This is a genomic window from Sphingopyxis sp. OPL5 (genome assembly GCF_003797775.2).
GTDB lineage: Bacteria > Pseudomonadota > Alphaproteobacteria > Sphingomonadales > Sphingomonadaceae > Sphingopyxis.
In genome coordinates this window covers 675,878-1,127,656 of sequence record NZ_CP060725.1, presented here as the reverse complement: position 1 = coordinate 1,127,656, position 451,779 = coordinate 675,878, and the positions used below count along the sequence as shown (strand labels likewise).

Annotated in this window: 440 protein-coding genes, 3 tRNA genes, 1 other RNA gene and 3 pseudogenes (2 of these 447 only partly in view); 248 read left to right on the top strand and 199 right to left on the bottom strand. The window is 65.7% G+C overall.

The annotated features are described in order from the left end of the window. The 3 genes in view from EEB18_RS05475 to EEB18_RS05465 are tightly spaced (at most 35 nt apart) and all read right to left on the bottom strand, a layout consistent with a single transcriptional unit that may run on beyond the window. A protein-coding gene (locus EEB18_RS05475) for an MFS transporter (protein ID WP_187141315.1) crosses the window boundary here: on the bottom strand, positions 1-1,285 show its 5' portion. The gene continues 14 nt to the left of window position 1, outside the view; only the first 1,285 of its 1,299 coding nucleotides appear in the window; it begins with the start codon at positions 1,283-1,285; its stop codon lies beyond the left edge, outside the window. Continuing rightward, a complete protein-coding gene (locus EEB18_RS05470) occupies positions 1,282-3,390 on the bottom strand; it encodes a molybdopterin-dependent oxidoreductase (protein WP_187141316.1) in 2,109 nt (702 codons plus the stop codon). Before EEB18_RS05470 ends, EEB18_RS05475 begins: the two co-directional genes overlap by 4 nt. Before the next feature lie 35 nt (positions 3,391-3,425). After that, entirely contained in the window at positions 3,426-5,738 is a 2,313-nt protein-coding gene (locus EEB18_RS05465; protein WP_187141317.1) for an arylsulfatase, read from the bottom strand. Positions 5,739-5,843: 105 nt separating this feature from the next. On the opposite strand from EEB18_RS05465, the gene EEB18_RS05460 reads away from it, so the two are divergent. After that, entirely contained in the window at positions 5,844-6,992 is a 1,149-nt protein-coding gene (locus EEB18_RS05460) for an aromatic ring-hydroxylating oxygenase subunit alpha (protein WP_187141318.1), read from the top strand. A 76-nt stretch (positions 6,993-7,068) separates the two neighbouring features. After that, on the top strand, positions 7,069-8,604 hold the full coding sequence (locus tag EEB18_RS05455; RefSeq protein WP_187141319.1) for a class I adenylate-forming enzyme family protein: 1,536 nt from the start codon (positions 7,069-7,071) through the stop codon (positions 8,602-8,604). A gap of 47 nt (positions 8,605-8,651) precedes the next feature. On the opposite strand, the gene EEB18_RS05450 is transcribed toward EEB18_RS05455, so the two are convergent. Next, entirely contained in the window at positions 8,652-10,286 is a 1,635-nt protein-coding gene (locus EEB18_RS05450; protein ID WP_187141320.1) for a tannase/feruloyl esterase family alpha/beta hydrolase, read from the bottom strand. Positions 10,287-10,509: 223 nt separating this feature from the next. Here EEB18_RS05450 and EEB18_RS05445 point away from each other — a divergent pair, with 223 nt between their 5' ends. The 4 genes from EEB18_RS05445 to EEB18_RS05430 all read left to right on the top strand — a co-directional run bounded on the left by EEB18_RS05445 (position 10,510) and on the right by EEB18_RS05430 (position 15,804). Next, on the top strand, positions 10,510-11,100 hold the full coding sequence (locus EEB18_RS05445) for a TetR/AcrR family transcriptional regulator (RefSeq protein WP_187141321.1): 591 nt from the start codon (positions 10,510-10,512) through the stop codon (positions 11,098-11,100). A gap of 346 nt (positions 11,101-11,446) precedes the next feature. Further along, on the top strand, positions 11,447-13,837 hold the full coding sequence (locus EEB18_RS05440) for a TonB-dependent receptor (protein WP_187141322.1): 2,391 nt from the start codon (positions 11,447-11,449) through the stop codon (positions 13,835-13,837). A 61-nt stretch (positions 13,838-13,898) separates the two neighbouring features. Then, positions 13,899-14,639, top strand: coding sequence for an isochorismatase family cysteine hydrolase (locus tag EEB18_RS05435; protein ID WP_187141323.1), 741 nt, complete (start codon positions 13,899-13,901; stop codon positions 14,637-14,639). Then, a complete protein-coding gene (locus EEB18_RS05430; RefSeq protein WP_187141324.1) occupies positions 14,629-15,804 on the top strand; it encodes a CaiB/BaiF CoA transferase family protein in 1,176 nt (391 codons plus the stop codon). Before EEB18_RS05435 ends, EEB18_RS05430 begins: the two co-directional genes overlap by 11 nt. Positions 15,805-15,807: 3 nt before the next feature. Here the strand turns inward: EEB18_RS05430 and EEB18_RS05425 are convergent, their stop codons facing one another. Next, positions 15,808-17,013 (bottom strand): aromatic ring-hydroxylating oxygenase subunit alpha, encoded by a 1,206-nt coding sequence (locus EEB18_RS05425; RefSeq protein WP_187141325.1) that lies wholly within the window; start codon positions 17,011-17,013, stop codon positions 15,808-15,810. A 177-nt stretch (positions 17,014-17,190) separates the two neighbouring features. On the opposite strand from EEB18_RS05425, the gene EEB18_RS05420 reads away from it, so the two are divergent. Further along, positions 17,191-18,780 carry an AMP-binding protein gene (locus tag EEB18_RS05420; RefSeq protein WP_187669082.1) on the top strand — a complete coding sequence of 530 codons (1,590 nt, stop codon included), beginning with the start codon at positions 17,191-17,193 and terminating at the stop codon, positions 18,778-18,780. Here the strand turns inward: EEB18_RS05420 and EEB18_RS05415 are convergent. The 4 genes from EEB18_RS05415 to EEB18_RS05400 all read right to left on the bottom strand — a co-directional run bounded on the left by EEB18_RS05415 (position 18,752) and on the right by EEB18_RS05400 (position 24,102). Continuing rightward, the gene (locus tag EEB18_RS05415; protein WP_187141327.1) at positions 18,752-20,353 is read right to left on the bottom strand and encodes an AMP-binding protein; all 1,602 of its coding nucleotides are present in this window, start codon (positions 20,351-20,353) and stop codon (positions 18,752-18,754) included. The genes EEB18_RS05420 and EEB18_RS05415 overlap by 29 nt on opposite strands. 19 nt (positions 20,354-20,372) lie before the next feature. Further along, a complete protein-coding gene (locus EEB18_RS05410) occupies positions 20,373-21,149 on the bottom strand; it encodes a DUF2889 domain-containing protein (RefSeq protein WP_187141328.1) in 777 nt (258 codons plus the stop codon). Positions 21,150-21,264: 115 nt separating this feature from the next. Beyond that, complete coding sequence (locus tag EEB18_RS05405; protein WP_056348668.1) at positions 21,265-21,873, bottom strand: TetR/AcrR family transcriptional regulator; 609 nt, start codon at positions 21,871-21,873, stop codon at positions 21,265-21,267. Between the two features lie 81 nt (positions 21,874-21,954). Next, positions 21,955-24,102: a molybdopterin-dependent oxidoreductase gene (locus EEB18_RS05400; protein ID WP_187141329.1), complete on the bottom strand. Its 2,148-nt coding sequence runs from the start codon at positions 24,100-24,102 to the stop codon at positions 21,955-21,957. Between the two features lie 84 nt (positions 24,103-24,186). Here EEB18_RS05400 and EEB18_RS05395 point away from each other — a divergent pair, with 84 nt between their 5' ends. Further along, positions 24,187-25,611, top strand: coding sequence for an aldehyde dehydrogenase family protein (locus EEB18_RS05395; protein ID WP_187141330.1), 1,425 nt, complete (start codon positions 24,187-24,189; stop codon positions 25,609-25,611). 43 nt (positions 25,612-25,654) lie between these two features. Here EEB18_RS05395 and EEB18_RS05390 read toward each other — a convergent pair whose 3' ends face one another. Genes EEB18_RS05390 through EEB18_RS05380 form a run of 3 tightly spaced genes read right to left on the bottom strand, consistent with a single transcriptional unit; the run spans position 25,655 to position 29,112 of the window. After that, positions 25,655-26,671, bottom strand: coding sequence for an acyl-CoA dehydrogenase family protein (locus EEB18_RS05390; protein WP_187141331.1), 1,017 nt, complete (start codon positions 26,669-26,671; stop codon positions 25,655-25,657). Then, entirely contained in the window at positions 26,668-27,858 is a 1,191-nt protein-coding gene (locus EEB18_RS05385; protein ID WP_187141332.1) for an acyl-CoA dehydrogenase family protein, read from the bottom strand. The genes EEB18_RS05390 and EEB18_RS05385 overlap by 4 nt, the downstream gene beginning before the upstream one ends. 57 nt (positions 27,859-27,915) lie before the next feature. Beyond that, a complete protein-coding gene (locus EEB18_RS05380) occupies positions 27,916-29,112 on the bottom strand; it encodes a cytochrome P450 (protein WP_187141333.1) in 1,197 nt (398 codons plus the stop codon). Between the two features lie 224 nt (positions 29,113-29,336). Between EEB18_RS05380 and EEB18_RS05375 the strand changes: the two genes are divergently transcribed. Beyond that, positions 29,337-31,472 carry a molybdopterin-dependent oxidoreductase gene (locus EEB18_RS05375; protein WP_187141334.1) on the top strand — a complete coding sequence of 712 codons (2,136 nt, stop codon included), beginning with the start codon at positions 29,337-29,339 and terminating at the stop codon, positions 31,470-31,472. Positions 31,473-31,483: 11 nt separating this feature from the next. Here EEB18_RS05375 and EEB18_RS05370 read toward each other — a convergent pair whose 3' ends face one another. Together EEB18_RS05370 and EEB18_RS05365 are read right to left on the bottom strand one after the other, a co-directional pair. After that, positions 31,484-32,110, bottom strand: coding sequence for a TetR family transcriptional regulator (locus tag EEB18_RS05370; protein ID WP_187141335.1), 627 nt, complete (start codon positions 32,108-32,110; stop codon positions 31,484-31,486). 44 nt (positions 32,111-32,154) lie between these two features. Beyond that, positions 32,155-32,475, bottom strand: a complete 321-nt coding sequence (locus EEB18_RS05365) for a 2Fe-2S iron-sulfur cluster-binding protein (protein ID WP_056348690.1) — start codon at positions 32,473-32,475, stop codon at positions 32,155-32,157. 128 nt (positions 32,476-32,603) lie between these two features. Between EEB18_RS05365 and EEB18_RS05360 the strand changes: the two genes are divergently transcribed. Genes EEB18_RS05360 through EEB18_RS05340 form a run of 5 tightly spaced genes read left to right on the top strand, consistent with a single transcriptional unit; the run spans position 32,604 to position 38,055 of the window. Further along, positions 32,604-34,208, top strand: coding sequence for a GMC family oxidoreductase (locus EEB18_RS05360; protein WP_187141336.1), 1,605 nt, complete (start codon positions 32,604-32,606; stop codon positions 34,206-34,208). Next, positions 34,205-34,978 (top strand): enoyl-CoA hydratase-related protein, encoded by a 774-nt coding sequence (locus EEB18_RS05355; RefSeq protein WP_187141337.1) that lies wholly within the window; start codon positions 34,205-34,207, stop codon positions 34,976-34,978. The genes EEB18_RS05360 and EEB18_RS05355 overlap by 4 nt, the downstream gene beginning before the upstream one ends. Positions 34,979-34,989: 11 nt before the next feature. Beyond that, the gene (locus EEB18_RS05350) at positions 34,990-35,766 is read left to right on the top strand and encodes an enoyl-CoA hydratase/isomerase family protein (protein WP_187141338.1); all 777 of its coding nucleotides are present in this window, start codon (positions 34,990-34,992) and stop codon (positions 35,764-35,766) included. A 22-nt stretch (positions 35,767-35,788) separates the two neighbouring features. Beyond that, a complete protein-coding gene (locus EEB18_RS05345) occupies positions 35,789-37,273 on the top strand; it encodes an aldehyde dehydrogenase (protein WP_187141339.1) in 1,485 nt (494 codons plus the stop codon). Then, positions 37,270-38,055 carry an SDR family NAD(P)-dependent oxidoreductase gene (locus EEB18_RS05340; RefSeq protein WP_187141340.1) on the top strand — a complete coding sequence of 262 codons (786 nt, stop codon included), beginning with the start codon at positions 37,270-37,272 and terminating at the stop codon, positions 38,053-38,055. Before EEB18_RS05345 ends, EEB18_RS05340 begins: the two co-directional genes overlap by 4 nt. Before the next feature lie 187 nt (positions 38,056-38,242). On the opposite strand, the gene EEB18_RS05335 is transcribed toward EEB18_RS05340, so the two are convergent. After that, positions 38,243-39,406 carry a thiolase C-terminal domain-containing protein gene (locus EEB18_RS05335; RefSeq protein ID WP_187141341.1) on the bottom strand — a complete coding sequence of 388 codons (1,164 nt, stop codon included), beginning with the start codon at positions 39,404-39,406 and terminating at the stop codon, positions 38,243-38,245. Then, complete coding sequence (locus EEB18_RS05330) at positions 39,403-39,813, bottom strand: Zn-ribbon domain-containing OB-fold protein (protein ID WP_187141342.1); 411 nt, start codon at positions 39,811-39,813, stop codon at positions 39,403-39,405. The genes EEB18_RS05335 and EEB18_RS05330 overlap by 4 nt, the downstream gene beginning before the upstream one ends. Positions 39,814-39,960: 147 nt before the next feature. On the opposite strand from EEB18_RS05330, the gene EEB18_RS05325 reads away from it, so the two are divergent. After that, complete coding sequence (locus EEB18_RS05325) at positions 39,961-40,332, top strand: EthD domain-containing protein (RefSeq protein WP_187141386.1); 372 nt, start codon at positions 39,961-39,963, stop codon at positions 40,330-40,332. A 16-nt stretch (positions 40,333-40,348) separates the two neighbouring features. Here the strand turns inward: EEB18_RS05325 and EEB18_RS05320 are convergent, their stop codons facing one another. Next, positions 40,349-42,652, bottom strand: a complete 2,304-nt coding sequence (locus EEB18_RS05320) for a CaiB/BaiF CoA-transferase family protein (protein WP_187141343.1) — start codon at positions 42,650-42,652, stop codon at positions 40,349-40,351. 161 nt (positions 42,653-42,813) lie between these two features. Between EEB18_RS05320 and EEB18_RS05315 the strand changes: the two genes are divergently transcribed. The 6 genes from EEB18_RS05315 (at position 42,814) to EEB18_RS05290 (ending at position 48,642) form a co-directional block, all read left to right on the top strand. Continuing rightward, positions 42,814-43,914 carry an acyl-CoA dehydrogenase family protein gene (locus EEB18_RS05315; RefSeq protein WP_187141344.1) on the top strand — a complete coding sequence of 367 codons (1,101 nt, stop codon included), beginning with the start codon at positions 42,814-42,816 and terminating at the stop codon, positions 43,912-43,914. An 11-nt stretch (positions 43,915-43,925) separates the two neighbouring features. Beyond that, a complete protein-coding gene (locus EEB18_RS05310) occupies positions 43,926-45,149 on the top strand; it encodes an acyl-CoA dehydrogenase family protein (RefSeq protein ID WP_187141345.1) in 1,224 nt (407 codons plus the stop codon). Positions 45,150-45,174: 25 nt separating this feature from the next. Continuing rightward, positions 45,175-45,975 carry a crotonase/enoyl-CoA hydratase family protein gene (locus tag EEB18_RS05305; RefSeq protein ID WP_187141346.1) on the top strand — a complete coding sequence of 267 codons (801 nt, stop codon included), beginning with the start codon at positions 45,175-45,177 and terminating at the stop codon, positions 45,973-45,975. 11 nt (positions 45,976-45,986) lie between these two features. Further along, on the top strand, positions 45,987-47,477 hold the full coding sequence (locus EEB18_RS05300; protein ID WP_187141347.1) for an acetyl-CoA acetyltransferase: 1,491 nt from the start codon (positions 45,987-45,989) through the stop codon (positions 47,475-47,477). Between the two features lie 110 nt (positions 47,478-47,587). Then, positions 47,588-48,244, top strand: a complete 657-nt coding sequence (locus EEB18_RS05295) for a TetR family transcriptional regulator (RefSeq protein WP_187669081.1) — start codon at positions 47,588-47,590, stop codon at positions 48,242-48,244. A gap of 26 nt (positions 48,245-48,270) precedes the next feature. Further along, entirely contained in the window at positions 48,271-48,642 is a 372-nt protein-coding gene (locus EEB18_RS05290) for a GFA family protein (protein WP_262408135.1), read from the top strand. 9 nt (positions 48,643-48,651) lie between these two features. Here EEB18_RS05290 and EEB18_RS05285 read toward each other — a convergent pair whose 3' ends face one another. Then, positions 48,652-49,392, bottom strand: coding sequence for an SDR family NAD(P)-dependent oxidoreductase (locus EEB18_RS05285; RefSeq protein ID WP_262408134.1), 741 nt, complete (start codon positions 49,390-49,392; stop codon positions 48,652-48,654). Between the two features lie 296 nt (positions 49,393-49,688). Further along, a complete protein-coding gene (locus EEB18_RS05280) occupies positions 49,689-50,954 on the bottom strand; it encodes an LVIVD repeat-containing protein (RefSeq protein WP_187141351.1) in 1,266 nt (421 codons plus the stop codon). A 685-nt stretch (positions 50,955-51,639) separates the two neighbouring features. Between EEB18_RS05280 and EEB18_RS05275 the strand changes: the two genes are divergently transcribed. Beyond that, on the top strand, positions 51,640-52,668 hold the full coding sequence (locus EEB18_RS05275) for a lasso peptide biosynthesis B2 protein (RefSeq protein WP_187141352.1): 1,029 nt from the start codon (positions 51,640-51,642) through the stop codon (positions 52,666-52,668). On the opposite strand, the gene EEB18_RS05270 is transcribed toward EEB18_RS05275, so the two are convergent. Next, complete coding sequence (locus EEB18_RS05270) at positions 52,616-53,707, bottom strand: 50S ribosomal protein L11 methyltransferase (protein ID WP_187669080.1); 1,092 nt, start codon at positions 53,705-53,707, stop codon at positions 52,616-52,618. The two genes, EEB18_RS05275 and EEB18_RS05270, sit on opposite strands and share 53 nt — an antisense overlap. Positions 53,708-53,792: 85 nt before the next feature. Here EEB18_RS05270 and EEB18_RS05265 point away from each other — a divergent pair, with 85 nt between their 5' ends. Continuing rightward, entirely contained in the window at positions 53,793-54,419 is a 627-nt protein-coding gene (locus EEB18_RS05265; protein ID WP_187141354.1) for a 2OG-Fe(II) oxygenase, read from the top strand. On the opposite strand, the gene EEB18_RS05260 is transcribed toward EEB18_RS05265, so the two are convergent. Then, positions 54,409-56,367: an acyltransferase family protein gene (locus EEB18_RS05260; RefSeq protein WP_187669079.1), complete on the bottom strand. Its 1,959-nt coding sequence runs from the start codon at positions 56,365-56,367 to the stop codon at positions 54,409-54,411. The genes EEB18_RS05265 and EEB18_RS05260 overlap by 11 nt on opposite strands. Positions 56,368-56,428: 61 nt before the next feature. On the opposite strand from EEB18_RS05260, the gene EEB18_RS05255 reads away from it, so the two are divergent. Genes EEB18_RS05255 through EEB18_RS05245 form a run of 3 tightly spaced genes read left to right on the top strand, consistent with a single transcriptional unit; the run spans position 56,429 to position 58,899 of the window. Then, the gene (locus EEB18_RS05255) at positions 56,429-56,707 is read left to right on the top strand and encodes a PqqD family protein (RefSeq protein ID WP_162248562.1); all 279 of its coding nucleotides are present in this window, start codon (positions 56,429-56,431) and stop codon (positions 56,705-56,707) included. Continuing rightward, the gene (locus tag EEB18_RS05250; protein WP_187141356.1) at positions 56,704-58,611 is read left to right on the top strand and encodes an asparagine synthetase B family protein; all 1,908 of its coding nucleotides are present in this window, start codon (positions 56,704-56,706) and stop codon (positions 58,609-58,611) included. Before EEB18_RS05255 ends, EEB18_RS05250 begins: the two co-directional genes overlap by 4 nt. Before the next feature lie 12 nt (positions 58,612-58,623). Next, complete coding sequence (locus tag EEB18_RS05245) at positions 58,624-58,899, top strand: PqqD family protein (RefSeq protein ID WP_187141357.1); 276 nt, start codon at positions 58,624-58,626, stop codon at positions 58,897-58,899. An 11-nt stretch (positions 58,900-58,910) separates the two neighbouring features. On the opposite strand, the gene EEB18_RS05240 is transcribed toward EEB18_RS05245, so the two are convergent. The 6 genes from EEB18_RS05240 to EEB18_RS05215 form a co-directional block, all read right to left on the bottom strand. Then, positions 58,911-59,729, bottom strand: coding sequence for a Stf0 family sulfotransferase (locus EEB18_RS05240; RefSeq protein ID WP_187141358.1), 819 nt, complete (start codon positions 59,727-59,729; stop codon positions 58,911-58,913). Further along, a complete protein-coding gene (locus tag EEB18_RS05235) occupies positions 59,726-60,706 on the bottom strand; it encodes a hypothetical protein (protein WP_187141359.1) in 981 nt (326 codons plus the stop codon). Before EEB18_RS05235 ends, EEB18_RS05240 begins: the two co-directional genes overlap by 4 nt. A gap of 27 nt (positions 60,707-60,733) precedes the next feature. After that, the gene (locus EEB18_RS05230) at positions 60,734-60,925 is read right to left on the bottom strand and encodes a hypothetical protein (protein WP_187141360.1); all 192 of its coding nucleotides are present in this window, start codon (positions 60,923-60,925) and stop codon (positions 60,734-60,736) included. A 274-nt stretch (positions 60,926-61,199) separates the two neighbouring features. Then, positions 61,200-61,361 carry a hypothetical protein gene (locus tag EEB18_RS05225; RefSeq protein ID WP_187141361.1) on the bottom strand — a complete coding sequence of 54 codons (162 nt, stop codon included), beginning with the start codon at positions 61,359-61,361 and terminating at the stop codon, positions 61,200-61,202. Between the two features lie 499 nt (positions 61,362-61,860). Then, the gene (gene dld, locus EEB18_RS05220) at positions 61,861-63,561 is read right to left on the bottom strand and encodes a D-lactate dehydrogenase (protein ID WP_187141362.1); all 1,701 of its coding nucleotides are present in this window, start codon (positions 63,559-63,561) and stop codon (positions 61,861-61,863) included. Between the two features lie 6 nt (positions 63,562-63,567). After that, entirely contained in the window at positions 63,568-64,872 is a 1,305-nt protein-coding gene (locus EEB18_RS05215) for a cytochrome P450 (RefSeq protein WP_187141363.1), read from the bottom strand. Positions 64,873-65,063: 191 nt separating this feature from the next. Here EEB18_RS05215 and EEB18_RS05210 point away from each other — a divergent pair, with 191 nt between their 5' ends. The 5 genes from EEB18_RS05210 (at position 65,064) to EEB18_RS05190 (ending at position 71,994) form a co-directional block, all read left to right on the top strand. Beyond that, positions 65,064-67,433, top strand: coding sequence for a TonB-dependent receptor (locus EEB18_RS05210; RefSeq protein ID WP_187669078.1), 2,370 nt, complete (start codon positions 65,064-65,066; stop codon positions 67,431-67,433). A 59-nt stretch (positions 67,434-67,492) separates the two neighbouring features. Continuing rightward, positions 67,493-69,028: a class I adenylate-forming enzyme family protein gene (locus EEB18_RS05205; protein WP_187141365.1), complete on the top strand. Its 1,536-nt coding sequence runs from the start codon at positions 67,493-67,495 to the stop codon at positions 69,026-69,028. 12 nt (positions 69,029-69,040) lie between these two features. Further along, positions 69,041-69,823 (top strand): SDR family NAD(P)-dependent oxidoreductase, encoded by a 783-nt coding sequence (locus tag EEB18_RS05200; RefSeq protein ID WP_187141366.1) that lies wholly within the window; start codon positions 69,041-69,043, stop codon positions 69,821-69,823. Beyond that, entirely contained in the window at positions 69,820-71,145 is a 1,326-nt protein-coding gene (locus EEB18_RS05195) for a spinster family MFS transporter (protein ID WP_187141367.1), read from the top strand. The genes EEB18_RS05200 and EEB18_RS05195 overlap by 4 nt, the downstream gene beginning before the upstream one ends. Before the next feature lie 63 nt (positions 71,146-71,208). After that, positions 71,209-71,994 carry a FadR/GntR family transcriptional regulator gene (locus EEB18_RS05190; RefSeq protein WP_082545088.1) on the top strand — a complete coding sequence of 262 codons (786 nt, stop codon included), beginning with the start codon at positions 71,209-71,211 and terminating at the stop codon, positions 71,992-71,994. 8 nt (positions 71,995-72,002) lie between these two features. Here EEB18_RS05190 and gloA read toward each other — a convergent pair whose 3' ends face one another. After that, entirely contained in the window at positions 72,003-72,503 is a 501-nt protein-coding gene (gene gloA / locus EEB18_RS05185; RefSeq protein ID WP_187141368.1) for a lactoylglutathione lyase, read from the bottom strand. Between the two features lie 47 nt (positions 72,504-72,550). Then, entirely contained in the window at positions 72,551-73,279 is a 729-nt protein-coding gene (locus EEB18_RS05180; protein WP_187669077.1) for an SDR family NAD(P)-dependent oxidoreductase, read from the bottom strand. A gap of 70 nt (positions 73,280-73,349) precedes the next feature. Between EEB18_RS05180 and EEB18_RS05175 the strand changes: the two genes are divergently transcribed. The 3 genes from EEB18_RS05175 (at position 73,350) to EEB18_RS05165 (ending at position 75,517) form a co-directional block, all read left to right on the top strand. Then, the gene (locus tag EEB18_RS05175) at positions 73,350-74,642 is read left to right on the top strand and encodes an aromatic ring-hydroxylating oxygenase subunit alpha (RefSeq protein ID WP_187141370.1); all 1,293 of its coding nucleotides are present in this window, start codon (positions 73,350-73,352) and stop codon (positions 74,640-74,642) included. A gap of 3 nt (positions 74,643-74,645) precedes the next feature. Continuing rightward, positions 74,646-74,966, top strand: coding sequence for a 2Fe-2S iron-sulfur cluster-binding protein (locus EEB18_RS05170; RefSeq protein WP_187141371.1), 321 nt, complete (start codon positions 74,646-74,648; stop codon positions 74,964-74,966). Between the two features lie 230 nt (positions 74,967-75,196). Beyond that, positions 75,197-75,517 carry a hypothetical protein gene (locus EEB18_RS05165; protein WP_187141372.1) on the top strand — a complete coding sequence of 107 codons (321 nt, stop codon included), beginning with the start codon at positions 75,197-75,199 and terminating at the stop codon, positions 75,515-75,517. A gap of 127 nt (positions 75,518-75,644) precedes the next feature. Here EEB18_RS05165 and EEB18_RS05160 read toward each other — a convergent pair whose 3' ends face one another. Together EEB18_RS05160 and guaA are read right to left on the bottom strand one after the other, a co-directional pair. Then, positions 75,645-76,475, bottom strand: a complete 831-nt coding sequence (locus tag EEB18_RS05160; protein ID WP_187141373.1) for a 23S rRNA (adenine(2030)-N(6))-methyltransferase RlmJ — start codon at positions 76,473-76,475, stop codon at positions 75,645-75,647. 592 nt (positions 76,476-77,067) lie between these two features. Continuing rightward, on the bottom strand, positions 77,068-78,627 hold the full coding sequence (guaA, locus tag EEB18_RS05155; RefSeq protein WP_187141374.1) for a glutamine-hydrolyzing GMP synthase: 1,560 nt from the start codon (positions 78,625-78,627) through the stop codon (positions 77,068-77,070). Between the two features lie 359 nt (positions 78,628-78,986). Here guaA and EEB18_RS05150 point away from each other — a divergent pair, with 359 nt between their 5' ends. Next, positions 78,987-81,476, top strand: a complete 2,490-nt coding sequence (locus EEB18_RS05150) for an ABC transporter ATP-binding protein (protein WP_187141375.1) — start codon at positions 78,987-78,989, stop codon at positions 81,474-81,476. Here EEB18_RS05150 and EEB18_RS05145 read toward each other — a convergent pair. The 7 genes from EEB18_RS05145 to EEB18_RS05115 form a co-directional block, all read right to left on the bottom strand. Beyond that, positions 81,473-82,528 (bottom strand): glycosyltransferase family 4 protein, encoded by a 1,056-nt coding sequence (locus tag EEB18_RS05145; RefSeq protein ID WP_187141376.1) that lies wholly within the window; start codon positions 82,526-82,528, stop codon positions 81,473-81,475. The two genes, EEB18_RS05150 and EEB18_RS05145, sit on opposite strands and share 4 nt — an antisense overlap. Next, positions 82,528-83,409 carry a UDP-2,3-diacylglucosamine diphosphatase gene (locus tag EEB18_RS05140; protein ID WP_187141377.1) on the bottom strand — a complete coding sequence of 294 codons (882 nt, stop codon included), beginning with the start codon at positions 83,407-83,409 and terminating at the stop codon, positions 82,528-82,530. Before EEB18_RS05140 ends, EEB18_RS05145 begins: the two co-directional genes overlap by 1 nt. 219 nt (positions 83,410-83,628) lie before the next feature. Further along, positions 83,629-85,068, bottom strand: a complete 1,440-nt coding sequence (locus EEB18_RS05135) for an aldehyde dehydrogenase family protein (RefSeq protein WP_187141378.1) — start codon at positions 85,066-85,068, stop codon at positions 83,629-83,631. A 49-nt stretch (positions 85,069-85,117) separates the two neighbouring features. After that, positions 85,118-85,411 (bottom strand): GIY-YIG nuclease family protein, encoded by a 294-nt coding sequence (locus tag EEB18_RS05130; RefSeq protein ID WP_187141379.1) that lies wholly within the window; start codon positions 85,409-85,411, stop codon positions 85,118-85,120. 62 nt (positions 85,412-85,473) lie between these two features. Then, entirely contained in the window at positions 85,474-87,120 is a 1,647-nt protein-coding gene (locus tag EEB18_RS05125) for an acetolactate synthase large subunit (RefSeq protein WP_187141380.1), read from the bottom strand. Between the two features lie 181 nt (positions 87,121-87,301). After that, the gene (locus EEB18_RS05120; protein WP_187141381.1) at positions 87,302-87,838 is read right to left on the bottom strand and encodes a hypothetical protein; all 537 of its coding nucleotides are present in this window, start codon (positions 87,836-87,838) and stop codon (positions 87,302-87,304) included. Further along, positions 87,835-88,425, bottom strand: a complete 591-nt coding sequence (locus EEB18_RS05115) for a hypothetical protein (protein WP_187141382.1) — start codon at positions 88,423-88,425, stop codon at positions 87,835-87,837. The genes EEB18_RS05120 and EEB18_RS05115 overlap by 4 nt, the downstream gene beginning before the upstream one ends. A gap of 122 nt (positions 88,426-88,547) precedes the next feature. On the opposite strand from EEB18_RS05115, the gene EEB18_RS05110 reads away from it, so the two are divergent. Then, complete coding sequence (locus EEB18_RS05110) at positions 88,548-88,991, top strand: hypothetical protein (protein ID WP_262408133.1); 444 nt, start codon at positions 88,548-88,550, stop codon at positions 88,989-88,991. A 121-nt stretch (positions 88,992-89,112) separates the two neighbouring features. Here the strand turns inward: EEB18_RS05110 and cobT are convergent, their stop codons facing one another. Continuing rightward, positions 89,113-90,936, bottom strand: coding sequence for a cobaltochelatase subunit CobT (gene cobT, locus EEB18_RS05105; protein ID WP_187141383.1), 1,824 nt, complete (start codon positions 90,934-90,936; stop codon positions 89,113-89,115). Positions 90,937-91,139: 203 nt separating this feature from the next. On the opposite strand from cobT, the gene EEB18_RS05100 reads away from it, so the two are divergent. Then, on the top strand, positions 91,140-92,336 hold the full coding sequence (locus EEB18_RS05100) for an MFS transporter (protein ID WP_222943146.1): 1,197 nt from the start codon (positions 91,140-91,142) through the stop codon (positions 92,334-92,336). Further along, positions 92,333-92,467, top strand: a complete 135-nt coding sequence (locus EEB18_RS22665) for a hypothetical protein (protein WP_262408132.1) — start codon at positions 92,333-92,335, stop codon at positions 92,465-92,467. The genes EEB18_RS05100 and EEB18_RS22665 overlap by 4 nt, the downstream gene beginning before the upstream one ends. Here EEB18_RS22665 and EEB18_RS05095 read toward each other — a convergent pair. The 4 genes from EEB18_RS05095 to EEB18_RS05080 all read right to left on the bottom strand — a co-directional run bounded on the left by EEB18_RS05095 (position 92,464) and on the right by EEB18_RS05080 (position 95,737). After that, positions 92,464-93,636: an alpha/beta hydrolase gene (locus tag EEB18_RS05095; protein WP_187141385.1), complete on the bottom strand. Its 1,173-nt coding sequence runs from the start codon at positions 93,634-93,636 to the stop codon at positions 92,464-92,466. The genes EEB18_RS22665 and EEB18_RS05095 overlap by 4 nt on opposite strands. Beyond that, a complete protein-coding gene (cobS, locus tag EEB18_RS05090; protein WP_056351951.1) occupies positions 93,636-94,625 on the bottom strand; it encodes a cobaltochelatase subunit CobS in 990 nt (329 codons plus the stop codon). The genes EEB18_RS05095 and cobS overlap by 1 nt, the downstream gene beginning before the upstream one ends. Before the next feature lie 97 nt (positions 94,626-94,722). Further along, positions 94,723-95,160 carry a nuclear transport factor 2 family protein gene (locus tag EEB18_RS05085; RefSeq protein ID WP_056348843.1) on the bottom strand — a complete coding sequence of 146 codons (438 nt, stop codon included), beginning with the start codon at positions 95,158-95,160 and terminating at the stop codon, positions 94,723-94,725. 22 nt (positions 95,161-95,182) lie between these two features. Then, a complete protein-coding gene (locus EEB18_RS05080; RefSeq protein ID WP_187141387.1) occupies positions 95,183-95,737 on the bottom strand; it encodes a J domain-containing protein in 555 nt (184 codons plus the stop codon). A gap of 111 nt (positions 95,738-95,848) precedes the next feature. On the opposite strand from EEB18_RS05080, the gene EEB18_RS05075 reads away from it, so the two are divergent. From EEB18_RS05075 to EEB18_RS05060, 4 genes are all read left to right on the top strand, one after another. Next, positions 95,849-96,130 (top strand): BolA family protein, encoded by a 282-nt coding sequence (locus tag EEB18_RS05075; protein ID WP_262408131.1) that lies wholly within the window; start codon positions 95,849-95,851, stop codon positions 96,128-96,130. Beyond that, positions 96,130-96,498, top strand: coding sequence for a cupin domain-containing protein (locus EEB18_RS05070; protein ID WP_187141713.1), 369 nt, complete (start codon positions 96,130-96,132; stop codon positions 96,496-96,498). The genes EEB18_RS05075 and EEB18_RS05070 overlap by 1 nt, the downstream gene beginning before the upstream one ends. A gap of 3 nt (positions 96,499-96,501) precedes the next feature. Next, a complete protein-coding gene (locus EEB18_RS05065) occupies positions 96,502-97,383 on the top strand; it encodes a pirin family protein (protein ID WP_187141712.1) in 882 nt (293 codons plus the stop codon). A 502-nt stretch (positions 97,384-97,885) separates the two neighbouring features. Then, on the top strand, positions 97,886-98,800 hold the full coding sequence (locus tag EEB18_RS05060; protein WP_187141711.1) for an alpha/beta fold hydrolase: 915 nt from the start codon (positions 97,886-97,888) through the stop codon (positions 98,798-98,800). A 63-nt stretch (positions 98,801-98,863) separates the two neighbouring features. Here the strand turns inward: EEB18_RS05060 and EEB18_RS05055 are convergent, their stop codons facing one another. Beyond that, a complete protein-coding gene (locus EEB18_RS05055) occupies positions 98,864-99,637 on the bottom strand; it encodes an SDR family oxidoreductase (protein ID WP_187141710.1) in 774 nt (257 codons plus the stop codon). A 96-nt stretch (positions 99,638-99,733) separates the two neighbouring features. On the opposite strand from EEB18_RS05055, the gene EEB18_RS05050 reads away from it, so the two are divergent. Together EEB18_RS05050 and EEB18_RS05045 are read left to right on the top strand one after the other, a co-directional pair. Continuing rightward, on the top strand, positions 99,734-100,507 hold the full coding sequence (locus EEB18_RS05050; RefSeq protein ID WP_187141709.1) for a helix-turn-helix domain-containing protein: 774 nt from the start codon (positions 99,734-99,736) through the stop codon (positions 100,505-100,507). Between the two features lie 2 nt (positions 100,508-100,509). Further along, on the top strand, positions 100,510-100,767 hold the full coding sequence (locus tag EEB18_RS05045) for a hypothetical protein (RefSeq protein WP_187141708.1): 258 nt from the start codon (positions 100,510-100,512) through the stop codon (positions 100,765-100,767). Here the strand turns inward: EEB18_RS05045 and EEB18_RS05040 are convergent. Continuing rightward, on the bottom strand, positions 100,751-101,200 hold the full coding sequence (locus EEB18_RS05040; RefSeq protein WP_187141707.1) for a hypothetical protein: 450 nt from the start codon (positions 101,198-101,200) through the stop codon (positions 100,751-100,753). The genes EEB18_RS05045 and EEB18_RS05040 overlap by 17 nt on opposite strands. On the opposite strand from EEB18_RS05040, the gene EEB18_RS05035 reads away from it, so the two are divergent. Further along, the gene (locus tag EEB18_RS05035; RefSeq protein WP_187141706.1) at positions 101,199-102,353 is read left to right on the top strand and encodes a serine hydrolase domain-containing protein; all 1,155 of its coding nucleotides are present in this window, start codon (positions 101,199-101,201) and stop codon (positions 102,351-102,353) included. The two genes, EEB18_RS05040 and EEB18_RS05035, sit on opposite strands and share 2 nt — an antisense overlap. On the opposite strand, the gene EEB18_RS05030 is transcribed toward EEB18_RS05035, so the two are convergent. Beyond that, positions 102,348-103,163 (bottom strand): PhzF family phenazine biosynthesis protein, encoded by an 816-nt coding sequence (locus tag EEB18_RS05030; protein WP_187141705.1) that lies wholly within the window; start codon positions 103,161-103,163, stop codon positions 102,348-102,350. The two genes, EEB18_RS05035 and EEB18_RS05030, sit on opposite strands and share 6 nt — an antisense overlap. Further along, on the bottom strand, positions 103,160-103,738 hold the full coding sequence (gene pdxH, locus EEB18_RS05025; protein WP_262408130.1) for a pyridoxamine 5'-phosphate oxidase: 579 nt from the start codon (positions 103,736-103,738) through the stop codon (positions 103,160-103,162). Before pdxH ends, EEB18_RS05030 begins: the two co-directional genes overlap by 4 nt. 142 nt (positions 103,739-103,880) lie before the next feature. Here pdxH and EEB18_RS05020 point away from each other — a divergent pair, with 142 nt between their 5' ends. The 8 genes from EEB18_RS05020 (at position 103,881) to EEB18_RS04985 (ending at position 112,989) form a co-directional block, all read left to right on the top strand. After that, positions 103,881-104,819, top strand: a complete 939-nt coding sequence (locus tag EEB18_RS05020) for a DnaJ C-terminal domain-containing protein (RefSeq protein ID WP_187141703.1) — start codon at positions 103,881-103,883, stop codon at positions 104,817-104,819. Between the two features lie 3 nt (positions 104,820-104,822). Then, positions 104,823-105,899 (top strand): YihY/virulence factor BrkB family protein, encoded by a 1,077-nt coding sequence (locus EEB18_RS05015; protein WP_262408129.1) that lies wholly within the window; start codon positions 104,823-104,825, stop codon positions 105,897-105,899. Continuing rightward, positions 105,896-106,723 (top strand): enoyl-ACP reductase FabI, encoded by an 828-nt coding sequence (gene fabI / locus EEB18_RS05010; RefSeq protein ID WP_187141702.1) that lies wholly within the window; start codon positions 105,896-105,898, stop codon positions 106,721-106,723. Before EEB18_RS05015 ends, fabI begins: the two co-directional genes overlap by 4 nt. Before the next feature lie 60 nt (positions 106,724-106,783). Continuing rightward, positions 106,784-107,308 carry a GNAT family N-acetyltransferase gene (locus EEB18_RS05005; RefSeq protein ID WP_187141701.1) on the top strand — a complete coding sequence of 175 codons (525 nt, stop codon included), beginning with the start codon at positions 106,784-106,786 and terminating at the stop codon, positions 107,306-107,308. 3 nt (positions 107,309-107,311) lie between these two features. Then, the gene (gene aroC / locus EEB18_RS05000; protein ID WP_187141700.1) at positions 107,312-108,388 is read left to right on the top strand and encodes a chorismate synthase; all 1,077 of its coding nucleotides are present in this window, start codon (positions 107,312-107,314) and stop codon (positions 108,386-108,388) included. Positions 108,389-108,395: 7 nt separating this feature from the next. Beyond that, a complete protein-coding gene (locus tag EEB18_RS04995) occupies positions 108,396-110,174 on the top strand; it encodes an SLC13 family permease (RefSeq protein ID WP_187141699.1) in 1,779 nt (592 codons plus the stop codon). Positions 110,175-110,271: 97 nt separating this feature from the next. Continuing rightward, a complete protein-coding gene (locus tag EEB18_RS04990) occupies positions 110,272-111,612 on the top strand; it encodes a dicarboxylate/amino acid:cation symporter (protein WP_056348885.1) in 1,341 nt (446 codons plus the stop codon). A gap of 51 nt (positions 111,613-111,663) precedes the next feature. Then, positions 111,664-112,989 carry a dicarboxylate/amino acid:cation symporter gene (locus tag EEB18_RS04985; protein ID WP_187141698.1) on the top strand — a complete coding sequence of 442 codons (1,326 nt, stop codon included), beginning with the start codon at positions 111,664-111,666 and terminating at the stop codon, positions 112,987-112,989. 7 nt (positions 112,990-112,996) lie between these two features. Here the strand turns inward: EEB18_RS04985 and EEB18_RS04980 are convergent, their stop codons facing one another. Then, positions 112,997-114,004: a hypothetical protein gene (locus tag EEB18_RS04980; RefSeq protein WP_187141697.1), complete on the bottom strand. Its 1,008-nt coding sequence runs from the start codon at positions 114,002-114,004 to the stop codon at positions 112,997-112,999. A 176-nt stretch (positions 114,005-114,180) separates the two neighbouring features. Between EEB18_RS04980 and EEB18_RS04975 the strand changes: the two genes are divergently transcribed. Beyond that, on the top strand, positions 114,181-115,575 hold the full coding sequence (locus EEB18_RS04975) for a cytochrome P450 (protein WP_187141696.1): 1,395 nt from the start codon (positions 114,181-114,183) through the stop codon (positions 115,573-115,575). A 118-nt stretch (positions 115,576-115,693) separates the two neighbouring features. On the opposite strand, the gene EEB18_RS04970 is transcribed toward EEB18_RS04975, so the two are convergent. Continuing rightward, positions 115,694-116,188 carry a PIN domain-containing protein gene (locus EEB18_RS04970; RefSeq protein WP_187141695.1) on the bottom strand — a complete coding sequence of 165 codons (495 nt, stop codon included), beginning with the start codon at positions 116,186-116,188 and terminating at the stop codon, positions 115,694-115,696. After that, positions 116,188-116,433, bottom strand: a complete 246-nt coding sequence (locus tag EEB18_RS04965; RefSeq protein ID WP_187141694.1) for a type II toxin-antitoxin system Phd/YefM family antitoxin — start codon at positions 116,431-116,433, stop codon at positions 116,188-116,190. Before EEB18_RS04965 ends, EEB18_RS04970 begins: the two co-directional genes overlap by 1 nt. A 248-nt stretch (positions 116,434-116,681) precedes the next feature. Between EEB18_RS04965 and EEB18_RS04960 the strand changes: the two genes are divergently transcribed. Further along, positions 116,682-118,073 (top strand): cation:proton antiporter, encoded by a 1,392-nt coding sequence (locus EEB18_RS04960; protein WP_222943173.1) that lies wholly within the window; start codon positions 116,682-116,684, stop codon positions 118,071-118,073. A gap of 69 nt (positions 118,074-118,142) precedes the next feature. Then, entirely contained in the window at positions 118,143-119,351 is a 1,209-nt protein-coding gene (locus EEB18_RS04955; RefSeq protein ID WP_187141692.1) for a hypothetical protein, read from the top strand. A gap of 4 nt (positions 119,352-119,355) precedes the next feature. On the opposite strand, the gene EEB18_RS04950 is transcribed toward EEB18_RS04955, so the two are convergent. Beyond that, entirely contained in the window at positions 119,356-120,894 is a 1,539-nt protein-coding gene (locus tag EEB18_RS04950; RefSeq protein ID WP_187141691.1) for a tryptophan halogenase family protein, read from the bottom strand. Positions 120,895-120,979: 85 nt separating this feature from the next. On the opposite strand from EEB18_RS04950, the gene EEB18_RS04945 reads away from it, so the two are divergent. After that, positions 120,980-121,696, top strand: a complete 717-nt coding sequence (locus EEB18_RS04945) for an extensin family protein (RefSeq protein ID WP_262408128.1) — start codon at positions 120,980-120,982, stop codon at positions 121,694-121,696. Here EEB18_RS04945 and mddA read toward each other — a convergent pair. The 13 genes from mddA to EEB18_RS04880 all read right to left on the bottom strand — a co-directional run bounded on the left by mddA (position 121,693) and on the right by EEB18_RS04880 (position 132,200). Beyond that, complete coding sequence (mddA, locus tag EEB18_RS04940; RefSeq protein ID WP_187141689.1) at positions 121,693-122,418, bottom strand: methanethiol S-methyltransferase; 726 nt, start codon at positions 122,416-122,418, stop codon at positions 121,693-121,695. The two genes, EEB18_RS04945 and mddA, sit on opposite strands and share 4 nt — an antisense overlap. Before the next feature lie 59 nt (positions 122,419-122,477). Further along, positions 122,478-122,834 (bottom strand): HesB/IscA family protein, encoded by a 357-nt coding sequence (locus EEB18_RS04935; protein ID WP_056348917.1) that lies wholly within the window; start codon positions 122,832-122,834, stop codon positions 122,478-122,480. Then, positions 122,834-123,304: an SUF system Fe-S cluster assembly protein gene (locus tag EEB18_RS04930; protein WP_187141688.1), complete on the bottom strand. Its 471-nt coding sequence runs from the start codon at positions 123,302-123,304 to the stop codon at positions 122,834-122,836. The genes EEB18_RS04935 and EEB18_RS04930 overlap by 1 nt, the downstream gene beginning before the upstream one ends. Further along, positions 123,301-124,485, bottom strand: a complete 1,185-nt coding sequence (locus EEB18_RS04925; RefSeq protein WP_187141715.1) for an aminotransferase class V-fold PLP-dependent enzyme — start codon at positions 124,483-124,485, stop codon at positions 123,301-123,303. Before EEB18_RS04925 ends, EEB18_RS04930 begins: the two co-directional genes overlap by 4 nt. 20 nt (positions 124,486-124,505) lie before the next feature. Next, complete coding sequence (locus EEB18_RS04920) at positions 124,506-125,237, bottom strand: SufD family Fe-S cluster assembly protein (RefSeq protein WP_187141687.1); 732 nt, start codon at positions 125,235-125,237, stop codon at positions 124,506-124,508. Then, positions 125,234-125,614, bottom strand: a complete 381-nt coding sequence (locus EEB18_RS04915) for a hypothetical protein (protein ID WP_187141686.1) — start codon at positions 125,612-125,614, stop codon at positions 125,234-125,236. Before EEB18_RS04915 ends, EEB18_RS04920 begins: the two co-directional genes overlap by 4 nt. Further along, complete coding sequence (sufC, locus tag EEB18_RS04910) at positions 125,614-126,357, bottom strand: Fe-S cluster assembly ATPase SufC (RefSeq protein WP_187141685.1); 744 nt, start codon at positions 126,355-126,357, stop codon at positions 125,614-125,616. The genes EEB18_RS04915 and sufC overlap by 1 nt, the downstream gene beginning before the upstream one ends. After that, on the bottom strand, positions 126,344-126,544 hold the full coding sequence (locus tag EEB18_RS04905; RefSeq protein WP_187141684.1) for a hypothetical protein: 201 nt from the start codon (positions 126,542-126,544) through the stop codon (positions 126,344-126,346). Before EEB18_RS04905 ends, sufC begins: the two co-directional genes overlap by 14 nt. Then, the gene (locus EEB18_RS04900) at positions 126,544-126,978 is read right to left on the bottom strand and encodes a hypothetical protein (protein WP_187141683.1); all 435 of its coding nucleotides are present in this window, start codon (positions 126,976-126,978) and stop codon (positions 126,544-126,546) included. Before EEB18_RS04900 ends, EEB18_RS04905 begins: the two co-directional genes overlap by 1 nt. Beyond that, a complete protein-coding gene (sufB, locus tag EEB18_RS04895) occupies positions 126,978-128,465 on the bottom strand; it encodes a Fe-S cluster assembly protein SufB (RefSeq protein ID WP_187141682.1) in 1,488 nt (495 codons plus the stop codon). The genes EEB18_RS04900 and sufB overlap by 1 nt, the downstream gene beginning before the upstream one ends. Then, entirely contained in the window at positions 128,462-128,971 is a 510-nt protein-coding gene (locus EEB18_RS04890) for an RrF2 family transcriptional regulator (protein WP_262408126.1), read from the bottom strand. Before EEB18_RS04890 ends, sufB begins: the two co-directional genes overlap by 4 nt. A 428-nt stretch (positions 128,972-129,399) precedes the next feature. After that, a complete protein-coding gene (locus EEB18_RS04885) occupies positions 129,400-130,287 on the bottom strand; it encodes an AraC family transcriptional regulator (RefSeq protein ID WP_056348935.1) in 888 nt (295 codons plus the stop codon). A gap of 98 nt (positions 130,288-130,385) precedes the next feature. After that, positions 130,386-132,200 carry a DUF885 domain-containing protein gene (locus EEB18_RS04880; protein ID WP_187141681.1) on the bottom strand — a complete coding sequence of 605 codons (1,815 nt, stop codon included), beginning with the start codon at positions 132,198-132,200 and terminating at the stop codon, positions 130,386-130,388. An 80-nt stretch (positions 132,201-132,280) separates the two neighbouring features. On the opposite strand from EEB18_RS04880, the gene EEB18_RS04875 reads away from it, so the two are divergent. The 4 genes from EEB18_RS04875 to EEB18_RS04860 all read left to right on the top strand — a co-directional run bounded on the left by EEB18_RS04875 (position 132,281) and on the right by EEB18_RS04860 (position 137,837). Then, a complete protein-coding gene (locus EEB18_RS04875; RefSeq protein WP_187141680.1) occupies positions 132,281-133,351 on the top strand; it encodes a quinone-dependent dihydroorotate dehydrogenase in 1,071 nt (356 codons plus the stop codon). 119 nt (positions 133,352-133,470) lie between these two features. After that, a complete protein-coding gene (ggt, locus tag EEB18_RS04870) occupies positions 133,471-135,162 on the top strand; it encodes a gamma-glutamyltransferase (protein WP_187141679.1) in 1,692 nt (563 codons plus the stop codon). Positions 135,163-135,302: 140 nt separating this feature from the next. Next, positions 135,303-137,132 (top strand): AMP-dependent synthetase/ligase, encoded by a 1,830-nt coding sequence (locus tag EEB18_RS04865; protein WP_187141678.1) that lies wholly within the window; start codon positions 135,303-135,305, stop codon positions 137,130-137,132. 15 nt (positions 137,133-137,147) lie between these two features. Then, positions 137,148-137,837 carry a hypothetical protein gene (locus EEB18_RS04860; RefSeq protein ID WP_187141677.1) on the top strand — a complete coding sequence of 230 codons (690 nt, stop codon included), beginning with the start codon at positions 137,148-137,150 and terminating at the stop codon, positions 137,835-137,837. Between the two features lie 72 nt (positions 137,838-137,909). Here the strand turns inward: EEB18_RS04860 and EEB18_RS04855 are convergent, their stop codons facing one another. After that, the gene (locus EEB18_RS04855) at positions 137,910-138,359 is read right to left on the bottom strand and encodes a hypothetical protein (RefSeq protein ID WP_187141676.1); all 450 of its coding nucleotides are present in this window, start codon (positions 138,357-138,359) and stop codon (positions 137,910-137,912) included. A gap of 60 nt (positions 138,360-138,419) precedes the next feature. Next, the gene (gene gloB / locus EEB18_RS04850) at positions 138,420-139,142 is read right to left on the bottom strand and encodes a hydroxyacylglutathione hydrolase (protein WP_187141714.1); all 723 of its coding nucleotides are present in this window, start codon (positions 139,140-139,142) and stop codon (positions 138,420-138,422) included. Positions 139,143-139,239: 97 nt separating this feature from the next. On the opposite strand from gloB, the gene EEB18_RS04845 reads away from it, so the two are divergent. Further along, positions 139,240-140,946, top strand: coding sequence for a diguanylate cyclase (locus tag EEB18_RS04845; protein WP_187141675.1), 1,707 nt, complete (start codon positions 139,240-139,242; stop codon positions 140,944-140,946). 6 nt (positions 140,947-140,952) lie between these two features. Here the strand turns inward: EEB18_RS04845 and EEB18_RS04840 are convergent, their stop codons facing one another. The 10 genes from EEB18_RS04840 to EEB18_RS04795 form a co-directional block, all read right to left on the bottom strand. Continuing rightward, positions 140,953-141,363 carry a VOC family protein gene (locus EEB18_RS04840; RefSeq protein WP_187141674.1) on the bottom strand — a complete coding sequence of 137 codons (411 nt, stop codon included), beginning with the start codon at positions 141,361-141,363 and terminating at the stop codon, positions 140,953-140,955. An 8-nt stretch (positions 141,364-141,371) separates the two neighbouring features. Beyond that, entirely contained in the window at positions 141,372-141,809 is a 438-nt protein-coding gene (locus EEB18_RS04835) for a VOC family protein (protein ID WP_187141673.1), read from the bottom strand. 9 nt (positions 141,810-141,818) lie between these two features. Continuing rightward, positions 141,819-142,256 (bottom strand): acyl-CoA thioesterase, encoded by a 438-nt coding sequence (locus tag EEB18_RS04830; protein ID WP_187141672.1) that lies wholly within the window; start codon positions 142,254-142,256, stop codon positions 141,819-141,821. 14 nt (positions 142,257-142,270) lie between these two features. Continuing rightward, positions 142,271-143,023: an alpha/beta fold hydrolase gene (locus EEB18_RS04825; protein ID WP_187141671.1), complete on the bottom strand. Its 753-nt coding sequence runs from the start codon at positions 143,021-143,023 to the stop codon at positions 142,271-142,273. A 5-nt stretch (positions 143,024-143,028) separates the two neighbouring features. Then, the gene (locus EEB18_RS04820) at positions 143,029-143,283 is read right to left on the bottom strand and encodes a DUF6356 family protein (protein ID WP_187141670.1); all 255 of its coding nucleotides are present in this window, start codon (positions 143,281-143,283) and stop codon (positions 143,029-143,031) included. Positions 143,284-143,441: 158 nt separating this feature from the next. Then, positions 143,442-144,371 carry an alpha/beta fold hydrolase gene (locus EEB18_RS04815; RefSeq protein WP_187141669.1) on the bottom strand — a complete coding sequence of 310 codons (930 nt, stop codon included), beginning with the start codon at positions 144,369-144,371 and terminating at the stop codon, positions 143,442-143,444. A 4-nt stretch (positions 144,372-144,375) separates the two neighbouring features. Further along, positions 144,376-144,567 (bottom strand): helix-turn-helix transcriptional regulator, encoded by a 192-nt coding sequence (locus EEB18_RS04810; protein ID WP_056348973.1) that lies wholly within the window; start codon positions 144,565-144,567, stop codon positions 144,376-144,378. Next, the gene (locus EEB18_RS04805; protein ID WP_056348976.1) at positions 144,564-144,977 is read right to left on the bottom strand and encodes a hypothetical protein; all 414 of its coding nucleotides are present in this window, start codon (positions 144,975-144,977) and stop codon (positions 144,564-144,566) included. Before EEB18_RS04805 ends, EEB18_RS04810 begins: the two co-directional genes overlap by 4 nt. A gap of 3 nt (positions 144,978-144,980) precedes the next feature. Then, positions 144,981-145,154, bottom strand: a complete 174-nt coding sequence (locus EEB18_RS04800; RefSeq protein WP_187141668.1) for a hypothetical protein — start codon at positions 145,152-145,154, stop codon at positions 144,981-144,983. Between the two features lie 112 nt (positions 145,155-145,266). Further along, positions 145,267-145,668 (bottom strand): MerC domain-containing protein, encoded by a 402-nt coding sequence (locus tag EEB18_RS04795; RefSeq protein WP_187141667.1) that lies wholly within the window; start codon positions 145,666-145,668, stop codon positions 145,267-145,269. 146 nt (positions 145,669-145,814) lie between these two features. On the opposite strand from EEB18_RS04795, the gene thrS reads away from it, so the two are divergent. Genes thrS through EEB18_RS04775 form a run of 4 tightly spaced genes read left to right on the top strand, consistent with a single transcriptional unit; the run spans position 145,815 to position 151,445 of the window. After that, positions 145,815-147,818, top strand: coding sequence for a threonine--tRNA ligase (gene thrS / locus EEB18_RS04790; protein ID WP_187141666.1), 2,004 nt, complete (start codon positions 145,815-145,817; stop codon positions 147,816-147,818). A 44-nt stretch (positions 147,819-147,862) separates the two neighbouring features. Further along, positions 147,863-148,696: a metallophosphoesterase gene (locus tag EEB18_RS04785; RefSeq protein WP_187141665.1), complete on the top strand. Its 834-nt coding sequence runs from the start codon at positions 147,863-147,865 to the stop codon at positions 148,694-148,696. Positions 148,697-148,740: 44 nt separating this feature from the next. Then, positions 148,741-150,687 (top strand): hypothetical protein, encoded by a 1,947-nt coding sequence (locus tag EEB18_RS04780; RefSeq protein WP_187141664.1) that lies wholly within the window; start codon positions 148,741-148,743, stop codon positions 150,685-150,687. Beyond that, positions 150,684-151,445 (top strand): sulfite exporter TauE/SafE family protein, encoded by a 762-nt coding sequence (locus tag EEB18_RS04775; protein WP_187141663.1) that lies wholly within the window; start codon positions 150,684-150,686, stop codon positions 151,443-151,445. Before EEB18_RS04780 ends, EEB18_RS04775 begins: the two co-directional genes overlap by 4 nt. Here the strand turns inward: EEB18_RS04775 and EEB18_RS04770 are convergent. Beyond that, positions 151,442-153,943, bottom strand: a complete 2,502-nt coding sequence (locus tag EEB18_RS04770; RefSeq protein WP_187141662.1) for an ABC transporter permease — start codon at positions 153,941-153,943, stop codon at positions 151,442-151,444. The genes EEB18_RS04775 and EEB18_RS04770 overlap by 4 nt on opposite strands. Then, positions 153,943-154,659, bottom strand: coding sequence for an ABC transporter ATP-binding protein (locus EEB18_RS04765; protein ID WP_187141661.1), 717 nt, complete (start codon positions 154,657-154,659; stop codon positions 153,943-153,945). The genes EEB18_RS04770 and EEB18_RS04765 overlap by 1 nt, the downstream gene beginning before the upstream one ends. A 16-nt stretch (positions 154,660-154,675) precedes the next feature. Here EEB18_RS04765 and EEB18_RS04760 point away from each other — a divergent pair, with 16 nt between their 5' ends. Next, a complete protein-coding gene (locus tag EEB18_RS04760) occupies positions 154,676-155,389 on the top strand; it encodes an arylesterase (protein ID WP_187141660.1) in 714 nt (237 codons plus the stop codon). Positions 155,390-155,478: 89 nt separating this feature from the next. On the opposite strand, the gene EEB18_RS04755 is transcribed toward EEB18_RS04760, so the two are convergent. Next, complete coding sequence (locus EEB18_RS04755) at positions 155,479-156,126, bottom strand: MOSC domain-containing protein (protein WP_187141659.1); 648 nt, start codon at positions 156,124-156,126, stop codon at positions 155,479-155,481. Positions 156,127-156,261: 135 nt separating this feature from the next. Between EEB18_RS04755 and EEB18_RS04750 the strand changes: the two are divergent. Next, positions 156,262-157,326: pseudogene (locus EEB18_RS04750) on the top strand (L,D-transpeptidase). A gap of 333 nt (positions 157,327-157,659) precedes the next feature. Here the strand turns inward: EEB18_RS04750 and EEB18_RS04745 are convergent. The 4 genes from EEB18_RS04745 to EEB18_RS04730 all read right to left on the bottom strand — a co-directional run bounded on the left by EEB18_RS04745 (position 157,660) and on the right by EEB18_RS04730 (position 160,904). Beyond that, positions 157,660-158,118: an outer membrane protein gene (locus tag EEB18_RS04745; protein WP_187141658.1), complete on the bottom strand. Its 459-nt coding sequence runs from the start codon at positions 158,116-158,118 to the stop codon at positions 157,660-157,662. A 149-nt stretch (positions 158,119-158,267) separates the two neighbouring features. After that, positions 158,268-159,512 carry a 23S rRNA (adenine(2503)-C(2))-methyltransferase RlmN gene (rlmN, locus tag EEB18_RS04740; RefSeq protein ID WP_056349002.1) on the bottom strand — a complete coding sequence of 415 codons (1,245 nt, stop codon included), beginning with the start codon at positions 159,510-159,512 and terminating at the stop codon, positions 158,268-158,270. Between the two features lie 77 nt (positions 159,513-159,589). Beyond that, positions 159,590-159,934 carry a hypothetical protein gene (locus EEB18_RS04735; protein WP_056349005.1) on the bottom strand — a complete coding sequence of 115 codons (345 nt, stop codon included), beginning with the start codon at positions 159,932-159,934 and terminating at the stop codon, positions 159,590-159,592. Between the two features lie 226 nt (positions 159,935-160,160). Then, positions 160,161-160,904: an SDR family oxidoreductase gene (locus EEB18_RS04730; RefSeq protein WP_187141657.1), complete on the bottom strand. Its 744-nt coding sequence runs from the start codon at positions 160,902-160,904 to the stop codon at positions 160,161-160,163. 114 nt (positions 160,905-161,018) lie between these two features. Here EEB18_RS04730 and EEB18_RS04725 point away from each other — a divergent pair, with 114 nt between their 5' ends. Further along, complete coding sequence (locus EEB18_RS04725; protein ID WP_187141656.1) at positions 161,019-161,411, top strand: winged helix-turn-helix transcriptional regulator; 393 nt, start codon at positions 161,019-161,021, stop codon at positions 161,409-161,411. A 16-nt stretch (positions 161,412-161,427) separates the two neighbouring features. Here the strand turns inward: EEB18_RS04725 and EEB18_RS04720 are convergent, their stop codons facing one another. Further along, positions 161,428-161,763, bottom strand: a complete 336-nt coding sequence (locus EEB18_RS04720; protein WP_187141655.1) for a UrcA family protein — start codon at positions 161,761-161,763, stop codon at positions 161,428-161,430. 152 nt (positions 161,764-161,915) lie between these two features. On the opposite strand from EEB18_RS04720, the gene EEB18_RS04715 reads away from it, so the two are divergent. Then, complete coding sequence (locus EEB18_RS04715; protein ID WP_056349017.1) at positions 161,916-162,797, top strand: LysR family transcriptional regulator; 882 nt, start codon at positions 161,916-161,918, stop codon at positions 162,795-162,797. A 363-nt stretch (positions 162,798-163,160) separates the two neighbouring features. On the opposite strand, the gene EEB18_RS04710 is transcribed toward EEB18_RS04715, so the two are convergent. Beyond that, the gene (locus EEB18_RS04710; RefSeq protein ID WP_187141654.1) at positions 163,161-163,850 is read right to left on the bottom strand and encodes an aspartate/glutamate racemase family protein; all 690 of its coding nucleotides are present in this window, start codon (positions 163,848-163,850) and stop codon (positions 163,161-163,163) included. Positions 163,851-163,854: 4 nt separating this feature from the next. Beyond that, positions 163,855-164,352, bottom strand: coding sequence for a hypothetical protein (locus EEB18_RS04705; protein ID WP_187141653.1), 498 nt, complete (start codon positions 164,350-164,352; stop codon positions 163,855-163,857). Between the two features lie 174 nt (positions 164,353-164,526). Between EEB18_RS04705 and dnaN the strand changes: the two genes are divergently transcribed. Then, positions 164,527-165,642 carry a DNA polymerase III subunit beta gene (dnaN, locus tag EEB18_RS04700; protein WP_056349029.1) on the top strand — a complete coding sequence of 372 codons (1,116 nt, stop codon included), beginning with the start codon at positions 164,527-164,529 and terminating at the stop codon, positions 165,640-165,642. 16 nt (positions 165,643-165,658) lie between these two features. On the opposite strand, the gene EEB18_RS04695 is transcribed toward dnaN, so the two are convergent. Together EEB18_RS04695 and EEB18_RS04690 are read right to left on the bottom strand one after the other, a co-directional pair. Further along, positions 165,659-165,925, bottom strand: a complete 267-nt coding sequence (locus tag EEB18_RS04695) for a hypothetical protein (protein WP_187141652.1) — start codon at positions 165,923-165,925, stop codon at positions 165,659-165,661. Between the two features lie 8 nt (positions 165,926-165,933). Then, a complete protein-coding gene (locus EEB18_RS04690) occupies positions 165,934-167,274 on the bottom strand; it encodes a PQQ-dependent sugar dehydrogenase (RefSeq protein WP_187141651.1) in 1,341 nt (446 codons plus the stop codon). Between the two features lie 166 nt (positions 167,275-167,440). On the opposite strand from EEB18_RS04690, the gene EEB18_RS04685 reads away from it, so the two are divergent. Further along, complete coding sequence (locus EEB18_RS04685; protein ID WP_056351978.1) at positions 167,441-167,656, top strand: hypothetical protein; 216 nt, start codon at positions 167,441-167,443, stop codon at positions 167,654-167,656. Positions 167,657-167,768: 112 nt separating this feature from the next. Here EEB18_RS04685 and argC read toward each other — a convergent pair whose 3' ends face one another. The 3 genes from argC to EEB18_RS04670 form a co-directional block, all read right to left on the bottom strand. Beyond that, positions 167,769-168,689 (bottom strand): N-acetyl-gamma-glutamyl-phosphate reductase, encoded by a 921-nt coding sequence (argC, locus tag EEB18_RS04680; RefSeq protein ID WP_187141650.1) that lies wholly within the window; start codon positions 168,687-168,689, stop codon positions 167,769-167,771. Positions 168,690-168,693: 4 nt separating this feature from the next. Beyond that, complete coding sequence (locus EEB18_RS04675; RefSeq protein ID WP_262408125.1) at positions 168,694-169,632, bottom strand: C40 family peptidase; 939 nt, start codon at positions 169,630-169,632, stop codon at positions 168,694-168,696. 75 nt (positions 169,633-169,707) lie between these two features. Next, the gene (locus tag EEB18_RS04670; RefSeq protein WP_187142242.1) at positions 169,708-171,120 is read right to left on the bottom strand and encodes a leucyl aminopeptidase family protein; all 1,413 of its coding nucleotides are present in this window, start codon (positions 171,118-171,120) and stop codon (positions 169,708-169,710) included. 54 nt (positions 171,121-171,174) lie between these two features. On the opposite strand from EEB18_RS04670, the gene EEB18_RS04665 reads away from it, so the two are divergent. Genes EEB18_RS04665 through EEB18_RS04655 form a run of 3 tightly spaced genes read left to right on the top strand, consistent with a single transcriptional unit; the run spans position 171,175 to position 173,184 of the window. After that, positions 171,175-172,017, top strand: coding sequence for a DUF3298 and DUF4163 domain-containing protein (locus tag EEB18_RS04665; RefSeq protein WP_187142243.1), 843 nt, complete (start codon positions 171,175-171,177; stop codon positions 172,015-172,017). A gap of 10 nt (positions 172,018-172,027) precedes the next feature. Further along, positions 172,028-172,963: an SDR family oxidoreductase gene (locus EEB18_RS04660; RefSeq protein ID WP_187142244.1), complete on the top strand. Its 936-nt coding sequence runs from the start codon at positions 172,028-172,030 to the stop codon at positions 172,961-172,963. Between the two features lie 38 nt (positions 172,964-173,001). Next, positions 173,002-173,184: a DUF3008 family protein gene (locus tag EEB18_RS04655; RefSeq protein WP_187142245.1), complete on the top strand. Its 183-nt coding sequence runs from the start codon at positions 173,002-173,004 to the stop codon at positions 173,182-173,184. Between the two features lie 63 nt (positions 173,185-173,247). Here EEB18_RS04655 and EEB18_RS04650 read toward each other — a convergent pair whose 3' ends face one another. After that, entirely contained in the window at positions 173,248-174,738 is a 1,491-nt protein-coding gene (locus EEB18_RS04650; RefSeq protein ID WP_187142246.1) for a hypothetical protein, read from the bottom strand. Between the two features lie 249 nt (positions 174,739-174,987). Next, complete coding sequence (locus tag EEB18_RS04645; RefSeq protein ID WP_262408124.1) at positions 174,988-176,535, bottom strand: flavin-containing monooxygenase; 1,548 nt, start codon at positions 176,533-176,535, stop codon at positions 174,988-174,990. A 183-nt stretch (positions 176,536-176,718) separates the two neighbouring features. Here EEB18_RS04645 and EEB18_RS04640 point away from each other — a divergent pair, with 183 nt between their 5' ends. The 3 genes from EEB18_RS04640 (at position 176,719) to EEB18_RS04630 (ending at position 179,406) form a co-directional block, all read left to right on the top strand. Further along, positions 176,719-177,843 carry a DUF47 family protein gene (locus tag EEB18_RS04640; protein WP_162248596.1) on the top strand — a complete coding sequence of 375 codons (1,125 nt, stop codon included), beginning with the start codon at positions 176,719-176,721 and terminating at the stop codon, positions 177,841-177,843. 15 nt (positions 177,844-177,858) lie between these two features. Continuing rightward, positions 177,859-178,872 carry an inorganic phosphate transporter gene (locus EEB18_RS04635; RefSeq protein ID WP_187142247.1) on the top strand — a complete coding sequence of 338 codons (1,014 nt, stop codon included), beginning with the start codon at positions 177,859-177,861 and terminating at the stop codon, positions 178,870-178,872. A 132-nt stretch (positions 178,873-179,004) separates the two neighbouring features. Further along, positions 179,005-179,406 (top strand): DUF1579 domain-containing protein, encoded by a 402-nt coding sequence (locus EEB18_RS04630; protein ID WP_222943144.1) that lies wholly within the window; start codon positions 179,005-179,007, stop codon positions 179,404-179,406. 4 nt (positions 179,407-179,410) lie between these two features. Here EEB18_RS04630 and EEB18_RS04625 read toward each other — a convergent pair whose 3' ends face one another. From EEB18_RS04625 to rimO, 3 genes are all read right to left on the bottom strand, one after another. Further along, a complete protein-coding gene (locus tag EEB18_RS04625) occupies positions 179,411-180,883 on the bottom strand; it encodes a DUF4403 family protein (RefSeq protein ID WP_262408123.1) in 1,473 nt (490 codons plus the stop codon). Between the two features lie 175 nt (positions 180,884-181,058). Beyond that, positions 181,059-183,500, bottom strand: a complete 2,442-nt coding sequence (locus EEB18_RS04620; RefSeq protein WP_187142249.1) for an SIR2 family protein — start codon at positions 183,498-183,500, stop codon at positions 181,059-181,061. A gap of 113 nt (positions 183,501-183,613) precedes the next feature. After that, positions 183,614-184,984 (bottom strand): 30S ribosomal protein S12 methylthiotransferase RimO, encoded by a 1,371-nt coding sequence (gene rimO / locus EEB18_RS04615; RefSeq protein WP_187142250.1) that lies wholly within the window; start codon positions 184,982-184,984, stop codon positions 183,614-183,616. 93 nt (positions 184,985-185,077) lie between these two features. Between rimO and EEB18_RS04610 the strand changes: the two genes are divergently transcribed. Then, positions 185,078-185,407, top strand: coding sequence for a DUF423 domain-containing protein (locus tag EEB18_RS04610; protein WP_056349062.1), 330 nt, complete (start codon positions 185,078-185,080; stop codon positions 185,405-185,407). Between the two features lie 19 nt (positions 185,408-185,426). Here the strand turns inward: EEB18_RS04610 and EEB18_RS04605 are convergent, their stop codons facing one another. The 7 genes from EEB18_RS04605 to EEB18_RS04575 all read right to left on the bottom strand — a co-directional run bounded on the left by EEB18_RS04605 (position 185,427) and on the right by EEB18_RS04575 (position 191,364). Beyond that, positions 185,427-186,494, bottom strand: a complete 1,068-nt coding sequence (locus EEB18_RS04605; RefSeq protein WP_187142251.1) for a potassium channel family protein — start codon at positions 186,492-186,494, stop codon at positions 185,427-185,429. After that, the gene (locus EEB18_RS04600; protein ID WP_187142252.1) at positions 186,491-187,567 is read right to left on the bottom strand and encodes a M23 family metallopeptidase; all 1,077 of its coding nucleotides are present in this window, start codon (positions 187,565-187,567) and stop codon (positions 186,491-186,493) included. Before EEB18_RS04600 ends, EEB18_RS04605 begins: the two co-directional genes overlap by 4 nt. Before the next feature lie 84 nt (positions 187,568-187,651). Beyond that, positions 187,652-188,239 (bottom strand): SOS response-associated peptidase, encoded by a 588-nt coding sequence (locus EEB18_RS04595; protein WP_187142253.1) that lies wholly within the window; start codon positions 188,237-188,239, stop codon positions 187,652-187,654. Positions 188,240-188,375: 136 nt separating this feature from the next. Continuing rightward, positions 188,376-189,137, bottom strand: a complete 762-nt coding sequence (gene surE, locus EEB18_RS04590) for a 5'/3'-nucleotidase SurE (protein ID WP_187142254.1) — start codon at positions 189,135-189,137, stop codon at positions 188,376-188,378. Positions 189,138-189,238: 101 nt separating this feature from the next. After that, the gene (gene serS, locus EEB18_RS04585; RefSeq protein WP_187142255.1) at positions 189,239-190,519 is read right to left on the bottom strand and encodes a serine--tRNA ligase; all 1,281 of its coding nucleotides are present in this window, start codon (positions 190,517-190,519) and stop codon (positions 189,239-189,241) included. Between the two features lie 42 nt (positions 190,520-190,561). Continuing rightward, positions 190,562-191,023: an SRPBCC family protein gene (locus EEB18_RS04580; protein ID WP_187142256.1), complete on the bottom strand. Its 462-nt coding sequence runs from the start codon at positions 191,021-191,023 to the stop codon at positions 190,562-190,564. Then, a complete protein-coding gene (locus EEB18_RS04575) occupies positions 191,020-191,364 on the bottom strand; it encodes an ArsR/SmtB family transcription factor (RefSeq protein WP_187142257.1) in 345 nt (114 codons plus the stop codon). Before EEB18_RS04575 ends, EEB18_RS04580 begins: the two co-directional genes overlap by 4 nt. 29 nt (positions 191,365-191,393) lie before the next feature. On the opposite strand from EEB18_RS04575, the gene EEB18_RS22660 reads away from it, so the two are divergent. After that, complete coding sequence (locus tag EEB18_RS22660) at positions 191,394-192,425, top strand: hypothetical protein (protein ID WP_262408122.1); 1,032 nt, start codon at positions 191,394-191,396, stop codon at positions 192,423-192,425. Here the strand turns inward: EEB18_RS22660 and EEB18_RS22655 are convergent. Then, complete coding sequence (locus EEB18_RS22655) at positions 192,364-192,690, bottom strand: hypothetical protein (protein WP_262408121.1); 327 nt, start codon at positions 192,688-192,690, stop codon at positions 192,364-192,366. The two genes, EEB18_RS22660 and EEB18_RS22655, sit on opposite strands and share 62 nt — an antisense overlap. 445 nt (positions 192,691-193,135) lie before the next feature. Between EEB18_RS22655 and dksA the strand changes: the two genes are divergently transcribed. Then, positions 193,136-193,597, top strand: a complete 462-nt coding sequence (gene dksA, locus EEB18_RS04565) for an RNA polymerase-binding protein DksA (protein WP_056349089.1) — start codon at positions 193,136-193,138, stop codon at positions 193,595-193,597. Between the two features lie 126 nt (positions 193,598-193,723). Beyond that, positions 193,724-194,107, top strand: a complete 384-nt coding sequence (locus EEB18_RS04560; protein ID WP_235535698.1) for a PilZ domain-containing protein — start codon at positions 193,724-193,726, stop codon at positions 194,105-194,107. A 57-nt stretch (positions 194,108-194,164) separates the two neighbouring features. Here the strand turns inward: EEB18_RS04560 and EEB18_RS04555 are convergent, their stop codons facing one another. Beyond that, on the bottom strand, positions 194,165-194,323 hold the full coding sequence (locus EEB18_RS04555; RefSeq protein ID WP_082545256.1) for a YdcH family protein: 159 nt from the start codon (positions 194,321-194,323) through the stop codon (positions 194,165-194,167). Between the two features lie 141 nt (positions 194,324-194,464). Between EEB18_RS04555 and EEB18_RS04550 the strand changes: the two genes are divergently transcribed. Then, a complete protein-coding gene (locus EEB18_RS04550) occupies positions 194,465-194,662 on the top strand; it encodes a YdcH family protein (protein ID WP_056349099.1) in 198 nt (65 codons plus the stop codon). Positions 194,663-194,756: 94 nt separating this feature from the next. Then, a complete protein-coding gene (locus EEB18_RS04545) occupies positions 194,757-195,239 on the top strand; it encodes a DUF1465 family protein (protein ID WP_262408120.1) in 483 nt (160 codons plus the stop codon). 182 nt (positions 195,240-195,421) lie between these two features. Here EEB18_RS04545 and EEB18_RS04540 read toward each other — a convergent pair whose 3' ends face one another. Next, positions 195,422-196,504 carry a DUF2332 domain-containing protein gene (locus EEB18_RS04540; protein ID WP_187142323.1) on the bottom strand — a complete coding sequence of 361 codons (1,083 nt, stop codon included), beginning with the start codon at positions 196,502-196,504 and terminating at the stop codon, positions 195,422-195,424. 39 nt (positions 196,505-196,543) lie between these two features. Here EEB18_RS04540 and hisG point away from each other — a divergent pair, with 39 nt between their 5' ends. From hisG to EEB18_RS04510, 6 genes are all read left to right on the top strand, one after another. Then, the gene (hisG, locus tag EEB18_RS04535; RefSeq protein ID WP_056349105.1) at positions 196,544-197,200 is read left to right on the top strand and encodes an ATP phosphoribosyltransferase; all 657 of its coding nucleotides are present in this window, start codon (positions 196,544-196,546) and stop codon (positions 197,198-197,200) included. Then, positions 197,187-198,479: a histidinol dehydrogenase gene (hisD, locus tag EEB18_RS04530; RefSeq protein WP_187142322.1), complete on the top strand. Its 1,293-nt coding sequence runs from the start codon at positions 197,187-197,189 to the stop codon at positions 198,477-198,479. The genes hisG and hisD overlap by 14 nt, the downstream gene beginning before the upstream one ends. A gap of 7 nt (positions 198,480-198,486) precedes the next feature. Further along, positions 198,487-198,939, top strand: coding sequence for a transcription antitermination factor NusB (nusB, locus tag EEB18_RS04525; protein ID WP_056349111.1), 453 nt, complete (start codon positions 198,487-198,489; stop codon positions 198,937-198,939). A 119-nt stretch (positions 198,940-199,058) separates the two neighbouring features. Further along, the gene (thiL, locus tag EEB18_RS04520) at positions 199,059-199,988 is read left to right on the top strand and encodes a thiamine-phosphate kinase (RefSeq protein WP_187142321.1); all 930 of its coding nucleotides are present in this window, start codon (positions 199,059-199,061) and stop codon (positions 199,986-199,988) included. 183 nt (positions 199,989-200,171) lie between these two features. Beyond that, positions 200,172-202,289, top strand: coding sequence for a sodium-translocating pyrophosphatase (locus EEB18_RS04515; RefSeq protein WP_187142320.1), 2,118 nt, complete (start codon positions 200,172-200,174; stop codon positions 202,287-202,289). Positions 202,290-202,483: 194 nt separating this feature from the next. Beyond that, positions 202,484-204,556, top strand: coding sequence for an alpha/beta hydrolase family protein (locus tag EEB18_RS04510; RefSeq protein ID WP_187142319.1), 2,073 nt, complete (start codon positions 202,484-202,486; stop codon positions 204,554-204,556). 36 nt (positions 204,557-204,592) lie between these two features. On the opposite strand, the gene EEB18_RS04505 is transcribed toward EEB18_RS04510, so the two are convergent. Continuing rightward, positions 204,593-205,411 (bottom strand): SDR family NAD(P)-dependent oxidoreductase, encoded by an 819-nt coding sequence (locus EEB18_RS04505; RefSeq protein WP_187142318.1) that lies wholly within the window; start codon positions 205,409-205,411, stop codon positions 204,593-204,595. A gap of 312 nt (positions 205,412-205,723) precedes the next feature. Between EEB18_RS04505 and EEB18_RS04500 the strand changes: the two genes are divergently transcribed. After that, complete coding sequence (locus tag EEB18_RS04500) at positions 205,724-206,254, top strand: CarD family transcriptional regulator (RefSeq protein ID WP_056349127.1); 531 nt, start codon at positions 205,724-205,726, stop codon at positions 206,252-206,254. 169 nt (positions 206,255-206,423) lie between these two features. Here EEB18_RS04500 and truA read toward each other — a convergent pair whose 3' ends face one another. Both truA and fmt read right to left on the bottom strand, forming a co-directional pair. Beyond that, on the bottom strand, positions 206,424-207,164 hold the full coding sequence (truA, locus tag EEB18_RS04495) for a tRNA pseudouridine(38-40) synthase TruA (RefSeq protein ID WP_187142317.1): 741 nt from the start codon (positions 207,162-207,164) through the stop codon (positions 206,424-206,426). A 96-nt stretch (positions 207,165-207,260) separates the two neighbouring features. Continuing rightward, complete coding sequence (gene fmt, locus EEB18_RS04490; protein WP_187669075.1) at positions 207,261-208,178, bottom strand: methionyl-tRNA formyltransferase; 918 nt, start codon at positions 208,176-208,178, stop codon at positions 207,261-207,263. 239 nt (positions 208,179-208,417) lie between these two features. Here fmt and recR point away from each other — a divergent pair, with 239 nt between their 5' ends. The 4 genes from recR to def are packed head-to-tail and all read left to right on the top strand — an operon-like array spanning position 208,418 to position 210,350. Beyond that, positions 208,418-209,014: a recombination mediator RecR gene (recR, locus tag EEB18_RS04485; RefSeq protein ID WP_187142259.1), complete on the top strand. Its 597-nt coding sequence runs from the start codon at positions 208,418-208,420 to the stop codon at positions 209,012-209,014. Between the two features lie 5 nt (positions 209,015-209,019). After that, positions 209,020-209,364: a hypothetical protein gene (locus tag EEB18_RS04480; protein WP_156377739.1), complete on the top strand. Its 345-nt coding sequence runs from the start codon at positions 209,020-209,022 to the stop codon at positions 209,362-209,364. After that, positions 209,361-209,774 carry a hypothetical protein gene (locus tag EEB18_RS04475; RefSeq protein ID WP_187142260.1) on the top strand — a complete coding sequence of 138 codons (414 nt, stop codon included), beginning with the start codon at positions 209,361-209,363 and terminating at the stop codon, positions 209,772-209,774. The genes EEB18_RS04480 and EEB18_RS04475 overlap by 4 nt, the downstream gene beginning before the upstream one ends. A gap of 42 nt (positions 209,775-209,816) precedes the next feature. Then, a complete protein-coding gene (gene def / locus EEB18_RS04470; protein WP_056349146.1) occupies positions 209,817-210,350 on the top strand; it encodes a peptide deformylase in 534 nt (177 codons plus the stop codon). A gap of 170 nt (positions 210,351-210,520) precedes the next feature. Here the strand turns inward: def and grpE are convergent, their stop codons facing one another. Both grpE and hrcA read right to left on the bottom strand, forming a co-directional pair. Further along, positions 210,521-211,081, bottom strand: a complete 561-nt coding sequence (gene grpE, locus EEB18_RS04465) for a nucleotide exchange factor GrpE (protein ID WP_187142261.1) — start codon at positions 211,079-211,081, stop codon at positions 210,521-210,523. 4 nt (positions 211,082-211,085) lie between these two features. Then, complete coding sequence (gene hrcA / locus EEB18_RS04460; protein WP_187142262.1) at positions 211,086-212,129, bottom strand: heat-inducible transcriptional repressor HrcA; 1,044 nt, start codon at positions 212,127-212,129, stop codon at positions 211,086-211,088. A 147-nt stretch (positions 212,130-212,276) separates the two neighbouring features. On the opposite strand from hrcA, the gene EEB18_RS04455 reads away from it, so the two are divergent. Next, positions 212,277-213,077, top strand: coding sequence for a dienelactone hydrolase family protein (locus tag EEB18_RS04455; RefSeq protein WP_187142263.1), 801 nt, complete (start codon positions 212,277-212,279; stop codon positions 213,075-213,077). 3 nt (positions 213,078-213,080) lie between these two features. Here EEB18_RS04455 and EEB18_RS04450 read toward each other — a convergent pair whose 3' ends face one another. After that, a complete protein-coding gene (locus tag EEB18_RS04450; protein WP_187142264.1) occupies positions 213,081-213,764 on the bottom strand; it encodes a hypothetical protein in 684 nt (227 codons plus the stop codon). A gap of 106 nt (positions 213,765-213,870) precedes the next feature. Between EEB18_RS04450 and rph the strand changes: the two genes are divergently transcribed. From rph to EEB18_RS04430, 4 genes are all read left to right on the top strand, one after another. Then, entirely contained in the window at positions 213,871-214,587 is a 717-nt protein-coding gene (rph, locus tag EEB18_RS04445; protein ID WP_056349161.1) for a ribonuclease PH, read from the top strand. A 1-nt stretch (position 214,588) separates the two neighbouring features. Next, a complete protein-coding gene (rdgB, locus tag EEB18_RS04440) occupies positions 214,589-215,212 on the top strand; it encodes an RdgB/HAM1 family non-canonical purine NTP pyrophosphatase (RefSeq protein ID WP_187142265.1) in 624 nt (207 codons plus the stop codon). Positions 215,213-215,274: 62 nt separating this feature from the next. Next, the gene (hemW, locus tag EEB18_RS04435; protein WP_187669074.1) at positions 215,275-216,453 is read left to right on the top strand and encodes a radical SAM family heme chaperone HemW; all 1,179 of its coding nucleotides are present in this window, start codon (positions 215,275-215,277) and stop codon (positions 216,451-216,453) included. A 101-nt stretch (positions 216,454-216,554) separates the two neighbouring features. Continuing rightward, the gene (locus EEB18_RS04430) at positions 216,555-217,445 is read left to right on the top strand and encodes a tyrosine recombinase XerC (protein ID WP_187142266.1); all 891 of its coding nucleotides are present in this window, start codon (positions 216,555-216,557) and stop codon (positions 217,443-217,445) included. A gap of 111 nt (positions 217,446-217,556) precedes the next feature. Here EEB18_RS04430 and EEB18_RS04425 read toward each other — a convergent pair whose 3' ends face one another. Genes EEB18_RS04425 through rsmI form a run of 4 tightly spaced genes read right to left on the bottom strand, consistent with a single transcriptional unit; the run spans position 217,557 to position 220,372 of the window. Beyond that, positions 217,557-218,171 carry a DedA family protein gene (locus EEB18_RS04425; protein WP_187142267.1) on the bottom strand — a complete coding sequence of 205 codons (615 nt, stop codon included), beginning with the start codon at positions 218,169-218,171 and terminating at the stop codon, positions 217,557-217,559. Between the two features lie 22 nt (positions 218,172-218,193). Continuing rightward, complete coding sequence (gshB, locus tag EEB18_RS04420) at positions 218,194-219,144, bottom strand: glutathione synthase (protein ID WP_187142268.1); 951 nt, start codon at positions 219,142-219,144, stop codon at positions 218,194-218,196. A 20-nt stretch (positions 219,145-219,164) separates the two neighbouring features. After that, positions 219,165-219,515 (bottom strand): YraN family protein, encoded by a 351-nt coding sequence (locus EEB18_RS04415; protein ID WP_187142269.1) that lies wholly within the window; start codon positions 219,513-219,515, stop codon positions 219,165-219,167. Then, the gene (gene rsmI, locus EEB18_RS04410; RefSeq protein WP_187142270.1) at positions 219,512-220,372 is read right to left on the bottom strand and encodes a 16S rRNA (cytidine(1402)-2'-O)-methyltransferase; all 861 of its coding nucleotides are present in this window, start codon (positions 220,370-220,372) and stop codon (positions 219,512-219,514) included. Before rsmI ends, EEB18_RS04415 begins: the two co-directional genes overlap by 4 nt. A gap of 61 nt (positions 220,373-220,433) precedes the next feature. On the opposite strand from rsmI, the gene EEB18_RS04405 reads away from it, so the two are divergent. Beyond that, positions 220,434-221,570 (top strand): penicillin-binding protein activator, encoded by a 1,137-nt coding sequence (locus EEB18_RS04405; RefSeq protein WP_156377837.1) that lies wholly within the window; start codon positions 220,434-220,436, stop codon positions 221,568-221,570. Positions 221,571-221,764: 194 nt separating this feature from the next. Beyond that, the gene (gene infC / locus EEB18_RS04400; RefSeq protein ID WP_056349184.1) at positions 221,765-222,286 is read left to right on the top strand and encodes a translation initiation factor IF-3; all 522 of its coding nucleotides are present in this window, start codon (positions 221,765-221,767) and stop codon (positions 222,284-222,286) included. Positions 222,287-222,298: 12 nt separating this feature from the next. On the opposite strand, the gene EEB18_RS04395 is transcribed toward infC, so the two are convergent. Continuing rightward, complete coding sequence (locus EEB18_RS04395; RefSeq protein WP_187142271.1) at positions 222,299-222,997, bottom strand: NRDE family protein; 699 nt, start codon at positions 222,995-222,997, stop codon at positions 222,299-222,301. Positions 222,998-223,136: 139 nt separating this feature from the next. Here EEB18_RS04395 and EEB18_RS04390 point away from each other — a divergent pair, with 139 nt between their 5' ends. After that, on the top strand, positions 223,137-223,580 hold the full coding sequence (locus tag EEB18_RS04390; protein ID WP_187142272.1) for a hypothetical protein: 444 nt from the start codon (positions 223,137-223,139) through the stop codon (positions 223,578-223,580). Positions 223,581-223,643: 63 nt separating this feature from the next. Here the strand turns inward: EEB18_RS04390 and EEB18_RS04385 are convergent, their stop codons facing one another. The 3 genes from EEB18_RS04385 to uvrB form a co-directional block, all read right to left on the bottom strand. Then, a complete protein-coding gene (locus tag EEB18_RS04385) occupies positions 223,644-225,149 on the bottom strand; it encodes a S10 family peptidase (protein ID WP_187142273.1) in 1,506 nt (501 codons plus the stop codon). Between the two features lie 99 nt (positions 225,150-225,248). Further along, entirely contained in the window at positions 225,249-226,217 is a 969-nt protein-coding gene (locus tag EEB18_RS04380; protein ID WP_187142274.1) for a Gfo/Idh/MocA family protein, read from the bottom strand. Positions 226,218-226,224: 7 nt separating this feature from the next. Continuing rightward, positions 226,225-228,411, bottom strand: a complete 2,187-nt coding sequence (gene uvrB / locus EEB18_RS04375) for an excinuclease ABC subunit UvrB (RefSeq protein WP_187669073.1) — start codon at positions 228,409-228,411, stop codon at positions 226,225-226,227. Positions 228,412-228,516: 105 nt separating this feature from the next. Between uvrB and EEB18_RS04370 the strand changes: the two genes are divergently transcribed. From EEB18_RS04370 to EEB18_RS04315, 12 genes are all read left to right on the top strand, one after another. Beyond that, on the top strand, positions 228,517-229,479 hold the full coding sequence (locus tag EEB18_RS04370) for a TonB family protein (protein ID WP_187142353.1): 963 nt from the start codon (positions 228,517-228,519) through the stop codon (positions 229,477-229,479). Positions 229,480-229,553: 74 nt separating this feature from the next. Continuing rightward, positions 229,554-230,111: a DUF3617 domain-containing protein gene (locus tag EEB18_RS04365; protein ID WP_187142352.1), complete on the top strand. Its 558-nt coding sequence runs from the start codon at positions 229,554-229,556 to the stop codon at positions 230,109-230,111. Positions 230,112-230,124: 13 nt separating this feature from the next. Next, positions 230,125-230,526 carry a VOC family protein gene (locus EEB18_RS04360; RefSeq protein ID WP_056349214.1) on the top strand — a complete coding sequence of 134 codons (402 nt, stop codon included), beginning with the start codon at positions 230,125-230,127 and terminating at the stop codon, positions 230,524-230,526. Continuing rightward, a complete protein-coding gene (locus tag EEB18_RS04355; protein WP_187142351.1) occupies positions 230,499-231,116 on the top strand; it encodes a hypothetical protein in 618 nt (205 codons plus the stop codon). Before EEB18_RS04360 ends, EEB18_RS04355 begins: the two co-directional genes overlap by 28 nt. A gap of 484 nt (positions 231,117-231,600) precedes the next feature. Beyond that, positions 231,601-233,409 (top strand): tetratricopeptide repeat protein, encoded by a 1,809-nt coding sequence (locus EEB18_RS04350; RefSeq protein WP_187142350.1) that lies wholly within the window; start codon positions 231,601-231,603, stop codon positions 233,407-233,409. Between the two features lie 31 nt (positions 233,410-233,440). Further along, positions 233,441-234,643, top strand: a complete 1,203-nt coding sequence (locus EEB18_RS04345; RefSeq protein ID WP_187142349.1) for a serine hydrolase domain-containing protein — start codon at positions 233,441-233,443, stop codon at positions 234,641-234,643. A 44-nt stretch (positions 234,644-234,687) separates the two neighbouring features. After that, a complete protein-coding gene (locus EEB18_RS04340; protein WP_003039428.1) occupies positions 234,688-234,924 on the top strand; it encodes an acyl carrier protein in 237 nt (78 codons plus the stop codon). A gap of 181 nt (positions 234,925-235,105) precedes the next feature. Further along, complete coding sequence (gene fabF, locus EEB18_RS04335) at positions 235,106-236,365, top strand: beta-ketoacyl-ACP synthase II (protein ID WP_056349227.1); 1,260 nt, start codon at positions 235,106-235,108, stop codon at positions 236,363-236,365. Between the two features lie 321 nt (positions 236,366-236,686). After that, positions 236,687-237,604, top strand: a complete 918-nt coding sequence (gene mltG, locus EEB18_RS04330; protein ID WP_187142356.1) for an endolytic transglycosylase MltG — start codon at positions 236,687-236,689, stop codon at positions 237,602-237,604. 30 nt (positions 237,605-237,634) lie between these two features. After that, positions 237,635-238,393, top strand: coding sequence for an alpha/beta fold hydrolase (locus EEB18_RS04325; protein WP_187142348.1), 759 nt, complete (start codon positions 237,635-237,637; stop codon positions 238,391-238,393). Between the two features lie 219 nt (positions 238,394-238,612). Further along, a complete protein-coding gene (locus EEB18_RS04320; protein ID WP_187142355.1) occupies positions 238,613-239,092 on the top strand; it encodes a 2'-5' RNA ligase family protein in 480 nt (159 codons plus the stop codon). An 87-nt stretch (positions 239,093-239,179) separates the two neighbouring features. Beyond that, positions 239,180-239,256 (top strand) — tRNA-Met (locus tag EEB18_RS04315). Between the two features lie 16 nt (positions 239,257-239,272). Here EEB18_RS04315 and EEB18_RS04310 read toward each other — a convergent pair. From EEB18_RS04310 to EEB18_RS04300, 3 genes are read right to left on the bottom strand one after another with little or no spacing between them, the layout of a single operon-like run. Next, positions 239,273-240,598, bottom strand: coding sequence for a DNA alkylation repair protein (locus EEB18_RS04310; RefSeq protein WP_262408119.1), 1,326 nt, complete (start codon positions 240,596-240,598; stop codon positions 239,273-239,275). Positions 240,599-240,650: 52 nt separating this feature from the next. Then, positions 240,651-241,166: a sigma-70 family RNA polymerase sigma factor gene (locus tag EEB18_RS04305; RefSeq protein ID WP_187142347.1), complete on the bottom strand. Its 516-nt coding sequence runs from the start codon at positions 241,164-241,166 to the stop codon at positions 240,651-240,653. Positions 241,167-241,169: 3 nt separating this feature from the next. Further along, positions 241,170-241,838: a M23 family metallopeptidase gene (locus tag EEB18_RS04300; protein ID WP_262408118.1), complete on the bottom strand. Its 669-nt coding sequence runs from the start codon at positions 241,836-241,838 to the stop codon at positions 241,170-241,172. 140 nt (positions 241,839-241,978) lie between these two features. On the opposite strand from EEB18_RS04300, the gene EEB18_RS04295 reads away from it, so the two are divergent. From EEB18_RS04295 to EEB18_RS04240, 12 genes are all read left to right on the top strand, one after another. Beyond that, positions 241,979-242,788 carry an aldolase/citrate lyase family protein gene (locus EEB18_RS04295; protein WP_187139334.1) on the top strand — a complete coding sequence of 270 codons (810 nt, stop codon included), beginning with the start codon at positions 241,979-241,981 and terminating at the stop codon, positions 242,786-242,788. 5 nt (positions 242,789-242,793) lie between these two features. After that, positions 242,794-243,624, top strand: coding sequence for an inositol monophosphatase family protein (locus EEB18_RS04290; protein WP_187139335.1), 831 nt, complete (start codon positions 242,794-242,796; stop codon positions 243,622-243,624). Next, positions 243,621-245,477 carry an SLBB domain-containing protein gene (locus EEB18_RS04285; RefSeq protein WP_187139336.1) on the top strand — a complete coding sequence of 619 codons (1,857 nt, stop codon included), beginning with the start codon at positions 243,621-243,623 and terminating at the stop codon, positions 245,475-245,477. The genes EEB18_RS04290 and EEB18_RS04285 overlap by 4 nt, the downstream gene beginning before the upstream one ends. Next, positions 245,474-246,580, top strand: coding sequence for a capsule biosynthesis protein (locus EEB18_RS04280; protein WP_187139337.1), 1,107 nt, complete (start codon positions 245,474-245,476; stop codon positions 246,578-246,580). Before EEB18_RS04285 ends, EEB18_RS04280 begins: the two co-directional genes overlap by 4 nt. Next, positions 246,577-247,557, top strand: coding sequence for a glycosyltransferase family 2 protein (locus EEB18_RS04275; protein ID WP_187139338.1), 981 nt, complete (start codon positions 246,577-246,579; stop codon positions 247,555-247,557). The genes EEB18_RS04280 and EEB18_RS04275 overlap by 4 nt, the downstream gene beginning before the upstream one ends. Continuing rightward, positions 247,554-248,858: a glycosyltransferase 87 family protein gene (locus EEB18_RS04270; RefSeq protein WP_187139339.1), complete on the top strand. Its 1,305-nt coding sequence runs from the start codon at positions 247,554-247,556 to the stop codon at positions 248,856-248,858. The genes EEB18_RS04275 and EEB18_RS04270 overlap by 4 nt, the downstream gene beginning before the upstream one ends. After that, the gene (locus EEB18_RS04265; RefSeq protein WP_187139340.1) at positions 248,855-249,868 is read left to right on the top strand and encodes an NAD-dependent epimerase/dehydratase family protein; all 1,014 of its coding nucleotides are present in this window, start codon (positions 248,855-248,857) and stop codon (positions 249,866-249,868) included. The genes EEB18_RS04270 and EEB18_RS04265 overlap by 4 nt, the downstream gene beginning before the upstream one ends. After that, on the top strand, positions 249,865-251,688 hold the full coding sequence (locus tag EEB18_RS04260) for a thiamine pyrophosphate-binding protein (protein ID WP_262408117.1): 1,824 nt from the start codon (positions 249,865-249,867) through the stop codon (positions 251,686-251,688). Before EEB18_RS04265 ends, EEB18_RS04260 begins: the two co-directional genes overlap by 4 nt. Beyond that, positions 251,685-252,107, top strand: coding sequence for a GtrA family protein (locus EEB18_RS04255; RefSeq protein WP_187139342.1), 423 nt, complete (start codon positions 251,685-251,687; stop codon positions 252,105-252,107). The genes EEB18_RS04260 and EEB18_RS04255 overlap by 4 nt, the downstream gene beginning before the upstream one ends. Beyond that, positions 252,104-253,729, top strand: coding sequence for an ArnT family glycosyltransferase (locus EEB18_RS04250; protein WP_187139343.1), 1,626 nt, complete (start codon positions 252,104-252,106; stop codon positions 253,727-253,729). Before EEB18_RS04255 ends, EEB18_RS04250 begins: the two co-directional genes overlap by 4 nt. Before the next feature lie 84 nt (positions 253,730-253,813). Next, complete coding sequence (locus EEB18_RS04245; RefSeq protein WP_187139344.1) at positions 253,814-256,096, top strand: FdhF/YdeP family oxidoreductase; 2,283 nt, start codon at positions 253,814-253,816, stop codon at positions 256,094-256,096. Further along, on the top strand, positions 256,093-256,743 hold the full coding sequence (locus tag EEB18_RS04240; RefSeq protein WP_187139345.1) for a DUF1345 domain-containing protein: 651 nt from the start codon (positions 256,093-256,095) through the stop codon (positions 256,741-256,743). Before EEB18_RS04245 ends, EEB18_RS04240 begins: the two co-directional genes overlap by 4 nt. Here the strand turns inward: EEB18_RS04240 and EEB18_RS04235 are convergent. Genes EEB18_RS04235 through manD form a run of 5 tightly spaced genes read right to left on the bottom strand, consistent with a single transcriptional unit; the run spans position 256,738 to position 260,990 of the window. Then, complete coding sequence (locus EEB18_RS04235; protein ID WP_187139346.1) at positions 256,738-257,262, bottom strand: molybdenum cofactor guanylyltransferase; 525 nt, start codon at positions 257,260-257,262, stop codon at positions 256,738-256,740. The two genes, EEB18_RS04240 and EEB18_RS04235, sit on opposite strands and share 6 nt — an antisense overlap. Beyond that, positions 257,259-258,065 (bottom strand): formate dehydrogenase accessory sulfurtransferase FdhD, encoded by an 807-nt coding sequence (fdhD, locus tag EEB18_RS04230; protein ID WP_262408116.1) that lies wholly within the window; start codon positions 258,063-258,065, stop codon positions 257,259-257,261. Before fdhD ends, EEB18_RS04235 begins: the two co-directional genes overlap by 4 nt. 45 nt (positions 258,066-258,110) lie before the next feature. Further along, positions 258,111-258,839, bottom strand: coding sequence for a FadR/GntR family transcriptional regulator (locus tag EEB18_RS04225; protein WP_187139347.1), 729 nt, complete (start codon positions 258,837-258,839; stop codon positions 258,111-258,113). A gap of 34 nt (positions 258,840-258,873) precedes the next feature. Next, positions 258,874-259,779 (bottom strand): DUF4861 family protein, encoded by a 906-nt coding sequence (locus tag EEB18_RS04220; protein ID WP_187139348.1) that lies wholly within the window; start codon positions 259,777-259,779, stop codon positions 258,874-258,876. After that, positions 259,779-260,990: a D-mannonate dehydratase ManD gene (gene manD, locus EEB18_RS04215; RefSeq protein ID WP_187139349.1), complete on the bottom strand. Its 1,212-nt coding sequence runs from the start codon at positions 260,988-260,990 to the stop codon at positions 259,779-259,781. The genes EEB18_RS04220 and manD overlap by 1 nt, the downstream gene beginning before the upstream one ends. 252 nt (positions 260,991-261,242) lie before the next feature. Here manD and EEB18_RS04210 point away from each other — a divergent pair, with 252 nt between their 5' ends. The 4 genes from EEB18_RS04210 to EEB18_RS04195 all read left to right on the top strand — a co-directional run bounded on the left by EEB18_RS04210 (position 261,243) and on the right by EEB18_RS04195 (position 268,206). Then, positions 261,243-262,325 (top strand): glycoside hydrolase family 105 protein, encoded by a 1,083-nt coding sequence (locus EEB18_RS04210; RefSeq protein ID WP_262408220.1) that lies wholly within the window; start codon positions 261,243-261,245, stop codon positions 262,323-262,325. A 199-nt stretch (positions 262,326-262,524) separates the two neighbouring features. Next, on the top strand, positions 262,525-263,727 hold the full coding sequence (locus EEB18_RS04205) for an alginate lyase family protein (protein ID WP_187139350.1): 1,203 nt from the start codon (positions 262,525-262,527) through the stop codon (positions 263,725-263,727). Positions 263,728-263,898: 171 nt separating this feature from the next. Further along, on the top strand, positions 263,899-266,505 hold the full coding sequence (locus EEB18_RS04200) for a TonB-dependent receptor (protein ID WP_187139351.1): 2,607 nt from the start codon (positions 263,899-263,901) through the stop codon (positions 266,503-266,505). An 18-nt stretch (positions 266,506-266,523) separates the two neighbouring features. After that, positions 266,524-268,206 carry a hypothetical protein gene (locus EEB18_RS04195; RefSeq protein WP_187139352.1) on the top strand — a complete coding sequence of 561 codons (1,683 nt, stop codon included), beginning with the start codon at positions 266,524-266,526 and terminating at the stop codon, positions 268,204-268,206. A gap of 15 nt (positions 268,207-268,221) precedes the next feature. Here the strand turns inward: EEB18_RS04195 and EEB18_RS04190 are convergent, their stop codons facing one another. Then, positions 268,222-269,388 carry an iron-containing alcohol dehydrogenase gene (locus tag EEB18_RS04190; protein WP_222943143.1) on the bottom strand — a complete coding sequence of 389 codons (1,167 nt, stop codon included), beginning with the start codon at positions 269,386-269,388 and terminating at the stop codon, positions 268,222-268,224. Between the two features lie 159 nt (positions 269,389-269,547). Between EEB18_RS04190 and kduI the strand changes: the two genes are divergently transcribed. The 4 genes from kduI to EEB18_RS04170 are packed head-to-tail and all read left to right on the top strand — an operon-like array spanning position 269,548 to position 273,701. Further along, positions 269,548-270,390, top strand: coding sequence for a 5-dehydro-4-deoxy-D-glucuronate isomerase (gene kduI, locus EEB18_RS04185; protein ID WP_187139353.1), 843 nt, complete (start codon positions 269,548-269,550; stop codon positions 270,388-270,390). Beyond that, positions 270,390-271,145 carry a 2-dehydro-3-deoxy-D-gluconate 5-dehydrogenase KduD gene (gene kduD / locus EEB18_RS04180; RefSeq protein WP_187139354.1) on the top strand — a complete coding sequence of 252 codons (756 nt, stop codon included), beginning with the start codon at positions 270,390-270,392 and terminating at the stop codon, positions 271,143-271,145. The genes kduI and kduD overlap by 1 nt, the downstream gene beginning before the upstream one ends. A gap of 41 nt (positions 271,146-271,186) precedes the next feature. Further along, entirely contained in the window at positions 271,187-272,200 is a 1,014-nt protein-coding gene (locus EEB18_RS04175) for a sugar kinase (RefSeq protein WP_187139355.1), read from the top strand. After that, complete coding sequence (locus EEB18_RS04170) at positions 272,187-273,701, top strand: carboxylesterase/lipase family protein (RefSeq protein WP_187139356.1); 1,515 nt, start codon at positions 272,187-272,189, stop codon at positions 273,699-273,701. The genes EEB18_RS04175 and EEB18_RS04170 overlap by 14 nt, the downstream gene beginning before the upstream one ends. Positions 273,702-273,795: 94 nt before the next feature. On the opposite strand, the gene EEB18_RS04165 is transcribed toward EEB18_RS04170, so the two are convergent. From EEB18_RS04165 to EEB18_RS04155, 3 genes are read right to left on the bottom strand one after another with little or no spacing between them, the layout of a single operon-like run. Then, positions 273,796-274,776 carry an alpha/beta hydrolase gene (locus tag EEB18_RS04165; RefSeq protein ID WP_187139357.1) on the bottom strand — a complete coding sequence of 327 codons (981 nt, stop codon included), beginning with the start codon at positions 274,774-274,776 and terminating at the stop codon, positions 273,796-273,798. Positions 274,777-274,778: 2 nt separating this feature from the next. After that, on the bottom strand, positions 274,779-275,177 hold the full coding sequence (locus EEB18_RS04160) for a cupin domain-containing protein (RefSeq protein ID WP_187139358.1): 399 nt from the start codon (positions 275,175-275,177) through the stop codon (positions 274,779-274,781). Then, a complete protein-coding gene (locus tag EEB18_RS04155; RefSeq protein ID WP_187139359.1) occupies positions 275,174-276,556 on the bottom strand; it encodes a polysaccharide lyase family 1 protein in 1,383 nt (460 codons plus the stop codon). Before EEB18_RS04155 ends, EEB18_RS04160 begins: the two co-directional genes overlap by 4 nt. Positions 276,557-276,815: 259 nt before the next feature. Here EEB18_RS04155 and EEB18_RS04150 point away from each other — a divergent pair, with 259 nt between their 5' ends. The 3 genes from EEB18_RS04150 (at position 276,816) to EEB18_RS04140 (ending at position 282,538) form a co-directional block, all read left to right on the top strand. Then, positions 276,816-279,683, top strand: a complete 2,868-nt coding sequence (locus EEB18_RS04150) for a TonB-dependent receptor (protein ID WP_187139360.1) — start codon at positions 276,816-276,818, stop codon at positions 279,681-279,683. A 76-nt stretch (positions 279,684-279,759) separates the two neighbouring features. Further along, on the top strand, positions 279,760-281,373 hold the full coding sequence (locus EEB18_RS04145; protein ID WP_187139361.1) for a family 43 glycosylhydrolase: 1,614 nt from the start codon (positions 279,760-279,762) through the stop codon (positions 281,371-281,373). Between the two features lie 703 nt (positions 281,374-282,076). Next, a complete protein-coding gene (locus EEB18_RS04140; protein WP_187139362.1) occupies positions 282,077-282,538 on the top strand; it encodes a hypothetical protein in 462 nt (153 codons plus the stop codon). Positions 282,539-282,734: 196 nt separating this feature from the next. Here the strand turns inward: EEB18_RS04140 and EEB18_RS04135 are convergent, their stop codons facing one another. Together EEB18_RS04135 and EEB18_RS04130 are read right to left on the bottom strand one after the other, a co-directional pair. After that, the gene (locus EEB18_RS04135) at positions 282,735-284,255 is read right to left on the bottom strand and encodes a UxaA family hydrolase (protein ID WP_187139363.1); all 1,521 of its coding nucleotides are present in this window, start codon (positions 284,253-284,255) and stop codon (positions 282,735-282,737) included. Between the two features lie 4 nt (positions 284,256-284,259). Beyond that, complete coding sequence (locus EEB18_RS04130) at positions 284,260-285,309, bottom strand: LacI family DNA-binding transcriptional regulator (protein WP_187139364.1); 1,050 nt, start codon at positions 285,307-285,309, stop codon at positions 284,260-284,262. A gap of 146 nt (positions 285,310-285,455) precedes the next feature. Here EEB18_RS04130 and EEB18_RS04125 point away from each other — a divergent pair, with 146 nt between their 5' ends. From EEB18_RS04125 to EEB18_RS04035, 19 genes are all read left to right on the top strand, one after another. Then, positions 285,456-286,250 carry a 2-keto-4-pentenoate hydratase gene (locus tag EEB18_RS04125; RefSeq protein WP_316248985.1) on the top strand — a complete coding sequence of 265 codons (795 nt, stop codon included), beginning with the start codon at positions 285,456-285,458 and terminating at the stop codon, positions 286,248-286,250. A 25-nt stretch (positions 286,251-286,275) separates the two neighbouring features. Beyond that, positions 286,276-287,592: an MFS transporter gene (locus EEB18_RS04120; RefSeq protein ID WP_056349337.1), complete on the top strand. Its 1,317-nt coding sequence runs from the start codon at positions 286,276-286,278 to the stop codon at positions 287,590-287,592. After that, positions 287,589-289,001 carry a glucuronate isomerase gene (gene uxaC / locus EEB18_RS04115; RefSeq protein WP_187139365.1) on the top strand — a complete coding sequence of 471 codons (1,413 nt, stop codon included), beginning with the start codon at positions 287,589-287,591 and terminating at the stop codon, positions 288,999-289,001. Before EEB18_RS04120 ends, uxaC begins: the two co-directional genes overlap by 4 nt. Next, entirely contained in the window at positions 288,998-290,320 is a 1,323-nt protein-coding gene (locus EEB18_RS04110) for a mannitol dehydrogenase family protein (protein ID WP_262408113.1), read from the top strand. The genes uxaC and EEB18_RS04110 overlap by 4 nt, the downstream gene beginning before the upstream one ends. A 58-nt stretch (positions 290,321-290,378) precedes the next feature. Then, positions 290,379-290,717, top strand: a complete 339-nt coding sequence (locus EEB18_RS04105) for a DUF485 domain-containing protein (RefSeq protein WP_262408112.1) — start codon at positions 290,379-290,381, stop codon at positions 290,715-290,717. Next, complete coding sequence (locus tag EEB18_RS04100) at positions 290,714-292,426, top strand: cation acetate symporter (protein WP_187139367.1); 1,713 nt, start codon at positions 290,714-290,716, stop codon at positions 292,424-292,426. Before EEB18_RS04105 ends, EEB18_RS04100 begins: the two co-directional genes overlap by 4 nt. Positions 292,427-292,699: 273 nt before the next feature. Further along, positions 292,700-295,036, top strand: coding sequence for a TonB-dependent receptor (locus EEB18_RS04095; RefSeq protein WP_187139368.1), 2,337 nt, complete (start codon positions 292,700-292,702; stop codon positions 295,034-295,036). Between the two features lie 3 nt (positions 295,037-295,039). After that, entirely contained in the window at positions 295,040-296,338 is a 1,299-nt protein-coding gene (locus tag EEB18_RS04090) for a spinster family MFS transporter (RefSeq protein WP_262408111.1), read from the top strand. Further along, on the top strand, positions 296,335-297,960 hold the full coding sequence (locus EEB18_RS04085; protein WP_187139369.1) for a carboxylesterase/lipase family protein: 1,626 nt from the start codon (positions 296,335-296,337) through the stop codon (positions 297,958-297,960). Before EEB18_RS04090 ends, EEB18_RS04085 begins: the two co-directional genes overlap by 4 nt. Next, the gene (locus EEB18_RS04080) at positions 297,957-299,540 is read left to right on the top strand and encodes an AMP-binding protein (protein WP_187139370.1); all 1,584 of its coding nucleotides are present in this window, start codon (positions 297,957-297,959) and stop codon (positions 299,538-299,540) included. The genes EEB18_RS04085 and EEB18_RS04080 overlap by 4 nt, the downstream gene beginning before the upstream one ends. 43 nt (positions 299,541-299,583) lie before the next feature. Beyond that, entirely contained in the window at positions 299,584-300,270 is a 687-nt protein-coding gene (locus tag EEB18_RS04075) for a TetR/AcrR family transcriptional regulator (protein WP_262408110.1), read from the top strand. Between the two features lie 87 nt (positions 300,271-300,357). Beyond that, the gene (locus EEB18_RS04070; protein ID WP_222943142.1) at positions 300,358-301,263 is read left to right on the top strand and encodes an SDR family NAD(P)-dependent oxidoreductase; all 906 of its coding nucleotides are present in this window, start codon (positions 300,358-300,360) and stop codon (positions 301,261-301,263) included. 75 nt (positions 301,264-301,338) lie between these two features. Further along, on the top strand, positions 301,339-302,094 hold the full coding sequence (locus EEB18_RS04065; protein WP_187139372.1) for a helix-turn-helix transcriptional regulator: 756 nt from the start codon (positions 301,339-301,341) through the stop codon (positions 302,092-302,094). Further along, a complete protein-coding gene (locus EEB18_RS04060; RefSeq protein ID WP_187139373.1) occupies positions 302,091-302,804 on the top strand; it encodes a FadR/GntR family transcriptional regulator in 714 nt (237 codons plus the stop codon). Before EEB18_RS04065 ends, EEB18_RS04060 begins: the two co-directional genes overlap by 4 nt. Continuing rightward, complete coding sequence (locus EEB18_RS04055; RefSeq protein WP_187139374.1) at positions 302,801-303,775, top strand: ROK family protein; 975 nt, start codon at positions 302,801-302,803, stop codon at positions 303,773-303,775. The genes EEB18_RS04060 and EEB18_RS04055 overlap by 4 nt, the downstream gene beginning before the upstream one ends. A gap of 169 nt (positions 303,776-303,944) precedes the next feature. After that, positions 303,945-304,439 carry a response regulator transcription factor gene (locus EEB18_RS04050; RefSeq protein WP_056349365.1) on the top strand — a complete coding sequence of 165 codons (495 nt, stop codon included), beginning with the start codon at positions 303,945-303,947 and terminating at the stop codon, positions 304,437-304,439. Between the two features lie 59 nt (positions 304,440-304,498). Continuing rightward, positions 304,499-304,876, top strand: a complete 378-nt coding sequence (locus tag EEB18_RS04045; RefSeq protein ID WP_056349369.1) for a hypothetical protein — start codon at positions 304,499-304,501, stop codon at positions 304,874-304,876. Positions 304,877-304,933: 57 nt separating this feature from the next. After that, positions 304,934-305,323: a hypothetical protein gene (locus EEB18_RS04040; protein WP_262408109.1), complete on the top strand. Its 390-nt coding sequence runs from the start codon at positions 304,934-304,936 to the stop codon at positions 305,321-305,323. 24 nt (positions 305,324-305,347) lie between these two features. Continuing rightward, complete coding sequence (locus EEB18_RS04035; protein ID WP_187139375.1) at positions 305,348-305,839, top strand: winged helix DNA-binding protein; 492 nt, start codon at positions 305,348-305,350, stop codon at positions 305,837-305,839. A 55-nt stretch (positions 305,840-305,894) separates the two neighbouring features. Here EEB18_RS04035 and EEB18_RS04030 read toward each other — a convergent pair whose 3' ends face one another. From EEB18_RS04030 to EEB18_RS04005, 6 genes are all read right to left on the bottom strand, one after another. Then, positions 305,895-306,641 (bottom strand): sigma-70 family RNA polymerase sigma factor, encoded by a 747-nt coding sequence (locus EEB18_RS04030; protein WP_187139376.1) that lies wholly within the window; start codon positions 306,639-306,641, stop codon positions 305,895-305,897. Continuing rightward, complete coding sequence (gene flhA / locus EEB18_RS04025; protein WP_056349383.1) at positions 306,631-308,754, bottom strand: flagellar biosynthesis protein FlhA; 2,124 nt, start codon at positions 308,752-308,754, stop codon at positions 306,631-306,633. The genes EEB18_RS04030 and flhA overlap by 11 nt, the downstream gene beginning before the upstream one ends. Next, complete coding sequence (locus tag EEB18_RS04020; protein WP_187139377.1) at positions 308,751-309,581, bottom strand: transglycosylase SLT domain-containing protein; 831 nt, start codon at positions 309,579-309,581, stop codon at positions 308,751-308,753. The genes flhA and EEB18_RS04020 overlap by 4 nt, the downstream gene beginning before the upstream one ends. 81 nt (positions 309,582-309,662) lie before the next feature. After that, positions 309,663-309,968: a hypothetical protein gene (locus EEB18_RS04015; protein ID WP_187139378.1), complete on the bottom strand. Its 306-nt coding sequence runs from the start codon at positions 309,966-309,968 to the stop codon at positions 309,663-309,665. Then, entirely contained in the window at positions 309,965-310,270 is a 306-nt protein-coding gene (locus tag EEB18_RS04010; protein WP_187139379.1) for a flagellar biosynthesis anti-sigma factor FlgM, read from the bottom strand. Before EEB18_RS04010 ends, EEB18_RS04015 begins: the two co-directional genes overlap by 4 nt. 181 nt (positions 310,271-310,451) lie before the next feature. Then, positions 310,452-310,961, bottom strand: coding sequence for a flagella basal body P-ring formation protein FlgA (locus EEB18_RS04005; protein WP_187139380.1), 510 nt, complete (start codon positions 310,959-310,961; stop codon positions 310,452-310,454). Between the two features lie 277 nt (positions 310,962-311,238). Here EEB18_RS04005 and EEB18_RS04000 point away from each other — a divergent pair, with 277 nt between their 5' ends. From EEB18_RS04000 to EEB18_RS03935, 14 genes are all read left to right on the top strand, one after another. Beyond that, positions 311,239-311,577 carry a flagellar basal body rod protein FlgB gene (locus tag EEB18_RS04000; RefSeq protein ID WP_056349402.1) on the top strand — a complete coding sequence of 113 codons (339 nt, stop codon included), beginning with the start codon at positions 311,239-311,241 and terminating at the stop codon, positions 311,575-311,577. Further along, positions 311,574-311,984, top strand: coding sequence for a flagellar basal body rod protein FlgC (gene flgC / locus EEB18_RS03995; protein WP_056349404.1), 411 nt, complete (start codon positions 311,574-311,576; stop codon positions 311,982-311,984). Before EEB18_RS04000 ends, flgC begins: the two co-directional genes overlap by 4 nt. 1 nt (position 311,985) lies before the next feature. Continuing rightward, positions 311,986-312,300, top strand: coding sequence for a flagellar hook assembly protein FlgD (locus EEB18_RS03990; protein ID WP_056349407.1), 315 nt, complete (start codon positions 311,986-311,988; stop codon positions 312,298-312,300). A gap of 12 nt (positions 312,301-312,312) precedes the next feature. After that, complete coding sequence (locus EEB18_RS03985) at positions 312,313-313,140, top strand: flagellar hook-basal body complex protein (RefSeq protein WP_056349411.1); 828 nt, start codon at positions 312,313-312,315, stop codon at positions 313,138-313,140. 35 nt (positions 313,141-313,175) lie between these two features. Continuing rightward, the gene (locus EEB18_RS03980) at positions 313,176-313,919 is read left to right on the top strand and encodes a flagellar basal body rod protein FlgF (protein ID WP_187139381.1); all 744 of its coding nucleotides are present in this window, start codon (positions 313,176-313,178) and stop codon (positions 313,917-313,919) included. A gap of 12 nt (positions 313,920-313,931) precedes the next feature. After that, the gene (gene flgG, locus EEB18_RS03975) at positions 313,932-314,720 is read left to right on the top strand and encodes a flagellar basal-body rod protein FlgG (protein ID WP_056349416.1); all 789 of its coding nucleotides are present in this window, start codon (positions 313,932-313,934) and stop codon (positions 314,718-314,720) included. Further along, entirely contained in the window at positions 314,701-315,381 is a 681-nt protein-coding gene (locus EEB18_RS03970) for a flagellar basal body L-ring protein FlgH (RefSeq protein ID WP_187139382.1), read from the top strand. Before flgG ends, EEB18_RS03970 begins: the two co-directional genes overlap by 20 nt. Before the next feature lie 28 nt (positions 315,382-315,409). Continuing rightward, positions 315,410-316,513: a flagellar basal body P-ring protein FlgI gene (locus EEB18_RS03965; protein WP_410468130.1), complete on the top strand. Its 1,104-nt coding sequence runs from the start codon at positions 315,410-315,412 to the stop codon at positions 316,511-316,513. Then, positions 316,510-316,821 (top strand): rod-binding protein, encoded by a 312-nt coding sequence (locus EEB18_RS03960; protein ID WP_056349426.1) that lies wholly within the window; start codon positions 316,510-316,512, stop codon positions 316,819-316,821. Before EEB18_RS03965 ends, EEB18_RS03960 begins: the two co-directional genes overlap by 4 nt. After that, positions 316,818-318,143: a flagellar hook-associated protein FlgK gene (gene flgK, locus EEB18_RS03955; RefSeq protein ID WP_187139383.1), complete on the top strand. Its 1,326-nt coding sequence runs from the start codon at positions 316,818-316,820 to the stop codon at positions 318,141-318,143. Before EEB18_RS03960 ends, flgK begins: the two co-directional genes overlap by 4 nt. Positions 318,144-318,164: 21 nt before the next feature. Next, positions 318,165-318,992, top strand: a complete 828-nt coding sequence (locus EEB18_RS03950; RefSeq protein ID WP_056349430.1) for a flagellin — start codon at positions 318,165-318,167, stop codon at positions 318,990-318,992. Positions 318,993-319,090: 98 nt separating this feature from the next. After that, positions 319,091-319,954: a flagellar motor stator protein MotA gene (motA, locus tag EEB18_RS03945; RefSeq protein ID WP_056349433.1), complete on the top strand. Its 864-nt coding sequence runs from the start codon at positions 319,091-319,093 to the stop codon at positions 319,952-319,954. Then, on the top strand, positions 319,954-320,811 hold the full coding sequence (locus EEB18_RS03940) for a flagellar motor protein MotB (RefSeq protein WP_056349436.1): 858 nt from the start codon (positions 319,954-319,956) through the stop codon (positions 320,809-320,811). Before motA ends, EEB18_RS03940 begins: the two co-directional genes overlap by 1 nt. 194 nt (positions 320,812-321,005) lie before the next feature. Further along, positions 321,006-322,070, top strand: a complete 1,065-nt coding sequence (locus EEB18_RS03935; protein WP_187139384.1) for a sigma-54 interaction domain-containing protein — start codon at positions 321,006-321,008, stop codon at positions 322,068-322,070. Positions 322,071-322,295: 225 nt separating this feature from the next. Here the strand turns inward: EEB18_RS03935 and fliS are convergent, their stop codons facing one another. The 17 genes from fliS to fliE form a co-directional block, all read right to left on the bottom strand. Then, complete coding sequence (fliS, locus tag EEB18_RS03930; protein ID WP_056349439.1) at positions 322,296-322,685, bottom strand: flagellar export chaperone FliS; 390 nt, start codon at positions 322,683-322,685, stop codon at positions 322,296-322,298. 11 nt (positions 322,686-322,696) lie between these two features. Further along, positions 322,697-324,064: a flagellar filament capping protein FliD gene (gene fliD, locus EEB18_RS03925; RefSeq protein WP_187139385.1), complete on the bottom strand. Its 1,368-nt coding sequence runs from the start codon at positions 324,062-324,064 to the stop codon at positions 322,697-322,699. A gap of 138 nt (positions 324,065-324,202) precedes the next feature. Then, complete coding sequence (gene flhB / locus EEB18_RS03920; RefSeq protein WP_187139386.1) at positions 324,203-325,342, bottom strand: flagellar type III secretion system protein FlhB; 1,140 nt, start codon at positions 325,340-325,342, stop codon at positions 324,203-324,205. A gap of 3 nt (positions 325,343-325,345) precedes the next feature. Next, positions 325,346-326,125, bottom strand: coding sequence for a flagellar biosynthetic protein FliR (fliR, locus tag EEB18_RS03915; protein WP_056349453.1), 780 nt, complete (start codon positions 326,123-326,125; stop codon positions 325,346-325,348). A 7-nt stretch (positions 326,126-326,132) separates the two neighbouring features. Next, complete coding sequence (locus EEB18_RS03910) at positions 326,133-326,402, bottom strand: flagellar biosynthetic protein FliQ (protein ID WP_056349455.1); 270 nt, start codon at positions 326,400-326,402, stop codon at positions 326,133-326,135. Positions 326,403-326,412: 10 nt separating this feature from the next. After that, positions 326,413-327,180, bottom strand: coding sequence for a flagellar type III secretion system pore protein FliP (gene fliP, locus EEB18_RS03905; protein WP_187139387.1), 768 nt, complete (start codon positions 327,178-327,180; stop codon positions 326,413-326,415). Then, on the bottom strand, positions 327,170-327,454 hold the full coding sequence (locus EEB18_RS03900) for a flagellar biosynthetic protein FliO (protein ID WP_056349463.1): 285 nt from the start codon (positions 327,452-327,454) through the stop codon (positions 327,170-327,172). The genes fliP and EEB18_RS03900 overlap by 11 nt, the downstream gene beginning before the upstream one ends. Continuing rightward, on the bottom strand, positions 327,454-327,786 hold the full coding sequence (gene fliN, locus EEB18_RS03895; protein WP_187139388.1) for a flagellar motor switch protein FliN: 333 nt from the start codon (positions 327,784-327,786) through the stop codon (positions 327,454-327,456). The genes EEB18_RS03900 and fliN overlap by 1 nt, the downstream gene beginning before the upstream one ends. Continuing rightward, a complete protein-coding gene (locus EEB18_RS03890; RefSeq protein ID WP_187139389.1) occupies positions 327,779-328,726 on the bottom strand; it encodes a FliM/FliN family flagellar motor switch protein in 948 nt (315 codons plus the stop codon). The genes fliN and EEB18_RS03890 overlap by 8 nt, the downstream gene beginning before the upstream one ends. Then, positions 328,723-329,331 (bottom strand): flagellar basal body-associated protein FliL, encoded by a 609-nt coding sequence (fliL, locus tag EEB18_RS03885; protein ID WP_187139390.1) that lies wholly within the window; start codon positions 329,329-329,331, stop codon positions 328,723-328,725. The genes EEB18_RS03890 and fliL overlap by 4 nt, the downstream gene beginning before the upstream one ends. Before the next feature lie 14 nt (positions 329,332-329,345). Next, positions 329,346-330,560 (bottom strand): flagellar hook-length control protein FliK, encoded by a 1,215-nt coding sequence (locus EEB18_RS03880; RefSeq protein ID WP_187139391.1) that lies wholly within the window; start codon positions 330,558-330,560, stop codon positions 329,346-329,348. Next, the gene (locus tag EEB18_RS03875) at positions 330,557-331,003 is read right to left on the bottom strand and encodes a hypothetical protein (RefSeq protein WP_056349480.1); all 447 of its coding nucleotides are present in this window, start codon (positions 331,001-331,003) and stop codon (positions 330,557-330,559) included. Before EEB18_RS03875 ends, EEB18_RS03880 begins: the two co-directional genes overlap by 4 nt. Then, the gene (locus EEB18_RS03870; protein WP_056349485.1) at positions 331,000-332,331 is read right to left on the bottom strand and encodes a FliI/YscN family ATPase; all 1,332 of its coding nucleotides are present in this window, start codon (positions 332,329-332,331) and stop codon (positions 331,000-331,002) included. Before EEB18_RS03870 ends, EEB18_RS03875 begins: the two co-directional genes overlap by 4 nt. Beyond that, a complete protein-coding gene (locus EEB18_RS03865) occupies positions 332,328-332,924 on the bottom strand; it encodes a FliH/SctL family protein (protein WP_187139392.1) in 597 nt (198 codons plus the stop codon). The genes EEB18_RS03870 and EEB18_RS03865 overlap by 4 nt, the downstream gene beginning before the upstream one ends. Continuing rightward, the gene (locus EEB18_RS03860; protein ID WP_056349492.1) at positions 332,917-333,951 is read right to left on the bottom strand and encodes a flagellar motor switch protein FliG; all 1,035 of its coding nucleotides are present in this window, start codon (positions 333,949-333,951) and stop codon (positions 332,917-332,919) included. The genes EEB18_RS03865 and EEB18_RS03860 overlap by 8 nt, the downstream gene beginning before the upstream one ends. After that, positions 333,944-335,593, bottom strand: a complete 1,650-nt coding sequence (gene fliF, locus EEB18_RS03855) for a flagellar basal-body MS-ring/collar protein FliF (RefSeq protein WP_187139393.1) — start codon at positions 335,591-335,593, stop codon at positions 333,944-333,946. Before fliF ends, EEB18_RS03860 begins: the two co-directional genes overlap by 8 nt. 4 nt (positions 335,594-335,597) lie before the next feature. Next, positions 335,598-335,960, bottom strand: coding sequence for a flagellar hook-basal body complex protein FliE (gene fliE, locus EEB18_RS03850; protein WP_187139394.1), 363 nt, complete (start codon positions 335,958-335,960; stop codon positions 335,598-335,600). A 243-nt stretch (positions 335,961-336,203) separates the two neighbouring features. Between fliE and EEB18_RS03845 the strand changes: the two genes are divergently transcribed. Beyond that, positions 336,204-337,016 (top strand): flagellin, encoded by an 813-nt coding sequence (locus tag EEB18_RS03845; RefSeq protein ID WP_056349501.1) that lies wholly within the window; start codon positions 336,204-336,206, stop codon positions 337,014-337,016. Between the two features lie 175 nt (positions 337,017-337,191). Further along, on the top strand, positions 337,192-338,400 hold the full coding sequence (locus EEB18_RS03840) for an acyl-CoA dehydrogenase family protein (protein WP_187139395.1): 1,209 nt from the start codon (positions 337,192-337,194) through the stop codon (positions 338,398-338,400). Here the strand turns inward: EEB18_RS03840 and EEB18_RS03835 are convergent. Both EEB18_RS03835 and EEB18_RS03830 read right to left on the bottom strand, forming a co-directional pair. Beyond that, on the bottom strand, positions 338,397-339,644 hold the full coding sequence (locus EEB18_RS03835; protein ID WP_187139396.1) for an MFS transporter: 1,248 nt from the start codon (positions 339,642-339,644) through the stop codon (positions 338,397-338,399). The two genes, EEB18_RS03840 and EEB18_RS03835, sit on opposite strands and share 4 nt — an antisense overlap. A 1-nt stretch (position 339,645) precedes the next feature. After that, positions 339,646-341,241, bottom strand: a complete 1,596-nt coding sequence (locus EEB18_RS03830) for an acyl-CoA dehydrogenase family protein (protein WP_187139397.1) — start codon at positions 341,239-341,241, stop codon at positions 339,646-339,648. 263 nt (positions 341,242-341,504) lie between these two features. On the opposite strand from EEB18_RS03830, the gene guaB reads away from it, so the two are divergent. The 3 genes from guaB to EEB18_RS03815 all read left to right on the top strand — a co-directional run bounded on the left by guaB (position 341,505) and on the right by EEB18_RS03815 (position 344,814). Beyond that, complete coding sequence (guaB, locus tag EEB18_RS03825; protein WP_187139398.1) at positions 341,505-342,962, top strand: IMP dehydrogenase; 1,458 nt, start codon at positions 341,505-341,507, stop codon at positions 342,960-342,962. Between the two features lie 113 nt (positions 342,963-343,075). After that, positions 343,076-344,263 (top strand): RsmB/NOP family class I SAM-dependent RNA methyltransferase, encoded by a 1,188-nt coding sequence (locus EEB18_RS03820; protein WP_187139399.1) that lies wholly within the window; start codon positions 343,076-343,078, stop codon positions 344,261-344,263. A gap of 35 nt (positions 344,264-344,298) precedes the next feature. Beyond that, complete coding sequence (locus EEB18_RS03815; RefSeq protein ID WP_187139400.1) at positions 344,299-344,814, top strand: tetratricopeptide repeat protein; 516 nt, start codon at positions 344,299-344,301, stop codon at positions 344,812-344,814. 1 nt (position 344,815) lies between these two features. Here EEB18_RS03815 and rsmA read toward each other — a convergent pair whose 3' ends face one another. From rsmA to EEB18_RS03795, 4 genes are all read right to left on the bottom strand, one after another. Then, on the bottom strand, positions 344,816-345,652 hold the full coding sequence (gene rsmA / locus EEB18_RS03810; protein ID WP_262408106.1) for a 16S rRNA (adenine(1518)-N(6)/adenine(1519)-N(6))-dimethyltransferase RsmA: 837 nt from the start codon (positions 345,650-345,652) through the stop codon (positions 344,816-344,818). Continuing rightward, positions 345,649-346,668, bottom strand: a complete 1,020-nt coding sequence (pdxA, locus tag EEB18_RS03805; protein WP_187139401.1) for a 4-hydroxythreonine-4-phosphate dehydrogenase PdxA — start codon at positions 346,666-346,668, stop codon at positions 345,649-345,651. Before pdxA ends, rsmA begins: the two co-directional genes overlap by 4 nt. Beyond that, positions 346,668-348,008, bottom strand: coding sequence for a peptidylprolyl isomerase (locus EEB18_RS03800; protein ID WP_187139402.1), 1,341 nt, complete (start codon positions 348,006-348,008; stop codon positions 346,668-346,670). The genes pdxA and EEB18_RS03800 overlap by 1 nt, the downstream gene beginning before the upstream one ends. Positions 348,009-348,369: 361 nt before the next feature. Then, on the bottom strand, positions 348,370-350,667 hold the full coding sequence (locus EEB18_RS03795) for an LPS-assembly protein LptD (protein ID WP_187139403.1): 2,298 nt from the start codon (positions 350,665-350,667) through the stop codon (positions 348,370-348,372). Between the two features lie 130 nt (positions 350,668-350,797). Here EEB18_RS03795 and EEB18_RS03790 point away from each other — a divergent pair, with 130 nt between their 5' ends. From EEB18_RS03790 to ndk, 4 genes are all read left to right on the top strand, one after another. Then, positions 350,798-352,240, top strand: a complete 1,443-nt coding sequence (locus EEB18_RS03790) for a leucyl aminopeptidase (protein WP_187139404.1) — start codon at positions 350,798-350,800, stop codon at positions 352,238-352,240. A gap of 112 nt (positions 352,241-352,352) precedes the next feature. After that, positions 352,353-352,802, top strand: a complete 450-nt coding sequence (locus EEB18_RS03785; RefSeq protein ID WP_187139405.1) for a DNA polymerase III subunit chi — start codon at positions 352,353-352,355, stop codon at positions 352,800-352,802. A 70-nt stretch (positions 352,803-352,872) separates the two neighbouring features. After that, positions 352,873-353,400, top strand: coding sequence for a hypothetical protein (locus tag EEB18_RS03780; RefSeq protein ID WP_187139406.1), 528 nt, complete (start codon positions 352,873-352,875; stop codon positions 353,398-353,400). A 100-nt stretch (positions 353,401-353,500) separates the two neighbouring features. Beyond that, positions 353,501-353,923: a nucleoside-diphosphate kinase gene (ndk, locus tag EEB18_RS03775; protein WP_056349541.1), complete on the top strand. Its 423-nt coding sequence runs from the start codon at positions 353,501-353,503 to the stop codon at positions 353,921-353,923. Positions 353,924-353,935: 12 nt separating this feature from the next. On the opposite strand, the gene EEB18_RS03770 is transcribed toward ndk, so the two are convergent. The 3 genes from EEB18_RS03770 to purM form a co-directional block, all read right to left on the bottom strand. Beyond that, complete coding sequence (locus EEB18_RS03770; RefSeq protein ID WP_056349543.1) at positions 353,936-354,190, bottom strand: hypothetical protein; 255 nt, start codon at positions 354,188-354,190, stop codon at positions 353,936-353,938. Next, positions 354,190-355,137: a phosphoribosylglycinamide formyltransferase gene (gene purN / locus EEB18_RS03765; RefSeq protein WP_187139407.1), complete on the bottom strand. Its 948-nt coding sequence runs from the start codon at positions 355,135-355,137 to the stop codon at positions 354,190-354,192. Before purN ends, EEB18_RS03770 begins: the two co-directional genes overlap by 1 nt. 111 nt (positions 355,138-355,248) lie before the next feature. After that, complete coding sequence (purM, locus tag EEB18_RS03760) at positions 355,249-356,367, bottom strand: phosphoribosylformylglycinamidine cyclo-ligase (RefSeq protein WP_187139408.1); 1,119 nt, start codon at positions 356,365-356,367, stop codon at positions 355,249-355,251. A gap of 85 nt (positions 356,368-356,452) precedes the next feature. Here purM and EEB18_RS03755 point away from each other — a divergent pair, with 85 nt between their 5' ends. From EEB18_RS03755 to EEB18_RS03740, 4 genes are read left to right on the top strand one after another with little or no spacing between them, the layout of a single operon-like run. Continuing rightward, positions 356,453-357,736 (top strand): heavy-metal-associated domain-containing protein, encoded by a 1,284-nt coding sequence (locus EEB18_RS03755; protein WP_187139409.1) that lies wholly within the window; start codon positions 356,453-356,455, stop codon positions 357,734-357,736. Next, positions 357,736-358,392, top strand: coding sequence for an HdaA/DnaA family protein (locus EEB18_RS03750; RefSeq protein WP_187139410.1), 657 nt, complete (start codon positions 357,736-357,738; stop codon positions 358,390-358,392). Before EEB18_RS03755 ends, EEB18_RS03750 begins: the two co-directional genes overlap by 1 nt. Further along, positions 358,383-360,551 (top strand): RNA degradosome polyphosphate kinase, encoded by a 2,169-nt coding sequence (locus EEB18_RS03745; RefSeq protein ID WP_187139411.1) that lies wholly within the window; start codon positions 358,383-358,385, stop codon positions 360,549-360,551. Before EEB18_RS03750 ends, EEB18_RS03745 begins: the two co-directional genes overlap by 10 nt. Beyond that, entirely contained in the window at positions 360,548-362,041 is a 1,494-nt protein-coding gene (locus EEB18_RS03740; RefSeq protein WP_262408105.1) for a Ppx/GppA family phosphatase, read from the top strand. Before EEB18_RS03745 ends, EEB18_RS03740 begins: the two co-directional genes overlap by 4 nt. On the opposite strand, the gene rnd is transcribed toward EEB18_RS03740, so the two are convergent. Then, the gene (gene rnd / locus EEB18_RS03735; RefSeq protein WP_187139412.1) at positions 362,038-363,264 is read right to left on the bottom strand and encodes a ribonuclease D; all 1,227 of its coding nucleotides are present in this window, start codon (positions 363,262-363,264) and stop codon (positions 362,038-362,040) included. The two genes, EEB18_RS03740 and rnd, sit on opposite strands and share 4 nt — an antisense overlap. A 109-nt stretch (positions 363,265-363,373) precedes the next feature. On the opposite strand from rnd, the gene EEB18_RS03730 reads away from it, so the two are divergent. The 8 genes from EEB18_RS03730 (at position 363,374) to EEB18_RS03695 (ending at position 371,129) form a co-directional block, all read left to right on the top strand. After that, complete coding sequence (locus tag EEB18_RS03730; RefSeq protein ID WP_187139413.1) at positions 363,374-363,703, top strand: hypothetical protein; 330 nt, start codon at positions 363,374-363,376, stop codon at positions 363,701-363,703. Next, positions 363,703-365,214, top strand: coding sequence for an FAD-binding protein (locus tag EEB18_RS03725; protein ID WP_187139414.1), 1,512 nt, complete (start codon positions 363,703-363,705; stop codon positions 365,212-365,214). Before EEB18_RS03730 ends, EEB18_RS03725 begins: the two co-directional genes overlap by 1 nt. Positions 365,215-365,316: 102 nt before the next feature. Beyond that, entirely contained in the window at positions 365,317-367,107 is a 1,791-nt protein-coding gene (aspS, locus tag EEB18_RS03720) for an aspartate--tRNA ligase (protein WP_056349573.1), read from the top strand. Between the two features lie 2 nt (positions 367,108-367,109). Further along, positions 367,110-367,985, top strand: a complete 876-nt coding sequence (locus tag EEB18_RS03715) for an alpha/beta fold hydrolase (protein ID WP_187139415.1) — start codon at positions 367,110-367,112, stop codon at positions 367,983-367,985. A 57-nt stretch (positions 367,986-368,042) separates the two neighbouring features. Beyond that, positions 368,043-368,984 carry a hypothetical protein gene (locus EEB18_RS03710; protein WP_187139416.1) on the top strand — a complete coding sequence of 314 codons (942 nt, stop codon included), beginning with the start codon at positions 368,043-368,045 and terminating at the stop codon, positions 368,982-368,984. 85 nt (positions 368,985-369,069) lie between these two features. Then, a complete protein-coding gene (locus tag EEB18_RS03705) occupies positions 369,070-369,855 on the top strand; it encodes a polyphosphate kinase 2 family protein (RefSeq protein ID WP_187139417.1) in 786 nt (261 codons plus the stop codon). Positions 369,856-370,077: 222 nt separating this feature from the next. Continuing rightward, a complete protein-coding gene (locus EEB18_RS03700; RefSeq protein ID WP_187139418.1) occupies positions 370,078-370,614 on the top strand; it encodes a J domain-containing protein in 537 nt (178 codons plus the stop codon). Between the two features lie 98 nt (positions 370,615-370,712). Beyond that, positions 370,713-371,129 (top strand): hypothetical protein, encoded by a 417-nt coding sequence (locus tag EEB18_RS03695; protein ID WP_187139419.1) that lies wholly within the window; start codon positions 370,713-370,715, stop codon positions 371,127-371,129. 157 nt (positions 371,130-371,286) lie between these two features. Here the strand turns inward: EEB18_RS03695 and mtgA are convergent, their stop codons facing one another. Next, entirely contained in the window at positions 371,287-371,994 is a 708-nt protein-coding gene (gene mtgA, locus EEB18_RS03690; RefSeq protein ID WP_187139420.1) for a monofunctional biosynthetic peptidoglycan transglycosylase, read from the bottom strand. Between the two features lie 100 nt (positions 371,995-372,094). On the opposite strand from mtgA, the gene EEB18_RS03685 reads away from it, so the two are divergent. Further along, positions 372,095-372,892 carry a transporter gene (locus EEB18_RS03685; RefSeq protein WP_187139421.1) on the top strand — a complete coding sequence of 266 codons (798 nt, stop codon included), beginning with the start codon at positions 372,095-372,097 and terminating at the stop codon, positions 372,890-372,892. A 24-nt stretch (positions 372,893-372,916) separates the two neighbouring features. On the opposite strand, the gene EEB18_RS03680 is transcribed toward EEB18_RS03685, so the two are convergent. The 4 genes from EEB18_RS03680 to EEB18_RS03665 form a co-directional block, all read right to left on the bottom strand. Beyond that, a complete protein-coding gene (locus EEB18_RS03680) occupies positions 372,917-373,303 on the bottom strand; it encodes a cupredoxin domain-containing protein (RefSeq protein ID WP_187139422.1) in 387 nt (128 codons plus the stop codon). 59 nt (positions 373,304-373,362) lie between these two features. Next, the gene (gene rpoH / locus EEB18_RS03675) at positions 373,363-374,265 is read right to left on the bottom strand and encodes an RNA polymerase sigma factor RpoH (RefSeq protein ID WP_056349598.1); all 903 of its coding nucleotides are present in this window, start codon (positions 374,263-374,265) and stop codon (positions 373,363-373,365) included. A gap of 81 nt (positions 374,266-374,346) precedes the next feature. Continuing rightward, positions 374,347-375,300 carry an RluA family pseudouridine synthase gene (locus EEB18_RS03670; RefSeq protein WP_187139423.1) on the bottom strand — a complete coding sequence of 318 codons (954 nt, stop codon included), beginning with the start codon at positions 375,298-375,300 and terminating at the stop codon, positions 374,347-374,349. 51 nt (positions 375,301-375,351) lie between these two features. Next, positions 375,352-375,963: a hypothetical protein gene (locus tag EEB18_RS03665; protein ID WP_187139424.1), complete on the bottom strand. Its 612-nt coding sequence runs from the start codon at positions 375,961-375,963 to the stop codon at positions 375,352-375,354. Between the two features lie 114 nt (positions 375,964-376,077). On the opposite strand from EEB18_RS03665, the gene EEB18_RS03660 reads away from it, so the two are divergent. The 9 genes from EEB18_RS03660 to EEB18_RS03620 all read left to right on the top strand — a co-directional run bounded on the left by EEB18_RS03660 (position 376,078) and on the right by EEB18_RS03620 (position 383,565). Then, positions 376,078-376,716 carry a histidine phosphotransferase family protein gene (locus EEB18_RS03660; protein ID WP_187139425.1) on the top strand — a complete coding sequence of 213 codons (639 nt, stop codon included), beginning with the start codon at positions 376,078-376,080 and terminating at the stop codon, positions 376,714-376,716. Positions 376,717-376,775: 59 nt separating this feature from the next. Continuing rightward, positions 376,776-379,190, top strand: coding sequence for a chemotaxis protein CheA (locus tag EEB18_RS03655; RefSeq protein WP_262408103.1), 2,415 nt, complete (start codon positions 376,776-376,778; stop codon positions 379,188-379,190). Further along, positions 379,187-379,624: a chemotaxis protein CheW gene (locus EEB18_RS03650; protein WP_262408102.1), complete on the top strand. Its 438-nt coding sequence runs from the start codon at positions 379,187-379,189 to the stop codon at positions 379,622-379,624. Before EEB18_RS03655 ends, EEB18_RS03650 begins: the two co-directional genes overlap by 4 nt. A gap of 66 nt (positions 379,625-379,690) precedes the next feature. Then, positions 379,691-380,065 carry a response regulator gene (locus EEB18_RS03645; protein WP_056349620.1) on the top strand — a complete coding sequence of 125 codons (375 nt, stop codon included), beginning with the start codon at positions 379,691-379,693 and terminating at the stop codon, positions 380,063-380,065. 58 nt (positions 380,066-380,123) lie between these two features. Continuing rightward, on the top strand, positions 380,124-381,194 hold the full coding sequence (gene cheB, locus EEB18_RS03640) for a chemotaxis-specific protein-glutamate methyltransferase CheB (RefSeq protein WP_187139426.1): 1,071 nt from the start codon (positions 380,124-380,126) through the stop codon (positions 381,192-381,194). Next, entirely contained in the window at positions 381,191-382,048 is an 858-nt protein-coding gene (locus EEB18_RS03635) for a CheR family methyltransferase (protein WP_056349626.1), read from the top strand. Before cheB ends, EEB18_RS03635 begins: the two co-directional genes overlap by 4 nt. A 70-nt stretch (positions 382,049-382,118) precedes the next feature. Next, positions 382,119-382,808: an N-acetylmuramoyl-L-alanine amidase gene (locus EEB18_RS03630; protein WP_187139427.1), complete on the top strand. Its 690-nt coding sequence runs from the start codon at positions 382,119-382,121 to the stop codon at positions 382,806-382,808. Between the two features lie 135 nt (positions 382,809-382,943). Beyond that, an RNA gene (gene rnpB, locus EEB18_RS03625) (RNase P RNA component class A) lies at positions 382,944-383,336 on the top strand. A gap of 76 nt (positions 383,337-383,412) precedes the next feature. After that, positions 383,413-383,565 carry a hypothetical protein gene (locus EEB18_RS03620; protein ID WP_187139428.1) on the top strand — a complete coding sequence of 51 codons (153 nt, stop codon included), beginning with the start codon at positions 383,413-383,415 and terminating at the stop codon, positions 383,563-383,565. A gap of 15 nt (positions 383,566-383,580) precedes the next feature. On the opposite strand, the gene EEB18_RS03615 is transcribed toward EEB18_RS03620, so the two are convergent. Next, entirely contained in the window at positions 383,581-384,237 is a 657-nt protein-coding gene (locus EEB18_RS03615) for a hypothetical protein (RefSeq protein ID WP_187139429.1), read from the bottom strand. Positions 384,238-384,478: 241 nt separating this feature from the next. Here EEB18_RS03615 and EEB18_RS03610 point away from each other — a divergent pair, with 241 nt between their 5' ends. Continuing rightward, a complete protein-coding gene (locus EEB18_RS03610; protein WP_187139430.1) occupies positions 384,479-386,185 on the top strand; it encodes a caspase family protein in 1,707 nt (568 codons plus the stop codon). Positions 386,186-386,192: 7 nt separating this feature from the next. Here EEB18_RS03610 and EEB18_RS03605 read toward each other — a convergent pair whose 3' ends face one another. Together EEB18_RS03605 and EEB18_RS03600 are read right to left on the bottom strand one after the other, a co-directional pair. Further along, positions 386,193-386,675, bottom strand: a complete 483-nt coding sequence (locus tag EEB18_RS03605) for a GreA/GreB family elongation factor (RefSeq protein WP_187139431.1) — start codon at positions 386,673-386,675, stop codon at positions 386,193-386,195. Positions 386,676-386,681: 6 nt separating this feature from the next. Then, positions 386,682-388,715: a lytic transglycosylase domain-containing protein gene (locus EEB18_RS03600; RefSeq protein WP_187139432.1), complete on the bottom strand. Its 2,034-nt coding sequence runs from the start codon at positions 388,713-388,715 to the stop codon at positions 386,682-386,684. Positions 388,716-388,816: 101 nt separating this feature from the next. Between EEB18_RS03600 and dapA the strand changes: the two genes are divergently transcribed. The 13 genes from dapA (at position 388,817) to EEB18_RS03535 (ending at position 403,159) form a co-directional block, all read left to right on the top strand. Further along, a complete protein-coding gene (dapA, locus tag EEB18_RS03595) occupies positions 388,817-389,692 on the top strand; it encodes a 4-hydroxy-tetrahydrodipicolinate synthase (protein ID WP_187139433.1) in 876 nt (291 codons plus the stop codon). Positions 389,693-389,699: 7 nt separating this feature from the next. Continuing rightward, positions 389,700-390,185 carry an SsrA-binding protein SmpB gene (gene smpB, locus EEB18_RS03590; protein WP_056349650.1) on the top strand — a complete coding sequence of 162 codons (486 nt, stop codon included), beginning with the start codon at positions 389,700-389,702 and terminating at the stop codon, positions 390,183-390,185. Continuing rightward, positions 390,182-390,811, top strand: a complete 630-nt coding sequence (locus EEB18_RS03585) for a DUF2062 domain-containing protein (RefSeq protein ID WP_082545114.1) — start codon at positions 390,182-390,184, stop codon at positions 390,809-390,811. The genes smpB and EEB18_RS03585 overlap by 4 nt, the downstream gene beginning before the upstream one ends. Positions 390,812-390,895: 84 nt before the next feature. Then, positions 390,896-392,959: a M13 family metallopeptidase gene (locus EEB18_RS03580; RefSeq protein WP_187139434.1), complete on the top strand. Its 2,064-nt coding sequence runs from the start codon at positions 390,896-390,898 to the stop codon at positions 392,957-392,959. Between the two features lie 152 nt (positions 392,960-393,111). Beyond that, complete coding sequence (locus tag EEB18_RS03575; protein ID WP_187139487.1) at positions 393,112-395,421, top strand: response regulator; 2,310 nt, start codon at positions 393,112-393,114, stop codon at positions 395,419-395,421. Further along, a complete protein-coding gene (locus EEB18_RS03570) occupies positions 395,421-395,774 on the top strand; it encodes a response regulator (RefSeq protein ID WP_056349656.1) in 354 nt (117 codons plus the stop codon). Before EEB18_RS03575 ends, EEB18_RS03570 begins: the two co-directional genes overlap by 1 nt. Positions 395,775-395,896: 122 nt before the next feature. Next, a complete protein-coding gene (recA, locus tag EEB18_RS03565; protein WP_187139435.1) occupies positions 395,897-396,970 on the top strand; it encodes a recombinase RecA in 1,074 nt (357 codons plus the stop codon). Positions 396,971-397,111: 141 nt separating this feature from the next. Next, positions 397,112-397,927, top strand: a complete 816-nt coding sequence (gene speB / locus EEB18_RS03560; protein ID WP_187139436.1) for an agmatinase — start codon at positions 397,112-397,114, stop codon at positions 397,925-397,927. A gap of 12 nt (positions 397,928-397,939) precedes the next feature. After that, the gene (locus EEB18_RS03555; protein ID WP_056349664.1) at positions 397,940-398,563 is read left to right on the top strand and encodes a glutathione S-transferase family protein; all 624 of its coding nucleotides are present in this window, start codon (positions 397,940-397,942) and stop codon (positions 398,561-398,563) included. A 13-nt stretch (positions 398,564-398,576) separates the two neighbouring features. After that, the gene (locus EEB18_RS03550) at positions 398,577-399,140 is read left to right on the top strand and encodes a hypothetical protein (protein ID WP_187139437.1); all 564 of its coding nucleotides are present in this window, start codon (positions 398,577-398,579) and stop codon (positions 399,138-399,140) included. Between the two features lie 102 nt (positions 399,141-399,242). Beyond that, complete coding sequence (locus tag EEB18_RS03545; protein ID WP_187139438.1) at positions 399,243-399,980, top strand: hypothetical protein; 738 nt, start codon at positions 399,243-399,245, stop codon at positions 399,978-399,980. A 60-nt stretch (positions 399,981-400,040) separates the two neighbouring features. Beyond that, the gene (gene alaS, locus EEB18_RS03540) at positions 400,041-402,686 is read left to right on the top strand and encodes an alanine--tRNA ligase (protein WP_187139439.1); all 2,646 of its coding nucleotides are present in this window, start codon (positions 400,041-400,043) and stop codon (positions 402,684-402,686) included. Further along, a complete protein-coding gene (locus tag EEB18_RS03535; RefSeq protein WP_187139440.1) occupies positions 402,683-403,159 on the top strand; it encodes an SRPBCC family protein in 477 nt (158 codons plus the stop codon). Before alaS ends, EEB18_RS03535 begins: the two co-directional genes overlap by 4 nt. A 119-nt stretch (positions 403,160-403,278) precedes the next feature. Here EEB18_RS03535 and EEB18_RS03530 read toward each other — a convergent pair whose 3' ends face one another. Further along, positions 403,279-403,692, bottom strand: coding sequence for a holin family protein (locus tag EEB18_RS03530; protein ID WP_187139441.1), 414 nt, complete (start codon positions 403,690-403,692; stop codon positions 403,279-403,281). A 66-nt stretch (positions 403,693-403,758) separates the two neighbouring features. Beyond that, entirely contained in the window at positions 403,759-404,289 is a 531-nt protein-coding gene (locus tag EEB18_RS03525; protein WP_262408101.1) for a glycoside hydrolase family 108 protein, read from the bottom strand. Between the two features lie 110 nt (positions 404,290-404,399). Here EEB18_RS03525 and EEB18_RS03520 point away from each other — a divergent pair, with 110 nt between their 5' ends. Next, the gene (locus tag EEB18_RS03520) at positions 404,400-405,377 is read left to right on the top strand and encodes an NADPH:quinone oxidoreductase family protein (RefSeq protein ID WP_187139443.1); all 978 of its coding nucleotides are present in this window, start codon (positions 404,400-404,402) and stop codon (positions 405,375-405,377) included. A gap of 133 nt (positions 405,378-405,510) precedes the next feature. Further along, the gene (locus EEB18_RS03515; protein WP_187139444.1) at positions 405,511-405,825 is read left to right on the top strand and encodes an EF-hand domain-containing protein; all 315 of its coding nucleotides are present in this window, start codon (positions 405,511-405,513) and stop codon (positions 405,823-405,825) included. Positions 405,826-405,870: 45 nt separating this feature from the next. Here the strand turns inward: EEB18_RS03515 and EEB18_RS03510 are convergent, their stop codons facing one another. Together EEB18_RS03510 and EEB18_RS03505 are read right to left on the bottom strand one after the other, a co-directional pair. Next, on the bottom strand, positions 405,871-406,578 hold the full coding sequence (locus tag EEB18_RS03510; RefSeq protein ID WP_187139445.1) for a hypothetical protein: 708 nt from the start codon (positions 406,576-406,578) through the stop codon (positions 405,871-405,873). A 200-nt stretch (positions 406,579-406,778) separates the two neighbouring features. Further along, a tRNA-Pro gene (locus EEB18_RS03505) sits at positions 406,779-406,855 on the bottom strand. Between the two features lie 256 nt (positions 406,856-407,111). On the opposite strand from EEB18_RS03505, the gene yajC reads away from it, so the two are divergent. The 3 genes from yajC to secF are packed head-to-tail and all read left to right on the top strand — an operon-like array spanning position 407,112 to position 410,099. After that, entirely contained in the window at positions 407,112-407,441 is a 330-nt protein-coding gene (gene yajC / locus EEB18_RS03500; protein ID WP_056349694.1) for a preprotein translocase subunit YajC, read from the top strand. A gap of 53 nt (positions 407,442-407,494) precedes the next feature. Beyond that, on the top strand, positions 407,495-409,105 hold the full coding sequence (gene secD / locus EEB18_RS03495; protein ID WP_187139446.1) for a protein translocase subunit SecD: 1,611 nt from the start codon (positions 407,495-407,497) through the stop codon (positions 409,103-409,105). 13 nt (positions 409,106-409,118) lie between these two features. Then, a complete protein-coding gene (gene secF / locus EEB18_RS03490; RefSeq protein WP_187139447.1) occupies positions 409,119-410,099 on the top strand; it encodes a protein translocase subunit SecF in 981 nt (326 codons plus the stop codon). A 45-nt stretch (positions 410,100-410,144) separates the two neighbouring features. Here secF and EEB18_RS03485 read toward each other — a convergent pair whose 3' ends face one another. Together EEB18_RS03485 and EEB18_RS03480 are read right to left on the bottom strand one after the other, a co-directional pair. After that, the gene (locus EEB18_RS03485) at positions 410,145-411,311 is read right to left on the bottom strand and encodes a glycosyltransferase (RefSeq protein WP_187139448.1); all 1,167 of its coding nucleotides are present in this window, start codon (positions 411,309-411,311) and stop codon (positions 410,145-410,147) included. A 31-nt stretch (positions 411,312-411,342) separates the two neighbouring features. Further along, positions 411,343-411,903, bottom strand: coding sequence for a helix-turn-helix domain-containing protein (locus EEB18_RS03480; RefSeq protein WP_056349701.1), 561 nt, complete (start codon positions 411,901-411,903; stop codon positions 411,343-411,345). Positions 411,904-412,002: 99 nt separating this feature from the next. Here EEB18_RS03480 and EEB18_RS03475 point away from each other — a divergent pair, with 99 nt between their 5' ends. After that, positions 412,003-412,485 (top strand): DUF6456 domain-containing protein, encoded by a 483-nt coding sequence (locus EEB18_RS03475; protein WP_056349703.1) that lies wholly within the window; start codon positions 412,003-412,005, stop codon positions 412,483-412,485. 2 nt (positions 412,486-412,487) lie between these two features. On the opposite strand, the gene EEB18_RS03470 is transcribed toward EEB18_RS03475, so the two are convergent. Beyond that, the gene (locus EEB18_RS03470; protein ID WP_187139449.1) at positions 412,488-412,988 is read right to left on the bottom strand and encodes a DUF2569 family protein; all 501 of its coding nucleotides are present in this window, start codon (positions 412,986-412,988) and stop codon (positions 412,488-412,490) included. 64 nt (positions 412,989-413,052) lie between these two features. After that, entirely contained in the window at positions 413,053-414,834 is a 1,782-nt protein-coding gene (locus tag EEB18_RS03465) for an ABC-F family ATP-binding cassette domain-containing protein (RefSeq protein ID WP_187139450.1), read from the bottom strand. 135 nt (positions 414,835-414,969) lie between these two features. On the opposite strand from EEB18_RS03465, the gene EEB18_RS03460 reads away from it, so the two are divergent. Next, positions 414,970-415,710, top strand: a complete 741-nt coding sequence (locus EEB18_RS03460; protein ID WP_235535708.1) for an SIMPL domain-containing protein — start codon at positions 414,970-414,972, stop codon at positions 415,708-415,710. 170 nt (positions 415,711-415,880) lie between these two features. Here EEB18_RS03460 and EEB18_RS03455 read toward each other — a convergent pair whose 3' ends face one another. Beyond that, on the bottom strand, positions 415,881-416,558 hold the full coding sequence (locus tag EEB18_RS03455) for a prolyl hydroxylase family protein (protein ID WP_262408100.1): 678 nt from the start codon (positions 416,556-416,558) through the stop codon (positions 415,881-415,883). A gap of 112 nt (positions 416,559-416,670) precedes the next feature. Here EEB18_RS03455 and EEB18_RS03450 point away from each other — a divergent pair. From EEB18_RS03450 to EEB18_RS03390, 14 genes and pseudogenes are all read left to right on the top strand, one after another. Beyond that, a tRNA-His gene (locus EEB18_RS03450) sits at positions 416,671-416,747 on the top strand. A 98-nt stretch (positions 416,748-416,845) separates the two neighbouring features. Beyond that, positions 416,846-417,892: pseudogene (locus EEB18_RS03445) on the top strand (Glu/Leu/Phe/Val dehydrogenase); the annotation flags it as partial. Between the two features lie 54 nt (positions 417,893-417,946). Next, a complete protein-coding gene (locus EEB18_RS22525; RefSeq protein WP_187139452.1) occupies positions 417,947-418,300 on the top strand; it encodes a YbaN family protein in 354 nt (117 codons plus the stop codon). Between the two features lie 157 nt (positions 418,301-418,457). Further along, positions 418,458-419,192, top strand: a complete 735-nt coding sequence (gene ccmC / locus EEB18_RS03440) for a heme ABC transporter permease CcmC (protein WP_187139453.1) — start codon at positions 418,458-418,460, stop codon at positions 419,190-419,192. Between the two features lie 3 nt (positions 419,193-419,195). Then, positions 419,196-419,381 (top strand): hypothetical protein, encoded by a 186-nt coding sequence (locus tag EEB18_RS03435; protein WP_056349715.1) that lies wholly within the window; start codon positions 419,196-419,198, stop codon positions 419,379-419,381. Beyond that, on the top strand, positions 419,378-419,818 hold the full coding sequence (gene ccmE / locus EEB18_RS03430; protein ID WP_187139454.1) for a cytochrome c maturation protein CcmE: 441 nt from the start codon (positions 419,378-419,380) through the stop codon (positions 419,816-419,818). Before EEB18_RS03435 ends, ccmE begins: the two co-directional genes overlap by 4 nt. Continuing rightward, positions 419,815-421,779, top strand: a complete 1,965-nt coding sequence (locus EEB18_RS03425) for a heme lyase CcmF/NrfE family subunit (protein WP_187139455.1) — start codon at positions 419,815-419,817, stop codon at positions 421,777-421,779. The genes ccmE and EEB18_RS03425 overlap by 4 nt, the downstream gene beginning before the upstream one ends. Then, on the top strand, positions 421,776-422,306 hold the full coding sequence (locus tag EEB18_RS03420; RefSeq protein ID WP_187139456.1) for a DsbE family thiol:disulfide interchange protein: 531 nt from the start codon (positions 421,776-421,778) through the stop codon (positions 422,304-422,306). The genes EEB18_RS03425 and EEB18_RS03420 overlap by 4 nt, the downstream gene beginning before the upstream one ends. Next, the gene (locus EEB18_RS03415) at positions 422,303-422,734 is read left to right on the top strand and encodes a cytochrome c-type biogenesis protein (RefSeq protein ID WP_187139457.1); all 432 of its coding nucleotides are present in this window, start codon (positions 422,303-422,305) and stop codon (positions 422,732-422,734) included. The genes EEB18_RS03420 and EEB18_RS03415 overlap by 4 nt, the downstream gene beginning before the upstream one ends. Then, positions 422,731-423,417 carry a tetratricopeptide repeat protein gene (locus EEB18_RS03410; RefSeq protein WP_056349723.1) on the top strand — a complete coding sequence of 229 codons (687 nt, stop codon included), beginning with the start codon at positions 422,731-422,733 and terminating at the stop codon, positions 423,415-423,417. The genes EEB18_RS03415 and EEB18_RS03410 overlap by 4 nt, the downstream gene beginning before the upstream one ends. 60 nt (positions 423,418-423,477) lie before the next feature. Further along, positions 423,478-425,439, top strand: coding sequence for a potassium transporter Kup (locus tag EEB18_RS03405; RefSeq protein ID WP_082545115.1), 1,962 nt, complete (start codon positions 423,478-423,480; stop codon positions 425,437-425,439). A 111-nt stretch (positions 425,440-425,550) separates the two neighbouring features. Further along, on the top strand, positions 425,551-426,333 hold the full coding sequence (locus tag EEB18_RS03400; RefSeq protein ID WP_187139458.1) for a hypothetical protein: 783 nt from the start codon (positions 425,551-425,553) through the stop codon (positions 426,331-426,333). Further along, positions 426,333-426,833, top strand: a complete 501-nt coding sequence (locus EEB18_RS03395) for an AHH domain-containing protein (protein ID WP_187139459.1) — start codon at positions 426,333-426,335, stop codon at positions 426,831-426,833. Before EEB18_RS03400 ends, EEB18_RS03395 begins: the two co-directional genes overlap by 1 nt. Before the next feature lie 56 nt (positions 426,834-426,889). Beyond that, positions 426,890-427,618 carry a hypothetical protein gene (locus EEB18_RS03390; protein WP_187139460.1) on the top strand — a complete coding sequence of 243 codons (729 nt, stop codon included), beginning with the start codon at positions 426,890-426,892 and terminating at the stop codon, positions 427,616-427,618. A gap of 22 nt (positions 427,619-427,640) precedes the next feature. Here EEB18_RS03390 and EEB18_RS03385 read toward each other — a convergent pair whose 3' ends face one another. From EEB18_RS03385 to EEB18_RS03370, 4 genes are all read right to left on the bottom strand, one after another. Further along, positions 427,641-428,612, bottom strand: a complete 972-nt coding sequence (locus EEB18_RS03385) for an NAD(P)H-dependent flavin oxidoreductase (RefSeq protein ID WP_187139461.1) — start codon at positions 428,610-428,612, stop codon at positions 427,641-427,643. A gap of 209 nt (positions 428,613-428,821) precedes the next feature. Next, positions 428,822-430,045 carry a threonine synthase gene (locus EEB18_RS03380; protein WP_187139462.1) on the bottom strand — a complete coding sequence of 408 codons (1,224 nt, stop codon included), beginning with the start codon at positions 430,043-430,045 and terminating at the stop codon, positions 428,822-428,824. A gap of 4 nt (positions 430,046-430,049) precedes the next feature. Then, positions 430,050-431,627: a bifunctional GNAT family N-acetyltransferase/carbon-nitrogen hydrolase family protein gene (locus EEB18_RS03375; protein WP_056349737.1), complete on the bottom strand. Its 1,578-nt coding sequence runs from the start codon at positions 431,625-431,627 to the stop codon at positions 430,050-430,052. Positions 431,628-431,694: 67 nt separating this feature from the next. Beyond that, positions 431,695-432,819: a sensor domain-containing diguanylate cyclase gene (locus EEB18_RS03370; protein ID WP_187139463.1), complete on the bottom strand. Its 1,125-nt coding sequence runs from the start codon at positions 432,817-432,819 to the stop codon at positions 431,695-431,697. A gap of 167 nt (positions 432,820-432,986) precedes the next feature. Between EEB18_RS03370 and EEB18_RS03365 the strand changes: the two are divergent. Further along, positions 432,987-433,346 (top strand): annotated as a pseudogene (locus EEB18_RS03365) (YciI family protein); the annotation flags it as partial. A gap of 86 nt (positions 433,347-433,432) precedes the next feature. Continuing rightward, a complete protein-coding gene (locus tag EEB18_RS03360; RefSeq protein ID WP_222943141.1) occupies positions 433,433-434,734 on the top strand; it encodes an RNA polymerase sigma factor in 1,302 nt (433 codons plus the stop codon). On the opposite strand, the gene EEB18_RS03355 is transcribed toward EEB18_RS03360, so the two are convergent. From EEB18_RS03355 to EEB18_RS03345, 3 genes are all read right to left on the bottom strand, one after another. Then, entirely contained in the window at positions 434,731-434,925 is a 195-nt protein-coding gene (locus EEB18_RS03355; protein ID WP_056349743.1) for a hypothetical protein, read from the bottom strand. The genes EEB18_RS03360 and EEB18_RS03355 overlap by 4 nt on opposite strands. Positions 434,926-435,178: 253 nt before the next feature. Continuing rightward, positions 435,179-435,436: a translation initiation factor IF-1 gene (infA, locus tag EEB18_RS03350; RefSeq protein WP_056349745.1), complete on the bottom strand. Its 258-nt coding sequence runs from the start codon at positions 435,434-435,436 to the stop codon at positions 435,179-435,181. Between the two features lie 2 nt (positions 435,437-435,438). Continuing rightward, the gene (locus EEB18_RS03345; RefSeq protein WP_056349747.1) at positions 435,439-435,645 is read right to left on the bottom strand and encodes a cold-shock protein; all 207 of its coding nucleotides are present in this window, start codon (positions 435,643-435,645) and stop codon (positions 435,439-435,441) included. A gap of 369 nt (positions 435,646-436,014) precedes the next feature. On the opposite strand from EEB18_RS03345, the gene EEB18_RS03340 reads away from it, so the two are divergent. Next, positions 436,015-438,120 carry a TonB-dependent receptor plug domain-containing protein gene (locus tag EEB18_RS03340; protein ID WP_262408098.1) on the top strand — a complete coding sequence of 702 codons (2,106 nt, stop codon included), beginning with the start codon at positions 436,015-436,017 and terminating at the stop codon, positions 438,118-438,120. Between the two features lie 9 nt (positions 438,121-438,129). Here EEB18_RS03340 and EEB18_RS03335 read toward each other — a convergent pair whose 3' ends face one another. Further along, positions 438,130-439,281 carry an acyl-CoA dehydrogenase family protein gene (locus EEB18_RS03335; protein WP_187139466.1) on the bottom strand — a complete coding sequence of 384 codons (1,152 nt, stop codon included), beginning with the start codon at positions 439,279-439,281 and terminating at the stop codon, positions 438,130-438,132. Positions 439,282-439,376: 95 nt separating this feature from the next. On the opposite strand from EEB18_RS03335, the gene EEB18_RS03330 reads away from it, so the two are divergent. From EEB18_RS03330 to EEB18_RS03305, 6 genes are read left to right on the top strand one after another with little or no spacing between them, the layout of a single operon-like run. Continuing rightward, positions 439,377-440,048: a TetR/AcrR family transcriptional regulator gene (locus tag EEB18_RS03330; RefSeq protein WP_187139467.1), complete on the top strand. Its 672-nt coding sequence runs from the start codon at positions 439,377-439,379 to the stop codon at positions 440,046-440,048. A gap of 57 nt (positions 440,049-440,105) precedes the next feature. Next, a complete protein-coding gene (locus EEB18_RS03325; RefSeq protein ID WP_187139468.1) occupies positions 440,106-440,429 on the top strand; it encodes an ArsR/SmtB family transcription factor in 324 nt (107 codons plus the stop codon). Beyond that, on the top strand, positions 440,426-440,851 hold the full coding sequence (locus tag EEB18_RS03320) for an SRPBCC family protein (protein ID WP_187139469.1): 426 nt from the start codon (positions 440,426-440,428) through the stop codon (positions 440,849-440,851). The genes EEB18_RS03325 and EEB18_RS03320 overlap by 4 nt, the downstream gene beginning before the upstream one ends. Before the next feature lie 11 nt (positions 440,852-440,862). After that, positions 440,863-441,072, top strand: a complete 210-nt coding sequence (locus tag EEB18_RS03315; RefSeq protein WP_187139470.1) for a hypothetical protein — start codon at positions 440,863-440,865, stop codon at positions 441,070-441,072. Between the two features lie 3 nt (positions 441,073-441,075). Then, a complete protein-coding gene (locus EEB18_RS03310) occupies positions 441,076-441,513 on the top strand; it encodes a DUF1801 domain-containing protein (RefSeq protein ID WP_056349758.1) in 438 nt (145 codons plus the stop codon). Beyond that, the gene (locus EEB18_RS03305) at positions 441,510-441,896 is read left to right on the top strand and encodes a DUF1801 domain-containing protein (protein WP_056349759.1); all 387 of its coding nucleotides are present in this window, start codon (positions 441,510-441,512) and stop codon (positions 441,894-441,896) included. The genes EEB18_RS03310 and EEB18_RS03305 overlap by 4 nt, the downstream gene beginning before the upstream one ends. A gap of 34 nt (positions 441,897-441,930) precedes the next feature. Here the strand turns inward: EEB18_RS03305 and EEB18_RS03300 are convergent, their stop codons facing one another. Then, positions 441,931-445,242 (bottom strand): hypothetical protein, encoded by a 3,312-nt coding sequence (locus EEB18_RS03300; RefSeq protein WP_187669071.1) that lies wholly within the window; start codon positions 445,240-445,242, stop codon positions 441,931-441,933. A gap of 586 nt (positions 445,243-445,828) precedes the next feature. On the opposite strand from EEB18_RS03300, the gene EEB18_RS03295 reads away from it, so the two are divergent. Next, positions 445,829-446,146 (top strand): hypothetical protein, encoded by a 318-nt coding sequence (locus EEB18_RS03295; protein ID WP_187139472.1) that lies wholly within the window; start codon positions 445,829-445,831, stop codon positions 446,144-446,146. Between the two features lie 8 nt (positions 446,147-446,154). Here EEB18_RS03295 and EEB18_RS03290 read toward each other — a convergent pair whose 3' ends face one another. The 4 genes from EEB18_RS03290 to EEB18_RS03275 all read right to left on the bottom strand — a co-directional run bounded on the left by EEB18_RS03290 (position 446,155) and on the right by EEB18_RS03275 (position 448,657). Continuing rightward, positions 446,155-446,703 (bottom strand): GNAT family N-acetyltransferase, encoded by a 549-nt coding sequence (locus EEB18_RS03290; protein ID WP_187139473.1) that lies wholly within the window; start codon positions 446,701-446,703, stop codon positions 446,155-446,157. 44 nt (positions 446,704-446,747) lie between these two features. After that, positions 446,748-446,981 carry a hypothetical protein gene (locus tag EEB18_RS03285; protein ID WP_187139474.1) on the bottom strand — a complete coding sequence of 78 codons (234 nt, stop codon included), beginning with the start codon at positions 446,979-446,981 and terminating at the stop codon, positions 446,748-446,750. Then, positions 446,978-447,259: a hypothetical protein gene (locus EEB18_RS03280; protein ID WP_187139475.1), complete on the bottom strand. Its 282-nt coding sequence runs from the start codon at positions 447,257-447,259 to the stop codon at positions 446,978-446,980. The genes EEB18_RS03285 and EEB18_RS03280 overlap by 4 nt, the downstream gene beginning before the upstream one ends. Positions 447,260-447,652: 393 nt before the next feature. Next, positions 447,653-448,657: a hypothetical protein gene (locus EEB18_RS03275; protein ID WP_187142441.1), complete on the bottom strand. Its 1,005-nt coding sequence runs from the start codon at positions 448,655-448,657 to the stop codon at positions 447,653-447,655. A 156-nt stretch (positions 448,658-448,813) separates the two neighbouring features. Here EEB18_RS03275 and EEB18_RS03270 point away from each other — a divergent pair, with 156 nt between their 5' ends. Continuing rightward, positions 448,814-450,559 (top strand): ATP-dependent nuclease, encoded by a 1,746-nt coding sequence (locus tag EEB18_RS03270; protein ID WP_187142442.1) that lies wholly within the window; start codon positions 448,814-448,816, stop codon positions 450,557-450,559. A gap of 203 nt (positions 450,560-450,762) precedes the next feature. Here EEB18_RS03270 and EEB18_RS03265 read toward each other — a convergent pair whose 3' ends face one another. Beyond that, positions 450,763-451,209, bottom strand: a complete 447-nt coding sequence (locus EEB18_RS03265) for a hypothetical protein (RefSeq protein ID WP_187142443.1) — start codon at positions 451,207-451,209, stop codon at positions 450,763-450,765. Between the two features lie 196 nt (positions 451,210-451,405). Further along, on the bottom strand, positions 451,406-451,779 hold the final stretch of the coding sequence (leuA, locus tag EEB18_RS03260) for a 2-isopropylmalate synthase (RefSeq protein WP_187142444.1). It continues 1,291 nt past the right edge of the window; the window shows 374 of its 1,665 coding nt (coding positions 1,292-1,665); the start codon falls outside the window, past its right edge; the stop codon is at positions 451,406-451,408.

The window sequence follows — 451,779 nt, the reverse complement described above, 5'->3', positions numbered from 1 at the left end:
CGGCGGCGACGCGGCGGTGCGCCGTCATGGCGAACAGGACCAGGCCGACGGTCAGCGGCAGCATGACCAGCGCCAGCATCGACAGGCTCTGGCGCAGCGCATCGTTGCCGGTGAAGACGGTGTCGGACATCCACGCCGACAAGGCCGGGCCGCAGGTCAGGCCGACCAGATTGCCGACCAGCACATAGAGCGCGGTGATCTTGGCGCGCATGCGCGGCGGGGCGATGTGCTGGATGATCAGCACCGCGAGGCCGCCCGCCGCGCCATAGCCGAAGGTCGCGACGGCGATGATCGCGATTGCGCCGTCGATGTCGCGCGCGAGCGGGAAGGCAGTGACCGCGGCGTGGCCGATGCCGAGGCCGACCGCGAGCGCGAGCACCGCGAGTTCGGCGCGGTCGCGCTTCAAGACCCAGGCGCTGATTGCCGGCCAGAAAAAGGCCGCGATCGCCGCCGCGATCACGCCGACAAGCCCGAAGATCGCGCCGGCGGCGGCGACGCTCTGGCCATAGCTGCGCGTCAGCATCGTCGCCGTCCAGGCGATGAAGCTGTAGCTCGCGAGCGCCGACACGCCAAAGCTAAGATAGAAGGGCAGGTAGAAGCGCCAGTGGCGGCGGAGATAGGCGAGGGCGGCCGCGAGGCTGGTCTGGTCGGCCTGTCCGGGTTCTTCGACGCGATCGGGTTCGGCGACGGTGATCAGCCAGAGCGGGCCGAGGACCAATCCGGGTACACCGACGATGACAAGCGTCAGCCGCCATGGGCTGAGCCCGAGATCGGGCGAGAGGGACGTCGCTAGCTCGAAGGCATAAGCGCCGATCAGGAAGGCCCCAGACGCCATCAGCGTCGATACCGCCATGAACAGACCGATGGGCAGCGCCCGTTTTTCGGGCGGGAAGAGGTCGGCAACGAGCGATACCGTCGCGGGGACCAGCACCGCTTCGCCGATCGCGACCCCGGCGCGCGTCATCAGCAATATCTCGAAATTGGGCGCGAAGCCCGATGCGACGGTCGACAGGCTCCAGACGATCACGCCGATGCCGACGATGCGCACGCGCGTGCCGCGGTCGATCAGATAGGCGACGGGGACGCCTGACAGGGCATAGAGCAATCCGAAACCGAGGCCGATGAGCAGGCCGATCGCGGTGGCATCGATGCCCATGTCCCTGATGATCGGATCGGCGAGCAGCGCGATGATGTAACGGTCGAGATAGGACAGTGCGGCGATCAGGCAGAGCAGCCCGGCGACATACCAGGCGCGGGTTGGCGACGGCCATCCCCAGGCCGTCATGCCGCGCAAATCTCCACCGGGAAGCCTTCGAGCCAGCTCATCCCCGACACCTGTTCGGCCTGGTCGGGGGTTGCGGGCGTGATTTCGTTGAGGTTCCGGCCCGGCTGCGCATTGGCGCCCTGCCAGCCGCCGCGATGGCCCCAGCCATGCGGATAGGCGACGCAGCCCGGGCGGACCTCGTCGGTCACCTCGGCCACGACCTCGATCGCGCCCCATTGGGTCGAGATCTTCACCGCCATGCCGTCGTCGATGCCGCGCGCGGCGGCGTCCGCCGGGTTGATCAGCAGCGCGGGGGAATCCGAGCGGACGAGCTTGTCGACATTGTGCATCCAGCTGTTGATCGAGCGCAGCTTGCGCAGGTTGATCAGGCGCAGCATGTTCGGGTCGGGATCGGGTTCCGCGCGCAGGCGCGTCACCTCTTCGCCTGCGATATCGTCCCACAGGTGGATCTTGCCGTCGGGGTGTCCGATGCGCTTTTCGAAGTCGAACGCCCAGCGCCCGCGCTCGATCATCACGCCGTGCGGGTTCGCCTTTAGCTTGGCCAGCGAGAGGCCGTCCTGCCCCTCGATCCCGGCCTGCAGCGCGCCGTCGGCCATTTCGAACGGCGTCATGTTGCCGAAGGCGCCGTCGCGGCCCATGCGTGCGGCAAGGTCGCGCAAAATCTCATATTCGCCGCGCGCTTCGCCGGTCGGCGGGATCACCGCGGGCACATATTGGGCGAAGGGTCGTACCATATGGTTCATGAAGAACTGGTTGATGTCCTCACGCTCGAGCGCCGTCGTCGCGGGCAGGATGTAGCGCGCGTGGCGCGAGGTTTCGGTCATGTAGAGGTCGACCGACACCATCAGGTCGAGCGCCTCAAAGCCTTCGGGTAGGCGCGGCCCGCCGGGCATCGACATCACCGGATTGGCGCCGACGGTCAGCAAGGTCTTGATCTGGCCGTCGCCGGGGGTGGTCATTTCCTCGAGGAAGGTCAGGCTCGACTGTGTGCCCCAGACCGAGGCTTGACCGCTGATGCGCGAGCTGTGGCGCTTGTGGCGTGCCTGGCCGGGTCCCGTCGCCTGCGCGTCGGTCGCGGTGCCGCCATGCCCCCAGCCGACGCCGCCCGGCTTATGAAACTTGCCACCGAGCAGGTTGAGGAGGTGGAGTAAATAGTTGGTCAGCGTCGAGTAACTGGCGCGGCAGATGCCGATGCGCCCCATTGCGGCGGCGCGCGGCGCGGCGACGAAATCGCGGGCGAGCGTGCGTATTTCGTCGGCTTCGATGCCGCAACGCGGGGCGGCAAGCTCCGGGGTGATCCAGTCGATCGCCGCGGAAAGCTCCGCAAAGCCGATGCAATGGCGCGCGACGAACGCCCTGTCGGCCAGCCCCTCGGCGATGACGACCTGCACCATCGCGCCGAGCAGCCAGACGTCGCCGGCGGGGATGATCGAGACATGCTCGAACTTGCGCGCGGTCTCGCTGCGCCGGGGGTCGACGACGATCACGCGCCCGCGCTCGGCGATCTCGACCAGATCCTCCTTGAAGCGCGGGGCGATGAGCAAGGAGCCGTGGCTGACCAGCGGGTTCGACCCAAAGATCAGCAGATGGTCGCATTGCGCGAGGTCGGGGAAGACGAAGCCGTGGGTGCCGAAGATCAGCTCCGTCGCGAGAACCACCGACGTGATATCCTCCGACGAGGGGGTGAACAACTTGGTGCAGTCCATCGCGCGGCTGAACAGATAATTGCCCATCGAGCTGGGCCATCCCATGCTCGGCGGGTTGCCGGTGTTCATCGCGAAGCTTTGCGGACCATGTGCCTCGATCGACGCCGATAGGCGCGCGGCGATGTCGTCCAGCGCCTCATCCCAGCCGACGGGCGCAAACTCGCCGGGACCGCCGACGCGCTTCAGCGGGGTGGTGACGCGGTCCGTGTCGTAAGTGACTTCGGCGAGCGCCGGGCCCTTGACGCAGATATGGCCGCGCGAATGGGGGTTGTCGCGGTCGGGGCGAACCTTGACGATCTTGCCGTCGGCGACCGTTGCGACCATGCCGCACAGCGCCTCGCAGACGCGGCAATAGGTGATATGGTCGCCATCGGCGCCGGGGATGGTGGTGAAAGCCATCAGCTGTTCCCTTCCTTCCTGTTGTTCGATGCCCGTCACCGCGCCGCGGGCGGGGTGACGCGGACATTCACGGTGCGGACGCGGCCATCGAGTACGCCTGCGGTCTTGCCATCGGCGAGCGGCCCCGAACCGCTGTCCTGCCCGAGGTCAAAGGTCTCGCTCGACGAAAAGGACAGGCGGGGCAGGGCGCCCTTGATCGTGCCGCTGGCGATTTCGGCGCCGTCGGCAAGGATATGGACGATCGCTTCGCTCTCGCCGCGCCGTTCAAAGCGCAGCAGGATGGTCGCGGGGCCGCGCCCCAGCGCGCGGTCGGCGTCGACTTCCGCCAGTTTCAGGTCGAGGCTGCGATAGGAGAAGACCGGGCGCCCCTCGCGCAGGTGGAGCGCGAAGCCGCCATGCCGCCCGCCGATCGCTGCGATGGTGCCGCCGGCGTCGCTGTCGAGATCGAGCTTCGCCTCGATGGTGAAGCTGGCGGACTGCATGGGCGGGGCGAGCGCTTCCGGGATGCGCGCGATGGCGCCGGTGTAGGTCCACAGATAGCCGCGCCGCGCCATATCCTCGGCGGCCATCTTACGGACGAAGCCCCACGCGTCGCTGGTGTTGGACAGCGGATAGACATTGTTCGCCTTCGCCTCGCGGGCGAACAGCGCCTTCATCTCGGCGAGCTTGCGCGGGTTGGCGGCGGCAACATCGCGCTGTTCGCCGGGGTCGGCGGCAAGGTTGTAGAGTTCCCAATTGTCGTCGCTGAAGACCGGCCGGTTCATGAAATCCCACACGTCGAGCCGGTGCGGGACGACGGCTTTCCAGCCGTTCGCATAGATCGACCGGTTGCCGTACATTTCATAATATTGAGTGGCGTGCCGCGTCGGCGCGGTGGGCGCGGCGAAGCTGTATTTCATGCTGACGCCGTCGAACGCCATCTGCCGCTCGCCATTGACCATCGCGGCGGGGGCGATGCCCGCGGCGTCGAGAATCGTCGGGGTGATATCGGTGACGTGCTGATACTGGCCGCGCAGCTCGCCGCGTGCGGCGATGCCCCCCGGCCAGGAGAGGATCAGCGGCACGCGCGTGCCGCCCTCATAGGCCGTCTGCTTGTAATAGCGGAACGGGGTATTGCCCGCGACCGCCCAGCCATTGGCATAGTGGGGGTAGGTCGAGGGACCGCCCCAATCGTCATAATGGCGCAGATTTTCCTCGAGCGTCGCGAAATAGGCGTTGGCGAAATAATGTTCGCTGAACGTGCCCTGCGGCGCGCCCTCGGCGCTGGCGCCATTGTCTGCGGTGATCAAGATGACCGTGTTGTCGAGTTCGCCGCGCGCTTCGAGCGCGGCGAGGATCAGGCCGAACTGCTCGTCGGCATGGCTGAGCTGAGCGGCGAAAGCCTCCATCTGGCGCGCAAACATGCGCTGCTCGTCGCGGCTGAGGTCGGCCCAATGTTTCACGCCGGCGGGCAGCGGCGGCAGCACCATATCGGCGGGGACGAGGCCGAGCATCTTCTGGCGGTCGAGGATTCGCTGCGCCGCGACATCCCAGCCGGCGTCGAAGCGGCCCTTATAATGATCGAGCCAGCGCTGCGGGGCGTGATGCGGCGCATGGACCGCGCCGGTTGCCCAATACATCAGGAAGGGCCGTTTCGGATCGGTCGCATCGCGCGCACCGATCCAGGCTATGGCCTTTTCGGCCATATCGGCGCTCAGATGATAGTCGGGGCGCGGCGACAGCGCGACCGGGTCATGGTCGGACCAGAGCGTCGGGTCGAAATTGTCGGCGTCGAAGGCAAGGAAGCCATAATAGCGGTCGAAGCCCTGGCCGCTGGGCCAATAGGTGAAGGGGCCCGCGGCTGAGGCGTCGGCCTGCGGCAGGTGGTCCCATTTGCCGATTGCGTAAGTGAGGTAGCCCGACTGGCGCAGATTCTCGGCGACGGTGCCCGCGCTGCGCGGGACGAGCGCATCCTGTCCCGGAAAGCCGACCGCGATCGCCGAATGACCGCCGATATGGACGCGGTGCGAATTGCGCCCTGTGAGCAGCGCGGCACGGCTCGCCGAACAGATCGGTGTCGTGTGATAATTGGTGTAGCGCAGCCCGCGCTGAGCGACGCGGTCGATATTCGGGGTTTCGACCAGGCCGCCATAGCTGCCGAGCTGGCCGAAGCCCATGTCGTCGATCACCCAGACCAGGACATTGGGCGCGCCCGCCGGGGCGATGGCGCGCTGGATTTTTCCGGGGGTCGAATCGGCGAAGGTCTTGCCGATCCTGGGCTGATCGCCGGGTGACGCCGATGATGGTGTGGCGATGCTCGCCGCGCCGAGGCAGGCGATCGCCGCGCTGAAAATCCTGCTTTTCCTCATTCCCATACACCTCGTGTCTGTCGATCGCCGGATGCTTGACGCCGTACTATAGATGAATTACAATCTTCGTAAAGTGTAAACATCTGGATTGGCGAGGGACAGGGCATGAAAATCGAATTGGACACGATCTATCGCCGCATCGTCGACCATCTGGAAAATGGCACGACCGACATGGCCGCGGATTCGATCGAGGTCCCCGCCGCGCATTTCACCGACGCCGACCATCTGGCCCGCGAACTCGAGGTGTTCCGGCGCCAACCGCTCGCCGCCGCGACGAGCATGGAAATCCCCGAACCCGGCAGTTTCGTCACCCGCGACATACTCGGCGTGCCGCTGCTGATCGTGCGGCAGAAGGACGGCAGCGTCGCTGTGTTCCGCAATATGTGCCGCCATCGCGGCGGCAAGGTCGAGCAGGGCGAGAAGGGCAAGAAGCCCTTTTTCGTCTGCGCCTATCATGGCTGGAGCTTCAAGGGCGACGGCAGCTTGCGCGGCATTCCGTTCGAGGAGCAATATGGCACGCTCGACAAGGGGTGCCGCAATCTCTTCGCGGTCGAGGCAGAGGAGCGCCACGGCCTTGTGTGGATCAAACTGCCTCAGGCGCCGCAGGACATGCCGATCGCCGACTATCTGGGCGAGGCCGACGAGCGGCTCGCGGCTTATGACATCGACAAGCTCGTCGTTTTCATGGACCAGAAGATCGATCTCGACATCAACTGGAAGTTGGTGATGGACGGCGCGATCGACGTGCTCCACCCGCAATTCCTGCACGCCGAAGGGGTCGGAAAGCTGATCCAGACCGGCGCCGCGGTGTGGCTCGATCTCGGGCGGCACGGCCAATCCTATTCGGCGCGCAAGCGGCTCGCGCGCAAGCTCAAGGCCGGCGAACCGATCGAGGGCGGCTGGCGCTATCTGACCGGCAACCTGATGATTTTCCCCAACATGAGCGTGATCCCGACGCCCGACCATATCGAGCATTGGACCGTGTGGCCGCATCTGACCGATCCCGGCAAATGCCATGTCCACATCCGCTTCCTGACCGATCCGGCGAAGCTGACCGACGAGGTTGCCGAGCGGATCAACCGCAGCTGGGAGATTTTGCGGCAAGCCGCGACCGAAGAGGATTTCCCGATGGAGGAAATGATCCAGGCTAATGCCGCGGCGCTGCCGACGACCGGCTTCCTCTATGGCGCCAACGAAGTGCCGACGCAGCATCTGCACTTGCAGATGGCGCGCGAATTCGACGCGCTGGCGTGACGCTCGCGCGGCAAGGATGATGTAAGAGGCCCGGACGAAGAGCCGGGCCCGCGAAAACCTCCTCGGGAGAGACTGCATGAATATCGCCGAACTTGTCCGTTACTGGGCACGCTGGAGGCCCGAACATACGGCGGTGATCACCGATGACGTCCGGACGAGCTGGGCCGAGTTCGACGCGCGCAGCGACGCGATCGCGCGGGGCCTGCGCGCCGCCGGGGTGGTCAAGGGCGACCGCGTCGGCATGCACCTCGACAATAGGATCGAAGCGCCGTTGCTGACCGTCGCGTGCCTGAAGCTCGGCGCAATGATCGTGCCGCTGAACTTCAAGCTGACCGGCAGCGAAATCCTGCCCTTGCTTGAGGACGCCGACTGCAAGCTGGTCGTAAGCCAGGCAAAATATCTCGACCGCCTCGACCTGGCGGCGTCGAAGCTGCCCTTCGCCATCTACAGCCTCGACGGCAGCGACGTGCGGAGCTTTTCGTCCCTGCTGATCGATGCCGGGGCAGCACCGACCGAGGCGATCGCGCTGACCGACCCGGGCTTCCTCTGCTACACCTCTGGCACCACCGGGCGCCAGAAAGGCGCGCTGCTCACGCACGGCGGCGCCATGTATCCCGGTCTCGCCAAGAATATCGCCGAAGGGCTGACCTGGCGCGATTCGATCATGGTCGCGGTGCCCTTCGTCTTTACCGGCGCGATCGTCTCCTGCTTCATCCAGTTCGCGGTCAATGCGGGCGGGACGATGGTGCTGGAATCCGATTTCGACATCGACCGCTATTTGGACGTGATCCAGCGGCATCGGGTGAGCGCGGCGACGACGGTTCCGGTCGTCTGGGAACGGCTGATGCGGTCACCGGGTTTCGAAAAGGCCGATCTGTCGAGCATGATCTCAGCCGCCGCCGGCGGCGCGCCGGTCAGCATCGACCTGATCGAGGCCTATCGCGCCAAGGGCATTTCGCTGATCCAGTCCTATGGCTTGACCGAGGCGTCGGGGCTGGCTGCGACGATGCACGGCGACGATGCGATCGCGCATATCGGCTGGGCGGGACGCCCGATCGTCGGCAGCGAGATGAAGATCGGTGACGCCGACGGCAACGCGCTTGCCAATGGCGAGATCGGCGAGATCATGGTGCGCGGACCGCATGTCATGCGCGAATATTGGCGCAATCCCGAGGCAACCGCGGCGACGTTTGCGGGCGATTGGCTGCGCACCGGCGACACCGGCATGATGAACGACGAAGGCTTCGTGAAGGTCGTCGACCGGTCGAAGGACATGATCATCTCGGGCGGCATCAACGTCTATCCGGCCGAGATCGAGAAGATATTGTCGGCGAACCCGCACATCGGCGAACTCGCTGTGATCGGGGTTCCCGACAGCGACTGGGGCGAAGTTCCGATGATCGTCGCGAGCGGGGTGAAGGACGAAGGCGCGGCGCTGTCCGCGCTCGAAACCGACGGCTCGGCGCAGCTCGCGGCCTTCAAGCGTCCGCGCCGCGTCGTCTTCATCCACGAACCGCTGCCGCGCACCCTGTCGGGCAAGATTTCCAAACCGACGCTGCGGGGGCTGTTTCCCGCGGTGCCCGACCAGGCAAAGGCGTTGTTCGGGAAATAGCGATCAGGGCCGGCGGGCGGCACGAGACGCCCGTCGGCCGCGCCCTTTTACCGTTTCATCATTCCCGTGCATTTCCAGTTGCGCGCGTCGCTGACGTCGCTTCCCTCCGCGCCTGTGAACTTCGAAACGCTGGGATAGGCGCAGATACGATAGCTTCGCGCCACCCCGGCATCGCTATCGGCCGTCACGGGCTTTTCAAGGCTCATCCCCGAAACATACATCGACGTGTTCGACGTCGAGTTGAGTTCCAGCGTCCGAGGACTGTTGGTCATTATGATGTCAGCTGGCGGCGTGCCGCCCTCCACCCAGCGCTGCATCGCGTCCAGCATCGCGCGACTGCTGTAGGTTGGGGAGCCTTCGCCGCCGCGGCAATGGAACATCCCGGGCACGAAAAAGCTCTGGAAGAAATTTCCGCTTTCGGCGCCGTACCGAGCCCGGACCGCGTCGCTGTAATCCGCCGTATACGCGGGTGGGATCGATTCGTCGGAGGCGCCGGTCCACATGATCAGTTTGCCGCCGGTTCGCTGCATCGCCGCAAGATTGGCGGGATCATAGCCATAACCGCCGACGCGCGCCCACAGCGCGTCGTCTTCGTTGCGCTGTGCCGGATCCCCGAAATCCATCTGCGTCAGCGCATCATAGCCGGTAGCGCGCAAAGCCTTCATGCTGAGCACGGTCGATCCGAACAGAGGCGGCCGAGTCTTGTCGGTCCATGGCGGCGGCGCGGTGCCCAGCGCGATCGGTCCCAGCAGCGAGGGGTTGGCGAACCAAAAGCCCGGCGCCGCGACGTCGGATCCGGCAACCGGGGGCAACCCGCCGGCCAGGATTTCGAGTGTCGAATATTGCGCATCGCTGAGGAACGGGAACAAGGAATGCGACAGGCGGATTTGCGTTGGATCCCAGATCAGCCCGTCGCGCGCGCCGTCGGCCGCGTCATATTTGGCGACGATGGCCTGCCCGACGCGCGTCATGTCGGCGGGCGATATCCAGCGCGCCGGATCGCGCGCGACATGCTGTGCGACATAGGCCCAGAACGTCTGCACATGGGCGCTGGTTGGGGCGCCTGCCGCGATGAAGCCGTCGGCATCGCCGGCGTATCGCTCCGCTTCCATCAGGGTGCTGACGCCGCCCCCGGAACAGCCCATGATATAGCGCGGCATCGCGCTGCGGTTATAATAGCCGCGCGCCAGCGTTTGCGTCGCAACTGCCGCCACATGCGTGCCGCGATGCGCATAATCTTCGGACTTTGCCGGATCGCCGCGGAATGACATGTCGAGCGCACCGCGCGAGTGCGATCCCTTGTCGGTGGTCGCCACCGCATAGCCGGCGGTCAGATGCTCGCGCGACGGATTGACGATGTAGCCCGCCGACCCACCCGGAATCGTCATCAGATAGCGGCCGTTCCAGCTTTGCGGCAGTGCGATCATGAAGCCGACGGTATTCGGCCCGGGATTTGCGGTCCGCACGACCCCGTCGATCCGGCAATAGGGCACCGGGTCGGCCAGCCAGCGGATCGACTCGATCGCGACATCCTTGCCCGCCCATGTGATCGCCTCGGGCGAACAGGCTGCGGCCGCTACGCCGGGGATCGCAACTGGTCGCGGGTCATGCGCCGCCGCAAACGGTGTCGTCAGCGATCCGGTCAGCGCGCCGGCCATCATCAGCATTGTCCGATATCGCATATCCATTATCCTCCACCCATCGTCGCTTTGCCGACTCTGAGAGCCAGTTTCGCTATCAAATAACAAAAAATGGAAAATGTAAATATTGATGCTATGGTGAGGGCAGGGCATGAAGCCGATCGCTGGTTTCACGGGCGGGTCTACCGGTCAAAGCCCCACTTGAAAGCCGGGCAGGGGAAGGACGGAGCCATTGGACGTTTCGAAAAATCGCCAGGAAAAGGCCATGCCCGATATCGGCAAGACCGGCGCGAAGATCGTCGAGGGCGCGCGTCGATGTTTCGAACGTTATGGGATCGAGAAGACGACGGTCGAGGATATCGCGCGAGCCGCCGGCGTCTCGCGCCCGACGGTCTATAAATTTTTTGGCGGCAAGATGGAGATCGTCGATTACATCGGCTTTGCCGAACTCGACAAGATTCAGGAACTTGTCCGCGCGCGCATCCAGCGCCAGCGGAATTTCGCCGACACGACGACCGAGGCGATTGTCGCGTCGGTCCAGGTGGCGAGCGGCAATCCCTATATACGCCGTTTCGTCGAGGATCTGGAAGTATCGGCGCAGAGCCAACTCCCCACCAGCCCTTATCAGGAGCAGGCGCGGCATCGCTGGGAATCGGTGATGCACCGCGCGCAGGCGAGCGGAGAACTTGCGGCGGACCTTGACCCAGCCGATGTCGTGAACTGGCTGTCGCGCAATCAGGTCATGCTGCTGCGCGTGCTCGACCAGTTCGGCGGCGACGAGGACAAGCTGCGGCATATGGTGCGTCGCTTCGTCGTCGAACCCTTGCTTGCCAATCGGCCTCCCACGTCAAGCTGACAATTCGGGGCGGCGCAGGCCCGATTCGCGACTCGCCGAGGATCGGCATCGCCTGTGCACACGATGGAAATCCGGACGTGAAAGGCTTGGTGGCAGGTAGATTCTCAAGGATTTCCGCGAATTAAACTACATATCATAGATTGTGCAATGCACAGCGTGATCGGCTCTCGGCGACATTGTTGACATTTTATCGAATCTGTTGTCTGTAAGCGCCGGGAGTGATGCACGGCAACAGCACCGGCCGAACCGATCTGCCCTGATCGTTTCGAGCAGCGCGCGTCCCAAAGTGATGGACTGCGCGGCGCCGCCTTCAACGAAGGGCGGGCGTCGCCAATGGGAGGATGCTATGCGCTTTTCTTACAAGCTCGCCACATGCACGCTGGCGATTGCGGTTTCGACCGTCTCGACGGCGGCGATGGCGCAGGATGCCGGGGACGCGGCCGACGACAGTTCGGGCGTCAATGAAATCGTTGTGACCGCGCAGAAGCGCGACGAACGTTTGCAGGACGTGCCGATCGCTGTTTCGGCCTTTACGCCCGATCAGCTCCAGCAAAGCGGCGTTTCGGATGTTCTGGAACTGGCCGCGGTCACGCCGTCGCTTCTGATCACCGAAGGATCGAGCGCGGCACAGCCCTATATTCGCGGCGTCGGCGGGCGGAACATCACCCCCGGCAACGAAGCCACCACCGCTGTTTATGTCGATGGCGTGTATCAGACCGACAAGACCGGTATCCTGCTTCAGGGTTTCCCCGATGTGCAGTCGGTGCAGGTCCTGCGCGGGCCGCAAGGAACCTTGTTCGGCCGCAACGCGACGTCTGGCGCGATCCTGGTCACCACGAAAAAGCCCGACACCGAATTCGGCGGAATGCTCGAAGGCACCTATGGCACCGATGAAGAAGGCGCTCGCGGTTTCGTGACGGGCGGCCTTTCGGACACGCTCGCGCTCAGTGTCAGCGGCTTTTACCGCAACGAGCGTCCCTATATCCGCAACCGCACCCAGGCGCTGAACGGCGCCGGCAAATATGTCGGCGGTGATCAGAGCTTCGGCTTTCGCGGGTCGGTGCTCTGGGAAGCCACGCCCGATTTCACCGCGACGCTGTCGGGCTATTATTCGAAGGGCGAAACCAATGCCGTGGTGGCGTTGCAGCCGATCCTGGGGGAAACCACCACGACCGGCCAGGTGGCATCGGGGATCGATATTTCGCGGCCCGAACGCTCCTATTATGGCCAGATCGATCCCGAAGTCCGCTTCCAGGGCTATGGCGGCTCGCTGACCCTCGACGCCGATGTCGGGCCGGTCAACATCAAGTCGATCACGGCCTATAGCCACAGCACCTCGGGGGTCGAATATGACCTCGACGGCTCGCCCGCGAACGTCTTCTGGTTCGATACCGCGCTCAAGGGCCGGAGCTATCAGCAGGAAATCGACATCACCTCGATGAACGATGGGCCGTTCCAGTGGATTCTCGGCGGCTTCTATCTCAACTACCGCGACGGCTATGCGGGGCTCGACCAATATGTCGGACTGCCCGTCCCCAGCACGCTCCGGCCGCACACGGTGCCGCAAGCGCTGCTCGACCGCTCGGCGGCCGGCGCCGGCCCGGCGTCGGGCCTGGCCTATATCGATCAGAGCGCCTTCGTGACCATCAAGTCGCTCGGCCTCTTCGGTGAAGCATCCTATGCGTTCAGCGACGCTGCCAAGCTGACGGTAGGTCTGCGCTACACCGACGAAAAGCATGTCCTCGACAAGGACAATGCGGGCACCACCTATGTGCCCAACGGCACCGGCGGCGTCATTGCGATCCACAGCAATTCGGCCGCGATCTGCGCGGCCAACCCGGCGTGCAAGGGCCTTAGCGCGCCCTTCTCCGAGCTGACCTATCGTGCGGTTTTCGACTATAAGTTCAGCGACGATGTCATGGGCTATCTGAGCTACAACCGCGGCTTCAAGAGCGGCGTCTACAATATCTCGTCGATCCCCAACGTCATCCCGACCCAGCCCGAGACGATCGACGCGTTCGAGGTCGGGCTCAAGACGAGCCTGTTCGACCGCAAAGTGACCTTCAACGCCGCCGCCTATTATTACAAGTACGACAATCTGCAGGTTCCGATCGTCGATCCGGTGACCAATACCCAGCAGTCGATCAATGCGGCGAAGGCGACGATCTCGGGCCTCGAAATCGAAGCCGCCTACCGCCCCAACGACCGCTTCTCGCTGTCGACGGGCTTCGCGACCTTCTTCAAATCGGAATATGACAGCTTCAAGAACTGCGCCATCTATCGGCGCCGGGCATCGGGCCTCGCGGTTCCTCCCAATGCGGATTGCTCGGGTTTCGACCTGCCGGCAACGCCCGACGTCACCGTCAGCGTCCAGGCCAACTATAATATCCCCCTGGCCAACGGCGGGAAGTTCGAACTGAGCGGCCTGTTCAGCTACGTCGACTCGTTCGATCACGCGACCTATGGCGCCTATCCTGCGGGCGGCACGGGAGCGGGAGCTTATCCGGCTGGCATCGGACGTGCTCCGATTCAGAAGGCGACCGAGACGCTCAATCTGTCGGCCACCTTCCATGCGCCCGACGATGCGTTCTACGTCTCGGTGTGGGGTAAGGATCTGTTCAACCAGAACGATGTGTTCCGTAACGTGTCGACGACCTCCTTCGGCTATTATTCGGTGCTTTCGCGCGGGACTACCGCCGGTGTCACGATCGGCACGAAGTTCGGGTCGCAGCGCTAAAAGGAAGCACGGCCGCCGGCACGGGGATTGCCGGCGGCCGCGTTTTTTGCAGGAGGACAAGGTGGACCAATCAGCCGGCACCATAGGTGGCATGCTGCCGTCCGGCCTTTCCGCCCATTGGTATAATGCGGATGCCTTTACGCCCGGCGATCCGTGGAACGGCTTTGACCCGGCGCGAACCGCGCTCGTCCTCGTCGACCTGATCAACTGGCAGGTCGATCCGGATGGCCCCTCGATTGCCGCAATGCGCGCGGCGGGGCATGATGATCGCGCCGACCATCTGCTCGCGCGCTTCGCCGACACCATCGCGCCCAATCTTGCCTTGTTGCTGCCCGCCGCGCGCCGTGCGGGCGTGCGCGTGGTCCATGCGCGGCTTGCCAGCCGGCATCCGGACTATGCCGATGTCGTCCCGGCGCTGCGCCCCTATGTGAAAGCGGCCGGGGCTTTGGACGGATCGCCCGGCGCTGCGCCGATCGCCGAGGTCGGCGACGAGCCCGGCGACCTGTCGATCGTCAAATCGGGGTCGGGCGCGTTCGGCGGGACCGAGCTTGACTTTCTTCTCCGGCGCGAAGGCATCGACACGATCCTCTACGCCGGGGTGGTGACGACCGCCTGCGTGCTGCTCAGCGTTGCCGCGGGGTTCGACCTTGGATACCGGCAATATCTGGTCGCCGATTGCACCGGCACGCTGTCGGCGGGCGACCAGGAGGATGCCGAACGGCTGATCGGCAATTATCCGGCCGAAATCGTGACTGCCGCCGATGCCGTCGCGGCGATGGAGAAGCAATCCCATGCCCTATGATTTCCTGACCGACCTGCTGGTGCTCGAGGTATCGCATTTCGGCCCCGATGCGCTCGGCGGCCGGCTTGCCGACATGGGGGCTCGGGTGATCAAGGTCGAGGATCCCGACGGCGGCGACCCGCTGCGCCGCGCCGGTCCCTGGTCGGTGGGCGACGAAACGGGCTTTTCCTACATGCATCTGCGCTGGAATCGCGGCAAGGAAAGCGTGATCATCGACCTCGCGAGCGAGGCGGGACGCGCGGAGTTCCTGACGCTGGCGGCCAAGGCCGATGTCGTGATTGAGGGCATGCGCGCCGGCGTGATGGCGCGACTGGGGCTCGGTTATGAGGTGCTGAAGGGGGTGAACCCTGCAATCATCTTCTGCTCGCTGTCGGGGCTCGGCGAGACGGGCCCTTATGCCAAGCTCGCCTCGCACGGGCCGTCGTTCGACGCCTATGGCGGGCTCGGCACGCCGGTGAGCGACAGCATCTCGCGCTACGACGGGGCGCAGGCGCCGTCGATCGGCATGTACGCCTATGGGCTGGAGGCGGCCTTCGCCGTCGTGTCGGCGGTACATCGCGCGCGGCGGACGGGCGAGGGGGCGGCGATCGAGGTCGCGGCGGCCGATTGTTCGGCGCACTGGCTGCCCGAGGCGCTCGATCCTTTGCTCAATCCCGACACGACCTTTGCGCGGCCGGGATTCCTTGATGCCAGCGGCAAAATGCGTTTCTGGGCGCGGATGGAAAATTACCGTTGCGCCGACGGCAAGCTGGTCTTCCTGATGACCTTCACGCCGAAGAGCTGGCAGGCGCTGCTTAAGCTCGTCGGCCGTCCCGACCTCGAAGCCATCTACACGCGCGAGCCGCAGACGGGGACCGAGGACGCGGAGGTCAATGCCGCATTGATCCCGATCTTCGCCTCGCGCCCGCGCGCCGACTGGCTCGCCGATTTCGAGCGCGACAATGTGGCGGCGATGCCGGTGAACAGCTTTGCCGATGTCATCGCCGACCCGCATTTCAGTGCGCGCGACAACACCTATCAGGCGTCGCTGCCCGACGGGCGCAAGCTGACTTTGACCTCGACCGCGATCCATGTCGCGGGACAGCATTTCGGCATGCCGCTGGCGCCCGAAGTTGGCGAGGACGACGCCGCGATCCGCGCCGAATTCGGCCTCGGCGCGCGCTGAGTCTCAGCCGCGCGCTGCGCGCGCCTGCATCGGAACCACGCCTGGGCCCGCCATCACCCGGTCATAGCTGCGGTGAAACTGCTGGTTGATCACTTCGTTGTGCGCGAGCAGCATCGTGCCGGTGTTCGGCATGTTCGCCGACCGCTGGATGCTGTCGCCGATCGGCACATCCTCGTTCAGGATGGCGGCTTCGGCGATGTCCCAATTCTTGGCGAGGATGATCTGGCCGCGCTCGTCATAGTCGCCGGGCGCCTTGGGGGTCAGGAAGCGCAGATGGACGCGCGAGCGGCCGGGGTTGTGGACGTCCTGATACATCGTCCAGAATTCGGCGTGATGCGGGTGCAGCTGGATGCTGACATTGGGGAAGACCATATTGCCATAGACCACATAGGGGTCGAGGTCGTGTTCGCCCGGCTCGCTGTCCAATATCTCGTCGATCTTGCGCCGCGGTGTCGTGGTCACCGCATGGTCGCCGGTCCCTTCGACCCGCGCCATCATGTTCATATAGAAATAGGGCCGGATCGTTGGCCCATGGACCCATTGGACATGATAGCCGTCGGTCAGCCCGTCGACCATGATCTTCCAATTCTGGTCGAACTCGAAAAAGGCTTCGCGGTAGAAATATTGGCGGTCGAGACCATAACCCGCGAGCACCCCGTCCATCACCGGGCCGAGATGCGCGGCTACGTCGATCGACCCTTCAGGATTTTCGACGATCCAGATGAAGCCGTGGCGTTCCTCGCAGGGCAGGGCGATCAGATTGCGTTCGCGGCACGGTAGGCCGAGCCCCAGCGTCTGTTTGAAGGTCAGGCCGATCAGCTCGCCCTCATTGGTATAGGTCCAACCATGATAGGGACAGGAAAAGCGCCCCTGCTTGCCCTCGGCCTCGGTCACCAAAGTCGCGCCGCGGTGGCGGCACATGTTGAGGAAGGCGCGGACCTGGCCGTCCTTGCCGCGCGTGACCAGCGCCTCGCTGCGGTTCAGTTTCACCGTCACGTAGCTGCCCGATTCGGGAAGCTGGCTGCCGTGAAGCGCCATCATCGGATACTGTTCAAAAATCTTTTCGCGCTCGGCGACCGCGATGTCGGGATCCGAATAGACCGACAGCGGATATTCGTAGGTTTCCTCGATCATGTCGGTGCTGTTGTCGCGGATGTGGCGGAACAGCTTTTCCGCGACCTGGCGATTATGTTCGGGGCTCAGATACATTCGACTCTCCGTGGGGGACGTCGCGGTCCCAGCGGGCCGGCGTGATTGACTTTACATATATATAGCATTGTAAATAGTAAAAACCTATATAAAAAGGGCTTTGCGAAAAATGTGACTTTACGCACCGGCATACCGGCAAAGCGAAGCGCGGGGAGAGTTATGGTCGACAGCCTGAATATGCCTTCGGTCCCGGTGCTGATCCGTGAGCGCGCGATGCGCGATCCGTCCGCACCGTTCATCACCGACGTGGCTGGCGGCACGATGACCGGCGGCGAATTTCACGACGCGGCGCTGCGCGTTGCCGACGCGATGGCGGCGCTCGGCGTCGAACCGGGCGAATGCGTCGCGACGATGCTCGACCCGTGCCTAACTGCTTATGCGGCTTGGATCGGGCTCAGCTGGCGCGGCGCGCTCGAGGTGCCGATCAACCCCGAATATAAAGGCAATCTGCTCGCCTATGCGCTGAACGATTGCCGCGCGCGGGTGCTGATCACCAGCAATGCCTGCGTCGATCAGGTGAATGCGATCCGCGACCGCCTCGGCACGCTCGAGCAGATCATCACGATCGACGACATGGCTTGCGCCAGCGACATCCCGGTCGCGACGCTGGCCTCCGTCGAGGCGCGGGCGCCGCGTATCGACCATGCCGAGCCGCAACTCGCTGACACCAACGCCGTCATCTACACCTCGGGCACCACCGGACCGTCGAAAGGCGTGCTCCAGGCGTGGGGTTCGATCCAGCAGGTCCAGCATAATTTCAGCGGCGAGGTGATCGATCCCGATCAGATCCCCGTCTATTATTCGCCTTGGCCGACCTTCCATTCGTCGGGGCGCGTCGGCTTCGTTTTCGCGGCGGTGCGTGGCGGGCATATGGTCTTCCGCAGCCGTTTTTCGGTCAGCCATTATTGGGCCGATGTGCGCGCGCATGGTTGCACCCACACCCAGCTGATGGGCATCGCGGGCTTCCTGATGAATGCCGAGCGGCGGCCCGACGACGCCGACAATCCGCTGTTATGGGTGCTGATGAACCCGGTGCTGCCCGACTATCGCGATTTCGAGGCGCGTTTCGGGGTCAGGGTTTGCACCGGATGGGGCATGACCGAAATCGGCTTTCCGCTGAATGCGTCGAACCTGCCCAATGCGCAGACCTGCGGCAAGCTGTCGCCGCTGTACGAGGTGCGGATCGTCGACAGCGAGGGACGCGACCTGCCCGACGGACAGGCGGGCGAATTGCTGATCCGGGGTAAGGCGCCCTTTCTGATCACCCAGGGCTATCTGAACAAGCCCGAGGCGAATGCCAAAGCGTCGCGCGACGGCTGGTATAAGACGGGCGATATCCTCCGCCGCGATGCCGACGGCTATTTCTATTTTCTCGACCGTGCCAATGATTACCTCCGTGTGCGCGGCAACAATGTCTCGTCGCTCGAACTCGAGGGCGAAGTGCGCGCGCATCCGGCGGTCGCCGAAGCCGCGGCGATCGCGGTGAAAGCTGCCGACGTCCCCGCGCTGCCCGGCAACGCGCGCGCCAGCGAGGACGAGATCAAGATCGCGGTGCAACTGAACAGTTCGGCGCCGCTCACCGAAAGCGATCTCGTCGATTATCTCGCCGAACGCTTGCCGCGCTACATGGTCCCGCGCTTCGTCGAGCTCGTCGCGGACCTGCCGCGCACCCCGACGGGCAAGATCCGCAAGGCCGGGCTGCGCGAGGCGCCCGTCAACGATGCGACCTGGGACCGGCTCAGCCGATCCGTTCCCGCCGCAACCTGATCCCCGCCGCCTCGCGATCCCAGGTGTCGGCGGTGACGCCGTCATCGCGCAGCGCATATTTCTGGATCTTTTGCGTCGGCGTGCGCGGCAGGTCGGGCATCAGCCGGAAATAGCGCGGCACCATATAATGGGGCAGGCGGGTGGCGAGGAAGTCGGTCAGCGCCATCAGGTCGATCGCGGCGCCGTCCGACGGCATGATGCACGCCATCACCTCATCCTCGGTCTTGTCGCTCGCGACCCCGATCACCGCGGCCTCCTTGACTCCGTCGAAGGCGCGGATTTCCTGTTCGACCTCATAGGCCGAGATATTCTCGCCGCGGCGGCGGATCGCGTCCTTGCGGCGGTCGACGAAGAAATAGTCGCCATCGGCGTCGCGGCGCAGCAGGTCGCCGGTGTGCAGCCAGCCGTTGCGCCAGGCCTCGGCGGTTGCCTCGGGATTCTTGTAGTAACCGCTGAACATCGTCCAGGGCTGGTCGCAGCGCAGGATCGCCTCGCCGACCGCGCCCTCGGGCACCTCGATATCATGTTCGTCGACCAGCCGAATGTGCTGCCCGGGGCGCAGCCGCCCGGCGACCCCGATCTTGTCGGGATTGAGGGGGCTCTGCACCGGATTGGCGAGCTCGGTCATGCTATAGGCGGCGAAGGCGCCGACCCCGAAACGCGCGGCAAAGGCCTTGACGTCGGCGGTGTAGGGAACCGCGCTCACCGATTTCAGGCTGTGGTTGCGATCGTCGTCCGAGGGCGGGGTGCTGAGCAGGAAGGGGATCATTGCGCCGAGCAGGGTGGTCGTGTTCGCGCCATGATCGCGGACGATCTGCCAGAACTGATCGGTCTTGAACGATTCGACGAGTACGACCGATCCCGCGTTCGACAGCTGGCCATAAAGGCAGCCGAAGCCGCCAGAATGGAAGATCGGCAGGTGCGCGAGATGGCGATAGTCGCGGCCGATCATCGCGGGCATCGCGGCGTGGTAGAAGGTCCACATATGCGCGTAGGAGCACATCACCGCCTTCGACGGGCCGGTGGTGCCCGAGGTGAAGATGATCGCCATATCGTCCCACGGCGCGATCGGCTGCGTGAGATCGCCCGCGCTGCCGGCTTCGCCCAGCATCGTCTCGTCATGGAGTTCGAGGCCCTCGATCGGCGCGGCGTCACCGCCGACGACGATGATCTTTTCTAGCATACCGCGCTCAACCTCGGCGAGGCGCGGCATCAGGTCGCGGTGGACCAGCCCGACCTTCGCGTCAGCAAGCCACAACACATGGCGGAGCAGGCTGCCGCGATAGGCGAGATTGGCGGGCACGAAAACGCCGCCCAGCATATGCGTGCCGAGCCAGGCGCGTACCGCGGCCTTGCCGTTGGGCAGCCAATTGAAGACATGGTCGCCCTGCTCGACGCCGAGCCGCTTGAGCGCCCCCGCGGCACGGTGCGCCTGATCGAGCGCCTCGGCAAAACTCCATTCGCTGCCGTCCTGAAAACGCATGTAGAGATCGTCCGGATGCTCGCGCGCCTGGCGCTCGAGCAGATGGCGGGTGACGGCCTGGTCGGGGGTGGGGAAGGGCATGTCGGACATCGGCGTGTTCCTGCTGTGGTCAGGCGAAGGGAAAAAGGGCGGCATCCTCGCGGCGCAGGCCGGGGCGGGCGTTGGCGAGGCGGAGCGAGGCCGCATAGCGTTCGGGCTGCGATCCGAAGCAGGTGGCGGGCAGCGGACCCGACAGCGCGCCGTCGCGGCCATAATAGCGGGTGATGTCCATGCGCTGGCCGCGCCCGACGAAGGCGCCGCGCTGGATCAGAAACAGGCGCTCGAAATCTTCTGCCGACAGCCGCTCGGCGGCCCAGCGCGCGAACCCATTGAGCAGCGGGGCACCGGAGTAAGCGGACGGGGCCGTGATGTGAAAATCACCGTCGATCACGATTTCGAGCACGAGCGTGCCATCCTGCAACAGCCGAACCGGCTGATAATCGGCGTCGGAATCGGGCAGGATGACGTCATGGCGGCGGTCGGCTCGCCCCTTCGCGATATGCACCGCCGCGAGGCGTAGCGTGTCGAACATATGCGTGCATTGCAGGGCCGGCTCGGTCTGCAACCATCTGGTCCGCAGGTCATCGACCAAGGGCAGGCCCGCGAGGCCGGTCATCTCGCCGCCTGCCTCCGCGCAACTGGATAGCGGGTGGCGCTCCCAGCGCCCCTCGACGGCGGTCAGCCTCTGGTCGTCGTGGTGGATCAGCAGCGCCAGCGCATGGAACGGGTCTTCCAGCACCGCCTCGACCCGATCGGGACCGAGCCGGCGAAAACGCGTCGTCCGGACAAAATAGCCGTCACCATAAGCGGGATTGGCGGCCATGCGGCGCGCCGGATCGTCGGTCATCGCTTGAGCGGGCCTCCCACGCTGCGCCGCGCGTCGATATCGCTGCGGCTACTTAATCGATTGATTAAATATCTGTGTCAGCTTGGGGAAGGGCCGTCAACCCAGCGATGGAGGTTTATCGGATTTCGCTGCCCGCGAGCAAAGGCTGGACGATGAAACGCCGGATGAAGCGGCGTTTCTCGGCATCGTCGATCTGCGGCGAGGCGACCTGCAGCATCAGCATCGCCTGCGCGCGCGCGAGCCAATAGATGCACTCGTCGATTTTCAGGTCGGTCGCAATCTCGCCGCGCGCCCGCGCCTGTTCGAACATGTTCGCCCACCAGGTGCGCTGCAATTGCTGCATCAGGCTGCTCGGCGAAATCACCGATTCCTGAAATTCGATGCTTTCGACCATGCGGCGAATATAGATGTTCTCGTTCGCCAGCCGGATGACGAGCAGCAGCGTATCGGACAGGAAATCAGCGAAATCGTCCGATCGCACCAGCCGCCGCCGTACCTCGCTGTTGACTCGCCAGGTTTCGCGCACCGAAATCTCGTCGAGGATCGCATCCTTGCTCGGATAATATTTATAGACGGTTGGACGCGACACTTTGGCGCGGCTCGCGATATTCTCGATCGTCGTCTTGCCGATCCCATATTGCTCGAAACAATCATAGGCAGCGCGCAGGATGCGCTCCTGCGTCGAATTATCGTCCGTCCGGGCTGATGCCGGGCCGCTGTCCATGCCTGATCTCCTGCCCCGACCGGGGAATGCTGCATCCGACCGTCGTAGCAAGGCTGGCATCGCGAACAAGTCGCAAATTCGTCATGCCGCTACTGGCAATTTCCGGATCATGACTTCCAGTCCGTCCATGATCGTCGTGCCCGAAATCGCCTCGACCGCTGCCTCGCCTACCGGGAGCAGCCAGTTGATGTTGCTGCCGCCCTGCGCATTGGCGTGCTGCCAGCCGCCATGATGGCCCCATCCATGCGGATAGCTGACGGTGCCGGGGCGCATATCCTCGGTGATCGCGACGGCGACGGCGACGGTGGCGGACCCGGTCGACAGCTCGACTGTCTCGCCATCGGACACGCCGAACCGCTCCGCATCTTCGGGGTGCATCAGCAGGTCGGGATGCTGGCTGCGCACGAGGCGCGGGACATTGTGCAGCCAGCTGTTGAGCGAGCGGATGTCGCGGTGCGTGATCAGGCGCAGCGTGTCGGACGGCGCGGGTGCCAGGCGCGCGAACTCGTCGGCGATCATCTCGTGCCACAGCTTCGCTCGGCCGCCGGGCCAGGCGATGCGCGGCCAGACGTCATAGGGATCGGGCAGGTCGACCATCACGCCGTGCGGAGCCGCGCGCAGCTTGTCGAAACTCCAGCCGTCGCGCGCGCCCATATCGTCGCCCGCGGGGCCGAGACGGAAGGCCTTGTCGAGATCGTCCATCGGTCGGCCATGGGTCGGCTTGCCCATCCGGGCCAGCAGGCCGTTGAAAATTTCCCATTCGGAGCGCGCTTCGCCGACCGGCGGGATCACGGCGTCGGTCACCTGCACGAACGGCCGGATCATCGATCCGAGTCCCGCCATCGGATAATCGTCGCGTTCGAAAAAGGTCGGCACCGGCAGGATATAATCGGCGTAGCGGTTGCTCTCGGTCTGGTAGAGGTCGAGCGCGACGATCAGGTCGAGCTGCTGCAGTGCATCGACCAGCGCCTGCCCGCCGGGCGCCGACATCACCATATTGCCGCCGGTCAGGATCATTGCGCGCACCTGGCCCTCGCCGGGCTCCAATATGTCGGCGGGCAGCATCGCCGAGGCGAGGAATTGCGCGACGCTGGGGAAATCGCCGACGCGGCTGCGCGTGTCGCCATAGCCGCCGGTCAACACCTTTTGCGATCCGCCGAGGATCGTGCGGCTGAAGATCGCGCCGCCCTGTCGCCCCAGCTTGCCGCCGAGCAGGTTGAGCGCGATCAGCAGGAAATTCTCGAGCGTCGCATGCGGCCCGCGGCACACGCCGAGCCGGCCATAAGCGACCGCCCGCGGCGTCGCGGCAAAGCTGCGTGCGAGTTCGGCGATCGTGTCGGCATCGACGCCAGCGCGCTCGGCGCAGTCGGCAAGATCGTGCGCGGCGACCGCGCGGGCAAGGTCGGTGAACCCCTCGGTATGCGCCGCGACATAGTCCGCGTCGTACAGCCCCTCGTCGATCAGGACGCCGAGCAGCCCGAGCAGCAGCCAGATGTCGCCGTTCGCGCGGACCGCGACATGCTGATAGCGGCGCGCGGTTTCGGTGCGGCGCGGATCGACCACGACGACGCGGCCACGCGCGGCGATGGCATCGAGATCGTGGCGCACGCGCGGCGACCAGAGCATCGATCCGTTCGAGACCAGCGGATTGGCGCCGAACATCAGCAGCATGTCGTTATGCGGCAGGTCGGGAATCTCGTAAGTCACCGCCGACCCGAAGGCGAGGTAACAGGCGGTCAGTCGCGCATTGGTGTCCTGCGACCCCGCGCCATAATATTTGGTGATGCCGAGCGCCTTGAGGAAAGCCTTCAGGCTGAACGACACGTCGATGCCGAAGGCGATCGGATTGCCCTTGTACGACGCGACCGCGTCGGGGCCGTGGGTGTCGATCACATGGGTGAGACGTGACGCGATATCGTCCAGCGCCTCGTCCCAGCCGACCGGCGCAAATTCGCCCGGACCGCCGACGCGTTTCATCGGGGTCAGAGTGCGATCGGGGTCATAGGTGACGTTGTGAAAGGTGATGCCTTTCAGGCAGACATGGCCCAAAGAATGCGGATTGTCCTTGTCGGGCTGGACATCGGTGATCCGCCCGGCCTCGACCTTTGCGGCGAGTCCGCAATGCGCCTCGCACAGCCGGCAGAAGGTGAAATGCACCCCATCCTCGCCGGGCGCGAGCCGCCTTGCCTGGCTGTCGATCATCGCCTGCTCCTCATAAATTTCACCCATTATCTATTATCATTTGATTATCGTCAAAATTGGTGCAAACCCGCCCGCAAGAGACAGTTTCTGCATCATTGGGCGAGGGTGAAAATGGACTTTACGAACGACTATACGCTGACCATCGACGGCGCGGCGGTCGATACCGCGGCGCGCGTCGACGTGATCAACCCCGCGACCGGAAAGGTTTTCGCATCGGCGCCCTGCGCGGGGCAGGCCGAGCTCGACCTGGCGGTCGCCGCGGCGACGCGCGCGCTGCCGGCGTGGAAGGCGCTGGGCTGGGAAGGGCGTCGCGACCTGCTGGTCAAGGCGGCGAAGGCGATCGAGCCGAAACTCGACCAGTTCACCGCGCTCTTCGTCGCCGAACAGGGCCGCCCGACCGCACTCGTCAAGGGCGAGGTGCAGATGGGCGCCTGGTGGCTGAAGTCGGTCGCGCGGCAAGACCTGCCCAACGAAATCGTCGAGGACAGCGACACGCGCCAGGTGATCGTCAAGCACGAACCGCTGGGCGTCGTCGCCGCGATCGTGCCGTGGAACTTCCCCTTCCTGCTCGCGATGTGGAAGATCGCCCCTGCGTTGCTGGCGGGCAACACGATGGTCCTGAAGCCGTCGCCCTACACCCCGCTCTGTTCGCTGAAGCTCGCCGAACTGTGGCGCGATATCCTGCCGGCCGGGGTCTATAACGTCATTTCGGGCGACGATGCGCTCGGTCCGTTGATGACCGCGCATCCGGGCTTTGCGAAGATCAGCTTCACTGGCTCGACCGCGACGGGCAAGCGCGTGATGGAGGCGGCGTCGCGCGACCTCAAGCGCATCACGCTCGAACTCGGCGGCAATGACGCGGCGATCGTCCTGCCCGACGTCGATGTGGCGGAGGTCGCGCCGAAGCTGTTCTTCGGCTCCTTCTACAACAGCGCGCAAGTCTGCATCGCGACCAAGCGCCTGTATATTCACGACGATATCTATGACGAGATGCTGGGTGCCTTTCATCGTCTCGCGAAAGAGGCCGTTGTCGGCGACGGGGCGCAGCAGGGAGTGCAGTACGGCCCGGTCCAGAACCGCGCGCAATATGACCGCGTCCGCGGCCTGATTGACGATGCGCGCGCCGAGGGGCTGACCTTGCTCCAGGGGGCCGATGTGCCCGAGAGCGACGGCTATTTCATCCCGATCACCCTCGTCGACAACCCGCCCGAAAATGCGGCGGTGGTGACCGAGGAGGCTTTCGGCCCGATCCTGCCGCTGCTGCGCTTCTCCGACATCGACGATGTCGTCGCACGGGCGAATAATTGCGACTATGGGCTGGCGGGGGCGGTGTGGTCGAAGGACATCGATGCGGCGGTCGCGGTCGCCGACCGGATGGAGACGGGGACCGTCTGGATCAACGACAATTTCCAGAACGGACCGCATATTCCTTTCGCTGGCGCGAAGCAGTCGGGCTTCGGGGTCGAGAACGGCGCCGAGGGCCTGCGCGAATTCACCTTTCCCAAGGTGATCTTCGTGCCGAAGAAACCGGCCTGACGGCGATCGGCGGGCCCGCTGCTCGATCAAGCGCCCGCCGACCCTAAAGCCCGACGATCCGGGCGAGATGCCAGTCGGCGTCTGCCCATAGGACTTCGATCGCCATCGCGCGCTTCACATAATGGCCGATCGCCAGCTCGTCGGTCATGCCCATGCCGCCGTGCAGTTGGATCGCCTGTTGCCCGACAGAGCGGCAGGCGCGCGCGACATTGACCATCGCACACGAAACAGCGCGGGCGCGGTCGGCGGGGGATTCGCCCAGCGCCTCTACCGCGAGCCACGCCGACGAGCGCGCGAGTTCGCATTCGAGATACATGTCGACCATGCGGTGCTGGAGCGCCTGAAAGCCCGCGATCGGCTGGCCGAACTGGCGCCGCTGGCCGGTGTAGGCGATCGTCTGTTCGAGCAGGCTGTCGAGCAGTCCGACCGCCTCGGCCGCGAGCAGCGCGAGCGCGCGGTCGCGGGCCTCTTCGAGCAGGTCGATGGCGGTGCCTTCGGGGCCGATCAGCGCGTCAGCCGCAAGGCTGTGGTTCTCGAAGATCAGGTCGGCGGCGGGGTGGCCGTCGATCGTCCGATAGGGCGACGGCCGGAGGCCTTCGGTCCTGGCGGAATCGACTTGAAACAGCGACACTCCCTCGTCGCCGGTGCGCGCGGCGACAAGGATGATATCGGCCTTAGGGGCCCAGCCGACCACCGCCTTGGTTCCGTCGAGACGCCAGCCGTCGCCGTCGCGCCGCGCGCGCGTTTCGATGCCTGCGAAATCATAACGGAGGCCCGGCTCGGCCCAAGCGAGTGTAGCCACCTTGTCGGCGGGCAGGGCAGTGGCGCCGCAATGATCCAGCAGCCACGCCGCCGTCGCCACCTCGGCGAAGGGCAAATGCGCCCGCGCACGTCCGATTTCCTCGGCGATGATGGAGCCTTGCTGCGCATCGACCAGCGCCGCACCTATGCGGAGGCGGTCGGCGAAATCGGGCCATCGCGGCGCGCCCTCCTTCACCAGAAAGGCGCGCACGGCGTCGTGAAGCATCGCCTGTTCGGCTTCGGACAGAGCGGCGCTCATCGCGCCATTCCCGCCAGCGAACGCCAGATGATATTCTTCTGCACCTCGGTCGATCCACCATAGATCGTCTGCGCGCGTTCGAAGAGATAGGATTGCACCGCAGCCGGGCCGAAGGGGCCAACTGCGGGTGTTGCCGCCGCCCAGTCGGCGCTATCGCGCTCGAGCATCGGCAGCCGGTGCCGCCCAGCGAGATCGATTCCGAGTTCGGTGATCGTCTGCGCGCATTCGGTACAGGCGATCTTGAGCGCCGCGGCGGTCGCCATCGATACCTCGCCGCGGAGCGCCCGCAGGATCGACGCCTCGATCGCTGCGAGCCGCGCCTCGACGCGGGCATGGGCCAGGCGGAAGGCCGGGTCGCGGTCCATCGTGCCGCCGCTGCGCGCGGGCAGCTTCGCGGCTTCCTCCAGCAGCTTCGCGAGGTCGCGTTTCTTCGACCCGATATGCGCGTAGGACAGGCGCTCGGTCTTGAGCAGGACATTGGCATAATGCCAGGCCTGCCCCTCGTCGCCGATACGGTTGGTGACGGGCACGCGGACATTGTCGAATTCGATACGGGCGAGTTCGTCCGACCCGTCGATCAGGCGGATCGGGTGGACCCGGATGCCCGGCAGGTCGAGCGGGGCGCAGATCAGCGAAATGCCCTGCTGCTTGCGCTCCTCGCGGCTGGTGCGCGCGAGGCAGAAGATCCAGTCGGCCCATAGCGCGCCTGAGGTCCAGATCTTCGTCCCGTTCAATATATAATCGTCGCCGTCGCGCACCGCCGAGAAGCGAAGCGAGGCGAGGTCCGACCCGGCCTCGGGTTCCGAATAGCCCTGCGCCCAGAAGCTGCGCGATTCGAGGATCGCGGGCAGCCATTCGGCCTTCTGCCGCTCAGATCCGAAGGCGGCAATGATCGGGCCGATATAGATGACCGCCATCGGGATGATGCCTGCGGCATGAGCGAATTCGAGTTCTTGGTCGAAAATGTAGCGCTCGATCGGCGTCCAACCGGTGCCGCCGACCGCACGCGGCCAGCCGACGCCGAGCCAGCCGCGTGCGTTGAGCGCGTGCTGCGCATCGACATGGTCTTCTTTCGTCAGCCGCTGCCCCGCCTTGTTCTTCGCGATGACGTGTGCGGGATAGTCGTGCGCGAAAAACGCGCGCACTTCGTTCTGAAAGGCCGTTTCTTCAGGGGCGAGCTTCAGCACATGATGATCCTGTCGACAGGGTGGGAGCGCGGGTCGCGGACCCACCCTAGAACATGGTCAGGATGCGCGGAAGGTGACCGGCAACGTCTTGAGCACCCGCGATTCCCCGACCGCGAAGTCGGGCTGGAAATCGGATCGGATCTGGAGGTCGGGCAGGCGATCGAAGATCGAGCGGATCATCATTTCGAGCAGCACCTTGGCGAAATGCTGGCCGATGCAGATATGCGCGCCGCCGCCAAAGCCGAGATGGTCGTGCTCGGTGCGCACTTCGCGGTCGAAACGGACCTCATTGGGGTCGGCGAAATGCTCCGGATCATGGTTCGCCGCTCCGTTCATCGCCATCACATAGTCGCCGGCCTTGAGCGGGCACCCCTCGAGCTCGGTGTCGCGCGTGACGGTGCGCCGCAGGCCCTGGATCGGCGAGGCATAGCGCACGAATTCCTGCAGCGCGGTCGGGAAGTCGATCTCGTTGTTCAGTAGGCGCGCGCGCTCTTCGGGATGTTCGATCAGATACCAGAGCGACATGCCCGCGACCGCGCTGGTCGTGTCGAGCCCGCCGAACAGCACCAAAGTCGCGATACCGACGATCTCGTCGTCGGTCAGCGCTTCGTCGCCGATCCGGGCGTCGATCAGCGTTTGCATCAGATCGTCCTCGGGCGGCGACTGGCGCCGCCGTGCGGCGAATTCGTAGAGATACTGGCTGAGTTCGAGACCATATTGGCCACAGGTTTCGGGATCCTCGACGCGCATCCGGGTCAGGAAATCGATTTTGAACGACAGCGTGTCCCAATCATCGCGCGGTACGCCGAGGAAGGGCATGATTACCGTCGCGAGCGTCGGGCGGACGAGCTGTTCCTGCAATTCGGCCTCGCCGGTCGGCGCGATCGCGTCGAGCAACTCGGTGATGATCGCCTCGAAACGCGGACGATATTTCTGGATGGCATCGGGCAGGAAGATCGGGTTGAGCAGCTTGCGCATCCGGGTTTGCTGCGGCGGATCGAGGTCGATCGGGTAGAGCGCCAGCGGCTGCTTAGGCAGCGCGGTGCCGTCGGCCGAGCTGAAGGTCCGGAAATCGTCGTAGACGCGGCGCGTCGCGGCATAGTTGGTCGTATACCAGAAACCGCCGAGCTGCTCCGACCGTGCGACCGGGCATCCCGTCTCGCGCACCTTGTCATAGAAATCATAGGGGCGCTGCATCAACGTGCGATCGTGCTGGCTGAACTCTTCTACCGCATAGTCTTTGACGTCCGCCATCGATCGATCCTCTCGCTGTGCCGCTTTGGGCCTTGTGCGAGGCAATTTCGATCAAATGGCAAGCCGTGTCAACCAATCGATTAATTGTTTTGCGCATCGATTGCACAGGAAATGGCGATTTATGGCGATTCTGGCGCATATCGGTCGACTTTACATTTTGAAGAATCTGGACAGTCGGCAAAAAGAGTGAAAGGTTCTAACCGATCAACTAACCGGAGCGAATCATGCGACCAGCGACGGGCGAGGACGGCGACCATGTGACCTTCTGCCGCATCTGCACGGCAGTGTGCGGGCTGGTGGCGACGGTCGAGGATGGCAAAGTCGTGCGCGCGCGGCCCGACCCCGACAATCCGTCGTCGCAGGGGCAAGCCTGCGTCAAGGGCATCGCCTATCATGGCGTGACGCACGACCCCGACCGGGTGACGCGGCCGATGAAGCGCGTCGCGCCGGGGCGGTTCGAGCCGGTAAGCTGGGACGAAGCGCTGGGCGATATCGCGGCGCGGCTGTCGGCGATCGTCGCCGAACATGGGCCCGACGCGGTCGCAAGCTACCAGGGCAATCCGCCGGCCTATGCGACCGATGGCATGACGGGTTTTCGCATGTTCCTGAAAGCGCTGGGCACCACCAAAATCTATGGCGCCGGGTCGCAGGACACCAATGCCCGCTTCACCGCCAACTGGATCCTCTATGGCAGCCCGCTGACGATCGACGTGCCCGACGTCAACAATGCCGATTTCATGCTCATCTTCGGCGCCAACCCGCTGATCTCGCACGGCTCGCTGATCTTCACCCCGCGCGTCCGGCAGCAGTTCGACGCGGTCGCGGCGCGCGGGGGCGTGGTGGTCGTCGATCCGCGGCGCAGCGAAACCGCGGCGCGCTACGAACATGTCGCGATCGAGCCCAATTCGGATTGCTGGCTGATGCTGGCGATGCTCAAGACGCTCGCCGACGAAGGGCTGGCCGACGAGGCGTTTCTGGCGGAGCGCTGCGCTGGGTGGCCCGAATTGCGGGTGGCGCTCGCGGGCATCGATTATGACGATGTCGCCCGGCGCACGGGGATCGCGGTCGAGGCGATCAAGGGTCTCGCGCGCCGCCTCACCGCCAGCCCGAAATCGGTCTGCTACGGCCGCGTCGGCATCTGCCGCGGGCCACATGCGACGCTCGCGAACTTCCTGCTCTCGGCGCTCAACATGGTCGGCGGAACATTTGGGCACGAGGGCGGCAGCACCTTCGCGACCCCGGTGCTGGCGGGCAGCGACCGCGCGACGACGGGCGGTTATGACGAGGTGCGCAGCCGCGTCGGAAATTTCCCCAGCGTGACGCAGTTCCTGCCCTCGGCGGTGATGCCCGACGATATTCTTGAGCCCGGGCCGGGCAGGGTCCGCGCCTTGCTCTCGCTCGGCGGCAATGTGCTGCTCGCGGCGCCGGGGGGCGAGCGGCTGCGGCGCGGGCTCGAACAGCTCGAGCTGTCGGTGTCGTTCGATCTTTATATCAACGAGGCCGGCTCCTACGCCGATTATGTGCTGCCGGGCCTGACCTTCTACGAGCGCGCCGACCTGCCGATGGTGCCGTTCATGAGCATGGTGCAGCCGTTCCTGCAATATGCCGAACCGGTGATCGCTCCGGTCGGCGAAGCGCGGAGCGAGTTCGATACCTTCTGCGAGATATTGGCGCGGATGGGGCTGCGGATGCCTGCCGCCTCGCCCGGTGAGGTCGCGGCGCAGGCAGCGGGCGGGCAGCTCCGCCCGCTCGAAGTGCTCGACGGTGCTATCCGGCAGGGGCCGGCGGGCCTGCATGGCGACTGGTCGATCGACAAGCTGCGCGACCATCCGCACGGGGTGATGCTCGACATTCCGATCCCCTGGGGCAATCAGGACAAGATCGCGCACGCCGACGGGAAAATTCATCTGTGGGACGATATGGTTGCCGCCGAGCTCGATCGGCTGTTCGCGACGGCACCGATCGAGGGGCTGAAACTGCTTTCGCGGCGCGACATGCGTTCGCACAATGGCTGGCTGCACAATGTCGACCGGCTGATCCGCTCGCAAAAGCCCACGCTGCATATTCACCCCGCCGATGCCGCCGAGCGTGGGTTGGTGGATGGCGATCGCGCGACCTTGTCGAACCGCTTCGGTGCGATCGAGGTCGAGGTAGAGGTCAGCGCCGACCATTTGCGCGGCACGGTATCTTATCCGCATTGCTTCGGGCATGGCACCGGCGGCTGGCAGCGCGCGAACCGGGCCGGGGGCGCGAACGTCAATATCCTGCTCGGGCACGGCCCCGATGTGGTCGAGGCGGTGTCGGGGACGACGCTGATGGACGGGATCGCGGTCGAGCTGACCGCGCTACAGCCGGCGTGAGCGCGGCACGCTCAGGGCGCGAGACCGCGCAGATAGATGTCGCAGACCATCTCAGCATATTTCTGCTTGATGCTGTCGTCGAGCCGCGCGACGCCGAGCGTCGAAGGGACCGAATAGCCCGCGTGGAAAATATGGTCGGCGGCGCCGACGAGGCAATAATAGAGCAGGCCGGGATCGACGTCCCTGAGAGCGCCTTCGCGCACCCCCTGCGCGACGATGTCGCGATAGACCTCGATCATCGGTTCGATGAAGATCTGCGCGACGCGCTTGCTCGCTCCGGGACTGCCGGACTCGACCATGTAATGGATCAGGCGGTTGATATAGGGCGAGCGAAAATAAGCGTTGATGATGCCGTTGATATGGATCTTCAGCTTCTTCTGGGCCGGGATATCCATCTCGCTCAGCGCCTTGAGCGCGGTCATCGCGGTTTCGGCATCGCGTTCAAGCACCGCGAGCAACAGTCCTTCCTTGTTGCCGAAATAATATTTGATCATCGCGCTGTTCACCGATGCGCGCTGCGAAATCTCGTTGAGCGAGACGTCGATGTTGCTCGCCTCGGACAGCAGTTGCGCGGTCGCGTTCAAAAGCGCTTCGGCCGATGCCGACCGTTCCTCGCGCCGCGCTGCCTTGATCGTCAAGCCGCTCTCTTTGTCCATGCCCATGTCCGCTATGTTCGCCCCGCCTATCGTTGGGACTCGGGAAGGAAGACTGTCAAGCCCTCCAGGTCGTCGGTCATCGCGATTTGGCAGGACAGGCGGCTGTTCGGTCGCGGGTCGTTGACGCAATCGAGCATCTCGCTTTCGTCGGCGCCGGCGGCTCCGACGCGCTCCAGCCATTCGGGGGCGACGTAGATGTGGCAGGTCGCACAGGCGCAGACGCCGCCGCAATCGGCCTCGATCCCCTCGACCATATTGTCGCGTGCGCCGCGCATGACCGAGTCCCCGACTTCGATCTCGACCGTCTCGACGGTGCCGTCGGCATTCTGGAAATTCACGCTTGGCATATGGTTTTCCCTGTCCCGGCCACCGTGGTTCAACCCACTTTCAATTGATCAATTAATATTACATGGTGACGGTGTCAACGAAGGCGCATATGAAGTACAAAATTAATTAGTCGATTGATGGAGAGTGCATGTCGGGCGAGGAAGCGGACTATATCGTCGTGGGCGGGGGCAGCGCGGGCTGCGTGCTGGCGGCGCGGCTGAGCGAGAATCCGGGCGTCCGCGTCGCGCTGGTCGAGGCTGGCGGCGAATCGACCGGACTGATGGTCCAGATGCCGGTCGGTTTCGCCAAGATGCTCGTCGACGACCGCTACGACTGGAAATATTGGCAGCTGCCCGACCCGTCGATCAACGGGCGGCGCTTCATCTGGTCGGGCGGGCGGATGCTCGGCGGCGGCAGTTCGATCAACGGGCAGGTCTATATCCGGGGCACCCGCGCCGATTTTGACGCATGGGAACGGCTCGGCGCGACCGGCTGGAATTTCGACGGCGTCTTTCCCTATTTCCTGCGCAGTGAGAGTTGGAGCGGTGCGCCGAACCAGAGTCATGGGTCGCAGGGGCCGCTGTCGGTGTCGCCGATGCGCGACCCGCATCCCTTGTGCGACCTGTTCCTGCGCGCGTGCGAGCAATATGGGCTGGCGCGGCTCGACGATTATAACGGCGGGCAGATGGAGGGCGCGTACCTCACGCAGGCGACGCAGCGCGACGGCTGGCGGTGCAGTACCGAGAAAGCCTATCTGCGTGACGCGCGCAAACGTCCCAATCTGATGACGGTCACCAACGCGCATGTCGAAACGATCCTGATCGAGAATGGCGAGGCGGTCGGTATCCGCTACCGCCAGGGCGGCGATGCCAAGATCCTCCGCGCGCGGCGCGAGGTGATCGTGTCGTCGGGTGCGATGGGGTCGCCTGCGCTGCTGCTCCGGTCGGGGATCGGTGCGGGCGATTATCTGCAATCGCGCGGCATCGCGGTGCACGCCGACCGGCCCGAGGTCGGCCATAACCTCCAGGAACATCCCGGCATCACGCAGAACAAGTTCGTCAGCGTGCCGACGCTCAACAGTCAGGTCGGGCCGCTCGACATGATCCGGCACCTGACCAAATTTTTCTGGAACAAGACCGGCCCGATGGGCGCGCCCGCGGTGCAGGCTATGGGCCTCGCGCGCACCCGCGACGGGCTCGACGAACCCGACGTCCAACTCCACTTCATGCCGCTCGCCTATAATGTCGAGCCCGAGACGGTGTCGTCCGCCGAGGCGGTGATGCCGAAGGAGCCGTGCATCAGCATCAACGTGTCGCTGACGCGGCCCAAGTCGCGCGGGCGCGTCGAACTGGGCGATGCGCTCGAGCCCGTGATCAATCATCAATTGCTCGGCGACCGCGCCGACGTCGATACGCTGATCGGCGCGATGAAGCTGGTCGACCGGTTGTTCGCGATGCCCGCGTTGAGCGCGATCACGCTGGGCGACCGTTCGCCCGACCCGGTGCCCACCGACGATGCGGGGTGGGAGGCCTATGTTCGCGCCAAGACGATGATCACCTATCACCCCGTCGGCAGCTGCCGCATGGGGTCGGACGCCGGCTCGGTGGTCGACCCCGAATGCCGCGTGCGCGGGGTCGGGCGGCTGCGCGTCGTCGATGCCTCGATCATGCCGCAGATCACCAGCGGCAACACCAATGCCGCGACGATCATGATCGGCGAGAAAGCCGCCGAACTGATCCGCACCACCGCATGAGCGCAGCCGCCGCCTATGATTTTCAGCATATTGCGGTCGAGCGCCCAGCGCCGGGCGTCGTGCTGCTCACATTGAACCGTCCCGAGCGGATGAATGCGACCAACGATGTGCTGCATAGCGAGTTGGTGCGGCTGCCCGCCGCCATCGATGCCGATCCCGGCGCGCGCGCGGCGGTGGTGACCGGGGCGGGGCGCGCCTTTTGCGTCGGCGGCGACTGGGCCGACATCGCGGGCCAAGGCAATGACTACGCCAACAAGATCCGGATGATGCGCGAAACGTCGCAGATCCTGACCGGACTGATCGAGATGCGCAAACCGCTCGTCTCCGCGATCAACGGTCCCGCAGCGGGGATCGGCCTCGCACTCGGGCTGCTCGCCGATATCTCGGTGGTCAATGAAGAGGCGAACCTGTCCGACGGGCATCTGCGCATCGGCCTCGCCGCGGGCGATCATGCCGCGATGGTCTGGCCGCTGCTCTGTTCGATGGCAAAGGCCAAGCGCTACCTGCTCACCGGCGACAAGCTGAACGGCCGCGAGGCCGAGCGGATCGGGCTCGTCTCCGACGCGGTGGCGCCCGCCGAGGTGTTGCCGCTCGCGCTGCGCTACGCCGCGACGCTGGCCGAGCGGTCGCCGCTTGCGGTCGAGCTCAGCAAGCGGGCGCTCAACCATTGGCTGCGCGGCGCGATGCCGATCTTCGAGGCATCGCTGGGCTATGAAATGGTGACCGCTTTCGACCCCGACCAGGCGGCGCATATGCCGCAAACGAGCTGAGGACCCCGACCATGACCACCGACCCGACGCTGATCGTCGCGACCCCCGCGCCGGGGGTGCTGCACCTGATCTTCAACCGCCCCGACGTGCATAATGCCTATGACACGCCGACCTTCACCGCCTTTGCCGAGCAGCTCGACCATGCCGCAACCGCCCCCGACATCCGCGCCATCGTCATCAGTGCGCGCGGGGGCAGGGCGTTCAGCGCAGGGTTCGATATCCACGAGATGGCGGGCTTCGATGCCGCCACGATGCGCCGCGCCTTCGAGACGCGCGACCCGGTGTTCGGCCGTGTCGCCGCGCACCCGTTGCCGATCATCGCCGCGATCGACGGCATCTGCTTCGGCGCGGGCGCGCTGCTCGCGCTCGCCTGCGACATGCGGATCGCGACCCCCGCTTTCCGCTTCAAGGTGACGGCGGTCGGCTATGGCTGCGCCAATGCAACCTGGTCGCTACCGCGCGCGGTCGGCGCGCCGCGCGCCAAGGCGATCTTGATGACCGGACAGGTGGTCGAGGCCGCGGAGGCCGAACGCATCGGGCTGGTGAACGAAATCGTCAACGCTTCCGAACTCGACGCGCGCGCGATCGCGTTGGCGTCCGCCATCGCTGCGCATCCGCCGCAGGGCATCGGCGGCATCAAGACGCTCGTTGACGGCAGCCTGACGCGCACGCCAATCGAAGGTTGGCAGGCTGAATATGACTGGATGATCGCGAGCATGACCGATGCTCCGGCCGGCGGCGAGACCTTCGGGAAATTCCTGTCCGAGCACGACGACCACAAACGCTGAACAGCAATATCAGGAGAAGACGATGATTGGCCAAGCGAACGCGCAGGTGGCGCATCCCGACCGGCTCTTTATCGGCGGGCGGTGGATTCCCGTCGAGGGCAGCGGTCGCTTCGCGGTGACCAATCCCGCGACCGAGGAAGTGTTCGGCGAAGTGGTCGCGGCGGGCGTCCCCGAAGTCGAACGCGCGGTCGCGGCGGCGCGCAAGGCGTTCGATGAAGGCCCCTGGCCGCGGATGTCGGCTGCCGAACGCGCGACCTATATGCGCGCCTTGTCGCAGGCGCTGCAGCGCCGCGGCGCCGCGCTCGACAGCGCCTGGATTTCGCAGGTCGGGGTGCCGATCTGGATGGCGCAGGGGTCGGGCGCGGGCACTGCGGGGCTGCTCGACTATTATGCCGGACTCGCCGAGACTTATCCGTTCGAGGATGTCCGCCCGTCGAATGGCATGATGTCGAAGGTTGCGGTGGTGGTGCGCGAACCCGTCGGCGTCGTCGCGGCAATCGCGCCGTGGAACGGTCCGCTCGCCTCGCTGCTGATCAAGCTGGCGCCAGCGCTCGCGACGGGCTGCACGGTGATCCTGAAACCGGCGCCCGAAACCCCGCTCGAGGCGTTCATGCTCGCCGAAGCTGCCGAGGAGGCGGGTTTCCCCGATGGCGTGATCAACCTGTTGCCCGCCGACCGCGAGGCGTCGGACCTGCTCGTCCGCCATCCGGGTGTCGACAAGGTCGCCTTCACCGGCTCGACCGAGGTCGGGCTGCATATCGCACAGGTTTGTGCGTCGCGCATGGCGCGCTTTACGATGGAACTCGGCGGCAAGTCGGCGGCAATCGTGCTCGACGACTTCGAGCCCGAGGCGATGGGACCCGCGCTTGCGTCGATGATCACCCTGCTCTGCGGCCAGGTGTGCATCAATTTCAGCCGCGTCCTTGTCCCGCGTGCGCGCAAGGACGCCTATGTCGAAAGCCTCGCAGCGGCGATGGCGGCGACCAGCATCGGCGATCCGCTCGATCCCGCGACGATGATGGGGCCGCTCGCAATGGCGCGGCACCATGCCAAAGTGTGCAGCTATTTCGACAAGGGCGTCGCAGAGGGCGCGCGCATCGCGACCGGTGGTCGCCGTCCGCCGGCGCTGAACAGCGGCTATTATGTCGAACCCACCGTGTTTGCCGACGCGACCAACGACATGGCGATCGCGCAGGAGGAAATCTTTGGCCCGGTTACCGCGGTCATTCCCTATGACAGCGTCGAGGAAGCGATCGCGATCGCCAACGACAGTCCGTTCGGCCTGTCGGGCGGCGTCTATACGCATGACACCGACCGCGCCTATGCGGTGGCGCGGGGCATCCGTACGGGGCATTTCACTCAGAACGGCCGCGATTTCGACCTGACCAATCCCTTCGGCGGCTTCAAGAAATCGGGCGTCGGTCGCGAGGGCGGGCCGGAGGGCATCGAGCCCTTTACCGAGGTCAAGACGATCTTCCTGCCGCAAGCGCCCGGCACGCTGGCATGAGCGCAGCCTACACCGCCGGCCTGTTCGACGTCGCGGGCAAGCGCGCGCTCGTGACCGGCGCGACATCGGGCATCGGCCGAATGATCGCGCGCGGATTGGCGCAGGCGGGGGTCGACGTGTGGGTCGTCGCGCGCGGCGCCGCCGACGTCGATGCCATCGTCGCCGAACTTGGCGGCAATGCGCAGGGCGTCGCGGCGGATATCGCAACCGACGACGGCATCGCACGGGCCGCCGAAGCACTTGGCGAGCGGCCGCTCCATATTCTCGTCAACAATGCCGGCACCGACCGCACCACGCCGCTCGACGCCGATGGGCGCGAGGATTTCGATGCGGTGCTGAACCTCAACCTGACCGCGCCTTTCCTGCTGACGCGCAAATTGCTGCCGCAACTCGAAAGCGGTGCAGCGCCGGGGGATCCGGCGCGGGTGATCAACATTGCGTCGATCGCCGCGCTGAACCCCGGGCATCTCGAAAATTTCGCCTATGCGTCGAGCAAGTCCGGCGTTGCGATGATGTCGCGTCACCTCGGCCGCCACCTCGCCAAGCGCAACATCAGCTGCAATGCGATCGCGCCGGGCCTCTTCCCCTCGCGGCTCACCGAGCAATTTCTTGGCATGGGTGCGGACGACGAGGTGCCCAAGGCCTTCGTCTCGCCACTGGGCGCGCGGGCAGGGGAAATGGACGATATCGCGGGCGCGGTGATCTACCTTTCGTCGCGCGCCGGCGCCTGGGTGACCGGCGTGCTGCTACCGGTGAGCGGCGGTATTTCGACCGTCAGTTGACAGGTGCCTGCGCTGGCTTTGGTGTGGGAAGCGGTCGCTTCCTCTTTTTGTCATCCCCGCGAAAGCGGGGACCCAGAGCGTGCGTAGGCTGAGCTTTCCCTGCGTTCCCGCTTTCGCGGGAATGACAAAGTAATAAGATACAGAGCGACCACGCCCACCCGAAACCGGCCGTTCGACGCAAAAACTCTTAATCGACCCCAAAGATCGCCGAACTGATCGTCGGTGCGCCGGGACCGCCGGCGAGCAGGCAGGTGCGCGCGTTCGGTACCGGGTTCGGGCTTTCGCCGCGCAGGCAGCGCACCGCCTCGACCGCCGTGACGAAACCATGGACGAAGCCATGCGCCAGATTGCCGCCCGATGTGTTGACCGGCAGCTTCCCGCTCGGCGCGATCAGATTTTCGAAGCGCACAACCTCTGCCACATTTTCGTATGTGCAAAAGCCATGGTCGATCAGCGACGCGATCCCCTGCGCGCTGAAATTCTCGTACAGCTGGACGACATCGATATCGGCCGGGGTCAGTCCCGCGGTGCCGTAGAGCCGGTCGCGGATCGCGCGGAAGCCGGCGGTCGGATAAAGTTCGGTCGCGTCATTCTCGAGCAGGTCGCCATAACCCGCCTCGGTCCCCTGCGCGACCGACAGCAATTTCACCGGTTTCTTCTTCAGGTCGCGCGCCATCTCGGTCGAGACGAGCAAGATCGCGCCCGCGCCGTCATTCTCACGGCTGCAATCGAACAGGTGGAACGGTTCGGCGATGATCCGCGAACCGCTATATTCCGTATGGTCGAAATCCTTGCCATAGGCGACCGCGTCGGGGTTGCGACTGCCGTGATAATAGGAGGCGCGGACGAGTTCTTCGCACAGCTCATAGGGCACGCCATGATATTCGAACATCCGCTGCGCGCGCATCGCGCAGACCTGCGCGGGGGCTAGAATGCCCGACGACACCATATGGTCGTTGAGATGATGCGCCATGACCGCCGCCGACAGCCGCCCGCTATTCCCTTCGACCAGCGCGCGAAACACGACGACGGCGCGCGCCTGTCCGGTCAGGATCGCCGACGCCGCGATACCAAAAGCTCCGGCGATGCCGCCGCCGCCGCCGCCCCACACCTGTGCTGACCAGTTGATCGCCTTGGTGCCGAGGTCGGGCATCAGCCGCACCGGCTCGTTCTTGTCGTCGCCATAGGAGACAAAGCCGTCGACATCCGCCGGGTCGAAACCCGCGTCCTCGCAGGCGTCGACGATCGCGCGGACCAGCACGCCGCGTTCGGGGGCGGGCGCAGTGCCGCGCTTGTACTGGCGATAACCGACGCCGGCGGCGGCCGTCAGGCCCGACAAATTGGGGGTCATGAAAGGCTCCAGCGCAGCGCGGGGATTTGGGCATCGCCAAAGGCGGTGCGCGCGATCGTTCCGGTGACAGGGGCGCCGATACGGAGGCCCGCTTCGTCACCTTCCAATACGCCGACGAGGCGGACCGGCACCGAATTCAGGGTGACGATCAAGGTCGAGAAGGGTTTGGCGAAGGCTTCGGTCCCGCCGAACGGGTGGTGGGTGCGGGTATAGGTGAAGACCTCGCCTTCGAGCGACTGTTGGGTCCATTCATGGTCCCAGCTGCCGCAGCTGCCGCAACGCCAAACTGCGGGCCAATGCCAGCGTCCGCAGCCCGTGCAGCGCGGCAGTTCAAGCCGCCCTTCGAGAAGCGCGTCCCAATAGCGCCCCTCGGCGCCGACCGGACCCGTTGCCGAATGATAGGTCATCCGCTCCTTGCCATCCTTTCCTGCCGCATCGCCTGCGCGGCCCTTGCTTCATTTATCTACTATATATAGATTTGATGGTAACGTGCAATGAGGAAGTGCGCGACGCGGATTTCGCATGGACGCACAGACGGATGGGGAGAGACGATGATGCTGCGAGTGACCTTCTGCCTCAAGCGCTTGCCGGGCCTGACGCGCGAGCAATTCCAGGACTATTGGCGGAACGAGCATGCGCCGCTGGTCAAGGACCATGCCGCGGCGCTCGGCATCCGAAAATATGTCCAGTCGCACAGCCTGACGCTCCCGGGCGCCTTTCCGCTCGCCGATGTGCGCGGCTCCTCGGGCCTCGATTTCGATGGCGTCGCGCAACTATGGTGGGACGATATGGCGAGCTTCGCCGCGGCCGGGTCGACCGAGGCGGGACGCGTCGCGGGCGCGCTGCTGCTCGCCGACGAGAGGAAATTCATCGACCTGCCCAATTCGCCGATCTTCCTGTCGGACGATTTTCACGTCATCGAATAGGCGGGCCGAAAGGAGCCTATTTCCAGCGTCCCGTCGCGGTCACGGGTTCGTCGCTCGCCATATGCGCCTCGGCCTGCTGCCGCGTCAGTTCGGCAAGCGGTTCGAGGATGGCCTTATCCTTGAGCGTGCCAATGCCCGCCGCATCGATGCCGAGCCAGTCGGCGATGACCTCTTCGCTTTGCTCGCCGCTCAGCGGGGCAGGGCGCAAGGTCGGTGCGGGCAGGTCGGCGGTCTTGACCACATAGGCGTCGCCGAACACATCCTCTTGCAACCAGGGATGATCCTCGATCCGGTAGAAACCGCGCTCAACATAATAGGGGAAATCCGGCAGTTCGGAGAGCCGCAGCATCGGGGCGGCAGCAATGCCCGCCGCCTGCAGCGTCTCCGCGGCGGCGTGTCGACTACGCCCCGCGAGCCAGGCGTCGATCGCCGTGTCGATCTCGCGGCGCGCGGCAAGCCGTTTGGCGGCGCTGTCGAAGGCCAGGCCTTCACCATAGCCGATCGTCTCGCACAACCGCGCCCAGTCGGCGTCGCTCTCGACGGTGATCACGCACCATTCGTCGTCGCCCGCGGCGCGATAGGCCGCCCACGGCCAGTCGGTGGCAGCGCCGCCCGCCGGCGTACCGCGCACGACGTCGGCGGCGAAATGGCCGATCATCACTTCGGATTGTGCGACCTTGGCTACGCCGCCCAGCCCGGTGCGCAGGCGACGGATCAGCAGCGCCGCGACCCCGATCGCACAGATGCGGCCCGCGACATGGTCGGGATAGACGGTGATCGAATCGCTGAAGCTCAAAGGATCGTCGGGGTAGCGCCAGGCGAGCGTCAGCCCGGTCGAGGCGCGAACCAGCGGGCCATAGCCCATCCGCCCGCTCCACGGCCCGGTGTCCCCGAAGGCCGAGCTTTCGGACAGGACGATCCGCGGGTTGATCGCGCGCAGATCGGCTTCGCCGAGGCCCAGCTTCTCCATCGTGCCGGGCTTGAAGTTCGAGCAGACGACGTCGGCTTGCCGGACCATGTCGAGGAATAGCGCGCGACCCTCGGTGCTGCGCAGGTCGATGCCCAGGCTGCGCTTGTTGCGGTGCCCGGCGGCGAAGCTGACCGACATGCCGTGCTCCAGATAGGATTGGCGGCTGCCGTCCGGAAAGGCCTGGCTCTCGATCTTGATGACGTCGGCGCCGAGGTCGCCGAGCAGCCGCGCGCCCTCGGCACCGACGACGATGACGCCGAGATCGAGCACTTTCAGGTCGCCAAAGGGAGCGAGGAGAGCCGCGCCGGCGACTGCGGGAAACTCAGCGCCCTCAGCAATCGGCAATGGCCCCATGCGGTCGCCGTCGATGGTCAGGAATCCATTGGGCAGCCGCGTCCCGTCGGCCAGCGTGGTGACCGCTTCGCGTACGGCGGCATGGTCGCTGTCCAGAAATTCGCCGAGCGTCAGCACCGACGCGATCGGTACGCCATAGTCCTGTCCTTCGCGTTCCAGATCGGCGCGGAGACGGTCGGCGAAGAAGCCCGCAATATGAGGGAGCAAGTCTGCTGAGGCATAGCGGTGCGACGTCCGGTCGAAATCGGGTGAGGCAAATTGCGCGGGCTCGCCCATCCACCGGAACATGCCGCGCCACTGGCGCTTGGCAAGCAGGCAGATGCGCACATAGCCGTCGGCGCAGCGCATGATCGGATATTGGAATCCCGCGCGTGGCCGGTCGCGCAGCAGCAGGCCGACCGGCTTGCCCATCGTCGCGCTGCCGTTGATGCCGAAGCCCGGATCGAGGCCCTGCACCGCCCCGTCGAGCGCCGCGAAGTCGAAATGCGCCCCTTTGCCGCCGCTGAGCGCGCGATAGAGCGCACCGAGCAGCGCGAAAACCGCCTGCGGGGCGGCGCATTGATAGGCGAGGTCGCCGGGCGGCAGCAGCGGCTCGCGCCCGCGAATGCCCGAACGCGACAGCACGGCGGACAGCGCATGGAGCACAGGACCGGTCGCGCGCCACTCCGCCAGCGGGCCGTCTTCGCCGAAATCGCTGACCGTCATGGTGATCAGGCCTGGGCGGGCGCGGCGGAGCGCGGCGAGATCGGCCCCCGACGCCCGGTCGGCGACAACGATCTGCGCGCGCTCGATGGCTGTCGCGGCCTCTGGACTGCCCAGATTGCCGGTGTGCACCCGCTTGCCGGCGTTGGCGACGACTGCCTCGGCGCTGGCGTCGGGCTCGGATGCGAAGCGATCGACCACGGCGCCCAGATCGGCCAGATAGCGTCCGATCATCGCCAGCGGCCCCTGGACGCTTTCGACGACGCGAATGCCGGACAGCGGCCGATCGGACATGAACTTACCCTTCTCTTCGATACGCCAGCGGACGCGAAGACGCTCCGCTGGCCGCGCCGGCGCTTGCCATATCTGCACCGGGAAGAAAAGTTAATTAATCGACTAATTCGTTTTGCCGCGCTCGTCTTTTATGATAGCGGCCACGCCACGGAGAGTTGCCGATGGACTTCACTTTCACCGACGATCAGCGTCAGTTGCGCGATGCGCTGCGCGGGTATCTTCAGCGCAACAATGGATTTTCGGTCCGTACGGCGAATGCGCGCAGCGCAGCCGGCTGGAGCGAATCGCTGTGGCGCGGGCTTGCGGACGACCTCGGCATATTGGGCGTGTTCGTGCTCGACGGCGCGGGCGGCATCGGCGGCGATGCGACCGACATGATGGTCGTGATGGAGGAGCTGGGCGCCAACCTGCTCGTCGAACCCTATTTTGAAACCGCAGTGATCGGCGCGTCGGCGCTCGGCGCCGCGCACAAGGCCGAGCTGGCGGCGATCGCCAGCGGCGACATGCGCCTTGCCTTTGCCTGGGCCGAGACCGCAACGCGCTTCGACCGCATGCCGCGCGATACCATTGCGCTGCGCACGACGGTCGGCTGGCGGCTCGATGGCCACAAGATCGTCGTGAGCGGGGCGCCGATGGCGACGCATTTCCTCGTTACCGCGCGCATCGGCGAGGAGCCGGCGCTGTTCCTCGTCGAAGCCGGCGCGGTCGGCATTTCGCAACAAGCATTTCCGACGATCGACGGCCGGCGCGCCGCCGATGTCGCCTTCGATGCCGTTGCGATCCCCGACAGCGCGCTCATCGCACGCGGCGCCGAGGCGATCGAGCGGCTGTGCGACGTCGCAACCGCGATGCTTGGTGCCGAGGCGCTTGGCGTGATGCGCGTGATGCTCGACGATACCATCGCCTTCACCAAGGAGCGCCGCCAGTTCGGGCAGGCGATCTCGACCTTTCAGGTCATCCAGCACCGCATGGTCGACATGTATATGCAGCTCGAACTCGCGACCTCGGCGGTGTACCGCGCGGTGCTCAGCCTCGACGCCGCGCCGGCCGACCGCGCCCGCGCCGTCTCCGCGATGAAGGTGACCATCGCCGACGCCTGCCGCTTTGTCGGCCAGAATGCAATCCAGCTCCACGGCGGCATGGGGATGACCGACGAGGTCGCGGTGACCCATTATTTCCGCCGCGCGACCGTGATCGAGAGCGAATTCGGCTCGGCCGACTGGCACCGCCGCCGCTTCGTCGCACTGTCGCGCGCGGCCTGAGGAGACAGCCGATGGACATCGCCTGGAGCGCCGACGAAATCGCCTTTCGCGACGAAGTGCGCGCCTTTCTTACCGACAAGCTGACCGACGATCTGCGCGCGAGCGGTGCCAATATGACCAGCGTCTACGCCGACCCGGATCATGCGCGCGCCTGGCAGGCGATCTTGCACGAAAAGGGTTGGGTCGCTCCGTCCTGGCCGGTCGAGCATGGCGGCACCGGCTGGAGCCTCGCGCAACGCTATATCTGGCAACGCGAGCGCATCGCCGCTGGCGCACCGCCGGTGTCGCCGATGGGGGTGCAGATGTGCGGCCCCGCGATCATCGGCCATGGCAGCGACGCGCAGAAGGCCCATTTTCTGCCGCGCATGCTATCGGGCGAGCATTTCTGGTGCCAGGGCTATTCCGAAACCGGGTCGGGCTCCGACCTCGCCAGCCTGCAATGCCGTGCCGAGGAGGATGGCGATCATCTGGTCGTCACCGGCCAGAAATTATGGAGCACCCACGCCCACGCCGCCAACTGGGGCTTTTTCCTCGTTCGCACCGCGACACTCGACCGGCCGCAAAAGGGCATCAGTTTCCTGTTGATCGACATGACCAGCCCCGGCGTCACCGTGGTGCCGACGGTCTCGCCCGCGGGCGAGAATATCCAGAACGAGATTTTCCTCGACGCCGTCCGCGTGCCCAAGGCGAATGTCGTGGGCGCGATCGGCGACGGGTGGACCGTCGCCAAATATCTGCTCGAATTCGAACGCGGCGGCGCGGCCTATGCACCGGGTTTGCAGATCGACCTCGACGAGATCGAGCAATTCGCCAGCGGCGCGCGCGGCGACGAGGGCGGACGCCTGATCGACGATGGCGCCTTCGCCGATGCGATCGCGCAGGCGCGGATCGACGTGCTGGCGCTCGAAATCTTCGAATTTCGCGCGATGAGCGACGCGGGGGCCGGTCGCTATCCGCATGCGATCCCGTCGCTGATGAAGATCCGCGGTACCGAATTGCAGCAGCGCATCACCGAACTGCGCCTGCTCGCCGCTGGCCGCTATGGCATGGCCTATCAGCCGCAGGCAGGGGTTTCCGCGGGGCCGGTCCATTTCCCGCACGCCGAGGGCGATTTCGCCGGCCCGCGCGAGGCCGCGATCGCGCCAATGCGCTACGTCAGCGAACGCGCGGCGTCGATCTACGCCGGGACGAATGAGATTCAGCGCAACATCATCGCCAAAATCATCGGCCTTTGAGCGATAACATGATTGGAGAGAAAGAATGACCGACACGCCCCCTGCCGTGCTTGCCGAACGCCGCGGCCATATTCTGATCCTGACAATCAACCGCCCCGAAGCGCGCAACGCCGTCAATGCCGCGGTCCACGCCGGGCTGGGCGAGGGACTCGAACAAGCCGAGGCCGATCCGGACATCCGCGCGGTGATCGTCACCGGCGCGGGTGACCAAGCCTTTTGCGCGGGCGCCGACCTGAAAGCCCTGTCGCGCGGCGAGCGGCTCGAACCCGAAGACAAGGCACAGCGCGCCTGGGGCTTCGCGGGTTTCGTGCAGCACCCGATCGGCAAGCCGATCATCGCGGCGGTCAACGGCTTCGCGCTCGGCGGCGGCACCGAACTCGCGCTGGCCTCCGACATCGTGATCGCCGCCGATCATGCGCAATTCGGGCTGCCCGAGGTCAAGCGCGGGATCATCGCGGCGGCGGGCGGTGCGTTTCGCATCGTCCAGCAATTGCCACGCAAGATCGCGATGCAGTTGTTGCTGACTGCCGAGCCGATTTCGGCGCAACGCGCGCTTGATCTCGGCCTCGCCAACGAAGTGGTGCCCCTGGACAAGCTCATGGACACCGCGCTCGACTTTGCCGAGCGCATCGCGGTCAACGCCCCTCTCGCGGTGCAGGCCAGCAAGCGCATCGCCATGGGTATCGCCGAGGGCCAGATCGCCAGCGACGCCGAGTTCTGGGAGGCGAACAAGCGCGAAACGCGTGTGGTCTTCACCTCCGAGGATTCGCGCGAAGGCCCGCGCGCCTTTGCCGAAAAACGCCAGCCCGTCTGGCAGGCTCGTTGAGGAAACAAAGCATGTCGGACGATAACAGCCCCATCATCGTCGGTGTCGGCCAGATCAACGACCGGCCGGAAAACCCCGCCGATGGTCGCGATCCCATTGTGTTGATGGCGGACGCGCTGCGGATCGCCGAAAGCGACGCTGGCGGGGCGTTGCTCGCCGACGCTGATTTTCTGGGGATCGTCCAGCAGATATCGTTCCGCGACATTCGGTATGCGCGGGAACCGCTGGCGAGCGAACTCGGCATTGCGCCCGCGACGATGATGCAAAGCGAAGGGCCGAACGGCGACAGCCCGGTCCTGCTCCTCAACGAAGCGGCCAACCGGATCGGGGCCGGCGCGTGCCGGATCGCGCTGGTGTGCGGCGCCGAGGCGCTGCGAACCGCGGCAGCAAGGGCGGCGGCGGAGGAGTCCGGCCGCCGCGTCGATGCGACGCGCGAAGCGGCGCAGCGGCGCGAGCCAAGCTATGCGCAGCAATATGGGCTGGTCGCGCCGGTCGATGTTTACCCTCTCTACGAAAATGCACTCCGCGCATCGCTGGGGCAAAGTTTCGCCGAGGCGCAGGCCGAAAGCGGGACGATCTGGTCGCTCTTTTCGGAGGTTGCGGCCGCCAATCCCCATGCATGGATCCGGAAACCGGTCAGCCCGGCTGACGTGACCACGCCGACCGAAAGCAACCGGCCGATCGCCTTTCCCTATAACAAGCTGATGGTCGCCAACGCCTCGGTCAACCAGGGCGCCGCCTTCATCGTGACGAGCGTCGGCGAGGCGCGCCGGCGCGGGATCGCCGAGGACCGCTGGATCTATGTCGGTAATGGTGCGGCGGCCCATGAACCGAACAGCCCGTTGCAGCGCGATCGCTACGACCATAGCGCGAGCATGGAGGTCTCAATCCGCCGCGCGCTCGCCTTGAACAAGGTCGATCCGTCCCAGCTCGATATGGTCGAATTGTACAGCTGTTTCCCCTGCATTCCCAAGCTGGCCCGCCGGATCATCGATTGGCCGGCCGAACGGCCGGCGACGGTCTTCGGTGGCCTGACCTTTGGTGGCGGGCCGATCGGCAACTATATGAGCCATGCCGTCGCGAGCATGACCGATCAGCTGCGTGCCGAGGGCGGGACGGGGCTGCTGTTCGCAAATGGCGGCTATGCGACGCACAATCACAGCATCGTGATCAGCAGCAAGCCGATCGCGGCGGCCTCCTTTCCCCGCAGTTACGATTATCAGGAGGAGGCCGACGCGATGCGCGATGCAATTCCGGCGCTGGCGCGCGATTATCTGGGTGACGCGACGATCGAAAGCTACACGATCCTCTATCGGCGCGACGGGATGCCAAAAGCAGGCGTGGTGGTTGCGCGGACACCGGGGGGCGAGCGGACGCTCGCGCATGTTCCGCCGAGCGAAGGCGACGTCCTGCGACGGCTCGCCGATGCGGATGCGGAGCCTGTGGGCGCGCCCGGCCGGATCGTCGAGGGCGCGGGGCTTCGGGAATGGCGCTTTGCATGATCGCGACGGGCGGGATTGACGGGCATTTGGCGCGTCGCAGCCTCTTGGCTGTTCAAAGCCGGGCAATGATGGCATCTGTCGGCCTAATGCCGATAGGGAAAGGGATAAGTTTGCCCGCCAGCCAAGCCAGGAAAAAAAAGGGGCCGGGGCGCCCGCTGACGCCGCTGATCACGCGCGAAACGGCGATACGGGTGTCGATCAACCTGCTCGATCGCAAGGGCCTCGACGCGCTGACCGTGCAGGCGGTGGCGCGCGAACTGAACGTTCAGGCGCCGTCGCTTTATTATCATTTCAAGAACCGCGACGAACTTCTCCACATGATGGCCCGGACCTTGCTGGTCGAGGTGGGGCAGGGGGAAAAGCCGGGGTCGTCGTGGGAGGAGCGGGCGATCGACCTCGCGGTTGCGACCCGCCGCGTGATGCTGAACCACGCGCACGCCGGACCGCTGATGCTGCGCTTCTTTCCGCGCGAGCTGATGCTCGGTGCCTATGAGCGCGGCCTGTCGGACTGTCCTTACCCGCCCGAGCATCATCTGGCGGTTCTCGAGGCGCTCGAAAAGCTGACCTATGGCAAGGCGCTCTTCGACGCGGCGGCCAAGGCGCACGACCATGCCGCTATGCCGACGGTCGATCCGGCGCGTTACCCGTTGCTTGCCGCAGCGATCGCCAAATCTCCGGTGTCCGACGAGGCGTTGTTCGTTGAGACGCTCGAGGTGCTGCTCGACGGTTTCAGATTTCGATACGGACAGAAGGGTAAAGCCATATGATCGAGGGCGGATGCAATTGTGGGGCGGTGCGCTACCGTGCCGACGGCGACCCGATCGTGGTGGCGCAATGCCACTGCACCAACTGTCGCCGGCAGTCGGGCAGCGCCTTCTCGGTCAACCTGCTCTTCAAGGGTGCCGCGGTCAGCCATGAAGGCGACCTGTCGGTCTATGAGGATGAGGACACATTCTCCGGCAACGCGGTGCTGCGCAAATTCTGTGGTCGTTGCGGGTCGCCGATCTTTTCGGAGCCGACCGACGGGAAGGGGCTTTTGATCGTCAAGGCCGGGACGCTCGACGATCCGGGGGCTTTCGCTCCGACGGTCAGCGTCTGGACGTCGACCGCGCTGCCGTGGGTGGTGTTGCCCGAAGGCCAATATGCGTTCGAAAAAAACGCCTGACCTGTTCGGTCACGCGGTGTAGCCGCCATCGACGACGATCTGCGTACCCGTCACGAAGCTGCTTTCGTCGGATAGCAGGAACAGGACAGCGCCAACGCTCTCCTCGGGCTGCGCGACGCGCCCGAGCGGGGTCAGTTTCGCGCCGCGTTCGAGGGCCTGGCTGTTTGTCGTCTCGGTCAGGAGGCGCGTCGCAAAAAATCCCGGGATCAGGACGTTGACGCGAATGCCACTGGGCGCGAGTTCCTTGGCGACCGCCCGCGACATTCCGATCACCGCCGCCTTCGCGGCCGAATAGGCGACCAGATTGGCATGGGCTTTCGTGCCCGCGGGCGATGCGACATTGACGATCGAGCCCCCGCCCGATGCCAGCATCGCGCGCGCCCCCTCGCGCATCCCGAAAAAGACGCCGTTCTGGTTGACCGCGACGACGCCGGCCCACTCTTCGTCGCTGATGTCGATCAGCGGGTGCGTGGCGCCGACCCCGGCGTTGTTCACGAGACCATCGATCCGGCCGAACCGCTTCACCGCGAATTCGACTGCAGCCTTCCAATCTTCGGGTTTCGTGACGTCGAGCGGTATGAAGTACGCCTTGCTGTCGAGCGATGCCTCGATCGCCGCCCCCGCGGCCCGATCCCGGCCACCGAAAATGACCTCGGCGCCCTCGCGCACCATGCCGCGGACCTGCGCTTCGCCCATCCCTCGGGTTCCGCCCGACAGAAGAATGATTTTCCCAGACAATCGGCCTGCCATCAATCTTCTCCCACCAGGTTTGCGCCACCGAAGCGATCCTCTGGACCATCCGGGTCTAATATCTATGATATATAGATATGTTCTCCCGATTACAATGGCAGAGGCGTTGGGGAAAAGGACGGCGGGGGGCGAACTGCCCCCAAGGAGGAGGCTTGGTCGGCTGGCCGGACTAATACCCGTCCTTCAGCAATGACTTGCGCCGGCTATCCTCATCCTTTCTCGCAAGGCCGAGAAAGTCCGCGCTATGCGCCGTGGCCGAAGCGCCCGACCCATCTATCAGCCAAGGCGTTGCCACCTCATGGCACGGATGCGCCAAGCTTGGCGCGAACGGCCTTTGAAAGTTCGGCGACGTAAAAGCCGCTGCGGCAGACGAACCAGATATGGCCGGTCTCTGGCACGAAACTGTTGATCGACATGCAGCTGTCGGTCTTGCTGGCGAGGGGACCGCGAGGGGAGGGGGCATCGATGGCTCCCGGATGGTAATAGGCCACTTCGTACGGGTGCGTCGGATCGCGGAGGTCGACGATCCGGACCCCCGAGCCCATGAAGCTGAACAGGCCGAGCGCCACGCCGCCCCAAGCATCGTCGACAACGGCATTATAATGGAGGCCGTAGGAGCCGGCGGCGTTCGCCTTGGCCCATGCCGGATCATTGAGGCAGCGGTCATTCGCCTCAAGCCGGAATTCGCCGACCATGCGCAGCGACTTTTCATCGGTCATATCGAAGATGCGCGGGAAGGCGGTGCAGCGGAGCTCATTCGCAGCCACCAGATACTGGCGGCCGCGGACGCGCAGCAGCGGCGCATGATGATCGCCTTGGCCGCGGATGTCGCTGGTGCCGACGAACCTGATCTTCGGCCATTCGGGGTTCGGCTTGCCGATCTGGGTGATGTCCCAGATGCTGGGCGCGGAATCGCCCTTGCGCGCCTCGATCATCGGCACGCTTCCGGCGCAGATCAGTCGCGTCTGGCCATCGTTGATCCACATGTCGTGGCGGCGCTGTGCCTTGCCGCCGGGAAGGACTAGCGGATATTCCCCCATATAAATGGGTCTTGCCGGATCGCTGATGTCGAGGACCATCAGGCCATCGGTGCCATATTCGCGGCTCGCATAGACCCGCATGCCATCGGGCGAGATCTTGGGCACATGGATGTTTGCGGGCCAGTAAAAGGTCGTGAGCAACTTCGGCGTGGTGCAGTCGCTGATATCGTAGATGTCGAGGGGAGCGGGGCCGGGCGGTCTGAGGCCGCCGCTATAGTCGCCCGCGACGAGCAGGTGGCGGGTGCCGGTGTCGATGACGTCCATCGTCTCCGATCCCCCGATCGCGCCCGGCGTGTCGAGCAGACCCACCGCCTTGGGTGCCTTGGGGTCGCTCGCGTCGATGACGGCGATTCCTTTGCGTTCACCGCCGCCGTAAACATAGGCGCACTGGCGCGATCGTTTGAGCATCGCATTGTCGCCGCGTCCCCACGGGTCGAGCTTGCCGACGATGCGCATGCCGCAGACGTAGGGCGTGGCGATGCGCCCGGCCTCGAGGTCGGCAAGCGGCGTCTCGCCCTGCATGCCGGGCTCGGGATTGTCGCCTGGACCGCACAGCGCCGTCGCGCGGCTCGGCGTTTTCGGGCCGCCCGACGGAGGGGGGGAGGCGCTGGCCGATGGTGTGGCGGCAAGCGCTGCGCACGCGGCAGCAGCGAGCAGCCGCGCGCGGCCACGAGGCAGCGATAGCCCTTGGGATCGATGAAGGGATTGCTTCCGGGTTCGGCCAGCATCGCTTCATATTTGTCGACATTATTATGCTGCCAGGGGTGGCCGCCGAACCAGACGTCGGGCTTGAGCGACAGCAGTTGCTCCCAGCCGTCGATCTGGTCTTTGACGATCCCGGGATATTCTTCGGGCACGAGCTTGGTGATTGCCCTCCTCGTCGAACATCGCTTTCCTTCCCCTGTTCCGGCCCCGTACGGTCGCGATGCGCAGTCGCCTTTTTGGGGTTTGGGCGCTGTCGAGCAACTTTTTGGGTCGCGGCTCCCTGAGGCGGCACAGATCCTGTGCGACATCTCGATGGGCACTATCATCCGTGCGAGCTTCTAAACCTCGGTGCACCTTCCAATCCGTGTTTGAAGCATCTCGATCGATTGCACGGCAAGGTCTATACCTCCGAACGGGAGCCATCGTCTCGTCGGCCAATGCGTCAGCGAACGGGCTACGGAGGCTTGGAACAAGCGGCCGACGAGAGGCGGGACCCCGGCATGTGGGCCTGCACCGATTGGAAGCGCATCGCTCGCTCGAAGCGCAAGACATTGCTCTCGAACCGCTGGACAGGATCGGCGCCGCCGCATCGAGCATGGATGGGCGTGAGTTAGAAGACGAGCGCATCGAAAAGCATCGCAATATCGTCGCAGCCAATGCCGAGCAGATCACCGCGGAGCCGTCAATATGGGAAGGTGGCGTTCGGACGCTAAAAGCCGGAAGCCCGGACGCATGGCGGGCCATCTCCGATGCCGCTGAAATGCGGCATCAAAACAAGAACATGATCGAAAATGCGAGAATTGGCGCCAAGAAATCGCAAAAAGCTGTGCGATGCACCGTGAGGACCGAGCCTCGCTGGAACCCTATGATCCGAATTGACCCGAACGGTGTTTCCTCGGTTCCTGAAGGCAAATTGGGCCATGGGCAGCTTCGTAGCGATCAAACTCTTGTGCCGACCGAGTTCGGTATTAAAACCGCGCCATGCGCTGTCCCCGCTCCCGTCGGACGCTGCCATGAGGGGCTACTTATCCCTTGGGGCCGCAGTCGCAGTGCGATCAGCGGACGCTGCGCCACGGTCGCACCGGTGACCGGCTTCGCGCGCTTGCCGTTTGAAAGGCAGAAATTGCTGGTCACGGCGACGCTGATGCTCGCCCTTGTCGCCTTGCTGCGCCGCTTTTTTCCCTTTCGCGCCATCGCCGCGCGGACGCGGCATCCGGACGCGCCCCATGCGGCCCCGGCGCGGCAAGAGGAATTGATCGCGGCGGTCCGCTGGGCGATCTGGGCGGCGGCCCGGCGCGTTCCCTGGCGCGCGCAATGTTTCGAGCAGGGCTTCGCCGCGCAATGGTTGCTGACGCGCCGGCATGTGCCGACCACCCTCCATTATGGCGTGGCCAACCGCGCCGACGAAGGCATGGTCGCGCATGTGTGGGTGCGCGCCGGGGATGTCGACGTCGTCGGTTGCAACGGGATCGACGAATTTACCGAGCTGGCGCGTTTTCCTCTGGCATCGGCGGATCGATCCACAGCCTGACATTCGCCATGTCGTGCTGACCGAGGACGGGAATGACCTGTCCGTCCTGTGGGTCGAGCATGGTTTCGAAGGCGTGGAACACCGCCGCCCAGGCCGAGGGCGGCGCTTCGGTCGACGGCCGGTTTTCATAAGCGGTGACGCCGTCCATATCGAGCGTGATCCACTGGACCAGGCCATTGGCCGGTTGCCCTGTCGAGCGCAGCGTCGCCTGCGCGCGGTCGCCGCTCCATGGGGCGGTCGAGGTGAAATCGAATGCGAACAGGTCGACGGCATCGCTTGCCAGCGTCAGGCCGCGACGATTGGTGGGGATACGGAAATTGGGTTCGCGCAGGTCGTCGAAGGCGGACAGATCGAAGCCCGACACCGTACCGATCGTCCTGGGAAAATCGGCGAGATGCGCGAGCGCGACGCGGATCGTGCCCTGTGCCGGAATGATGATCCCGCCCGGCTTGACGAGGCGCGCGATGGCATCTTCCATCGCGGGCAGGACCCCCTCGCCGAGCATTTCATTGCTGACGATTTCGGAGACGAGGATATCGACCGGGCCGCCCAGTTCGTTGACATCGACATCCTTCGAATGTTTGTCGATCACGGTGATCCGGTCAGCAAATCCGTTGCGTGCGACGATTTCGCGCGCTGTCATCGCCACCGCCGGTTCCATTTCGCAGGTGTAGACATGCGCCGCCCCGGCGCGGGCCGCCATCATCGCGAGCAATCCGCTGCCCGTCCCGATTTCGAGCACCCGGCTGCCCGGCGTCACCGCGCGTTGCAGCGCCTGGTCATAGGCGAGGTTGCGCGCCAGATCGGCGACGATGACGAAATGCCATTGCGGCACATCGGTGGTGATCACGTGGCGTGCGATCGTTCGCGCCGCCACATCGCCGTCGGGCAAGGCCAGCACCTGCGCCGCGATTTCGCCCGCACGCGATTTCCAGCCGTCGCTGCTGAACAACAGGGAAAGGGCGGCGAGCGCGGGGGCGTTGCCGTCGGCCTGGCGGACGAGGGCTTCAAACCCGTGCAATCGATCATCTTTGTTCATCGGCGCAATATATCGGGACGCGGCATCGCCACCAGCAAAAGTTGCGGCTTTACGCCGGGACGGTTGTCGGGAAGAAGAGCCGGTCATGGTGGAACCCAGCCTGGCAGGTCCGCTTCGGATCGGAATCGCGCGAACCGAGGTCGACGAGAGCGACGCGACGATCGCCGATATGCGCGCGGCGCTGCTGCGCGATGGCGCGGTGTCGTTCCGGCCGGCGTGGGACGACGGGCTGCTCGACACGCTGCTGCAACTGTGCCGGACCGCCGACTTCCTGCCCGAAACCATAGCGCGCGTGGGGGAGCGGACGTATGAGGGGGGCGATAAGGCGGGGCGGCTGCTGCGCTTCCTGCTCGAGCGGCCAAGCTTCCTCCTTTGGGCGCAGGCGATCGCCGGCTGTGAAACGCTGCATCATGTGACCGGCCTGATCGGCGAAATAGCGCCCGGGACGCAGCAGGGGCTCGACTGGCACGACGATCTGAACGACGGCGGATTGCGCCGGCTGGCGGTGACGGTTCACCTGAGCGATGCGCCCTGTGAGGGCGGCAGTTTCGAGATTCGCGAAAAGGGTTCGGGTCGCACGCTGTTCCGGCAGGATGCCCAACCCGCCGGAACGATGACGCTGTTTCGCATCGATCCGCAACTGCACCACCGCGTCACCCCGCTGACCGGCGGCGGACCGCGCCGGGTGTTCGGGGGCTGGCTCAGCCGATGACGGGCCGCAGCGCCGGCGCCAGATAGGCCGACCCGTCGAGGGTCAGATGCCCCTGATTGCGATACAGCAGCCGCCCGTCGATGGCGGCGGGGCAGCGGTCGTGCGGACACAGGCGGTCGAGCGGCGACCAGAGGCGCACATCGGGGCGCTGGGCCGCGATTTCGTCGAGGGCGCGATCGACCGCGGCGGCACGGCGCTCGATCGCGGCGCGCGGCTCGGCGCAGCTGTCGGCGCCTCGGCGGACCGTGCAGCGCAGGACGTCGCGGCTGTGCAGGGGCACGTCGCGCGCGATGATCACGCGCAGGCCCAGGCGTCGCGCGGCGTCGACGTCGGCGGCGAGCTGCCGCTCCCATCCGGCCTGCCGGGCGTCCCAGCCGCCCGCGAACAGCAGGGTGCGCAGATTGCGATGGCTCCGAAGACCGGCCAGTTCGGCGCGGACCCGATGTTCGAACGCCGCGCACGCCATCCAGCGCGGATCGCCCCGGCGGACACCAAGGGGCGAACCGCCCGGCGCGCAGCCCCCTTCGGTCCGCGTCAGGATGTGGATGCCCGCCTGCCGGCCCGCGAGGTCGAGCGCGTGGCCGAGCTGGGCGGCATGCGAATCGCCCCATAGCAACAGCGCCGGCCCGCCCGCCGGAGCGCCCGACGCGCAGGGCGCGGGATCGTTGCAAAAGGGAAAGTCGCGCACCGCGCCGCTGCGCGCCGTCCGATATTGCGCCATCAGCGATCCCGCCGGGCTCGGCCGGGCGGCCCAGACCCACAGCGCCGCGGCGAGCGCAAGGCCCGCGACGAGCAGCGCACCGCCGCTTGCGAGCGAGCGGGTGGTGTCGCCAAACCCCGCCACGCGCCGCTCGCGGATCGGCATTTCGACCCGGTGGTACATGATGATGGCGAGCAGCAGGGCGAGCAGGACGAGGCTGGTGTCGCGAACGACATGGATGCCGCCGCCCCATTGGATGCGGACGAAGGCCAGCAGTGGCCAGTGCCACAGATACCAGCCGTAGGAGACCTTGCCGAGACCGGCGATCCAGCGCTGCGACAGCAATCGCGGCACGACCCCGCGCGGGTCAGCGGCGCCGGCGGCGATCAGCGCGACACTGCCGACGACAGGCAGGGCGGCACGGAAGGAGGGAAAGGGGGTGTGGGCGTCATAGACGAGGATGGCGAGGAGGATCGCCGTGACCCCGAGCGGGGCGAGCCAGCGCGCTCGGGCGGCGGATAGCGGCGGGGCCATGGCGAGCAGGCAACCGGCGCCGAGCTCCCAGGCGCGGGCGGGCAGCAGGAAGAAGGCCGCGCGCGAAGGACCCTGCACGATCGCGAGGGCTAGTGAGGCCGCGACGGCGGCGATGAGGACAAGGCGCAGCGCGGGAAGGACAGGTCTGTTTCGCCGCCGTGCCAGCGCCGCGGTGCCGACGAACGCCAGCGGCCAGAGCAGGTAGAATTGTTCCTCCACGCCGAGCGTCCAGAGATGCTGGAGCGGGAGCAGCGTGCTGGCGGGCTCGAAATAGCCGGTCCCGACGGTCCAGAAATGGATATTGGCGGCAAAGAGCAGCGCCATGATCGCCGATCGGGCGAGCGCGACCTCTTCGTCGGGCAGCAGCCAGAGGAAGCCGGCCACCAGCGTCGCGGCGACCACCAGCAGCAGCGGGGGCAGCAGGCGCCGGACGCGCCGCGCGTAGAAATCGGCGAGGCCGATCCGTCCGTGCGCATCATATTCGTCCGCGAGCAGCCGCGTGATCAGAAAACCCGAAATTACGAAGAAAATGTCGACGCCGACAAATCCCCCGGCGGCGAAGGGCAGGTTGATGTGGCAGGCGACCACCGCCGATATCGCGATCCCGCGCAGGCCGTCGATATCGGCACGATATTCGGTGGTCCGCGCGATAGGGTTTCGCTCCAAGAAGATGCCGGGGATCGAGCGGACAGGATTGGCGGACTTGTCGCGCACTGTTATCGTCAGGTCAATTCCGACAAGATGTCGGTCGAATGCCAGACCGGGGATGCATGACGTGGACGGAGATGAGCGGCGTTTCGCCCCGAGCAAGGCAATGGTGTGGACCGACAATGGCGGCCCGATCCTGTTGTTCGACCAGGACCGGGGCAGCTATCACTCGCTCAACAAACAGGCGTCGGAAATGTGGCGGATGATCGCGGACGGCGCGAACCGCACGCAGATCGTCGCGGCGCTGGCGTCATCCTATGAAGCGCCGGAGGGCGTCCTCGCGGCCGATGTCGCCGATTTTCTGGACAGCGCGACGGCAAGCGGCCTGATCGTCGTTCGCGCATGAGCGGTATCGCCGGGCTGGTCTTTGTCGGCGGCCGGCCGGTCACGGCGGACATGCTGGACCGCCTGGCCGCCGCCACCCCGCACCTCGGGATCGACGGCGTCGGCCGCTGGCACGACGGCCCTGCGGGTTTCGTCCGCTTTGCGCTGCACACCACCCCCGAGGCGACAACCGAAGCGCAGCCGCACGCCGATCGGGCGTCGGGCGCGGTGATCCTGTTCGACGGGCGCCTCGATAATCGCGACGCGTTGCGCGAGGCGCTGGGGCCCGCCGATCCCGGTGCGGCGGCACCCGATTGCGTCATCGTACTGGCCGCGCATGGCCGTTTCGGCGACGAACTGCCGCAACGGCTGGTCGGCGACTATGCGCTGGCGATCTGGCAACCGGGCACGCGCCGCCTGTTCGCGGCGCGTTCGCCGGTCGGGATGCGCCCCTTTTTGTGGACGCGGCAGGATGGTTTTTTCGCCTTTGCGAGCGAGCCGTCGACGCTGATCCGCGGGCTCGGCTTGCCGAAGCGCCTGAACGAAGGCGCGCTCGGCGAGCATCTGGCGGCGCGTTTCGTGACCGATACGGAGACTTTGTGGGACGGCATATACCGCCTGCCGCCGGGACATGCGCTTTGCGTCGACGACGGCAGGGTGCGGAGCTGGTGCTGGAACGCGGGGCCGTTCGCGGACCATATGGACTTGTCCGAATCGGAACATGTCGAACAGTTTCGCACGCTGTTCGACCAGGCGCTGATCGCGACGACGCGGTCGGAGCGACCGGTCGCGGCGCAATTGTCGGGCGGCCTCGATTCATCGGCGGTCGTCTGCCGCATCGACCAGCTCGTCCGCGACGGGCGTATCGGGGCGATGGTCGAGGCGGTATCGGCGCGCTACCCCGGCGAAATCTGTGACGAAGGCGAATGGATCGCCGAGGTCGAGGCGCAATGCGGGATTCGATCGACCATGGTCGAAGGGGCACCGTTCGATGCGATGAAGGCAGCGACATGGTGCGCGCAGACGCTGCACCTGCCGCTGCGCCCCAACACGGCGGGGACGGTCGAGTCGGTGTGCCGCCATCTGAACGATCGCGGTCTGCGCGTCGGCCTGACCGGCGAGGGCGGCGACGACTGGCTGGCCGGATCGCGCGCGCACTGGCCCGACCTGTTCCGGCGCGGAAGATGGGGCGGCCTGGCAAGCGAAGCCGGGGCCGCCGGCGCGGGATGGGGCCGGCCGGTGCGCGCGACGCGGGCGATATTGGCCGGTGCGGTAGGACCGTTGCTGTCGCGATCGCGGCGCGAACGGCTGTTGCGCCCGCATCTCGATTTTTCCCAAGACACGCCGCCATGGCTTTCGGCCGACTGGGCCCGCCGGATCGACCTTGCGGATCGCTGGGCCGACGCGCCGCGCCCGCCGGCGCTCGGCTCCTTCTCGCAGACCCAGCGCTATCGCGTCTATTCGCTGGCGCGGCGGCACATCAACATGGACAATGTATTCAGCTATGCCGCGAGCCGGGGCATCGAGTTTCGCCATCCCTTTCACGATCTGCGGCTGACGCGTTTCCTGATGGGCGCGGCGGGCGACATGTTGCGGCGCGGCGACAGTAAGAAATATCTGCTGCGCGAAGCGATGCGCGACGTCCTGCCCGAAAGGATCCGGCAGCGGACCGACAAGGCCAATATTTCGGCCCCGATCATCGACGCGGTGACGCAAAGACTGGAAAAGCGCCCCTTTCGCGATATGCATGGGGTCCGCAACGGATGGGTCGATGCGGCTGTTCTCGAGCAAATCCAGGCCGAACATCTCGTCTGGCGCGGGGCGGGCGGCGGCGCGCCGCCCATGTCGGCCTATGCGGCGGTCTGGAACATGGTTGCGACCGACATGTGGCTTGAATATGCGTTCGAAAATGAACGCGGCGAATGAAGGACGATCCCGATGATGACAGAAACCAGCGTGGTGGCGCGTGTCGATACGATGGTGTCGTCGGAAGTCGATGGCGAGGTCGTCATCATGAGCATCGAGAGCGGCCATTTCTTTCGGCTGAACCATAGCGCGTCGCGCATCTGGGACCTGCTCGATACACCCAAGGACCTGGCGACCCTGTGCCGCCATCTGGGCGACCGGTTCGAAATGGATGCCGCCGCCGGGCAGGCGGACGTGGTCGAATTCGTGAGCGCGATGCAGGCGAAGGGGCTGTTGACGGTCAACTGACCGGCGGCGCGTCATGCCGTCCGGGCGGCGTGGTCCTGGAGGAATTGCAGCATCAGGGCGTCGCTGGCGCCGTTCGACTGGCGCCGCATCCGCTGTGGCCGGGGCACGGGGTTCGTCGCCCCCAGATCGACCAGCAGCGCACCGATGACGCCTTCGGGATCGGCGACCATATCCTCATAGGCGATCATCCGCGGCGCGATGCCATTGGCGGCGAAGAAGCGGCGCCAATGACCATGGCTGAACGCGCCGAAGGCGAGCAGAGCCATGATGCGATCATAATCATAGGCGGCCTGCCCCGAGGCGGGCCTGCCCTGCGATCCGTCGATCACGCGCCATATCCCGGTCTGCGTGGCGACCAGCGACGACACCGCCTGACGCAGGCCGTCGCGGCGATAGAGATAGACATAGTGCGGATTGGGCAGGATGGCCGTCAGCATCGCCGCCATCGCGCGATAATCCTCCGCCGGGACCGCGTCGGCGGGGCGTTCCAGTCGCGCCGGGTCGTGATCCGGCTGCGTTTCCAGAACGAGTTCGGCGATATCCTGCCAGAACATTTTGATCGACAAGGTGCCATTGGCGTCGGTGCGGTGGCGGTGCATCGCGGCGACGTAGCGATCGAGATCGGGCGTCTGCCACCGTTCGGCGAGGGTGGGACGAAATCCGCGATGCAGATATTCGAGCGGGCATCCCAGCCCGCCGGCAAAGGCGATGGCTTCGCCGAGCAGCGTGCTGCCCGATCGCGGATGGCTGGCGATGATCAGGCTTTTGCGCGGCGCACCGGCCCATGGCGCATAGTCGGCCGCGGCCAGCGAAAGGTCATATTGGGTCACGCCGCCCACCGATCGATCAGCGGCGCGACCGTGTCGACGACGGCGGGCAGCATGGCATAGGTCCGGGGGTAGGACAGGGCAAAGACGGGCACGTCCGTCGCGACCCGATTGAAGCGGCGCATCAGGTCGGCGTTTTCGACGGGGTCGCGCGGATTGAACGGGACGATCTGCGAGCAGATCATCACCAGCACCTCGGGTCCCGCCAGCGGTTCCAGCCGGATCGCGCTGTCGTCGGTTGCCGCCGACAGAAGAATGATGGCGTTCAGCGGCAGCGGAGCCGACGGACCCGCCGCAGGACGATAGGCATATTTTCCTTCATATCCCGCCATCGGCGACAGATGCGCGGCGGAAATATCCAGCCCGTCAACCGCATCCTGCCACAGCGACACGCCGGGCACGCCGCCCAGCGCCAGCGGGCGGTCGCCATCGTCGAGGATCGACATGTCGTCGCTGAAAATCCGCCAGCCCAGATTGCGCGCGAGGGCCGCGGTCGTCGTCGACTTGCCCGAGCTGGAGGCTCCAAGCAACAGCAAGGCACCGGCGTCGTCGCCCAGGGTCGCCGCGTGAATGGGCAGGCGGCCGTGCAAATAGCAAAGTTTGGGGAGGATGCGGCGCACCAGGATTTCGGCAAGCAGCGGCAGATCCGATGGCTGCGGACAATGACAGACCAGCCGCCGCCCCGTCGCATCGACACGGACGCCGGTCGCGCGATGGCGGAAAATCCAGTCCAGCCCGAAGCAATGGAGCGCCAGACCATAGCGGCCGACCGACTGATGGATCAGGCGCCCGTCGGGCAGCTCGTCGAACGACAGTTCGATATGGATGTCGGCGACGGCGCGAGCGTTGGCGGCCGGCGGCGCTACCAGAAAAGGCAGGGGGAATGACGACGATAGGCGCAGGCCGCCGAACGCATATGAAGATGCGGTGCCGGCGGGTCGTGCCGAGTCCGCGAGCCGGCTGGGGCGGTCAAAAGACAATCCTCTGTCCAGAGTCTTGCGTGCGGCTCAGCTCAGGTTGTTGATCCCGTCGCCGATGCGGTAGCTGATCCCGCGCGCAACCGTCACCGGCTGAAAATCGACGATTTCGGGCTTGATCCACGCTTCCCGGGCGCCAGCCACGCCATCGTTCGCGTCGTGAAGAATATCTGCGATTTCCTTATCGGCCATGTCGTTTCCCCTGCTGACCTCGACGAGCATAAGCGAGCCTTGCCCCGTGCACAAGCGGTGGCCGACCGACTGATGGGCCAAGCGCCCGTCGCGCAGGTTACCGAACGACGGCTCGATATGGATATCGGTGACAGCGCGAGCATTGGTAAGCCGGCAACGCTACCAGAAAAGGCTCGCGAAATGACAACGACAAGCGCAGGCTGCCGAATTCACAAGAGCATGCGGTCGCCGGTCGATCGCAGACGGCCCGCGAGCAGGCGGGATCGGTCAAAACACAAGCCCCTGTCCAGGGCTTTGGTGCGGCTCAGCTCAGGTTGCTGATGCCGTCGCCGATGCGGTAGCTGATCCCGCGCGCAACCGTCACCGGCTGAAAATCTGCGATTTCCGGCTTGATCCACGCTTCCTTCGCACTCGCCAAGACTTCGTTCGTGTTGTGAACAATGTCTGCAGTTTTTTTGTCGGACATGCCGTTTCCCCTAGTGAACTCGCTTACCATAAGCGGGGATTGCCGGGTGCACAAGCGATTACGCCAGTTACAAACTATGACGGATCGTTGATTGTTCGGGGTTGCGGTTCGGCTGCCCCGAACCGTGATCTGTGCTTCAGAGAATTTTCTGCATCATCATCAATCGCCAGAACCTAGGCGAGTCCCAATTGGCGACTATCGAACCATGGTCTACCGTCGCATTGCCAAGAGGGTTCCGTCTCGTAGGGCCCCTCCTTAAGCTGCCACGGCGCGTGTTGGACGGAATCGTCTGACGAGCCGATCTGTGCCATTGGATGTTGGGTTTTTCAGCGGCGCCTGGTCCTCGATGGTGCGGGCGGAAACGGCAGCTATGGCCATTCACCTTCCCGAAACCTGCCAGTCCGTGAACGGCCATTAGCATCAACGCTACTTCCCTCGAACACGCGACGAGATGCTGATTGCAGATTCTGATTGCAGTAGCGAGCAAAGAAGGACCGACCTATTCTGGACTGGCCTGGCGCAACCAATTCCTTCCGCGCGTCAACCGACCGATTCCGGGATTAAAGCTGTTGGTGGGGTCGAGTTCTTGAAAATGCCTCTCAAGCGTTTCCTCGGCATGGTAGAGATGGCCGACGCCGTGCTCTGCGGGATATTTGGCACCACGAGCATTGTGAAAAGTAAGGAGCTGCTCTTCTAGGCTTTCAAGGTTGCAGCCTGCAATGGCGACATAATCCTGGTGGAAGACGTGACAGAAAAAATGTCCGTAAGAGAGGCTTTGCGCGATTTGCCTTGCCAGTTCGGGCGGCAAGGTCTCGGCCCAGTCCTGCTTATCACGGGGAAGCGCAATATCGAGCGAGACAAGTCCCGCCGAGGTTTTTGGATTGAGTGCGCGATATCGGATGGCCGCACCCGCCGCTACGAAGCGATGGAGAAAAGCGTCCTCGCCTTCGGCGGGCGAGCAGATCAGATATTCGGCGGCGAGGCCGGGGATCGTGCTACCGAGATATGTTGCCATCTCGGCGGTCGTTTCGTCCGCGGTGCGGATCAGCAGATGATGCTCATAGCGGTCGCGAAGCTGCCGAAGACGTTTCGGGAGATGGTTCGGGAGGAGGGAGGCGATCGCATGGAGCAGCCGGTCGGCGAGATTGGCCGGGATCAGGGGCAAGCTTGCCGTTGCCCGGTCGATCCACTCTTTCATTCGGTTGATGAGCGGCAGCCGGCGCGTTCCCAGCAGCCGTATAGCAAGGAACATGTCCTTGCCGTGGCTCGCGGCAAGATCGAAAGTGCCGCGGTGCATATATTCGGCCGAGATTGGAAGCGTGGCGAAGGTTGAGAGAATGTCGCGGCGGATCTTCGTCAGGTCAGCGGGATCGTTGGTGCCGATGTAGAAGACCTGCGTGCTCTCCGCCCTGGGAAAGGTGTCCGTCCGCACCGCAAACACGGCGAGATGTCCCGCGCTGCCCGATGCCTCGTGCAGAAAGGACGGGTCGGCGTTGTAGCGTGCAGGGGTCGGTTCGTCGACGCGCCGCACTCGGTCCTCATAGTCGATCGCGGCTTCGGGCGGCGGCGCAACGATCGTCCCGCGATCGAAGCGGCCGGCCTCGAGAGCGGCGAGCATGTCCTCGGGGCCGGCGGGCAATTCAATGCCGAGGTGATTGACCAGTTCGAGCGCACCCGACGCGCCGCGCCGCGCGAACAGGGCGTGCCGCGTGAAGGCGGGACCGCGCTTGATGAGCGCGCCGCCGCTATTGTTGCAGATGCCCCCGATCACCGAGGCGCCGAGGCAGGAGGAGCCGATCACCGAATGGGGCTCGCGGCCCAGCGGGGCCAGTATCCGCTCGAGCTGGTCGAGCGTTGCGCCCGGCAGGCTGATGGCCTCGCGCCCGCCATCGATGAGATGGGCAGTCCGCAGCCTTCGCGCGCTGACAAGGACCACCGGCCGGTCGTAATCGCCGAACGGCGTCGAACCCCCGGTCAGTCCGGTATTGGCCGCTTGCATGATCACGATCGCGTCGGCGTCGGTGCAGGTCCTGAGGACGCGCCAGAGTTCCACGAGCGTCCCGGGGCTCACTGCCGCCAAGGCTGTGCCTTCGCCGAAGCGATACCCCTTGGTGAAGCGCCGCATCGCCGCCGCGCGCGTGACGACATATCGTCGGCCGACGATCTCAATCAGGCGCCTTGCGAGGTCGGCGTTCGCCATCGCGTCTCAACCGGCCCGCACCATGACCCGCTTGATCGAAACCGCCTGGTTGGTGCGCAGATACTCGGGTGGCTCGACGACTTCGAGCGTGTCGAAGCGGTTGACGAAGGCCGCGATGGCGATGCGCAGCTGCAGGCGGGCCACCATATTGCCCACGCACATATGCTCGCCGTGCCCGAAAGTCAGATGCTTGCGCGCCTCGGGTCGCTCGATGTCGAACCGGTCGGGATCGGGGAAAACGCTCTCGTCACGGTTGGCGGCCGAATACCACATCACGACCTTTTCACCCTTTGCGATTTTCTGCCCCGCGATTTCGGTATCGGCTGTGGCGGTCCGCCGGAATAGCGGCACGACCGTCGTATAACGCAATATCTCTTCGATGGCATTGCCGATCAATTCGGGCTTTCCGCGCAGCCGCGTGAGCTGATCCGGATGGCGGTAGAGTTCGAGCAGTCCCGAGGTGGTCGTGTTGCGCGTCGTCCGGTGGCCCGCCACGATCATGAGCGAGAAGAGGCTTTCGACCGAATAGGGGCGCAAAGGACGGTCGGTCTTGGCGAGCGCTTCATGCGCTGCGCTGAGCAGGTCGTTGCCCGGCTCGGTCCGCTTTCGCTCGAACAGGTCCATTCCATATTTATAGACCTTGGCGTGGGTCGCCGCCACTTCATCGGCAAGTTCGGGGTCGCCGACCGCAGCGAGTTTGTCGCCCCATTCGACCACCATGTCGCGATCCTCGTCGGGCACTCCGAGAAGGTGGCACATGGTTGCCGCAGGCGTGACCGCAGAAAATTCTGAGACCAGATCGAAACTCTCGCCTGCCTGGATCGTGTCGAGCAGTCCCGATATCCGCTCGGTCACCGCTGGCTCGAGGCGCTTGCTGGCCGGGCCGGCGAGATAGGGCATGACGAGCGAGCGATAGGTGCGATGGTCGGGCGGGTCCATGTTGACCATGTTCGCACGCCGGATGGCAAGCGTCTCGGGCGTGAGGTGCTGGCGGCGGCTCTCGTCGAAGGACAGCAAGGCCCCCGCGCCGATCTCCGAAGAGAAGAGTTCGGGATTCTTGCTCACGGCCTGAACATCGGCGTGGCGCGTTAAAACCCAGAAACCCGGCTCGTTCTGCTCATCCTCGGGATGCCAGAATATGGGGGCGGCCTTGCGTAGCGCACGCACATCCTCGGCAGGCGTCCCGCCGAGATAGAGGTCGTGACGCTTGAGGTCGATCCTGAGGTCGACGTCGAACAGCGGCGCGTGAACCGGCCCCGGCGTCGTTTTTTGCCCCGCATAGGGATCGAGCAGGGCGCTCCCTTCTTGCATCAATCATCTCCCAATAATTTCATATCAGGTATCCTTGATACGGGTCTTGGTCAACATGTCTGAGATATACTGACATTAAACAGCGCATAATATGGATTACGCAATGCTTGACATGTCATCGACTCCGAGTAATCAAGGATGCTAGATTGTGCGCGTCACCCGACGTAGCATGGCGAACATGGGAGAGGGATATGCTCGAGGAGCTGATTCAAGCGCCGCGTTTGTACCAAGGTCGGGCGCGGATGCTCGCGCACTGCGCGCTCGCGGCGCTGGCGGCGGGGGCCACTGCGCCGGCGACTGTTCATGCGCAGCAAACCGGCGCCGACGCGGCCGACGCGGCATCGGAAGGTCCTGCGCTGACCGAAATCATCGTCACAGCGCAAAAGCGCGCGCAGAGCCTCCAGGACGTGCCGGTGTCGGTGCAGGCGGTGAGCGGCGAATCTCTTGTCAACCAGGGCACCACCGGGCTTGAAGCGCTTTCGACGTCGGTTCCGACACTCCACATCAGCTACGGCGGGCTCAGCGAGCAATTGTTCGTCCGCGGCGTGGGCTCGGGATCGAGCGCCGCCTTCGAACAGTCGGTCGGCCTGTTTCAGGACGGTATTTCGATGGGCGTCGCCCGCCTGTCGCGTCTCGCCTTCCTCGACACGGAGCAGGTCGAAATTCTGAAAGGGCCGCAGAGCACGCTGTTCGGCAAGAGCACGATCGGTGGCGCGATCAACATCACGTCGGGCCAGCCGCGCTTTACCCTGGAGGGGCAGGCGGTCGGCTTGGTCGATATCGACGGGGGAACGCGTCGTTCGCTCGAAGGCTATGTGACCGGGCCGTTGAGCGACCGGGTCGCTGCGCGCCTTGCGGTCAAGGCGTCGACGTCCGACGGCGCCTTCTTCAACAGCTACACCGACAAACGCGCGCCCGAGGAGAAGAGCATCTCCGGGCGCTTCAGCCTGCTTGCCAATCCGACCGACAATCTCGAACTCTTCGCATCGGTGCAGGCGAGCCGCGCGACCAGCTTCGGTCGCTCCGCACAGATTGGCTTCGTCGATACGCGTTTCGCCAATGTGAACAGCTTTGTCGCACAGGTGCGCGCACTCGACGCCGATGAAGATTTTACTGCGAGTCGATTCCGCTCGGCCGGTCGCAATCCGAACGCCTGCGACGAATGCGGAAAGGATCGCGCCGTCATCGGAACTTTCCGGGCAACGCTCGATGTCGACTTTGCCAAGATCGTCTCGCTAACCGGCTATATCGATAGCAAATGGCGCGAGCAGATCGATGCCGACGCGACGCCGCTGCCGATCGTCAACACGTTCCTCAATCAGTCGACCAAGCAGTTCAGCCAGGAATTGCGCATCGAATCCGATCCGAACCAGCGCTTCACCTATATCGGCGGTATCTACTTCCAGAACATGCAGATCGACTCGATCGATTCCTGCAGCGACTTCGACCTGGGGGTGCTGGGACGCACGACCAGGATCAGGGGCTGCACGACCACCTATCGCGACGAGTCCACGATGGGCGTGTTTGCCCAAGGCACATTCGAGTTCGCGCCCGGCTTCCGCCTCACCGCAGGCGGACGCTATCAGACCTCGGATCGCAACATCCACAACATCCGCGTCGTTCCGGCCCCGGGCACGGGGACGACGCCCAGCACCGACCCGGTCGTGCTCGCCACAGCCGCCGCGGTCCTCGGGCAGCGTCCTTTCGACGTGAAGCGTTCCTCGGGCGAAAGCAAGTTCACGCCCTCGGTCTCGATCGAGTGGGAGCCGTACAAGGGCGGTCTTCTCTACGGAAGCTACCGGACCGGCTTCAAGCAAGGCGGCTTCGATTCATCAATCGCGACCTTCTCCGACGCCACATATCAATTTCTGCCCGAGACGGCCGAATCCTTCGAGCTTGGCTATAAGACCAGCCTGTTCGGCAGGCGGGGGCGCCTCAATGTCAGCGCCTTTTCGAGCACCTTCAACGATCTTCAGCTGAGTTCCTTCAATGGCGTCGGCTTTACGGTTCGTAACGCCGCAAAGGCCCGGAGTCGCGGCGTCGAGGCCGAGGCGGAATTCGCGGTCGTCGACGGTGTCACCATCGGCGGCAACCTGGCCTATCTCGATGCCTATTATGTCTCCTACCTCAATGCGCCTTGCTATGCGAACCAGACCGCGGCGCTGGGGTGCGTGACGACGGGTGGATCGCGCGGTCAGGATCTGAGCGGACATACGCTGGCCTATTCTCCGAACTGGTCGGGATCGCTCTTCGTCAATCTGCGCCAGCCTGTGGGCGGCGGCCTGGTCGCAATAGCCGATGGCCGCGTCTCGGCGCGGACCAGCCAGGAATATGGGCCGGACGGCGATCCGAACCGTATCACGGGCGGGGTCGCCCTCTACGACCTGCGCATTGGTGTCGGAGATGCCGACGGACGCTGGGAACTGGCCTTGGTCGGCAAGAATCTCACCAACGAATATGTGCCGAGCTTCGGTTTCAACGTTCCGCTCGTCGCCGGCGCTTATACGGTTCAGGTCGACCAGCCCCGCGTCATCGCCGTGCAAGCAAAGGCCCGCTTCTGATTGCGGGGCGGCGCGGCGCGCGCCGCCCCGCGCCGCCTCTCTCCCTGTCGGACGGTCCCATGTATCTGACTCAATGCCTGCACAGAATGGTACAGCGAACGCCGGATGCCATCGCGCTTGTCGATGGCGACGAGCGGTTGAGCTGGGCGGAACTGCGTGACCGGGCGGCGCGCTTCGCCGGCGCGATACGGGCTCTGGGCGTCGAGCCGGGCGACCGGGTGGCGCTTCTGGCCCGCAACGGGAACCACTATGCCGAATATCTTCTCGGCACCTTCTGGGCGGGCGGGGTCATCAACCCGGTCAACACGCGCTGGTCGAGCGCCGAGATTGCCTTCTCGCTCGTCGATTGCGAAACATCGGTCCTCATCGTCGATCCCTTTTTCGACGCGCTGATCCCGGACATCCGCACTGCCGCTCCGCACCTGCGCTACATCGTGTCGATCGGTGCATCCACTGTCGATGGAGTCGCGGGCCGCGAAGCGTGGCTCGACGCCGCCGATGCTGTTCCCGATGCGCTTCGCCGCGGCGCGGATCTCGCCGCGATCATATATACGGGGGGGACGACGGGTAAACCCAAGGGTGTGATGCTCAGCCATTCGGGCATCGCCTTCTCGCAATTGGCGACCCTGTCTTTGCCCGGGGCGACGCCCGGCACGGTCTTTCTCCACTCTGCGCCGCTTTTCCATATTGGCGGGCTCGCCGGACTGTTTCTCGCGCTCTTCGCGGGCGCGGCCTGCGTCTTCCTGCCTGTCTTCGATCCCTTGCAGGTTCTCGACGCGATCGAGACGCACAAGGTGACCGATCTCTTCCTCGTCCCCACCATGCTCCGGATGCTGGTGGATCATCCGCGCTTTGCCGATTTCGATACCGGCAGCGTGTGTCTGATCCGATATGGAGCATCGACGATTGACCAGGCATTGCTCGCCCGGCTCGTCGCTGCATTTCCGCAGACCAGCTTTTGCCAGGCCTATGGCATGACCGAATTGTCGCCGACATGCTGCCTTCTCGCGCCTGCCGACCATGGTCCAGAGGCGTTCGCGAACGGCCGCGCCCGTTCGGCCGGCCGCGCGACGGCGATCTGCGAAGTGCGGATCGTTGCACCCGATGGCAGCGAGGCCCCCCGAGGGGTGTCGGGCGAGGTCGCCGTTCGCGGTCCCAACGTCATGCTCGGCTATTGGGGGCGACCCGAGGAAACCGCAGCGGTGCTGCGCGACGGCTGGATGCACACCGGCGATGTCGGGCGGATGGATGCGGACGGATATGTCACGATCGTCGACCGGCTGAAGGACATGATCGTGACGGGCGGCGAGAATGTCTATTCGGCGGAGGTCGAGACGGTGCTTTCCACCCATCCGGGAATAGCTGCGCTCGCGATCATCGGCTTGCCCGACGCGAATTGGGGCGAGCGCGTTCATGCGGTCGTCGTACCGAAGCCCCATGCCGAACTCGATCTGGCCGGGATCCAGGATCATTGCCGGGCATCGCTCGCGGGTTACAAGCTGCCGCGATCGCTTTCGCTTGTCGACGAACTGCCATTGTCGGGTGTCGGCAAGATTCTCAAGACCGAATTGCGCGATCGTTTTCGCGCCGCCTGAACAGGAGATTTTATGACACAGGGGTTGTTCGATTTGACCGGCAAGGTCGCGCTGGTGACCGGGGGCAACGGCGGTATCGGTCTCGGCATGGCGAAGGGGTTGGCCATGCACGGCGCGACCGTTGTCATCTGGGGCAACAAGCCCGAAAAGAACGAGCGGGCGGTGCAAGAGCTTCGCGGTTTCGGCGGCGAAGTGCGCTGTGCATCGGTCGATGTCGCCGACGAGGCGGCGGTCGCGGCCGGGATCGCGGCGATCATGGATGAATTCGGCCGGATCGATCAGGCGATCGCCAACGCCGGACTCAGCATCGCCCGAAAGGACATGTTCGACATTTCGCTCGAGGATTTTCGCCGTATCCAGGACGTCAACGTTCACGGCGTCTTTTTCACGCTTCGCGAGGCGGCCCGGCATATGATCGCGCGCGGCGAGACGGGCGCGCGCGGGGGATCGCTGGTTTCGATCGCATCGACCGCGTCGATGCATGGCGCGGCACGCAACGAACATTATGGCGCGACGAAAGGCGCGGTCGTCTCGCTCACCCGCGCGATGGCGGTCGAGCTCGGTCCCCTGGGGATCCGGGCGAACAGCATCCTGCCCGGCTGGACCCGATCGGACATGACCGAGAGGCTGCAGGGTTGGGACAAATTCAACAATAATGTCGTGGCGCGTGCGCCGGTCGGGCGATGGGGGGATGGCGACGATTTCTCGGCGATCGCGGTCTACCTCGCGAGCGATGCCTCGAGTTTTCACACCGGGGATTCGATCGTCGTGGACGGCGGCTACACCGTTTTTTGACGCCCTGGAAGCAGCGGGAGAAGATCATCTTGGATCGGCCGAACTCAAGCGAATTGCCCACCGCCATGACGGGCGTGCCGCGGCCCTGGACGACACTCCTTCTGCTGACGGCGGTTTTTGTGCTCGCGAACATCGACCGGAATATCCTCGCCATCCTGTTGCCCTCGATCCAGGGCGAATTTGCGCTGGCGGATTGGCAGCTCGGGTTGCTCGGGGGCTTTGCCTTCTCGCTGATGTACGGCATCGGCGGGATTTTCGTGTCCTTTGCGGCCGATCGCAGCAACCGGTCCCGGATCATCGCCATCTCGCTCGCGGTCTGGAGCATGATGACGATGCTGTGCGGCGCGGCGACGTCCTTCGTACAGTTGCTGCTCGTGCGCGCGGGCGTGGGGCTCGGGGAAGCGGGATGCAGTCCGCCGGCGCACAGCCTGATCGCCGATCTTTTTCCCGACGATCGCCGAGCGCTGGCGCTTGGGGTCTATGCCGCCGGCGCTTCGGCTGGCCTGACGCTCTCCTATCTGCTGGGTGCATGGCTTGTACAGGAATATGGCTGGCGCCTCGCTTTTGTTGCGGTGGGCTTGCCGGGCGTTCTCCTGGCGCCGCTCGTTGCCATGGCGGCAAAGGACGTCTTTCGGGCGCGTACAAGGGTTGCGGTATTTTCCTCGGCGCTGCGTGGGGCGTTCACGCGCAACGTCGCGCTGATCTGGAAGGACCGCGTGCTGCGCCATGTCTTCATCGGTGCTTCGCTGGCAGCGGGCGTTTCTGCCTCGACCATTTTGTTCGTGCCGACCTATCTGATGCGGACGCACCAGATGTCGGCGCTGGATGTCGGGCTGGCACTCGGCCTGCTCAGCGGCATCATCGGGTCGAGCGGCATGATCATCGGCGGCTGGGTCGCCGATCGGCTCGGCCGAACCGATCCCGCGCGCCGGCTCTGGGTCGCCGCCGCCGCGAAGGTCATCGCGCTTCCGGCTCTGTTCTTGTTCCTGACCGTCGACGATACGACCACAGCGCTATGGCTTTACGCTTTCCCCGCTCTGGTGGGCGGGATCTGGCTCGGACCAACGTATGCCGCCGTGCAGTCGCAATCACCGCCGGACTCGCGGGCTATGGGCGCCGCCCTCCTTTTGCTCACCTATAATATCATCGGTTTTGGCTGCATGCCGCTGCTGATCGGGGCTGCGAGCGATATCGTTCAACGGGCGAGCGGGCAGGACGGATTGTCTTCGGCCATGCTTCTGCTCGTCCCCTTCTCCCTGTGGTCTGCGCTGCATTTTCTGCTCGGATCGCGCCACATGCGCCGGAACGCGATACCGCTCTGAGCGCTGCGGCCTTTCCATATGCCGCCGGACTGACTAGCTAGGCGAGATTGGCGGCGGAGACGAATGCAAGGCATGGCAGGGGAGCGAGCGAAGGACAAACGGGGGGATGCGCGCCCGCGCGGTGGTACGGCGTTGCACCTGGCGCGTGATATAGCCCAGGAAATCTACGATAGCGGCATGAAGCCCGGAGACCGCTACCGGTCCGAGGCCGAGGCGCTGGCCCTCCACGGTGTATCGCGCGGGGCGTTGCGCGAGGCGCTGCGTTTCCTCCAGATCCAAGGCGTAATCAAGATAAAGTCCGGGCCAGGGGGCGGAACCTATGTCGGCAAGCCGAACTGGGAGGAGCTTGCTTCGACTCTGGCGCTTGTTCTCCAGTTTTCGGGCGCCACGGTCGACTCGCTCATGATTGCGCGCGCGGCGATGGAGCCGGGGATGATCGCGCTTGCGGCGCGCAACGCCACGGCCGACGACTGCGATCGGATGGCGCAGGCGATCACCGACATGGACGCAGCGGTCGGTGATTATCCGACTTATTATCGTGCCTATTCGCGCTTCTGGAACGCCGTCGCCGATGCGACGCGTAATCCGCTGATCGAGATGCTGGCGCCAGCCCTGCGACGTTTGACCCGGTCGGGCGGAATGGTCCCTGCCGAGCCCTTTCGGGTTCTCGCCCTCCAGCGCGCGCGCAAGGTCTTCGATGCGGTTCGCGCGCGCGATGCCGAAGAGGCGCGCCGGGCGATGAGTGGCCTTGTCGACGGCTATCTGGCGGACATGCGCCAGCTGTTTCCGAGCGAAGTCGCGCGGACCGTTTCCTTCGCCGATTTCGATCCTGATCTCGACCCGCTCTAGGACGGCGCTCAGGTCAGGAAGTCGGTCATGCGCGGCGAAGAGAGGATTTCGATCCAATAGCCATCGGGATCGGAAACGAAGGCGATCCCCTTCATTTTGCCGTCATCCGGGCGCTTCACGAAGGTTGCACCCAGCCGTTCGAAGCGCTGGCATGCTTCATAGACGTCGGGCACGCTGATTCCGATATGGCCGAACCCCCGCGGTTCGCTGTTGCCATTATGGTAGGGCGTAGCGATTTCCTTCTCGCTTCCCCAGTTATGCGTCAGCTCGAGCGTCGTTTCGCGATCGAATATGAAGCGCGCCCGCGCGGCTGGATCCGATGGAATGATCTCGCCTTCACCGAGATAGGCAAGGAAGTAGAGCGAGAATTGCATGTCCTCGAAATCGAGCCGCTGGAGGAGCGTCATGCCCAGTATGTCGCGATAGAAACGCAGGGAATCTTCGGGATCTCGCACACGAAGCATCGTCTGGTTCAGCGCATATCCGGCTGTTTCGGATGAGGTGGTCATGCAAGAAAATCCTTGTCGGAGGGGAAGGGGAGGCGTGAGGCAGGTGATTAGGCGTCGGCCGTGCCGGCGACCAGCACTTCATATTCGCCCGCCGTGTCGGGCTCGAGCGCGAGCTTTATCGCCGCGTCCGCTACCTCGGTTGCGGTGAGGATCGAACGGTCACGGAGGCGCTCGGCAAGCCAGTCTGCCGTCTGGCCACCAGACCCCGTCTTCCGGAGGAAAGGCGTGTCGACAATGCCCGGACAAAGCGCGTTGACCCGGACGCCATGGGTGACCGCAAGCTCGGCGCAGCAGCGGGTAAACATGATCACGCCGGCCTTGCTCGCGGCATAGACGGCGCCGGTCGCATAGGGATTGAGGCCGCTGACCGACGCGATGTTGACGATCGAGCCGCCGGGTGAGCGCATCAACGGCAGCGCCGCCTGGACGCTGAGAATCGTGCCTGCGAGGTTGAGATCGATGATGGTGTGGATTCGCGCTGCAGGCGTGTCGGGCCAAGCCGGCGTGCCGGCGGGTATGCCGGCACAATTGAACAGGAGATCGATGATAATCTGGCCGTCGGCGAGCGAGGCAAAGGCCGAGGCGATGGCGTCGGCGCATGTAAGATCCGCCGTGATCAGCATAGTTTCCGCACCTGAGGCAAGGCTCGCTGTCTCTTTCATGCCATCGACATCGACGTCGATCAGGACCAGCCTTTCAGCTTCTCGCAAAGCCAGTGCGATGGCGATGTGCCGGCCGATACCCGATGCGGCGCCGGTAATCACGGCAGTCTTCATCCTCTTGCCCTCCATCCGATCTTCTTATATCTATGATACTAGATAAGAGGATGAAAGAGGAAAGTCCAATATGACCGGAGAGATAATTCTTGCCGAAAATAAAGGGGTTTTGGACGCAGATGGATTTTCGACGTCGCGAATCTCGCCTCATAGATTCACTGGTCGTGATGTGCTTTCCGCCGAGTTCGAAAAGGTCTTCTCGAAGGTCTGGCTCCTGGCGTGTCCTGTTGCGGACGTCGCAAGGCCCGGCGATGCGTTTCCGATCATGATCGGCAAGGAGCCGGTGGTGGTCGTGCATGGCGACGATGGCGCGATCCGCGCCTTCTACAATGTCTGCCAGCATCGCGGGCGCCAGATCGTCACCGAGCGCCGCAACATCCGCTCGCTCTATTGCTGGTTCCATGGCTTCGAGTGGAACCTCGACGGGTCGTTGCGCAACATTCCCGATAAGGAGAGCTTCCAGGGCTATACCGACGAGAAGGATGTCGCCCTGCCGCCGATCCGCTGTCAGGTCTGGCAGAATCTCGTCTGGATCAATCTCGATCCCAATGCCGGTAGCCTCGAGGAATTTCTGGGTGAGGCGGGACGCCAACTCGCCGGGTATGGGCTCGATACCTATAATTTCGTCGGCGAGCAGATCGTTGAATGGGACTGCAACTGGAAGATTGCCGCGGATGCATTCCAGGAGGGCTACCACGGCCCGGTGACGCACCCGCAGCTGCAATTCTATCTGGAAGACGCGGAGGACATGCCGATCGATCTTTATGGTCTCCACAGCCGCGGCCTCTATCATATGGGCGCGCCTTGTTCGCGCCTGCCCGAGGAGCAGCGACGCAAGGCACAGCCGGGGCTGAAGGCGATGGCGGCTGCCGCTGGGGTTGATGCTGATGCTGATGAATATGAGGGGCGGCTCGACGACATGCGGCTGGCTATGCAGCGCGGCATGCGGGCTAAGCTGACGGAAGCGGGCTATGACGTCGCGGCGCTGTCGGACGATCAGATGACCGACGATTTCCACTATTTCATCTTTCCCAATATCACGATCAACACATTCGCCGAGCGCTTCTCGATATTTCGCTACATGCCGCATGCCGACGATCCTGGGCGAGCGACTTTCTGGGTCCAGCAGTTCGAACGTCCGGCAGAGCCGGGGATGACGGTGGAGCGGCCCAAGACGGTACACGGGCGCGGACTCGACTATAAGTTCGAGAATGAGGTCTATAACCAAGACGCGCGCAACGTCCCCTGGCTTCAGAAGGGCGTCAATTCCAAGGGGTTCAAAGGAATGCTCTTCAACCGGCAGGAGCGCCGGCTACGCCATTTCTACGACAGCCTCGATCAATATCTCGCGGCCGAAGACTGAGGCATGGTGAGAGTCATTTTTGTCGAGCCCGATGGAACCGAGCGCAATATCGAGGCGGAGGTCGGCCATTCACTGATGGAAGCGGCGCTACGGCATGGCATCGATGCGATCCGGGCTGATTGCGGCGGGGGTTGTTCCTGTGCGACCTGCCATGTCCATGTGGACCCCCCATGGCGTAACCGTCTGCCATCACTGGGCGAGACCGAAGATCTGATGCTCGAATTCGTCGAAGGTCGAGACGAACACAGCCGCCTCTCTTGCCAGATCGATGTCTCTGCCGAATTGGACGGTCTAACCGTCAAGCTTTCAGAGGAGCAACGATGATGTGCTCCCAGGTCTTCGGATAGTGATAAAACTTGCGTCGAAATCGCGAAATCTCAGCTCGCAGCGTGCACTGCGCGTCCGCTAATCGGGGTAATCGGCATGATTGCAGGCGGTCTGCAATCATGCCAATCGTCGCCGCGGAGCGGCTGTCTTGGCCGCTAGACGGTCCGGTAGCCGATCCCTGATGTGAACCGACTGGAGCGCCGCGCTTAACATGCTATGGGCATCCCATGCTTCACATGCACGGCCGCGGCGGCACCGTCCAAATCGATGGTGTCAAATATGACTGGGAACTCCTGAGCGAGCCCCAACTGTCCTCTTCCGAAGGCTGGAAGGGCATGATGGTCGCCTTGCGCCAGAGAGATATGCCCCGCGAAGCCGTGCTGGAATTTCCGACGCCAAGGCGCCTGTTGAAAGGACTGCCGAAAGGGCGGTCGCACATCAACGACGCGATAGCCTCGCGAGGGGTGCGAGCGGCATTGTCGGCAGGATGGGACCCGGCGTCTCGCGGCAAGCCGACGGTCTTCATGGTCGATGCCAACGGCGACTAAGCGCAATCGTCTGGCGCACTGGCATTCGGCACGAAAACTATGTTTCAAATTCAGCGTGACTAAATTTGTTTACAGGTTGAAGCGCGGCAATCCCTCCTTTGGGAGAAGGGGAGGGTGAGGGTTTATTTCAATCGTCCAACCAATCGGTTGTGATCTCGCCCCTATGCCCCTCCGGCGCCAGCGCGGTGCGCAGGGCTTCCAGCAGAGGCGGCAGCGCCTGCGTGAAGGCATAGGGCGGGTTGATGATAAAGAGGCCCGCGCCGTTATAGATGTCGGGCTGATCGCGATCGTACAACCAATGCTCCACCACCAGAAATTTCGGGATGCCGAGGTTGCGCAACTGCTGCTTCCAACGCACATGCGTGGCGCGGTCTTTCAGCGGATACCAGACCACCGTCACGCCATGCGCCCATTTGCGGTTAGCCGCGGCGAGGGTGGCGGTGATACGTGCGCGTTCATCGGTCTGCTCGTAGGGCGGGTCGACCACCACCACGCCGCGCGCGGTGCGGGGCGGCAGCATCGCCAGCCAAAGCTCATAGGCGTCGCGTTCGTGCACGGCGGCGGATGTGTCGCGCATCGCGCCGCGCAGGGCATAGGCGTCGTCGGGATGTTTCTCGTTCAGGATCAGAAAATCCTGCGGACGCAGAAGCTGCGCCAGAAATCGCGGCGATCCGGGATAGAAGCGAAGCTCGTCCCCGGCATTCACGGCCTGAACGGCGGCGCGGTAGTCGTCCAGCAAGGGGTTCGGGTCGGCAAAGGCCCGCAGCACGCCCTGTGTGGCCTCGCCGGTGCGCCTCGCCTCCTCGCCGCCAAGGTCGTACAGCCCGCAACCGGCATGGGTGTCGATCAGGGTGAGCGCGCTCTCTTTGAGCTGCAACGCCCGCACGAGGGCGATCAGCAGGCTGTGCTTTACGACATCGGCGCTGTTGCCGGCATGGAAGCTATGGCGATAATTCATTGTAATTCAAAATCCTGGCGATCTGCCTTCATCGAACGGCCGGGCGCGGAAGCCGAGCGCGAGGCGAGGGAAGCAACCCATCCGGTGCCCGTATAGCGTCGGACGGAAACCTTCAAAGCATTCTGCGCAAGGCCTCAAACCCGCGTTAGCGACCGTCACCAGAGGTGGAGGCGCCGGGCTCCGGGCCGCATGCGAAGGTTCGATCATCGGGGAGCCGGATGCGATTGGCATTGCCGCGAAGCGCCCGGTCGCCTGATGTCGGCCGAACATTCATATAACAGCGCATGATCAGAATTGCGGCGCTTCGACGTCCGCGTCTGTCAGGAGCGGATCTGCACCCGCTCAATGTCGAATGACCTGGATCGGAGCGTGTCGCCAAAGCAGCCTGGAAGGTCGCGCGAAGGTGGCGCCCGCACCCAAAATCCCTCGAAGCAGAACTTCGCCGGTCAAACCGACAAGTAACTCAAAGTCCCGAAGCTGGCTCCCGCTCGTTTTGTCGGCGCCGATCATATTTGAGATCGGGCCAGGGTAACTCAGATGAGCAATCGAAGTGCTGGTACCGATTGTAGTCGATCGATATCGATTGTTATCGTCACTCCCACTCGATCGTCCCCGGCGGCTTCGACGTATAATCATACACCACGCGGTTGATGCCCTGCACCTCGTTGATGATGCGCGTCGCGCAGCGCGACAGGAAGGCGGCTTCGAACGGGTAGATGTCGGCGGTCATGCCGTCGGTCGAGGTCACCGCACGCAGTGCGCAGACCTGATCGTAGGTGCGGTAATCGCCCATCACGCCGACGGTGCGGACGGGGAGCAGCACCGCGAACGCCTGCCAGATCTCGTCATAGAGACCCGCGTTTCGGATCTCTTCGAGATAGATCGCGTCGGCCTTGCGCAAAATGTCGCAGCTCGGCTTGGTGACTTCGCCGGGGATGCGGATCGCGAGGCCGGGGCCGGGGAAGGGGTGGCGGCCGACGAAGACGTCGGGAAGCCCGAGTTCCTTGCCGAGCAGGCGCACTTCGTCCTTGAACAATTCGCGCAAGGGTTCGACCAGCGCCATCTTCATGCGTTCGGGCAGACCGCCGACATTGTGGTGGCTCTTGATCGTGACGCTCGGCCCGCCGGTGAACGACACCGATTCGATGACATCGGGGTACAAAGTGCCCTGCGCGAGGAAATCGGCGCCGCCCAGCTTTTGCGCTTCCTCGTCGAAGACGTCGATGAAGGTCTTGCCGATGAACTTGCGCTTCGCCTCGGGGTCGGAAATGCCGGCGAGCCCGGCCATGAAGCGTTCCTCGGCGTCGACGACGACCAGCGGGATATTATAATGGTCGCGGAACAGCCGCTCGACCTGCTCGCGTTCGTTGAGGCGCAGCAGGCCGTGATCGACGAACACGCAAGTGAGCTGTTCGCCGATCGCTTCGTGGAGCAGCACCGCGGCGACCGCACTGTCGACCCCGCCTGACAGGCCGCAGAGTACCCGCTGGTCGCCGACCTGGGCGCGGATGTCGGCGATCTTGTTGGTGCGGAACTCTGCCATCGTCCAGTCGCCGGCGAGGCCGCAGATCTTGTGGACGAAGTTCGACAGCAGTTTCGCGCCATCGGGGGTGTGGACCACCTCGGGATGGAACATCGTCGTGTAATAGCGCTTCGCCTCGTTGACGCAGATTGCGAAGGGGGCGTTGGGCGAGGTGCCGACGATTTCGAACCCGTCGGGCGCCTCGGTGACGCGGTCGCCGTGGCTCATCCACACCGGATATTTCTGGCCGACCTCCCAGAAGCCGTCGAACAGCGGGCTGGCTTTCAGGATTTCGACGTCGGCGCGGCCGAATTCGGCGGCGTGCCCGCCCTCGACCGTGCCGCCGAGCTGGACGCACAGCGTCTGCTGACCATAGCAGATCGCGAGGATCGGCAGGCCGCTGTCGAGAATCGCCTGCGGCGCGCGCGGGCTGCCCTCGTCGGTGACCGACGCGGGTCCGCCCGACAGGATCACGCCCCGGGGCTGCATCCGCGCGAAGGCCTCGGCGGCGCTGTTGAACGGGACGATCTCGCTATAGACCCCGGCCTCGCGCACGCGGCGCGCGATGAGCTGGGTCACTTGGCTACCGAAGTCGACGATCAGGATGGATTCGGGAGGTTGTATGGACATGGCGCCACCTAAGGATGGACCCCGGCGCTGTCCAGTATTTCTAGGCCTCGACCATGGTTCCCGATCTTCGGCCGGCGCGCGATAGGGCTGGCAGCCGTCGATGAAGGCGGCAAATTGAGCTACCGGGCGCCGCGCATCGGGATAGAAAAGGGGCGTCCCGAAGGTGCGCCCCTTTTCCGTTCGAGCATGGGACTGCTGTCGGGCGGCGCCTAACCGCCGTTCGTGGAACTTTTGTTGCACTGCCATATTGTTGCGACAAACGCCGCCTAGCTGAACGGCCGGGGCAACTGGACGTCAGGGCGGGTTCAGCCTGCTTCGCTAAAGAAAACAAAGGCAAAAGAAAAAGGCTCGTCTCTCCCATGCCAAAATTCTCCTCCTCGCTGTCGGTCAAGGCCGCCCTGCTCGCGGCGGGGGCTTCGTTCGCCTGCCCGGCGATGGCCGAAGCCGTCGACAGTCCGATCGCGGTCGCCGTGACGACCACCGTCGCGGCCGACCAGCCCGCCGACGGTGCCGCCGCCAATCCGCAGGACAGCAACGACGATGGCTATGAGGACGAAATCGTCGTCACCGCGCCGCGGCTCGTCGGTCAGCTCGACACCGATTTTACCGCCGAGGCCGAACTCGATGAGGCGGCGATCGCCAGCTATGGCGTGTCGAACGTCGAGGAACTGCTGACCGCACTCGCGCCCCAGACGCGTTCGGGCCGCGGGCGCGGCAGCGGGCGACCGATCATCCTCGTCAACGGGCGCCGCATCGGCGGTTTTGGCGAAGTGCGCAACCTGCCCCCCGAAGCGATCGCCAAGGTCGAAGTGTTCCCCGAAGAGGTCGCGCTGCAATATGGCTATGCGGCCGACGAACGCGTCGTCAACCTCGTGCTCAAGCCCAATTTCCGGCAAGTCGCGGTCGAGGCCGAGGGCGGCATTCCGACGCAGGGCGGACGCTTCCAAAGCGAAATCGAACCGAGCTTCTTGATGATCGGCGCGAATGGCCGCTTCAACCTGAATACCGGGTGGGAGCATCAGACGATGCTGCGCGAGAGCGAGCGTAACCTCGACTATGCTTCAGACGCGGACGGCCAGGCATTGGCTGCCGGCGCGCCGGCGCGCAGCCTGCTCGGGGCGAGCGACACCTACAAGATCGACGGTACGGTCCAGCGCAGCCTCAACAAGCTGACCGACGCCTCGCTCAATGTCCGTTTCGACCAGACCGACAGCCTGTCGCTGATCGGCCCCGGCGTCGGCGGTGTCACCGACCCGCTGACGCGCAACAGCCGCAGCCGCAACCTGTCGACGACCGCCAGCATCAACGGCATGCTCGGCAACTGGCGCTGGTCGGCGGCGGCCAATTATGCCGACGCCGATTCGCTGATCTTCACCGATCGCGTCAGCGGCGCGCGCGACCGGTTCGACAGCAGCCAGCAAAGTTTCGGCGGCACCGCCAATATCTCGGGCGGGCTGGGCGACGGCTGGGCCGGACCGATCCGTCTGTCGGCGACCGCGAATTATGCGGGACTGCGCTTCGACAGCCGGTCGCAAACGGCGCTGGCGGTCACGACGACCGATCTCGCGCGCGACCTGCCGGGCGTCCTCGGCTCGCTGACGATCCCGCTGCTCGACCCCGAATATGGCGCGGGCAATATCGGCCGCGTGTCGCTCACGCTCAGCGGGCAATATCAGGATCCGAGCGATTTCGCGGCGCTCAAGAGTTGGGGCGCGAACCTCAATTGGGGGATCACCGACAATCTTTCGCTCGTCGCGAGCTTCAACAATGACGAGGCGGCGCCCGGCATCCAGCAACTCGGCGCCGCGCCGCTGGTGACCCCGGGGGTTACCTATTATGATTTTTCGACCGGCCAGACGGTTCAGATCACGACGACCACGGGCGGCAACCCCTTCCTGCTCGCCGAGCAGCGCCGCGACCTTAAGCTGGGCTTGAACTGGTCGCCGCCGATGCTCGAGGGGCTGAACTTCTCGGTCAATTACAACAAGAACAAGAGCTATGACACCGCGAACAGCTTCCCGCTGCTGACCCCCGAGATCGAGGCGGCCTTCCCCGACCGGGTTACGCGTGATGCCGATGGCGTGCTGATCGCGCTCGACCAGCGGCCGGTCAATTTCGACCGCACCGAAAATTCGCAGATTCGATGGGGTTTCAACTTCGGCAAGAGTTTCGGCCAGCAACAGCAGGGCGGACCCGGCGCTGCCGGCGGCCCTGGCGGCGCGCGGCCAGAAGGCGCGGGCGGACGTCCGCCCGGCGGCGAACGCGGACCCGGCGCACAGCGCGGTCCGGGCGGCCCCGGTGGCGGCGGTCCGCGCGCTGGCGGCGGCGGTCGCGGTCCTGGCGGCCCCGGCGGCATGCTCGGCGGCCCGCAGGGCGGGCGCTGGCAGGTCTCGCTCTATCACACGGTCAAACTGACCGACACGATCTTCATCCGCCCGGGCGTGCCCGAACTCGACCTGCTCGACGGCTCGGCGACGGGCAGCGGCGGCGGCAGCAACCGACACCTCGTCGAACTCGACGGCGGCGTGTTCAACAAGGGGCTCGGGGTGCGGCTGAGCGCGAAGTACGACAGCGGCAGCACCGTAACCGGCGGCACCGCGGGCGACCTCGATTTCGGCGACCTCGCGACCTTCAACCTGCGCGTCTTCATGGATTTGGGCCAGAAGCCGAAGCTGATCGAGAAGATGCCATTCCTCAAGGGTTCGCGCCTGCGCTTCGCGGTCGACAATATCTTCGACGCGCAGCGCAAGATCACCGACGGCAACGGCATCGTGCCGCTCAACTACCAGCCGGGCTATATCGATCCGCTCGGCCGTTATATCGAGCTGGAGTGGCGCAAGACCTTTTAGGCGGAGAGGATCGTCGTGCCGAGCACGGCGCCTTCGGACGCCGTTTCGGCGGGCACGAAGGTGAGGGCCTTGACGAACTGTGCGGTGCAGGCGGGCCAGTTGTAACGCGCGCCGAGCGCCGCCGCGTCGCCACGATCGCATTGCAGCGCCGCGGCGATCGCGTCGTCCAGATCCGCGTCGAGAGCGCCCGCGCCGCCGGCCACGATGTCGCCCGGACCGGGGACGGGATAAGCGGCGACCGGCGTGCCCGCGCTCAACGCCTCGATGATAACGAGGCCGAAGGTGTCGGTCCTACTCGGAAAGACGAAGACGTCGGCGCCGGAATAAATCGAAGCGAGTGCCTCGCCGGTTTGCTTGCCGAGGAAGAGGGCGCCCGGATAACGCGCCTTGAGTTCGGCGAGCGCCGGACCGTCGCCGACGATCACCTTGGTGCCGGGCTGGGTGGTATCGAGGAACGCCTCGATATTCTTTTCGACCGCGACGCGGCCGACATAGAGCTGGATCGGGCGCGGCAGTCCCGCGAGCGCGGAATGGGCGGCGCGGTCGGGACGGAACAGGTCATGGTCGACCCCGCGTTCCCACAGCATCGTCTGGGTCAGGCCCTGGTCGGCGAGTTCGCGGGCGAGGCTGCGCGTCGCGACCATGATGTGGCGCGCCGGGCGGTGGAACCAGCGGATGAAGCGCCACACGAAGGCGGGCGACAGCGGCAATCGCGCCGCGACATATTCGGGAAAGCGCGTGTGATAGGCGGTGGTGAAGGGGAATTTGTTGCGGATACACCAGCGCCGCGCCGCCATGCCGAGCGGGCCCTCGGTCGAAATATGGATCGCCTGCGGGGCAAAGGCGCGGATATGCCGCCCGACCTTGCGCCAGCCGGCGAAGGCAAGGCGGATTTCGGGATAAGAGGGGCAGGGGATCGAGCGAAACAGGTCGGGCGAAACGATGCCGACCTCGTGCCCCGCGCGCCGCAATTCGCCGATCGTCGCCTGCAAGGTGCGGACGACGCCGTTGACCTGCGGCTCCCACGCGTCGCTGACGATCAGGATCCGCATCAGGCCGCCCGTGCCGGGGCGGGTAGCGCCAGCGGGGTCGGCGCGGCGCGGGCCGCGACCTCCTCGGCCCAGTGCAGGATTTCCATCGTGCCGTCGTGATGCTCGACCAGCGCGGTGCAGCCTTCGACCCAGTCACCGTCGTTATAATAGTCGACGCCCTCGATCTCGCGCATCTCGGCGCTGTGGATATGGCCGCATACCACCCCGTCGACCCCGCGCGAGCGCGCGGCATGCGCGACGACTTCCTCGTACCGCCCGATGAACTGGACGGCATTTTTGACCTTGTGCTTGGCGACCATCGACAGCGACCAATAGGGCAGGCCAAGTTTGCTGCGGATGCGGTTCACCACCACATTGCACTTCATCAGCGCGGTGTAGGCGGCGTCGCCGACGAAGGCGAGCCAGCGGTGCGCGAGCATCACCGCGTCGAAATCGTCGCCGTGGACGACGAGCAGTCTCTTTCCGTCGGTGGTTTCGTGGATCGCCTCGCGGCGGATCTCGACCCCGCCGAAATCGAAACCGTCGAACGGCTTGATCATCTCGTCGTGATTGCCGGGGACATAGACGACCCGGGTGCCGCGCTTGGCGCGCTTGAGCACGCGCCAGACGACGTCATTGTGCTCGGGCGGCCAGAAATGGCGCTTTTTCAGTCGCCAGCCGTCGATGATGTCGCCGACGAGATAGAGCGTCTGGCAATCGACATGGTCGAAAAAATCGATGAGCATCGCGGCGTTGCAGCCGCGGGTGCCAAGGTGGATGTCGCTGACCCAGACGGTGCGATAGCTCCGCCGTTCGCCAATGACCCGTTCGGGAATATGCGGGTCGGTGGTGAAGGGGTCGGGGAAACGGGCGGGGATCGGCAGGGTCGAAATCGATGCCATGTCATGCTCCGTGGGCAGCCTTAGCTGTCCACGGCCTAGACAGGAGTTTTGTTACACGGCGGGAATCGAAGCCGCGACAGTTCGGAGAAAGTTTGGCGGCGGTTGTGTGACGGTGCCGAAAGACATGTCGTGACAAGCTCCGTCGCCCCCGCGAAGGCGGGGGCCGCTATCGGGGTAGCGCTAGGTCGCCCGCGGCCCCCGGCTACGCGGGGGCGACGGTCAAACGCGCCGGATCACCAAATTCCGGATTTCGCTCATATCCTCGATCGCGAAACGCACGCCTTCGCGGCCCAGCCCGCTGTCCTTGACCCCACCATAGGGCATGTTGTCGACGCGGTAGGACGACACGTCGTTGACGACGATGCCGCCGACCTCGAGATGATCCCAGGCCTCGAGCACCTTGTGCAGGTCGCTGGTGAACAGCCCGGCCTGGAGTCCGAACTTGCTGTCATTGACCTCGGCGAGGGCGTCTTCCCACTTGGAGAATTTCGACAGCACGACGACGGGGCCGAAAGCTTCCTCGACCACCACATCGGCGTCGCGCGGCACATTCTCCAGCAAGGCCGCTTCGAGCATATTGCCTTCGCAACCGCCGCCCGCGAGCAGGGTCGCGCCCGCGGCGACCGCGGCGTCGATCCAGCCTTTCAGCCGCTGCGCTTCCTTGACCGAGATCATCGGGCCGATGAAGGTGTCGTGGAGCTTCGGATCGCCCGATTTCAGCGTCTTGACCTTCGCGGCGAGCATGTCGCGGAAACGATCGTAGATATCCTCATGGATGATCACGCGCTGGACGTGGATGCAGCTTTGCCCCGACTGGTAATAGCCGCCGAAGATGATCCGTGCGAGCGCATGGTCGAGGTCGGCGTCCTTGTCGACGACCACCGCGGCGTTGCCGCCGAGTTCGAGCACGACCTTCTTTTTGCCCGCCTTGGCCTTCAAATCCCAGCCGACACCGGGCGAGCCGGTGAAGCTGAGCAATTTCAGCCGCTCGTCGGTGGTGAACAGGTCGGCGCCTGCGCGGCTCGCGGGCAGGATGCTGAACGCACCTTCGGGCAGGATGTCGCACTCGGCGAGCACCTCGCCCATGATGATCGCGCCGAGCGGGGTCATCGACGCGGGTTTCATCACGAACGGACAGCCGATCGCGATCGCGGGTGCGATTTTGTGCGCGGCGAGGTTGAGCGGGAAGTTGAACGGCGAGATGAAGCTGCACGGGCCGATCGGCACGCGTTTCCACATCCCCATATAGCCCTTGGCGCGCGCCGAAATGTCGAGCGGCTGGATCTCGCCATAGTTGCGTACCGCTTCCTCTGCGGCGATGCGAAAGGTGTCGATCAGGCGGCTGACCTCGCCCTCGGCATCGGCGATCGGCTTGCCCGCCTCGACGCACAGCGCAAAAGCGAGTTCGTCGAACCGTTCCTGAAAGCGCCCGACGCAATGGGTGAGAACGTCGCGCTTCTCGAAACTCGCCAGCCGCGCCATCGGCTCGGCGGCGCGCACCGCACCGGCGATCGCTTCGTCGATCACGTCGGGGGTCGCGAGCGCGGTGCGGAACGCGACCTCGCCGGTATATTTGTCGATCACCTTGAGATCGGTGTTCGGCTGCACCGCCTTGTTGTTGAGGTAGAGCGGGTAGACGTCTTTGAGTTTCACAATCATTCTCCAACCATGTCATCCCCGCGAAAGCGGGGACCCAGGGGCGGCCAGTTCAGCCGTTGAGCCGGTCATAGAGATCGAGCCATTGCGGATTGCCTTGCTCGATCAATTCCAGTTTCCATGCCCGGCGCCATTTCTTCACGGCCTTCTCGCGCGCGATCGCTTCGCTCACGTCGGCGAAGGCTTCGGCATGCACCAGTCGGTGCACGCCGTAACGCTTCGTGAAGCTCGCCCCCTGGCTGCTCCGATGCTGCGAACATCTGTGCGCCAGGTCGCCGGTAACGCCCGTGTAGAGAGTGCCGTTGCGCCCGCTCGCGAGGATATAGACGTGATAGGTCTGTTCCATTTCGCTCCTGGGTCCCCGCTTTCGCGGGGATGACAAGAAACAGCGGGCGACGGGCGACGGGCTTACATTTCCTTCGACAATTTCTTGATGTCGATGTTCAAAATCTGGTCGTTCTCGGTGTAATCGACCGGGCAATCGATCAGATGCACCCCCGGCGTGTCGCGGGTATGCGCGAGCAGTTCCTTCAGGTGCGCGGCGCTTTCGACGCGGTGGCCGTGGGCGCCATAGCTTTCGGCATATTTGACGAAATCGGGGTTGCCATAGGTCAGCCCCCAATCCTTGAAACCCATGTTCGCCTGTTTCCAGCGGATCATGCCATAGCTGTTGTCGTTCAAGATCAGCACGGTGATGTTGAGCCCCAGGCGGACCGCGGTCTCCATTTCCTGGCTGTTCATCATGAAACCGCCGTCGCCGCAGATCGCCATGACCTTGCGCCCCGGATAGACCATCGCCGACATCATCGCCGACGGCAGCCCCGCGCCCATCGTCGCGAGCGCATTGTCGAGCAGCACCGTATTGGGGCGATAGGCGGTGTAACCACGCGCGAACCAGATTTTGTAGACGCCGTTGTCGAGGCAGATGATGCCATCGTCGGGCATCGAATCGCGCACGGATTGCACCAGGTGCGGCGGGAAGATCGGGAAACGCGCGTCCTGTGCCAGCGGTGCGGTATGGTCGACCTCGCCCTTGCGGAAGGCGAGCATATGGTCGAATTTCCAGCCGCCGTTGGGGACGATGTCTTCCTTGATCTGCCACACCGCATTGGCGATGTCGCCGATCACCTCGATATCGGGGAAATAGACCGGGTCGACCTCGGCGGTCTTGGTCGAGACGTGGATGACGGTCGGACCGCCCTGTTTCATGAAGAAGGGCGGCTTTTCGATCACATCATGGCCGAGGTTGACGATACAGTCCGACGCCTCGACCGCGCGGTGGACGAAATCGCCCGCCGACAGCGCGGCGCAGCCGAGGAATTTCGGATGGCGTTCGTCGATCACGCCCTTGCCGAGCTGCGTCGTCAGGAAAGGGATGCCGGTCTTTTCGATGAACTGCAGCAGCATGCGACTGGTCATCGTGCGGTTCGCGCCGGCACCGATGACGAGGACGGGCGAGGTCGCTTCCTCGATCGCCTTCACCGCCTCGCGGATCGATTTGACGTCGGCGGTTGGCCGGCGCGAATGACTGCGCTTGATCGGCAGGCTGTCGGTATGTTCGTCGGCGATATCCTCGGGCAGTTCGATATGCACCGCGCCGGGTTTTTCTTCCTCGGCGAGGCGAAAGGCTTCGCGCACGCGGCTCGGGATATTGTCCGACGAGGCCATCTGGTGGGTATATTTGGTGATCGGCCCCATCATCGCGACGACGTCGAGAATCTGGAACCGGCCCTGCTTCGACTTCTTGATCGGCTTTTGCCCGGTGATCATCATCATCGGCATGCCGCCCAATTGCGCATAGGCGGCGGCGGTGACGAAGTTGGTCGCGCCGGGGCCGAGTGTCGCGAGGCAGACGCCGGTCTTGCCAGTGTGGCGGCCATAGGTGGCGGCCATGAAGCCCGCGCCCTGTTCGTGCCGGGTCAGGATCAGCTTGATCTTGGTCGACCGCGACAGGCTGTCGAGAAAGTCGAGATTCTCCTCGCCCGGGACGCCGAAAATATATTCGACGCCTTCTTCCTCCAGGCATTCGATGAACAGGTCGGATGCTTTTTTCATGTGACAGTCGCCCCCTCAGCCATGCACCCCATCGGTGCGGCCCCTAGTGTGTGCCGGCGACCCTCAGCACAAGTATCGATACAGCGGCGCTCGTCGTCAGGCCGCGAGTCCCTGCTGCATCGGGAAGCGGTTGTAACGAGGGGAAAAGGGGTTGTCACCTACGCGTGGGTGAAGGCTTTGATCAGCGTTTGTCGATCCAGAGATCGCGGTCGAGCCGACCCAACACTTCCGATCCGGCGGGGATATCCGCGCTACGCCCGGTGGCGACGAAGGGTAGGACGAGAAAGGCGGCGGCGGTCGCCGCAGCGTCGTCGGCCCCGCCCTTGCCCTTGGCCTCCAGCGTGCCGCTCACCCGGAGCGGCCCCCCGGGCAGTTCCGCATAGAGCAATTGCACTTCGAGCTTCCCCGCCTTTCCGAACGCGCCGCGCTCCTCGGCGCGCGAGAGCTGGCCGACAACGACGGTGTCGACGGGTATGGCCGTGACGCCATCGACGATCACCGCCGCCGCGACCTTCAGATAAAGGAGGTCGCCCTTGACGTTCTTCTTGCTGGAAATGCCATTGGTGGTGACGAGGTCGATCGTCGAACCCGCGGGCACGAGGAGCCGGGCGTCGTCGGTCGTTTGCGTGGCGGGCGGTGCGCTCGCGGTCTCCTGCTCGGCGGCCGGAAAGGCGAGCATCAGGGCGAGACCAAGGGCGGACGCGCGGAGTTGCATCATGACCCGGCCGGCGATGGCGCCGGGATTTGGGTGTCCTGCTCGACAAAACCCGTCATCAGCTCGCCCGCCTTGATCTTCGCATTATTGCCCTTGGCAAAGAGACCGAGAGGACCGAGCGCGAGAATGCCCAGCGCGGTCTCGCCGCCACCGCCAGCGCCCCTGGCGCTGTTGGTGCCGCTGACCGGAATTTGGATGCCACCGCTTTCGACATAGAGGAGTTTCGCTTCGAGCGAGCCGGCCTTGCCGACATTGCCGCTCTTCTTGGCGGCGAGCACTTCGCCCCAAGCGGTGGCGCCGACGGCGATGATCGTGACGCCGTCGACGACGACCGGCCTGTCGACCCGCAATCTGAACCGGTGTCCCGCCAGATGCGTCTTGGTCGTCACTTCCGATACGACCATGAAATGGATCGGCGTATCGCGCCTCAGCACGACAGCCGGAGGAATCGGTGCCGCGGCGCCCGCGGCGGGTTCCGCGGCCATCGGCTCGGCTGCGACCACCACCGTCGCCGGCGGCGCGTCGGCGGGCGCCGCCGGCGTCGCGGACACTAACCAGGCCGCGGCCATCGCCGCATGAATCGGAACCATGATATCCCCCTGCGTCCTCCGCAGCTTAGCCCATGAACCACGGGTTTTGCCAAGATAGAATCAGGTTGACCTGCGCCCGCCGCACCGCGAATTAAAACAAACATCCAAAGGGGGAGCAGACAATGAAACGAAGCAAGATTCTCGCGGCCGTGGCGATCGCGGTCGCGGCGGTTTCGACGCCCGCGTTGGCGAAGAAAAAGGACGCGACCCATGTCGTCGTCAACGAGGAAATGGGCGTTCCCGTTTTCCCTTATGACATCACCGACAAGCCGTACAGGATCGTCGGCGTGGTGACCGCGGGTGTCCGCAAGGCGACGATTTTCAGCAAGGAACCGTCCCAGCGGAAAATCTATAACGAGCTGTGGGAACGCGGCGAAAAGCTGGGCGCGGACGCCGTGATCGGCGCCAAATATGGCGACAGCCACGTCACCGCCATGAGCTGGGGCAGCACCAAGGCCGGTGGTGTCGCGATCAAGTTCCTGACCGCCGAGGAAATCGCCGCGGGTACGAAGGGCGACACGCTCGAAGGGTTCGATCCCGAAACGTGGACCGGCAAGAAGATGTAAGGTCCTCGCCGCGCTGTTCGCGGTGGCTGGCGAAACGAGGGAGCGGCGTTTGTCGCTCCCCTTTTTTTGGCGCCATATGGAGAGGGGGCGACGTCTTGACTCGCCTCGAATTCGCCGTGGCTCAATCGATGTCGAATAATCCGGCGAGCTGCTCGACCATCGTGCCGCCGAGCTGTTCTGCGTCCATGATGGTGACCGCGCGGCTATAGTATCGCGTCACGTCATGCCCGATGCCGATCGCGCACAGCTCGACCGGCGAGCGGGTCTCGATCCACTCGATCACCTGGCGCAAATGCTGATCCAGGTACGCGCCATGATTGACCGACAGCGTGCTGTCGTCGACCGGCGCGCCGTCCGAAATCACCATCAAAATGCGGCGTTCCTCGGGGCGGTTGACGATGCGGCTGTGCGCCCAGATCAGCGCCTCGCCGTCGATATTTTCCTTGAGCAGCCCCTCGCGCATCATCAGCCCGAGCGACTTGCGTGCGCGGCGATAGGGTTCGTCGGCGGGCTTGTAGATGATGTGACGCAAATCGTTGAGGCGGCCGGGGTGCGGCGGCCGGCCGGCGGCGAGCCAGTCCTCGCGGCTCTGTCCGCCCTTCCAGGTGCGCGTGGTGAAGCCCAGGATTTCGGTCTTGACGCCGCAACGTTCGAGCGTGCGCGCGAGGATGTCGGCGCTGATCGCGGCGATGCTGATCGGGCGGCCGCGCATCGAGCCGCTGTTGTCGATCAGCAAGGTGACGACGGTGTCGCGGAAGTCGGTGTCGCGTTCGATCTTGTAGGAGAGCGACTGGCCGGGCGAGACGATGACGCGCGCGAGCCGCGCGGCGTCGAGCTGGCCTTCCTCCTGGTCGAAATCCCAGGCGCGGTTCTGCTGCGCCATCAGGCGGCGCTGGAGCCGGTTGGCGAGCTTGGTCACCGCGCCCTGCAGATGCTGCATCTGTTGGTCGAGATAGGCACGCAGACGGGTCAGTTCGTCGGCGTCGCACAGGTCGGTCGCGGCGATGATCTCGTCATGCTTTTCAGTAAAGCGCAGATAGTTGAAATCCGGGACGTCGGTCGGCAGGCGGTTGGGACGCACCGGCAACATGCCCTCATCGCCTTCGCCGCCCATCTCGGGCTCGCCGTCGGCCTCCATCTCCTGCGCGTCGGGATCGCTGTCGCCGTCGTCGGCCTGGTCGCCCGCGGTCTCGGCGCGGGCATCGACCTGTTGTTCGCTGCTGCCGCCGTCTTCGCTGTCCTGCTCGTCCTGCGACTCTTCGGCTTCGCTCTGGTCCTCGTCGCCGCCATCCTCGGCGCCCTCGTCCATCGGCTCGTCGCCATAGATCAGGTCGAGGTGACGCAGCGCGAGCTTCGCTGTTTCCGCGAACGCGACCTGATCGTCGATCTGCATCGCCAGCGCGTCGATGTCGCCGCCGGCCTGCTTGGCGATCCAGTCGCTGATCAGGCCGAGTCCGGTTTCGGTGCCCTGCGGCGGCGCTTCGCCGGTCAGCGCCTGACGCAGCATCAGTTCGAGCGCCGAGGATACCGGCACGTCGTCGCGGCTCTGCGCACGGGCGATCGGGTCGCTGCGCATCCGCATCGCGAGGCTCGCCGACAGGTTCGCGCGCATCCCGTCCATGTGCCGCGCACCGAGTGCCTCGATGCGCGCGCGCTCCATCGCGTCGAAGGCGGCGGCGGCGAGCGGTTCGGCGGGACGCGCGGCGGCGTGCAGCTTTTCGCTATGGTGCTTCATCCGCAGCGCATAACCGTCGGCGAATCCGCGCGCTTCGGCGACCTGGTCGGCGGGCAGGGTGCGCGACGGCGTGGGGACCTTGATCGTCTTGCCGATCTGCGCCGGGGCGTCGGCGGTGAACCCGACCTCGACCTCGGCATCGCGCGTCACCGCGCGCGCGACGCTCGACAGCGCGGCCTTGAAATCGTCGAGGGGAGAGGAGGCGGTCATGGTGACTCGGCTCTAACCAGCTTTTGCCATCGAAGGAAGATGGCGCGGTGGCAATTCCCGCACGTCACCCCGGACTCGATCCGGGACCCGCCTGTCTTGAAGAAAAAGGCGGGTCCCGGGTCAAGCACGGGATGACGGAGGTATAGCGATGCTTGCTTGACGCTCGCCGGGCGCGGGCGCATCCGCCGGGCATGACCTCTCCCATGAAAAAGCCTTGGATCGTCATTCTCTGCGCGGCGTTCATCGTCACGCTGGCGATGGGCGTGCGTCAGAGCTTTGGCCTCTTCCTGCCGCAGATGAGCGTCGACATCGGGATCAGCCGGTCGGACTTCGGGCTGGCGATGGCGCTGCAGAATCTGCTGTTCGGGCTGGTCCAGCCCTTCGTCGGCGCGCTCGCCGACAAACATGGCGCGGGGCGGGTCGTGCTCGGCGGCGCGCTGCTCTATGCGCTCGGGCTGATCGGTGCGGCGTTCGCGACCGACGCGATCGGGCTGCATATCAGCTTCGGCCTGCTGATCGGCATGGCGCAGTCGGCGACCACCTTTGTCGTTGTGCTCGGCGCCGTCGGCCGCGTCGTCAGCCCTGAAAAGCGCAGCAGCGCCTTCGGCATCGTCACCGCGGGCGGCTCGCTCGGGCAGTTCCTCGTCGTGCCGCTCGCGTCGATGCTCCTGCGCGATATCGGCTATCACGAAACGCTGTGGATCATGGCGGGTCTCGTCGCGCTATGCGGCCTGCTGGCGATCGGGGTGGCGGGACGGACCAACGGCGGTTCGGACCTCATGGTGGAGGTCGAGCAGAGCGCGCGCGAGGCGCTGCGCGAAGCGGCGGTCCACCGCGGCTTCTGGCTGCTCAACGCCGGCTTCTTCGTCTGCGGTTTCCACATCGCCTTCATCGCGACGCACCTGCCGGCCTATCTCGACGACAAGGGGCTCGGCATCGAAATCGGGGCGCAGGTCCTCGCGCTCGTCGGGCTGTTCAACATCCTCGGTTCCTATGTGTTCGGCCGCGCGGGCGATGTGCTGCGCCAGAAATATGTCCTGTCGGGGCTGTATGTCGCGCGCTCGGCGGTGATCGCGCTCTTCCTCTTCCTGCCGCTGACCCACGCCAGCGCGCTGGCCTTCGCGGGCGCGATGGGGTTCCTGTGGCTCGGCACCGTGCCGCTGACCAGCGGCATCGTCGGGCGCGTCTTCGGCATCCGCTATCTCTCGATGCTCTATGGCATCGTCTTCCTCAGCCACCAACTCGGCAGCTTCTTTGGCGCCTACACCGCCGGGCTGATCTTCGACGCCACCGGCAGCTATAATATCGCGTGGGGTTTCTCGATCGCGCTCGGGCTGTTCGCGGGGCTCGTCCATCTGCCGATCGCCGACGGACCGGTCAAACGGTTGCAACCGGCATGAAGCTCCAGCGCCAGGATGGAATCGCGCTCGCGATTTTCCTGGTGGTCGCGGTCGGCGGGCTGTGGCTGTGGACGGGCGAGGGGCCGGTGGTCTGGCTCAGCAATGTCGCGATCATGTGCGGCTTCGGTTAGAAGATCCAGTTGCAGACCGCCTGATCCTGCTCGATCGGCATCGCGGGATCGGGCATCAGCCGGAACACATGCGCGAACTGGGTTGTCGTCCGCTCGGGCCGCGTCCGCTTGCCCGCGACGACGTCGACGAAATCGCGGCAGACCACCGAACTGCGCAGGAAATTGCTGTGCCCCGTCGCGCCGCGCGACACGTCGGTCGCGTCGACAACGGTGAGGCCCGCGACCGCCGCGGGATAGCAGCGCACCGGCAATCCCTTGGCCTTCAGGTCCGCCGCTTCGAAGGGGTCGAAGCAATAGGGCGAACCGAGCCGCGGATAGCCGTGCAGCGTGCGCGACGCCGCGAGCGCCTTGTCCTTGTGCGATACATAGACGGTGATCCGCCGGTCGCGCGCGACCCGGCGGGGGGCGAGCACCTCTTCCTCGATGTCGCGTTCGAACGTTTCACGGTCGATATCGGGCGAGGCGAGGATGATGTTTGAGATGTTGCTGCTGTCGGCGCTGCTCGACGTGCGATCGACGTAGGATATCGCCGGAATCACCAGCCGCGCGCCGAGCGAGTGCGAGACGATCACGATTTCCTTGACCCAGCCCTGCTCGGCCAGCGTCTTGAGGAAATCGCGGAAGTTGCGGACGTCGTGATACATGTTGGTTTCATCGACCGCATAGCCGAGCAGCTTGTGCTGCGAGGGCCAGCTATATTCGATCACCGGCCCGTCGAAATTCGTCATGCGGGCGATCTGCGCCGCGTCGCGCGATGTCGTCGCGAAACTCTCGCGATAGCCATGGACATAGAGCAGCACGCGGCCCTGCCGCCGGTCGGTCTCGGCCTGCAGCGCCTTCCACCAGTCGCCCGGCGCCTGGAACGCCATCGGGGTGCGCAATTGTTTTTTGCCGTCCACCTTGGCTTCTTGCGGCGCATGGAACCGGCCATAACGCATCCGGTCGCCGCGATGGTTCAACAACTGGATATCGGGCGTGCGGCAATCGGGCAGCCGGCTCGTCGCAAAGAACAGCGGCAGCGCATCAGTATCGAGCGTTGCGCCCGGCGCCGCGGTGCAGCGCGCGTCTGCGATATAGTCGGCATGGCGAACCTTGCCATAATCGACCGCGACGGCGCAGCCGGAGAGCGTCAGCGCCGCGCACGCCACCGCGAGGTGGCGAAGCGGCATCACTTGCCGACCACCCCCTCGGGCAGGTCCTCGCCGAACACGCGCTGATAATATTCGGCGACGATCATCCGTTCGGCCTCGTCGCACTTGTTGAGGAAGGTCAGGCGGAAGGCGAAGCCGAGGTTGTTGAAGATCGCGGCGTTCTGGGCCCAGCTGATCACCGTGCGCGGCGACATCACGGTCGAGATGTCGCCATTGATGAAGCCTTGGCGGGTCAGGTCGGCGACCTTGACCATGTTGGCGACGGTCGTGTCGTCGGTGTCGGGCACCTTGGCGAGAATGATCGCGCTTTCGGTCGCGGCGGGCAGATAGTTTAGCGTGACGACGATGTTCCAGCGGTCCATCTGGCCCTGGTTGATCTGCTGCGTGCCATGATACAGCCCGCTCGTGTCGCCGAGCCCGACGGTGTTCGCGGTCGAGAACAGCCGGAAGTAAGGGTTCGGGCGGATCACCCGGTTCTGGTCGAGCAGGGTCAGCTTGCCCTCGGTCTCGAGCACGCGCTGGATCACGAACATCACGTCGGGGCGGCCGGCGTCATATTCGTCGAAGACGAGCGCGGTGGGGGTCTGCAGCGCCCAGGGGAGCAGGCCTTCGCGAAACTCGGTGACCTGCTGGCCGTCCTTGAGCACGATCGCGTCGCGCCCGACGAGGTCGATGCGGCTGATATGCGCGTCGAGGTTGACGCGGATGCACGGCCATTTCAGCCGCGCCGCGACCTGTTCGATATGCGTCGACTTGCCGGTGCCATGATAGCCCTGGACCATCACACGGCGGTTGTATTTGAACCCGGCGAGGATCGCGAGCGTGGTGTCGCCGTCGAAGACATAGGCCGGGTCGAGGTCGGGCACGCGCGCGTCGGCCTCGCTGAACGCGGGGACCATCATGTCGATATCGACCCCGAACATCTCGCGCGCGCTGACCTCGACATCGGGGGCGGCGAGCAGGGTCGAACCATGATGGTCGGCGAGGCTGTTGGGGATATCGGTCATGTCAAAAATCCAGCGAAACAAACGGGGGAGAGTCGCCGGTTCGTCCGACGCTTCGGCTAGCGCGGTATAGGCGTAGGTTTCGCCTTGCAACGCCTTTTCAGATGAGATCGAGCGCCTTCATCACCGCAGACTGGTCGTAATAGGGGCGTTCGCAGACGATCTTGTCGCTGCCCGGCGCGAACTGAAAGCTCGCCGCCATGCGCACGCGAAAGGCCTTGCCGGTCGGCTCGACCGTCCGCAGGCCGAGCCGGAGCGGCCCGAGATGGGTGCCGGTCAGCCAGAATTCGACAAGCACCGTGTCGGTCGCGGCATCGGCGGCGATCGCGATCACTTCGTTCGCCTGGTCGGGAAAAGGCTCGCGCGAGGCGGCGAAATAGGAACGGACGGCGGCTTCGCCGTCGAACACCGTGCCGGGACCGAGCAGCTCGTAGCGCGGATGGTCGAAGGTCGCGATCACCCCGTCCCAGTCGTGGGTGATCTCGAGCGCCATATGGCGGCGAACCACCTCGATGCGCTTCTTGTCCAGTTCGCTCATCGCCGCTCTCCCTGCAAAGCCCCTAGGCGAAGGCCTTCGTCTTTCGCAGCAACTGATATGCCGCAACAACCTCGCCGAGTCTCGCCTCATGGCTGCGGTCGCCGCCGTTGCGGTCGGGGTGGTATTTGCGCACCAGCTCGCTGTAGCGCCGCCGCAGCGCCGCGCGGTCGGCGTCTGCCGGCAGCCCCAGCAATTGCATCGCGGCATGCTCTTCGCGCGACAGGCCGGGGTTCGCCGCTTCACGCCGCGCCTCGTCCATCCGCTGGCGGAACCGCGCCCCCAGCGCGTCGATCGGGTCCTTGAAATCGGCCCAGCGCGGCGGCAGGTCGGCGCTGCCGGCGGGGCGGAAGGTGCGGCTTTCGGTTTCCCAGCCCGCGGTCGGGGTCTGCGCCGCCAGGATCTGGTCGGCGCTCATTCCCTCGAAATAATTATAGCCGCTGTTGAACTCGCGGACATGGTCGAGGCACAGCCAGCGATATTGTGGCGGCCCGTCGGGTGAGCGGGTCGCGGGAATCGGGGCGCGAAATTCGCCCGCCTCGCGGCATCCGGGCGCGGCGCAGCGGTCTTCGCGGGGCACGCGGCCATGGAAACGGGTGGGGCGGGTCGGGGACGGCAAGGCGGGCTCTCGGGGCGTCTGAAGCGTTGGGGAGGCCTTATCATTTGGCGACGAAGCGCTTATGGTCAAGTCATGAGCACGCCCGGACCCGTACAAAAAGAGATGGAAAGCCTGCTGACCGCGGCCTTTCCCGACGCCGATTTCGCCCTCAGCAACGACAGCGCCAAACATCATGGCCACAGCGGCGATGACGGCAGCGGCGAATCGCATTTCAGCCTGACCATCGAATGGTCGGGCTTCGCCGGCCTGAACCGCGTCGCGCGCCAGCGGGCGGTGAACAAGGCGCTCGGCGACCTTCCCGGGCAGCGCGTTCATGCGCTCGCGATCCGGGCGACGGCGCCGGGAGAGGGGTGATGACGGACAAGGTCAATCTGGCGGAGGCGTTCGCGAGCTTTCACGACCATTGGAACCCGCGCGTTGCGGGCGACATCAACAATTTTCAGGTCAAGCTGGTGAAGTTCGCGGGCAAGTTCGACTGGCATCACCATGATGCCGAGGACGAACTGTTCCTCGTCATCGCGGGACGGATGAGGATGGGGCTGCGCACCGGCGACGTGATCGTCGAACCCGGCGAGTTCATCATCGTGCCGCACGGAACCGAACATTGTCCCGAAGCGCTCGACGGCGAATGCCAGGTGCTGCTGCTCGAACCCGGTTCGACGCTGAACACCGGCAATGTTGAAACCGAAAAGACGCGAAAGACGCTCGAAAGGCTGGACTGACCGATGGAGATCATCACCCCCTCGAGCCACGACCTCGGCGCCTTCGAGGTACGGCGGACCTTGCCGAACAAGACGCGGACGATGGTCGGTCCCTTCATCTTCGTCGACCAGTTCGGTCCGGCGCATTTCGACATCGGCAAGGGCATGGACGTGCGCCCGCATCCGCATATCAACCTCGCCACCGTCACCTATTTGTTCGAGGGCGCGATCGAGCATCGCGACAGCCTCGGCACGCTCGCGACCGTTCGCCCCGGCGCCTGCAACCTGATGACCGCGGTTAGCGGCATCGTCCATTCGGAGCGGACCCCCGCGGCCGAGCGCGCAAGCGGATCGGGCATTTCGGGGATGCAGACCTGGCTCGCGCTGCCCGACGGCAAGGAAGAGATCGACCCGGCGTTCGAACATGTCGCAAAGGACGATTTGCCGCTGGTCGAGGACAGCGGGGTGTCGGCGCGGATCGTCATGGGCAGCCTGTGGGGCAAGACCTCGCCGATCACCCAGCATGCCGCGACGATCTACGCCGATATATTGATGCTCGCGGGTGCAACGATGCCGATCGAGGCCGATGCCGACGAGCGTGCGGTGCTGGTGGCGCTTGGTGACGCGAGCCTCGATGGCGAAAAGCTCGACCGCTACAGCCTCTATATCCTCAAACCCGGACAGGCGATGACGCTGCGCGCCGACAGCGATGCGCGGGTGATGCTGCTCGGCGGCGAAGCCTTTTCGACGCCGCGCCATGTGTGGTGGAATTTCGTCAGTTCGAGCCGCGAGAGGATCAACCAGGCGAAGCACGACTGGAAGGATCGCAAATTCCCGCTCGTTCCCGGCGACAGCGAGGAGTTCATCCCGATCCCCGAGGTGCCGAACACGGTCAGCTATCCCTAAGCCTGCCGCAGGTGCGTGCCGGCGCGGCATTGGTTTGGGAAGCGGGCGTTCGTAATCCTCCCTGTCGCGAAGCGATGGGGAGGTGGCAGCGGCTTTAGCCGCTGACGGAGGGGCCGACGCCGTCAGGCGTCGTGCAAGTTTTCGGCCCCTTCCACCACCGCCTGCGGCGGCGGTCCCCCTCCCCATGGCTTCGCCACAGGGAGGATCCATATGACCGCAACCTCCCAAAAGCCGACTTCTCCGGCGAAAAGGCTTTCCTAAAAAACATCGGCATGATCTATCCTGTCGGATGACCATGTCGCCGGCCTCGCGGAATAGATCGTCCCTATCTCGCCTGACCCGCTTAAAGTCACAAAGGCCACATTTTCTGCGCATCCATGCGGGGCTTTTGTGCCCTTAAGCCGGGTTTCGGACCTTCGGTGCCACGGCCGTCGCAACATGGCTTGCCAGTCTCGCCGATCCCCGCCATCTCGTTGCGAAACGCAACTCAAGGGGGCACAGGATGGCCGGCGATTTCGAGCAGCAGCGGGTGAAGCTTTCGACCGGGGTCGAACTCGACGTCGTCGACATCGGCCCGCGCGATGCACCGGCGCTCATCTTCCTCCACGGCTTTCCCGAATCGCATCGCACCTGGCGGCATCAGCTACCGCATTTCGCCGACCGCTTTCGCTGTATCGCGCCCGACCAGCGCGGTTATTGCGGGTCGTCGAAGCCGCAGGATGCTGCCGACTACACCCCCGACAAATTGATCGCCGACATCTTCGCGCTCGCTGACGCGCTCGGCGTCGAGACTTTCACCATCGTCGGGCACGACTGGGGTGGGGCGATCAGCTGGGGCGTGGCGCTCGCCGGCCAGCCGGGCGGGCTGTATCCGGCGTGGGCCGGGCGCGTCACGCGCGCGGTGATCGCCAACGCGCCGCACCCCGGCATCTTCGGCCGGCTTCTGCATGTCGATCCCGCGCAGCGCGCCGCGAGCCAATATATCCGCCTGTTCCGAGACCCCGCGAGCGACGCGCTGGTCCGCGAACAGGGGCTCGCAGGGCTGCTCGCCAAGGCGTTCGAGGGTCGCCTCGCGGGCACGGTCGCCCCGCCCGAGGAAATCGCGCGGTCGCTCGCCGACTGGGAGGACCCCGACGCCGCTTTCGGCATGCTCAACTGGTACCGCGCCTCGCCGCTCGACGTGCCCGCGATGGATGCGCCTTTCGTCGAGCCGCCCGCCATGCCCTTTCCGAAGCTCGAAATCCCGACGCTCGTCATCTGGGCGCTCGACGACGTCGCGCTGCCGCCGAGCAATCTCGATGGCATGGACGAACTGGTGCCGAACGCGACGATCGTGAAGGTGCCGGGCTGCGGCCATTTCGTGACGTGGGAAGCGCCGGGTGCGGTCAATGCCGCCATGGACGCCTTCCTCGCCTGACGTCCTTCGAAGGAAGCGGCGGGCGGCCCCGGGAGGGGTGTGGGGCCGCCCGCCTCGGGGGTTCTATTTGGTCGTATAGCCCCCGTTGACGAGGATCGTCTGGCCGGTCATCCACCAGCCGTCGGTGACGAGGAAACGGATCCACGGCACGATATCCTCGATATGCGTCAGCCCCGTCGGGCTGAAGGGCGACAGCGCCGCCGCCGTCTTGTGATAGGCGACCGCCTCGGGCCCCTCGGCCGGGTAGAAGAAGGGCGTGTCCATCGGTCCCGGACCGATCGCGGTCACCGAAATCCCGCGCTCGCCGAATTCCTTCGACGCGGCGCGGGTATAATGTTCCACCGGCGCCTTGGTGCCGGCATAGCTCGCATAAAAAGGCGTGTAGGCGCCGAGCAGCGAGGTGACGAGGGTGCAGACCTTGCCGTTGTCGCTGACGTTCCGGCCCGCTTCCTTCAGGAAGAAGAAGGCCGATTTGCTGTTCACCGCGCTCATTTCGTCGAACTCGGCCTCGCTGATTTCGACCATCGGTTTCTTCAGTACCTTGCCGACCGTGTTGATCGCGATGTCGATGCTGCCCATCGCGTCTCTGGCGTCGGCGAACAGCTTCTCGACCGCGCCGGCGGTGGTCAGGTCGGCCTGAAAGGCGAAGCCCTTCGCGCCCGCCGCCTCGATCGCGGCGATGGCCTCATCGGCCTCGGCGCGCGCCGCATCGCTGTTGTAATGGACCGCGATGGCGGCGGCGCCGTTCGCGGCGAAGTCGCGGGCGATGAGGCCGCCGAGATTCTTGGCGCCGCCGGCGATGAGGACGGTTTTTCCGTTGATGTCGTGAATGCTCATGAACTTGGTCCCATGGTTGGAAGAGTGGCATGCCACGCTAGGATCGCCCGCGATTCGAGGCTTTCAGATTCTCCCACAGCTGCGCATAATCGCCCGATGCAGGGGGGACTCACCGCGGCGAGGATCGAGGAACGGCTGGGTGGTCCGGCCAGCTGGGCGATCGAGCGCGATGCCCATGCGCTGATGCTCCACGAAGCGGGAAGCTATCACCGGCTGCAGACATGGCTCGACGGACGCCGCACCTCGCTCGGCGACCCGTTGCCCGGCGAGATGTGGCTGGCGCCGGCCGGGCGTCACTATCGCGGCGTCGCGGAGGGGGGATCGGTCCGCTATGTCGCGGTCGAGATTCCGGCCGGTGCGCTGACGATCACACCCGGCGGGCGGGCGCTTGCCGGTCATGACGACCGCGCGCTGGCGGCGCTGGTGCGCGGGCTCGCGGCGGGCGAGGCCTCGGCGGCGGCGCCGTTGCTGACGCTGCTGGCGGCCACGCTCGACGGTGCGGCGGTGCGTCCCGCGCCGCCGGCGGTCGCGCGGCGGATCGACGCGCTGCTGGCGCTGATCGAAGCGCGGATCGAGATGTCGCTGACCGTCGAGGATATGGCGGCCGAAGCAGGGATGTCGGTCAACAGCCTGATCGTCCATTTTGCGCGCGCGACGGGACGCACCCCGGCCCAATATCTGCTGCGTCAGCGGTTGCGGCGCGCCTGCTGGTATCTGATGAACCGGCCGCTGTCGGTCGCCGAAATCGCCTTTGCCACGGGCTTTTCGAGCCACGCGCATCTGTGCGCGGCCTTTCGTGCGAAGCTCGGGGCGTCGCCGGGCGAATGGCGGCGGCGGAACGCCAGTGCCGCCATCACAGGGGGAGAATGATTATGTCGCACACCGTCATCATGCTGATCGCGGGTGTCCTGCTGTTGATCGTCCTGCGCCTGGCGATCCGCGACACCCGCCGCGCGACGCGGCTGTTCATCCTGCTGTGGCTGATAATCTCGATCGGCAATTTGCTCGTCGGGGTGCTCTACGCCGGTTACGGCTGGGGCGAAGAGGCGGCGATCTGGATTCTCGTTTTCGGCACGCCCGCGGCGGTCGCGGTCGGCGCCGCGCTGTTCGGTCCTAATCCTCGGGCCTGAGCAAGCACCCACTGGTACCCGCGAAGCGCGCGCTGCGCGAGGCGAGCAACGGTACACTGCCGGTGATCGTCTTGGTCGCCGGGTCCTCGGCCAGCGACACCAGTTCCATGCCGGGTTCGAAATCGCTCTGGCAGCTTTCGAGGCTGCGTCCCTGGACGTAGCGGCACGAGCAACCGACCCGCGCGGCATAGGCCGACCCGAGTTCGGCCTGTGCTTTAAACGACGGGAATTTCCAGATCAGGAAAATCGCCGCGAGCACGCCGAGGATCACCACCCACGGCAGGCAGCCGCCCCAGCGGCTCGGGCGGCGCGGTTTGCGCAGCCGCTCGGGCACGATGGGCGACTCGCTCGTCGGCGGCGGTGCCGGTGCCGGGGGCGGCACCGGCTCGGGCGTTGCGGCTGCGGGCGGGTTGGTGTTAGTCACTGGCCCCATGATCACGAAAAAAGCCATGCTGGCAAGTGCCGCGCTCGCGCTGTTCGGTGTCTGGTCGCTGACCCATGCCGCGGGTTCCGCGACGATCGCGCCCGCCGCACCCGGCCCGGCGATCGGCGTGCCGATGCCGAAGGGCGCGGTCGAGACCTCGACGCCGCTGCCCGCGCTGGCGCCTGCGATCAAGGCAAAGGCCGACGCGCTGTTCGCCGATGCCGACGCGGTGGGCGAAACGCGCGCGCTCTATGTGCTGCGCGATGGCCAGCCGATCTACGAACGCTATGGCGAAGGTTTCGGCCCCGACTCCAAATTGATCAGCTGGTCGATGGCGAAAAGCATCACCGCTGTGCTCACCGGCTTCCTCGTCGCCGACGGGCAATTGTCGCTCGACGGCCCCGCGCCGGTCGCGGCCTGGCAGCGCAGCGGCGACCCGCGCGGCGCGATCGGCCTCAAGCATCTGCTCCACATGTCCTCGGGACTTGAGCATGTCGAAAATGGCGACCCGGTGTGGCAGGGCGATACGGTGACGATGCTGTTCGGCACCGGCGCGCCCGACATGGCGGCGTTTGCCGAGGCCAAACCCGCGGCGGCGCAGCCCGACGAGGTCTTCAACTACAGTTCGGCCACCAGCGTCATCCTCGCCGACATATTGGCCGACACGCTGACCCCGTCGAAAAGCCCCGATGCGCGGCGCGAGGCGATGCGCGACTTCATCGGCGGGCGGCTCGCCGAACCGCTCGGCATGACCAGCCTGACTCCTGAGTTCGACGCGGCGGGGACGATGATCGGCGGGTCGATCATGCACGCGACCGCGCGCGACTATGCGAAATTCGGTGAGTTTCTGCGCAACCATGGCGTCGTGAACGGCCAGCGACTGCTTCCCGAAAGCTGGATGAGTTTCATGCTCGCGCCGTCGCCGAGGGACCCCGGCTATGGCGGCCATATCTGGCTCAACCGCCCGCGCCCACGCGGCGCAGATGTCGCCCTATGGCCCGACCGCGGCCCGAACGACCTGTTCGCCTGCATCGGGCATCAGGGGCAATATATCATCGTCTCGCCGTCGCAGCGGGTAACGATCGTGCGGCTTGGCATTACCAAGGACGACCAGTTCCCCGAACTGCGCCGGCACCTCGCCGACCTGACCGAAGCGTTATAGCAGGAACTCACCCACCAGCGTCGTGACGCAGGTGCCGCTGAGCTCGACCATCGCGCCGTCCAGCCGGCACCCGACATGGCCGCCGCGCTTGCTCGCCTGATAGGCGGCGAAACGGTCGCGGCCGAGTTGCGCCACCCAATAGGGGGTGAGCACGCTGTGCGCCGATCCGGTTACCGGGTCCTCGTCGATCCCGGCGCCCGGCGCGAAGCAGCGGCTGACGACATCGGCGCCCGACGGATCGCCGTCGCCACGCGCGGTCGCGATATAGAGCACATCGCCGCCCTCTTTCAGCGCGCGCAAGTCGGGATCGAGCGCGCGGACATTCGCGGCGTCGGCATAGACGATCAGCGCATAGCCGCCGGGGTGCCACAGCGTTTCGACCGGCGCGCCGCCCATCGCCTTGGCGATGTCGGACATCACTTTCGGGGCGGGTGGATAGGCGGGCAGCGCCATCTTGTACCCATCGTCGCCCTCGCGCGCGACGCGCAAGATGCCGGCCTTGCGGGTGCGAAAGCGCATGTCGTCGCGCCAGGGCGCGGCGCTGAGCAGCACATGTCCGCTCGCGAGCGTCGCATGACCGCACAGCGCGACCTCCACCCCCGGCGTGAACCAGCGCAGCTCATAATCGGCGTCGCCGCTTTCGTCGGGGATCAGGAAGGCGGTTTCGGCGAGGTTGTTTTCGGCGGCGATCGCCTGCAGAACATCGTCGGCGAGCCACTCGTCGAGGGGCATCACCGCGGCCGGATTGCCCGCGAACGGCCGGTCGGCAAAGGCGTCGACCTGGGTGATCGGAAAACGGCGCCAGCTCATGGGTAGAGAAGTCCTTTCGACCAGCCGTCACCCTCGCGCACGAACAGCGTGCGCTCGTGGAGGCGATGTTCCCGATCCTGCCAATATTCGATGCGGCCGGGCGTGACGCGCCAGCCTGACCAGCGCGGCGGGCGCGGCACGTCCTGTCCCTCGAACCGCGCCTGCATGTCCGCAAAGCGTGCCTCGAACGTCGCACGCCCGTCGAGCGGGCGCGACTGATCGCTGGCCCAGGCGCCGAGCTGGCTGTCGCGGCTGCGCGTCGCGAAATAGGCATCGGCGGTGGCGTCGTCGACCGGGGCGACCGGCCCCTCGATCCGGATCTGGCGGCGCAGTGATTTCCAGTGAAAGAGCAGAGCGACATGCGGATTGGCGGCGAGTTCGCCCCCCTTGCGGCTGTCGAGGTTGGTGTAGAAGACGAACCCGTCGGGTCCATGGCCCTTGAGCAGTACCATGCGCAGCGACGGATGCCCGGCGGCGGTCGTGGTCGCCAGCGCCATCGCATTGGCGTCATTCTGCTCGCTGGCCCGTGCTTCGGCGAACCAGGCGTCGAACTGGGGGAAAGGGTCGTTGCTCATGCGCGCGCTTCTAATGCGACGCGCGGGCGCGGTCGAGCGAAAGACGCGCGATAAGGGGAACTTGACCGCCTTCCACCCCGTTCCCACATCGCGACGCAATCGGGCCTTTCCGGCCAACATCTTATCGGGCTATTGGAGCAGCATGGCAGATCCCTATTCCACCCTTGGCGTCGCAAAGAGCGCAAGCGAAGCGGAAATCAAATCCGCGTACCGCAAACTCGCCAAGGAATTGCACCCCGACAAGAACAAGGACAATCCGAAGGCGTCGGAGAAATTCTCCGACGTCACCAAGGCCTATGACATCTTGTCGGACAAGACCAAGCGTGGCCAGTTCGATCGCGGCGAGATCGACGGCGAAGGCAATCCGGCGATGCCCTTCGGCTATGGCGGCGGCGGTGGATTCCGTGGCGACCAGCGGAGCGGTCCTGGCGGGTTCAGCGGCTTCGGCAACGAAGGCAGCGATTTCGGCGGCATTTTCGACGAGTTGTTCGGCGGGCGCGGCGGCGGTGGCGGGGGCGGCGGACCGTTCGGCGGTTTCGGTGGGCGCAGCGCGCCGCCGCAAAAGGGCGCCAACGTCTCCTATCGCCTTGGCGTGTCCTTCGTCGATGCGGCAACGCAGGCACCGCAGCGGATCACGCTGGCCGACGGCGGTACGATCGATCTGAAACTGCCCGCCGGGGTCGAGACGGGAACGCAGATGCGCCTCGGCGGTAAGGGGCAGCCGGGGCCGGGCGGCCATGGCGACGGTATCGTGACGATCAGCGTCAAGGACCATCCCTTCTATGTCCGCGACGGGGCGAACATTCGCCTCGACCTGCCGGTGACGTTGAACGAGGCGGTGCTGGGGGCGAAGATCAAGGTGCCGACGGTCGATGGTCCGGTGATGCTGTCGATCCCCGCCGGTTCGACCTCGGGCAAGGTCATGCGGCTCAAGGGCAAGGGCTTCAGCCAGAAGAATGGCGAGCGCGGCGACCAGCTGGTGCGGCTCGTCGTCGACCTGCCCGCCGGCGATACGGCGCTGACCCAATTCGTCGGCGAATGGACCGACGCGCGTGCCGTACGCGCGGACCTTGGCGTGTGATGCGTGGCTGAGGCGACCGAGAAGAAGATCGTCGCCGAACTGGAGCGCGAGGTCGCCCAAGAGGTGGGCAAGGAGTTCCTCGCCGAAGGTCATTCGCCGCATTCGCCCGAAGCCCGCGCCGAGCGTGCCAAGCGCGTCAAGCTGCGTGCGCGGGCGCAGGGGGTCATCGACCGCGGGCGTGAGACGCTCGGCCCCGGCACCCGCGTCTTCCGGATTTTACGCCGCGTCGTCGTCGGCACCTATACCGACGGTTTCATCCACGCGGGCAATCTCGCCTACCTGGCGCTGATCGCGCTGTTCCCCTTCTTCATCCTGCTCGCCGCCGCCTTTTCGATCTTCGGCGGCAGCGTCGGCGGCGAAGCGGCGATCGAGGCGGTGTTCTCGACGATGCCGCCGACCGTCGCCAAGGCGCTGTCGGGCCCGATTCGTGAGGTGATGACCGCGCGCACCGGCATTTTCCTGTGGCTCGGCGCGCTCGTCGCGCTGTGGACCGTGGGCAGCCTGATCGAGACGGTGCGCGACATATTGCGCCGCGCCTATGGCACCCATTTTTCCAAGGGGTTTTTCCACTATCGGCTGTTGTCGATCGGCATCATCACCGGCGCGGTCGTGCTGATGCTGTTGTCGTTCAGCATGCAGGTGCTGATCGTCGGCATCGAACAATTCGTCACCCGGGTGCTGCCCGAACGCTTCCAGTCGGTCGGGGTGGTAGCCATTTCGCGCGGGGTGTCGGGCGCGGGGCTGTTCCTCGCCATCTATATGCTGTTCTACAGCCTGACCCCGTCGAAATATCGCCGCAAACAATTCCCCAAATGGCCGGGAGCGCTGTTCACCACCCTGTGGTGGATCGGGGTGACGCTGGCGCTGCCGCCGCTGCTCGCCAGCCTGCTCAGCTATGACGCAACCTATGGCAGCCTCGCGGGTGTCATGGTCGCACTGTTCTTTTTCTACCTCGTCGGATTGGGTATGGTGATGGGCGCCGAATTGAACGCCGCGCTCGTCGAGGTTGAGGATTTGGGCCACGACGCTATTGGGCGCGTCGACGATATCATTATTGAAAAGACCGGAGACACAAAATGACGGGTCTGATGCAGGGCAAACGCGGGCTGATCATGGGGCTCGCCAACGACAAGTCGCTCGCCTGGGGCATTGCCAAGGCGCTGCACGGCGCGGGCGCCGAACTGGCGTTCAGCTATCAGGGCGACGTGATGCTCAAGCGCGTGAAGCCGCTCGCCGACGAGCTTGGCTGCGATTTCCTGATCGATTGCGACGTGTCCGACATGGACAATCTCGACGCCGCCTTCGCGACGCTGGCCGCGCGCTGGCCGACGATCGATTTCGTCGTCCATGCCATAGGTTACACCAACAAGGAAGCGCTGCGCGGGGCGTATGCCGATGTCACGCTGGACGATTTCCTGATGACGATGAACATCAGCGTCTACAGCTTCACCGCGGTCGCGAAGCGCGCTCAGGCGATGATGACGCCGTTCGATCCCGAAACCGGCAAGGGCGGCGGCTCGCTTTTGACACTCAGCTATTATGGCGCCGAGAAGGTGATCCCGCACTATAACGTCATGGGCGTCGCCAAATCGGCCCTCGAAACCAGCGTCAAATATCTCGCGAATGACTACGGGCCGCAGGGGGTGCGCGTGAACGCGATCTCGGCGGGGCCGATCAAGACGCTGGCCGCGAGCGGCATCGGCGATTTCCGCCTGATCCTGAAATGGAACGAGTATAACGCCCCGCTGCGCCGCAACGTCACCATCGACGACGTCGGCGGCTCGGCGCTCTATCTGCTCAGCGACCTCGCGAGCGGGGTCACCGGCGAAACCCATCATGTCGATGCGGGCTATCACACCATCGGCATGAAGCAGGAAGATGCGCCGGACATCGCGCTGGCTTAAACCCCTCTCGCCTTGAGGGAGAGGGAGGGGCCCGTCGCGAAGCGATGGGAGGGTGAGAATATGACCACCACGATAAGGCCCGCGACCGCAAAAGACGCCGACGCCATCGACACCGTCATCCGCGCCGCCTTCGCCGGCACCGATTTCGGTCATCAGGGTGAAGCCGAACTGGTGTGGATGGTGGGCGAGGACGGCGACACGCTGGTGTCGCTGATTGCCGAACGGGGCGGCGCTGTCGCCGGGCATGTGCTGTTCAGCCGGATGGCTATCGAGGCCGACGGCGCCGCGCTATCGGGTGCCGGTCTCGCGCCGGTGTCGGTTCTACCCGAACTGCAGGGGCAGGGCATCGGCGACGCGCTGATCCGCGCCGGGCTCTACGCGCTTCGCGAACAAGGCGTGGCGATCAGCTTCGTCCTCGGTCATACCGCCTATTACCCCCGTTTTGGTTATTCGCCCGACCTCGCATCGCGCTTCGCATCGCCCTTTGCAGGGCCGCATTTCATGGCGATGATGCTGGACTCGCACGCGGCTTGGCCGCTAGGCGGACGGGCGGACTATGCACCCGCATTCGGTCGCTTGGGGTAGGCTATGAGTTTCAACAGCTTCGGACGCGTCTTTCGCTTCACGACCTGGGGGGAAAGCCATGGTCCCGCGCTCGGCGCTGTCATCGACGGCTGCCCGCCGCGCCTGTCGCTCAGCGAAGGTGACATCCAGCCGTTCCTCGACAAGCGCCGCCCCGGCCAGTCGCGCCACACAACGCAGCGGCAGGAGCCCGACCAGGTGCGCATCCTGTCGGGGGTGTTCGAGGGCAAGACCACCGGCACGCCGATCAGCCTGATGATCGACAATGTCGACCAGCGATCGAAGGACTATGGCGAGATCGCGCAGGCCTATCGCCCCGGCCACGCCGATTATGCCTATGACGCGAAGTATGGCATCCGCGACTATCGCGGCGGCGGCCGGTCGAGCGCGCGCGAGACCGCGGCGCGGGTCGCCGCGGGCGGCGTCGCGCGGCTGGTGATCCCCGAAGTGCAGATCCATGCCTGGGTCGCCGAAATCGGCGGTGATGCGATCGATCCGGCGAACTTCGACCTCGAGGAAATCGACCGCAATCCGTTTTTCTGTCCCGATCCCGCCGCGGCGCAGCGCTGGGAAGGGCTGATGGACTCCGCACGCAAATCGGGGAGCTCGCTCGGCGCCGTCATCGAATGCGCCGCGAGCGGCGTCCCCGCCGGCTGGGGCGCCCCGATCTATGCCAAGCTCGACAGCGACCTTGCCGCCGCGATGATGGGGATCAACGCCGTCAAGGGCGTCGAGATCGGTGCGGGTTTCCACGCGGCGCGGCTGCGCGGCGAAGAAAACGCCGACCCGATGCGCCCCGCGAGTGACGGCAGCAATCGCCCTGATTTCCTGTCGAACAACGCCGGCGGCATCGCGGGTGGCATCTCGACCGGCCAGCCCGTCGTCGTGCGCGTCGCGTTCAAACCGACCAGCTCGATCCTGACCCCGGTGCCGACGATCAACAAGGCGGGCGAGGCTGCCGACATCGTCACCAAGGGCCGCCATGACCCCTGCGTCGGCATCCGCGGTGCCCCCGTGGTCGAAGCGATGATGGCGCTTGTCCTCGCCGACCACAAGTTGCTGCACAGAGCCCAAAACGGCTGATGCCCTAGTGGAGTTCGTTGCCGCATTTGTCGCGGAGCAAAAGGCGGTCATCGGCCTCTTTGTGCTCGCGGGCATGTTCGCGGCCTTTGTCTGGGAACGCTTTTCGCCCTCGGTCGTCGCGGTGGCGGGGGCGGGCACGATGCTCGCGCTCGGGCTGCTCGACGAAAAGGGCGCGTACAGCGTCTTTTCGAACAGCGCGCCGCTGACCGTCGGCGCGATGTTCATCCTGTCGGGCGCGCTGATCCGCACCGGGGTGATCGACAAGGTCGGCAATTATGTCGTCGACCGCGCGCGCAAACACCCGCGCCTTGCGGTACTCGAAGTGTTCGGCGGCGGCCTGCTCGTCTCGGGTTTCATCAACAGCACCCCCTTTGTCGTGGTGATGATGCCCGTCTGTTTTCGGCTCGCCGAGGCGCTGGGGGTTTCGCCCAAGAAATTGCTGATGCCCTTGTCGGTGATCGCGGTGCTCGGCGGCTGCCTGACGCTGATCGGCACTTCGACCAACCTCGTCGTCGCCGGAATCGCCGAACAGGCGGGGATCGAACGCTTCGGGCTGTTCAGCATCACGCCCTATGGGCTGGCGGTCGCTGCGGCGGGTGTCGTCGGCTTGCTGATCATGGCGCGCTTCCTGCCGTCCGATTACCCGCGCATCGCCGAAAAGGCCGACGGGACCGAGCAGCTTTATCTCACCGAACTGGGGCTGGCGGAGGATGATCCGGCGGTCGACATGGCGCTGGAGGCGGCGAGCCTTGGCGTCGCGCCCACGCAGATCGTCGGCGTGATCGCGGGAGGGCGTTTGGTTACGGGAGGCGATGCTCAGAATCATCGCCTCGCGGCGGGCAACCGGATCGTCGCGCGGCTCGACGGCGCGACGCTGATGACGCTGCGCAACGAGCGGCGTTTCGCGATCGGCATCGGCGAAAGCCCCGATCCGGACTCGACCGTCGTCGAGGTGACGGTGGCGCCCAGCCATCGCTCGATCGATCGTCCGCTCGCTGAAATTCCCTTTCTCCAGCGCCAGCGCGTCCGCATCCTCGGCGTCTCGCGCTTTCGCCATCTGCCGGGGCCAACGCTGTCGGAAAACCGCATCCGCGCCGCCGACCGGCTGCTGGTCGATGCCGACGAGGCGAATATCGTGCAGTTGCGCGACAATCCCAATCTGATCGGCCTCGCCATGGCCTCGGCCACGGCCTTCCGCCGCCGCCGGGCGTGGATCGCGATGCTGGTGATGGCGAGTGCGGTGCTGCTGTCGGCGACCGGCATCATGTCGATCGGCATCGCGGCGTTCATCGGTGTCGCCATCGTCCTCCTCACGCGCTGCATCGACGCGTCGGAGGCGTGGGGCAGCATCGATGGCGATGTGTTGATCCTGATCTTCGCGATGCTCGCGGTCGGCGCCGCGCTCGAACAGGCGGGAACGGTCGCCTTGATGGTCGGCGCGCTCGACCCGATCCTGATCGGCGCACCGCAATGGGCGGTGATCGCGATCGTCTATTTCTCGGCGCTGCTGCTATCCGAACTGCTCAGCAACAATGCCGTCGCGGCGCTGATGGGGCCGCTGGTCATCGGGATCGCGCAGTCGACGGGGGTGGCGCCGCAACCGCTGCTGATCGCCTTGATGCTCGGCGCATCGGCCTGTTTCGCGACCCCGGTCGGATATCAGACCAACACCCTCGTCTATGCCGCGGGCGACTATCGCTTTATGGATTTCGTACGCATCGGGGTGCCGCTCAACATCCTGACAGGCATCGCCGGGGTGCTCGCCTTGAGCTTCTGGACCCCTTGATCGCGCCATCCGGCAACATGCGATTGCCCCTCGTCGGAGGGGCTGTTACCCCACCCGCATAAAATCCGGCGAGCCCGGAATCAGGGAGCATTTTTTCATGGCAAAACGCCTGACCTTATTCATTCTTGTCGGCATGGTGCTGGGCATTATCGCCGGCGCGATCGGACATGCCCAGATTGGCGCCGACAAGGACGCCGCGGCGACGATCGCCGGCTATTTCAAGATTTTGCCAGACGTCTTTCTCCATCTCATCAAGATGATCATCGCTCCGCTGGTGCTGGCGACGATCGTCGCGGGCATCGCCAATATGGGGGACAGCGCCGCGCTCGGCCGGATCGGCCTGAAGTCGTTGTTGTGGTTCATCGGCGCCAGCTTTATGTCGATCACGCTGGGTTTGCTGCTCGTGAACCTGCTTCAGCCGGGGGTCGGGCTCGATCTGACGCCGACCGCGGAGATCGGCGAAGTGAAGACCTCGGCGCTCAACCTGCGCGACTTCATCTTGCATATCTTTCCCGAATCGATCTTCGGGGCGATGGCGGCGAACAATATCCTCCAGATCCTCGTCTTCTCGATCTTTGCCGGCGTGGGTCTGTCGGCGCTGGGCGAGCGGGGGGCGCCGCTGGTCCGCGCCGTCGATGTGCTTGCCGAATTGATGCTGCAGGTCACCAACTATGTGATGCTTTTCGCGCCCTTTGCGGTGTTCGGCGCGCTCGCCGGCGTGATCACGGTCAACGGACTCGGCATCCTGCTCGACTTCCTGCGCCTGATCCTCGAATTCTACCTCGGCCTCGCCTTGCTGTGGATGATCCTGTTCGGACTCGGCGCGATCTTCCTCGGCAAGCGAATCCTGACGTTGGCGCGCTATATCGTCGAACCGCTGCTGCTCGCCTTTTCGACCGCGTCGTCGGAAGCGGCGCTGCCCAAGCTGTTCGAACAGCTCGACCGCTTCGGCGTCCCGCGCCGTGTTTCGGGCTTCGTCCTGCCGCTGGGCTACAGCTTCAATCTCGACGGCTCGATGATGTATATGAGCTTTGCGACGCTCTTCATCGCGCAGGCCTATGGCATCGATCTGTCGGTCGGCACGCAGATACTGATCCTGCTCACGCTGATGGTGACGTCGAAGGGGATCGCGGGCGTGCCGCGCGCGAGCCTGGTGGTCATCACCGCGACGCTGACCCAGTTCGGCCTGCCGGTCGAGGGCGTCGCACTGATCCTGGGGATCGACCAGTTCCTCGACATGGGCCGCTCGGCGACCAATGTCGTGGGCAATGCGGTCGCAACGTCGGTCATCGCCAAGTGGGAAGGCATGCTCGAAGTGCCCGAACCGGCCGATGCTGAATGGCCACACGCCCCTGCGCATACGCCGCACCATGGAACCCGCGGGCTCGATCTTCGTGATGATGATGGGGAGGGTGACAGCAAGCCAGCGGCCGGATAGCGTGTAGGCGCAGTTTCTGGCCGTCCCACGGGGGCGAGCAAGGAGCTGAACATGGCCGGCGAAGCAGCGATGGACGAGGCGGAGCGCGAGGGTCTGCGCGCCCGCCGACTGCAATGGCGGATGCTGATCGGCTTCGTCGCTGGCCTGCTCTTCGGCCTCGCGGCGCATTATGGCACGTCCGACGCGGCGTGGGTCGATACCGCGACCTATTATCTGGGCAAATTTGGCGAGATATTCCTGCGCCTTCTCTTCATGCTCGTCATCCCGCTGCTGGTGTCCGCGCTGATCGTCGGCGTCGCCGAAATGGGCGAAATGCGGGCACTCAGGACGGTCGGACTGCGAACGCTCGTCTACACCGTCATCGTGTCGTCGATCGCCGTCGCGATCAGTCTGCTCGTCGTCAACCTGCTACAGCCCGGCGGGGGCGTCGATCCGGAACTGGCCCGGTCGCTGATCGCCGAGGGCGCCGATCGCGCGGGCAGCATCGTTCAAAGTAGCCATGAGGCGAAGACCGGGGCAGACGCGATCGTCGCCATCGTCCCCAGCAACGTCTTCCTCGCGATGACCGAGAATGACGTGATCGCGGTCATGTTCTTCGCGCTCTTTTTCGGCATCGGGCTGATGCTGGTGCAATCGCCACAGACCCGGCAACTCAAGACGGTCGTCGAGGGGGTGTTCGAAGTCGCGATGAAGCTGATCGGCCTCGTCATCCAGCTCGCGCCGATCGCGATCTTTTGTTTCATGTTCAATCTGGGGGCGCAGTTCGGGTTCGACCTCCTCATTCGCCTGTCGGCCTTTGTCGGCGTCGTGCTGCTCGCGCTGTCGATCCAGATGCTCGTCGTTTTCCCGATCATCCTGAAAATCTTCGCCGGAAAATCTCCGGTCGCCTTTTTCCGCGAAACGCAGGAGGCCTCGATGATGGCCTTCGCGACCGCCTCGTCGAACGCGACCTTGCCGACGGCGCTGCGTGTCGCGCACGATCGGTTGCGCCTGCCCGACCGCGTCGCGCGCTTCGTGTTGACGATCGGAGCGACCGCGAACCAGAACGGCACCGCGATGTTCGAGGGCGTGACGGTGATCTTCCTCGCGCAATTCTTCGGTGTCGACCTGACGCTGCAGCAACAGATTTTCGTGATGCTCGTGTGCATTCTTGGCGGGATCGGCACCGCGGGCGTGCCGGCGGGATCGCTGCCGGTGATCGCGCTGATCCTCGCCTCGGTCGGGGTGCCGCCCGAGGGGATCGGGCTGATATTGGGCGTCGACCGCTTCCTCGACATGTGCCGCACGACGCTCAACGTCGTCGGCGACCTCGTTGCCGCGACGGTGGTGTCAAAGGGTGTCGCGGCCACGCCGGCGGCGCCGCGCGCCGCCGGCTGACGTCGGTTCAGTCCTCGCGGACGCGGTTCGGTCGGTCGGCGGGGCTCACCCGCGTCGACGGCGACGGGCGCGGCGCGCTCGCAGCGGGTGGTGCCGACCGGACGGGCGGGGCGGCCTGCGACGGCGCCGGGCGCGGGGCGGTCCCTGCGCCGCCACCGGAACGCGGCGGCATGCCCATCGATCCGTTGCCGCCGGTATTGCCGCCGGGATTTCCCTGCCATTGCTGGCGCGGGCGACCGCCGCCGTTATTGCCGTCGGGTCGCGACGGGCGTGTGTTGCCGACCCCGCGATCGGGGCGGCCGGGGCGGATCGGCACCGTCCCCGTCGGCGGAGCCGGATTGCCGTTGCCGGCGCCGGGCCGCGGCGGGCGTGTGCCGCGCGGTCCGTCATTGTCGCCGCGGCCTGGGCCACCCCAGCCGCCGGGACGACCGTTGCCGCGCCCGGGATCGATCGGGTTCGTGGTCGTCGGCGGATTGCCGGCGCCCGTTCCGGGGCGCAGCGGGCGGGTGCCCCGCGGTCCATCATTGTCGCGATCGCGCCCGTCCCAGCCGCCGGGGCGGCCACCGGGCCTGCCATCGCCGCGCGGTCCGTCGCCGCGGCCCGGACGGTTGCCGTTCCAATGGCCGTCCCCGCGTCCGCCATGATGTTTCCACCAGGCGCGGCGTCCCCCCCAATAGTTCAGATACTGGCCGCGCAGCGGATAGCGGTTGTTGTAGCTGTCGAAGAGCCACAGGCCCGAACCGGGGTAATAATAATTGTCGTACCAGCCGCCGCCGAAGCCGATGTTGACGAAGCCCGCGCCATAATCGCCGCCGTCGTAGCAGTCATAACCATAGCCGTCGTCATAGGCATAAGGATCGGCGTCGTAATAATCGTTGCCATATTGCGCGACGCAGTCGTTGCCGGCGTAGCTCGACCCATAGCCATTGACGTCGCCGTAATAGCAGCCGCCGAGGCTGGTCGTCGCCAGCGCGCCGAGCGCGATCCCGAGGGGGCGGCGAAGGAAGTTGGCCATGCTCTTGTCCTTGGTTGCGGACTGCCGGGGCAGTCCGACCATCATGGCCGCCAATTTGCGTGAGTCGAGTTGAATTTGCGGTGAATAGAGTCGCAGCGGCGACAGGACGTTACTTGCATCAATGTCAGTAGTGCGATACCCAAAGGACGACAGCCCTTTGACGAGGATCTCCCACGATGAACGCCCCCGCCAAAATCACATGGTCCGAAGCGCGCTTTGGTTCCGACACGCAGCACTGGCTGCCGCGCAACGACGAAAGCCTGCTCGATCATATCCCGGGCGAGGATGGCCTGCCTTTGCTCGGCACGACGCTCGACCAGCTCAAGGACCCGCAGGGCTTTTCGCGCCGCATGGTCGCCAAATATGGCAAGGTCTATCGCACCAAAAGCTTCGGCGGGCGCAGCGTCGCGATCCACGGGCCCGAGGCGAACGAGCTGGCGATGTTCGACCGCGACAAGAATTTCTCGTCCGAGCAGGGCTGGGGGCCGGTGCTCAACCTGCTTTTCCCGCGCGGGCTGATGCTGATGGATTTCGAAAAGCATCGCGCCGACCGCAAGACCTTGTCGGTCGCGTTCAAGCCCGAACCGATGCGGCTCTACGCCGACAGCCTCAATGCCGGGATCAAGGTGCGCGTCGCGTCGTGGAGCGGGCAGACGTTCAAATTCTATCCCGCGATCAAGCAGCTGACGCTCGACCTTGCCGCGACCAGCTTCCTCGGTATCCCCTGGGGTCCCGAGGCGGAGAAGATCAACAAAAGCTTCGTCGACATGGTGCAGGCGTCGATCGGCATCGTCCGCCGCCCGCTGCCCTTCACCGCGATGGGGCGCGGTGTCGCGGGGCGCAAATATCTGGTCGATTATTTCAGCCGGATGGTCCCCGAACGCCGCACCTCGGACGGCGAGGACATGTTCACGCAAATCTGTCAGGCGCGCGACGAGAATGGCGATTATCTGAGCGTCGAGGCGATCGTCGACCATATGAATTTCCTGATGATGGCGGCGCACGACACGATCACCAGTTCGATCAGTTCGATGGTCTGGCTGCTCGCCAAGAACCCTGAATGGCAGGACCGACTCCGCGAGGAAATGCTGCGCGTCGCGCCGGCGGGCGAGGGGGTCGGACATAATGCGCTGAACGAGCTCGAACTCACCGAATGGGCGTTCAAGGAAGCGTTGCGGATGATCCCGCCGGTGCCGAGCATCCCGCGCCGCGCCCTGCGCGATTTCGAATTCGGCGGCTACACCATCCCTGCGGGCACCAGCGTCGGGGTCAATCCCGGCTACACGCACATGATGCCCGAATATTGGCCCGAGCCCGAGACCTTCGACCCGATGCGCTTCTCGCCCGAGGGGGCGAAGGGGCGGCACAAATATGCGTGGGTGCCCTTCGGCGGCGGCGCGCATATGTGCCTGGGGCTGCACTTCGCTTACATGCAGGCGAAGATCTTTTTCCACCATGTGATCACGACGCACCGCATCAGCGTCGCCGAGGGTTATGACCCCGACTGGTATATGTGGCCGATCCCGCGTCCCAAGGACGGCTTGCTGGTGACGTTCGAGAAGCTCGCCTGATTCCCGTCATTGCGAGCGAAGCGAAGCAATCCCCAGCCATCAGTCTTGCGCAAGGCCGATAGCTGGAGATTGCCGCGTCGCCTCCGGCTCCTCGCAATGACGGCCGGCGAACCGCCCGCTAGCCGCGAATAAACAGGTTCCGAAGCCAGGGCGCCCGCTCGCGCGTCGCTTCGCGCCAGTCGGTCGCTTCGCCGGCATCGGGCGCCGCGCGGCGGGGGTCGATCAGCTTGAGCCGCGCGGTGCGGAATGATGCGGGGTTATAGGTAACGAGCGCCAGCCCATGTTCGAGCGCGGTCGCCGCGAGCAGCGCGTCGCGATCCTGATCGAGCGCCAGCGCGGCGCGGCGGCGAACGACGGCCAGGTCGACCGCGATGATGCGCTCCTCGAACGCCGGCAGCAACTGGTCGTCGATCCAGCTTCGCCACGCGGCGCCCACCGCCTTGCTTTGTCTGGCCGCCAGCGCGGCGGCATTGTCGAGTTCGACCAGCGTCAGCGCCGACAGGAATATCGCATGGCGCGATGTCCGCTGCGCCCACGCCGCGAGCGCCGCGCTTTCGCCGGCGATGCCGGCATGGCGCAGGTCGAGCGCGACCTCGGCATCGAGCAGAAACATCAGCCGCGCCCCCGGCTGGCGAGCGCTTTGCGCAAGGGCGTGCGATCGAGCGCGACCTCCCCCGGCGGCGCGGCGAGCAGCTGCACGATCGTCTCGCGCTCGCCGCTCAATTGCCGCCAGGCATCGATGCTGATCAGGACATGGGTGGGGCGGCCGCGATCGGTGACGAACACCGGCTCGATCGCCGCGAATCGCTTCGCGCGACTCACGTCCTGGTTGAATTCGCGGCTGGTGACCCGCTTCATTTCGCCATTTTCCTCATATGTCTGGTAGCGCTACCGGGATCGTTCACATGTAGGTATGTTACTACACTGTTACCGGCCCGCAACAGAAATGATCCTTTGCCCGGAAATCGACCAGACAGGGCGCGCCCAATCATTGCGCCGATCTTGCGCCCGTGCCGCATTCATGTCTCCTGATGATGGGAATGGAGCGTATCGGTGGTTTTCGAACCGTACAGGCGCCAGAGGGGAGACGGTCATTGGTATCAGATATGTTCGCGGAATTGTGGCGCGCCGTCGGCGATGTCATGGGCAAGCACGGACCGGCGGTGGACGCGGCGCAGAGTTATGCGCCCTCCGACTACAGCATCCATTTTTTCCTGCAGATCGCGGTGATCCTGCTCGTCTGCCGCATCGTCGGCTGGCTCGCGAACCGCTTTTTCGGCCAGCCGCAGGTGGTGGGTGAGATGATCGCGGGCGTGATCCTCGGCCCCTCGTTGTTCGGCCTCTTCTTCCCCGACATCCAGGGCGCGCTCTTCCCGAAGGAAACGCGCAACATGCTCTATGTCGGCGCGCAATTCGGCGTCGGCCTGTACATGTTCCTCGTCGGCACGACGCTGCGCCTCGACCATTTCCAGTCGAAGGCGAAAAGCGCGGTCGGGGTGTCGGCGGCGGGCATCGCCGCGCCGTTCCTGTTCGCGGCGTTGATCACCCCCTTCCTGATCGGCGTTCCGGGGCTGTTCACCGAGGGACTGGGCCAAGGCCCGGCGACCCTGTTCATGGGCGCCTGCATCGCGCTCACCGCCTTTCCGATGCTCGCGCGCATCATCAACAAGCGCGGCCTCGCCAATACCTCGCTGGGCACACTGACGCTGACCGCAGGGGCGTTCGACGACGCGGTGTCGTGGTGCGTGCTGGCGGTCGTGCTGGCGACCTTCGGCGCCGGACCCGGTGTTGCCCTGCTCGCCATCGTCGGCGGGGTCGGCTTCGCATTGTTCATGTTCTTTATCGGCCGCAAGCTGCTGGTCCCGCTCGGCCGCGCGGTCGAGGCGAAGGGCGAACTCACCCACGCGTTGCTCGCCGTCGTGCTGATGCTTTACGCCATGTCGGCCTTCTTCATGGACGCGGTCGGCATCCATGCGGTGTTCGGCGGTTTCCTGCTTGGCGCCTGCATGCCGCGCGGGCTGCTCACCGAAGAGATCAAGAAGAAGATCGAGCCGATGACGGTCGTCTTCCTGCTGCCGATGTTCTTCACCTTCTCGGGCCTCAACACCCAGCTGACGACGGTGAACAGCCTGTCGCTGCTCGCGATCGCGCTCGGCATCCTGCTCGTCTCGATCGCGGCGAAGTTCGGTGCCTGCTGGCTCGCGGCGCGGCTCGCGGGTGAGGACAATCGCACCGCGATGGGCATCGGGGCGCTGATGAACGCGCGCGGGCTGATGGAACTGATCATCATCAACATCGGCCTGCAAAAAGGCATCATCGGTCCGACCCTGTTCGCGATCATGGTGCTGATGGCGATCGTCACCACCGTGATGGCGGGGCCGCTGTTCGAAATCGTCTACGGCCGCAAGGCGCGCGAAACCGGCGAACTCGGCGCGCTCGGCATCGAGGCGCCGGACGATGCGCAGCCCGCGACGCCTTTGGCCGCCAAGCCGGCCTGACCCATCCCTCCTGCCTCCCCCGCCTTTGGCCCCGCGCTGAAGGCGGGGAGGATTTTTGGAGCTTCCGATATGAAGAGACTCTGGATGGCGGCGCCGCTGGCGCTGCTCAGCGGCACCGCGTGCGCGCAAGAGGTGACGGTCAAACCGCTGATCGACGCGCGTCTGCGCTACGAGGCGACCGAGCAGGACGGCCTCGCCGAAAAGGCCGACGCGCTGACGCTGCGCGTGCGCCCCGGAGTGCAAGCCACCAAGGGACGCTGGTCGCTGCTGGTCGAGGGCGAGGCCAATCTGGCGATCGCCTATGACTATAACGACGGCACCAACGGCAAGACGACTTTCCCGCTGATCGCCGACCCGCCGAACCTCGAACTCAATCGCGCGCAGCTTCGCTATGCCGGCGCGAACGGGCTGGCCTTCACCGCCGGCCGCCAGCGGATCGAACTCGCCGACCAGCGCTTCGTCGGCTCGGCGGGCTTTCGCCAGAATGAGCAGACCTATGACGCGGTGCGTCTGCAAGTCGGCAAGCCGACGGGCCTCAGCGCCGATCTGACCTACAGCTGGAGCGTTAGGACGGTGAACGGGCGCAACGGTGCAGGCACGCGCCCGCAGGCGATCGGCGGCGACAATATTCTCGCGGTCGTCGGCTATGGCGCCCCCATCGGTACGGTGAGCGGTTTCGCTTATCTGGTGGATCAGGACGAGGTCGCGGTTCAGGGCTATCGACTGGCGAGCCAGACCTGGGGGCTGCGCTTCGTGGGCAGCCAGTCGCTCGCGAAGGATGTCAAACTCACCTATGTCGCGAGCTGGGCGCGGCAGAGTGACTGGCACCGCAACCCGAATGACTATGCCGCCGATTACTGGCTCGCTGAAGTGGGAGTGAGTGCTGGCGGGTTAAGCGCCACCGGCGGTTACGAAATACTCGGGGCGGATGGCGGCGCGGCGTTCACCAGTGTCCAGACCCCGCTCGCGTCGCATTTCCGCTTCAACGGCTGGGCGGGAAAATTCGTCACCACGCCGCCGAACGGCCTGCGCGATCTATACGCGAGCCTCGGCTATGGCTGGAAAAAGACGGCGGGCTTCGATGCGGTCGGCGTCACCGGCGTCTGGCACCATTTCGACAGCGACCGCGCCGACCAACATTATGGCGACGAAATCGGGCTCGCGCTCACCGCAAAGCGCGGCCGCACCGGCGGCTCGGTCCGCTATGCGCACTACCGCGCCGACGCTTTCGCGACCGACACCGACCGGCTGTGGCTGACTCTCGAGTGGGCGCTCTAGGCGGTCAGGCGTAGGACGCGGCGTTGATCTGGTCGACCAGCGCGCGGTGCGACGGCAGCTCGTGCGCTGCCTGGGCGCCGAAGCTGCGGATGCGGGCAAAGATGCGCTCGGCCTCGGCGACATCGGGGAATTCCTCGCGCACCGGGGTCAGGTCGGTGCGATATTCCATGCCATAGAGAATATATTGGTAGTTGAAGAAGGCGAAGCTTTCGAGGTCGAGGATGAAATCGAAACGGCCCGGCGGACGATAGCGCCACTCGTCGAGCAATTCTTTCAATCGGTCGGGGATCGACGCCGGGTCGGCATTGTCGCGCCAGAAGGGTTCGTCGCGGCGGCTGAGGCAATAATGGAGCTTCAGGAAGTTGACGATATTCTCGTAGCGCGCGGTCATCAATTCGTTGAAGCGCCGCGCTGGCGCCGCGACCGGACCGCCGAGCGGAAACATCTCGGCGATCATCGCCGCCGCGGTCTCGATCGTCACCAGCCCCGTCGATTCGAGCGGCTCGAGGAAGCCGCCCGACAACCCGACCGCGACGCAATTTTTCACCCACGGCGTCGGGCGATACCCCGCCGCGAACGGAATGCTGCGCACCCCGACGTCCTGACTGCGCCCGCCGGTATAGCCCGACAGGATGTCGGCGGCGCGATCGTCGCTCAGATGGTCGCTCGAATAGACGCAGCCGACCCCGCGCGCGCCAGCGAGGCCGATGTCCCACGTCCAGCCGCCCTCATGCGCCGCGGCGATCGTATAGCTTTCGAGCGGCGTGTCGGGGGCGTCATAGGGAATCTTGCACGCCAGCGCGCGGTCGGTGAACAGCTGGTGCTTCACGCTGCGGAACGGCGCGCCCAGCGCGTCGATCAGTTCGGCGCGGAAACCCGAACAGTCGATGTAAAGATCGGCGGTTAGCACCCCATGCTCGGCGGTCACGACATGGTCGATCGCGCCGCTTTCAGCGTGCAGCGCGACAGCGGTCAGCGTGCCCGGCAGGTGGTCGACGCCCAGCGTCCGCGCCTGGTTCGACAGCACCTCGGCCAGCCGCGTCGCGTCGAAATGATAGGCATAGTTCAGCGGCCCGCCGAACGCTTCCTCGCCCGGCCGCTTGGGCGCACGCTGCGCCTCGGCGACGCGGTTCTGGATCGTCATCGCCTCGGCGAACGGCCGCCGTGTCGCCTCGTCCTGGAGCAGCCAATAGGAAACCAGGCTGTGCCCGTCGCCATGATAGGGCGCCTCGAATGGGTGGAGGAAATGGCTCGACAGGCCATCCCGCGGCGTGCGGACCCAGTCGTCGAAACGAATGCCCTGCTTGAACGTCGCCGATGCCCGGCGCACGAACTCGCTTTCGTCGATGCCGATATATTGCAGCGTGTTGCGGATCGTCGGAAAAGCGCCTTCGCCGACCCCGATGCTGCCGATCTCGTCCGACGCGAGCAGCGTGATCGACAGCCGCGGGTTGCGCGCGAGGTCGAAAAACCGCGCGAGATAGGCGGCGGTCAGCCAGCCCGCGGTGCCGCCGCCGACGATCAGGATCGAGCGCTTCGCCATGGGAACGCTATCACGCGCCCCGCGACTTTCAACAAGCGGTAATTTGGCGCTGGAACGGGCGGTGCCGCGCGGGCATTGGACAAGGGTGAAGAGTTTTCGTCCTTATCTGATCAGGTTCGCCGTCGCCCTGCTGCTCGCCATCGCTGCGATCTACGCGATGCAGTGGCTGCGCGATCATCCGCAGCATGACCCCACCGCACGCTTCGAACTCGGGCAACCGCAAGGCTGGGCGACCCATCGCAAGCTGGTGGGGCTGGCCGGCGACGATAGCGCCTGTTTCGCCGCTTTCGATCGGGCGAAGGCGGGGTATGAGCACCGGCCGGTGGTGGGGCAGGGCGTCTGCCGCGCCAGCCAGCGCATGGTGCTGACCGGCAATCGGCTCGTGCCGACGATGCGCCCCGCAAATGTCGCACCCGGCTGCGCGGTGACTGCGGCGATGGCGCTGTGGAACCGCGACGTCGTCCAGCCGCTGGCGCAAAAGCATTTCGGACAGGCGGTGGCCGAACTCGAAAATCTGGGCAGCTACAACTGCCGCAAGATCGCGGGGAAACAGGCGCAGAGCCAGCATTCGACCGCCAATGCGATCGACATATCGGCCTTTGTTCTTGCCGACGGGACGCGCATCACGCTGGTGGGCGACTGGAACGACGGCGATGCACGCAGCGAATTCCTGCACGCTGTGCGCGACGGGTCGTGCGGCCTGTTCAGCACCGTGCTGTCGCCCGACTATAACAGCGCCCACGCCGACCATTTTCACCTAGACATGGCGAAGCGGACTGCCGGCTGGACGGTGTGCCACTAGAGTCGCGGCACCAGCATCCCGACCTTTTCCCGATAGGCTACATAGTCCCCGCCGAAGGTCGCGACCAAGTCGCGTTCCTCGAACCGGATGGCGATCAGCATATAGGCCGACATGCCGACCGCGAAGAGCAGGTGGCCGACGCTCATCCGCGGCGTCGCCCAGAAGGCGATGAAGAAGCCGGCGTAGAGCGGATGGCGGACGATCTTGTAGAACAAGGGCTGGCGCAACTGCGGCGCGGCGGCCGCCCGCTCGCGCAGCGCGAACCACGCCTGTTGCAATCCGAACAGCTCGAAATGGTTGAGCAGGAAAGTGCTCAGCAGCACGATCGCCCAGCCGCTCGCGAACAGCGCCCACAGGATGCCGGCGCCGATTCCGTTCTCGACCGCCCACACCGTCGCGGGCAGCGCATACCAGCAGCCGAAGAGCAGGATCAGCACCAGGCTGGCGAGCAGGACATAGGTGCTGCGTTCGATCGGTGCGGGCATGACGCGCGTCCAGCGCGCCTTGAACCCCCGCCGCGCCATGACGCTATGCTGGATGCCGAACAGCGCGATCAGCGCGATGTCGATCGCGACTGCCAGCCCCGATGGCGCGGCGCGCGCCACGTCGATCGTGACCGGGACGACCGGCAGGTTGCCGACGAAGGCGATAAGGTACAGGAATGTCGCGACGAATATCGCGTAGCAAAGGGCCGCATAGGCCAGATAGAAGGCACGAACCATGACGCTCCCCCCTCATTTGACGGGGAAACTTAGCATGTCCGGTGCAAAAATGCGCCGGGTTAGACGGTGAAGCTCTCGCCGCAGCCGCACGCGCCCTTGGCGTTCGGATTCTCGAACACGAAGCCCGCAGCGAAATCATCCTCGACCCAGTCCATCGTGCTGCCGATGAGGTAGAGCACCGATGCGCCGTCGATGTAGAAGACGCCGCCGGGGGTCTCGATCTTTTCGTCGAACTTCACTTCTTCGGTTACATAGTCGACCGAGTAAGCGAGCCCCGAACAGCCGCGGCGCGGGGTCGACAGGCGGACGCCGATCGCGCCTTCGGGCGCCGATGCCATCAACGTCGCGATGCGGTCTTCCGCGCCGACGGTGAGGGCTACGGCGGCAGGGCGTGCACGAGTTTTCACTTCGGTCATCACAGCATTCCCAGTTCGAGGCGAGCTTCGTCGCTCATATTGTCGGGCGACCACGGCGGATCCCAGACGAGGTTGACCTCGGCATCGCCGACCCCCGGCACCGCGCCGACGCGCAGTTCGACCTCGGCGGGCATCGATTCGGCGACCGGGCAGTGCGGGGTGGTCAGCGTCATCGTGACGACGACATGCCCCTCATCGATCTCGACATTGTAGATCAGCCCGAGGTCGTAGATGTTCACCGGGATTTCGGGGTCGAAAATGTCCTTCAATGCATTGACGACGGCCTCGTACAGGTCGCCGCCAACCGCGCCGGGGGCGACCTCGGCAGGCTTGGCCGCGAGGAAGCCCTCCAGATAGTCGCGCTTGCGCTCCAGCTTCTCGGGCGCGGTCTCGATATCCTCGACGCGCGCTTTGGGCGGCGCCTCGACGCTCGTCACTTCCTCAACCTTGATCATCCGATCCTCGCTCATCCGAAAATCCTCTCGACGCGCGACAGACCCTCGATCAGCGCCGCCACGTCATCGTCATTGCTGTAAACGCCAAAACTCGCGCGCGCGGTCGCCGGCACGCCCAGATGCTCCATCAGCGGCTGTGCGCAATGGTGCCCGGCGCGGATCGCGACCCCGCTCTCGTCCAAGATAGTGCCGATGTCGTGCGGATGAACCCCCGCCATCGCAAAACTGACGATTCCGGCGCTGTTTTCGGGTCCGAACAGCGTGATGCTGTTCCGCCGCGCGAGCTGTTCGCGCAGGTTTCCGACGAGCGCGACCTCATGCGCGTGGATCGACTCGACGCCGATCGCTTCGACATATTCGACCGCAGCGGCAAGCCCAAGCGCCTCGATGATCGCCGGCGTCCCCGCCTCGAAGCGGGTCGGCGCCGGGGCATAGGTCGTTTTGGCAAAGGTCACGCGGTCGATCATCGATCCGCCGCCCTGCCAGGGCGGCAGCGTATCGAGCTTGTCGCTCCACAGCACCCCGATGCCGGTGGGACCGTAAAGCTTGTGCCCCGAGAAGACATAATAGTCGCAACCGAGCGCCGCGACATCGACGGGCAGCCGCGGTACCGCCTGGCAACCGTCGACCAGCAATTCGGCGCCGACACGGTGCGCCAGCTCGGCGGCGCGCGCGACGTCGAGCGGGCTGCCGAGCACGTTCGACACATGCGCGAAGGCGACCATAGTATGTTCGCTGGTCAGCAGCGTCTCGGCGGCGTCCAAATCGATGCGTCCGTCCGCGGTCAGCGGGCAGACATCGACCTGCCAGCCCGCAAGCTGCCAGGGCACGATATTGCTGTGATGTTCCAGCGTGGAGAGCAGCACGCGGCCCTTTTTCGGATGCGAATAAGCGACAAGGTTGATCGCCTCGGTCGCGCCGCGCACAAAAGCGATCTCATTCTCGCGCGCGCCGATAAACGCCGCAATCCGCCGCCGCGCCGCCTCATAGGCGAGCGTCATGTCGGCCGAGCGCGCATAGACGCCGCGGTGGACGGTCGCATAGTCGCGGCCCATCGCGTTCACTGTCGCGTCGATCACCGCCTGCGGCTTTTGCGCGGTCGCGGCGGTGTCGAGATAGTGCCAGTTGCCCGCGAGGCCGGGGAAGTCGGCCCTAAAATCCCCCTCCCGCAAGCGGGAGGGGTTAGGGGAGGGCATGTTGGTGGCCGTCGCGACGCTCACACCAATTCCCCCAGCTTTGCCAACGCCAGGTCCTGCAACCGCGCCGCATCCTCGGCGCCATCGAACACGCCGGCAACGAACGCCTGCAGCATCAGCTTCTTCGCCTCGCCCGGCGGCAGCCCACGCGACTGCAGATAATAAAGCGCCATCGCGTCGAGTTCGCCGATCGCGCAGCCATGCGCACATTTCACATCGTCGGCGAAGATTTCGAGTTCGGGCTTGGCATTGGCGGTCGCGCTACGGTCGAGCAGCATCGCCTTCACATCCTGCGCGCTGTCGGTCTGCTGCGCATCGCGCGCGACCGCGACCTTGCCGAGATAGGTGCCGGTCGCGGTGCCGCCGAGCACCGACCGCACAACCTGCCGCGACGTCGCGCCGGGTTCCGCATGGGTCACGGTGGTGACGATCTCCAGATTCTGCTCCCCGCCGCCGATCTGCGCCGCGCCGAGATGGAAGTCGGCGCCTTCGTGCAGCGTCACCGCGAGTTCGATGCGGCCATAAGCGCCGCCGATATTGAGGACATGCAGCGACGCGGCAGCGCCCTTGCCGAGCACCAGTTCGATCTGCCGGATGTCACCCGCATCCTGCACGACCGCGCGGCGCAACGAGCCGCCGGCGGGTACGATGATGCTCTCGGGGGCGGGCAACGGCCACGCTGCGGCAACCGCGTCGATGTCGCTATAACGCCACGCTTCGTCGCGCCGCGAGGGGAGGGGACGCGCGCTCATCGTGCCGCCGCCCTCACGTCGGCGAGATCGGTGATCATCGCTTCGCGCCTTTCGAAAACGCAGGGCGAAAACTCGTCCTTCATGAAGCTCTTGTACATCGCCTTACGCTTGTTCGACGGGACGCGATGGTCCTTGAAACCGGCGAACCGGTCCTTGTACCGCGCATGGCATTGCATCATGGACTGGCACCCGATGCGGTCGATCGCGGCGTCGCCGGTCGACCGCTGCGTGAAACAACGGACATCGCCACGAGACTCGACCAACGAGGCGCGCCAGTCCTTGAGCTTGCTCGCGATCACGACGATCTCTTCCTCGATCGCGGGCGCGGAAGGCCGCGCCGCGGCGGGCGTCATGGTCATCAGGGCGAGCATCGCCATCAAGCCGCGATCTCGGCATAGCCATGCTCTTCCAGCTCGCGTGCGAGCTCGGGCCCACCCGACTTCACGATCCGGCCGGCGGCCAGCACATGGACAAAATCGGGCTGCACATAGTCGAGCAGGCGCTGGTAATGGGTGATCAGCAGCACTGCCTTATCGGGTCGTCGCATGATGCTGTTGATCCCGTCGCCGACGATGCGCAGCGCGTCGATGTCGAGGCCCGAGTCGGTCTCGTCGAGGATCGCGAGCTTCGGGTCGAGGATGCCCATCTGCACCATCTCGTTGCGCTTCTTCTCGCCGCCGGAAAAGCCGACGTTCACGGGGCGCTTGAGCATGTCCATGTCCATCTTGAGCAGCCCCGCCTTCTCGCGCGCCAGCTTCAGGAAGTCGCCGCCCGACAGCGGTTCCTCGCCGCGCGCCTTGCGCTGGGCGTTGAGGCTTTCGCGCAGGAACTGGACGTTCGACACGCCGGGAATCTCGACCGGATATTGGAAGCCGAGGAACAGCCCCGCCGCGGCGCGCTCGTGCGGATCGAGGGCGAGCAGATCCTGCCCGCCGAAATCGACCGACCCCTCGGTGACCTCATAACCGGGCCGCCCGCCGAGCACATAAGACAGCGTCGACTTGCCCGCGCCATTGGGACCCATGATCGCATGGATTTCGCCCGCATTGATGCTGAGCGACAAGCCTTTCAGGATCAGCTTATCAGCAACAGTTGCGTGGAGGCTTTCAATTTTTAGCATGATGTGGGTCGATCTTAAATTCACTGGTTTCCAGCTGAACCGGACTGCCGTTGATGGAGAGGGACTGGTCTTGCGGGACGCGAACAAATTCGTGCGATCCCCCGGTCTGGTTGCCCGGGTTGGGCACCAATTCGGGTTTCGAGCCTCGCGGCCTTTCGGCGCGCTTTCCGAACAGCCAGCGCAGCATCATGGTTTCCTTTTCGCGGCGGGCGCGGCATCGGGCGCCAGCGGGGAATCGGGCGCAACGGCAACGGATTGCGGTGTCGAAAGCGCAGCGGCGAAGCTGTCGGCATCGGCCAGCACCCTGTCGACAAAGGCCTGGCGCTTCGCCTTGTCGCTCATCCCTTGCTGGGTGAGCAATTTATCGGCCTCGCGCGCGGCATTTTCGCGAACTTTGGCGCAGTCGGTCTGGCCGGGCAGATTATAGTTCACCGGCTTGCCCTCGACGATCAGCGGCGTCCCCGACGCCATGATACGGCAGGTGATATAGGGGCCGACCGCAGGCGCGATTTCGTCGGGAACCTTGATCGAACCGATCTTTTCGGTTGTTTCCACCGTGCGCGTCGGCTGTGCGTCGGCTTGCGCTGTGGAGAGGAGCGCGAACAAAATGGCTAAGCTCATCACCCCACGCTCCCCTCAAGGCTGATCCCCAGCAACTTCTGCGCCTCGACGGCAAATTCCATCGGCAGTTGCTGCAGCACTTCCTTGGCAAAGCCGTTGACGATCAGCGCCACCGCCTCTTCCTGCCCCAGCCCGCGCTGCATCGCGTAGAACAGCTGGTCGTCGCTGATCTTGCTCGTCGTCGCTTCATGCTCGACGGTCGCCGTGGGATTGCGGACCTCGATATACGGCACGGTATGCGCGCCGCTCAGCGACCCCAGCAGCAGGCTGTCGCACTGGGTGAAGTTGCGCACGCCCTCGGCATTCGGCGCGACGCGGACGATCCCGCGATAGGTGTTGTTCGACTTGCCCGCGCTGATCCCTTTGCTGACGATGGTCGAGCGCGTGCGCTTGCCATTGTGGATCATCTTGGTGCCGGTGTCGGCTTGCTGGTAATTGTTGGTGACCGCGACCGAATAAAATTCGCCGACGCTGTCGTCGCCATTGAGCACGCAGCTCGGATATTTCCAGGTGATCGCAGAGCCGGTTTCGACCTGCGTCCATGACACCTTGCTGCGCTTGCCCTGGCAGAGCGCGCGCTTGGTCACGAAATTATAGATGCCGCCCAGCCCCTCGGCATTGCCGGGATACCAGTTCTGCACCGTCGAATATTTGATCTCGGCATCGTCGAGCGTCACCAGTTCGACCACCGCAGCGTGGAGCTGGTTCTCGTCGCGCATCGGCGCGGTGCAGCCTTCGAGGTAGCTGACATAGGCGCCCTTGTCGGCGATGATCAAAGTCCGCTCGAACTGCCCGGTATTCTCGGCATTGATGCGGAAATAGGTGGAAAGCTCCATCGGGCAGCGCACGCCCTCGGGCACGTACACGAAGGTGCCGTCCGAAAAGACCGCGCAATTGAGCGTCGCGAAATAATTGTCGTGCATCGGCACGACCTTGCCGAGCCACTTTTTCACCAGCTCGGGATATTCGCGGATCGCCTCCGAAATCGACAGGAAGATCACGCCCGCGCGCTTCAATTCCTCGCGGAAGGTCGTCGCGACGCTGACGCTGTCGAACACCGCGTCGACCGCGACCTTGCGCGCGCCCTCGACGCCAGCGAGCACCTTCTGCTCCTCGATCGGGATGCCGAGCTTTTTATAGACTTCGAGAATTTCGGGATCGACCTCGTCGAGGCTGCCGAGCTTGGGCTTCGCCTTGGGCGCCGCGTAATAATAGGCGTCCTGATAATCGATCGGCGGCACGTTGAGCTTCGCCCAGTCGGGCGTCTCCATCGTCAACCAGTGGCGGAACGCCTTCAATCGCCAGTCGAGCATCCATTCGGGCTCGTTCTTCTTCGCCGAAATGAAGCGGACCGTATCCTCGGTCAGCCCCTTGGGCGCGAAGTCGGTCTCGATCGTCGAGGACCAGCCATGCTCATAATCGGCGACCTTCGCCGCGGCATCGTGCGCGGCCTGGTCTTTCACGGGGAGTTCGGTGTTGTCGGTCATGCTTCTATCCTCCCCTCCCGCTTGCGGGAGGGGCTGGGGGAGGGGGTGTTGGTGAAGGCGGTGTCCGAGACAGGCCCTCCCCAAACCCCTCCCGCGTGCGGGAGGGGCTTACTGAGGCTCGCCAGACTAATCTCCGCCAGCGCCCCGCGCACCGCACCGTTTACCACGCCCCAGTGCGGCTGCACCTTGCAGCTACCCTCGAGCGAGCAATCGTGGCGCCCTTCGGCAACGCAGGCGGTCAACGCGATCGGCCCTTCGACCGCTTCGATGATATCGGCGACGCTGATCGCCGCCGCGGGCCGTGCCAGCCTTACCCCGCCGCCGCTGCCGCGCGAAGCAACCAGCAGCCCGGCGCGCGCGAGTCCGCTCACCAGCTTCTGCGCGGTCGGTCCCGGAATCCCCGTCTGCTCGGCCAGCATCCCGGCGTGAATCGGTACCGACCCGCACTGGCGGGCGGCGGCGCTCATCAGCACCACGGCATAATCGGCAAGGTTGGACAGGCGCATTGCGACGGTGCGGACTCTCTATCGCGCGCAAATTGCGAACGATTCTTAACTGGATCAAATTACTCCACTTATATAGGCGAGGCTTTGGCGGCGCGCAAGCAAGGCGGTTTTTCCGGCACCCAAGAAAAAAAAGGCACCCATCCGGCCGGAGCCGAATGAGTGCCAAGATGAAGGTCTCGTTCCTCTGAAAGAGGCGAGCTCTTCTGGGTCGCAAGCCCCGAATATGGGGCGCCGCCGATTCGCGATTGTACGGAAACGCCAAAACGACAGGGCGCGGGATTTTTGGTGGTTAATCCGGGATTTGGCGAGTCCAGCAGCTGTGTCGTCATTGCGAGGAGCCGGAGGCGACGCGGCGATCTCCAGCCCTCGACCTTGTGCAAGGCCGAGGGCCGGAGATTGCTTCGCTACGCTCGCAATGACGGTGAGTGTCAGGTATCCGAAACCATCGGGCTGACCTTGCCCGCCATTTGCTTGCGGCCCTTCGCCGTCGCCTCGGTATAGGGCGAGGGTTTGGAGAGCTGACCGGGGGTCGCGCCGGCGAAGCGCTTGATCTCGCGGATCAGGTGCGACTGATCGTAAAAGGCGTCACCCAGCGCGGCATCGTCGAGCTTTTCGCCGCGCGCCAACGCCGATGCCGCACGCACCGCGCGATATTTGCGCGCCAGCATCCGCGGCGACAGGCCGTAATAATGCTTGGTCATCCGTTCGACCGAGCGGATCGACATGCCCGTGGCTTCCACCAGTTCGGGCACCTGCGGCGATGGCGACGCGGTCAGCCATTCGTCGACGGTGCGCGTGAACCATACCGGCGCCGCCTCGCTCTTCTTCAGGATTTCGCGGACAAAATTATTGCCGATCACCAGCCGTTCGGCGGTGTCGGCGGCGTTGCCGATCGCATCGACCACCTCCTCGATCCAGTCGCCGAACAGGTCGGCGGCGTCGATCGCGCGGTCGGTCAGCTTGTCGGCGTGCGCCCCCATCAGCGTCGCCCAGCCGGCGGGCATCAGTCCGAATCCGTACATGCGCAGCGGTCCGGGGGCGAGCGCCTGCACGCTGCCGCTTGTTGGGCCGATGATCGTCGCGCGCCCGGCCGGAAAGCGATAACCGTCGGGAAAGATATATTCGCCCTTGGGCACGTCCATGATGCGGAATTGCGGACGGTCGGCGCGCTCGCTTTCGTCGAACAAGGGTAAATCGACGCGGACAAAATAAAAGCTCGACACCATTTCCGCCAGATCGGGATCGGGCGGGAAATATTGCAGTTCGAACGGCGTTTCGCCGTCCGCGCCTGTGGGCGTGGATGAAGCTTCCGTCATGACGAGACCCGACCCCCGGCGGCTGCATCGCCGCCTGTTTAACTAGGTCAAGTCATTTGCCTTTCGGCGCCCTGCGTCAAGCCCGCAAATCGCCAGCATTAACTCTTTTGGGTCGCGATCCACGCATCGACGCGGCGTTCGAGCACATCGAGCGGCACCGGACCCGATTCGAGGACGACGTCGTGGAAGGTGCGGAAATCGAACTTGTCGCCGAGCGCCGCCTGCGCGCGGCCGCGCAGTTCCATGATCTTGAGCTTGCCAATGAGGTAGGCGGTCGCCTGTCCGGGATAGACGACATAGCGCTCGATCGCCTTTTCGATATCGCCCTGCGGGTTGGGGGTATTGTCCTTCAGATACTGGATCGCCTGTTCGCGGCTCCAGCGCTTGTCGTGGATGCCGGTGTCGACGACGAGCCGTGTCGCGCGCCACAGCTCCATGCCCAGCCGCCCGAAATCGGCATAGGGATCGGTATAGAAACCCATGTCCTTGGCCAGTTCCTCCGAATAAAGGCCCCAGCCCTCGGTATAAGCGGTGAAACCGCCGAAGCGGCGAAAGGGCGGCAGGCCGGTGAGCTCGGTCTGCACCGCGCGTTGCAGATGATGCCCCGGCACGCCCTCATGATAGGCCAGCGCCTCGAGCTCGGTCTTGGGCATGTCGCGAAGGTCGTAGAGGTTCACATAATAGATGCCCGGCCGCGACCCGTCGGGTGCGGGCGAGGAATAGAATGCCTTGCCCGCCGACTTTTCGCGGAATGCCTCGACCGCCTTCACCTGCAGCGCCGACTTGGGCAGCGTGTTGAAGAAGGCGGGCAACCGTGCCTCCATCGCCTTCACATGCGCGTCGACATCGGCCAGATAGGCCTCGCGCGTCGTGTGATAATATTGCGGGCTGGTGCGCAAATGGTCGAAAAACTGGTTCAGCGTGCCCTTGAACCCGACCTGGACCATGATCTTCTTCATCTCGCCATGGATGCGCGCAACTTCGGACAGGCCGAGGTCGTGGATCTGCGCCGCGGTCATGTCGGTCGTCGTATAATTGGCGAGCAGCGCCTCATAATAGGCCTTGCCGCCGGGCATACGCCACACGCCGTCCTGTGTCGGCGCCGACGCCTGCTGGCGCGCCATCTCGGCCGAGAGGCGCGTATAGGCCGGGCCGGCACTCTCCACCCAGGCGGCCTTGGCGGCGCCAATCAGCCGCGTCTTTTCGGCGGCATCGATGTCCAGCTTGTTCACCTTCGCGCTGATGTCCTCGATCACCGCATTGTCGGCCCTGGTCAGGTTGGCGATGTCCGAAATGACATAGGGATAGACCCATTTCGGTGGCGCAAAGCCTTTCGCGGCGCGCTCCGCCGACTGCGCCGACAGCGCGTCGAGGATCGGACCCATGCCGCGAATGCGGCTGATATAGGCCTCGGCCTCGGCGACATTGGCGACGCGGTGGATGTTGATCAGGAACGCCGGCATCTGGCTCTGCGCGCCGTTCATCTGGTCGAAGATATAGCCATGGTCGCGGAATGGGAACAAGCGTTCGGCGCGCGCCGCCTGCGCGTTGAACAGCTCGAACGACAGCGCCTCATCGGCGGTCAGCGCCTTGGGATCGAAACTGCCGCGCATCGCCTCGGCGGTCGCGGTCTGCAGCTTGAAGCGAGCGACCGCGGCTTCGTCGCTGACATCGTCCCATGCGCCATAATCGCCGTCGCGCACCCCGCGCCGCGCCTTGGTCTCAGGCGACAACGACAGTTGCGCCGCGTCATATTTGTCGAAGAATTCGGCCAGGTTGGCGCCCGCCGGCGCGATATCGGCGGGCGCGGCCACCGTCGCGGGCGCTTGCTCGGCAACCGTCGGCGCGCAGCCCACGAGAGCGATCGCGAACAGCGAGGTGGACAGGCAGGCAAGAATACGGGGATGCGACACGATTTTCTCCGGCTTTTCGTTGGACTTTGCTGGTCGGACAGGGGCTTGCCATAGGGGCCGGTGCGGCGCAATGGCGGGTCATGTCGCTCTTCGCCTCGCTCACCGATGCCGCCTATGCGCTCGTCCGCCCGATCGTCCATGCGACCGACGGCGAGGCCGCGCACAACCTGACCCTCGCCGCGCTCGAACCGCTGCCACGCGCGCGCAGCGCGCTGACCAGCCCGATCCTGCGGGTCGAGGTCGCAGGGCTGACATTCCCGAACCCGGTCGGTCTCGCCCCCGGCTTCGACAAAGATGCCCGCGCCGCCGCGGTGATGCCGCGCTTCGGCTTCGGCTTCGTCGAGGTCGGCACGCTGACCCCGCTGCCGCAGGAGGGTAATCCGCGTCCGCGCCTGTTCCGGCTGGTCGAGGACGGCGCCGTGATCAACCGCATGGGGTTCAACAACGGCGGGCAGGCCGCGGCGGCGACGCGCATCGAAAAGCTGCGCGCCTGCGGTATCGCTGTGCCGCTTGGCATCAACATCGGCGCCAACAAGGACAGCGCCGATCGCATCGCCGACTATGCCAAGGGCACCGCCGCGATGGCGCCGCTCGCCGATTATCTGACCGTCAATATCAGTTCGCCCAACACCCCGGGCCTCCGCGCGCTGCAGGATAAGGGCGCGCTCGAAGCGCTGCTCGACGCGGTCAATGCCGCGCAGCCCACAGGCGCTGCGAAACCCGTTTTCCTCAAGGTCGCGCCCGACCTCGAACCCGCCGACATCGACGATCTGGTAACCGTCGCGCTCGACAAGGGGCTGGCGGCGCTGATCGTGTCGAACACCACCATCGCGCGGCCTGCGCTGCGGTCGCGGTATGCGACCGAGGCAGGCGGACTGTCGGGCGCCCCGCTCCACGACCTCGCGCTCCAGCGGCTCAAGGATTTTCGCACCGCGAGCGGCGGCGCGATCCCGCTGATCGGCGTTGGCGGCATCGCCACGGCCGAAACGGCCTGGGCGCGCATCCGCGCCGGGGCCAGCCTCGTGCAAATCTATTCGGCGATGGTCTTCGCCGGCCCGGGCCTCGCCGCCCGCATCGCGCGCGGACTCGAGGATCTGGCGGTGCGCGACGGCTTCACCCGCGTCGCCGACGCGGTCGGGGTGGGCGACTGAGCAAGTGGATGGGGAAGGGGCCGGCAACGCCGGCGTCATAACCCCTCGGCATTGCTTCGCGACGAGGAGGAATAGGGATGGGGTTGCGCCATCCTTCCCCCCGCGCCAATGTCCCGCGCATGAACAAGAGACTCTTCGCCGCCTTCGCCCTTTTCCTCGCCACCCTCCCGTCGCTCGCCGCCGCACAGGGCGTGACCTCGTCCGCCGATGCGCGCGCGACCGAGGCCGGACGCCAGATATTGCACGACGGCGGCTCGGCCGCCGATGCGGCGATGGCGATGATGCTGGTACTCACCCTCGTCGAACCGCAGTCGAGCGGTGTCGGCGGCGGCGGCTTCCTCGTCTATCATGACGCGAAGAGCGACCAGATCGGTACGATCAACGGCCGCGAAATGGCGCCCGCCTCGGCCAAGCCCGACCGCTTCATGGGTCCAGACGGCAAGTCGCGCGGTTATGGCGACGTCATCCCCGGCGGGCTTTCGGTCGGCGTCCCGGGCAATGTTCGCCTGATGGAGCTGACCCACAAGAAATGGGGCAAGCTCGAATGGAAGGCGCTGTTCCAGCCGGCGATCAAGCTCGCCGACGAAGGCTTCCAGGTCACCCCCGCGCTCTATGGCTGGCTCGACCGCTTCCAGGATACCTGGAAGGACTTCCCCGCCGCGCGCGCGCTCTATTATGTCGACGGCAAGCCCGCGCCGGTCGGCACGGTGATCAAGAATCCCGCTTATGCCAAGCTGCTGCGCGACATGGCGGCGAAGGGCCCCGACGTTTTCTACACCGGTGCCAATGCCAAGGCGATCAGCGACGCGGTGGCAAAATCGACGCGCAACCCCGCGTTGCTCACCGCCAAGGACCTCGCGGCCTACAAGGCGCAGGACAAGCCCGCGGTCTGCACCACCTACCGCGTCTACAAGGTGTGCGGCATGGGGCCGCCCTCGTCGGGTGCGACCACCGTCTTCGGCATCCTCGGCATGATCGAGGGCTGGGACATGAAGGCGATGGGCAAGGACAATCCGATGAGCTGGCACCTGCTGTCGGAAGCGATGCAGCTCGCTTATGCCGATCGCGAGAAATATCTCGGCGACAGCGATTTCGTCGATGTCCCCGTCGCCGGCCTGCTCGACAAGGTCTATCTGTCGCAGCGCCGTCAGTTGATCTCACCCTATGGCCGTGCCGCTTCCTATCCTGCCGGCAACCCGCCGGGCGCGCAGCCGCGTACCCCGTCGGGCCCGGTTCCCGAACAGGGCACGACGCATTTCGTCGCGGTCGACAAGGACGGCAATGTCGCATCGATGACCTCGACGATCGAGAGCATCTTCGGCAGCAACCTCAACGCCAACGGCTTTTTCCTCAACAACGAGCTCACCGATTTCGACCTCAACCCGGTACGCGGCGACGCGCCCGCCGCGAACCGCGTGCAGGCGGGCAAGCGGCCGTTGTCGTCGATGTCGCCGACGATCGTCTATGGCCCCGACGGCAAGGTCGTGCTCGCGGTCGGCTCGGCGGGCGGCAAGCGGATCATCATGCACGTCGCCAAGACTTTGGTCGGCGTGCTCGACTGGGGGCTGAGCGCCGAGGATGCGATCGCGCTGCCCAACCTGTTCTTCGGGCAGCAGGGCGTGCTGATCGAAAATGACGCGGCGGGCAAGGCGATCGCCGGCAAGATGGCGCCCTTCGGCTATCCCATCACCCCCACCGACCTCGGATCGAAACTCAACGCCGCGCAGCGCGTTGGCGAAATATGGCATGGCGCCGCCGATCCCCGCGGCCCCGGCACGTCGTCGGTCGACGGCGCTCCGCCGCAGAGCTAGGAATGATAGAAGCCGCGGCGCGCCAACAAATAGGGACAGTCCCTATTTAATTCGGGCCAACCGAGAACGGCCAAGAAGCAGAAGAAATTAAATAGGGACTGTCCCTATTTATTGAATACCTCCCCGGGAGAGCAAGAGGCATGAAGCTGGACAACCCCCATCTCGACCATTTCCCGAGCCTGGTCGCGATGTTCTTCGACCGCGCAGAACGCGGCGGCGAGGACCCGTTTCTGTGGCGCAAGGCCGACCGCGCCTGGCAGCCGATGAGCTGGCGCCAGGTCGCGAACCAGGTGTCGGCGCTCGCGCATAATCTGCGCGAACTCGGCCTCAAGGACGGCGACCGTGTCGTGCTGATCAGCGAGAACCGCCCCGAATTCTGCATCGCCGACCTTGGCATCATGGCGGCGGGCTGCATCACCGTGCCGACCTACACCACCAACACCGAACGCGACCACCAGCACATTCTCGACAACAGCGGGGCGAAGGCGGTGATCGTCTCGACCGCCAAGCTGGCCCGCGTGCTGATGCCGGCGGTGATGCGTTCGGACGCGAGCCTCGTCATCAGCATGGAAAGCCTGCGCGTTGGCCAGCAGGGCGATGTGCGCGTCCATGACTGGGCGCCGCTGGTCGAAAATGGCGCCGCCTATGTCGAGGAGACCAAGGCGCGCGGGCTGGGCGTCACCCGCGACGATGTCGCCTGCCTCATCTACACCAGCGGCACCGGCGGGGCGCCGCGCGGGGTGATGCAGCATCATGGTGCGATCCTGCACAATGCCGCCGGCGCCGCCGAGGTGCTCGTCAACGACTTCGGCATTGGCGACGAGGAGGTGTTTCTCTCGTTCCTGCCGCTCAGTCACGCCTATGAACATTCGGGCGGGCAGTTTCTGCCGATCATGGTCGGCGCGCAAATCTATTACAGCGAGGGCCTCGAAAAACTGCTCTCGAACATCGAGGAGTCGCGCCCGACGATCATGGTCGTCGTGCCGCGGCTGTTCGAGGTGATCCGCGCCCGGATGATCAAGTCGGTCGAAAAACAGGGCAAGCTCGCCAACTGGATGCTCAACCAGGCGATCCGCGTCGGCGAAAAGGATTATGAGCGCCGCATGGGCGTGCTCGACCGCCCGGTCGACCTGATCCTCGACAAATTGTTCCGTCCCAAGATCCAGCAGCGCTTCGGCGGCCGGATGAAGGCGCTCGTGTCGGGCGGCGCGCCGCTCAACCCCGAGATCGGGGTGTTTTTCCACTCGATCGGACTCACATTGCTCCAGGGCTATGGCCAGACCGAGGCGGGGCCGGTGATCAGCTGCAACCGCCCGTCGGTCGGGCTGAAGATGGACACCGTCGGCCCGCCGCTGATGAACACCGAGGTCCGGATCGCCGACGATGGCGAAATCCTGGTGCGCGGCGAACTGGTCATGAAAGGCTATTGGCGCAACAAGCCCGAGACCGCGCGCGTGCTGGTCGTCGATCCCGCCGAACCCGACAAGGGACCCTGGCTGCACACCGGCGACATCGGCCATATCGACCCCCAGGGCCGCATCGTCATCACCGACCGCAAGAAGGACCTGATCGTCAACGACAAGGGCGACAATGTCGCGCCGCAGCGGGTCGAAGGCATGCTGACGCTCCAGCCCGAAATCCTGCAGGCGATGGTCTATGGCGACAAGCGCCCGCATCTCGTCGGGCTACTCGTCCCCGATCCCGAATGGGCCGCCGAATGGGCGGAGGCCGAGGGGCTGCCCAGGGAAATGGCGCTGCTCCGCGAACATGAAAAATTCCGCGCCGCGCTTCGCGCCGCGGTCGACCGGGTCAACGGCCAGCTGTCGGTAATCGAAAAGGTCCGCAAATTCGACCTCGCCGACGAGGCGTTCACGATCGAGAATGAACAGATGACCCCGTCGATGAAGATCCGCCGCCATGTACTGCGCGAAGTCTACGCCGACCGGATCGCGGCGATGTACAAGGGGTAGGAAAGGCTATTTCCTATGGGTCTCGACTGGAATCCGCTCGGGAAGCCGCGGCCGGGCGGTGAGGATGTCTATTATCGCTATATCGGCCAGAAGAGCGATCCCGACAGCTGGCTGCGGCCCAATGATCTGAAGTTCGGAAAGGGGGTATTCGAACGCGCCGTGAGCGAGGACGCTTTTCACGCCAGCCAGATATCGCCCTATGAAACGCTGAACGCGCCGCAGGTTGGGACGCATCCCGAAGCCGATCGATGGGCGGCGGAAAGATATGCCGAGGCCGAGCAGCGCCCGCCCACGCTGGACGAATGGGTCGAAAATCTACGCGGCTACCAAGTTCTGGCGCTGCTGCCCGAGGATGACGGCTTTCCGGTCTACACCAATTGGCCACTCAACCCGATCTGGGAGCGCTGGACCTTTCGTGCAGAGTTTCTGAAAGACTGCGAGGAAGCGATCGGTCCGGACCTGCTGAACCGTGCCTGGCTCAATCATTTTCCCGCTCAGCTCGAGAATTACGGGTCGCAATTATGGGACTGCGCCAGCCGCTATGCGCGGGAACGGAACGTAGAACATGTGCTGAATGCGCGAAGCTTCGACGATGAAGCGGATATCGCGGACAGTCCTGCACTGACCGCTCATGTCATCGCCTCCGCGGCGCGCTGGGCGCGCCAATGGTCGGCGCGCGGCCATGGGCTGGCGGCCGATTATTGAGTGACAGGCGGGGGTGCGACCCGAAGAGCTCGGCGCAAACCGGAACCCCGCCCGTCGCTGAACCTCGATGGTTCAGCCTTTGTCCCCCGCCGGTTTGCGATAGGGGACAAAATCGCCAAGCACGCAGGTCGGACCGCGAATGCCGCTCGCCCGGTCGACCAGATGAAAGAAATCGCCGCTGCAGGTCGAGCTGCCGAACTGGCGGATGACCATGATGTCGCTGTCGCGGCCGAGCCCCGGACAACTGCTCTTCAGGTCGTTGCGGTACACCAGCCGGCCCGACTGGCGATAAATCAGAATGTCGTCGGACACGCGGATCGTGTCATAGGTTCCGCTGCTCGACAGGCACCGGACGGGTTCGCCGGGGATTTTCCCCGCGAGCTGCTTTTCGAGTGTCTTGGCCTGTTTCGGGGTCAGCGCCTCGGTGCGCGGCGCCCCCATGTCCGAGGAAGCGCAGCTTGCGAGCAGCGGCGCCATTGCGGCGCAGAGCACCGCGGCACGGATCGGGTTGAACTTCGCCATCACGGCACTCCTGCGACTATGACACTTTACGGACGAGGCGATGAATGGTTGCTGAAGCGGTCAGGCGGCGTCCTTCAACGCGCGAATCCGTCCGAGTTCGGCGGCGGTCGGGGCGCGCAGGAAGGGGTTGGTCGCGCGCTCGGCGCCGATCGTCGTCGGCACCGTCGCTTCGCCCGCCGCACGCGCGGACTCCACCGCCGCCAGCCGCGCCGCCAGCGCATCGTTTTCGGGTTCGACCGTGACCGCGAACCGCGCGTTCGACAGCGTATATTCGTGCGCGCAATAGACGCGCGTCGCGTCGTCGAGCGTCGCAAGTCGCTGCATATTGGCGAACATCTGCTCGGCGGTGCCCTCGAACAGGCGGCCGCAACCCATCGCGAACATCGTGTCCCCGACGAAGATCGCGGCGTCGTCGGCGAAATGATAGGCGATATGACCCGCAGTGTGCGCCGGCACGTCCCAGACGTCGGCGACCGCATCGCCCAGCCTGACGGTATCGCCGCCCGTCACTTGCACATCGAGCGTGGGAATGCGCGCGAACTCGGCGGCCGGGCCGGTGATCGTGCAACCGGTCGCGTCCTTGATCGCGGCGTTGCCGCCGGTGTGATCCGGATGCCAATGGGTGTTCCAGATGTCGGTGATCGTCCAGCCGCGCGCCGCCGCCGCCGCCAGCACCGGGTCGGCGACCGCGGGGTCGACGACCATCGTCGCCTTGCTTTGGGGTTCGTGGACCAGCCAGACATAATTGTCGCTGAGGACGGGGATGCGGACGATTTCGAGCATGGGGCGAGGATAATCGACACGCGGCTCGCCGTCGACCGCCAAGTTAACCATGTTGCAAGCCCTTGGGTATAGCCTTGCGCCAACGACATTGGGGGTCATGTCTTTGCTGCGTCTGGCGTTTCTGGTTTTTGCGGTCATGCTGGCGGCGGGCTTGGCCCCGGCGCGCGCCGCGTCGGGTCCGGCGCCTTGCACGCTGCAATCGACCCTTTGGGACGATTATGGGACAGTATCGGCGCCGGGCGTCCGCCGCGATTGCGGCCCCGATCGCTGGTCGCTCGCCGGACAGCGCAGCTGGCTGTTCTTCGATGCCCGCGCGATCGCGGCCGCCGGGCGGGGGCCGCTGGAATTCAACGCGCGGACGAGCCGCTTCGATCGCATCGCGCTCCATGTCCGCTACGCCGACGGGGCAACGGCATCGGTCGTGCGACGGGGGAGCCAGGCGATGCCCTATCGCGCCGCGGGTCCCGATTTCTACCTGACGCTGCCGCAGCGCGCGGCGCCGCCTGTCGAGGTCGCCGTCGCATTCGACCGCCTCGGTTTCCCGACCACGCTGAAAACCGCGCGCCCCGCCCCGGCGGGAACCGGCGGTTGGTCGACCCAGACGATGCTGCTGATCGCGCTGTTCACCGGCCTCGCGCTCGCGCCGATCGTCTTCAATATCGCCTTTTTCCGCGTCCTGCGCGAACGTTTCCTGCTCTGGCACATGACACTCGCGGTGTGCATCATCCTGCACACCAGCCTGTCGTCGGGGCTTGCCTTTGCCGTCGTGCCGGGGATCAGCGCGCTGGCTTATGGCTATCTGTCGCAGATCAGTTTCAGCGTCGGCATCCTCGCGGCGACGATGTTCTGCCTCAACTTCCTCGAACCCGAAAAGACGACGCGCGGCGATCGGCGCGCGTTGCTCGCCTGCGCCTTCTGGCTGCCGCTGTTCGCGGCCGTCTCGATGGCGCCGGTCGAATGGGTGCGGCCATGGGGCAGCAAGCTCTATTTCGCCGGTTACCTCCCGGTCCTCCTCACCTATGTCGTCGTGCTCACCCGTGCCTGGCGGCGCGGCAGCCGCGCAGCGCGGTTTCAGACGATCGCGTGGATGCCGATCATCGCCTGCGGCTTCGAACGCGTGGCGCGCGGGCTTGGCCTTTATGTCGGGCCGATGTGGCTCGACCAATTGCTCTATCTTGCGATCGCGCTCGAACTGGTGATCACCGCGCTCGGCGTTGCTGACCGGTTCATGATCATGCGCCGCGAGCGCGACTGGGCGCAGGCGCGCGCCGGCGCGATGGAGGATGCGGCGCAGACCGATCCGCTGACCGGACTCAGCAACCGGCGCGGGCTCGAAAACCTGCTCGCCGGCGGCGGACGCCGCTTCACCGCCGCGGCGCTGATCGACATCGATCATTTCAAGTCGGTCAACGACCTCCACGGCCATCAGGCCGGCGACGCGGTGCTGTGCGCCGCCGCCGCGGGTCTGCGCGAAGGCCATGGCGGGGTCGTCGCGCGGATCGGCGGCGAAGAGTTCTTCCTGCTGATCGACCGCCCCGACGCGGCGGGCACCGCCGAACGCTGCCGCCAGGCGCTGGCGCGCCGCGTCGCCGCCGACGTGCCGCAAATCCCCGATCCGGTCAGCGCGAGCGGTGGACTCCTGATCTTCGAGTCCTCGACCGACGGCGCCGCACTCGATTTCGACCGCCTGTTCGCCGAGGCGGACCGGTTGCTCTACGCCGCCAAGCATAGCGGGCGCGACTGCATGGTCACCGACCGCTGGCAACAGCCCGATAGGCCCGTCATCGGCGCTGCGGCCGCCTGACGCGGTTCAGTCCGTCGCCAGCGCGTCATAGCCCGCGTCGTTGAATTCGATCAGGCAGAATCCATGGCCGAACGGGTCGGCGAACATCGCCTGCCGGCCATAGGGCAGGGCCAGCGTCTCGCCCTCCTGCACCGCACCCGCCGCCAATGCCTTCGCGACCGCGGTATCGAGATTGGCGACGGTAAAATCGGGATGCACCGGGGTCCAGTGCCGCGCATAATCGCGCGCGGCGCCGCCGACCGGACCGATCGCCGAGCCCGCAGGCTTGACGATCAGATAGATCGGCGCGTCGCTGCCAAGCAGTTCGACGATATCGTCATCGAACCGCCGCCCGACGGTCAGCCCGAGCGCGGCGGTGTAGAAGGTTTCGCCGGCGGCAAGGTCGGGCACGTCGATATTGATCAACAGGCCCGGCATGGTTCAGCTTACCACTCGCCCGTGTTGGGCATCGAGGCCCAGGGGTCCTGCGGCGGCAGGTGCCCGTCCTGCAGCAGCTCGACCGAAATCCCGTCGGGCGAGCGCACGAACGCCATATGGCCGTCGCGCGGCGGGCGGTTGATCGTCACCCCGGCGTCCATCAGCCGCTGGCAGGTGGCGTAGATATCGTCGACTCGGTACGCCAGATGCCCGAAATTGCGTCCGCCGCCATAGCTTTCGGCGGCGCTGCCGTCGGCGGGCGGCCAGTTATAGGTCAGCTCGACCTCGGCCACCCCCGCCTGTCCCGGCGGAGCGAGGAAGATCAGCGTGAAGCGCCCGGCCTCGCTGTCGAAGCGGCGCACCTCCTCCAGCCCGATCAGGTTGAAGAAGGCGACGGTCGCATCCGGGTCGGTGACGCGGATCATGGTGTGGAGATATTTGGTCATCGCGCGAACTTAGGCGCGCAGCGACGTTTGTTCAAATGCCTCGAACAGGGATACGAATGCATCGGGCACCGGTGCGGTCGCGCCGCGCGCTTCCTCGACATGGACGCTGACCTCGACCCCCGTCGCGCGCAAATCGTCCCGGCCCGCGCCGTGCAGTTCGAACAGGAAGGTCATCGAACTGCGCCCGACGCGCGAACAGCGCACGCAAATGTCGATCTCCTCGTCGAGCAGGATCGGCACCTTGTAGTCGACCTCGGCGCGCGCGACGTGGAATTCGGGGCTGTCATTGGCGGGCCAGCGGTCATAGACCCCGGCTGCGCGCCAATATTCGGTGATGCCGATGTCGAAATATTCGAGGTAGCGACTGTTGAACACCACCGCCTGCGCATCGATTTCGGCATAGCGGACGCGCTTCTTGACGCTGAACTTGAAATCGCTGCGAGCCATGATGATCCTTCGGGTTAGCGGGTGAGCCGCGCGACGGCGTCGACCAGCAGCGCGATATCGGTGTCGCGCGACAACCGGTGGTCGCCGCCCTTGACGAGCGTCACCTGGACATCGTCGCTGGTCAGCGCCGCGGCGAGGCGCAGGCTGATCTCGGGCGGCACATCGCCGTCCTCCTGCCCGTGGAGCAGGCGGACCGGGCAGGCGAGGGCGATGGGGGCATCGAGCAGGCGGTTCACCTCGCCCGACTGCCAGAAGCCGCGCGTCGTGACATAGGGCTGGTCGCTGTACGATGTGTCTTCGCGAAGCTGCCCTTCGGCGAGGATGATCGCTTTCTCTTCGGCGGTGAAACCCCAGTCGGTGAAGTCGGGCGCCGCCGCTATGCCGACGAGTCCCGCGACGCGCCCCGGTCCGTCGCGCGCGGTCAGCGCCAGCGCGGCGAGCAGCATCAGCCAGCCGCCCATCGACGATCCGACGATGATCACCGGCCCCACGACCTTCGCGTCGATCAGGTCGAGCACGTCGCCGCGCCAGTCGAGCAATGTCTGTTCGGCGAACAACCCGTCCGACAATCCGCATCCGGCATAGTCGAGGAGCAGGCACGCGCGCCCTTCGGCGGCCGCCCGGTCGAACAGCGCGGTCGCCTTGCCGCCCGCCATGTCGGACATGTAACCGGGCAGGAAGACGATCGTCGGGCCCGCACCCGCGACATGGCGGTACGCCAGCCGCGGTCGTGCCGCGCGGTCGAGATAGTCGATGGCGCCGGTCACGCCGGTCAGATCACCCAGTCGATGGTGCTCATCTGCATCACGGCCTGCCCCTTGGCGCGGCGCTGTTCGACCATGATCTTGTTGAGCCGCGAAATCGTGTCGCTGCCGGTGGTGATGCACCAGCCGGGGACCACCGCATGGACCAGCGCGCACATCCCGCCCCAGATCATCGTCACGCCGAATTTCGACGCGACCCCGAAATGCTCGATGTAATTTTCATTGACGCTCTTGGGATGGTCGACGAACAGGCGCTTGAACATGGGGGAGGCTCCTTTTCCGTGCCCGTCGCCCTAGCGGGGGCGCGCGAAGGGGGCAACCAAAAGCCTCGTCATTGCGAGGAGCCGAAGGCGACGCGGCAATCCAGAGCAGGCGTACACCGCTCTGGATTGCTCCGTTACGCTCGCAATGACGAGCTCGGCTACTCCCCCAGAAACCCTTCCACCGCCTTCGCAAAAGCCTCGGGCTGGTCGAGCATGATGAAGTGGCGGCTCCCCGTCACCATCTGCGCCTTGAAGTGCGCCAGCCCCGCATATTGCGGCTCGAACGCCGCCTTCGCCTGCCCGGCGGGCATCAGGCTTTCGTCCTGCGCATAGAGCAGGGTCACCGGCGCGCTCACCGCCGCCAGTTCGCCGCGCATGTCGGTGGTCATCACGTCGCGGAAGACTTGTGCCGTAACCCGCGCGTCGGCCTCGCGCATCCAGCCGGCGATCGCGGTGCGTCCGGCCGCCGTGTTCGACATACCGCCCGCCATGCTCGCCGGTCCGGGGTCGACGACCGGCCCGGTCGGTGCGGGCTGGCCATATTGCGCGCGCATCATCGCCGCCATCTGGTCGGCCTGCGGCGTCACGCTGTCGATCGTCGCAGCGGGATTGAAGAGCAGCCCGATGAACGGCACCGCGTCGACGATCATCAGCCTGCCGACCTCCTGCGGTGCGCGCGCCGCGACCATCAACCCGGTCAGGCCGCCCATCGAATGGCCGATCACCGCCGGTGCCGGGCGCCCGGCATCGGTGATGCAATCGTCGATATAGTCGGCGACTTCGGTCACCACGCCGTCCAGCACCGGGCCTTCGGCATTGACGCCGGCGTCGTCACCGAAACCACGAATCTGGACAAGGTGCAGGCGGTATTTTCCTTTCAGCCGCGCGGCGGTCGCGTTCCATACGGCGCGCGGGCTCGACAGGCCGGGGATTAGCACGACATCCGGACCTTCGCCCTCGACCAGCACGGTGATGCGTTTGCCGTCATTGAGGCCCGCGGGACATGCCTCGGCGGCCTCGGCGCGCGCGCCGATGAGCAACGCGATCCCCAGGATGAACGGGGCGGCGACGGAAAAGCGATGTTTCATGGCTTCAATCTCTCTGGAAAATCTCTTCGATGCGCATCTCGAACAGGTCGGCGATGCGAAAGGCGAGGGGGAGCGAGGGGTCGTATTTGCCGGTCTCGATCGCGTTGACCGACTGGCGCGACACCTCCAGACGCTCGGCGAGGTCCTGCTGGCTCCAGTCGCGCTCGGCGCGCAGGACCTTCAGGCGGTTCTTCACGGACAGGCCCCGCTGTCGCCCAGCGTCAGCCGGTTGAACAGCGCGCCGACACCGAGGCCGAGGCACCAGACGGGAAAGACCCAGAACAGCGGGATGCGCGGCACGTCGGTATAGAGTTCCAATATGCCCCAGGTCGCGGTCAGCGCGAGCGTCAGCCCGGTCGCGACCAGCGCCTTGCGCACCTCGAGCATCCGGACATATTCGTCCTTCAGCTCGGTGAAATAGCGGCCGATCGCCCAGATGAAGCCGAGGATCGCGAGGCCGGGGACCAGCGCGATGCCGACGGTCAGCGGCGTTGCCGTCGCGCCCTTGGGGATGATCGCGCTCGCGGCGAAGATCGCGGCGACATAGGCGATCGAGACGGGGATCATCCGGCCGATATAGCGGCGCTGCGCGGGATTCATTGCCATGGCTCAGGCCGCCCGGGCGCAGCGGTGGCGCGATCCCGCAAGGGTCGCGACCATCACCAGCGGCAGCACGGTGACGAGCATATTGGCCGTCGCCGCCGGAACGATCCCCGCCGCCCCGGCGAGCGCGATCAGCAAGATGGCGATGGCCCAGGGCAGGGCACGAAGCATTTGCGGCATTGGTCAAGCTCCCTTGTTATTCAGTCAAGGAACATTGACACCATGAGTCGTCTTTGTCAAGCAACATTGACATAATGACAAGGTCGCTATGGACGGACTGCGCCGGCCCGGTTCAGATGTGATGGCTCAACCGCCAGTTGGCGAGGTGCGCGCCGGCCAGCGCGAGCGCACCGATCGAGGTGAGCAGCCGGTCGGTGGCGGCGGGATCGGCGAAGCCCATCCAGCCTTCGTGCGCCGCCAGCCCCAGCGCGAGGAGGCCGAGCCCCGCCGCCGCGGCCAGTGGCGGGGCGATGCGACCGTGCCGCCGCCACCCGGCCCGCATCGCCGCGAAGGCCGCAGGCAGCGCGAGCGTCAGGATCGCGGCGTGCGTCCATTCGGGCAGCGCGATCCAGTGGCCGAGCGCGGGAGCCAGGAGGAGCAACATCGGCAGCGCGAGACAGTGAATCAGACAGGTCGACGACAGCGCCAGGCCGATCAGGTCGGCGAGGCGCGGGCGCGCGGCGGAAAAGGACATGAGGCGGCTTTCGCGGGAGGTCGGTGCTGCTAGATAATGATACAATGTAACATTGCAAGCCCGATTGCGAATCCGCCCCTTGCCGCTCCTATCGCATACTGGCAAAGGGGCGCTGTTTTACCCCGCCAGAAAGGCCGATTTTCCCGATGTCCCAGATGATCCGCGTCACCCTTCCCGATGGCTCTGCCCGTGAAGTCGCGCGCGGGACTACCCCGGCCCAGATCGCCGCCGACATCGGACCCGGCCTCGCCAAGGCCGCGCTCGCCGCGAAGATCGACGGCGAGCTGCGCGACATCATGCGCCCGCTGGAGGAAGACACCAACTTGTCGCTGGTCACCAGCCGCGACGAGGCCGACGCGCTCGAACTCTTTCGCCACGACTTTGCGCATGTCCTCGCCGAAGCGGTGCAGAACCTGTTTCCGGGCACGCAGATCACCTTCGGCCCGTCGACGGGCGACGGCTTCTACTACGACTTCGCCCCGACCGCCGAGCATGGTCCGTTCCGCGACGACGAACTGCCGCTGATCGAGGAGGAGATGCGCAAGATCATCGCCGCCGACCTGCCGCTGACGCGCGAGGTGTGGGAGCGTGACAAGCTGATCGCCAAATGGGCGGCCGAGGGCGAGACGTTTAAGGCCGAATGGGCGCACGAACTGCCCGAGGGCGAGGAACTTACCGTCTACCGCAGCGGCGACGGCTGGATGGACATGTGCCGCGGCCCGCACCTGGCCTCGACGGGCAAGCTCGACCCCGCCGCGTTCAAGCTGACGCGCGTCTCGGGCGCCTATTGGCGCGGCGACCAGAAGAATGCGCAGCTCAGCCGCATCTACGGCACCGGCTGGCTCAACAAGAAGCAGCTGGCCGAGCATCTCGTCCGGCTCGAGGAGGCCGCGAAGCGCGACCATCGCAAGATTGGCCGCGAAATGGACCTGTTCCACCTGCAGGAGGAAGCGCACGGCAGCGTCTTCTGGCACCCCAAGGGCTATCGCATCTACCGCGAGCTCGAAGCCTATATGCGCCGCGCGATCGACGGCTCGGGCTATCAGGAGGTCAAGACTCCGCAGGTGATGGACGCGCGCCAGTGGGAGCAATCGGGCCACTGGGGCAAATATCGCGAAAATATGTTCGTCATCCCCGACGAGGTCCCGAACATCGAGGATGACGGCCCGATCGTCTCCGACGATGCCGAGTGGATGGCATTGAAGCCGATGAACTGCCCCGCGCACGTCCTGATCTTCCGTCAGGGCATGAAGTCGTATCGCGACCTGCCGCTGCGCATGGCCGAAATGGGCTGTTGCCACCGCAACGAACCGCATGGCGCGCTGCACGGCATCATGCGTGTGCGCCAGTTCACGCAGGACGACGGTCATATCTTCTGCCGCGAAGACCAGATCGTCGATGAAGTGCGCGATTTCTGCGCGCTGCTCGACCGCGTCTACAAGCAGCTCGGGTTCGAAAAATATGCGGTGAAGCTCGCGCTGCGCCCCGACATGCGCTTCGGCACCGAAGAAATGTGGGACAAGGCCGAGGCCGAGCTTCGCGAAGCCGTCGAGCGCGCCGGCATGGCGACCGAGGAATATGGCTGGGAAGAACTGCCGGGCGAGGGCGCCTTCTATGCGCCCAAGCTCGAATTCCACCTGACCGACGCGATCGGCCGCACCTGGCAGTGCGGGACGATCCAGTCCGACCGCGTGATGCCCGAACGTCTCGATGCGAGCTATATCGGCGAGGATGGCGAGCGCCATCGCCCGGTGATGCTCCACCGCGCGATCCTTGGCACTTACGAGCGCTTCATCGGCATCCTCATCGAGCATTTCGCCGGCCGCTTCCCGACCTGGCTCGCGCCGGTGCAGGCTGTCGTCGCGACGATCGTCAGCGACGCCGACGCTTATGCCAAGGACGCGGTGGCCCAGCTCGTCGCGGCGGGCATTCGCGCCGAAAGCGACGTCCGCAACGAGAAGATCAACTACAAGGTCCGCGAACACAGCCTCGCCAAGGTTCCCTACCTGCTGGTGGTCGGCAATCGCGAGGCCGAGGAAGGCACGGTTGCGATCCGCACCCTCGGTCAGGACGGCCAGCGCATCATGCCGCTCGCCGAGGCGATCGCGATGCTCAAGGGCGAGGCGACCCCGCCCGACCTGCGCGGTTGAGCGCGGCGCCAAAGCGTCGGCCGCGCCGGTGGCTGCGCTGGCTGATGCTGCTGGCGTTGATCGGTGCCGCGCTGATCGCCAAGGGCGTGTGGAACGCGTCGCGCGATCCGATCGTGCGCACCGCAACGCTGGCGCTCGCCGACTGGCCGGCGGGCGAACCGCCGCTCCGGGTACTGCTGATCTCCGATACCCATGTCGCGGGTCCCGACATGCCGCCCGAACGGCTGCGCGCGGTCCTGCGCCGGCTGAATGCGCTCGATCCCGACCTGATCCTGCTCGCGGGCGATTTCCACAGCGGCAAGACCCTCGCGACGCGCCATTACTCGGCCGCCGAACTCACCGCGCCCTTCGCCGAGGCGAAAGCGCGGCTCGGGGTGGTCGCGGTGCTCGGCAACCATGATTACTGGTTTCAGCCCGAACCGATCGCGAAGGGACTGGAAGCCGCGGGCGTCACCGTACTGCGCAATGGCGCGGTGCGGCGCGGGCCGCTGATCGTCGGCGGGATCGACGACGAGGTCACCAACCACGCGCGCCTGACACGCGCCTATGCCGCGATGGATGCGCTCGGCGGCGGACCGCGCATCATGGTCAGCCACAGTCCCGATATCGTCCCCGACCTGCGCGCGCCGGTCGATGCCGTGTTCGCCGGCCACACCCATTGCGGCCAGATCGCGCTGCCGCTGGTCGGCGCGCTCAGCTACGCGTCGAAATATGGCGACCGCTTCGCCTGCGGCGCGATGACCGACCATGGCCAGAAAATCTTCGTCGGAGCGGGGCTGGGCACCAGCATCTTGCCGCTACGCTATGGCGCGCCGCCCGACGTCTGGCTGGTCACCTTGCAGGGGCGGAGCGGCGCCACGCGATTACCGGCTTCTTAAGCGCATCGAAATAAAGACGGCTGGTCATGGGGAGAGGGGGTGTGATGGACAGCGAAGCCGTAGCGATGCCGGCGCACGGGTCGCAACGTATCGACGAAGAGGATATTCGGCTGACCACCGGCTTCGCCGATATCTTTACCGCGGTCATATTGGTCGTCGGCTTTATACTGCTCGGCGGGATGACGGCGCAAAGCGGGATCGGGCCCTTGATCGCGGCGGGTGCGGCCTGGGCGCTGACGCCGCCGCTCGTCGTCCGCCGCCAATTCGCCGCCTGCGCGATCGCGCTGGCCATGATCACTTTCCTCGCTGTCCTCGCTGTGCTCGCGCCGTGGATAGGCGGCTATGCCGCGCTGCCGGCGGCGGCGGCGATGGCGGGTTATTGGTTCGTTTTTCGCGTTCCGATCGCGGCAGCGCTCGGCTTCATCGGTGTCGTGCTTGGGGTGCTGGGCATCAACCTGCAATTCTACAATCTCGGCCTCTTCGGCGGAGGATGGTCCGGCTATGGTCCTGCGATCCTCGCAGGTGCGCTGCTCTTCGCGATCGCCATGGCGTGGGACGCATCGGACCCGATGCGTCGAACGCGGCGATCCGACGTTGCCTTCTGGCTGCACCTCGCGTCGGCGCCCTTGCTCGTCCACGGGCTGTTCCTGTCGCTCGGCGTGTCGGCTTTCAACCTCGGCCAGGTCACCTCCTGGCCCGTCTTTTCGGTGTTCGCGGCACTGGCGCTCATCGGGGTCATCATTGACCGGCGCCCGATGCTGGTGTCGGGCTTCGCCTATCTGATCGGCGCAACGGCGTTGCTGCTCAATCGCGACAATGTCTTTCCCAATATCCTTGTCGCCTCCGCGATTTCGGGCGCGGCGATCCTGCTCCTCGCGGCTGGCTGGTCGCCGCTCCGCCGCTTCTTGCTGGGCCTGTTGCCCGACGGGCTGACGCGATATCTGCCGCCGCCAGCGATGGCCGGCCCCGCCGATCCGGTGACGCCCTTTTCGGACTCGGATACGAATACGGCGATGCCTGTGCCCGCGTCCGAAGCGCCCCGGCCCGCCGCCGAGCACGAACCCGTGCGCCTCATCCTGGGTTTCAACGATTATTTCGTCGCGCTGGGCGCGGGGGCCCTGTTCGTCGGCGCATTCGCTATAGGCGGGCTGATGGCGTACCGGCTGATCGGCGACGCTACCCCCTTCCGCCCGGAGGCCTATGGCGGGCCGTCGATCTGGCTGGTGATCGCGGTGCCCGCGGTCGCGATATGGGGAACGGCCGAATATTTCGTTCGCATCCGGCGTATGGCGTTGCCGGCACTGGTGCTGGCGACGCAGTACGCCCTCGTGTCGATGCTGGCGGGGCTGCTGTTCGCCTTTCGATCGGTATCGACCGGGCCGATGGCGTGGATGATCGGTTCGCCCGCACCGTCAGACGGCGCCCATGTCGGCGTCGCCTTGTTGATCGGACTGTGCATCGCGGCGGCGGCCGCCAATATCCTCTTCTGGTGGCGGCACCGCGTACCGGTCAGCCTCGCCTGGGCGGCGGCGATGCTCGTACCGCTGCTCTTTGCCGATTATCTGACGTCGCCCGATCTTTTTGACGGCCGGGGGAATTTCCCCTGGTGGCGGTTGGCGGTCGGGGGCGGCGCCGCCTTCGCTGCGGCATTGGCGATGGACCGTAGCGACCCCGTGCGCACGACGCAGCGGGCTGACATCGCTTTCTGGCTGCATCTGCTTGCGGCCTTGCTGTGGGTACCGGCGGTGGCGGTGATGGCGCGTGATGCTTTGCCTTCGGTGCCGACGGGAGCGATTCTTTTTGCGGCGGTGATCGCGCTGGCGCTGGTCACCGACCGACGTTTTCCGTTGCTCGTGGCTTTCCCTTTTGCTGTCGCGTCCGGACCCTGGAACGATGGCCCGATATTCGCCCTGCTTCTGGTCGGTCTGCTGCTGGCGCTGGTCCTGCGGTGGGAGGACATCCGCCGCCGCGTCGGGATCGCCGCCGCGTGACCGGCTGGACCAGTCTCGTCGACATCGCGCCGCTTACGCTCGCCGGCGCCGGCGCGATGACCTTCGCCGCCGCCTATGTGCGCGGGCTGACCGGCTTCGGCATGGCGATCATCCTCGTGCCGCTGCTCGGCCTCATCATCAGCCCGGCGGAAGCGGTGGTGCTCGGCATCCTGCTTCAGCTGCTGATCGGGCCGGTGGGCATCCGGATCATCATGGCCGATGCCGACCGCCAGACCGCGATCCCGATCGCGTTGCTTGCGATGGTGACGACCCCGCTCGGCATGGTCGCGCTCGACGCGACGCCGTCCGACGTCGCACGCCTGTTGATCACCCTCGCTGCCGTCGTAGCTTTCATCGCGGTGCTGCTGCCCAAGCATCCCGATGGCCACCGCCCGACGCGCGCGGCGGTGGCGGGCACCGGCTTCGCCTCGGGCATCCTCACCGGCTTCGCCGCGATGCCGGGGCCGCCGGTGGTGCCTTTCTATCTCCGCCGCTCGCTCGATCCCAGGGTCGCCCGCGCGTCGATGCTGCTGATCTTCTTCGCGACCGCGATCGCCGGTACGCTCGCCGCGCTCTGGGTCGGCATCGCGACATGGAAGCTGTTCCTGATTGCGCTGATCCTCTTCCCCCCGATGTGGCTCGGCAACCTCGTCGGCGCGCGCCACTTCGGCCGCGTCCCCGCGCATGTGTGGCAGGCGATGGTCGCCGCCGTGCTGGGTCTGGCGGCGGTGTCGGCGGCGGTGCGGTTGCTGGGCTAGAGGCTCCGCAGCGCGCTCGCCGGGCGCACCGACAGCAAAGGCCAGCTTCCCGCGATCCCGATCAGGAAGGCGAGTCCCGCCCCGCCGAGCAGGGTCATCCCGACCACGAACGGGTCGGGCGCAAAGGTGAAGTCGAACAGCTGGGTCACCACATACCAGCCCGCCGCCAGCCCGATGCCGAGCGACAGCGCCGCGAGGATCAGCGCCAGCACCGCATATTCCAGCCCCTGCGCCCCCAATATCTGCCCGCGCGTCGCGCCGAGCAGTTTCAGGATCACACTGTCATACACCCGCCGCTCGCGGCTCGCCGCGATCGCGCCGATCAGCACCGCGATGCCGGCGAGGATCGCGATGCTCGCCGCCGCCGCGATCGCCTGGCTCATCTGGGTCAGCAGGGTCGTGACCTGCCCGATCACGTCGCGCACCGCGATCAGCGACGCCGACGGGAAGGCGCGCGGAATGCTGCGCGCCAGCTCCGCCTCGGCCGCCGGCGGCACCGCGACCGTCGCGACCATATTGTGCGGCGCCGCGTCGAAGCTGCCCGGCGAAAAGACGAGCACATAGTTCAGCCCGAAATTGTCCCACTCGACGGTGCGGAACGACGCGACCTTGCCCTGCACCTCGACCCCCAGCACATTGACCGACAGCGTGTCGCCGATCTTGAGGCCCAGCGAGGTCGCGACCTCCGTCTCGACGCTGACCAGCGGCGGTCCCTTATAGTCGGCGGCCCACCATCGCCCGGCGGTGAGTTCGCTTCCGTTCGGCAGGGTGGGGCTGTACGTCAGCCCGCGGTCGCCGCGCAGCACCCACGCGCCCTCGGGCAGCTCGGCGAGTTCGTCGACGCGCTGCCCGGCAAATTCGGTGACGCTGCCGCGCAGCGCCGGGATCATATTGACCTCGGCATCGGGCGCCGCCTTGGTCACCATCGACCGGAATTCGGCAGCGCCGCCGCGCGGGATGTCGAGCACGAAGAAGCTCGGCGCGCGCTGCGGCACGGTGCGCGAAATCTCGGCGGTGATGCTCGTCTGGATCGCCGCGAGCGTCACGAACAAAGTCAGCCCCAGCCCCAGCGCCACCACCAGCGCCCCCGTCGCCGCACCCGGCCGGTGCAGGTTCGCCACCGCGAGACGCAGCAGCGGTTGCTTCGGCCGCGGTGCGAGGCTCGCCGCCTTGCGCACCAGCCAGCCGATGCCGACGAGCAGCAGCAGCAATCCGGAGGCGGCGCCGACAAAACCGAGCGCGAACAAAGGCTCGCGCGCCGTCCCGACCGCGAGCGCGATAATCGCCGCCAGCGCGGTGCCGACCGCCAAGATCGTGCGTTTCTCGGGCCGTGCCATGCCGTCGATCGTCGCGCGAAACAGCCCCGCCGCCGGCACCTGCCGCGTCGCCGCGAGCGGGGGCAGGGCGAAAGCGATCGCGATCAGCAGGCCGTAAGCCGCGCTGATCAGCAGCGGCAGCGGATAGATGGCGACCCCCGGCTTCACCGGCAAAACATCGCCCGCGACCGCCGAAATCGCCGCGGGCGCGAGCGCGCCGACGACGAGGCCGGCGAAGATCGACACCGCCGCGACCGCCAATATCTGCAGGCCGTAAATGCGCATCACCGTGCCGCTGTCGGCGCCGAGCACCTTCAGCGTCGCCAGCCCCGGCCGCTTGCCCGCAAGATAACTCGCGACGCCATTGCCGACCCCGATCCCGGCGATCACCAGCGCCGCGAGCCCGACCAGCGACAAAAACTGCCCCATGCGTTCGATGAAGCGCCGCGTTCCGGGCGCGCCATTGCTGCGGTCGGTAATCTCCCACCCCGCTTCGGGGAATTGTCCGGTCAGCCTTTTGCCGACCGCCTCGGGATTGGCGTCGTCGGGCAGGCGGACGCGATATTTGCTCTCATAGAGGCTGCCCGGCTGGATCAACTGCGTCGCCGCGAGATCGTTCAGCCCGATGATCGCCACCGGACCCAGCGTAAAGCCTTCGCCCAGCCGGTCGGGCTCCTCGGCGATGATGCCGTCGATGCGGAAGCTCTTGTCGCCGAACTTCACATTCTCGCCGACCTGCAGGTCGAGCCGCGACGCGAGGTCAGCGCCGACCCAGATCGCCCCCGCCGGCGGCGGCCCGCGCCGGACGCCGTTCTCCAGCCGCATCGTCCCGTAAAGCGGATAGGCGCCGTCGACCGCCTTCAACTCGGACAACAGAGCGTCGCCGTCGGGCGCATTCGCCATCGCGCGCATCCGCACCGTCGCCGATGCGTCGCCGGCCCCGCGAAACGCCGCCATCTCCTGCGCCGTCGCCTGCCGCTGCGGCAGCCCGAATTCGATGTCGCCGCCGAGGATCGTCTGTCCGCGCGTCTCGAGCTCCGACGTGATCCCGCGCGTCAAACTGCCGATCGCCGCGAGGGTCGCGACGCCGAGGAACAGGCACACGGCCAGCAGCCGCAGCCCGCGAATCCGTGCCGCGAGGTCACGCCGCGCGATACGCCAGAGCGAGGCAAGAGGGAGCATCAGCGCGGCGCCTTGCCGGCGCGTTCCTCGTCTATCCGCCCGTCGTGCATCACCAGCACCCGGTCGCAATGCTCGGCGAGGTCGGGATCGTGGGTGATGACGAGCAAGGTCGCGCCCAGCGCCTTGCCGCGCGCGAACAACAGGTCGACGATCGCATGGCCGGTCGCGGTGTCGAGATTGCCCGTCGGTTCGTCGGCGAACAGGATCGCGGGTTCGCCCGCCATCGCGCGCGCGATCGCGACGCGCTGCTGCTCGCCGCCCGACAATTGCGCGGGATAATGGGTCAGCCGGTGGCCGAGGCCGACGGCTTCGAGTTCGGCGGCCGCGCGCCCGAACGGGTCGGCATGGCCCGACAGTTCCAGCGGCACCGCGACATTCTCCAGCGCGGTCATCGTCGGCAACAGGTGGAACGCCTGCAGCACGATGCCGATCCGGCCGCGCCGCGCGCGCGCCAGCCCGTCCTCGTCTAATGTCGTGAAATCGGCCCCCGCGACATGGATCGTCCCGCCGCTTGCGCGTTCCAGCCCGGCGAGCACCGCCATCAGCGAGCTTTTGCCCGACCCCGACGGCCCGAGCAAAGCGACCGATTCCCCCGCGGCGACGCGCAGGTCGATGCCGCGCAAAATTTCGACGGGGGCCTTGTCGCTGCCGAGGGTCAGCGTCACATTATGGGCGGCGATCGCGGCGTCGGCCGGCGGTCGGGAAGGTTCGGTCAAGAAGGGACCCTTTGGAATGATCAAGGCCGGATGGCGCTCGTTTGCGATATATGGTTTCGGACTCGCGCTTTGCCAACCGCTCGCGGGTTGCGGATCGGCGGAAAACCCGGCGGCTTCGACGAAGGATGCCAGTGCTTCGACCAAGGTCGCCGCGATCCCCGCCGACGCCCCGCTCGTCATCGCCTTTGGTGACAGTCTTTACGCGGGGTACCAGCTCGGCCCCAAGGAAGGCCTCGCACCCCAGCTTCAGGCCGCGCTTGCCGCTGACGGCACGCCCGCGCGCGTCCAGAATGCCGGCGTTTCGGGCGATACCACCGCCGCCGGCCTGCAGCGCCTGACCTTCGTGCTCGACAATGCCAAGGTCAAACCCGCGCTCGTCCTGCTCGGGCTCGGCGGCAATGATATGCTGCGCGGGATCCGGCCCGCCGAGACGCGCGCCAATCTCGACGCGATGCTCGCCGAACTGAAAAAACGCGGCATCCCGGTCGTCCTCACCGGCATGATGGCTTCGCCGAACATGGGCAGCGACTATGCCACGGCGTTCAACCCGATCTATCCCGACCTCGCCGCCAAATATGGCGCCAGCCTCTATCCTTTCATCCTCGACAATGTCGTCACCGACAAGACGCTGATGCTGGGCGACAATGTCCACCCCAATGCCAAGGGCGTCGGGGTGATCGTCGAGGGCCTGGCGCCGCTGGTCGAGGACGCGCTGCCCGACGTGGACTGAACCACGTCATTGCGAGCGAAGCGAAGCAATCCAGAGTAGCGTAAACCGCTCTGGATTGCTTCGCTTCGCTCGCAATGACGAACCCCATTTTAAGCGAGCAATTTCCCTGCCCGCACCCGCCAGGTTTCGGCCAGCACATCCATCTCCGCCAGCTCGCGCAGCGCCGCGGGTTCGCGCTTGCCCGCGCCGCCGATCAACAGCCCGAACACCCGCGCGACGCTCCAGTCGGGCAACGGACGCCCCACCAGTTCCAACCGGTCGCCCGCCATGACCACGCCCTCTTCGACCACGCGATAATACCAGCCGCTGCGCTGCGTCCTGACCACCGTCGCGGGCACGCTCGCGACGCCGAAACGATGACCGAGCTTCCAGCACGGCTGGCGCCCTTGGCTGATCTCGACCAGCGCGCTGCCCAACCGGTAACGGTCGCCGATGCACGCTTCCTGCTCGACCAGCCCCGCGGTCGAGATATTCTCCCCGAACGCGCCGGGCGCACCAAGCAGTTCATGATCGTCCAGCGCGTCCGCCCACCAGGCATAATGATCGCGCGGATAATGGTGGATCGCCTTGTCGGTGCCGCCATGGACGGTGAGGTCGGCCTGCTCGTCGCCCGCGATGCCCAGCGGTCCGACCCGCAACGGCCCGATGACGGGGGTTTTGGCGATCGCGCTCGGCTCGCCCTTGTCGCCGAAAACGCGCGCCTTGCCGGTCAGCACCGCGTCGATCGCATAGCCCATGCCGCCCTCCTGTCGCGTCGCCCGGCCTCCGCGCTAGCGCCGCAGCAACGAGCAGACAAGCCGGGCCGGTACCCTGCCTTGCATCCATCGCGGGCGCACGACGTTGGTAAGCCGAACCCGTCACAGGAGCATCGCGTGAAAATTTTTGCCTGTTTGCCTGCCTTTATCCTCATTGCCGGATGCAATTCTCCCTCCGAAAGCCCGAATGACAAACCCACCGAGCGCGCCGCTGCGGCCGATTCCGGCACGCTCCGCTTTACCGATGCCAAGGCGACGACGCCCTTCGCCGAACCGCCGGTCCTGCGCGCGCAGGTGATCCTCGCCCAGCTCGGCTTTTCGCCGGGCGCGATCGACGGCAAGGAGGGGCAATCCTATGTCGCGGCGCTGCGTGGTTTCCAGGCGGCGCACGATCTCGACGAAAGCGGCAAGCTCGACGACGCGACGCTCGCGAAGATGCAGCAGTGGAACAATGTCGCCGCGACGCGCCTCGTCGTCATCCCCGCCGCCTTCGCGGCCGGACCCTTCGTTCCTGACTTTCCCGAGGACGCGGCCGATCAGGCGAAGCTTCCCGCGCTCGGCTATCGCAACCTGATGGAAGCGCTCGCCGAGCGCTTCCACACCACCCCCGAAACGATCGTCGCGCTCAACACCCCCGAAACGCCGGTCGGGGCGGGCAAGGTCCTGCGCGTGCCGAACATCCCCGACGTCGATCCGCTGCCCGCCGCCGACGATCCGCGCGGCTGGGGCGCGACCTTGCAGAAGCTGGGGGTCGCCGCGACCCAGCCAGCCGCCGACAAGCTGGTCGTCGACGAGAGCGAGGGCGTGCTCAAGGCCTATGACGCCGACGGAAAGCTCATTGCTTTATTTCCGGCGACGATGGGCAGCCATCGCGACCCGCTGCCGATCGGGACATGGAAGATCAAAGGGGTCAGCCGCAATCCCGACTTCCATTACAACCCCAAGCTGTTCTGAGACGTCAGCGACAACAAGGAGGCGCAATTGCTGCAACCCGGCCCCAACGGTCCGGTCGGGGTCGTCTGGCTCGACCTCAACAAGCCGCATTATGGCATCCACGGCACCAACGAACCCCACACCATCGGCCGCGCCGAAAGCCATGGCTGCGTCCGCCTCACCAACTGGGACGCCGCGCGCCTCGCACAGATGGTCAAGCCGGGCACGGCGGCGGTGTTCCAGAACTGACGGCGGTCGATATCGGGTGATGGTGGCGCTTGCGGAATCATCCCGGGACGACGGCTTTGGGGTGGGAGCGGACGGTCCTTAAATCCTCCCTGTCGCGCAGCGATGGGGAGGTGGCAGCGCGAAGCGCTGACGGAGGGGCCGACGCCGTAAGCGTCGCGCGACCTTTCGGCCCCTCCACCACGCCCTTCGGGCGCGGTCCCCCTCCCCATGGCTTCGCCACAGGGAGGATTTAAACGCCTGCTAACGCCCAGAACCCGCCATCCATCATCACCCCCAACGAAAAAGGGCGACCCCGCGGGGCCGCCCTTCCTGTTTCATTCGGTTTCCGAAAAATCAGAAAGCGAAGCCGACGCCGGCGACGAAGCTGTCGAAGTCGCCGAAGTTGCTGATGAACTGGTGGCGATATTCGACCTTGCCGTACACGTTCGAACCGAACTTGTGCTGGTAGCCGGCACCGACATAGGGATCGTCGATGTCGCTGAAGGTGTAACCACCGGTGGCGTACAGCTTGCCGCTCGTGCCGAGCTTGGCACCGATGCGGCCGCCGGCCGAGAACTGGACATCCGCGCCATCGACGAGGACCTTGTCGCCGGCGACTTCGGCGCCGACGAACGCGGTGCTGCCGAGGTCGAAATCATAGCCTGCTGCGAGGCCGAGCGTGCCTTCGTCGATCCCGTTGCCGGTGATCAGGCCGCCGCGAACTTCGACATGGCCTTCGCCGCCTTCGGCAGCGAACGAGGGGGTTGCGACAACGGCCGAGAGGAGAGCGGCTGCAACTGCGAATTTCTTCATTTTGTTTTCCTTTATTAGTGACGGGACGCGTCCCTTGGAACGCGACCCGCCGCCTAAATGGCGTTTTCGGCTGTCGCTTCAATGAACGGATCATTCAGATTGTGACAATTTTCTTACCTGTGTTGTTTTTGCAACACAGGGAGGGGTTGTCAGCCCAGTGCCGCCTGCTTCTCTTCCGCGATGCGGTCGAGTTCGGCGCGCGTCGGCTTGGTCGCGGCGCTTTTCAGCTGCCCGCACGCCGCCATGATGTCGCGCCCGCGCGGGGTGCGCACCGGCGCCGAAATCCCGCTCTTGAAGATCAGGTTGCTGAACGCGCGCACCCGCTCGGGCGTCGAACATTCGTACATGGCGCCGGGCCAGGGATTGAACGGAATCAGATTGACCTTGGCGTGCAGCCCATATTCCCGGATCAGCCGCACCAACTCGCGCGCATCGTCGTCGCTGTCGTTCTTGTCCTTCAGCATCACATATTCGAAGGTGATCCGCCGCGAATTGCCGGCGCCCGGATAGTCGGCGCACGCCTGCAGCAGTTCCTCGATGCCATATTTGCGGTTGAGCGGCACGATCTCGTCGCGGATTTCCTTCGATACCGCATGGAGCGACACCGCGAGGTTGACCCCGATCTCTTCGCCCGCGCGCGCCATCATCGGCACGACGCCGCTCGTCGACAGCGTGATCCGGCGCCGCGACAGCGCGAGGCCGTCGCCGTCCATGACGATCTTGAGCGCGCCCTTGACCTCTTCGAAATTATACAGCGGTTCACCCATGCCCATCATCACGATGTTGGTCAGGATGCGGCCGTCGGCGGTATAATGACCGCCTTCGTCCTCGTCGTCGTCCTCGGGATCGGGGCCAAAGCCGGCCATCGTGCCCTTGGGCCATTCGCCGAGTTCGTCGCGCGCCAGCATCACCTGCCCGACGATCTCGCCCGCCGCGAGGTTGCGCACCAGCCGCATCGTTCCGGTGTGACAGAAACGACAATTCAGCGTGCAGCCGACCTGGCTCGACACGCAGAGCGTTCCCCGATCGGCGTCGGGGATGAAGACCATCTCATATTCCTGGCCGTCGGCGGCGGCGAGCAGCCATTTGCGGGTGCCGTCGCTCGACACCTGCGCCTCGCGCACCGTCGGGCGGCCGATGATGAAGCGGTCGGTCAGCCACGGGCGCATCGTCTTGGCGATATCGGTCATCGCCTCGAAATCGGTGACCCCGCGGTGATAGATCCAGTGCCAGATCTGCTTGGCGCGCAGCTTCGCTGCCTTGGCGTCGAGTCCCGCCTCGACCAGCACGCCACCGATGGCGTCGCGGGTCAGCCCGACGAGGTCGATGCGGTTGCCGCCGCGCAAGGGGACGGTGCCCGTGGTAACGGGGTCGATATGGCCGGGGATCTGCATGATCGCGGCCCTATAGGGCGGAAGCCGCGTTTAGGCAATGACAAGCCCCTCCCCGTCAGGAGAGGGGCGGTGTGAGGTCAATGCGCGCGCGTCTCGCCCAGCGCTTCTTCGAACTGTTCGAGCGGGCCGACATGCTCCGCGGGCGGTTCCCCGGGGCATTTCGGGAAAATCGCGTCGAGCCGGCGTTTCAGTGTGTCGTCAAAGGTCGGCTGGTTCGAAATTCGGGCGTTGCTGACGGTCAGTTCGGAGCGGATCGCGCCCTTGATCCGTTCGAGCGCGTCGGGGTTCAAGATCCCGGCGTTGAGCAATTCCTCGCACAGCTGGATCAGCCCGACCGTCGTCGCGTGCGCGCGCAGGCCGATGAAATCGAGCGTCCGGTGCCGCTCGCGGGCTTCCGCATCACAGCGGCTTACTACAGTCATTCCGGCATCTCCCTCTCCATTGCCGTTGCGACCGAACGGCGCGCCGTGAGGGCGTCTTCCGTATCGTTCGAGGACGATCATGCGCCAATGGGGGAGGGGGGGCAAGCGCTTATGTAACTAAGTGTCCCATTCGGAGTGCGAAACACCCTCGTCATTGCGAGCGACGCGGCAATCCGGAGTGCGCGTCGCTCCGGATTGCTTCGCTTCGCTCGCAATGACCTGTGGCCTACAGCGACTTCAACATCCCCAGAACCGCGGGGACATTCCCGTTCGCCTCGGCATTGCGCAGCGGCAGGACATTCTGCACCAGGATTTCCGCAGGCGTCGGTTCGACCGCGAACAGGCTCATCACCTCGTCGGCGAACTCATCGAGCGGCATATAGCCCTCGCGCGTCGACTGGCCGGGGGTCAGGTCGGTGCGCACCGCGGGCGGTGCCAGTTCGATCACCTCGACCTTGCCCTCCAGTTGGATACGCAGCGCCACCGAATAGCTGTGCAGCGCCGCCTTGGTCGCCGAATAGGTCGGCGCCTTGGGCAGCGGCACGAACGCCAGCCCCGACGTCACATTGATGATCGCGGCATCCTGTTGCGCCGCCAGATGGTCGACCAGAGCGTCGGTCAGGCGGATCGGGCCGAGGATGTTGGTGACGACGGTCGCCTCGGCCTGCGCCAGGTCGCGCTTGGCGCTGGCATCCTCGGCGCTCATGATGCCGGCATTGTTCACCAAGATATTGAGCGCGGGAAAGCGCGCGACGATGTCCTTGGCGAAGGCCGCGATTGCATCGGCATCGGTGACGTCGAGCGTCACCGCCGCCATGTTCGCCCGCCCCGCGATCGCCGCGTCCAGCTTTGCGGCGTTGCGCCCGGTGATGATGACGCGGTTGCCCGCGTCGTGCCAGCGCTGCGCGAGCGCCAGCCCGATGCCCGAGCCGCCGCCCGAAACGAGGATGGTGTTGCCGGTAGTTTTCATGGTCTGTCTCCTTGGGGGATGGTGAGAAGACCCAAATACGCCTACACTCTCCAAAAGAAAGAAGGCACCCAAAAGTGCCATAGTTACCCAAAAGAGAGATTTGGATTTTCCGCCATGCCTGCACCTGAAAAAATCGTCTATGATCCCAATGCGCCGGTCGATCCGCGCGTCGAAACGCTGGTCAACGAACTGATCGGCCGAGTCGCCGACAAATGGACCCTACTCGTTCTGGAGGAGCTGGAGGATCACGGAACGTGCCGCTTCACCATATTGTCGCGCCGCGTTCCCGGCATCAGCCAGAAGATGCTGACCCAGACCCTGCGCGCGATGGAACGCGACGGCCTTGTCGTGCGGACGGTGCATCCGGTCGTCCCGCCGAAAGTCGAATATTGCCTGACCGACCTCGGCCACAGCTTGGGCGAAGCCTTTTGCGGGGTGTGGGCCTGGGCCGAAGCCAATCTGGAAAAGGTAGCAAGCGCGCGGTCGGAATTCGACGCGCGCGCCTAGACGGACTTGGCAACCGTCATTTCTGGATCGAGGTGACCCGGATCGGTTCGCCGCGCGTCGCGCTGGCCACCACCGCGTTCGCTTCGATCGCCGCGATGGCTTTGGTGTCGCGGCGGCATTCGCGCACGTCATTCTTGCCCGAAAGGTCGAAATCCGACGCGGTGCCGCACACCTCGACGACGGCGCGCCAGATGCGGCGGTCGAGCGCCTTCGTCCCGCTTTCGCTGCGCAGGTCGAGGTCCGAATGCTGGACGACCGCGGTGCGCGGCGCGGCGGCCGGTGCGGTCTGGGCGAAAGCGGGCTGGCCGAACGAGGCTGTGGCCAGCGCGGCGAGGATCAGAAGCTTTTTCATCTCATGTCTCCTTCGGCCGGCTGAAGAGGAGGGGAGGAAGCCGGTGGAGACCCAGATAATCCGCCGCGCGCCGCTGCGGGAGCAACGATGTTGCGAAGCCATTCTGCAAAATTGCAGAATGCGTGCACCGGGCGTATGACGCACAAGACGCCATGTTCGACTGGAACGACCTCAAATCCTTTCTCGCGGTCGCCGAAACCGGCAGCACGCTGGCGGCGGCGCAGGCGTTGCGCGTCAGCCAGACCACCGTCGCCCGCCGCATCGCCGCGCTCGAGGAGGCGACCGGACTCACCCTGTTCGAACGGCGACAGGCCGGCTACGCGCTCACCGCGGCGGGCGAGGGGATGCTCGCGAGCGCGCTCGCCGTCCGCGAGGCCGCCGACCGCTTCGGCGAGGCGGCGGGCGCGCGCTCGCGCGACGCCGGCGGCACGGTCAGCCTGACGACGATGGAAATCTTCGCGGTCACCATCCTGCCGCCGATCCTGCGCGACCTGCGCGCGGCACATCCCGAAATCCACATCCGCCTCGACACCGCCGACGAGCCGCGCGACCTTGCGGCGGGCGCCGCCGATATCGCGATCCGCAGCAGCAAGCAGCCGACCGGCGCGGGGCTCGTCGGACGCCGCATCGCCGACAATCCGTGGACGGTCTACAGCAGCCGCGACTATGCCGACCGCCACGGCATCCCGCACAGCCGCGAGCAACTCGCCACCCACCCCTTCATCGGCGGCGGCGGCGGGGTCTGGGAACCCTATCAGGCATGGCTGCGCCAGTACGGGCTCGAAGAATCGGTGGTGATGCAATATGACAGCGCCTCGGGCCTGCTCGCCGGCGTGCGCTCGGGCATGGGCCTCACTATCCTCCCCGCCTTCCTCGCCGATCGCGAACCCGACCTCATCCGCTGCATCCCGCCGAAGAGCGAGGACACAACCGGGCTATGGCTGCTGACGCACGAACGGCTGCGCCATGTGCCGCGGGTGCGAACAGTGCTCGATTTCCTGGCGCAGGAATTGACGAAGCTGGCGCGGGAGTAGCCGAAAAATCGCTTTCCTAAAAAAGATCGCCATGCTCCAAGCTGGTCGATGAACGGCAAATCATCCGCTGCACGCCTGCCCAAAGGCTTCGCCGACACCGGGTTGCTTAAGGGCACAAAGGCCCCATTTTTGCGCCACGCATCGGGGACCTTTGTGCCCTTAGGTGCTTACCCTCGCGCTCCCGAATGGCATTTCAGTGTAAAGTTGCGCAGTTTTCTGCCGATTCTTATCGATGGCAGCAATCTTCGTCACCCCGGACTTGATCCGGGGTCCCGCTTGCCGCGCTCGGGCGCTGGCGAAGTACTGAAACGGGATTTCACTGTTAAGTTCGGCGGAATTACGCCATTTCTCGCGCGCCCCGCTTCACGCCAACGCCATCTCCACCGCCGCCTCGACATGCAGCGCCAGCGTGTCGAACAGCGGCACCGCGCTGTCGCGCGCATCGACCAGCAGCATGATCTCGGTGCAGCCGAGCACGATCGCCTCGGCGCCGTCGGCGATCAGCGCCGCGATGATGCGGCGATATTCGGCGCGCGATTCGTCGCGGATCACACCCTGCACCAGTTCGTCATAGATGATGCGGTGGACGGTCGTGCGGTCGGCATCGCCGGGGATGATCGCTGCGATCCCGGCGGCCGCCATGCGCCCGGTGTAAAAGGGCTTTTCCATCGTGAAGGCGGTGCCGAGCAGCCCGACGCGCGTATATCCCGCCGCGCGGATCGCGGCGATGGCCGGATCGGCGATATGGAGCAGCGGCACGTCGGTCGCCGCCTCGGCCGCCTCGGCGCACAGGTGCATCGTGTTGGCGCAGATCAGCAGCATCTCGGCGCCGCCTGCGGTCAGCGACCTCGCGGCTTCGGCCATCTGTCCGTCGAGCACGTCCCAGTCGCCGCTCGCCTGCAACGCGGCGATCGGCGCGAAGTCGAGCGACAGCATCAGCACGCGCGCCGAATGCAGCCCGCCGAGCCGCGCCTTCACCCCCTCGTTGATCAGGCGGTAATAGTGCGCCGAACTTTCCCAGCTCAAACCGCCGATCAGGCCGATCGTCTTCATCGCATCATCCCGGTCTTGCACAGCCCAGCGCCGCCGCGTCGATCGCCGTCGCCGCGCCGCGCAGGCGATAGGTGTCGGCGATCGACCCGCCACTCGTCGACACGCTCTCGACGCTCATGCTCGGCGCCGATCGTATGGCGGCGATGATCGCGGCATCCATCCGCGCGTCGCTCGCCCAGCCATGGGCACCGTTGCCGGTCAGGATGAAGCGGCGGCTGCCGATCGTCAGCCGCAATTCGCCGCCGGCGCGCCGCGCTTTCGACAGGCGGACGTAGAATTGGCCGCGAATCCGCGATTTGGGCCAGTAACCGACGCTGGCATAGGCCTTCACCTGCGGCGTCCCGATCGTCGCGGCGGGGGCGGCGATCGCATAGCAACGCGGCGCTGCGGGGTCGCGAAAGGCGCCCCAGCCGTCGAAGATGCCGAGCGCCGTGCGCGGCGCTGCCGCCGCCATGGCGGGCACCGCCGCCAGCATCAGCAAAAAGGGGAGGGCGCGGCGCATCGCGCCTCGATTGCGCGATTGGGGATGCTTTGCAAGCATGGCTTGCACGGCGCCATAGGCGCGTTAAGGAAGGAAGACATTTTATGGGGGCAGGGAATCGGGGTGCCAAGGCGCCCATGGTACCCGTCCCCGAGGGACTTCTCCCGCACGAGCATACAGGATGGCGGAATAACAATGAAAGCGACGATCGAACGCGCGATACTGTTGAAGAGCCTTGGCCACGTCCAGTCGGTGGTCGAGCGGCGTAACACGATTCCCATCCTCTCGAACGTGCTGATCGAGGCTGACGCATCGGGCCAGCTCAAGCTGATGGCGACCGACCTCGACCTGCAGGTGGTCGAGACGATCGCCGCCCGGGTCGAAACCCCCGGCACCACCACCGTGTCGGCGCACACCCTTTTCGAAATCGCCCGCAAGCTGCCCGAGGGTGCCGAGGTCAGCCTCGCCGCTGCCGAGGGCAAGATGCAGGTCAAGGCCGGCCGCTCGAACTTCAACCTGCCGACGCTGCCGCGCGACGATTTCCCGGTGATCGCCGAGGGCGAACTGCCGACCAATTTCGAACTGCCGGTCGCCGAGCTGATCCAGATCATCGACAAGACGCGCTTCGCGATCTCGACCGAGGAAACGCGCTATTATCTCAACGGCATCTTCCTGCACGTCGCCGAAGATGCGACCGGCCCGGTGCTCAAGGCCGCGGCGACCGATGGCCACCGCCTTGCCCGCTACACGGTGACCCGCCCCGACGGCGCCAGCGCGATGCCCGACGTGATCGTTCCGCGCAAATGCGTCGGCGAGATCCGCAAGCTGCTCGACGAGGCCGAGGGCAATGTCGAAATCAGCCTGTCGGCGACCAAGATCCGTTTCCAGCTCGGCAACGCCGTGCTGACCTCGAAACTGATCGACGGCACCTTCCCCGACTACAGCCGCGTCATCCCGACCGCGAACGACAAGCTCTTGAAGGTTGATCCGAAAAGCCTGTTCCAGGGCGTCGACCGCGTCTCGACGATCGCCAGCGAAAAGACCCGCGCGGTCAAGGTCGGCCTCGACAAGGACCGCATCACGCTCAGCGTCACCAGCCCCGAAAACGGCACCGCCGCCGAAGAGGTCGCGGCGGTGTACGACAGCGAGGCGATGGAGATCGGCTTCAACGCCCGCTACCTCAGCGACATCCTCGGCCAGGTCGATGGCGACACCGTCGAACTCCACCTCGCCGACGCCAACGCCCCGACGCTGATCCGCGAGAGCGAGAAGAGCCCGGCATTGTACGTATTGATGCCGATGCGGGTCTAAGTCCTTACCGGGCGCGTCAGTTGCGCCTGGCCTGACAGTGCGAACACGTCCGGCTTGCCGGGACGAGCAGGTTTATCCGATAGTTTCTCGTGCGGTACAGGCTGTATCCGCAGCAGGGGCATTTGAGCGCCACGAAAATTATCGCAAGCAGCAGCGATCCCAAGACCAACAGCAAATATTTGGCATCGAAATCCGCGTTGCGCGTGCTCGGAAGCAGCAGCGCGCTGGCGCCGATAATAATAAAGAGAAATTGTATCGTCCGGGCGAAGCTGAGGCGGCTCACCCCCGGACCTACCCCGCCTTAGCCACCCGCCAGATCACCCCGCCGGTATCGTCGGCGATCAGCGCGCTGCCGTCCTTCGCGACCTTCACATCGGCCGGGCGACCGCGCGTCGTCTTGCCGTCCTTGGCAAGGAACTGGTCGAGCAGGGTGATCGGCAGCGTGTCGGTGGGTTTGCCATTGGCACCGAATTTCACGAACACCACGTCATACCCCGCGACCGGTTCGCGGTTCCACGACCCGTGGCGGGCGATCAAAGCCCCGTTCGCCCAGCGCTCGCCGAGGTCGAGGCCTTGGGTAAAGGTCATCCCCAGCGGCGCGGTGTGGGCGCCGAGCGCATATTCAGGGCGCTTGACATATTGGCGCCGGTCGTCGGCATCGGGCGCGACCCGCGTGTCGACGAAGCCGCCCCAATAATACCAGGGCCAGCCATAGAAATCGCCTTCGTCGATCTCGGCCAGATAGTCTGGGACCAGGTCGCTGCCGAGCATGTCGCGCTCGTTGACCACGGTCCACAACTGGTCGCTGCCCGGATAAAAGCCGAGCCCGACGGGGTTGCGGATGCCCGCCGCGAAGGTGCGGACATATTTCTGTTCGGGGCGGATTTCCAGGATACGCGCGCGCCGCGCTTCGTTCGCCAGGCCCTTTTCACCGATATTGCTGTCGGCGCCGACGCCGACATAGAGCCAACCGTTGGGCGCCGCGACCAGGCTCTTGGTCCAGTGGCGGTTGGTGCCGGCGGCGGGCAGGTCGGCGATCTTGCTCGGCTTGCCGCTCATCGCGGTTTCGCCCTCGACATAGGGGAAGGCGAGCAGCGCGTCGGTGTTGGCGACATAGAGCGTCTTGCCGACCAGCGCGATACCATAGGGCGAGTTGAGGCCGGTGATATAGGCGGTCTTGACCTCGGCCTTGCCGTCGCCGTCGGCGTCGCGGAGAAGACTGATGCGGTTCGCCGACTTGCCGCCGGCGCCCGCCTTGCTCATCATCCGGCCCATCACCGCACCCTCGATGCCCGAGGTATCGCGCGGCGGGCTTTCGCTCTCGGCGACCAGCACGTCGCCATTGGGCAGCACGAACATCGTCCGCGGATGCGCCAGCCCCTCGGCGAAGCGTGCGACGCTCAGCCCTGCGGCGGCGCGCGGCGCCTCTCCGGCGGGCCATTTGGTCGCCTCGGGCACGTTCATCGTCGGGATCGTCTGCGACGCCTGCGGCGCCATCACGGGTACCCGGCCGCTCAGCTCTGCGGTCGAGAAGCGCGCCACATCGGGCCGCGACATCGCGTAAAGGACGACGCCGGCGACGACCAGGATCAGCAGCAGGGCGATGAGGACATATTTCAGGATCTTGCGCATGGCCCATGTCTACACGCGCTGCGGGCAAGGTCAAAGAGGCGAAACGCGGCCTGCCATGGTTAACCCGAAGCGCCTTGCGATTAACCTTACCCGCCTGTTCAGCACTATTGGGAACGGCGCGGTGAGGTGGCGGACGTAGAGCGGTCCCGACATGATCGGGGACACCATGCAGCTGCCAGCACCTTTTCTTTCCGACCGCGCCGCGGTGGACGACGCGCATGCGCTGATCCACCAGCATGGCGACGAGGCGGGGTTTGCAGCCGCGGCGCGCGCCGAGCAGTATCGCGTGCTCGGCAACCACATCCACTTCGCGCGCTGGCGCCAGATCGAGCGACTGATCGTCTATCTGTCGGTCGAGGACATCCTCGACACGGTGCACTGACTCCCTAGCGTTTCTTTCACTTCGTCATTGCGAGCGAAGCGAAGCAATCCAGAGCGGTGTACGCCTGCTCTGGATTGCCGCGCCGCTTCGCTCCTCGCAATGACGAGAGGAATTACAGCCGCAGCCCCGCCGTCTCAGGCAAACCCGCCATGATGTTGAGATTCTGGACGCAGGCGCCGCTCGCACCCTTGCCGAGATTGTCGAGCCGCGCGACGAGCCGCAGCTGGGCGCCGTCGGCGCTGGCATAGAGCATCAGCTCCATCGCGTCGGTCGCGGCATCGTCCTTGCGCAGCAGTAGCTCGCTTTCGTCGCCCGCACGCCGCACGCTGACCAGCGGGGACCCCGCATAATGCGCCGCGAGCGCGTCATAGACCGCTTCCGCAGTCGGCGCGTCGAAGCTCAGCGGTACTTCGACCAGCATGCCGCGATAGACCGGCACCACCGCCGGCGCGAACACGGGCGCGTGGATCAGTCCAGAACCCGCCTGCATTTCCGGCACATGCTTGTGTCCAAGCGACAGGCCATAGCTGCGAAAACCGATGTCGGTTTCGGCTTCGAAACGCGCGATCAGTTCCTTGCCGCCGCCCGAATAGCCCGACACCGCGTTGACGCTCAGGCGCGCATCCTTCGCGACGATGCCCGCCGCGACCAGCGGCGCGACGAGCGCGAGGAAGCCCGTCGGATAACAGCCGGGGTTGCTGACCCGCGTCGCCGCGGCGATCGCGGCGCGCTGTCCCGCGTTCAGCTCGGGGAAGCCATAGGCCCAGCCCGGGGCGACGCGGTGCGCGGTCGAGGCGTCGATCACCTTGGTCCGGTCGTTCGCGATCATCGCGACCGCCTCGATCGCCGCGGCGTCGGGCAGGCAGAGGATGACGAAATCGGCATCGTTCAGCGCTTCGCGCCGCGCATCGGCGTCCTTGCGCCGCGCCTCGTCGAGCGTCACCAGTGCGAATTCGCTCCGTCCTGCCAGCCGCTCGGCGATTTCGAGGCCCGTCGTTCCCGCCGCGCCGTCGATGAATACCGTCTGTGTCATGATGTTATGTCAGTCTTTTATACCCGCTCACCGGCGGGTCATGATCCTTGGCTGCCGAACGTGCGACGACGTCGGCCAGCGGCTCCACTTTCACCGCCATCCATCGTCGGCTGGCGTGGATGATGTGGGTGGCGTCGGCCATGATGCCGACATGGCCGGGAAAGAAGACCAGGTCGCCGCGCCGGAGTGCGGCTGGGTCGACGTCCTTGTCGGCGCCGAGCGATGCCAGCTGCAGATCGCTGTCGCGCGGTAGGTGGATGCCCGCAGCGGCCCAAGCGAGTTGCACCAGCCCCGAACAGTCGATCCCGGCGGCGGTCCGGCCGCCCCACAGATAGGGCGCGCCGACCATCTCCTCGGCGACCGTCGCGGCATCGGTTTCGTCGGTGCCGACCTCCGCCAATGCGGCGAGCGGCAGATATCCGTGCGCGGTGGCGAGCCATTCGCCCTCGGCCTCGCCCATCACCAGCGCCCCGCGCGGCAGCACCGCCGACCCGCCGCTCGCGGCGTCGGGGGCGCTGTGGAGCAGCGCTTCGCTCGCCCGCACCCGGTGCGTCGGCGCGATCGGCGCCCCCAGCGCGTCGGCGGCCAGATACCCTACATAATGGTCAGCCAGGCAATACCCCCAAGCCCACCCGCCCGTCAGGTCGAGCAGCGCGAAGCCTTCGCCGTAGAGAAGCTCGCTCGTCTGGTCGGCATCGAGTGACGGCGCGCCGCGCAACACCGCTGAGGGCAGCACGCAACTGCTCATCATCGGCGCGGCATAATGGGGTGCGAAATGCTGGCCAGCGACTGCGATGTCGGCGAGGTCGGGGCGGATCGCGACGACGCGCGGATCATAGCTTTGCGACGTGCCTGTCAGGCCGAAACGGCCACGTCCCGCTCCTGCTGCGCCCGGGCGCCCCATGCGGATGCGACCCGCCAAATTTTCGACCTCTGCTGTCACGTCATGTCCTGAAATGCGATGAAGCCGCCGAACGGCGGATAATCGCGGCGCATTAGCGCAGCGGTAGGGCTTTTATCAAGCGCCATCGCCCTTGCGCCGCCGGTCGTAGCGCGCCTGCAGCATCGCCCATGCCGCGCGCATCCCGAGCGCCGCGCCGCCCTTGGGTCGGCCGTGCTTCGCTGAGGGGCGCCAGGCGAAGGTGTCGACATGCGCCCAGGTGATGCCTTCGCCGACGAACCGCTTGAGGAACAACGCGGCGGTGATCGTCCCGGCGAAAGCCGAAGAGCCCGCATTGCCAAGGTCGGCGATGTCGGTTTCGAGCAGGTCGGCGTAGCTATCCCATAGTGGCATCCGCCAAAGCGGGTCGTCGCGATCGATGCCGCCCGCCAGCATCGCGTCGGCCAGCGCATCGTCATTGGCGAACAGCGGTGGCAGGTCGGGACCCAGTGCGACGCGCGCGGCTCCGGTCAGCGTCGCGAAATCGACGATCAACTCGGGCTTGCCCTCGCTCGCCTTCGCCAGCGCGTCGCCGAGCACCAGCCGGCCCTCGGCGTCGGTGTTGCCGATCTCGACCGTCAACCCGAGCCGGCTTTTCAATACGTCGCCCGGCCGGAACGCATCGGCTGAAATGGCATTTTCTGCTGCCGCGACCAGACAGTGCAGCCGCACCGGCAGCCCGCTCGCCATCACCAGTTCGGCGAGCGCCAGCACGTGCGCCGCGCCGCCCATGTCCTTCTTCATCAGCCGCATTCCGGCTGACGGTTTGATGTCGAGCCCGCCGCTGTCGAAACTGATGCCCTTGCCGACCAGCGCGATGCGCGGATGGTCCTCCTTGCCCCACAAGATCTCGATCAGTCGTGGGGCATGATGTTTCGCTGCCGCGCGTCCGACGGCGTGGATCATCGGATAGCCTTGTTCCAGCGCCTCGCCCTTGGTTACCACGATCTTCGCGCCATGCGCCTTGGCGATGCGTTCGGCTTCCTTCTCGATCGCCGCCGGCCCCATGTCGGCGGCCGGCGTGTTGACCATGTCACGGACCAGCGCGGTCGCGCGCATCTCGGCGACCACCGGGGCAATCGCGCCGACGTCGCTGGTCAGCAGCACACGTGGCCCATGTGCTTCGGCCTTGGGGCGGTACCTGTCGAAACGATATTGTCCGCTCATCCACCCGAACATCGCCTTGCCCGGCTGCCGCCCCTCGACCCGGTAACGGCCTTCGGGCAAGATCTGGCCCAGCTTGGCAAGGCACCAAGCCGACAAGCTTTCAACATTCGCAACCGTCGTTACCACCGACCAGCGTTCGGGGTCGTCGCCGGGCAGGATAGCATGGACAAAGGCATCGGGCTTGAACCCGACGGCGGCGAGGTGGGCGCGTTCACGCGCGCTGCGGCCCTTCAGCCAGCTATCAAAGCTCTTCTTGTCGACAAGGTGGATCGTGCGTGCATACTGGCCCTTGTCGGGCTGGATCAAGTCGGAATGGTCGGTCATTCCGAATTGCTAGGCTTGCGGGGAAACTTTGTCGATGCCCGGCGTTGTTGGCCCATGACCGCCATCCTTTCCCTCCGCTCCGCCGCAGCGCTCGCGCCGGCTATCCTCCTCCTTCTCACCGCCTGCTCCAGCGAACCGGCGCAGACGACCGCTGAAAAGGCCGCTGCCGCCTCGGTCCCCGGTGCGCCTCCCGGCGCCGTCGACGATGTGAAGGTGGCGAATGCGACGGCGTCGGAGGTCAAGGAAAGCAGTGACCTGATGGAGTTTTCCTACGCCTATCCGCTCGAGGCGGCGAAGATCCCCAAACTCGCCGAATGGCTCGATGCCGACCGCGCGGCCAATCGCGACGCGCTGATCGCTGAATCGCGCCGTGATCGGGTGGCCGCGGAAAAGGGAGGCTTTCCTTACCGTCCCCACAGCCATTTGCAGTCTTGGAAACGCATCACCGACACGCCGCGCTTCCTCAGTCTGTCGAGCGAGATTTCGACCTACACCGGCGGCGCTCACGGCATGACGACCTTCGGCACTTTGCTCTGGGACCGCAACAGCGGCAAGCGACGTTCGCCGCTCGATCTGTTCACCAGCGGCACCGCGTTCGACGCGGCGATCCGCGACGATTTCTGCGCTGCGATCACGCGCGCCAAGGCGGCGAAGGGCATTCAGCTGTCCGCGGAGGGCGAGGACTCGGTCTTCGCCAAATGCCCGCCGGCCTCGGCGCAGACGGTGTGGCTCGGCTCGTCCGATGGGCGCCATCTCGACCGCCTGACGATCGCCATCGCCCCCTATGAGATCGGCGCTTATGCCGAGGGCGATTACCGGATCAACGTCCCCGTAACGGCTGGGCTGATCCGCGCCCTAAAGCCGGAGTTCGCCGGCGACTTCCGCGCGGGGAAATAGGAGTAGGGCGATGGCGAAACAGCCGAAGGCCGGGAAGGTCGGCGAAACCGAAGCCGAAAAGAAAGGCAAGAAGCGCGCGGCGACGAAGCTGAGGAAGGAGGTCGGTGCGGGCAAGACGATCGCCAAGCCGCCGAAGGACCGAGAGGCCGACCTTGATCGCGCGCCCAGATGGCAGCCGCGCTATCCCGGGTCCGGCCGTCTCAAGGGAAAGGTCGCGATCGTCACTGGCGGCGACAGCGGTATCGGCCGCGCGGTCTGCGCGCTCTTCGCGCGCGAGGGCGCCGATATCGCGATCGTCTACCACAGCAACAGGGCTGACGCCGACGCCACCGCCGCGACCGTCGAAGCGGAGGGGCGCTGCGCGATCACCATCAAGGCCGACGTCGGCAAATCGGGCGCGGGCGAAAGGATCGTCGGCAAGGCGGTTGCCAGGCTCGGCCGGCTCGATATTCTCGTCAACAATGCGGGCGAGCAGCATCCGGCGGAGGATATTCGCGACATCAGCCTCGAACAACTCCGGCGCACCTTCGCAACCAACATCTTTGGCATGTTCTATCTGGTGCAGGCCGCGCTGCCGCACCTCAAGAAGGGAGCGGCGATCGTCAATTGCACCAGCGTCACGATGTATCAGGGATCGGGCGGGCTGCTCGATTACAGCGCCACCAAGGGTGCGATCACCGCCTTCACCCGCTCGCTCAGCGAAAATCTGGTTGGGAAGGGCATTCGCGTCAATGCGGTCGCGCCGGGACCGATCTGGACCCCGCTCAACCCGCGCGGCGGGTCGCCAGCCGATAAGGTCGCGACCTTTGGCGAGGGTACGCCGATGAAACGGCCGGGCGAGCCCAACGAGGTCGCCTCCTGCTTCCTGTTCCTCGCCTGCGACGACAGCAGCTATATGTCAGGTCAGGTGTTGCATCCCAACGGCGGCACGATCGTTAACGGGTAGGGGGCGTTAACGGATGCGGGGCAGGCAGGAGAAAGCCGATGCCAGCCAAATCGAAAGCCCAGCAGAAAGCCGCCGGTGCGGCGCTCAGCGCCAAGCGCGGCGACACACCCAGGTCGAAGCTCAAGGGGGCATCGAAAGAGATGGTCGAGAACATGACGGAGAAACAACTCGAGGATTTCGCGAAGGGATCGATCAAGGGCAAGCCCGAGCATGTTGATTGACCCAAAGACATAACCCCGGGCCTTTGACGACCCGGGGCTACGCGACTGCGACCCAGTGCAGCTCTATTTCTTTTGTACGGCCTTGATCGCCGTGGTCTTGGCGGCAGGTGAGCCACCCGCGGTTACCGGGAGCGTGTTGGGCACTTCATAGGCCGAACCCATCGCGACCATATGGCTGATCGCGATGCGGCGCGGGGTCAGCGCCTTGGGCTGGATGCCAGCGTAGGAGAAACTCGTCGCGCTATGGCACTCGAAGCAATTATGGCCCTGCTGCCCCTTGGCGCTCTGCAGAAAGGTTTCTGCGGTGGTATTCATCAGGCTGATCGCGCCGACCGCGTTGGTCTGGTTCAGCGTCTGCCAGTTGGCATTGGTCGTCACATAGGTGTTGGGCTTAAACCACGCCGTTCCGATCAGATTGTAGTTCTGCAGCGGTGAATTGTTCGGGAAGTTCGCTGCCGCGCCCTGTGACGCAACGTTGATCGCGGTGATGTTCCCCGGTCCGTTCGGCTGGGTGTCACCGCCGGTCTTGTTCATCTGGACGACCTGCGTGATCGGCGAGAATTTGCCTGTCGCCGCGTCGAAGGTGACCGTGGCTGGATTGGTATTGGTCTCGACGAGCAGGGCTGCCTGCGAATAAGGCGTTCCCGCTTTGTAGAAGGTGAAATTGCCGGGATCGCTGGCATTGGCGTCGAAGACGAAGCTGTTGTCGGCGAACATCGGCGCGTTCGACTTGTGCTCGAAGGTCGCCCAGACGAATTCGGGATGGTTTTCGGTATAGCCGACGACGTGCATGCCGACGAGTGCGACGGTGACCGTCTCATATTTGCCGCTCGGGACGACCGTGCAGTTCGCGCCGTTGCAGTTGTTCTGCAGCACCGGCACCTCGGCCTGCGTCGTATAGCTGCCCGCCGGCGCGGCCTCACCCGCGGCGAGCCGATACCAGGTCGCCTTGACGATCGCGTCGCCGACGCTGAAATAATCGTCCTGGTTTGGATTGTTCTGATAGGCGCCGGTCGCGATCAGGTTGCGTTTGATCACATCGAAATAGTTCGGCGTCATGTGGCTCGACGCATAGACCGGATAGCCGTTCTGCCCGATCAGCATGCTGCCGTCGGCCTCGACGATCGCGCCGTCTTGGCTGGGGGCGCCATCGGCCATGTGCAGCGGCTTCATATGCACATCGAGTCGCAGCAGCGAGGTGCGCGGGACTTCGGAGGTGTTGGTGAGCAGATCGTCCGGGACCTGCCAGGTCAGGAAGCGCGGAGTGCCGTCGATCGGGGCGTTTGCCCAGACAAAGGCTTCCCACGACCATTGGTTGAACAGGCAATCGTCAGCGGTCGCGCTCATCGTCGTCGGCATCGTCGCGGTCGGGTTGAGATAGCCCTGCAGTCCCTCGGCCCAGCCGAAGCCCTCGGGGCAACTGCCGGCCGCCGCGATTTCCTTATCGCTGCCATACCCGCCGTCCTTGCACGACGACAGCGGCGTGGTCACGGCAAAGGCGAGCGCTGCAAGTTTTGCACCCCGCCAGAACTTGGCATTAAAGCCCGTGTTCATGATGCTTGCCCCCTGGAAAGCAGAGAGCGTAATAGGAGAATAGTATAAAGTAAATATTCGGATACCGTGAACCGAAGATCATTACATCCAATCTGGCAGTAACGCTGCGGGGCGCTGTGCCAAGGACGGTCCGACTCTGCTCAAAGGGTCCGTATTAAGGGGTTGGATTCAGGCCCATCTATGCGGCATCTGGCCGGTACGGCGGCACCGCGCCAGGAAGCGCGTCGCCGCCATACGGATTTGCCGCAATTATTCGGCGGCTTCGAGCGCCGGCGCTTCGTCTTTCGCCGCAGTTGCCGCTCGGGCGTTGGCGAAGCCAAGCACGCCGTCGTCGATGGCGCCGGTCCGCATGTCGACGCGATCCTGGATATAATTCTGGTTGAGCCGCCAGGGCAGGGCATCGGCGTTTTTGGGCATGATGTGCAGCGAGCGCTGGATATAGCCCGACGAGAAATCGAAGATATTCTCTTCGGTCAGGCTATCTGGATCGTCGAGGCGCGGGGTGGCGACGGTCGTGCCGGTCGCGTCCATATGATTGAGCACGCGGCAGACATATTCGGCGACGATATCGGCGCGCAGCGTCCAGCTTGCATTGAGATAACCGAACACCGCCGAGAAATTCGGGACGTTCGAGAACATGCACGCTTTGTAGTAGAAATGCTCGCTCCAGTCGACGAGCGCGCCATCGACGCGCACCGGAATCTTGCCCGCGACGGCAAGGTTGAGTCCGGTCGCGGTAACGATGATATCGGCGTCGAGATGCTTGCCTGATTTGAGCTGGATTCCGGTGGCGTCGAAACGGTCGATATGATCGGTGACGACCGAAGCTTTGTCGGCCTTGATTGCTTCGAAAAAATCGGCGTCGGGGACGAGGCAGAGCCTTTGCTCCCAGGGGTTGTACGGCGGCGTGAATGCCTCGGCATCATAGCGGTCACCAAGATTCTTCTTGATCTGCTTGGTCAGGAATTCTCGGACTTTTTCCGGTTTGGTGCGGGCCTTCTGGAAGACGATGTCCTGCATCTTCACGTTTTTGTAGCGCGTGATCTTGTATGCCAGTTCCTCGGGCAGGATTTTGCGCAGGAAATTGGCGAGCGCGTCCTTGGCGGGTCGAATGGCGAACCACGTCGGAGTGCGCTGCAGCATCGTGACATGTGCAGCCTTGTCCGACATCGCCGGGACGATCGTTACCGCGGTCGCACCCGACCCCACCACGACGACCTTCTTGCCAGTATAATCGAGATCCTTCGGCCAGAACTGCGGGTGCAGTATTTGGCCTTGGAAATCGTCGCGGCCGGTGAAATTGGCATCGAACGGCGAATCATAGTCGTAGTAGCCGGCGCCTAGATACAGCCAGCGCGCGGTCGTGCTCGATGTCGCGCCGCTTGCGTCCTCCATCGTAACCGTCCAGCGCGCGGTCGCGCTGTCCCAGTCGGCACCAACGACCTTACGATCGAAACGGATGCGCTCGCGGATATGGCGTTCGTCGACGATGCGGTTCAGATATTCGAGGATCGCAGGGCCATCGGCGATCGTCTTTTCATGCTTCCACGGTTCGAAGACAAAACCCAGCGTGTGCATATCACTGTCCGAGCGGATGCCGGGATAGCGGAACAGATCCCAGGTTCCGCCCAGATCGGCGCGGCGCTCGACAAGCGCGAAGCTGCGCCCGGGGCTGTACTGCTGGAGGTGAACCGCCATGCCGATACCCGAAATGCCCGCGCCGACGATCAGTACATCCTGATCGACCGGCGCAGCCGCTGTGTCATTCGCGCGTTCCATGGTCGCGGTACCTGCCATGATTTCGTCTCCCATATATCTTTAGGGTGCAGCTTACGCACCGCGTTGCATTTTGCAATGCATTAGACGGGGGAGCGTTGGGGGGCGAAGCATCCTTGTCGCTGTCACATTATTGTCATAGGGGCGAAACCCGATTGTAACCAACGGCGGCATGGTCCGCCCAAGAATAGGAAGGGACGAAAAATGCGCCAGATCGCCGTTCTTCCCTATCGTTTCGGTGGACCTGCGCAGGATGGACCGACCGAAGTGCTGCTGATTACCTCGCGCGAGACGAAGCGCTGGGTGATTCCCAAGGGTAACCCGCTAACCGGCATGACGCGCCACGCCGCCGCCGCGATCGAGGCAGAGGAAGAGGCCGGCGTGATCGGCGCCGTGTGCCCGACGCCGATCGGCAGCTATCAATATCGCAAACGCCGCGCTAACGGCGCGTCGGTGTTGCTCGACGTCGAGGTGTTTCCGCTCGCCGTCACCAGCGAACTTTCCGAATGGAAGGAAGAGGGTGAGCGCGACCGCCAGTGGTTTCCGTTCCACGCCGCCGCCGCGGCGGTCGAGGAACCCGATTTGCAGGCACTCATCCGATCGTTCGGCGACAGCGGCTTTCGCGCCGTGGCGCGGACCGGCGGGGTGGTGCAGAATGTTGCCGAGAAGACAGGGGTGAGTTGGATGTTCGCATGGTTTCAGCGCTTGCTGCCGCGACAGGGCAATTTTTTCGAATTGTTCGAAAGCCACGCGGCGACGCTGGTTGCGGGCGCCAATGCGCTGTCGCGCCTGTTGCAGGGCGGGCCGGGCATGGCCGACCATATCCAGGAAATCGTTGAGCGCGAGCATGACGCCGATGCGATCACCCGCGAAGTGCTGCAGACTGTGCGCCGCACCTTCCTGACCCCCTTCGACCGCAGCGCGATCACCGACCTGATCGCGTCGATGGACGACGCGATCGACGAGATGCAGAAGACGGCGGGCGCGATCGACCTGTACGACGTGACCGAGATCGAACCCGAAATGCGCGACATCGCCGGCATCATCGTCGATGCCGCGCGGCTGACCGCCGAGGCGCTGCCGCTTTTGCGCAACATTGGCGCCAATGGGCCGCGGCTGCACGAACTGACCGAACGGCTGGTGCGTATGGAGGGGCATGCCGACGAAATTCACGCCGCCGGTTTGAAGCGCCTGTTCCAGGAACATGGCGAGACGAACACGATCCAGTTCATCATCCGGCGCGAATTGTTCAGCCATCTCGAAAGGGTGGTCGACCGGTTCGAGGATGTCGCGAACGAGATCGACGGTCTGGTCATCGACCACGCATAAGCGGGGGCACGCGCCATGCACGAACTCGCATTTCCCCTGCTCGTCGGCCTCGTCATTCTGGCGCTGGCGTTCGATTTCCTCAACGGGCTGCATGACGCGGCGAACAGCATCGCGACTGTCGTCGCGACGCGGCTGCTTAAACCGGTGCAGGCGGTGCTGTTCGCCGCTTTCTTCAACTTTGCTGCCTATTTCCTGTCGGTCATCTTTCCCGAACTGCACAAGGTCGCCGAGACGATCGGCAAGGGGATCATCGACAAGGATCTGGTGACCCCCGCCGTCGTGTTCGGCGCGCTGGTCGGCGCGATGTTCTGGAATGTCGTGACCTGGCTCAAGGGCATTCCGTCCTCGTCGAGCCACGCGCTCGTCGGCGGCATCGTCGGCGCCGGGGTTGCCCATGCCGGGTTCGAGGGCATCGAGTGGACCGGGCTCAACAAGACGGTGATCGCGATCTTCCTGTCCCCGATGCTCGGCATGCTGCTGGCGATGATCGTAATGCTGGTCAGCAGTTGGGCGCTGCGCCGCGCGACTGCCAGCTTCGCCGAAAAGACGTTCCGCCATCTCCATCTCTTCTCGTCGGCGGCCTATTCGCTGAGCCACGGGCTTAACGATGCGCAAAAGACGATGGGGATCATCACCGTGCTGCTCTATTCGACCGGCTATCTCGGCGGCGAATTTCATGTTCCGCATTGGGTGGCGTTCAGCTGTTACATCGCCATCGCGCTGGGCACGCTGTCGGGGGGGTGGAAAATCATCGAGACGATGGGTGGACGCATCACCAAGCTGTCGCATCATCAGGGCTTCGCGGCCTCGACCGGCGGGTCGATCATGGTGTTCACCGCCAGCCTCCTCGGCATCCCGGTGTCGACGACGCACACGATCACCGGCAGCATCATCGGCGCCGGCGTCGCCCGCCGCGCCAGTGCGGTGCGCTGGGGCGTAGCGAGCAATGTCGTCGCGGCTTGGTTCATCACCATCCCGGCGAGCGCGGTCGTCGCGGCGGCCTTTTACGGCCTGACGCGCCTGTTCTGAGCAGGGCGGGGTTGCGTTTGAATGAGAACGTAATAAGAACAACTCCTGCGATGAGATCGGGGAGAATGCGTGATGGCCGGTGATTTCGATTTCTAGATCGGCAGCTGGCGCGTGCGGCATCGCCGGTTGAAGATGCGCCTCGCGGACTGCAACGAATGGGAAGAGTTCGACGGGACGTGCGACATGCGCCCGATATTGGGTGGCGATGGCAATATCGAAGACAATGTCCTGCACATCGCCGGCGGATCCTATCGGGCCGTCGCCTTGCGATCCTTCGATCCCGTTCAGAAGAGCTGGGCGATCTGGTGGCTCGATGCGCGCAGCCCGCATAGTCTGGACGTTCCCGTCATCGGCCGGTTCGAGGATGGGGTCGGGCATTTCTATGCCGACGATAGGTTCGACGGCCGGCCGATCCGGCTGCGTTTCATCTGGAGCCGCACCAACAGCGCTTCGCCGCGCTGGGAGCAGGCGATGTCGGCCGATGACGGCGCGACATGGGAAGTGAACTGGACGATGGATTTCACTCGGGCGTAGCGGGTCATTTCGCCGGGCGGTAGTCGATGCTGGTACCGCCGGTCATCTGCACCGGCAGGTAGAGGCCGTTGCCATAGGCCTTGATCTCGCCGATCGCGAAGCCGTCGACGGTTGTGCGGATGACGAAGGCGCCCTCGCGCCGCTGCCCGACCGCGCTGCGAATCTTGCCTTGGAGTTCGTCGAGATCGCGGGTGAAATTCTGGCTCAGCGCGTCGGCGATCAGCGGCGCGAATTCCTCGCTGCGGCCGATCAGGATCAGCAGGTCGCCGCCGACACCGTCGCTGTCGCCATTGACCACCAGATCGGCAAAGCGGACCTGGGCGGAGCCGGGTTCGTTGCGCGGGATCGCGGTCATCCAGATCCGCCCGTGGGTGGGCGTCCCAGTCCGGGCCTCCAGCTTGGCTTCAACGTCAACGCCCACCGCGATCCGGCCGCCGGGAGCGCCATAGATGGTCGACGGGCCGAATTTGACATCCATCGGACCGAGCTTGGGCAGCACGAAGGGTCGGGTCGCGCGCTTTGCGAGTGCGCGATCGACGACGGGCTGGAGTTGTGCATAGTCGGCAATCACCGGAACCCGCACGTCGAGATGCGGCTTGGGCGCCTGCCGCACCAGTTTCGGCAACGGCGTGGGCGATGGGTCGGCGGGCCGGTCGGAAACGAAGGTTTCGGTCACCCCCTCGATCCCGAGGTTGAGGTTGATACGCTGGCCGTCGAGGCGATAGCCGCCATAGAGGATGCGCTGCGGTGTGACGCGCATCCACACCGGCGGATTCTGATGGTTGAGTTCGAGCGTCGTGAAGCTTTGCCGCCAGACGTCGGCGGCCTGCTTGCGAATGTCGAGCCGGGCGATCTCGCGGTTCACGATGCCTTCGACGTCGCGCACGACGGGTTTCAGCTTGGCGTCGGCCTCGTCGGTGAAGGTGATGCGCTTGCCGAGGAAATCGATGCCCGGCGCCCTGGTCCAGCCGTAGGAGATGCGCGCCTTGCCGCGGGTGCGCCAGTCGGGGGTGAGTTCGATGCGGACGCGGGCGTGCGCCATCGCGGCGCCGGTCGCGGTCTCGCCTTTCAACACCCCGCCGACGTCGCGCGCGCTGATCCGGGCGTGGATCGGGACATCGACGACGATCTCGTCGCCTTCGCCGCGCAGCCGCAGCGGGCCGCGCGTGACCTGACCGACGATGGTGCAGGGGATGGCGGGGGTGACCTTGACGCGCTTGCCGAAGACCTTGACCCGCTGCGGCGCCATGCATGCCTGTTCGCGCCGGTTGATCGTCCACAAGGTACGCGGCACCGCGCGTTCGAGTTCCTGCCGCAGCGGTGCGATGCTGGCGTTGATCGGGACGGCGATCAGCGAGGTCTGCGTGGGGGAGGGCGCTTGGTCGGTGGCGCGCGGCGGGGGTTCGACATCGGTCCTGCGGTCGCAGGCGGCGAGGGCGGCCGGCAGCAGGAATAAGGCGATCGTCGGTCGGATCACATGCACCGTGCCCCTCGATCCAGCTCCTGCCGATAATCGCAACGGCGGTGACTCCGTTCCTTGCCGATCGCATCGGGGCTCGATCTGCGCGGGCAAGGATGACGTCGCAAGCACGTTTTCAGATCCGGGGGCCGTTGTGATTGCAGGCGTCCATCCCAGCTCTAACCCCGAGCTTCTAAGGCTGATCGGCAATGATGGATTCCAGTTCTCTTTTACAGATTTCTACTTCTCTTTTTCCGATGGAATCAAGATTAAGTCGCGGGATAAGTTCGATGAGATCCTTCGAATACCCCTCCAGTTCATTCCGTTGCTCCTGACTCATCGAATTGCGATGAGATGAATAAAAGGCAGAATAGGAGCGCGCTACCCGGTAAGACATGTGGTTCTTCTCGGTCCGGGCCTGCCGTATCAGGATAGTGTTGGCCTCTTTCAGAAGCTTGAATGCATCGACTGTGACGACTTCGGAAATGGCTTTCTTTACCAGGTATCTCGCATAAGCATTGTCCATATGACGCGTATGGTATCCGTCGATTTTGCTCGCGCGAGCATAGGCGGTATCCAGATACAGCTTGGCTTTTTCCAGATCATCCTTGTCATCGTATGAGAGGCGCGCCAGGGCGTACTGCAGCCAGAAGTGGGGATGGTTTTTTGCTGCGTCGAGGTTCTTAACATTTTCGTAGAACCGGATCAGCGCGTCGCGCTTGCCCTTTTCGGGCAGCATCGACTGGACCACGCTGAATGTTACAAGCGATTTGTAGACATCAAAAAACAAGGCTCCCAAGCCGTCGTGGCCCTTGCGCTCATGGGCGCGTTCCGCAATCTTGATCAGCTGGTCAACCAGCTTGCGACTGTCAGGATGCTCTGTCAGTCCATATCTTGCGACGATAGAAGAACGAAAGGAGATTTTTCCGTTATTTCGAGTAAAAATTTCCGAAAGTTCTTCAGATAGCGAGAATTTTGGCTTGTAGACCAGAGTACTATTTGACAACTCTGATAGCATGAATTCAGTTATTCTGAAATCGAGTACTAGCAATACGCAAGCTGAAATAACGATATTACCAAGATCGCTATCTTCATTTATTTTTTCAAATAGGTCATCGAACTTTTTTCTGATGTTCGGTGATTTAATTATGTCCAGAAGAAGCCCGGAAAGCTGCGAATCGCAATTTTGAGCAATGTATCGTGCCTTTGCGAAATCGGACAACGAATCTTTTGAGCCCCAGAACTTGTACGTCGACATCAGGTTAGCGAAAAGTTCGATGTCTTTCGCATAAAGAAAATCGAGCGGTATCTTGAAATAATCGTCGTTTCCGAACGCTTCGGTGAATTCGGATACCCTGCTTTCAAAGAAGGAGGTTTTGGTTGTGCCTATCAGTATATCGTCTTGCGAGCGAAGCATGCAGAAAAGCTTTATATCATCAAAATGACGTGTCGCATTTTCGATCAGGGTAACGGACTTGCCGGGGCGGGTGCAGATCGCCCGAATGTCGGACGATAAATCCACGCCTTCCTTTTCCAGCTGATAGGCATCATATCCGAGTGCTGCCAGCGCGCATAGCAAGCCGGAAGTGGCGGCACTCTTTCCGTTGGCCATATCGCCGTGGAGAAGAAAATTATTCTCGCCATTGGCTATTGCCTGCATGGCATCGTCATGCGCCTGCCGCTTCACAAAATAAGGCCCGGGCAGATCGTCACGCAAGGAATCGGAAATTGTGCTGAAATTTCCCTGCCCACGCAGGAAGAGATCGAATACGGTATCGTCTCTGAATTCTCTTGATGAAGATTTTATGTCAATTTTTACGAAATTGAATATTGTATCTTTATCGTCTACGGGGATATGATTTTCTTTAACTGCAAGAAATTCTTCAATGAATTTGTCTATTCCGATTGGATATATTTGACCGAATTCGGATTGAATTCCGTATTCTATAGTGTCTTCGTCCAGGCCTTCCCGCTCGATAAATATGATTTTATCTCTATATCCCGAAGTATTGAATATTATTCTTTGAATATCGATGTCATACATGGAATATCCAATGAATATTATCGATTTTGAATATTCGATAGATTTTCTGAATGCAAATCCCCAAGGAGAATTTGCAAAAGCTTCGGTAAGATAGCTGGAATTTGAAAGTTTGATATTGTTATCCAGATCGTCTTCCTTGGCGGAAGGGATGTATCCATTGATGTGAAGGCAATGGCTGGATGTCAGAACATGATCTTTTGCGGGATTTTGCGGAGTAAGCGGCGTCAGCGCGCGGCCCGCCCTTTCGTAGGACAGTTCAATTACATTGTCGTAATTTGTCGTGAAGATTGACTGCCATGGAATGGAAGCCAGTCGAACATGACAATCGGAAACGTCTTTGGCTACGAAAAGTGACTTGAGAATCGAAAGAAGCTTCCCTTTGTCGAACTTTTTAACATAGGCTTGCGCAGCGTAATTAAGCTGATCGTCATCTGTTGTTATGCCAGATTGTACATAAAGAAATTTCGCAAGTTTCCGACCGGTCAAAAACTCGTCATGCCCCACGGGCGTCGCGTTTCCAGAGTATCCCGATCCGGCAAATAGTACAGCGTTCCCGTCAATGGCGTGCTTGATCGCTCTTTTCAAATCCATAGAAATAGCCTCCCTCTTTAATGATGGGAGGAATCCGGGGATCGGTCAACCGTATGCGGATCTGACGAGCGTAGCCGGGGTAGAGATCGTCATATATTGAATTCGCGAGCGTTTCAGCCGGCTACTACCCCAAACAGATCATGCTCGTCGGCGTCCTCGACCGTGACATCGACGATATCGCCGGCCTTGAGGGTCGCCGCGACGTCGCGGAGGTAGACGTGGCCGTCGATCTCGGGCGCGTCGGCTTGTGACCGCCCCGTCGCGCCGATGCTGCCGTCCTCGTCCGCCTCGCCGACTTCGTCGATAATCACGGGCAGCGTGCGGCCGATCTTGGCTTCGAGTTTCGCGGCGCTGATCGTGGCGGTTTTTTCCATGATGCGTTGGTAGCGCTCTTCCTTGAGCTCTTCGGGCACCTGATCGTCGAGCGCGTTCGCCTGCGCGCCGGCGACGGGTTCGAAGCGGAAGGCGCCGACGCGGTCGAGCTGGGCTTCGTCGAGCCAGTCGAGCAGATATTGGAAATCGGCCTCGGTCTCGCCGGGGAAGCCGACGACGAAGCTCGAGCGGATCGCGATGTCGGGAGCGATGTTGCGCCAGTTCTTGAGGCGTTCGAGCACCTTCGCTTCGTTGGCGGGGCGCTTCATGCGCTTGAGGACGCTGGGGCTGGCGTGCTGGAAGGGGATGTCGAGATAGGGGGTCAGCAGCCCCTCGGCCATCAACGGGATGACCGCGTCGACGTGGGGGTAGGGATAGACATAGTGGAGGCGCACCCATGGGGCGCGGCCTTCGCTGGTCTGAAGCTGGCCGAGTTCGCGCGCGAGGTCGGTCATATGGGCGCGGACTTCGCGGCCCTTCCACTGGCGCGGATCGTGGCGGGTATCGACGCCATAGGCCGAGGTGTCCTGGCTGATCACCAGCAGTTCCTTGGTCCCCGCGGCGACGAGCTTTTCGGCTTCGCGGAGGACGGCGTCGATGCGGCGGCTGACCAGTTTGCCGCGTAGATCGGGGATGATGCAGAAGGAGCAGCTGTGGTTGCAGCCTTCCGAAATCTTGAGATAGCTGTAGTGGCGCGGGGTGAGTTTCAGCCCGCCCTCGGGGACGAGGTCGACGAAGGGGCCTTGGGTCGGCGGCGCGGCTTCGTGGACGGCGTCGACGACCTGTTCATATTGATGCGCGCCGGTGACCGCGAGGACGTTGGGGAAGCGGGCGCGGATGACGTCGGCCTCGTTGCCCATGCAGCCGGTGACGATGACGCGGCCATTCTCGGCCATCGCCTCGCCGATCGCCTCGAGGCTTTCTTCCTTGGCGGAATCAAGGAAGCCGCAGGTGTTGACGAGGACGACGTCGGCGCCGGCATAGTCGGGCGACAAGCCATAGCCGTCGGCGCGCAGTTTCGTCAGAATCCGTTCGCTGTCGACGAGCGCTTTCGGACAGCCGAGCGAGACCATGCCGACCTTCGGCTGGGAGGGGAGGGTTTTGGTTGCCATGATTGGCGGCGCGCATAGTCGATTTTGCGTGGCTTGTCACGCGCGGCGCTTGGCGCCATGCCACGGGCTGGAATCGGCGATGCGAGGTGACAGATGGCGATAGGCGTGTTGGCGGCCGTTTCGGCGGCGATGGCAGTGGCGGCGGGCGCGTTCGGCGCGCATGGCGCGGCGGGGCCGCAGGAGGCCGAATGGCTGCGGACCGGCGGTATCTATCAGCTGGTTCACGCGGTCGCGGCGCTGGCGATCATGGGGGTCGCGCGCGGACCGGCGCTGACCTTGCTCGCGGGCGGGGCGATTTTTGGCGTGACGCTCTATGCGATGGCGTTGGGCGCGCCGAAATGGCTGGGCGCGGTGACGCCGATCGGCGGCACGCTGCTGATCATCGGCTGGCTGTGGGCGGGGTGGATTTACTGGCGGGGCTAGGGGCCGGACCCCAGGCAGCCTAACCGCCGGGAACGCTTGCCTCGCATTCTTCGCAGCGGATGACCTCGACGACCATGTCGCCGGCCTCGAGGCGCTGCGCCTCGGTTTCCCAGAAACCATAGGGCTTGCCGCCGCGATAGATGCGCAAGCCGCGTCCCGCGCTTGCCAACTGGTCGATGCTGCGGCCGATTTCTTCGGCGCTGACCGCCCGTTCGCGGAGCTGAACGCGCCCGCCGATGCTGGCGAGGTCGGCCATATAGTCGGCGACATGCGCGCCCTGCGCCGATCCGGCGAGCAGCAGGCCGGTGAAGCTGACCGGGTTGATAACATTGTTCGCGCCTGCCTGGCGTGCGAGCAGTTCATTGTCCTGCGCGCGGATGACCACGCTGATCGGCACCTGGGGCGACAGGTGGCGGACGGTGAGGACCATCAGGATCGACGTGTCGTCGCGTCCGGCGGACACCAGCACCGCCTGCGCGCGCGCGATCTGGACGTCGATCAGCGTGTCGTCGTTCGACGCATCGCCCTGCAGCACGTTGCAGCCCATCGCTTCGGCCTGCTCGATCCGCGTCCCCGACTGGTCGATGACGACGATGCAGCCGGGGTCGGTGCCGCGCGCGATCAGTTCCTTGACCGCTTCGCTGCCGCTGACGCCGAAGCCCAGGACGACGATATGGTTGGTGAGCTTTGCCTGGATGCGGGCCATACGCCATTTTTCCCATGTGCGCTTGAGGACGAAATTATAGGCGGTGCCGACGAAGATGAAGAGCACCATGATACGGATCGGGGTGACGATGACCGCTTCGATCAGGCGTGAGCGGTCGGAGACGGGGGCGATGTCGCCGAAGCCGGTCGTCGTCACCGATATCATCGTGAAATAGACCACGTCGAGGAAGCTGATATGGCCGTCGTGGCTGTCCTTCAGCCCCGCGCGATCGATCCAGTGGACGAGCACGACGATGCCGATCAGGAAGAAGGCGACGCTGAGCCGCGCGATGACGTCGGCCCAGATCGGCCATTTGCTCGCGCGCTTCAGCGGGCGGAAGATATGCTGCATCTGGAACTTGTCGGAGGATTTTTTGCTCATCGTACGGGCAGTTGCTTGAGCGGATCGACGGGGATGCGGTTCTTGCGGAGCTGGAAGTGGAGCTGCGGGGTCTGGACCTGACCCGTCGCGCCGGCGAGGCCGATGACGTCGCCGGCCTTGACCGACTGGCCGCGCCGGACGTCGAGTTGCTGGGCATGGCCATAGGCGCTGACCCAGCCGCCGCCATGATCGATCAGGATCAGCCCGCCATAGACCGCGATCTGGTCGCCGGCATAGGAGACGACGCCGTTGGCGACAGCATGGATCGGGGTGCCGGCGGGGGTCGCGATATTGATGCCCTGATTGACCTTGCCTGGCGCGAGCGGACCGAATTTGGCGATGACCTTGCCGGGCACCGGCCAGACGAAGCGACCGGTGAAGGCGGCGGGGGTAGCGATGGCGGCGGTGACCGGCTTGCGCGGGGCGGCGCTGGCGGCGGCGGGAGCCTTGTTGGCGGCGAGCGCGGGCTGGCTGCCGGTCGCGATATCGTCGATGTCGAGGCTGAACGCTGCGGCGCGGGTCGCGACATCGACCTGTTTGGGGGTGAGTGGTCGGGCATTGGCGGGCAGGCGCAGCCGCTGGCCGACGCGCAATATATAGGGTTCGGCGAGCGCGTTGATCGTGACGATCTCGCCCCAGTCGGCGCCATAGGCGTGTGCGATGCCGATGCCGGTCTCGCCCGCCGCGACGCGGTGATAGAGGCCGGCGGGGATGCGCAGGCGCTGGCCGGGGACGAGTGTGTAGGGCGGCGCGAGGTCGTTCTCCATCGCGATCGCTTCGGAACCGGCGTGGGTCATCTCGCCGATCGCGCGTAGCGTGTCGCCGGGACGGACGGTGTAGAGGCTGGCGGGAACCTCGCGGGCTTTGGCCGCGACGGGTTGGAGAACCCAGGTCGGCTTGCTGTCACCGCCCGATACATCGTCATAGCCGAGCGGGTTGTCCGCGAGCGAAGGCGGCGCGGGCGTGGCGACCACCGGCGGCGCGGGTCGTTGAGGCGGTGCCGACGCGGGGATGCAGGCGGCGAGCGGCGCCGCGAGCAGCGGTATAGCAAATATGCGATGGTGGTCCCCCATGGGACTTCTTTGCCAAAGCCTTGGCGGATTGACCAGCGGCGAGATGATCTCGAGATCCTCCCCATGGCTTTGCCATGGGGAGGATTATTGGGGCGGTGTATCCGACACCGTCATCGCCTGGCCGGGGAAGGGCGTGACGAGGGCGCGGGCGTCCTTCCAGTCGGCGGTCAGCCAGCGTTCCTGCGCTTCGGCAGGCAGGATCAGCGGCATCGCGCCGCTGTGATGGTGCGCGACCAGCCGGTTGGGGTCGGTCGTCAGCATCGCGAAGGTGGGGATTTCGTCGGCGAAGCGGATGATGCCCGCGATGGCGAAGATCGGCTGGTCCGCAACCGCGAACCAGTGCTGGCGCCGCGCGCCGTCCGGTCCCGACCATAAGGCAAAACTGGTCGCGGGGATCAGGCAGCGGAATTCGGTGTGGCGCAGCGTGCCGACCCAGAAGGGGCTGTCGAGGTTGCGCGCGCTGGTGATCGGGTCGGTGCCGCTCGGTGGTGGCGGTACGCCCCAGAACATCGGCCGGACGCGGCGTATACGCGACTTCGCGTCGCGGACCACGACCGGCGCGGGACGGCCGGGGGCGACATAGTCGCCCACCCATGGGTCCTTGCCCGCCTGTGCGCCGAAACAGGCCGCGATGTCGGCGGCGGAGGCGTCGAGGCGGTAGAGGCGGGTCATGCCCTTACCCAATGCCCATGAGTTCCGTTCGTGTCGAGCGAAGTCGAGGCACGCGAAGTCGTGCGCTACCTATGGGTGTCTCGACTTCGCTCGACACGAACGGGAATTGAGGGTGGTTTGTACCCTCGAAGCGATTTCAGCCGTAGGCCGCCCGCAATGCCGCCAGCGACGCATCGTGGGTCAGGTCGAGCTGGAGCGGGGTGACCGCGATATAGCCGTCGTCGATCGCTTCCAGATCGCTGTCGTGGCCGAGGCTGTGCTCGATACCGTGCAGCCCGAACCAGTAATAGCGATAGCCGCGCGGGTCGGTGCCTTCGACGATCGAGCCGCGGCCATAGTCGTGGAAGCCCTGGCGGGTGACGCGGATGCCCTTGACCGCGTCGGCGGGCAGGGCCGGGAAGTTGATGTTGATCATCGTGCGCGGCGCCATGTCCATGGCCAGCAGCGGGCGCAGCACCTTGGCGCCCCAGGCTTCGGCGGCGCCGAAGGGGACGGTGTCGCCCATGCCCTCTTTGGCGTAAACCTGGCTGAGCGCGATCGAGCGGATGCCCGCGAGCGCGCCTTCGATCGCCGCCGAGACCGTGCCCGAATAGGTCACATCGTCGCCGAGATTGGCGCCGCGGTTGACCCCCGAGAGGATGAGGTCGGGCTTTTCGGGCATCAGCTTGCCGATCGCCATCATCACCGAATCGGTCGGCGTGCCGGTGCACGACCAGCGGCGTTCGGCGTGCTGGCGGACGCGCACCGGGCGCGAGAGGGTGAGCGAATGGCCGGCGCCCGATTGTTCCTCGGCGGGGGCGCAGACCCAGATATCGTCGCTGAGCTGGCGGGCGATCGCTTCGAGAACCGCGAAACCGGGGGCGTGATAGCCGTCGTCGTTGGTGAGGAGGATGCGCACGGTTCTTCTTTCTGTTCTTTCGTCATGCCGGGCTTGACCCGGCACCCGCCTTTTCGCCTTCAAGAAGGCGGGCCCCGGGTCAAGCCCGGGGTGACGATGATTTAGCTTGCCGGTTCCAGCGTCGTGATCCCGCCCATGTAGGGAAGCAGCGCCTCCGGTATTGTGACACTGCCGTCGGCCTGCTGGTAATTTTCGAGGATCGCGACGAGCGTGCGGCCGACCGCTAGGCCCGAGCCGTTGAGCGTGTGGACAAACTCATTGCCCTTCGCGCCCTCGCGGCGGAAGCGGGTGTTCATGCGCCGCGCCTGGAAATCGCCGCAGTTCGAACAGCTCGAAATCTCGCGATAGGCGTTCTGGCCGGGCAGCCAGACCTCGAGGTCATAGGTCTTGCGCGCGGCGAAGCCCATGTCGCCGGCGCAGAGCAGCATTTTGCGATAGGGCAGGCCGAGCCCTTCGAGGATCAGTTCGGCGGCGCGCGTCTTGCGTTCGAGTTCAGCGTCCGAATCCTCGGGACGGACGATCGAGACCAGCTCGACCTTCCAGAACTGGTGCTGGCGGATATAGCCGCGCGTGTCGCGGCCCGCCGATCCGGCTTCGGAACGGAAACAGGGGGTGAGCGCGGTCATGCGGATCGGGAGCTGCTCTTCGGGCAGAATCTCTTCGCGTACCGCGTTGGTCAGGCTCATTTCCGACGTCGAGATCAGCCAGCGGCCGTCGGTGGTCTGAAACAGATCCTCGCGGAATTTGGGAAGCTGGGTCGTGCCGAACGCCGCCTCGTCGCGGACCATCAGCGGGGTCGCGCATTCGGTGTAGCCCTGCTCGATCGTCTGGCGGTCGATCATATACTGGCCGAGCGCGCGTTCGAGGCGCGCCATCTGGCCGCGCAGGAAGGCAAAGCGGGCGCCCGACATCTTGGCCGCCGTCTCGAAATCGAGTCCGAGCGCGGGCGCGAAATCGGCGTGTTCCTGTGGCGCGAAGTCGAAGCTGCGCGGGGTGCCCCAGCGCGAGATTTCGACATTGCCGTCCTCGTCTTCGCCCTCGGGCACGTCGGCGGCGGGCAGGTTGGGGAGGGCGGCGAGCCTGTCCTGCAGCGCCGCGAGTTGATCGCGCTCGGCGGTTTCCTGCGCCGGGAGCGCGGTTTTGAGGTCCGCGACCTCGGCCTTCAGAACCTCGGCGCGGTCCTTGTCGCCCTGCGCCATCGCCTGGCCGATCAGCTTCGACGCTTCGTTGCGCCGTGCGAGCGCGCCTTGCATGTCGGTCTGCAGCGCGCGCAGCGATGCGTCCATCGCCAGGATTTCGGCGGACAGGGGTTCGAGACCACGGCGCGCGAGGCCGGCGTCGAACGCTTGCGGGTTGTCCCGGATCAGGCGGATATCGTGCATGGCCGCGCTATGACGGCGCGGCGCTAGTGGTGCAAGTCCGGTTTAGCGGTCGATAAGCGCCGCAAGCTGGCCGATCGCGGTACCCCAGCCCTCCTGAAAGCCCATCTCGTCATGCTTGGCGCTGTCCTCGGGGTTCTTGTGGAGGACGCGCGCCGCGTAGAGCGTGCCGCCGTCCTGCGCCTCGAAGGTCAGGATCGCGGTGATCGCGAGCCAGGGTTCGGCGGGTTGCCAGCCTTCGGTGAGGACGGTGGTGAAGACGAGCCTTTTCTCGGGCACCGCCTCCAGGAAGCAGCCGTCGACATGCGGTTGAAACGCGCCGTCACCCTCGCGCATCCGGGTAACGAAACCGCCGCCGGGGCGCAGGTCGAGCGTGTCGACGCGGCATTCGATCGGTGCGGGAATCCACCATGCAGCGAGCTTGGCGGGGTCGCTCCAGGCGTCCCACACCGCCGACGGCGGTGCCTTGATCAGGCGCGAAATGGTCAGTTCGGTTTCGTTGCTCATGGGTTCTTCTCCTGGGGGATTTGCGATTCGACGAAGGCGGCGAGGCGGTCGGTGCGGCCCTGCCAGATGGCGCGCTGCTGCGAGAGCCAGCTTTCGGCTGCCGCGAGGCGGTCCTCGTTGATGTGGCAGGTCCGCACGCGGCCCTGTTTCTCGGACCGGATCAGTCCCGAGGTTTCGAGCACCGTCAGATGCTTGAGGAAGGCGGGAAGGCCCATCGCGAAGGGTTCGGCCAGCCGCTTCACGGGCGCTGCGCCTTTGAGCAGGCGGCTGATCACCGCGCGGCGCGTCGGGTCGGCGAGGGCGTGGAAGACCGAGTCGAGGGGTGTTTGTTGGTTTACCATCTAGTGAACCATATGAAACAGTTTTCCATATGGCAAACTGTTTCTGCGGCGCCAAGAAAAAGGGCCACCCTTGCGGGCGGCCCTTGAAATGGTGGTCCGGATCGGACCTCCAGTGGATGGCTTATGCGGCGTCCTGTTCCTGGCCGTTGCTGTTCGCGGCGCGGCGGCGCGCGACGAGCGCGGCGGCGGCGGCGCCGAAGAGCAGGAGCATCGGCGGGGCCGGAACGGGGGTCGGGGTGCCCGACGAACCGCTGCTGGTACCGCCCGAGCTCGACGACGAGGAGGAACTCGACGACGAACTGCTGCTCGACGAGGAGGATGAGGAACTGCTGCCGGTCGAACCGAAGCTGCTGCTGCCGCCGGTCGCGCCCGACGAGGTGGCCCCCGACGACGTGCTGCTGCTCGAGGACGAAGACGAAGAAGAGCTCGACGAGGACGAGCTGCTGCCGCCCGAACCACCCGAGCTGCCGTGCGACGAACCGCCCCAGCCCGAACTGCCGTGCGACGAGCCGCCTTTCGACGAATTGCCATGCGACGAACCGCCGTGCGAGCTGCCGCCATGCGACGAGCCGCCCTTCGACGAGTTGCCGCCGCCCGACGACGAGGAACTCGACGACGAAGAGGAGGAGGACGAGCTCGACGACGAACTGCTGCTCGACGAGGAGGTCGAGACGTTGCCAGACGACGTGCTGACATTGCCCGACGAGGTCGAGACGCTGCCGGTCGAGGTCGAGACGCTGCCGGTCGAAGTCGACACGCTGCCCGTCGAGGTGCTCACACCGCCGGTCGAGGTTGAGACATCGACATTGCCGGTGGAGGTCGAGACGCTGCCGGTCGAGGTCGAAACGCCCGACGAGGTGCTCGACGAGGTGCTGACGCCGCCGGTCGTCGTCGAGGTGACGACGATGCTGCCGCTGCTGCCGCCGCCGCTCGATCCGCCGAAGAAACCGCCAAAGAAGCCGCCGCCGAAGCCACCGCCAAAGCCGCCGCCGACCACGGTCACACCGCCGCCACCGCCGCCGCCGCCTTCCCAGCCGCCGCGCTGCGGGAAGGGCGCATAGGGGATCGGGGGCAGGGGATCGTCTGGGTGACGACCTGGGTCTGCGGAGTTACGGTGCGGATAACGCGCTTCGTCGTGACGACGCGGCGCACGCGCTTGACCGGCTTCTTCGCCGCATGGCGCTTGCGCACGACGGGTTTGCCGGCGCAGGGCGAACAGGACTTGGTCGTTTGCGCCCGTGCCGCCGGCACGTCGCTGATCTGCATCGCGCCGGTACCGATGATCGCACCGCCGCAGGTGCAGGCGCAGAGCTTTGCGAGGGCCATTCGGACAGACATAGGTTTCTCTCTCTTTTCCCGTTGCTTGGTGGGAAGGTGCCACACCCCGACACCCGCTTGCACCTGTTCTGGTGCCAAAAGGCCAAAGCTTTGTGAACGCCGCAATTGCGTTAACCGCGTTTGACTGTCCGACAGCGGGAAAAGGAGGGCGGAATCAACTCCCGTTGCACCCACTGTCCCAAAACGGAACGGAAATTTGGACGATTCCCCGGCTGTGGTTAACCCGAGTGCCAAAAACAGGCGTTTGGCGACCGCGATGGCGACCGACGAGAATCGCATCGGCGGTGACGGCGGTTCAGCCTTGCTTCACCCCGCAAACGCCATCCACCGCTTCGACGCTTGTATCGCATCCAACGGCTGGTTATAGGCGCGCGCACTCCCCCGGTCCGCCATGCCCGGCGGTCCGCGAGACGAAAGGACGCAAGAGCCCGTCATGCCGACACAGACCGCCGACATTGGCGCCGACGCGCTCCGCGAAGCCAAATCCAACCTCGATACGGACTATGTCCCCCGCGACGACGAGCCGTTCATGAACGAACGGCAGCAGGATTATTTCCGCGGCCTTCTGGTCGCCTGGAAAAGGTCGATCCTGTCCGAATCCGAATCGACGCTTGCCCAGCTTCAGGACGGTCCGCTGCGCGAACCCGACCTGGCCGACCGCGCGTCGAGCGAAACCGACTGGGCGATCGAACTGCGAACCCGCGACCGCCAGCGCAAGCTCATCTCGAAGATCGACTCGGCGATCCGCCGCCTCGACGAGGGCGAATATGGCTATTGCGCGGTGACCGGCGAGCCGATCTCGCTTGCGCGGCTCCAGGCACGCCCGATCGCGACGATGACGCTCGAGGCGCAGGAACGCCACGAGCGCAACGAGCGGATCTCGCGCGAGGACTGATCGAAGACCGGCAGCGCCTGCCCCAGAGTGGGACGGACCGGCGAAATTTACGTTTCCGCAAGGGCTGCGCCCTAGATTCGCTATCCTGACTTTTAACGCGGGGAACGGGTCGCAATGGAATCGCGCGTGCCGACATCGATAGACGAAGAAGTGGCGGCGCTGTCGCGCAGCGCCGATCGGGACAGCCTGTTCATGCAGGCGAGGGTGGCGATGGCCGGAAAACCCGAACCGATTCTTGTCCGCGTTCGCAATCTGTCGGCGGGCGGCATGCTCGCCGAAAGCCCGATTTCGGTCGTGCAGGGTGCGGTGGTCGAGATCGAACTGCGCAATGTCGGACATGTGCCCGGGCGCATCGTATGGACCGGCGACAAGAAATTCGGGATCGCCTTCGACCGCGCGGTCAATCCGCAGGCGGTGCGCCGCGACGTGGCGCCGCAAAAGGAGGATGTGCCGCCGACGCTGGCCGGCCTTCGTTTGAATAAGGGCCGACCGCCGATCCGTCCGCGCTGACCCGTTCCGCGTTCGGAAGGCGCAGCGGGCGATCAGCGGCCGAACCTGGCGCGATCGTTAGCCGTTCGCGAACAGCTCTTCCTTGATTTTCAGCTTCTGCTTTTTCATCTGCGCCAGCAGGCCCACATCGGGGGCCGGTCGCCGTTCTTCATTCGCAATTTTCGCATCGAGGTCCGCGTGACGGGACTTCAGGGCGGAAAGGTGCGACATGTTCATCGGCCAGTCTCCTTCATTTTTCGACTCGGTTGGCAGGACCGAATAAAACATGGATCACAGAGTTTGTCGCGCCGTTAACGCGGCGATTCGGTCAGCCGGTCCCCGTTGCGGATAGATTGTGATCGTGGCAGGAAGCGGCGCGTGAACCCCGACGAGATCAGCCAGCGCCTCGAACTTCTTCGTATCGAGCATCGTGACCTCGATGCGGCGATCGCCGCGCTCGGCGTGACGGTGGTTCCCGACCAGCTGCAACTGGCTCGACTCAAAAAGAAAAAGCTGCGGCTGCGCGACGAGATCGCGTGGTGCGAGGACCAGTTGATCCCCGACATCATCGCCTGACCCGCGGCGTCATCCGACTCAAAATGGGACGGGCTTTCGAAATATTGGTTAGCGCCGTTGCAGGCATGGCGCCGGCCGTGGCATTTCCCGCCGCATGAACAGGGGCGTTTCAGAATTGGCGACGATCGGCCTGCCGGTGCGGCGTGCCCAGGTCGAAAATCTCTATGTCGAGGCGATGGTGCTGGCCGACGAAGCGCACACCGCCTTCGCCGCCGCGCGTGACCTGGGGGTGGTCGGCGTCGGGGGCACGCGTGACAGCCTGCTTCAGATCGGGCTTGCCTGCGAATCGCTCAAGACGACAACACGGCTGATGCACATCATCGCCTGGCTGCTCCATCGCCGCGCGATGATCGGCGGCGATCCCGGAGCCGGGCCGAACGACAGCGCGGCGCGCATCGGCGAACCCGTCGTCGCCGACTGGGATATCTGCGTCCGGTTCGACGACCCCGTCCGCCGGATCATCGCCGCGAGCGAGCGCCTGTTCGAACGCATTGCGGCGATCGAGGCCGGATGGGACGCGCCGGTCGCCGCGCCGCCGGTGCAGGCGATGCTGGCGCGGCTGGAGGCGCGGCTTTGAGCTTTGGCTGATTGGCGGCGGCTTTGGGGTGGGGAGTGGACGTCGCCTCATTTTCCGTCGTCATCCCGGACTTGATCCGGGATCCCGCTTTTTAAGGCATCAGCAGGCTTCAGCCTCAAGCGGGACCCCGGATCAAGTCCGGGGTGACGAAACAAGAAAGGCCGACTCTCGCTTGTTAACAGTCAGCCGGCCAGCCACTCGATCCATGCGCCATGGGCGTGCGCGCGGCCGAGCATCTTCGGTGCGCCATCGCCCGGCCAGTGGCGCACCACCAGTTCGTGATGGTGCACGGTGCGGTTCGCTTCGAGCGCGATCCAGGCGAGCGGGCGGTCCGCGGTGGCGCGGGCGCCGGCGGCCTCCATCGCCGCGGTGACGCGCGCCTGCTGATCGGCGGGGACATATTGCCAGACGATCGAATGCATCAGGACGCGCGTCGTGCCCGCGGCCTGCGGTTTCGCGAGTTCGGCCTCGACAAAATCGGCGGCATTGCTGTGGACGATGTCGGGTTTCTGCGCGGTCGCGGCGGCGATCGCGGCCTCCATGCGTGCGAAGCGGATATGATGCTCGGGCCAGATATAGGCTTTCAGACGCAGCGCCTGCGCCGGGTCGCTGAGGTCGACGGGGGCGACGTCGCACCCCTTGGTGCCCGCGATCTCGATCTTGTGCTGTGGCGGATGGCGCCCACGCCATTCGGGGGTGAAGGCCATCGCGCCGGGCAAAGGCCCGACCTGCACGCCCGCGAGATCATAATGATAGCGCGCGAGCATCAGGTTGATCCCGGCGCTCGACCCGATTTCGAGGCACTGGAAATGCGGCGGCAGGCCTTGTTCGGCCAGCCAGAGCATCGCGGCGATGAAGTTTGACGAGCGCCCCGCCTCGTTGGTCTGCGGCGGGCCGTCGAGCCAGGGGAGGAGCGCCGCCTCGTGCCGCTGCACCGTGCCCGCGATGATCGCGGCGTCGTTGATCCCTTCGGCATCGGCATAGATGGGGGCGAGTTCGTGCGCGATCCCCGCGAGGTGCAGCGCATGCAGCCCGCCCGCGGCGCGCAGGGGCAGGGCATCGGCGAGCGGCGGACCCTGCCATTCGGCGATCCGCCGCGCGAATCCGCTCGCGGGCGCGCCGAGCAGGGTCGCGATCGCGGCGACGATGCGCGCGGTCACCGGCGCGTCGTTGGCCCGGCAATAAAGCACCTGGTTGGCGAAGGCGCCGCGTACCGCGTCGGCGCCGGTGTCGCCGAGTTCCATCGGCTGGAGTCGCTCGCTCATTGCCCTTTCTCCCGGGCCCGCTTATGGGCTGGCGCGCTTATGCCCGAACCCATCATCTTTGCCATCCCGAAAGGGCGGATTCTCGACGAGGCGTTGCCGTTGCTGGCCAAGGTCGGCATCGAACCGGCTGCGGACTTCTTCGATCCGAAGAGCCGCGCGCTGGTGTTCGCGACCAACCAGCCGCATGTCTCGCTGATCCGGGTGCGCGCCTTCGATGTCGCGACTTTCGTCGCGCATGGCGCGGCGCAGCTCGGTATCGTCGGCTCGGACGTGATCGACGAGTTCGATTACAGCGAGCTTTACGCGCCGGTCGACCTGGGCATCGGCCATTGCCGCCTGTCGCTTGCCGGGCCGGCGGACAGCGCGCCGCCGGGACTGGGGTCGAGCCATATCCGCGTCGCGACCAAATATCCCGCGACGACGCGCCGCTGGTTCGCCGCGCAGGGCATCCAGGCCGAATGCATCAAGCTGAACGGTGCGATGGAGATCGCGCCGAAGCTGGGGCTCGCGTCGCACATCGTCGATCTGGTTTCGACCGGACGAACTTTGGTCGAGAACGCGCTCGCCGAGCAGACGATCATCAGCGAGGTGTCGGCGCGGCTGATCGTCAACCGCGCCGCGTTCAAGCTGCGCTCGGCCGAGGTGCCGGCGCTGGTCGAACGGTTCCGTCAGGCGGTGGGCGATGCGGCGGCTTGATGCCTCCGAACCCGGTTTCGCGGCCGCGTTCGATGCGCTCGTCAACGATCGGCGCGAAAGCGATTCCGACGTGTCGGCCGACGTCGCGGCGATCATCGCGCGGGTGAAGGCCGAGGGCGATTCCGCGCTCGCCGATTATACCGCGAAGTTCGACCGCTTCGATCTCGACGCGAGCGGGTGGAGCATTTCGAAGGAAGAATGCGCAGCGGCTTACGACGCGCTCGCACCCGAACTGCGCGATGCGTTGAATCTCGCGGCCGACCGCATCCGCGCCTATCATGCTGCGCAGTTGCCCGAGGATCGCGACTATCGCGACGCGGCGGGAGCGCGGCTCGGCGCGCGCTGGAACGCGGTCGACGCGGCGGGGGTCTATGTTCCCGGCGGACGCGCGGCCTATCCCTCGTCGGTGCTGATGAACATCATTCCCGCCAAGGTCGCCGGGGTCGGGCGGATCGTGATGATGACCCCTACCCCGGGCGGCGAGGTCAATCCGGTGGTGATGGCCGCGGCGCATATCGGCGGGGTCGACGAAATCTGGCGGATCGGCGGCGCGCAGGCGGTCGCGGCGCTCGCCTATGGCACCGACAGGATCGCGCCGGTCGATGTCGTCACCGGCCCCGGCAACGCCTGGGTCGCCGAGGCGAAGCGGCAGGTCTACGGGGTCGTCGGCATCGATATGGTCGCGGGGCCGAGCGAGATCGTCGTCGTCGCCGACAATCGGAATGCACCGCATGTGATCGCCGCCGATCTGCTCAGCCAGGCCGAACATGATCCGACGAGCCAGTCGATCCTGTTCACCGACGATGCCGCGTTCGGCGAGGCGGTGGCGGCGGCGGTCGCCGAGGTCATTCCGACGCTGGCAACCGCGCGCACGATGGAAGCGAGCTGGGCCGACAATGGCGCGGTGATTGTCGTGTCGACCCTCGCCGAGGCGATCCCGCTCTGCGATCGACTGGCGCCCGAACATCTCGAACTCGCGGTCGATGCCGATGTTGCCGATGCGCTGTTCGCCAAGGTCCGCCACGCGGGGTCGGTCTTCCTCGGTCGTCATACCCCCGAAGCGATCGGCGATTATGTCGCGGGTCCCAACCACGTCCTGCCGACCGGACGCCGCGCGCGTTTCTCGAGCGGGCTGTCGGTCGGCGACTTCATGAAGCGCACCAGCTTCCTCGCGCTGGACGAATCGGCGCTGGCTGCTATTGGCCCCGCTGCCGTTGCGCTCGCGGGCGCCGAGGGGCTGCCCGCCCACGCGCTCAGCGTCCAGAACAGATTGAATTGACCTCGCTATGAACAAACGCGCCCAATCCCGCTCCGCCGCCCGGCTCGCCGCCGTCCAGGCGCTGTACCAGCACGAGATGGAGGCGACCCCGGTCGCCCGGCTGATCCATGAATTCCATCAGCACCGGATCGGCGCGACGATCGAGGATGCCGAATATGCCGACGCCGACCTCGCCTTCTTCGACGATGTGGTGAAGGGCGCGCTGGCGCGGCTCCCCGAAATCGACGCGGCGATCGTCGCGCGGCTGGCGAGCGGCTGGTCGATGGAGCGGCTCGACCGCACGATGAAGGCGATCCTGCGCGCCGGCACCTATGAACTGTTCGCGCGCGGCGATGTGCCGGTCGGCGCGGTGGTCAGCGAATATGTCGACGTCGCGAAGGCGTTTTTCGATGCGCGCGAGGCCGGGTTCGCCAACGGGCTACTCGATGCGATCGGCAAGGATGCGCGCAAGCCTTCCTAAAAATTCCCGTTCGTGCCGAGCGAAGTCGAGACACGTGAAGCCTAGCGCGTCCCAAGCGTGTCTCGACTTCGCTCGACACGAACGGAATTAGGGCACATTGTTTCGGCGAGAGGGTCGTAATGTCCGAAGCCGATTTCATCGCCCGCCTGCAGGCCATCGCGACAGATCCCGCCGCGCGCGGGCTGGTCGATGATGCCGCGGTGCTCGGCGACCTCGTGCTTACCCACGACATGATCGTCGAGGGAATCCACTTCCTGCCCGACGACACGCCGCAGGATGTCGCATGGAAACTCGTCGCGGTGAACCTGTCCGATCTTGCCGCCAAGGGCGCCGCGCCGATCGGGGTGCTGGTCGGCTACAGCCTCGGCGACGATGACTGGAACGCGGCCTTCGTCGACGGGCTCGATGTCGCGCTGCGGCGGTTCGGGATCGTCCTGCTCGGCGGCGACACGGTGCGGGTGCCGGCGGGGACGCCGCGCAGCTTTGGCCTGACCGCGATCGGCCGTGCGCCGGCGGGCGGCGCGCCGTCGCGCGGCGGGGTGAAGCCCGGCGACCAGCTGTGGGTGACCGGGACGATCGGCAATGCGGGGCTCGGCCTCGCGATGCGGCTCGGGCAGGTCGAACCGAACGAAACCTGCCTCGCGGCCTATCGCCGCCCGCAGCCGCAGCTGACCTTTGGCCGGGCGGTGGTTCCGCATGTCCATGCGATGATGGATGTTTCCGACGGCCTGCTGATCGACGCGCAGCGGATGGCGGCGGCGAGCGGGTGCGAGCTTGGGATCATGCTCGAATCGATACCCTTGTCGGCGGCGCTGCTCGCGGTGCGGCCCGATATCCTCGACACGCGCCTCGCCGCGGCGACGGCGGGCGACGATTACCAGCTGCTTTTCGCGGCCGACCCGGGCGCGGCGGCGGCGATCCGCGAGATATCGGCGGGGCTGAATGTCGCGGTCACGCCGGTCGGCCACGCCGGGGTCGGCACGGGAATCATGCTGACCCACCGCGCGCAGCGGATCGCGCTGCCCGCGCATCTCGGTTTCATGCACTGAGCGCGAAAGCCCCGCGAAACGGCCGAATAACCGGGCTTGCCCTCGTTTCGCTTTCTTCCCATAACGCGGCGTCCAATTTGGGGCGGTCGCATCAGGGGAGAGAGCGAACCGGCATCAATAAGTCGGACGTTCGACTGCTATCTTCGCGTTCGCCCTTCTTCAATGGGGAAGGAATAGACACGCATGAATCCGGTTATGATCGCGATAGCGTGCGGCCTGGTGGCCGTACTCTATGGATTCATTACCTCGCGGCAGGTGCTCAGCGCATCGGCGGGTAATGAAAAGATGCAGGAAATCGCCGCCGCCATCCAGGAAGGCGCCAAGGCCTATCTGGGCCGTCAATATCGCACCATCGCCATCGTCGGCGTCGTCGTCGCCATCCTCGTCTGGTGGTTCCTTGGCGAAGTTTCGGCGACGGGCTTCCTGATCGGCGCCATCCTGTCGGGCGTCGCCGGCTTCGTCGGCATGAACATCTCGGTAAAGGCCAACGTCCGCACCGCGGCCGCGGCGCAAACGGGTCTTCAGGCCGGCCTGACCATGGCGTTCCGCGCCGGCGCGATCACCGGCATGCTCGTGGCGGGCCTGGCGCTCCTCGCGATCTCGGTCTTCTTCTGGTATCTGATCGGTCCCGGCGGCTACACCGTCGGCGGTGACGATCGCACCGTCGTCGACGCGCTCGTCGCGCTCGCCTTCGGCGCTTCGCTGATCTCGATCTTCGCGCGTCTCGGCGGCGGTATCTTTACCAAGGCCGCCGACGTCGGCGCCGACCTCGTTGGCAAGGTCGAGGCCGGAATTCCTGAGGACGATCCGCGCAATCCCGCGGTGATCGCCGACAACGTCGGCGACAATGTCGGCGACTGCGCCGGCATGGCCGCCGATCTGTTCGAAACCTATGTTGTCACCGTCGGCGCCACCATGGTGCTGATCGCGCTGCTCCTGAAGAGCGCGGGCGACCAGCTGCTGCCGCTGATGAGCCTGCCGCTGCTGATGGGCGGCGTGTGCATCATCACCTCGATCATCGGCACCTATTTCGTTCGTCTCGGTGGCGGCAAGAATGTCATGGGGGCGATGTACAAGGGCTTCCTCGTCACCGCGATCCTCTCGGTCCCGGCGATCTGGTTCTCGACGAGCTATGTGCTGAAGGGCGACATGAAGACCGTCGTCACGGGTCAGTCGTTCAACGGCACCGACCTGTTCCTGTGTTCGCTGCTCGGCCTCGTCATCACCGGGCTGATCATCTGGATCACCGAATATTACACGGGCACCAATTACCGCCCGGTGCGGTCGATCGCCAAGGCTTCGGAAACGGGCCATGGCACCAACGTCATCCAGGGTCTGGCGATCAGCCTTGAATCGACCGCGTTGCCGACGCTCGTGATCTGCGCGGGCATCGTCATCGCGTTCCAGATCGCGGGCATCATCGGCATCGCCTTTGCGGCGACCGCGATGCTGGCACTCGCCGGCATGGTTGTCGCGCTCGACGCCTATGGCCCGGTCACCGACAACGCCGGCGGTATTGCCGAAATGGCGGGACTCGACGACAGCGTGCGTGAAAAGACCGACCTGCTCGACGCCGTGGGCAACACGACCAAGGCAGTGACCAAGGGCTATGCCATCGGGTCTGCGGGTCTTGCGGCCTTGGTGCTGTTCGGCACCTATACCGCCGACATCACCGAATATTCGGCGAAGCTCGGCCTCGACGCGCCGCTGACCTTCTCGCTCTCGTCGCCCTATGTCATCGTCGGGCTGCTGCTCGGTGCGCTCTTGCCGTACCTCTTCGGGGCGTTCGGCATGACCGCCGTCGGCCGCGCGGCGGGCGAGGTCGTCAAGGATGTTCGCGAGCAGTTCAAGAACAACCCCGGCATCATGACCTATGAGAGCAAGCCCGACTATGCGCGCACGGTCGACCTGGTCACCAAGGCGGCGATCAAGGAAATGATCATCCCGTCGCTGTTGCCGGTGCTGGCGCCGATCGTGGTGTATTTCGTCATTCGCGGCGTCGCGGGGCCGGCCGCGGCGCTCGAAGCGCTCGGTGCGCTGTTGCTCGGCGTGATCGTCGGCGGGCTGTTCGTCGCGATCTCGATGACCTCGGGTGGCGGCGCGTGGGACAACGCCAAGAAATATATCGAAGACGGCAACCACGGCGGCAAGGGCAGCGAGGCCCACAAGGCCGCGGTGACCGGCGACACCGTCGGCGATCCGTACAAGGATACCGCAGGTCCGGCGGTCAACCCGATGATCAAGATCACCAATATCGTGGCGATCCTGCTCCTCGCGGCGCTGGCGCACGGCGCGGCTTAAGCCGCACCGCCTGCGGGTGAAACAAGAGGCCCCGCCGGAGCGATCCGGCGGGGCTTTTTGGTTTCAATTTCAACTTATGTCGGTTGCCATCCCCGCGCGCGCTTTCTAGGCTGCGTGGCAGAGGGAAGCGCGGGCAATCGGCCCAAATGCCAGTGGGTTGCGCTCTCCGTCGGGGCATGAATACGGAGATTATGATGATCAAGAAGATGTTTGCCGCCGCCTTGCTGGCATCGGCAGTGGCGTGGCCGGCGGTCGGCATGGCGCAGGATACGCCCGGGAAGCCGGTGCCCGAGAAGGTTAGCCTCGACGTTCTGGCATCGCTGCCGTTGATGAGCGATCTTCAGATGTCGCCCGGGGGCACGAAAATTGCCATGACGCTCGGCGCCGGCAATGAATTCGGCTATGCGATCCTGGACCTGTCCAAGCCGGGTTCGAAGCCTCAGATTTTCGCGCGCGCTTCGACTTTCAAGGAGGCCGGGCAGCGTGATGTCACTAGCTATCGGTGGGTCGACGATCGCTATCTGATACTTGAGTTGGCTTCGCGAGAGTTCATTTCGCAGTTCGGGCAGCGCGTCGACATCGGCCGCCTCGCCGCCTATGATACGCAAACCGGCAAGACGCACCCGCTCGCTTGGGACATGGCCACGGCCGATGCATCGAACATCTTGCATATCGACAAGGAAAAGAAGCGCATCCTGCTCGCGCGGCAGATCGACGACGGCGATACCGAGAAGCGGTTCAGCTATCAGGTCGACTGGGTCGATGTCGCAACCGGCAAGGTGCTGGAAACGGTCCAGCGAACCAACCCGATCGTTCTTGGCTGGGCAGCGGACAGCAAGGGCGTGGTACGAATGGGATTCGGTTCTAACCGCGACACCGGGGAAAGCCGCTATCTGTATCGATCGGGTCCGGGTGAAAATTTCCGTACCGTGCAGCGCGTGATCGATAAGGATTTCACGGGGTCTGGCATCCAGCCGATCGTATTTCTGAACGAACCCGACATGGCGATCGTATCGAGCAACCACGAGGGTTATCGCGCGATCTACAAGGCCAATCTGGCAACGATGGAAATTGGCGAAAAGCTGTTTTCGGTGCCCGGCTATGATGTCGGCACGGCCATCCCGAACGAGAATCGCGACGGGATTGTTGGCTATGCCTACGCAACCGACCGCACCCGCCGCAAATTCACCGACGAAAGACTCGCTGCGATCCAGAAGTTCCTGACCGAGGATTTTGGGGAAGGCAACGCCGTCATCGTTAGCAGTGACGACGGTGACAAGAAGCTGGTCGTGTCGATGGCTAGCCCCGACCAGATCGGCAGCTATTATCTCTATGACGTCGAAAGTGGAAAGTTTGCGCTGATCGGCCACCGTAGCGATGCGCTGGGCGACGGTAAGCTGAATCCGGTCAAGGCGATCCGATACAAGGCGAGCGACGGGTTGGAGATCGAAGCCGTCCTGACGACGCCGCGCCTGCGCGCGGGCCAGAAGAGCCTTCCGGTCGTTGTTCTGACGCACGGTGGTCCATATGGTGTGCGCGACTATGCTGCTTACGACCAGTGGGCGCAGACCATCGCCGAGCAGGGTTATGTCGTTGTGCAGCCCAATTATCGCGGCTCGGGCGGCTACGGCAACGAGTTCGTCAAATCGGGTCGCCAAGATGGCTTCGGCACCCGCATGCAAGACGACCTCAACGATGTCGTCGACTATCTTGCGGCGCAGGGCGTTGTCGATGCCAAACGCGCGTGCATGATGGGCTGGTCCTATGGCGGCTATGCTTCCGCTCGTGCCGCCCAGCGCGACCCGGCCCGCTGGCGCTGCACGATCGCTGGCGCGGGGGTTTATGACCTTCCGATGATGCGTGACTATGACAAAGGCTATCTCGGGTCATTCGGAGCCAATTATCTGGCCAAGGGCGCCAATTCGCTGATCGAAGTATCACCGGCGCGCAATACCGACACCAAATGGGCGCCCATCCTTATCGTGCACGGTGTTCGCGACCCGCGCGTCCCGATCGCCCAAGCGCGCACACTTGTGTCGCGTTTGAAAGGGAGCGGCAAGAAGCAAGGTGTCGATTTTGAATATATCGAACAGCCAAAAAATGGACATTATGGGATATATTTCACCAAAGAAGAGCGCGTCGAGTGGCTTGGTGGCACGTCGAACTGGCTTGAGCGCTTCAATCCGGCCTACGTCCCATCGGATGCTGATTTCGGCAAAAAGCCGGCGGCCGATCCGCTGATCGCCGGCGCCAAATTCAGCGGTTGATCCCGCACCTGTGAACCCGAGGCGGGCCGCGGAGGATTATCCTTCGCGGCCCGCTTTCATTTGGGCGGCATAGCCCGCCTGGACCATCGCGCTCATCCGGTCGAACAGCGCGTCGGGATCGCTGCGGCGCAGGCCGGGGATCGCGGCTTCTGCACCTTCGGCGACGACGAGCTCGCGCGTGCCCGCATCGACCGCGGCGATAATCTCGGCTGCGGCGAAATCGGGCGACAGGCCATTGTCGATCGCCTTGTCACTTTCGCCGCGCACGCTGCCGTCGGCGTTGAGCGCGTTGCGGCTGACGTTGGTCGCGATCGATCCGGGAGCGACGACGAGCACTCTCAGCCCGAGATGTTCATTTTCGGCGCGGATGCTGTCGTGATAGCCGATCAGCCCATGTTTGGCGGCGCAATAGGCGCTGCGCAGCGGCACCCCGGCGATGCCCGCGACGCTGGAAATCGCGACGATCTTGCCACCGCCCGCCGCGACCATGCGCGGCAGCAGTTGCTGGGTGAGGGCAATGGGGGCGAGCAGGTCGACGTCGACGATCTTCTGATACACCGAAAAATCGGTCTCGATCGCTAGGCTGCGCTGTGAGATGCCGGCGTTGTTGACGAGGCCGTCGATCCGGCCGCACCAGTTCCACGCTTCCTCGGCCATCAACGGCAGCGCGGCGTAATCCGTCGCCTCGAAGGGCAGGATCATCGTGCCGGGGCCGCAATCCTTCGCCACGGCTTCGAGTGCCGCGACATTGCGCCCCGACAGGATCAGCCGCGCGCCGCGCGCCGACAGCGCGCGCGCCAGTGCGGCACCGATCCCCGAAGACGCGCCGGTAACCCACCAAACTTGATCCTGCATATTGGCATCCTATCTGTCATTTCGTCCCAGCCTGAAACGGCTGTGCGGGGGCGTCAAGGCGCCTACCCACGCATTTCCGTGCAGGGGTGGCAATTTTGTTGCGACTCTGTTATAATAAATATCAACACGCCGACATTCTGTCTCTTCCCGTCGCTGGGCTGGGGCACGTTCGGCGTTTCCGATGGAGCCATATCCCTTGTCACTCTGACTGGCTAGCGCCGCCGAAATGCTCCGATCCCCCTCGCAGGAGGGCAGGATGCACCGGCTTTGACCCGCTTCCCCGTCCCCGACAAGGCACAGAAAGGAAACTGCATGTCCGCAAACACCCTCCTCTTCGAAGTCGGTGACTATGTCGTTTATCCGAAGCATGGCGTGGGGCGCGTCATCGAACTGCAGCGGTCGGAAATCGCCGGCATGCAGCTCGAACTCTATGTCCTGCGCTTTGAAAAAGAAAAAATGACCCTGCGCGTCCCGACCAACAAGGCCGAGGGCGTGGGCATGCGCAAGCTGTCGTCGGACAAGACGCTGAAGGAAGCGCTGCAGGTTCTGACCACCAAGCCCAAGGTCAAGCGCACCATGTGGTCGCGCCGCGCGCAGGAATATGAAGCGAAGATCAATTCGGGCGACCTGGTGTCGATCGCCGAAGTGACCCGCGACCTGTTCCGCGCCGACGACCAGCCCGAGCAGAGCTATTCGGAACGCCAGATCTTCGAAGCCGCCTCGAGCCGCCTCGCCCGCGAACTGGGCGCGATGGAAGAGAGCGACGAAAAGACCGCGCAGGCCAAGATCCTCGAGATTTTGAACGAGAATGCGCCGCGCTATTATGTGGAGAAGGTGGTCTAAGCCACGCTTCGACGCGATGAGACAGAGGAAAGGGCGGTCCGAAAGGGCCGCCCTTTTTCATTGCCCCTCTCCCATTTAGGGAGAGGGCAGCGAGACTTGCGAATTTATTCGCTAGTCGCAGCGGGTGCGCGGCGCGGGTTCCTCCCTCTCCCTAAATGGGAGGGGGGATTCAGGGATATTTCGCCCCGACAAAATACAGCCCGTCGGGCGGCGCGTTCAGCCCCAGCGCGTTGCGATCCGCGGCCTCCAGCGCCGCCTGCAAATCACGCGCCGACCATTTCCCGTACCCGACCAGCGCGAGGCAGCCGACCATCGAGCGCACCTGGTGGTGGAGGAAGCTGCGCGCCGCCGCTTCGATGATCAGTTCCTCGCCGTGGCGGCTGACCGTCAGCTTGTCCAATGTCTTCACCGGGCTTTGCGACTGGCAATGCGCCGAGCGGAAGGTGGTGAAGTCGTGCAGTCCGATCAGCAACTGTGCCGCGTCGTGCATCGCCGCGGCGTCGAGCGGCCGGGCGAATTGCCAGGCCAGTCCCTTGTCCCACGTCAGCGGCGCGCGGCGATTGACGATGCGATATTCATAGGAACGACCGATGCAGGCGAAGCGCGAATGCCAGTCGTCGCCCGCCACCTCGCACCCGATGATCGCAATCGGGGCAGGGCGAAGCTGGGCGTTGATCGCCTCCATCAGGCGGAAGGGCGGCAGCGGCTTTTCGATATCGACATGGCCGCGCATCGCGATCGCATGCACGCCCGCATCGGTGCGCCCGGCGCTGAACACCGCGGTGTCCTCGCCGGTAATCTTGGTGACGGCTTGCTCGATCGCTTGCTGGACACTCGGCCCATGCGCCTGCCGCTGCCAGCCCATATAGGGGCGGCCGTCATATTCGATGGTGAGGGCAAAGCGCGTCATCGCCGCCCCTTAGCCGTTCGCATCGAGCGAAGTCGAGATGCTCATCGGTCGCGCGCGCCTTCGAGGTGTCTCGACTTCGCTCGACACGAACGGAAATCAGGCGAGGCGCGTGCCCTGGGGAATCGGGCGGCCGCGCAGCAGTTCGGCGGCGTCCATCGCGGGCTTGCCGGCGCGCTGGACGCGGGTGGCGCGGATCGCGCCGGGATTGCAGGCGATTGTCAGCGCATCGTCGGTCGTGACGCCGGGGGTGGCGCCCGCGATGCTATTGGTGGGATGAACGACCTCGGCGGCGAGCAGCTTGTACCGCTCGCCATCGAGCTCGAAAAAGGCGCCCGGCATCGGGTTGAAAGCGCGGACCTGGCGCTCGACCTGCACCGCACTCGTCAGGAAATCCAGCCGAGCCTCGCTCTTGTCGATCTTGGCCGCGTAAGTAACACCGTCGTCGGGCTGCGCTTCGGGGAGGAAGGCGTGGAGATCGCTGAGCGCCTTCACCATCAGCGCGGCGCCCATCGCGGCGAGTTCGTCGGTCAGCTCGCCCGCGGTCTTGTCGTCGACCCCGGTCCGCCCGACGAGCCGCATCGCGCCGGTGTCGAGGCCTGCGTCCATCTGCATGATCGTCACGCCGGTCTCGCCGTCGCCCGACAGGATCGCGCGCTGCACCGGCGCCGCGCCGCGCCAGCGCGGCAGGATCGAGCCATGGACGTTGAGGCAGCCCTCGCGCGGCGCGCTCAGGATCGCCTGCGGCAGGATCAGGCCGTAAGCGGCGACCACCGCGACATCGAGGTCGAGTGCGGCGAATTCGGCCTGCGCTTCGGGGCTTTTCAGGCTCTTGGGGGTGCGGACGGGCAGGTCGTGTTCTTCGGCCCAGTTGTGGACCGCGCTTTGCTGCACCTTCTTGCCGCGCTGCGCGGGGCGGGGCTGGGTGTAGACCGCGACGATCTGATGCCCCGCGGCGTGGAGCGCGGCGAGCGTCGGTACCGCGAAGGGCGGCGTTCCCATGAAGGCGATGCGCATGGGTGCGGGCTTTGGATGAGGTTGCGATGCGGCGCAAGTCCCTCTCCCATCGGGAGGAGGGTTGCGCAAGCTTGGCAGCTTGCTGCCTAGCTGGAGCTGGGTGAGGCGATGCGCCCGGTCGATAACTCACCGCCCCTCACCCAGCTTCGCCTAGCGAACGAGTTCGCAAGTCTTCGCAACCCTCTCCCGACGGGAGAGGGCATATTGCGCCGACCCCGCAGCCTCACTACCACCACCCCATGGCGTCCACCGAAATCGAAGCCCTCGTCCAGCAACTCGCCCGGCTCCCGGGCCTCGGCCCGCGCTCGGCGCGGCGCGCGGTGCTGCACCTGATGAAGAAGCGCGAGAGCAGCTTCGCGCCCTTGCTCGCAGCGCTGCAGACGGTGTCCGAGCGGCTCGTTACCTGCACCATCTGCGGCAATGTCGACACGCAGGACCCGTGCGCGATCTGCGCCGACCCGCGCCGCGATGCGCGCAGCCTGTGCGTCGTCGAGGAGGTTTCGGACCTGTGGGCGCTCGACAAGTCGCGGCTTTTTCCGGGAAAATATCATGTGCTTGGCGGGCGGCTGTCGGCGCTGGAAGGGGTGCGGCCGCAGGACCTCAGCATCGATGCGCTGGTCGCGCGCGTCGCGGCGGGCGGGATCGACGAGGTGGTGCTGGCGATGAACGCGACGCTGGAGGGCCAGACGACCGCCCATTATCTCGCCGAGCGGCTGGAGGGCTATCCGGTGCGGCTGACGCAGCTGGCGCATGGCCTGCCGGTAGGCGGCGAGCTCGATTATCTCGACGAGGGGACGCTGGCGCAGGCGCTGAGGGCGCGGCGGCCGGTCGGGTGAGGGTGATGCTTCGGTCCCTCTATCTGGCCGTTCGCGCTTGGGTCGACAGGGGTGTGGCCGGCTCGTCCGGCGATACCAATAATGTCCTTTTGGCTCCTATTTTGCTGCCTGTCGCGGTTGCGGCTCTTTTGTTCGGCGGCGACACGCTCTCGGAACGGCTCATTCGGTTGTCCCCGGTTCTGCTTTGGTCGGTGCTTTGGTTCGGCTTTTCGGGCTGGCGCTACTATCTTGCGCTGAGGCGGCAGTCCGTGAGGAATGATCGTCATTTCGATATTTGGGGCAAGCACAAGCTGCCGCCCGAATATGCAGACAGCGAAAGCGCAACCAAGGCGAAGCGGCGGCGGAAATGACGCGTCTCGTCCTGCTGCTTTTTCTCGGCCTCTCCGCCTGCGCCGCGCGCGAGGTCAAGCCGACCGAGCCCGAAATGGACCGTATCGAGGTGCAACTGGCGCAGATGCCGTGCGTGGGGCGCCTCGCGGATTGGGAGCGGATATATCTCTATCATCCCGACTATTTCGCGGAGGAAGTCGACGCCGCGATCAGGGAAGGCCGCGAGCCGCGCCGGAGCGGCTATGACCGGACGAAGATCGAAATCCATCTGCGGCAAGCCAATTTCGAGGAATTCGGCGAGGGCAGGAAGAGCTATGCCGATTATCCCCGCGGTTTGGCCGACACCGATGATCGCGCGTACCGCATCGCCTATGGTTCCTATGATGTCAAAAGCGGCAAACTCGACCTGGCGGCGTGCGGGGCGAATTGACTCCCCCTTGACCCCGCGCCCGCGCATCCATACCTGCACGCCATGGCCCTACTCCCCATCATAGAGACCCCCGATCCGCGGCTGCGCGTCATTTCGAAGCCCGTAGAGACGTTCGACGCCGAGCTGAAGACGCTGATCGCCGACATGTTCGAGACGATGTACGACGCCCCCGGTATCGGGCTCGCCGCGATCCAGGTCGGGGTGCCCAAGCGCATCCTGGTGATCGACCTGCAGGAACCCGATCCCGAGGACGAGGAGGGCAAGCGCCTGATCCGTGACCCGCGCGTCTTCATCAACCCCGTTTTCTCCGAGGAAAGCGAAGAGCATAGCGTCTATCAGGAGGGCTGCCTGTCGGTCCCCGAGCAATATGCCGATGTGACGCGCCCTGCCGAGGTCACCGTCGACTGGCAGGACGCCGACGGCAAGCCTCACAGCGAACGCATGACCGGGCTGATGGCGACGTGCATCCAGCACGAGCATGATCATCTGGAAGGCATTCTCTTCATCGACCATCTATCGCGGCTGAAGCGCGAGATGGTGCTGAAGAAGCTGATGAAGATGCGGAAAGCGGCTTAAATCCCTCTCCCATCTAGGGAGAGGGCAGCGAAACTTGCGAATTTATTCGCTAGTTGCAGCGGGTGAGGGCGTTTTGCCGCCGATAGGGCGCACCCCCTCACCCAGCTTCGCCTAGGCGGCAGAGCCGCCAAGGCTGCGCAACCCTCTCCCTCAAGGGGAGAGGGAAGGGGCTATCCCGCCTTTGCCACCGCGACCATCGCGGGGCGCAGCAGCCGGTCTTTCATCATATAACCCGCCTGCATTTCCTGCACGATCGTGCCGGGGGTCTGATCGCTCGGGATTTCGAGCATCGCCTGGTGCTGGTTGGGGTCGAGCGGCAGGCCGATCGCGGCGATGCGGGTGATGCCGTTGCGTTCGAAGACGCTGAGCAATTCACGCTCGGTCGCTTCGAGCCCGGTGACGAGCGGCTTGATCCCCTCGTCGGCGCGCTGCTCCTCGCTGAGCGCCGCGAGCGCGCGGCCGAGATTGTCGGCGACCGACAGGATATCGCGCGCGAATTTCGTCGCGGCATAGGCGTGCGCGTCGGCGACTTCCTTTTCGCCGCGGCGGCGGACGTTCTGCGTCTCGGCGCGCGAATAGAGCAGATCCTGCTGCAGCGCCGCGACCTGTTCGGCGAGCTTCGCGACTTCGTCATTCTCGCCGGTGGTGGGCGTCGTCGCATCGGCCTCGGCCGCGACATTTTCGGGGGTCAGCGCGTCTTCGGCGCGCGTGTCGTTTTCAGTATTTGTCATAAACCTATCGTATCAGTCTGGAGAGCGATTGAGCGGTGAAATCCACCATGGGAACGATCCGGGCATAGTTCAAGCGCGTCGGACCGATCACGCCGACAACCCCGACCACGCGCCCGTCCGATCCGCGATAGGGCGCCGCTATCACGGACGAGCCCGAAAGCGAGAATAATTTATTCTCCGACCCGATGAAAATGCGGGTCGCGGCGCCCTCGCGCGCGCTGTCGAGCAACTGCGCGATGTCCTGCTTGGTTTCGAGTTCGTCGAGCAACTGGCGGACCCGGTCGAGGTCGCCGACCGCGCTCTCGTCGAGCAGGTTCGCCTGGCCGCGCACGATCAGCACCGGGCGGTCGGCGCCGTCCGACGACCAGACCGCGAGCCCGCGCGACACCAGATCCTGCGCGGCGCGGTCGATCGCGATGCGCTCGGCCTCCATCTCGCGGCGGACGCGCACCATCGCTTCGGCGAGGGTGAGGCCCGACAGGGTCGCGCTGATATAATTGCCCGCCTCGACGAGCGCCGAGGGATTGAGGCCAGGCGGAATATCGATGACGCGATTCTCGACCGCGCCGTCGCCCGCGACCAGCACGACGAGCGCCTGACTCGCCGACAGCGGCACGAAGGCGAGCTGTTTGAGCACGCGCTCATGCTTGGGGACGAGGACGAGGCCGGCGCACGCCGACAGCCCCGACAGCGCCGAGGTCGCCTGCGCGAGCGCGCTTTCGATCGGGCCGGCGTCGGACAAGGACGCCTCAATCTGGGCGCGGTCCTCGGCCGATGGTTCGGCGACCTGCATCATGCCGTCGACGAACAGGCGCAGCCCCTGTTCGGTGGGCAGGCGCCCGGCGCTGGTGTGCGGGCTGGCGAGCAGGCCATATTCCTCGAGATCCTGCATCACGTTGCGGATCGAGGCGGGGGAGAGGTTGAGACTGGCGAGCTTCGACAGCGTGCGCGAGCCGACCGGCTGGCCGGTTTCGAGATAGGCGTCGACGACCATCCGGAACACGTCGCGGGCGCGCGTGGTGAGTTCGGTGATCGGCGGCGTGGTCATGGGGAGGATTTAGGGATGCAGGAGGCCGAGCGCAACAAAGCTGGACCTCGGCTCCTCAAGGATCGTCATCCCCGCCTGTGCGGGGATGACGAAAGGGGGTGCAAAAGGCAATTCTTCTGCCTAGCCTCCCATCCGGGGGAGAAACACATGACCGCACGCCCGCTAACCCAGGACGACCCGCTCGACGATTTCGACCATCGCGACATCGCGCTGCTCGGCCGCAAGCACCGCGTCTATACGATGGGCCGCGGCCCTGCGGTGATCGTGATGACCGAAATGCCCGGCATCAGCCCGCATGTCGCACGCTTCGCGCGCTGGGTCCGCGATGCGGGCTTCACCGTCTATATGCCGCATATCTTTGGCAAGGACGGCGCAGTGCCGCGCATGCCCGGCGCGGTGTTCACTATGATCGGCGGGTGCATCAGCCGCCAGTTCCGCGCCTTTCAGGCCAATGAAAGCTCGCTCGCGACGTTATGGCTGCGTGCGCTGGCGGCGCTGGCGCATCAGGAATGCGGCGGCAAGGGTGTCGGCGCGATCGGCATGTGCTTCACCGGCAATTTTGCGCTGTCGATGATGCTCGAACCCGCGGTGCTGGCGCCGGTGCTCGCGCAGCCGTCGCTGCCGCTCAACGATCCCGCGGGCATGCATATCGCCCCCGACGAACTCGCCGCGGTGAAGGCGCGGATGGAGGCTGAGGACCTGACGGTGCTCGCCTATCGCTTCGAGGGCGACAAATATTGCAAGGCGGCGCGCTTCGCGGCCTATGCGGATGCGCTTGGCGACCGTTTCGTCGGCAAGGTGCTGCCCGACGAAGCCGCGAACCCCGACAGCCCGATGAAGAACCCGCACAGCGTGGTGACGATCCACCTGATCGACGAAGCCGGCCAGCCGACGGTGCAGGCGCGCGACGAAATCCTCGATTTTTTCAGGATGCGGTTGACGGGGTAAAGTTCAGCGCGCGAGTTGGGCGTCGATCTTAGGATCAAGTCTGTAGTTTCGCGGTAAGGCAGGAGCAATGGGGTCAAAGGCGGCGTCGAGCGTTGCAACGTTTTCCAGTTCGCTTTCAATGCAAGGCGTGGTGGCTGTGTAACGAGCTGCGGGACCCCGCACCCGCAGATTCACGATCTTGGGGCCGGGTTTGACGGCAACGAAAGCTCGACTGGGCAATGCGTCACTAAAATTCCTATTGCGATCTTCGCAGCCGACCGACGCGGAATCTTCTATGCCAGTGTCGCTCCAGAGCGGCGTCCAGTGCAGACTCCTCAGCTCGCCGAGCATTTTTTCAAGTTTGGCCCGACCCAGCACAAATTTGGTTCGGGCGATGACGGGTTCTTCCCACATCTTTTTGTCGTCCTTCCCCGGCTCATAGATGGCGGCAATCGTGCAGCCATGATTATCCGGATTCTGCACATACCAGACGATCTCGACATGGCCGGTTCGTTTCACGAAAATGTCGCGTCCCAACGGACATGTTCCGAGCGCTCGCGGTTGGCCATGCTCGACGTTTCGGGTGTAGACGATCTCTTCGAACCCATCGAGACGTCTGGGATCGGCATCGACCAAGGCGATTCCCAAAGTCACGCCGATTGCAATCAACGTAGCTGTTACAGCGGCCATGATCGCGCCGGTTCGCATGGCTGGAGATGCTATACTCTTCTATTTCGATTGGCACCGGCTTTTTCTGGTCAACTCCTTCGCGCGCCGCTAAGCGCCCCCGCACATATTCATAGGAGAATCCCCCATGCGCCCTTCCGGCCGCGCGCCCGACCAGATGCGTCCCATTGGCATCGAGACCGAATTCACCATCCATGCCGAGGGCAGCGTCCTCGTCAGTTTCGGCAACACCAAGGTGCTGGTCACCGCCAGCGTCGATGAGAAGGTGCCGCCCTTCCTGCGCGGCAAGGGGCAAGGTTGGGTCACCGCCGAATATGGCATGCTGCCCCGCGCGACGCACACGCGTGGCAGCCGCGAGGCGGCGAAAGGCAAGCAGTCGGGGCGGACGCAGGAAATCCAGCGGCTGATCGGCCGCAGTCTGCGCGCTGTGGTCGATTTCAAGAAGCTGGGCGAACGCCAGATCGTGATCGATTGCGACGTGATCCAGGCCGATGGCGGCACGCGCACCGCGTCGATTTCGGGCGCCTGGGTCGCGCTGCGGATCGCGGTCGACAAGCTGCTCGCGTCGGGTGCGATCGCCGAGGATCCGATCGAGGACAAGGTCGGCGCGATCTCGTGCGGCATCTACAACGGCACGCCGGTGCTCGACCTCGATTATGACGAGGATTCGGTCGCCGAGGCCGACGGCAATTTCGTGCTGACCGGGCGCGGCCAGATCGTCGAAGTCCAGGCGAGCGCCGAGGGTGCGACCTATGACGAAGAGGGCCTGCTGCGTCTGCTGCGGTTGGCGCGTATCGGTTGCGCCGAGATTTTTGCGGCGCAGGACAAGGCGACGGGGCGCTGAGGTGAATCGCAAGCTCGTCCCCGGCAAGCTCGTCATCGCGAGCCACAATGCGGGCAAGGTGCGCGAGATTCGCGCGCTGCTCGAACCGTTCGGGATCGAGCCGGTGTCGGCGGGCGACCTCGGGCTGCCCGAACCCGACGAGACGGGGACGACCTTCCGCGAGAATGCGCTGCTGAAGGCGCATGCGAGCGCGTCGGCGGCGGGGCTGCCCGCGCTCGCCGACGACAGCGGACTCGAGGTCGCGGCGCTTGGCGGGCGGCCGGGGGTCTATACCGCCGACTGGGCCGAGCGGCAGCGCTTCGAGGGCAATCCGGGGCGCGACTGGTACCTCGCGATGGGCAAGGTCGAGGGGCTGCTCGCCGAGCAGGGGCCGGACGTCGACCGCAGCGCGCGCTTCGTTTGCACGCTGGCGCTGGCGTGGCCCGACGGGCATGCCGATGTTTACGAAGGTGCCGCGCAGGGCAGCCTGACCTGGCCGCCGCGGGGCAAGCTGGGGTTTGGTTATGACCCGGTCTTCGTTCCGGCCGGTAACACACTGACTTTCGCTGAGATCGATCCGGCCGAGAAGCACAAGATCAGCCATCGGGCCGATGCCTTTGCCAAGCTGGTGGCGGGGGCGTTTTAGTTCCCCTCCCGCTTGCGGGAGGGGCTAGGGGAGGGCCTGTGGCCACCACTGATCCACGAGACATGCTCTCCCCCGACCCCTCCCGCAAGCGGGAGGGGAGTGAACCGCTCGCCCTCTATGTCCATTGGCCTTTTTGCGTCAGCAAATGCCCCTATTGCGACTTCAACAGCCATGTGCGCGACAGCGTCGACCAAGAGGTCTGGCGCGCGGCTTTGCTGGCGGATTTGCGGCATGAGGCGGCGTTGCTGCCGGGGCGGACGGCGTCGTCGATCTTCTTTGGGGGCGGGACGCCGAGTTTGATGCCGCCCGCCACGGTGGCGGCGGTGATTGCCGAGGCGGGGGCGCTGTGGGGGCTGGCGGACGATTGCGAGATCACGCTCGAAGCGAACCCCAATTCGGTGGAAGTTGCCGCTTTCGCCGATCTGGCGGCGGCGGGGGTCAATCGCGTGTCGATCGGGGTGCAGAGCTTCGATCCAAAAGTGCTGGAATTTCTGGGGCGGGCGCATAGCGGCGATGAGGCGCGGCGGGCGATTGCGGCGGCGCAAACTTATTTCGACCGCGCGAGTTTCGACCTGATCTATGCGCGGCCGGGGCAGGCGCTTTCCGACTGGGAACGCGAACTGGGCGACGCGCTGGCGTTCGGGACAGGGCATTTGTCGCTGTACCAACTGACGATCGAGCCGGGGACGCGCTTTGCGACGCTGGTGGCGAAGGGCGACCTCGTCATTCCCGACGGCGATGCCGCGGCAGACCTGTTCGACACGACGCAGGCGATGACGCGCGCGGCGGGGCTGCCGCGCTACGAAGTGTCGAACCATGCGCGGCCGGGCGAGGAGAGCCGGCATAACCTGACCTATTGGCGCTATGGCGACTATGCGGGTGTCGGGCCTGGGGCGCATGGGCGGCGGCTGGCGCAGGCGACCGAACGGCACAAGAAGCCCGAGAATTTCATCGCGGCGGTGGAGCGCAACGGGCACGGGCTGAAGGTCGAGAATGACCTGCCCGCGCAAGAGCGTGCGACCGAGGCGATGCTGATGGGGCTGCGGCTGAGCGAGGGTGTCGATCTGGCGCGCGTCGAGGCGCGGAGCGGGCTGGGGCGCGCGGCGTTCGTGGATGATGCGGCGGTGGCGCGGCTGACGGGCCTGGGGCTGATGCGCGCCGAGGGCGACCGGCTGGTGGTGACGGGCGAGGGGATCTTGCTGCTCGACTCGATCCTTTCCGAGGTGGTGAAAACTCAGTAACCTTCCCGCACCGTTCGTCCCGAGCGAAGTCGAGGGACGCGCGGCATGGCGCCAACGTGTCTCGACTTCGCTCGACACAAACGGGATTTGAAGGGCGGTCTTTGGCTTCAGACATCATCCGCGACTGGGATGCCCATCTGGCGCACGAACGGCGCCGGTCGGAGCATACGCGGCGCGCCTATGTCGCGACCGCCGAGCGCTTTGCCGCCTTTCTCTCGGGGCATCATGGCGGCGAAGTCGATGCCGCGATGCTGCGGCGGACGAGCGCCAACGACCTGCGCGCCTATCTGGCGACGCGGCGTTCCGAGGGGCTGGGCAATGCGTCGGCGGCGCGCGAACTGTCGGCGCTGCGAGGTTTCCTGCGTTTCGTCGGGGGCGAGGGCGCGACCTTGCCCGCGCTGCGCGGGCCGCGCGTTAAAAAGGGGCTGCCGCGCCCCGTTGCGCCCGCCGAGGCGTTGCAACTGGCGCAGGACGTCGAGGATAATGCGCGGCTGGGCTGGGTCGGCGCGCGCGATTTTGCGTTGCTGCTGCTGCTCTATGGCGCTGGGCTGCGCATCGGCGAGGCGCTGGCGCTGACCGGCGCGGTGCTGCCGCTCGGCGATGTGCTGCGGGTGACGGGCAAAAGGAACAAGACGCGCGTGGTGCCGATCCTGCCGGCGGTGGCGCAGGCGGTGGCGCGCTATGCCGACGCCTGCCCCTGGCCGATGGAGAAGGAAACGCCGCTGTTCCTCGGAGCACGCGGCGGGCCCCTCCAGCCCGGCGTGGTGCGCGCGAGCGTGCGCTCGGCACGGCGCGCGCTGGGGTTGCCCGAGCGGACGACGCCCCACGCGCTGCGCCACAGTTTTGCGACGCATCTGCTGGCGGGCGGGGCCGATCTGCGCAGCCTGCAGGAATTGCTGGGGCATGCGAGCCTGGCGTCGACGCAGGTCTATACGGCGGTCGATGCGGCGCATCTGCTGGATATTTATCGGAATGCGCATCCTAGGGCTTGAGCGGCGCTATTCCCTTTTCCGTTCGTCTCGAGCGAAGTCGAGAGACGTTGTGCTGGCGCTTTCCTTCGCGTGTCTCGACTTCGCTCGACACGAACGGGGTTGGGTTGGACTCTATGCTTCGTCCTCGCTTGCCTTCGGCTTCCACGTCACTACCCGCCACACGTAAATCAGCACCAGCGTCCCGATCGCGACCAGCGCGAGCGGGCCGACGAAGGCATCGAGATTGGCGAACTGCTTGCCGAACCAGTGGCCCGCGCCCGCGAGCGCGGCGATCCAGATCGTCGACCCCGCGGCCGTCCAGACGAGGAATTTGGCCTGGTTCATCCGCACCATGCCCGCGGGCAGCGACACCATCGTGCGCGCGACGGGCATGAAGCGCGCGAAAAAGACGATCGCGGGACCATATTTCACGAACCAGCCGTGCAGCCGCTCGACCTCGGCCCAGTCGAGCGTCAGCCAGCGGCCGTGGCGGTCGATGAAGGGCTTGAGCCGTTCATAACCGATCCAGCGCCCGATCGCGTACCAGACCCAATTGCCGGCGGTCGTCCCCGCGACCGCGACCGCGACGAGGGTCCAGAAATCGAAGCGGCCCTGCGAAACCGCGATCCCGCCGAGTCCCATGATCACTTCGGACGGGATCGGCGGGAACACATTTTCGAGTACCATGAGGATGAAGATCCCCACATAGCCCCAGGCCTGGATCAGGTTCAGAATGAAATCGGTCATGGCGGGTCAACGCGCGCCGCGGTCAGCCGATCCGCCGCAGGATCGCATCCCAGATCATGCCCGCCGTGTCGCTGTTGTTGAAACGGTCGATCGCGACGATGCCGGTGGGCGAGGTGACGTTGATTTCGGTCAGCCATTCGCCGCCGATCACGTCGATGCCGACGAAGATCAGCCCGCGTTCCTTGAGCGCCGGGCCGAGCGCGGCGCAGATTTCCGCCTCGCGCGGGGTCAGTTCCGCCGCCTCGGCATAGCCGCCGACCGCGAGGTTCGAACGGAATTCGCCCTCGCCGGGCTTGCGGTTGATCGCGCCCGCGACCTCGCCGTCGACGAGCACGATGCGCTTGTCGCCCTGGCTGACGCTGGGCAGGAATTGCTGGACCATGAAGGGTTCGGGCCACACCTGTCCGAACAGTTCGACGAGCGCGCCGAGGTTGCTGCCGTCGGCGTCGATCTTGAACACCGCCTTGCCGCCATTGCCGTGGAGCGGCTTGATCACGACGGCGCCGTAACGCGACTGGAAATCCTTGGTCGCCTCGAGGCTGCGCGTGACCATCGTCGGCGGCATGAACTGCGGAAAATCGAGCACGAATACCTTTTCCGGCGCGTCGCGCACCGCGGCGGGATCGTTGACGACCAAAGTCTCGCCTTTGATCCGTTCGAGCAGCCAGGTGCCGGTGAGATAGCCGAGGTCGAAGGGCGGGTCCTGCCGCATCAGCACGACATCGATGTCGCGGCCAAGGTCGAGGGTGACTTCCTCGCCGAATTTGTAATGCGCGCCGGCCTCGCGCTGTGCCTCCAGCACCCGGTGCGCTTTGGTGGTCAGCCGCCCGGCCTCCCACGTCAGCCCGCGCACGTCGTAATGATAGACGGTGTAGCCGCGCTCTAGGGCGCTCAGCATCAGGGCAAAGCTGCTGTCGCCATTGATGTTGATGCCATCCATCGGGTCCATTTGCACGGCGGCGCGCAGGGTCATGCTCTTCTCCTTGGGCGCCGTCAGGGCTGCCAGACGTGGACCAGATGGCGTGGCAGGCGGCGCGGCGCAAGGAGCATCACGTCGATCCGGATGTCGTCCTGTGGCCGGGCGAAGCGCGGGGCGAGCATTTCGGCCGCCGCGGCGACGCGGCGGAGGCGATATTGGTCGATCGCGAGATCGAGATCCTCGGGCCGGTCGCGCCATTTGACCTCGATGAAGGCGATAATGCGGCCGCGGCGGGCGACCAGATCGACTTCGCCGACCGGGACGCGCAATCGCTGACCAAGGATGCGCCAGCCATGGAGGCGAAGCCACCAGGCGGCACGGCGTTCGGCCTTGCGCCCGCGCGCCTCGGCCTCGGCGCGTTTCACCCGGCGCCCTTGAGCGTGAGCGCGCGGGCGTAAACATCGTGGCGGTCGAGTCCGAAGCGCTTGGCGACCGCCTTGGCGGCCTGCGCCACCGGCTTGTCGGCCATCGCTTCGCGGAGCGCCGCATCGAGGGTGGCGTCGTCGGCGGTTTCGGTCACCGCTTCGCCGGGCGGGCCGACGATGACGACGATCTCGCCCTTCGGCGGGGCGTCGGCGTAGCGTGCCGACAGTTCGGTCAGCGTGCCGGTGACGCATTGTTCGAAGAGCTTGCTGATCTCGCGCGCCACGGCGGCCTCGCGGTCGCCCAGTCCTTCGGCGAGCGCGGCGAGCGATGCCGAGAGGCGCGGCCCGCTTTCGTAGAAGACGAGACTTGCGCGCAGGCCGGCAAATTCGGCGATGGTGTCGGCGCGGGCCTTGGCCTTGCTGGGCAGGAAGCCCGCGAACAGGAAGCGGTCGCTGGGTAGCCCCGACAAAGTGATCGCGGCGATCGCGGCGCAGGGGCCGGGCAAGGTGGTGACGTGGCGCCCCGCCGCGCGCGCGTCGCGCACCAGCTTGTAGCCGGGGTCGGAAATCAGTGGGGTGCCGGCATCCGACACCAAAACGACGACTTCGTCGGCCATCCGCGCAACCAGCGCGGCGCGCGTGCGTTCGTCGCTATGGTCGTGATAGGGGGTCATCGGAATTCGCAAACCCAGATGCGAAAGCAGCTTCGCCGTCACACGCGTGTCTTCGGCGGCGATCAGGTCGGCGCGGGCCAGCGTCGCCGCGGCGCGCGCCGTGATGTCGCCGAGGTTGCCGATGGGGGTCGCGACGATATAGAGTCCGGGCAAGGGAGAATTTGAGATGGTCGAATCCGGCATGATGCCGCAAATGGCAGAAACTGCTGCCGAGCGCCAAAATAATGCGTCGCCGCGGCGGCAAATGCTGCGCATGGCGGCGGTGATGGCGATGGCGGGGCTGCTCGCGGCGTGCCAGGTCGTGCCCAAGGGCAATGGTCCGACGACGGTGGTGACGCCCGATCGTCCGCCCGAGGCGATCGAACCCGGACTGCCGACCGATACCGACCGTCACCGCGTCGCGCTGCTGGTGCCGCAGACCGGACCCAATGCCGATGTCGGCATGGCGATCGCCAATGCGACGACGCTGGCGCTGCTCGACACCAAGACCGAACGCGTCCGCATCACCACCTATGACACCGCGCTCGGCGCGGCGGCGGCGGCGCAGCAGGCGGTCGCCGACGGCAACAAGCTGATCCTCGGCCCGTTGCTGACCGAGGATGTCGCGGCGGTGGCGCCGGTCGCCCGCGCCGCGAAGGTGCCGGTATTGAGCTTTTCGAACGACAGCGGCGTCGCCGGCAATGGCGTCTTCATCATGGGCTTCGTCCCCGGCCAGTCGGTCGAGCGCGTCGTCGCCTATGCGCGCGGCAAGGGCCATGTCCGCTTCGGTGCGCTGGTACCGAAAAATGTCTATGGCGACCGGTCGGCGGCGGCATTCCGCGCCGCGGTGGCCGAAGCGGGCGGCACGCTGGTCGCGGTCGAAAGCTATGATCGCAGCGCCACCGCGCTGACCGGTGCGGCGCGGCGGCTCGCCAATGGCGGCGCGATGGATGCGGTGCTGATCGCCGATTCGGGCGGCAATGCGATCCGCGCGGTGCCGATCATCAAGGGCACCGGCGGCAAGCAGATCCTGGGGACCGAGCTGTGGAACACCGATTCGTCGCTCGGCACTAACGCTGCGATGCGCGGGTCGTGGTTCGCCAGCGTGTCGGACGGGCTCTATGGCCAGCTCGCGGGCAAATATCGCACCCGGTTCGGCAAGGCGCCCTATCGTCTCGCCAGCCTGGGCTATGACTCGGTCCTGCTGACGGTGCGGATTTCGCGCGACTGGAAACCGGGGACGAATTTCCCGGTGAACCAGCTGCTCGCGGCCGATGGTTTCGGCGGGATCGACGGCATTTTCCGCTTCAACAACCGCGGCATCGCGATCCGCGCGCTCGAGGTCAGCGAAGTCGGGGCGGGCGGTTTTCGCGTGATCGAACCCGCGCCGACGAAGTGGTGAGCGGGGTTCGCGCCTCTCCGAGCGTGGCATAGTCGCCACAGTCGGGCGAAAAGCGGCACCCATTTACCACGGGCAGCCTTTACGACGGCTGCGCGTTCCCTATATGAGCGGTGCGCGCGATCGCGTCGATTCCGCGCGCCTATTATTCACGACCAGGAGATACAGCTATACCACCGCCCACAATTCGCCGCCCGATGGCGCCTATGCCGCCCAAGAACGGCCCGCGATACAATGAATTCATCGCCTCGCCCAAGGTCCGCGTGATCGACGAGGAAGGCGAAAATCTGGGCGTCATGCTGACTGCTGAAGCGATCGAACAGGCGGCCTCGGTGGGCCTCGACCTGGTCGAAGTATCCCCCAACGCCGATCCGCCGGTGTGCAAGTTCCTCGACGTGGGCAAGTATAAATACGAAGCCCAGAAAAAGGCGAACCTCGCTCGCAAGAGCCAGAAGACGCAGGAAATCAAAGAGATCAAGATGCGTCCGAACATCGACGATCATGATTTCGACGTGAAGATGCGCAAGGTGTTCGACTTCCTCGAGGAAGGCGACAAGGTCAAGATGACCATGCGGTTCCGCGGCCGCGAAATGAGCCACACCCAGCTCGGCCTCAACGTGCTCCAGCGCGTCGCCGAACTGACCTCGGAAATCGCGAAGGTCGAGGCGCATCCGCGCACCGAAGGCCGCCAGATGCTGATGGTGATCGCGCCGAAATAAGCGCGCGGGCGTTCAGCCGATCGAAAAATTGCGGGCGGTCGTTCCAATGGGACGGCCGCCCGCTTCGTATCGGCGCTCGGTCATCTGCACGCTACCGTCGGCGGCGATCAGGACGAGCGTCGAGGCGCGGGTGCCGTAGAGGTCGCCGCGCAGGAACAGCGCTGGATCGTCCTCCTCCATCAGCGTGTCGAGCAGCGATGCCGGATCGGTGCGCGCTTCGACCACCGCCGCCAGCGCGGCGCGCAGCCGTTCGGCGCGCGGGCAGGGCTGGTCGACGGGTTCGTTGGCGAGCGCGTGGACGCCGGGCGCGAGCGGCATGATCAGCGGCACCGGGCGATTGGTCAGCAGCCGCGCCTCGCCGCCGCCAACGGCAAACAGATTGAAGGCGTTGAACCGCGGCAGATCGTCCGCTTCGGGATCGGCGAAGCGGCCATCGCCGCGCAGCATGTCGGTGACGAGCGCGCCGCGCGATTCCTTCGCGGGGTCGGGCATCGCGCCGCGCACATTGGTGACGACGACGGTGCGGCCGCTCGGCTGGTGGACGCCGAGCCAGGTGCCGCCGGCCTGCAGGTCGCGGCCGGCGACGATGCCGTTGCCGTCGTTCCATGCGGCGAGCGGCGCGGCGGGGCGGGCGTGAAACTCGTCGCGGTTGCCGATCAGGATCAGCGGCCAGTCGGGATGGATTTGGTGGGCGAGGGCGACGACACACATGGCGATGCCTATCGGGTGCCGCGCCGCATTTGCCAAGCCTGTTCGCGGATTCCGCTGTATTGCGGCGCTATATCACTACATTGCTGGCGGGGGCGAAGCATGATAGTTTCATCGGCGTTTCTGGAGGGGGAGACCGATTATGACACAAGCTGGCAAAACGCCCTGGCACCTGTGGGTCGTCGCGGGGGCTTCGTTCCTGTGGCACCTGATCCCGGTGTCCGACTATGTCGGGTTCAAGACCAAGGCGGCCTGGTATCTGGAAGGCGCGCAGTTGAAGCCCGAACAGATCGCCTGGATCGACGCCTATCCGATCTGGGCCGACATAGGCTGGGCGCTCGGCGTCTGGGGCGCGATGGCGGGCACCTTGCTGTTGCTGGCGCGCAGCCGCCACGCGGTGACCGCCTTTCTGGTCTCGCTGGTCGGCCTCGGGTTGATGAGCGTCTATCAGGTCGGGCTCAAGTCGGCCGAATATCAGGCGCTGTTCGGTGCCGGCGTGCTGGGGTTCCTCGCGGTGATCTGGGTCGTCGCGATCGCGCTGTTTTTCTATGCCCGCGCGATGGCGGCAAAGGGCGTGCTGCGCTGATCTTTTGCCTCCCCCTCCCGCAGGCGGGAGGGGGAGGAGGGGTCGGTTGCCGTGATGCCGCGCTCACCGCGTCCGGATGAACGCCCGCACATCCTCGGACAATTTGTGGCGATCCTCGTCGCGGATATACATCATGTGGCCTGCGCCATAATAAGTGTAGTGGATGCGGTCCTGCGGGATGCCGGTGCGCGACAGCGCATATTCGGCGGCGAAGAACGGCGTCGCGAAATCATAATAGCCCTGCGCGACCAGCACCTTCAGCCCTGAATTCTCACGCAACGCCTGTCCGATATAGGGCGCGACGTTGAGGTAGGCGTTGGTGTCGCGGCCGCCGATGCGCCAGTCCCATTGCCCGCCGATGCTGCCGATCGATTGGTACTCGCGGTCGGTCTTGAAGCCGAGGCCGTCGCGCGCCCAGCTGTTGATCGCGGCCGTATAAGAGGCGTCGATGCCATAGAAGCTGGGGTCGTTGTCGGGGCCTTCGCCGGCATTGTCATAATCCTTGCCGGTGTAGCGGCTGTCGAGGCGGCCGACGGTCAGGCCACGGTCGCGCAGCAATTCCTTGTAGAAGCGCTGCGGGGTGACGCGCAGGTCGGCCTGTTCGAGATAGGTCTCGCTGAGTCCGGTGAAGCGCGCGAGGTCGCGGCGGATCGCGGCGCGTTCCTCGCCCTGGAGCTTCTGGCCCTTGAGCAGCGCCGATGCATAGGGGCCGATCGCCCATTGCCGCGCTTCCTCGACGAAGCCCTCGACCGACGAGGCCTGCGCCTTGCCATGATAGAGCGCGGTCGCGGCCATCGAGGGCAGGTTGGTGATCGGCGACAGCTCGTTGCCCGGGGTGTCGGCCCCCGCTGCGAAATCGAGCACGGTCGAGATCAGGATGATGCCGTTGAGCGCGACATCATTGTAGGTGTCGTTCATCAACTCGTTGGCGACCGCCGCCGAGCGGGTGGTGCCATAGCTTTCGCCGCCGAGATATTTGGGGCTGTTCCAGCGGCCATTGTCGTTGAGCCACAGCCGGATGACCGAGGCGACGAGCTTGGCGTCCTGCGTGACCCCGTAATAATCCTTCGGATCGGCCTTGCCGATCAGGTGCGAAAAGCCGGTGCCCGGCGGGTCGATGAACACGACGTCGGTGACGTCGAGCAAGGCGTCGGGATTGTCGACGATCGGATAGGGCGGGGCGCCGTCGTCGACCCCGGTGCCGGGGATGGCGACGCGCTTGGGACCAAAGGCGCCCATCATCAGCCAGACGGTGCCCGATCCCGGGCCGCCGTTGAACAGGAAGGTGATCGGGCGGTTGGGGTCGCGCGGCTCCTTGATATAGGAGGTGGTGACGACCGCGACTTCGGGCACGCCGTCCTTGGTCTTGATGATCGTCTCACCGATCGTCGCGGCGTAATTGATCCGCTGGCCGCCGAAGGTTCCGCTCAGTTTCGTTGTGCGAACCTGCGGGGTGATGTCGGTGGGCTTTTCTGCCTTGGCCTTGTCGGCGGGCGCGTCCTGCGCATGGACGATGGCAGGCGCGGCAAAGGCGAGCGCCAGGGCGATGAGCGACGGACCCGATTTCATGATTTTCTCCCCGGTTGAGGCGCGGACGCTAATCCGGGCACGGGGAGCGGGCAAGGGTGTCGGTCGGTGGCGGTGGGGCTTTGGTCGAAGCGGAGAGCCTCAGCGGCGCGACAGGATTCGGTCCATCACCCAAGCGGTATGCGCGGCGCTTTCGCCGGTCGAGGGATGCGGGCCGCGACCCGCGAGATGATCGCGCATCGCCTCGACGTGGAAATGCTGGATGACCGGTGGATGCTCGACGACCGTCTCGACGGCGGTGCCGTCGCGAACGAGCCGCTGGGGCGCGTCGTCGAAGATCGAAAACAGGATGCGGCCGCCGCTGCCAATGATCTCGACCCGGTCCTGCCGCTCCGCCGCGCCGAAATTCCAGCTTCCCGACCCCGTCACGCCCGCCCGGTGCAGCCAGCATCCGGTCACCGCATCGGCGGCGCTGTAGCGGCCCTGCTGGTTGACCGCGAAGCCCGCGACGTCGGCAACCTCGCCGAACAGCCAGCAGAACAGGTCGAGGCCGTGGCTCGCGAGGTCGTCGAAATAGCCGCCGGGCGCGACCGCCGCGTCGACGCGCCAGTTGGTCGCTTCGACATCGGCGGGGCTGGCAGGCTTGGTCAGCGTCCAGTGGACATGGCGCACGCATCCGATCGCACCCTCGTCGAGCCAAGCCTTGACCTGCCGGAAGCGGGGGAGCGTGCGACGGTAATAAGCGACGAAGAGCGGCAGGTCGCGCGCGGCGAAGGCGTCGCGGATACGGACGCAGGCAGCGTGGTCGGGTGCCATCGGCTTTTCGATGCAGCAGGGCTTGCCCGCGCGCGCGACGTCGAGCGCATAGGCTTCGTGGCTGTCGGGCGGGGTCGCGATATAGACGGCGTCGATATCGGAGGCGTTGATCAGCGCCTCGGCGCTATCGAAGACATGCGGTACGCCGTGACGGGCGGCATAGTCATCGGCCTTTGAGCGGGTGCGGCCATAGAGGCCGTGCAGGGCGAAACCCTCCACCTGCCGATAGGCGGGCGCGCTTTTGCGCTCGGTTACGTTGCCGCAACCGATCATGCCCCAGCGGATCACAGCCATCGGGTCGTCACCGGCCCCACTTGGTCTTGCTAGCCTTTCCGAACCGCCCCTTGCGCGTGCCCGGCTTGCCCTCGTTCGAGCGCCCGACGCGCGGCGCCACTTGCTGATCCGCCGGCAGGCCCAGCTCGTCGGCTTCGAGCCGGCGGATTTCGTCGCGGAGCTTGCCCGCCTGCTCGAATTCGAGGTCGGCGGCGGCGTCGCGCATCTGTTTTTCGAGGTCGGCGATGTGTGCGCGCAGATTGTGCCCGACCATATGCGCCGGCTTGTCGTCGCCGATGTCGATCGTCACCTGATCCTTCGACGCGACATGCGCGATGATGTCGCCGATGTTGCGCTTGATCGTCGTCGGGGTGATGCCGTGTTCGGCGTTGTACGCCTCCTGCTTTTCGCGGCGGCGGTCGGTTTCGCGCATCGCGCGTTCCATGCTGCCGGTGATGCGGTCGGCGTAGAGGATGACGCGGCCATCGACGTTGCGTGCGGCGCGGCCGATCGTCTGGACGAGGCTGGTTTCGCTGCGCAGGAAACCCTCCTTGTCGGCGTCGAGGATCGCGACGAGCCCGCATTCGGGGATGTCGAGCCCCTCGCGCAGCAGATTGATGCCGACGAGCACGTCGAACACCCCGAGCCGCAGGTCGCGGATGATTTCGATGCGTTCGAGCGTCTCGACGTCGCTGTGCATGTAGCGGACCTTCAGCCCCGCCTCGTGGAGAAATTCGGTGAGGTCCTCGGCCATGCGCTTGGTGAGTGTGGTGACGAGGGTGCGGTACCCCGCCGCCGCGGTCGCCTTCGCCTCCATGATCAGGTCGTCGACCTGTTCTTCTACCGGCTTGATGAAGACCGGCGGGTCGATGAGGCCGGTGGGGCGGATCACCTGCTCGGCGAAGACACCCTGGGTGCGGTCCATTTCCCAGGTACCCGGGGTCGCCGAGACGCTGACCGTCTGCGGACGCATCACGTCCCATTCGGCAAAACGCAGCGGGCGATTGTCGATGCACGAGGGCAGGCGGAAGCCATATTCGGCGAGCGTGATCTTGCGGCGGTGATCGCCTTTCGACATCGCGCCGATCTGCGGGATCGTCTGGTGGCTCTCGTCGACGAAGAGCAAAGCGTTGTCGGGGAGATATTCGAACAGGGTCGGCGGCGGCTCGCCGGGCAGGCGGCCGGTGAGGAAGCGGCTGTAATTCTCGATCCCCGCGCAACTGCCGGTCGCGGCGATCATCTCGAGGTCAAAATTGGTCCGCTGTTCGAGCCGTTGGGCCTCGAGCAACCGGCCCTCGACTTCGAGTTCCTTGAGGCGTTCGGTCAGCTCATGCTTGATCGCCTCCGACGCCTGCTTGAGCGTCGGGCCGGGGGTCACATAGTGGCTGTTCGCATAGATGCGGACATGGTTGAGGTTGGCGATCTTCTTGCCGGTCAGCGGGTCGAACTCGGTGATCTCCTCGATCTCGTCGCCGAAGAAGCTGACGCGCCAGGCCATGTCCTCATAATGCGAGGGGAAGATTTCGAGGCTGTCGCCGCGGACGCGGAAATTGCCACGCGCGAAGGCCTGGTCGTTGCGCTTATACTGGAGCGCGACGAGCTTGCGGATGATCTCGCGGTTGTCGACGACCTGACCTTTCTTGAGGTCGAAGATCATCGCCGAATAGGTCTCGACCGAGCCGATGCCATAGAGGCACGACACCGACGCGACGATGATCACATCGTCGCGTTCGAGCAGCGCACGCGTCGCCGAGTGGCGCATGCGGTCGATCGCCTCGTTCACGCTCGACTCTTTTTCGATGTAGGTGTCGGAGCGCGGCACATAGGCCTCGGGCTGGTAATAGTCGTAGTAGCTGACGAAATATTCGACCGCGTTGTTCGGGAAGAAGCTCTTGAATTCGCCGTATAATTGCGCCGCGAGAATCTTGTTCGGGGCGAGGATCAGCGCCGGGCGCTGTAGCGCCTCGATCATCTTGGCCATGGTGAAGGTCTTGCCCGAGCCGGTGACCCCGAGCAGCACCTGGTCGCGCTCGCCGGTCAGCGCGGTATCGACCAGTTCGCGGATCGCGGTCGGCTGGTCGCCCGCCGGCTCATATTCGCTGACCAGTTCGAACGCCCTGCCGCCCTCGACCTTGTCGGGGCGCGCGGGGCGGTGGGGGACGTAATCGGGGGCGGTATCGATTTCGTCGAGCGAGGTGCGAATCTGAATTGCCATCCCCGCCAATATGGAGGTTATAGGCGCCAATCCAAGGCCGAAAGGCGAGGGGGTCGGGCTTTCGAGGGGGATAGGGTGTCGCTGTCTGTTTTGCCGCTTATTTTCATGGCCATGACGCTGCAGGGCGATGCCACCGCACCAGCCGCGTCGCCCGCCGAAACGGTCGAAGTCGGAAAAAGTCCGGCGATGGTCGAGGCGCTCGCGAACCAGGCGCAGATGGCGCGGGGGCCGCGGCTGATCGGCGAATTCCAGCCGGCCTATAGCGACGAACAGCGTGCGGCGGGAATGCTGGGCCAGGGACGCATATCGATCATCGTGACCGCCGAGGGGAGTGTCAGCGAAGCGGCGATCCGGTACAGCAACGCACCGCCCGAACTCGACGCGTCGGCGCTGGCTGCGGCGCGCGGGCTGAAATTCACCCCGGCGGTCGACAAGGCGGGCAAGGCGATTGCGGTCCCCGCGCTGTTGCCCTTTTCGTTCGAAGCGGCGGGCGGTCATCCCATGTATGTGACGCGCGTCGAACCGGTGTTCAGCGATGCGGCACGCGCGGCGGGGGAACATGGCAAGGTGGTGATCGACGGCAAAATTGGTCCCGACGGGCGGATGATCGACGCGGTCGTATTCCAGAGCAGCCGGTCGGCCTCGCTGGACGCGGCGGCACTCGAAGCCGCCACCGCGTCGCGCTATCGCCCCTATCGCGATGGGGCGGGGCAGCCTTATGCGCTGCCGGTGCGGGTGCCCTTCAGCTTCGACAATTACCGCACGCCCGGGCCCGGCGGCGGCATATTGCGCTATCGCTGCGACCAGTTCGCGCGCGACGAAAGCTGGTGGGCCGCCAATTGGCCGGCGAGCGAGAAGAATGAATTCTATTCGATGATGCTGGGCATCAGCGCGCTGTCGCAGGGCATGCTGACGCAGGTTTCGCAGTTCAAGGAAAAGAAGGCGGCGTTCGACATGCGCTTTGCCGCGGCCCGGCTCGAATGTGCGGCCCGGCCCGACAAGCTTTTCGTCGACGTCATGAAGGTCGAAGGACCGATCGCGCGGCGGATGGCCGAGAAAGCGAAATAGCGCCGCGATATTGGCATTGCCAAGCCGGACGATATGGGGAGGATGATCGCATCATGATTTCGAAGGACAGGGGAATGGCCATGACAAGAGGCATGGTTCTGGCGTTCGCCGGCAGCCTCGTCCTCGCGGCGTGCGGCGACAAGGGGGCGGCCGAACAGGCGCCGCCCGAAAAGCCCCGGCCCGGCAGCTGGACGCAAAAGATCGAGGTTCTCGAACTGAGCGGCGAAGGTGCTCCGGCGAATGCCAGGGAAGAGTTGAACGCGATGTTCGCCGAACTGGGCAACGCAACGCTGTGCATCACGCCCGAACTGGCCGAGCGGATGGATATTGCGAAGCGTGTCGCGGATCTGGCTTCGCAAGGTGGCGATTGTCGCTTTGGACGGCGGATTTCGAGCGGCAAGAATGTCGATTTTTCCGCGACATGCGAAGGGCCGGGCGGATCGATGACGATTGCGGGCAAGGGAATAAGCGGCACGACCGCGCAGGATGTGACGGCGACGATCACCGGGCTCAAACCCGATGGTTCGGTCAAGGGCAAGATGGTCTGGCATGTGACCGGCGAACGCAAGGGTGAGTGCGGGCCGGATGATATCGTCATCCCGGTCCCCGAAGCGCCGGTCGCGAAAATCTGAAGGGAGACGAGTCATGCTGGGTTATGTGACCATGGGCGCCAGCGATCTGGACCGGGCGCGGGAATTTTATTCCGCGCTGCTCGGGACGATCGGCGCCAGCGAGTTGATGCGCATGTCGGATACGGAGGCCAACGGTTTCACGCTGTACGGCACCGGCTGGGGCCAGCCGGGGATCGCGGTGACGCGGCCCTATGACGGCCAGCCCGCAGATCGCGGCAACGGCCATATGGCGGCGCTGGTCGTTGACGAGCGTGCCAAGGTCGATGCGCTGCACGCCAGGGCGCTCGAACTCGGCGGGACGTGCGAAGGGGCGCCGGGGGTGCGCGGCGACGAAGGCGAGCAGGCCTTTTACGCCGCCTATTTCCGCGACCTCGACGGCAACAAGCTTTGCGCCTTTCGGATCGGCCCGGCCTGAGCGCCGCGGTCTGGCTCGACCGGCGGTGGACGCCGCTCCTCATCGGACTGGCGGCTGGGCTGGTCGCGGTCGGCGCGGCGTTGCTCGCCGGCAAGGGGGCGCCGCAGGAGGCGCTGCTCGCGGCGCGCTGGACCGCCCGTGCCGCCGCGCCGGTCTTTCTCGTCGCCTATCTCGCGTCGACCCTGTGGCGGTTGTGGCCGGGGGCGATCACCGCCGCGCTGTTAAGGCGCCGCCGCCAATGGGGGCTGGGGTTCGCGCTGGCGCATACGATCCATCTCGCCGCGCTGCTGGTGAACATCATCGCCTTTCGCCCGCGGCCGGTCGCGACGCTGGTCGGCGGCGGGCTGGCCTATGCGATGATCTATCTGATGGCGCTGACCTCGAACGACGCGTCGCAGCGGCTGCTCGGGCGCGGCTGGAGCTGGCTCCATCGCATCGGCATCCATTATATCTGGCTGATCTTTTTCATCAGCTATGCGAGCCGGGCGATCCACGCCGACCCCGCCTATCATGTCGAGGGGCGGATATTGGCGCCGCTCTTTCTTGTCGCGCTCGCGCTGCGGCTTTATGCACAGCGCAGGCGACGATGATGCGCCGGCAAGGGCGCGCGCACATGATTTTCGGTTGTGGAAGGATGAATGGACTTGCCGGGCGGGAAAACAGGTGGGGCTATTCGCCCGCCCGGCGAAGTCTCTGTGTATGAGGCGGGCGAACCATGTGACCGGCGCCAGGGACCAGCTCGCACCTGCCGATTCACCAACCTCAATTCGTCAAGCCAGACCAAGGCCCGGACCAGACAGCGACGTCATGAAGACAACGTCGCCACAATCATGCAATGCCCGAAATGGGACAAGTTGGCGAGTTACATCGGGTCACGTAGCGGGTTGTCGCAATCCATTAAGGAATTTTTAACCTTGTTTGGGCTTTTTCCGCACACACTTTGCCGCCGCGCAATATTATGTTATGGAACTCGCGTTCGTTGTTACCGTTACAAAGAAGTAACAACGGCTGGTCGCGCCCCGTTATTGGCGTATCTACCACGCCGCAGCTCGCTTGTGGGCATTTGGGGGTAGTATGGACCGCACGAAGGCGAGCGTTGACCAGAGCAGCGATGATGCCGAGCGGATCGTCGCCGACGAACTGGCGCGCCTGCTAGAATCGCCGATGTTCGTGCGCTCGCCGGTGCTCACCCGCCTGCTCCAATATCTGGCCGACCACAGGCTGCAGGGCAATCGCACCGCGCCCAAGGCCTATGCGATCGCGACCGAGGCGCTGGGACGCAGTGCCGATTTCGATCCCGCGGTCGACAGCTATCCGCGCGTGATGGTTGGCCGGCTGCGCAACCTGCTCGACCGTTATTATGCCGAGACGCCGTGGCTGCACCGCTTGCGCGTGCCGCAGGGCAGCTATGAGATCGTCGTCCAGCATCGCGCCGCGCCGCCGAGTTCGCGGAGCGCCGACGCGCCCGACGCGCCGCACGATGAGCAGGGGCCAGCCGGCGCGGCGGTCCCGGAAGCCGCGGGCGGGAGCGCCGTACCCGCCAGGCCGGCGCAGGCCGCCGCATCGCGGCCGCGCGGTATCTGGCTGTGGCTGGGTTTTGTGGTGGCGCTGGCGTTCGCGGCCGCGGCCGGATGGTGGTTCGCCCGTTCCGACGGGCATTTGCTCGGCGCCGATTTCGTCGCGATGCCGACGATCGAGGTGAGCAGTCCGGCGGCGGGCGACACCGGGCCGTCGCGGGCGATGGCGCGCGGGCTCGACAGCAAGCTGCGCGACGGGCTGCGGCGTTTCGAACTGGTGCAATTGCTGTCGTCGCGCGGTCCCGGCGCCGCGGCGCGGCAGACCCCCGCCGACTATCGCCTCGATGCCTCGATCGTCCGCGCGCTCGAGGGCGGTGCGGTCGACGTGACGCTGGTGCTCAACCGCGTTGCCGACGAGCGCGCGATCTGGTCGCAGCAGATCCGGCTGGGGCAGGACGATATTCCCGAATTTCGCGGGCTCGAGCCGGCGATCGCGCAGATGGCGGGCGATTATGGGATCATCGTGCGCGACCAGTTGCAGCGCGAGCCGAACAATTATGCGCCGGGCTTCCCGTGCCTCGCGCAGTTCAACCGGTTGCGGCAGATGCGCACTCCGGTGGCGGCGCAGCGGGTCGACCGTTGCCTGCGCGCCACGATCGTCGACCTGCCGGGCGATCCGGTGCCGCTTGGCGCGCTGTCGTTGCTGCGTTTCGGCGATTGGCAACCGCTGCGCGCGACCCCCAAGGGTAAGCAAGCCTTTGCGGAGGCGCAGGATTTCGCCCGGCGCGCCTATACGGCCGCGCCGAACAGCGCGGCCGGAATTTTTGCGATGGCGCGCGCCCATTTTTATGTCGGTCAATGCCAGCGCGGGGTGGCGATGGGCAACGCCGCGGTCGAGCTCAATCCCTATGACCCCGATCTTGCGGGGTTCATGGGGCTGTTCAAGACATCGTGCGGGCTGACGGCGGACGGCGAGGCGTTGCTGACGCGTTCGGTGATGCTCGACGATTCGCACGCCGGGGTTCCCGCGGTGACGCTCGCCTTCCTACGCTCGCAGCGCGGCGAGCAGCCCGAGGCGCTGGCGCTGCTCGACCGGATGCCCTCGCCGAGCAATATGGAACCGCAATATCTGATGGTGCGGTCGGTCGTGCTGGCGCGGATGGGCAAGGTCGACGAAGCGCGGATATTGTGGCGCCGGCTGCTCGACTATACCGGCCAGCCGGCCGCCGCGCCGCCCGAAATGGTGCTGCGCCAGTTCATGATCACCCCCGCGGTGATCGCGCGCGCGTCGATCGCGCTGCGCGAATCGGGTGTCGTCGGGCCGGGATCGGCGGCGGCGCCCGCCGCAGCCAGGGCGACCAATTGACAGTGGGTTCGCGGGCGAACAGGATCGCCCGATGCTGACCGCGATCGCCGCCCTGACCCTCGCGACCGCGCCGGTTCCGCCCGCCGCGGTCGCGGTCGCGTTCGACCGCGAGGGCCGCATCGAAACGCGGGTCGTCGAAGGCGCGGCGGATCGCGACGCCGGGCGGCTGCTGACCGCCGACGATCCGGTACGGATCGCGTCCATTTCCAAACTGGTCGTCGCACTCGGGGTGATGCGGCTCGTCGAGGCCGGGACGCTCGATCTCGACCGCGACGTGTCCGACTATCTCGGCTGGCGGCTGCGCGCGCCGAGTCATCCCGATGCGCCGGTGACGCTGGCGCAATTGCTCGGCCACCGCGCCGGGCTGACCGACAATATCGACTATGCGCTGCCGCTCGGCACCGATCTGGAAAGGGTTCTGCAAAATCCCGCGGCGTGGGACATCGCCCGACCGCCGGGGGGCGATTTCGCTTATGCCAATCTGAACTATCCGGTAGTCGCCGCGGTGATCGAGGCGGCGACCGGCGAACGGTTCGACCGGGCGATGGCACGGCTGGTCCTCGAGCCGCTCAAGCTCGACGCCTGTTTCAACTGGACGACGTGCGGCGACGGCGCGATGGCGCGCGCGGTGGTGCTGTACGGCGCCGACGGCAGCGTTCAGCGCGACGACCTGAAAGGGCGCCTGCCCGCCTGTCCGGCCGTGCCCGCCGCCGACGGCAGCTGCGATCTGGCCACCTATCGTCTCGGCCGTCATGGTGCCGGGTTCAGCCCGCAGGGCGGTTTGCGTATTTCGGCGAACGGGCTGGCGCGGATCGGCGTGATGTTTCTTCGCCGCGGTGGCGGCTTTCTGAAGCCCCAAAGCCTGGCCCGGCTGGAGGCGATGGCCCCGGTGCATCCGACGAGCGGCGAGGGGACCGGCGGCTTTTTCTGCGAATTTGGCCTTGCGATGCATAGCAATGGCGGCCCGGCGCTTGCCGATCCGGCGTGCCGCGACGATTTGTTCGGCGACGGCCGCCTGCGCCTTGGTCATTCGGGCGATGCCTATGGTTTGCGGTCGGGATTGTGGTTCGACCTTGAACGCGGGCAAGGCATCGCCTATTTCGTCACCCAGGTGCCGGAGGGGCAGAAAGGGAAGCGGTCGGCCTATAGCGCCGCAGAGGAGGCATTGGTCGACAAAGCACGCGCCGGGCACCCCGACGCCAGCCCTCTTGCCAGCCCCGCTGGCGCACACTAGGGCAAATTTCAACATTCACGGCTTAGTCAGAAAAGGAATAGCGCATGAGCGATTCGGCCGAAAAGGTTAAGAAGATCGTCGTCGAACATCTGGGCGTCGAAGCCGACAAGGTCACCGAGGAAGCGAGCTTCATCGACGACCTGGGCGCAGACAGCCTCGACATCGTCGAACTGGTGATGGCGTTCGAAGAAGAATTCGGTGTCGAAATCCCCGACGACGCGGCGGAAAAGATCGCCACCGTCAAGGATGCGATCGACTATATCGAAGCGAACAAGGGCTAACGCCCTGCGGTCCGGCCTGGCCGGACGCGGCGGCGACGCCGCCCACGCGTTTCCGGCTTCCCGGTCCCGAGCGCTCGCGCGCAGAGACCGGGAAGCTTTTTTTATGCGCCCGCTTTCCCTAAAAGGGCGCCGATGATGCTGCCGGGTCCCGGGCGAACGGGGACCGACGAAAGGAATGACTATGCGCCGGGTTGTGGTGACGGGATTGGGTTTGGTGACGCCGCTGGGCGCCGATGTGGAAACCACATGGGCCAATCTGCTCGCCGGCAAATCGGGCGCGGGCCAGATCACCCATTTCGACGCGTCCGACCAGAAATGCACCATCGCGTGCGAGGTCAAGGGGCCCGACCATGAATATGGTTTCGACCCCGGCAAGCGCGTCGACCACAAGGTACAGCGCCAGGTCGACCCCTTCATCATCTTCGGCATCGACGCGGCGGGCCAGGCGATCGAGGACGCCGGCCTCGAGGATATGACCGACGAGCAAAAGCTGCGCGCTGGCTGCTCGATCGGGTCGGGCATCGGCGGCCTGCCGGGGATCGAGAGCGAAAGCCTGTTGCTCGCCGAAAAGGGACCGGGCCGCGTTTCGCCGCACTTCGTCCACGGCCGCCTGATCAACCTGATCTCGGGCCAGGTCAGCATCAAATACGGGCTGATGGGTCCCAACCATGCCGTCGTCACCGCCTGTTCGACCGGCGCGCATTCGATCGGCGACGCGGCGCGGATGATCCGCGACGACGATGCCGACATCATGCTCGCGGGCGGCGCCGAGGCGACGATCTGCCCGATCGGCATCGCCGGCTTCGCACAGGCGCGCGCGCTCAACATGAGCAGCAACGACGCGCCTGAAAAGGCCAGCCGTCCCTATGACAAGGACCGCGACGGCTTCGTCATGGGCGAGGGCGCGGGCGTGGTGGTGCTCGAGGAATATGAGCATGCCAAGGCACGCGGCGCCAAGATCTATGCCGAGGTCGTCGGTTACGGCCTGTCGGGCGACGCCTATCATGTCACCGCGCCGCACCCCGAGGGCTTCGGTGCCTATCGCTCGATGGAAATGGCGCTGAAGAAGGCAGGCATGACCCCCGGCGATATCGACTATGTCAACGCGCATGGCACCTCGACGATGGCCGACACGATCGAGCTCGGCGCGGTCAAGAAATTGTTCGGCAACGAGATCGCCAATGTGTCGATGAGCTCGACCAAATCGGCGATCGGCCATCTGCTCGGCGGCGCCGGCGCGGTCGAGACGATCTTCTGCATCCTCGCGATCCGCGACCAGATCGTCCCCCCGACGCTGAACCTCGACAATCCCGACGAGGGCACCGACGGCGTCGACCTGGTGCCGTGGAAGGCCAAGAAGCGCGTCGTGAAGGCGGCGCTCAACAACAGCTTCGGTTTCGGCGGCACCAACGCCAGCCTGATCGTCAAGGCGGTAGACTAACATCCGATCCTCCCTGTCGCGCAGCGATGGGGAGGGGGACCGTTCGCGAAGCGAATGGTGGAGGGGCCGGCAACGTCGCGCCATCGCCCCTCCGTCAGCGCTTCGCGCTGCCACCTCCCCATCGCGGCGCGACAGGGAGGATTAAAAGCCTTTCCTACATTATCCCACCATGCTTTACCCTTTGGCACGACCCGCCGGGCAACCGGCGTTAAAGCCACAAAGGGCACAATCGGGTGCGGTGCATGCGGGGCTTTTGTGGCTTTAGGCAGAGCCATCTGACCGACGGGAGAATGAGAAGTGCATCCGTTCCGCTGGCTGACGATGGCGATCCTCGCCCTCCTGCTCGCCGCTTGCTCGGACGGGGCGCCGAAGGATGCCGAGGTCGTCATTCCGCAAGGCGCGAGCATCGCGAAGGCGGGCGAGATCCTCGAAGAAGCGGGGTTGGTCTCCGCGTCGAGCTTTCGCAACGAGGCGCGCTTCTTCGGCGGCGACGCGCCGATCAAGCCCGGCGAATACAGGATCGAAAAGGGGATGGACGCGGGCGACATCCTCGCGCTGTTCCAGTCGGGCAAGACGATCCAGCGCCTTGTGATGATTCCTGAAGGCATGCCCTCGATCATGGTCTGGGACCGGCTGATGGCCGAAAAACGGCTGAAGGGCGAAATTCCGGTGCCCGCCGAGGGTAGCATCCTGCCCGACAGCTATGCCTTCACCACCGGCGAAAGCCGCGCCGCCGTCGTCAAGCGGATGCAGACGGCGATGGACAGGGCCTTCGAGGATTTGTGGAAAAAGCGGTCCCCGCGCACCGCGGTCAAGGACCGCAACGAGGCGATGACGCTGGCCTCGATCGTCGAGAAGGAAACCGGCGTCGCCGCCGAGCGCCGCACCGTCGCGGGGGTTTATACCAATCGCCTCGGTGTCGGCATGCGGCTGCAGGCCGACCCGACGATCATCTATCCGATCACCAGGGGCAAGCCGCTCGGCCGCCGCATCCTCCGCTCCGAAATCCAGGCGGTGAACGGCTATAACACTTATGCGATGGCGGGCCTGCCGCAGGGTCCGATCGCCAACCCCGGCAAGGCGTCGATCGCCGCGGTGCTCGATCCCGAGGCGAACGACTATCTGTTCTTCGTCGCCAAGGGCGACGGCGGCCATATCTTCGCGCGGACGCTGTCGGAGCATAATGCCAATGTGCAGAAATGGTACGCGCTGCGCCGGGAGCGCGGAGAGATCGAATAGGTCGCATCGGCGGCGGCGAGGGGAGACGGTATGACGGCAAAGCTTTTCCTCCACGGCGTTCCCGACAGCCCGGCGATCTGGCGACCCCTGCTCGCCGAACTCGACCTTGGCGAGACGCCCGTCGCGGTGCCCGCGCTCCCCGGCTTCACCGCGCCGCTGCCCGCGGGCTTTCCGGCGACCAAGGAAGCTTATACCGACTGGGCGGTGGGGCAGGCCGAGGCGTTGTTCGCGGCGCATGGTCCGATCGACATCATCGGCCACGACTGGGGCGCGCTGATCGCGCAGCGGGTGGCGATGCTGCGGCCCGACCTGCTGCGCAGCTGGGCGGTGTCGAACGCGGTGATTGACCCTGACTATCGCGGGCACCGGCTGGCGCGGATCTGGAACACGCCGATCCTCGGCGAATTGTTCATGGCCTTGAGCAAGCCCGCGAAGCTCGCCCAGGGACTCGCGGCGGCGGGGATGCCCGCCGACATCGCGGCGGAGGAGGCGGCGCAATGGGCGAACAAGGACAAGCGCCGCGCGATCCTGAAACTTTATCGTTCGGCGAAGGGGCTGAGCTTCGCGCACGACTGGGCGCTCGATATTCCGAAGCTGCCGACGGCGGGCGCTCTCGTCTGGGGCGCGGGCGATCCCTATGTCGAATTGTCGGTGGCGCAGCGCTTTGCGGCGACCACCGGCACCCCGCTCACGGTGATCGACGGGGCAGGGCATTGGGCGATCGCCGAGCGCCCGGTCGAGGTCGCCGCGGCGCTGAAGGCGTTCTGGAGCGGGCTAAGCACCGGATAATATTATGTCATCGCTTTGTACGATTATTGTGACGAACAAAATCGATTGGAAGTTTGCGGGCCGGCGAACCACATGCGCGGCGATCCCGAACGGGTGTCCCATGGACGATGGCCATCCCCCTCCTCCCTGCCGCGCCCAATTCCGTTCGTGATCGGCGATCCGGCCACCCCCCCTCCCGGCCGGATCGCTGGTGCCGCGCCCATCATCGTGACCGCGACGATGGGTGCGGCCGACCAGCGCTTTTTCGATGCGCTGCGGCAGGCCCATTTCCCGCCCGCGCGCAATGTCCTCAGCGCGCACCTCACCTTGTTCCACCAACTGCCGCCGTCGTGCCTTGCCGAACTCGACCGACTGCTCAAGGCGATCGTCGCCGACGGGCCGCCGCCCGCGACGGTGAGCGACATATTTTCGCTCGGTGGCGGGGTCGCCTATCGCGTCGACAGCCCCGAACTGCTCGCGATCCGCGAATATATCGCCGACTGGTTCGCCGGATCGCTGTCGGCGCAGGATCGCGGCATCCCGCGGCTCCACATCACGGTCCAGAACAAGGTCGAGTCCGCGCAGGCGAGGGCGCTGCTCGCCGAATTGCGGCGCGATTTCCATCCGCGTCCGCTGTCGATCGTGGGACTGGCCGCGCATCATTATCGCGGCGGTCCTTGGGAAACCGCGGTCACGCGCAATTTTCGCGGCAGGCGCTGACGAGGTCAGCGAGCATATTGACCGGGGCGCACCGCCTATCTATAGGCGCGGCTCGCCCGCCCGATCTTGGGTGCGGCGGCCTTTCGGGGCGGAGTAGCTCAGCTGGTTAGAGCACCGGAATCATAATCCGGGTGTCGGGGGTTCAAGTCCCTCCTCCGCTACCAAATCTTCCCATATCGATCAGGCAGGGCCGGGACGGTCCCTACGTCCTTCGATCTCGAACGCGCTCGTCGCCATCGTCCGGCCGTTGACGATCAGGTCGACCGCGTGGCGGCCCGGATGATGGCGCCGCGTGCTGAAATCGCGGATCGTCTGGCGGATCGCCAGCGCTGCGGTTTCGCCGGCGGCGAGGTCGAAGCTCTTCCATTTGAACACCTTCGCCGCGGTCTTGCCGCCGGCGCGGGCATAGTGGATGCGATAGTCGACGACGAGCGACTGCGCGTCGGTCGCATCGGACGCGAGGGTGGCCGCGATGGCGATCTGGTCGCCGAGGCGGATGGTCGCGGGTTCGACGGCAAAGCGCTGTACGGTGACCGCGGCGCCATGGCCGACCCCGATCAGCGCCAGCGCGCGCGGGTCGCCCGCCTTGATCAGCGTGCGCAGCGCGTGGCGGACGATCCACTTTGTGGCGGCATCGGCCTGCGACCAGCCGCCGAGGCGATCGAGCAGCCAGTCCGGGCGGTCCTTGGCGATGTCGTTGAGATGGTTGGCGACCGATTTGCGCACATAGAGCGCGGGGTCGGCTTTCAGCGCTTCGAGAATCGGGGCGCCGAGCGTCGGATCGGCCTTCAACGCCGGAACGCGTGCCGCCCAGGGCAGGCGCGGGCGGCAGCCTTCGCTGGCGAGGCGGCGGACATGCTCGTTTTCGTGATCCGTCCATCGCAGCATCATAGCGAGGGTGCGATCGGGAGCTTGGGCGAGGAACGGCCGGACCGCGAATTCGGCGGTGCCATGGCGGGTGAGGTCGGCGAGCGCCGCCATCGATGCCTCGAAATCGCCGAGGCCGTGGCGCGCGACATATTCGGTGACCGCAACCGCCTGGAAACCGTGGGTCAGGCGCGGCGCCATCGTGCGGACGATCGGCAGCGCGGCCGGGTAGTCGGCGGGCAGGGCGACGGCGAGCGCGTCGGCGATATGGCGCACCCGTTCCATGATCGACAGCGCGTCGAGACCGTCCGAGGCGGCGGCGAGAAACGCCTCGCGATCGAAACGCGGCGAGGCGGCGCGGCCGGCATCGGCGATGGTCGTCAGCGCCTGGACCCCCAGAATATCCTTCAGCAGGGCGGGGGTGCTCGGCTCGCTCATTCGTTCGGCGCGGATTTTTTTGCCGGCCAGCGCCGTGCTCGCCCATGTTTCGCCGTCGACCGCGGCGTCATAGGCGGCGAGGTGCGCGGGATCGGCTTCCAGCCACGCGGTCAGCGCCTCCCAATCGCCGAAGGCGGGGTCGCCGACGCGGATCGCCCAGCGGCGGGCGATCTCGTTCAGCTCGGATGGATGCGTCGGCATTCCCCACTTCCCTGTTTCGACGGGATTTTACCCCATGACGAAGCCGGGTGACCTATTCCGCATCGAAGCGCGCCTTCAATTCCGCAATCGCCCGATAGGCCTTTTGCAGGTCCTTTTCGACCGAACTCAGGCTGATCCCCCATTCGGCGGCGATATCGGCCTGTCCGGCGCCGTCAAGCCGATAACGGCGGAAAATGCGTTCGGCGCGCGGGCCGAGCGCGGCGAGCGTGGCCTCGATCGCCGTCAGCTGCTCGCGCGCGATCAGCGCCCGCTCGCCCGCCGGCCGGTCGTGCGGCGCGTCGGACAGGCCGTGCCATTCGGACTGGCGCCGGTCGCGGCTGATCGCGGCGCGGCGCATGTCGCGCATCAGATTTTCGGCGGCGCGGAACAGGTAGGACAGCGGGTCGTCGACGGCGCGGTCGGGCAGCACGGCGACCTTCTGCCACAGGTCGTGAAACAGATCCTCGGCCTCGTCCCCGGCGCCGCGCGCGGCGAGGAAGCGGACCAGCCGGGGTCGTTCGCCGAGCAGCACCCGCTGCAGATCGTTGGCGGTGTCGCCCGCTTCCATCGTCTAGCGCGCTTCGGCCGGCGCGCGGCGGCGCGCGAAGTCGGAGATATGCGGCGCGGGGGGCGCGACCGGCGCATCGGGCATCGCGGCGCGCGGCGCGGGGGCGCTGCCGAACCAGCCGAGCGGATCGGTCGGGCGGCCGTTCATCCGGACCTCGAAATGCAGATGATTGCCGGTCGAGCGGCCGGTCGATCCCATTAGCGCGATCGCCTGTTCGCGCGATACCGTTTCGCCCGGCCGCACCAGGATCTGCGACAGATGCGCATAGCGTGTCTTGAGACCGCCGCCATGGTCGATCTCGACCATCTGGCCGTAACCCCCGGCGCGGCCCGCGAAGGCGATCGTTCCCGGCGCCGCGGCAAGGATCGGCGTCCCGGCGCGACCGGGCATATCAAGGCCCCGGTGGGCGCGGTGGCTGCCGTCGATCGGATCGACGCGGGTGCCGAAACCCGAGGAGAGGCGGGGCAGGCGGGCCGGGGCGGACGGTGCGCGCTGCTGGGGCGGCGGTGCGAGGACGGGCGCGGGCGGCGGCGCGGACCAGCCGGTCATGCGTTCGCGCACCGCGGTGCTGTCGCCCGACGGAAGCACCGCCTGTTCGGCTGCTGTCGCGCTTCCCGCGGCGCAAAGCAGCCACAAGGCGAGGGTTGGACGAAGAGCCGGGGGCACAGGCATTTCCTGTAATGACGGAACGGTGCGTGCCTAGCCTTGGATCGGCCAGCAGAAATATTTTTGTGCCGAAATCCTTACGGAATGCACCGCCTTCCTTCGTCTTCGGCTGTGTCACCAGCCTTTGCACCGAAGGGAGACGGAAAATGAATTCCACCGAAAAACGCATGCTCGACATGCTCAAAAAGGGCCGCGACCACCACGGTGTCGTCGCGGTCAAGGCCGAGTTCGAAGCCGAGGGCACGCGCCCCGACGAACTGCTGCGCCTGCTCGAACTGACCTGGCGCGCCGACCTGAAATTCGCGCTCAAGATCGGCGGCTGCGAGGCGGTCACCGACCTCCACGCTTCAAAGCTCTACGGTGCCGACTACATCATCGCGCCGATGGTCGAGACGCCCTATGCGCTCTCGAAATTCGTCGATGCCGCCGCCAAGGTCTATGGCGCCGATCGCGGCGACACGCGCATGTTGTTCAACCTCGAAACCGAAATCACGCTCGGCAATCTCGACGCGATGCTGCCGCTGGCGAGCGAGATCGATGGGATCGTGTTCGGCCGCGTCGATTTCACGCTGTCGCGGGGGATGCCGCGCGGTGCGATCAACGAGCGCGCGATCACCGATGCGGTGCTGCGCGTGGCGCACGCCTGCGCAGAGCATGACCTCGAACTCGTCGTCGGCGGTTCGGTCGCCGTCGAGGCCGCGGCGGCGCTGCGCGAAGTCCGCGCCGTCCGGCTCGACCGCTTCGAGACGCGAAAGATCGTGTTCGACGGCGCGGCGGTCGAGAGCGCCAGCTTCGACGCCGGGGTCGCCAACGCCGTCGCGTTCGAACTCGCCTGGCTGCAGAACAAGCGCGACTATTATGGCGCGATCGCCGCCGAGGACCTGCCGCGCATCCGCATGATGGAAGAGCGCAGCGCGGTCGCCAAGCGCGCGCATCTCGCCAGCGTCGCCGCCTGAGCCCGATGCCGCTGCGCGACCAAGTCTCGACCCTGATGCGCGATGTCGCGGCGGACGTGGTGATGCCACGCTTCCGCCTGCTCGCGCCCGAGGAGATCGACGAGAAAAGCCCCGGCGAGATCGTCACGATCGTCGATCGCGAAAGCGAACGGCGACTCCACGACGGTCTCGCGGCGCTCGGGCTTGGCGCGCGGATCGTCGGCGAGGAGGCGGCCGAGGCGGACCGGGACTTGCTGGAAGGCGTCGATCGGGGGCTGGTCTGGCTGATCGACCCGCTCGACGGCACCGCCAATTTTGCCGAGGGGCGGGCGCCTTTCGGCATGATGGTGGCGCTGGTCGAGGATGGCGCGCCGCTGGCGGCGTGGATCCTCGACCCGCTCGCCGGGCGGCTGTGCCATGCCGAGCGCGGCAAAGGCGCGACCTGCGACGGCCAGCCGGTGCGGGCGCGGTCGGCGATGCGCAGGGTGCCGCGCGCGGCGCTCGGAACGCATTTCCTGCCGCCCGACCGCCGCGAGCGGGTGCATGCCGCCGCCGCGAACGGCCTCGACGTCCAGCCGGTGCCGCGCTGCGCCGCCGAAAGCTATCCGCGGCTGGTGCTGGGGCAGGACGATGTCGCGCTGTTCCAGCGCATCCTGCCGTGGGACCACGCCGCTGGCGCTCTGTTCCTGACCGAGGCGGGCGGCAACGCGACGCATTGGGACGGGCGGCCGTATCGGGTCGGCGGAACGGGGCAGGGGATGTTGGCCGCGGCGACGCCCGACCTGTGGCAGGCCGCCGCCGACATGTTGCTCGGCGCCGAAGCCGGGCTGGTGGACATGGAAGACATATCGCGATGAGCCATGGGTGGAAGCGGCTGGCGACGGTGTCGCTGGCACTGTCGTTGGTCGGACTGGCGCCCGCGTCGGCGCAGCTCGCGTCGCCGGTCGGCGCGCCAGGCGACAATGCCGCGAGCCGCGGCGCCGCCGAACAGGTCGCGGTGCCGGTGGTCGAGCTGCCGCCGATCGTACCCGCGGTGATCGAGGCTCCTGCTCCTGCGCCCGAAGCGCCCGACGAGGGCGGCCGCCGCCCGGTCGCCAAGGCGCCGCCGGTCGCGAGCGAGTTCGAAACCTGGGTGTCCTCGGTCGCCGGCAAGCCGCTGCGCCGTTTCGGGTCGGACCTGCTGATCCCCGGCGCGCGCGATTTCACCGCGCCGTCGACCACCGCGATCCCGCCCGACTACCGGCTCAACCCCGGCGACGAATTGCTGATCGGCCTCACCGGATCGGTGCAGGCATCGGGCCTGCGCCTCGTCATCGACAGCGAAGGCCGCATCTTTGTGCCGCGCGTCGGCGCAATCCGCGTCGGCGGGGTGCGTTATGGCGACGTCCATGGCGTGATCGAGCGCGAGGTGTCGCGCCAGTATCGCGGTTTCCACCTCGAGGTCGGGGTCGCGAAGCTCAAGGGCATCACCGTCTATGTCACCGGCTTTGCCGCGCGCCCGGGTTCCTATTCGGCGAGCAGCCTGTCGACGCTGGTCAACGTCGTGCTCGCCGCGGGCGGACCCGCGACGGGGGGCAGTTTCCGGTCGATCCAGCTGCGCCGCGGCGGCCAGCTGATCTCCGACTTCGATCTCTACGACCTGCTGCTCAAGGGCGACACGCGCGGCGATGCCGTGCTGCAGAATGGCGACGTCCTTTATGTGGCGCCGGCGGGCGCCGAAGTCGCGGTGATCGGCAGCATCAACCGCGAGGCAATTTTCGAACTCGCGCCCGGTGAGACGCTGACCGGTGCGATCGTCTATGCCGGCGGCGTCAACACCGTCGCCGACGACAGGCGGCTGATGGTGCTCAACGCGCTGAGCCCCGATGCGAGCGGCTGGCGCGAGCTGTCGGCGGCCGACGCCGCGAGCAGCAAAGCGCGGCGCGGCGATGTCATCCGCATCCTGTCGAACATCGGCATCGCGCGGCCGCTGCGCCAGCAGCCGGTGCTCGTGACGCTGAGCGGTGAGGTGGCGCGGCCGGGTCATTATTATGTCCAGCCCGGCACCCGCATGGCCGATGTCGTCGCGCAGGCGGGCGGGCTGACCGGCGAGGCCTTCCCCTATGCCAGCGTCATCACGCGCGAGAGCGTTAAGCATCAGCAACGGCTGAGTTACGACCGCGCGATCAGCGACGTCGAATTGCTGCTCGCGGCGCAGCCGGTGACCTCGGTCAACCGCGCCCAGCTCGCGCAGCCCGGCAATATCGCGCTGATCAACAGCATCGTCGACCAGCTTCGGCGCCGCGAGCCCGACGGGCGGCTGGTGTTCGACTTGGCCGTAGACGCTGCGGCGCTGCCCGGCGACCTGATCCTCGAGAATAACGACGTCGTCCATGTCCCCGCACGGCCGGTGACGGTCGGGGTGTTCGGCGCGGTGCCGAGCCCCGCGTCCTTCGTCTACCGTCCGGGCGCGAGCGTCGAGGATTTCGTCAAGTCCGCCGGGGGCGTGCAGAATATCGGCGACAAGGACGAGATTTTCGTCGTGCGCGCCAATGGCACGGTGCTGGCGGGCGGCAAGCGCGCGCTGCGCGCCGCGGCCTTGCCCGGCGACCTTGTCTATGTCCCGATCGACGCCAATCGCGGCGAGTTCTGGGCGCGGCTGCGCGACATCACCGGGACATTGTTCAGCGGGCTCGTCGGCGCGGCCTCGGTCGCGGCGATCACGAAATGAGCCGGTTGATCGCTTTCGCCGCCGACCCGCGGTGGCGCCGTCGCGGTTATGCGCTCGCCGCGCTGATCCTCGCGCTGCTGACGGTCTTTCCGCAACCCTATGTCGCACGCGCCAAGCTGCTGCCGCAGGACAGCAGTAGCATCGGGCTCGGCTCGACGCTCAACGCGCTCGGCGGCCAGTTGCAGGGGTTCGCCGCGCTGTTCGGCGGCGCGAAGCAGCAGACCGACATGTATCTGGCGGTCAGCCGCAGCAGCGAAGTCGGCGATGCGGTGATCAAGCGGCTCAAGCTCGTCGGGCCGGACGGCTATGCCAGCGCGACCAGCGCGCATGTCGCGCTGGCGCAGAAGGTCGACATCCACACGCTGACCGGCGGCATCGTCGAGGTCGAGGTGCGCACGCGCGACGCCGAAGAGGCCGAGAATCTGACCCGCGCCTATGTCGCGGCGATCGGCGACCGCATCGTCGCGCTTGGCAAGGACCGCGTCGAGCGCAAGCGTGCGATCGTCATGCAGCGCTTCAAGGAAGCCGGCGACCGTGTCGTCGAAACCGAAACCGCGCTCAATGATTTCCGCCGCCGCAACCGGCTCGCCGAACCACAGGCCGAACTCGGCGCGGCGCTGTCGCTGCGCGCGGGGCTCGAGGCGCGGCTGCAGGCGAAACAGGTCCAGCTGCAGACGCTGGAAAAGGTGCAGGGCCCCGAAAACCCCGAACTGCTGGCGGTCCAGACCGAAGTCGCGTCGCTGCGCGCCCAGATCGCGCGCTCGGCGCAGCCCGCAGCCGGTGCCGCCGGCCCGAACGTCGCGGGCCTCAGCGAAGTATCGGGCGAATATCTGAACCTCTATCGCGACTATCGCTTCGCGCAGGCGCTGTACGAGGTTTATGCGCGCTCGTCCGAAGAGGTCGCGGTCGAAACGCTTGCGGGTGAGACCGCGGCGAGCGTGCAGGTGCTGGAGGCGCCGCGGCTCGATCCAGACCGCAAATATAATGTCGCGGCGGTCGCGCTGCTGGCGCTCGTCATTCTCGCGGCGCTGTTCACCGAAATCTATGCGCCCGTGACGGGGATCCGCCTGTTTGCGGCGCGCAAGGCGGACGGCGCGGCATGACTGCGGACGCCGCGCCCGAACTGTCGGTCGTCATTCCCTGCTATAACGAGGCGGCGAATGTCGCGGCGATCTGCGCCGCGGTGACCGCCGAGGCCGAGGCGCATGCGGCGAGTCACGAGATCATCCTGATCGACAATGGCTCGACCGATGGCACCCGGGCGATCATGCGTGCGATCTGCGCCGTCGATCCGCGCGTGCGGGTGATCTTCAACAACCGCGATTACGGCCAGATGCGCTCGCCGACCTATGGCCTGTACCAGGCCGAGGGGCGGGCGGTGATCGGCATGTGCGCCGATTTCCAAGACCCGCCCGAGATGATCGGCGCCTTCGTCGCGCGGTGGCGTGAGGGCGCACAGGTGGTGCTGGGGCAGCGGCGGTCCGAACGCGCGTCGCCGATGCTGCGCGCGGCGCGGCATATGGGCTATGGCTTCCTGCGCCGTTTCGGCGACTATCCGGTGATCCCGGGCGCGACCGGTTTCGGGCTGTTCGACCGCATTGTGATCGACACGCTGGCGGCGTGGAACGAGCCCGAGCCTTTTTTTCGCGGCATGGTGGTCGAAAGCGGTTTTCGCCTGGAACTGGAGCCGTTCGACCGGCCCGGCCGCGCGGCGGGCGAGAGCAAGAATGACTTCGTCGCGCTCGCGTCCTTCGCGCTGTCGGGGCTGGCGGGGTCGGCGAAGTCGCTGTTGCGGTTGCCGTTGTTTCTTTCGGTCTACATCGCCGCATTGGCGCTGTGCCTGCTGGTCGCCGCGCCGGTCGCGCTGGCGCTCGATGGCCCGGTCTGGGCGCTGCTCGGCCTGGCGCTCGGCTTTGCGCTGTTCGCCATCCTGCTGCTCTTCCTCGGGCTGATCGGCGAGCAGGTGCGTATGCTCGCCGAACGCAGCCGCAACGTGCCGCTGGTGATCGAGGAGGAGCGGATCAATTTTCCCGCCGACCGGTCGCGGCCCGCGGCCCGCACCCACATCCGCCGGCCATGACCGCGCCGCGCGTCCGCCTGCTGCCGCTGGTCCCGGAAGCCTTGCTCGCGCTCGCCGTGGTGGCGAGCAGCGCGTGGACGCTGCGTTTCTTCCTCGAGTTCGGCTATTTGCCTCAGCCCTTCGTGTTCGACACCAACGACACGTTCATGGACTGGTTCAACACCGCCTATTGGGCGAACAATCCCGGTATCTACAATGTGTGGCGGAGCATCTATCCGCCGCTGTCGTTCGTCTTTCTCGACGCGACGAGCCTGCCGGGCTGTTACCTGCACAACAGCTTTACCGCGCGCGATTGCGACTGGCTGGGGCGCGGGACGATCTACATCTTCTATGTCATCGACGTGGTGCTGGCGTGGGTCTGTTTCCGCCGCCTCGACCGCCGCACCGCGCCGACGCGGACGATCGCGATCGCGCTTGGTTTGCCGATGCTGTTCACGATCGAGCGCGGCAATCTGATCCTCGTCGCCTTCGCCTTCTTCATGATCGCGCACGGGCCGGTGACGTCGTCGAAGCCGTGGCGCTGGTTCGCCGCCGCGGTGACGATCAATTTCAAGCCCTATCTGGTGCTGCCGATGCTGGCGCATGCGGTGAAGCGCGACTGGCGGACGCTCGAAGTCGCGGGGATCGCGACGATCGCGCTCTATCTCGTCACCCTCGCGCTCGTCGGATCGGGGACGCCGATGGAGCTGGCGGCGAACACCGCCAACTGGGTCGTCTTCCAGGGCGGTCAGGTGTGGAACGAGGTCAATTATTCGACGAGCTACGCGCCGCTGTTGATGTTCCGCACCCTCGACATCCCGCTGCTGCAATTCGTGCCGTCGCGGCTGATCGAGACGATCGAATTTCTGGTGCCGATCGTCATCCGGTCGAGCCAGCTGGTCGCGCTCGCCGCGCTCGCCGCGGCGTGGCTCCAGCCCAGGGCGCTGCCGACGCACCGCATCGCGGCGATCCTGCTCGGCGCCTATCTGGTGACCCAGTCACCGGGCGGCTACACGCAATTGTTCCTGCTGTTTCTCGTCTTGATGGAGACATGGAAGGGCGCGGGGCCGATCGCCGCGATCGTCTGCGCTTACCTGCTCTGCCTCGTCGGCGACTGGCCGCTGGCGACGGTGCTCGACGTGACCAGTGCGAGCTGGCTGGGCGAGCGCACGGTGACCGCGAGCTTCGGATTGACCGCGGGCCATTTCATCCGGCCGGGGCTGATCGTCATCATGCTGTGGGCGTTGTCGCTCGACAGCATCGTGCGCGTCGTGCGCGCGCATCGCAGCCAACGCCCTTCGCTGGGGCTGGTGGTCGCATGATCTTGACCGAAGACCTGACCGCGATCGACCGCCAGCTGGCGCCTTACTGGGCGGGGCTGGACGGCGCGCGCATCTTCATGACCGGCGGCACCGGCTTCATCGGGCGCTGGATGCTCGAAGCGCTGGCATTTTCGGATTGCGATGCCGAAGTGGTGATCCTCAGCCGCGATCCCGATGCCTTCGCGGCGCGCGCGCCGCATCTGGCCAGCCGATTCGAGTTCGTTGCCGGCGACGTCATGGATTTCGCCGCGCCGCCGGGCCGCTTCACCCATGTCATCCACGCCGCGACCGATGCTAGCGCGGCGCTCAACGCGAATGACCCGCGCCGCATGTTCGACACCATCGTCACCGGTACCCGCAACGCGCTCGATCTCGCGATCGAGCGGCAAGCGGGGCGGGTCCTCTTCCTGAGTTCGGGGGCGGTCTATGGCGCCCAGCCGTGGGACGTCGGCCATGTCGCCGAGGATTGGCATGGCGGCCCCGACCCGCGCGATCCCAAATCATCCTATGGTGAGGGCAAGCGTGCCGCCGAACTGCTCTGCGCCATTTACGGCCAGCAGTTCGGGCTCGACGTCGTGACGTCGCGTATCTTCGCGTTGCTCGGCCCCTTGCTGTCGCTCGATATCCATTTCGCGGCGGGCAATTTCATCCGCGACGCGATGGCGGGGCGGGCGATCCGGATCGAAAGCGCGGGGACCGCCGTCCGCTCCTATCTCTATGCCGCCGATCTTACCGCCTGGCTGTGGCTGATGCTGCTGCGCGCGCCGCGCGGCGCGACATGGAACATGGGGTCGGAGGAAGCGGTGTCGATCGCCGACCTCGCGCGGCGCACCGCCGCCGTCCTCGGCGGCCCGGGGGTCGAGGTGCTGGGACAAGCCGACGCCGGGTGGAACCCCGGTCGCTATGTCCCCTCGACCGCGGCGATCCGCAGCCGGCTCGGCGTCGCGCCGACCATCACCCTCGACGCGGCAATCCGCCGCACCGCAATTTTCAATGGATGGATAGAATGAGCCAGATCAAGCTCTCCGACTGGGTCGCCCAGACCCTCGCCGACCGCGGCATCACCGACGTCTTCATGCTGACCGGCGGCGGCGCGATGCACCTCAACCATTCGCTCGGCACCCACCCCGCGCTGACGACGACCTTCACCCATCATGAGCAGGCGCTGTCGATGGCCGCCGAGGCCTATTATCGGCTGACCAACCGGCTCGCGGTGGTCAACGTCACCTCGGGTCCCGGCGGCACCAATGCGATCACCGGCGTTTACGGCGCCTTCGTCGATTCGATCGGCATGCTGGTAATTTCGGGGCAGGTGAAGACCGAGACGACGGTGCGCCACACCGGGTTGCCGCTGCGCCAATATGGCGACCAGGAACTCGATATCGAGGAACTGGTCCGGCCGGTCACCAAATATGCAGTGATGGTCACCGACCCGCGCTCGATCCGCTATCACTTGGAAAAATCGCTCTATCTCGCGACCAGCGGCCGGCCGGGGCCGGTGTGGCTCGACATCCCGCTCGACGTGCAGGCGGCGAAGATCGACCCCCACGATCTGCTGCCGGGTTTCGACCCCGCCGAACTCGACGAGCCGTGGAAGCGGGGCGACCTCGACGCGGTCGCGACCGAGATTTTGGAGCGCATCGCCAAGGCCGATCGCCCCGTCGTGTTCGCGGGCAGCGGGGTCCGGCTGAGCGGCGCGCACGCGCAATTCCTGACGCTGATCGAGCGGCTCGGCGTGCCCGTGGTCACCGGCTGGAACGCGCATGACGCGCTGTGGACCGACCACCCGCTCAATTGCGGCAAACCCGGCACGGTCGGCGACCGCGGCGGCAATATGGTGACGCAGAGCGCCGACCTGTTGCTTGTGCTGGGAAGCCGGCTCAACATCCGGCAGGTCAGCTACAATTGGAAAAGCTTTGCGCGCGGGGCGTACAAGATCTGGGTCGATATCGACCCGGTCGAACTCGCCAAGCCGACCGTCGTCCCCGACATGCCGGTGACCGCCGACCTTGCCGAGCTGATCCCCGCGCTGCTCGCGCAGCCCTATGCCGGGCCGACCGAGGGGCAGCGCGAATGGCTCGGCTGGGCGCGGCAGCGGGTCGCGAAATTCCCGACCGTGCTGCCCGAATATCGCGACCATGCGACACTGGTGCATCCCTATGTCGCGATGGACGAACTGTTCGGCCAGCTTGGCGGCGAGGACATCGTCGTCACCGGCAATGGTAGCGCCTGCGTCGTCGGTTTCCAGGCGGCGCATCTGCATTCGGGACAGCGGCTGTGGACCAATTCGGGCTGCGCGACGATGGGCTATGACCTGCCCGCCGCGATCGGCGTCTGCACCGCGACCAAGGGACAGCAGCGGGTGATCGCGATTGCCGGCGACGGCAGTATCATGATGAATTTGCAGGAGATGCAGACGATCGCCGGATACGGTCTGCCGGTGAAGGTGATCCTGATCAACAACAGCGGTTATGTCTCGATCTTCCAGACCCAGCGCAATTTCTTCAACGGGCAGGAAGTCGGCGGCGGGCCGAAGAGCCATGTGACCTTCCCCGATTTCTCGAAGGTCGCGGGCGCTTTCGGTTTCGCTTATGCGCGCGCCGAAAACCATGCCGAGCTGGCCGGCGCCATCGCCGCGACGCTCGCGGCCGACGGTCCCGCCTTTTGCGAGATCATGGTCGACGAGCATGTCGGCTTCGCCCCCAAGCTCGGCGCGAAGCAGCATCCCGACGGGCGCATCACCTCACCCGCGCTCGAGGATTTGTCGCCCTTCCTGCCGCGCGAGGTGCTGGAAGCGAATATGCGCATTGCGTTGATGGACGAGGAATGAGCCGCGTGGTGACCGCGCGTTTCCTCCGCCTCGGGAAGCCTTTGCGCTTCCTGATGGTCGGCGGCGTCAACACGGCGTTCGGTCTCAGCTTCTATCCGCTGCTGCTGTGGTCGGTGCCGCTGTTCGCGGTCCATTATATGGTCGCGCTCGCGATCGCGCAGGCGGTGTGCCTGTGCTTTGCCTTCACGACCTACAAGCTTGCGGTCTTTCGCACGCGGGGTAATGTGCTGCGCGAATTCGGGACCTTCGCGAGCTTTTACCTCGCCAACTATGCCGCCAACTGGCTGGCGCTGCCGCTCCTTGTCGAAGTCGGCGGCGTACCGCCGATGATTGCGCAGACCGGCTTCACGCTCATTGTGATCGTCGGCAGCTGGTTCTGGCACAATCGTGTCACCTTCCGCGACAACGGCGCGCGATGACGATCGCCGCCCGCTGGCGTCCGTCAGTCGAAGCTCTGGCGTTATGGGCGATCCTGCTCGCGGCCCTTTTGCTGCGGCTCGACGGCGTCGACTTCGGGCTGCCGGCGCTCAACGACCCCGACGAGCCGTTGTTTATGATGACCGCGCTCGAAATGCTGCAGAAGCACAGCCTCGACCCCGGCTGGTTCGGCCATCCGGGGACGATCACCCTCTATTCGCTCGCGCTGGTCATCGCCGCGGTCGGCGGCATCGGCATCGCGACGGGGCGCTTCGCCGACGCCGATGCGTTGGCGGCTGCGGTTTATGCCGATCCCGGTATCGTGTTCCTGCCCGCCCGTGTGATGATCGTGCTGTGCGGCGTGCTGTGCGTCTGGCTGACCTTCCGGCTCGGCAAGAGGCTCGGCGGCGCGCGGATCGGGTTGGTCGCGGCGGCGATCCTCGCGGTCAATGCGGTGCATATCGAATATTCGCAGATCATCCGCACCGATATCCAGGCGAGCGTCTTCATGCTCCTCGGCGCGCTGGCGGCGGTCGGCATCGCCGAGCAAGGGCGACGGCGCGACTATCTGTTCGCCGGCATCTGCGCCGGTCTGGCGTGCGCGACGAAATGGCCAGCGGCGGCGATCATCATGACCGCGCTGGGCAGCTGGGCTTATCGACTGCCCGGTGAGCGCCATTGGAGCCAGCTGGCGATGGTGGTCGCTGCGGCGGTCATCACCTTATTCGCGGTGTCGCCCTATCTGTTGATCGACCATGCGACGGTGATCGCCAACCTGTCGGGCGAAGCGCGGCCGCTACACCCCGGCGCGACGGGCGGCGGCTTTTTCGCCAATCTCGGTTGGTATGTCGGGGGACCGTTGCTGTCGTCGCTGGGCGTCGGCGGATTGCTGCTCGCCGCCGTCGGCCTCGTCTGGGGCGGCGGCAAGGCGCGTGTCTGGCTCTATGTCATCCTGCCTTTCTGCCTGCTGTTCCTCGCGATGATCTGTTTTCAGTCGTTGCGTTGGGAGCGCTGGGTCGTGCCGCTGCTGCCGTTCGCCGCGCTCGCCGCGGCGCGCGCCTTGTGTGCGCTCGCCGACTTGTTGCCGCGCCATCGGTTGCCCATGGCGGCGTTGCCCGTGGCGCTGCTCATCCTGCTGACGCCCATGGCCTGGGAGGCGCGGATCGAGGCGGCCGAGCGGCGGCACGACACGCGCCAGATCGCGTCGGCGTGGCTGCGCGATCACGCGCCGTCGGGGAGCAGCGTGCTGATCGAACATGCCGCGTTCGACCTGCTCGCCGCGCCGTTCGAACTGCGCACCGCGATGGGGTCGGCGGGATGTGTCGACGTCCGCGATCTGCTGTCGGGACAGATCCGTTATTCGAAGGTCGACCGCTTGCGCGGCGGCGGGGCGATCGTCGATGTCGGCCATGTCGACAGGGCGAAGCTGGAATCATGCCGTACCGATTTCGCGGTCGTCACCAACCATCTTCGCTATCGTGCCGATCCGGCCGGCTATCGCGAAGAACTGGCGCGGTACGACCGGCTCCTCGCGGTCGGCACGACCCGCCTGATCGTCAAGCCCCGGCGCGGCGAGCGGTCGGGTCCGGAAGTGCATATCGTCCAACTGGTTCCCGCGCGCTGACCGATCGCCGATGTTTTCGCGATAGATACAGGCCGCCCGAAATGCTCTAGTGTCGCGAGGAGCATTGGTTCGGGACGCGATATCATGGCCGGCGAGAAGCCTAGATACAAAAGCTACAACAGCCCCGCCGGCGGCTGGGGCGCGGCGGCGGCGACCGCGAAGGTGCTGCTAGAACAGAGCGTGGTGGGCAAGGGCTCGCGCGCCCTGCTGTCGATGAACCAGCCCGGCGGTTTCAAATGCCCGAGTTGCGCCTTTCCCGACGCAAGTTGCACCAAGACGCTCGAATTTTGCGAAAATGGCGCGAAGGCGCTGGCGCATGAGGCGACGAAGTTTCGCGTCACGCGCGAGTTCTTTGCGCAGCACAGCGTCACCGCGCTGATGAAACAGTCGGACTATTGGCTGGAAATGCAGGGCCGGCTGACCGAACCGATGCGCTATGACGCGGCGACCGACCATTATGTACCGGTGAGCTGGGACGATGCCTTCGCGTTGATCGGCACGCATTTGCGCGCGCTGGGCGACCCCAACCAGGCGGAATTCTATACCTCGGGACGCACCGCGAACGAGACCGCCTTCCTCTATTCGATCTTCGTGCGCGAGTTCGGCACCAACAATTTCCCCGACTGTTCGAACATGTGCCACGAGCCGACGAGCCGCGGGCTGCCGCATTCGATCGGGGTGGGGAAGGGCACGGTGATCCTCGACGATTTCGAGCATGCGGAAGCGATTTTCCTGATCGGACACAATGCCGGAACCAACGCGCCGCGGATGATGACCCCGCTGGTCGAGGCGCGCAAGCGCGGGGTGCCGATCGTCGCGGTCAACCCGATGCCCGAACGCGCGCTGATCCGCTTCACCGAGCCGCAGGATGTCGTCCAGATGGCGACCTTCGGTTCGACCGAGATCAGCAGCGAATTCGTCCATATCGCGATCGGCGGCGACCTCGCGCTGCTCAAGGGCATGATGAAGGTGCTCTTCGAGCGCGAGGCGGCGGGCGAGGCCGTGCTCGATCATGCGTTCATCGCCGAACATACCGCAGGGTATGAGGCGCTGCATGACGACATCATGGCGCAGGACTGGACCGAGATCGTCGCGGTGTCGGGGGTCGATGAGGCGCAGATCCGGCGCTGCGCCGAAATCTATATCCGCTCGTCGGCAACGATCATCTGTTACGGCATGGGTATCACCCAGCATCAGGAGGGTTCGCGGCTGGTGCAACAGATCGCCAACCTGCTGATGCTCCGGGGCAATTACGGCAAGCCGGGCGCGGGCATCTCGCCGATCCGCGGCCATTCGAACGTCCAGGGTGATCGCACCGTCGGTATCGACGAGAAACCGAGCCAGGCGTATCTCGACAAGGTGCGCGATGTGTTCGGGTTCGAACCGCCGCGCGCCGAGGGGCATCATAGTGTCGAATCGGTCGCGGCGATGCAGGCCGGAACCGCCAAGGTCTTCATCGGCATGGGCGGCAATTTTGTCCGCGCGGTCCCCGACACCGACCATGCCTATGCGGCGATGCGCAAGTTGAAGCTGACCGTCGGGATCGCGACCAAGCTCAACCGCGGGCATCTGGTGCATGGTCAGGATGCGCTGATCCTGCCGGTGGTCGCGCGCTCCGAACGCATCGAAACCGCGAAGGGCGAGCAGTTCGTGACGATTGAGGATTCGATGTCGAACGTCACCGCGTCGCGCGGGGTGCTCAAACCCGCGAGCGAGCATTTGCTGACCGAGACCGAGATCGTCTGCCGCATGGCGATGGCGACCTTGCCCGATAGCAAGGTCGATTGGGCACGCTATATCGACGATTATGACGCGATCCGCGACAAGATCGCCGCGGTCTATCCCGCCATCTACGACGGCTTTTCGGAGCGGATCAAAAACCCCGCCGGCTTCCACCTCGACATTCCACCGCGGCGCCGGGTGTGGGCGACGCCGAACGGCAAGGCGAATTTCCTGATCCTGCCGGGGCTGCACGCCAACGCCCCTGTCGCCGATCCGGCTATGCTGCGGCTCGCGACGGTGCGGTCACACGACCAGTTCAACACCACGGTGTACAGCTATAACGACCGCTATCGCGGCGTGTATGGCGACCGGATGGTACTTTTCGTCAACGCCGAGGATCGCGCCGATCGCGGGTTCGAACAGGGCGCGCGGGTGGCGCTGGAGACGATCAGCGACGATGGCGTCGCGCGGCGCGTCGAGGGGCTGACCCTGCTCGACTATCCGATGTCGCGCGGCGCGGTCGCGGGCTATTATCCCGAACTCAACCCGCTGTTGCCGCTTGCCTTCTATGACAAGATCAGCGGCTGCCCGGCGGCGAAATCGATCCCGGTGCGGATCGTGGCGGCGGAGGAATCGGCGGCGTGACGGCAAAGAGGGGTTTCGCGCCCGGGCGCCATATCGCGCCGGTCCGTTTCCTGACCTTCGCCGCCGTGCTGGTCGCCATTTCGGGCGGCGCGCTGGCATGGGGCTGCGATACGCGCACGGCGCTGCTGCTCGGTTTCGATGCCGCCGCGGCGGTCTTTCTCGTGTCGATCGTCTCGCTGCTGTCGGGCGATGCCGATGCGATGCGCCAGCGGTCCGAAGACAATGACGCGAACCGCGCGAGCCTGCTCGCCATTTCGGTTTTGCTGTCGCTGGTCGTCCTCTTTGCCGTGGGGGCGCTGATAGCCGATCCCGGCAGCCTTGGGCGCGGCGACGTCATCCTGATTATCGTCACGCTGGTGCTCGCCTGGCTGTTCGCGAACATGGTGTTCACGCTTCACTATGCGCATCTCTTCTACCTTCAGGCGAAGGGAAGCGACCGTGGCGGGCTCGAGGTGCCGGGGACGCACGAGCCGGATTATTGGGATTTCCTCTATTTCGCCTTCACCCTCGGCATGACCTTCCAGACCTCGGACGTCAGCGTCACCGGCGCGCATATGCGCCGCGTTGTGCTCGGCCATTGCATGGCGGCGTTTTTGTTCAACATGGGGATATTGGCTTTCACCGTGAACGCGCTCGGGGGCTTATAGGCTTGTCTCGCGGTCGAGGTCGGCGACACTGTTGATGTTCGGCGGGACAAAATCGCTGGCGACGGCGCGTGCGCCGATGCTGTTGCCGAAGCGGCGGACCGAGCGGTCGTCGCCCTCGATCAGCTGTTTTTCGAACGCGCCGCGTGCCGACACCGGCCAGAGGGAGATCACCGGCTGGCTCGCGAGATAGGCGGGTGCGGGGTCGAGCAACGCGTGCAGGTCGGCGGGCAGGCGGACGCAATCGACCGAGATGCAGAGCAATTGTTCGAAGCCTTCCTTTTCGGCATGGCGCAGCGCTCCCGCGATGCCGCCCATCGGCCCGAGGTCAGGCGCCGGCCAGTCGGCGATCATCGGCTGACCTTCGATCGCGCGACCGACCACCACGACGGCATCGACATGCGGGCGCAGCGCCGCGAGCGCATGGTCGAGCAGACTCTGCCCCGCGAGCAACGCGGCCGCCTTGTCCGACCCGAAGCGCGACGAGCGCCCGCCCGCGAGCACGGCGCCGAGCGTCTTCATGCGATCATCCCGCGGGTGTCGCCGACGATCAGCGCCGAATCCGCGCGCGCCAGCGTGACGAGCGTCAGTCCCGCCGCGACCGCGCGCTCGGCGGCAAGGCTGGTCGCCGCCGAGATCGTGACGAGCATCGGACAGCCCGCACGCACTGTCTTTTCGACCAGCTCATAACTGCAGCGCGCCGACAGCAGGATGAAACCGCTGCCCGGATCGATGCCGTCCCTCGCCAGCGCGCCGATCAATTTGTCGAGCGCATTGTGCCGCCCGACATCCTCGCGGACGCGAAGGATATCGCCGTTGGGGTTGCAAAAGGCGGCGGCATGCGCGGCGCCCGTCGCGCGGCCGAGCGGCTGATGATCGGGCAAGGCCGCCAGCGCCGCCGCGATCGCGGCGCGGTCGGTCACGATCCGCGCCGCGATCGCGGGCAGCGGGCGCAGCACCTGTTCGATATTCTCCATCCCGCACAGCCCGCAGCTGCTTTCGCTTACCCGCTTGCGCGCGCGTTCGAGCGCCTTTTCGGTCCGTTCGGGCGGCAGCCAGATACGCAGCGCAACGCCGCCCTCGACCGGATGCACGTCGATGCTCCGGATTTGCGCGGCGGTTTCGACCAGTCCTTCGCCGAGCGCGAAGCCGACCGCATAATCTTCCAGGTCCGACGGTGTCGCCATCATCACGGCATAGCCGATGCCGCAAACCTCGACCGACACCGGCGCCTCGATCGGCAGGTCGCGCAGCGTCGCGGCGTCGTCGGTTCCGGCGAAATCGAGCCGGCGCATCGCCAGGGAAAGGGTCTGCAGCTGCGTCATGCGTCCGCAATAGGATGTTGCGGTCGGCGTGCAAGCACCGCGCGCTCAGTCCTCGGCCGCCTCCGCGGGCAGGCCGTCCTGCATCGCGCGGTAGCGGGCGATCGATTTGTCCATGTGCCGCCGTGCCGCGCGCCGCGCCGCCGCCGGGTCGCCGGCCAGAATCGCATCGTAGATCGCCTGATGGTCGCGGTTGATCGTGCGCGCATAGTGCTGGTGCCGTTGCCGGTCGCTGCCCTGCAGATAGAGTTTGCGCGAGGGGACCAGGCGCACGCCGAGAAACTGGGTGAAGCGGAGAAAATAATCGTTGCGCGTCGCCGCGGCGATCGCGGCGTGGAAAGCGGCGTCGGCGACGACCGAGGCGTCGACGTCCTCGCTATTCTCCATCGCGTCGAGCGCGTCGCGGATCGCTTCCAGATCGGCATCGGTGCGGCGGCGTGCGGCGAGGTCGGCCATTTCGGCCTCGAACCCCATGCGCATTTCGAGGAGGCGGAGCACATCCTCGATCTCGCTGAACTCGTCGGCGGCGATCTGGAAGGCGCGATAGCGCGCGCCGTCGGCGACATAGGCGCCCGATCCGCGGCGCGACACCAGCAGTCCGCGCGCGGCGAGGCGCGAATAGGCTTCGCGCACCACCGTGCGGCTGACCCCGAACGCCTCGGTGATCGCCTTTTCGGTTGGGAAGCGCGATCCGGCGGGCATGTCGCCCGACTCGATCTGTTCCTCGAAGCGCTGGACCAGATCGTCGGCCAGCGATGCCGCCTTGGTTACCCTCATGGGCGATAGCGTTATCATCGCGTCTTCGGGCTGGCTAGGGGCGGAAATCGGGGCGCTGGGCATCGACATATGCGGTCCAGGCGTCGCGCGTCGCAAAGTCGCCCCCGCCGTCCCACGCCGCGCCGCTGTAATAGGTAAAGGGTCGGCCCGGGGTAACGCGGACGAGGATCAGATAATTGTCGGCATCCTCGGCGAAGCCCGCGAAGGCGGCGGGATCGACGATGACGGCGGCGGCCATGCGGCCCTTGCCACCATCGCCTTCGCCATCGGCGGGTCCCCACCAGTTCATCCGCGCGGCCTTCGCGTCCTTGACGATCTCGCCAAGCTTGCCGCCGTTGATCGGGCGTTTGGAGATGCCGATGCCGACGATCATCTCGGCGTCGCTGCTCGACGCGATGGTCGAGGTCAGGCGGGTGAAGTTGGTCCCGGCGGGCAGGGTGAAGCGCCGCGTTTCGCTGACGGAGCGTCGCGTGTCGACCGGCCATGGGTCATAATCGACTATGAAGTCGGCGACCGTCGGCCCGGCCTTCAAAATACGCGGGCGGACATAGTTGCGCGAGGTCCACAGCTTGTTGTCGTACCAGATGCCGAGCCCGCCGACGCCGCGCCCGGTGCCGACGTTATAAAAATCGAGCCCCTCGCCATGATTGTCGTGCTGCTCGCCAGTGCGCAACTGGCGCTCCATGAAGGGCCAGCGGACATTTTTGCCCCAGGCGTCGATGCCCGAGGTCGATGGTGGTTCGTGGTTTTCGAGCGCGCGGCCATAGATGCGAAACGCGGTGCGGTCGTTTTCCCACAGCAAATCATCGTAGCGATAATCGGCGATGGCGACCGCGGCGCGCGCCTTTTGCTCCTCGGCCGTCGCGGGCCGCATGGGCTGCTTGTCCTGCGCCGCGACGGGTGCGCCAAGCAGCAAAAGACCGAGCAGGGCGCTGCGCATCACCAACTCCACATCGTCCCGTCCTCGAGCCGGTTCACCGGCAGATAGGCGCGGGCATAGGGATGGGTCTCGGCACGGGCCTCGTCGATATCGACCCCCAGCCCCGGCGCCTCGCCCGGATGCATCAGCCCGTCGGTTAGGCTGTAGGCGTGGGGGAAGACGGCGTCGGTCTCATCGGTGTGGCGCATATATTCCTGGATGCCGAAATTCGGGATCGACAGTCCAAAATGCAGCGCCGCCGCCATCGTCACCGGCGACAGGTCGGTGGCGCCGTGGCAACCGGTGCGGACCTGATACAGTTCGGCGAGCGCGGCGATCTGGCGCATATGGGTGATGCCGCCGGCGTGGAGCACGGTGGCGCGGATATAGTCGATCAGCCGGTTCTCGATCAGCGCCTTGCAGTCCCAGATCGAGTTGAAGATTTCGCCCACGGCGAGCGGCGTCGTCGTGTGCTGGCGGATCAGGCGGAACGCCTCCTGATCCTCGGCCGGCGTCGCATCTTCGATCCAGAAGGGGCGGTAGGGCTCAAGGTCCTTGCCGAGCCGCGCCGCCTCGATCGGGGTCAGCCGGTGGTGAATGTCGTGGAGCAGGTGGACGTCCCAGCCCAGCGCCTCGCGCGCCGCAGCGAACAATTCGGGGACGACGCGCAGATACTTCTCGGTCGACCAGATATTGCCGCTCGGCAGGTCGGCGTCGGCGGGTTCGTAGAAATAGCGGTCCTTGCTGACGCCATAGGTCGACGCCATGCCCGGCACCCCGCATTGCAGGCGGATCGCCCTGTACCCCTGGCGCTGGTAGTCGAGCGCCGCCTCGATCGTGTCGGCGATCGTCGTGCCATTGGCATGGCCATAGACCATACAGCCGCTGCGCGCCGCGCCGCCAAGCAATTGGTAGACGGGCAGTCCCGCGACCTTGCCCTTGATGTCCCACAGCGCCATGTCGACCGCGGCGATCGCGGTCATCGTCACCGGTCCGCGCCGCCAATAGGCGCCCTTGTAGAGGTAATTCCAGATATCGCCGATCTGCTGCGCGTCGCGCCCGATCAGGCAGGGGACGACATGGTCGGCCAGATAGCTCGCCACCGCCAGCTCGCGCCCGTTGAGCGTCGCGTCGCCGACGCCGGTGGTGCCGTCGTCGCATGTGATTTTCAACGTGACGAAATTGCGGCCCGGAGAGGTGACGATCACCCGGGCAGACACGATCTTCGGCATTCCATCCCCTTTGGCGCGATTCCGCGCTTGGCTCAGTTGTCAGACAACCTTATTGACATGTTTCCCGGAAAAGGAAAGATATTGTCACCGGTGTCAAGGGCAAAAGCCCACAATGTTTCGAGGGAGGTGGATGTGGTTCGAAGCATAGCACTTGTCGGCGCGACCATGGTCGCGCTTGGACTCCTTGCATGGCCGGGGTCCGGCGCTGTGCAATCGGCCGGTGCCGCACTAGGGATCGAGGCCGTGCCCCAGATGCCACGGGCATCGGCGATCCTTGCCGACACCCGCCGCGTCGCCGACTGGCAACTCGCCAACCGCACCAACTGGGCGAAGATCCCCGCCGGGCGCAAAAGCGTGCGCGAGCCGCGCGGCTGGGAACAGGCGACCTTCTGGGTCGCGCTCACCGAACTCGCGAACCGCGACCGGCGCTACGCGCAGCCGCTGCTCGACCTTGGCCGCGAACAGGCGTGGCAGCTCGGCGACCGGCCCTTTCACGCCGACGACCAGTTGATCGGGCAGGCGTGGTTGTGGGCGGCACGTCATGGCGCAGGCAAAGAGGCGATCGCCCCGGCGCGCGCCTATTTCGACCATGTCCTCGCCAACCCGCCGACGATCGGGCTGGAATTCATCCCGCACGCGCCGGGCAAGGGCACGTCGGACTGTACCGACCGCTGGTGCTGGTGCGACACGATCTTCATGGCGCCGCCGACCCTGCTGCGGATGACCAAGGCGACCGGCGATCCGCGCTACGCCGATTTCGCGCACCGCGAGTTTCGGGCGACCACAGACTATCTCTTCGACCCGGCCGAACAGCTCTATTTTCGCGACAGCCGCTTTTTCGACCAGCGCGACGCGAAGGGGCGCAAGCTGTTCTGGAGCCGCGGCAACGGCTGGGTGATGGCGGGACTGGTCCGGATGCTGCAGGCGATGGACCGCAAGGACCCGAAAAGACCGGCGTATGAAAAACAGTTCAAGGACATGGCGGCAAAGCTGCTGAGCCTGCAAAAGGCCGATGGCTATTGGTCGCCCTCGCTGCTCGACACCAACCCCGGCACGCCGACCGAAACCAGCGGCACGGCCTTTTTCACTTACGCCTTTGCCTGGGGCGTCGACACGGGGTTGCTCGATCGCAAAGCCTATGAACCCGCGGCGATCCGCGGCTGGAACGCGGTCGTTCGCGCGGTGCAACCCGACGGCATGCTCGGCTGGGTGCAGCAGGTCGGCGACCGGCCCGACAGCGTCTCGGCGACCGAAACGCAATTCTATGGCAGCGGGGCCTTCCTGCTGGCGGGCTCGGCGATGTACGACCTGGCGCGCAAACGCGGGCGTTACTGACCCGCGGCGCCCGCGCGGGGCCGGATCACAACATCGATTGACTTAAGTTGTCCTACAACTATGGTGTCAGCCATATGATGGGGCACCATCCTCGATATATGATCTGGCCGGCCCAGCACGACCTCCCGCTGGTTTCGGTCACAGCCGCCGCCGCGATGCCACTCGCGGCGGCGGTATTTTCTCCTCCCCGGATACCGGCATGATCGCGCGCCGTGCGTTGCTATTGGGCCTGATGCTCGCCGGTCCGGCGGCGACGCTGGCGCGGGGCAAGGGCATGCCGCTCGATATCGCAGCGATCGAACGCGCGCGCGTGGTGCCGCAGGCGCTCGCGCTGCTCGATGCGGCGCCGCGGACGATCGCGGCGATCCCCGCGCCGCGCAGCCCGGCCGGGCGGCAGGACTATTATTCGGAGGGCGATTATTGGTGGCCCGACCCGGCGAACCCCGGCGGCCCCTATATCCGTCGCGACGGCCGATCGAACCCCGACAAGTTCGACGGCCACCGCGACGCGCTGATCGCGTTCGGGCGCACCGTGCCGACGCTGGCGGCGGCGTGGCGGCTGACCGGCGACGCGCGCTTCGCGGCGGCGGCGATGCGCCATCTGGCGGCATGGTTCGTCGATCCGGCGACGCGGATGACCCCGAAGCTGGACCACGCGCAGGCGATCATCGGGGTCAACAATGGCCGCGCGATCGGGGTGATCGACACGCTGCAGATCGTCGAGGTCGCGCGCGCCGCGCAATGGTTCGCCCAGGCGGAGGCGCCCGGCTATGCCGCGATCCGCCCGGGCGTCGAAAGCTGGTTCGCGGCCTATCTCGACTGGCTCACCACGTCGCCCTTCGGCATCGAGGAGCGCGACGAGAAGAACAACCACGGGACCTGCTGGCTGTTGCAAGCCGCGTCCTTCGCGGCGCTGCTCGGCCGTAGCGACGTACTCGACGACGCGCGCACGCGGCTCAAGACCGTCATCATCCCGACCCAGATCGAACCCGACGGACGCCAGCCGCTCGAACTCGCGCGGACCAAGCCCTATGCCTATGCGCTGTTCAATCTCGACGTGCTCGCGGCGACCGCCTGGTTGCTGGGAGGCGAGGGCGACCTGATCGGGTGGCGGACCGACGACGGCCGCTCGATCGCGGGCGCGATCGGCTGGATGGCCCCCTATATCGCCGACAAGGCGGCGTGGCCGCTGCCGCCCGATGTCGAATATCGGGACGGCTTTCCGGTGCGTCAGCCGAGCCTGTTGTTCGGCGGCCTCGCGCTGCGTCGCGACGACTGGCTGGCGCTGTGGCGGCGACTCGATCCCGATCCATCGACGGGCGAGGTCGTGCGCAATTTCCCGGTGCGCCAGCCGCTGCTGTGGTTGCCCGACGCCATTATCGGTCGCTTCTCAGGGCGCTAACCGCACCAACGCCGCCCCAAAGGTTGTCATACAAGTTTTTTCTTGACAGGATTGCCTCAAGAATCGATCATGGCTGACACCGGTTACCAAGATCGGCGCACAAGAATTTGAAAATCAAAAAGTCGCCATTCCGCTATCGCGGGATCGAGCGGCCAGGGTGGGAGAGACGAGATGGCGATCCGCAGCACATATTTTCTGGCGAAGCTGGCGGGCGGGGCCTCGCTGGCCGCGCTCGCGATGGCGCCCGCCTTTGCGCAGGACGCCGTCGGCGCGCCGCCCCCGGGGGACGAGATTGTCGTCAGCGGCATCCGCGCCTCGCTCGAACAGGCGGCTGACATCAAGCGCGAGGCCGATCAGGTCGTCGACGTCATCACCGCCGAGGATGTCGGCAAGCTGCCCGACGCGAACGTCGCCGAGGCTTTGCAGCGTGTCACCGGGGTCCAGATCACCCGCGTGTTCGGTGAAGGCCAGTCGGTGTCGGTCCGCGGCCTGCAGCAGGTCCGCGTCGAGGTCGATGGCCGCACTCTGCTCGGCTGGTCGGCGCGCCTCTCGCCCCCGGAGAACGACCAGCTCGGCCGCTCTTCGGGGCTGGACTCGGTCCCTTCCAGCCTGTTCGGTCGTCTCGAAGTGCGCAAGTCGCCGCTCGCGAGCCAGGCCGAGGGCGGGCTTGGCGGCACCGTCAACCTCGTCACCCCGAAGCCGCTTAGCTTCAAGGAGCCGACCGTCTCGCTGCGCGTGCAGGGGGTCTATTCGGAGAATAGCGACAAGTTCGAACCCGCGATCACCGGTTTCGCGACGACGAAGTTCGCCGACGGCCGCATCGGCATCATGCTGGCGGGTGAATATCAGAAGCGCACCTCGACCACCCAGACCTTCGAGCGCAACAATTTCCTCAACCGCAACTATACCGCGAACGGCGTCACCACCGTCCAGCAGACCCCGGTGCTGCTGCAATATGAACAATTCACCGTCGACCGCTCGCGGCTCGGGCTCAACGGCGCGATCCAGTTCGAGGTGACCCCCGAATTCACGATCACTGCTGACGCGCTCTATTCGAAGCTGACCACGGGGCGGAAACAGGACTTCTTCGCCTTCCGCCTGCCGACCGGCACCAACCCGGTGACCAATGCGGTGGTCGAGAATGGCATGGTCGTCGCGGGCAACGCCAATGGCACCGTCACCACCGCCGGTCAGATCCGCAACGAACCGACCGAAAGCTTCCTCTATGGCCTCAACGGCAAATATGAGAATGACGGGCTGACGATCGAGGCCGACGGCTATTACAGCAAGGGCACGATCGACCAGACGATCCAGATCATCACCTTGCAGGGGACCGCCACGGTTCCGGGCGCCTTCGACTTCCGCGACGTGACGATCCCGTCGCTGACGCTCGGCGGCACGTTCAACCCGACCAGCTATGCGTCGTACAACCCCGCGAACAACGGCGTGCGCAGCAACCGCCTGATCGGGCTGCTCGAGGAATGGACGGGCAAGCTCGACGTCAGCTACGAAACCGCCGGCGGCGTCACCATCTCGGCGGGTGCGCGCTATACCGACCTGCACGCACGCTCGAACGCGTTCCGCAGCCAGGTCACCCCGACCCGCGCCGAGCTCGAACCCTATCTGAACCTAGTGGACATGGGCGACTTCCTGTCCGACATCGGCGGGACCTTCCCGCGCAGCTTCCTCAGCACCGCACCGACCTTCGACTATGTCTTCACCCGCGCGCAGGCGGCCGAGCCCAATCCCAACGCCAACGGCCTGTCGACCCTGCTGCCCAATTTGCAGCGCGACTATGATTTCAGCGAACGCACGCTCGCGGCCTATCTGATGGTGTCGGGCGAGGGCGAGATCGTCGGCATACCGTATAAGGCAAACGCCGGGGTGCGCATCGCGAGCACGCGACTGTCAGTCGACAGCTATGTCAATGTCGGCACCGTCAGCACGCTCGTCAACGACAAGAACCGCTACACCAATGTGCTGCCGAGCGCGAATATCGCGTTCAACGTCACCGACGATTTCCTCGTTCGCATGTCGGCGTCGCAGACGATGCAGCGCGCCTCGATCGCCGACCTCGCACCGTCGACCTTCTTCAACGCGACCAATCTGTCGGTGACCGGCGGCAATGTGAATCTCGAACCGCCGATCTCGACCCAGGCCGACATCAGCTTCGAATATTATACGGGCAAGAGTTCGCTGATCTCGGGCGCCTTCTTTTACAAGGATGTGCAGAATTTCATCGCCAGCTTCGTCACCACGGGCATCGATACCAACCTCGATCCGCAGGGGCGCGAACTGACCTTCTCGCGGCCCGAGAATCTGTCGAGCGCGCGGATCAAGGGTTTCGAAATCGGCATCCAGCAGTTCGCCGACTTCCTGCCCGCGCCGTTCGATGGCCTCGGTATCATCGCCAACTACACCTATTCGGACTCGGAGGATGCCGCGGGCTTCCCGCTCGTCGCGGTGTCGAAGAACAGCTACAACCTTGTCGGTCTGTTCGAAAAGGGGCCCTTCTCGGCGCGTGTCGCCTATAATTATCGCGACGAGGCGGTGTTCGAATTTTCCGAAGGGCGGCCGAGCTTCGTGGGCGCGCGGTCGCAGCTCGATGCGCAGGTCGGGTTCGACATCACCAGGAATTTCGCGCTGTCGCTGCAGGCGCAGAACTTGATGCCGCGGAAATCGGCGACGAGCGAGTATAGCAATTTCAACCCGACCGCGCTCAACAGCTATGCGCTGTCAGAGCGGCGCTACTCGGTCGGGTTGCGCGCCAAATTCTGAAGACGAGGACATGACGTGATGAAGCCGCTCAACAGGGACAAGTGCGTCCTCGGCCTTGCCCTGTCGATCGCCGTGGGCGCGGCGCTTCCCGCGCTCGCCCAGTCGTCGTCGCTGCCGAAGATCCTGACCGATCGCGGAACGATGGCGGCGACCCCGCTGCCCGATTATTCCTATGCGGGTTACGGCTTCGGGCTCGCGCCGATCCCGGACGATCCGGGCACCATCGTCGACGTCACCGCTTTTGGCGCGATCCCCGACGACGGGCTCGACGACAGCAAGGCGGTGCTGCGCGCGCTCGATGCCGCCAACGCGGTGCAGGGGCGGGTGACCCTGCGCTTCCCCGAGGGGCGGACGCAGATCACCGAGGTGCTGCGCATCACCCGCAGCGACATCGTCCTCGACGGTGCGGGCGAAGGGGCGGAGGGCAGCGAGCTCTGGTTTCCGCGTCCGCTCAAGATCATCGACAAGAGTCATGATTATGACGAGCTGCGCGAATATCTCGTCCGCGAGAAGAAGCAGCAGGTCGAACCCGAGCATAATATCGATTATCTGTTCACCGAATATAGCTGGGCCGGCGGGATGATCCTCGTCGCGCCCGAAAAGGCCCGGCCGGTCTCCTACGACGGCAACAAGGATGTGCGCGACGACAGGCTGGCGAATGGCGTGGCGGGCAAACAATTCGCGCGCGCGTTGCAGGTCGACGATGCCGCCAAGCTGCGCGTCGGCGACGTCGTCCAGCTGCAGTGGTTTTCGGTCGACGGACCCGACAGCAAGATATTGACGTCGCTCTATGGCGATACCGACCTGCCGATCGGGTCGCACCACTGGTCCTCGCCGAACCGGCCGGTGGTCGCGCAGTCGACCCGCGTTACCGCGATCAGCGGCAAGCGGGTGACGCTGGGCGATCCGTTGCTCCACGACGTGCGACCCGACCAGCCCGCGGTGATCGCCGAGTGGCGGCACCTCACCAACGTCGGCATCCAGAATTTGCGCCTGCAATTCCCCGAGGCGCCGTCGTTCGGTCACCATCTGGAGCAGGGATATAACGGCATCTACATGACCGGGGTGTTCGACGGCTGGATCCGCAACCTCGTCATCGACCGTTCGGACAGCGGCATTTTGACTGACAATGCGGCGAGCCTGACGATCGCCAATGTCACGACCACCGGCGACCGCCGCGCGCATTATTCGGTGCATGTCGGCGCGGTCCACAATGTGCTGGTCAAGGACCTCAAGGTCGAAAATCCGGTGATCCACCCGCTCAGCGTCAACACGCGCTCGACACGGTCGGTGTTCCTGCGCTCGGAGGTGATGCAGGATGCGATCATCGACCAGCATAGCGGGTCAAACCACCAGAATCTGTTCGACCAGATCGTCATGCATATCGACCCGAAACAGGCGAAGGGCGAATGGGCCTATCAGCTGTGGGTCGGCGGCGGCGCGCCTTATTGGAAGCCCGGGCACGGTCTGTACAACACGCTGTGGAACGCGCGGCTGGTGATGCCCGACAGCGTGCCCGCCGACGCGACGGTGACGATCGCCAGCGGTCTCGAAGGACCGGGCGAGCGCATCGTCGGGCTGCACGCGAACCGCACAATCGCGATCAGCTACACCCCCGCGCCCTATATCGAGGCGACCGGGCAGGCGCTGGATGCGGTGCCGTCGCTGTACGATTGGCAACTAGCGCGCCGGCGGCGCTAGGGTCTTGCGCCGCTGCTACCCCGCCCAGACCTGCGCATAGAGCATCGCCATTTCATCGGCATCGGGCACGCGCGGGTTGTTCGCGGGCGATCCCGACGCGGCCGCCTGCGCGCACATCGTCGGGACCAGCGCGTCCCAGCGCGCGGCGTCGATGCCCCATGCCGCCGGACCGGGCACCTCGAGCTCGCGGTTCAGCGCGGCGAGTTCGTCGAGCAATCGCGCGACCGCTGACTGGTCGCCCTCGGCTTCGTCGGCGACGCCCATCGCCCGCGCGCAGTCGGCGTAGCGATGCAGCGCCGCGGGCGCCGACCAGGCGGTGACCGCGGGGAGCAGCATCGCGTTCGACAGCCCGTGCGGGACATGGAAATGCGCGCCGATCGGGCGGCTCATCCCGTGGACCAGCGCGACCGAGCTGTTCGAGAAGGCGATGCCCGCCTGCGTCGCGCCGAGCATCATCGCCTCGCGCGCCGCCGCGTCGGTGGGGTCGGCCCAGACGCGGCGCAAATTCGGCGCCAGCGCGCGCATCGCGAGCAGCGCCATGCCGTCGCTGAACGGGTTGGCGCGCTTTGACACATAGGCCTCGATCGCATGGACGAGCGAGTCGATGCCGGTGTCGGCGGTCAGCCTTTTGGGCTTGGTGAAAGTCAGCTCATAATCGACGAGCGCGGCGACCGGCAGGTAAGCGAGGCCGGGGCACAGCATCTTCTCGTCGGTCGCCTCCTCGGTGATGATCGTGAAGCGCGTCGCCTCCGACCCCGTGCCCGCGGTGGTCGGGATCGCGATGACCGGCAGGCCAGGTTCGTCCTGAATGTGGGGCGCTTTATAGTCGGCCATCGCGCCGCCGTGCTTCGCGAGCAGGGCGATCGCCTTGGCGCTGTCGAGCGGGCTGCCGCCGCCGAAACCGACGACGCAGTCATGGTCGCCTTCGCGCAGGAAGGCCAAGCCCGCCTCGATCGAGGCGATGGTCGGGTCGGGCACGGTGTCGGCGAAGACACGCGCCGCGATGCCTGCGGCGACCAGTCCGCCCTGCAATTCGGCGACGCGGCCGCTGCTTTGCAGGAAGGCGTCGGTGACGATCAGCGGATGCGCGAGGCCCAGCGCCGTCAACACCTCGGGCAATTGCTTCGACGCGCCGCCGCCGATGCGCAGAATGCGGGGCAGGGCGATGCTGGCGATGCTCAACTCATTGTCTCCTCGTCGAACGCGGCGTCACCCTAGCTTCATCGCAGCGCGGAGGAAATCGCCGACTGCTCCGGCCGTCCGCGATGTCGATCTTGACACCGGTTACCTTGCAGCGTAGCAAGACGGCCAATCACCAACATCAATCGCGAGGATGCCCCGATGTTTTCGAAGACCTATTATGCAACCCATCCGGTCATGATGGAGGAGGTGTCGAATGCGGAGCTTCGCGATCGCTATCTGATCCAGGATCTGTTCCGCACCGGCGAGTGCGTGCTCAACTACACCCATGCCGACCGCTTCGTGATCGGCGGGGTTGCCGTGGGCGCGGCTCCGGTCAAGCTGCCGGCGCAGAGCGAGCCACCGTCGGCGGCGGGTCACCCGTTCCTCGAACGCCGCGAACTCGCGATCGTCAACGTCTCGGCGGTCGAGGGCATTGTCACCGTTGATGGCGAAAGCTTCACGCTCGGCAACAAGGATTGCCTCTATGTGACGATGGGTGCGACCGACGTCGAGTTCGCGGGCGAGGGCGCGCGTTACTATCTGGCATCGTGCCCGGCGCATAAGGCCTTTACCACGCGCAAGCTGGGTATCGCCGATGCGAACAAGCTCGACCGCGGCAGCCTCGCCGAGTCGAACGAACGGTCGATCTACCAGCTCGTCATTCCGGGCGTCTGCGACAGCGCGCAGCTCGTCATGGGTCTGACCGTGCTCAACGAGGGCAGCGTCTGGAACACCATGCCGCCGCACATCCACGAGCGCCGCAGCGAGATCTATTTCTATTTCGAACTCGACAATGTCGACACCGACCGCGTGATGCACTTCATGGGCGAAGGCGAGGCGACCCGCCACATCGTGATGCAGAATGAGGAAGCGGTGATCTCGCCGCCCTGGTCGATCCATATGGGCGCGGGCACCAAATCCTATGCCTTCATCTGGGCGATGGCGGGCGAGAACCAGGACTATACCGACATGAACGTCCTCGACATCTGCCAGCTGTCGTAATGGTGGGTCTCTTCGATCTTTCGGGCAAGGTGGCGCTGGTGACCGGCGCCAATACCGGCATCGGGCAGGGGATCGCGCTCGCGCTCGCCGAGGCGGGGGCGGACATCGCCGCCGCGGGCCGCTCGCCCGCGACCGAGACGGTCGACGAGGTGCGGGCGCTTGGCCGGAAGGCGGAAAATTTCGCCGCCGACCTGTCGAGCGTTGCGGCGGTGCAGCCGCTCGTCGACGCGGTGCTCGGTGAGTTCGGGCGGATCGACATCCTCGTCAACAATGCCGGGATCATCCGCCGCGCCGACGCGGTCGATTTCACCGAGGAAGATTGGGACGCGGTGATGGACACCAATCTCAAGACCTTGTTCTTCCTTTGCCAGTCGGTCGGGCGCCACATGATCGGGCGCGGGTCGGGCAAGATCATCAACATCGCCTCGATGCTGACCTTTCAGGGCGGCATTCGGGTGCCGAGCTACACCGCGTCGAAATCGGGGGTAGGCGGCCTCACCAAGCTGCTCGCCAATGAATGGGCGGCGAAGGGCATTCAGGTCAATGCGATCGCGCCGGGCTATATCGCGACGAACAACACCGCGGCGCTGCAGGGCGACGAGACGCGCAACCGCCAGATCATGGAGCGTATCCCGGCGGGCCGCTGGGGTGATCCCAAGGATATCGGCGGGGCGGCGGTCTTTCTGGCCTCAAGCGCGTCGGATTATGTGCAGGGCCATATCCTCGCGGTCGACGGCGGCTGGCTCGCGCGCTAGCATCGCGCATAGAACCGCAACAGGCGGCGAACGGAGTGGGGATGGCAGAGGGTAGACTCGTCTTTTTCGGCGAATTGCTGATCCGCCTGACCGCGCCGGGTAATGAGCTGCTGATGCAGTCCCCCGCGTTGTCGCTCCATGTCGGCGGCGCCGAGGCGAATGTCGCGATCGGCCTGTCGCATCTCGGCCATGATTGCGCGATGGTGAGCAAAATTCCTTCGAACGCTCTGGGTCGCGGAGCGGTGGCGGCGGTGCGCGGCGCAGGCGTCGATTGCACCGCCGTCACGCCATCGCCCGGGCGGATGGGGCTCTATTTCCTCAGCGTCGGGGCGGGACTGCGGGCGTCGGAGATCGTCTATGATCGCGCCGGATCGAGCTTCGCCGCGAGCGGAGCCAATGATTATGACTGGGACGCGTCGCTGGCCGGCGCAGGGCTGCTCCACCTGTCGGGCATCACCCCCGCGCTCGGCCCGCGCTCGGCCGAGGCCGCGCTGGCGGCGGCGCGCGCCGCCAAGCGGCAGAGCGTGCCAATCAGCTTCGACGGCAATTACCGCGCGATGCTGTGGGAGGCGTGGGACAGCGATCCGCGCGCCATCCTGTCCGAACTCATCGGGCTGACCGACATCTTGTTCGGAAACCACCGCGACCTGTCGCTCGTGCTCGGGCGCGATTTTTCGGGCGAGGGCGCGGACCGGCGGCGCGAAGCGGCGGACGCGGGCTTTGCCGCCTTCCCCGACCTCAAGCTGATCGCCTCGACCGCGCGACATACGGTGTCGGCCGATCATCACCGCATCGCGGCGCGGGTCGATCTGCGCGACAGCGCGCATCAGACCGACGAGATCGACGTCACCGGCATCGTCGACCGGATTGGCGCGGGCGATGCCTTTGCCGCCGGGGTGCTCCACGCGCATCTCGGCGGCGGTGATGCCAAAGCAATGGCCGACAGCGGCCTCGCGCTTACCTGCCTCAAACATAGCTTGCCCGGCGATGCGAGCCGCTTTAGCCAAGCGGATATCGACGCATTTCACGGGGGAGGGCTCGATGTCCGGCGCTGAGCCGTTTGGTCGTCGTTTGCTGCTGGGCGGAGCGGCAGGATTGGTCTTGCTGTCTTGTGCCGCGCCTTCATGGGCACAGCCGCCCAATGCGACCGTATCCGCAGCCGACGGCACCTATCGCAGCAAGCCGCGCAGCGAGAATGCGCCGCTGTGGGCGACCGCCTATCCCGGCATTCGTTACGCGCGCGCCGAACGGTTCCGCGCCCCGGTGCCGGTGACCACCGCCGAACAGCCCTTTGCCGATCAGGGGCAATATGGTCCCGCCTGCCCGCAGGCCGGCGACCGCTACCAGCCGCAATCCGAGGACTGCCTGTTCCTCAACGTCTGGACGCCGACGGCTGCAGCCAAAAAACCGCGCGCCGTGATGGTCTATTTCCACGGCGGCGCCTATTCGTCCGGCAGCGTGACCGACCCGCTCAACGACGGCGCGACGCTCGCGGCACAGGGCGACGTCGTGGTGGTGACGGTCAACCACCGGCTGAACGCGCTCGGTTACCTCTATCTGCCCGATCATTTTCCCGACAGCGGCAACGCCGGACAGCTCGACCTGATCCTCGCGCTCAAATGGGTGCGGCGCAATATCGCGGCCTTTGGCGGCAATCCCGCCAATGTCACCGTCTTCGGCCAGTCGGGCGGCGGCGCCAAGATCGCGACCCTGATGGCGATGCCCGAGGCGGCGGGGCTGTTCCACAAGGCGATCACGATGAGCGGGCAGCAGGTGACCGCCTCGGGGCCGCTCAACGCCAGCAAGCGCGCGGCGGCGTTCCTCGACAAATTGGGGCAGGGTATCGATCCCGCGACCGCGCCGGTGGAGCAGTTGGTCGCGGCGTTGTCGGCGACTGACCCGATCATCGGCGGCGGGGTCTATATGGGGCCGGTGCTCGACATGAAGCATCTGACGCGCCATCCTTTTTGGCCCGATCCGGCACCGCAGTCGCTGGGCATCCCGATGATGCTCGGCAATACGGTGATGGAGACGCGGGCCTTTTTCGCCGCCGACGGCAAGCAGCTTTCGGGGCTGAGCTTCGACAATCTCGCGGCGCGCATCGGTCCCGAAATGCGCGTCGACATCGATCCGGTCTGGGTCGTCGCGCAGTTCCGCGCGCGTTATCCGGGCGCGCAGCCGCTCGAACTCTTCCACCGCATCGTCACCGCGGCGCGCAGCTGGCGCGGGCAGGTCGAGGAGGCCGAGGCGCGCGCGCGCGCCGGCGCGCCGGCCTTCGTCTATCAGCTCGATTATATGGAGGCGAAGCACGCCGACGACATCGCGCTCGTCTTCGGCACCGGACCCGACCAGTCGACGTGCAAACATCAGGTGAGCGCGGCGATGATGACCGCCTTTACGCGCTTCGCGAAAACGGGCAATCCGGGCTGGGCGGCCTATGACCTCAAGAAACGCCGCACGATGATCTTCGACGCCGGTCCCCGCGTCGAGGACAATCCGCGCGCATGGGAACGCGAGCTGTTCGCGCGAGTGCCGTACATCCAACCCGGTTCGTAATCATCCGTCATTGCGAGGAGCCGAAGGCGACGCGGCAATCCAGAGTCGCGTAGGCTGTCCTGGATTGCTTCGCTCCGCTCGCAATGACGAAGATTTAGACAATCCTCCGTGCCGCGAGCCAGTTCCACAGCAGTTCGGGCCACGCAGCAACGGGCAGCCCCGCAGTCTTCATCAACCCGAAGCCATGGCCACCCTTGGCGAAATAATGGGCTTCGCAGGGAACGCCGACCGCGCGCGCGGCACCTTGGAGGCGCAGGCTGTTCTCGACCTTCACGACATTATCGTCCTCGGCATGAAGGAGAAACAGCGACGGCATGTCGGCGCGGACCTGCCGCTCGGGCGAGTAGAGCGCCGCGCGCGTCGCGTCGGGGGCGGGGCCGAGCAATTTTTCTCGGCTGACGGCGTGGGCAATCGCGGGATCCATCGACACCACCGGGTAAAAGGCGGCGAGGGTGTCGGGGCGCGCCGACAGCGCGTCGGCGGCATCGACGGGCGCATAGACCTTGGCATCGAAACGCGTCAGCAGGCTGGTCGCGACATGGCCACCCGCCGAAAAGCCGCCGAAGGCGACGCGCGCCGGGTCGATGCCGTCGGCCTTCGCCCGGCTGCGCACCAGCCGCACCGCGCGCTGCGCATCGGCGAGTGGGACGTTCGAGCGGTCGGCCCAGCCGTCGCCGGGCAGGCGGTAGAAGAGGACATAGACGGTGACCCCGCGATCGCGGAGCCAGCGCGCCAGCTCATAACCTTCCTTGTCGACCACGACGTAGCGATAGCCGCCGCCGGGGGCGAGAATCACCGCCGCGCCATTGGGCTTTTCGGGGCGGAAGATGTCGAGGCGCGGGCGGGTGATGCCCTGCAGCATTCGGTCGCTGGCGTTCGGGTCGTCGCTGCGCTGGACCACGCTTTCGACCAGGCCCGCCGGCACCGCCAGATGGCCCTCGGGCCACAGCGCGATACTGTCGTCGGGCGCGAGGCCGGCCGGGCGCGTCCAGGCGCTCTTCGCGCTGGCGTTTCCCGTGGCGATCAGCGGCAGCGTCAGCCCGGCGGCGAGCAGGAGGCGGCGACCGAACCGCATCGCTATTCGGCCGCCTTGTTGGGATAGGCGATGATCAGCACCAGCGGTTCCTTGCCGGTCTGGCGGATGCCGACCTTCGCGCCCTTGTAAAGCCAGGCGGCGGTGCCAGCCTTGATGCCCCTCTCCTCGCCGTCCGAATGGACGATGCCGGTACCCGACAGGACATAATAGATTTCGTCATGGTCGATCGGATGGACACCGATCGCGGCGCCGACGTGCAGCGCGCGCTTGCGGAATTCGAAGCTGCGCGGCGCGGGGACGGCATCGCTGATCCGGTACGCCGTCGACATCCCGATCGCGCCGTGCGGCGGCGCTTCCTCGCGTAGCGTCGCGGCCTCGTCGATCACGACCATCGCGGGCGCCGCGCCGCCGGCGAGGAGCAGGGCGAGCAGCGCGCTCATTTCACGCCGCCGCGCGAGTCGAGGTCGCGCGCCGACAGATGCTCCTGCGGCATCGGCGCGGTCTGTGCGGGATAGAAGAGGCCCCAGCGCGGTTCCATCGTCGCCAGGTCCCAGTCGCCCTCGACGAAGGGCGCTCGGATCGCTTCCTTGACCTTGGGATAGCCGCTGACCTCCTTCTCGTCGTCGATTACCTCGCCACGGCCCTCGGCGACGAAGAACAGCACGCGGATTTCCTCGGCATCGCGCGCCCAGGGACGCGCCCCCGCCGTCGCGAGCAGCGAGGTTTCGACGTCGCGGACCGGCAGGATCCTGTATCCCGCGATCGGCGCGAGCGGCGCCTTGGCGCGGATCAGTTGCGCGCGCGTTTCGCCATAGCGGCCAACCTCGGGTAGCGGCTCGCCATGGCGGTCGACCGCCAGATTGTCCTTGCCGTAAAATTCGAGGTCGCCGTCGCCGCCGAGCATCAGGAAGGGCAGGTTCGGATCGGTGTCGTTGCCGCCGCGCATGACGTTGGCGATCGCGGTGATCTGGCCCGTCACATAGGGATGGCCGACCCATTCGAGGTTCATCAGATTATAGTGCACCGCGCGATGCTGCGGATTGTAGATCAGGTTGTTGATCATCAGCGCCTGCGCGCCGCCCTTGATCAGCGGATTGCGCTCGACATTATGCGCCCAGACATTGCGGTAAAAGACGATGCCGGTGGCGTTGTCGTGGATCAGCGACCCCTTGCTGTGCTCGCCCTTGGGGTGGCTCGCGTCGGCGAGGCCTTCGGCGGCGAGATTGTTCGAGAAGGTGATATTGTGGCTGGTGCCCTGGCGCCATTCGTCGACCGTCTTGCCTGTGAAGCGCGGCCCGGAGGCCGACATATTCTCGTCGATCGCCCACAGGAAGGTGCAATGGTCGACGATCACATTGGCGGCGGCGACGGTCGAAAAGGCGTCGGCCTCCCACCCGCTGCGCTTCGGTTGGCCGTCGACCCCGGTATAGACGCGCAGGTGACGAAAGATCACGTCGTGCGTCTTCACGTCGATGCCGGTGCGAATCAGCGTGATGCCGGGACCCGGCGCGGTCTGGCCGGCGATGGTGAGGAAGGGGTGCTTCACCTCGATCGTCGTGCGCCCCATGTCGATCACGCCGCCAACCTCGAACACGACAATGCGCGGTCCGGGGGTCTCGATCGCCGCCTTCAGCGAGCCGGGGCCGTCGGGCGCGAGCGTCGTCACGCGCAGGATCTGGCCACCGCGCCCGCCGGCCGTCTGCGCCGCCGGACCCACCGCGCCGGGAAAGGCGAGGGGGGACGAATCGGCCGCGGTTGCGGGGTGTGCGACGATGGTCGGCGTCAGCAAAAGCGCTGCCAGCCAGAGCTTTTTCAGCATCCTGCCTCTCCTTCTCATTGGGGTATTGACACAGTGGTCACATTCCTTCAATCTTCCTGACACCGGTTACCCCAACCGGTCAACGAGAAAATATTGTCGGGGAGAGGCCAATGGATGGCCCGTCGCGAAATCGCGACGGCATTGCGCTACTCTCTTAAATTTCTGGACAAAGGATCGGGGCGATCGACTTTGTCGCGTAAAGTAACCGGTGTCATTCATGCCTGAAGCGCTGGATGGACTGGTAAAAGGGAGGAACATGATGGCTATTCACGCAATGCAGGGCGTCCGCAATTTGAGCAGGTTGGCATGCGGCGTTTCGCTTGCCGTGCTGGCGGTGTCGCCGGCCTCTGCGCAGGATACCGCGGCGGACGCCGCCGCGCCCGCCGACGAGGTCGCCCCCGAAGACGAAATCGTCGTCACCGGTTTTCGGGCCTCGCTGGAGGCCGCGCTCAACGTCAAGCGCGACTCGGTCGGTGCGGTCGACGCGATCGTCGCCGAGGACATCGCCAAATTCCCCGACCAGAATCTCGCCGAATCGCTGCAGCGCATTCCCGGCATCTCGATCCAGCGTGACGGCGGCGAGGGCCGGGCGATCACCGTTCGCGGGCTCGGTGCGCAATTTACCCGCGTTCGCGTGAACGGGCTGGAGACCATCGCGACCTCGACCGACGGCGCGTCGTCGAACCGTGATCGTTCGTTCGACTTCAACGTCTTCGCGTCCGAGCTGTTCAGCAGCATCGTCGTTCACAAGACCGCCGAAGCCTCGCTCGACGAAGGCTCGCTCGGCGCGGTGGTCGACCTCAACACCGGCAATCCGCTGGGGGGAAAATCCGGGCTGCGCGGTGCGCTGTCGATCGTCGGTTCCTATAACGACCTGTCGAACAATGTCGGGCCGCGCGTCGCCGGGCTGCTGAGCTGGCGCAACGATGCCGGCACCTTCGGCGTGGCGGTGTCCGGTGCCTATTCGAAGAGCGATACGCTGGAGCTTGGCAACAACTCGGTCCGCTGGGCGCAGGCACGGTTCGACTCGGTGGATGGAACCAACTGCTGGACCACCGCGAACAGCGGCGGCACCTATGTTCCCAGCGCCGGATGCACAAAGGCCGCCCTGTCCTTTCACCCCCGTATCCCGCGCTATGGCGAGATCGAACATCGCCGTGAACGATTGGGGCTGACGGCTTCGGTCCAGTTCGAACCGAGCGATTCGACGAAATTCTCGATCGATGGCCTCTATTCGCGCTTCAAGGAAAGCCGTGAAGAGAAATGGGGTGAGGTGCTGCTGCGGTCGAACGAGCGTTCGATCAACGTGGTCAACCCGGTTTACGATGCCGACAACAATATGATTTCGGCGACGCTGAACGATGTGTACGTCCGCACCGAACATTATCTGCGCAAATCGGATACCGAATTCTATCAGCTTGGCGGAACCTGGGACCAGGATATTTCCGACAGCCTTCGTTTCACCCTGCTCGGCGGCTTTTCGAAATCGAACGCCGACATTCCGGTCGAAACGACGGTCGTGTTCGATGACCGTGATGCCCAGAATTATTTCTACGATTACAGTGATATGAAGAGTCCGGTGCTGACTTTCGGCACCAGCGTCACCGATCCGGCGAACTTCCAGCTCGCCGAAATCCGCGATCGTCCGTCGAACGTCACCAACCGGTTCAAGACGGTCCAGCTGCGCACCGAATGGGATGTCGCCGACGGATTCCAGGTCAAGGCGGGCGGCATGTGGCGCCGGTTCAATTTCGACACCATGGCCTTCACTCGCGACACCGCGGTGTGCGGAAATGGCGGTACCAGCCTCGTGACGAGCACGTCGGGGACGATCACCTGTACGCCGACCAGCCTCTTCGGCCCGAACGCCGTTTATGGCTTCCCGGCCACGGCGGCCCTGTCGGAGCTGTTCACGCTCGGCCAGGCGGGACAACCGGCGGGCACGACGACGCAGTGGCTGATTCCGGCTTTCCCGGCCGCGACCGATTTCACCCGGCTCTACAGTCGCAACCCCGCGATCGATGCGGCAAACACCCGTTCGGTGCAGGAAACCACATCGGGCGGCTATCTTCAGTTCGATGCCAAGGGTGAACTTCTCGGGCTCGAATATGCGGCCAATGCCGGCATCCGTTATGTCCGGACGGCGCAGATCTCGTCGGCGGCCAATGGCGTGAGCGTCAAGCGCAGCTATGACGACTGGCTGCCGTCGGTCAACGTCGCGCTCTACCCTTCGCAGGATGTCGTCGTGCGCGGCGCGATCGGAAAGGTGATGACGCGGCCCAGCTTCGGCAATCTCAACCCCAGCGGAACCTTCGATGGCTTCAACTATCGTGCGACATACGGGAATCCCTATCTCAACCCCTATCGCGCGACCAATTTCGATGCCGCGATCGAATGGTATTTCGCGCCGCAGGCGCTGCTGTCGGTCGCCGGCTTCGTGAAAAAGATCGAAAGCTTCCCGGTGTCCGGCACCTATCAGGCGACGCTGGCGCAACTCGGTGTCGACCGGAGCGTGCTGCTGCCGAGCTCGCCCGCCTATATCGCGAACGATCCCAGCCAGCTGTACACCGTTTCGGCGCAGGTCAATGGCACCGGCGCGACGCTGAAGGGCGTCGAGCTGGCGGCTCAGATACCGTTCAGCGCGTTCGTCGATCAGGGTGTATTCAGCCACTTCGGCGTGCTCGCCAATGCCACCTTCATCAGCTCGACCGCCGATTACACGGTCCAGGGTCCCGCGATCACCGACTGCGTGCTGCCCAACTGCACCTTCGGCCCGCTGGTCAGTGCCACCCGCACCTCGACCCTGTTCGGCGTGTCGAAGCGCGCTTACAACGCCACGCTCTATTATGACGACGGGGCCTTCAGCGCGCGCGCATCGGCAAGCTATCGCAGCCGCTATGTCGATTCGAACAGCGGCACCGGCAATGTCTTCGAAGGTTATGGCGCGACATGGAATGTCGATGCGTCGATCCGTTACAAGCTGACCGAGTGGGTCGAACTGTCGGTCGAGGGGACCAATCTGCTCGACACCTATCGCTATCGCTTCACCGATTTCGATGCCGACCGCAGTTACGAGAACAACCATTTCGGCCGCACCATCCTGTTCGGTGCGCGTTTCAAGATGTGATGATCGCGAGCTAGTCCCCGGAAAGGCCCGGTCTTCGCTTGCGGGGGCCGGGCCTTTGTTTTTCGAGGAACGCATTATGACCGATCGCCGCGAGATGCTGAAACTGGCCGGAACCGGGCTGCTAGCGACCGGCTTGTCGGGATTGGCCGCCCCCGCCGCGCTGGCGCAGGCGGCGCCCGCGCCGGGCGGCGTCGCGCCGCCCTGGGCCAGGGGCTTCGACGGCCAGCGCAAGGCCGACCTCGGCGACGGACGCTTCCTCAACCCGATCATGGCGGGCGACCATCCCGATCCGTCGATCCTGAAGGACGGCGCCGATTATTACATGACCTTCTCGACCTTCGACAGCTATCCGGGGCTGGTCATCTGGCATTCGCGCGATCTGGTGAACTGGCGGCCGATCGGTCCGGCCTTGCACAAGAATATCGGGTCGGTGTGGGCGCCCGAATTGTGCAAGCATGACGGCCGCTATTATCTCTACATCCCCACCAAGGGCCCGAACACCAGCTGGGTGATCTGGGCCGACCGGATCGAGGGGCCGTGGAGCGAACCGGTCGACTTGGGGCTGCCCCATCATATCGACCCGGGCCATGCGGTGGGCGAGGACGGATCACGCTGGCTGTTCCTGTCGGGCGGCGACCGGGTGCGGTTGTCGGACGACGGCCTGTCGCGGATCGGCGATCCCGAGCATGTCTATGACCCCTGGCGCTATCCGTCGGACTGGGTGGTCGAGGGTTTCGCGCCCGAGGGACCGAAGATCACTAGGCACGGCGACTATTATTACATGGTCACCGCAGTCGGCGGCACCGCCGGCCCGCCGACCGGGCATATGGTGATCGCGGCGCGCTCGAGGTCGATCCATGGCCCGTGGGAAAATTGCCCGGCGAACCCGCTCGTCCATACCAAGACGGCGGGCGAAAAATGGTGGTCGCGCGGTCATGCGACGCTGGTCGAAGGCCCTGCGGGTGACTGGTGGAGCGTCTATCACGGGTTCGAGAACGGCTATTGGACGCTGGGGCGGCAGGCGCTGCTCGACCCGATCGAGTGGACCGACGACGGCTGGTTTCGCATGACGGGCGGCGATTTGTCGCAGCCGATCGCCAAGCCCGAGGGCGGGGCCGTCGCGGGATCGCATGGCATGGCTCTGTCCGACGATTTCAAGACGCTGGCGCTCGGCGCCAAATGGAATTTCTTCAAGCCCGCCCCCGACGAGCGCGACCGCGCGCGGGTCGAGAATGGCGCGCTGCTACTCGCGGCGCGCGGCAAGGCGCCGTCGGATTCGTCGCCGCTGCTGCTGATTGCGGGCGATCAGGCGTACAGGTTCGAATGCGATATCGAGATCGCGCCGGGCGGGGTCGCCGGGCTGATCCTCTTTTATGACGAAAAGCTCTATTGCGGGCTCGGCTTCGACGGAGAGAAGTTCGTCACCCACCAATATGGCATCGAACGCGGTCGCCCGGCCAACCCGCATGGTCGCAGCATGCGGATGCGGGTGACCAACGACCGCCATATCGTCACCTATGACACCAGCGGCGACGGCGGAAAGACCTGGCATCGCTTCGATCGCGGTATGGAGGTGTCGGGCTACCACCATAATGTGCGCGGCGGTTTCCTGATGTTGCGGCCGGGACTGTATTCGGCGGGGGCAGGCGAGGCACGCTTCCGCAATTTCACCTTCGAGGCGCTGGCGTAGTGATATTGTTTCGCGCAAAGACGCGAAGACACGAAGAAGGCACGCGCTAAGGTTCGGCGTTCGCCTTTTCCACAAGCGATGAAACCCGCGTGCCGAACGTCGGCATGGGGCTGGTTAGCGGTCATAACAGCGCGGCCCAGCGATAGGCTTGGCTGAGATCATCCGATCCACGGTTATTTCGGATTTCCAGAAATCCACACCTGGGACGGGACCTAGCGGTATCGTCTCTTCCCTGCCGATAAAACTGACTAGAAACGCATATAGGGGATAGCATCGCCGCTGTTCGTCATAGTCATCATAGTCTGGACCCCGAGAAACCTCCTCTGGATTATACAGAAGAATGGATGTTTGATCCAACTTCGGTCGCTTAGCCGGCGCTGAGGTCTCACCCTCAACGAAGGTCGAAGCCTCAAACTCATATATCCAAACGCCTTCATATTTCCGCTGATTTTCGCTCTGCGCAAAGGATGGAGCCGCGCACGCTCCCAAGCTGAAAAGCGTAAGCAAGCTAAGAGGCGCAAGTGAAGTAAGAAGCCTAAAACCCATATGTGACGATAACCCGATTCAGAATGACCGCAATCGGTCGTTTGCTGCCATTTTTGGCCGGGTTCGAACCGGGTGACCGGAATGGGGTGGGAAGCGGGCCGGCAGCCTCCGGTTAAATACTGTAGAGAAGCAGTCTTTTCTCCGCTACCCATCGAGAATGTTCACTTCGATTGTGGCAGCGGCAGCGTTGCAGTTCCAACCCTTGCTCTCTTTTCGGCGTTCTCCCTCATTTGACCAGCCGATTTCCGTCGAGATTGGCCTTTTGAAAACCGAGGGCCGAGCAGCCTATTGGTTCAAGAAAACGGCAATTGAAGGCGACAAAACCTCTGTCTGGTGGACGGACACAGAACGCTGTCCCGCCGCACGCTCAGCGCTACGCAAAATTCGTAACTTGCAGATGCCACGCGTGAACGTGCCATTCCTCGACGACAACGAAATTAGGGCCACTGCCGACGGAGTGATTTATGAGTTGTGGGGTAATGCAAATTATCGCAGCGGCAGCGCCTATGAATTTAAATTAGCGTCCAACACCGGGACCCCACTCGCAGACTGGGTCGATGAAAGCCTCGAAACGCTATCACCTGGCTGGTCGAAGGAAGAGCCCTACAATCACATATAGCGGCTGCTTTGAAGGGTTCGCGCGCGCGTTAAGATGGCCCTCTTTTGGTCGATACCGGCCATCCCCCATCGGCCTTCACAATAGGCCAAAATCGCTAGCGAAAAGCCCGCTTGCGGCGGCAACAGGCTTTGCAATCTCACACGCCATCTTCGTGTCTTCGCGTCTTTGCGCAAAACTTTTCCTGCGCGGCGAACCCTTAAAGCGTGACGCCCGATTTCCAGATCGCGATGTCGCGTTCCTCATTCGCCTCTGCGCGCGTCGGTGCGCCCGAGGCGGTCGCGGCGATCAGGTCGAGCAGGGCATCCGACGCCGCGTCGAAACCATCCATCAGCACCCGCCCGGCGTCGAAGTCGATCCACCCCGCCTTGCGCCGCGCCAGCGAATTGTTCGAGGCGATCTTGAGGGTCGGGGCGGGGAAGCCGAGCGGGGTGCCGCGCCCGGTGGTGAACAGGATCATCGTCGCGCCCGCGGCGGTGAGCGCGGTCGACGACACCGCGTCATTGCCGGGTGCTTCGAGCAGGGTCAGCCCGGGCAGGACCGCTTCGCCGCCATAAAGCCGGACATCGACAAGCGGCACCTGGCCGCCCTTCTGCACCGCGCCGAGCGACTTTTCCTCGAGCGTGGTGATGCCGCCGGCGATATTGCCGGGGGAGGGGTTTTCGCTCACCGGTTCGCCGTGGCGGATGAAATATTGCTTGAAATCGCGGACCAGCTCGGCGGTGCGGTCGAACACCTCGCGCGACACGGCGCGGTCCATCAGCATCTGTTCGGCACCGAAAATTTCGGGGATTTCGGTTAGGATGACCTTGCCGCCCGCGTCGGCGACGGCATCGGCCATGCGCCCGACGAGCGGGTTGGCGGTGAGCCCCGACAGCCCGTCCGACCCGCCGCATTTGACCCCGAGGGTGAGAGCGGAGAGCGGGACCTCGCTGCGCCGGGTCGCGGCGGCGATGTCCACAAGGTCGTCGACGAGCGCCAGTGCGGCGGCGAGGTCGTCCTCGACCGCCTGCGCCGACAGGGTGCGAAGGGACGCGCGGCGTTCGGGCGGGATCGTGTCGATCAGCACGCCGAGCTGGTTGCTCTCGCACCCCAAGCCGACGATCAGCACCCCGCCGGCGTTCGGATGCTGCGCCAGCGCCGCGAGCAGGCCGCGCGTGTGCCCCAGATCGTCGCCGAGCTGTGAACAGCCGAACGGATGCTTGAAGGCGTGGACGCCGTCGATACGCCCGGCGTGGCGCGCGCCCGCGATCCTTGCGACCCGCGCCGCGAGATTGCCGACGCAGCCCACCGTCGGCAGGATCCAGATTTCGTTGCGCGTGCCGACACGTCCGTCGGCGCGGCGGTAACCGGCAAAGCTGCGGATCGCGACCGGCGGGGCAGGGGGCGCGGCACCGCGCGGCGCATAATGATAATCGTCGCCGCCGCCGAGCGCGGTCGCCAGATTGTGGCTGTGGACATGCGCGCCCGCCGCGATGTCGGCCGTCGCGACGCCAATCGGAAAGCCATATTTGATCACCGCATCGCCGCGCGCGATCGGGGCGAGGGCGAATTTATGCCCGCGCGGGATGGCGTCGATCAGGGTGATCGTCGCCATATCCACCGTTATGCGATCATCCGCCGCCGTATCGGCCAGACAGGTCGCGACGGTGTCGCCGGGATCGATCCGCAGCGCGGTTACCGGTGTCAACGTCGTCGGAGGATCGGATATATTCGCCATCGCCTCAGCCTTTCGGCGCGGCGACCGACTGGCGTTCGACGAAGGTCGACGCCATGACATTGGGTTCGTCGGACGATTTGGCGCCGATATCGAGGAAGTCGGGGACCAATGTCCGCGCCGCGCGCACCCCCATTTCGCGGATCGGCCAGCGCACGGTGCTCAGCGCGGGCCAGATATGCGTCGCGGTCGGGCTGTCGTCGAAGCCGATGATCGACAGGTCGGCGGGCACCGCGATGCCCTTGCTGTGCGCCACGCTCATGACCCCGGCCGCCATCTCGTCGTTCGAGCAGAAGATCGCGGTCGGCGGCGCGGTCAGCGACAGCAAGGCCTCGCCCGCCTCGATGCCCGCAGTGTAGCGATAATTGCCCGGTGCCGACAGTTCGGCGGGGAGCGTCAGTCCGGCCGCGGCCAGCGCCTCGTGAAAGCCTTTTTCGCGTTCGGCGGCCGACCGGAAACCGACCGGGCCGCGCACGAAGCCGATGCGGCGATGGCCGAGTTCGACAAGCTTGCCGACCGCCTCGGCAACGACTTCGCGGTCGTTCGACGACACGCAATGTTTCGCGTCGTCGAGTTGCGCCGATCCAACGCGGACGTAGCGCACGCCCAGATCCTCGCAGAGCGCGGCGAGTTCGTCATTCTCCGAAATCGGCGGCAGCAGCATCGCGCCGATCGGGCGCTGCTTTTCGAGGAACACGCGCACATCGTCGAGCATCCGGTCGGACCCGCGGTCGACCGGGCGGACGAGCAGCGCGAGGTCGCTGTCCTTGATCGCATCGAGCACGCCCTGCTGGAAATTGAGGACCGTCTGCGCGTTCGGATTGTCGTGGAGCAGCGCGATCAGGAAGTTGCGGCGAAAGGCCAGCGCGCGCGCCTGCGGGTTGGGCACGAAACCGAGCATCTTGATCGCCTGTTCGACCGCCTGGCGCGTCTTGTCGGTAATGAATTCGGACCGGTTGATGACCCGGCTGACGGTCTTTTTCGAGACGCCGGCAAGTGCTGCGACGTCGTTGATCGTCGGTTGCTTGCCGCTTTTTTCCCGCGTGCGTGGCGCCATGGAGGTTTCACTTTTCCTGTGCGGACCCGGTTGGTCCGGCCCGCTGTTTCCTACTGCGCGCCCGCTGTCACAAAATCAACCGCGCTGATGGCTATTCGCTTGCTTTTGACACCGGTGTCTCTTACAGGAATTTTCGGATGAGGGAAATGACAAAGATGCTGGCAACGAGCGAACAACAAGCCATAGCCAAGGCGTTTCTGGCCGCACGGGCCGCAAAGACACCGCTTACCGACTATCCCGGCGCCATGCCGCAGGGCCTGGCCGAGGCCTATGCGATCCAGGATTCGGCGATCGCCTTCGACGGCCGTCCGATCGGCGGCTGGAAGGTCGGGCGGATAGCCGACGAACTGGTCGCGCGTTTCGGAGGCCACCGCATCGCGGGGCCGATCTTTACCAATGAGATCGTCGATGCCGCCGACGGGGCGGTCCCCGCCATGCCGGTCTACGGCGGGGGGTTCGCGGCGGCCGAGGCCGAGGTGCTGCTGCGCTTCGGCGACGTGGGTACGCGCGAGTACGACATCGCCTCGGTCCGCGACGCGATCGACGAAGTGCGCACGGGGATCGAGATCGCGAGTTCGCCGTTTCCCGATATCAACAAACATGGCCCCGCGGTCACGGCGTCGGACTATGGCAATAATAAGGGGCTGGTCATCGGCCCGCGCATCGCCGGATGGCAGGATGCCGATCTGATCGCGATGCCGGTCGAATTCCGCATCGATGGCGAACGGATCGGTGCGGCGACGATGGAAACGATGCTCGACGGCCCGTTCGGGTCGGCGCTGTTCCTGATCCGCGCGCTGCGCGCCCGCGGTATCGCCATCCCGCCCGGCACCTGGGTGTCGGCGGGGGCGATCACCGGGGTGCATGAAATTCGCCCCGGCCAGGACGCCGAGGCGCTGTTCGACGGAAAAATCCGCGTCAGCTGTAAAATCACAGGCTAACAAGAGCCGATAACGGGAGAGAGTCATGGCACAGGCAATCGCGGACGGAGGTACGGCGTCGCCGGTGCCCCGGGCCGGACGGTACCGCTGGCTGATCATCGCGCTGCTTTTTGCCGCGACGACGGTCAATTATATCGACCGGACGATGCTGGGGCTTCTCGCCCCCGTGCTCGGCGACGATCTCGGCTGGTCCGAGAATGATTATGGCAACATCGTCACCGCCTTCCAGGCGGCTTATGCGATGGGCTTCCTATTGATGGGCTGGCTGATCGACCGTTTCGGGCCGAAGGTCGGCTATGCGATCGCGATTTCGATCTGGACGATCGGCCATGTCGCGCATGGCTTCGCCTCGTCGGTCGTCTCCTTCATGATGGCGCGGGTCATCCTCGGCGTCGGCGAGGCCGGGCATTTCCCCTCGGTCGTGCGGGCATCGAGCGAATGGTTTCCGCAGAAGGAGCGCGCCTATGCCATCGGCTGGGTCAACAGCGCGACGACGATCGGGGTCATCCTGACCGCCCCGACCATCTGGCTGTTCATGGTCTGGATGGGTTTCGACTGGCGCCAGACCTTCATCTACACCGGTATTTTCGGCGCGATCCTGCTCGTCCTGTGGCTCTGGCTGTACAGCAATCCGCGCGAGAGCGGCAAGGTCAGCGAAGCCGAACTTGCGTGGATCGAGCATGACCCGCCCGAGAAGATCGAACGCCTCGGCTGGAGCAAGATCGTCACCAAGCGCGAAGCCTGGGCCTTTGCGGTCGGCAAATTCCTGACCGACCCGGTGTGGTTCCTGATGCTGTTCTGGCTGCCCAAATATTTCAGCACGACCTACAATGTCGACCTGAAGGTCGTCCTGCTGCCGATGATCATCATGTATCTGCTGTCCGACGTCGGCAGCATCGTCGGAGGCTGGACCTCGTCGAAGCTGATTCAGCAGGGACATAGCGTCAATTTCGCGCGCAAGGTCACGATGCTGGGCGCGGGATTCTGCGTCCTGCCGCTGCTGTTCGTCACCGGCCTCGAAAATATGTGGCTCGCCGTGGTGCTGATCGGCATCGCGCTCGCCGGGCATCAGGCCTTCTCGTCGACGATCCTGTCGATCCCCCCCGACATGTTCCCGAAACGCGCGGTGGGGTCGGTGATCGGGCTCGGCGGGTTCATGGGCGGCGTCGGCGGCATGATCATGGCCAAATCGACCGGCCTCGTCCTCGACGCGACCGGCGGCAACTACACGCTCATCTTCGCCGCGTGCACCACCGTCTATTTCCTCGCGGTGCTGGCGATCCACCTGCTCAGCCCCAAGCTTGCGCCGGTGACCGTAGAAAGCGATGCTGCCCCCGCATGACCCGTCCGCTCGCCCTGAACCCCGATCGCCTGTTCCCGTCGGACCCGGGGCAGCGCGATATCGCGCGGCGGCTCTATGCTGAGGTCGCGGGGCTGCCGATCATCAGCCCGCACGGACACACCGACCCCAGCTGGTTCGCGGACAACGCGCCGTTCGGCAACGCCGCAGAGCTGCTGCTGCATCCCGATCATTATGTGTTTCGCATGCTCTATTCGCAGGGCGTGTCGCTCGACGCGCTCGGCATTCGCAACCCCGCTGCCGATCCGCGCGAAAGCTGGCGGCTGTTCGCCGAGCGCTATCATCTGTTCCGCGGCACCCCGTCGCGGATGTGGATGGACTGGGTGTTCGCCGAGGCGTTCGGCATCGAAGTGCAGTTCGAGGCGGCCACGTCGGACCTCTATTACGACCGGATCACCGAGGCGCTGGCGACCGGGGCCTTCCGCCCGCGCGCGTTGTTCGACCGCTTCGGCATCGAGGTGATCGCGACCACCGAAAACCCGCTCGACACGCTCGAGCATCATGGCGTGATCCGCGCCGCGAACGACAGCGGCGAATGGGCGGGGCGGGTGATCACCGCCTATCGCCCCGACCCGGTGGTCGACCCCGACTTCGAAGGTTTCTACGCGAACCTCGCGCGCTTCTCCGACCTGACCGGCGAGGACGCGTACAGCTATGCGGGCTATATCGCCGCGCACCGCAAGCGCCGGGCCTTTTTCGCCGGCATGGGCGCGACCTCGACCGACCATGGCCATCCGACCGCGGCGACCGCCGACCTGACGCGTACCGAGTCCGAGGCGCTGTTCGCGCGCGTCACCCGCGGCGAGGTGAGCGCCGCCGACGCCGAGCTGTTCCGCGCCCATATGCTGACGGTGATGGCGGGGATGAGCCTCGACGACGGGCTGGTGATGCAGATCCACCCCGGCGCCTTCCGCAACCACAATGTCTGGCTGTTCGACCATTATGGGCGCGACAAGGGCGCCGATATTCCGATGAGCACCGATTATGTCCATGCGCTGCGCCCGTTGCTCGGCAAATATGGCAATGAGGCGGCGCTGACGATCATCCTCTTCACCCTCGACGAGACGAGCTACGCGCGCGAACTCGCGCCGCTGGCGGGCCATTATCCGGCGCTCAAGCTCGGTCCCGCCTGGTGGTTCCACGACAGTCCCGAGGGGATGCGTCGGTTCCGGAATCAGGTCACCGAGACCGCGGGTTTCTACAACACGGTCGGCTTCAACGACGACACCCGCGCCTTTCTCTCGATCCCGGCGCGCCACGACGTCGCGCGGCGTATCGACTGCGGTTTCCTGGCGCAACTCGTCGCCGAGCACCGGATGGAAGAATGGGAGGCCGCCGAACTCGCGACCGACCTCAGCTACAATCTCGCCAAGGCCGCGTACAAGCTGTGAGGCTTTCGGCGCAAACGCCGCTCCCGGCGTCGGTGCGGGTGCCGGGTTACGACCGCGCCGCGCAGGCCCCGGGGATCGTCCATATCGGTATCGGCGCCTTTCACCGTGCGCATCAGGCGCTCTACACCGACGACGCGATGGGTGCGGGCGACCGCGACTGGGGCATTGTCGGCGTGTCGCTGCGCTCGGGCGATGTCGCGGCGCAGCTCAATCCGCAGGGCGGGCTTTATTCGGTCGCGACGCGCAGCGCGGCGGGCAGCGAACTGCGACTGATCGGTGCGGTGCAGAAGGTGCTCGTCGCGGCCGAAGACGGCCAGGCGGTGATCGCCGCGATCGCCGCGCCGACGACGCATATCGTTAGCTTCACCGTCACCGAGAAGGGCTATTTGCGTGGCGCCGATGGGGCGCTCGATCTCGCCGCGGCGATGGGCGTATCGAGCCTCTACCGCTTCGTCGCCGCCGGAATGGTCCAGCGCAAGGCGGCCGGACTGCCCGGCCTGACCCTGCTCAGCTGCGACAATCTGGCGAACAACGGCGCGGTGCTGCGACGGCTGATGCGCGAGTATCTGATAGCCTATCATTCCGACCTGGCCGCCTGGTTCGATGCGACGTGCCGCTGCCCCGCGACGATGATCGACCGCATCGTCCCCGCGACAACCGACGCCGACCGCGCCACGATCGCAGCCGAACTCGGGGTGCGCGACGAGGGCGCGGTGGTCACCGAGGGTTTCAGCCAGTGGGTGATCGAGGATGATTTCGCCGGCCCGCGCCCGCGCTGGGAGGCGGTCGGGGCGCAGCTTGTCGCCGATGTCGCGCCCTATGAAACCGCGAAGCTGCGCCTGCTCAACGGCGCGCATTCGGCGCTTGCCTATATCGGCCTCGGGCGCGGCCACGCCTATGTGCATCAGGCGATCGCCGATCGCGCGATCCGGCCGGTCATCGAAAGCCTGATGCGCGACGAGGCGGCGCCGACGATCGACGCCGCGCCGGGGCAGGATTTGTCCGTCTATGCCGATGCGCTGCTCGACCGCTTCGCCAACCCCGCGCTCGACCACCGGCTGATCCAGATCGCGATGGACGGCAGCCAGAAGATCCCGCAGCGCTGGCTCGAAACGCTCGCCTGGCACCAGCGGCGCGGCGCGCGCTGTCCGTCGCTTCTCGCGGCGATCGATGCGTGGATCGCCTTTTTGCGCGGTGGTGCTTTCCCGATCGACGACCCGCTCGCCGATCGGCTGCGCGAAGCCGTGGCAGGTCCCGATGCGATGACGGCGTTGTTCGGAGCGGACGGGGTCCTGCCCTCGGAATGGCGGCCCGAATAAGCGCTTGGGTTTGCCCGCCAATCACCGCATAGCTGTTGCAACAAACGGGAGACACGGTTTGGAACAACGGGGAGAGGGGCAGGGGGCACAAGCCGCCGCCGCGACGCGCGATATTGAGCAGGACGAACGCTATCAACGGCTGGTGACGACGCGGTCGCGCTTCGGCTGGCGGCTGACGATCGTCATGCTGGTCATTTATTTCGGCTATATCCTGCTGATCGCGTTTGAACCGCATATCCTCGCGCGCCCGCTGGGGAGCGGCGTGACCTCGCTCGGCATTCCGCTCGGACTCGGAGTGATCGTCGCGGGCATCTTGCTCACTGCGCTCTATGTGCGCCGTGCCAACAAGATATTCGATCGCGACCTCGATGCGCTGCGCCGGGATTATGGCGCATGAGCCGCTTTCCGATCACCCGCACTGCGCTGATCCTGCTCGCGCTCGGCTGGCCCGCGATCGCGGCGGCCGACGCGCTGACCGGCCAGACCGAGCAGCAGGCGGCGAACTGGCCGGCGATCCTGATGTTCTCCGCCTTCGTGCTCGCGACCCTCGGCATCACGCGCTGGGCGGCGGGGCGCGTGCGTACCGCGTCCGATTTCTACACCGCGGGCGGCGGCATCACGGGGTTCCAGAACGGCCTCGCGATCGCCGGCGACTATATGTCGGCCGCCTCCTTCCTCGGCATTTCGGCGCAGATTTTCGCCGACGGCTATGACGGGCTGATCTATTCGACGGGCTTCCTCGTCGGCTGGCCGATCCTGCTTTTCCTGCTCGCCGAGCGGCTGCGCAATCTCGGCCGTTACACCTTCGCCGACGTCGTCAGCTTCCGCTTCGCGCAGACCCCGGTGCGGCTGTTCGCGGCGTTCAGCACCCTCGCGGTCGTGCTCTTCTATCTCATCGCGCAGATGGTCGGCGCGGGGCAGTTGATCAAATTGCTGTTCGGCTTGCCCTATACCTATGCGGTGCTGATCGTTGGCGCGCTGATGACCTGCTATGTGCTGTTCGGCGGCATGATCGCGACGACCTGGGTCCAGATCATCAAGGCGGTGATGCTGCTCGGCTGCGCGAGCTTCATGGCGTTCGCGGTGCTGTGGAACTTCGGCTTCTCGCCTGAGGCGCTGTTCGCCAAGGCGGTCGAGGTGAAGACCGGGCTTGCCGCCTCGGCGGGTGCGACGCCCGCGGACGCGGCAGCGAAGGGCCTGTCGATCATGGGGCCGGGCGGCTTCATCAAGGACCCGCTGTCGGCGATCAGCTTCGGCATGGCGCTGATGTTCGGCACCGCGGGCCTGCCGCATATCCTGATGCGCTTCTTCACCGTTCCCGACGCGAAGCAAGCGCGCAAGTCGGTGCTGTGGGCCACGGGCTGGATCGGCTATTTCTATATCCTGACCTTCATCATCGGCTTCGGCGCGATTACCTTCGTCGCGTCGAACCCCGACTATCTGATGCCAGACGGCTCTCTGCGCGGCGGAGGAAACATGGCGGCGATTCATCTCGCCTCGGCGATCGGCGGCGATATCTTCCTCGGCATCGTCAGCGCGGTCGCCTTTGCGACGATCCTCGCGGTGGTCGCGGGGCTGACGCTGTCGGGGGCGTCGGCGGTGTCGCACGACATCTATGCGTCGATCGTCAAGAAGGGGCAGGCGAATTCGGCCGACGAGCTCAAGGTGTCGCGCTACACCGTTCCGGTGCTCGCGATCCTCGCAATCCTGCTCGGTATCGCATTCGAGAAGCAGAATGTCGCCTTCATGGTCAGCCTTGCCTTCGCGCTCGCCGCGTCGGGCAATTTCCCGGTGCTGGTGATGTCGCTGCTGTGGGATGGCTGCACGACGCGCGGCGTCGTCGTCGGCGGCTTCGTCGGGGTGCTGCTGGCGCTGGTGCTGACGATATTGTCGCCGGCGATCTGGGTCGCGGTGCTCGGCCATGCCGACCCGGTCTTTCCGTACAGTTCGCCGACGATCTTCTCGATGCCCGCGGCGTTCCTCGCGATCTGGCTCGTCTCGCTCGCCGACAAGAGCGGGCGCGCGGCGGTCGACCGGGCGGGTTACCCGGCGCAGCGCGTCCGCGCCGAAACCGGTATCGGCGCCGCGGGGGCTGCGGACCACTGAATTCGGCCCGCCTGATTCGTTTACCCTCACCCTTCCGGCGCTTCGCGCCTCCCTCCCTCTCCCGCCGGGAGAGGGAGGGGGCCCGCCGGCAAAGCCGGTGGGAAGGGTGAGGGTAGTTCGACTCATAGCCTATGATTTCTGCCAAACTTTACGCATAATTCGTCCCTTCCCACAACATTCACACACGAGAGAGTGAATATTGACTCATCCGTGAAGTCTCGGCATAAACGTCCCGACGCCGACACCCGATCGGCGCATGCTGGGAGAGATATGATGAGGGCAATTTTCTTGGCGTCCGTGTGCGCGGGCGCGCTGTTCACCGTTCCGACCATCGCCGTGGCGCAGGATGCCGGGGGCACCGCCCCGCAGGCCGAGGAGCCGGATGGCGACGACGGGTCGATCATCGTCACCGCCACACGCCGCGCCGAACGCATCCAGGACGTGCCGCTCAGCATCTCGGCCTATTCGCAGGAAGAGCTGACCGAAAAGGGCATCGTCGGTTATGAGGGCATCGGGCGCGAGACGCCGGGCGTCGTGCTCAACAAGCCGACCGCGAACTTCAACAATTTCACCGCACGCGGCATCGCGACCAACGGCTATAACGCCAACCTGCAGAGCTCGGTCGCCATCTATATCGACGAACTGCCGGTCTCGACGATCGGTAACACCACTGTCGTCGATCCCAATCTGTTCGACGTCGAGCGCGTCGAATTCCTGCGCGGGCCGCAGGGGACGTTGTTCGGATCGGGTTCGCTGTCGGGCGCGATGCGCATCCTGCAGAAAAGCCCCGACCTTAACGATTTCGACACCGCCGCGCTGGTCGATCTCGGGCTGACCGGATCGGACAGCGTTCGCCAGCGCTATAACGCGATGGTCAACGTGCCGCTGGTCGAAGACAAGCTGGCGCTGCGCGTCGTCGGTTTTTACCGCGACGAGGAAGGCTATCTCGACAATGTCGGGACCGGCGTGAAGAATTCGAACACGCTGATCGATTATGGCGGTCGCGCGACCCTGCTGTGGAAACCGACCGACCGGTTGTCGATCAAGCTGCTCGGCAGCTACGAATATAGCAACCCCAAGGACAGCTCGCTGACCAGCCCGTCGCTGGGGCGCAACAAGCGCGTGTCGGACGAGCCCGACCGCTTCACCGGCAAGCAGCTGATTGCGAACGCGACGATCGACTATGAGTTCGATTTCGCCAAACTCACCAGTTCGTCAACCTATTCGGATTTCGAGCAGCGTTTCTACGTCGACCTCGCCGGCACCTTTCAGCCCGGCTCGTTCCCGGGCGCGCCGATTGCCTTCGGCCTCGACGCCGATGGCTATGACAAGGTGTTCGTGCAGGAAACGCGGCTTGCCTCGACGCTCGACGGCCCGTTCCAGTTCGTGGTCGGCGGCTTCTATCTCGATCGCCGCCGCGACGTCGATTATTTCTACCGCTCGAGCTTGGCCTTCCTGGCAGAACGCAACTACACTGGGTTGCCCGACAAATATTATCAGAAGCAATATACGCATTCGCTCAGCAAGGAACTCGCGGGCTTTGGCGAGCTGACCTATCGCTTCTCGGACAAGTTCTGGCTGACGGGCGGCATGCGTTACGGCGAGACCTCGGCGCAGGGCTTTACCGAGGCGGGTGGGTACCTCGCCTTTGTGCGCATCCCTCTCCCGGCGCCCAACCCGCCGTTGGACCTCAATTATTTCTCGGTGGCGCTGGGCAACATCCGCAACGTCGCCTTCAACTATTTTCCCGCATATGACGCGGTCACTGGAGTCAAGGCGAAGGGATCAAAGCCGTCGTGGAAAGCGAGCGCGACGTTTAAGCCGAGCGAGAACCTCACCACCTATGCGACCTTTTCGACCGGTTTCCGTGCGCCGATTGTCAACGCCTTTGCCGGCCGGGCGAGTATCGTCGATCCCAACGACATCATCATCCCTTTCGGCGCAACGTCGGACAGCCTGAAAAGCTATGAGGTCGGAGCCAAGGGCCGCTGGCTCGGCGGGCGCGTGTCGATCAACACCGCCTTTTACCTGATCGACTGGAGCAATATCCAGGCGCAGGCGAACCGCGTGTCGGACTCGGTGCAGTTCGCGACCAACATCGGCGCGGCGCAGAGCAAGGGCTTCGAGTTCGAGGTCGCCGTGATCCCCGCGACCGGGGTGTCGATCGGCTTCAACGGCGCCTATAACGACAGCAAGATCACCAAGCTCTCGCCCGCCGAGGCGGCGATTTCGGGTGCGGTGCTCGGGCACAGGCTGTCGGCGCCGCGGATCCAGGGGTCGGCCTATATGAGCTATAACTTCAAGATCGGGTCGGACGTCGATGCGATGCTGGCGGTCAATGCGCAGCATATCGGGTCGTACAACAGCAGCTTCCCGAATACCCCGGGGGCGCCGAACGTACCGCTCTCCACTTTCGGCAAGACCGACGCCTACAGCAACGTCAACCTGAGCCTCGGGCTCAAGAAGGGCGATGTGTCGGCGCAGCTCTATGTCGAAAATCTCTTCGACGATCATTCGATCACCTACATCCATCCCGAGGCGTTCCTGAACAGCCGCTTCGGCACGATGCGGCCGCGCACCTTCGGCATTCGTCTCGGCTACAGTCTCTAAGCCGTGGCGACCGGCACGCTCCCGTCCACCGCCACGAAGCCGGCCGCGCAGCCCGGCTTCGTGCTGGGGATGCTCTGCTTCGTCTATGTGCTGAACTTCCTCGACCGCCAGCTGCTGTCGATCCTCGCCAAGCCGATCCAGGATGCGCTCCAGATCAGCGACGGCCAGCTCGGGCTGATCAGCGGTCTCTATTTCGCGATGTTCTATTGCTTCATCGCGATCCCGGTCGGCTGGTTCGCCGACAGGACCAGCCGCGTCGGGGTGCTGTCGCTCGCCTGCGCGGTGTGGAGCGGTGCGACCGTCGCGTGCGGGATGGCGGCCAATTATACCCAGCTCGCGATCGCGCGCATGGTCGTCGGCTTTGGCGAGGCGGGCGGCGTGCCGCCCTCCTATGCGATCATCACCGACACCTATCCGCCGGGCAAGCGGGCCGCGGCGCTGGGCATCTTCAACCTCGGCCCGGCGATCGGTGCTGCGGCGGGGGTGGCGTTCGGCGCGGCGATCGCCGAGCATTTCGGCTGGCGCATCCCCTTCATCGCGGTCGGCGTCATCGGCATCGTCACCGCGCTGGTCGTGTGGCTGACAGTGAGCGAGCCAAAACGCGGGGCGACCGATGTTGCGGCGCTGGTTTCGAGTTCGCCTGCGGACGAGAAGGCGGAGTTCTGGCCGACGGTGCGCATGTTCCTGTCGCACCCCATCCTGATGCTCGCGGCGCTCGGTAGCGGCGCGACGCAGTTCGTGACTTACGGCCTCGGCAATTTCGCGGTGCTGTTCCTGATGCGCGAAAAGGGCATGGAACTGGGCGATGTCGCGATCTGGTACGCGCTGGTGCTGCTGGTCGGCATGGGTGGCGGGATGATCGTGTCGGGGCGGGTGATCGATCGCATGGTGAAGAAGTCGCGCGCCGGCTATGCGATCGCTCCGGCGCTGTCGCTGGTCGTCGCGATGCCTTTCTATATCGGCTTCGTCTGGGCACCGGGCTGGCCGTTGGCGCTCGCGCTGCTCAGCGTCGTGATGGTCTTCAACTATTTCTATCTCTCGGCATCGGTCGCGCTGGTGCAGGAGGAAGTGAAGCCGAACCAGCGCGTGCTGGCCGGCGCGCTGCTGCTCCTCATCATGAACTTCATCGGGCTGGGACTCGGGCCGACATGGGTCGGTTTCGCAAGCGACTGGTTCAAGGCGCAGGGCGACGCGCACGGGCTGCAGACCGCGCTCTACACGCTGACGCCCTTCTATCTGGTCGCCATCGCTCTCTTTCTCTGGCTCGCACGGCGGCTGCGCCGCGAGGAGGCTTCGGCATGAAAAAGACAACTACGCTGCTCGCCGCCGCGATGCTGGTGGCGACGCCCGCCGTCGCCGCCGCGCCGGTGGTCGACGCCCCCGCCGGATCGGTCGAGGGCAAGGCGGTAGGCAAGGTCCGGATATTCAAGGGCATCCCCTTCGCCCAGCCGCCGGTCGGCCCGCTGCGCTGGAAGCCGCCGGTCGCGCTGCCCGCGTGGCAGGGGGTGCGCAAGGCGCAGAGCTTCGGCGCGGCGTGCATCCAGCCGCGCCCGACCGCGATCGGCATCTATACCAACCCGCCTGCCAAGGCCTCTGAAGACTGTCTGACGCTCAACATCTGGGCGCCCGAGGCGGCCAAGGACGCGCCGGTGATCGTGTGGATCCACGGCGGCGCGCTGACCAACGGCTACAGCCATGAGGCGATGTACGACGGCGCGAAGCTCGCCGCGCGCGGCGCGATTATCGTGTCGATCAACTATCGGCTCGGCGCGCTCGGCTATATGGCGCATCCCGACCTCAGCAAGGAATCGCCCGACGGCGTGTCGGGCAATTACGGCCTGCTCGACCAGATCGCGGCGCTCGGATGGGTGAAGGCCAATATCGGCGCCTTTGGCGGCGACGCGAACAATGTCACGATCGCGGGCGAGTCCGCGGGCGCGCTCAGCGTGATGTATCTGATGACCGCGCCCAAAGCGCGCGGCCTCTTTCACAAGGCCATCGCGCAGAGCGCCTATATGATCTCGACCCCGTCGCTCCGCGGGGCGCAGCACGGCGAAATCCCGGCCGAGACCATGGGGGCCAAGGTCGCTGCGGCGCTCGGCGCCACCGACGTCGCGGCGCTGCGCGCGATGGATGCGACCACGCTCAACGACGGCGCGCTCAAGGCGGGCTATTTCCCCTGGGGCACCATCGACGGCAAGATTCTGCCGCGCCAACTCGTCGACAGTTTCGACCGCGGCGAGCAGGCGCCGGTGCCGATGATCGCGGGATTCAACATCGGCGAAATCCGCTCGCTGCGTATGCTCGCGCCGCCGGCGCCCGCGAGTGCTGCGGTCTATGAGGCGGCGATCCGCGAGCGTTATGGCGATCTCGCCGATGGCTGGCTCAAGCTCTATCCCGCCAAGGACCTGAACGAAGCGGTGATCGCGACCACGCGCGACGCGCTCTATGGCTGGACGTCCGAGCGGCTCGCGGTCAAGCAGAGTGCGCTCGGCCAGAACGCCTATCTCTATTTGTTCGACCATGGCTATCCGGCGACGAGCGAGGCGGGGCTGCACGGCTTCCACGCCGCCGAAATCCCTTATGTGTTCGGCACCGCGACCGACACGCCGCCCTATTGGCCGAAAATCCCCGACACGGTCGCCGAAAAGCGCTTTGCCGCCGCGATGGGCGATTATTGGGTGTCCTTTGCGAAGACCGGCAAGCCCGAGGCGGCGGGGCAGGCGGTCTGGCGGCCCTATGGCCAGGACGCCGCCTTCCTCGCTTTCGCCGATGTGCCGCGCCCCGGCGCGAGGCTGATGCCCGGCATGTATGCGCTGCACGAGGCGGCGATGTGCCGCCGCCGCGCCGCGGGCAACCTGCCGTGGAACTGGAACACCGGCATATTGTCGCCGGTGCTCGCGAAGGGCGCCGACTGTCCATGATCGACGGGAGCATGCAGGATTATCCGCTGACGCTGAACCGCTTCCTCGACCATGCCGCGCGCTGGCATGGCGAGGCCGAGGTGGTGAGCGCGCGCGACGACGGCAGCATCGGTCGTGTCACTTACGCCGCGCTCCGCACCCGCAGTCTGGCGATCTCGTCGCTGCTCGATGGTGTCGGGATCGGGCAGGGCGACCGCGTCGCGACGCTGGCGTGGAACAGCTCGGCGCATGTCGAGCTCTGGTTTGCGGTGATGGGCATGGGGGCGGTGTGCCACACGCTCAACCCGCGCCTCACCGGGCCGCAGCTCGCATCGATGGCGGTGCAGTCGGGCGCGAAGATTCTCGTCGCAAGCGCCGACCTGCTACCGCTGGCCAAGCTGATCGCCGAGCGCGCGCCGGCGATCGAGCGCATCTTGCTGATCGATGGCCCGGCAGGCGAGGGCGGCGCGAACGTCCCGGTAACCAAACTCGAAAGCCTGATCGCTGACGCGCCAGGTGGCGCCGTCTGGGGCGATTTCGCCGAGACGGCACCCGCCGGACTCTGCTTCACCTCGGGCACCACCGGCGCGCCGAAGGGCGTGACCTACACGCATCGCGGCAGCTTTCTGCACACGCTGCGCAGCCTGCAGGCCGATGTCATGGCCTTCACCAGCCGCGACGCGGTGCTCGCGGTGGTACCGATGTTCCACGCCAATGCCTGGGGGCTGCCCTTTGCGCTCCCTGCGGTCGGCGGCAAGCTGGTGCTGCCGGGTCGTCAGGCCGACGGCGCCAGCCTCGCGCGGTTGATCGCCGCCGAGGGGGTGACGATCGGGGTCGGGGTGCCGACGGTTTGGCTGGGGCTGGTCGAACATCTCGAGGCGGTGGGTGGCGAACTGCCGACGCTCAAACGCCTCATCGTCGGCGGCGCGCCGATGGCGCCCGCGCTGATGGAGCGGCTCGAAAGCCGGCTCGGCGTCACCATCCAGACGAGCTGGGGCATGACCGAATTGTCGCCGCTCGGCGTCATCGCGCCGCCCGACGATCCGCAACGCAGCGCGGCGGTGTCGGGGCGGCCGGCGATCGGCGTCGACCTGCGGCTGACCGATGCAGGCGGCACGCCGCTTCCCGAACAGCGCGGCGGCGAGGGACATTTGTACGTACGCGGCGCGTCGGTAGTCGACCGCTATTTCGGCCAGGAGGCGCCCGCGACCGATGCCGAGGGCTGGTTCCCGACCGGCGACCTCGCGCGCATCGACGCGCGCGGCAATCTGATCATCACCGGCCGCGCCAAGGATCTGATCAAGTCTGGTGGCGAATGGATCAACCCCGCCGAGATCGAGGCGGTGGTCGGGGCCTTGCCGCAGGTGTCGCTCGCCGCCGTGATCGGGCGGCAGGACGCCAAATGGGGCGAGCGCCCGGTGCTGCTGGTCGAGATGCGCGGCGGCGAGGAGATCGACGACGCCGCGCTGCTCGCGCCGCTCGCGGGGCGTGTCGCGCCCTGGTGGATTCCCGATGCGGTGGTGCGGCTCGCCGCCATGCCGCTGGCGCCGACCGGAAAAATCGATAAGATTCGCTTGCGGAACGAGCATGGAGCGGGTTGAGCGGACTGCGGCGCGGGGCGCCGGGGAACAGGGATCGGAAGTGGTGCCAGTGGCAGACGAGCCAAAAACGCGTCGGCGGTCGACCAAGGCCGAACAGCGCGCCGAAACGATCGAGCAGATGCTCGACGAGGCCGAATATCTTTTCTCGAAGCACGGTCTGCACGGCGTCACGCTGAAGGACGTCGCCAAGCGCGTCGGGGTCCACCACACGCTGCTCAACTATTATTTCGCGGACAAGAAGAGCCTGTTCGACGCGGTCTTCGCGCGCCGTGCGGTGGTGACCAGCGAGCGGCGGATGCAGGCGCTCGACGATTATGAGAAACTGGCGGGCGACAAACCGACCGTCGAAGGCGCGCTTCATGCCTTTCTCGACACCGACCTCGACCTCTATATCCATGGCGGCGAGGGCTGGAAAAATTACGGCGCGCTCGGCGCGCTGGTCGCCAACACCCCCGAATGGGGCGCCGATTTGATGGACAGCCATTTCGACCCCGTGGTGCTGCGGCTGATCGACCTGCTCAAGAAAGCGCTGCCCGATTGCGCCGAGCGCGACATCTTCTGGGGCTATCACTTCGTCACCGGCGCGCTGATGGTCACGCTGGCGCGGACGGGACGCATCGACAAATTGTCGGGTGGGGTCTGCAAGTCCGAGGATTTCGAAGCGATCAAGGCGCGCATGGCCTCGTTCATGGCCGCGGGCTTCCTGCAGATCTGCCACAAGACGGCCTGAGGCGGGAGCGGGGGGGGCACGCGTCACGCCAAAGCTTCGCTGCGAAAGATATTAACTAACTAGAGAGTGAATGAAGGAGTTCTCAGGATGACGACATCGGGATCGGATTTGCCGCTCGGCGGCCGGGTGGCGATCGTGACCGGCGCGGGCGGCGGACTCGGCCGCGCGCACGCGCTGTATCTGGCGAGCCAGGGCGCAGCCGTCGTCGTCAACGATCTTGCGATCGAACCGGCGCAGGCGGTGGTGCGCGAAATCGAGCAGGGCGGCGGCACCGCGCTCGCGGTCGCGGCCTCGGTCACCGACGAAGCGGCGGTCGAGGCGATGGTGCGGCAGGTGCTCGACCAATGGGGCCGCGTCGACATCCTCATTAACAACGCCGGCATCCTGCGCGACAAGAGCTTCGCCAAGATGAGCCTCGACGATTTCCGCACCGTGATCGACGTCCATCTGATCGGCGCCGCGATCTGCTGCAAGGCGGTGTGGGAGGTGATGCGCGCGCAGCAATATGGCCGCATCGTCATGACCACCTCGTCGTCGGGACTGTGGGGCAATTTCGGCCAGGCCAATTATGGCGCCGCGAAGATGGCGCTCGTCGGGTTGATGCAGACGCTGGCGATCGAGGGCGAGAAATATGGCATCCGCGTCAATGCACTGGCGCCGACCGCGGCGACGCAGATGACCCATGGCGTGCTGTCGGACGCGAGCCTCGCTGCGCTCGACCCGGCACTGGTCAGCCCGGCGCTGCTGCCGCTCGTCGCCGACGATGCGCCGACCCGTATGATCCTGTGTGCCGGGGCAGGACATTTCGCAGTGGCCGACGTCACGCTGTCGCAGGGGCTCCATATCGGCGCCGGTGCCGATGCGGGCCAGCGGCTGATCGCCGAACTGCCGCGCGTGATCGACCGCGACGGCGCGATTGTTCCCGCTTACGGCTTCACCCAGGCCGAACGCGAAGTCGCGAGTGCCGACGCGGCGATGGCGGGGGCCAGCTAAGCGCGCGGCCAACCTGTCATACAGCTGTTGCCAAGAGCTGTCTGACAGGTTTAAACGACGCATGGGAGAACAGCCATGACGTCGAAGCATGTGGTGATCGTTTCGCAGGACATGACGAGTTTTGTCGGGCCGGGGGGCTGCGATCGCCGCCACTTGCCGTCCGACGCGCTGCTGCTCGGTTTTGGCGGGGTGCAGGAACCGGTGGTCAGCACGCTCGCTCTCGCCGAACTCGATGCCGTCGCCGACGATCATCTGCTGATCTTCGCGGTGTCGCGCGCCGCGTGCCGCCGCCTGTTCGGCGACCTGCCCGATCCTGCCGCGCGCTGGTATCTGCCGTCGGATCTGCGCGGGCTCGGCCAGTCGATCGTCGCGCCCGACAGCGATCCGCGCGCCGCCGACACGCTGCGCCTCGCGCGCTCGCTCGAACTGCTCTGCCAGTTTTTCGCCGCGCTCGCCGCAGGGCGCATGGTGCCGGTCGATGGCCAGCCGAGCCTGTGCGAAAGCGACATCGCGCGCATCGCCGCGGCGCGGCGGATCGTCGACGAACGTTGGCACGAAAAACTGACCATTGACGATATCGCGAAGAGCTGCGGCCTCAACCGCGACAAGCTGACGCGCGGCTTTCGCGAACTCTATCGCTGCACCGTCGCCGAGGCGCTGAGCGAACGGCGGCTGCGCCAGGCGCGGCAGATGCTCGCGGCAAGCGACCTGCCGGTGGCGAGCATCGGCTATCGCTGCGGCTATCTCAACAACGCCAGCTTCACCCGCGCCTTTTCGCGCCGGTTCGGCATGGCGCCGACCGCGATGCGCCGTATCGGCGTCGCGGCATGAGCCGCGTTGCCGCGATCGATGCGACCGCGAGCCGATCGCTCGTCGAGCGCGCGATGGAGATGGTGCGCGATCATATCCGCACCCACGACCTGAAAGTCGGCGACAGCTTGCCGGGCGAGGGGAGCTTCGCCGCGCAAATGGGGGTCAGCCGCCCGGTGATGCGCGAGGCGTTCGGGGCGCTCGCGGCGCTCCGCCTCGTCGATGTCGGCAACGGCCGCCGCCCGCGCGTCGGCGCGATCGACGGGTCGGCGATGGCGGCATCGCTGGGCCATGCGATCAACACCGCGCAGGTCAGCCTCGCTGACGTCTGGGACGTGCGCCGCACGCTCGAACTGCGCACCGCCGAACTCGCCGCGCTCAACCGCAGCGACGATCAGGCGCGCGCGATATCGGCCGCCGCACACCGCCTTGCGGTCGATCGGGACGAGGGCGCGCACACCGCCGCCGATACCGAATTCCATCAGGTGATCGCCGCCGCGAGCGGCAATCCGCTGTTCTACCAGATCATCTGTTCGTTCGAGGAAATGATGGCGCGCGCCGTCCCGCGCGCCTGGCAGGAGCGTGCGCTGCCCGAAGAGCGCGCCGAATCGCTGACCCTCCACCACGAGGTCGCCGATGCGATCGCGGCGCGCGAGCCGGCGCGGGCGCGGGCCGCGATGGAGCGGCATTTCGCCAATTCGGTCGGCGAGCGGCTGCGCGACGCCCGATGACGACGACCGCACCCGCGCCGGCCGGCCGTTTCGCCGGGGTCGAACTGGGCGGGACGAAGGTCGTCGTGACCCTCGCCGACGGGCTCGACATCGTCGACCAGCGCAGCCTTGCGACCACGAGCCCCGACGAAACGCTGAGCGCCGCGGTCGATATCGTCGCCGCATGGGACCGGCAGGCGCCGATCGCGGCGATCGGGATCGCCAGTTTCGGCCCCATCCGCGTCGACCCTGCCGCGCCCGACTATGGCACGATCCTCGACACCCCGAAGCCCGGCTGGACCGGTGCGCGCGTCGTCGCCCCTTTCGCCTCGCGTTTCGCCAGTCCGGTGGCGCTCGATACCGACGTCAACGGCGCCGGGATCGCCGAGGCCGAGTTCGGCGCCGGGCGCGGCTGCAGGACGATCGTCTATCTGACCATCGGCACCGGCGTCGGCGGCGGGGTGATCGTGAACGGTCAGCCGGTGACCGGGCGCCTTCACCCCGAAATCGGGCATATGTCGCTGCGCCGCGCCGCGGGCGATGGTTTCGTCGGCGCCTGTCACTTCCACCGCGATTGCGTCGAGGGGCTGCTGAGCGGGCCGGCGCTACGCGCGCGCTTCGGGCGCGATCCCGCGACCGTCGATCCGGCCGATCCGGGTTGGGCGGCGGTCGCGTCCGACCTCGCCGAACTCCTTGCCGTGCTGATGCTCGCCCTGTCGCCAGACCGCATCATCGTCGGCGGCAGCGTCGCCCTCGGCCAGCCTGATGTGGTGGCGCGCGCCGCGATCCTCGCCGCCGAAAGACTGGTGATCTATATCGCCGATTATGACCTTACGGCATTGTCGTGTATCGTCGCTCCGCCGGCGCTGAAGCAGGATGCCGGGCCGCTTGGCGCTATTTTGCTCGCCGTCCGGGCGGCGCAACGCGGGACACCCGGTGTCACAACGGGCTTGCGTTCGGTCGCCCTTCGTGATTCAGCGGGGCATAGATAAAAATCGGGTCGGCTTCCGCCGATGAGCACAACAGCGAGCGGAGACTAGAATGAAGCGATTTGACATCTTGTCGAAACAGGACGGCGGCATCGCCGGGCCGCCGGTGCGGTCGCCGCATGCGCGCGCCACAGCGTTAACACCTAGTTAGCCAGCTTGCTTTCGACTCGAGATGTACTATTCCCGACCCGTGCAAGGCGATCCTGACAATTACATCAGCCTGCTGTCTGCCGCGCAAATCGAAACGCTGCGGCATGTTTTCGAGCATAAAAATTCCAAGGAGATCGCGCGGCTGATGAACGTGTCGCCGCACACGGTCGACGAACGCGTGCGAAGGTCTCTAAAAAAACTCAACGTTTCTAACAGGGTAGAGGCCGCAACGATATTGGCTCGTAACGGTGTCTTCGAAGATGTTACCCCTTATCAGCCTTTGACATATCAACCGGTTAACCTTTCCGATTCCCTGCCCGCCGACGAAGGCGACCCGGGGCACGGGTCGTTTCGGCAGATCTTCAATATCGGTTTGCCGTTTCCGACCAAGTCCCAGCCGATCAATCGGCATGGGTTGTTGGAAAGGATTATCTGGCCGATCTTGATCGCATTCGTGACGATTTTGGCCTTCTCCGCTCTCTACTCGATCCTTGTCGGACTTGGTCGGTTGACCTGACGTTCGAGCCGAATGCTGCGGGGGGGAACCGGTAGCATTCTTTTTTCAAGGACCAAGAAATGCTGAACCAAAGACTCTCCGGCGCGAAAAAAATCGCTTCCGAATTGCACCAGGCCGAAGACGCCATTGACGAGGTGATGATCCGCATCGCCAACCTCGCCGCGACCCTGCCCACCGTGCGCCGCGACACCAACATGTCGGCGATCGTCGGTCAGGAAGCGATGTCGAAAGTCGCGCACGCCCTGGCCGCCGCCGGCGACGTCCGCCAGCTGCTCACCGACGCGCATCTCGCGCTGACCGTGACGCAGAAAGAGGTCGGTCTCGGCACCCGCATGTTCGGCGCCGGAGTAAAGCCCGCCAGCGCGTCGCTCGACGAGGGCAGCAACGATCTGGTTCGCGCCGACGTCGTGGAAATGCCGCTGGCCAAGGCTTCGTAATCACTACGGAAGGTTGACGAAAGCCACATGTGGGCCGTTGCGATTTATTACAGCGTTTTGTTGATCACGGTGGCCGTCGCGATGAAGCGCGGCGGTCCCCTGGAACGCTGGGCGGCTTACACCGCGCTGATCGCATCGGTCTGCTCCACATTGGTGTCACCCGTTCCGGAATGGACAAATATCGAAATCAATATCTTCGTCATAGACCTCATCGTCTTGATAAGTTTCTGGTACATCGCCTTCAAAACAGAGCGTTTCTGGCCCTATTGGATCGCCGGTTGGCAGCTCATCGCGATTTTCGGGCATATCCAGAAGCTGATGTTTTCGGAGATATTGGCGCGTCCCTATTCGCTGCTTTCGATATATATATCCTATCCGATCCTGCTCGTGATCATGTACGCGGCGGGATCGACGGAACAGAGGGGTGACGTGAGGGCGACCGCATAGCGGGCGTCCCGGGGGTCCCAATCCATGCAGCAATTTTCGAATGTTGAAATTGCGGAAATCAAATCGCGGATCGACCAGATCCAGGAAATGCTCGGCAGCGGTGCTGGCGGGCAGGTCCCGGTCGTGTCGCAGCCCGACCGGATCGACGCGCCGGTTCCGGGCCTGATCGAGCAACTCAACTTCAGTCTTCAGATGCGCCGCACGCGCAAGTCGCATTTCGGCAGCAACCAGCTGACCGGGCCGACCTGGGACATGCTGCTCGACCTGATGCTGGCCAAGACCAATGATCGCGAACTCAGCGCCAGCGATCTCGCGACCGGCGCCGGAGTGCCGCTGTCGTCGGGGCTGCGCATGATCGCGCTGCTCGAACAGCTCGATCTCGCCGAACGTTTCATCGACGAACGCGACCGCCGCCGCTCGATCGTGCGGCTCACCGACAATGGCGTCGACAGCATGACGCGCTATTTCGAAAAAATGGGCCATGCGTGGAACAGCCGTCGCCGGCTCGCAATGTAGTCCCCTCCGGCCGGGATGCGGCGGCTGGCCTCCCCGGTCGCCGCGCCCGGTCATCCTATTCGGTGATATCGCGCAACATCCGGTCGATCTTGGCCATCGCGCCCGCCTTGATCTGGCACACGCGGGCCGCGCTGACATCGAGCGTCAGCCCGATTTCCTGCAGATTGAGTTCCTCGAAAAAATAGAGCTGCAGCACCAATTGCTCGCGCTCGGGTAGCCGGGCGATACACTCGCCCAGCGCTTCGAGCAGATCGTCCTGTTCGCACCGGTCGTCGGCCCCGTCGCTGTCGTCGGCGAGCAGGAAGCTGCCTTCGTCCAGCATCGCGTCGAGTGAGGTCGACCGCCCGTGCGTCGCGCTGCGCTCGAGTGCGAAATATTCCTCCGCCGACATTTCGAACGCCGCCGCCATTTCGGCGGTCGTCGGCGCGCGCATCAGATTCTGTTCGAGCGCCGCGCGGACGCTGCCGATGCGCTTGCTGGCGACCATCGCCGATCGCCCGACATCGGCCTCGCGACGCAGCTGGTCGATCATCGCGCCGCGGATGCGCGTCGAGGCGTAGGTGGCAAAGGCGAAACCGCGTTCTTCATAGTGGCGGCTCGCCTCGATCAGCGCGATCAGCCCGGTCTGGACGAGGTCGTCGAGGTCGCTCGTCCGCGACAGGCGCGAGAACACCTGCCAGGCGATCTTGCGCACCAGCGGCGCATATTCGTCGATCAGGTCCTCGGCGCTGGTGCCATAGCCCTGCGGCGATGCGGCGCGCGCCGCCGCGCCGGCGAATTGCTCGGCAGGCTCAATTCTCATGATGATGGTCCTTCATCTGCTCGGCGCTTTCGTCGGCTAGCCGCGGCACATCGGCACCGATCGTCGCAACGATCTCGGTCGCCTTGCTGGCGGGAATTTCGAGGTAGGAAATGACCGCGACGTCGGGGAACGTCGCGCGGACGAGCCGCGACAGCGCGGGGCGGCAGATCGGCGACGCGACCAGCGCGAAGCTGCGCGTCGACAACAGCAGCGGTTCGACCGCCTCGCCGATCTGTCCGACGATCTTCATCGCCATGCCATGTTCGAACGGCCATTCGGCGCCCGGATTGGCGCGCACCGCCTGGTTGAGCAGCATCTCGATCTCGGGTGTGAAGGTCACGACGGGCAGCGGCATGCGGCTCGGCACGATCGTCTGGACGATCAGCGCGCCGATGCGCTGGCGCACCGCCTCGACCAGGTCGCTTTCGCCAAGCTGCTGGCCAGAAAAGGCGACCATCGCCTCGGCGATCTTGCGGAAATCGCGCAAGGGGATGCGCTCGATCAGCAGCGCCTTGCACAGGCTGGCGATGCGCGGCAGCGCATAGCCCGCCGGGGTCAGGCTCGCCGCGAGCTGCGGATATTGGGCCTTGAGATTGTCGATCAGCGCCTGTGCATCGTCGATACCGAACAGGTCGGACGACGCGGCGACGATGCTGTTGTTGAGGTGGGTTGCGACAACGGTCGCCGGATCGACGACGGTATAGCCGGCCGCGATCGCGTCGTTCTGGCTGCTGCGCGGGATCCACAAGGCGTCGAGGCCGAAGGTCGGGTCCTTGCACGGCCGTCCGGTGACTTTGGTGACGAGGTCGCCCGAGTCGAGCGCGAGCATTTCATTGGGGAAGACCTCGTCCTCGCCGACGATCACCCCCGCGACCGAGATGCGATAGACGTTGCCGGGCAGCGACAGGTCGTCGCTGACCTTCACCGCGGGGACGACAAAGCCGAGTTCTTTCGACAGCTGGCGTCGGATGCCGGTGATCCGGCCCATCAACGGCGCGCCCTTGCGTTCGTCGACGAGGGCGACGAGGGCATAGCCGATCTCGAGCTGGCACGGGCTCGAATCGCTGACGTCGGACCATTCGATCAGGTGCGGGTCGGGCGCGGGCAGCGCCGGTTCGGGAGTTGCGGCGACCGCGGCGGCGGCCTTGCGCAACTGCCAACCCATGCCGAGCGACAGCGCAGCGGCAGGCAGGATCAGCATCTGCGGCATCGCCGGGACCATTCCGAGAATGAACAGGATGCCGCCGACCGCGAACCAGACATGCGGCGAGGCGAACTGGCTGCCGATCTGGTCGCTCAGGTTGAGCGGCGAGGTGACGCGGGTGACGATCGACGCGGCGGCGATCGACAGCAGCAGCGCCGGGATCTGCGCGACGAGGGCGTCGCCGATCGCGAGCGTGACATAGGTGCTGCCGGCTTCGGAGAAGCTGAGGCCGTGGCTGAACACGCCGAGGATCAGGCCACCGACGATATTCACGAACAGGATCAGCAGGCCGGCGACCGCGTCGCCCTTCACGAATTTCGACGCACCGTCCATCGAGCCATAGAAATCGGCTTCGGTCGCCACTTCGACGCGCCGCGCCTTGGCTTCGTCGGGGGTGAGCAGGCCGGCGTTGAGATCGGCGTCGATCGCCATCTGCTTGCCGGGCAAAGCGTCGAGGGTGAAGCGCGCCGACACTTCGGACACGCGCCCCGCGCCCTTGGTGATGACGACCATGTTGATGATCATCAGCACGACGAAGACGAACAGGCCGACGACATAGTCGCCGCCGATCAGCACCTGGCCGAACGCTTCGATGACATGACCCGCGGCGTGCGTGCCCTCGTGCCCGTGGACGAGCACGACGCGCGTCGAGGCGACGTTGAGCGCGAGGCGAAAGAGGGTGGTGAGCAGCAACACCGTCGGAAAGGCCGAGAAATCGAGCGGCTTGGCGGCCGACAGCGCGACCATCAGCACCGCGAGGCTGACCATGATGTTGGCGACGAAGCTGATGTCGAGGATCAGCGGCGATACCGGGATCACCATCAGCGCGACGAGGATCAGCATCCCCGCCGGCAGCGCGGCGGCGCCGGCGAAACGACCGGCGTCGCGGGCGTTGAAGCTCAGGTTCATGCGCCGCCTCCGAGCGAGGCGAGGCGTTGATAGGTCTGGGCTGCGAAGCCCATCGAGAGTTTCTTGGGCATTGGTTGAATATCCATCATCGAAAGCGGCGGACGCCCGGCCTGGGTGCCGCTCATGCTCGCCATCTGCATCCGCCAGCCGGGGGCCGGGGCAGTGCCGCCGGGGAAGGCGCCGGGGGTGAAGCCGGGCTCGCCGCCGGCATCGAGCTTGGCGCGGAAGCGTTCGCGAATGTCGCCGAGGCTGCGCATGCTGCCGTCGGCGGCGTAGAAGATCGAGCGGTTGGCCGCCGCGGCCTCGGGCAGCATCGTCGCGCCCGCCTGGTCGGGGTCGGCCGCCCACGCCGACAGGAATTTCACCGCGCCGCCGCTTCCCAGGAAATGGGCGAGGTACAGGTCGACGGGCTCGGCGGTGCGGCCGGTCCGGCTTTCGACATAGGCGCGATTGTCGGAGGTGAAGGCGGCGGCCATCGCGGCCGAAGCGGCGGGGTCGTCGCGCAGGTCGAAGATCTGCTGGCGCAGGGTGGGGTCGGTGACGGTGAGCCGCCCCGACGCGTCGCGGCCGATCGCGTTGGCGGCCCAGCCGAGGCCATGGTCGGCGCCGTGGCGGTCGAGCGTCGCGAGCCAGGTCGATTTGGTGAACTGGTACAGCCCGCGCGCCGACGAGGTCGAGGCCTTCGCGGTCGGGTTGAACCCGCTTTCCACACGCGCGACATCGACCAGATAATCGAAATCGACCCCGGTACGGCCCGATGCGTCCTGCACCGCCGCCATCACGGGGGAGGCGGCGCTGCTGGCGGCACTGTTGTTGATCGTCGTCATGGCTGTTGGTTCCGCTGCATTCAGCAGACCAAAAGCAATCATCGTGCCATTCTTTGAAAATGGCGTAGTTGTCTTGGTTAATTAATAGCTTAGCGCGATGCCCTGCGGCCCGGTGCCGCGGACCTGATGGTTTCTGTCAATCCTCTGACGCGTCCAGTCCTTGAGGACATTGACCCGGATCGCGGCGGCCTCCAGCTTGCGCAGCACCATGTCGATCAGCATCCGGGCATGGTCCTCGCGGCCCGGCGGAACCTTCGCGCTGCGGAACAGGATCACCGCGGTGGCGAGCGCTTCGGTCGCCGCGATGATCGCGCCGGCGTCGTGCCCGTCGAGCGCCGCGACCAGCGTGTCGAGCTGGGCCTGCACCTCTTCCATCTGCATCATCATGCGTCGGCGCCGCGTCCGTGAAACTGCATCATCGCGCGCGCCGTGGCGGCGGGGTCGAGGAGATAGCTGCCCCCGGCGATGGCGCCGCGGATCGCCGCGACGCGCGCGCCGTCGACCGGCGCGGGCTGGCTGGCGATATCGGCGGCGAGGCCGATCAGGCTGGCGACCGGTACCGGCTCGCTCGCGGCCCTGGGCTGCGCGGGCGTCGGTGCGGGTTCGGCGGTGGCGCCGGCGATCTTGCGCACGGCGCCGATGCGCACGACGTTGCCGACCTGCAGCCCGATCTTGCCATCTCCCGTCATGTGCGCCTCCTTTCCTCGGGTCCGTCAGAAAAACGACGGGCCTGTTCGAAGGGACTTAACGGACGCGAAATCGGGCGATTAAGCGCGATCGGTCAAAAAAACCAAAGAAAAGGCCCGGCGGCGTCGGGAAACCGACAACCACCGGGCCCAGAGCAAGGCTCGGGACCTTGATCAGGAAGGGTCAGTCGACCAGGCGCGCGCGGCCGGGGCCGGTGACGACGGCGCTCAGCGCGCTCTTCGTGTCGCTGCCGCGCAGCGCGATCAGGTCGCCGACGCGACCGTCCTGCGTCGCGGTGGCGGCATAGCTGATCGAGAAGCTTTCGGTATCGATGGTGACGCGGACATTGTCGCCGCGGCGCACCACCGGTGCGGCGGCGGCGGGCTTGGCGACGAAGCCGCCCGCGGCGCTGGCCCCGGCGGGGGCGGTCATCGGCACGCGCAGCCGCCAGCCGAGCGACGGGCAACGGACGGCGAGCGTCGAGCTGTCGACGGCGGTCACCGACGCCTGTTCGGGACAGCGCGCAAGCTTGATGCGGCGGTCGATCGGGGTCGCGGTGCGGCCCATGGCACTGGCCACCATCGCGGTGAGCACGTCGATCGTCTGCCAGTCCTCGCTGGCGGTCTGGCCCGGCGCTTCGGCAGGGATCGCCATGGCCAACGCGCCGATGGCAAGGAAAAGATTGCGGTTCATGACCCATCTCCTTTGGTCCAAAATGGTCGCTCGCCTGATTGCAGGATGCGTGCCAGTCGCGCTTTGCCGCGGCTTTCGGGGCGGCCCGCCGCACGGCCGTCAAAAATCTGACCCTCGCGCCGACAGCTCGCACGACTGACGGTTCCGGGGCCTGAAAAATGGCGGAAATCCGGCAATAATCCACGTTTGGCACGCCGATTGCATTATGCCTTGGTGTTTTTCGCGCGTCTGCGCCGGCCGGTGCCGGAGCGGACCACCGAAAGAAGGATTGTGTACGATGGCATCAGAGAAGCTCTTCGGCATCCACGCCAATGCGCTGCAGCTCCGCAGCCAGCGGATGATGCTGCTCGCGTCGAACATCGCCAACGCCGCGACGCCCAATTACAAGGCGCGCGACCTCGACTTTTCCAAAGCGCTCGACCTCGCGCAGCAGGGCGGCTCGATGGAAGGGGCGATCGAATATCGCATTCCGGTCCAGTCGTCGCTCGACGGCAACACCGTCGAAATGGCGACCGAACAGACCGCCTTCGCCGAAAACGCGCTCGCCTATCGTTCGAGCCTCTCCTTCCTCTCGGGTCGCGTCAACACGCTGACCCGCGCGCTGAAGGGCGAATGACGATGAACGGCAATTTCTCGGTCTTCGACATCAGCGGCCGCGCGATGTCGGCGCAGCTGATCCGGCTCAACACCACAGCGTCGAACCTCGCCAATGCGGGGACGACCGCCGGCAGCGAAGCCGGCGCCTATCGCTCGATGAAGCCGGTGTTCCGCACCGTCATGGACGAAGGCGGCCGCGCGACGGTCGCGGTCGACCAGGTCACGCAGACGAAAATGGCGCCGTCGAAACGGCACGATCCCAACAACCCGCTGGCCGATGCCGACGGCAATGTCTGGGACGCCGCGGTCGATAGCGCCGCCGAGCTGGTCGAGATGGTCGAGACCGCCCGCCAGTATCAGAACAACGTCCAGGTCCTCGAAACCGCCAAGGGCCTGATCAACGAAACCCTGCGGATGGGACAGTAAGATGGCCGTGAACAGCGTCACCAACACCAGCAATGTCGTGCTCCAGCCGAAGGGCAGCGCGAACCAGATGGGGCAGAGCGATTTCCTGCGCCTGATGACCGCGCAGCTCAGCCAGCAGGACCCGTTCAACCCGGTCGATAACCAGGCGATGGTCGCGCAGATGGCGCAATTCTCCAGCCTCGCCGGGATCACCGAGACGAACACGACGCTTCAGACGATTTCCGACCAGCTCACGGCACAGACCCAGCTGCTCAAGGACATCAAGGCCTCGACCCCGGCGCCGGCCACCACCACCGACACCACCAGCACGCAGTAAGGAACCGATCCCATGTCTTTCTACACCTCGCTTTCGGGCCTCAAGGGCGCCCAGACCGAAATGTCGGTCGTCTCGAACAACATCGCCAACGCCGGTTCGATCGGCTTCAAGCGCAGCAAGGCGCAGTTCGGCGACATCTTCGCCGCCTCGCCGAACCAGTCGACCAAGACCGTTGCGGGGCAGGGCACGCGCCTGACCGGCATCACCCAGCAGTTCACCCAAGGGTCGTATGAATCGAGCGAAAAGACGTTCGACATGGCGATCATCGGCGACGGCATGTTCGTCGTGAAGGGCGAGCCGCCGCGCAACCAGGTCACCTACACCCGCAACGGCTCCTTCTCGCCGCTCGAGGATGGCCGCGTCGTCGACTCGACCGGCGCGACGCTGCAGCTGCTGCCCGTCGATGCCGACGGCAATGTCACCAGCCGCACCCTTGCCTCGACGACCGACTTCGTCGTGCCGCAGCACGCCGCCGGCAATCCCGACGCCGCGCTCGTCAACGTGTCGATCGGCCAGGACGGCCTCGCCACCGCGACCTTCGCCGATGGCTCGAACCAGACGCTCGGCAAGATCGCCATGGCGACCTTCCCCGCGACCGAGGGCCTGCGCCCCGTCGGCGATGCGCATTGGCAGGCGACCGGCGAGAGCGGCCAGCCGACGATCGATGCGGCGACCAACGGCCCGATGGGCACGATCCAGTCGGGCGCGCTCGAACGCTCGAACGTCGATATCACCGAGGAACTGGTGATGTTGATCGCGGCCCAGCGCAATTTCCAGGCGAATGCCAAGGCGATCGAGGGCGCGTCCGCGCTGACCCAGACGATCATCGGCCTCCGCTGATAGCCCGCGATTAGCCGCCTGCCAGGAGCAACCCCATGGACCGCGTCATCTATACCAGCCTCACCGCGATGCGGGGCAGCATGGCCCGGCAGACGGCGATCGCCAACAACCTCGCCAACGCCCAGACCCCCGGCTTTCGCGCCGACATGGCCGAAGCCCAGTCGCTGTGGCTGCACGGCAGCGGTGCGGGCGGACGCGCCATGGCGTCCGAGGAAGTCGTCGGCGCCGATATGCGCGCCGGCACGATCACGGCGACCGGCCGCGACCTCGATATCGCGATGGCCGGCGACGCGATGCTCGTCGTCCAGGCGCCGAACGGCGAGGAGGGCTATACCCGCCGCGGCGACCTTCAGGTTTCGCCCAGCGGACTGCTCACCACCGGCGACGGTCATCCGGTGCAGGGTTCGCAAGGACCCGTCACCATCCCGCCCGCGGATTCGATCAAGATCGACCAGGAAGGGCGCGTCTTTGTCGTGGCCGCCGGCGGCGATCCCGAAAATCCGCAGGAGGTCGATCGCCTGCGCCTCGCGACCCCGACCGGGTCGGACATCGTCAAGGGGCTCGACAATCTGTTTCGCGTCAAGGGCGGGGGCATCCTGCCCGACGATCCCGAAGCGCGCGTTATCACCCGCTCGATCGAGGGCTCGAACGTCACCGCGACGGTCGCCCTCGTCGACATGATCGAGGCCAGCAAGGCCTGGGATTCGCAACTCAAGCTCATCAGTGACGCGCGCGACATGGACAGCGCGACCGCGAACCTGATGGCGCTGCCCCGTTAAGGAGACAAGAATATGAGCTATGGTGCCTTGCACGTCGCGCGAACCGGTCTGGATGCCCAGGGCTTCCGGATGCAGGTGATCGCGAACAACCTCGCCAACGTGAACACCACGGGTTTCAAGCGCGACCGCGCCAATTTCGAAACGCTGGGCTATCAGATCATGACGCAGGCGGGGGCGCCTTCGTCGGCGGAAAACCGCTACGCCACCGGGCTCAACCTCGGCACCGGCGTCGAACTCGCCGGCACCTCGCGCATGGACACGCAGGGCACGCTGCAGACGACGGGCAATGCGCTCGACGTCGCGATCGAAGGCGCTGGCTATTTTCAGGTCCAGATGCCCGATGGGCGCACCGGATACACCCGCGCGGGCAATTTCAACCGCTCGGCCGACGGCACGATCATCACCCCCGATGGCAAACCGCTGCAACCGCAGATCCAGATTCCCGAGGATGCGACGAGCATCTCGATCGGCGCCGATGGCACCGTCTCGGCGCAGGTCGCGGGCCAGTCGGAAGCGACCGAACTCGGCCGCATCGAGATCGCGCGCTTCGCCAATCCCTCGGGGTTGCAGGCGATCGGCGACAATATCCTCGTCGAGACCGCCTCCTCGGGCGCGCCGCTGGTCGGCGCCGCGGGCGAGGAAGGCCGCGGCACGCTGCGCGGCGGCATGCTCGAGGGATCGAACGTCAATGTCGTCGAGGAACTCGTCGACATGATCGAGACCCAGCGCGCTTACGAGGTCAACTCGAAGATGATCCAGGCCACCGACGAGATGCTGAAAAATGCCACGCAAACGCTCTGACGGCCTGACCGGCCTCCTGTTCTTCGCGCTGCTCGCGGCTCCGGCCGCGGCCGAGGCGAAGAAGAAGGACCAGATCGCGCCCGACGCCTTTTCGGTCACCATGCCCGAACCGGCGCCGCCGGTGCCGCCCGCCAATGGCTCGATTTTTCAGGGCAGCTATGTCGCGCTCACCTCGGGTGGGCGCGCGGGGCAGGTCGGCGATATCCTGACCATCCAGCTCGTCGAACGGACGATCGCGGCGAAGAGCAACAGCGCCGGCACGACGCGCGACGGCAGCGTCGGGTTGACCCCGCCGGCCACCGGACCGCTGTCTTTGTTCAATCCCAGCGATGTCGCCATGGGGGGCGGGTCTCAATTCAAGGGCAAGGGCGACGCCGCCCAGTCGAACACGCTGTCGGGCGAGGTCAGCGTGACCGTCGCCGCCGTCTATCCGAACGGCACGATGCTGGTGAAGGGCGAGAAGCTTCTCACTCTCAACCGCGGCGACGAGCGCGTCCAGATCTCGGGCATCGTCCGCGCGATCGACATCAGCCCCGACAACCGCATCCTGTCGACCCGCGTCGCCAACGCCCACATCCGCTACGTCGGCAAGGGCGAGATCGCCCGTGCCAGCCAGCAGGGTTGGCTGCAACGCTTCTTCTCGATCATCAGCCCGTTCTGACAGACACGAAGGGACCAACTCCGTGCTCATACGCCATGCCATTTTCGCTTTCCTTGCCTTGCTCGCCGCGAGCTTCAGCTTCGCCGCTCCGGCGCAGGCCGAGCGGATCAAGGACATGGGCCAGTTCCAGGGCCTGCGCGCCAACCAGCTGACCGGCTATGGCCTTGTCGTCGGGCTCGCGGGCACGGGCGACGACAGCCTCGATTATTCGACGCTGGGCATGAAGGGCGCGATGTCGCGCTTCGGCCTGACCCTTCCTCCCGGCGTCAATCCGGCGTTGAAAAATGCCGCGGCGGTGATGATCACCGCCGAGCTGCCGCCCTTCGCCAAGCCCGGCCAGCGCCTCGACGTCACCGTCTCGGCGATCGGCAAGGCCAAGAGCCTGCGCGGCGGCACGCTCGTGCTCGCGCCGCTCTATGGTGCCGACGGACAGATTTACGCGATGGTGCAGGGCAATCTGGTCATCGGCGGGCTCGGCGTCGATGCCGCCGACGGGTCAAAACTGACGGTCAACGTCCCGTCGAGCGGCCGCATCGCGGGTGGCGCGACGGTCGAACGATCGGTCGACACCGGATTCGCCAGCAGCGAGATGCTGACCTTCAACCTCCACCAGTTCGACGCGACCAACGCCAAGGCGGTGGCCGACGCGATCAACGCCGCGATCCCCGGCAGCGCGTCGATGATCGACGGCGCCAGCATCGCGATCCGCGCCGCGGGTGGCGGCGACCAGCGGATGCGCCTGATGTCGCAGATCGAAAATCTCGGCGTCCGGCGTGCCGAACCGCCCGCCAAGGTCATCGTCAACGCCCGCACCGGCACGGTGGTGATCAACGGCGCGGTGCGTGTCGGCACCGCCGCGGTGTCGCAGGGCAAGCTCACCGTTTCGATCAAGGAATCGCCGACGGTCGTCCAGCCAGCGCCCTTCAGCCGCGGCCAGACCGCGGTCGAAGAGTCGAGCGACGTCCAGGTGACCGAAGAATATCGGCCGATGATGCTGGTCAAGCCGACTGCGTCGCTGTCCGAACTCGTCGATGCGATCAACCGCATGGGCGTCCCTCCCGGCGACCTCGTCGCCATCCTCGAGGCGCTGAGCCAGGCTGGCGCGCTCACTGCGGAACTGGTGATCATATGACGACGCCCATTTCTTCGATCGGCGCCACCCCGGCGGCTGCCGGCGGCGGCGACGGCGGGCTGCGCAAGGCGGCCGAGGCTTTCGAGGCCGTTATTCTGCGCCAGTTGATGGCGTCGATGCGTCAGGCGAAGCTCGGCGAAGACGTCTTCGGGTCGAGCGCGACCGATAATTTCCGCGAGATGGCCGACGCCAAGACCGCCGACAGCATCGCCGCGATGCGCCAGTTCGGCATCGCCGACATGGTCGAACGCCAGTTCAGGGGCATCACGGGCGGCGGGCCGAGCAGTCTGGGCGGAGGCACACAATGAGCGACCTGCTCAGCATCGGCGCGAGCGGGCTGAAAGCCTATTCGCGCGCCATGTCGACCGTCGGCGACAATATCGCCAACGCCCAGACCCCCGGCTATGCCCGGCGTACGCTGGCGCTCAAGGAAATGGCGAGCGGTACCGAATCGGCGCTGGTCGGGCGGAACGTCAGCCCCGGCGGCGTGACGATCCAAGGCATCGGTCGTTCGGTCGACAAATGGCTGATCAACGACGCGCGCATCTCCTCGGGCGAAGCCGAGCGCGCGGCGACGCGCGCCGACTGGATGACCAAGGTCGAAAGCGCGCTGAGCGACGACGCCAACGGCATCTCGACCAATCTTACCAAGCTGTTCACCACCGCCGACCAGCTGACCGCCGATCCGAACAATGTGACCCTGCGGGCGCAGTTCCTGCAATCGGTCGACGATGTCGCGTCGGGGTTCCGCTCCAGCGCCACCCAGCTTGGCGCGATGTCGGAAGGCATTTCGGACGCGGCGCAGTCGTCGGTCACCGATCTCAACAACAATCTCGATGCCCTCGAAAGCGTCAACGCCGGCCTGCGCAAGGCGCGGGCGGGGTCGACCAACGAGGCGAGTCTGCTCGACGAGCGCGACCGGTTGATCGACCAGATTTCGTCGCAGATGGCGGTGACGGCCAGCTTCGACGACAAGGGCACGGTCACGCTGCGCGCCGCCGGAACGGGCGACGCGCTCGTCGGCAATGCGACGGTGACCCATGTTGCGATCGCCACTGGCGCCGATGGCCGGCTGGGCTTCACGGCCGGCGGTGCTGCGATCGACCCCGGTTCGGGCAACCTCGCCGGACTCGGTCAGGCCGCCGACCATGTCGCCGACCAGCGTGCCGGGCTCGACGCCGCTGCGGCGCAGTTCGCCGGCCAGCTCAATACCGCGCATCAGGCCGGCACCGATGCCAATGGCAATGCCGGCCAGCCGCTGTTCGCCGGCACCACCGCCGCGACGCTGACCGCGACGCCGTTGTCGGCCAGTCAGGTCGCCGCCGCCAACGGCAGCGGCACCAACGGCAATATGCTCGCGATCGGCGGCATGCGCGGAGCCAATGACCCCGAAGCGGCCTGGGCGTCGCGGCTCGCGTCGCAGGCGCAGGCCACCTCGTCGAGCCGGGCGCAATTTGCTGCCGCCGCAACGCGCGCCGACGGCGCCGCCGCCGCGCGCGACAGCGTCAGCGGGGTCGACCTCGACCAGGAAGCCGCCGACCTGCTGCGCTTTCAGCAAGCCTATTCCGCCGCCGCGCGCACGATCCAGGTCGCGCGCGAGACGATGCAAGCGCTGCTCAGCGCGATCTGACGATAGAGAAGGGACCGCGCGATGATCAACGCCGTGGGCAACCGCATGACGCGCGAAATCGCGCGCCAGTCGAAACTCTCCGACCAGCTCGAACGCATCCAGACCCAGATTTCGGGTGGCAAGAAATTGCTCCGCGCCTCGGACGATCCCGCCGCCTCGCAGCGGATCGCGACGATCGGCAAGGCGCAAGCGAGTGCGAAGACCTGGGCGGCGAACGTCAAGACCGCGACCGCGCAGGTGTCGCAGGCCGACAGCGCGCTGGGTTCGGTGAGCAACCTGCTGACCCGCGCCCGCGAGCTGACGATGACGGCGGCGAGCGCGACGACCAATCCCGCCGACCGCGCCAGTATCGCTGCCGAACTGTCGGCGATCGCCGACGAGATCGACGGCTTCGCCGCGACGCGCGATTCCAATGGCGAGCCGATCTTCGCGACCAATGCGAAGCAGGTGCGTTTCGATGCCGACGTCAGTTTCGCACCGGTGCCGTCGGCCAGCACCGCCTTTGTCGTCGACGGCAACAGCGTGTCGACGGGCCTGCGCGATGCCGCGGCGGCGATCACCGCAGGCGACAGCGCCGCGATGGGTGCCGCGCTCGAAACGCTGTCGGGTGCGATCTCGCACATCGCCGACCAGCGCGCGGCAATGGGCCTTTCGGCCGGTCGGCTCGAACGGATCGGCGACAGCCTCGATTTGCGCGGCATCACCCTGTCCGACGAACGATCGGCGGTCGAGGACACCGATCTGTCGGTGGCGATCGCCGAGCTCAATGCCCAGAAATTGACGCTCGACGCGGCGCAGGCGGCCTTCGCGCGGATCAACCGGCAGACCTTGTTCGATATTTTGAGCTGAGGCGAGGGCGCTTCGCCCTAAATCTTTCGCCGCCGCTGCCGTTAATCATCAAGACGCCCTGATTTTCGGGGTACCGCCCCGACAGGAGCCCACCGCGCATGTTTCCCGTAATCGGCATCGTTGTTCTTCTCGTGCTGGTGTTCGGGGGCTTTGCGCTGACCGGGGGCAATCTCGGCCCCGTCATGCACGCGCTGCCGCACGAAATGCTGATCATCGGCGGCGCCGCAGTCGGATCGCTGATCATCGGCAATTCGGGCAAGGAGCTGAAGGCGCTCGGCGGCGGCTTCGGCAAGGTGTTCAAGGGGCCGACCTACAAGAAGTCCGACTATCTCGACTGCATCCTGCTCGTCTCGACGCTGATGAAGATGATGCGCACCGAGGGGCCGGTCGCGGTCGAACCGCATATCGAGGATCCGGCGAGCTCGCCGATCTTCCAGCAATATCCGAAACTCCTGAAGGACGACACGCTCGTCCACCTCATCTGCGACACGCTGCGCCTCGTCGTCGTGTCGTCGGGCACGCTCGACCCGCACGCGGTCGAAGAGGTGATGGACAGCGCGATCAAGAACCACCACCATCATGCGATCAAGCCCGCAGACGGGCTGCAGAGCCTGGCCGATGCGTTGCCGGCGCTCGGCATCGTCGCCGCGGTGCTCGGGGTGGTGAAGACGATGGGCTCGATCGACAAGCCGCCCGAAGTCCTCGGCGGCATGATCGGCTCGGCGCTCGTCGGAACCTTCCTCGGCGTGTTGCTCGCCTATGGCCTCGTCGGTCCGTTCGCAACGCGCGCGCGTGCGGTGATCGAAAGCGACGCCGCCATCTATCACACGGTGAAGCAGCTGATCATCGCCTCGCTCCACGGCCATCCGCAGCCGCTGGTGATCGAGGCCGCCCGCTCGGGCGTCGACCATGACAACCAGCCGACCTTCGCCGAGGTGTTCGACGGTATGCGGGGCCGGTAATGGCCGCGCGTCCGAATACCCCGCTGCGCCCGATCATCGTCAAGAAGATCATCGAAGCGCCGCATGCCGGTCATCATGGCGGCGCGTGGAAGGTCGCCTATGCCGACTTCGTGACCGCGATGATGGCGTTCTTCCTGCTGATGTGGCTGCTCGGCGCGACGACCGAGAAGCAGCGCAAGGCGCTCGCCGACTATTTCGCCCCGACGATCGTCCAGACCAAACAGGACACCGCGGGCTCGACCGGGCTGTTCGGCGGCGACTCGCTCGTGTCGGTCGACAAATATCCGAACGCCGCGGGGCAGACGGGTACGCGCGCGATGACGATCCCGCGCGACGCCACCGGCGGCCCGCGCGAGGCATCGGGCCGCGAGATCCAGCGCGCCAATTTCCAGAAGCTCGCCAAGTCGCTGCTGCGCGAGGTCCAGGCGAAAGCCGAGATCCGCCGCCTCGCGCCCAACATCCGCTTCACCGAAACGCGCGAAGGGCTGCGCATCGACATCGTCGACGATGCCGATTTCTCGATGTTCGTCGTCGGCACCAACCAGCTGACGCCGGAGGCGAACAAATTGTTCGCGCAGATCGCGACGATCGTCGCCGAGGTTCCGAACCAGGTGATGATCCGCGGCCATACCGACGCCAGCCCTTATTCGGCGAAGGCGGGCACCAACAACTGGCGCCTGTCGGTCGAGCGGGCAGAGGTCACGCGGCAATATCTCGCCTTCCGCGGCATCGGCTCCAGCCGCTTCGCGCGCATCGAGGGGGTGGCCGATACCGAACCCTATGTCCCCTCGAATCGATATGATCCGCGCAACCGTCGCATCTCGATCACCCTCGGCTGGGACAATGGCGGCAGCTGATCGGAACAATTGGTGCCAATCTGGCAGCGTTATAATCCTTAACAACGGACATCCGCCACCATTGCTGCCAGATTGGCAATAACTCTTTGATTTGAAGGGGTTAGGCCGGTTTGGTTAGTCTTTTGTTTACCAGATTCCGCAATCTCTTGGGTCATCGAGAAGCGCCGAATTCGGGGGGCGCGGTGGAGATCGAAATGACCAAGGTGGGGAACGGCAGCGACCAGGCTGCCCTTGAAATGCTGATTATCGGGACGAGCCCGGCGGCCGCGCAGCTGCGCGACATGATCCGCCGCGTGGCGCGTTCGAACGCCTCGGTCATGCTCTGCGGCCCTTCGGGCTCGGGCAAGGAACTGGTGGCCCGCGCGATCCACGACGAAGGCGTCCGTTCGGGCAAGGCCTTCTCCGCCATCAACTGCGGCGCGATCCCCGGCGACCTCATCGAATCCGAATTGTTCGGGCATGAAAAGGGGAGCTTCACCGGCGCCCATGCCCGCCGCATCGGCCATTTCGAAGCGAGCGAGGGCGGCACGCTCTTCCTTGACGAAATTGGCGACATGCGTTTCGACATGCAGGTCAAACTGCTCCGCGTGCTGGAAGAACGGACGATCGTCCGCGTCGGCAGCAGCGATGTGAAGGCCGTCGACGTCCGCGTCATTTCGGCCACCCACCAGGATCTCGGCGCCGCGATCGCCGATGGCAAATTCCGCGAAGACCTGTTCTTCCGGCTCGGCGTGGTTGTGCTTCAGGTCCCCAGCCTTGCCAGCCGCGTCGAGGATATTCCCGCGCTCATCCGCCATTTCCAGCGTAAGATGCCCGGCGAAGCCAAATGCCGTTTCGACGATGAGGCGATGATCGTGCTGATGCAGCACCGCTGGCCGGGCAATGTCCGCGAATTGCGCAACTTCGTCGAGCGCGCCAGCGTGCTGCACGGCGGTGAGACGCTCGGTGCCGACGATGTCGCCATTCTTTTGAACCCCACCGCAGCGCTTGCGCCGCGACAGGCCATCCCCACCGGCTTTGTCGCGGCGCAGGCCAGCGCGGAAGATAGCACGCCCGCCGCGCCCTTCGGCAAGACGCCGGCGCCGGGCCGCCCGATCGACCTCAAGCGCGAGATCGAGACGATCGAGCTCGAACAGATTCACGTCGCGCTCGACCTTGCCGACGGCATCATTTCGGAAGCCGCGCGTCTCCTGACGCTCAAGCGCACCACGCTCATCGAAAAGATGCGCAAATATGGAGTTCAGCAACAGGCAGCCTGAGGCTACCCCACCAGTCTCAGTGCCGCTGAATCGGCACCGGTTCGTTCCTTCTGTCGCCAGTCCCCACCTTGGCGATGAAAGAGGGAAGGGGCCGGTGCCGAAGTTTTTTTGGGCAAGCTGAAATCCGTCATTGCGAGCGAAGCGAAGCAATCGCCAGCCATCGGCGCGGCGCCAGGCCGATGGCTGGAGATTGCTTCGTCGCGATGCTCCTCGCAATGACGGCTCTTACCTGAGCTGCCGCCACGCCCCGCTCACGGTCTTCACGCCTTCCAGCAGCTCATCCAGGTCCGCGTCGCTGTTCGCGGCCACCGCCTTGTCGAGCTTGCGGCGCATGCTGCTGTAAACCCGCGACAGCGCGCCCGCGACGTCGCCGCCGGCTTTGTGGTCGAGCCCGGCGTCGAGCCCGATCAGGATCGCGCGCGCGCGGTGTGCGGGTTCGGTGGCCGAAATCGGCTGGCCCTGCCGCACCATCGCGGCGAGCACGCCGATCGCGATCTCCAACTCGTCGTAGAGCATGGTGACCAGTTCGACCGGGTCGGCGCCGGCCGCGCGGCTTTCGCTCTGCATGCGGCGGTACTGGCCGGTCGCGCGGACCGTGGAGGCGGTGGCTGCCATGGCGATCGCCCTTAATTCTTGTTCTGGTTGTTCCACATCTCGATCTGCTGTTCGAGATAGGATTGGGTCGCCTTGAAAGCCGCGAGCTTGGCATCAAGGCCGCCGAACTGCTTTTCGAGCCGTGCAGCGTAGGATTCCTCGCGCTGTTCGATTTTTTCGAGCGTCTCGGCGAGCGCCTCGCTTTTTGCGGCGAGCGATTTGGAGACGCGATCCATCACCCCGTCGGTCGCGATCGCCTTGTCGCGGATCGCGTCGAGCGCGAAAGCGATGCCCGGATCGCTGGTCTCGTTATGCGTCGCGTCGCGGCGGGGATTGAACAGCGCCTCCACGGCGCCGGCATTCGTCGCGAGCGCCTTGTCGAGCTTCGCGGTGTCGAGTGAGAGCAGGCCGTCGCGGGTCGATCCGATGCCGATGTCGCTCAGCTTGTTGATACCGCTGTTGCTGGTCAGCACCTTGCCGACCAGCGCCTGCAATTCGCGTTCGAGCTCGCGCAGGCCCGTCGTCGCGCCGGACATGCTCGATGCCGAGGCGAGGCTTTTCTTGAGCTGGTTATAGACGTCGACGAAATCGCTGACCGTCTGCTTGATCATGTCGAGCGGCCGGCTCGCGCCGATGTCGACCGGTTGCCCCGGCGCCGCTTTCTTGAGCGTCAGCGACATGCCGGGCACGACATCGTCGACGATGTTGCTCGCGCGGCTGAAGGCGACGCCGTCAATAGTGAATTGGGCATTGGTCGCCGATTGGCCGAGCGTCATGCCGCCGCCCGAGCCATAAGCGAAACCGGCGAGTTCGGGGGTGGCGGTTTCCAGCGTGAAGCCGTTCGCCTCGCCGCTCGGGCCTTTCAAAATCATGCGGTGGCCGCCCTCGTCGGCGACGAGCGAGGCGGTGACCCCGGCGCCGCTGGCGTTGATCGCATTGACCAGGCCGTCGAGGCTGTTGTTCGCGGTGCCGATGGTGATCGTCTTGGCGACCCCGCCGACGGTCAGCGTCATCGTGCCGGCGCCGATCGCCGCGCTCTTGTCGGCGACGATGCCCGAATAGACGGTCTGTGCGCGCGCGAGCTGGGTCACCTCGATCGTCGCGGCGAAGCTGTCGGCCGACAGACCGGCGCGCGACGTGGCGCTGAGGACGCTGTCGTCGGAGACGGTGGGGGTGCTGCGCAGCGTGCCGTCGGACACCATCTGGCCCAGCGAGTCGGCAAAGCCTTCGAGGTTCGATCGCGCCTGCGCCAGCGCGCTGATCTTGGCATTATTCTGCTTGGCCAGCAGGGTGACGCGCTCGACCTTGGGCGCGCGCGACGCCGCGGCGAGGTCGGTGACCAATTGCTTGGTGTCGATCCCCGATCCGAAACCGAGGCTGTTGGCGATTGAACTGACCATGCGCGATATCCTTCGCAGCTATTAACGGCGGCGCGCGGGAGAGCTTAAGCGGTGGCGGTGCGGGTTTTCTGGGGCTGGAGATGGTTTCGGCGTGGGGCGCGGCATAGCCAAGCCGTTCCCCGGACCCCGAACCCAGCCTCAGCCCTGCTTGCGTCCATCCGCATCGAAGTGATGCGACACCGGCACGTCGACCGCCGGCTGCGCCATCCCCTCGGCGACTGCGCGCTCAAGGCGGAAGACGAAGGCCAGGATCGTTGCGACCGCGACGAACAATTCCTCCGGGATCACGCGCCCGGCGCGCGCGGTGAAGTAAATCGCGCGCGCCAGCTGCGGATATTCGAGGATCGGCACATCGGTGCCGCGCGCGAGTTCGCGAATCGCCAGCGCGACGTCGCCACGCCCGCGCGCGACGACGACCGGCGCCGCATCGATGCCGGGGCGGTACCGCAGCGCGACCGAGAAATGGGTCGGGTTGGTCAGGATCACCGTCGCCTCGGACACCGCCTTGCGCGCCGACCCGCTCAGCATCTCGTGCGCGCGCTGGCGCTGCGCCTGCTTGAGTTCGGGGGCGCCGTCGGACTGGCGCATCTCGTCCTTGATTTCCTGCTTGCTCATCATCAGGCGGCGGTTGCGCTGATACCATTGCGTGGGAACGTCGATCAGCGCGATGACGACCAGTCCACCGGCCATCACCAGCACCGCATGGCCGATCGCTTGCCCCGCAAGCCCGACCGCGCTGTGCAGGTCGCTCGACGCCATGTGCAGGATCGCGGGCAGGTTCTTGGCGACCAGCCAGTAACCGATGCTGCCGAGCAGGGCGACCTTGGCGAGCGCCTTGCCCAGTTCGGTCGCGCCCTGCGCGCCGAACATGCGCTTGAGCCCGCTCATCGGGTTCATGCGGTTACCCTTGAATTCGAGCGATTTGCCGCGCCAGCCGAGCGAGCCGAGCAGGCCCGGCCCGGCGATCGCGGCGAGCAGCGCTGCGGCGAACAGGCTGGCGAGCGGCAACAGCAGCTCGACCCCGTTGCGCAGCAGTGCTTCGCCCGGCGCAAAATCGGCGATGTCGCGGTGGTCGATGGTCAGCCCGCGCGACAGCAGGTCGCCCGCCGAGCGCACGAACCAGCCGCCCGCCGCGATCAGCCAGCCCGCCGCGACGAGCATCATCAGCGCCGTCGCCAGTTCGCGCGACTGCAGCACGTCGCCGTCGCGCGCCGAATCGGCGAGCTTCTTCGGCGTCGGCTGTTCGGTTTTCTGGTCCTTTTCGGTCTGTCCGGCCATCGCTCAGGTCCCCGCGACCATGCGCGCGGCGTCGAGCGCGTCGGACAGGATATGTGCGAGACCCTCGGCCATCACCGGGGTCGCGACGCCGAGCAGCACGACGCCGGCGAGCAGCGTCGCCGGGATGCCGACCGCGAACAGGTTGAGCGCGGGCGCCGACCGCCCGATCACGCCCATGATGATCTGGACCAGGATCAGCACGAAGCCCACGGGCAGGGCGATCGTCAGCCCCGCGGCGAACATCAGGCTGCCGAAGCGCAGGATGCCCCCGATCGTCTCATAGGAAGGAAAGGCGTTGCCCGGCGGCAGGGCATTATAGCTGTCGACGATGATCGAGATCAGCACCAGATGGCCGTCGGCGGCGAGGAAGATCGCGGTCGCGAGCATCGACAGGAACTGCCCGATCGCCGAGCTCGAGGACCCGCTCAGCGGATCGATCATCGACGCGAAGCCGAGACCCATCGCGTTGCTGATCGCCTCACCCGCGATCAACGCCGCGGCGAGCCCCATCTGGAGCACGAATCCCATCGCAAGCCCGATCACGACCTCGCCGATGACCAGCAGGAACCCCGGGACCGACACGATCCCCTCGGGCGGCAGCGTCATCCCCGATGCGGCGACCGCGGGCACGCCGACCGCGAGCGCGATGACGAGACGGAGCTGGATGGGCACGTTGGTCGCGCCGAACACCGGCGCCGCCAGGAAGCAGGCGCCGGGGCGGATCATGCCGAGCATCCACAGCTGCAGCATCGCCTCCACATTCGGGATGTCGGCGGGGTTCATCGCCTGCTTATCGGACGAGCGTCGGGATCTGCGCGAAAATCTCGCGGGTGAAATCGGTGAGCAGCACCAGGATGCTGCCGCCGAAGATCGCAAGGCAGACTGCGGCGACGATCAGCTTGGGGACGAAGGTCAACGTCTGTTCGTTGATCGACGTTGCCGCTTGCACCATGCCAAGCAGCACCCCGATCACCAGGATCGGGATCAGCAATGGCGCGGTGGCGAGCGCGAGGATCCACAGCGACTGCTGCGCCACCCCGATGAAATAATCTGCTTCCACGTCGGCCTCCCTAAGTGCCGAAGGAGGCGGCGAGCGAGCCCATCGTCAGCGCCCATCCGTCGACAAGGACGAAGAGCAACAGCTTGAAAGGCATGGATATGATTGTTGGCGACAGCATCATCATACCCAGCGACATCAAGGCCGAGGCGACGATCAGGTCGATGATCAGGAAGGGCAGGAAGATCAGGAAGCCGATCTGGAACGCGGTCTTGAGTTCGCTGGTGACAAAAGCGGGCAGCAGGATCGAGAAGGGCACGTCCTTCGGACTCGCATAGCTCGGTGCTTTGGCGATCTTGGCGAACATCATCAGGTCGGACTTGCGCGTCTGGGTCAGCATGAAGCCATGCAGCGCGTCGCCCGACCGCGACACCGCGACGCCGATGTCGATCTGTTCCTGGCCATAGGGCTCGATCGCGACGCGGTTCACCTCGGTGATCACCGGCGCCATCACGAACAGCGACAGGAACAGGCTGAGGCCCACGAGCACCTGGTTCGGCGGCGTCTGTTGCAGCCCGAGCGCGTGGCGCAGGATCGACAGCACGATGATGATGCGGGTGAAGCTGGTCATCATGAGCAGCAGCGACGGCAGCACCGTCAGCAGGCTCATCAGGACGAGGATCTGGAGCGACAACGACAGCGGGCGGCCATCGCCGCCGAGTTCGTTCACCGCGCGGCTGAGGCCATTGGCCTCCTGCGCATAGGCCGCGGGCGCCGCGACGAGCAGCGCGACGCCGCCGGCGATCGCCGCCGCACGCAGCCAGTTCGTCCTAGTCGACATGGAAATCGCCCTGGCTGTTGTCGGCGAGGCGGGTGACCGCCCCGCGCGATACCGACAGCAGGATGCGCTGGCCGGCGAATTCGACGACGGTCAGCTTGGTTCCGGGACCCAGCGGCAGCACATCGATCATCTCGATCGCGCGCGTCCGTTTCGCGCCCTGCCCGGGCAGCTGGAGCGTCCCCATCTGGACCTTTTTCCACAGCCACAGGCTGCCCCACGCCATGCCGCCGACGAGCGGCAGCAGGATCAGCAGGCGCAGGATATATTCGAACATCAGGCCCTCCGGTCGAAACCGGCGAGGCCGCGGTCGGGGGCGACCACTTCGGCGACCTGGATACCGTAACGGCCGTCGACGTTGACGATCTCGCCGCGCGCGATCAGCGTGCCATTGGCATAGATGTCGAGCAGTTCGTTCGCGGCGCGGTCGAGTTCGACGACGCTGCCCTCGGACATCGCGAGCAGGTCGGCGAGCGTCATGCTCGTCGATCCGACCTCGACCGAAACGCGCAGCGAGACCCCCGCGAGCAGGTCGAAATTGGGCGCCATCGCCATATCCTTGGCGTCGCGGCGATCGCGGCGACCGGCGCCTTCGCTCATGTCACTCATGATCCGATCCTTTTTCGATATGCTCGATCATTATGGCTGCATTCCCATTGGCTTCGCCGATGCTGCCGACCGCGAAACTGCGGCCGGCGACGGTTACCGGAACATTGCGCGGAATGGTTAACGGAATGATATCACCGACCTCCAAACCGAGCAGTTTGACCAAAGAAATTTCCGGACGGGCCAGAACCGAGCGCACCGGAAGGCGCACACTCTTGAGCGCGCTGCCCAGCGTCGCTGCCCAGGCCGCATCGGCGGGGCTGGTTTCGCGCGCTTCGGGGGCGGGTTCGGCGCCCGCGATGCCGCGCAGCGCCGCGACGGGATAGGCGCAGGTGATGGTGCGGCCGTCGAGCTTTCCGCCGCGCAGCGTGAAGCGCTGGACGAGCAGTTCGTCGTCGGCGCGCACCGCGGCGAGCTTGGCGGGATCGCCGGTGACGCAGTCGAGTTCGGGCGCGATCGCCAGCTTGTCGCCCCAGGCGGCGGTCAGTTGCAGCCCCATGTCGCGGCCGAGCCGCGCGGCGAAACGCTCTTCGGCGTCGGTCAGTTCTTCGCGTTCGGCGCCGAGCTGTCCCTTGCCGCCATAGAAGATGTCGACGAGCTGGAGGATCAGCGGACGTCCGCCGGCGAGCAGGATCGGACCCTTCAGTGGCGGCGCGTGATAGCGCCAGAAGATCGCCGGCGCCGACGCCTTGGTCCAGTCGGCGAAGCGCACGACCTCGGCGGCCTCGCGCTCGACCTGCACCGTCGGGGCGCCGAGCGCGCGGACGAGGTCGCGCAGGCTGCGCGCGAACTGGTTCGCGACGCTGTCGAGCAGCGGAAAGGCATAGCCGCCCTCGGCCTTGCGCAGCAGCAGCGACGCCCTGGCGTCGTCCGCCGGGGCTTCGGGTGCGGGCTTCGCGGCCGGCGCTTTCGGCGCCTTGAAGGGATTGCTCTTCGTGGTCACTGGATCACCAGGCTCGTGAAATAGACATTGTCGATGCCGCCGAACCCTTCCTTGTCGCGCAGCACCTGGTTGATCGCGCCGGTCAGCTGGCGCTGCAGCTGCTGCTTGCCGTGCGAAGTGGACAGCAGCGCCGGATCCTGCTCGGCAAGCACCATCAGCACCGCCGAACGGATCGGGACGTCCTGGCGCGCGACGTTGGCGACGACCTTGCCGTCGTAAAAGGTCGACAGGCTGATCCCGATCTGCAGGAAGCCCGACCCGTCGGCGAGGTTGGTCGTGAAGCTCTGGGCGATCGGAACATAGGTGATCTCATATTTGCGCGGATCGACCTTGAACTTGTCGTTCGGGACCGAAACGGTACCGACCTTCGGCGCCGGGGCTTCGTCGCCTTCGCCCTTGGCGGCGGGTTCGGCCGAGGGATCGCGCACGACCAGCTTGGGATAATGATCCTCGGGCTTCGCGGCATGCGCGGCCATGCCGACACCGAAATACATGCCCACGCCCGCCCCGGCGCCGATCAGCACCACGGCGCCGACGGTGATCATCAGCAGCTTCTTCATCTTGCCCTTCTTGGGTGCGGGGGCGTCGGTCTTGTCCTTGCTCATCACTCTGTTCCTCGTCAGGCGAAGCGGCTGCGGCGGTCGCCGCTGCGCTCTTGGTCACGGGTTTCGGGGCGCGCGTCATGCGCGGTGGCGGTTTCGATCAGATGCGCCGCATCCTGCGCCGGGCTGCGACCCTGGCCCTGTTGCGACTGGCGTCCGGCGTCGGTCGGCGTGTGGGTCACCTGCGTCTCGGCGACGCGCACGCCCTGCTGGCGGAGGTCGTCGACGAGGCGGACCTGCGCCGCGGTGACGATCGTCGCGGTCGCTTCATGCTGGGTGTCGAGCTTCAGCGAGACGCCGTCGTCGCCCATCATCATCGACACGTCGAGTCGGCCGAGGTGGCGCGGCATCAGGCGGAAACTGACGTCGTTCGCCGCCGATTTGGTCGCGGCGATGTCCGACGCGAGCTGTTCGATCCAGGCATCGTCGCTGGTCAGGTCGAGCACGCGCTCGGCGATGACGACGGGCTTGGCGGCTTCGGCGACCGCACCGGCCTGCGTCGCGGGCTGGGCGAACAGCACGGTCATCGACGGTTCGGCGGCGGGCCTTACGGCCAGCGTTTCGGCGGCGGAGGCGGCGACCGGGACCGGCGCGGCGTCGTGCGCCTTGGGCGCGGCCATCGGCAGCGCGGGAGTCTCGTCGCGGCGCGGCGCGACCGGGGCCGTTTCGACTGCGGGCTTGGCGGCGGCGCGGGTCTCGACCGCCGGTTGCGCCGGCAGCATCGTGGCGACCGGCGCGGCGTCGGTGACGGCTTCACCCTCTTCGCCGGTTTCGGTTTCGCCCTTGGCTCCGGCGACCGGTTTGGCAACCGCCGACTTGGGAGCGGCGGCGGTGAAGTGGGCGAGCGTCGCGAGCAATTCGTTCGCCGCGACCACCGCCTTGTCCGTGGCGGGGCGGGCGTCGGCGGTCGGCGCCGGGACCTTGCCGCTGGTTTCGTCGGCGTCGGCGAGCTCGGGCTCGGCGGCGATCGGGCGCGCGGGCTTGCCGGGAGCGGCGACGACGGGCGCGGGCTGGGCGCTTGGTGCATCGACCGCCGCGAGCGGGGCCGGAGCCAGGGTGGCGGGGACGGCCGACAGGACCGGGGCGGTCGCGACAGCCGCGCTCGGCGCCTGCTGCGCGACGAGTTGCTCGAATGCGCCGCCTTCGCCCGCGCCGACAGCCTGCGCCGGGGCGAGCGCCGCGAGCAGCGAGGGCAGTGCCGGGGTCGAGGTCTGCGGCAAGGTGGCCATCATGCGACGCCGCCGTCGATCAGGCGCAGCCGCATGCCGCCGCGTGCGCGGTGCGGGCGGTTGGCGTCGCTGCGGCGTTCCATTTCCTGCTCGGCCGACTTGCGGCCGCGTTCGTACAGGCGAACCGCCGATTCTTCCTTGACCATGGCGCGCTGCGCGAGCGCCCCCATCTGGTCGCGGCGGGCGCTGGCGCTCACCATCGGGGCGGCAAGATTTTCCTTCGCCATGTCGAGCCGCATGCCGAGTTCGCCGATCGTGTTGAGCGCGCGCCCGGCCACTGCGCCCTTCGCCATGGCGAGGTCGCTGCGCAGCGTTTCGAGCCGCTTCGACAGCTCGACCAGGTTTGCCAGTTCGTTGGTGGCCCGCGCCAGATTGGCTTCGGCCATCTGATGCTCGACGCCACGAACGCGGATGATCCGTTTGCGGCGCGCGGTGCGAGAGGTCATGCAATATATCCTTCAACGAGTGACTGGCGGGAGGTTTGAAAATCGACTTGGGCCTTGGCCGGCTGCGACACATAGGCGAGCTGGTCGGCGCGGCGGGCGATGGCTTCGTCGAGCACCGGATCGCCGCCGGCGACGTAAGCGCCCATCAGCATCAGGTCGCGATTCTCTTCATACGCCGACCACAGCTGGCGGAAGCGTGCAGCGGCGGCGCTGTGCTCGGCATCGACCGAGTCGACCATCGTCCGCGACAGCGAGCGGGCGACGTCGATCGCGGGATAGACGCCCTGTTCGGCCATGGTGCGCGACAGGATGATATGGCCGTCGACGATGGCGCGGGCGCTGTCGACGACAGGATCGTCGATGTCGCCGCCGTCGGCGAGCACGGTATAGAGCGCGGTGACCGACCCGCCGGTTTCCTTGTCGATGCCGGCGCGTTCGCACAGCGAGGGGATCAGCGCGAAGACCGAGGGCGGATAGCCCTTCATCGTCGGCGGTTCGCCCAGCGTCAGGCCGATCTCGCGCTGCGCATGCGCGACGCGGGTCAGGCTGTCGATCAGCAGCAGCACCTTCTTGCCCTCGTCGCGAAACGCCTCGGCGATCGCGGTGGCGCGCATCGCGGCGCGCAGGCGGAGCAGCGGCGGATGGTCGGCGGGAACCGCGACGACGACCGACTTCTTGCGGACCTCGGGGGGCAGCTTGGTTTCGACGAAGTCGCTGACTTCGCGGCTGCGCTCGCCGATCAGGCCGACGACGATGACGTCGCATTCCGTGCCCGCGATCATCTGGCCCATCAGCACCGACTTGCCGACGCCCGAACCCGCGATGATCGCGACGCGCTGGCCTTCGCCGACGGTGAGCAGCCCGTTGATCGCACGCACGCCCATGTTGAGCGCCTTGGTCACGCGGCCGCGGCGCAGCGGATTGACCTTGCGCCCGGCGAGCGGCCACAGGAATTGCGACTTGACCGGCGGGCGGCCGTCGAGCGGATTGCCCTGCGCGTCCATGATGCGGCCGAGCAAAGCCTTGCCGACGGGGACCATCGACGAGGCGCCATGCGGTTCGACCGGCGCGCCGGTGACCAGCGGCTTGTTCATGTCGAAGGGGAGGACGAGGCTGCGGTGGCCGCGAAAGCCGACCACTTCGCCATAGACATAGTCGTTGTCCGCCGACTTGATGCGGACGTTGCTGCCCAAAGGCTGCGGGAAACCGGACACCTCGAGCATGATGCCTTCGTGCGCGACAAGCGTGCCGATGCGGCGCGGGCTCGCCTTGCCGAGGTCGACGGGGGCGAGCAATTGCTGCGCGGTCATGGCCATGCGGCGGGTCATGCGGCACCGCTTTCGCCGCCGAGCGCGGCGCGGAGTTCATTCAGATAGACGGCGCGGCCATGCTCGATCCAGCCGCCCGAAGTTTCGATGCGGACAGTGCCGCGGACCATCGCCGCGTCGGCGGAGATCGGCAGCGTGAGCGCGCAGTCCATCAGCAGCGCCGCGTCCTGGGGGTGGACCCAAAGGGTGCGCGCCTTGTCGCATTCGGCGACCAGCGCCGCGGCGGTTTCGGCTTGTTCCTTCAGCCACTCGGCATCGATCGACGCGTCGGCGACGATCTGGCGGACCAGCCGCTCGACGGTCTCGGCGATCATCTGCGCCAGTTCCTCGCTGGGTTCGTCCTGCAGGGCCTGGGCGCCCGCGACCAGCGCGAGCAATTGTTCGCGTTCGACCGCGAAGCCCGCCTCGGCAAGGCGCTGACCTTCGGCGAGACCCGTGGCGAAGGGATCCTCGCCCGGCTCGACCTCGACCGGTTCTGCGGCAGCCACGGCTTCGCGGGCACGCGCGGCCGGGTCGAACGACAGCGGACGAAAGCCGGTGTCGCGCGCCATGATCTGCGCGAGCGGGGTGGGGGCGAAGCTCTGGTCAGACATAATCGTCGCCCGCACCCGCGATCATGATTTCGCCCGATGCCGCCATCTGGCGCACGATCTGCATGATGCTCTTTTGCGCGTCGTCGACGTCGCTGCGCTTGACCATCGTCATCTCGGCCATTTCGTCGCGGATCGTTTCCGACGCGCGCTGCGACATCGTCGACAGGCACAGGTCGACCATATCGTCGTCGGCGCCCTTAAGCGCGATCGACAGCTGCGCCGCGTCGACGCCGCGCAGGATCGTGCCAAGGCTCTTGAGATCGAGGTCGCGCAGGTTTTCGAAGATGAACATTTCCTCCTCGATCGTCTGGGCAAGCTGGCGGTCGGCCTTTTTCAGATTGCGGATCGTCCGCTCGCTGGCCGATTTCGACATTTTCTTCATGATCCGGGCGACGTCGCTCGGGCCACCGATCGGCTGCTTGGCGACGCGCTGGCCGCCGACATTGGCGGAGGCGAGCACCGATTCCAGATCCTCGATCGCCGCGGCGGGGACCGAGGTCAGCTGCGCGGCGCGCAGCACCAGGTCGGCCTGCAGCCCTTCGTCGAGCGTTTCGATCGCACGCGCGGCGATGTCGGGGACAAGCACCGACAGGATCAGCGCGCCGACCTGCGGATGTTCGCTGGCGAGCAGCCCGCTGATCGCGTCCATGTCCATCCAGCGCAGCATTTCGAGCGACGCGGCGCTCGACTGCGGCGCGACGGCGGCGAGGATATTGTCGGCGCGGACGTTGCCGACGGCCTGGTTGATGACGGTACGGATGCGCGTGTCTGCGCCGACGCTGAACGCGCTGACGTCGCGGCTGCGCATCACGAAGCGGTCGAGCGCATGCTCGATCTGTCCTTCATTGGCGTTGGCGGCGTCGAACATGCCCTTGGCAAGCTGGCGCACTTCATCGGGATCGAGGTGCTTCAGGATCGTCGCGGCGTCGCTCTCGTCGAGCAGCATCAGCAGGATCGCGGCGGCAGCCGAACCCTCGACGGCGGGCTTGGCGGGTGCGGTTCCGATCGCGGTGTCGAGTTCAGGCACGGGCGCCCTCCTGCATCAGCTGGCGCACGACGATCGCGGCACGGGCCGAATCCTGGCGGACGAATTCGCGGACGAGGTTGGCGCGCGCTTCATAGCTCGGCGCCGCCTCGATCATTTCGAGGGTGATTTCGCGGCCGGCGCGCGGGGCGCCCAGCGCGGACTGGTTGGCGGCGCTCGCCATCAGCGATTCCTCCAGCGCGGCATCGCGTTCGGCGCGGGCCGCGGCCCTGGCCTTCGCCGAGCGGATCAGCGGGCGGCCGATGAAGAAGAAGGCGAGGATCGCGGCGAGTACCGCGCCGACCTGCTTGACCAGCGGCATGAACCAGCCCTGTTCGTAAAAGGCCGGGCTGGCGTCTTCGATCTTGGCGAACGGACGCTGGCCGATCGCGACCTGATCGCCGCGCGTCGCGTCGAACCCGATCGCACCCTTGACCAGGTTGTCGATCTTGGCGAGGTCGCCCTGGCTCAGCGCCTTGCTACCCTGGTTGAGCGCGACCGCGACCGACACGCGGCGAAGCTGGCCCTGCGGGCGATGCGTCACCGAAATCTCGCGACCGACTTCATAGGCCCGCTGGGCGTTTTCGTTGCTCTGGGTTTCGGTCGTCGCTGGGGCGGCGCCCGTCGGCGTCTGATTGAGCGTCGAGGCCGGCGGCGGCTGGTTCGACAACGCGCCGGGGATGCCGACGGCGGGGGCATTGCCCTGGCCGCTGACCGAACGGATCACCTGCTCGCTGCGCAGCGCGCGGTCGTTTTCGGGAAAGCTTTCGCGTGTCGCCTGGCTTTCGGACATATCGACGTCGGCATGGACCTCGACGCTGTAATTGCCGGCGCCGAGCATCGGGCCGAGCAGGCTGTCGAGGGCGCGGCGGAAACGGTCTTCCATCTGGGTCTGCAGCTGGAACGCCTGCATGTCGCTCGACGTCGCCGAGTCCGACAGCAGCGCGCCACGCTGGTCGATCACCGACACCTGTTCGGCATTCATGCCGGGGACCGACGAGGCGACTAGGAAGCGGATCGCCTGGACCTGGCCGTCGCTGAGCGTGCGGCCGTTCTGCAGCGTCAGCATCACCGACGCGGTCGCGGGCTTGTCCTCGCGGACGAACAGGCTGGGTTCGGCGGCGGCGATATGGACGCGCGCCCCCTTGACCGCGTCGATCGCCTCGATCGTGCGGGCGAGGTCGGCCTCGCGGGCGCCGCGCAGCGTTTCGCCTTCGATCGCGCGGCTCGCGCCCATCGGCAGCGCGCCGATCATCTCGCTGCCGTCGGCCGAGGCTTTGGGCAGGCCTTGACCGGCGAGCGCGATGCGCGCGGCATGCAGCTTGTCGGCATCGACGGTGAGCGCGCCGGTGGAGGGGTCGATCGTGTGGCCGATGCCCTGCGCGGTCAGCGCGTCGGCGACCGCGGACTTGTCGGCGTCGGCCAGGCCGGCAAACAATTGGGTCTGTGGCGCCGCGGCGGTCGCGAAATAGGCGAGCGCGGCGATGCCGATCGCGGCGGTGGTGGCGATCGCGGGCAGCGCGCGCTGGACCGCGGGCTGACGAATGAACTGCTGCACGGGGGCCAGGCGGCCGCCCATGACGGGGACGGGCAGGCGGTTCGCGCTGCCGTCGTCGACGGGGGTGAGGATCTGGGCTTCGGCCATCGGATCAGACCGGCATGTTCATGATGTCGCGGTACGCGGAGAGCAGCTTGTTGCGCACCTGCAACGTCGTCTCGAAGCCGAGCGAGGCTTTCTGCCGCTCGATCATCACGCTGACGATGTCGTGGGTGTCGCCGCGCTCATAGGCTTCGCTGAGGTCGCTGGCCTTCGCCTGCTGGTTGTTCACCTGCTGCAGCGCGTTGCTGATAGCGGCACCGAAGTCGGCGCTCTGGTTCGCGCCGCCGACGCCCGTGTCGGCGCCGTCGACGCCGCCGGCCGCACCGCGGCCCGCAGCGCGTTGCAGCGCCTGGTTCTGATTGAGGATCGAACTGCGCATCTGCAGCAGCCGGCTCTGGTCAATCGTGCTCATAATCTCATCCGTCCTCGAGGCGGCATCGCGCCGCACGCCAAGAACAATGCAAAGCGCGTGCCAAAAATTTTTATCTCAGGAAAACATAGGATTAATGCGGGGGTGGCGCGTGAATTAACCCTGTCCGGCGTTTTTTTGACGCGCCCCGCTTAAGCCCCGCCGCGTCCCGCCGTTACTGCAATCGTGAAGCTCACCGAGCCTTACACCACGGGAATGGCCCTTGGGGGGCCGGAAAGGGAACATATGACTGTTATCAACACCAACGTGAGCGCGCTTCGCGCCCAGAACAACTCGCGCGTTGCGGGTCGCATGCAGTCGGAGGCGATGGAACGCCTGTCGAGCGGCAAGCGCATCAACAGCGCCAAGGACGACGCCGCCGGCCTCGCCATCGCCACCCGCATGGACGCCAACGTCCGCGGCCTGAACCAGGCGATCCGCAACTCGAACGACGGCATCTCGGCCTCGCAGACGGCTGAAGGCGCGATGGGCGGCATTTCGAACATGCTCGTCCGTATGCGTGAACTGGCCGTCCAGGCTTCGACCGGCACGCTGGGCGACGACGACCGTGAAGCGATCCAGACCGAAGTCACGGCGCTGATCGCGCAGATCGACGACGTTGCGACGCGCACCACCTTCAACGGCACCGCGCTGCTCGACGGCACCGCCGACCTCGACATCCAGACCGGTCTGAACGACGGCGAAGTCGTGAACATCACCATCGCCGACATGCAGTCGGCCGGTCTCGGCGTCGACGGCCTCGACTTCTCGACCGCCGCCGGTGCGTCGGGCGCGCTCGCCACGCTCGACACCGCGATCCAGACGGTCGCCACCGAACGCGCCAACCTGGGTGCCCAGCAGAACCGCCTCGAAGCCACTGTCGACAATTTGACGTCGACCGTCGTGAATCTGGCGGACTCGAAGTCGCGCATCGAAGACACCGACTTCTCGGCGGAATCGACGAAGCTCGCGGCGGCCGGCATCCTGGCCCAGGCATCGACCGCGATGCTCGCCCAGGCGAACCAGAGCCAGCAGGGCGTCATGAACCTGCTGCGCTAAGACACAGAGTAACCGAGACTCAGGCTATATTTGGTTGGTCCCTTAATTAGCCTGATCGAACGCCCCGGCCCCCCACGGCCGGGGCGTTCACTGTTTTGAGCGCTTCGCTCGCGAAGCGCTTGCCCCCGCCGCGCAAATGATCCAACGGGTCCCCGATCATATTGGGGAGCCAGAAATGAGCCATCAGCAAGCCGCCGCCGCGACCGTCTCGGATCGCGCGCTCGACATCGGCGCCCGCGTCGAAACCTTCGTCCGCACCGTCGTCGCTCCCTATGAAAACGACCCGCGCCGCGATCATCATGGCGCCCCGACCGACGACCTCGTCGACGAACTCAAGGCGAAAGCGCGCGCCGCCGGTGTGCTCACCCCGCATATCCTCGCCGACGGCGACCATCTGACCCAGGTCGAGACCGCCTATGTGCTCCAGAAATCGGGCCTGTCGCCGCTCGGCCCGCTCGCGTGCAACACCGCCGCCCCCGACGAGGGCAATATGTATCTGCTCGGCAAGGTCGGCAGCCCCGAGCTCAAGGCACGCTTCCTCGACCAGCTGGTGCAGGGCCAGGCCCGCTCGGCCTTCTTCATGACCGAACCCGCCGAAGAGGGCGGCGCGGGCTCCGACCCCTCGATGATGAAGACGACCTGCCGCATGGACGGCAACCACTGGGTGATCAACGGCCGCAAATGCTTCATCACCGGCGCCGATGGCGCCAAGGTCGGCATCGTCATGGCGAAGGCCGAGGACGTCGCGGCGGGCGGCGGCGCCTGCATGTTCCTCGTCGACCTGCCCGACCCCGCGATCCGCATCGAGCATGTGCCGAACACGATCGACAGCTCGATGCCCGGCGGCCATGCGACCGTCGTCATCGACAACCTGCGCGTCCCCGCCGACCAGATGCTCGGCGAGGCGGGCGAGGGGTTCAAATATGCCCAGATCCGCCTGTCCCCCGCGCGCCTGTCGCATTGCATGCGCTGGCACGGCGCCTGCCAGCGCGCGCACGAGATCGCGAGCGACTACGCCAATCGCCGCACCGCCTTCGGCAAGCCGCTGATCGACCATGAGGGCGTCGGCTTCATGCTCGCCGAGAATCTGATCGACCTCAAGCAGGCCGAACTGATGATCCGCTGGTGTGCCGAAGTGCTCGACACCGGCGACCTCGGCACCGCCGAAAGCTCGATGGCGAAGGTCGCGGTGTCGGAGGCGCTGATGCGCATCGCCGACCGCTGCGTCCAGGTCATGGGCGGCACCGGGGTCACCGACAAGACGATCGTCGAACAGGTGTTCCGCGAAGTCCGTGCCTTCCGCATCTATGATGGCCCGACCGAGGTCCACAAATGGAGCCTCGCCAAGAAGATCAAGCGTGACTGGAAAAACGCGCAGGCTTAAGGCGCGATCCGCCCCTCGTCGCGCCCCGGCATTGGGGCGACGGCGTGGAGGATCGGCACCGACAGCGCCAGCCAGCCGCCGCCGGCCAGCACGGCGGCGGGCAGCGTCCACAGGTCGGCGATCATCCCGAAGACCCACGCCCCGAGCGCCAGCGCGCCGAAGGTCACCGCCTGATAGATCGACAGGCAGCGCCCGAGGATCGCGTCGGGCGAGCGCAATTGCATCGCGACGTTGAGCGAGGTTAGCGTGCCGACCCACGCCATGCCGGCAATGAAGGCCGCGGCGAGCACCGCGCCGACCTGATCGGTCAGCGCGACCGGGACCAGCGCCGCCGCAAAGGCCAGCGTTGCGACACTGACGACGATCTCGCTGCCCCAGCGCCGCCGCGCCGCACCGACCCATAGGGCGCAGATGATCGACCCCAGCCCGAAGGCGCCGAGGCAGAGGCCGTAGTCGAGTTCGCCGCCCCTGAGCTGGTCGCGGACGAGCGAGGGGAGCAGCGCCTGAAAGGCCGCCGCGCCGAAGCCGAACGAAAAGCCGCGCATCAGCACGCGGCGCACCGGGTCGGACTGCGCACAGAAGCGCAGTCCCGTCGCGATCGCGGCGAGCATCGGGCTGCGCTTCGGCGGCTCGGTTTCGGGCTTCCAGCGCAGCAGCACGACGATCAGCGCCAGATAGCTCAGCGTGTTGAGCGCGAAAGCCGGAGCCGGCCCGGTGAGCGAAATGAGCAGCCCGCCGAGCGCCGGGCCGACGCTGCGCGCGAGGTTGAAGGCGATGCTGTTGAGCGCGATCGCCTGCGGCAGATGCGCGTGCCCGACCTGCTGGCGCACCGAGGCCTGCCAGGCGGGCGAATTGACCGCGGTCCCGCAGCCGACCGCAAGGGTGAAGAAGAGCAGCGACAGCGGTCCGATTGTGCCGAACCATGTGACCGCGGCAAGCGCCGCCGAGGCGGCGAGCATCCCCGCCTGCGCCCACAACATCACCCGCCGTCGATCATAATTGTCGGCGATCGCCCCTGCGAACACCCCGATCAGCAGGATCGGGATCGTCGCCCCCGCGTTGACCAGCGCGATCAGCAGGTGCGACTGGGTCAGCTCGGTCATCAGCCAGGCCGCACCGACCGACTGGATCATCGACCCCATGTTCGACGCGAGATTGGCGATCCAGATCGCGCGGAAAGCGGGGAATTGAAAGGGGGCGAGCGGCGAGACGGGGGCGGGGCGAGGCTCGCTCCCGTCGGCCATCTTAATTACGGCCCCCGACCAGCCCGCGCGCGATCACTTGCGCCTGGATCTCCGCCGCGCCCTCGAAAATGTTGAGGATGCGCGCGTCGCACAAGACGCGGCTAATCTCATATTCCATCGCATAGCCGTTGCCGCCGTGAATCTGCAGGCTCGCATCGGCGTTCGACCAGGCCGCGCGCGCGCCGAGCAGCTTGGCCATGCCCGCTTCGATGTCGCAGCGCTTGCCGCCGTCCTTGGCGCGCGCGGCGGCATAGGAGAGTTCGCGCGCGGTGACGAAGTCGACGAGGCTCATCGCCAGCTTGTCCGACACGCGCGGGAAATGGAGGATCGCCTTGCCGAACTGCTTGCGCGTCGTCGCATAGTCGAGCCCGAGTTCGAGCGCGCGGCGCGCGACGCCTACCGCACGCGCGGCGGTCTGGATGCGCGCGCCTTCGAAGGTGCGCATCAATTGTTTGAACCCCTGACCTTCCTCGCCGCCGAGCAGCGCGTCGGCGGGCGCGTACATCGCGTCGAACTGCAGCGCATATTCGCGCATCCCGCGATACCCGAGCACTTCAATCTCGCTGCCGCTCATGCCGGCCGCGGGGAAGGGCGTCTCTTCGCTGCCGCGCGGCTTGGGAACGAGCAGCATCGACAGCCCGGCATAGCCTTTGGCATCGGGCAGGGTACGCGCGAGCAGGGTCATCATGTCCGACCGCGCGGCATGGGTGATCCAGTTCTTCGCCCCGTCGATCACCCAGTCGCCGTCCGCATCGCGGCGTGCGCGCGTCTGCAACGATCCCAGGTCCGATCCGACATCGGGTTCGGTGAACACCGCGGTCGGCAGCACCTCGCCGCTCGCGATGCGCGGCAGCCAGTCGGCCTTTTGCGCATCGGTGCCGCCGAGCACGATCAGTTCGCCCGCGATCTCCGATCGTGTACCGAGCGACCCGGTGCCGATCCAGCCGCGCGACAATTCCTCGGTGACGATGCACATCACCAGCTTGCCGAGTCCCAGCCCGCCAAACTCCTCGGGAATGCAGACGCCGAAGGTGCCGAGGTCGGCCATTGCCTGCACCGTCGCATCGGGAATCAGTGCGTTGGCAAGGTGCCAGCCATGCGCGTGCGGGACGATCTCGCTGTCGGTGAAACGCCGATATTGCTCGCGGATCGCGTCGAGGTCGGTGTCGTGAAGCGTCTCGCTCGGCCATTGGCCGCCGGCGAGCGCCGCCGCCACTTCGGCGCGCGTTGCTGCATGGTCGGCGTCGAGCAGAGGGGCGCACGCGGCGGCGAGCTTGGCGGCCGCGGCGGTCAGGCCAAGGTCGGCGGGACGAAATATCTCATTCTGTCCCATCGGCAGTCCGCCGACGAGCTGGCCGATGCCTTCGGCGAAGGCGAGGGCAGCGATTTTCGCATCGAGGGGGTTGGCACCGCCGCCGGCTTCGAGCCAGCCGAGCGTCGCCTCGAGCGCCGCCACCGTCGTCGCGACCCATGCGAATCCGTGCGCCGCGCGCTGTTCGCTGTCGATAGCCGTGTCTTGCAACCGTGCGGCGAGCGCCGCCTGCGCGGCGCCGCGATAGTCCTGTGCGGCGCGGAGCGCCTGCCCGTAATTGCTCATTCCATCATCCCATTCGTCGCGGCGGCGATGCACCGAACGAGGGCGCTCCGCAACCCTCAGTTAGTATGCTATCTTCCAAATGGGACGCCGCCCCGCCTTGGTTCCCGATACCGTCCAAAGCGCGACCCGCTCCGCCGCGAAATAATCGCCTTCTCCCACTGGCGCGCGCGGGGCCGACTGGTTACATGGGCCGCCACCAATCGACTCGCGCGTGCCGCCCCGCCAACGGGAGCAGGCGCCGCCAAAAGCAGAAAGTGGCTCCCATGGAAATCATCACCGGCCTGACCTTCGACGACGTGCTGCTGGTGCCGGGTCCTTCCGAAATCCTGCCTTCAGACGCGGTGCTGTCGACCCAGCTGACCAGCGAGATCAGCCTCAACATCCCGATTCTGTCCTCGGCGATGGATACGGTGACCGAGGCCGATATGGCCATTCTCATGGCGCAGATCGGCGGCATCGGCGTTCTCCACCGCAATCTGACGATCGAGGAGCAGGCGGCGGCGGTGCGCCAGGTCAAGCGTTTCGAAAGCGGCATGATCGTCAACCCGATCACTATCACCCCCGACGCGCCGCTCTCCTATGCGACCGCGCTGATGGACCAGCACAGGATTTCGGGCATCCCGGTGGTCGAGACCGGCGGGCGGCTCGTCGGTATCCTCACCCACCGCGACGTGCGCTTCGCCGACAATCCCGGCCAGCCGGTGCGCGAGCTGATGACCGCCGACAATCTCGCCACCGTGCGTCCCGGGGTCGGGCAGGACGAGGCGCGCAAATTGCTCCACCAGCGCCGGATCGAAAAATTGCTCGTCGTCGATGATGATTATCGCTGCATCGGCCTGATCACCGTCAAGGATATGGAAAAGGCGGTGAATTTCCCCGACGCGACGAAGGACGGCAGCGGCCGCCTGCGCGTCGCCGCAGCAACCAACACCGGCGATAGCGGCATCGAACGCGCCGAGGCGCTGCTCGAGGCCGAATGCGACCTGATCGTCGTCGACACCGCGCACGGCCACAGCAGGATGGTCGCGCAGACCGTCGAGAAGATCAAGAAACTGTCGAATCGCGTCCAGATCCTCGCGGGCAATGTCGCGACCGGCGACGCGACCAGGGCGCTGATCGACGCGGGCGCCGACGGGGTGAAGGTCGGCATCGGCCCCGGCTCGATCTGCACCACCCGCGTCGTCGCCGGCGTCGGCGTGCCGCAGCTCACCGCGATTCTCGACAGTGTCGAAGCGGCGTCGAAATTGGGCGTCCCCGTCATTGCCGACGGCGGCCTGCGTACCTCCGGCGACATCGCCAAGGCGCTCGCGGCGGGCGCGTCGAGCGTCATGGTCGGCTCGCTGCTCGCGGGCACCGCCGAGGCGCCCGGCGAAACCTTCCTGTTCCAGGGCCGGACCTACAAAAGCTATCGCGGCATGGGCAGCGTCGGCGCGATGGCGCGCGGCAGCGCCGACCGCTATTTCCAGCAGGACATCAAGGACCAGATGAAGCTCGTCCCCGAGGGGATCGAGGGCCAGGTGCCGTTCAAGGGTCCCGCGAAGGACGTCATCCACCAGCTCGTCGGCGGCGTGAAGGCGGCGATGGGCTATACCGGCAGCCGCACCCTCAAGGATTTGCGCGAACGGGCGAAGTTCGTGCGCATCACCAACGCCGGCCTGCGCGAAAGCCATGTCCACGACGTCGCGATCACCCGCGAAGCACCGAATTATCCGGTCGGGTAAATTTGCCCGTCCGTCATTGCGAGCGTAGCGAAGCAATCCAGAGCGGCCTTGTGCAACGCTGGCTCGCTTCGTCGCTTCGCTCCTCGCAATGACGGGGAGGAAAGGTTGAACCCATGACCCCCGCCGCACGCGTCCACACCGCGATCGAAATCCTCGACGCCATCGCCGCCGCCGCGCGCGATGGCGGCCCGCCCGCCGACGCGATCTTCGCCGAGGCGATGCGCGCGCGCCGCTACGCGGGGTCGAAGGACCGCCGCGCGATCCGCAACCATGTTTACGACGCGATCCGCGGCGTGCGGTCGGCGCCCGTATCGGGCCGCGCCGCGATGCTCGCGCTCGCCGATGCCGACGCCGAACTCGCCGCGCTGTTCGACGGCGCCGCATACGGCCCCGCGGTCATCACCGCCGACGAACCGCGCGCCGAAACCGGGCTCGCCACGCCAGCGCTGCTCAAGCTGTTCGACCCGCTGGTCGGCAAGGCCGAGCGTGCGGCGATGCTCGCCCGCGCCCCGCTCGACCTGCGCGCCAACCGGCTGCGCTCGAGCCGCGACGAACTGGCACGGATCTTCCCCGAGGGCGAAGCGATCGCCGGCCTCGCCGATGGCTGGCGCCTGCCCGGCGAAACCGCCGCCGTCCAGCATTCGGCCTATACCGAGGGCCAGTTCGAGGTGCAGGACGCCGCGAGCCAGCTGGCGGCGGTCGCGCTTGCCGCCGAAGCGGGGCACGTCATTGTCGATCTGTGCGCGGGCGCGGGCGGCAAGACCCTCGCCATCGCTTCGGCGATCAATGACGAGGCCGCGATTCTCGCCTGCGACACCAACCGCGCGCGGCTCCAGCAACTGCCGCCGCGCGCCAACCGCGCCGGCGCGACGCGCATCGAAACGCTGCTGCTCAATCCGGGGCAGGAGTCCGCGATGCTCGCCGATCGCATGGGCAAGGCCGACCGCGTCATCGTCGACGCCCCCTGTTCGGGCAGCGGCACCTGGCGCCGCAGCCCCGAACTGCGCTGGCGCTCCACCCCCGCACGGCTCGACCGCCATGTCGCCGAGCAGGCGAAGCTATTGGGCCTCGGTGCCGATCTGGTGGCGCCGGGCGGCAAACTCGTCTATGCGGTGTGCTCGATCATCGCACGCGAGGGGCGCGCCCAGGTGGACGACTTTCTGACCCGCCATCCCGGCTGGACGGCCGACACGGACTATCTCCCGACGGGTATCGGGCGCGCCGCGGGTGGCGGTTTTCTGCTGACTCCGGCGCATGACGGCTGCGACGGATTTTTCCTCGCCCGATTGACGGCTCCGTGATAGCCTCGCCTTCAATGAAGCGATGGGAGAATGCGATGCGCATCAGTTTCCTGGCCCTCGGCGCGGGTCTTGTCCTTGCCAGCCTGCCGACGGCGTCCGACGCGCAGCGGGCCGATAACGACATCCTGCCGGTCTCGATCGGACTGCAGGAACAGGGTGTGAAGGCGCAGCATGCGGGCGATCTCGTCGCCGCCACCGATTTTTATGAATCGGCGCTCGCCGCCGATCCGCGCAACCGCAGCGCGATCATCGCGCTGGCGCAGGTCGCGCGCGCGCAGGGCTTGCCGGGCAAGGCGATCGGCCTCTATCGCGAGGCTTTGCTCCTCGAACCCACCGACATCGTCGCGCTGACCGGCCAGGGCGAAGCGCTCGCCGACAAGGGCGCGCTCGAACTCGCGCGCGAAAAGCTCGCCGAGGCCAAGCGCCTCTGCGCCGAAAAATGCCCGCAGGTCGCCGCGCTCGAAAAGACGATCGGCGCCAGCGCCGAGAAGCGCGTGGTCGCGGCCGAAGCGCTGATCCCCAAGACGGTGGTCACGACCAGCCAGAATTGATTTAGCGGCTGAGCACCCGCGCCAGTTCGACCCACTCCGCGACGCTCACCGTCTCGGCGCGCCGCGTCGCTTCGATCCCGCACACCTCGAGCGCCTCGATCGCGCCCGGCATGCCCTTGAGGCTCTGGCGCAGCATCTTGCGCCGCTGACCGAACCCCTGCGCGGTCAACTGCGACAACAGCTTCGGCTTGACCCCTTCGGGCTGCTCGGCCGGCACGACATGGACGATCGCCGACATCACCTTGGGCGGCGGGGTGAAGGCCGAGCGGTGGACCTTCATCGCGATGCGCGGGGTCGATCGCCACTGCGCCAGCACCGCGAGCCGGCCGTAAGCCGAGGTATCGACCTTGGCGACGATGCGTTCGGCGACCTCCTGCTGGAACATCAGCGTCAGCGACAGCCACCGGGGCGGCCATGCCGCGGGCTCCAGCCAGCGCGTGAACAAGGCGGTGCCGACATTATAGGGCAGGTTGGCGACGATATGATACGGCCCGCCGGCGAGCGCATCGGCGTCGATCGCCATCGCGTCGTCGGCGATCACCGTCAGCGCGCCGCCGAACGCCTCGCTGAGTTCGCCGAGCAGCGGCAGGCAGCGGTCGTCGCGCTCGACCGCGATCACCTGCGCGCCCGCGCGCAGCAGCGCGCGCGTCAGCCCGCCGGGGCCCGGCCCGACCTCGAACACGCGCGCGCCGTCCAGATCGCCCGGCAGCGCCGCGATCCGGTCGAGCAATTGTTCGTCGAACAGGAAATTCTGCCCCAGCGCCTTGCTCGCCTGCAGCCCGTGCGCGCGCACCGTCTCGCGCAGCGGCGGCAGGCTGGGGAGGGGCCGCCCGGTCACGCCGCGGGGGCGCAATTGCGTTCGCGCATCGCGGTCAGCGCGGCCGCCATGCGGATCGCCGCGATCGTCGGGCCCGGATCGGCGCTGCCGGTGCCCGCGATGTTGAACGCCGTGCCGTGGTCGGCCGACGTGCGGACGATCGGCAGCCCGAGCGTCAGATTGACGCCGTCATCGAAATGCAGCGCCTTGAACGGCGCCAGCGCCTGGTCGTGATAGCAGCAGAGCAACGCATCGTAGCGCGTGCGGACGTGCGGCGCGAACAGGCTGTCGGCGGCGAGCGGCCCCTCGATCGCGATCCCGTCGGCCAGCAATTGCTCGACCGCGGGACGGATGATTCGTAGCTCCTCGTCGCCCATCTCGCCGCTCTCGCCCGCATGCGGGTTCAGCCCCGCGACCGCGATCACCGGTCGCTCGATCCCGAAATCGCGCTTCAGCGACCGCGCGACGATCCGGCCCTTGGCAACGATCAACTCGCTGGTCAGCCGCTCGGGCACTTCGGCCAGCGGGACATGCACGGTCAGCGGCACGACGCGCAGCCGCGGCCCCGCCAGCATCATCACCGCGTTGGTCGCGGTGACGCCGCAGCGCTCGGCAATAAATTCGGTCTGCCCGGGATGCGTATAACCGATGCCATAGAGCTGCGACTTCGACACCGGCCCGGTGACGAGCGCACCGGTCGCCTGGCCGCGGGTCAGCCCGATCCCGGTTTCGAGCGCGTGCAGAGCACAGGTCGCGCCTGCCTTGCTCGGCGATCCCGGCACCACCGGACCGCTGTCCTCGAGGTGCCAGACGGGCAGGGCGTCGTCGAACAGCCGTTCGGCTTCGGCGATATCGCCGACGCGTTCGACCGGGCCGTCCCACACCGCGGCGATCGACGCGATATCGCCGATCGCCACGAAGGGCGGCAGGTCATGATCCTTGCGAACCGCCCAGGCGCGGGCGGCGACTTCGGGCCCGACGCCGGCCGGGTCACCGAGGGTGACCGCGATCGGACGCGGGTTTGCGGAATCGGACATCAGCTGAAGTCGATCACCGCGTCCCGGCGCATGTCGCGCAGATAGCGCTGGGCGCGCTTGTTGACCTTTTCCTCAAGCAGCCGGCCTTCGATTTCCTCGAGGTTGGGCGCGGTCGCCGTGTTCGGCAATTCGCGGCCACACAGCACGAGGACGCTGACGCCCTCGTTGGCGGCGCCGAAGGGTTGGGTCGTCTGGCCGACCTGCAGGTCGATCAGCGTCGCCTGCAGCGGGGCAGGCAACTGGCGCATCGCGATGCCGTCGCGTGCGACGACCTGCGCGCCCAGGCTCTGGGCCACGGCGTCGGCGCCGCCGCAACCGGCGATCCCGCGCGTCGCTTCGGCGAACTGTCCGGCGAGCTCGGCGCCCCTGGCAGGGGTCGTACCCGCCGGGAAGTCGAGCGAAATCTGCTTGAGGCTGAGCACCGCGTCACGCGGATCGGCGGTCAGCACCTGACGCCGGTCGACCATCAGCATGATCGACACGCCGCCCGGAACCTCGATCGGCCCGACCAGCTGGCCCGGCTGCATCTGGCGTGCCGCGTCGGCCATCGAGTCGGGCAACTGCCCGCCCTTCACCCAGCCGAGGTCGCCGCCGACCACCGCGGTCGACGCTTCGGAAAACTGGCGCGCATAGGCGGCGAAGCTGCCGCCCGATTGCAGCGCCTGGACGATCTTCTGGGCGTTTTCGGCGACCGACTGGATCGTTTCGGGGGTCGCGGTCAGATAGATTTCGGCCAGGTGGAACTCGTCCTGCCCCTTGGCATCGGTCATCCGCTTGACGACGGCCTCGACCTCTTCGGTCGACACATTGGTCGTCGACTGGATGTTGCGCGCGAGCAGGCGGTCCCAGGCATATTCGCCGCGGATCTGCTGCTTCACCGCCGCCGCCGACGAACCCTTCGACGCCAGATATTCGGTGAACTGCTGGGGGGTCTGCTTGTAGCGCGCGGCAAGCCGGGCGAACTGTTCGTTGATCAGATTTTCGTCGATATCGATCTTCGCCGCTCTGGCTTCCTGAATCTGCAACTTCTCGTCGATCAGGTTGCTGAACACCTGCTGGCGCAGGCGCTGTTCTTCTTCGGGCGGCAGCTCGATATTGTTGTTCGCGACGCGGATCAGCCCCATGCGCTGCTCGATGTCGGTGGCGGTGATGATCTCGCCGTTCACCGTCGCCGACGGGCGATAGACATTGCCCTTGGCGTCGCCGAAAATCTGGACATTGCCGGGGATGCTCAGACTGGTGGTCGGCACGTCGCTGTCGGGCACGGTCTGCGCCAGCACCGGCGAAACGCACAGCGACACGACAGCGCTCAGGCCGATCAAGGTCGAAATTTTGGTCATTTTTACCCTATGAAAGAGGTTCCGGTTCGCTCCGTATCAGCCGAAACGCCCGATGGTCCAGCGCAAAGCGCGCGCAAGCGCATCATAACTGGGGTCGGACTAACCGCCAAACGCTGAACGCAAGCTGAGCGAATGGGATGAGATGCGGGTCGCGCCTGGCCCGTCGGCGGCTCCAGGGTGGAGGCGGACGTTGCCGATCCTCCCTGTCGCGCAGCGATGGGGAGGGGGACCGCCGCCGTAGGCGGTGGTGGCGGGGCGGCGACGTCGCGCTATAGCCCCTCCGTCAGCGTTTCGCGCTGCCACCTCCCCATGGCTTCGCCACAGGGAGGATTTTCAAGGCCGCTACCGCTCGAAACCCGCCTCAGAACCCCAGGTTTCTCAACGCCACGCGGAACGAGAAGCTGTTGCCGCGCCGCGCGTCGCCGGTGTCGATATAGTCGCGGCGCCAGGTCAGCGCGATCGACAGGCATTCGTCGTCATAGGCGACGCCGAGCCGGTGGCGGATCGGCTCGAAGCCGTCCGACAGGCTCAGCGGATCATCGGCCTTGCTGGTCAGGTCGATGATCGCCGAACCGAAGACCGACCAGTTGCGGGCAAAGGCGACGCGGCCGCCGACGCGGGCTTCCTCGCGGTCCTGCAGATCCTCGGCGACCGTCGTGATGTCGCGGTTGAGCCGCGAGTACCCGAGCACGGCATAGGTCGCACGGGTGCCGATCGTCGCGTCGAACTCGTTGCGCCGGATCGCCAGATTGTCCTTGTCGAGCCGGAAACGATGGGTCAGCCGCAGGAAATCCTTGTACGCGACGGTGGTGCGGCCGACGACGTCCGACGTCCGGTCGGTCAGCCCGGTGCCGTCGGGGAACAGGCTCGGCTTGTCCGACAGGCGGTAACTTTGCCCGACGATGCTGTTGATGTTGAAACCCGGCCGGCTGTAATTCCATTCGGCGCCATAGGTGATGCGCGCGCCGTCCTCGAACCGGTCGTAGCCGCTGAAGCGGTTGATCGCGAACAGGTTGCTGTCCTCGAGGTCGAAGGCGCGGCTGTCCTCGTTCGGAATGTCGAGGTTTTTCAGCTTCGGCGTCGCGACGAGCTGGACGCGCGGGGTCAGCGTCTGCGTCCCGCCCATGAATTCGCCGACGAACGGCCAGCGCATGTCGGCGGCGAAGGCGGCGATGCCGCGGCCTTCCCAGCCCGACTTGCCGCGATAGCCGGGAATCGCGGTGAGCAGATTCTCGTCGCTGTGATAGACGTCGCCGCGTACCATCGCGGTAAAGGTCACTTCCTGCCCCAGCGAGGTCAGGCGGCGCAGGTCCCAGCGCACCCCGGCAAAGGCGCGCTGCGTGTCCTGCCCCGCGGTGCGGCCGATCGCCAGCGTGTTGAGCTGCAACTCGAACTGGCCACCGAACAGTGGGTCGGTCAGCCGCTGGCGATAATCGAGGATCGGCAGCGCGATCGGCTGCTGCCCCTGCTTGTCGCCGGCGCGCAACGTCTGCGTCGCCCAGCCGGCGATCGACAAATAGCTTTGTCCGCCGATCCGCTCGACCTCGAAGGTCGACCGCAGCCGGTCGTCGCGGGTGATGTCGTACCGGCGCAGGAAGGTGCGGTCGCTCGCGATGCGGCCGGAGTAAGTGACGCTCCAGTGCGGGCTGAGCTGAAACTTGCCCGCACTCTCCAGATAGCCGCGCAGCTCGTTGTTGCCCGTGCTCGGCGTGCCGTTGAGCGGGACCACCGAACTATAGGTGCCATACCCGTTGATGCGGAACGACCCGACGTCGGTCAGCGCGCGAAACTCGCCCTCGATCATCGGCGCCGCGCCGGTGTAGAGGTGCGGGGTGATCGTGACGTCGCGGTCGGGCGCGATCCGCAGATAATAGGGGACCGCGATTTCGAAACCATTGGTCCGGTCGAGCCGGATTTCGGGAACCAGCAGCCCGCTGCTCGGCGAACTGTCGAGCGGGTGGCTGAGACCGGGCAGCGGGATCAGCGGCAGGCCGAATATCTCGATCCGCGCGCCCTTGTAGCGGACCTTGTTCTTGGCCTTGTCGTACAGCACCTTGACGGCGCGGACCTGCCAGCTCGGATTCTTGGCGCAGCCCGCATTATCCTCGACTGGGCAGGGGGTGTAGGCGGCATTCTCCAGTTCGATATTGCCGTTCTCGAACCGCTTTCCGCGCACTGCGGCAAGCCGCGATCCATTATCGAGCACCACCAGCATGTCGTCGACGATCCCGTCGCGCAGGGTGTCGGTCAGGACGATCCGGTCGCCATAGGCGGTGTCGCCCTCGGGGTTGGTGATCGCGACGTCGCCCTCGGCGACGACTTCGCCGGTCTTGCGGTTCCACGTCACCTTGTCGGCGCGCATCTGGATCGCTTCGCGGTTCATCTGGACATTGCCGTCGGCGACGACGATCTCGGTATCGCTGTCGTAATTCAGATTGTCGGCGGCAAAACCGACCTGCTGTTCGCCCGCGACATCGGGCGCATCGATCTTCCCGGTCGATACATCGGGGGTCTGGAGGTCGGGTTCGCCCTGCGGCGCGGGCACGACCGGCGGTTCGGCACCGGTCTGCGCCGCGGCCGGCACCGCCAGCAACGCCAGCGCGCTGGCTGTCGCGAGCCACAGCGGCCGGTCGCCCCCTTGGAACAAAGTCCCCGTCATTGAATCCCTTTGTCCCGTCACCTGGAGCCTGCGGCTCGCTTGAACCCGCAGCTTTGTTTTTGCAACTCGCAAGCGAAACCCCTATCGGTCCGGCACGTTCCAATCAATCATCGCATAAGAAAGTCACAGGATGGACATTCAGTTTGTCGCGCAAATCGATGCGTCTGCCGACGTCGTCGCCTTTCCGGTCCGTAAGGGCGGTGCCGCCGCGCTCGGCGCGTTGCTCGGCGCCGCGGCGGCGCAGGCGCGCTTCGACGGTGCGGCGGGCACGGTGGCCGAAACCGCGGCGATCGATGGCGACCGTGCGAAGCGGCTGCTGCTTATCGGCATCGGCGAAGGCGGCGTCCACGACCTCGAACGCGCCGGCGCGGCGCTGACCGCCCGGCTGCAGACGAGCGGCGTCGCCACCGTCCATGTCGATTTCGTCAGCGCCGGGCCGGTCGATGCCGACGATATCCTCGCTTTCGCCACCGGCGCGACGCTGCGCAACTGGCGCATCGACACCTATCGCACCCGTCTCGCCGACAATGCCCGGCCGAGTCTCCAGTCGATCGTGATCGCGGCGCCCGGCGGCGCTCCCGCTGGGTGGGCCGAGGCGCAGGCGATCGCCGACGGCGTCGCCTTCACCCAGACGCTCGTCGCCGAGCCGCCGAACATCCTCTATCCCGAAAGCTTCGTCGAACGCTGCCAGCATCTCGCCGACTTGGGCGTCGAACTCGAAGTTCTCGACGAACGCCAGATGAAGGCGCTCGGCATGGGCGCGCTGCTCGGCGTCGCGCAGGGCTCGACGCGCCCGCCGCGGCTGCTCGCGATGCGCTGGAACGGCGGCGAGCCGGGCGCCAAGCCCGTCGCTTTCGTCGGCAAGGGCGTCACCTTCGACACCGGCGGCATCAGCATCAAGCCCGCTGCGGGCATGGACATGATGAAATGGGACATGGGCGGCGCGGGCGCTGTCGCCGGCGCGATGAAAGCGATCGCCGGCCGCAAGGCGAAGGCGAATGTCGTCGGCATCGTCGGGCTTGTCGAGAATATGCCCGACGGCAATGCGATGCGCCCCGGCGACATCGTCACCACCATGTCGGGCCAGACGGTCGAGGTGCTCAACACCGACGCGGAGGGCCGGCTTGTTCTCTGCGACGCCGTGACCTGGACGCAAAAGGTCTACGAACCCTCGGTGATCGTCGATCTCGCGACGCTGACCGGTGCGATGGTGATTTCGCTCGGCCATGAATATGCCGGCATCTTCGCCAATGACGACGGCCTCGCCGACCAGCTCATCGCCGCGGGCGAAGCGAGCAACAACAAGCTGTGGCGCTTCCCGTTGTCGGCCGCCTATGACAAGCTGATCGACAGCCCGATCGCCGACATGAAGAACATCGGCCCGCGCGAGGGCGGCTCGATCACCGCGGCGCAGTTCATCAAGCGCTTCGTCGACGAGGGCGTCAAATGGGCGCATCTCGATATCGCCGGCATGGCGTGGCACGACAAGGACGGCCCGGTCTACGCCAAGGGCGCGACCGGCTATGGCGTACGCCTGCTCGACCGCTTCATCGCCGACAATTTCGAAGGGTGACGCACCGGACCTCGTCATTGCGAGGAGCCGAAGGCGACGCGGCAATCCAGAGTGTGCGTAAACCGCTCTGGATTGCTTCGCTACGCTCGCAATGACGATGGTCTTGTAATCCATGCCCCGCGTCGACTTTTACCGGCTGACCCGCGACCCCGTCGAACGGGTGCTCCCCGCGCTCGCGTCGCGCATATTGGGCAACGGTGACCGCCTGCTGGTCGTCGCGGGCCCCGCGATGCAGCGCCAGGCGATCGACGAGGCTTTGTGGACGCTCCAGCCCGCGAGCTTCCTGCCGCACGGTGCCGCCGGTTCGCCCGACGAGGCGATCGAGCCGATCCTGATCGCGGGCACGCTCGCCGCACCACCCCCCAATGGCGCGACGCATCTCGCGCTCGCCGATGGCGAATGGCGCGAGGAGGCGCTCGGTTTCGCGCGCGTCTTCCTGCTCTTCGACAACAGCCGCATCGACGACGCCCGCGCGCTGTGGCGCGGCCTCGCCGCGCGCGACGATGTCGACAACCGCTTCTGGAAACAGGACGAAAATGGCCGCTGGTCGGAGGGGCCGTGACTGTGACCGGCGTCACCGCGCGTTCCGCGTCCGATGCTATGAAAATCGCGAACCGCCACAGGAGCTTATCATGACCAACCGCCCGACCCTGATCCTCGCCGCCACCGCCGCCGCGCTTCTGCTCGCCGCCTGCAGCTCGAAATCGGAGCAGGAGGTCGCGAGCGGCACCTACACCGATCCCGACACCGGCAAGACCGCCGACTATAAGGTCACCAAGAGTGCCGACGGTGAGGACGGCGCGGTCAGCATCAAGACCGCCGACGGCGAGGTCAGCTTCGGCGGCGGCGTCGCCAATGCCAAATTGCCGGCCGGTTTCACCGCCTATCCCGGCGCCAGGATGACCGGTGGCATGTCGGCGTCGGGCAAGGATGGCGAAAGCGGCATGGCGAGCTTCGAGGTCAAGGGACAGGCCGCCGACGTCATCGCCCATTTCCGCAAGCAGGCCGAGGCCGCGGGGCTGAAGGTGTCGAGCGAGGTCAAGGCTGGCGACATGATGATGTTCAGCGCCGAGAAGGGCGAAGGCGGCAAGGGCGGGGTACAGGTCACCGCGACCCAGGCCGGCGCCATGGTCAACGGCACCGTCACCTACGGCGGTTGACCCCGAAGCGGGGTGTCCGCCTCCTTCCTGCCTTGCAGTGCGGCAAAAGCGCGGCTAGACGCGCGCCGATCATAAAACACACCCACGCAGGAGCTTTCCCATGGCGGTCACCCGCACCTTTTCGATCATCAAGCCCGACGCTACCCGCCGCAACCTGACCGGCGCGGTCACCAAGATGCTGGAAGACGCCGGCCTGCGCGTCGTCGCGTCGAAGCGCATCCACATGAGCCGCGACCAGGCCGAAGGCTTCTATGCCGTTCACAAGGAACGCCCCTTCTTCGGCGAACTCGTCGATTTCATGATCAGCGGCCCCGTCGTCGTCCAGGTCCTCGAAGGCGAAAACGCCATGCAGGCCAACCGCGACATCATGGGCGCCACCAACCCCAAGGACGCCGCCCCCGGCACGATCCGCAAGGAACTCGCCGAGAGCATCGAAGCGAACAGCGTCCACGGCAGCGACAGCGATGAAAATGCGGCGATCGAAATCGCCTATTTCTTCAAGCCCGAAGAAATCGTCGGCTGATCGCCATTTGCCCTAGGGCAGCGAAGGGCCGCCGGAGCGATCCGGCGGCCTTTTTCGTGCCTGCCACCGTGTCCAGCGTTTCGATACCATAAGCGCGAGGGCAACGAACACCGCGGTTCCGAGCAGCGCCGCTCCATCGAAGCCCAGCCGGTCGCCGAGCAGATCGACCGTGCCATATTCGATCGCTTTGCCGATCCCGACGCCGAACGGAATGACGATGACGGCGGCCAGCACGGTCTTGAGCAAGCCGACTGCGGCTTGCTTCATCAGAACTCGTCCGCCACGCCCATCAGGCCGGCCAGCTTCTTCGGCGCCACGGCGAGCCAGCTCTTGCGCAGCCATTCGCCGATCGCGTCCCAGTCGGTATCGCCGAGGTCGAGGCGGATACCAACCCAGCCGTCGCCGAAATAGGCGGGGCGATAATAGCGCGCTTCATCCATCTCGATCAACGCCGCCTGCTCGTCGGCGCCGCTGATCTTCACCAGCAATGCGGTCTTGCCGTCGCCATGATGATCCTGCGTAAAATAGGCGAATTTCTTGCCCTTCACGATGCCGAAACACGGCATGCCGTGCGAGCTGACCTCGTCGGCCTCGGGCAATGCCATCGCCAGGTCGCGCACCCGGCCGAGCAGATAGTCGGGGTTGCGCTCGCGGCTCACAAACGCAGCCAGCGTCGGCGGATAAAGCTGATGCTCGGCGATCCGCACCCGCGCGCTCAGGCTGTCGACGGTGTCGCCCGCGACGATCGCCACCGCGGTCTGCGCCAGCACCGGCCCGTCGTCGACCCCCGGGGTCACGATATGGACGCTGCACCCGCCGAACCGGTCGCCGGCGTCGATCGCCTGACGGTGGGTGTTCAGCCCCTTGTAGAGCGGCAGCAGGCTCGGGTGGATATTGACCATCCGGCCCGCCCAGCGGCCGACGAAATCGTCGCTCAGGATTCGCATATAGCCGGCCAGCGCGACGAAGTCGGCTTTCGCCGCGCGCAATTGCGCGTCGACCAGCGCGTCGAACGCATCGCGATCGAGTCCTTTGTGCGAAAGGCTCCAGGTCGCGAGGCCCTCGGCTTCGGCGATCGCCAGCCCCGGTGCATCGGGGTCGTTGCTGGCGACCAGCACCAGCTCATAGGGACAGTCGGCGGCTTTCGCCGCATAGAGCAGCGCCGCCATATTGGTCCCGGCGCCCGAGATCAGGACGGCGACTCTGGCTTTCATTTCTCCCCTCCCGCTTTCGGGAGGGGCCGGGGGAGGGCTTGTCGATTGGAGGTGCGCTGAAACAGGCCCTCCCCTATCCCCTCCCGCAAGCGGGAGGGGGACTTTGCCGCCTTAGGCATTATGCGTCGCGCTCCAATCGCCCATCGCGCTCCACGTTTCGGCGCTCCCGGTCACGGTGCAGCCCTTCGCGCCGTCGGCGATATGCCCGATCCGCAGCACCGTTTCGCCCGCATCGGTCAGCGCCGTGGTAACAGCGTCAACATCGCCTTCCGCCACGACAACCGCCATGCCGATCCCGCAGTTGAACGTCCGCGCCATCTCCTCGGGCTCGATATTGCCCTGCGCCTGCAGGAAGGCCATCAACCGCGGCTGCTCCCATGCATCGGCATCGACATGAGCCTGCAGGTTCGCGGGCAGGATGCGCGGGATATTCTCGAGCAGCCCGCCGCCGGTGATATGCGCCAGCGCGTGGACCTTGCCGGTCTTCACCAGCGGCAACAGGCTCTTCACATAGATGCGCGTCGGCGCCATCAGCGCGTCGATCAGCAGCACCTCCTGGTCGAACAGCGCCGGGCGGTCGAGCTTCCAGCCCTTGTCCGCCGCCAGTCGCCGGACGAGCGAGAAACCGTTCGAATGCACCCCCGACGAGGCGAGGCCGAGGATGACGTCGCCCGCGGCGACCTTGTCGGCGGTCAGCACCTCATGGCGCTCGACCGCGCCGACGCAGAAGCCGGCCAGGTCGTAATCGCCGTCCGAATACATCCCCGGCATTTCGGCGGTTTCGCCGCCGATCAGCGCGCATCCGGCCAACTTGCACCCCTCGGCGATGCTGGCGACCACCGCGGTTGCGACATCATTGTCCAGCTTCGCGGTCGCATAATAATCTAGGAAGAACAGCGGCTCGGCGCCCTGCACGATCAGGTCGTTCACGCACATCGCGACCAGGTCGATGCCGACCCCGTCATGGCGTCCCGATTCGATCGCGAGCTTCAACTTGGTGCCCACCCCGTCGTTCGCCGCGACGAGCAAGGGATCGGTGAACCCCGCCGCCTTCAGGTCGAAAAAGCCACCGAAGCCGCCCAGGTCGGCATCGGCGCCGGGGCGGCGTGTCGCACGGGCGAGCGGGGCAATGGCACGGACCAGCGCATTGCCGGCATCGATCGATACGCCCGCCTGGGCATAAGTGTATCCGGCGGGCTGCCCGTCCGATTTGTTCTGCTTGGAATCCATGGCACGCGCGACTAACGGTTCCCGCGGACAATTGCCATGATTTCCTTGTCCGGCACGCGCATTCGGGGCAGAGCATAGAGAAGAGATGATTTCGGCCGCTTCCCCCTCGCACGCCCGGCGTTTCGCCCCGCTTTTCCGCCTTCCGACCGCGCTGCGCCGCGAATGGCGCATCGCGGCGATGCTGGGCTTTCTCGCCCTGATTCTCGTTGTCGGTGTCGTCGATGGCCAGATTACGCGCGGCGATCGTGGCATCACCCCGATCAACAGCAGCGGCGATTTCCTGACCAGCGGCATCCTTGTCGACGTCACCGGCGACAATGCCGACGACGCGCGGACCAAGGGCTGGCGCGAGGCGCAGCGCCAGGGCTGGGCCCAGCTCTATCGCAAGACCAACGGCAGCGACGGGCCGGCGCTCAATGATTCGGTGCTCGACGGCATCGTCACCGCGATCGTCGTCGAGGACGAACAGATCGGCCCACGCCGCTATGTCGCGCGCCTCGGTGTCCAGTTCGACCGCGTCCGCGCCGGCCAGATCCTCGGGGTCAGCGGCCGGACCTTGCGGTCGCCGCCGCTGCTCGTCATCCCCGTCTATTCGATCGACGGCATGCCGCAGGTGTTCGAACAGCGCAGCGCCTGGCAGCGCGCCTGGGCCGAATATAATACGGGGCAGAGCGCGATCGACTATGTCCGCACCGCGGGCACCGGTGCCGACACCCTGCTGCTCAATTCGGGGCAGGTCGGCCGCCGCGGCCGCGTCTGGTGGCGGGTGATCCTCGACCAATATGGCGCCGCCGACGTGCTGACCCCGATCGCGCGCGTCGAATACAGCTATCCCGGCGGGCCGATCACCGGCCATTTCACCGCGCGCTTCGGTCCCGACAACAAGCTGATCGGCGGTTTCACGATGACCGGCCCGACCCCGCGCGCGCTGCCCGACATGATGGAAAAGGCGGTCGCGCGGATGGACCGGCTCTATACCGACGCGCTTGCCGCCGGGGTGCTGCGCACCGACACCTATCTGGTGCTCGAAAAGCCGGTGAAGGTCGAGGAACTGCCCGACGTGGCGGAAACCGACACCGACGCACTGCCCACCGAAACCGATGCCAGCGTGCCGACCGCGCCGACCGTCGGCGTCGCCAGCTTCACCGTCCAATATAGCTCGCCCGACGTCGAATCGGTCTCGGCGACCGAGCGCAGCGTCGGTGGGGTGTCTGGTGTCCAGTCGGCCTCGACCACCAGCCTCGCGCTCGGCGGCACGTCGGTGATGCGCGTGACCTTCCGCGGCGACATCGCCGCTTTGAAAGCCGCGCTCGAAGCGCGCGGCTACAAGGTACAGGCGAGCGGGAGTACGCTCCGGATCAGCCGCTGATGGCCGGCCCTTCGGGACAGATCGCGCTCCCGCTCGACTGGAGCGCGGGGGGCAGCAATGATGGCCCGCTGATCGTCGGCACCAGCAACGCCGACGCGGTGCGTTATCTGCGCCATGTCGGAACATGGCCGGTTCGCACCGCGGTCCTCACCGGCCCGCGCGGGTCGGGGCGCAGCCTGATCGGCCGGCTGTTCGCGCGCGAAACCGGCGGCCGCGTCATCGACGGCCATGACAGCGTCTCCGAAGAAGCGATGTTCCATGCGTGGAACGCCGCGCAAGCGAGCGGCGACCCGCTTCTCGTCATCGCCGACGCGCCGCCCGCCGATTGGGATATCCGGCTTCCCGATCTCGCCTCGCGCCTGCGCGCCGTGCCCGTGCTGACGATCGGTGAACCCGACGATTGCCTCGCCCGCGACCTGATCGAGGCGCTGTTCGCGCAGCGCGGCATGGCGCTCGCGCCCGAGGTCGCCTCCTATATCGTCCCGCGCATGGAGCGCAGCTATGCGACGCTCCACCGCATCGTCGTCGCGCTCGATGCCGCCTCGCTCGAACAGGGGCGGCGCGTCGGGGTTCGTCTTACGCGTGAAACATTACTGTCACAGGGGCTGATCGATCCCGATCTCCTTGAAAGGCAGGATGAAGACACATGTCGATAGCTGGCGGCCCCCTACGCGCAGACAATGATGCCGACACGGCGCGGCCCTCCTTCGGCCCCGAACGCTTCTTCAACCGCGAACTCAGCTGGCTCGCCTTCAACCGGCGGGTGATGGAGGAGGCGCGCAATCCCGCGCATCCGCTGCTCGAACGGCTGCGCTTCCTGTCGATTTCGGGCAGCAACCTCGACGAATTCTTCATGGTCCGCGTCGCGGGGCTCAAGGGCCAGCAGTTGCAGGGGATCGATGATCCCAGCGCCGACGGCCGCTCGCCCGGCCAACAGCTCGCCGAGATCGAGGCCGAGGTGAACCGCCTCGTCGACCAGCAGCAGAGCGAATGGCAATTGCTCCACCGGCAACTCGGCGAACAGGGCATCGTCGTCCATGGCGACCATTCGGACGCCGGAAAGCTCCGGACGCTGCTGCGCCAATATTTCATCGACCAGATTTTTCCGATCCTCACCCCGCAGGTGCTCGATCCGGCGCATCCCTTTCCCTTCATCCCCAACCGCGGGCTCGGGGTGATTCTTGACCTCGAGCGCAAGGCGACGGGCGAGACGATCCGCGAACTGGTGATGATACCGGGCTCGCTCCCGCGTTTCGTGCCGGTGCCCGGCGAGGCGTCGAATTTCGTCCCGATCGAATTTCTGATCGAATTGTTCGGCGACATCATTTTCCCCGGCTACCGTATCCGCGCGCGCGGCGTCTTTCGCATCATCCGCGACAGCGACATCGAGCTGGAGGAAGAGGCCGAGGATCTCGTCCGGCTGTTTCGCACCGCGATCCGCCGCCGCCGTCGCGGCCGCGTCATCCTTTTGGAGCTTGAGGCCGACATGCCCGGCGAACTCGCCGCGGTGCTCAACGCCGATATCCAGGGGCATGAAGCGATCGTCGCCAAGATCGACGGCTTCGTCGGTCTCGCGGCGCTGTCGGCGCTCGTCGACGTCGACCGCCCCGACCTCAAATTCCCCGCCTTCTCGGCGCGTTTTCCCGAACGCATTCGCGAACATGGCGGCGATTGCTTCGCGGCGATCCGCAGCAAGGACATCCTCGTCCACCATCCCTATGAAAGCTTCGAGGTCGTTCTCGCCTTCCTGCGGCAGGCGGCGGCCGATCCCGACGTCGTTGCGATCAAGCAGACGCTCTACCGCGCCGGCGACCAGTCCCCGGTGATCCGCGCGCTGATCGAGGCGGCCGAGGCGGGCAAGTCGGTGACCGCGGTCGTCGAACTCAAGGCGCGCTTCGACGAGGAACAGAATCTGCTCTGGGCGAACCAGCTCGAACGCGCCGGGGTGCAGGTCGTCTATGGCTTCATCGAATGGAAGACCCACGCCAAGATTTCGATGGTCGTCCGCCGCGAAGGGCAGGGGTATAAAACCTACTGCCACTTCGGCACCGGCAACTACCACCCGGTGACCGCCCGGATTTACACCGATCTCAGCTTCTTCACCGCCGACCCGCGCGCGGGGCGCGATGCGGCGCAATTGTTCAACTACATCACCGGCTATGTCGAACCCGAACGGCTCGACATGATCACGATGTCGCCGCTCAACATGCGCGCGCATCTCTGTCAGCTGATCGATGCCGAGATCGCCGCGGCGCGCGCGGGGGCGCCCTCGGGCGTCTGGGCCAAGATGAACAGCCTCGTCGACCCCGGCATCATCGACAAGCTCTATGAAGCGAGCGTCGCCGGGGTGCCGGTCGAACTCGTCGTGCGCGGCATCTGCTGCCTGCGTCCCGGGGTTCCCGGCCTCTCCGAAACGATCCGCGTCAAATCGGTCGTCGGCCGCTTTCTCGAGCATAGCCGCATCTGGGCCTTCGCCAACGGCGCGGCGCTGCCGCACCGCAACGCAAAGCTCTATATCTCCAGCGCCGACTGGATGCCGCGCAACTTCGACCGCCGCGTCGAATATATGATCCCGATCGAAAACCCGACCGTCCACGACCAGATTCTGGACCAGGTGCTCGTCGCGAACCTCATCGACAATGAACAAAGCTGGGTGCTGCAAGCCGACGGCACCTATGTGCGCTTAAATCCGGGCGACAAACCATTTAACTTGCACCATTATTTTATGACGAATCCGTCTCTATCGGGCCGCGGCACCGCGCTCCACCAACGCCAGGACGTCCCGACGCTCCTCCTCAATATGCGTGAAGATTGACCAAATTGCCCCCCCAGCGCGCCCCCAAATCCAAACTCCATCGCTCGGCGGTCATCGACATCGGTTCCAACTCGGTCCGCCTCGTCGTTTATGAAGGCCCGCCGCGCGCGCCGGCGGTGATCTTCAACGAAAAGGTCGCCGCCGGCCTCGGCCGCGGCCTGTCGATCGACGGTCGTATCGCCTCCGAAGACGCCAAGCGCGGCCTTTATGCCCTGCGCCGCTACGCGCTGCTGGCCCGGCACATGGAGGTCAAGGACCTGCAGTGCGTCGCGACCGCCGCGGTGCGCGACGCATCCAACGGCCCCGACTTCATCGCCGGCGCCGCCGAGGCCGGACTCCAGATCCGCCTGCTGTCGGGCCAGGAAGAGGCCGAGGCGGCGGGCTATGGCGTCATCGCCGCCATCCCCGACGCGCATGGTATCGCCGTCGATCTCGGTGGCGGCAGCCTCGAACTCGCGGCGGTTTCGAACGGCCAGGTGGGCCGCCGCAACAGCTTTCCGCTCGGCGTGCTGCGGCTTCCCGCGCTGCGCAAGGACGGGCCGCAGGCGTTCGAGCGCGCGATCCGCAAGATGCTGCGCGCCAAGGACTGGCCGGGCGATTGCGCCGGGCTGCCGCTCTATCTCGTCGGCGGTTCGTGGCGCGCGCTCGCGCGTCTCGACCTCGAACTCACCCACGACCCGCTCGCGGTGCTCGACCAGCACAGCCTGCCGCGTACCGCGCTGCGCCGGCTGCTCCGCGCGACCCAGCGGCTGAGCTTTGAGGAACTGAAGGCGATTCCCGGCATGGCGTCGAACCGCGCCGCATCGCTGCCCGACGCCGCGGCCCTGCTCGCCGCGCTCGCCAACATCATCGACGTTCCCGACATGACGGTTTCGTCGTCGGGTTTGCGCGAAGGGCTGCTCTATCAGGCGCTCGACGCCGGGACGCGGGCGCAGGATCCGCTGATCGTCGCCGCCGAATTCGAAGGCCGCCGCCTCGCGCGCTTTGCGCCGCACGGTCCCGCGCTTGCCGAATGGATCGCACCGCTCTTCGCCAGCGAAGACGCCGCCGACAGTCGTGTCCGCCTCGCGGCCAGCCTGCTCAGCGATGTCGCCTGGTCGGCGAACCCCGATTTTCGCGCCGATCGCGGTACCGAAATCGGCCTGCACGGCAACTGGCGCGGCATCGATATTCCGGGCCGCATCCTGCTCGCGCGCGCGCTCCACGCCGGCTTCGGCGGCGCCGACGGCGATTTTCCGGCGATGGGATCGCTCGTCGCGGCCGAACGGCTGGCGCGGGCGCGGCAATGGGGGCTCGCGATCCGGCTGGCGCAGCGCCTGACCGGCGGGGTCGAAGCGCCGCTAAAGGCGAGCCGCATTGCACTCGAAAAGGGCAAGCTGGTCCTCAGCCTCGAAGCGGGCTGGCACCACCTCGCCGGCGAATCGGTCGACCGCCGCCTGCGCTCGCTCGCGCAAGCGCTCGACGCCAAGCCTGAACTCGTGCTTCTTTAAGCTTCGGTCGCGTCGATCGGGGCCGCGTCGATCGGGGCCGCGTCGATCGGGGTCGGGGCCTCGATCTTGCTCATCACCAGCTTGCCGTGCTGGACGGCAAAGCCCATCCGCCCCTCGACTAGGTCGAGCGCGGCATGGCCGAACACGTCGTAGCGCCAGCCCTGCAGCATCGGAATATTGTCGCGGCGCCCGGCAGCAAGCGCCTCGAGTTCGTCGCTGCGCGCGATCAGCCGCGCCGCGACATTAAGCTCGCGTCCGCGAATCTTGAGCAGCAGCTTGAGCAAATCGGCGACGAGCACGCCTTCCTTGCCCAGCCCCGGCCCGCGCGGGGCGCGGTCGGGCATGTCGTCGCGGTCGAGCGGCTTGGCGTTGTCGAGTGCATCCATCAGTCGCCCGCCGATGTCGTTCGAGCGCCAGGTCGCTGACAGCCCGCGTACGCGGCCCAGACCGTCCTGATCCTTCGGCGGATGCGCGGCGAGGTCGGCGAGCGTTTCGTCCTTGACGATTCGGCCGCGCGGCAGATTCTTCGAACGCGCCTCGCGCTCGCGCCACGCCGCCAGCGATTGCAAGCGGCCGAGCACGTCGGGTTTGCGCGACGGAATCTTGATCCGGTGCCACGCCTGATCGGGGTCGACGCTGTAGTTCGACGGATCGGCTAGCTTTTCCATCTCCTCGTCGAGCCAATGGCCGCGCCCGGTCTTGACGAGCTTTTTGAGCATCATCGGAAAAATTTTGGCCAAATGGGTGACGTCGCCGATCGCATAGTCGATCTGGCGCTTGTCGAGCGGGCGGCGGCTCCAGTCGGTAAAGCGCGCGCCCTTGTCGAGCTGGATACCCAGCCACGCCTCGACGAGGTTCGAATAGCCGACCTGTTCGGCCTGACCGAGCGCCATCTGCCCGATCTGGGTGTCGAAGATCGGGTGCGGGGTCTTGCCGGTCAGGTTGAAGATGATTTCGACATCCTGCCCGCCGGCGTGGAAGACCTTCAGCATGTCCTCGTTGTCGACCATCAGATCAAGCAGCGGTTTCAGGTCCATGTCCTTTGCCAACGGGTCGATGCCTGCGGCGTGCTCGCTGTTGGCGACCTGGATCAGGCAGAGTTCGGGCCAGAAGGTGTTCTCGCGCATGAACTCGGTGTCGACCGCGATGAAATCGCTGTTCTTGATGAGATCACAGAATTCGACGAGCGCGGCGCTGGTTTCGATGAGCGGATGGACTTGCATGCCGCGCCTATACAGCTAGTTGATGCAGACGGGCAGGAAAAATTGCCCACGCTCTTCGGGTCGCGAAGCCGGAACATCGGCATGTTGAAACGCGAAGGGGTATCGGCACATGATGTGGGTCGGCTGGACGCTGGCGGCGATCGGTTTTGCGCTGCTTTTCGGGCAATATATGGCGGGGCAGGGCGACATCTTCGTGTCGATCGCCAATCCGCGGCCACTCGACGAGGAATCGATGGTCGTGACGCTGAGATATTGGGGACTCGCCGCCGCGGCGCGCCAACCCTTCGTAACGCCGGAGGCCGATCACGGGCTGTGCGACCTGCGAGTCTATGCGACGCGCCGACAGGCCCTGGTTGCTATCGCGACGCTTGGCTTGATCCGCCCGGTGACCGTCGCTTGGCGCGCCCATGCCGGTATTCAGCCGCTGGGAGACGCGTGATGCCCATTGTTCCGATCGGCGAGTCGGGTCGCTGGACCAATTATCACGGCACCGGCGTGTGCGAGGATGCGACGCGTTTCGCGTTGCGCAGCGGCGATGCGGCGCGCGGGCGCGACGAGATCGCGATCGCGGCGGCGGCGGTACGCGAATGGCTTGGCGAAGCGCTGGCGAAGGGGAAGCGCGTGCGGCCGCTCGGCGCAGGCTGGTCGCCATCGAACGTCAATATCTGTTCGGACGCCTGGCTGCTCCACACCCGCCGCTTCAACCGCTGTTTCCGCATCGCCGCAAGTGACGTCCTGCCCGGTGTCGATGCCGCCGGGCTGATGCTCGTCGAGGCCGGGACGCTCGTCGACGAGGTGTCCGACAAGCTCGAGGCAGAAGGCCGCTCGCTGTGGACGAGCGGCGCGGGCAATGGCCAGACCTTTGCCGGCGCAGCGGCGACTGGCACGCACGGGTCGATGGTCACGCGCGGCGGCATCCAGGATCATATCCGCGCGGTCCAGCTGGTGACACCTGCGGGCGTCCATTGGGTCGAACCCGCGGCCGGGGTGATGAGCGACGCCTTCATCGCCGCGACCGGGTCGACGGTCCTGCGCGACGATGATGTCTTCGCCGCGGTCCAGTTGCCCGTCGGCGCGCTCGGCATCGTGACCGCGCTCGTCGTCGATAGCGTCCCCAAATTCCTCGTCCGCCCGATCCAGAATCTGCGTAAGGTCGACTGCGCCGCGCTCGACTGGCTTGCGGCAGGCGATTTCCGCCGCTTTTCGGCGGCCTATGCGCTCGATCGCGATCCCGACTTCGTCCAGATGATCGTCAATCCGTACAAGCCGTTTAAACGCCCCGCGATGCTGCGCTTCCTCTATGCTGAGCCGTGGCGCGCCGATTACGAGCGGGCGACCCCGGGAGAACTGGGCGCGGGTTACGACGCGCTCAGTCTGCTCGGACGGCTGCTCGACGATTATCCTTGGGCGCGCGGCGCGCTGCTCCAGTTCGCGATGAAGATGGGCTATGCTGCGGGTCCCGACGTCGATGACCCGCCGGTGCATGGCACCTGGGGGGAGGGGCTCGACACCCACCGGCCGCTCGCCGACCTGTTCAACGCCTCGGTGACGATCGACCGCAGCGATTTGGCGCATGTGTTTGAGCTGATCTGCGGCGTCTACACGCGCCACGGCGGTTCGACCGCGGTGACAGTGCGCTTCATGGAACGCGCGCAGGGGCTGCTCGCACCTGCGCGTTTCACCCACAATGCAGTGATCGACTTCGACGGTCCGCGCAGCCCGCGGACCGCCGAAGCCTATGCGCGCGTCGTCGAACTGCTCGACCGCGAGGGGGTGGACTTCACGCGCCACTGGGCGAAAAGCTGTCACCTCGATGGGGCACGCGTCGCAGCCGATTATGGCGAGGATTTGCAACGCTGGCGCGCCGCCCGCAACCGTCTGATCCCCGATCCCACGCATCGCGCGATCTTCGGCAGCGCGGTGCTCGACGGGCTGGGGCTGACTGGCTGAATCGCCCTTCTACCCTTGACAAATGGCGCGTCGCCCTGCCTTAGGCGCGGCCATATCGGTGCGGCTTTCGCCCGCGCTCCCCGACGATTGAAAGACGAAAAAATGCACGCCTATCGTACGCACACCTGTGCCGCCTTGACCGCCGCCGAAGTCGGGCAAGAGGTCCGCCTGTCGGGCTGGATCCATCGCACGCGTGAACATGCGAACGTGCTGTTCGTCGATCTGCGCGACCATTACGGCGTGACCCAGATCATCGTCGAGACCGGGTCGAAGCTGTTCCCGATCGTCGATGCGGCCGGACCGGAGTCGGTGCTGACGGTGACGGGCAAGGTTTCCGCACGCTCGCCCGAGACGATCAATCCGAAACTGCCGACCGGCGAGATCGAAATCTATCCCAGCGAGATCGTCGTCCAGTCGTCGGCCGACAAGCTGCCGCTGCCGGTGTTCGGCGATACCGAATATCCCGAGGATATCCGCCTGCGCTACCGCTACCTCGATTTGCGGCGCGAGCGACTTCACGCCAACATCATGCTGCGCTCGAACGTGATTTCCAGCCTTCGCCGCCGAATGATTGGGCAGGGCTTTACCGAATTCCAGACGCCGATTCTGACGGCGTCATCGCCGGAGGGCGCGCGCGACTATCTGGTCCCGTCGCGGGTCCATCCGGGCAAATTCTATGCCCTCCCGCAGGCCCCGCAGATGTTCAAGCAGCTGCTGATGGTCGCCGGGTTCGACAGATATTTTCAGATCGCCCCCTGCTTCCGCGACGAGGATGCGCGCGCCGACCGTTCGCCCGGCGAATTCTACCAGCTCGATTTCGAGATGAGCTACGTCACCCAGGACGACGTGTTCGCCGCGATCGAGCCCGTGCTGCATGGCGTGTTCGAAGAATTCGCCGACTGGCAGGGCAAGGGGCGCACCGTGTCGCCGCTGCCGTTCAAGCGCATCCCATACCGGGAATCGATGGCGAAATACGGCAACGACAAGCCCGATCTGCGTAACCCGTTGCTGATCACCGACGTGTCCGACCTGTTCAAGGGATCGGGTTTCGGCCGCTTTGCGTCGATGGTCGAGGCGGGCGACGTCGTCCGGGCGGTGCCCGCGCCGAACACGGCTGAAAAGAGCCGTAAGTTCTTCGACGAAATGAACTCGTGGGCGCAGTCCGAAGGTTTCCCCGGCCTTGGCTATGCAACGCAGAAGGACGGCGTGTTCGGCGGGCCGATCGCGAACAATCACGGGCAGGAGGGCATGAAGGCGATCGCCGACGCGCTCGGTCTTGGGCCGAACGACGGGATATTCTTCTCGGCCGGCAAGGAGGCGCAGGCCACCAAGCTCGCCGGACTCGCCCGCACGCGTGTCGCCGAGCAGCTGGAACTGATCGACCAGTCGCGCTTCGAATTCTGCTGGATCGTCGACTTCCCGATGTTCGAGGCCGACGAGGAAACCGGCAAGATCGACTTCAGCCACAATCCCTTCAGCATGCCGCAGGGCGAGTTGGAGGCACTGACCTCGAAGGACCCGCTCGACATATTGGCGTATCAGTACGACATCGTCTGCAACGGCGTCGAACTGTCGTCGGGCGCGATCCGGAACCATCGGCCGGACATCATGTATAAGGCCTTTGAAATCGCCGGATACAGCCAAGCCGATGTCGACACCAATTTCGCCGGCATGATCAACGCGTTCAAATTCGGCGCGCCGCCGCACGGTGGCTCGGCGCCGGGCGTCGATCGCATCGTGATGTTGCTCGCGGACGAGCCCAACATCCGCGAAGTCATCGTCTTCCCGATGACGCAGAAGGCCGAGGACCTGATGATGCAGGCCCCGGCGCCAGTCAGCGACAAGCAACTCAAGGAACTCGGCATCCGCATCGTGGACGGGCCGAAGGGCTGAGCATGACGTCGGCGGCGCGGGAGCACCGGCTGTCGACGCCGGATGGCGACATTTGCTGGTTCGAATGGGGCGAGCCCACCGACCGACCATCGGTGCTGCTGCTCCACGCGACGGGCTTTCATGCCCGGCTGTGGGATCAGGTCGTTGCGGCGCTCCCGGCCGGGACGCATGTGGTGGCGCCCGACAGCCGCGGTCACGGGCGCAGCGCAAAGCCGGCTTCGCTGTCCGACTGGGCGGCAACGACCGATTTCCTGTTGCCGCTGATCGACCGTTTTGCGGGAACGACGTTCGTCGGCTGCGGGCACAGCATGGGCGGTTACCTGCTCACACGGCTGGCCGCCGAGCGGCCGCAGGCTTTCCGTCACCTGATTCTGGTCGATCCCGTGATCATGCCGCCCGAATTTTATGCCGAAGCAGTCGGGCAACCCGTTCCCGACCCCGCCGAGCATCCGGTGGCGCGGCGGCGGAATCGCTGGGATGGCTGGGAGGCGATGGCCGCGCACTTCGCTACGCGTCCGCCCTATGCGCATTGGCGGGCCGAAGCGCTCGCCGATTATTGCCGGTTTGGATTGCTTCCCGCTGCGGATGGCGAGGGGTGGGAACTGGCTTGCCCGCCCGCGTTGGAGGCGTCGGTCTATCTCAACGCGCTGCGTACCGACCCCCATCGCTGGTTTGGTGGGATTTCGGCGCCGATCAGCGTGATCCGTGCCAAGACCGGCGAGCGCGCAGGCACTCTCGATTTTTCCGTCAGCCCGACATCGCCCGGCCTGGGCGCTTCGCTCGGCGCAGTGCGCGACGAGCATTGGGCCGAACTCAGCCATTTCATCCCGATGGAAGCGCCCGAGCGCCTGGCCGACTTCATCGCCACCGAACTTTGACTCGCTTGGCGGGCTGCGATAGCCCGGCAGCGGGTCGATGGGCGTCGGGGGGAAATGATGAGCCATTCGCGATGGATACTGGCCGGTGCGCTGGTCTGTAGTGCGGTTCCCGCAACGGCGGAGACGCTGACGATCGCGGGTGCCAACCCGGCCGGAAGCCCCAACGTCAACGATCTGGTCAGTATCGCAGTCGACCGCTTCGAGGGCGAGGACGGCAGCATCCTGTCACAGGCGCTGGAAAGCGAACTCGCTGGCGTTCGCTTTGGCGGCCGGCCCTATTTCCGGGTGGTTGCGCCCGAATCGGGGGTGCCGACCGATGCGCTGGTCACCGGCAATGTTCGCGTCGGGGTCGACGAAACCGCCACGACCGAGAAGCGCAAGCGCTGCGTTGAACAGGACCCCGCCGACAAGAATAAATGCCTGAAGGAAGAGGAATATGACATGCGCTGCCGACGCCGGGTGGCGACGGTCAGCACCAATGTCCGGCTGGTCGCGATGGGCGACGGCAGCGTGCGCTATACACGCCCGCTGAGTGCGCGCGACGAACTCGTCTATTGCCCCGACCGCAAGGCGAGCCGCACCGTCGATGCGTTCGTCGAAACGACGTTGAAGGCGCAGGTCGGGACCATCCGCCGCGACTTCGCGCCGAGCGGCTTTTCCGAAGACGTCCGCGTCGAGGAAAATCGCAAGGGCCTGCCCAAGGCGGCGGCGGAGGCGTTCAAAGCCGCGATCCGCCAGACCAAGGGCGACGAGGCGGGTGCCTGCGACAGTTGGGCGGCGATCGGACGCGATGTCGAGCCGACCGCGGCGCTTGCCTTCAACCTCGGCCTCTGCGCCGAGGCGCGACGCGATTTCACCGCCGCGATCGACTGGTACGGGCAGGCGCAGCGCCTGGGGTCGAAAAACCGCGACATCGGCGAGGGGCTGGCGCGTATCGACCGCCATCGCCGCGCGCTTGCCGACTGGGACGCGCGACAAGCCTATATGGCCGGGCAGTAACAAACGCTCGCTGCGCTGTGCCAAAGGGCGACAGCGGTGCAACGGGCGCTTGGTGATCGCGCATCGACCGGGCTAAGGTCGCGCGATGACCATCGACCTGTCCGACTTCGAATCCGGTGCCAAATATGATGGCGATTATGGCGAGGATCTCGCCGCGCTGCAGGGGCGGCTCGAACGCATCCAGGCGGCGCATATCACCCACGGCCAGCGCAGCGTCATCATGTTCGAAGGCTGGGATGCGGCCGGCAAGGGCGGGATCATCACCCGCCTCGCGGCGCAGCTCGACCCGCGATATTTCGAAGTCTGGCCGATCAGCGCGCCGACCGACGAGGAAAAATCGCGCCATTTCCTCTGGCGTTTCTGGAAACGGCTGCCGGGAAACCGCGAATTGTCGATCTTCGACCGCAGCTGGTACGGCCGCGTCCTCGTCGAGCGCGTCGAGGGTTATGCGAGCGAAGGCGAATGGCGCAAGGGTTACGACGAGATCAACGAGTTCGAGGCGCAACTGACCGGGTCGAAGACGCATCTGGTCAAGCTGTTCGTCCACATCACGCAGGACGAACAGGACAAGCGCTTCGCCGACCGGCTCGACGATCCGTGGAAGCGGTGGAAGACCGGCGCCGACGATTATCGCAACCGCGCGCGCCGCGCCGACTATCTCGCCGCGATGCACGACATGTTTGCGCAGACCAACACACGTTGGGCGCCGTGGACGGTGATCGACGGCAACAACAAGAAGGCGGGACGCATCGCCGCATTGACCCACATCGCCGACACGCTCGAGGCCGCGGTGCCGATGACCCCGCCCGACCTCGACCCCGCGACGGTCAAGCTGGCGCACAAGGCGTTCGGGTATCAACCGAAGAATTGAAGTCCTAAAGCGACAAAAGATACGCATGTGCGCATCGAAACTGTCTCCTTTGTCGCTTTAAGCGGTGATGGGCGACGCGTGACAAATCACCGGGACATGCACGATCGAAAGAGCCAGGCAGCGGATGCTCGCACAGCGATCTTTTTTAGGAAAGCGCTTTTTTCAGCGGCATTCGGCCCGCTCGGCTAGCCATTTCGGACCCCGGTTGCTACATGGGGTCGGATGAGCCGCGCCAAAAGATCCGACGACTGGGGTTTCCCCCGCTGGCGCCCCTATGGGTCGTCGCGCGAGGCGCAGAAGGTTCGCCTGTGCGACCGGCACGGCTGCACCAACCCCGGCAACTGCCCCGCGCCCAAGTCGCCGAACAGCCCCGATCGCTGGTATTTCTGTGAAACCCACGCCGCCGAATATAATCGCGGTTGGGACTATTTCGAAGGGCTGAGCGCCGAGGATGCCGCCGAACGCGCCGCCGACGAAGCGCGCGGCGCGCGCAGCTACGCCCGCGCCCAGCATTATGAATGGGGCGGGTCGGGCGACGGCAGCCGTAGCGCCGACGAGATGCGCGCGCTCGAAATATTGGACCTCGAACCCGACGCCGATTTCGAGGCGACGAAGAAGGCGTGGCGGGGCCTCGCCAAGGAATGCCATCCCGACGTCAAGCCCGGCGACGCGGAGGCCGCGAAGCGCTTCGCGGCGGGGCAGGCGGCGTTCGAAGTGCTTAAACAGGCCGAAGAGCGAAAGAGCTGGAAACCGGCGTAGGCGGGACGCGCAAGCGCCAACAATGTAAATTCCAATTGACTCCATGTTATATATTTTTAACATAGAGTGAATCAGGGCGAACATGGGGGATGGACGATATGCGAACGATAATCGCGATGCTGCTCACCGCGGCGCTGACGACGCCTGCCTTGGCCCAGTCCGGGGGTTTTCGCGATCAGGGGCTCGGTCGTGCCGAGGGCATCGTTGGCGTTGGCTTCACGCTGCCTTTGGGCGGCGGCCGGCATAAGGAGGCACCGCGCCTCGAACTGCGTCTCGCGCGCGACACCATCAACATCGACGGCAGCCGCCAGTCGGATCGCGAAGTGCGGCGCTTTGAAAGCCGGATCGGCATCGCGCTCGACGGCGAACAGAGTCTGTTGCTCAACGGCCGTCCGATCGAGCGGAAACAGCGGAACAATCTCTCGACCGAGGTGGGCATCGCGATCGGTGTCGTCGCGGTCCTCGTGGTCGGCGGACTGTTGGTCGCCGACGCGGCGCGCGACGCGTCGGAATAGGGCCGCCGCAGGCGACCTGGACGAAAAGGGAATGGCTGGTTTCGGGCGATAGTGGGCCTATCGGACCCGTTCCCTGGCCTTCGCCGGGGAACGGGTTGTGCCGGAGTGTCCGCTTACCATCCCAAGCCGCCATTGACCTCCAGGTGGTGAGCGGCGTCTATTTGTAGATGCAGGCATCCAGCCCCTCGCGCCGGACAACCCCGATGCGCGCGCGGATCGTGTTGCCGTAACGGCGGGTGAAGCCCGACGGGCTGATCGCCTCGCGCTTCTTGGGCAAGGGCAGGATCGCGGCGATGCGCGCGGCCTCGGACGGGGTCAGCTTGCCCGCGCCATGTTTGAAATAGCGCTGCGCCCCGGCTTCGACGCCATAGGTGCCGAGGCCGGTTTCGGCGACGTTGAGATAGACCTCAATGATCCGCCGTTTGCTCCACAGTTTTTCGATCAGGAAGGTGAACCAGATTTCGGGAACCTTGCGGACGTAACGCGTCCAGCCGCTGCCCTGCCACAGAAACACGTTCTTCGCGGTCTGCTGGCTGATCGTCGATCCGCCGCGCAGGCGCTTGCCCTTGGCATTGCGCTCGATCGCCTGCTCGATCGCGTCGCGGTCGAAGCCGTCATGGCTGCAGAATTTCCCGTCCTCGGCGGCGATCGCGGCGCCGACCATGTTGCGGTCGATGTTCGACAGGCTGGTCCAGTCCTTGGTAATGCCATTGCCGTCGGTCAGCATCGTCACCGTCACTGGCGGTGGCACGACGGCGTATATCAGCACCCACAGGGCCGACAGGATGATGAACCACAGCAGCCATTTGAACGGCCGCAGATACCAGGGGAGTTTGCGCTTCGACGCGCGGGTCTTCGTTGCCATGCGCGGCAAACTAGCCGCTCGTCGCGGCGAGGCAAGCGGGCTTGATTGCAATCGCGCTTTCCGGGACAAGAAAGACCGGCCGGACACGAAGGGGAATAGGATGCCACTGCGGCAGATCATGCTGTTCGCCGCCGTCGCGTTGAGTGCGCCGGCTTTTGCGGCGGAGGCACGCGACCTTTGTCCCGACCGCCCGGGGCTTGGCACGCCGGCCTGCACGGTCGATGAGGGCCGGACGATGCTGGAGATCGGTCTCGCCGACTGGACGCTCGATCGCGGCGCGGATAGCCGGACCGACAGCTGGGTGTTCGGCGATGCATTGCTTCGCGCGGGCCTCACCCCGTCGCTGGAGTTGCAGGTCGGCTGGACGATGCTCGGCCATGTGCGCGAGCGCGATCGGGCGACGGGCCACACCAGCAGCACGATACGAACCGGGGACGTCACGCTCGCGCTACGCCAGAACTTGCGCAATCCCGATGGCTCGGGGTTCTCGATCGCCGTCATGCCCTATGCGACCCTGCCGGTGGGCGGTGCGGGCGTCGGCGCGGGCGATTGGGGCGCGGGGCTGCTGGTGCCCGCCAGCTTCGATCTGGGGGCGGTCTCGCTCGGACTGACGCCGCATGTCGACGCGGCGGTCGATGCCGATGGCGACGGTCGCCATCTGGCCTATGGCACGGTGGTCGGGCTGGGTTTCGATGTGTCGGACGATGTGTCGGCGGCCGCCGAACTATCCCTCACGCGCGACGACGACCCCGGCGGGCGCAGCACCGAGGCGCTCGCGGGCCTGTCGCTGGGCTGGCAGCCCGACGCCGAGAGCCAGTGGGATGTCGGCGTCAATACGGGCCTGAATCGCGACAGCCCCGATGTCGAACTCTATGCGGGTTATGTCCGGCGTTTTTGACGGTGGTGGTTTTGATGGGGGCGGTCAGTCGACGATGATCTTGCCCGTCATGCCCATCGTTGAATGCATGAAGTGCGAGCAATGGACCTTGTATGTGCCGGCCTTCGGGACCAGCGTCACATCGGCGCTTTCGCCCTTGCCGAGCGAGACGCGGCCCTTGGCGCCGCCGACGTGCGCGCGATTGGCGGCGTCCATCATCGCCGCCGCGAAAAATTCTTCGGCGGTGAAGTCGTGCCCGCCCGACCCGGTGTTGACGAAATGGATCGTCACGCTGTGTCCGGCGTGCAGATGCAGGTCGGCGGGGGTGTAGCTGAAATTCGCCATCTCGACCGTCACCTTCGCCGGAGCTTCGGCGGCGGTGACGGGCAGGGCGATGGCGAGGGCCGCGGCGGCGAGGGTCAGGAAACGCATGGCAAACACTCCTTCATCCGGAAAAGCCCGGTCGTGTCGCCCCGATTTCCTGCGCCCGGTCAGGCGCCGACCAACCGCCGGTCGCCCGCGAGCTTGAGCATCGCTTTCTGCAGCTTTTCGAACGCGCGCACCTCGATCTGGCGGACGCGTTCGCGGCTGACGTCATAGACCTGGCTCAAATCCTCGAGCGTCTTGGGATCGTCGGTCAGGCGGCGCTCGGTCAGGATGTGGCGTTCGCGCTCACCCAGCGTGTCGAGCGCCTCGTTGAGCAGCGAGTGGCGCACGTCGCGCTCCTGCGCTTCGGCAACGCGCTCGTCCTGCAACGGGCCTTCATCGCCGAGCAGATCCTGCCACTGGCTGTCGCCATCCTCGCCCATCGGCACGTTGAGCGACGTGTCGCCGCCCATCGCCATGCGGCGGTTCATGCTGGTGACCTCGTCCTCGGTGACGCCGAGGTCGGTCGCGATCTTGGTCAGATGTTCGGGCGTCAGGTCGCCGTCCTCGAACGCTTCGAGCTGGTTCTTCATCCGGCGGAGGTTGAAGAACAGCTTCTTCTGCGCCGCGGTGGTGCCCATTTTGACGAGGCTCCACGAGCGCAGGATGAATTCCTGGATCGAGGCGCGGATCCACCACATCGCGTAGGTCGCGAGGCGGAAGCCGCGATCGGGGTCGAACTTCTTCACCCCCTGCATCAGGCCGATATTGCCTTCGCTGATCAGCTCGCTGACCGGCAGGCCATAGCCGCGATAGCCCATGGCGATCTTCGCCACGAGCCGCAGATGGCTGGTGACGAGCTGCGCCGCGGCTTCATTGTCGCCATGTTCCTGGAAACGTTTGGCGAGCATGAACTCCTGCTCGGGGGTGAGCAGCGGGAATTTGCGAATTTCGGACAAATACCGGTTGAGGCTGGCTTCGCCGCCAAGCGCCGGCACCGTCGCGGGAACATTGCTTTTGTTAGCCATTGGAGAGCGTCTTCCCTTAAATCCTTGAACCATGAATGCCGCAGTTGGGTCCCGCGGTCAAAATAGATTTTCATTCGAAACCTAAACGCGCAATATGTCGATCAGTTCCCGCATATCGGGGGGTATTTCGCTGTCGAGCGCGATGACGTTACCGGTCACCGGATGAATAAAGCCCAAATGGGCGGCGTGCAATGCCTGGCGCGTGAAATTCCGCGCTTTCAGTACGTCCGACAGTGGCTTTTTGGCGCGGCCATAGACCGGATCGCCGACCAAAGGGTGACCGATATGCATCATATGAACGCGCACCTGGTGGGTGCGCCCGGTCTCCAGCCGGCATTCGATCAGCGTCGCGCCCTTTAGCGGCTCGACCGTGCGATAATGGGTGATCGCATGCTTGCCGCGGTCCTCGGCGACCACCGCCATCTTCTTGCGGTTGGTCGCTGAACGCCCGAGCGCGGCGTTGACGGTGCCGTTCGCCGGCATCGGGCGGCCGGTGGCGAGCGCCAGATAACGCCGGTCGATGCTGTGCGCGGCGAATTGCTTCGCCAGGCCTTCGTGCGCCTTGTCGTGCTTGGCGGCGACGATCAGCCCGCTGGTGTCCTTGTCGATGCGGTGGACGATCCCCGGCCGCGCGACCCCGCCAACGCCCGACAATTGCCCGGCGCAATGGTGGAGCAGGGCGTTGACCAGCGTGCCGTCGAAATTGCCTGCCGCCGGATGGACGACGAGTCCCGCGGGCTTGTCGACGACGATCAGATGCTCGTCCTCATAGGCGATGACGAGGCCCAGGTCCTGCGCCACATTATGCGCGGGCGCGGGCTTGGGCAGGCGCAGCTCGAGCGTCGCCGGCGCGGCCTTCGCCGAGGGGTCCCAGAGGATCGTGCCGTCGCCGCGGGCGACGCGGCCGCCCTTGATCAGCGTCTTCAATCGTTCGCGCGACAGGTCGGGCAGGGCTTCGGCCAGCGCCCGGTCGAGGCGCAAGCCGGCGGCGCTATCGCCGAGCGCCACGGTCAAAACTTGGTCGTCCCCCTGCATTGGTTCGAATGTGGTTTCGGGGCGCCGAAATTCAAGGGGGCGGGGGAGGCTTCAGGAGGTGCGGTTTCGCCGGTCGAAGCGCCATTTTCGGAGGATCAACGACGCGATCATTGCCGACGCAAAGACGTAGAAGGCGATCAGGAATATGTCCTCGCCGCTGAAAGCCTCGGTCCGAAAGGTGAAACTGAAGAGCAACAGGAGGAACAGCGTCAGCATCATGACATAATAGCGATAGCTGGTGCCGGCGGTCATGATGTCGCGCATTTCGGCGCGCGATCGTTCCTGGCCCACTGCTGGCCGGCGTTCCAGCGCCCGGGCGGGTGCGCTCCAGACCTGAAGATGGGCGATCAGGAAGAGCGCCGACACGCTTCCCACCGCTGCGTAGATGACCGGTTTCGCGAGATCGCGTTCGATGACGACCGCGATCGTCACCAACCCTAGCAATGTAACGACGGCGCCGGCGATCATGGCAAGATAGGCGCGCGGATAGTCGCGTTCGAAGGCAGATACGAAATCATCGCGCTCCCGCGGGGTCACGCGAATAGGGGCGCCCTTGCGGTATTTTCGATACAAAAAGCCGTCGCCGTCGGCCTCGAATTGCTCCGCAAACATCCTGCGCGTGCGATCGATGAGGCCGAGCTTGAACATGGCCCTGTCTTGCATCGCTCGCATCGCTCCGCAAGCCCCGCACGACGCACAAGCCTTGCACTGGTCGCTATGCCTGCCCTAGGAGCAGCCAGCCGGAAACTGCCGGATCCGCGGGGAGCATAGCCATCCATGTCCGACGATCGCGTCGATTTCGCCTCGATGCTGGCATCGCGCCTGTGTCACGACCTTCTCAGCCCGGTCGGGGCTTTCGCCAACGGCCTCGAACTGCTCGCCGATGAACGCGACCCCGAAATGCGCGCGCGCGTCACCGAACTGCTCGAACAGAGCGCGCGGACGTCGGCGAACAAGCTGAAATTCTTTCGTCTCGCCTTCGGATCGGCGGGCGGTTTCGGCGAGCTGGTGCCCGCCGATGAGGCGAGATCGGCGATCCAGGGGATCATCGGCGATCGCGCGATCGACCTCAACTGGATGATCGGCGCCGAGCCGCTGCCCAAGCCCGCGGTGAAGATCGTCCTCAACCTCGCGCTGCTGCTGGTCGACGCGCTGGTGCGCGGCGGGCGGCTCGACATCGGGTGCGAGAATCAGGGCGGGGGCATCGAAATCGCGCTGCACGTCGAGGCCGAGCGCATCTTCCTCGACGCCGATGTCGAACGCATATTGGCCGAAGGCGAGGGCGCGAGCCCGATGACCTCGCGCACCGCGCCGGCGATCCTGGTACAGGCGGTCGCGGCGCAGAATGGCGGCACCGTCATGCTGGCGCGCGAGACGCCGACCTCGCTGCTCGTCGGGGCCGTCCTGCGCGGCTGATTTCGGGCGCGAGCAAACGCTCCGTTAACCATTGTCCTTCATGGTGAAGCCTCAGAATTTTGGGGCGCACCGACAACGTGATGGACGATCTGCTCAACGATTTTCTCGCCGAAACGGCAGAAATATTGGCCGAGGCCGGCGGCGCGCTCGTCGCCTGGGAAGCCGACCCCGCCGATCGCGCCGGACTCGACGCGATTTTTCGCCTTGTCCATACGATCAAGGGCAGCTCGGGTTTCCTGTCATTGCCGCGCGTCACCGCGCTGTCGCACGCCGCCGAGGATGCGCTCGATCAGGTCCGCCGCGGCAATCGTGCCGCCGACGCCGCGCTCGTCACCGCGGTGCTCGCGATCGTTGACCGCCTGTCGAGCCTTTGCGCGGCGCTCGGCAACAGCGGCAAGGAACCGCAGGGCGACGATAGCGATGTGATCGGCGCACTGGTGGCTGTCGACCAAGGCCCTGCCGCACCGGCCGTGCCCTCCGAACCCGTTGCCGCGCTGACCGACGAAGACATCAACGCCGAACTGCAGAGCTGGCGCTCGATCCGGGTGCCGCTGCCTTTGCTCGACAGCGTGATGACCGGGGTCACCGACATCGTGCTCGCGCGTAACGAATTTGCGCGCCTGCTGCGCGAATCGGGCGCCGACGCGTCGGTGATCGCCTCCTTCGACCGCCTGTCCGATTCGATCGCCGGCATGCGCCAGTCGGTCAGCCAGATGCGCATGCAGCGCATCGACAAGCTCTTTTCGCCCTTGCCGCGCATCGTCCGCGACCTCGCGCAGGATTTCGGCAAGAAGATACGCTTCTCGACCAGCGGCGGCGAGGTCGAACTCGACCGCGAGATGATGGAGAATATCCGCGACCCGCTGATCCACATCGTCCGCAACGCGATCGACCATGGCATCGAGCCGCTCGACGAGCGCGTCGCCGCGGGCAAGGGCATCCACGCAAGCATCGACGTGTCGGCGCGCCAGTCGGGCAACCAGATCGAGATCGTGGTGCGCGACGACGGTCGCGGGCTGTCCCCCGACGCGCTGGTCGCCAAGGCGATTTCGGCGCGGGTCATCGGCGCCGCCGAGGCCAAGACGCTGACCCCGCGCGAAAAGCTCGAACTCATCTTCCGTCCCGGTTTCTCGACCGCGGCGAAAATCACGGCGATCTCGGGCCGCGGTGTCGGCATGGATATCGTCAAGGCGAACCTCGAAAAGATCGGCGGCGTCGTCGAACTGCGCAACGAGGAGGGCCGCGGCCTGACCATCGTGCTGCGCGTCCCGATGACCCTCACGATCATCTCCGGCCTGATGGTTCGTGCGTCGGGCCAATATTTTGCGATTCCCAGGGGTTCGGTGCGCGAGATCCTGCTCGAAACGAGCGATTCGGTCCGCATCGACCGTGTTGGCGGCGGCGAGCTGGCGACCGTGCGCGGCGAGCAATTTCCGCTCCTGCGGCTCGAACATGTCCTTGGCTGCACCGTCGACGACAGCGAGGACCAGGACGACCGCGCGATCATCCTCGTCCGGCCGGGGCAGGGGCACAGCTATGCGCTGAGCGTCGCGGCCATCCACGACCATGAGGAACTGGTGATCAAGCCCGCGGCGCCGATGATCATGGCGACCGGCCTTTATGCCGGGACGACCCTGCCCGATAATGGCCGCCCGGTGCTGCTGCTCGATGTCCAGGGGCTGCTCGCGGCCGCCGGGGTCGACGCGTCCGAAGCGGGCCGCATCCACGATGCGAGCGCCGAGGCTGCGGCCGAAGCCGCCGCCGCGCGTGATGCGGCGCAATTGCTGCTGTTCCGCGAGGCCGGCGGCCGCACGCGCGGAGTTCGCCTGTCGGTGATCGAACGCGTCGAGGAAGTGCCGGCGTCGGCGCTGTTCGAAAGCGCGGGCGCGGTAAAGGCGCAGATCGGTACCGAGATATTCCCGGTCCACGCCGCCGTGGTTCCCGCCGGCCCCGAAGCGGTCAAGCTGCTCCGCCTCCACGACGGCCGGTCGGTGCTCTGCTACCCGATCGCGGCGGTGATCGACATCGTTCGCCTGCCCGATGCGGTCCAGCCCGCGACGGCGCCGGGGCTGATCGCCGGGGTCGTGCTGATCGGCGGTGAGCCGGTCGAACTGATCGATCCTTTCTGGCTGATGGCGCAATATGGTGCCGGCCAGGCCGCGCCGCTGCTCCGTCAGCCGCTTTGCCGCCTGTCCGACGATGCCGACGGCTGGGCGACGAACTTCCTCGCGCCGATCCTGCGCGGCGCGGGCTACCGCGTCGTCAGCGGCGACGAGACCGCCGATGGCGAACGCCCCGACGTCCAGCTTTGCCTCGTCGACGAACAGTCGGCGCCGGTTGCCGCCGACGTCCCGCTCGTCCGCCTGCGGTCGTCGGTTGCGGCGACGGGCCCCGACGACGACAGCATCTATCGTTACGACCGCGGCGCGCTGCTCGAAGCGCTGCGCACCCGCGTCGCAGGAGCCGGTTCATGATGGAAAAACTCTATTTGATCGCGCGCATCGCCGACACGCGCGTCGCATTGCGCAGCCGCGCGATCAATTCGGTGGTGACGGTGGGAACTCCCGTTCATGTCCCCGCGGCACCGCCGCATGTCGCGGGCCTGTTCGCGCTGCGCAGCCGCGTCTTCACGCTCATCGATCCGCATGTCGTGATCGGCCTGCCGCCGACGGCCGTCGCGCCGGGGCAGCGGGTGATCGTCGTCGATGTCGCCGACCATGGTTATGCGCTGCTCGCCGACGCGATCGAGGACGTCTGTTTCATCGACGCGCCCGAGACGCGGGTCACCGGACGGCTGCTGCCCGGCTGGGCACGCGTCGCCGATGCGATGATCGAGCATGAGGGCGCCTCGCTGCTCGTCGTCGACCCGTCGCATTTCATCACGTTGCCGGTCGCCAGGGCGGCCTGACATTAACGGGCTGAACACCCCTTTGCCTTTAGGGTGGTTCCATCACCCGGGGGTCGGAGTAAATTTATGTCGAAATCCTGTCTGGTAGTCGATGACAGCAAAGTGATCCGCAAGGTCGCACGCCACATTCTCGAAGGCATGGCCTTTTCAGTCGACGAGGCCGCGGACGGGCAGGAGGCGCTGACCTTTTGCCGCGCCAATCGTCCCGACGTGATCCTGCTCGACTGGAACATGCCCGTGATGAGCGGCATGGAATTTCTGGGGGCGTTCAACGATCTCGACTATGGGCGCGAAGAACGCCCCCGTGTCGTATTCTGCACCACCGAAAACAGCATCGACCATATCCGTGCCGCGATCGAGGCGGGGGCCGACGAATATGTGATGAAGCCGTTCGACCGCGAAACGCTCGAAGGAAAATTGCAGCTCGTCGGCGTCGCCTGAGGCGCGGCGGGTGGCGTTTTCCCGACCCCTGGCGCGCGAAGGCGCCGCGGATGCGCCAATGCCGGCGGCGCGCAACGTCCGCGTCATGCTCGTCGACGACAGCCTTGTCGTACGCAGTATCCTCGAACGGATCATTGACCAGACCGACGGCCTGACCGTTTGCGCGTCGATCGCCTCGGCGCAGGACGCGCTCGCTTTTCTGGCCCGCGAACCCGTCGATGTCGTCGTGCTCGACATCGAAATGCCGGGAATGAACGGCATCACCGCGCTGCCGCTGATGCTCGAACGCGCCGAAAAGGCGCGCGTGCTGATCCTCTCGTCGAACTGCATCGAGGGCGGACCCGCGGCGATCGAGGCGTTGTCGCTTGGTGCCAGCGACACGCTCGCCAAGCCCGGCCGCGGCAGCTTTTCGGGACGGTTCGCCGAAGTGCTGACCGACCGCATCCGCACGCTGGGCCACCTGCCGTCGATCGCCCCCATCGAGATCCGCGCCGCGGCGCGCCCGGTGCCGGCGCCCGTGCCGATCGCGATCGAGACCGACCAGCCGCTCGAATGCATCGCGGTCGCCGCCTCGACCGGCGGCATTCCCGCCTTCACCAGCTTCCTGAAACATCTCGACCCGCGCATCACCGCGCCGATCCTGCTCACCCAGCATCTGCCCGACGCCTTCATGGAATTTTACGCCAAACAGATCGCGACGATGACGACGCGCAAGGTCGTCGTCGCGGCGGCGGGCATGGTGGTGGAAAAAAATCATATCTACCTCGCGCCGGGCGACGCGCATCTGATCGTCGTCGCCAGCGGGCGCCGCCGTGAAATCGCGCTCGACCGGCGTCCGGTCGCTAATGGTTGCTGTCCCTCGGCCGACCCGATGTTCGATTCGCTCGCCGACGTCTATGGCGGACGCGCGGCGGCGGTGGTGCTCAGCGGCATGGGCCGCGACGGCGCCGACGGTGCGGCGCGGCTGAAGGCGGCGGGCGGGACGATCTTTGCGCAGGCGCCCGAAAGCTGCGTCATCTGGGGCATGCCCGGCGCGGTCGCCAAGGCGGGGATCGCCGCCGCGACGCTCAATCCCGATGCGATCGCGCTGATGCTCGGCAGCTTCCTGAAAGGGCGGGTCCGGTCATGATGGGCGGGACGGCGAGCGAATCGGCCTATCGCATCCTGATGGGGGTGCTCGAATCGCGCACCGGCCAGACATTGTCGCCGAGCCGTATCTGGCGCATCGAAATGTCGCTGAAACCGGTGATGCAGCGCCATGGCATCGCCGATCTCGACGCGCTGGTCGCGGCGCTGGTGACCTCGAACAGCCGCCAGCTGCTCGACGATACGGTCGACGCGATGCTCAACAACGAGACATTTTTCTATCGCGAACACAGCGTGTTCGATGACATTGCGAAGACGGCGCTTGAACAACTTCGCGTCATAAACGCCGACAAGCGGCGCATCACCATCTGGCATTGCGGCGTATCGACCGGGCAGGAGGCCTATTCGCTGGCGATGCTGCTCGCCGAGCAAGAAGCGAAATGGGCGGGGTGGCAGGTCGACATCGTCGGCACCGACGTCAGCTATCACGCGATCAGCCGCGCGCGCGTCGGGCTGTACAGCCAGTTTGAAATCCAGCGCGGGCTGCCGGTGCAGCGCATGGTGCGCTGGTTCGACCAGACCGAGGCGGGCTGGCTGGCGAAGGCCGACCTGCGCCGCCGGATCGATTTTTCGGTACAGAACATGCTCACCGACCGGCCGCCGCTCGCGAGCCCCGCCGACCTCATCTTCTGCCGCAACCTGCTGCTCTATTTCGCGCTGCCGATGCGGCAGAAAGCCTTTGCGCGGATGCGCGCGATGGCGGCCCCGCAAAGCTTCCTCGTGCTCGGCGCGGGCGAGACGGTGCTCGGCCAGACCGACCAATATGTCGCGAGCCCGCGGCTGCGCGGCCTCTACGAACCCGCCGACCAGCAGGTGCGGCGCGTGGCCGCCGCCTGAACCCGCCTTGCAATTTGCGCGGGGCTGGCGCAGGTGAGGGCGGGTTTGCAACGATTGGGCCGCGACACGCATGAGCGATTTTATCGAACGCTGGTCTCCCAATTTCGACGAGCGCGTGCTGCCGGTCTCGATGATCATACTTCATTATACCGGTATGAAGAGCGGTGCCGAAGCCATTGATTGGCTTGCCGATCCTGCGTCAAAGGTGTCGGCGCACTATGTCGTCAGCGAGGACGGCCAGATCACCCATATGGTGCCCGAGGACAAGCGCGCCTGGCACGCCGGGCGCGCGCACTGGCGCGGGACGAGCGACATCAATTCGGCGAGCGTCGGGATCGAGATCGTCAACCCGGGGCATGAGCATGGCTATGTGCCCTTTCCCGACCCGCAGGTCGTCTCGGTCGTCCGCCTCGTCCATATGATCAAGGACCGGCACGAGGTCACCCGCGGCAATGTCGTCGGCCATTCGGACATCGCGCCGACGCGCAAGCAGGATCCGGGCGAACTCTTCCCCTGGCACGAACTCGCGCGCCGCCGTCTCGCGCTGCCGCGCCCGACCAAGAAGCTGACCGATCCGCTGTGGACCGACGCGGGGTTCCTGCTCGCGCTCGAACGTTTCGGTTACGACGTGACCGACGGCTTTGCGGCGACGGTGGCGTTCCAGCGCCGCTTCCGCCCCGAATTGATCGACGGCACAATCGACGGCGAATGCCGGGCGATCCTGCTCGCACTGCTGTTGCCCCAGCCCGAGGGCGACTAGTAACTTTCTGTTTCCGTTCGCATCGAGCGAAGTCGAGATGCCTATCGGCGGTGTCCGCACGCAGCGTGTCTCGACGTCGCTCGACACGAACGGACAACTGGCGTTGCTCTCGATTTGAGCCTATACCCACTCTTGCCAGAGGGTCGGGCGATCGCCGCCGGTGGGGTATCCCGCCGGGGGAGGAAAGTCCGGGCTCCACGGAAACCACGGTGCCGGATAACGTCCGGCGGGCCTGTCTTCGGACAGGTTCAGGGAAAGTGCCACAGAGAAGAGACCGCCCAAGGCTTCGGCCCGGCGAAAGGTGAAAGGGTGCGGTAAGAGCGCACCGCGCGGACGGTAACGGACGCGGCACGGCAAACCCCACCGGGAGCAAGGTCGAATAGGGATGGCACGAGGTTACTCAGGACCGGTTCCGGTCTCGCCATCCGGGTTGACTGCTTGAGCCGTCGGGTAACCGCCGGCCTAGAGGAATGATCGCCTATCCCCGCAAGGGGTGGACAGAACCCGGCTTACAGACCCTCTGGCATCCTCTCCCCGCCAGCGGTGCGGGAACCGCGTCGGCGGCTCCCGCGTTTGATCCGCAATCGGACGAAAGGGAAAGACCATGAAAGTCGTCGATGACCATGTCGAAGTGACCGATGAGGAAGCCAGCGGCGGGGTGAAGGGGCACAACGTCCGCTATGTGCTGGCCTTCTCGCTGATCGCGGCGATCGTCGTGATGTCCGTTGCGTGGATCGTTCCCGCGCTGCTCAAATAGCGCGAGGCGGACGGCCTATTTCGCCTTCGTAAAGGCGATCAGCTGCCCCTCGGGGTCGGGCGTGTCTTCCATGAAGACCGGCTTGCCCGGCCGTTTGAAGCGCTGGACGAACGCGTCCTCATAGGAGGCATTCTCTCCTTCGCCCGTCAGTTTCAGCGCCTTGGTTTCGACCTCGCCGGTGACGAGGTTCCAACTCATGGCATTGCCGTCATGCGCGTAAGTGCGGCTGTACACCGTCGTGTCGAGCCCGATCAGCCGCATCTTCGGCCGGCTCTTGTCCGCGCGATAGCGATAGGTCGCCGACAGTGCGGTGGTGCCGCCGGTCAGATCCTCGACCACCAGCACGCCCTTGTCGATCGACAGCGTCGCCGGGCCCAGCGGGTCGGCACCCAGGCGGAAATTGCCTGCGGGTTCATGCCCCATGTCGACCTCGCCGTGATAGCTCAGGACGACATAGAGCGTCCGCGCGTCGGGGCTCGCCACCACGAACGCCGTATCGGCATCGCCGTCGCCATTGAGATCGCCATCGACCCGGCCCTCGATCTCTTCCCCGAGTTCCAGCCCGTCGAGAAGCAGGGCGTCGGTGATCGGCGGCATCGGGGTGCGGGCCGGCGCGGCGTGCGCGGTGCCGCAGAGCAACAGGGCGGCTGCAATCGCCAGGCTTCGCATCATCGTCACTCCCTCGAACCCGATCAGAGTATCAGCTGTTAGCCGATCGTCCAGTCGATGGGGGTGATGCGGCACACAGGGCAGTTAGCGCTTTCCTACAATATCCCGCTGGCTTACCCTCGCGGGTGGCATGAAGCGGGGGCGCGGGGCTGCCGTCGAACATGCGATCGCGTGTGAAGTTGGGCAGTTTTCCGGGGTTTCGGTGCGGCGGTATCGATCGCCGCGACTCGGGACAGGGGGCAGAATGAAACAGGTCAGGCGGATCATCGCGCTCGTCGCCGGACTTCTCGCGCTGGGCGGCCTCGCGCCGGCGGCTGCGGCGCAATCCTGCGGCACCGCGCCGCTCAAGGGCGAGCGGGTGGCGCTGCTCATCGGCAACAGCGCCTATAATGACTTCGAATGGCCGTCGCTGAAGAACGCGGTCAACGACATCGACTATGTCTGCGAGGCCTTCGAACGCGCCGGCATGGCGCCGCGGATCGTCCGCAACGCCGACAAGGCGGCGCTCGACAAGGCGCTCGACGATTTTGCCGCCGAGGCCAGGGGCGCCAAATCGGTGCTGATCTATTATGCCGGACATGGCTTCGAATATGGCGGGCGCAACTGGCTGGTGCCGATGGACGCGCCGCCAGCGACGCGCCGCGCCGATGTCGAAAAACGCTATTTGTCGATCGAGGCGCTGGTGAAGCATGTCGTTCCCAAAGGCGCCTTCACCCTGTTGTTCGTTGACGCCTGCCGCACCACCGAACCCGTGGTGCGGGTCGAGGATGTCGATGTAGCGGCGGGGGTGGCGGGGTCGGCGCCGCTCGGTCTGCTCGACATCGGGCAGGGTGCCGTCTTCTATTCGACCGCGAAAGGCCGCCCCGCGCTCGATTTTGCACCGGTCGGCTCGCCGGTCAGCCCCTTCGCCGCCGCCGTGGTGCACCAGCTGGCAATCCCGGGGCTCGAAATTTCGGACTATTTCAAGATCGTGTCGCGCGACGTCTACAAGGCGACCTTCGGCATGCAGCTCGGGCCGCAGCAGCCCTTTCACTATGGCAGCTGGTTCGACGATTATTATCTCGTCGCGCCGGTCGAGGTCCCGCAGGCGCGCGCCGCCGCCGCGGCGTTGCCAGTCACGGCGGCGGCACCGCCTGCGGGCGCAACGCGGGGGCCGGCGAAACCGGCGGCCGATCCGCTCGCGGACATTTCGCTCGACCGGCTGGCGATCGAGGACGAACCGATACTCGTCGCCGACGTGCTGGCACGCCATCCCGCCGCCCAACTGGTCGCGCTCGCCGACGGTGGCCACCCGCTCGCCCAGCATCTCGCGGGCTATATGTTCTCGCTGGGCGTCGGGGTGAAGAAGGACCTGCCGCGCGCCCGCGCCTACCTCGAACAATCGGCGGCGCAGGGGTTCCCGGCCGGGCAGCAGGAACTGGCCTATCTGCTACTCGAGAATGATCCGTCGCCGGACGATGTAAAGCGCGCCTACGACCTCTATCTCGCCTCGTCGGATGCCGGATTTTCCAAGGCGAAGACGCATCTGGCCTATCGTCTCGCGGTGGGCACCTTCGGCCCCGCCGATTTCGTCCGGTCGCAGGCGCTGTACGCCGAAGCCGCGGCGAAAGGGCATCCGGCGGCGATTTTCGCGCTTACCTATTTTCCCGACACGCGCACCGCGAACATGGCCCGACTGCGCGCGCTCGCCGACGGCGGCAATCCCGAGGGCAATCACTGGCTGTGCGAGGCGCATTTCGCCGACAAGACGCGAAAGGACGCGATCGAGGATTGCGGTGTCGGTGCCCGCGCGGGCTTCGCCGGCTCGCGCGCCATTCTCGCCGACGCCTATGCGAAGGGCGACGGTGTGCCGGTCGACGCGAAGGAGGCGGCCTTCTGGGCCAAGCTGGCGCGCGACCTTCCCGAACTCAGGAAGGACCAGCGCGACCTGATCGCCGGAGTCGGGGAATGACGCGCCGTCAGGGATAGCGGACGGCGATGATTTCCCATTCCTTGGGTCCCGCCGGCAATTGCACGGTGCGCAAATCGCCGACGGCCGCGCCGCGCAGCGCACGGGCGAGGGGGCTGTTCCAGCCGATCCGGCCGTCGCCCGCCTCGGCCTCGTCGTCGCCGACCAGCGTCACGGTGCGCCGCGCATCGTCGTCGTCGGCGAGTTCGGCGGTGGCGCCGAACCAGATGCGGCTCTTGTCGGGCTGTTCCGCCGGATCGACGACGCGCGCCGCCTTCATCCGGCGGGCCAGGAAGGACAGCCGTCGGTCGATCTCGCGCAGCCGTTTGCTGCCATAGATATAATCGCCATTCTCGCTGCGGTCGCCATTGCCCGCCGCCCAGCTGATCACCTCGACCAGCTTCGGGCGTTCGCCGCCGAGCAGCGCGTCATATTCGGCGCGCAGCGCGGCGAAGCCCGCCGGGCTGATGATGTTCGCCTTGTCCCCCGCCATGGACGATCAGCCGGGGGTGCGCTTGCCGAGATAGAAGCTCAGCGGCGCGTTCGGCAGTGCGCGGTTGCCGTCGCGCAGCGTGTCATAGACGACGGCATTTTCGAGCACCCGCTGGACATAGTTGCGCGTCTCGAAAATCGGGATCGCCTCGATCCAGTCGACCATCTCGATTCCGCCTCCGCGCGGGTCGCCGTTGGCGCGCAGCCATTTGTTCACATTGCCCGGCCCGGCATTGTACGCCGCGACCGCGAGCGGATAGCTGCCGCCGAAATAGCTGAGCATCTGCTGGAAATAGGTCGACCCCAAAGTCATGTTGTAATTGGTATCGACGGTCAGCGACCCGGCGTCGTAGTTCAGGCCGAGCTTGCCCGCTACCTCGCGCGCCGTGCCCGGCATCAGCTGCATCATCCCGCGCGCCCCGGCGTGGCTGATCGCTTGCCGGTCGAACTGGCTTTCCTGCCGCGTGATCGCGTGGATGAAGGTCCAGTTGCCCTCATGGCCCGCAGGAACGCGAACGGTCGGGAAGCCCGACACCTCGACCGCGTCGAGGCTGTTCGCCTGCGCGCTGCGGCCGATCATCACGCCAAGGTCGAGGCGCCCGATCGACGACGCCAGCTGGCCGGCGAGGACATGGTCGGACGGCGTTGTCGCACGGTTGGCGAGCGCGCGCAGGAACAGCGACTGTTCGCGCCACGCGCCGATCTCGCCGAGCGCCCGGGCGGCGCGAACGAGGCGGTCGTCCTCGAACGCGGCCTTTTCGGCCTGGCTGATCTGGATCGACGGCACGGGCACAGGGCGCGGCTGCGGCCGGCTCAGCCGCTCGAGTGACAACTGGCCGTAATATTGGTCATAATGCTGCGCGGCATCGGCGAAATGGGCGTTGGCCGTGGCGCTGTCGCCCGCCGCGAGCGCGGCGCGCCCGGCCCAGTAGAAGCCCTTGGTCCGCGTCTGCGCCGACCGCGCCGCCTCGCCATAGGTGCGGTACAACTGCACGGCTTCGGCCGGGCGCCGCAAATCCCTGAAGGCAAGTTGGCCCGCGAGCCACGCAAGCGACGTAAAATCGTCGCGAACGCTGAGCGGGGTTTCGCGGACGACGGTGCCCGGCGGGAAGGTGTCGCTGAGCTGGCGCGCGATGTTGTAGGCGGTGAGCTTGTCGCCTGCGCTGTCGGCTGCGCGCGCATTGGTGAGCAGGGTTTCGAGCCATTCCTCGGCATCGGTCGGCGCACGGGTCAGCGTGCGCGGCGCCGCGAGCAGCGCGCGCGCCTCGACGACGCGGTTCGCCTTGCGCAGCCAAGTCGCCTTGTCGGTGATATAGCCCGCATCGCTCCGGGTCAGCGCCGGGTTGGCGCTTTCGACCGCGGCGGCTTGCAGCGCGGCGTCGACGGCATTGCTGCGCATCGCGAGCCGCGCGGCAAAGATCGCGCGCCGGTCGGGAGAGACGAAAGCCAGCTGGCGGCTCGCGGCGCCGGTCGCGCCCGACCACAGCAGGCGGTCCATGCGCGCGTCATGGTCGGCCAGCGTCAGCGCGCCGGGGAAGAAGGACAGCGCGCGGCTCGTCTCGACCTCGTCGAGCGTGCCGCCGGTCCAGGCGCGGCGCACCGCGGCATTGGCTTCGTCGCGGCGGCCCGAGGCGTTGAGAGCGAGCGCGTAACGCAAATGGCCGCTCGCGGTCTGCGGCGGATAGGTCTGGAAATAGGCGAGGGTGCGCGCGGGATCATAACTGTCGATCGCGATCGCCTTTTCGGCGCGCGCGCGCATCTTGTCGGAATCGGGCCAGCCCTTGTTGGCGAGCAGGAAGCGCGACAGCTGGTCGAACGAGGCGCCGCTGTTGGCGGTCAGCCGCCGCCATTCCATCACCGCATCGCCGACCGAGTTGGTGCTGACCGGTGGCGACGCCGACGCCGTGGCGAGCCCCATCTGCGCCCGGTACCAGGCCATTTGTTCGGGGGTGAGCTCGCTGGCGTGCGCGATGGTGGGAAGAAAGAGGGCCGCGGCGAGCGCGAGGCGGGAAACGGGTAGCAGCGAATTCATAAGGGCCATGCTAGTGGCAAACTCCTTGCGGGGCGCTGAATAGGCGTCCATGAGCGGGCGCGCTTTGGCCAGCTATCGGTCGCGGCGCCGTTTTTGTAAAGGAGTCCGGCATGTTTTCGGGTTCGATTCCCGCCTTGGTGACGCCGTTTCGCGACGGGGCGTTCGACGCTCCGGCGTTCGCGCGGCTGGTCGACTGGCAGATCGGCGAGGGGACGAGCGCGCTGGTGCCGTGCGGGACGACGGGCGAAAGTCCGACACTCGGTTTCGAAGAACATTATCAGGTCATCGATTGCTGCCTCGATGCCGCTGCGGGCCGCGTACCGGTGATCGCCGGCTGCGGGTCGAACGACACCGCCACCGCGATCCGCCACATGCGCCATGCGCAGGCCGCAGGCGCCGCCGCGGCGCTGATCGTCGCGCCCTATTACAACAAGCCGAGCCAGGCGGGCATCCTCGCCCATTATCAAGCGCTCGCCGATGCGAGCGACCTGCCGATCGTCGTCTATAACGTTCCCGGCCGCACCGTCGCCGACATCGGCGCCGAGACGATGAACAAGCTCGCCGAAATTCCCAGCATCGTCGCGGTCAAGGATGCCAGCGGCGACCTCGCCCGCGTGACGATGCACCGGGCGGGGGCGGGCAAGGATTTCTGCCAGCTCAGCGGCAACGACGATCTATGGCTGCCGCACGCCGCGATGGGCGGCGTCGGCTGCATCTCGGTCACCGCCAATGTCGCGCCGCGCCTGTGTGCCGAGTTCGCCGCCGCCTGCGCCGCGGGCGACTGGGCCAAGGCGCTGGCGCTGCACGACCGCTTGTTCGATCTGCACCGGGCGATGTTCAGCGACAGCTCGCCCGCGCCGGCAAAATATGCGCTGTCGCGCCTCCACGACTGGTTTTCGCCCGAAGTGCGCCTACCTATCATCCCGGCGTCCGATGCATCGTGCAAGGCCGTCGATGCCGCATTGTCCGCGGCTGGAGTGATCTAGGTTCAAAATGGCCCGCCCGCAGTCTGCCGCCGAATTCGACAAGAAAAAGATCGTCGCCGAGAACCGGCGCGCACGCTTCGACTTTGCCATCGAGCAGGTGTTCGAGGCGGGAATCGCGCTGCAGGGGACGGAGGTCAAGGCGCTGCGCTTCGGCGAGGGCACGATCGCCGAAAGCTACGCCGAGGTAAAAGGCGGTGAAGTGTGGCTGATCAACGCCAACATTCCCGAATATAGCCACGGCAACCGGTTGAACCATGAACCGAAAAGGCCGCGCAAGCTGTTGCTCAACTGGCGCGAGGTCAACAAGATGCACGCCGGCGTCGCGCGGCAGGGCATGACGCTCGTGCCGCTCTCGGTCTATTTCAACAGCCGCGGCCGCGCCAAGGTCGAACTCGCGCTCGCCAAGGGCAAGAAGGCGCATGACAAGCGCGAATCGATCAAGGAACGCGACTGGAAGCGCGACAAGCAGCGCCTGATGAAGGACCGCGGATGAGCGGGCCGGAGAAAAAGGTGCGCGACAAGGCGGCAGTGATGAACTGGATCCGCCGCAACTCGCCCTCGCGCGAGGAGTTGCTGGAAAGCCGCTTCATCAAGCCGTTCGCGCACCGCGTCGCGCACAGCCATTTGTGGCGCTTCACGCGGACGTCGGTGCGGCGCGGCACCGCGCTCGGGCTGTTCGTCGGTATCTTCTTCCTCATCCCCGGCGTCCAGATCCTTGGCGTCGCGCTGCTCGCGCTGCCCTTTCGCGCCAATATCCCGATCGGCGCTGCGATGACTTTCCTGTCCAACCCGGTGACCACGCCGCTGATCCTCGCGGCGTCGGTGTGGCTCGGCAGCTTCCTGTTCGGGCTGCACACCAATGTCTCGAACCTCTACATTCTCTATGATGAGGGTGCCTCGCTCGTCGAATGGTGGGACTGGTTCACCGCGAATGCCGGCACCGCGCTGCTCGGCGGACTGGCGGGGTTGTTCGTGATCTCGGCAGTGTCGGCGGTCGTTGGCTATGTGCTCGCGTCGGTGATCTGGGACAATTGGATTCGCCTCCGCTGGCGCCGCAAGATCAGCCGCGCGCGCGACAAACGACTTGAGGCATCGACGAGCGACACGGTGGTCGGTTGAACCGCCCGCGCGGCGGCGTATAGATTTTCCCATCGCAAGATCGCCCCGCATGCATCGCGGAGCCATATACCACTGGGGAATATCATGACTCGTCCGACACAGCATCCTCGCCTTCTGGCGACCGCGGCGCTTGGCGCCCTGCTCTTTGCCGCCGTGCCCGCCATCGCCAAGGAAAAGGCGGCGACGACCGAGGCCGCCGCGAAACCCGCAGCCAAGCCCGAGATCGGCGATTTCGGTTTCGACGCGACCGGCATGGACAAGAGCGTCCAGCCGGGCGACGATTTCTATGCCTATGCCAATGGCGCCTGGGCCAAGAAGACCCTCATCCCCGATGACAAGTCCAATTACGGCATGTTCACCGCGCTCGCCGACCTGTCGCAGGCGCGCACCCGCGAAATCCTCGACGTGGCGAAGAGCGACCCGAACAGCATGATCGGCCGCGCTTACGCCTCCTATCTCGACGGTGCGGCGGTCGAGGCCAAGGGCCTGGCGCCGATCCAGCCCTGGCTGACCAAGATTCGCGCCGTCGACAAGGCCGGCCTCGCCAAGCTGCTCGCCGAAGCCGACCGCAGCGGCGTCCAGCATTTCTTCGGCGGCTATGTCGGGCAGGACGACAAGAACCCCGACGTCTATATCTATTCGGTGTTCCAGGGCGGCATCGGCATGCCCGACCGCGACTTCTATCTGAAGGACGGCGAGCGTAACGCCAAGCTGCAGGCGGCGTACCTCAAGCATCTGGAAAATGTGCTGCTGCTGGCGGGCGAAACCAACGCCGCGGCGCGCGCGCAGGCGATCTATGACTTCGAAAAGCAGGTCGCGACGGTCCATTGGGACAAGAACGACAGCAGCGACGCGACCAAGACCTATAACAAGATGACGATAGGTGAACTGACCCAGGCGGCTCCCGGCTTCGACTGGGCGGCCTTCGTCAAGGGCATCGGCATCAACGAAACCTCGCTGATCGTGGCGCAGCCGACCGCCTTCACCGGCGAGGCCAAGCTGCTCGCCGACGCGCCGATCGGCGTGATCCGCGACGCGCTGATCGTGCGCAGCCTCGACGCCTTCTCGGGTGTGCTGCCCGATGCCGTCGCCAAGGAAGCCTTCTCCTTCTATGGCACCGCGCTGTCGGGCACGCCGCAGATGCAGGAGCGCTGGAAGCGCGCGGTCGATTTCACCACCAACAATATGGGCGAGGCCGTCGGGCAGGATTATGTCGCGAAATATTTCCCGCCCGAAACCAAGGCGGCGATGGACGGGCTGGTCAAGAATGTGCTCGCCGCGCTCGACACCCGCATCGGCAACCTCGAATGGATGCAGCCCGAAACCAAGGTGAAGGCGAAGAAGAAGCTTGCGAATTTCACCACCAAGATCGGCTATCCCGACCGGTGGAAGGATTATGGCAAGCTCGAGATCAAGGCCGACGACCTATTCGGCAATGCGTTGCGGTCGAACCAGTTCGCGCATGACGACAATGTGAGCCGCCTCGGCGGTCCGATCCGTCGCTGGGAATGGGGGATGACCCCGATGGAGGTCAACGCCTACGCCAATTTCGGCATGAACGAGATCGTCTTCCCGGCCGCGATCCTGCAGCCGCCCTTCTTTGACCCGCACGCCGATGCGGCGGTCAACTATGGCGGCATCGGTGCGGTGATCGGGCACGAGATCAGCCATCATTTCGACGATCAGGGCGCGAAATATGACGAGACCGGCAAGCTCGCCGACTGGTGGACCCCCGCCGACGTCGCGGCGTTCGAAGCCGCCGGCAAGGCGCTGGTCGCGCAATATGACGCCTATGAAGTGCTGCCCGGCGAACATCTCGACGGCACCTTCACGCTGGGCGAGAATATCGGCGATCTCGCGGGTCTGACGATCGCCTATGACGCCTATCAGAAGTCGCTGGGCGGCAAGCCGGCGCCGGTGATCGACGGACTGACCGGCGACCAGCGCTTCTTCCTCGGCTGGGCGCAGGTGTGGCGGCGCAACTATCGCGAGCAGAATCTGGCGCAGCGCATCACCACCGATCCGCATTCGCCCTCGATCCAGCGGACTTGGGTCTCGCGCAACCTTGACCCTTGGTATAAGGCCTATCAGATCAAGGAAGGCCAGAAGCTGTATCTGGCGCCGGCTGACCGCGTCCGCATCTGGTAACGCCTTAAAGGGACATCTCATTGACCACCACGAGCCTGCCTTCCGCTGAAAACGACTTCAGCAGGGGGGCAGGCCCGGGGGTGTCGCCGGAGCTTGCCGGCGGGCTGTCGCGGTTCGACGCGGCGCTGCTCGGCGGGTTGGCGATCGTGTCGATGGCGCTGTTGTTCTGGGCGACGCGCGACGCGGTGCTGGCGGCGGGTTTCCTCGCCGGGCTGGCGGTTACCGGCGGCGCGGTGATCCTGCTGCGCCGGCTTTTTCCTGCGGCCGTCGGCGGCGAGGCGGCGTTGCCCGACTGGACGATGCTGCGCGCCGCGGTCGATCATGACGATGTCGGTATCGCGGTGACCGACCGCGCCGGGCGACTCGTCTGCGCCAACGACCTGTTCGCGACCTGGATGGGCGGCTTCGTGACCCCGCCTGGCCTGCCGCTCGAAGGACGCGGCGCCGAATTGCTCAAGAACGCCGGGCGCACCGCCTGGCGCGACGGCCAGGGCGAGGTAGAAGACCTGACGGTCGGCACCCTCCACCTGCGCGCACAGGTGATCCGCACCGGCCTGTCCGAAGATTATCTGGTGTGGCGTTTTTCGGCGGTCGAACGGCTCGATCTCGTCTCCGAAATCAGCCGTCATCTCGATGGCCCGGCGGGCCGCACGCTCGGCCAGGCGGGGATCATGGCGGCGCTGGTCAACGCCGAGGGACGACTGCGGGTTGCCAATCACGCCTTCCTGCTGCGCGCGCTGGGGGAGAGCGACGCGACCCATTATGCGGGCCGCGACGTCGCGCCGCTGCTCCGGCTCGACGATGCCGGGACGCTCTATTTCGGGCGCGAGGGCGAACGTGCGACGCCGGTCCGCCTGCTCCAGATCCCGTTGATTCCCGCCGACAGCCATGGTCCGATGCTGCTGGCGCTGATCGACGAGGAGGTCGGCGCGGCCGATCGCGGCACCGCGCAAACTTATGTCGAGACCTTGCTCTCGCTTCTGCCCTTTGGCCTCGCGATGGTCGATCGCGACGGGCGCTTCCTCTATATGAACCGCGCCTTCGTGCGCGCCGCCGGATTGTCCGAGAGCAAGATGCCGCGCTACCCGGGCGATATCGTCGTCAGCGAGGACAAGGGCCCGCTCGCCGACATGATTCGCCGCCACAGCAGCGGACAACAGGTCGGCGGCGACCTGTCGATCCGGCTCGCCGGGCAGGGCGACGAGCCCGTGTCGATGCGCGTCGTCGGGGTGCGCGGGCTCGGCGAGGCTGCGGTGCTGCTCAGCCTCAAGGATTCGAGCGAAGAATCGCGGCTCAAGCGCCAGGTCGCGCAGGCATCGAAGATGCAGGCGGTCGGCCAGCTCGCGGGCGGCGTGGCGCATGATTTCAACAACATCCTGACCGCGGTGCTCGGCAGCTGCGACCTCATGTTGATGCGCCACACGCCGGGCGACAGCGACTATGACGATATCCAGCAGATCCGCAGCAACGCCAATCGCGCCGCGAGCCTGACGCGGCAGTTGCTCGCCTTCTCGCGGCAACAGACGCTACGCCCGCAGATTCTGCAATTGCCCGACGTTATTTCGGAGGTGTCGCACCTCCTGAAACGCCTGATCGGTGAGACGGTGCAATTGTCGGTGCGCCACGGGCGCGGACTGGGCGCGGTGCGTGCCGACCCGGGGCAACTCGAACAGGTCATCATCAACCTTGCGGTCAATGCGCGCGATGCGATGGCGGGGCAGGGGACGCTGACGATGGAGACCTACCCGGTCACCGCCGCCGAGGTGCGCGCGATGGGCAGCGACGTGATGCCGCCCGCCGATTATAGCGCGCTCAAGGTCAGCGACACCGGCGGCGGCATTCCCGCCGACGTGCTGCCCAAGATTTTCGAACCCTTTTTCACCACCAAGGATGTCGGCAAGGGAACCGGACTCGGCCTTTCGACCGTCTATGGCATCATCAAGCAGTCGGCGGGCTTCATCTTCGCCGACAGCAGGCCGGGCGAGGGCGCGAGCTTCACCATCTACCTGCCGGTCCATCGCGCCGACAAGGATGCGCCCGCCGTCGCGCCGCCGCCCCCCAAACCCAAGAAGAGCCAGTGGGGCACCGGCACGATCCTTCTCGTCGAGGACGAGGATATGGTGCGTGCGGTCGCCGAGCGGGCGCTGACCCGCGCCGGCTACACCGTCGTCACCGCGTCGCAGGGCGAGGAAGGGCTCGAACGCTTCGGCCAGATGGACAAGGTCGACCTGATCCTGACCGACGTGATGATGCCGACGATGGACGGGCCGGCGATGGTCCGCGCGTTGCGCGCCAAGCGTCCCGACCTGCCCGTTTTGTTCATGTCGGGCTATGCCGAGGAACAATTGCGCCAGTCGATCGATATTGATCATGTGTCCTTTCTTCCCAAACCCTTTTCGGTCGCGCAATTGACCGAGGCAACCTCGGCGGCGCTCGACGCCGCGGCGCAGCGGGCCGGCTGATGACGGCGAATCGCAACATCCTGCTCGTCGAGGACGATGTGCTGATCGGCATGATGCTGGTCGACATGTTCGACGCGCTGGGCTTCCCAGAACCCGCACAGGCGGCGAGCGTCGAGGATGCTCTGGCGATCATCGCGGCGCAGCCGGTCGACGCGGCGCTGGTCGACATCAATCTCGGCGAGGCGAAGGGCTGGCCGGTCGCCGATGCGCTCGCGGCGAAGGATATTCCCTTCGCCTTCACGTCGGGTGGTGGCGACGCGATTCCGCCGGCGCACGCCCACCGCAAGCTGGTATCGAAGCCGTTCCGGCTCAGCGAAATCGAAACCGTTCTCAACGAATTTTTCGACGGATAAGCGTGCGGTTTGCGCCGCCGCAACAAATTTTGTTCCACTCTTGTTCCTTGAGAACAAATGCCGTACACAGGTCCGGCGTTGCGATGCTTCTGCCTTCGCGATAGAGCAGGAAAGGGACGGTCATGGCCGGTCAATTGTCACTCGTGGAATCGGGGAAATCAGTGAACAGCACGGACAGGCAGAAGGCGCTCGACGCCGCCTTGGCACAAATCGATCGCGCCTTCGGCAAGGGCTCGGTGATGAAATTGGGTTCGAAGGAGACGATGCAGGTCGAAGCGATTTCGACCGGATCGCTCGGACTCGACATCGCCCTCGGCGTCGGCGGCCTGCCGCGCGGGCGCGTCATCGAAATCTACGGCCCCGAAAGCTCGGGCAAGACCACCCTCGCGCTCCACGTCCTTGCCGAGGCGCAGAAGGGCGGCGGCACCGTCGCTTTCGTCGACGCCGAACATGCGCTCGACCCGGTCTATGCCAGGAAACTTGGCGTCAATATCGACGAACTGATCGTGTCGCAGCCCGACACCGGCGAACAGGCGCTCGAAATCGTCGACACGCTGGTGCGCTCGAACGCGATCGACGTGCTCGTCGTCGACTCGGTCGCCGCGCTCGTTCCGCGTGCCGAAATCGAGGGCGAGATGGGCGACAGCCATGTCGGCCTGCAGGCGCGCTTGATGTCGCAGTCGCTGCGTAAGCTCACCGGCTCGATCAGCCGTTCGCGCTGCATGGTGATCTTCATCAACCAGCTGCGCATGAAGATCGGCGTGATGTACGGCAACCCCGAGACAACGACGGGCGGCAACGCGCTGAAATTCTACGCTTCGGTTCGCCTCGACATCCGCCGCACCGGCCAGATCAAGAATGGCGACGAGATCGTCGGCAACACCACTCGCGTCAAGGTCGTCAAGAACAAGGTCGCACCGCCGTTCAAGCAGGTCGAATTCGACATCATGTATGGCCAGGGCATCTCCAAGATCGGCGAGATTCTCGATCTCGGCGTCAAGGCGGGCATCGTCGAGAAATCGGGCGCCTGGTTCAGCTATGATTCGATCCGCATCGGACAGGGCCGCGAGAATTCCAAGACCTTCCTCAAGGATAACCCCGAACTGATGGAACGGCTGGAAACCGCGATCCGCGGCAAGACAGACCAGGTCGCCGAGGAAATGATGGCCGGCCCCGACGACGACACCGACGACTGATAGGAATCCGGTCGGTCCGTTCCTGCGGACCGGCCGTCCAACGGCGGCGGGTTCCTTGCCCCTCAGGTTCGCAACCCTCTCGCGGACCGGCCCGCCCGCCGTTGGCCTTGCGCGGCCCTTTCGAGCGGCTACAAGCACGCCATGCCCGCGATCCGCCTCTTTGGCCTGCCCACCGACGTCAACAGCAGCTTCGAACGCGGCGCCGCCGCCGGCCCCGCCGCGATCCGCGCCCAGCTCTGGAGCGAGCGCGGCAATATGGCGAGCGAGCTCGGCCCCGAACTCGGCACCGACATCGCCTTCGCCGACGACGGCGACCTCGCGCTGACCGAGGACACCGCGCGCGACGACGCGATGATTCGCCGCCACGTCGGGCTTGTGCGCGAAGATGGTGAAATTCCACTCGCCCTCGGCGGCGACCATGCCGTGACTCTTCCGCTCGTCGAGGCGGCGGCGGCCTGTTTCGGGCCGGTCAACATCCTCCATATCGACGCGCATCCCGACCTCTACGACGATTTCGAGGGCAATCCGCGCAGCCACGCCTCGCCCTTCGCCCGCATCTACGATGGCGGCCATGCCGCGCGGCTGGTGCAGGTCGGCATCCGCACGCTGAACCGACACTGCCGCGAGCAGGCCGACCGCTTCGGGGTCGAGATCGTGCCGATGGCGGGTTTCACCCCCGACGCGGTGCCGATAATCGAAGGCCCGCTCTACATCTCGATCGACATGGACGGCATCGACCCGTCGGCGGCGCCCGGCGTCGCGCATCCCGAGCCTGGCGGACTGACGGTGCGCGAACTGCTCGCCGTCCTGCACAAACAGACCGCGCCGATTATTGGCGCCGATATCGTCGAACATCATCCCGGCCGCGATATCGGCGAGGTCACCGCGATCCTCGGCGCCAAGCTGGTGCGCGAGATCGCGGCGCTGATCGATCGCAACGGGACCTACACACCATAAGAGGAGAGCGACATGAGCCTGATCGTCCACCACCTGAACAACAGCCGTTCGCAGCGCATCCTGTGGCTGCTCGAGGAACTGGGTGCGCCCTATGAAATCAAGCACTACCAGCGCGACGCCGTCACCAACCTCGCGCCGCCCGAATTGAAGGCCATTCATCCCCTCGGCAAATCGCCGTTGCTTGAAGATGCGGGGCGGGTGATCCAGGAATCGGGCGCGATCGCCGAATATTTGTGCGACAATTATGGCGGTGAGGCGCTGGTTCCAGCGCGCGGCACCGACGACCATGTCCGCCACCTCGAACTCATCCACTTCGCCGAAGGATCGGCGATGACCCCGATCCTGCTCAACATCTACCTTGGCCGGCTCGGCGACGCCGCGGCGCCGGTGAAGCCGCGGATCGACGAGCAACTCGACGCGCATTTCCGCTATCTCGACAATGAAGTGAACGACGCCGGCCATTTCATCGGCGACGGGCTGTCGGCGGCCGACATCATGCTCAGCTTCCCGGCTGAGGTTGCCGCGATGGGCGGCGCCGACCGATATCCCAAGCTGGCGGCCTTCGTGGCCGCGATGCACGCACGCCCGACGTGGCAGGCGGCGCGTGCGAAGGGCGGGGCTTATTTTGTCTTCTGACCGCCTGCGCATTATGGCCGCCGCCGTCCTGTTCGGCCTCGCGGTTCCAGCGGCGGCGCAATCGCCGCTGCTCGGTCCCGAGGTCGAGCGCGTCGTCAACGCCCCCGAAGGCGCAAGCTTCGTGCCGGACGCCGCCGACGAGAGTGACGCGATGGGCCGTGTCGCATCCTATACGATGGCGCTCGCGCGGCGCGATTTCGCGTCGGCCTATGCGATGTTGCGGCTGTCGTTTCAGGCGTCGAACCCGCGGCTCGAATGGGAAACCAATTTGCGCAAGCGCGAGACGCTTTGGGCCGACGGCATCATCCGCGTCCTGCGGTTGAGCTGGTATCAGGATCCGGCCGGGCAGCCGCCGGGGCTTTACGCCGCCTTCGATTTTCGCGGCGATCGCGCCGACGGTACGATGGATTGCGGCTATGTCGTCGTCCACCGCGCGGCCCCGGGATCGGGCTTCACCATCGTACGCACCGACACGTCCGAGGTGCCGATCGAGATGATGGAGGATGGCATCCCCAAGGCCGAAGTCCTGCGCCAGCTGCCCTGTTATCTTGGTAAGGGGATCGCGACCGCCTTTTGACGGTACAGGTCTGAAACCCAAGCAAATTCGGCTTGCGGTGCGATATGGCGCGCGGCAAGCTTCGCGCGCCGCCGTCCGGCGGTTTCCGGTGGGGGAATGATCATGGCGGTGATGGCTCTTGCGTTGCTGGCGGCTGCGGCCGGCCAGCCTGAAATCAAGGTCGCGCCGGTGCCCGGGAAGGGCTTTGTCGCGACCGTCGCGGTGATCGACGCCGATCAATATGATCCCGTCATTGATCGCATCAAGGTGCTGGCCACTCAACGCTGCGGGGCACTCAAGGTCCGGTTTGGCCGCTATTATTTCGACAACCAGATCGACGTCGATCGCGGTGTGACGGTGATCAAGGATTTCCGTCAGAACTTCTCCTGCTACGATCCGGCGACCGATCCCTATAAGCCCGTGCCCATCGACTGGACGGCGAATGCTGTCGAGATCGGGGCGGCCACACAATTTGCGACGCGCTTTCTGAACAATCTCGACCGAGGGAATAGCGCGACGCTGGCGGGCATGATGGACCCGGCACTTGAGGCGACCCCGGACGAAATGGCCCGCTTCAGCAAGGAAGCGAAGATGCACCAGACGGGCGCGGGGCAGTTCACGGCGCGGCTCGACGGCTGGCTCAACAATCCCGAGGATGCGGCCTATCCCGGCGCCTATGCCTATTTCGCGGTTCTGAGCTCGCATCCCGGGATCGCCGGAACCTGTGGCGGGCTGCTTCTCTATCGCGTTCGCACCGGCGTCTATAACGTATCGCAATATGATGTGCGCTACGTCTCGCAGGCCTTGATCGACGAAGCCGGATATTCCGATGAGGAGCTTAATCGGCTTTGCCAGCGATAGGTTGGGGGCAAACCAACCATCATGCTTGAGAAACGCGGCGTAGCGCACTAGATCGCGCGGATGACATCGACCAACGACATTCGCCGCTCGTTCCTCGACTATTTCGCGGGGACCGGCCACCATATCGAACCGTCGGCGCCGCTGGTGCCGTACAACGACCCGACGTTGATGTTCGTCAACGCCGGGATGGTGCCGTTCAAGAATGTCTTCACCGGGCTGGAGAAGCGCCCGTACAGCACTGCGGCCTCGTCGCAGAAATGTGTCCGCGCCGGCGGCAAGCACAACGACCTCGACAATGTCGGCTTCACCGCGCGCCACCATACTTTCTTTGAAATGCTCGGGAATTTCTCCTTCGGCGACTATTTCAAGGAACAGGCGATCCACCATGCCTGGACGCTGATCACCAAGACCTGGGGCCTTGCACCCGAGCGGCTGACCGCGACCGTCTATCACACCGATGACGAGGCCTATGACCTGTGGCGCAAGATCGCGGGCCTGCCCGAGGAGCGGATCATCCGCATCGCCACCAGCGACAATTTCTGGTCGATGGGCGACACCGGGCCGTGTGGGCCGTGCAGCGAAATATTCTACGACCATGGCGACCATATCTGGGGCGGCCCGCCGGGATCGGCGGAGGAGGACGGCGACCGCTTCGTCGAAATCTGGAACCTGGTGTTCATGCAATATGACCAGCGCGGACCGGGCGACCGCATCGACCTGCCGAAGCCGAGCATCGACACCGGCATGGGGCTGGAGCGCGTTGCCGCGGTGCTGCAGGGCGTCACCGACAATTATGACACCGACACCTTCAAGGCACTGATCGCGGCGTCGGTAGATCTGACCGGCGTTCCCGCCGAGGGCGCAACGCAGGCGAGCCACCGGGTAATCGCCGATCATCTGCGCGCATCGAGCTTCCTGATCGCCGACGGGGTGCTGCCGTCGGCCGAGGGCCGCGGTTATGTGCTGCGCCGGATCATGCGGCGCGCGATGCGCCACGCGCATCTGCTCGGCGCCAAGGATCCGCTGATGTACCGGCTTCTGCCGTCGCTGACCGCCGAAATGGGCGCCGCTTATCCGGAGCTGATCCGCGCCCAGCCCCTGATCGCAGAGACGCTGGAGCGCGAGGAGACGAAGTTCCGTCAGACGCTCGACAAGGGGCTGCGGCTGCTCGACGAGGCGACGGTCGGCATGGGTGCGGGCGCGACGCTGCCCGGAGACGTCGCGTTCAAGCTCTATGACACCTTCGGCTTCCCCTATGATCTGACCGAGGATGCGCTGCGCACGCAGGATATCACGGTCGATCGCGCGGGCTTCGACGCGGCAATGGCGCAGCAGAAGGCGGCGGCGCGCGCGGCGTGGAAGGGCAGCGGGCAGAAGGCGTCGGAGGAAATCTGGTTCGACCTCGCCGAAACCAACGGCAGCACCGAATTCACCGGTTATGGCGCGACGGTCGGCGAGGGCGAGGTGATCGCGCTCGTCAAGGATGGCGTGCAGGTCAATGAGGCGAAGGCGGGCGACGAACTGGTGGTGCTGACCAACCAAACGCCTTTTTATGGCGAGAGCGGCGGCCAGATGGGCGACAGCGGCACGATCGCGACGCTCGGCGGCGCCGCGGCGACGGTGAGCGATACGAGCAAGCCGCTCGGGCGCTTGCACGCGCATCAGGCAAAGCTGGAGAGCGGGACGCTGAAGGTCGGCGACACCGTGCAGTTGACCGTCGATGCCGCGCGGCGCGACCGGATTCGCGCCAATCACAGCGCGACGCACCTGCTGCACGCGGCGCTGCGCAATCGGCTGGGCGGGCATGTGACGCAAAAGGGCAGCCTGGTCGCCGAAGACCGCTTCCGCTTCGACTTTTCGCACCCCAAGGCGCTGACGGCGGAAGAGATCGCCGACGTCGAGGCGGATGTGAACGCGCAGATTCGCGGCAACGAGGCGGTGACGACGCGGTTGATGACCCCCGACGATGCGGTCGCCGCGGGCGCGCTCGCGCTGTTCGGCGAGAAATATGGCGACGAGGTGCGCGTGCTCAGCATGGGTGCGGCGGACGAACATCATTATTCGGTCGAACTGTGCGGCGGCACGCATGTGCGGGCGCTGGGCGATATCGCGCTGCTCAAGATCGTCGGCGAATCGGCGGTGTCGTCGGGGGTGCGGCGCATCGAGGCGCTGACCGGCGACGCGGCGCGGTTGTGGCTGAACGGCCGCGACGAGGCGCTGAAGGCGGCGGCAGCGGCGCTCAAGACCTCGCCCGACGATGTGCCGGCGCGCGTTGCGGCGCTCGCCGAGCAATTGAAGAAGGTCGAGCGCGAACTGGCTGACGCGAAGAAGGCGCTCGCCCTTGGCGGTTCTGGCGGCGGCGGTGTCGCGGCGGGGCCGGCGGTCGAGCAAATCGGTGATACCGCCTTCCTCGCGCAGGTCGTCGAGGGGCTCGATCCCAAGGAACTGCGCGGTACGGTCGATGGCTTGAAGAAGCAGGTCGGCAGCGGTGTGGCGATGCTGGTTGCGGTTAACGACGGGCGCGCTTCGGTTGCGGTGGGCGTGACCGAGGGCGTAGTCCACAATGCCGTCGATCTGGTCAAGCTCGCGGTTGCGGCGCTCGGAGGGCAGGGCGGCGGCGGGCGGCCCGACATGGCGCAGGGCGGCGGTCCCGACGGCGCTGCGGCCGATGCCGCGGTCGCGGCCGTCAAAGCCGCGCTCGCTTGAAACCGACCAAGAAGACGCGGCGTACCGATCATGCCGAACGGCTGATCGCCGCGCCGTTGGTCGATGTGTTTGCCGCCTTCACCAGCGAGGCGAAGCTGGCGCGCTGGTTGCCGCCCGAGGGCGCGACGGGGACGTTCGAGCATATCGACCTGCGCGCCGGCGGCGGCTTTCTGATGCGGCTGACCTTCGACGACGCCGATGTCGAGACCAAGAGCGACGATGATGGCGATGTTGTCGAAGTCTATATTCCGGTGCTCGACGACGGGCGGCTCGTCGTGTGGGAGGTCGAGTTCGTGTCGGACGACCCGCGCTTTTCGGGCACGATGTCGATGCACTGGTATTTGTCGCGGCAGAGCGGTGGCACGCTGGTCACGATCGACGCGCATCATGTGCCACCGGGGATTTCGGCGAAGGACCATCTGGAGGGGCTGAATTCCTCGCTGGCGAATTTGGCGGCGGTGGTGGAGGGATAACGACACCATAGAAATCCCGTTCGTGTCGAGCGAAGTCGAGACACCCGTCGGGTGCCGCACTTTCGAGGCATCTCGACTTCGCTCTATGCGAACGGGATTTGAGGTGGGCTTTGCCGTTTTTAGCTCTCCACCCCTCTCACCTTCCCCCACGCCCGCGCGGCGGTATAGCCCAGATAGCCCGTGCCGAAGAGCGCGTAGAGCGGTTCGGGGATGCCGGCGAGATAGGCGTTCATACCCTCGGCGATGCCCTTTGCCATCTCGGGCCGCGCCGCGGCGATCAGGCCCATCGGGATCGCCCACAGCAACAGCGCATACATGACATAGAGGAAACTCGGCCGCGCGCGGCTGGTCCACGGGTCGGCGCTGTTCGCCTCGGCGACGATCGCGGTCATCTGGGTGCGGATCGCTTCCATTTCCTGCGTGCCCTCGAGCTTGAGCAGTTCGAGTTTCGCGCGGTCGCGCGCTTCGGGGTCGGGGATGATCTTGTCGATCAGCCTGGCGATGGGGCCGATCAGGCCTTCGATAATGCTCATGACGTCATTTCCTTTTTGCTAGAGAATCCTCACAACTTCACACTGAATCGACATGTTTTCGAAGGGTCAGTCCGGCCCGATACGGTTGGCGAGCCAGCCATAGAGAAAGGCCTCCTGGCTGGGACGGCGTTCGGCGAGCGCGATGTAGCGTTCGCCCTGCAGCGCCTCCATCGCACGTAGCAGCACCGTCTCGCCGCCCGCGCCGCGCGCCCGCAGGAAGGCATCGAGCGCGGCGAGGGTACGCGGGCCGATCTCGCGATCGACCGCGACGTCGGGATAGTCGCGCGCCGAGCGGTTCAAGGCGTTGAGCGCGCGCTGCAGAAAGCCGGTCGCGGTCGTGGTGCCCATGTTGACGCCGGTATCGAACAATTCGGCGGCGATCGCGGGCGCGCGGTGGGCGACCTGGTCATAAGCGGGGCGCTGCCAATAGAGGCGGCGGTAGATCGACACGGCCTCCTCGCGCGGCAGGCCGCGCATGTCGCCGCCATAACCCTGCGCGCGGGCGACGGCTTCGGTGATTCCCCAGCAGGTCGCGCCGCCGCGATCGACGGAGTGGTTTACATAAGCGCCTTCGCGGTCGATGACGGCATCGATCATCGCGTCGGCGTCGAAAGACGGTCTTTGTGGTCTGGGCATGAGTCGTATCTCCGGTTTGTTGAACGGACAAAACGAACCATATTGGAATAAATTAGGAAAGGCTTTTCTCCATGCAGGCGTTGCAGGTCAGGGAATTGGCGGAAAATCATGGTGGCTGCGGGCTGGTCGACCTGGCCGTCCCCGAACCGGGACCGGGCGAGGTGCGGGTGCGGGTGCGCGCGGCGGCGGTGAATTTCCCCGACCTTCTGATGACGCGCGGGGCGTATCAGTTGAAACCCGACCTGCCGTTCGTGCCGGGGCTGGAATTCGCCGGCGAAGTTGAAGCGCTGGGCGAGGGGGTTTTACGCTGGTCGGTCGGCGACGCGGTGATCGGCGGCAACCGTTTCGGGGCGATGGCAGACTATGTCGTGGTGCCGGCGGCGGCCCTGCGCGCCAAACCCGGGCGGCTGTCGTGGGAGGAGGCCGCAGCCTATGGCGTGGCGTATCTGACCGCCTATGTCGCGCTCGTTCGCTGCGCGCGGGTAGAAGCGGGCGAAACAGTGCTGGTGCACGGCGCGGCGGGCGGGGTCGGTCTGGCGACGGTCGATTTGGGCAAGGCGCTGGGCGCGCAGGTGATCGCGGCGGCGAGCAGTGCGGAGAAGCGCGCGGCGCTGGCCGAATATTATGCGCCCGACGCGGTGATCGCGGCCGATCCGGGCTTTCGCGACGAGGTCAAGGCGCTGACCGGCGGGCGCGGCGCCGACGTGATCTTCGATCCCGTGGGGGGCGATATATTCGACGAATCGACCCGCTGCATCGCGTTCGGCGGGCGGCTGCTGGTGATCGGCTTCGCATCGGGACGCATCCCCGAGGTGTCGGTCAATATGCCGTTGATCAAGGGCTTTTCGGTCGTCGGGGTGCGTGCGGGCGAATATGGCCGCCGGTTCCCGGCGCGCGGTGCCGAGAATATCGCGGCGATCGATGCGCTGGCCGCCGGGGGACGAATCCGGCCGCATGTCCATGCCGCGCTGGCCCTCGCCGACTGGCGCGAGGGCTTTGCGATGCTCGAACGGCGCGCGGTGGTGGGGAAGGTCGTCCTGATCCCCTAACGCCTGACCGACGAAGCGCCGTGCAATCGCGGCGGCCCGCGTCCTCTCGATATGGTTTTGCGGTCGTTCGGCCTGCATAGCGGCGCCGGGGCTCTCCGGCGGAAACGCCGCTACCTATCCGAGAGGAAATGACGTGAAGACATTGCTTATGATCGCCGCACCGCTGGCGCTGGCCATCCCGGCCGCCCATGCGGCGGAACCGGCCGCCAATGGCGACGCCCTGTTCGCCAGGATGGATGCCAATGGCGACGGCAAGATCGACAAGGCCGAACTGACGAAAGCGGCCGAAGCGCAGGCCGCGAAGAAGGGCGACGCCGCGCCGGTCGACACCGCGAAGATCGACGAGATGATCAAGCGGATCGACACCAACGGCGATGGCGCCGTCGACAAGGCCGAGATGGACGCGATGCGCAACGCGCATGCCGCCGGCGGCGACGCGAAGCACTGACGACGGAAAGGCGGCGCCGGCCCTGAGGGTACGGCGCCGCTCATCCTATTCGCGCGGCTTTCCTTTGGGATGGTCCGCGAGTTCGTTCAATATCGTCACCAGTTCGTCGTGCGGTCGCGAGCCGGGCGCGCTCATCTCGGCGACCGAATTGGCCTCGGTCAAGCGGTTGAGCCGGGCGAGCAACCGGACGCGTCGGCGCCGGGTCAGCTTGGTCTCTGTCGTATTCCAGCGAAAGAATATCCGGCGCAGTTCGCCATGCCCGAACAGATTGTCGAGTTCGTGGATCGTGACATAAAGCAGGAAGAGCAGCATCAGCCAGACCTGGATGAACAGGAAACGGCTCCAGCTGAAATGATCGACGAGATAGGGCAGGAAGCCGCCGGGGGTCCCGTGCTCGATCACATAATGGACCAGCGCTTCGGCCAGGCGAACGACGAAGACGCACAGCCAGTAGATTGCGCTTTTGAAAAGGATCGGCTGGATCAGCGGCGCGCCGTCGAAGCGCGCCATGAAACGGATGCTGTCGGTGACCAGCACCGCCTTGCCCACAAGCAGAGCGGCGATGGTCGCTGTGGCAAATCCCTTCACGTCGATGCCATGTTCGGCGAGCGCGAGCCGCGTGGTTCCTAAGATCAGGTTGAAGCCGACGAAGAAGAACAGCGTCGGCGGCGCCATGTGCCGGACGAGCTTCAACCAGCCGGCGAACGCGCGTACGATCAGCGGTCGCCGTGCGGCGCTTGATGGCCCCGTCACAGGCTCGCTCCGAGACCCGCTTCCCGGATCATGGAATGGAGATATCCCATCGTGTGCCCCTGCTGGCTCGCCCGCCAACAAAGCGGTGCTGTTTCGAACTGGACCAAACCAGCTTGCCATCGACACGAGCCGATGCGCAAGGGTTTCGCGGCAATCAAGCCATCATTTCCGGAAAGTCCCGCCTTGGTTGCGGTTTGAATTGGTCGGGACGAGAGGATTCGAACCTCCGACCCCCACACCCCCAGTGTGATGCGCTACCAGGCTGCGCTACGTCCCGACCGGCCCGATTGGGCAGGCGAGGCCCCTAGCGCGGCTTGGTCGGCGATGCAAGCGGAGAGGCGAGGGCAATGCAATATCGTCGCGACGCGCCTTGAACTCGCTTGGCGGCGCCCCATTTCCGCCCTGCTTGCCGCGGGGGACGGCTTGCGGCGCCGGTTGCACGCCGCGCCCCCGCGTGATAGGCGCCGCGCCATTATCTTGCGCGCCTGTCCCGGGTGGGGATGGCGCCGCATCGAACGGAAAGTTTTTCATTCATGTCGACGACATTGCTTCTGTCCCAGGCGGCCGGAACCGGGGGAGCGGCCTTCCCCTTCGCACAGCTTATCCCGATGGTCCTGATCTTCGTCGTGTTCTGGTTCTTCCTGATCCGCCCGCAGCAGGTGCGGATGAAGGATCATCGTGCGAAGATCGCGGCGGTGAAGCCGCGCGACCAGGTGGTGACCGGCGGCGGCATCGTCGGCAAGGTGACGCGCGTGGACGATGACTTCGCCGACGTGGAAATCGCGCAAGGGGTGAAGATCAAGGTCGTCAAGGCGACCTTGTCCGACGTCCTGCAGCCCGGCGGCAAACCCGCCAACGATTGATCCGGCGGGTTGCGCGCCGCGCGACCCCGCACCCAAGTTATCGGACCAAAAACATGCTCGATTTCCCGCGCTGGAAGACCGTTGGCATCAGCATCATCCTGCTGCTCGGCATCCTGTTCTCTATCCCCAGCTTTCTGCCGCAAAAGACCGTCGATCAATTGCCCGGCTTTGCGCAGATCAAGGTCAATCTGGGCCTCGACCTTGCCGGCGGTAGCCACCTGTTGCTCGAAGCCGACCTTGCCGACCTCAACAAAACGCAGCTCGCCAACATGGAAAAGACGGTGCGCGCGGCGATGCGCGGCGAGCGCGGCCCCGACGATGATATCGCGATCGGCGATTTCAAGGCGTCGGGGAGTACGATCAGCTTCCTGGTCCGCGACCAGAAGCAGCTCGACGACGCGCGTGACCGGCTGTTTAAGGAGACGCAGGGGGCGGGCATGACCGGCCAGCGTGACTGGTCGATCGAGATTATCGACAATACCCGGATCGTCATGACGCTGACGTCGGCGGGCCGCAGCCAGGCGGTCGCCCGTGCGATGGAATCGGCGCGCGATATCGTCGACAAGCGCGTCAACGAGCTGGGGACGCGCGAACCGACGATCATTCGCGAAGGCGACGACCGCATCGTGGTGCAGGTCCCCGGCCTGCAGGATCCGAAGGCGCTCAAGGATCTGCTCGGGCAGACCGCGCGGCTTGAGTTCCGCATGGTCGATCCGAATGGCGGTGTCGGTCCCAATGGCGCGGCCAATGTCCCGGTCGGCAGCGAGCTCGTTCCCTATGCGCCCGGCGAGGGCGGCGGTGCCCCGGGTGAGGTGCTGCGTCGCCAGGTGATGATCAGCGGCGACCAGTTGATCAGCGCCAAGCAGGATTTCAACCAGCAGCAGATGCCGGCGGTGTCGCTGCGCTTCGATTCGGCGGGGTCCAATACCTTCGCGCGCGTCACCGGCCAGAATGTCGGCAAGCGCTTTGCGATGGTACTCGACGGCAAGGTGCTGTCGGCACCGTCGATCAACGAACCGATTCTGGGTGGCAGCGCGCAGATTTCAGGCAATTTCACTGTACAGTCGGCGAACCAGCTCGCGATCGCGCTGAGTTCGGGTTCGCTGCCGGTCAAGCTCGACGTCGTCGAGGAACGCACGGTCACGCCCGAACTGGGCGCCGATTCGATCCGCAAGGGCGCGATCGCCGGGATCATCGCGACCGTTTCGGTGCTGGTGCTGATGCTCGTCGTCTATGGCCGTTTCGGCGTTTATGCGAACATCGCGCTCGCGTTCAACGTGTTCCTGATCATCGCCATCATGGCCGCGTTCAATGCGACGCTGACCTTGCCCGGCATCGCCGGTTTTGTGTTGACGATCGGCGCCGCGGTCGATGCCAACGTTTTGATCAACGAGCGAATACGCGAGGAGTTGAAACGCGGGCGGCGCACTTTCCAGGCGGTCGAGCTGGGTTACACCGAGGCGAGCCGCGCGATTTTCGACGCCAACGTCACCAACGTCATCGCCGCGGCGCTGATGTTCTGGTTCGGCACCGGTCCGATCAAGGGCTTCGCGGTCGTGCTGACGATCGGCATCGTCACCAGCGTCTTCACCGCCGTCACCGTCACCCGCATGTTCGTCGCCCATTGGCTGCGGTCGGCGCGTCCGACGTCGATCAACATTTAAGGGAGCGAAAACGATGCGCTTGCTCAAACTCGTCCCCGACGACACCAACATCGACTTCCTGCAATGGCGGAAAGTCGCTTCCTTCATGAGCTTTTTCCTGGTGGTCGTGTCGATCGCGCTGGTCGCGGTCAAGGGCCTGAACCTCGGGGTCGACTTTGTCGGCGGCCAGTCGGTCCGCGTCGAATTCAAGCAGGAAATGCCGCCGATCGACGAAATTCGCGAGAAGGTCGCGACGATCGGCCTTGGCGAGCCGACGATCCAGCAATTCGGGTCGGACAAGGCGATATCGATCCGCACCGCGCTGCCCGAGGGCGACAAGGCGACGGCCGACCGCGCGGGCGAACAGCTTGTCGCGGGAATCGCGAAGGCCTTTCCCACCGCCAAGACGGGTGCGGTCGAAACCGTGTCGGGCAAGGTGTCGGGCGAATTGCTGCGCACGGGTGCGATCAGCCTCGCGCTCGCGATCCTGGGCATCTCGATCTACATCTGGATCCGCTTCGAATGGCAGTTCGGGGTCGGCGCGCTCGGCCGCCTGTTCCACGAGGTGTCGCTGACCTTCGGACTGTTTGCGGTGACGCAGATGCAGTTCGACCTGAACAGCGTCGCGGCGCTGCTGACCATCGTCGGCTATTCGCTCAACGACACCATCGTCGTTTATGACCGTATCCGCGAAAATTTGAAGAAGTACCGGAAGATGGAGATCATTCCGCTTCTGAACCTCAGCATCAACGAAACGCTGTCGCGCACGGTGATGACCACGTTGGCGATGGTGCTGGCGCTCGGCATGTTGCTGATCTTCGGTCCCGACGTGATCTTCGGCTTCACCGCGGCGATGCTGTTCGGCGTATTCATCGGCGGCTATTCGTCGGTCCTGATGTCGACCCCGGTGCTGGTGTGGCTGAAGGTCGGTCCCGACAGCTTCATTCCGCGCACCACGTCGGGCATTGGCGGCGGCGAGCGTATCGAGCGCAAGGACGACGGCGCGGTCGTCTGAGTGTCGCTCGTCCCGAGGGAACCAGAGGGGGGCTTTGGCCCCCCCCTATTTTTGCGCGCAGCGGCGCAGGTGGTCGGCGAGTTCGCGGCCGTTGCGGTCCCAGTCGAAGCGGCCTGCAAGCGTCGCGGCGACGTTCTGCGGAGTCGGCGGGGCAGCGAGGATCGCTTTTACGGCTTCCGCGATGGCCGCAGGCGTGCGCGCGACGATGCGACCCGCGACCGGCGAGGTGACGAGTTCGGCGGCGCCGCCGGCGTCGCTGATGACGATCGGCGTGCCGCAGGCGAGCGCCTCGACCCATGCGTTGGCGAGGCCCTCGCTGGCCGAGGGCATGACCACGATGTCGGCGGCGCGGTAGAGCGACGGCAGATCGGCATTGGCAATGGGTCCCAAGAAATGGACATAGTCGGCGACGCCGAGTCGCTGAGCGAGCGCGCGATAGCGGGCCTGTTCCTCGCCCGCGCCGGCGAGCCAGTAATGGGCGCCGGGCAGCATGGGCAGGGCGTCGATTACCAGCGCTTGCCCCTTGCGCGGGATCAGCGCGCCGACGGTGAGGATGACGGGGGCGTCGTCCATGCCGAACGCGGCGCGCGCGGTGGCACGGTCGCCGGGAGCGAAGCGGGCGGTGTCGATGCCGGTATAGTGGACGGCGATCTTGGCGGGATCGATTCCGATCGCGGCCATGTTGCGGCGCATGGCTTCTGAAACGGCGAGCAGGCCGGCCGCCTTGCCGGCGGCGTCGATCAGTTGCGGTGCGGTCGCCGGGTCATGGCCGAAATGGCTGATATCGGCACCGCGCGCCTTCACCGAAAAGGGCAGGCCGAGCGCGTCGGCGACCCGCATCGCGGCGGGGCCGTCGGGGTAGAAAAATTGGGCGTCGACGACGTCGAAGCTGCGGTCGCGGGTGGCGCGAAGCACCGCACGCGCGATCTTCGCCGGGTTGAAGCGTGAGCCGACTTTCGGGAGCAGCGTGAAGCGCGGGCGGTGGACGGTGAGGCCGTTCCAATCCTCGTGAAGCGGCAGGTCGCGCAGCGCGCGGTAGCGGGGGTGCAGCGACAGCGGGAAGGGCGGCAGGCCAACGGGTTCGACGATGGTGAGATCGATGCCGGGCTGCGCGGCGAGCGCGCGCAGGCTCTTTTCGACGAACAGCCCGAAGTTGGGGCGCGCGGCATCGGGGAAAAGCGTCGCGATCGACAGGATGCGGAGGGGAGTCACCCCGTCATTCCCACCATGACGCGTGTTTCGATCACAGGCTGCGGATCAGCCGGACCGCGACCGCCGCCCATGGCGGGTTGCTGACAACCTGCTGGCGCTGGCCGATGCCGAGCGGGAGCAGGTGGAGCTTTTCGCCGTCGACGTTGAGCAGGCGGGCGAAGAAGAAGCGGCCGGCGGGGCGCGGGACGAGCAGGTCGCGGTTGAGCGCGCCAGCCCAGTCGCCCTCGATCTTGCGGCACCAGATTTCGTCGCCGGCGCGATAGTCGCCGATCGACGCAGACACGCGCACCGCGACCATATCCTCGCCCGGACGTGCGGTGAGTGCCTGTTCGACGCGCGTCGGGGCGATCGCGCCGTCGGGACCGAGCAGCGCGGTGACCGTGAGCTGGGTGTCCTGCGGCAGTTGCACAAGCTCCGCCGCTTCGACCCCGAGCGCCTTGGCGATGCGGTTCATCCAGCCGAGCGACAGGGTGCGGGTGCCGGTTTCGAGGCGGCCGATCGTCTGCGCCGTGGTCGGCGGGTTGCAGCGCTGCCCGACCTCTTCGAGTGTCAGACCCTTGGCGCGGCGGACGGCGCGGATGCTGTTGATCATGGCGACCTCATTGTTGAAATTTGTTGATAACCAAATCGGTTTCTTCTTTCCTAAAAAACATTCCATTGTCAAGCCGGGGTTTCGATGAAGGAGACTCGCATGCCTGCACGCCGCCTTGAAACCCGAATCCATCCCGACGACCGGCTCGATCCGGGCAAGGCCGGGCCACAAGTGATGCGGCATGTGACGGTCAATTTGGGCGAGAGTCCGATCGCATGGCTCGCGGCGCGCGGGCATCTCACGGCCGCGCAGCTTGATGCAGGCGAGCGGCTGCGCGGCGATTATGAGCGCGCGGGACTGTCGGCGCGGGTGACGATGCGCTGGGACGCCGCCGCGCCGGCAAAGACACGCGGCGGCGCGCGCGTGGCGGACGCATCATTGGCGCGGATCGACGCGCACCGGCGCTTCCATGCCGCGCTCGACGCGGTGGGGCCGGGGCTGGCCGACATTTGCTGGCGGGTGATCTGCGCGGGCGAGGGGATCGGTTGCGCCGAAAAGGGGCTGGGCTGGCCGGCGCGGTCGGGGAAATTGGTGCTGGGGCTAGCGCTCGACCGGCTGGCGCGGTTTTACGGGACGGGGTGAGGTCAGCCGAAGATTTTTCTCGCTTCGGTTTCGTCCTCAACGAACGTGTTCTCGACGCGTTTAGACTTGGTGAGGTAGAGCGACCAGATGGTTGCAAAGACGGCGGCCTGGAAAATTCCGACGAAATAGGTCGCATCGAGTCCCGCGGCCATCAGGTCGGGCCATAGCGTCCACGCAACGATCAGATCAAGAATCAGGGGGCCGAAGGCGAGCACCCACAACCCCCGAACCACCAGACGAACCGATGCCCGGGTGTGCACGCGCGCGAGTCTGTAAGCCAGGAACCACGCAAGCGCGATTGTTGCAGATGCCAGCACCCAACTGAAAAGTGAATAGGTCTGCCAGCTTGAGCCGAGTTGCGCCTCCGTCTGCGCATCAAGCTCTAGCATCTTTGCGGTTTCGAGAAGGATACGGATCGGCGAGATAACCGACAGGATGATGATGAAGGTCAGAAGCCATCCGCCGACGCCCTTCAACTCCGGCTGATCCGAATAGTCGGTCACAATATAGTCCCCCCGTGTTCCTGCACGGCCCTTGTGTGAGAAGGCGCGTTTCGGAGCAAGGGTATTAGCCGAGCGCTTCGACCGCCTCCGCGAGTTCGAGCCAGCGATCCTCCGCTGCAGCCTTTTCGTCGCGCAGCGTTTCGAGCTTTTCGGTGAGCGCCGTGAAGCGCTTGTGATCGCGGGTGAACAGGCTGCCGTCGGACAGGTCGCTTTCGATCGTGGCCATTTCCGTTTCGATTTCCTCGATGCGGGCAGGCAGCAGGTCGTAGTCGCGCTGGTCCTTGTAGCTGAGTTTTTTGCGCGCCTGCGGCGGCGGCGCCGCCGCCGCGCCGGTGGATGCGGACTTCGCCTTTACCGCGTTCGGCTTGACCCGCTTGGCTTCCCAGTCGGCATAGCCGCCGGCGACGATGTCGACCTTGCCCGTTCCGTCGAGGCCGAGGGTGACGGTGACGGTGCGGTCGAGGAAATCGCGATCGTGGCTGACGAGCAGCACGGTGCCGGCATAGTCGGCGATGACTTCCTGCAACAGGTCGAGCGTTTCGAGGTCGAGGTCGTTGGTCGGCTCGTCGAGCACGAGCAGGTTCGATTCGCGGGCGAATTCGCGCGCGAGCAAGAGCCGCGAGCGTTCGCCGCCCGACAGCGCGCCGACGCTCGCCTCGACGACGCCGGGGTCGAAGAGGAATTCCTTGAGATAACCCTGAATGTGCTTCTTGACCCCGCGCACCTCGACCCAGTCGCCGCCGTCGGCGAGGATATCGCGGACGCGCTTTTCGGGCGACATCAGGCTGCGCTGCTGGTCGATGACGATGCCGTCGAGGGTCGGGGCGAGGGTGATCTTGCCGCTGTCGGGCGCGATTTCGCCGGTGAGCAGTTTGAGCAAGGTCGACTTGCCCGCGCCATTGGCGCCGACGATGCCGATGCGGTCGCCGCGCTGGACGCGGAAATCGAAATTTTTGATGATCGGGCGGTCGCCGAAGCTTTTGCTGACATTTTCGGCGACGATCACCGATTTGGAGCGGACATCATCGTTGGCGAGGCCGAGCCTGGCGACGCCGGGACCGCCGATCATCGCGGCGCGGGTGGCGCGCATTTCCTTGAGCTTCTCAAGCCGGCCCTGGTTGCGCTTGCGGCGCGCAGTGACGCCGCGTTCGAGCCAATGCGCTTCGAGGCGCAGTTTGGAATCGAGGCGCTGTGCGGCACGCGCTTCTTCGGCGGCGACCGAATCGCTCCATTCCTCGAAACCGCCGAAGCCGATTTCCTTGCGCCGGATGCTGCCGCGGTCGAGCCACAGGGTCTGGCGCGTCAGGCGGGTGAGGAAGGTGCGGTCGTGGCTGATCGCGACGAAGGCGCCGGTGTAACGCGCGAGCCAGGATTCGAGCCAGTCGATCGCGGCGAGGTCGAGATGGTTGGTCGGCTCGTCGAGCAACAGCACGTCGGGGTTCTGCGCGAGCGCGCGGGCCAGTGCGGCACGGCGGCGTTCGCCGCCTGAGGCGCTGGCGGCGGTGCGGCTCATGTCGATGCCGAGCTGATCGGCGATCGCGGCGACTTCAAACTCCTCGGGCGCGTTGGGCGCGGCGACGGCGAAATCCATGAGGGTATCGAAAGGTCGGAAATCGGGTTCCTGTTCGAGCATCACGACATGGGTGCCGGGCACGATCACGCGCTTGCCTTTGTCGGCGTCGATCTGTCCGGCGAGCAATTTGAGCAGGGTCGTCTTGCCCGCGCCGTTGCGGCCGATCAGCGCGAGGCGGTCGCGCTCGCCGACATAGATGTCGAGATTCTGAAACAGCCAGCCGCTGCCCTGCACAAGGCCGAGGCCTTCATATGATAAAATCGGGGCTGCCATGATGAACGGCTCGCTACTGAGGTGTTCAGCATCATGCAAGCGCCGTGGAGGCAAAGGCCGGAACGGGTCGCCTCCGTCTGCGTTCGGGGGGCACGACCCGGAACTGGCCGGGGGTTCGGCCGACAGGAGAAGAACATGACGAAGCATATGCTCACCGCTATGGCCAGTGGACTGGCGCTGATGGCGGCAACGCCCGCGCTTGCACAGCAAGGGGGAACGACGGTGACGACAGCGACGACGCAGGGCCCGATCCTGACCTTCAGCGTCAGCGAGGAAGTGCGCTCGCGCCCCGACCAGGCGACCGTCGGCGCCGGGGTGACGACGACCGCGCCGACCGCGGTCGAGGCGATGCGCCAGAATGCCGCCGCGATGGACAAGCTGATCGCCGCAGCGAAAGCGCGCGGGATCAAGGCCGAGGATATCCAGACGAGCGGCATCAACCTGTCGCCGCAATATGACTATAACAATCAGGTGGCGGGCCAGCCGCCGCGCTTCATCGGCTATCAGGTGTCGAACACGGTGCGCGCGACCACGCCGAAGATCGACGACATCGGCCCGCTGCTCGACGCGCTGGTCGCCGCGGGCGGGACGAACATCGACGGTCCCTATTTTTCCATGAAGGACCCCGATGCGCAGCTCGTCGGCGTGCGCGGCACGGCGATTAAGGCGGCCGAGGCGAAGGCGGCAGACTATGCCAAGCTCGCGGGATATCGCGGTGCCGAGCTGGTGTCGATCAGCGAAGGCAGCTTTGGTGGCCCGCAGCCGCCGATGCCGATGGTGCGCCTGCAGGCGATGGACGCCAAGGCGACCCCGGTCGAGCCGGGCCAGGTCGCGAATACGCTGACGCTGAGTTTCCAGTATCGGTTGGTGCGGTGATTCCAACGAGGGGTCGGTGAAAACCGACCCCTATTCCCGTTCGTGTCGAGCGAAGTCGAGACACCCCGAAGGCATGCGCCACGCCGATGGGTGTCTCGACTTCGCTCGACACGAACGGGTTTATAGGCGGGCTTGCGGATTTATGGGTGGGCTCACGGGCTGTGGGTGGCTCAGTCCAGCTCCCCCTCCGCCCACGGCCAGGGCCGTTCGCGGAACCATTTGGTGATGATATATTTGCGTCCCTTGCGCACCTTCATCCCGTGGTGGAGGGTGTCGTCGTTCGTCGTGCCGTCGGGGCGGACATTGTTCCAGGCGAGCAGCTTTCCGGCCTCGGGCTGGTGCATCTTGCCGGTCGCGAGGAAACGCGTCGCGCCGCCCGCGGGGGGGGCGTTGAGGTAGATCATCAGCGTCCAGCTGCGCTGACCGGGGATCGCGCAATATTGCTCCCAATCGGAGCCACGCGGATCGAAAAAGTCGGTGTGCGCCTTGAATTCCTGTCCGACGTCGTAGCGCTGGCCTTGCAGTGGCTCGCCATAGGGCAGGGGAATGCCGGTGAGCACGTGGAGCCTGTCATTCACGGCGCGGACGACAGGGTCACGATGGTCGAGGTCGCAGGTCGCGCTGGTGCGGAAGGCTTCGTCGCCGTTGGGATCGGCGATCGTCGAGGGACGCACGTCGCGATCGATGCGCTCGATCAGCGCGGCGCAGGTATCGGCGTCGAGGAAGCGCGAGAGCATATATTGCTGCAGCTTGGGCGTCGGCGCGCGGCGGATGCCAGGCACGGCGGCGAGGCGATCGGCGGTGCGGTCGGCACCCGATGTTGCCATATCGACGATCCTGTCGGTCATGCCGCGCTTTTAGGGGGCATATGTTTCACGAACAATGCTTGACGAACGGGGCCTCCCGCGCCTATCGCCGCGCGCTGTCGAGGCCGCTTCGCGCGCCCTCTTCGCTTATGTGGCGACCATAGCTCAGTTGGTTAGAGCGCCGGTTTGTGGTACCGGAGGTCGCGGGTTCGAGCCCCGTTGGTCGCCCCATTTTCTCAATCATCGCGCACATGCGGGATTTGGGGTGACTCATCGCCGCTATTGGATTATTACGTCTTAACGTAATTTTCTAACGCGAGGAGTCGCGCATGTCTGCTGTCTGGGATTTCGCCGATTTCGACGATCATGAGCATGTTCACATGTTCCGCGATCGCGCCAGCGGGCTGACCGCGGTCATCGCGGTGCATTCGACCCACCTCGGCCCCGGCGCGGGCGGGGTGCGCTATTGGCATTATCCGCAGCGCAAGGCGGCGATCACCGATGCGCTGCGCCTGTCGCGGGGCATGAGCTACAAGAACGCCATGGCGGGCCTGCCGATGGGCGGCGCAAAGGGCGTGATCCTGGCCGACGAGGGCGCCGAGAAGACGCCCGAGATGCTTGCGGCCTTCGGGCGCGCGGTCGATTCGCTGGGCGGTGCCTATGTCACCGCCGAGGATGTCGGCATGTCGGTCGCCGACATCGTCGCGATTTCGCACCAGACCAAGCATGTCAGCGGACTGCCCGTAGCGAGCGGCGAAGTGGGCGGCGATCCGGGTCCGCAGACCGCGCTGGGCGTTTATCTGGGGATACTCGCCGCGATCAAGAACGGTCTCGGCACCGACAGCGCCAAGGGCGTGCGCGTCGCGATCCAGGGCGTCGGCAGCGTCGGCGGCGGGGTCGCGCGGCGGCTGGCGGCCGATGGCGCGATCCTGACCCTCGCCGACGTCAATCTGGCGCGCGCCAAGGCGCTGGCGGACGAACTGGGTGCCGATCTGGCCGATTCGGCGGCGATCATGGAGATTGAGGCGGACGTTCTTAGCCCCAATGCGCTCGGCGCGATCCTGACCGAGGAAAGCATCGCCAAGCTCAATGTCCCGATCGTGTCGGGCGGCGCGAACAACCAACTCGCGACCGCCGCCGACGGCCAGCGCATCCACGACCGCGGCATCACCTATGCTCCCGATTATGTGATCAACGCGGGCGGCATCATCAACGTCGCGCTCGAATATCTCGGGCAGGGCAATGCCGAGGAAGTCGAAAGCCGCATCCGCCAGATCCCCGGCCGCTTGGCCGACATCTGGGCCGAGAGCAAGGCGAGCGGCACCCCGGCGTCGGTCGTCGCCGACCGGATGGCGCAGAAGCTGATCGGGCGGGGGCGACGATATTGCCGGGGCTGGCGCGCTCCGCCAATTCCGCTAAGCCCGCCCGTGATGAAGCGGCATTTCTACCTCGTCTGTGGCTGGCTGTCGCTCGCGCTCGGCGCGATCGGGGCGTTCCTGCCGCTGTTGCCGACGGTACCGTTCGTTATCCTCGCGGCTTTTTGTTTCGCCCGCTCGTCGCCGCGGCTCGAGGCATGGCTGGTCAATCATCCGCATTTCGGCCACCATATTCTCGCCTGGCGCGAGAAGGGGGCGATCAGCCGTAAGGGCAAGGTCGCGGCGACGGTCGCCTTCGCTTTCAGCATCCTGCTCGCTTTGCTCTTTTCGCCCTGGCCGTGGATGATGGTGCCGATCGTCGTGGCGGGGGTGACCGGGAGCTGGATCTGGACGCGCCCCGAGGGGTGAGACGAATTTTGACCTCGCTCAATGCGATAGACGGTGCGGGGTGCCGAAGCGCGGCGCTTGACCTTGTTCGCAGGGCGGGCGAGAGAAGCGCCGCCGGGTCGCGCCGGGCAATTCACTGGACCGATATATCGGCCTCACCTAAAGACGACGCGAACCGATGCACGCCTATGCGAATCCGACCCGTTTCCTGGCAATCGCCAAACCGCTGACACCGTGGCTGCTCGGCGTCGGGATGCTGTTGCTGCTCGCGGGCAGCTGGGCGGGGCTCGCCGTGGTGCCGGGCGATTACAAGCAGGGCGAAACCGCGCGGATATTATATGTCCATGTCCCGTCGGCCTGGCTCGGCATGGGCGGCTGGACGAGCCTCGCGATCGCCGGGCTGATCCAGCTCGTCTGGCGCCATCCGCTCTCGGGAATCGCGGCACGCGCGATAGCGGTGCCGGGCATGTTGTTCACGGCGCTTTGCCTCGCCACCGGGTCGATCTGGGGGCGGCCGACATGGGGGACCTGGTGGGAATGGGACGGCCGGATGACGTCGATGCTCGTCCTGCTTTTTCTCTATGCCGGCTTCATCGCGCTGACCAATGGCGACGAGGGACAGAAACAGGGCGGATCGCTGTCGCGTGGCGCCGCCATCTATGCGTTGGTGGGCGCGATCAACATCCCGATCATCAACCGCAGCGTCGTGTGGTGGAACAGCCTGCATCAGGGGCCGAGCATCACGCTGCGCGGATCGAGCATCGACGGCGCGCTGCTGTGGCCGCTGGGTTTGACCGTATCGGGTTTCTCGCTGCTGTTCGGCGCCATCGTGCTGATGCGGATGCGGCGGATCATCGCCGACAACCGCGTCGCCGCGCGATTGCGGCGGCTCGCCGACGATGAGGGGAATTGACGCGTGACCGGGGTGATCAGCGGGGGCGGCCAATGGGCCTTTGTCGCGGCGGCCTATGGGCTGACCGCCGTGCTGACCGGCATCGTGCTGTGGTCCAGCTGGCGCGCGATGGTGAAAGCCGAGAAGCGGAGCGACGCGCTGCGCGCCAATAATCGGCGCGGCGAGACGCCGCGCGGGGACCCGAAATGAAAGCCAAGCATCAAAGACTGATCCTCGCCGTGGTGGCGCTCGCGGGCGTCACGGGCGCGGGCGTGCTCGGCGCGAGCGCGCTCCGCGACGAGGCCGCCTATTTTCGCACGCCGGAGGAGGTCAAGGCCGGCAAGGCGATCATCGGCGAGCCGATGCGGCTCGGCGGCATGGTCGCCAAGGGTAGCATCGAACGGCAGAGCGACGGGGTGACGATCCGCTTCGTCGCGACCGACGGCAAGGCATCGGTGCCGGTGCAGTTCACCGGGATCGTCCCGGACCTGTTCGCCGAGGAGAGCGGCATGGTCGCCGACGGCCGGATGCGTGCCGATGGCACATTTGTGGCCGACAAGATTCTGGCCAAACATGACGAGAAATATATGCCACCGCAGATGGAAGGCATGGACAAGGCTGTGGCCAAGGCGGCGCCGCAGACATGATCGCCGAACTTGGCCTTGCCCTGTTGTGGATCGCGGCGGCGCTCGCGTGTCTCTCGCTCGTCGCGGGTACGCTGTATCTGCGCGGTGGCCAGAAGGACCTGGCGGCGCTGGTGCGGCCCGCGAGCGTCGCGCAGGGCGTGCTGACCGCGGCGGCCTTTGGCCTGCTGATCGCGCTGTTCGTGCGGTCGGACATGTCGGTCGAGCTGGTCGCGCGCAACAGCAACAGTTTGAAACCGATGCTGTTCAAGGTTGCGGGCGCGTGGGGCAATCACGAAGGGTCGATGCTGCTGTGGCTGACGATCCTGGGGATTTCCGGCGCGCTGGTTGCGATTTTCGAGCGGCGATTGCGCGAGGATACGCTGATCGCGACGCTTGCGGCGCAAGCGGCGCTGAGCCTCGGCTTCTTCGCCTTCCTGATCTTTTCGTCCAACCCGTTCAACCGTTTACCGGTCGCACCGCCCGACGGGCAGGGGCTCAACCCGCTGCTCCAGGACCCCGGCCTCGCCTTTCACCCGCCGACGCTTTACGTCGGTTATGTCGGGCTGTCGGTGGCGTTCAGCTTCGCGGTCGGTGCGCTGATTACCCGCGAGATCGGCCCGGCGTTCGCGCGCGCGATGCGGCCGTGGGTACTCGGAAGCTGGATTTTCCTGACGCTGGGCATCACCGCCGGCAGCTATTGGGCCTATTACGAACTCGGCTGGGGCGGCTGGTGGTTCTGGGATCCGGTCGAGAATGTCTCGCTGATCCCCTGGCTCGCGGGGGCTGCGCTGCTGCATTCGGTTGCGGTGACCGCGACGCGCAACGCATTGCGCGCATGGACGGTGATGCTCGCGGTGATCGGCTTTTCGATGTCGATGGTGGGGACCTTCATCGTCCGGTCGGGGCTGCTGACCAGCGTGCACAGTTTCGCGGTCGATCCCGAGCGCGGGACCTTCCTGCTCGCGCTGATGGCGATCTATATTGGCGGCGCGCTGACTTTGTTCGCGCTGCGTGCCGGGACGGTCGCCGAGGGCAAGAAATTCGCGCTGCTGAGCCGCGAGGGATCGCTGGTGATCAACAACCTCCTGCTGACGACGATCCTCGCGCTGGTGCTGCTCGGCACGCTTTATCCGATCGTCGCCGAGGCGATGGGCGAGAAGATTTCGGTCGGGCCGCCCTATTACAACAAGGTCGCGGGGCCGCTGGCGTTGATCCTGTGCCTCGTCATGGTCGCGGGGCCGCTGCTCGCCTGGCGCAAGGACGATGGTAGGAAACTGCGGTCGCGGCTGCCGATGGCGGCGTTCGCCGGGGCGCTGGTGCTGGTTCTGCTGGTGATTTTTGGCGGCAAGGTCGGGATTTTGCCGCTGCTCGGCATGTCCGTTGCGGGCGTCGTCGCAGTTGCCAGCCTCGCACCCTTGTGGGGTCGCAATCTTCGCCGCACGCCGCTGCCGACCTGGGGCATGGTGATCGCGCATTTCGGGGTCGCGGTGACGCTCGCCGGGATGGGCGCCGAGAGCGCCTTCATCAAGGAACGGCTGGTCGCCGCGGCGCCGGGCGAGACGGTGCGGGTCGGCGATTTCGACGTATTATTCAAGGGTGTGCAGCCGGTCGCGGGGCCGAATTATACCGCGATCGAAGGCACGCTCATCGCGACGACGGGCGGCGGGTCGCATGTGCTGAAACCCGAATCGCGGATGTTCCCCGGGCTGATGGGCACCGCGCCGACCGAGACCAACGAAGCCGCACTGCTGACGCGGCCGGGCGGTCAGCTGTATGTCGTGCTCGGCCAGCCGGTGCCGGGCGCCGATGGCGCCGCCGACCGGTACCAGCTGCGGCTATGGTGGAAACCGCTGGTGTGGTGGATATGGCTGGGCGGCGGGCTGATCGCGCTCGGCGCGGCGCTTTCGATGCTTGGCCGCGCGCAATTGTTGGCGCTGTGGCGGGCACGGCGCGCGCGCAAGGATGAGGGCCGTTGGAAATGAAGTCGCGCTGGGTCCTGTTCGTGCCGCTGGCGATCATGGGATTGCTGTTCGGTGCCTTTGTCTATCGGCTGACGGTGCCGGGCGAGAAGCTGATCGAGTCGCAGTGGATCAACAAGCCGATGCCGCTGTTCGACCTGCCGCCCGCGACCGCGGGGGTCGTGGGATTGAAGAGCAGCCAACTTGCCGACGGGCGGCCGCGGCTGGTTAACGTCTTTGCCAGCTGGTGCATCCCGTGCCGCGCCGAAGCACCGCAGCTTGAGGCATTGAAGGCCGCAGGGGTCCCGATCGATGGCATCGCGATCCGCGACCGGCCGCAGGATGTCGCGCAGTTCTTGGCTGACGTGGGCAATCCGTTCGACCGCATCGGATCCGACGTGCAGAGCAGCGTGCAGATCGCGCTGGGATCGTCGGGTGTGCCCGAAACCTTCCTGATCGATGGCAAGGGCATTATTCGCGAACAGATTCAGGGCGTGATCCTCGCCGAACAGGTGCCCGAGATCGTCGCCAAGCTGGAGGCGATGAAGTGAGGCCGCGCCTCGTCCTGCTCGCGCTGCTGACGCTGGTCGCGGCGCCGGTCGCGGCGCAGGACCGGTTGCCGCCGGCGCCCTATGCCTATCAGCAGCTCGCCGATCCGGCGCAGGAGGCGAAGGCCAAGGCGCTGATGGACACGCTGCGCTGCCTCGTTTGCCAAGGCCAGTCGATCGCCGACAGCGACGCGCCGCTGGCGGGCGACATGCGCAACGAGGTGCGCGGCAAGATCGCCGCGGGCGAAAGCCCCGATGCGATCCGCGACTGGCTTATCGCGCGCTATGGCAATTGGGTGAGTTACGATCCCCCGTTCGACATGGCGACCGCCTTCCTGTGGCTCGGGCCGCTGCTGTTCCTTGCGCTTGGCGGCTGGCTCGCCTTCGGGCGCTTCCGGCGCGGCGATGCCGAGGGGGAGGATGCGGCATGATCTGGCTGTGGATATTGCTCGCCGCGGCGCTGACGATCGGTGCGATGCTGTGGCTGGGCAAGCTGCCACCGGCGGCGCGGCCGCTCGCGGGGGCGGCGGTGATGCTGGGGCTTGCGGGCTATGCGCTGCAGGGCAGTCCCGCGCTGCCCGGCAAGCCCGTAGCGGCGGCGGCCGACGACTCCGGTTTCGGTCAGGCGCTGACCGATCCGCGGCAAGGCATGGCCGACCGGTTCGGCCCCGCCGCCCAATGGCTGGGCATGTCCGACGGCTTCGCGCGCACCGGCAGGACCCAGCTTGCGGCGCAGACGCTGGAAAAGGGACTCGAAAAATATCCCGACAATGTCGACCTGTGGGTCGGCCTTGGCAACGCGCTCGTCGCGCATGGCGGCGGGGTGATGTCGCCGGCGTCGGCGCTTGCCTTCGACGAAGCGGCGCGGCGCGACCCAACGCACCCGGCGCCGCCTTTCTTCGCCGGACTCGCGCTGGCGCAGGGCGGCGATCTGAAAGGCGCCGAGGCGGTGTGGGGCGAATTGCTGCGGCGCAGCCCCGCCGATGCGCCGTGGCGCCCCGACCTCGAGATGCGGCTAGGGCAGCTTCGCCAGGCGATGGGGCCGCAGCTGCCACCCGAAACACCGGCTGGGGTGCCGGGCGGCGCGGCCCCCGAGACCACCGGGGCGCCGTGACGCGCGCACGGTCCATTTTCTACCACTGGCCTTTTCCCACGGCTGGGCTAAAGGCGCCCGATGACTGCTGAGTCGCACATGGCGGCAGGCGGCGCCGACGGCGCCGCGCCCGACGCCGCCGAAACCGGCCAACCCGGTCACGGCCATCACGGTGACGGCAAGCTGAAGCTTGCGGTCGGCGCCGTCGGCGTCGTGTTCGGCGACATCGGCACCAGCCCGCTCTACGCGTTCCGCGAGACCTTTGCCGGCCATCATTCGATCGATGCCGACCGATTGCACATCTATGGCGTGCTGAGCCTCGTCTTCTGGTCGATGATGCTCGTCGTCACCTTCAAATATGTGCTGACGATCATGAAGGCCGACAACAAGGGCGAGGGGGGCAGCCTGGCGCTGCTCGCGCTGATCAGCCGGTCGTCGGGCGAGAAGCGCTGGACCTGGCCGATCATCCTGCTCGGGGTGTTCGCGACCGCGCTCTTCTATGGCGACAGCATGATCACGCCCGCCATGTCGGTGCTGTCGGCGACCGAGGGGCTGAGCTATATCAACCAGGGCTTCGATCCCTATATCGTGCCGATCGCGCTCGCGATCCTGATCGGGCTGTTCGCGATCCAGTCGCGCGGGACGGCAAAGGTCGGGATGCTGTTCGGGCCGATCATGCTTTGCTATTTCCTGATGCTCGCGACGCTGGGGGTGATGCATATCGTCGACCATCCGTCGATCATCATCGCGACGCTCAACCCGCTGAATGCGCTGAATTTCTTCTATGTCGACGGCTTTACCGCCTTCATCGCGCTCGGCGCGGTGGTGCTCGCGGTGACCGGGGCGGAGGCGCTCTACGCCGACATGGGGCATTTCGGGCGCGGGCCGATCGGGCTCAGCTGGCTCGCCTTCGTGCTGCCGGCGCTGATGCTCAACTATATGGGGCAGGGCGCGATGGTGCTCGAGGCCGACGTCGGGCAGCGGCTGGGGCTGATCCAGGATCCCTTCTTCCTGATGATGCCCGAGGCGTGGCAGGTGCCGGTGGTGATCCTGGCGCTGCTCGCGACGATCATCGCCAGCCAGGCGGTGATCTCGGGCGCCTTTTCGCTGACTCAGCAGGCGATCCAGCTCGGCTTCATCCCGCGCCTGCGCGTCGAGCATACCAGTGCGTCGGCGGCGGGGCAGATTTATATCCCGGTCGTGAACTGGTTCCTGATGACGATGGTCATCATCCTCGTCCTGTTCTTCGGATCGTCGAGCAACCTCGCCGCCGCCTATGGCATCGCGGTGACGGGGGCGATGTTCATCGACACCTGTTTGCTGAGCGTCGTGCTGTTCACGTTGTGGAAGTGGCCGGCGTGGAAGGCGCTGCCGGTGCTCGCGGTCTTCTTCATCGTCGACATCGCCTATTTCGGCGCGAATTTGATCAAGGTGCCCGACGGTGGTTGGGTGCCGCTGGCGATCGGGCTGATCATCTTCACGATGCTGACCACCTGGTCGCGCGGCCGCAAGCTGATGCAGCAGGAAATGGCCGACGGCGCGATGCCGATCCCGGTGTTCGTCAAGTCGGCGGCGAACAGCGCGACGCGGGTGCCGGGCACCGCGGTGTTCATGACGTCGAGCGCCGACGGGGTGCCGCACGCGCTGCTCCACAATCTCAAGCACAACAAGGTGCTGCACGAGCGGATCATCCTGCTGACGATCAAGATCGCCGACGTGCCCTTCGTCCCCGAGGCGAAATTCTGCACGCTCGACGATCTGGGGCAGGGATTCCACCGGCTGATCCTGCATTACGGGTTCATGCAGCCGGTCGACGTGCCCGCGGCGCTGCACCGCGTCACCGGATGCGGCGGCGATTTCAAGATGCTCGAGACGAGCTTTTTCCTGTCGCGCCAGACGCTGATCGCGGCGAGCACGCCGGGCATGCCGATCTGGCGCGAACGGCTGTTTGCGTGGATGCTGCGCAATTCGGAAAGCGCGATGGAATATTTTCGCCTGCCGACCAACCGCGTCGTCGAACTGGGCAGCCAGGTCGCGATCTGACGCACCTCCGTTTCGGACGTATCGTCGCAATAAGCGTTTGAACAAGGCGGGCAGTCTTGCGATGCTGCCGCGAACCGAGGCCAGCGGGTCAGGACCCCAGAGCGTGATGAGATGATATTGACCCGCCGCGACGCGACGACCCGGCCGGAGGTGCACGCGCCCTTTGCGTTGATCGTCGGGAAAGCGGTGGCCGACGATGCGCTCGAAGGCGTGATGCGGCGCATGGGGCTCCGGCCCGACGCTGCGCGGGCGGGCGGATTGCCGTTGCAGCTGACGCTGGGAGGGCTGGCCGTGACGATCGGCCGCGCGGCGCCGGACGACTTCGCGCTGGCGGATCCGGGCGATGTTGCAACGAGCAGCCTGGGGACGCCGCTGCCCGCAGATTGGCGCGATGCCGGGGGGAGCTGGATCGTGCGGTCGGCGCGCCGGGACGGGATCGCGGCGGCGCAGTTCGACACCTTGTTCCAGATGATCGTGCTGCTGATCGACGCCTTCGACGCGGACCACATCTTCTGGTCGCCGGCGCGACTGTGGACCGACGCAAGGCAGTTTCGCGGCGCGATCGCCGAGATGCAGACGAGCGGCATGCCGCCGGTGCTGCACCTGATCGCCTTTCGCCGTCGCGACGGCGCCGCGGACCCGCATGTCGCGACGCGCGGGCTGGCGGCCTTTGCCGGGCAGGAACTGGACGCGGCGGTTCCGCCGGGGTGGGACATGGCAGCGATGGTCAAGCGGCTGGCGCGCCTGGCGCTCGACATCATGCTCCACGGGCCGGTCGTGCAGCCGCAGCAGACGCCGGGGCTGCAGGCCGGGGAGTGGGTCGCACTGACCCCGCAGGGCGGCGCGCGCGACGGGCCGGCGGCGGTGCTGGTCGAGTTCAGTTTCGATCGGTGATGGGCGGGGGCGCTGCGCCCGATCCGCCCCGATGCCGCTGGTCGTGCGCCGCGCCCGCCGAAACGGGATATCAGCGCCACCACCTGATCCCCGTCGTACTATTACAGCGACCGCAGATGGCGGCGATGTTTGCGCAATTGCACGGTGCGGGCTTCGCGCTGCAGCGCTTCGATCGCAACGGGCTGTTGCTGCCGGGCAACGAGCGGCTGGCGCTGGTGTCGGGACACGCACTGCACCGCGGGCCGCACCACGCGTATAGCGACGTCGTTGCGGCGCGGGTCGAGCAGGTGCGCGCATATCATGCGTTGCAGGCGGCGCGCGATCCGGTCGCGGCAGCGCGCGTCGCGGCGATGCGGTTGCGGTTATTGCAGGACGTATTCCGGCGGTCGCTGACCGACCGACACGGCACAACCTTCTGGCTCAACCGTCGCGACCCGATGCGGTTGTTCGCCGACCGACCCTATCTCGACGATGCGATCGACCGGTTGTTTGCCGGGTAGGACGTGGTTGCCGAGGCCGGGCTATGCCTGCTCCCAAACATCCGTAAAGAGGGAGCATGATCAGCTTTTTCACGCACCATAAAAGTGGGTCGAGCGCGCTTGTTTCCTTTTTGGGGCAATTGAGTGACGGTAGCGGGCAGCCATTGTTCCTGTCGCATCTGGGATCCACGCGGCCGCCGACGGGCGATGGCATCTGCTGCTTGTCGAATGCCCAATATGATGTGGTTAAAGGCCATGTTCCGGGTTTTGCGCTGCACCTCGTCAGGAACCCGCTGAACATCGTTCAGTCTGCCTATTATTCGCACAGGCACACACATGGCCTGGATGGATGGCCGCAACTGGCTGCGCATAGGGAGATGCTGAAAAGCGTCGACAAACCGCGCGGCATGCTGATGACCGCGACTTTCTGTAACAGTGAGGAATTTTATCCGGAAACGGCCGGACCCTTATATGCGATACGAAACTGGAATTACGACGATCCCGCGATCAAAACCCTGCGCATCGAAGATGGATTCGACAAATTTACCGACTTTTTGCGCGCGGCGCTGGGGGAAGCATCGGGGTCGCTGAAATGGCCGGACCAGGCGAACTTCACCTTCGAAAAGCTCTCCGTCGGCAGGAGAGCCGGCGAAATCGATGACGGATCTCATTATCGTTCGGGCGATGTCGATGCGTGGAAGGCCGAACTGCCCGCCGAGGTTGTCCGCTACGTCGTCAGCGAATGCCGGGAGGTGCTCGAGCGCTTTTATCCCGAAAGCCTCAAATGGGCGCAGGATCACTTTTAGGCATTGAGGCGCCGGCCTGCCTTTAAAGCCGAACTTTCGCCTCCAACTCGCGGCGCGCACTGAGATATTGGTCTTCAAGCTGGGCGACGAAGTCGACCACGGGCAGCACGCCGCGTACCGGGCTGATGCCCTGGCCCGAACCCCAGATGTCCTTCCACGCCTTGACCTTGGTGTTGCCGCCCGATCCGAAGTTCATCGTCTTGAGGTCGCCTTCGGGCAAATTGTCGGGGTCCATACCAGAGGCGACGATCGAGCCGCGCAGATAATTGCCGTGCACCCCGGTGAACAGGTTCGAATAGACGATGTCGGCGGCGCGGCCCTCGACGATGCCGTTCTTGTAGCCCGGATCGGCGTTGGCTTCGGCGGTCGCGATGAAGGCGCTGCCGATATAGGCGAGGTCGGCGCCGCACGCCTGCGCGGCGAGGATCGAGCGGCCGTGGCCGATCGCGCCCGACAACGCGATCGGGCCGTCGAACCATTCGCGGATTTCCTGGACCAGCGCGAAGGGCGACTGGACGCCGGCATGGCCGCCCGCGCCCGCCGCGACGGGGATCAGGCCGTCGGCGCCCTTTTCGACCGCCTTGCGCGCGAAACGATCGTCGATGACGTCGTGGAGGGTGATGCCGCCCCAGCTGTGGACCGCCTGATTGAGTTCTTCGCGCGCGCCCAGCGAGGTGATGGTGATCGGCACCTTCCACTTGGCGCAGGTCGCGATGTCGGCTTCGAGCCGGTCGTTCGATTTATGGACGATCTGGTTGACCGCATAGGGCGCCGACAGGCGGTCGGGATTGTCGCGGTCCCATGCCGCCAGTTCTTCGGTGATCTGGTGGAGCCATTCGTCAAGCAGGGCCTGCGGGCGCGCGTTGAGCGCGGGGAAGCTGCCGACGACCCCCGCCTTGCACTGCGCGATGACGAGTTCGGGCCCCGAGACGATGAACAGGGGCGAACCGATAACGGGCAGGCGCAGGCGGTCGAAGATCGGGGGAAGGGCCATGAATCACGCACTCCGGTTGGTTGCTCTTTGCAACTGACCTTAACGTAAACGGAAAGCGAGGCAAGGGGGAACGATGAGCCGGCCATTGTCAAAAAAGGGAACTCGTCATTGCGAGCACAGCGAAGCAATCCAGAGTAGCGTATACCACTCTGGATTGCTTCGCTGCGCTCGCAATGACGATGTGATCAAAGGAACCGTCTGTGCTGGAATCAGAGCGCCGAGAGATCGATATCTCCATGCCGGTCGAGCCACTGCGGCGCCTCGGGCATCGGATATTTGAGGCCGGTCGCGCAGTTGAACAGGACGGCGCGTTCGTCGGGATCGACATGGCCGTCCCTGATCGCCTGGTGATAGGCGGCGAGCGTCGCGCCGCCTTCGGGGCAGAGCAGCAGACCGTCCTTACGCGCCGCTGCGTCGACCGCGGCGAGGATCGCGGGGTCGCCGACCGCGAGCGCGGCGCCGCCTGACGCGCGGACGGCGCGCAGGATCAGGAAATCGCCGACCGCTCTGGGCACGCGGATTCCCGCGGCGACGGTCGCGGCGTCTTCCCAGCGTTCGGCATGTTCCTCGCCCGCCTCATAAGCGCGGACGATCGGGGCGCAGCCCGACGCCTGCACCGCGTACATGCGCGGGCGCTTCGGGCCGATCCAGCCGAGCGCTTCGAGTTCGTCGAAGGCTTTCCACATGCCGATCAGCCCGGTGCCGCCGCCGGTGGGATAGAAGATCGCGTCGGGCAATTCCCAGCCGAATTGCGCGGCGAGTTCGAGCCCCATCGTCTTTTTTCCCTCGATCCGATAGGGCTCTTTCAGCGTCGAAAAGTCGAACCAGCGCCCCTCGGCGGCACCGCGCGCGACGATCGCGCCGCAATCGTCGATCTGACCGTTGACGCGCCAGACGCGTGCGCCTTGGGCGGCGATCTCGCGGACGTTGATTTCGGGGGTTTCCTCAGGCGCCAGGACGATGGTCTCGATCCCGCAGCGCGTCGCATAGGCGGCGAGCGCGGCGCCAGCATTACCATTCGTGGGCATCGCGATTTTGGTAACGCCGAGTTCGCGCGCCATCGCCACCGCCATGACGAGGCCGCGCGCCTTGAACGATCCGGTCGGCAGGCGACCTTCGTCCTTGACGAGCACATTGGTCCCGCCCGAGCGCGGGATCGGGATGAGCGGGGTTTCGATTTCGCCGAGCGAAACGATATTTTCGGTGTGACGAACCGGGAGCATTTCGCGCCAGCGCCACATATCGGTCGGGCGTGCCGTCAGCGTGTCGCGGGTCAGCGCGGCGCCGACGGCGTCGAGATCGTAGCGGACGAGCAGCGGCCGGCCTGCGGCGGACAGGCCGTGAAGCTGGTCCGTCGGGTAAATCTCGCCGGTCAGCGAACATTCGAGATGGGTGACGAATGTCGGGCGGTCGGTGTGGATATTCTCGTTCATCGCTTCAGCGCGACCCTATCCCCGGGGTCGGGGCGTCCTTCCAGTCGACGCGGTAGAGGTCGAAGCGGCGGTCGCGCAAATTCTGCACCGCGCCGCTCTGGCGGCTGGTGAGCAGGTCGGCGAGGCTGAGGTCGGCGATCGCGATGGTCTCGGTGTTCGGCGCGGTGTCGGCGGCGACGCCGTCGCGCGCGAAGGCGAAGTCCGACGGGGTCAGGATCGCGCTTTCGGCATAATGGATGTCCATATTCTCGACGTTCGGCAGATTGCCGACGACCCCCGAGGTGATGACATAGCATTGATTTTCGACCGCCCGCGCGTGGCAGCAATAGCGGACGCGCAGATAGCCGCGGCGCTCGTCGGTGCAGAAGGGGACGAACAGCATCATCGCGCCCTGGTTGACGAGGTGGCGCGCAAGTTCGGGGAATTCGCTGTCGTAACAGATCATCACGCCGATCGGCCCGCAATCGGTGTTGATCGCGTCGGCACCGTGGCCGCCCTTGATGTTCCACCACCGGCGCTCGGACGGGGTCGGGTGGAGTTTCTGCTGCGTATGCACCGACCCGTCGCGCAGGAAGACATAGGCGATGTTGAGGATGTCGCCATTGGCGGCGCGGGTCGGGTGCGATCCGCCGATGATGTTGATATTATAGCTGACCGCGAGCTTTTCCATGAAGGCGACATAGCGTTCGGTATAGTCGGCGATCTTTTCGATCGCCGCTTGCGGTTCGAGCTTCTTCTTTTCGATCGACAGCAATTCCAGCGTGTAAAGTTCGGGAAAGACGACAAAATCGGCCTTGTAGTCGGCGGCGACGTCGACGAAATATTCGACCTGTTCCTCGAACTCCTCGATCTTCGAGATACCGCGCATCTGGAATTGGACGGTCGCGACGCGGACCGAGGCGGGCAGGCGATCGGGGACCGCGCCACGTGCTTTGGGATTCGCGGCGTCCTGCGGTTCGAGCGGGTTTTCCCAATACATCAGCACGGCATGGCCGCCGCTGTCGAGGTCGCGGCGGTCGTAATGATGGAGCACCGAGCGCGGCTCGAACCCTTGCGCGATCTGGAAATTGATCACCGGGTCGCGCAGTTGCTTCTCGATGACGGCATCGAGATAATCCTGCGGGTCGGGATATTTGCGGCGGCGGCGGGCGTAACCCGGCATGCGGCCGCCAAAGGCGATGCCCTTCAGCTCGTAGGATTGGCACAGTTCCTGGCGCTTGCGATAGAAGCGCTGGCCGATGCGCAGGCGGCGGTAATCGGGGTCGACGCACACCTCCATGCCATAAAGCACGTCGCCGTCGGGATCGTGGCTGGTGCCGAAACCGCCGCCGCTGATCGCGCCCCAGCGATGATCGGTGAACACCGCCGCCTGCGGCACGATGAGCGTCGCGCAGAGGCCGACGATCGCGCCTTCATATTCGGCGACGAACTGACCTTCGGGGAAATTGTTGATCTGGCCGCGGATCTGCGCCGCCGAATAGCCTTCGCCGCGGCCATAGACCTTGGCGGTGAGGCGCGCGATCGCGGCGGCGTCACGGGGAGCACTGTTGCGGATGACGAGCTTGGCTTTGGTGGAGTCCATGGAGCCTGCATATAGAAGGGGAGGGCAGGCTGTCCAACGGGCGGCGCGGGGATTGGTTCACTACGCCTTAGCCCGATGCAGCAATCTCGATGCGGTTCCGCCCGTTCTGCTTGGCGAGGTAGAGCGCGTCGTCGGCCGCCTTGAGCGCCGCGCGTGCGTCGCCGAAGCCGAAGATGTCGGCGACTCCGCCCGAGAAGGTGATCTGGCCGAAGGGTTCGTCGGTCTTGCGATTGATCAGGCGGCGCGCCGCGAGATGCTCGCGGGCCTGGTCGAGCCGTTCGGCGGCCGCGGCCGGATTCTTGCTACGGAACAGCATGACGAATTCCTCGCCGCCGTGGCGCGCGACATGGCACTGGTCGTCGCTGATTTGCGACAGCGTGTCGGCGATCGTCTTGAGCACCCGGTCGCCGGCCTCATGGCCGTGGGCGTCGTTGATCGCCTTGAAATTGTCGATGTCGCAAAAGGCGACGCTGAGCGGCTCCATCGCCATCTGCGCTTCGCGATACTGGACTTCGAGCAATTCCTCGAAGGCGCGGCGGTTGGGCAGGCCGGTGAGATAGTCGATCTCGGCATCGCGCTTGGCGCGTTCGAGGCTGCGGCGGAGCGATTTGGCTTCCTCTTCGCTCTTGCGCATATCGTCCTCGGCCTTGCGGGTGCGTTCGAGCATCGTCTTGGCGAGGTCGGCGAGGTTCGATACGATCTGGCCGGTCTTCTGCAGCTGTTCGAGATCGCTCACATGCTGTTCGAGTTCACTGCCATAATCCACGGCTTGCTTGTGTGCCGTCTTGCTCTGCGCCTGGAAGGCGTCGAGATTGGTTTCGAGCCGCGCCATGAGCCGTTCGAGTTCGGCTTGCGCCGAAGTGTCGGCGACTTCATCGGTCAGTTCGTCGAGCCATACCTGCGTGAGCCCGCCGTTGCCGGTGCGTGCGGTGATCTGGCGGGCGAGGCGCGGGTTCTTGCCCGAAAAGGCACTGTGCGCGAGGATCAGGTTTGCCGGGGTGACGTCGAGATCATTGTCGATCAGGAAAGTGCCGATCGCCTCGACAAGGTCGCGCCGCGTGAGGCGGGCAAGGTCGCGTACACCCCCCGGCTCGGCCGCCTGTTGGGATTCGCCGTTGCGGGGGGAGCGAAGCCCGAGCCATCCGAGGAGCCGCCCTACCGGCTCGCCTGAAGAAGGTGCAATGGTGGTCATGCGACGATTAACGGCGGCGCGTGAAGATGATTAAGCGCGGTTCACCATATAAGGCCCTGCGGCATAGCGGCATGACGAAAAAAAATTCGTGACCTGTCGATTCCGCGACCGCCCGTTCGTCGTCTAGGCAGGAGGCCATGCCGGCCCCGGCGAAAAGGAGACGGAAAATGCGTGTAATGGTGTTCGTGAAAGCGACCGAGGATAGCGAGCGGGGTATCGACCCGACGCCCGAAATGACCGCGATGTTCGAGGCGATGGGCAAGTTCAACGAGGAACTGGTCAACGCTGGCGTAATGGTCGACGGCGACGGGCTGAAGCCTTCGTCGGCGGGCAAGCGGATTGCCTTTGACGGGCCGAACCGCAGCGTGATCGATGGGCCGTTCGCCGAGACGCGCGAACTGGTCGCGGGTTACTGGGTCTGGGAGGTCAAGGACATGGACGAGGCGGTCGCCTGGGCCAAGCGCTGTCCGAACCCGATGCCGGGGCCCAGCGAGCTCGAAATCCGGCCCTTCTATGAAATGGAGGATTTCGGCGAGGTGCTGACCCCCGAGATCATCGAACAGGAACAGAAATTGCGCGACCGGATGGCGGGCGAATAACGCGCCTTGCCGCCATGCTTGCCTCCCCGGAACGTCTGGCCGAGAAGGCGGGCATGGCGCAGGACGAAACCCATCGGGCGATCGCGGCGGTGTTCCGTATCGAGCGGGCACGTCTGATCGCCGGGCTGGCGCGGATGACGCGCGATGTCGACCGCGCCGAGGAACTGGCGCAGGACGCGCTGCTGATCGCGCTGACCGAATGGCCGAAATCGGGCGTGCCCGATCGGCCGGGCGCCTGGCTGATGGCGGCGGCGAAGCGGCGCGCGATCGACGCGATGCGCCGCGCTGCGATGCGGGAGCGCAAACATGCCGAAATCGCCCGCGAGCTGGACAGGGAAGGCGGCATGAGCATCGACGCGGTCGAAGCGGCGATCGACGATCCGCTCGGCGACGAACTGCTCGGGCTGATCTTTGCGGCGTGCCATCCGGTGATCGCACCCGAGGCGCGCGCGGCGCTGACCTTGCGGCTGGTCGGCGGACTGACGACGCAGGAGATCGCGCGGGCCTTCCTGTCGAACGAGGCCACGATCGCGGCGCGGATCACGCGGGCGAAAAAGGCGATCGCCAGGGCCGGGGTGGCGTTCGAAGTGCCGCGCGGCGCGGACCTCGCGGCGCGGCTCGCCTCGGTGCTCGAAGTGATCTACCTGATCTTCAACGAAGGCTATGCCGCGACCGCAGGCGAGGCGCTTGTGCGGCCGCCGCTCTGCGCCGAGGCGCAGCGGCTGGGGCGGATATTGGCCGCGCTGATGCCCGCGGAACCCGAGGTTCTGGCGCTGCTCGCACTGATGGAAATCCAGGCGTCGCGGCTGACCGCACGATCGGGACCCGGTGGCGGCTTTGTCCCGCTGACCGAGCAGAATCGCGCGCGCTGGGACCAGTTGCTGATCCACCGCGGACTGACGGCGCTGGCGAAGGTCGAGGCGCTGGGCGGCGCCGATGGACCCTATGCGCTGCAGGCGGCGCTGGCGGCCTGTCACGCGCGGGCGCGGCGGGCCGAGGATACCGATTGGGTCCGGATCGCGTGGCTCTATGACCGGCTGGGCACGGTGATGCCGTCGCCCGTCGTCGAGCTCAACCGCGCGGTGGCACACAGTATGGCGTTCGGGCCCGAGGCGGGGTTGCGGCTGGTCGATGCGATCGCCGGCACGGCGGCACTGCGCAATTACGCGCCCTTGCCGGCGGCGCGCGGCGATTTCCTGTTTCGCGCGGGGCGGTGGAGCGAGGCGAGGGCGGCGTTCGAAGATGCCGCGGCCCTGTCGGGCAATGCGCGCGAGCGCGAATGGCTGCAGGCACGCGCCGCGGCGTGCGCCGATTAGGCGGCCGCTTCGTCCTTCGCCGCGTCACGGCGGGCGCGGGTCTGTTCGGTCAGGAGGATTTTTTCGGCCATCGAGCGCCACGCGGCCTCGGCGCGCAGATTGCGGTCGCGGACCTGGGTGAGCGAGGTGGCGGCCGCGTCGCTGGCGCATTTGTCGGCCTGGGCCAGATAGAAGTCGCTGGTGGTGGACACGGCCGTTTTCTCCTTGTGCGACGGCCGGGAGGGCCGCCGCCGGGGTGTATGTCGATCAGTCGATCATGTCGGCGATCAGCCGTCGCAACTCGCTGCGCGAGAGCGTCGGCGAGCGACGCGATGCCTGGGCCCGCTGCGGGGCCTTGGGCGAAGAAAGAACCGCGACATGCGGAAAGGCATTGGAATGATTAAACATAGTCTCTCGTAGTTTCTGTTGTCGTTGACGTGATATTCAGGTCATTTTTTGGGGAAATCAGCGGCGTCGTTGTGCGCCGCCGCCGGGACCTCCGGGTCCGCGCTCGCGATAGACGAGGCGCCCCTTGCTGAGGTCATAGGGGGTCATTTCGATCTTCACGGCATCGCCGACGACCGACCGGATGCGAAAGCGTCGCATCCGGCCAGCGGTATAGGCGATGATGCGATGACCATTTTCAAGCATGACGCCGAAACGGGCGTCGGGCAGGATTTCGTCGATCACACCATCGAAGGTGATGATTTCTTCTTTGGCCAAAATCAGGCCGACTGAAGATTCACGGCCGAGGTCTTGCCGCGGTTGTCGGTTTCCAGCTCATAGGTGATGCGCTGGTCCTTGTTCAGGGTCGCGAGACCCGAACGCTCGACGGCGGTGATGTGGACGAACGCGTCGCCCGAACCATCTTCATTCGAGATGAAGCCATAGCCCTTGTCGGTGTTGAAGAATTTGACGGTGCCGGTCGGCATGGGAGTTTCCTTTCACGAAAACATAAATAACCCACCGGCAAATGCACCGGCAGGGCTGGTAGCGAGTGAAGGGAAGTATCCACCCCGAGGGGGCATCTATTTTCCGTCGCAGGCGACGTTAGCGGAGCCGATATGGCAGGCGTGCTGCAAAAAGTCAAGGTTTTGGACCGCGTTCGCTGCCAGCGATCCTTTGTCAGGTCGCAAGGTGGCGGTTGGCGGGCGGTGGTTAGGAGGGGTGTGGTACGTGCAGCGGCTGCGCGCAGGCGATGGCGATCGCCGCGTTTCCGGCTTGCTCCCGTCCGACGACCTATATACCGCGATATATAGATTCGTGGCGGCAACAACCGCCTGCGACCGCATAAAGGGGATATGATGCGCCGGATTCTTCTCAGTGCCGCCTGCCTGATCGCTGTGCCCGCCTGGGCGCAGGACGTCGCGCCGGCTCCATCCAAAAGCGGCGCTGACGACAGCGCCTTCGAGCTGGGGAAAATCGTCGTCACCGGCTATCGCAGCGTCGATGTGGCGATCGAGAGCGACCGCGTCGGGCAGGAGGCGATCTATCGCTTCGACCGCCGCACGCTCGACGATGCCGCGAGCCTGATCCCGGGCGTGGTGGCGAGCAATTCGGGCGGGTCGCGCAACGAGCGGCTGTTGTTCGTGCGCGGGTTCGACCGGTTCCAGGTGCCGCTGTCGATCGACGGCATCCGCGTCTACCTGCCCGCCGACAACCGGCTCGATTATGGGCGCTTCCTGACTCCTGGCGTGGCCGAGATCCAGGTCGCGAAAGGCTATGCCTCGGTGCTCGACGGGCCGGGCGCGATGGGCGGCGCGGTCAACCTGGTGACGCGCTCGCCGACCAAGGCGCTGGAGATCGAGGGGCGGGCGCAGCTCAATCTCGATTCCGACCTCGATTATGGCGGCTTCACCGGATTCGGGCTTGTCGGCACGCGGCAGGACAAATTTTATGCGCAGGCGAGCTACGCGATCAACATCACCGACCATTGGGATCTGCCGGGCGGTTTCGCGCCGACAGTCAATGAGGATGGCGGCGCGCGCGATTTTTCGAAGGCGCGCGATTGGCGCGTCAATGCCAAAATCGGCTTTGCGCCCAATGACAGCGACGAATATGTGCTGAGTTACACGCGGCAGGAGGGGCGGAAGAATGCGCCGCTGCACATCACCGACACCAGCAATGTGTCGCTGCGCAACTGGAAATGGCCCGAATGGAATGTCGAAAGCGTCTATTTCCTGTCGACCACCGCGCTCGGCGACCGGGCGACGTTGAAGACGCGCGCCTATTACAACCGGCTGGCGAACCTGTTGCAGTCATTCGACGACCGCACGCAGACGACGCAGATACTGAACCGCGCGTTCGACAGCCCCTATCACGATAACGCCTATGGCGGGTCGGCCGAACTGTCGCTGCGCACCTTTGGCGAGGACGACCGGCTGGCGCTCGCGCTCCACTATCGCCGCGACGAACATAATGAGGCGCAGACGAGCCGGCCGGGATTGCCGACGAGCACCTCCGAGCCCAACCAGCGCAGCATCGAGCGGACGTGGAGCATCGCCGCCGAGAACAGGCTGGCGCTGGCGCCGCGGCTGACCTTTGCCGCCGGCGGCAGTTTCGACTGGCGCGAACTGGCACGCGCTGACGAATTCGGCCTGCCGCCGGGCGCGACCGGGGCGAACCGGCTGTTCAGCTACCCGCTGCGCAACGCCAGCGCGTGGAATGCGCAGGGGCGAATCGACTGGCGCGGCGAGAATGGCACCGAGGTCCATGCCAGCCTGTCGTCGCGGGCGCGCTTCCCGACTTTGTTCGAGCGCTTTTCGAGCCAGTTCGGGACCGCCGTCGCCAATCCCGACCTGAAACCCGAGCGCGCCACCAATGTCGAGATCGGGGCCAGCAGCGCGATGGGCGCGGTGACCGTGTCGGGTGCGGTCTTCTATAGCTGGATCGACGATGCCTTGGTGTCGGTGCGGACGCCGCAGAATTTGAACCGGCGCGAGAATATCGGGTCGGCGGATTATTATGGCGCCGAGATCGCGGTCGACCTGCGGCTCGGCGGGACGCTGAACGCAGGGATCAACTACAGCTATATCCATCGCAGCTTCGACATCGGGACGCCGCCGCCGGGCGGGTTGATCCGCCCGTTCGAACTGACCGACGTGCCCGCGCACAAGGGCTTTGCCTATGTGGCGTGGAAGCCGGTCGCGGCGCTGGAGGTGGTGCCGAGCCTGGAGTTTGCGTCGGGGCGGACGACGGTGACCCCGGCGTCGGCGAACGGGCTGGCGCCGGTCTATTACAAGACCGAAGGCTATGTCACGGCGTCGCTGCGTGTCGATTTCGACGTCACCGACCGGATCACGCTCGGTATCGGCGGGCGCAACCTGTTCGACGCCAATTATGCGCTGACCGACGGTTTTCCCGAACCCGGGCGCAGCTTTTTCCTGGGGGTGCGTGCGCGTTACTGAGGGAAGGGCTCAGACCAGCGGGTGGTTGGGCTCCAGTCCCAGTTGCTGGCGCCCGACGAGTTCGCGGGTGGTGTCCCAGTCCCAGAAGGCGTGCGAGCAGACGGTGTTGAGGTCGCGCCAGAAACGCTGGAGCGGCTGGTCGACATGGAAGCTCGACGCCCCGGCGGCGGCCATGATCGCATTGGCGCTGTCGCGCACATGCTGCGAGACGAAGGCGAGATGGCCCTTGAGCGCGACGCGGTCGTCGAGCGTGAAGGGGCGGCTGTGGAGGATCGACTCGACCTTTTCGATCAGGCCGCGCGCGAGATCATGTGCGATCATGGTGCGCAGTTCGAGATCGCCGAGCGCGACATGCGCGTGCTGCTGGTCCTTGACGACGGAGCCGCTGAAATTGCGCACGCGCTTGGTCACGATGTCGCGGTAGGCGCGCATCATGCCGGCCAGGCCACCCGAGAGGACGCCGACGACGGTGCAATAGGCGAGCGGGAGTTGCGGCATCGAATAGAGCGGATTGGCGTAGAGCGCCGAGCCCGCGGTGGGGCCGGCGCGGAACTCGACGCCATTGGTGACGCGGTGGTCGGGGACGAAGGCATCGTCGATCACGATGTCGTTGCTGCCCGTGCCCGCCATGCCGGTCATGTGCCACACATCCTCGACCCGGACGTCGGCGACGGGCAGAGCGAAGGCGCGCGGCCCTTCGGCGGTCAGCCCGCTGACATAGACCCAGTCGGCGTGCATGACGCCCGAACCCCATGAGGCGCGACCGCTGACGCGCCAGCCGCCCTCGACGCGCACCGCGTTCATCGTCGGCGAATTGGCGCCGGGCATCAGCGTGAAGCCGCGCGTGCCGAAAATCTCCTGCTGCAAGGCCTCGCTGAACTTCGCGGCATAGACATTGTGGTTGATGTAGAAGGAGGCGATCCAGCCGGTCGAAACGCAGGCGGCGCTGATCTCCTCGACCACCGCGAACATCGTTGGCAGGTTGGATTCGGGGGCGCCCCAGCGTGCGGGGACGAGCATCTGGAGGATTTCCGCCTCGACCAGCGCGGCGATGGTTTCGTCGTGCGGCTTGCGTTGTCGCTCGGCGTCCGGCGCGCGGGCGGCAATGGCGGGTGCGAGCGCGCGGGCGCGTTCGCGGAGCTGGTCGCTGGTGGTCGGCATCGAATCTCTCCCTCTATTAATTAGAAGGCTAAGCATTAAATGACCATCTGTCTAATTAAATTTGAAGCCCGGCGTTTCGATGCTAGGAAGCGGCGATGAACGGGACGGGACAGCAGGGGGTGCGCAAGCGCGGGCGACCGGCGATCGGCGAGATGACGGTCGATGACGCGGCGTGCCTGAACGCCGCGCTGACCGCCTTCGCCGACAGAGGCTATGACGGCACCTCGGTGCGCGAGGTCGCGCGGACGCTGGGGGTCAGCCACGGGCTGCTCAACGCCAAATTCGGATCGAAACGGGCGCTATGGGAGGCGGCGGTGGGTTATGGCATGGACCGGCTCCACACGCATATGTCGACGCTCGCGGACGACCGCGCGGGCGACGACGACATCGTCGGGCGGATGCGGCTCGCGTGCCGCAACTTCGTCGTCGGGCTGGCCGAGGTGCCCGCGATCATCCAACTGATGAACGTCGAGGGGGCAACGCCCGGCGACCGGCTGGCCTTCATTGCCGACCGTTTCTTCCGCAGCAGGACCTGGCCGATCCAGAGCCTGCTTGAGGCGGGCCAGGCGCAGGGCCTGTTCCGGCCGGTCGCGGTCGCGGTGCCCTTCACCCTGCTGGCGCATGGCGCGGGGGCGCTGATCGCCTTGCGCCCGCTGGTCGAGGCGACGGGCAGGGAAGGGACGCCGCCACCTTTCGACCATGCGATGGAGGCCGCCGAGCTGATCGTGCGCGGCTTGCTGGTCGATGGCGCGTCACGCGGTACTTGACTTATTCATAACTCATTGGTTATGAAATGGACCCATAGCCAGTGAGTTATCCGTTTCATGCCCGATTGCCAGAATATTCTGTTCAAGACCCTCGCCGATCCGACCCGGCGCGCGCTGTTCGAGCGGTTGTGCCGCGACGGCGAGCAGACGGTGGTGGCGCTGACCGCGCTGGCCGGGGTGTCGCAGCCCGCAGTGTCGAAGCATCTGGCAGTGCTGAAAGCTGCGGGGCTGGTCGTCGATCGGCCCGAGGGGCGGCTGACCCATTATAGCGCGCGGCGCAGCGCGCTGGCCCCGCTGGTCGACTGGACGAGCCGGATGGCGGGTTTCTGGGAGAGCCGGTTCGACAAGCTGGAGGATTTGCTGGCGAGGATGGATCAATGAGCACAAGCGACATTCGCACCGTCGTGGTCGAGCGCGAGATCGCGCATCCGCCTGAAAAATTGTGGCGCGCACTGACCCGGCCGCATTTGCTCGCCGAATGGCTGATGGCCAATGATTTCGTACCCGACGTCGGCCACCGCTTTCAGTTGCGCGGCGAGTGGGGCGGGGTGCTCGATTGCGAGGTGCTTGAGGTCGAGCCGGGCGAGACGCTCTCATACACTTGGAATCACGCCAGTGCCGATGCGGCGTTCAACCTCGAAAGCGTGGTGACCTTCACGCTGACCCCGGTCGGCAAGGGCACCTTGCTGCGTATGGAGCAGACCGGTTTCCAACCCGAGCAGAAGCAGGCGTTCGGCGGCGCACGCATGGGGTGGCAGCAATTTTTCGGCAAGCTCGAGCAATTGCTCGAACGCCTCGATTGAAGGAGCGGCTCATGAATTTCAGCCAATTTATGCGGCAGGGCCATCGCTGGCTGTCGATCCTGTTCACGCTGACCGTGATAGCCAATTTCGCCGCGATGGCGATGGGAGCGCCGCCGATGTGGCTCGTCTATTTGCCGCTGCCGCCCTTGTTCCTGATGCTGGCAAGTGGGCTGTATCTCTTTGCCTTGCCATATGCCGCGCGGCGGCGGGTGAAAGGCTGAGCCATGGCGGGCAAGAAGGAGGTCGTGCTGCTGTCGGGCGGCAATCCGCAGATCGCCAAGGGCGACGGCGACGCGCCGGTGCAGGCCTATATCGCCGCGATGCCGGGGTGGAAAAGCGTGGCGGGGAAGAATCTCGACGCGCTGATCGAACGGACGGTGCCGGGGGTCGAGAAAGCGGTGCGCTGGAACTCGCCCTTTTACGGGGTGCCGGGGCAGGGGTGGTTCCTGTGCTTTCATTGCTTCAACCGCTACATCAAGCTGACCTGGTTTCGCGGCCAGAAACTCGACCCGGTGCCGCCAGTCGGCTCGAAGGACCCCGACGCGCGCTATTTCCATATCCATGAGGATGAGGCGATCGACGAGGCGTTGTTGGTGAGCTGGATCCGCCAGGCGGCGGCGCTGCCCGGCTGGATTTCGCATGCGAAGGACAAGGCAGGATGACCCCAGATAAAACCCCGGCGGAGTTGATCGACGCGCGCATCGCCGAACTCGGCGACTGGCGCGGCGAGGTGCTGGCGAAGGTCAGGGCGCTGATCAAGGCGGCAATCCCCGACCTGGTCGAGGAATGGAAATGGCGCGGGGTGCCGACCTGGTATGCGGGCGGCAAGATCGTGTGCACCGGCGAGACATATAAGGACAAGGTCAAGCTGACCTTTGCCAAAGGCGCGGCGCTGAGTGATCCGAAGGGACTGTTCAACGCAAGCCTGGATGGCAACGCTCGCCGCGCGATCGATTTCGGCGCGGGCGATCCGATCGACGAGGCGGGGCTGAAGGCGCTGTTCGCGGCGGCGGCGGCGCTCAACGCGGGCCCGGCGACGCGCTGACCAGCCGGGGCGCCGACCGCGAACGGGCGCTCGGCTAACGCAAGGCGAGGGCGCCGCCGCGGCACGTTTCGGTCCCCGAAAAGCGTTCGCCGCTGGCGGGTTCGAGGACGCTGCCGACGAAATCGATCTGCGTATCGGCAAGCGCGCTTTCGTCGGGGGTCCGGCGGGGTTCCGCTTTGAGCAACGCCAGCAGCATCGTCGCGCTTTCGCGTGACTGATTCCAGTCTGGCGTCGGCACGCGATCGATCGGGTCGGCCTTTGCGGCGTCGCGCATCAGCACGATCAATTTGTGACGGGGGAAATTCGGGCCGAGTGCCCCGGAGAGTGCGGCGCGAAACAGTCGCTGCAAGGCGGTGAATTGTTCGGCCTTGCCGAGAATCCGCGCCGCCACGGGGTTGCCTTGGGCGAAAGCCATGGTGCGGTCGCCGACCCCCTTGGCAATGACGGGAAACTCCCAAGGCACTCCGCCAGCTTCCGGGCAGTCGCCGTCTTCGCACTCGACCTCGTTCTCGAAGGCGACCTGGAGCATGAAACGCAGCACGGGATCGCCGTCGGCTGACGCCTGGGTCGGCGTCAGACCGGCGACGGTCAACGGATAGGTGGCTTCGCGGACGCCGCTCCAAATCGCAAAAGGCTGCGGGGGTTTCGTCGTGAAGCTTTCGGCGACGCAGCGCATATACGCATCGCGACCGTCGGCGGCCTTCGGTCGACATCGCTTCATCTGGCCCACGAGGTCCATATCGAAGCGTTGGGTGTCGTGCGCAAACACCGATTGGGCGGCGTCGGATTGTCGCCAACTATCAGGAAAAGCATCGTTTATCGCTGCCGCGAACAACTGCGCTTCGGCGCCGTCGAACATGCCGAGTGCGCCGCGATCGCCGGCAGCGGCATTATAGACGGCCAGCTGGGTGTTCACCATATTCGACCAGAGCGACCGATCTGACCAGTCGCCGGTGGCGGTGTCGACGAAGCGATCGAGTTCGATCATGTGGCAACCGAGTTCGGTATCGACGAGGCTTGGATGCAGGTGAACGCGGAGGATTTTTGGCATCAGCGGCCCCGAGGTCATGGTCACCGTCGTCGGGCGTTCGTCGGCGGCATAGGCGAGCGCCTGCTGGACCGTCTCGCCGTCGAAGCGCCCGACATCGATTGTGCGGTCCGCGAGTTTGAGCGTCAGGGCGAGCGTGGCGCCGTCGACACGCCAGCCGATGTCACGAACGTCGAGGGGCGCGCCGGTGGTCGGATCGGCACCGATCAGGACCCCGCCAACGCGGACCGAACCGCGCAGCCTGGTGAAGCTGCGCGATGCCATGCGCGTGTTGCCGGGGCGGTCGCCTGACGCCGCGCTTCCGCCGCCACCGCCGCCAAAACCGCCACTGGCAGCCTCGGCGACCGCGGCAGGAAGTTCGGTCGTCGAGCCGTAAATTCGCGCAAGCGCGCGCCCAAGCGGTGATTCGGTATGCGCCTGGGCGCGTCCGGGAAAGAGATCCTCATAGGAACCGGCCGAGCCTTCAATCGCCCGCCGCAGGTCGTCGCCGCCGCTGACGACCGGACGCAGTTGCGACACGGCCCGTTCGACACGCGTCGTGGCTTTCGGTGAATTCCTCTTCTCCAGACTGGGGTGAAGATCATCTGCGGTGGCGGCCACGCGTGCCATGTTGAGATCACCATCGACCACCGCGGCGCGCGCACGCACGGCGTCGGCCTGCGTGAATAGTGCGGGGACGTTGCCACGCGCCTGGACGCGCGCCATCGCATCGGCGTAGCCACGGCCCGATTCGATATCGGCCAGAAACTCGGTCAATTTGACCTGCACCATGCGCGATGCGGGGTCCTGCAAGCCCTTGCGCGCTACGTCGTCCGCTTGACCCGCGAAGAGCCCACGGTCCGCAGGATCGGGCAGCGCCGCGTCGAGCGAGGACGACAGCGTTTCCTCGAGTACGGTCCCGAACATGTCGCCGAGCGTCGCGGGCTGGCGAAAAGACGCCATTCCGGCCGCAAGCCGTTGGCGAAAGGCGGGCGATGCTCCCGCCTTCGCCCGCATCCACCGCTCGATACGGTCGACGAGCGGGCTGCCCTGCGGCGCGACCGCGTTGCGAGCGACGAAATCGCGAAACTCGCCATATTGTCGGCGCGCGCTTTCGGGCATGGCGTCGGCTTCGGCAAAGCCGACCCCGCGGATCGGAATCGCGCGCTCGGCTGCATTGGACGAGAATTGGCGCAAGATATTGTCGCGGATCGCGACCTCTTCGACCAGCAGGTCCACCCGACGCGCCGCAGTCGCGGCAAGGTCCGGCTGAGCCCGCGCCACCGACGAACGCCAATCGGACGAGGCGATAAGGGCGCGGGCGAACTGCTCGGCCGCCAGCCGATAATTCGGTACCGGCGAACTCGCGGTCGGCGAGGCATCGGCCGCTTCTCGCACCGCGGCCCTGGCGATCTTTTTGAGGCTATCCTGTGCCTCCTGCTGCGATCGATAGACTTGAATGTCGTTGATCGAACCGAGCGTGGGGACAAGTCCGGCATTGGCGAGCACGGGCGAGCCGACCCCGATGACGAGGAGACAGGCGGCCACGATGCCGCCGCGTCTCAGCAACTTGTCCGACGCCGAGAGGCTTTTCTGCATGCCCTTGCTGAAAAGCCCGAGGCGCAACCGGGACCAGAAACCCTCTTTTGCCGGCGCGGGGTCGGCGATCGACACGTCGGACAGGTCGATCCGGCGATCGACATCGAGAAAGGCATATTGTGAAACCAACGCGTCGCGCAATTCGAGGAGTTGCTTCAACTTGGATTGCGCGCCCGCATCCGGGGTGCCGGCGAGGTCGGCGGCGAGCATGTCACAGGTCGCGATATTCTGTGCCAGCTTGTCCATGTCCGCGGTCGGCGGCAGGTCCGCGAGGGTCGCATTTTCCGCCAGCAGGACGTCGATCTGTCGCCGCCGCTCGGTTTCGAGCGTTTTGGTCAGATCGCCCTTCTTCATCCGCCACGCCCACCAGAATAGTCCCAGCAAGGCGATCCAGAAGATCGCGCCGCCGAGGAAGCTGCGGACCGGTTCGGTGAGAGCGTGGAGCCAGGCGACAAATCCGTAGCTGGCATCGAGCAGCCCGGCGCCGAAAACGGGGGCTATCAACGACAGGATCGTCAAGATCAGGAAGGCAATGCCAAAGACGATCAGCGCAATTTTCAGGAAGTCGGCAAGCGTCTTCGTTGCGGCGATCGTCCCCAATTTGGCGAATTTGCCGATATTCCCGCTGGTCTTCCAGCTTTTTTCCAGGGCGGGTGCGATGACAAAATGTAGCATGGAAAAAGATGCGGCAATGACGATTAGAGCAAACCAGAGTTTCATAAGCCCTTCCCCCAGTCAGGCGACTCGTGTTTCTACACTATACCAATACGGAATATTTCCCGAAAAAGCCATGTCGGACATGGGTATTTGTTTCGTCAAATTGTACGATTTGTTGGTCTGCGGCGATTTTTGTCGTGGTGTCGATCCGGGGCGAGGGGTCGACACCCGAACCGACACGGGCAGACGAAATCGTCATGTCGCGGAGAGTACACCGTAACATCCTTGCGGTGACGCCATGGCAGCGCGACAAGCCGTCGGCCAGCGCGGTTCCCCCGCCGCCTGAACCAGAGAAAATGCCCCATGCTCCCGATCCGGAAACGCCAGCCGGTGCCCGCTCGCACCGCGCCCCCGCCCGACCGACGCCGGTCGTTGGTCGATCCGGAGGGGCCACCCGTCGATGAAGCATAGAATGCTTCCCTTTTACGGCGATGGAATAGCATAGATTTTCAAGGGCATCGCCGCGCCTGCGCGCGCCGCGACCGGCCCCCAGTGGAGATGCCATAGCCGTTTGATCCAGTCCGCCCGGTGGTGCGTGCGACCCGTCGCGCATGCCGCCCCTTCGATCCCCCCACGAAGGTTTTGCCCCTTGAAGCTCCCCCAGCAGAATCCGAAAGGCCGCGATGGCGGCTGCGACTGCCTGCCGCGCCCCGCCGCCCAGGCTCCCGATGCCGCGCCGCCGCCCGTCGAAGCGAGCGCGGCGACGACCTATGTGCTGCGCTATGAGGACCGGTGGTTCGGGATGGAAAAGCGTGTCGCGTTCGAGGCGCCCGATGTGGCGGCGGCGCTGGCGATGATGGAGCATGAGCCGATCGGCGGCTGGGCCGAGCTGTCGAAGGACGGCGAGATCGTCTGCCGCCGTGGCGGCGAGCCCGATGGCGCCGCCGATTATTGGGTCGCGGATTAGCGCGCCGATCAGAGCGGCTTGCCCATGCGGATCAGCGGCACGGTGACCCCGTCGGGTCCCGGCGCCGCGACATGCTCGATCGGGGTATAGCCGCAGGCACGGTAGAGCGGTTCACCCGACAAGGTCGCCATCATTTCGGCGCGGGCAAAGCCGGCGGCGCGGGCGGCGTCTTCGCACAGCGCCATGACCAGCCGGCCGACGCCCCGCCTTGCGAAATCGGGGTGGGTGTACATGGCGCGGATACGCGCCGCGTCGGTGGCGGGGTCGAGCAGCGCGGGGTCGCGCAGATCCTTGCTGTGGTCGCCGCCATAGAGGGTGGCGCGCCGCGACCAGCCGCCGCAGCCGGCGATGGCGCCGTCGGCATCCTCGATGATGAAATAGGTCGCGTCGGCGATCAACTGGGTATCGAGGCCCATGACGGCATTGCTGGCGGCGATCTGGTCGGGGGTGAGGAAGCCCTTTTGCAGTTCGGCGATGGCGAGGGCCATGACGGTGCGCAACGCATCGAGGTCGGCAGGGGTGGCCAGACGGCTGGTAAAGGGGCGGTGGGTGAACATGGGCTCGCCATGCCGCGCCCGCCGCGCCTGCGTCAACCGCCCGGTCAGTAGCCGCCGGGTGCGCCGGGCGCGCGGTAGAAGCGGTGGCGCGCGACCTCGCCGTCGATCAGATGTTTCTTGAGCTTGCGGCGCATCTGGTCGGCGCCGTCGGGCGAGACGCAGACGAGGCGGGTGCCGCCGTTCGGCAGCGGCTCGATCGCGCTGATCGCGACGCCCGCGGTGCGGCACATGTCGGTGACCCCGGCTTCGTCGAGGGTGACGTTCATCGCGCGGCTCATGCCGCGTCCGCCGGCGCGGTCCAGGCGCGGATGACCCCGGCGACGCGGGCATAGCCTTCGGCGCTGGCGGTGGCGATGGCGAGCGGGCGGCCGCCGAGCGCGTCATGGTCGGTGTTCAGAAAGGCCACGGCGGGATCGCGGCCGCCCATCTGGAGATAGGCGAGCTGGCTGATATCGCCCTGGCGCCGCGCGTCGGCGGTCGGCAGCGGGGTGCCGCGCTTGCGGAAAGGACTGTTGGTGCGGCGCGTGGCGGCGGGGCTGGCGGGCGGCTGGTCCATAGGACGGCTCCTGTCGGTAAGCGGGAGCGCAGCGCATGTCTCTCAGTCGCGGCGGCTTACGGAAAGGCGTGCCGCGATGAGGGGGATATGGGGATGCGCGGCGGCGATTGTAAGGCGCGGGGCGGGCGGTGACGGGGTGGGGAGCGGACGCTCCGCCAGAACCCGTTCCCCGGCGAAGGCCGGGGTCCAGGGCGTGACCACGCAACGCCGGCTTGCAACCGCTCTGGACCCCGGCCTTCGCCGGGGAACAAGAACGACGCCCTGTTCCTTTCACGTCACCCCGGGCTTGACCCGGGGTCCCGCTCAGCAACGTCGACCAGCGGGACCCCGGATCAGGTCCGGGGTGACGGGAAATGGAACGTCGCCTTCCGTCCGAAAACAGCCCTTCAGGTCTCAACGCTTTCGCGTCTTCGCGTCTTTGCGCGAAACATCCTGTTCTTCCTTCTTTTCCGTGTCGTTGGCGGGCACCGGCAGGCCGAAGAAGGCGCGGCGGGCGGCTTCGCCGGCGGTGCGCAGCGGGGCGGTTTCGGCGGCGCGCGCGGCTTCCATTGCCTCCTCTTCGTCGGTGTCGAGGGTGCGCTCATAGGTCTCATCGCCGAACTGGCCTTCCTCGATGCCGAGAAAATCTTCGGGCGGCGGGAAGTTGGTGCGCCATTCGCCGCGTTCGTCGTCGTGCCAGACGGTCATCTCCGCCGCTTCCTCCTCGGGGGTCTGTGCGACGTCGATGTCATCGTCGAAATCGTCGGAAAATAGCGCAACTTCATCCGCGATCGCACTGCCGCGCCACAGCGTCGCGAGCGGGTTGGCCCGGTTGTCGCGGCCGGCGAGCCAGAGCGCGATTGCGGCGGCCATGCCTTCCGCCCGGTCGGCTTCGGGGCTGTCGGGGGCGGTTTCGGACGCGTCCCCGGCGGGGGTGGCGGTGCGCGCGGCTTCGGCGGCGTCGAACAGCGACAGGAAGCCCGTCCAGTCGCCGGCGATGACCTGCGCCAGCATCTCCTCGCCGGCGCGGGCGCGGGTTTCGACCATCCGGTCGAGCCGCGCGAGCATCGCAAGGCCGAGGCGCGCGTCGGTGCGGCGGCGCTTGACGAAGCTGCGGTCCTCTTCGCGCATGATGGTGGTCGTCTCCTCATGCCCCCAGATCGCGCGGTCGAGCAATTCGTCGGCGAGCCGTCCCCGCGCGATCAGCACCGCCGCCGCCCAGCCGAGCCGGAACGCCGCGCCCTCGGCGCGCTGCTTGAGCTGGTACGCGGCGCTGGCCGACATGCCGACGCGCGCCGCCGCGATCGTCACCGAGCCGGTGGTGGCGACATGTTCGAGAAAGTCGCGCTGGAGTTTGGGTGTCCAGTGATAGCTGGCGGGGGCGGGGATATCGGCGGGGTCATGGGCAAGGTTTTCCATCGAGTCGCTCCTGTGGTTAGGTGAAACTGATAGAATGAACCATATGGGTGTTTTTTAGGAAAGGGTTTTTTCAAGAACGCCTTTTGCCTCGCCAATTGCACGCTCTAGAAAAATTACATACTAAGTCGTTAACCCAATCGACCGAGGAGCGATAGCTTGTCGACGTATCTTCACTCTATATCTGTAAAGAACTTCCGCGGCATCGATAATGAGTATCAAGAGGCTTCCGGATTCGGAAAATTCAATTTCTTCATCGGTCCCAATAACGCAGGAAAATCGACCGTACTGGATCTGTTGCATCGATATTTCCCCATTTCTGATCGTCGCGCCGGGGACAATATTGCAAGCGATGCGTTGGATCTGAATCGATCAGCGAACTCAGGAGATTTCTCGATACGGGTCGGGACTCCGGCAAGTGTCGTTTTGGAAAGATTCAAAAAGCTTCCAGTGGCATCCGACAATCAAACGATGGTGGCCTACGGCAAAAAGGTGATCGAGTGGATCGCCCAAGACGGGCTCCTATGGGTCCAAAATGCGCCGCCGTTTCACAATAGTCCCGTTAGAGTTTTTGATGAAGATGCTATGCAAATCAGCACCGTTCTCAATAATAGTGAAGTGAGAGCGCTGTGGTCCGGCTTAACTCGTATGAGCGGGGCAGATATCCGGACGTGGTCGCGCGAAATTGTAGATAGCGTTTGTGCGCTCGCCAACGTTCCTCTTCCGCCAATCCATCTGATTCCGGCATTTCGAAAGATTGGGCCTGATGGCGAGGGGCTGATCGATACTAGTGGAGCCGGCCTTATTGAGCGTCTCGCCCAGCTTCAGAACCCCACGCTCGAAAAAAGAAGCGACACTGAAGTATTTGACAAAATTAATCAGTTTGTACGGGAGGTGCTAAGTCGGTCTAGCGCGAGAATCGAGATACCCCATTCCAGAGAGCATATTCTCGTTCATATGGATGGTCGTGTACTTCCTCTTGATAGTCTGGGGACAGGTATCCATCAGGTCATCATGTTGGCAGCCTTCTGCACCGTATATGATCAGCGCATTATCTGTCTTGAGGAACCTGAACTTCATCTCCATCCACTGCTTCAGAGAAGGCTGTTTGAATTCCTTGATCAAAACACTGAGAATCAATATTTTGTGGCGACGCATTCGGCTTCTTTCATCGACATGCCGAGAGCCTCGATTTTTCGGGTGTGGCAGGAGGAAGGGGCTACACGAATCCGGAAAGCCGTGTCGAAGCAGCAGCGATTTGAAATTTGCTCCGACCTGGGGCATCGGGCATCCGATCTTCTACAATCTAATGCCATAATCTGGGTGGAAGGTCCGTCTGATCGCATATATTTGAATCACTGGATAAATGCAGTAGCACCTTATTTGGAAGAGGGCCTTCATTACTCCACAATGTTTTACGGCGGTCGCCTGCTAAGTCACTTGTCGGCAAATGACGAGGAAATTGACGAGTTCATTTCGCTTCGTCGGCTAAACAGGAACTTGGCGATCGTGATCGATAGCGACAAGAAATCGGCTCAATCACATATTAACAAAACAAAGCGTCGTGTTGCGCTGGAACTCGGAGAGGACGGGTTTGCGTGGATCACAAAAGGGCGCGAAATCGAAAATTACGTGCCTCACGAAAAACTGCATGATGCCATAAGGTCGATATCTCCTCGGTATCGCCGCGCGGGAGGAGGGCACCAGTTTGATCACGCGCTTCATTACTATCGAGCAGGTGCAAATCGGGGGGACGAAGACGAACTGGTTGAAAAGGTCGATAAAGTGCGCGTTGCTCGGCGGATGTGCGAGGAACCAGCAGATCTTTCGTTGCTAGATCTCCGACCACGCCTCGAGTCATTGGTTCAGTTTATCCGGAAAGCTAACGGAATTGATGCGGATTAGCGCGCCAGATTTCCGTCACCTGATTCCGTTTCAATGAGAAAGCGCCGCTGGCGCCGCATCGCCCCTCCACCACTCGCTTTGCGAGCGGTCCCCCTCCCCATGCCTTCGGCACAGGGAGGATTTTTGGGGACGGCGCCAAATCCTCCCTGTCGCGAAGCGAAAGGGAGCGGGCCTCGAGGCGGTAGAGGGGCCGGGTGCTTCGCTCAGCGAATCCGAATCCACTGATCCTCGATACCCACGCGGTTGTACTGGACGTTGGTCAGGTGGGTGCTCCGCACCTTGATCGCGCAGATCGCCGCGAATTCGGCGTCGACCGCGGGCTGGTCGAGCAGCGGCGCCTTGCTGCTGGCGAACAGCGCGTCGGTGCCGTTCATGACGATCGTCAGCGAGGCGAGATGGACCTCCAGCCCGGCCTTTTCGGCGCGGTCGATCAGGGCGGCGATCTCCTTTTCCGACGCGCCCGTCACGACGAAATGATAGGCGGCGGTGACACCTTGCGGGCCGAAGTCGGCGACGACGGGCGCTTTGCGGCCGGGGCAGGCGTCCACAAATTTGAGCGGCCCGGGGCCGCGTTCGGGTTCCCACGGCTTGGCGCAACCGGTCAGGGCAAGGCCCGCTGCGATCAGGATGACGATGGCGCATTGGCGCATGGCAATTCTCCCCCGGAGAGCGGAAGATCGCATGGCGTGCTTTTCAATTGCTTAAGGCGCGGGTGCCCCTCCACCACCCTTCGGGCGGTCCCCCTCCCCATGCCTTCGGCACAGGGAGGATTTTGCGTTGTGCGCCAATCCTCCCTGTCGCGTAGCGATGGGGAGGGGGACCACGAAGTGGTGGAGGGGCTGACTTCTACGCGCCGTTCGCGGCGCTTAGGATCGCCCGCACACTCGCCGTCGCGACGTCGGTGTCGAGCCCGCAGCCGAACAGGCTGCGCCCGTCGGCGGTGCGGCATTCGACATAGGCGGCGGCCTGCACATTGCTGCCCTGGCCGATCGCGTGTTCGCTGTAGTCGACGATGTCCATGATCGGGCCGCCGCTTTCGCTGAGCGCCGCGATGACGCTCGACATCAGGCCGTTGCCGCGGCCGCTGACGGTGCGCGGGGTGCCTTCGATGGTGAGCTTGCCGGCGAAGATGCGGTCGCTGCCCGCATGGCTTTCGGACCAGTCGACGAGCTGGAAGCGCTTGTTTTCGACCTTGAGGTACGTCGTTTCGAAGGCGCCCC

Bases quoted from the DNA above. Each gene is read 5' to 3' on its own strand.
- EEB18_RS04325 (WP_187142348.1), top strand. From the start codon at position 237,635: ATGACGGCAAAGCTTTTCCTCCACGGCGTTCCCGACAGCCCGGCGATC.
- motA (WP_056349433.1), top strand. From the start codon at position 319,091: ATGTTTCCCGTAATCGGCATCGTTGTTCTTCTCGTGCTGGTGTTCGGG.
- EEB18_RS05115 (WP_187141382.1), bottom strand. From the start codon at position 88,425: ATGGTTCCGATTCATGCGGCGATGGCCGCGGCCTGGTTAGTGTCCGCG.
- EEB18_RS04145 (WP_187139361.1), top strand. From the start codon at position 279,760: ATGACCGATCGCCGCGAGATGCTGAAACTGGCCGGAACCGGGCTGCTA.
- EEB18_RS04725 (WP_187141656.1), top strand. From the start codon at position 161,019: ATGCCTGCACCTGAAAAAATCGTCTATGATCCCAATGCGCCGGTCGAT.
- EEB18_RS03870 (WP_056349485.1), bottom strand. From the start codon at position 332,331: ATGACCCGCCGCATGGCCATGACCGCGCAGCAATTGCTCGCCCCCGTC.
- EEB18_RS05005 (WP_187141701.1), top strand. From the start codon at position 106,784: ATGACCACCACGATAAGGCCCGCGACCGCAAAAGACGCCGACGCCATC.
- EEB18_RS05320 (WP_187141343.1), bottom strand. From the start codon at position 42,652: ATGTCCGATCGGCCGCTGTCCGGCATTCGCGTCGTCGAAAGCGTCCAG.
- EEB18_RS04630 (WP_222943144.1), top strand. From the start codon at position 179,005: ATGCGCCTCGCGGACTGCAACGAATGGGAAGAGTTCGACGGGACGTGC.
- EEB18_RS05135 (WP_187141378.1), bottom strand. From the start codon at position 85,068: ATGATTGTGAAACTCAAAGACGTCTACCCGCTCTACCTCAACAACAAG.
- EEB18_RS03800 (WP_187139402.1), bottom strand. From the start codon at position 348,008: ATGACCAAAATTTCGACCTTGATCGGCCTGAGCGCTGTCGTGTCGCTG.
- EEB18_RS05150 (WP_187141375.1), top strand. From the start codon at position 78,987: ATGCCAAAATTCTCCTCCTCGCTGTCGGTCAAGGCCGCCCTGCTCGCG.
- sufB (WP_187141682.1), bottom strand. From the start codon at position 128,465: ATGACCGACAACACCGAACTCCCCGTGAAAGACCAGGCCGCGCACGAT.
- flgG (WP_056349416.1), top strand. From the start codon at position 313,932: ATGAGCTATGGTGCCTTGCACGTCGCGCGAACCGGTCTGGATGCCCAG.
- EEB18_RS04010 (WP_187139379.1), bottom strand. From the start codon at position 310,270: ATGACGGGAGATGGCAAGATCGGGCTGCAGGTCGGCAACGTCGTGCGC.
- EEB18_RS04270 (WP_187139339.1), top strand. From the start codon at position 247,554: ATGACCGCGCCGCGCGTCCGCCTGCTGCCGCTGGTCCCGGAAGCCTTG.
- EEB18_RS04580 (WP_187142256.1), bottom strand. From the start codon at position 191,023: ATGAGCAACGAAACCGAACTGACCATTTCGCGCCTGATCAAGGCACCG.
- EEB18_RS05100 (WP_222943146.1), top strand. From the start codon at position 91,140: ATGAAAAAGCCTTGGATCGTCATTCTCTGCGCGGCGTTCATCGTCACG.
- EEB18_RS03465 (WP_187139450.1), bottom strand. From the start codon at position 414,834: ATGGCAGCCCCGATTTTATCATATGAAGGCCTCGGCCTTGTGCAGGGC.
- EEB18_RS05175 (WP_187141370.1), top strand. From the start codon at position 73,350: ATGACCGGAGAGATAATTCTTGCCGAAAATAAAGGGGTTTTGGACGCA.
- EEB18_RS03275 (WP_187142441.1), bottom strand. From the start codon at position 448,657: ATGGAAAACCTTGCCCATGACCCCGCCGATATCCCCGCCCCCGCCAGC.
- EEB18_RS03610 (WP_187139430.1), top strand. From the start codon at position 384,479: ATGAAACAGGTCAGGCGGATCATCGCGCTCGTCGCCGGACTTCTCGCG.
- EEB18_RS04760 (WP_187141660.1), top strand. From the start codon at position 154,676: ATGATCAAGGCCGGATGGCGCTCGTTTGCGATATATGGTTTCGGACTC.
- EEB18_RS05230 (WP_187141360.1), bottom strand. From the start codon at position 60,925: ATGCTCGTCGAGGTCAGCAGGGGAAACGACATGGCCGATAAGGAAATC.
- ccmE (WP_187139454.1), top strand. From the start codon at position 419,378: ATGAAAGCCAAGCATCAAAGACTGATCCTCGCCGTGGTGGCGCTCGCG.
- EEB18_RS05120 (WP_187141381.1), bottom strand. From the start codon at position 87,838: ATGATGCAACTCCGCGCGTCCGCCCTTGGTCTCGCCCTGATGCTCGCC.
- EEB18_RS04220 (WP_187139348.1), bottom strand. From the start codon at position 259,779: ATGCGCAGCGCCCTGCTCGGTCTTTTGCTGCTTGGCGCACCCGTCGCG.
- EEB18_RS22525 (WP_187139452.1), top strand. From the start codon at position 417,947: ATGAAGCGGCATTTCTACCTCGTCTGTGGCTGGCTGTCGCTCGCGCTC.
- EEB18_RS04380 (WP_187142274.1), bottom strand. From the start codon at position 226,217: ATGGCTGTGATCCGCTGGGGCATGATCGGTTGCGGCAACGTAACCGAG.
- EEB18_RS04605 (WP_187142251.1), bottom strand. From the start codon at position 186,494: ATGAGCAAAAAATCCTCCGACAAGTTCCAGATGCAGCATATCTTCCGC.
- EEB18_RS03310 (WP_056349758.1), top strand. From the start codon at position 441,076: ATGGCGGGCAAGAAGGAGGTCGTGCTGCTGTCGGGCGGCAATCCGCAG.
- pdxH (WP_262408130.1), bottom strand. From the start codon at position 103,738: ATGAGCAACGACCCTTTCCCCCAGTTCGACGCCTGGTTCGCCGAAGCA.
- EEB18_RS03325 (WP_187139468.1), top strand. From the start codon at position 440,106: ATGCCCGATTGCCAGAATATTCTGTTCAAGACCCTCGCCGATCCGACC.
- EEB18_RS03645 (WP_056349620.1), top strand. From the start codon at position 379,691: ATGTCGAAATCCTGTCTGGTAGTCGATGACAGCAAAGTGATCCGCAAG.
- EEB18_RS04575 (WP_187142257.1), bottom strand. From the start codon at position 191,364: ATGGTAAACCAACAAACACCCCTCGACTCGGTCTTCCACGCCCTCGCC.
- EEB18_RS03880 (WP_187139391.1), bottom strand. From the start codon at position 330,560: ATGATGGCCACCTTGCCGCAGACCTCGACCCCGGCACTGCCCTCGCTG.
- EEB18_RS03620 (WP_187139428.1), top strand. From the start codon at position 383,413: ATGAAAGTCGTCGATGACCATGTCGAAGTGACCGATGAGGAAGCCAGC.
- EEB18_RS04835 (WP_187141673.1), bottom strand. From the start codon at position 141,809: ATGACCAAATATCTCCACACCATGATCCGCGTCACCGACCCGGATGCG.
- EEB18_RS05205 (WP_187141365.1), top strand. From the start codon at position 67,493: ATGTATCTGACTCAATGCCTGCACAGAATGGTACAGCGAACGCCGGAT.
- EEB18_RS05425 (WP_187141325.1), bottom strand. From the start codon at position 17,013: ATGTATCTGAGCCCCGAACATAATCGCCAGGTCGCGGAAAAGCTGTTC.
- EEB18_RS04510 (WP_187142319.1), top strand. From the start codon at position 202,484: ATGATCAAGAAGATGTTTGCCGCCGCCTTGCTGGCATCGGCAGTGGCG.
- EEB18_RS05130 (WP_187141379.1), bottom strand. From the start codon at position 85,411: ATGGAACAGACCTATCACGTCTATATCCTCGCGAGCGGGCGCAACGGC.
- EEB18_RS03600 (WP_187139432.1), bottom strand. From the start codon at position 388,715: ATGGCCCTTATGAATTCGCTGCTACCCGTTTCCCGCCTCGCGCTCGCC.
- EEB18_RS05125 (WP_187141380.1), bottom strand. From the start codon at position 87,120: ATGAAAAAAGCATCCGACCTGTTCATCGAATGCCTGGAGGAAGAAGGC.
- EEB18_RS05050 (WP_187141709.1), top strand. From the start codon at position 99,734: ATGCAGGGGGGACTCACCGCGGCGAGGATCGAGGAACGGCTGGGTGGT.
- EEB18_RS04045 (WP_056349369.1), top strand. From the start codon at position 304,499: ATGCTGAACCAAAGACTCTCCGGCGCGAAAAAAATCGCTTCCGAATTG.
- EEB18_RS03635 (WP_056349626.1), top strand. From the start codon at position 381,191: ATGATGGGCGGGACGGCGAGCGAATCGGCCTATCGCATCCTGATGGGG.
- manD (WP_187139349.1), bottom strand. From the start codon at position 260,990: ATGCCGAAGATCGTGTCTGCCCGGGTGATCGTCACCTCTCCGGGCCGC.
- EEB18_RS04005 (WP_187139380.1), bottom strand. From the start codon at position 310,961: ATGAACCGCAATCTTTTCCTTGCCATCGGCGCGTTGGCCATGGCGATC.
- EEB18_RS04865 (WP_187141678.1), top strand. From the start codon at position 135,303: ATGAAGCTGGACAACCCCCATCTCGACCATTTCCCGAGCCTGGTCGCG.
- EEB18_RS04160 (WP_187139358.1), bottom strand. From the start codon at position 275,177: ATGAGCGCGCTGCTCGCCCTGCTCCTCGCCGGCGGCGCGGCGCCCGCG.
- flgK (WP_187139383.1), top strand. From the start codon at position 316,818: ATGAGCGACCTGCTCAGCATCGGCGCGAGCGGGCTGAAAGCCTATTCG.
- EEB18_RS04935 (WP_056348917.1), bottom strand. From the start codon at position 122,834: ATGACCGAAGTGAAAACTCGTGCACGCCCTGCCGCCGTAGCCCTCACC.
- EEB18_RS05045 (WP_187141708.1), top strand. From the start codon at position 100,510: ATGTCGCACACCGTCATCATGCTGATCGCGGGTGTCCTGCTGTTGATC.
- EEB18_RS03830 (WP_187139397.1), bottom strand. From the start codon at position 341,241: ATGAGCAATTACGGGCAGGCGCTCCGCGCCGCACAGGACTATCGCGGC.
- EEB18_RS03845 (WP_056349501.1), top strand. From the start codon at position 336,204: ATGACTGTTATCAACACCAACGTGAGCGCGCTTCGCGCCCAGAACAAC.
- alaS (WP_187139439.1), top strand. From the start codon at position 400,041: ATGACATCGACCAACGACATTCGCCGCTCGTTCCTCGACTATTTCGCG.
- EEB18_RS04385 (WP_187142273.1), bottom strand. From the start codon at position 225,149: ATGAAATCGGGTCCGTCGCTCATCGCCCTGGCGCTCGCCTTTGCCGCG.
- EEB18_RS05400 (WP_187141329.1), bottom strand. From the start codon at position 24,102: ATGGGTGAAATTTATGAGGAGCAGGCGATGATCGACAGCCAGGCAAGG.
- EEB18_RS05300 (WP_187141347.1), top strand. From the start codon at position 45,987: ATGTCGGACGATAACAGCCCCATCATCGTCGGTGTCGGCCAGATCAAC.
- EEB18_RS04855 (WP_187141676.1), bottom strand. From the start codon at position 138,359: ATGGCGAAGTTCAACCCGATCCGTGCCGCGGTGCTCTGCGCCGCAATG.
- argC (WP_187141650.1), bottom strand. From the start codon at position 168,689: ATGACACAGACGGTATTCATCGACGGCGCGGCGGGAACGACGGGCCTC.
- EEB18_RS05180 (WP_187669077.1), bottom strand. From the start codon at position 73,279: ATGAAGACTGCCGTGATTACCGGCGCCGCATCGGGTATCGGCCGGCAC.
- EEB18_RS04960 (WP_222943173.1), top strand. From the start codon at position 116,682: ATGTTCGCGGAATTGTGGCGCGCCGTCGGCGATGTCATGGGCAAGCAC.
- EEB18_RS03950 (WP_056349430.1), top strand. From the start codon at position 318,165: ATGATCAACGCCGTGGGCAACCGCATGACGCGCGAAATCGCGCGCCAG.
- ggt (WP_187141679.1), top strand. From the start codon at position 133,471: ATGAACAAGAGACTCTTCGCCGCCTTCGCCCTTTTCCTCGCCACCCTC.
- EEB18_RS04250 (WP_187139343.1), top strand. From the start codon at position 252,104: ATGACGATCGCCGCCCGCTGGCGTCCGTCAGTCGAAGCTCTGGCGTTA.
- EEB18_RS04715 (WP_056349017.1), top strand. From the start codon at position 161,916: ATGTTCGACTGGAACGACCTCAAATCCTTTCTCGCGGTCGCCGAAACC.
- def (WP_056349146.1), top strand. From the start codon at position 209,817: ATGGCCCTACTCCCCATCATAGAGACCCCCGATCCGCGGCTGCGCGTC.
- EEB18_RS05350 (WP_187141338.1), top strand. From the start codon at position 34,990: ATGACCACCGACCCGACGCTGATCGTCGCGACCCCCGCGCCGGGGGTG.
- EEB18_RS03345 (WP_056349747.1), bottom strand. From the start codon at position 435,645: ATGCCGACCGGCACCGTCAAATTCTTCAACACCGACAAGGGCTATGGC.
- EEB18_RS04665 (WP_187142243.1), top strand. From the start codon at position 171,175: ATGACCGCCATCCTTTCCCTCCGCTCCGCCGCAGCGCTCGCGCCGGCT.
- EEB18_RS03410 (WP_056349723.1), top strand. From the start codon at position 422,731: ATGATCTGGCTGTGGATATTGCTCGCCGCGGCGCTGACGATCGGTGCG.
- EEB18_RS05470 (WP_187141316.1), bottom strand. From the start codon at position 3,390: ATGGCTTTCACCACCATCCCCGGCGCCGATGGCGACCATATCACCTAT.
- EEB18_RS03615 (WP_187139429.1), bottom strand. From the start codon at position 384,237: ATGATGCGAAGCCTGGCGATTGCAGCCGCCCTGTTGCTCTGCGGCACC.
- EEB18_RS04755 (WP_187141659.1), bottom strand. From the start codon at position 156,126: ATGGGCTATGCGATCGACGCGGTGCTGACCGGCAAGGCGCGCGTTTTC.
- EEB18_RS03990 (WP_056349407.1), top strand. From the start codon at position 311,986: ATGGCCGTGAACAGCGTCACCAACACCAGCAATGTCGTGCTCCAGCCG.
- fmt (WP_187669075.1), bottom strand. From the start codon at position 208,178: ATGCGCATCGCCTTCATGGGAACGCCGCCCTTCGCGGTACCGACGCTC.
- EEB18_RS04990 (WP_056348885.1), top strand. From the start codon at position 110,272: ATGGCAAAACGCCTGACCTTATTCATTCTTGTCGGCATGGTGCTGGGC.
- EEB18_RS04120 (WP_056349337.1), top strand. From the start codon at position 286,276: ATGGCACAGGCAATCGCGGACGGAGGTACGGCGTCGCCGGTGCCCCGG.
- uvrB (WP_187669073.1), bottom strand. From the start codon at position 228,411: ATGGCAATTCAGATTCGCACCTCGCTCGACGAAATCGATACCGCCCCC.
- EEB18_RS04300 (WP_262408118.1), bottom strand. From the start codon at position 241,838: ATGCCTGTGCCCCCGGCTCTTCGTCCAACCCTCGCCTTGTGGCTGCTT.
- EEB18_RS22660 (WP_262408122.1), top strand. From the start codon at position 191,394: ATGGCAAACTGTTTCTGCGGCGCCAAGAAAAAGGGCCACCCTTGCGGG.
- EEB18_RS04515 (WP_187142320.1), top strand. From the start codon at position 200,172: ATGAATCCGGTTATGATCGCGATAGCGTGCGGCCTGGTGGCCGTACTC.
- smpB (WP_056349650.1), top strand. From the start codon at position 389,700: ATGGCCCGCCCGCAGTCTGCCGCCGAATTCGACAAGAAAAAGATCGTC.
- rnd (WP_187139412.1), bottom strand. From the start codon at position 363,264: ATGCAAGTCCATCCGCTCATCGAAACCAGCGCCGCGCTCGTCGAATTC.
- fliN (WP_187139388.1), bottom strand. From the start codon at position 327,786: ATGAGTGACATGAGCGAAGGCGCCGGTCGCCGCGATCGCCGCGACGCC.
- EEB18_RS05200 (WP_187141366.1), top strand. From the start codon at position 69,041: ATGACACAGGGGTTGTTCGATTTGACCGGCAAGGTCGCGCTGGTGACC.
- EEB18_RS03585 (WP_082545114.1), top strand. From the start codon at position 390,182: ATGAGCGGGCCGGAGAAAAAGGTGCGCGACAAGGCGGCAGTGATGAAC.
- EEB18_RS05070 (WP_187141713.1), top strand. From the start codon at position 96,130: ATGACGGACAAGGTCAATCTGGCGGAGGCGTTCGCGAGCTTTCACGAC.
- EEB18_RS04085 (WP_187139369.1), top strand. From the start codon at position 296,335: ATGAAAAAGACAACTACGCTGCTCGCCGCCGCGATGCTGGTGGCGACG.
- EEB18_RS22655 (WP_262408121.1), bottom strand. From the start codon at position 192,690: ATGGCCCTCGCAAAGCTCTGCGCCTGCACCTGCGGCGGTGCGATCATC.
- hrcA (WP_187142262.1), bottom strand. From the start codon at position 212,129: ATGACCACGCCGCCGATCACCGAACTCACCACGCGCGCCCGCGACGTG.
- EEB18_RS04610 (WP_056349062.1), top strand. From the start codon at position 185,078: ATGGCGATAGGCGTGTTGGCGGCCGTTTCGGCGGCGATGGCAGTGGCG.
- EEB18_RS03795 (WP_187139403.1), bottom strand. From the start codon at position 350,667: ATGACGGGGACTTTGTTCCAAGGGGGCGACCGGCCGCTGTGGCTCGCG.
- EEB18_RS04650 (WP_187142246.1), bottom strand. From the start codon at position 174,738: ATGAACACGGGCTTTAATGCCAAGTTCTGGCGGGGTGCAAAACTTGCA.
- EEB18_RS04840 (WP_187141674.1), bottom strand. From the start codon at position 141,363: ATGCCGGGCCTGTTGATCAATATCGACGTGCCCGACCTTGCCGCCGGC.
- EEB18_RS04285 (WP_187139336.1), top strand. From the start codon at position 243,621: ATGAGCCATGGGTGGAAGCGGCTGGCGACGGTGTCGCTGGCACTGTCG.
- EEB18_RS04275 (WP_187139338.1), top strand. From the start codon at position 246,577: ATGACTGCGGACGCCGCGCCCGAACTGTCGGTCGTCATTCCCTGCTAT.
- EEB18_RS04970 (WP_187141695.1), bottom strand. From the start codon at position 116,188: ATGTTTCTGCTCGATGCCGAGGTCGCGCTCGACCTGCGCCATGCCGGC.
- EEB18_RS05365 (WP_056348690.1), bottom strand. From the start codon at position 32,475: ATGCCAAGCGTGAATTTCCAGAATGCCGACGGCACCGTCGAGACGGTC.
- EEB18_RS04920 (WP_187141687.1), bottom strand. From the start codon at position 125,237: ATGAGCGCGCGTCCCCTCCCCTCGCGGCGCGACGAAGCGTGGCGTTAT.
- EEB18_RS04000 (WP_056349402.1), top strand. From the start codon at position 311,239: ATGGCATCAGAGAAGCTCTTCGGCATCCACGCCAATGCGCTGCAGCTC.
- EEB18_RS04360 (WP_056349214.1), top strand. From the start codon at position 230,125: ATGCTGGGTTATGTGACCATGGGCGCCAGCGATCTGGACCGGGCGCGG.
- EEB18_RS04800 (WP_187141668.1), bottom strand. From the start codon at position 145,154: ATGCCGCAAATGCTTCGTGCCCTGCCCTGGGCCATCGCCATCTTGCTG.
- EEB18_RS05245 (WP_187141357.1), top strand. From the start codon at position 58,624: ATGATGACAGAAACCAGCGTGGTGGCGCGTGTCGATACGATGGTGTCG.
- EEB18_RS04645 (WP_262408124.1), bottom strand. From the start codon at position 176,535: ATGGCAGGTACCGCGACCATGGAACGCGCGAATGACACAGCGGCTGCG.
- EEB18_RS04745 (WP_187141658.1), bottom strand. From the start codon at position 158,118: ATGAAGAAATTCGCAGTTGCAGCCGCTCTCCTCTCGGCCGTTGTCGCA.
- EEB18_RS05330 (WP_187141342.1), bottom strand. From the start codon at position 39,813: ATGACCTATCATTCGGCAACGGGTCCGGTCGGCGCCGAGGGGCGCTAT.
- flhB (WP_187139386.1), bottom strand. From the start codon at position 325,342: ATGGCCGGACAGACCGAAAAGGACCAGAAAACCGAACAGCCGACGCCG.
- EEB18_RS04450 (WP_187142264.1), bottom strand. From the start codon at position 213,764: ATGCGAACCGGCGCGATCATGGCCGCTGTAACAGCTACGTTGATTGCA.
- EEB18_RS03265 (WP_187142443.1), bottom strand. From the start codon at position 451,209: ATGCGCCAATGCGCCATCGTCATCCTGATCGCAGCGGGCCTTGCCCTG.
- EEB18_RS03395 (WP_187139459.1), top strand. From the start codon at position 426,333: ATGGGCGGGGGCGCTGCGCCCGATCCGCCCCGATGCCGCTGGTCGTGC.
- EEB18_RS03785 (WP_187139405.1), top strand. From the start codon at position 352,353: ATGCCCCGCGTCGACTTTTACCGGCTGACCCGCGACCCCGTCGAACGG.
- EEB18_RS03650 (WP_262408102.1), top strand. From the start codon at position 379,187: ATGATGGAAAAACTCTATTTGATCGCGCGCATCGCCGACACGCGCGTC.
- EEB18_RS03570 (WP_056349656.1), top strand. From the start codon at position 395,421: ATGACGGCGAATCGCAACATCCTGCTCGTCGAGGACGATGTGCTGATC.
- EEB18_RS03420 (WP_187139456.1), top strand. From the start codon at position 421,776: ATGAAGTCGCGCTGGGTCCTGTTCGTGCCGCTGGCGATCATGGGATTG.
- EEB18_RS04225 (WP_187139347.1), bottom strand. From the start codon at position 258,839: ATGAGGGTAACCAAGGCGGCATCGCTGGCCGACGATCTGGTCCAGCGC.
- EEB18_RS04295 (WP_187139334.1), top strand. From the start codon at position 241,979: ATGAATTCCACCGAAAAACGCATGCTCGACATGCTCAAAAAGGGCCGC.
- EEB18_RS03525 (WP_262408101.1), bottom strand. From the start codon at position 404,289: ATGATCGATGCCGTCATCGACCGCGAAGGCGCTTATGTAAACCACTCC.
- EEB18_RS05225 (WP_187141361.1), bottom strand. From the start codon at position 61,361: ATGTCCGACAAAAAAACTGCAGACATTGTTCACAACACGAACGAAGTC.
- EEB18_RS03725 (WP_187139414.1), top strand. From the start codon at position 363,703: ATGCCCATTGTTCCGATCGGCGAGTCGGGTCGCTGGACCAATTATCAC.
- cobT (WP_187141383.1), bottom strand. From the start codon at position 90,936: ATGACCGCCTCCTCTCCCCTCGACGATTTCAAGGCCGCGCTGTCGAGC.
- EEB18_RS03730 (WP_187139413.1), top strand. From the start codon at position 363,374: ATGATGTGGGTCGGCTGGACGCTGGCGGCGATCGGTTTTGCGCTGCTT.
- dapA (WP_187139433.1), top strand. From the start codon at position 388,817: ATGTTTTCGGGTTCGATTCCCGCCTTGGTGACGCCGTTTCGCGACGGG.
- EEB18_RS05190 (WP_082545088.1), top strand. From the start codon at position 71,209: ATGCAAGGCATGGCAGGGGAGCGAGCGAAGGACAAACGGGGGGATGCG.
- guaA (WP_187141374.1), bottom strand. From the start codon at position 78,627: ATGTCCATACAACCTCCCGAATCCATCCTGATCGTCGACTTCGGTAGC.
- EEB18_RS04155 (WP_187139359.1), bottom strand. From the start codon at position 276,556: ATGCTGAAAAAGCTCTGGCTGGCAGCGCTTTTGCTGACGCCGACCATC.
- EEB18_RS03660 (WP_187139425.1), top strand. From the start codon at position 376,078: ATGTCCGACGATCGCGTCGATTTCGCCTCGATGCTGGCATCGCGCCTG.
- fliR (WP_056349453.1), bottom strand. From the start codon at position 326,125: ATGAACCCCGCCGACATCCCGAATGTGGAGGCGATGCTGCAGCTGTGG.
- EEB18_RS04955 (WP_187141692.1), top strand. From the start codon at position 118,143: ATGAAGAGACTCTGGATGGCGGCGCCGCTGGCGCTGCTCAGCGGCACC.
- fabI (WP_187141702.1), top strand. From the start codon at position 105,896: ATGACGGGTCTGATGCAGGGCAAACGCGGGCTGATCATGGGGCTCGCC.
- grpE (WP_187142261.1), bottom strand. From the start codon at position 211,081: ATGACAAATACTGAAAACGACACGCGCGCCGAAGACGCGCTGACCCCC.
- EEB18_RS04065 (WP_187139372.1), top strand. From the start codon at position 301,339: ATGACGTCGAAGCATGTGGTGATCGTTTCGCAGGACATGACGAGTTTT.
- EEB18_RS05360 (WP_187141336.1), top strand. From the start codon at position 32,604: ATGTCGGGCGAGGAAGCGGACTATATCGTCGTGGGCGGGGGCAGCGCG.
- EEB18_RS03840 (WP_187139395.1), top strand. From the start codon at position 337,192: ATGAGCCATCAGCAAGCCGCCGCCGCGACCGTCTCGGATCGCGCGCTC.
- EEB18_RS04770 (WP_187141662.1), bottom strand. From the start codon at position 153,943: ATGCTCCCTCTTGCCTCGCTCTGGCGTATCGCGCGGCGTGACCTCGCG.
- EEB18_RS03665 (WP_187139424.1), bottom strand. From the start codon at position 375,963: ATGCAAGACAGGGCCATGTTCAAGCTCGGCCTCATCGATCGCACGCGC.
- EEB18_RS03685 (WP_187139421.1), top strand. From the start codon at position 372,095: ATGCCACTGCGGCAGATCATGCTGTTCGCCGCCGTCGCGTTGAGTGCG.
- EEB18_RS03290 (WP_187139473.1), bottom strand. From the start codon at position 446,703: ATGTTCACCCACCGCCCCTTTACCAGCCGTCTGGCCACCCCTGCCGAC.
- EEB18_RS04130 (WP_187139364.1), bottom strand. From the start codon at position 285,309: ATGGCGCCACGCACGCGGGAAAAAAGCGGCAAGCAACCGACGATCAAC.
- EEB18_RS05315 (WP_187141344.1), top strand. From the start codon at position 42,814: ATGGACTTCACTTTCACCGACGATCAGCGTCAGTTGCGCGATGCGCTG.
- EEB18_RS03360 (WP_222943141.1), top strand. From the start codon at position 433,433: ATGCTTGCCTCCCCGGAACGTCTGGCCGAGAAGGCGGGCATGGCGCAG.
- aspS (WP_056349573.1), top strand. From the start codon at position 365,317: ATGCACGCCTATCGTACGCACACCTGTGCCGCCTTGACCGCCGCCGAA.
- EEB18_RS04885 (WP_056348935.1), bottom strand. From the start codon at position 130,287: ATGACGGAAGCTTCATCCACGCCCACAGGCGCGGACGGCGAAACGCCG.
- EEB18_RS04030 (WP_187139376.1), bottom strand. From the start codon at position 306,641: ATGAGAATTGAGCCTGCCGAGCAATTCGCCGGCGCGGCGGCGCGCGCC.
- EEB18_RS04780 (WP_187141664.1), top strand. From the start codon at position 148,741: ATGGACAGCGAAGCCGTAGCGATGCCGGCGCACGGGTCGCAACGTATC.
- sufC (WP_187141685.1), bottom strand. From the start codon at position 126,357: ATGCTAAAAATTGAAAGCCTCCACGCAACTGTTGCTGATAAGCTGATC.
- EEB18_RS03985 (WP_056349411.1), top strand. From the start codon at position 312,313: ATGTCTTTCTACACCTCGCTTTCGGGCCTCAAGGGCGCCCAGACCGAA.
- EEB18_RS04905 (WP_187141684.1), bottom strand. From the start codon at position 126,544: ATGCTGCGCTGGCTGTTCGGAAAGCGCGCCGAAAGGCCGCGAGGCTCG.
- EEB18_RS05280 (WP_187141351.1), bottom strand. From the start codon at position 50,954: ATGCAGGGCGAGACGCCGCTTGCCGACCTCGAGGCCGGGCGCATCGCC.
- pdxA (WP_187139401.1), bottom strand. From the start codon at position 346,668: ATGTCCGATTCCGCAAACCCGCGTCCGATCGCGGTCACCCTCGGTGAC.
- EEB18_RS04670 (WP_187142242.1), bottom strand. From the start codon at position 171,120: ATGACCGACCATTCCGACTTGATCCAGCCCGACAAGGGCCAGTATGCA.
- EEB18_RS03400 (WP_187139458.1), top strand. From the start codon at position 425,551: ATGATATTGACCCGCCGCGACGCGACGACCCGGCCGGAGGTGCACGCG.
- EEB18_RS04975 (WP_187141696.1), top strand. From the start codon at position 114,181: ATGAACGCCCCCGCCAAAATCACATGGTCCGAAGCGCGCTTTGGTTCC.
- EEB18_RS03545 (WP_187139438.1), top strand. From the start codon at position 399,243: ATGGCGGTGATGGCTCTTGCGTTGCTGGCGGCTGCGGCCGGCCAGCCT.
- mltG (WP_187142356.1), top strand. From the start codon at position 236,687: ATGGCGATCCTCGCCCTCCTGCTCGCCGCTTGCTCGGACGGGGCGCCG.
- gloB (WP_187141714.1), bottom strand. From the start codon at position 139,142: ATGCTCGAAATCGTCCGCATCCCCGTCCTCAGCGACAATTATGTCTGG.
- EEB18_RS04480 (WP_156377739.1), top strand. From the start codon at position 209,020: ATGCTTCGGTCCCTCTATCTGGCCGTTCGCGCTTGGGTCGACAGGGGT.
- EEB18_RS03605 (WP_187139431.1), bottom strand. From the start codon at position 386,675: ATGGCGGGGGACAAGGCGAACATCATCAGCCCGGCGGGCTTCGCCGCG.
- EEB18_RS03300 (WP_187669071.1), bottom strand. From the start codon at position 445,242: ATGAAACTCTGGTTTGCTCTAATCGTCATTGCCGCATCTTTTTCCATG.
- EEB18_RS05345 (WP_187141339.1), top strand. From the start codon at position 35,789: ATGATTGGCCAAGCGAACGCGCAGGTGGCGCATCCCGACCGGCTCTTT.
- EEB18_RS04135 (WP_187139363.1), bottom strand. From the start codon at position 284,255: ATGGCGAATATATCCGATCCTCCGACGACGTTGACACCGGTAACCGCG.
- EEB18_RS05085 (WP_056348843.1), bottom strand. From the start codon at position 95,160: ATGAGCGAACTGGACAAGAAGCGCATCGAGGTGGTTCGCCGCCATATG.
- EEB18_RS03755 (WP_187139409.1), top strand. From the start codon at position 356,453: ATGATTTCGGCCGCTTCCCCCTCGCACGCCCGGCGTTTCGCCCCGCTT.
- thiL (WP_187142321.1), top strand. From the start codon at position 199,059: ATGTCCGAAGCCGATTTCATCGCCCGCCTGCAGGCCATCGCGACAGAT.
- EEB18_RS03815 (WP_187139400.1), top strand. From the start codon at position 344,299: ATGCGCATCAGTTTCCTGGCCCTCGGCGCGGGTCTTGTCCTTGCCAGC.
- EEB18_RS04795 (WP_187141667.1), bottom strand. From the start codon at position 145,668: ATGTCCTTTTCCGCCGCGCGCCCGCGCCTCGCCGACCTGATCGGCCTG.
- EEB18_RS04785 (WP_187141665.1), top strand. From the start codon at position 147,863: ATGCTGCTGGCGTTGATCGGTGCCGCGCTGATCGCCAAGGGCGTGTGG.
- EEB18_RS03370 (WP_187139463.1), bottom strand. From the start codon at position 432,819: ATGACCACCATTGCACCTTCTTCAGGCGAGCCGGTAGGGCGGCTCCTC.
- EEB18_RS05145 (WP_187141376.1), bottom strand. From the start codon at position 82,528: ATGCGGATCCTGATCGTCAGCGACGCGTGGGAGCCGCAGGTCAACGGC.
- aroC (WP_187141700.1), top strand. From the start codon at position 107,312: ATGAGTTTCAACAGCTTCGGACGCGTCTTTCGCTTCACGACCTGGGGG.
- EEB18_RS04205 (WP_187139350.1), top strand. From the start codon at position 262,525: ATGATCGCGCGCCGTGCGTTGCTATTGGGCCTGATGCTCGCCGGTCCG.
- EEB18_RS05140 (WP_187141377.1), bottom strand. From the start codon at position 83,409: ATGGCATCGATTTCGACCCTGCCGATCCCCGCCCGTTTCCCCGACCCC.
- EEB18_RS03555 (WP_056349664.1), top strand. From the start codon at position 397,940: ATGAGCCTGATCGTCCACCACCTGAACAACAGCCGTTCGCAGCGCATC.
- EEB18_RS04705 (WP_187141653.1), bottom strand. From the start codon at position 164,352: ATGCGCCGCGCCCTCCCCTTTTTGCTGATGCTGGCGGCGGTGCCCGCC.
- EEB18_RS03520 (WP_187139443.1), top strand. From the start codon at position 404,400: ATGCAGGCGTTGCAGGTCAGGGAATTGGCGGAAAATCATGGTGGCTGC.
- EEB18_RS05455 (WP_187141319.1), top strand. From the start codon at position 7,069: ATGAATATCGCCGAACTTGTCCGTTACTGGGCACGCTGGAGGCCCGAA.
- EEB18_RS05035 (WP_187141706.1), top strand. From the start codon at position 101,199: ATGATCACGAAAAAAGCCATGCTGGCAAGTGCCGCGCTCGCGCTGTTC.
- EEB18_RS05305 (WP_187141346.1), top strand. From the start codon at position 45,175: ATGACCGACACGCCCCCTGCCGTGCTTGCCGAACGCCGCGGCCATATT.
- EEB18_RS05040 (WP_187141707.1), bottom strand. From the start codon at position 101,200: ATGGGGCCAGTGACTAACACCAACCCGCCCGCAGCCGCAACGCCCGAG.
- rph (WP_056349161.1), top strand. From the start codon at position 213,871: ATGCGCCCTTCCGGCCGCGCGCCCGACCAGATGCGTCCCATTGGCATC.
- EEB18_RS03835 (WP_187139396.1), bottom strand. From the start codon at position 339,644: ATGGCCGACGGGAGCGAGCCTCGCCCCGCCCCCGTCTCGCCGCTCGCC.
- EEB18_RS04390 (WP_187142272.1), top strand. From the start codon at position 223,137: ATGACACAAGCTGGCAAAACGCCCTGGCACCTGTGGGTCGTCGCGGGG.
- EEB18_RS03960 (WP_056349426.1), top strand. From the start codon at position 316,510: ATGACGACGCCCATTTCTTCGATCGGCGCCACCCCGGCGGCTGCCGGC.
- EEB18_RS05375 (WP_187141334.1), top strand. From the start codon at position 29,337: ATGCGACCAGCGACGGGCGAGGACGGCGACCATGTGACCTTCTGCCGC.
- EEB18_RS04595 (WP_187142253.1), bottom strand. From the start codon at position 188,239: ATGACCCGCCTCTACCGCCTCGACGCCTCCGCCGCCGACATCGCGGCC.
- EEB18_RS04425 (WP_187142267.1), bottom strand. From the start codon at position 218,171: ATGACCGATTTCATTCTGAACCTGATCCAGGCCTGGGGCTATGTGGGG.
- EEB18_RS03630 (WP_187139427.1), top strand. From the start codon at position 382,119: ATGAGCGATTTTATCGAACGCTGGTCTCCCAATTTCGACGAGCGCGTG.
- EEB18_RS03715 (WP_187139415.1), top strand. From the start codon at position 367,110: ATGACGTCGGCGGCGCGGGAGCACCGGCTGTCGACGCCGGATGGCGAC.
- EEB18_RS04720 (WP_187141655.1), bottom strand. From the start codon at position 161,763: ATGAAAAAGCTTCTGATCCTCGCCGCGCTGGCCACAGCCTCGTTCGGC.
- EEB18_RS04245 (WP_187139344.1), top strand. From the start codon at position 253,814: ATGGCCGGCGAGAAGCCTAGATACAAAAGCTACAACAGCCCCGCCGGC.
- fliS (WP_056349439.1), bottom strand. From the start codon at position 322,685: ATGGCAGCCACCGCCTCCACGGTCCGCGCGACCGGCCAGTACCGCCGC.
- EEB18_RS04125 (WP_316248985.1), top strand. From the start codon at position 285,456: ATGACAAAGATGCTGGCAACGAGCGAACAACAAGCCATAGCCAAGGCG.
- EEB18_RS05030 (WP_187141705.1), bottom strand. From the start codon at position 103,163: ATGAGCTGGCGCCGTTTTCCGATCACCCAGGTCGACGCCTTTGCCGAC.
- dld (WP_187141362.1), bottom strand. From the start codon at position 63,561: ATGGCGAACGCCGACCTCGCAAGGCGCCTGATTGAGATCGTCGGCCGA.
- EEB18_RS04035 (WP_187139375.1), top strand. From the start codon at position 305,348: ATGCAGCAATTTTCGAATGTTGAAATTGCGGAAATCAAATCGCGGATC.
- EEB18_RS04200 (WP_187139351.1), top strand. From the start codon at position 263,899: ATGGCGATCCGCAGCACATATTTTCTGGCGAAGCTGGCGGGCGGGGCC.
- EEB18_RS04950 (WP_187141691.1), bottom strand. From the start codon at position 120,894: ATGGCGAAGCGCTCGATCCTGATCGTCGGCGGCGGCACCGCGGGCTGG.
- hisG (WP_056349105.1), top strand. From the start codon at position 196,544: ATGCCCGAACCCATCATCTTTGCCATCCCGAAAGGGCGGATTCTCGAC.
- EEB18_RS04985 (WP_187141698.1), top strand. From the start codon at position 111,664: ATGGCCGGCGAAGCAGCGATGGACGAGGCGGAGCGCGAGGGTCTGCGC.
- EEB18_RS04055 (WP_187139374.1), top strand. From the start codon at position 302,801: ATGACGACGACCGCACCCGCGCCGGCCGGCCGTTTCGCCGGGGTCGAA.
- EEB18_RS04280 (WP_187139337.1), top strand. From the start codon at position 245,474: ATGAGCCGGTTGATCGCTTTCGCCGCCGACCCGCGGTGGCGCCGTCGC.
- EEB18_RS03320 (WP_187139469.1), top strand. From the start codon at position 440,426: ATGAGCACAAGCGACATTCGCACCGTCGTGGTCGAGCGCGAGATCGCG.
- EEB18_RS04395 (WP_187142271.1), bottom strand. From the start codon at position 222,997: ATGTGTGTCGTCGCCCTCGCCCACCAAATCCATCCCGACTGGCCGCTG.
- EEB18_RS03530 (WP_187139441.1), bottom strand. From the start codon at position 403,692: ATGAGCATTATCGAAGGCCTGATCGGCCCCATCGCCAGGCTGATCGAC.
- ccmC (WP_187139453.1), top strand. From the start codon at position 418,458: ATGCACGCCTATGCGAATCCGACCCGTTTCCTGGCAATCGCCAAACCG.
- EEB18_RS03285 (WP_187139474.1), bottom strand. From the start codon at position 446,981: ATGAGCCGCGCGATGAACGTCACCCTCGACGAAGCCGGGGTCACCGAC.
- EEB18_RS04095 (WP_187139368.1), top strand. From the start codon at position 292,700: ATGAGGGCAATTTTCTTGGCGTCCGTGTGCGCGGGCGCGCTGTTCACC.
- EEB18_RS04165 (WP_187139357.1), bottom strand. From the start codon at position 274,776: ATGCGGTTCGGTCGCCGCCTCCTGCTCGCCGCCGGGCTGACGCTGCCG.
- kduI (WP_187139353.1), top strand. From the start codon at position 269,548: ATGTTTTCGAAGACCTATTATGCAACCCATCCGGTCATGATGGAGGAG.
- rimO (WP_187142250.1), bottom strand. From the start codon at position 184,984: ATGGCAACCAAAACCCTCCCCTCCCAGCCGAAGGTCGGCATGGTCTCG.
- flgC (WP_056349404.1), top strand. From the start codon at position 311,574: ATGACGATGAACGGCAATTTCTCGGTCTTCGACATCAGCGGCCGCGCG.
- hisD (WP_187142322.1), top strand. From the start codon at position 197,187: ATGCGGCGGCTTGATGCCTCCGAACCCGGTTTCGCGGCCGCGTTCGAT.
- EEB18_RS05110 (WP_262408133.1), top strand. From the start codon at position 88,548: ATGAAACGAAGCAAGATTCTCGCGGCCGTGGCGATCGCGGTCGCGGCG.
- guaB (WP_187139398.1), top strand. From the start codon at position 341,505: ATGGAAATCATCACCGGCCTGACCTTCGACGACGTGCTGCTGGTGCCG.
- speB (WP_187139436.1), top strand. From the start codon at position 397,112: ATGCCCGCGATCCGCCTCTTTGGCCTGCCCACCGACGTCAACAGCAGC.
- nusB (WP_056349111.1), top strand. From the start codon at position 198,487: ATGAACAAACGCGCCCAATCCCGCTCCGCCGCCCGGCTCGCCGCCGTC.
- EEB18_RS04965 (WP_187141694.1), bottom strand. From the start codon at position 116,433: ATGAAGCGGGTCACCAGCCGCGAATTCAACCAGGACGTGAGTCGCGCG.
- EEB18_RS05415 (WP_187141327.1), bottom strand. From the start codon at position 20,353: ATGTCCGACATGCCCTTCCCCACCCCCGACCAGGCCGTCACCCGCCAT.
- EEB18_RS04175 (WP_187139355.1), top strand. From the start codon at position 271,187: ATGGCAGAGGGTAGACTCGTCTTTTTCGGCGAATTGCTGATCCGCCTG.
- EEB18_RS04340 (WP_003039428.1), top strand. From the start codon at position 234,688: ATGAGCGATTCGGCCGAAAAGGTTAAGAAGATCGTCGTCGAACATCTG.
- EEB18_RS05285 (WP_262408134.1), bottom strand. From the start codon at position 49,392: ATGGCAGGCCGATTGTCTGGGAAAATCATTCTTCTGTCGGGCGGAACC.
- hemW (WP_187669074.1), top strand. From the start codon at position 215,275: ATGCTCTCCCCCGACCCCTCCCGCAAGCGGGAGGGGAGTGAACCGCTC.
- EEB18_RS04345 (WP_187142349.1), top strand. From the start codon at position 233,441: ATGCTGACCGCGATCGCCGCCCTGACCCTCGCGACCGCGCCGGTTCCG.
- EEB18_RS04255 (WP_187139342.1), top strand. From the start codon at position 251,685: ATGAGCCGCGTGGTGACCGCGCGTTTCCTCCGCCTCGGGAAGCCTTTG.
- EEB18_RS04685 (WP_056351978.1), top strand. From the start codon at position 167,441: ATGCAGCTGCCAGCACCTTTTCTTTCCGACCGCGCCGCGGTGGACGAC.
- EEB18_RS05020 (WP_187141703.1), top strand. From the start codon at position 103,881: ATGGCAGATCCCTATTCCACCCTTGGCGTCGCAAAGAGCGCAAGCGAA.
- EEB18_RS04365 (WP_187142352.1), top strand. From the start codon at position 229,554: ATGGCCATGACAAGAGGCATGGTTCTGGCGTTCGCCGGCAGCCTCGTC.
- EEB18_RS04100 (WP_187139367.1), top strand. From the start codon at position 290,714: ATGAGCCGCTTTCCGATCACCCGCACTGCGCTGATCCTGCTCGCGCTC.
- EEB18_RS04505 (WP_187142318.1), bottom strand. From the start codon at position 205,411: ATGCAGGATCAAGTTTGGTGGGTTACCGGCGCGTCTTCGGGGATCGGT.
- mddA (WP_187141689.1), bottom strand. From the start codon at position 122,418: ATGGTTCGTGCCTTCTATCTGGCCTATGCGGCCCTTTGCTACGCGATA.
- EEB18_RS05325 (WP_187141386.1), top strand. From the start codon at position 39,961: ATGCTGCGAGTGACCTTCTGCCTCAAGCGCTTGCCGGGCCTGACGCGC.
- EEB18_RS04735 (WP_056349005.1), bottom strand. From the start codon at position 159,934: ATGACTGTAGTAAGCCGCTGTGATGCGGAAGCCCGCGAGCGGCACCGG.
- EEB18_RS03460 (WP_235535708.1), top strand. From the start codon at position 414,970: ATGACGAAGCATATGCTCACCGCTATGGCCAGTGGACTGGCGCTGATG.
- purM (WP_187139408.1), bottom strand. From the start codon at position 356,367: ATGGATTCCAAGCAGAACAAATCGGACGGGCAGCCCGCCGGATACACT.
- EEB18_RS04830 (WP_187141672.1), bottom strand. From the start codon at position 142,256: ATGGCTCGCAGCGATTTCAAGTTCAGCGTCAAGAAGCGCGTCCGCTAT.
- EEB18_RS05380 (WP_187141333.1), bottom strand. From the start codon at position 29,112: ATGGCGGACGTCAAAGACTATGCGGTAGAAGAGTTCAGCCAGCACGAT.
- EEB18_RS04815 (WP_187141669.1), bottom strand. From the start codon at position 144,371: ATGAAACATCGCTTTTCCGTCGCCGCCCCGTTCATCCTGGGGATCGCG.
- EEB18_RS03875 (WP_056349480.1), bottom strand. From the start codon at position 331,003: ATGACCTCTCGCACCGCGCGCCGCAAACGGATCATCCGCGTTCGTGGC.
- EEB18_RS04195 (WP_187139352.1), top strand. From the start codon at position 266,524: ATGAAGCCGCTCAACAGGGACAAGTGCGTCCTCGGCCTTGCCCTGTCG.
- rlmN (WP_056349002.1), bottom strand. From the start codon at position 159,512: ATGCAGATCCCCGGCCATATCGACCCCGTTACCACGGGCACCGTCCCC.
- EEB18_RS03330 (WP_187139467.1), top strand. From the start codon at position 439,377: ATGAACGGGACGGGACAGCAGGGGGTGCGCAAGCGCGGGCGACCGGCG.
- EEB18_RS03820 (WP_187139399.1), top strand. From the start codon at position 343,076: ATGACCCCCGCCGCACGCGTCCACACCGCGATCGAAATCCTCGACGCC.
- EEB18_RS04020 (WP_187139377.1), bottom strand. From the start codon at position 309,581: ATGACGACGATCAACAACAGTGCCGCCAGCAGCGCCGCCTCCCCCGTG.
- ndk (WP_056349541.1), top strand. From the start codon at position 353,501: ATGGCGGTCACCCGCACCTTTTCGATCATCAAGCCCGACGCTACCCGC.
- EEB18_RS04320 (WP_187142355.1), top strand. From the start codon at position 238,613: ATGGGTGCGGCCGACCAGCGCTTTTTCGATGCGCTGCGGCAGGCCCAT.
- infC (WP_056349184.1), top strand. From the start codon at position 221,765: ATGGCGCCTATGCCGCCCAAGAACGGCCCGCGATACAATGAATTCATC.
- EEB18_RS05065 (WP_187141712.1), top strand. From the start codon at position 96,502: ATGGAGATCATCACCCCCTCGAGCCACGACCTCGGCGCCTTCGAGGTA.
- EEB18_RS04455 (WP_187142263.1), top strand. From the start codon at position 212,277: ATGACCGCACGCCCGCTAACCCAGGACGACCCGCTCGACGATTTCGAC.
- EEB18_RS05465 (WP_187141317.1), bottom strand. From the start codon at position 5,738: ATGAGGAAAAGCAGGATTTTCAGCGCGGCGATCGCCTGCCTCGGCGCG.
- EEB18_RS03900 (WP_056349463.1), bottom strand. From the start codon at position 327,454: ATGTTCGAATATATCCTGCGCCTGCTGATCCTGCTGCCGCTCGTCGGC.
- EEB18_RS03865 (WP_187139392.1), bottom strand. From the start codon at position 332,924: ATGTCTGACCAGAGCTTCGCCCCCACCCCGCTCGCGCAGATCATGGCG.
- fliL (WP_187139390.1), bottom strand. From the start codon at position 329,331: ATGAGCAAGGACAAGACCGACGCCCCCGCACCCAAGAAGGGCAAGATG.
- EEB18_RS04310 (WP_262408119.1), bottom strand. From the start codon at position 240,598: ATGCCGACGCATCCATCCGAGCTGAACGAGATCGCCCGCCGCTGGGCG.
- EEB18_RS05215 (WP_187141363.1), bottom strand. From the start codon at position 64,872: ATGCAAGAAGGGAGCGCCCTGCTCGATCCCTATGCGGGGCAAAAAACG.
- uxaC (WP_187139365.1), top strand. From the start codon at position 287,589: ATGACCCGTCCGCTCGCCCTGAACCCCGATCGCCTGTTCCCGTCGGAC.
- EEB18_RS03700 (WP_187139418.1), top strand. From the start codon at position 370,078: ATGAGCCGCGCCAAAAGATCCGACGACTGGGGTTTCCCCCGCTGGCGC.
- EEB18_RS03745 (WP_187139411.1), top strand. From the start codon at position 358,383: ATGTCGATAGCTGGCGGCCCCCTACGCGCAGACAATGATGCCGACACG.
- EEB18_RS04620 (WP_187142249.1), bottom strand. From the start codon at position 183,500: ATGGATTTGAAAAGAGCGATCAAGCACGCCATTGACGGGAACGCTGTA.
- fliE (WP_187139394.1), bottom strand. From the start codon at position 335,960: ATGAGCACGATTGACCAGAGCCGGCTGCTGCAGATGCGCAGTTCGATC.
- mtgA (WP_187139420.1), bottom strand. From the start codon at position 371,994: ATGGCAACGAAGACCCGCGCGTCGAAGCGCAAACTCCCCTGGTATCTG.
- EEB18_RS05335 (WP_187141341.1), bottom strand. From the start codon at position 39,406: ATGACCCCCAATTTGTCGGGCCTGACGGCCGCCGCCGGCGTCGGTTAT.
- rsmI (WP_187142270.1), bottom strand. From the start codon at position 220,372: ATGCCGGATTCGACCATCTCAAATTCTCCCTTGCCCGGACTCTATATC.
- EEB18_RS04290 (WP_187139335.1), top strand. From the start codon at position 242,794: ATGCCGCTGCGCGACCAAGTCTCGACCCTGATGCGCGATGTCGCGGCG.
- EEB18_RS03695 (WP_187139419.1), top strand. From the start codon at position 370,713: ATGCGAACGATAATCGCGATGCTGCTCACCGCGGCGCTGACGACGCCT.
- EEB18_RS05355 (WP_187141337.1), top strand. From the start codon at position 34,205: ATGAGCGCAGCCGCCGCCTATGATTTTCAGCATATTGCGGTCGAGCGC.
- EEB18_RS05420 (WP_187669082.1), top strand. From the start codon at position 17,191: ATGCCTTCGGTCCCGGTGCTGATCCGTGAGCGCGCGATGCGCGATCCG.
- EEB18_RS03480 (WP_056349701.1), bottom strand. From the start codon at position 411,903: ATGATCAACAGCATCCGCGCCGTCCGCCGCGCCAAGGGTCTGACACTC.
- EEB18_RS22665 (WP_262408132.1), top strand. From the start codon at position 92,333: ATGAAGCTCCAGCGCCAGGATGGAATCGCGCTCGCGATTTTCCTGGTG.
- EEB18_RS05310 (WP_187141345.1), top strand. From the start codon at position 43,926: ATGGACATCGCCTGGAGCGCCGACGAAATCGCCTTTCGCGACGAAGTG.
- rpoH (WP_056349598.1), bottom strand. From the start codon at position 374,265: ATGGCTAACAAAAGCAATGTTCCCGCGACGGTGCCGGCGCTTGGCGGC.
- EEB18_RS04060 (WP_187139373.1), top strand. From the start codon at position 302,091: ATGAGCCGCGTTGCCGCGATCGATGCGACCGCGAGCCGATCGCTCGTC.
- EEB18_RS05055 (WP_187141710.1), bottom strand. From the start codon at position 99,637: ATGAGCATTCACGACATCAACGGAAAAACCGTCCTCATCGCCGGCGGC.
- EEB18_RS03940 (WP_056349436.1), top strand. From the start codon at position 319,954: ATGGCCGCGCGTCCGAATACCCCGCTGCGCCCGATCATCGTCAAGAAG.
- EEB18_RS03380 (WP_187139462.1), bottom strand. From the start codon at position 430,045: ATGAACGAGAATATCCACACCGACCGCCCGACATTCGTCACCCATCTC.
- fliF (WP_187139393.1), bottom strand. From the start codon at position 335,593: ATGGCCGAAGCCCAGATCCTCACCCCCGTCGACGACGGCAGCGCGAAC.
- EEB18_RS04210 (WP_262408220.1), top strand. From the start codon at position 261,243: ATGCCACGGGCATCGGCGATCCTTGCCGACACCCGCCGCGTCGCCGAC.
- EEB18_RS04875 (WP_187141680.1), top strand. From the start codon at position 132,281: ATGTCGCTCTTCGCCTCGCTCACCGATGCCGCCTATGCGCTCGTCCGC.
- EEB18_RS05060 (WP_187141711.1), top strand. From the start codon at position 97,886: ATGGCCGGCGATTTCGAGCAGCAGCGGGTGAAGCTTTCGACCGGGGTC.
- EEB18_RS03750 (WP_187139410.1), top strand. From the start codon at position 357,736: ATGGCCGGCCCTTCGGGACAGATCGCGCTCCCGCTCGACTGGAGCGCG.
- EEB18_RS04050 (WP_056349365.1), top strand. From the start codon at position 303,945: ATGTACTATTCCCGACCCGTGCAAGGCGATCCTGACAATTACATCAGC.
- EEB18_RS03340 (WP_262408098.1), top strand. From the start codon at position 436,015: ATGATGCGCCGGATTCTTCTCAGTGCCGCCTGCCTGATCGCTGTGCCC.
- EEB18_RS04150 (WP_187139360.1), top strand. From the start codon at position 276,816: ATGGCTATTCACGCAATGCAGGGCGTCCGCAATTTGAGCAGGTTGGCA.
- EEB18_RS04635 (WP_187142247.1), top strand. From the start codon at position 177,859: ATGCACGAACTCGCATTTCCCCTGCTCGTCGGCCTCGTCATTCTGGCG.
- EEB18_RS04845 (WP_187141675.1), top strand. From the start codon at position 139,240: ATGTCTTTGCTGCGTCTGGCGTTTCTGGTTTTTGCGGTCATGCTGGCG.
- yajC (WP_056349694.1), top strand. From the start codon at position 407,112: ATGTCGACGACATTGCTTCTGTCCCAGGCGGCCGGAACCGGGGGAGCG.
- EEB18_RS03455 (WP_262408100.1), bottom strand. From the start codon at position 416,558: ATGACCGACAGGATCGTCGATATGGCAACATCGGGTGCCGACCGCACC.
- secF (WP_187139447.1), top strand. From the start codon at position 409,119: ATGCGCTTGCTCAAACTCGTCCCCGACGACACCAACATCGACTTCCTG.
- dksA (WP_056349089.1), top strand. From the start codon at position 193,136: ATGCCGACACAGACCGCCGACATTGGCGCCGACGCGCTCCGCGAAGCC.
- EEB18_RS04305 (WP_187142347.1), bottom strand. From the start codon at position 241,166: ATGGAAGCGGGCGACACCGCCAACGATCTGCAGCGGGTGCTGCTCGGC.
- EEB18_RS03335 (WP_187139466.1), bottom strand. From the start codon at position 439,281: ATGCCGACCACCAGCGACCAGCTCCGCGAACGCGCCCGCGCGCTCGCA.
- thrS (WP_187141666.1), top strand. From the start codon at position 145,815: ATGTCCCAGATGATCCGCGTCACCCTTCCCGATGGCTCTGCCCGTGAA.
- EEB18_RS04500 (WP_056349127.1), top strand. From the start codon at position 205,724: ATGTCCGCAAACACCCTCCTCTTCGAAGTCGGTGACTATGTCGTTTAT.
- EEB18_RS05265 (WP_187141354.1), top strand. From the start codon at position 53,793: ATGGTGGAACCCAGCCTGGCAGGTCCGCTTCGGATCGGAATCGCGCGA.
- EEB18_RS03670 (WP_187139423.1), bottom strand. From the start codon at position 375,300: ATGCAGGGGGACGACCAAGTTTTGACCGTGGCGCTCGGCGATAGCGCC.
- EEB18_RS05450 (WP_187141320.1), bottom strand. From the start codon at position 10,286: ATGCGATATCGGACAATGCTGATGATGGCCGGCGCGCTGACCGGATCG.
- EEB18_RS04070 (WP_222943142.1), top strand. From the start codon at position 300,358: ATGACGACATCGGGATCGGATTTGCCGCTCGGCGGCCGGGTGGCGATC.
- EEB18_RS05460 (WP_187141318.1), top strand. From the start codon at position 5,844: ATGAAAATCGAATTGGACACGATCTATCGCCGCATCGTCGACCATCTG.
- EEB18_RS03375 (WP_056349737.1), bottom strand. From the start codon at position 431,627: ATGGACTCCACCAAAGCCAAGCTCGTCATCCGCAACAGTGCTCCCCGT.
- EEB18_RS05095 (WP_187141385.1), bottom strand. From the start codon at position 93,636: ATGCCGCTTCGCCACCTCGCGGTGGCGTGCGCGGCGCTGACGCTCTCC.
- EEB18_RS03280 (WP_187139475.1), bottom strand. From the start codon at position 447,259: ATGGACCAGCCGCCCGCCAGCCCCGCCGCCACGCGCCGCACCAACAGT.
- EEB18_RS05075 (WP_262408131.1), top strand. From the start codon at position 95,849: ATGAGCACGCCCGGACCCGTACAAAAAGAGATGGAAAGCCTGCTGACC.
- EEB18_RS04925 (WP_187141715.1), bottom strand. From the start codon at position 124,485: ATGCCCTCCCCTAACCCCTCCCGCTTGCGGGAGGGGGATTTTAGGGCC.
- EEB18_RS04655 (WP_187142245.1), top strand. From the start codon at position 173,002: ATGCCAGCCAAATCGAAAGCCCAGCAGAAAGCCGCCGGTGCGGCGCTC.
- EEB18_RS04660 (WP_187142244.1), top strand. From the start codon at position 172,028: ATGGCGAAACAGCCGAAGGCCGGGAAGGTCGGCGAAACCGAAGCCGAA.
- EEB18_RS03405 (WP_082545115.1), top strand. From the start codon at position 423,478: ATGACTGCTGAGTCGCACATGGCGGCAGGCGGCGCCGACGGCGCCGCG.
- kduD (WP_187139354.1), top strand. From the start codon at position 270,390: ATGGTGGGTCTCTTCGATCTTTCGGGCAAGGTGGCGCTGGTGACCGGC.
- EEB18_RS04710 (WP_187141654.1), bottom strand. From the start codon at position 163,850: ATGAAGACGATCGGCCTGATCGGCGGTTTGAGCTGGGAAAGTTCGGCG.
- EEB18_RS04890 (WP_262408126.1), bottom strand. From the start codon at position 128,971: ATGCGCCTGTCCAACCTTGCCGATTATGCCGTGGTGCTGATGAGCGCC.
- EEB18_RS05405 (WP_056348668.1), bottom strand. From the start codon at position 21,873: ATGGACAGCGGCCCGGCATCAGCCCGGACGGACGATAATTCGACGCAG.
- EEB18_RS04600 (WP_187142252.1), bottom strand. From the start codon at position 187,567: ATGGGGGACCACCATCGCATATTTGCTATACCGCTGCTCGCGGCGCCG.
- EEB18_RS05270 (WP_187669080.1), bottom strand. From the start codon at position 53,707: ATGAACAAAGATGATCGATTGCACGGGTTTGAAGCCCTCGTCCGCCAG.
- fabF (WP_056349227.1), top strand. From the start codon at position 235,106: ATGCGCCGGGTTGTGGTGACGGGATTGGGTTTGGTGACGCCGCTGGGC.
- EEB18_RS03790 (WP_187139404.1), top strand. From the start codon at position 350,798: ATGGACATTCAGTTTGTCGCGCAAATCGATGCGTCTGCCGACGTCGTC.
- EEB18_RS03550 (WP_187139437.1), top strand. From the start codon at position 398,577: ATGGCCGCCGCCGTCCTGTTCGGCCTCGCGGTTCCAGCGGCGGCGCAA.
- cheB (WP_187139426.1), top strand. From the start codon at position 380,124: ATGCCGGCGGCGCGCAACGTCCGCGTCATGCTCGTCGACGACAGCCTT.
- truA (WP_187142317.1), bottom strand. From the start codon at position 207,164: ATGACGCGCTTTGCCCTCACCATCGAATATGACGGCCGCCCCTATATG.
- EEB18_RS04730 (WP_187141657.1), bottom strand. From the start codon at position 160,904: ATGAAAACTACCGGCAACACCATCCTCGTTTCGGGCGGCGGCTCGGGC.
- recA (WP_187139435.1), top strand. From the start codon at position 395,897: ATGGCCGGTCAATTGTCACTCGTGGAATCGGGGAAATCAGTGAACAGC.
- EEB18_RS04555 (WP_082545256.1), bottom strand. From the start codon at position 194,323: ATGAACATGTCGCACCTTTCCGCCCTGAAGTCCCGTCACGCGGACCTC.
- fliP (WP_187139387.1), bottom strand. From the start codon at position 327,180: ATGTCGACTAGGACGAACTGGCTGCGTGCGGCGGCGATCGCCGGCGGC.
- serS (WP_187142255.1), bottom strand. From the start codon at position 190,519: ATGCACGATATCCGCCTGATCCGGGACAACCCGCAAGCGTTCGACGCC.
- EEB18_RS04370 (WP_187142353.1), top strand. From the start codon at position 228,517: ATGGCCATGACGCTGCAGGGCGATGCCACCGCACCAGCCGCGTCGCCC.
- EEB18_RS05410 (WP_187141328.1), bottom strand. From the start codon at position 21,149: ATGACCGACGATCCGGCGCGCCGCATGGCCGCCAATCCCGCTTATGGT.
- cobS (WP_056351951.1), bottom strand. From the start codon at position 94,625: ATGACCGATATCCCCAACAGCCTCGCCGACCATCATGGTTCGACCCTG.
- EEB18_RS03770 (WP_056349543.1), bottom strand. From the start codon at position 354,190: ATGAAGCAAGCCGCAGTCGGCTTGCTCAAGACCGTGCTGGCCGCCGTC.
- EEB18_RS03580 (WP_187139434.1), top strand. From the start codon at position 390,896: ATGACTCGTCCGACACAGCATCCTCGCCTTCTGGCGACCGCGGCGCTT.
- EEB18_RS03705 (WP_187139417.1), top strand. From the start codon at position 369,070: ATGACCATCGACCTGTCCGACTTCGAATCCGGTGCCAAATATGATGGC.
- EEB18_RS05210 (WP_187669078.1), top strand. From the start codon at position 65,064: ATGCTCGAGGAGCTGATTCAAGCGCCGCGTTTGTACCAAGGTCGGGCG.
- EEB18_RS03710 (WP_187139416.1), top strand. From the start codon at position 368,043: ATGAGCCATTCGCGATGGATACTGGCCGGTGCGCTGGTCTGTAGTGCG.
- EEB18_RS04820 (WP_187141670.1), bottom strand. From the start codon at position 143,283: ATGTTCAAGCGCCTGTTCGTCGACCATCCCAAGAGCGTCAATGAAAAT.
- EEB18_RS04930 (WP_187141688.1), bottom strand. From the start codon at position 123,304: ATGAGCGAGGATCGGATGATCAAGGTTGAGGAAGTGACGAGCGTCGAG.
- EEB18_RS04140 (WP_187139362.1), top strand. From the start codon at position 282,077: ATGTTCACTTCGATTGTGGCAGCGGCAGCGTTGCAGTTCCAACCCTTG.
- EEB18_RS04900 (WP_187141683.1), bottom strand. From the start codon at position 126,978: ATGAGCTTAGCCATTTTGTTCGCGCTCCTCTCCACAGCGCAAGCCGAC.
- EEB18_RS05440 (WP_187141322.1), top strand. From the start codon at position 11,447: ATGCGCTTTTCTTACAAGCTCGCCACATGCACGCTGGCGATTGCGGTT.
- EEB18_RS05165 (WP_187141372.1), top strand. From the start codon at position 75,197: ATGCTTCACATGCACGGCCGCGGCGGCACCGTCCAAATCGATGGTGTC.
- EEB18_RS03315 (WP_187139470.1), top strand. From the start codon at position 440,863: ATGAATTTCAGCCAATTTATGCGGCAGGGCCATCGCTGGCTGTCGATC.
- EEB18_RS04475 (WP_187142260.1), top strand. From the start codon at position 209,361: ATGACGCGTCTCGTCCTGCTGCTTTTTCTCGGCCTCTCCGCCTGCGCC.
- EEB18_RS04545 (WP_262408120.1), top strand. From the start codon at position 194,757: ATGAACAGGGGCGTTTCAGAATTGGCGACGATCGGCCTGCCGGTGCGG.
- EEB18_RS04015 (WP_187139378.1), bottom strand. From the start codon at position 309,968: ATGATGATGCAGATGGAAGAGGTGCAGGCCCAGCTCGACACGCTGGTC.
- EEB18_RS05395 (WP_187141330.1), top strand. From the start codon at position 24,187: ATGGACTTTACGAACGACTATACGCTGACCATCGACGGCGCGGCGGTC.
- EEB18_RS04170 (WP_187139356.1), top strand. From the start codon at position 272,187: ATGTCCGGCGCTGAGCCGTTTGGTCGTCGTTTGCTGCTGGGCGGAGCG.
- EEB18_RS03385 (WP_187139461.1), bottom strand. From the start codon at position 428,612: ATGGCCCTTCCCCCGATCTTCGACCGCCTGCGCCTGCCCGTTATCGGT.
- EEB18_RS05445 (WP_187141321.1), top strand. From the start codon at position 10,510: ATGCCCGATATCGGCAAGACCGGCGCGAAGATCGTCGAGGGCGCGCGT.
- dnaN (WP_056349029.1), top strand. From the start codon at position 164,527: ATGAAAGCGACGATCGAACGCGCGATACTGTTGAAGAGCCTTGGCCAC.
- purN (WP_187139407.1), bottom strand. From the start codon at position 355,137: ATGAAAGCCAGAGTCGCCGTCCTGATCTCGGGCGCCGGGACCAATATG.
- EEB18_RS04080 (WP_187139370.1), top strand. From the start codon at position 297,957: ATGATCGACGGGAGCATGCAGGATTATCCGCTGACGCTGAACCGCTTC.
- EEB18_RS05170 (WP_187141371.1), top strand. From the start codon at position 74,646: ATGGTGAGAGTCATTTTTGTCGAGCCCGATGGAACCGAGCGCAATATC.
- flhA (WP_056349383.1), bottom strand. From the start codon at position 308,754: ATGAACCTGAGCTTCAACGCCCGCGACGCCGGTCGTTTCGCCGGCGCC.
- EEB18_RS03425 (WP_187139455.1), top strand. From the start codon at position 419,815: ATGATCGCCGAACTTGGCCTTGCCCTGTTGTGGATCGCGGCGGCGCTC.
- gshB (WP_187142268.1), bottom strand. From the start codon at position 219,144: ATGACCCTGCGCGCCGCCGTGCAAATGGACCCGATGGATGGCATCAAC.
- EEB18_RS04640 (WP_162248596.1), top strand. From the start codon at position 176,719: ATGCGCCAGATCGCCGTTCTTCCCTATCGTTTCGGTGGACCTGCGCAG.
- EEB18_RS05430 (WP_187141324.1), top strand. From the start codon at position 14,629: ATGCCCTATGATTTCCTGACCGACCTGCTGGTGCTCGAGGTATCGCAT.
- EEB18_RS05340 (WP_187141340.1), top strand. From the start codon at position 37,270: ATGAGCGCAGCCTACACCGCCGGCCTGTTCGACGTCGCGGGCAAGCGC.
- EEB18_RS04915 (WP_187141686.1), bottom strand. From the start codon at position 125,614: ATGGCGATGCTCGCCCTGATGACCATGACGCCCGCCGCGGCGCGGCCT.
- EEB18_RS03575 (WP_187139487.1), top strand. From the start codon at position 393,112: ATGGCGCTGTTGTTCTGGGCGACGCGCGACGCGGTGCTGGCGGCGGGT.
- EEB18_RS03475 (WP_056349703.1), top strand. From the start codon at position 412,003: ATGCCTGCACGCCGCCTTGAAACCCGAATCCATCCCGACGACCGGCTC.
- EEB18_RS04235 (WP_187139346.1), bottom strand. From the start codon at position 257,262: ATGAAGACGCTCGGCGCCGTGCTCGCGGGCGGGCGCTCGTCGCGCTTC.
- EEB18_RS05390 (WP_187141331.1), bottom strand. From the start codon at position 26,671: ATGAGCGCCGCTCTGTCCGAAGCCGAACAGGCGATGCTTCACGACGCC.
- EEB18_RS04540 (WP_187142323.1), bottom strand. From the start codon at position 196,504: ATGAGCGAGCGACTCCAGCCGATGGAACTCGGCGACACCGGCGCCGAC.
- EEB18_RS04265 (WP_187139340.1), top strand. From the start codon at position 248,855: ATGATCTTGACCGAAGACCTGACCGCGATCGACCGCCAGCTGGCGCCT.
- EEB18_RS05160 (WP_187141373.1), bottom strand. From the start codon at position 76,475: ATGAATTATCGCCATAGCTTCCATGCCGGCAACAGCGCCGATGTCGTA.
- EEB18_RS04860 (WP_187141677.1), top strand. From the start codon at position 137,148: ATGGGTCTCGACTGGAATCCGCTCGGGAAGCCGCGGCCGGGCGGTGAG.
- EEB18_RS04980 (WP_187141697.1), bottom strand. From the start codon at position 114,004: ATGGCCAACTTCCTTCGCCGCCCCCTCGGGATCGCGCTCGGCGCGCTG.
- EEB18_RS04260 (WP_262408117.1), top strand. From the start codon at position 249,865: ATGAGCCAGATCAAGCTCTCCGACTGGGTCGCCCAGACCCTCGCCGAC.
- secD (WP_187139446.1), top strand. From the start codon at position 407,495: ATGCTCGATTTCCCGCGCTGGAAGACCGTTGGCATCAGCATCATCCTG.
- EEB18_RS03305 (WP_056349759.1), top strand. From the start codon at position 441,510: ATGACCCCAGATAAAACCCCGGCGGAGTTGATCGACGCGCGCATCGCC.
- EEB18_RS03780 (WP_187139406.1), top strand. From the start codon at position 352,873: ATGACCAACCGCCCGACCCTGATCCTCGCCGCCACCGCCGCCGCGCTT.
- EEB18_RS03680 (WP_187139422.1), bottom strand. From the start codon at position 373,303: ATGCGTTTCCTGACCCTCGCCGCCGCGGCCCTCGCCATCGCCCTGCCC.
- EEB18_RS04690 (WP_187141651.1), bottom strand. From the start codon at position 167,274: ATGCGCAAGATCCTGAAATATGTCCTCATCGCCCTGCTGCTGATCCTG.
- fdhD (WP_262408116.1), bottom strand. From the start codon at position 258,065: ATGACGCAGCTGCAGACCCTTTCCCTGGCGATGCGCCGGCTCGATTTC.
- EEB18_RS03980 (WP_187139381.1), top strand. From the start codon at position 313,176: ATGGACCGCGTCATCTATACCAGCCTCACCGCGATGCGGGGCAGCATG.
- EEB18_RS03390 (WP_187139460.1), top strand. From the start codon at position 426,890: ATGATCAGCTTTTTCACGCACCATAAAAGTGGGTCGAGCGCGCTTGTT.
- EEB18_RS04805 (WP_056348976.1), bottom strand. From the start codon at position 144,977: ATGGCAATGAATCCCGCGCAGCGCCGCTATATCGGCCGGATGATCCCC.
- EEB18_RS03935 (WP_187139384.1), top strand. From the start codon at position 321,006: ATGACCAAGGTGGGGAACGGCAGCGACCAGGCTGCCCTTGAAATGCTG.
- recR (WP_187142259.1), top strand. From the start codon at position 208,418: ATGGCGTCCACCGAAATCGAAGCCCTCGTCCAGCAACTCGCCCGGCTC.
- gloA (WP_187141368.1), bottom strand. From the start codon at position 72,503: ATGACCACCTCATCCGAAACAGCCGGATATGCGCTGAACCAGACGATG.
- fliD (WP_187139385.1), bottom strand. From the start codon at position 324,064: ATGGTCAGTTCAATCGCCAACAGCCTCGGTTTCGGATCGGGGATCGAC.
- EEB18_RS05250 (WP_187141356.1), top strand. From the start codon at position 56,704: ATGAGCGGTATCGCCGGGCTGGTCTTTGTCGGCGGCCGGCCGGTCACG.
- EEB18_RS03970 (WP_187139382.1), top strand. From the start codon at position 314,701: ATGCCACGCAAACGCTCTGACGGCCTGACCGGCCTCCTGTTCTTCGCG.
- EEB18_RS04405 (WP_156377837.1), top strand. From the start codon at position 220,434: ATGCTGCGCATGGCGGCGGTGATGGCGATGGCGGGGCTGCTCGCGGCG.
- EEB18_RS04350 (WP_187142350.1), top strand. From the start codon at position 231,601: ATGGACCGCACGAAGGCGAGCGTTGACCAGAGCAGCGATGATGCCGAG.